This window comes from Salinimicrobium marinum, from assembly GCF_014651535.1.
GTDB classification, from domain to species: Bacteria; Bacteroidota; Bacteroidia; order Flavobacteriales; family Flavobacteriaceae; genus Salinimicrobium; species Salinimicrobium marinum.
Genome location: NZ_BMXB01000002.1, coordinates 230,685 through 560,186, shown reverse-complemented (window position 1 = coordinate 560,186; position 329,502 = coordinate 230,685). Strand labels below are relative to the sequence as shown.

The 329,502-nt window shown below is 39.6% G+C and carries 282 protein-coding genes, 3 tRNA genes, 3 pseudogenes and 1 riboswitch (1 of these 289 cut by a window edge); of the genes and pseudogenes, 156 read left to right on the top strand and 132 right to left on the bottom strand.

Features of this window, described 5'->3' with window-relative positions:
- Nucleotides 1-448: 448 nt before the first annotated feature.
- Nucleotides 449-1,114, bottom strand: a complete 666-nt coding sequence (locus IE056_RS06425; RefSeq protein WP_189603855.1) for an endonuclease III domain-containing protein — start codon at nucleotides 1,112-1,114, stop codon at nucleotides 449-451.
- 32 nt (nucleotides 1,115-1,146) lie between these two features.
- On the opposite strand from IE056_RS06425, the gene bcp reads away from it, so the two are divergent.
- Nucleotides 1,147-1,596: a thioredoxin-dependent thiol peroxidase gene (gene bcp / locus IE056_RS06420; RefSeq protein ID WP_189603854.1), complete on the top strand. Its 450-nt coding sequence runs from the start codon at nucleotides 1,147-1,149 to the stop codon at nucleotides 1,594-1,596.
- Nucleotides 1,597-1,701: 105 nt separating this feature from the next.
- Here bcp and IE056_RS06415 read toward each other — a convergent pair whose 3' ends face one another.
- The 6 genes from IE056_RS06415 to porX all read right to left on the bottom strand — a co-directional run bounded on the left by IE056_RS06415 (nucleotide 1,702) and on the right by porX (nucleotide 6,288).
- Nucleotides 1,702-2,073: a DUF4258 domain-containing protein gene (locus IE056_RS06415; protein WP_189603853.1), complete on the bottom strand. Its 372-nt coding sequence runs from the start codon at nucleotides 2,071-2,073 to the stop codon at nucleotides 1,702-1,704.
- 6 nt (nucleotides 2,074-2,079) lie between these two features.
- Complete coding sequence (locus IE056_RS06410; protein ID WP_189603852.1) at nucleotides 2,080-3,279, bottom strand: alanine dehydrogenase; 1,200 nt, start codon at nucleotides 3,277-3,279, stop codon at nucleotides 2,080-2,082.
- Between the two features lie 55 nt (nucleotides 3,280-3,334).
- Nucleotides 3,335-3,634, bottom strand: a complete 300-nt coding sequence (locus IE056_RS18440; RefSeq protein WP_229793669.1) for a hypothetical protein — start codon at nucleotides 3,632-3,634, stop codon at nucleotides 3,335-3,337.
- Nucleotides 3,635-3,866: 232 nt separating this feature from the next.
- Nucleotides 3,867-4,013, bottom strand: coding sequence for a hypothetical protein (locus IE056_RS06400; RefSeq protein ID WP_189603880.1), 147 nt, complete (start codon nucleotides 4,011-4,013; stop codon nucleotides 3,867-3,869).
- A 274-nt stretch (nucleotides 4,014-4,287) separates the two neighbouring features.
- Nucleotides 4,288-4,692, bottom strand: a complete 405-nt coding sequence (gene tsaE / locus IE056_RS06395; protein ID WP_189603850.1) for a tRNA (adenosine(37)-N6)-threonylcarbamoyltransferase complex ATPase subunit type 1 TsaE — start codon at nucleotides 4,690-4,692, stop codon at nucleotides 4,288-4,290.
- Nucleotides 4,693-4,737: 45 nt separating this feature from the next.
- Nucleotides 4,738-6,288 (bottom strand): T9SS response regulator signal transducer PorX, encoded by a 1,551-nt coding sequence (porX, locus tag IE056_RS06390; RefSeq protein WP_189603849.1) that lies wholly within the window; start codon nucleotides 6,286-6,288, stop codon nucleotides 4,738-4,740.
- A 38-nt stretch (nucleotides 6,289-6,326) separates the two neighbouring features.
- On the opposite strand from porX, the gene IE056_RS06385 reads away from it, so the two are divergent.
- The 19 genes from IE056_RS06385 to hisIE all read left to right on the top strand — a co-directional run bounded on the left by IE056_RS06385 (nucleotide 6,327) and on the right by hisIE (nucleotide 25,327).
- Nucleotides 6,327-7,556 carry an HD domain-containing protein gene (locus tag IE056_RS06385; RefSeq protein ID WP_189603848.1) on the top strand — a complete coding sequence of 410 codons (1,230 nt, stop codon included), beginning with the start codon at nucleotides 6,327-6,329 and terminating at the stop codon, nucleotides 7,554-7,556.
- Nucleotides 7,557-7,580: 24 nt separating this feature from the next.
- On the top strand, nucleotides 7,581-8,609 hold the full coding sequence (gene lpxD / locus IE056_RS06380) for a UDP-3-O-(3-hydroxymyristoyl)glucosamine N-acyltransferase (RefSeq protein WP_189603847.1): 1,029 nt from the start codon (nucleotides 7,581-7,583) through the stop codon (nucleotides 8,607-8,609).
- A complete protein-coding gene (locus IE056_RS06375; RefSeq protein ID WP_189603846.1) occupies nucleotides 8,602-9,990 on the top strand; it encodes a bifunctional UDP-3-O-[3-hydroxymyristoyl] N-acetylglucosamine deacetylase/3-hydroxyacyl-ACP dehydratase in 1,389 nt (462 codons plus the stop codon). Before lpxD ends, IE056_RS06375 begins: the two co-directional genes overlap by 8 nt.
- A 6-nt stretch (nucleotides 9,991-9,996) precedes the next feature.
- Nucleotides 9,997-10,782 carry an acyl-ACP--UDP-N-acetylglucosamine O-acyltransferase gene (lpxA, locus tag IE056_RS06370; protein WP_189603845.1) on the top strand — a complete coding sequence of 262 codons (786 nt, stop codon included), beginning with the start codon at nucleotides 9,997-9,999 and terminating at the stop codon, nucleotides 10,780-10,782.
- 10 nt (nucleotides 10,783-10,792) lie between these two features.
- Complete coding sequence (gene efp / locus IE056_RS06365; protein WP_189603844.1) at nucleotides 10,793-11,359, top strand: elongation factor P; 567 nt, start codon at nucleotides 10,793-10,795, stop codon at nucleotides 11,357-11,359.
- A gap of 77 nt (nucleotides 11,360-11,436) precedes the next feature.
- The gene (locus IE056_RS06360; RefSeq protein WP_189603843.1) at nucleotides 11,437-12,369 is read left to right on the top strand and encodes a UDP-3-O-(3-hydroxymyristoyl)glucosamine N-acyltransferase; all 933 of its coding nucleotides are present in this window, start codon (nucleotides 11,437-11,439) and stop codon (nucleotides 12,367-12,369) included.
- A gap of 1 nt (nucleotide 12,370) precedes the next feature.
- Entirely contained in the window at nucleotides 12,371-12,784 is a 414-nt protein-coding gene (locus tag IE056_RS06355; protein WP_189603842.1) for a nuclear transport factor 2 family protein, read from the top strand.
- Nucleotides 12,785-12,844: 60 nt separating this feature from the next.
- Nucleotides 12,845-13,717 carry a succinate--CoA ligase subunit alpha gene (sucD, locus tag IE056_RS06350; protein WP_189603841.1) on the top strand — a complete coding sequence of 291 codons (873 nt, stop codon included), beginning with the start codon at nucleotides 12,845-12,847 and terminating at the stop codon, nucleotides 13,715-13,717.
- A gap of 152 nt (nucleotides 13,718-13,869) precedes the next feature.
- Nucleotides 13,870-14,616 carry a 3-oxoacyl-[acyl-carrier-protein] reductase gene (gene fabG / locus IE056_RS06345; protein ID WP_189603840.1) on the top strand — a complete coding sequence of 249 codons (747 nt, stop codon included), beginning with the start codon at nucleotides 13,870-13,872 and terminating at the stop codon, nucleotides 14,614-14,616.
- A 117-nt stretch (nucleotides 14,617-14,733) separates the two neighbouring features.
- Nucleotides 14,734-16,764, top strand: coding sequence for a VWA domain-containing protein (locus IE056_RS06340; RefSeq protein ID WP_189603839.1), 2,031 nt, complete (start codon nucleotides 14,734-14,736; stop codon nucleotides 16,762-16,764).
- A 25-nt stretch (nucleotides 16,765-16,789) separates the two neighbouring features.
- Nucleotides 16,790-17,605: a prohibitin family protein gene (locus IE056_RS06335; protein ID WP_189603838.1), complete on the top strand. Its 816-nt coding sequence runs from the start codon at nucleotides 16,790-16,792 to the stop codon at nucleotides 17,603-17,605.
- Nucleotides 17,606-17,837: 232 nt separating this feature from the next.
- Nucleotides 17,838-18,695 carry an ATP phosphoribosyltransferase gene (hisG, locus tag IE056_RS06330; RefSeq protein ID WP_189603837.1) on the top strand — a complete coding sequence of 286 codons (858 nt, stop codon included), beginning with the start codon at nucleotides 17,838-17,840 and terminating at the stop codon, nucleotides 18,693-18,695.
- A gap of 11 nt (nucleotides 18,696-18,706) precedes the next feature.
- On the top strand, nucleotides 18,707-19,990 hold the full coding sequence (hisD, locus tag IE056_RS06325; RefSeq protein ID WP_189603836.1) for a histidinol dehydrogenase: 1,284 nt from the start codon (nucleotides 18,707-18,709) through the stop codon (nucleotides 19,988-19,990).
- 1 nt (nucleotide 19,991) lies between these two features.
- On the top strand, nucleotides 19,992-21,068 hold the full coding sequence (hisC, locus tag IE056_RS06320; RefSeq protein ID WP_189603835.1) for a histidinol-phosphate transaminase: 1,077 nt from the start codon (nucleotides 19,992-19,994) through the stop codon (nucleotides 21,066-21,068).
- A gap of 33 nt (nucleotides 21,069-21,101) precedes the next feature.
- Complete coding sequence (hisB, locus tag IE056_RS06315; protein ID WP_189603834.1) at nucleotides 21,102-22,238, top strand: bifunctional histidinol-phosphatase/imidazoleglycerol-phosphate dehydratase HisB; 1,137 nt, start codon at nucleotides 21,102-21,104, stop codon at nucleotides 22,236-22,238.
- A 53-nt stretch (nucleotides 22,239-22,291) separates the two neighbouring features.
- Nucleotides 22,292-22,912: an imidazole glycerol phosphate synthase subunit HisH gene (gene hisH / locus IE056_RS06310; protein ID WP_189603833.1), complete on the top strand. Its 621-nt coding sequence runs from the start codon at nucleotides 22,292-22,294 to the stop codon at nucleotides 22,910-22,912.
- 17 nt (nucleotides 22,913-22,929) lie between these two features.
- Nucleotides 22,930-23,655, top strand: a complete 726-nt coding sequence (hisA, locus tag IE056_RS06305) for a 1-(5-phosphoribosyl)-5-[(5-phosphoribosylamino)methylideneamino]imidazole-4-carboxamide isomerase (RefSeq protein WP_189603832.1) — start codon at nucleotides 22,930-22,932, stop codon at nucleotides 23,653-23,655.
- Between the two features lie 105 nt (nucleotides 23,656-23,760).
- Nucleotides 23,761-24,516, top strand: coding sequence for an imidazole glycerol phosphate synthase subunit HisF (gene hisF / locus IE056_RS06300; protein ID WP_189603831.1), 756 nt, complete (start codon nucleotides 23,761-23,763; stop codon nucleotides 24,514-24,516).
- A 214-nt stretch (nucleotides 24,517-24,730) separates the two neighbouring features.
- Nucleotides 24,731-25,327 carry a bifunctional phosphoribosyl-AMP cyclohydrolase/phosphoribosyl-ATP diphosphatase HisIE gene (hisIE, locus tag IE056_RS06295; protein ID WP_189603830.1) on the top strand — a complete coding sequence of 199 codons (597 nt, stop codon included), beginning with the start codon at nucleotides 24,731-24,733 and terminating at the stop codon, nucleotides 25,325-25,327.
- Nucleotides 25,328-25,403: 76 nt separating this feature from the next.
- Here hisIE and IE056_RS06290 read toward each other — a convergent pair whose 3' ends face one another.
- The gene (locus IE056_RS06290) at nucleotides 25,404-27,959 is read right to left on the bottom strand and encodes an ATP-dependent Clp protease ATP-binding subunit (RefSeq protein ID WP_189603829.1); all 2,556 of its coding nucleotides are present in this window, start codon (nucleotides 27,957-27,959) and stop codon (nucleotides 25,404-25,406) included.
- 242 nt (nucleotides 27,960-28,201) lie between these two features.
- On the opposite strand from IE056_RS06290, the gene gyrA reads away from it, so the two are divergent.
- Together gyrA and IE056_RS06280 are read left to right on the top strand one after the other, a co-directional pair.
- Nucleotides 28,202-30,757: a DNA gyrase subunit A gene (gyrA, locus tag IE056_RS06285; protein ID WP_189603828.1), complete on the top strand. Its 2,556-nt coding sequence runs from the start codon at nucleotides 28,202-28,204 to the stop codon at nucleotides 30,755-30,757.
- A gap of 22 nt (nucleotides 30,758-30,779) precedes the next feature.
- Nucleotides 30,780-32,036 carry a tetratricopeptide repeat protein gene (locus tag IE056_RS06280; RefSeq protein ID WP_189603827.1) on the top strand — a complete coding sequence of 419 codons (1,257 nt, stop codon included), beginning with the start codon at nucleotides 30,780-30,782 and terminating at the stop codon, nucleotides 32,034-32,036.
- Nucleotides 32,037-32,202: 166 nt separating this feature from the next.
- Here the strand turns inward: IE056_RS06280 and IE056_RS06275 are convergent, their stop codons facing one another.
- The gene (locus tag IE056_RS06275) at nucleotides 32,203-32,952 is read right to left on the bottom strand and encodes a C40 family peptidase (protein ID WP_189603826.1); all 750 of its coding nucleotides are present in this window, start codon (nucleotides 32,950-32,952) and stop codon (nucleotides 32,203-32,205) included.
- An 18-nt stretch (nucleotides 32,953-32,970) separates the two neighbouring features.
- Nucleotides 32,971-34,149, bottom strand: a complete 1,179-nt coding sequence (locus IE056_RS06270; protein WP_189603825.1) for an acetyl-CoA C-acyltransferase — start codon at nucleotides 34,147-34,149, stop codon at nucleotides 32,971-32,973.
- 110 nt (nucleotides 34,150-34,259) lie between these two features.
- On the opposite strand from IE056_RS06270, the gene IE056_RS06265 reads away from it, so the two are divergent.
- The gene (locus IE056_RS06265) at nucleotides 34,260-36,305 is read left to right on the top strand and encodes an HD family phosphohydrolase (protein ID WP_189603824.1); all 2,046 of its coding nucleotides are present in this window, start codon (nucleotides 34,260-34,262) and stop codon (nucleotides 36,303-36,305) included.
- 5 nt (nucleotides 36,306-36,310) lie between these two features.
- On the opposite strand, the gene IE056_RS06260 is transcribed toward IE056_RS06265, so the two are convergent.
- A complete protein-coding gene (locus IE056_RS06260; RefSeq protein ID WP_189603823.1) occupies nucleotides 36,311-36,763 on the bottom strand; it encodes a transcription elongation factor in 453 nt (150 codons plus the stop codon).
- Nucleotides 36,764-36,944: 181 nt separating this feature from the next.
- On the opposite strand from IE056_RS06260, the gene IE056_RS06255 reads away from it, so the two are divergent.
- Together IE056_RS06255 and IE056_RS06250 are read left to right on the top strand one after the other, a co-directional pair.
- Nucleotides 36,945-37,619, top strand: a complete 675-nt coding sequence (locus tag IE056_RS06255; RefSeq protein WP_189603822.1) for a hypothetical protein — start codon at nucleotides 36,945-36,947, stop codon at nucleotides 37,617-37,619.
- On the top strand, nucleotides 37,612-38,346 hold the full coding sequence (locus IE056_RS06250) for a DUF3307 domain-containing protein (RefSeq protein ID WP_189603821.1): 735 nt from the start codon (nucleotides 37,612-37,614) through the stop codon (nucleotides 38,344-38,346). The genes IE056_RS06255 and IE056_RS06250 overlap by 8 nt, the downstream gene beginning before the upstream one ends.
- Here IE056_RS06250 and IE056_RS06245 read toward each other — a convergent pair.
- The gene (locus IE056_RS06245; RefSeq protein ID WP_189603820.1) at nucleotides 38,311-38,727 is read right to left on the bottom strand and encodes a glyoxalase; all 417 of its coding nucleotides are present in this window, start codon (nucleotides 38,725-38,727) and stop codon (nucleotides 38,311-38,313) included. The two genes, IE056_RS06250 and IE056_RS06245, sit on opposite strands and share 36 nt — an antisense overlap.
- A 157-nt stretch (nucleotides 38,728-38,884) precedes the next feature.
- Between IE056_RS06245 and IE056_RS06240 the strand changes: the two genes are divergently transcribed.
- Genes IE056_RS06240 through IE056_RS06230 form a run of 3 tightly spaced genes read left to right on the top strand, consistent with a single transcriptional unit; the run spans nucleotide 38,885 to nucleotide 41,095 of the window.
- Nucleotides 38,885-40,243, top strand: a complete 1,359-nt coding sequence (locus IE056_RS06240) for an NAD-dependent succinate-semialdehyde dehydrogenase (protein ID WP_189603819.1) — start codon at nucleotides 38,885-38,887, stop codon at nucleotides 40,241-40,243.
- A 4-nt stretch (nucleotides 40,244-40,247) separates the two neighbouring features.
- Entirely contained in the window at nucleotides 40,248-40,667 is a 420-nt protein-coding gene (locus tag IE056_RS06235) for an NUDIX domain-containing protein (RefSeq protein ID WP_189603818.1), read from the top strand.
- A 38-nt stretch (nucleotides 40,668-40,705) separates the two neighbouring features.
- On the top strand, nucleotides 40,706-41,095 hold the full coding sequence (locus IE056_RS06230) for an acyl-CoA thioesterase (RefSeq protein WP_189603817.1): 390 nt from the start codon (nucleotides 40,706-40,708) through the stop codon (nucleotides 41,093-41,095).
- Here IE056_RS06230 and IE056_RS06225 read toward each other — a convergent pair.
- The gene (locus IE056_RS06225; RefSeq protein ID WP_189603816.1) at nucleotides 41,092-42,012 is read right to left on the bottom strand and encodes a mechanosensitive ion channel family protein; all 921 of its coding nucleotides are present in this window, start codon (nucleotides 42,010-42,012) and stop codon (nucleotides 41,092-41,094) included. The genes IE056_RS06230 and IE056_RS06225 overlap by 4 nt on opposite strands.
- A gap of 111 nt (nucleotides 42,013-42,123) precedes the next feature.
- Complete coding sequence (locus tag IE056_RS06220; protein WP_189603815.1) at nucleotides 42,124-43,224, bottom strand: endonuclease/exonuclease/phosphatase family protein; 1,101 nt, start codon at nucleotides 43,222-43,224, stop codon at nucleotides 42,124-42,126.
- A gap of 215 nt (nucleotides 43,225-43,439) precedes the next feature.
- On the opposite strand from IE056_RS06220, the gene IE056_RS06215 reads away from it, so the two are divergent.
- A complete protein-coding gene (locus IE056_RS06215; protein ID WP_189603814.1) occupies nucleotides 43,440-44,549 on the top strand; it encodes a hypothetical protein in 1,110 nt (369 codons plus the stop codon).
- A 34-nt stretch (nucleotides 44,550-44,583) separates the two neighbouring features.
- Here IE056_RS06215 and IE056_RS06210 read toward each other — a convergent pair whose 3' ends face one another.
- Together IE056_RS06210 and IE056_RS06205 are read right to left on the bottom strand one after the other, a co-directional pair.
- Entirely contained in the window at nucleotides 44,584-45,900 is a 1,317-nt protein-coding gene (locus tag IE056_RS06210; RefSeq protein ID WP_189603813.1) for a mechanosensitive ion channel family protein, read from the bottom strand.
- 3 nt (nucleotides 45,901-45,903) lie between these two features.
- On the bottom strand, nucleotides 45,904-46,188 hold the full coding sequence (locus IE056_RS06205) for a DUF3817 domain-containing protein (protein ID WP_189603812.1): 285 nt from the start codon (nucleotides 46,186-46,188) through the stop codon (nucleotides 45,904-45,906).
- 230 nt (nucleotides 46,189-46,418) lie between these two features.
- On the opposite strand from IE056_RS06205, the gene galE reads away from it, so the two are divergent.
- Nucleotides 46,419-47,450 (top strand): UDP-glucose 4-epimerase GalE, encoded by a 1,032-nt coding sequence (gene galE / locus IE056_RS06200; protein ID WP_189603811.1) that lies wholly within the window; start codon nucleotides 46,419-46,421, stop codon nucleotides 47,448-47,450.
- A 121-nt stretch (nucleotides 47,451-47,571) separates the two neighbouring features.
- Here galE and IE056_RS06195 read toward each other — a convergent pair whose 3' ends face one another.
- Entirely contained in the window at nucleotides 47,572-47,715 is a 144-nt protein-coding gene (locus IE056_RS06195; protein WP_189603810.1) for a YqaE/Pmp3 family membrane protein, read from the bottom strand.
- 222 nt (nucleotides 47,716-47,937) lie between these two features.
- Here IE056_RS06195 and IE056_RS06190 point away from each other — a divergent pair, with 222 nt between their 5' ends.
- Nucleotides 47,938-49,047: a DEAD/DEAH box helicase gene (locus IE056_RS06190; RefSeq protein ID WP_189603809.1), complete on the top strand. Its 1,110-nt coding sequence runs from the start codon at nucleotides 47,938-47,940 to the stop codon at nucleotides 49,045-49,047.
- Here IE056_RS06190 and IE056_RS06185 read toward each other — a convergent pair.
- The 3 genes from IE056_RS06185 to IE056_RS06175 form a co-directional block, all read right to left on the bottom strand.
- Nucleotides 49,044-49,949, bottom strand: coding sequence for a cation diffusion facilitator family transporter (locus IE056_RS06185; RefSeq protein ID WP_189603808.1), 906 nt, complete (start codon nucleotides 49,947-49,949; stop codon nucleotides 49,044-49,046). The two genes, IE056_RS06190 and IE056_RS06185, sit on opposite strands and share 4 nt — an antisense overlap.
- A gap of 108 nt (nucleotides 49,950-50,057) precedes the next feature.
- Complete coding sequence (locus IE056_RS06180) at nucleotides 50,058-50,696, bottom strand: YqaA family protein (RefSeq protein WP_189603807.1); 639 nt, start codon at nucleotides 50,694-50,696, stop codon at nucleotides 50,058-50,060.
- Between the two features lie 67 nt (nucleotides 50,697-50,763).
- Nucleotides 50,764-51,141, bottom strand: a complete 378-nt coding sequence (locus IE056_RS06175; RefSeq protein WP_189603806.1) for a hypothetical protein — start codon at nucleotides 51,139-51,141, stop codon at nucleotides 50,764-50,766.
- 246 nt (nucleotides 51,142-51,387) lie between these two features.
- Between IE056_RS06175 and IE056_RS06170 the strand changes: the two genes are divergently transcribed.
- Nucleotides 51,388-52,107 carry an SDR family oxidoreductase gene (locus tag IE056_RS06170; protein WP_189603805.1) on the top strand — a complete coding sequence of 240 codons (720 nt, stop codon included), beginning with the start codon at nucleotides 51,388-51,390 and terminating at the stop codon, nucleotides 52,105-52,107.
- 169 nt (nucleotides 52,108-52,276) lie between these two features.
- Here IE056_RS06170 and IE056_RS06165 read toward each other — a convergent pair whose 3' ends face one another.
- Both IE056_RS06165 and IE056_RS06160 read right to left on the bottom strand, forming a co-directional pair.
- Nucleotides 52,277-53,161, bottom strand: coding sequence for an alpha/beta fold hydrolase (locus IE056_RS06165; RefSeq protein WP_189603804.1), 885 nt, complete (start codon nucleotides 53,159-53,161; stop codon nucleotides 52,277-52,279).
- A gap of 9 nt (nucleotides 53,162-53,170) precedes the next feature.
- Nucleotides 53,171-53,902: a type 1 glutamine amidotransferase domain-containing protein gene (locus IE056_RS06160; RefSeq protein ID WP_229793674.1), complete on the bottom strand. Its 732-nt coding sequence runs from the start codon at nucleotides 53,900-53,902 to the stop codon at nucleotides 53,171-53,173.
- A gap of 181 nt (nucleotides 53,903-54,083) precedes the next feature.
- Between IE056_RS06160 and IE056_RS06155 the strand changes: the two genes are divergently transcribed.
- From IE056_RS06155 to IE056_RS06135, 5 genes are all read left to right on the top strand, one after another.
- Complete coding sequence (locus IE056_RS06155) at nucleotides 54,084-56,330, top strand: FUSC family protein (RefSeq protein ID WP_189603803.1); 2,247 nt, start codon at nucleotides 54,084-54,086, stop codon at nucleotides 56,328-56,330.
- 437 nt (nucleotides 56,331-56,767) lie between these two features.
- On the top strand, nucleotides 56,768-57,556 hold the full coding sequence (gene epsC / locus IE056_RS06150) for a serine O-acetyltransferase EpsC (RefSeq protein ID WP_189603802.1): 789 nt from the start codon (nucleotides 56,768-56,770) through the stop codon (nucleotides 57,554-57,556).
- On the top strand, nucleotides 57,553-58,437 hold the full coding sequence (cysM, locus tag IE056_RS06145) for a cysteine synthase CysM (protein ID WP_189603801.1): 885 nt from the start codon (nucleotides 57,553-57,555) through the stop codon (nucleotides 58,435-58,437). The genes epsC and cysM overlap by 4 nt, the downstream gene beginning before the upstream one ends.
- A gap of 158 nt (nucleotides 58,438-58,595) precedes the next feature.
- The gene (locus IE056_RS06140; protein ID WP_189603800.1) at nucleotides 58,596-60,113 is read left to right on the top strand and encodes a DEAD/DEAH box helicase; all 1,518 of its coding nucleotides are present in this window, start codon (nucleotides 58,596-58,598) and stop codon (nucleotides 60,111-60,113) included.
- A gap of 265 nt (nucleotides 60,114-60,378) precedes the next feature.
- Nucleotides 60,379-62,553 (top strand): catalase, encoded by a 2,175-nt coding sequence (locus IE056_RS06135; protein ID WP_189603799.1) that lies wholly within the window; start codon nucleotides 60,379-60,381, stop codon nucleotides 62,551-62,553.
- Between the two features lie 119 nt (nucleotides 62,554-62,672).
- Here the strand turns inward: IE056_RS06135 and IE056_RS06130 are convergent, their stop codons facing one another.
- Nucleotides 62,673-64,970, bottom strand: a complete 2,298-nt coding sequence (locus tag IE056_RS06130) for a transglycosylase domain-containing protein (protein WP_189603798.1) — start codon at nucleotides 64,968-64,970, stop codon at nucleotides 62,673-62,675.
- A 214-nt stretch (nucleotides 64,971-65,184) separates the two neighbouring features.
- Between IE056_RS06130 and IE056_RS06125 the strand changes: the two genes are divergently transcribed.
- Nucleotides 65,185-66,036 carry an SdiA-regulated domain-containing protein gene (locus tag IE056_RS06125; RefSeq protein WP_189603797.1) on the top strand — a complete coding sequence of 284 codons (852 nt, stop codon included), beginning with the start codon at nucleotides 65,185-65,187 and terminating at the stop codon, nucleotides 66,034-66,036.
- A gap of 9 nt (nucleotides 66,037-66,045) precedes the next feature.
- Complete coding sequence (locus IE056_RS06120) at nucleotides 66,046-66,756, top strand: TVP38/TMEM64 family protein (protein WP_189603796.1); 711 nt, start codon at nucleotides 66,046-66,048, stop codon at nucleotides 66,754-66,756.
- A 208-nt stretch (nucleotides 66,757-66,964) separates the two neighbouring features.
- On the opposite strand, the gene IE056_RS06115 is transcribed toward IE056_RS06120, so the two are convergent.
- Complete coding sequence (locus tag IE056_RS06115; protein WP_189603795.1) at nucleotides 66,965-68,251, bottom strand: dipeptidase; 1,287 nt, start codon at nucleotides 68,249-68,251, stop codon at nucleotides 66,965-66,967.
- 385 nt (nucleotides 68,252-68,636) lie between these two features.
- On the opposite strand from IE056_RS06115, the gene IE056_RS06110 reads away from it, so the two are divergent.
- From IE056_RS06110 to IE056_RS06095, 4 genes are all read left to right on the top strand, one after another.
- A complete protein-coding gene (locus tag IE056_RS06110; protein ID WP_189603794.1) occupies nucleotides 68,637-70,469 on the top strand; it encodes an ABC transporter ATP-binding protein in 1,833 nt (610 codons plus the stop codon).
- Between the two features lie 217 nt (nucleotides 70,470-70,686).
- Nucleotides 70,687-70,962: a hypothetical protein gene (locus IE056_RS06105; protein WP_189603793.1), complete on the top strand. Its 276-nt coding sequence runs from the start codon at nucleotides 70,687-70,689 to the stop codon at nucleotides 70,960-70,962.
- 175 nt (nucleotides 70,963-71,137) lie between these two features.
- On the top strand, nucleotides 71,138-73,111 hold the full coding sequence (locus tag IE056_RS06100) for a monovalent cation:proton antiporter family protein (RefSeq protein WP_189603792.1): 1,974 nt from the start codon (nucleotides 71,138-71,140) through the stop codon (nucleotides 73,109-73,111).
- A gap of 56 nt (nucleotides 73,112-73,167) precedes the next feature.
- The gene (locus tag IE056_RS06095; protein ID WP_189603791.1) at nucleotides 73,168-73,710 is read left to right on the top strand and encodes a 2'-5' RNA ligase family protein; all 543 of its coding nucleotides are present in this window, start codon (nucleotides 73,168-73,170) and stop codon (nucleotides 73,708-73,710) included.
- Between the two features lie 94 nt (nucleotides 73,711-73,804).
- On the opposite strand, the gene IE056_RS06090 is transcribed toward IE056_RS06095, so the two are convergent.
- Complete coding sequence (locus IE056_RS06090) at nucleotides 73,805-74,248, bottom strand: DUF2267 domain-containing protein (protein ID WP_189603790.1); 444 nt, start codon at nucleotides 74,246-74,248, stop codon at nucleotides 73,805-73,807.
- Nucleotides 74,249-74,570: 322 nt separating this feature from the next.
- On the opposite strand from IE056_RS06090, the gene IE056_RS06085 reads away from it, so the two are divergent.
- From IE056_RS06085 to IE056_RS06075, 3 genes are read left to right on the top strand one after another with little or no spacing between them, the layout of a single operon-like run.
- Nucleotides 74,571-76,022, top strand: coding sequence for a RimK family ATP-grasp domain-containing protein (locus tag IE056_RS06085; RefSeq protein WP_189603789.1), 1,452 nt, complete (start codon nucleotides 74,571-74,573; stop codon nucleotides 76,020-76,022).
- A gap of 1 nt (nucleotide 76,023) precedes the next feature.
- A complete protein-coding gene (locus IE056_RS06080) occupies nucleotides 76,024-77,244 on the top strand; it encodes a carboxylate-amine ligase (protein WP_189603788.1) in 1,221 nt (406 codons plus the stop codon).
- Entirely contained in the window at nucleotides 77,241-77,936 is a 696-nt protein-coding gene (locus IE056_RS06075; RefSeq protein WP_189603787.1) for an N-formylglutamate amidohydrolase, read from the top strand. The genes IE056_RS06080 and IE056_RS06075 overlap by 4 nt, the downstream gene beginning before the upstream one ends.
- Nucleotides 77,937-78,076: 140 nt before the next feature.
- On the opposite strand, the gene IE056_RS06070 is transcribed toward IE056_RS06075, so the two are convergent.
- Nucleotides 78,077-78,490: an OsmC family protein gene (locus tag IE056_RS06070; protein WP_189603786.1), complete on the bottom strand. Its 414-nt coding sequence runs from the start codon at nucleotides 78,488-78,490 to the stop codon at nucleotides 78,077-78,079.
- A 168-nt stretch (nucleotides 78,491-78,658) separates the two neighbouring features.
- Complete coding sequence (locus IE056_RS06065) at nucleotides 78,659-79,537, bottom strand: AraC family transcriptional regulator (protein ID WP_189603785.1); 879 nt, start codon at nucleotides 79,535-79,537, stop codon at nucleotides 78,659-78,661.
- A gap of 220 nt (nucleotides 79,538-79,757) precedes the next feature.
- Between IE056_RS06065 and IE056_RS06060 the strand changes: the two genes are divergently transcribed.
- Nucleotides 79,758-80,342: a T9SS type A sorting domain-containing protein gene (locus tag IE056_RS06060; protein ID WP_189603784.1), complete on the top strand. Its 585-nt coding sequence runs from the start codon at nucleotides 79,758-79,760 to the stop codon at nucleotides 80,340-80,342.
- A gap of 132 nt (nucleotides 80,343-80,474) precedes the next feature.
- On the opposite strand, the gene IE056_RS06055 is transcribed toward IE056_RS06060, so the two are convergent.
- The 4 genes from IE056_RS06055 to IE056_RS06040 all read right to left on the bottom strand — a co-directional run bounded on the left by IE056_RS06055 (nucleotide 80,475) and on the right by IE056_RS06040 (nucleotide 89,879).
- Nucleotides 80,475-81,521: an LLM class flavin-dependent oxidoreductase gene (locus IE056_RS06055; protein WP_189603783.1), complete on the bottom strand. Its 1,047-nt coding sequence runs from the start codon at nucleotides 81,519-81,521 to the stop codon at nucleotides 80,475-80,477.
- Nucleotides 81,522-81,596: 75 nt separating this feature from the next.
- The gene (gene glgB, locus IE056_RS06050; RefSeq protein ID WP_308427602.1) at nucleotides 81,597-84,581 is read right to left on the bottom strand and encodes a 1,4-alpha-glucan branching protein GlgB; all 2,985 of its coding nucleotides are present in this window, start codon (nucleotides 84,579-84,581) and stop codon (nucleotides 81,597-81,599) included.
- Entirely contained in the window at nucleotides 84,574-87,888 is a 3,315-nt protein-coding gene (gene treS, locus IE056_RS06045; RefSeq protein WP_189603782.1) for a maltose alpha-D-glucosyltransferase, read from the bottom strand. The genes glgB and treS overlap by 8 nt, the downstream gene beginning before the upstream one ends.
- A 17-nt stretch (nucleotides 87,889-87,905) precedes the next feature.
- Nucleotides 87,906-89,879 carry an alpha-1,4-glucan--maltose-1-phosphate maltosyltransferase gene (locus IE056_RS06040; protein ID WP_189603781.1) on the bottom strand — a complete coding sequence of 658 codons (1,974 nt, stop codon included), beginning with the start codon at nucleotides 89,877-89,879 and terminating at the stop codon, nucleotides 87,906-87,908.
- 188 nt (nucleotides 89,880-90,067) lie between these two features.
- Between IE056_RS06040 and treZ the strand changes: the two genes are divergently transcribed.
- The 4 genes from treZ to malQ all read left to right on the top strand — a co-directional run bounded on the left by treZ (nucleotide 90,068) and on the right by malQ (nucleotide 98,584).
- Nucleotides 90,068-91,876 (top strand): malto-oligosyltrehalose trehalohydrolase, encoded by a 1,809-nt coding sequence (treZ, locus tag IE056_RS06035; protein WP_189603780.1) that lies wholly within the window; start codon nucleotides 90,068-90,070, stop codon nucleotides 91,874-91,876.
- Nucleotides 91,877-91,956: 80 nt separating this feature from the next.
- Nucleotides 91,957-94,386: a DUF3536 domain-containing protein gene (locus tag IE056_RS06030; RefSeq protein WP_189603779.1), complete on the top strand. Its 2,430-nt coding sequence runs from the start codon at nucleotides 91,957-91,959 to the stop codon at nucleotides 94,384-94,386.
- Nucleotides 94,383-97,055: a malto-oligosyltrehalose synthase gene (gene treY, locus IE056_RS06025; protein ID WP_189603778.1), complete on the top strand. Its 2,673-nt coding sequence runs from the start codon at nucleotides 94,383-94,385 to the stop codon at nucleotides 97,053-97,055. The genes IE056_RS06030 and treY overlap by 4 nt, the downstream gene beginning before the upstream one ends.
- Nucleotides 97,052-98,584: a 4-alpha-glucanotransferase gene (gene malQ, locus IE056_RS06020; protein WP_189603777.1), complete on the top strand. Its 1,533-nt coding sequence runs from the start codon at nucleotides 97,052-97,054 to the stop codon at nucleotides 98,582-98,584. The genes treY and malQ overlap by 4 nt, the downstream gene beginning before the upstream one ends.
- 204 nt (nucleotides 98,585-98,788) lie before the next feature.
- Here malQ and IE056_RS06015 read toward each other — a convergent pair whose 3' ends face one another.
- The 3 genes from IE056_RS06015 to pta form a co-directional block, all read right to left on the bottom strand.
- A complete protein-coding gene (locus tag IE056_RS06015) occupies nucleotides 98,789-99,109 on the bottom strand; it encodes a four-helix bundle copper-binding protein (protein WP_189603776.1) in 321 nt (106 codons plus the stop codon).
- Between the two features lie 163 nt (nucleotides 99,110-99,272).
- Nucleotides 99,273-100,463 (bottom strand): acetate/propionate family kinase, encoded by a 1,191-nt coding sequence (locus IE056_RS06010; RefSeq protein WP_189603775.1) that lies wholly within the window; start codon nucleotides 100,461-100,463, stop codon nucleotides 99,273-99,275.
- A 107-nt stretch (nucleotides 100,464-100,570) separates the two neighbouring features.
- On the bottom strand, nucleotides 100,571-102,664 hold the full coding sequence (gene pta / locus IE056_RS06005; protein WP_189603774.1) for a phosphate acetyltransferase: 2,094 nt from the start codon (nucleotides 102,662-102,664) through the stop codon (nucleotides 100,571-100,573).
- A 364-nt stretch (nucleotides 102,665-103,028) separates the two neighbouring features.
- On the opposite strand from pta, the gene IE056_RS06000 reads away from it, so the two are divergent.
- Nucleotides 103,029-103,226: a hypothetical protein gene (locus IE056_RS06000; protein ID WP_189603773.1), complete on the top strand. Its 198-nt coding sequence runs from the start codon at nucleotides 103,029-103,031 to the stop codon at nucleotides 103,224-103,226.
- Nucleotides 103,227-103,284: 58 nt separating this feature from the next.
- On the opposite strand, the gene IE056_RS05995 is transcribed toward IE056_RS06000, so the two are convergent.
- The 5 genes from IE056_RS05995 to IE056_RS05975 form a co-directional block, all read right to left on the bottom strand.
- Nucleotides 103,285-103,911 (bottom strand): chloramphenicol acetyltransferase, encoded by a 627-nt coding sequence (locus tag IE056_RS05995; protein ID WP_189603772.1) that lies wholly within the window; start codon nucleotides 103,909-103,911, stop codon nucleotides 103,285-103,287.
- A 940-nt stretch (nucleotides 103,912-104,851) separates the two neighbouring features.
- Nucleotides 104,852-106,072, bottom strand: a complete 1,221-nt coding sequence (locus IE056_RS05990) for an alpha/beta hydrolase-fold protein (protein ID WP_189603771.1) — start codon at nucleotides 106,070-106,072, stop codon at nucleotides 104,852-104,854.
- A gap of 41 nt (nucleotides 106,073-106,113) precedes the next feature.
- The gene (locus IE056_RS05985) at nucleotides 106,114-106,374 is read right to left on the bottom strand and encodes a redox-active disulfide protein 2 (protein ID WP_189603770.1); all 261 of its coding nucleotides are present in this window, start codon (nucleotides 106,372-106,374) and stop codon (nucleotides 106,114-106,116) included.
- A gap of 151 nt (nucleotides 106,375-106,525) precedes the next feature.
- Entirely contained in the window at nucleotides 106,526-107,092 is a 567-nt protein-coding gene (locus tag IE056_RS05980; protein ID WP_189603769.1) for a hypothetical protein, read from the bottom strand.
- Between the two features lie 127 nt (nucleotides 107,093-107,219).
- Nucleotides 107,220-107,948, bottom strand: coding sequence for a hypothetical protein (locus IE056_RS05975; protein ID WP_189603768.1), 729 nt, complete (start codon nucleotides 107,946-107,948; stop codon nucleotides 107,220-107,222).
- A gap of 246 nt (nucleotides 107,949-108,194) precedes the next feature.
- Here IE056_RS05975 and IE056_RS05970 point away from each other — a divergent pair, with 246 nt between their 5' ends.
- Nucleotides 108,195-108,926, top strand: a complete 732-nt coding sequence (locus IE056_RS05970; RefSeq protein ID WP_189603767.1) for a class I SAM-dependent methyltransferase — start codon at nucleotides 108,195-108,197, stop codon at nucleotides 108,924-108,926.
- A gap of 330 nt (nucleotides 108,927-109,256) precedes the next feature.
- Here IE056_RS05970 and IE056_RS05965 read toward each other — a convergent pair whose 3' ends face one another.
- Nucleotides 109,257-109,733, bottom strand: a complete 477-nt coding sequence (locus IE056_RS05965) for a hypothetical protein (RefSeq protein ID WP_189603766.1) — start codon at nucleotides 109,731-109,733, stop codon at nucleotides 109,257-109,259.
- Between the two features lie 329 nt (nucleotides 109,734-110,062).
- On the opposite strand from IE056_RS05965, the gene ychF reads away from it, so the two are divergent.
- From ychF to mscL, 5 genes are all read left to right on the top strand, one after another.
- The gene (ychF, locus tag IE056_RS05960; protein WP_189603765.1) at nucleotides 110,063-111,157 is read left to right on the top strand and encodes a redox-regulated ATPase YchF; all 1,095 of its coding nucleotides are present in this window, start codon (nucleotides 110,063-110,065) and stop codon (nucleotides 111,155-111,157) included.
- Nucleotides 111,158-111,565: 408 nt separating this feature from the next.
- Entirely contained in the window at nucleotides 111,566-113,422 is a 1,857-nt protein-coding gene (locus tag IE056_RS05955; protein ID WP_189603764.1) for a DNA topoisomerase IV subunit B, read from the top strand.
- On the top strand, nucleotides 113,423-113,905 hold the full coding sequence (locus IE056_RS05950; protein ID WP_189603763.1) for a hypothetical protein: 483 nt from the start codon (nucleotides 113,423-113,425) through the stop codon (nucleotides 113,903-113,905). It begins immediately after the preceding gene.
- Nucleotides 113,906-116,602 carry a DNA gyrase/topoisomerase IV subunit A gene (locus IE056_RS05945; RefSeq protein WP_189603762.1) on the top strand — a complete coding sequence of 899 codons (2,697 nt, stop codon included), beginning with the start codon at nucleotides 113,906-113,908 and terminating at the stop codon, nucleotides 116,600-116,602.
- Nucleotides 116,599-117,039 (top strand): large conductance mechanosensitive channel protein MscL, encoded by a 441-nt coding sequence (mscL, locus tag IE056_RS05940; RefSeq protein ID WP_189603761.1) that lies wholly within the window; start codon nucleotides 116,599-116,601, stop codon nucleotides 117,037-117,039. Before IE056_RS05945 ends, mscL begins: the two co-directional genes overlap by 4 nt.
- 444 nt (nucleotides 117,040-117,483) lie before the next feature.
- On the opposite strand, the gene IE056_RS05935 is transcribed toward mscL, so the two are convergent.
- Together IE056_RS05935 and IE056_RS05930 are read right to left on the bottom strand one after the other, a co-directional pair.
- Complete coding sequence (locus tag IE056_RS05935; protein ID WP_189603760.1) at nucleotides 117,484-117,858, bottom strand: DNA topoisomerase IV; 375 nt, start codon at nucleotides 117,856-117,858, stop codon at nucleotides 117,484-117,486.
- A gap of 30 nt (nucleotides 117,859-117,888) precedes the next feature.
- A complete protein-coding gene (locus IE056_RS05930) occupies nucleotides 117,889-118,308 on the bottom strand; it encodes a helix-turn-helix domain-containing protein (RefSeq protein ID WP_189603759.1) in 420 nt (139 codons plus the stop codon).
- 281 nt (nucleotides 118,309-118,589) lie between these two features.
- Here IE056_RS05930 and IE056_RS05925 point away from each other — a divergent pair, with 281 nt between their 5' ends.
- The 4 genes from IE056_RS05925 to IE056_RS05910 all read left to right on the top strand — a co-directional run bounded on the left by IE056_RS05925 (nucleotide 118,590) and on the right by IE056_RS05910 (nucleotide 122,158).
- Entirely contained in the window at nucleotides 118,590-119,765 is a 1,176-nt protein-coding gene (locus IE056_RS05925; protein WP_189603758.1) for a M14 family zinc carboxypeptidase, read from the top strand.
- A 76-nt stretch (nucleotides 119,766-119,841) separates the two neighbouring features.
- On the top strand, nucleotides 119,842-120,321 hold the full coding sequence (locus tag IE056_RS05920; RefSeq protein WP_189603757.1) for an Lrp/AsnC family transcriptional regulator: 480 nt from the start codon (nucleotides 119,842-119,844) through the stop codon (nucleotides 120,319-120,321).
- A 106-nt stretch (nucleotides 120,322-120,427) separates the two neighbouring features.
- Nucleotides 120,428-121,480, top strand: coding sequence for a YihY/virulence factor BrkB family protein (locus tag IE056_RS05915; protein ID WP_189603756.1), 1,053 nt, complete (start codon nucleotides 120,428-120,430; stop codon nucleotides 121,478-121,480).
- Nucleotides 121,481-121,609: 129 nt separating this feature from the next.
- A complete protein-coding gene (locus IE056_RS05910) occupies nucleotides 121,610-122,158 on the top strand; it encodes a type 1 glutamine amidotransferase domain-containing protein (protein ID WP_189603755.1) in 549 nt (182 codons plus the stop codon).
- Nucleotides 122,159-122,286: 128 nt separating this feature from the next.
- Here IE056_RS05910 and IE056_RS05905 read toward each other — a convergent pair whose 3' ends face one another.
- Nucleotides 122,287-122,604: a hypothetical protein gene (locus IE056_RS05905; RefSeq protein WP_189603754.1), complete on the bottom strand. Its 318-nt coding sequence runs from the start codon at nucleotides 122,602-122,604 to the stop codon at nucleotides 122,287-122,289.
- 117 nt (nucleotides 122,605-122,721) lie between these two features.
- Nucleotides 122,722-123,801 carry a 3-dehydroquinate synthase gene (gene aroB, locus IE056_RS05900; RefSeq protein ID WP_189603753.1) on the bottom strand — a complete coding sequence of 360 codons (1,080 nt, stop codon included), beginning with the start codon at nucleotides 123,799-123,801 and terminating at the stop codon, nucleotides 122,722-122,724.
- A 90-nt stretch (nucleotides 123,802-123,891) separates the two neighbouring features.
- Here aroB and IE056_RS05895 point away from each other — a divergent pair, with 90 nt between their 5' ends.
- Nucleotides 123,892-125,103, top strand: a complete 1,212-nt coding sequence (locus IE056_RS05895) for a proline dehydrogenase family protein (protein WP_189603752.1) — start codon at nucleotides 123,892-123,894, stop codon at nucleotides 125,101-125,103.
- Nucleotides 125,093-125,626, top strand: a complete 534-nt coding sequence (locus IE056_RS05890; protein ID WP_189603751.1) for a 1-acyl-sn-glycerol-3-phosphate acyltransferase — start codon at nucleotides 125,093-125,095, stop codon at nucleotides 125,624-125,626. Before IE056_RS05895 ends, IE056_RS05890 begins: the two co-directional genes overlap by 11 nt.
- A gap of 71 nt (nucleotides 125,627-125,697) precedes the next feature.
- On the opposite strand, the gene IE056_RS05885 is transcribed toward IE056_RS05890, so the two are convergent.
- The 3 genes from IE056_RS05885 to IE056_RS05875 all read right to left on the bottom strand — a co-directional run bounded on the left by IE056_RS05885 (nucleotide 125,698) and on the right by IE056_RS05875 (nucleotide 128,985).
- Entirely contained in the window at nucleotides 125,698-126,873 is a 1,176-nt protein-coding gene (locus tag IE056_RS05885) for a baeRF3 domain-containing protein (protein ID WP_189603750.1), read from the bottom strand.
- Nucleotides 126,874-127,075: 202 nt separating this feature from the next.
- Complete coding sequence (locus IE056_RS05880; RefSeq protein ID WP_189603749.1) at nucleotides 127,076-127,918, bottom strand: DUF1853 family protein; 843 nt, start codon at nucleotides 127,916-127,918, stop codon at nucleotides 127,076-127,078.
- A complete protein-coding gene (locus IE056_RS05875) occupies nucleotides 127,918-128,985 on the bottom strand; it encodes an AI-2E family transporter (protein WP_189603748.1) in 1,068 nt (355 codons plus the stop codon). The genes IE056_RS05880 and IE056_RS05875 overlap by 1 nt, the downstream gene beginning before the upstream one ends.
- A gap of 302 nt (nucleotides 128,986-129,287) precedes the next feature.
- Between IE056_RS05875 and IE056_RS05870 the strand changes: the two genes are divergently transcribed.
- A complete protein-coding gene (locus tag IE056_RS05870; protein ID WP_189603747.1) occupies nucleotides 129,288-130,073 on the top strand; it encodes a tRNA pseudouridine synthase A in 786 nt (261 codons plus the stop codon).
- Nucleotides 130,074-130,092: 19 nt separating this feature from the next.
- Here the strand turns inward: IE056_RS05870 and recQ are convergent, their stop codons facing one another.
- Entirely contained in the window at nucleotides 130,093-132,198 is a 2,106-nt protein-coding gene (recQ, locus tag IE056_RS05865; protein WP_189603876.1) for a DNA helicase RecQ, read from the bottom strand.
- Between the two features lie 191 nt (nucleotides 132,199-132,389).
- On the opposite strand from recQ, the gene corA reads away from it, so the two are divergent.
- The gene (gene corA / locus IE056_RS05860) at nucleotides 132,390-133,472 is read left to right on the top strand and encodes a magnesium/cobalt transporter CorA (RefSeq protein ID WP_189603746.1); all 1,083 of its coding nucleotides are present in this window, start codon (nucleotides 132,390-132,392) and stop codon (nucleotides 133,470-133,472) included.
- A 45-nt stretch (nucleotides 133,473-133,517) separates the two neighbouring features.
- Here the strand turns inward: corA and IE056_RS05855 are convergent, their stop codons facing one another.
- The gene (locus tag IE056_RS05855; protein ID WP_189603745.1) at nucleotides 133,518-133,985 is read right to left on the bottom strand and encodes a hemerythrin domain-containing protein; all 468 of its coding nucleotides are present in this window, start codon (nucleotides 133,983-133,985) and stop codon (nucleotides 133,518-133,520) included.
- Between the two features lie 205 nt (nucleotides 133,986-134,190).
- Here IE056_RS05855 and IE056_RS05850 point away from each other — a divergent pair, with 205 nt between their 5' ends.
- Genes IE056_RS05850 through IE056_RS05815 form a run of 8 tightly spaced genes read left to right on the top strand, consistent with a single transcriptional unit; the run spans nucleotide 134,191 to nucleotide 142,474 of the window.
- Nucleotides 134,191-135,147 (top strand): TIGR03885 family FMN-dependent LLM class oxidoreductase, encoded by a 957-nt coding sequence (locus tag IE056_RS05850; RefSeq protein WP_189603744.1) that lies wholly within the window; start codon nucleotides 134,191-134,193, stop codon nucleotides 135,145-135,147.
- Nucleotides 135,148-135,172: 25 nt separating this feature from the next.
- Nucleotides 135,173-136,798: an alpha-amylase family protein gene (locus IE056_RS05845; RefSeq protein WP_189603743.1), complete on the top strand. Its 1,626-nt coding sequence runs from the start codon at nucleotides 135,173-135,175 to the stop codon at nucleotides 136,796-136,798.
- The gene (locus tag IE056_RS05840; protein ID WP_189603742.1) at nucleotides 136,795-138,396 is read left to right on the top strand and encodes an alpha-amylase family glycosyl hydrolase; all 1,602 of its coding nucleotides are present in this window, start codon (nucleotides 136,795-136,797) and stop codon (nucleotides 138,394-138,396) included. The genes IE056_RS05845 and IE056_RS05840 overlap by 4 nt, the downstream gene beginning before the upstream one ends.
- A 26-nt stretch (nucleotides 138,397-138,422) precedes the next feature.
- Nucleotides 138,423-138,794 (top strand): sensory rhodopsin transducer, encoded by a 372-nt coding sequence (locus IE056_RS05835; RefSeq protein ID WP_189603741.1) that lies wholly within the window; start codon nucleotides 138,423-138,425, stop codon nucleotides 138,792-138,794.
- 38 nt (nucleotides 138,795-138,832) lie between these two features.
- Nucleotides 138,833-139,987, top strand: a complete 1,155-nt coding sequence (locus tag IE056_RS05830; RefSeq protein WP_229793668.1) for a D-arabinono-1,4-lactone oxidase — start codon at nucleotides 138,833-138,835, stop codon at nucleotides 139,985-139,987.
- 2 nt (nucleotides 139,988-139,989) lie between these two features.
- Nucleotides 139,990-140,367 (top strand): sensory rhodopsin transducer, encoded by a 378-nt coding sequence (locus IE056_RS05825; RefSeq protein ID WP_189603739.1) that lies wholly within the window; start codon nucleotides 139,990-139,992, stop codon nucleotides 140,365-140,367.
- Between the two features lie 12 nt (nucleotides 140,368-140,379).
- Entirely contained in the window at nucleotides 140,380-141,246 is an 867-nt protein-coding gene (locus IE056_RS05820) for an EamA family transporter (RefSeq protein ID WP_189603738.1), read from the top strand.
- A 55-nt stretch (nucleotides 141,247-141,301) separates the two neighbouring features.
- Nucleotides 141,302-142,474, top strand: coding sequence for a lactonase family protein (locus tag IE056_RS05815; RefSeq protein ID WP_229793667.1), 1,173 nt, complete (start codon nucleotides 141,302-141,304; stop codon nucleotides 142,472-142,474).
- Nucleotides 142,475-142,673: 199 nt separating this feature from the next.
- Here IE056_RS05815 and IE056_RS05810 read toward each other — a convergent pair whose 3' ends face one another.
- The 4 genes from IE056_RS05810 to IE056_RS05795 all read right to left on the bottom strand — a co-directional run bounded on the left by IE056_RS05810 (nucleotide 142,674) and on the right by IE056_RS05795 (nucleotide 147,636).
- Complete coding sequence (locus IE056_RS05810) at nucleotides 142,674-143,582, bottom strand: M14 family metallopeptidase (protein WP_189603737.1); 909 nt, start codon at nucleotides 143,580-143,582, stop codon at nucleotides 142,674-142,676.
- Between the two features lie 20 nt (nucleotides 143,583-143,602).
- Complete coding sequence (locus IE056_RS05805) at nucleotides 143,603-144,652, bottom strand: glutathione synthetase (RefSeq protein ID WP_189603736.1); 1,050 nt, start codon at nucleotides 144,650-144,652, stop codon at nucleotides 143,603-143,605.
- Between the two features lie 63 nt (nucleotides 144,653-144,715).
- On the bottom strand, nucleotides 144,716-145,765 hold the full coding sequence (locus IE056_RS05800; RefSeq protein WP_189603735.1) for a glutathione synthetase: 1,050 nt from the start codon (nucleotides 145,763-145,765) through the stop codon (nucleotides 144,716-144,718).
- On the bottom strand, nucleotides 145,762-147,636 hold the full coding sequence (locus tag IE056_RS05795; RefSeq protein WP_189603734.1) for a peptidase MATCAP family protein: 1,875 nt from the start codon (nucleotides 147,634-147,636) through the stop codon (nucleotides 145,762-145,764). The genes IE056_RS05800 and IE056_RS05795 overlap by 4 nt, the downstream gene beginning before the upstream one ends.
- A gap of 426 nt (nucleotides 147,637-148,062) precedes the next feature.
- Here IE056_RS05795 and IE056_RS05790 point away from each other — a divergent pair, with 426 nt between their 5' ends.
- The 3 genes from IE056_RS05790 (at nucleotide 148,063) to IE056_RS05780 (ending at nucleotide 150,656) form a co-directional block, all read left to right on the top strand.
- A complete protein-coding gene (locus tag IE056_RS05790) occupies nucleotides 148,063-148,668 on the top strand; it encodes a GNAT family N-acetyltransferase (RefSeq protein WP_189603733.1) in 606 nt (201 codons plus the stop codon).
- A gap of 333 nt (nucleotides 148,669-149,001) precedes the next feature.
- On the top strand, nucleotides 149,002-150,261 hold the full coding sequence (locus IE056_RS05785) for a DUF418 domain-containing protein (protein WP_189603732.1): 1,260 nt from the start codon (nucleotides 149,002-149,004) through the stop codon (nucleotides 150,259-150,261).
- Nucleotides 150,262-150,494: 233 nt separating this feature from the next.
- The gene (locus IE056_RS05780; RefSeq protein WP_189603731.1) at nucleotides 150,495-150,656 is read left to right on the top strand and encodes a hypothetical protein; all 162 of its coding nucleotides are present in this window, start codon (nucleotides 150,495-150,497) and stop codon (nucleotides 150,654-150,656) included.
- A gap of 543 nt (nucleotides 150,657-151,199) precedes the next feature.
- Here the strand turns inward: IE056_RS05780 and IE056_RS05775 are convergent.
- Complete coding sequence (locus IE056_RS05775) at nucleotides 151,200-151,448, bottom strand: hypothetical protein (RefSeq protein ID WP_189603730.1); 249 nt, start codon at nucleotides 151,446-151,448, stop codon at nucleotides 151,200-151,202.
- 664 nt (nucleotides 151,449-152,112) lie between these two features.
- Between IE056_RS05775 and IE056_RS05770 the strand changes: the two genes are divergently transcribed.
- The 4 genes from IE056_RS05770 (at nucleotide 152,113) to IE056_RS05755 (ending at nucleotide 159,236) form a co-directional block, all read left to right on the top strand.
- Complete coding sequence (locus tag IE056_RS05770; protein ID WP_189603874.1) at nucleotides 152,113-154,992, top strand: SusC/RagA family TonB-linked outer membrane protein; 2,880 nt, start codon at nucleotides 152,113-152,115, stop codon at nucleotides 154,990-154,992.
- Between the two features lie 7 nt (nucleotides 154,993-154,999).
- On the top strand, nucleotides 155,000-156,649 hold the full coding sequence (locus IE056_RS05765; RefSeq protein ID WP_189603729.1) for a RagB/SusD family nutrient uptake outer membrane protein: 1,650 nt from the start codon (nucleotides 155,000-155,002) through the stop codon (nucleotides 156,647-156,649).
- A 155-nt stretch (nucleotides 156,650-156,804) separates the two neighbouring features.
- Nucleotides 156,805-157,653, top strand: coding sequence for an endonuclease/exonuclease/phosphatase family protein (locus IE056_RS05760; RefSeq protein ID WP_189603728.1), 849 nt, complete (start codon nucleotides 156,805-156,807; stop codon nucleotides 157,651-157,653).
- A gap of 11 nt (nucleotides 157,654-157,664) precedes the next feature.
- Complete coding sequence (locus IE056_RS05755; RefSeq protein WP_189603727.1) at nucleotides 157,665-159,236, top strand: calcineurin-like phosphoesterase C-terminal domain-containing protein; 1,572 nt, start codon at nucleotides 157,665-157,667, stop codon at nucleotides 159,234-159,236.
- 698 nt (nucleotides 159,237-159,934) lie between these two features.
- Here the strand turns inward: IE056_RS05755 and IE056_RS05750 are convergent.
- Nucleotides 159,935-160,081: a hypothetical protein gene (locus IE056_RS05750; RefSeq protein WP_189603726.1), complete on the bottom strand. Its 147-nt coding sequence runs from the start codon at nucleotides 160,079-160,081 to the stop codon at nucleotides 159,935-159,937.
- Between the two features lie 467 nt (nucleotides 160,082-160,548).
- Between IE056_RS05750 and IE056_RS18435 the strand changes: the two genes are divergently transcribed.
- Genes IE056_RS18435 through IE056_RS05730 form a run of 4 tightly spaced genes read left to right on the top strand, consistent with a single transcriptional unit; the run spans nucleotide 160,549 to nucleotide 164,518 of the window.
- Nucleotides 160,549-160,872 (top strand): DinB/UmuC family translesion DNA polymerase, encoded by a 324-nt coding sequence (locus IE056_RS18435; RefSeq protein WP_229793666.1) that lies wholly within the window; start codon nucleotides 160,549-160,551, stop codon nucleotides 160,870-160,872.
- A complete protein-coding gene (locus IE056_RS05740; RefSeq protein WP_189603725.1) occupies nucleotides 160,839-161,981 on the top strand; it encodes a putative porin in 1,143 nt (380 codons plus the stop codon). The genes IE056_RS18435 and IE056_RS05740 overlap by 34 nt, the downstream gene beginning before the upstream one ends.
- Before the next feature lie 41 nt (nucleotides 161,982-162,022).
- On the top strand, nucleotides 162,023-163,648 hold the full coding sequence (locus IE056_RS05735; protein ID WP_189603724.1) for a BCCT family transporter: 1,626 nt from the start codon (nucleotides 162,023-162,025) through the stop codon (nucleotides 163,646-163,648).
- 9 nt (nucleotides 163,649-163,657) lie between these two features.
- The gene (locus tag IE056_RS05730) at nucleotides 163,658-164,518 is read left to right on the top strand and encodes a universal stress protein (RefSeq protein WP_189603723.1); all 861 of its coding nucleotides are present in this window, start codon (nucleotides 163,658-163,660) and stop codon (nucleotides 164,516-164,518) included.
- Between the two features lie 4 nt (nucleotides 164,519-164,522).
- Here IE056_RS05730 and IE056_RS05725 read toward each other — a convergent pair whose 3' ends face one another.
- Nucleotides 164,523-165,206: a site-2 protease family protein gene (locus IE056_RS05725; protein ID WP_189603722.1), complete on the bottom strand. Its 684-nt coding sequence runs from the start codon at nucleotides 165,204-165,206 to the stop codon at nucleotides 164,523-164,525.
- 604 nt (nucleotides 165,207-165,810) lie between these two features.
- A tRNA-Arg gene (locus tag IE056_RS05720) sits at nucleotides 165,811-165,884 on the bottom strand.
- A gap of 280 nt (nucleotides 165,885-166,164) precedes the next feature.
- On the opposite strand from IE056_RS05720, the gene IE056_RS05715 reads away from it, so the two are divergent.
- Nucleotides 166,165-166,995 (top strand): HAD family hydrolase, encoded by an 831-nt coding sequence (locus IE056_RS05715; protein ID WP_189603721.1) that lies wholly within the window; start codon nucleotides 166,165-166,167, stop codon nucleotides 166,993-166,995.
- A 131-nt stretch (nucleotides 166,996-167,126) separates the two neighbouring features.
- On the opposite strand, the gene IE056_RS05710 is transcribed toward IE056_RS05715, so the two are convergent.
- From IE056_RS05710 to IE056_RS05700, 3 genes are all read right to left on the bottom strand, one after another.
- Nucleotides 167,127-168,623, bottom strand: a complete 1,497-nt coding sequence (locus IE056_RS05710) for a S10 family peptidase (RefSeq protein WP_189603720.1) — start codon at nucleotides 168,621-168,623, stop codon at nucleotides 167,127-167,129.
- An 87-nt stretch (nucleotides 168,624-168,710) separates the two neighbouring features.
- Nucleotides 168,711-169,535 carry a phosphatase PAP2 family protein gene (locus tag IE056_RS05705; protein WP_189603719.1) on the bottom strand — a complete coding sequence of 275 codons (825 nt, stop codon included), beginning with the start codon at nucleotides 169,533-169,535 and terminating at the stop codon, nucleotides 168,711-168,713.
- 298 nt (nucleotides 169,536-169,833) lie between these two features.
- Nucleotides 169,834-171,288 carry a TonB-dependent receptor gene (locus tag IE056_RS05700; protein WP_189603718.1) on the bottom strand — a complete coding sequence of 485 codons (1,455 nt, stop codon included), beginning with the start codon at nucleotides 171,286-171,288 and terminating at the stop codon, nucleotides 169,834-169,836.
- Between the two features lie 102 nt (nucleotides 171,289-171,390).
- Here IE056_RS05700 and IE056_RS05695 point away from each other — a divergent pair, with 102 nt between their 5' ends.
- On the top strand, nucleotides 171,391-172,158 hold the full coding sequence (locus IE056_RS05695; RefSeq protein WP_189603717.1) for an MBL fold metallo-hydrolase: 768 nt from the start codon (nucleotides 171,391-171,393) through the stop codon (nucleotides 172,156-172,158).
- Nucleotides 172,151-172,651, top strand: a complete 501-nt coding sequence (locus IE056_RS05690) for a hypothetical protein (protein ID WP_189603716.1) — start codon at nucleotides 172,151-172,153, stop codon at nucleotides 172,649-172,651. The genes IE056_RS05695 and IE056_RS05690 overlap by 8 nt, the downstream gene beginning before the upstream one ends.
- A gap of 134 nt (nucleotides 172,652-172,785) precedes the next feature.
- On the opposite strand, the gene IE056_RS05685 is transcribed toward IE056_RS05690, so the two are convergent.
- From IE056_RS05685 to IE056_RS05655, 7 genes are all read right to left on the bottom strand, one after another.
- Entirely contained in the window at nucleotides 172,786-173,445 is a 660-nt protein-coding gene (locus tag IE056_RS05685; RefSeq protein WP_189603715.1) for an alpha/beta hydrolase, read from the bottom strand.
- Nucleotides 173,445-173,771, bottom strand: coding sequence for a DUF4870 domain-containing protein (locus IE056_RS05680; RefSeq protein WP_189603714.1), 327 nt, complete (start codon nucleotides 173,769-173,771; stop codon nucleotides 173,445-173,447). Before IE056_RS05680 ends, IE056_RS05685 begins: the two co-directional genes overlap by 1 nt.
- 87 nt (nucleotides 173,772-173,858) lie before the next feature.
- Nucleotides 173,859-175,112 carry a dihydroorotase gene (locus tag IE056_RS05675; protein WP_189603713.1) on the bottom strand — a complete coding sequence of 418 codons (1,254 nt, stop codon included), beginning with the start codon at nucleotides 175,110-175,112 and terminating at the stop codon, nucleotides 173,859-173,861.
- A gap of 71 nt (nucleotides 175,113-175,183) precedes the next feature.
- Nucleotides 175,184-177,115 carry a BatA domain-containing protein gene (locus IE056_RS05670; protein WP_189603712.1) on the bottom strand — a complete coding sequence of 644 codons (1,932 nt, stop codon included), beginning with the start codon at nucleotides 177,113-177,115 and terminating at the stop codon, nucleotides 175,184-175,186.
- A 39-nt stretch (nucleotides 177,116-177,154) separates the two neighbouring features.
- The gene (locus tag IE056_RS05665; RefSeq protein ID WP_189603711.1) at nucleotides 177,155-178,339 is read right to left on the bottom strand and encodes a sensor histidine kinase; all 1,185 of its coding nucleotides are present in this window, start codon (nucleotides 178,337-178,339) and stop codon (nucleotides 177,155-177,157) included.
- Between the two features lie 86 nt (nucleotides 178,340-178,425).
- Nucleotides 178,426-179,190 (bottom strand): TIGR02757 family protein, encoded by a 765-nt coding sequence (locus IE056_RS05660; protein WP_189603710.1) that lies wholly within the window; start codon nucleotides 179,188-179,190, stop codon nucleotides 178,426-178,428.
- 140 nt (nucleotides 179,191-179,330) lie between these two features.
- The gene (locus IE056_RS05655; RefSeq protein ID WP_189603709.1) at nucleotides 179,331-179,990 is read right to left on the bottom strand and encodes an ABC transporter ATP-binding protein; all 660 of its coding nucleotides are present in this window, start codon (nucleotides 179,988-179,990) and stop codon (nucleotides 179,331-179,333) included.
- Nucleotides 179,991-180,424: 434 nt separating this feature from the next.
- On the opposite strand from IE056_RS05655, the gene msrA reads away from it, so the two are divergent.
- Nucleotides 180,425-180,967 (top strand): peptide-methionine (S)-S-oxide reductase MsrA, encoded by a 543-nt coding sequence (msrA, locus tag IE056_RS05650; RefSeq protein ID WP_189603708.1) that lies wholly within the window; start codon nucleotides 180,425-180,427, stop codon nucleotides 180,965-180,967.
- 152 nt (nucleotides 180,968-181,119) lie between these two features.
- Complete coding sequence (locus tag IE056_RS05645; RefSeq protein ID WP_189603707.1) at nucleotides 181,120-181,413, top strand: hypothetical protein; 294 nt, start codon at nucleotides 181,120-181,122, stop codon at nucleotides 181,411-181,413.
- A 105-nt stretch (nucleotides 181,414-181,518) separates the two neighbouring features.
- Here the strand turns inward: IE056_RS05645 and IE056_RS05640 are convergent, their stop codons facing one another.
- The 8 genes from IE056_RS05640 to IE056_RS05605 form a co-directional block, all read right to left on the bottom strand.
- The gene (locus tag IE056_RS05640) at nucleotides 181,519-183,810 is read right to left on the bottom strand and encodes a TonB-dependent receptor (protein ID WP_189603706.1); all 2,292 of its coding nucleotides are present in this window, start codon (nucleotides 183,808-183,810) and stop codon (nucleotides 181,519-181,521) included.
- 58 nt (nucleotides 183,811-183,868) lie between these two features.
- Nucleotides 183,869-184,186 (bottom strand): hypothetical protein, encoded by a 318-nt coding sequence (locus IE056_RS05635; protein WP_229793665.1) that lies wholly within the window; start codon nucleotides 184,184-184,186, stop codon nucleotides 183,869-183,871.
- A 5-nt stretch (nucleotides 184,187-184,191) separates the two neighbouring features.
- Nucleotides 184,192-184,512: a DUF6787 family protein gene (locus IE056_RS05630; protein ID WP_189603705.1), complete on the bottom strand. Its 321-nt coding sequence runs from the start codon at nucleotides 184,510-184,512 to the stop codon at nucleotides 184,192-184,194.
- A gap of 56 nt (nucleotides 184,513-184,568) precedes the next feature.
- Nucleotides 184,569-185,027, bottom strand: a complete 459-nt coding sequence (locus IE056_RS05625) for a DUF6146 family protein (RefSeq protein WP_189603704.1) — start codon at nucleotides 185,025-185,027, stop codon at nucleotides 184,569-184,571.
- A gap of 60 nt (nucleotides 185,028-185,087) precedes the next feature.
- On the bottom strand, nucleotides 185,088-185,696 hold the full coding sequence (locus IE056_RS05620; protein WP_189603703.1) for a DUF937 domain-containing protein: 609 nt from the start codon (nucleotides 185,694-185,696) through the stop codon (nucleotides 185,088-185,090).
- A gap of 127 nt (nucleotides 185,697-185,823) precedes the next feature.
- The gene (locus tag IE056_RS05615; protein ID WP_189603702.1) at nucleotides 185,824-186,777 is read right to left on the bottom strand and encodes a D-2-hydroxyacid dehydrogenase; all 954 of its coding nucleotides are present in this window, start codon (nucleotides 186,775-186,777) and stop codon (nucleotides 185,824-185,826) included.
- 28 nt (nucleotides 186,778-186,805) lie between these two features.
- Nucleotides 186,806-187,870: a 3-phosphoserine/phosphohydroxythreonine transaminase gene (serC, locus tag IE056_RS05610; protein WP_189603701.1), complete on the bottom strand. Its 1,065-nt coding sequence runs from the start codon at nucleotides 187,868-187,870 to the stop codon at nucleotides 186,806-186,808.
- Between the two features lie 129 nt (nucleotides 187,871-187,999).
- Nucleotides 188,000-189,082, bottom strand: coding sequence for an acyl-CoA reductase (locus tag IE056_RS05605; protein ID WP_189603700.1), 1,083 nt, complete (start codon nucleotides 189,080-189,082; stop codon nucleotides 188,000-188,002).
- A 64-nt stretch (nucleotides 189,083-189,146) separates the two neighbouring features.
- Here IE056_RS05605 and IE056_RS05600 point away from each other — a divergent pair, with 64 nt between their 5' ends.
- Complete coding sequence (locus IE056_RS05600) at nucleotides 189,147-189,497, top strand: 4Fe-4S dicluster domain-containing protein (protein ID WP_189603699.1); 351 nt, start codon at nucleotides 189,147-189,149, stop codon at nucleotides 189,495-189,497.
- A gap of 197 nt (nucleotides 189,498-189,694) precedes the next feature.
- Here the strand turns inward: IE056_RS05600 and IE056_RS05595 are convergent, their stop codons facing one another.
- Nucleotides 189,695-190,123 (bottom strand): FKBP-type peptidyl-prolyl cis-trans isomerase, encoded by a 429-nt coding sequence (locus tag IE056_RS05595; protein ID WP_189603698.1) that lies wholly within the window; start codon nucleotides 190,121-190,123, stop codon nucleotides 189,695-189,697.
- Nucleotides 190,124-190,493: 370 nt separating this feature from the next.
- On the opposite strand from IE056_RS05595, the gene IE056_RS05590 reads away from it, so the two are divergent.
- The 4 genes from IE056_RS05590 to IE056_RS05575 all read left to right on the top strand — a co-directional run bounded on the left by IE056_RS05590 (nucleotide 190,494) and on the right by IE056_RS05575 (nucleotide 193,959).
- Nucleotides 190,494-191,957: a Gfo/Idh/MocA family protein gene (locus IE056_RS05590; protein WP_189603697.1), complete on the top strand. Its 1,464-nt coding sequence runs from the start codon at nucleotides 190,494-190,496 to the stop codon at nucleotides 191,955-191,957.
- Between the two features lie 62 nt (nucleotides 191,958-192,019).
- A complete protein-coding gene (locus IE056_RS18665) occupies nucleotides 192,020-192,478 on the top strand; it encodes a 3D domain-containing protein (protein ID WP_308427601.1) in 459 nt (152 codons plus the stop codon).
- 13 nt (nucleotides 192,479-192,491) lie between these two features.
- Nucleotides 192,492-193,247 carry a phosphatase PAP2 family protein gene (locus IE056_RS05580; RefSeq protein ID WP_189603696.1) on the top strand — a complete coding sequence of 252 codons (756 nt, stop codon included), beginning with the start codon at nucleotides 192,492-192,494 and terminating at the stop codon, nucleotides 193,245-193,247.
- A gap of 79 nt (nucleotides 193,248-193,326) precedes the next feature.
- On the top strand, nucleotides 193,327-193,959 hold the full coding sequence (locus tag IE056_RS05575; RefSeq protein ID WP_189603695.1) for a CPBP family glutamic-type intramembrane protease: 633 nt from the start codon (nucleotides 193,327-193,329) through the stop codon (nucleotides 193,957-193,959).
- 10 nt (nucleotides 193,960-193,969) lie between these two features.
- On the opposite strand, the gene IE056_RS18600 is transcribed toward IE056_RS05575, so the two are convergent.
- Nucleotides 193,970-194,098 carry a hypothetical protein gene (locus IE056_RS18600; RefSeq protein WP_262891440.1) on the bottom strand — a complete coding sequence of 43 codons (129 nt, stop codon included), beginning with the start codon at nucleotides 194,096-194,098 and terminating at the stop codon, nucleotides 193,970-193,972.
- 145 nt (nucleotides 194,099-194,243) lie between these two features.
- Here IE056_RS18600 and IE056_RS05570 point away from each other — a divergent pair, with 145 nt between their 5' ends.
- On the top strand, nucleotides 194,244-195,107 hold the full coding sequence (locus tag IE056_RS05570; RefSeq protein WP_189603694.1) for an SMP-30/gluconolactonase/LRE family protein: 864 nt from the start codon (nucleotides 194,244-194,246) through the stop codon (nucleotides 195,105-195,107).
- Between the two features lie 8 nt (nucleotides 195,108-195,115).
- Here the strand turns inward: IE056_RS05570 and IE056_RS05565 are convergent, their stop codons facing one another.
- The gene (locus IE056_RS05565; protein ID WP_189603693.1) at nucleotides 195,116-195,763 is read right to left on the bottom strand and encodes a hypothetical protein; all 648 of its coding nucleotides are present in this window, start codon (nucleotides 195,761-195,763) and stop codon (nucleotides 195,116-195,118) included.
- Between the two features lie 106 nt (nucleotides 195,764-195,869).
- Here IE056_RS05565 and IE056_RS05560 point away from each other — a divergent pair, with 106 nt between their 5' ends.
- Nucleotides 195,870-197,204, top strand: a complete 1,335-nt coding sequence (locus tag IE056_RS05560; RefSeq protein WP_189603692.1) for an aspartate kinase — start codon at nucleotides 195,870-195,872, stop codon at nucleotides 197,202-197,204.
- A gap of 302 nt (nucleotides 197,205-197,506) precedes the next feature.
- Here the strand turns inward: IE056_RS05560 and IE056_RS05555 are convergent, their stop codons facing one another.
- Nucleotides 197,507-198,745, bottom strand: coding sequence for a glycosyltransferase (locus IE056_RS05555; protein ID WP_189603691.1), 1,239 nt, complete (start codon nucleotides 198,743-198,745; stop codon nucleotides 197,507-197,509).
- 143 nt (nucleotides 198,746-198,888) lie between these two features.
- Between IE056_RS05555 and IE056_RS05550 the strand changes: the two genes are divergently transcribed.
- From IE056_RS05550 to IE056_RS05540, 3 genes are read left to right on the top strand one after another with little or no spacing between them, the layout of a single operon-like run.
- Entirely contained in the window at nucleotides 198,889-199,392 is a 504-nt protein-coding gene (locus IE056_RS05550; RefSeq protein ID WP_189603690.1) for a GreA/GreB family elongation factor, read from the top strand.
- A gap of 7 nt (nucleotides 199,393-199,399) precedes the next feature.
- Nucleotides 199,400-201,316, top strand: a complete 1,917-nt coding sequence (gene gnd / locus IE056_RS05545; protein WP_189603689.1) for an NADP-dependent phosphogluconate dehydrogenase — start codon at nucleotides 199,400-199,402, stop codon at nucleotides 201,314-201,316.
- Complete coding sequence (locus IE056_RS05540) at nucleotides 201,313-202,659, top strand: GntP family permease (RefSeq protein ID WP_189603688.1); 1,347 nt, start codon at nucleotides 201,313-201,315, stop codon at nucleotides 202,657-202,659. Before gnd ends, IE056_RS05540 begins: the two co-directional genes overlap by 4 nt.
- A gap of 323 nt (nucleotides 202,660-202,982) precedes the next feature.
- Here IE056_RS05540 and IE056_RS05535 read toward each other — a convergent pair whose 3' ends face one another.
- The 8 genes from IE056_RS05535 to IE056_RS05505 all read right to left on the bottom strand — a co-directional run bounded on the left by IE056_RS05535 (nucleotide 202,983) and on the right by IE056_RS05505 (nucleotide 214,643).
- Complete coding sequence (locus IE056_RS05535) at nucleotides 202,983-205,568, bottom strand: carboxypeptidase-like regulatory domain-containing protein (RefSeq protein WP_189603687.1); 2,586 nt, start codon at nucleotides 205,566-205,568, stop codon at nucleotides 202,983-202,985.
- Between the two features lie 17 nt (nucleotides 205,569-205,585).
- The gene (locus tag IE056_RS05530) at nucleotides 205,586-206,113 is read right to left on the bottom strand and encodes a DUF4402 domain-containing protein (RefSeq protein WP_189603686.1); all 528 of its coding nucleotides are present in this window, start codon (nucleotides 206,111-206,113) and stop codon (nucleotides 205,586-205,588) included.
- Nucleotides 206,110-211,026, bottom strand: coding sequence for a DUF8693 domain-containing protein (locus IE056_RS05525; RefSeq protein ID WP_189603685.1), 4,917 nt, complete (start codon nucleotides 211,024-211,026; stop codon nucleotides 206,110-206,112). The genes IE056_RS05530 and IE056_RS05525 overlap by 4 nt, the downstream gene beginning before the upstream one ends.
- Before the next feature lie 404 nt (nucleotides 211,027-211,430).
- On the bottom strand, nucleotides 211,431-212,258 hold the full coding sequence (locus IE056_RS05520; protein WP_189603684.1) for a fimbrial biogenesis chaperone: 828 nt from the start codon (nucleotides 212,256-212,258) through the stop codon (nucleotides 211,431-211,433).
- An 84-nt stretch (nucleotides 212,259-212,342) separates the two neighbouring features.
- Nucleotides 212,343-212,837 (bottom strand): DUF4402 domain-containing protein, encoded by a 495-nt coding sequence (locus IE056_RS05515; protein ID WP_189603683.1) that lies wholly within the window; start codon nucleotides 212,835-212,837, stop codon nucleotides 212,343-212,345.
- Nucleotides 212,838-212,921: 84 nt separating this feature from the next.
- On the bottom strand, nucleotides 212,922-213,257 hold the full coding sequence (locus IE056_RS18760) for a DUF4402 domain-containing protein (RefSeq protein WP_373297284.1): 336 nt from the start codon (nucleotides 213,255-213,257) through the stop codon (nucleotides 212,922-212,924).
- Nucleotides 213,258-213,726: 469 nt separating this feature from the next.
- Nucleotides 213,727-213,852 carry a hypothetical protein gene (locus IE056_RS18595; RefSeq protein WP_262891439.1) on the bottom strand — a complete coding sequence of 42 codons (126 nt, stop codon included), beginning with the start codon at nucleotides 213,850-213,852 and terminating at the stop codon, nucleotides 213,727-213,729.
- A gap of 293 nt (nucleotides 213,853-214,145) precedes the next feature.
- Nucleotides 214,146-214,643 (bottom strand): DUF4402 domain-containing protein, encoded by a 498-nt coding sequence (locus IE056_RS05505; protein ID WP_229793663.1) that lies wholly within the window; start codon nucleotides 214,641-214,643, stop codon nucleotides 214,146-214,148.
- A 222-nt stretch (nucleotides 214,644-214,865) separates the two neighbouring features.
- Here IE056_RS05505 and IE056_RS05500 point away from each other — a divergent pair, with 222 nt between their 5' ends.
- Both IE056_RS05500 and IE056_RS05495 read left to right on the top strand, forming a co-directional pair.
- A complete protein-coding gene (locus IE056_RS05500; RefSeq protein ID WP_189603682.1) occupies nucleotides 214,866-215,288 on the top strand; it encodes a DoxX family protein in 423 nt (140 codons plus the stop codon).
- A 213-nt stretch (nucleotides 215,289-215,501) separates the two neighbouring features.
- Nucleotides 215,502-216,908 (top strand): amidohydrolase family protein, encoded by a 1,407-nt coding sequence (locus tag IE056_RS05495; RefSeq protein ID WP_189603681.1) that lies wholly within the window; start codon nucleotides 215,502-215,504, stop codon nucleotides 216,906-216,908.
- 94 nt (nucleotides 216,909-217,002) lie between these two features.
- On the opposite strand, the gene IE056_RS05490 is transcribed toward IE056_RS05495, so the two are convergent.
- On the bottom strand, nucleotides 217,003-217,833 hold the full coding sequence (locus tag IE056_RS05490; protein WP_189603680.1) for an OmpA/MotB family protein: 831 nt from the start codon (nucleotides 217,831-217,833) through the stop codon (nucleotides 217,003-217,005).
- A 423-nt stretch (nucleotides 217,834-218,256) separates the two neighbouring features.
- Between IE056_RS05490 and IE056_RS05485 the strand changes: the two genes are divergently transcribed.
- Nucleotides 218,257-223,278: a translocation/assembly module TamB domain-containing protein gene (locus IE056_RS05485; RefSeq protein WP_189603679.1), complete on the top strand. Its 5,022-nt coding sequence runs from the start codon at nucleotides 218,257-218,259 to the stop codon at nucleotides 223,276-223,278.
- Between the two features lie 30 nt (nucleotides 223,279-223,308).
- Nucleotides 223,309-225,639, top strand: a complete 2,331-nt coding sequence (tamL, locus tag IE056_RS05480) for a translocation and assembly module lipoprotein TamL (protein WP_189603678.1) — start codon at nucleotides 223,309-223,311, stop codon at nucleotides 225,637-225,639.
- A 97-nt stretch (nucleotides 225,640-225,736) separates the two neighbouring features.
- Here the strand turns inward: tamL and upp are convergent, their stop codons facing one another.
- The gene (gene upp, locus IE056_RS05475; RefSeq protein WP_189603677.1) at nucleotides 225,737-226,396 is read right to left on the bottom strand and encodes a uracil phosphoribosyltransferase; all 660 of its coding nucleotides are present in this window, start codon (nucleotides 226,394-226,396) and stop codon (nucleotides 225,737-225,739) included.
- 132 nt (nucleotides 226,397-226,528) lie between these two features.
- Nucleotides 226,529-226,945 (bottom strand): hypothetical protein, encoded by a 417-nt coding sequence (locus IE056_RS05470; protein WP_189603676.1) that lies wholly within the window; start codon nucleotides 226,943-226,945, stop codon nucleotides 226,529-226,531.
- 206 nt (nucleotides 226,946-227,151) lie between these two features.
- Between IE056_RS05470 and IE056_RS05465 the strand changes: the two genes are divergently transcribed.
- Complete coding sequence (locus IE056_RS05465; RefSeq protein WP_189603675.1) at nucleotides 227,152-227,805, top strand: hypothetical protein; 654 nt, start codon at nucleotides 227,152-227,154, stop codon at nucleotides 227,803-227,805.
- A 50-nt stretch (nucleotides 227,806-227,855) separates the two neighbouring features.
- On the opposite strand, the gene IE056_RS05460 is transcribed toward IE056_RS05465, so the two are convergent.
- Nucleotides 227,856-229,097 carry an APC family permease gene (locus IE056_RS05460; RefSeq protein WP_189603674.1) on the bottom strand — a complete coding sequence of 414 codons (1,242 nt, stop codon included), beginning with the start codon at nucleotides 229,095-229,097 and terminating at the stop codon, nucleotides 227,856-227,858.
- Between the two features lie 229 nt (nucleotides 229,098-229,326).
- A complete protein-coding gene (locus IE056_RS05455) occupies nucleotides 229,327-229,800 on the bottom strand; it encodes a ferritin-like domain-containing protein (protein ID WP_189603673.1) in 474 nt (157 codons plus the stop codon).
- 206 nt (nucleotides 229,801-230,006) lie between these two features.
- On the opposite strand from IE056_RS05455, the gene IE056_RS05450 reads away from it, so the two are divergent.
- From IE056_RS05450 to IE056_RS05425, 6 genes are all read left to right on the top strand, one after another.
- Nucleotides 230,007-230,468: a universal stress protein gene (locus tag IE056_RS05450; protein ID WP_189603672.1), complete on the top strand. Its 462-nt coding sequence runs from the start codon at nucleotides 230,007-230,009 to the stop codon at nucleotides 230,466-230,468.
- A gap of 13 nt (nucleotides 230,469-230,481) precedes the next feature.
- Complete coding sequence (locus IE056_RS05445) at nucleotides 230,482-231,432, top strand: NADP-dependent oxidoreductase (RefSeq protein ID WP_189603671.1); 951 nt, start codon at nucleotides 230,482-230,484, stop codon at nucleotides 231,430-231,432.
- A 38-nt stretch (nucleotides 231,433-231,470) separates the two neighbouring features.
- On the top strand, nucleotides 231,471-231,704 hold the full coding sequence (locus IE056_RS05440; RefSeq protein WP_189603670.1) for a hypothetical protein: 234 nt from the start codon (nucleotides 231,471-231,473) through the stop codon (nucleotides 231,702-231,704).
- Nucleotides 231,659-231,850: a SpoIIAA family protein gene (locus tag IE056_RS18755; protein WP_373297281.1), complete on the top strand. Its 192-nt coding sequence runs from the start codon at nucleotides 231,659-231,661 to the stop codon at nucleotides 231,848-231,850. Before IE056_RS05440 ends, IE056_RS18755 begins: the two co-directional genes overlap by 46 nt.
- A 315-nt stretch (nucleotides 231,851-232,165) precedes the next feature.
- Complete coding sequence (locus IE056_RS05430) at nucleotides 232,166-233,710, top strand: SDR family NAD(P)-dependent oxidoreductase (protein WP_189603668.1); 1,545 nt, start codon at nucleotides 232,166-232,168, stop codon at nucleotides 233,708-233,710.
- Nucleotides 233,711-233,934: 224 nt separating this feature from the next.
- Complete coding sequence (locus IE056_RS05425) at nucleotides 233,935-235,257, top strand: DEAD/DEAH box helicase (protein WP_189603667.1); 1,323 nt, start codon at nucleotides 233,935-233,937, stop codon at nucleotides 235,255-235,257.
- 128 nt (nucleotides 235,258-235,385) lie between these two features.
- Here the strand turns inward: IE056_RS05425 and IE056_RS05420 are convergent, their stop codons facing one another.
- Both IE056_RS05420 and IE056_RS05415 read right to left on the bottom strand, forming a co-directional pair.
- Nucleotides 235,386-236,399 (bottom strand): zinc-binding alcohol dehydrogenase family protein, encoded by a 1,014-nt coding sequence (locus IE056_RS05420; protein ID WP_189603666.1) that lies wholly within the window; start codon nucleotides 236,397-236,399, stop codon nucleotides 235,386-235,388.
- A gap of 270 nt (nucleotides 236,400-236,669) precedes the next feature.
- A complete protein-coding gene (locus tag IE056_RS05415) occupies nucleotides 236,670-237,179 on the bottom strand; it encodes a hypothetical protein (RefSeq protein WP_189603665.1) in 510 nt (169 codons plus the stop codon).
- Nucleotides 237,180-237,430: 251 nt separating this feature from the next.
- Here IE056_RS05415 and IE056_RS05410 point away from each other — a divergent pair, with 251 nt between their 5' ends.
- From IE056_RS05410 to IE056_RS05400, 3 genes are all read left to right on the top strand, one after another.
- Nucleotides 237,431-238,528: an alkene reductase gene (locus IE056_RS05410; RefSeq protein ID WP_189603664.1), complete on the top strand. Its 1,098-nt coding sequence runs from the start codon at nucleotides 237,431-237,433 to the stop codon at nucleotides 238,526-238,528.
- 350 nt (nucleotides 238,529-238,878) lie between these two features.
- Nucleotides 238,879-239,241, top strand: a complete 363-nt coding sequence (locus IE056_RS05405; RefSeq protein ID WP_189603663.1) for a hypothetical protein — start codon at nucleotides 238,879-238,881, stop codon at nucleotides 239,239-239,241.
- Between the two features lie 88 nt (nucleotides 239,242-239,329).
- The gene (locus tag IE056_RS05400; protein ID WP_189603662.1) at nucleotides 239,330-239,809 is read left to right on the top strand and encodes a DUF1569 domain-containing protein; all 480 of its coding nucleotides are present in this window, start codon (nucleotides 239,330-239,332) and stop codon (nucleotides 239,807-239,809) included.
- A 267-nt stretch (nucleotides 239,810-240,076) separates the two neighbouring features.
- On the opposite strand, the gene IE056_RS05395 is transcribed toward IE056_RS05400, so the two are convergent.
- Nucleotides 240,077-242,347 (bottom strand): S9 family peptidase, encoded by a 2,271-nt coding sequence (locus IE056_RS05395; protein WP_229793662.1) that lies wholly within the window; start codon nucleotides 242,345-242,347, stop codon nucleotides 240,077-240,079.
- 347 nt (nucleotides 242,348-242,694) lie between these two features.
- Between IE056_RS05395 and IE056_RS05390 the strand changes: the two genes are divergently transcribed.
- Nucleotides 242,695-243,150, top strand: a complete 456-nt coding sequence (locus IE056_RS05390) for a KTSC domain-containing protein (protein WP_189603660.1) — start codon at nucleotides 242,695-242,697, stop codon at nucleotides 243,148-243,150.
- 91 nt (nucleotides 243,151-243,241) lie between these two features.
- On the opposite strand, the gene IE056_RS05385 is transcribed toward IE056_RS05390, so the two are convergent.
- The gene (locus IE056_RS05385; protein ID WP_189603659.1) at nucleotides 243,242-243,982 is read right to left on the bottom strand and encodes a hypothetical protein; all 741 of its coding nucleotides are present in this window, start codon (nucleotides 243,980-243,982) and stop codon (nucleotides 243,242-243,244) included.
- A 223-nt stretch (nucleotides 243,983-244,205) separates the two neighbouring features.
- Between IE056_RS05385 and IE056_RS05380 the strand changes: the two genes are divergently transcribed.
- The 5 genes from IE056_RS05380 to IE056_RS05360 all read left to right on the top strand — a co-directional run bounded on the left by IE056_RS05380 (nucleotide 244,206) and on the right by IE056_RS05360 (nucleotide 251,956).
- Nucleotides 244,206-244,772 (top strand): Crp/Fnr family transcriptional regulator, encoded by a 567-nt coding sequence (locus IE056_RS05380; protein WP_189603658.1) that lies wholly within the window; start codon nucleotides 244,206-244,208, stop codon nucleotides 244,770-244,772.
- 75 nt (nucleotides 244,773-244,847) lie between these two features.
- Nucleotides 244,848-247,172 (top strand): beta-glucosidase family protein, encoded by a 2,325-nt coding sequence (locus tag IE056_RS05375; RefSeq protein ID WP_189603657.1) that lies wholly within the window; start codon nucleotides 244,848-244,850, stop codon nucleotides 247,170-247,172.
- 273 nt (nucleotides 247,173-247,445) lie between these two features.
- Nucleotides 247,446-249,023 carry a Ppx/GppA phosphatase family protein gene (locus IE056_RS05370; protein ID WP_189603656.1) on the top strand — a complete coding sequence of 526 codons (1,578 nt, stop codon included), beginning with the start codon at nucleotides 247,446-247,448 and terminating at the stop codon, nucleotides 249,021-249,023.
- 283 nt (nucleotides 249,024-249,306) lie between these two features.
- The gene (locus IE056_RS05365; RefSeq protein ID WP_189603655.1) at nucleotides 249,307-251,457 is read left to right on the top strand and encodes an ATP-binding protein; all 2,151 of its coding nucleotides are present in this window, start codon (nucleotides 249,307-249,309) and stop codon (nucleotides 251,455-251,457) included.
- Between the two features lie 13 nt (nucleotides 251,458-251,470).
- Complete coding sequence (locus tag IE056_RS05360; RefSeq protein WP_189603654.1) at nucleotides 251,471-251,956, top strand: DUF6265 family protein; 486 nt, start codon at nucleotides 251,471-251,473, stop codon at nucleotides 251,954-251,956.
- Between the two features lie 289 nt (nucleotides 251,957-252,245).
- On the opposite strand, the gene IE056_RS05355 is transcribed toward IE056_RS05360, so the two are convergent.
- Entirely contained in the window at nucleotides 252,246-252,797 is a 552-nt protein-coding gene (locus tag IE056_RS05355; RefSeq protein WP_189603653.1) for a DUF4251 domain-containing protein, read from the bottom strand.
- Nucleotides 252,798-253,101: 304 nt separating this feature from the next.
- Here IE056_RS05355 and IE056_RS05350 point away from each other — a divergent pair, with 304 nt between their 5' ends.
- Nucleotides 253,102-253,986 (top strand): 3-hydroxyacyl-CoA dehydrogenase, encoded by an 885-nt coding sequence (locus tag IE056_RS05350; RefSeq protein WP_189603652.1) that lies wholly within the window; start codon nucleotides 253,102-253,104, stop codon nucleotides 253,984-253,986.
- A 257-nt stretch (nucleotides 253,987-254,243) separates the two neighbouring features.
- On the opposite strand, the gene IE056_RS05345 is transcribed toward IE056_RS05350, so the two are convergent.
- Nucleotides 254,244-256,283, bottom strand: coding sequence for an aconitate hydratase (locus tag IE056_RS05345; protein WP_189603651.1), 2,040 nt, complete (start codon nucleotides 256,281-256,283; stop codon nucleotides 254,244-254,246).
- A 134-nt stretch (nucleotides 256,284-256,417) separates the two neighbouring features.
- On the opposite strand from IE056_RS05345, the gene IE056_RS05340 reads away from it, so the two are divergent.
- Nucleotides 256,418-256,975, top strand: a complete 558-nt coding sequence (locus IE056_RS05340) for a hypothetical protein (protein WP_189603650.1) — start codon at nucleotides 256,418-256,420, stop codon at nucleotides 256,973-256,975.
- A 353-nt stretch (nucleotides 256,976-257,328) separates the two neighbouring features.
- Here the strand turns inward: IE056_RS05340 and IE056_RS05335 are convergent, their stop codons facing one another.
- From IE056_RS05335 to IE056_RS05275, 13 genes are all read right to left on the bottom strand, one after another.
- On the bottom strand, nucleotides 257,329-258,063 hold the full coding sequence (locus IE056_RS05335) for an MBL fold metallo-hydrolase (RefSeq protein WP_189603649.1): 735 nt from the start codon (nucleotides 258,061-258,063) through the stop codon (nucleotides 257,329-257,331).
- Nucleotides 258,064-258,143: 80 nt separating this feature from the next.
- Nucleotides 258,144-258,725 carry a 4'-phosphopantetheinyl transferase family protein gene (locus tag IE056_RS05330; protein WP_189603648.1) on the bottom strand — a complete coding sequence of 194 codons (582 nt, stop codon included), beginning with the start codon at nucleotides 258,723-258,725 and terminating at the stop codon, nucleotides 258,144-258,146.
- Complete coding sequence (locus IE056_RS05325) at nucleotides 258,722-258,976, bottom strand: acyl carrier protein (RefSeq protein WP_189603647.1); 255 nt, start codon at nucleotides 258,974-258,976, stop codon at nucleotides 258,722-258,724. The genes IE056_RS05330 and IE056_RS05325 overlap by 4 nt, the downstream gene beginning before the upstream one ends.
- Before the next feature lie 115 nt (nucleotides 258,977-259,091).
- Nucleotides 259,092-260,360, bottom strand: a complete 1,269-nt coding sequence (locus IE056_RS05320) for a beta-ketoacyl-[acyl-carrier-protein] synthase family protein (protein ID WP_189603646.1) — start codon at nucleotides 260,358-260,360, stop codon at nucleotides 259,092-259,094.
- Nucleotides 260,353-260,790, bottom strand: a complete 438-nt coding sequence (locus IE056_RS05315; RefSeq protein WP_189603645.1) for a 3-hydroxyacyl-ACP dehydratase FabZ family protein — start codon at nucleotides 260,788-260,790, stop codon at nucleotides 260,353-260,355. Before IE056_RS05315 ends, IE056_RS05320 begins: the two co-directional genes overlap by 8 nt.
- A 157-nt stretch (nucleotides 260,791-260,947) precedes the next feature.
- Nucleotides 260,948-261,742: an enoyl-ACP reductase FabI gene (locus IE056_RS05310; RefSeq protein WP_189603644.1), complete on the bottom strand. Its 795-nt coding sequence runs from the start codon at nucleotides 261,740-261,742 to the stop codon at nucleotides 260,948-260,950.
- Nucleotides 261,736-262,788: a type III polyketide synthase gene (locus IE056_RS05305; RefSeq protein ID WP_189603643.1), complete on the bottom strand. Its 1,053-nt coding sequence runs from the start codon at nucleotides 262,786-262,788 to the stop codon at nucleotides 261,736-261,738. The genes IE056_RS05310 and IE056_RS05305 overlap by 7 nt, the downstream gene beginning before the upstream one ends.
- A gap of 14 nt (nucleotides 262,789-262,802) precedes the next feature.
- The gene (locus IE056_RS05300) at nucleotides 262,803-263,525 is read right to left on the bottom strand and encodes a methyltransferase domain-containing protein (RefSeq protein WP_189603642.1); all 723 of its coding nucleotides are present in this window, start codon (nucleotides 263,523-263,525) and stop codon (nucleotides 262,803-262,805) included.
- Nucleotides 263,522-264,646, bottom strand: coding sequence for an NAD(P)/FAD-dependent oxidoreductase (locus IE056_RS05295; RefSeq protein WP_189603641.1), 1,125 nt, complete (start codon nucleotides 264,644-264,646; stop codon nucleotides 263,522-263,524). The genes IE056_RS05300 and IE056_RS05295 overlap by 4 nt, the downstream gene beginning before the upstream one ends.
- Nucleotides 264,647-264,714: 68 nt before the next feature.
- Nucleotides 264,715-265,410, bottom strand: a complete 696-nt coding sequence (locus tag IE056_RS05290; protein ID WP_189603640.1) for a YiaD family glycine zipper/OmpA-like lipoprotein — start codon at nucleotides 265,408-265,410, stop codon at nucleotides 264,715-264,717.
- Nucleotides 265,411-265,420: 10 nt separating this feature from the next.
- Nucleotides 265,421-265,897 (bottom strand): lipocalin family protein, encoded by a 477-nt coding sequence (locus IE056_RS05285; protein WP_189603639.1) that lies wholly within the window; start codon nucleotides 265,895-265,897, stop codon nucleotides 265,421-265,423.
- 84 nt (nucleotides 265,898-265,981) lie between these two features.
- Nucleotides 265,982-266,143, bottom strand: coding sequence for a DUF1328 domain-containing protein (locus tag IE056_RS05280; protein WP_189603638.1), 162 nt, complete (start codon nucleotides 266,141-266,143; stop codon nucleotides 265,982-265,984).
- A gap of 130 nt (nucleotides 266,144-266,273) precedes the next feature.
- The gene (locus IE056_RS05275) at nucleotides 266,274-268,280 is read right to left on the bottom strand and encodes an alpha-ketoacid dehydrogenase subunit alpha/beta (RefSeq protein WP_189603637.1); all 2,007 of its coding nucleotides are present in this window, start codon (nucleotides 268,278-268,280) and stop codon (nucleotides 266,274-266,276) included.
- Nucleotides 268,281-268,409: 129 nt separating this feature from the next.
- Between IE056_RS05275 and IE056_RS05270 the strand changes: the two genes are divergently transcribed.
- The 7 genes from IE056_RS05270 (at nucleotide 268,410) to IE056_RS05240 (ending at nucleotide 275,152) form a co-directional block, all read left to right on the top strand.
- Nucleotides 268,410-269,357, top strand: a complete 948-nt coding sequence (locus IE056_RS05270) for an isopenicillin N synthase family dioxygenase (RefSeq protein ID WP_189603869.1) — start codon at nucleotides 268,410-268,412, stop codon at nucleotides 269,355-269,357.
- A 4-nt stretch (nucleotides 269,358-269,361) separates the two neighbouring features.
- Nucleotides 269,362-269,715: a translation initiation factor gene (locus tag IE056_RS05265; RefSeq protein ID WP_189603636.1), complete on the top strand. Its 354-nt coding sequence runs from the start codon at nucleotides 269,362-269,364 to the stop codon at nucleotides 269,713-269,715.
- Between the two features lie 30 nt (nucleotides 269,716-269,745).
- Nucleotides 269,746-270,681: a DUF1835 domain-containing protein gene (locus IE056_RS05260; protein ID WP_189603635.1), complete on the top strand. Its 936-nt coding sequence runs from the start codon at nucleotides 269,746-269,748 to the stop codon at nucleotides 270,679-270,681.
- Nucleotide 270,682: 1 nt separating this feature from the next.
- Nucleotides 270,683-271,561, top strand: coding sequence for a nucleoside phosphorylase (locus IE056_RS05255; RefSeq protein ID WP_189603634.1), 879 nt, complete (start codon nucleotides 270,683-270,685; stop codon nucleotides 271,559-271,561).
- A 61-nt stretch (nucleotides 271,562-271,622) separates the two neighbouring features.
- The gene (ppk1, locus tag IE056_RS05250) at nucleotides 271,623-273,674 is read left to right on the top strand and encodes a polyphosphate kinase 1 (RefSeq protein ID WP_189603633.1); all 2,052 of its coding nucleotides are present in this window, start codon (nucleotides 271,623-271,625) and stop codon (nucleotides 273,672-273,674) included.
- Complete coding sequence (locus tag IE056_RS05245) at nucleotides 273,671-274,522, top strand: substrate-binding domain-containing protein (RefSeq protein ID WP_189603632.1); 852 nt, start codon at nucleotides 273,671-273,673, stop codon at nucleotides 274,520-274,522. The genes ppk1 and IE056_RS05245 overlap by 4 nt, the downstream gene beginning before the upstream one ends.
- 36 nt (nucleotides 274,523-274,558) lie before the next feature.
- Nucleotides 274,559-275,152: a hypothetical protein gene (locus tag IE056_RS05240; protein ID WP_189603631.1), complete on the top strand. Its 594-nt coding sequence runs from the start codon at nucleotides 274,559-274,561 to the stop codon at nucleotides 275,150-275,152.
- A gap of 15 nt (nucleotides 275,153-275,167) precedes the next feature.
- Here the strand turns inward: IE056_RS05240 and ung are convergent, their stop codons facing one another.
- Complete coding sequence (gene ung, locus IE056_RS05235) at nucleotides 275,168-275,833, bottom strand: uracil-DNA glycosylase (RefSeq protein WP_189603630.1); 666 nt, start codon at nucleotides 275,831-275,833, stop codon at nucleotides 275,168-275,170.
- A gap of 46 nt (nucleotides 275,834-275,879) precedes the next feature.
- On the opposite strand from ung, the gene IE056_RS05230 reads away from it, so the two are divergent.
- Nucleotides 275,880-278,051 (top strand): endonuclease MutS2, encoded by a 2,172-nt coding sequence (locus tag IE056_RS05230; RefSeq protein WP_189603629.1) that lies wholly within the window; start codon nucleotides 275,880-275,882, stop codon nucleotides 278,049-278,051.
- 10 nt (nucleotides 278,052-278,061) lie between these two features.
- Nucleotides 278,062-278,475, top strand: coding sequence for a thiol-disulfide oxidoreductase DCC family protein (locus IE056_RS05225; protein WP_189603628.1), 414 nt, complete (start codon nucleotides 278,062-278,064; stop codon nucleotides 278,473-278,475).
- An 89-nt stretch (nucleotides 278,476-278,564) separates the two neighbouring features.
- Here IE056_RS05225 and IE056_RS05220 read toward each other — a convergent pair whose 3' ends face one another.
- The 6 genes from IE056_RS05220 to IE056_RS05195 all read right to left on the bottom strand — a co-directional run bounded on the left by IE056_RS05220 (nucleotide 278,565) and on the right by IE056_RS05195 (nucleotide 287,515).
- The gene (locus IE056_RS05220) at nucleotides 278,565-278,921 is read right to left on the bottom strand and encodes a SpoIIAA family protein (protein ID WP_189603627.1); all 357 of its coding nucleotides are present in this window, start codon (nucleotides 278,919-278,921) and stop codon (nucleotides 278,565-278,567) included.
- A 118-nt stretch (nucleotides 278,922-279,039) separates the two neighbouring features.
- Nucleotides 279,040-280,200, bottom strand: coding sequence for a peptidase MATCAP family protein (locus tag IE056_RS05215; protein WP_189603626.1), 1,161 nt, complete (start codon nucleotides 280,198-280,200; stop codon nucleotides 279,040-279,042).
- A gap of 533 nt (nucleotides 280,201-280,733) precedes the next feature.
- On the bottom strand, nucleotides 280,734-281,999 hold the full coding sequence (locus IE056_RS05210) for a dicarboxylate/amino acid:cation symporter (protein WP_189603868.1): 1,266 nt from the start codon (nucleotides 281,997-281,999) through the stop codon (nucleotides 280,734-280,736).
- A 131-nt stretch (nucleotides 282,000-282,130) separates the two neighbouring features.
- Nucleotides 282,131-283,447 (bottom strand): dicarboxylate/amino acid:cation symporter, encoded by a 1,317-nt coding sequence (locus IE056_RS05205; RefSeq protein WP_189603625.1) that lies wholly within the window; start codon nucleotides 283,445-283,447, stop codon nucleotides 282,131-282,133.
- Between the two features lie 27 nt (nucleotides 283,448-283,474).
- Nucleotides 283,475-284,539 (bottom strand): chorismate synthase, encoded by a 1,065-nt coding sequence (gene aroC / locus IE056_RS05200; protein ID WP_189603624.1) that lies wholly within the window; start codon nucleotides 284,537-284,539, stop codon nucleotides 283,475-283,477.
- 57 nt (nucleotides 284,540-284,596) lie between these two features.
- Complete coding sequence (locus tag IE056_RS05195; protein ID WP_189603623.1) at nucleotides 284,597-287,515, bottom strand: FAD-binding and (Fe-S)-binding domain-containing protein; 2,919 nt, start codon at nucleotides 287,513-287,515, stop codon at nucleotides 284,597-284,599.
- 119 nt (nucleotides 287,516-287,634) lie between these two features.
- Between IE056_RS05195 and IE056_RS05190 the strand changes: the two genes are divergently transcribed.
- Entirely contained in the window at nucleotides 287,635-288,105 is a 471-nt protein-coding gene (locus tag IE056_RS05190) for a hypothetical protein (RefSeq protein ID WP_189603622.1), read from the top strand.
- Nucleotides 288,106-288,180: 75 nt separating this feature from the next.
- Here IE056_RS05190 and bshA read toward each other — a convergent pair whose 3' ends face one another.
- The 7 genes from bshA to IE056_RS05155 all read right to left on the bottom strand — a co-directional run bounded on the left by bshA (nucleotide 288,181) and on the right by IE056_RS05155 (nucleotide 297,253).
- Nucleotides 288,181-289,317 (bottom strand): N-acetyl-alpha-D-glucosaminyl L-malate synthase BshA, encoded by a 1,137-nt coding sequence (gene bshA / locus IE056_RS05185; protein WP_189603621.1) that lies wholly within the window; start codon nucleotides 289,315-289,317, stop codon nucleotides 288,181-288,183.
- A 3-nt stretch (nucleotides 289,318-289,320) separates the two neighbouring features.
- Nucleotides 289,321-292,254 (bottom strand): serine hydrolase domain-containing protein, encoded by a 2,934-nt coding sequence (locus tag IE056_RS05180; RefSeq protein WP_189603620.1) that lies wholly within the window; start codon nucleotides 292,252-292,254, stop codon nucleotides 289,321-289,323.
- A complete protein-coding gene (locus IE056_RS05175) occupies nucleotides 292,255-292,740 on the bottom strand; it encodes an ABC transporter ATPase (protein WP_189603619.1) in 486 nt (161 codons plus the stop codon).
- Between the two features lie 153 nt (nucleotides 292,741-292,893).
- On the bottom strand, nucleotides 292,894-293,685 hold the full coding sequence (locus IE056_RS05170) for a (Fe-S)-binding protein (protein WP_189603618.1): 792 nt from the start codon (nucleotides 293,683-293,685) through the stop codon (nucleotides 292,894-292,896).
- A gap of 85 nt (nucleotides 293,686-293,770) precedes the next feature.
- Complete coding sequence (locus IE056_RS05165; protein ID WP_189603617.1) at nucleotides 293,771-295,117, bottom strand: 4Fe-4S dicluster domain-containing protein; 1,347 nt, start codon at nucleotides 295,115-295,117, stop codon at nucleotides 293,771-293,773.
- Between the two features lie 5 nt (nucleotides 295,118-295,122).
- Nucleotides 295,123-296,073, bottom strand: a complete 951-nt coding sequence (locus IE056_RS05160; RefSeq protein WP_189603616.1) for an MlaD family protein — start codon at nucleotides 296,071-296,073, stop codon at nucleotides 295,123-295,125.
- 58 nt (nucleotides 296,074-296,131) lie between these two features.
- Complete coding sequence (locus tag IE056_RS05155) at nucleotides 296,132-297,253, bottom strand: N-acetylmuramoyl-L-alanine amidase family protein (protein WP_189603615.1); 1,122 nt, start codon at nucleotides 297,251-297,253, stop codon at nucleotides 296,132-296,134.
- A gap of 128 nt (nucleotides 297,254-297,381) precedes the next feature.
- On the opposite strand from IE056_RS05155, the gene IE056_RS05150 reads away from it, so the two are divergent.
- Entirely contained in the window at nucleotides 297,382-300,090 is a 2,709-nt protein-coding gene (locus tag IE056_RS05150; protein WP_189603614.1) for a putative LPS assembly protein LptD, read from the top strand.
- Nucleotides 300,091-300,101: 11 nt separating this feature from the next.
- The gene (locus IE056_RS05145; protein WP_189603613.1) at nucleotides 300,102-300,485 is read left to right on the top strand and encodes a RidA family protein; all 384 of its coding nucleotides are present in this window, start codon (nucleotides 300,102-300,104) and stop codon (nucleotides 300,483-300,485) included.
- A gap of 86 nt (nucleotides 300,486-300,571) precedes the next feature.
- On the opposite strand, the gene IE056_RS05140 is transcribed toward IE056_RS05145, so the two are convergent.
- Entirely contained in the window at nucleotides 300,572-304,978 is a 4,407-nt protein-coding gene (locus tag IE056_RS05140; RefSeq protein ID WP_229793661.1) for a translocation/assembly module TamB domain-containing protein, read from the bottom strand.
- 93 nt (nucleotides 304,979-305,071) lie between these two features.
- On the opposite strand from IE056_RS05140, the gene tsaD reads away from it, so the two are divergent.
- The 6 genes from tsaD to IE056_RS05110 are packed head-to-tail and all read left to right on the top strand — an operon-like array spanning nucleotide 305,072 to nucleotide 310,301.
- Entirely contained in the window at nucleotides 305,072-306,094 is a 1,023-nt protein-coding gene (gene tsaD / locus IE056_RS05135; RefSeq protein WP_189603612.1) for a tRNA (adenosine(37)-N6)-threonylcarbamoyltransferase complex transferase subunit TsaD, read from the top strand.
- Nucleotides 306,095-306,099: 5 nt separating this feature from the next.
- Nucleotides 306,100-306,810, top strand: a complete 711-nt coding sequence (locus tag IE056_RS05130) for a 16S rRNA (uracil(1498)-N(3))-methyltransferase (RefSeq protein ID WP_189603611.1) — start codon at nucleotides 306,100-306,102, stop codon at nucleotides 306,808-306,810.
- 46 nt (nucleotides 306,811-306,856) lie between these two features.
- Entirely contained in the window at nucleotides 306,857-307,501 is a 645-nt protein-coding gene (locus tag IE056_RS05125; protein WP_189603610.1) for a DUF4159 domain-containing protein, read from the top strand.
- A complete protein-coding gene (locus tag IE056_RS05120) occupies nucleotides 307,498-308,010 on the top strand; it encodes a TrmH family RNA methyltransferase (RefSeq protein WP_189603609.1) in 513 nt (170 codons plus the stop codon). The genes IE056_RS05125 and IE056_RS05120 overlap by 4 nt, the downstream gene beginning before the upstream one ends.
- Before the next feature lie 21 nt (nucleotides 308,011-308,031).
- Entirely contained in the window at nucleotides 308,032-309,120 is a 1,089-nt protein-coding gene (locus IE056_RS05115; protein WP_189603608.1) for an AI-2E family transporter, read from the top strand.
- 2 nt (nucleotides 309,121-309,122) lie between these two features.
- On the top strand, nucleotides 309,123-310,301 hold the full coding sequence (locus IE056_RS05110; protein WP_189603607.1) for a class I SAM-dependent methyltransferase: 1,179 nt from the start codon (nucleotides 309,123-309,125) through the stop codon (nucleotides 310,299-310,301).
- Nucleotides 310,302-310,303: 2 nt separating this feature from the next.
- Here IE056_RS05110 and IE056_RS05105 read toward each other — a convergent pair whose 3' ends face one another.
- A complete protein-coding gene (locus tag IE056_RS05105) occupies nucleotides 310,304-311,140 on the bottom strand; it encodes a glycosyltransferase family 2 protein (protein WP_189603606.1) in 837 nt (278 codons plus the stop codon).
- A gap of 273 nt (nucleotides 311,141-311,413) precedes the next feature.
- Here IE056_RS05105 and IE056_RS05100 point away from each other — a divergent pair.
- From IE056_RS05100 to IE056_RS05060, 9 genes and pseudogenes are all read left to right on the top strand, one after another.
- A tRNA-Ser gene (locus tag IE056_RS05100) sits at nucleotides 311,414-311,498 on the top strand.
- A gap of 61 nt (nucleotides 311,499-311,559) precedes the next feature.
- Nucleotides 311,560-311,634: transfer RNA gene (locus IE056_RS05095), tRNA-Pro, on the top strand.
- A 273-nt stretch (nucleotides 311,635-311,907) separates the two neighbouring features.
- On the top strand, nucleotides 311,908-313,002 hold the full coding sequence (locus tag IE056_RS05090) for a site-specific integrase (RefSeq protein ID WP_229793660.1): 1,095 nt from the start codon (nucleotides 311,908-311,910) through the stop codon (nucleotides 313,000-313,002).
- A 966-nt stretch (nucleotides 313,003-313,968) separates the two neighbouring features.
- A riboswitch (TPP riboswitch) is annotated at nucleotides 313,969-314,061 on the top strand.
- Nucleotides 314,062-314,117: 56 nt separating this feature from the next.
- Nucleotides 314,118-314,921, top strand: a complete 804-nt coding sequence (gene thiM, locus IE056_RS05085) for a hydroxyethylthiazole kinase (RefSeq protein ID WP_189603604.1) — start codon at nucleotides 314,118-314,120, stop codon at nucleotides 314,919-314,921.
- A complete protein-coding gene (gene thiE, locus IE056_RS05080; RefSeq protein ID WP_189603603.1) occupies nucleotides 314,914-315,549 on the top strand; it encodes a thiamine phosphate synthase in 636 nt (211 codons plus the stop codon). The genes thiM and thiE overlap by 8 nt, the downstream gene beginning before the upstream one ends.
- The gene (gene thiD, locus IE056_RS05075; RefSeq protein WP_189603602.1) at nucleotides 315,546-316,388 is read left to right on the top strand and encodes a bifunctional hydroxymethylpyrimidine kinase/phosphomethylpyrimidine kinase; all 843 of its coding nucleotides are present in this window, start codon (nucleotides 315,546-315,548) and stop codon (nucleotides 316,386-316,388) included. The genes thiE and thiD overlap by 4 nt, the downstream gene beginning before the upstream one ends.
- On the top strand, nucleotides 316,372-317,025 hold the full coding sequence (tenA, locus tag IE056_RS05070) for a thiaminase II (RefSeq protein WP_189603601.1): 654 nt from the start codon (nucleotides 316,372-316,374) through the stop codon (nucleotides 317,023-317,025). The genes thiD and tenA overlap by 17 nt, the downstream gene beginning before the upstream one ends.
- A 188-nt stretch (nucleotides 317,026-317,213) precedes the next feature.
- Nucleotides 317,214-317,540, top strand: a pseudogene (locus IE056_RS05065) (site-specific integrase); the annotation flags it as partial.
- A gap of 1,017 nt (nucleotides 317,541-318,557) precedes the next feature.
- On the top strand, nucleotides 318,558-318,854 hold the full coding sequence (locus tag IE056_RS05060) for a transposase (protein ID WP_189603599.1): 297 nt from the start codon (nucleotides 318,558-318,560) through the stop codon (nucleotides 318,852-318,854).
- 938 nt (nucleotides 318,855-319,792) lie between these two features.
- Here the strand turns inward: IE056_RS05060 and IE056_RS05055 are convergent.
- A complete protein-coding gene (locus IE056_RS05055) occupies nucleotides 319,793-320,641 on the bottom strand; it encodes a helix-turn-helix domain-containing protein (protein WP_189603598.1) in 849 nt (282 codons plus the stop codon).
- A gap of 100 nt (nucleotides 320,642-320,741) precedes the next feature.
- On the opposite strand from IE056_RS05055, the gene IE056_RS05050 reads away from it, so the two are divergent.
- Complete coding sequence (locus IE056_RS05050; protein WP_189603597.1) at nucleotides 320,742-322,115, top strand: nucleoside hydrolase-like domain-containing protein; 1,374 nt, start codon at nucleotides 320,742-320,744, stop codon at nucleotides 322,113-322,115.
- 64 nt (nucleotides 322,116-322,179) lie between these two features.
- Nucleotides 322,180-323,100: pseudogene (locus tag IE056_RS18590) on the top strand (nucleoside hydrolase-like domain-containing protein).
- Nucleotides 323,101-323,219: 119 nt separating this feature from the next.
- Here IE056_RS18590 and IE056_RS05035 read toward each other — a convergent pair.
- From IE056_RS05035 to IE056_RS05020, 4 genes are all read right to left on the bottom strand, one after another.
- Complete coding sequence (locus IE056_RS05035; protein ID WP_189603594.1) at nucleotides 323,220-324,158, bottom strand: serine hydrolase domain-containing protein; 939 nt, start codon at nucleotides 324,156-324,158, stop codon at nucleotides 323,220-323,222.
- 168 nt (nucleotides 324,159-324,326) lie between these two features.
- A complete protein-coding gene (locus IE056_RS05030) occupies nucleotides 324,327-325,091 on the bottom strand; it encodes a DUF6090 family protein (RefSeq protein ID WP_189603879.1) in 765 nt (254 codons plus the stop codon).
- Between the two features lie 255 nt (nucleotides 325,092-325,346).
- Entirely contained in the window at nucleotides 325,347-326,105 is a 759-nt protein-coding gene (locus IE056_RS05025; protein WP_189603593.1) for a DUF6090 family protein, read from the bottom strand.
- Between the two features lie 250 nt (nucleotides 326,106-326,355).
- Nucleotides 326,356-326,577 (bottom strand): hypothetical protein, encoded by a 222-nt coding sequence (locus tag IE056_RS05020; RefSeq protein WP_189603592.1) that lies wholly within the window; start codon nucleotides 326,575-326,577, stop codon nucleotides 326,356-326,358.
- A gap of 147 nt (nucleotides 326,578-326,724) precedes the next feature.
- Here IE056_RS05020 and IE056_RS18750 point away from each other — a divergent pair, with 147 nt between their 5' ends.
- From IE056_RS18750 to IE056_RS04995, 5 genes and pseudogenes are all read left to right on the top strand, one after another.
- Nucleotides 326,725-326,874 carry an Arm DNA-binding domain-containing protein gene (locus IE056_RS18750; protein ID WP_189603866.1) on the top strand — a complete coding sequence of 50 codons (150 nt, stop codon included), beginning with the start codon at nucleotides 326,725-326,727 and terminating at the stop codon, nucleotides 326,872-326,874.
- Nucleotides 326,873-327,132, top strand: a pseudogene (locus IE056_RS18745) (tyrosine-type recombinase/integrase); the annotation flags it as partial. The gene IE056_RS18750 and the pseudogene IE056_RS18745, both read left to right, overlap by 2 nt.
- Before the next feature lie 687 nt (nucleotides 327,133-327,819).
- Nucleotides 327,820-328,350 (top strand): RNA polymerase sigma factor, encoded by a 531-nt coding sequence (locus IE056_RS05005; protein WP_189603591.1) that lies wholly within the window; start codon nucleotides 327,820-327,822, stop codon nucleotides 328,348-328,350.
- The gene (locus tag IE056_RS05000; RefSeq protein ID WP_189603865.1) at nucleotides 328,347-329,132 is read left to right on the top strand and encodes a HEAT repeat domain-containing protein; all 786 of its coding nucleotides are present in this window, start codon (nucleotides 328,347-328,349) and stop codon (nucleotides 329,130-329,132) included. The genes IE056_RS05005 and IE056_RS05000 overlap by 4 nt, the downstream gene beginning before the upstream one ends.
- A 20-nt stretch (nucleotides 329,133-329,152) precedes the next feature.
- Nucleotides 329,153-329,502: the beginning of a DUF4097 family beta strand repeat-containing protein gene (locus IE056_RS04995; protein ID WP_189603590.1), read on the top strand. Its footprint extends 463 nt past the window's final position; 350 of the gene's 813 nt are visible here — the first part of the coding sequence; it begins with the start codon at nucleotides 329,153-329,155; its stop codon lies off the right edge, out of view.

The window sequence follows — 329,502 nt, the reverse complement described above, 5'->3', positions numbered from 1 at the left end:
GGCTAAACCTAATCAATTCAAATCGTCACGTGCCAATTAGGCTTGTAAAGTATAGATTATCAGTAATTTCAAAGAACATTTAAAAATTTTTAATGGACACTAATGAAAAGTTATAGAAAAACATAACTTGACTTTAACAAATTAATACAATATGAGGAGTTTATTTCCGTTATTCATGATATAAATCTAATCATGTACCAATGGCAAAACTTTACTCCGGGAATTCTTCTAAAAAAGTGAATTATCTTAAACCTAAAAAAGAAACGGTTCAGTTTCTTTTGAACTATTCAAAGGCATTGAAGATTAGTAACTACAAAGAGTTGCAGTTCGAAGCCTTTTTAAACTAGAATAATAGCATCGCATATTATTTCTGGAAGAAAATAATTTCATTGCTGTGAAAATCAGAATTAGCTGATTTAAAAATCCTGCAACCGCAGGATTTTTTCTTTTATCTCGATTTCTTTTTCTTCTTCAGGTACTCCTCCAGAACACTTTTTCGGCCAATGGTCCTGGTGATGATGTCTTTTTCCAAATCCCAGCCGCGTGCCGGGGAATATTCCCGTCCGTACCAAATTATCTGAAGATGTAATTCATTCCAGAGCTCCTCTGGAAATAGTCTTTTTGCATCTTTTTCTGTTTGCACAACATTTTTTCCGTTGGAAAGGTTCCAACGGTACATTAGGCGGTGAATATGAGTATCAACAGGGAAGGAAGGCACATTAAACGCCTGCGACATTACCACGCTGGCAGTTTTGTGACCCACGGCTGGTAATTCTTCCAGCGCATCAATATCTGCAGGGACTTGTCCGTTATGCTTTTCTATCAGGATTTTAGAAAGTCCGTGGATTCCTTTAGATTTCATGGGAGAGAGGCCTACCGGTTTAATAATATCACGAATTTCATCCACAGTCATTCTAATCATAGCGTATGGATTATCAGCTTTGGCAAACAGTAGGGGAGTTATTTGATTCACTCTCACATCTGTACTTTGTGCCGACAATAAAACGGCAATAAGTAATGTGTATGGATCTTTGTGGTCTAAAGGAATGGGAACCGTGGGATATTTTTCTTTTAAGGTGTCAATTACGAATTGTACTTTTTCCTGCTTGTTCATTTATGCTTAACTTTGGTACAAAAGTAAGCATTATGACAACATTAGAAGCAGGGGATAAAGCTCCTCAATTTTCGGCAAAAGATCAGGATGGTAATACGCATTCATTAGAAGATTATAAAGGCCAAAAACTGGTCGTATTTTTCTATCCGAAAGCCAGTACCCCTGGCTGTACTGCCGAAGCTTGCAATCTTAGGGATAACTGGGAAACATTTAAAGCTGAAGGTTATAAAATTCTTGGAGTAAGTGCCGATTCACAGAAAAGACAACAAAACTTCAAAAACAAATATGAACTTCCGTTCCCGCTCCTTGCAGATGAGGATAAGGAAGTGATCAATGCCTTTGGAGTTTGGGGGCCGAAAAAATTTATGGGAAAAGAATATGACGGAATCCACAGAACTACATTTGTAATTGACGAAGATGGAATTATCACTGAAGTGATCTCCAAAGTAAAAACAAAAGACCACGCAGCTCAGATTCTCTAAACCTCATATTGAATTTTGAAAATAAGATTCAGGCTTTCATCAATTTTCCTGGAAGGCGTTAGGTCAAGTAAGAGGGACTTCCCTTTCAGGAATATTTAGCCTGCTTTATTTTACCCAGATCTTCTGAAGCGTAGCCAGAGAGTCACAGTTTTCAAAAAGAAGTTCCAGATTTTTTTCTGAAGTTCTTCCGGTAACGATGTACGTCTTACAGGAATCGAGATCCGTATTACTTCTGCTGAAATCCACATCTCCATTATTAAGAATAGCAGATATTTGGGTGCTGTCAATGTTATATAGACGCATACTTTCTGAAGCCTCATCAGAATATACTCTCTCTTTAATCCGGATGTTTTTCAAAACCCGTGCATCGGGAGAATAATCACAGGAAGCTTTTTTTCCACTTAAAAAGAAAAAGAGAATGACGAGACCTATGGAGAACCCCCCTAAATAATAAGCAAAACGATGAACTAATTTCATTTAGAACTAAAAAATTAATAGGTTGATATCCCGATAGGTCAAATCAAACCAGTCTGCAATAGATTTGTTGGTTAAAATTCCGTGGTAAAAGTACAAACCATTTCTTAGACCTCGGTCAAACCTAAGCGTATTTTCCAGTCCTCCCTGTTCTGAAATATGTAATAAGTAAGGCGTGAATATGTTACTAATGGAAATAGAGGAAGTACGTGCATATCTTGAAGGGATATTAGGCACGCAGTAGTGGATTACTCCATGTTTGACATAAGTGGGATTATCATGAGTGGTGATCTCACTGGTTTCAAAACAGCCACCCATATCAATGCTCACATCTATGATTACTGCACCTTTTTTCATATTTTCGATCATGGTCTCTGTTACCAGTACCGGACTCCGGTTTTTTCCTCTCACGGCACCAATGACCACATCACATTTTTTCAATGCCTTGATGAGGTTTTTAGGCTGAATAGTGGAGGTGTGCAAAGGACGGCCAAGGTTGGCCTGAATAGTGCGTAACCTGGTGAGGGAGTTATCAAAAATCTTCAGGTTTGCGCCCAGTCCCATGGCAGATCGTGCCGCAAATTCTCCTACAGTTCCGGCTCCCAGGATCACCACTTCAATGGGAGGCACCCCGCTAATGTTTCCAAACATAAGTCCGTTACCCTGTGCATTGTTGCTCATAATTTCTGAAGCAATCAGGACAGAGGCTGTTCCGGCAATTTCACTCAGTGCTCTCACGGCAGGATAGGATCCGTCGTCATCTCTAATAAATTCAAAGGCCAATCCGGTCACCCGTTTTGCCGCTAGTTTCTGAAAAAAGCTTTTTTTCTGAGTTTTTAATTGTAACGCGGAAATTATGGTAGTCTGGGGATTTACCATGTCGAGTTCCTCCAGGGTAGGAGGTTCTACCTTGAGGATCATGGGGCAGGAGAAAACTTTCTTAGTATCTGCAGTGATTTCGGCTCCGGCTTCGGAATAATCTTTATCTGTAAAACTGGCCCCTAATCCGGCACCCGATTCTACCAAAACCCGATGTCCGTGGGCAGTCATGGCCGCGACGGCATCTGGAGTGAGGCACACCCGTTTTTCCTGATAGGCATTTTCTTTGGGAATGCCGATAAACAGCTCCCCTTTGTGCTTATATATCTCTAAGGTTTCTTCCTGCGGAATAAGTTGTTCTTTGGTGAACGGAGAAACTTGGTTGGTCATAATTTTCTTAATAACAGGAAATAAATTACGACTTTTTTAAAGAGAAAAACAAGATTTAAAGCTTTACATAGTAATCCTCTTCAGCAGCAGTAGAGGACTGGGTTTTTCTAAACTCTTTTACTTCCTGGTAATCTTTATCTGAAAGAGATGAAAATGGAGAAATGTTTTCTTGTTCTATTTCGCTTAGATCAATTCCGTAGATCCTGTCAAAGATTTTGATACGAATTAAGTATACTACAGAAAGAATTAGGATGAAAAAAGGAGCTAAATAAATTAATTGATCTGTATCGGCAAAATATTGGGAATTCAAATAAACGTCATCATATACTACAGCTACTATCTGAAAACTATACATTCCTATGGGCACCAATATGACGTGATACCACCAATGTTTGCAGGTAAAAAACCAAATTAGAAGCAGAAGAAGGGGCGTAATTTTACCTAAATAGGTCCATGCTGCAGTTAAAACATCTTCATAATACTTACTTTCGTAGGTAAAAAAAGAATTTTCCCAAACGGGCCCGCTTGGGAAAATTTCATATAGATAAAATAAATAAGGTGAAAATGCTATGCAAATAGCTATTATACTACCCGTGAGTAGGAACGCGGATGAGCCTTTTGTCGACGGCTTGCTTTGTAATTTCATCTTTCTTATCGTTGTTATCTGGAGTTGTAGTTACAAAAAGGGTTGCTCCAAAAATAGATGCTGCGAAGATAATAGCTTTGATTTTCATTTTATAAGGTTTTTAAGGGTTTTCTTTTGATTACTGAAGCAAACCTATGAAAATACAACACGCTAATTATAAATACATTATTCGTACTTTTGCGCCCTTTTTTGAGCTATTTTTCAGGTATTTTTGGATTTATGATTCGAAATTAATTCTGTTAAAATAAGGCAATTTTCGGTTAATTGCACAATGATTAAATTCAAAAACTAAAATCTTCCATTTTAGAGCGAATAATCTTACAATCTTCTATTTTTGTTTAGCTCGCCAAAACCAAGTATTTTTAACACAATTTTAACTTTCTTACGCCTTCTTCAAGGGTTGAAATCTCCACCTTTTGCACCTCCTCTTCAATAAATTTTTCAATTTTTTGAGGCCATTCAATAAATTTCCAGGCAGGAGTGCTTAAATAATCTTCAATTCCCATATCTAAAGCTTCTGTTTCATCCTTTATTCTGTAAAAATCGAAGTGATAAATAGGTCCGTTTTCAGAAGCATATTCATTCACTAACGAAAAGGTAGGGCTGGAGGCAATATCTTCAGCCCCCAGTTCTTTTACGAGGGACTTAATTAGGGTGGTTTTTCCGGCACCCATTTCGCCATAGAATAGCAGGGTTTTGCTTTTAGATTTTTTCAGAATTTCCCGGGCAACAGAATCAATTTCTGATAGCAAGTAGGTTTTTACCATCTAACGTTATTGGTTTTTGGGCTTGTAAATATATGTAAAATATTGTTATCTAGGAGATAAGACTGCAAATGGGATGATCATTTCCTCCAGGGAAACGCCTCCATGCTGAAAAGTATTGCGATAATAACTTACATAATGATTGTAGTTGTTAGGATATGCAAAGAATAAATCTCCACGTGCAAAAATATATGAACTGCTCATATTTATGGACGGCAAATGTATAGATTTTGGATTTTTAGCAGCTAAAACATCTTTGTCTTCATAAGTGAGACTTTTTCCTGTTTTGTAACGCAGGTTCAAACTGGTCTCTTTATCACCTATTACTTTAGAAGGATTCTTTACGTTTATCGTGCCGTGATCTGTAGTCAGAATCAATTTAAATCCTAATTGCTGTGCCTGCTGGATGATCTCCAGTAAGGGAGAGTTTCTAAACCAGCTGTGGGTAAGGGAACGATACGATTTATTAGTAGATGCAAGCTCCTTGATTACCTCCATTTCTGTCTTGGAATGGGAAAGCATATCCACAAAATTATACACCACTACAGTAAGGTCATTTTCTTTCTGACTTTTAAAATTCTCTACCAGCTTCTTTCCGGCTTTGAGGCTGCTTATCTTATGGTATTCATGTTTAATATTTTTTCCCAGTCTTTTAAGCTGACCCTGGAGAAATTCATTTTCGTGTAAATTCTTTCCCCCTTCTTCAGTGTCATTTTTCCAAAGGTCGGGATAAAGTTTTTCCATATCAGAAGGCATTAATCCGGAGAAAATAGCGTTCCTGGCATATTGAGTGGCTGTTGGAAGGATGCTGTAAAATGGTGTTTCGTATTCCTTTTTATAGTAGTTGTTGATCACTGGCTCAAATGCTTTCCACTGGTCGTACCTCATATTATCTATCACCACCAGTAGGGTAGGCTGCTCCTTATTCACTTCCGGAAGAATTTTTTCCTTAAATAAGGTATGTGACATTACGGGGGCATCGGCATTCTTTTCAAACCAACTTGGATAATTTTTTTCAATGAACTTGAAAAATTGTGAATTTGCTTCCACTTTTTGAGATTCCAGGATTTCAAACATTCCGGAATCTTCAATATTCTCCAGTTCCAGCTCCCAATAGATCAATTTCTGATAAAGGTCTGCCCAGCCTTTATAATCATTGATCATCGCCATATCCATAGCTATCTTCCGGAATTCCTGCTGATAGCTGGAAGTGGTTTTTTCAGATACAAGTCGGGAATGATCCAGATTCTTCTTCAGGCTTAACAAAATCTGATTTGGGTTCACGGGTTTTATAAGGTAATCTGCTATTTTTGACCCTATAGCTTCCTCCATTATATATTCCTCCTCACTTTTGGTAATCATCACCACAGGTAAGTTCGCCTGCTTTTCCTTAATTTCAGAAAGAGTTTCAAGCCCTGTAAGACCCGGCATATTTTCATCCAGGAATACAATATCAAAATTCACTTTTTCAACTTCCTCTAGAGCTTCGGTTCCACTCTGGCATTTATGCACCTCATACCCCTTTCCTTCCAGGAATAATATGTGCGGTTTTAGCAAATCAATTTCGTCGTCTACCCAAAGTATTTTGATATTATTCATATATGTATCTTTGTTATCTTAATTTAGAAAATAATAGCTTGATCTCAAGAAATAAACTCAAGATTTTAAATGATCCAATTTACGGATTTATTACCATTCCAAATGAATTGTTGTTTGATATAATCGAACACAAATACTTTCAAAGATTACGCCGAATTTCACAAATGGGCCTATCTTATTTGGTTTATCCCGGTGCCCATCATACGCGCTTTCATCATGCGCTGGGATGTTTGCATTTAATGCAGAAGGCTATCAGGGTGTTACGTCAAAAAGGAGTGGAAATTTCAGATGAAGAAGACGAGGCCCTGCAGGTTGCAATTTTAATGCACGATATTGGCCATGGTCCTTTTTCGCATGCCATGGAGCACAGTATTGTAGAAGGTTTGGGGCATGAAACGATTTCTTCCCTGTTTATGCAGGAGATGAATAAGGAGTTTAACAACCGGCTGGACCTTGCCATAGAGATCTTCAACGGAGAGTATAAACGAAAATTCCTGTGTCAGTTAATTTCGAGTCAGCTGGACATGGACCGTCTTGATTATTTAAAGAGGGATAGTTTTTACACCGGTGTAGCCGAAGGCAATATCAATAGTGAGCGCCTTATTAGTATGCTCACGGTAGTGGATGACGAGTTGATGGTGGAGGAAAAAGGGATTTATTCCGTAGAAAAATTTTTACTCGCCCGAAGGCTTATGTACTGGCAGGTGTATCTTCATAAAACAGGAGTGGTTGCAGAGCAATTACTTATCAGGGTGTTAAAACGTGCGAAGGAACTTGTGGAAGAAGGCCATACCCTATATGCAGGCTCGGCTCTTACTTATTTCCTGACAAATAAAATTTCTGAAGAGAATTTTGATGCACAAAAACTTGAGATTTTCGCCAGGCTTGATGATTATGATATCATTTCGGCCATGAAAGAATGGGTGAATGATGATGATTTTGTATTAAAAAATCTTTGCCAGATGATCATTAACCGGGATCTTTTAAAGGTTAAATTTAAGAAGAAGCCAATTAAAGAACAGAAACTCGAGAAACACCGGCAACAATTCATGGAGCAGCATAAAATTTCTTCGGAAGAAGCTAAGTACTTTGTCTTTAGTGGGGAGGTTTCTAATCTTGCTTATAAGAAGCAGGAAGAAAAAATTCTCATTCTTTACAAAACCGGAAAAGTAACAGATGTAGTGAAAGCCTCAGATCATTTTAATCTGAAAGCGCTATCCAAACCTGTTACCAAATATTATATATGCTATCCTAAACCACAAGATTGACACATTTTTTTTACTTTTGCCAGAATGAAATTTACAGCATCACAAATAGCAGAGATTTTAGAAGGTGATATTGAGGGCAACCCTAATGTTGAAGTCTACAAATTATCTAAAATAGAAGAAGGAAGCGAAGGTTCAATAACCTTTTTAGCTAATCCTAAATATACCTCTTTTATATATTCCACAAAAGCTTCCATTACAATAGTAAATGAATCTTTTGAAGCTGAAGAAAAATTATCCACTACTTTGATCAAGGTTAAGGATGCGTACAATGCATTTTCCAAGCTGCTGGAATATTACAATCAGGTGAAACTGAATAAATCGGGTATTGAAGAACCCAGTTATATTTCCAAATCTTCAAAATATGGAGAGAACCTGTATTTTGGTGCTTTTTCATATATGGGAGAGAATGTGAAAGTGGGCGATAATGTAAAGATATATCCAAATGCTTACCTTGGCGATAATGTAGTGATTGGCGATAATGTGATCATTTTTGCAGGAGCAAAAATTTATTCTGAAACCATTATAGGAAACGACTGTGTGATTCATGGAGGTGCCATTGTAGGAGCCGATGGTTTCGGGTATACTCCAGATAGGGAAGGGGTGTACAGCAAAGTTCCGCAAATAGGTAACGTTATTATTGAAGACAGGGTGGATATTGGAGCCGGTACGACCATTGACAGAGCAACCCTGGGTTCCACTATTATCAGGAAAGGAGTAAAGCTGGATAACCAAATCCAGGTAGCTCATAATGTGGAAATAGGAGAGAACACAGTGATAGCTGCACAAACAGGAATAGCCGGATCTGTAAAAATCGGAAAAAGTTGCGTCATTGGCGGACAGGTAGGAATGGCCGGACATATAATTATAGGAAATGGAGTAAAAGTTCAGGCGCAGTCTGGAATAGGTAGAAATGTAAAGGACGGTGAAATGCTTTATGGTTCTCCTGCCATTGGTTACAGTGCATATAATAAATCATATGTTCACTTCAGGAATTTACCTAAAATAGTAGACAGAATAACCCAGTTAGAAAAAAAATCGAGCGATAATGGCTAAACAGCAAACCATTAAAAAAGAGGTTTCTTTAGAAGGAGTAGGACTTCACACAGGGAATGAAGTTACCCTCACTTTTAAACCCGCCCCTGTAAACAGCGGATATTGTTTTGTAAGAAAGGATATTGAAGGTCATCCTTTAGTTGAAGCAGATGCAAATTATGTGGTTAATACCCAGCGGGGAACAAATCTAGAAAAAGATGGCGTGAGCATTCAAACTTCAGAACATGTTTTAGCAGCATGTGTGGGGCTTGAGATTGATAACTTAATTATTGAACTCAATGCTTCTGAACCTCCGATTATGGATGGTTCTTCAAAATATTTTGTACAGGTGCTGGAAGAGGCAGGCATTGAAGAGCAGGATGCGGAGCGGGAAGAATACGTCGTGAATGAAGTGATTTGCTACAGAGATGATAAAACAGGCAGTGAGATCATGTTGCTTCCGGCAGATGAATACCAGGTGACTACCATGGTAGACTTTGAAACGAAGGTTTTAGGGACTCAAAATGCTTCCATTACTACTATTTCTCAATTTAAGGAGGAAATATCCAATGCAAGAACTTTCAGTTTTTTGCATGAAATAGAAATGCTTCTTGATCATGGCCTGATTAAAGGAGGTGATCTTAAGAATGCAATTGTTTATGTAGATAAAGAGCTGAGTCCTGCAACAATGGAAAAGCTGCGTGCTGCATTTAAAAAGGATAATATCGCTGTAAAACCGAATGGTATTCTTGATAACTTAACGCTGCATTATCCAAACGAGGCTGCGAGACATAAGCTGCTGGATGTAATAGGTGATCTTGCTTTGGTAGGTACCCGAATTCGAGGAAAAGTGATTGCCACTAAACCAGGTCATAAGGTCAACACCAATTTTGCAAAGAAACTTTCGAAGATAATTAAAGCTGAAAAACGGAACAATATTCCGAAGATCGATCTTGAGAAACCTCCGTTGATGGATGTGAATGAGATCATGAATATTCTTCCACACCGGGCACCTTTTCTTTTGGTAGATAAGATCATCGAACTCACAGATACCCACGTGGTGGGAGTCAAAAATGTGACGATGAATGAACCTTTCTTTGTAGGGCATTTTCCCGGGAAGCCGGTAATGCCGGGTGTGCTTCAGGTGGAAGCAATGGCACAAACGGGAGGCATACTTGCTTTAAAATCAGTTCCGGATCCTGAGAACTATCTCACTTTCTTCATGAAGATTGACAACGTGAAATTCAAACAGCAGGTAGTACCTGGAGATACGTTAATATTTAAACTGGAGTTACTGGCTCCAATAAGACGCGGTATTTGCCAGATGCAGGGTTATGCCTATGCAAACGGTAAACTTGCGACCGAAGCCATTTTGATGGCGCAAATTGTAAAACAAAAATAAAAAGGAATGAATCAACCCTTAGCATATGTACATCCAGGGGCAAAGATTGCAAAAAATGTAGTGATAGAACCTTTCACAACTATTCATAACAATGTGGTGATAGGGGAAGGTACCTGGATCGGGTCAAATGTTACCATTATGGAAGGGGCAAGAATCGGAAAGAACTGTAATATATTTCCGGGGGCTGTTATTTCTGCAATACCACAGGATAAAAAATTTAATGACGAAGATACCACCACCGAAATTGGAGATAATACCACCATTCGGGAGTGTGTAACGATCAACAGGGGAACGTCAGACAGGATGAAAACCAAGATCGGGAAAAACTGCTGGATCATGGCTTATTGCCATATCGCACATGATTGTGTGGTGGGTGATAATTGTATTTTCTCTAATAATAGTACATTGGCAGGCCACATCAATGTGGGTGACTATGTTGTTTTAGCAGGAATGGCGGCTGTACAGCAATTTTGCAGTATTGGTAGCCATGCGTTTGTTACAGGCGGATCTTTGGTAAGAAAAGATGTGCCTCCATTTGTAAAAGCAGGGCGTGAACCGCTTTCTTATGTAGGGGTAAACTCTATTGGATTAAGAAGAAGGGGATTCTCTACCGAAAAAATCAGGGAGATACAGGATATTTATCGTATTCTATATCAGAAAAATTTCAATAACACCCAGGCGGTTGCCATTATTGAAGTAGAGATGGAAGCGACTCCCGAAAGAGATGATATTTTAGAGTTCATAAAGAATTCCCAGCGAGGAATTATGAAAGGATATTTTAGATCAAATTAAATAAAACTATATGGCCAGTACCAGTGATATCAGAAATGGATTATGTATCCGTTATAACCACGACATCTTTAAAGTAATTGAATTTTTACATGTTAAACCGGGGAAAGGACCTGCTTTTGTACGGACAAAGCTTAAAAGTGTAACTACCGGGAAAGTAATTGACAACACATTTTCTGCAGGACATAAAATAGATGATGTTCGTGTGGAAACCCATAAATTTCAGTTTTTATACAGTGATGGTGAATTTTATCACTTTATGAACACCGAAGATTATACCCAGATCAGGTTGACAGAAAATGCACTGGATGCTCCTAATCTTTTAAAAGAAGGTGAAGTAGTAACCGTGCTTATCAATACCGAAGACAACATGCCTCTTTCTGTAGATATGCCTGCAAGTGTAATTTTAGAAGTTACGCATACAGAGCCCGGAGTAAAAGGGAATACAGCAACCAACGCTACTAAACCTGCAACTGTAGAAACCGGAGCTGAGGTAAATGTACCGCTGTTCATCAATGAAGGTGATAAGATCAAGATAGAAACCGACAAGGGGACTTACAAAGAAAGAATTAAGGAATAACAGAGAAAGCATTTATGGGATAAAAATTTTATAAAGCCTTTATCTCATATCTCACTTCTCAAATCTCAATACTGGTAATGAAGTTTCCTCAAGAACATACCTTAAAACAGATCGCTACCATCATTTCTTCGGAATTTGTTGGTGATCCTAATTTTCCTGTCACCGGAATGAATGAGATCCATGTTGTAACGCCGGGGGATATAGTTTTTGTGGATCACCCTAAGTATTACGATAAGGCATTGAGTTCAGCAGCGACTGTAATCCTCATCAATAAGGAAGTGGAGTGTCCGGAAGGAAAAGCGCTATTAATATCTGATGATCCTTTCAGAGATTTCAATAAACTAACAGATTATTTCAAGCCTTTCAAAAAAGCCGAAATTTCACAATCAGCTTCCGCAGAAATTGGGGGAAACACTATTATTCAGCCGAATGTTTTTATTGGTAACAATGTAAAGATTGGTGATAATTGTTTGATTCATTCCAACGTAAGTATATATGATAATACAGTGATAGGGAACAATGTGACCATTCATTCTGGCACTGTGTTGGGAGCCGATGCTTTTTATTATAAAAAACGACCTACCGGGTATGACAAATTAATTTCCGGAGGTAGGGTAATCATAAAAGATCATGTGGATATTGGTGCAAATTGTACCATAGACAAAGGAGTGTCGGGAGATACCACTATTGGAAAAGGTACAAAACTGGATAATTTGATCCAGGTGGGCCATGACACCGTCATTGGTGAGAATTGTTTAATAGCCTCTCAAACAGGTATAGCCGGCGCTGTAATTATTGAAGATGATGTTACCGTTTGGGGACAGGTAGGAATGCGCAGCGGAATAATAGTAAGAAAAGGAGGCGTGATGATGGGCCAGGCCGGAATTACAAAATCTACCGAAGAAAATAAAATATACTCCGGAAACCCTGCAATGGAATCCAGGGCAAAATTAAAAGAGTTGGCACTCTTGAGACAATTGCCTAAATTGATGGACAAAATAAAAGGTTGATATGAGCTTAGTACCCAAGGAATGCGTAGAGAATTTTTATTCATCCGATTTCTATAGAAATCCGGAATCTTTAAAGGAATATCTTCATCCCGAATCACAACTTTTCTGGAATAGTAGTGGAGGCTTTCATAAGCTTAACTTCAGGGAGATATTTGAAATGTCCAGAGAACTTGCAAAATCTTTTGAATCATTACGTGCAGATGTGAGTCATCTTTTGAGTGAAGATAACATGGTCACCATCAGGTTTACCTATTATGCGCGTACCATGGAAAATCCTGAAGAAGAACTTCCTATGGCCCATTTTATCTCAATCTGGGAAATAAAAGATGGTAAAATGTATAAAGGTCATCAAATAAGTCAGCAGGCTGATGACAGTCCGGAAAATCTGGATTCTTTCATTCCAAATAATTTATAAATCCCTTTAGGTTTCTTTTATAAAAACCTAATTTTGTAACACAAAAATTAATAATCAACTATGAGCGTTTTAGTAAATAAAGATTCAAAAATAATCGTACAAGGATTTACCGGAAGTGAAGGTACTTTTCATGCCGGTCAAATGATAGAATATGGTACCAATGTCGTAGGTGGTGTTACTCCCGGTAAGGGTGGCCAAAAGCACCTGGATAAGCCGGTATTCAACACTGTTGAAGATGCGGTAAAAGAAACAGGTGCCGATGTATCTATTATTTTTGTTCCCCCTGCGTTTGCTGCAGACGCTATTATGGAAGCTGCCAATGCCGGAATCAAAGTAATTATAACTATTACTGAAGGTATCCCTGTAGCCGACATGATCAAAGCTGCCGATTATATTAAAGATAAGGACTGTCGTTTGGTAGGTCCTAACTGCCCTGGAGTAATTACTCCAGGAGAAGCTAAAGTAGGTATTATGCCTGGTTTCGTCTTTAAAAAGGGTAAAGTTGGAATTGTTTCTAAATCGGGAACACTTACCTACGAGGCTGCAGACCAGGTTGTAAAACAAGGTTTAGGTATTACCACTGCAATTGGAATTGGAGGAGATCCTATTATTGGGACTACTACCAAAGAAGCTGTGGAGTTGCTAATGAACGATGACGAAACAGAATGTATCGTTATGATTGGTGAAATTGGTGGTCAGTTAGAAGCAGATGCTGCCCGTTGGATCAAAGAAAACGGAAACAAAAAACCTGTTATAGGTTTTATTGCCGGTGAAACAGCTCCTGCAGGTCGTACAATGGGTCACGCCGGTGCAATTGTTGGAGGTAGCGAAGATACTGCACAGGCCAAAAAGGCTATTTTGAAAGAAAATGGCATCCACGTAGTGGACTCTCCTGCAGAGATCGGAAAAAAAGTAAAAGAAGTAATGGGATAATTATTTCTTGAAGAATATATTTAAAACCTTCTGTTTTTCTGAATTGTTTCAGGAACTTCAGAAGGTTTTTTTAATCTCATACATTCAGGTTTTACTATATTTGAAAGTATTACCAATGCATAACAATTTATAACATACAATCATTGAATCATATGAAATTATTAGAAGGAAAGAATGCAATAATTACCGGTGCCAGCAGAGGCATAGGAAAAGGGATAGCAGAAGTTTACGCCAAACATGGGGCTAATGTTGCTTTTACCTACAGCTCTTCTGTGGAGGCGGCTAATGAGCTTGAAAAAGAACTTCAGGAGCTCGGTGTGAAAGCAATTGGCTATAAATCTAATGCTGCAAGTTTTGAAGAAGCCCAGGAACTGGTAAAAAATGTATTGGATGATTTTGGAAGTATTGATATTCTTGTAAATAACGCCGGGATCACCAAAGACAACCTTTTAATGCGCATGAGTGAGGAAGATTTCGATAAAGTGATCGAAGTGAACCTTAAATCCATCTTTAACATGACCAAAGCCGTTCAACGTACTATGTTGAAGCAGCGACAGGGTAGCATCATTAACATGAGCAGTGTGGTTGGGGTAAAAGGTAATGCCGGACAGGCAAATTACGCTGCTTCCAAAGCCGGAATGATCGGATTTTCAAAATCTATGGCTCTGGAATTAGGTTCTAGAAATATCCGCACTAATGTGATTGCTCCCGGATTCATTGAAACAGAGATGACCGGAAAACTTGATGAGAAAACTGTGGAAGGCTGGAGAAATGCAATTCCTTTAAAAAGAGGCGGAACTCCCGAAGATATTGCCAATGCATGTGTGTATTTTGGTAGTGACCTTAGTGCGTATGTTACAGGACAGGTACTGCATGTTGACGGTGGAATGCATACCTAATAAAAATGATTTTTCGTCCTTCCGGAAAAATGGAAAAAGGAAAATTTTTTTAAACTGCGATCTATGATATCAAAAAATGGAAACCTTCTGTACAAGAAAACATAAATCGTACGTTTCATGCCGGCAAACACCCTCTTCTTAATCATTTTAGCTGCGGTTGCAGCACTGGCAATAGCTATCTTTCAGTATTATTTTAGATCTAAAAGCACAGGGAAACCTGTGCTTTTTACGTTCCTGAGATTTATCAGTCTGTTTTTATTATTGATATTACTCCTTAATCCGAAAATCAAGAGGCATGAATATCATCTGGAAAAGGCGAATTTGCTGCTTGCTGTAGATAATTCAGGTTCCATTGAACATTTTGGTGAGGCCGGAAATGTGCGGGGATTTGTTGAGGAAATTTCCAAAAACCCTGAAATCCAGGAGAAATTTGATGTACAGTTATTTACTTTTGGGAAAGGAATTGAACAGGGAGGAGACATAGATTTCAGTGAAAAGCAGACGAATATCCATCAGGCATTACAATCTTTTGATCAGCTTTATAAAAACTCACAGGCACCCACAATTCTGATCACAGATGGAAACCAAACCTATGGGGAAGATTACAGGTTTACTGCCGATAGGTATTTCAATACTATTTATCCTGTGGTGGTGGGAGATACAACTGGTTATCAGGATCTTTCAGTTAGCCGGATCAATGTCAACCAATATGCCTATATTAATAATAAATTTCCGGTGGAGATCTTCATTAATTACTCCGGAAAAGATTCTGTAAAAAGCAGACTCGAAATAAGTTCGGGAGTTTCGAATGTCTATTCTGAAGAGCTTATTTTTAACAGTGATGACAATTCCAGGGTGGTCCAGGCCAGTTTACCGGCTTCAGTTAAAGGAGTGGCTACGTATACCGCTGAAATAGTTTCGCTGGAGAATGAAAAGGATACCCTGAACAACCGAAGAAATTTTGCAGTGGAAGTAATTGGGGAACGGACTTCTATTCTATTGGCGACATCAATTCTTCACCCCGATCTCGGAGCTTTAAAGAAATCAATAGAATCAAATCAACAACGGCAGGTGGAAATTTTTCAGTTTGAAAAACCACTTCCTGAACTGGATAACTTTCAGCTGATTCTCCTGTATCAACCTGATCGTAAATTTGAAAATATCCTGAAGCAAATCGAGGAGGAGGAAAAAAATTACTGGATCATCACAGGTCCTGAAACAGACTGGCAGTTTCTAAACGAATCGCAGCAGTTCTTCCAGAAGGAAATTACAAGACAGACACAAGAATATTTTCCTGTTCTAAATCAAAATTTCTCAACCTACCAGCTCGAAGATATAGGATTTTCAGATTATCCTCCCCTTGAAGGTGCTTTCGGGGATGTTTTTTTCACGGTCCCTGCAGAACCTGTTTTGTATCAGCAAGTGCAGGGTATAGATACTCAAAACCCTTTGCTGGCATTGTCCGAACAAAAATACTCAAAAACTGCAGTGTTATTTGGTGCGGGGTTCTGGAGATGGCGTGCTGCTTCGTATACCGAAAAAGGATCTTTTGAAGATTTTGATGATTTTACCGGAAAGCTGGTTCAGTTTCTGGCTACTCGCCAACAAAAGGACCGGTTAACGGTGGAACAGGAAGCTTTCTATTATGGCAATGAAAGAGTTGTAATCTCAGCTCAATATTTTGACAGGAATTATAGATTCGATCCCAGGGGAGATTTAACATTAAATCTTACCAATGAACAAACGCAGGAAAACCGCAGCCTGCCTTTTCTTCTCAAACAAAATAAATATGAAGTAGAAATAAGTGATCTATCTTCCGGAAAATATACTTTCTCTGTAGATGTTGCCCGTGAGAATATTTCAGAAACTGGATCTTTTAATATTATAGAATATGAAGTTGAAAAGCAATTTAGTAATGCCAACCTTCAGGGGCTTTCAGGAATTTCCGGAGAAAAAAACCAGCCGCTGTATTTCTTAAAGGATTCTGAAAAATTAGTTAATAATTTACTGTCAGATAATAGTTATACTCCGGTTCAAAAAAGACAGGAAAAGACCGTATCTTTGATCGATTGGTATTATTTACTGGGAATTATAGCACTTTCTTTAAGTGCGGAGTGGTTTTTGCGTAAGTATTACGGTCTTATTTAATTTAACTTTTTTTAATATTTTTTTTATGGATAGATTACCCAAAATTGGATTACCAATTTTATTTGGAGTCATTATACTTGTTATTTTGATCGCCAAATCTACAGTTACAATTAATTCCGGGGAAGCTGGTGTTTTATATAAAACTTTTGGAGGAGGTGTGGTTACAGATGAACCACCTTTGAATGAAGGTTTTCATTTGGTAGCCCCCTGGAATAAGGTTTTTGTTTATGAAGTACGGCAACAGTCTCTGGAAGAGAAGATGCAGGTTTTATCTTCAAATGGATTAGAGATAAAACTGGATGCTTCTATATGGTTTCAGCCATCATTTGACAATCTTGGTTCCCTGCACAGGGAAAAAGGGGAAGCTTATATTCAACGTGTATTGCAACCTGCAGTACGTTCGGCCGCCCGTGCTGTTGTAGGAAGATATAATCCTGAGCAGCTTTATTCCAGTAAGAGAGAAGCCATCCAGAGAGAAATTTTTGAAGAAACCGAAATTCTGCTTAAAAATCAGTACGTCCAGATAAACGAAGTGCTGGTAAGAGATGTTTCCCTTCCTGCTACTATTAAAGATGCGATTGAGAGAAAATTACGGCAGGAACAGGAATCTCTGGAATATGAATTCCGACTTACTAAAGCGGAGCAGGAAGCGGAAAGACAGCGAATAGATGCAGAAGGTAAAGCACGTGCCAATGAAATTCTTGATGCATCCCTAACCGATATGGTTTTAAGGGAAAAAGGGATCCAGGCGACTGTTGAGCTTGCTAAATCCCCTAATGCCAAGGTTGTAGTGATTGGATCTGGAGATGAAGGTATGCCACTGATTCTTGGTAATAACTAATTTTTACAATGATCAATTAAAATTGAATTAAAATTATTTCTTTTTTAATTTATTTGTTTAAATTCGCATCAACAATGAAAGCAAAACAACTACATCATCATCATTCTCATAAGTTCGCTCTTGCGAGGTGAGATTGATATGTGTATAATCATATTTTTGAAAACCCGTTTGAGCAGCTCAAACGGGTTTTTCATTTTCCGTTGTGAACTGCTGAAACATAAATTAACTAACAATGAAAAAAATTAGAATAGCAGTACAAAAATCGGGTAGGCTTCACGATGATTCTTTACAACTTTTAAAAGATGCAGGAATCTCTGTAGACAACGGAAAAGAACAGTTAAAAGCCACTTCCAGGAATTTTCCGCTAGAGGTATTTTACCTCCGGAACGGAGACATTCCGCAATACCTTCGTGATGGGGTAGTGGACATTGCTATTATTGGCGAAAACGTATTGATAGAAAAAGGAGAAGACATTGCTACGGCTGAAAGACTTGGTTTTTCTAAATGCCGGGTTTCGCTGGCTGTTCCTAAATCCATGCAGTATAATAGTTTACAGGATCTCGATGGAAAAAAAATTGCAACTTCCTATCCCAATACCATTAATGCTTTTCTTGCTAAAAATGGTATTTCTGCAGAGCTGCACATCATTAACGGATCGGTTGAAATTGCTCCGAATATTGGCCTGGCAGATGCTGTTTGTGATATTGTGTCCAGCGGAAGTACTCTTTTTAAAAACAACCTGAAGGAGGTAGAGATAATGCTGAAGAGTGAAGCGGTTTTAGCAGTTTCTCCAATGATCGATGAGGAGAGAAATGAAATTCTTCAGAAATTACAGTTTAGGATTCAGTCGGTTTTAAGAGCGCGAAGATCCAAGTATATTCTTATGAACATTCCAGATAATAAGGTTGAGAAAGTAATTGAGTTGCTTCCAGGAATGAGAAGTCCTACTGTGCTTCCCTTAGCTGAAAAAGGCTGGAGTTCCATTCACACCGTGATTGAAGAAGAACGTTTCTGGGAAGTTATTGATGAACTGAAGCGGAATGGAGCCGAAGGGATTCTGGTAACTTCTATTGAGAAAATGGTACTTTAAAAAAGGTTGAAATGAAGAAGATAATAAATCCTGATAAAAATAAATGGGAGGAAATCCTCAGACGTCCCACCAAAAGTGTGGAGGATGTGGAGAAAACTGTGTATCAGATCTTTGGTGAGGTGAAATCCAAAGGGAATGAAGCAGTTGCCAAATACACCCAGCTTTTCGACGGAATTTCCCTTGAAACTGAAATTGTTTCTGAGGAAGAAATTAAAGCAGCCGAAACAAAAATTTCCGAAGAATTGAAAGAAGCCATTAATCTGGCAAAGAATAATATTGAACGTTTTCACGCGGCTCAAGAAACGGACAAAGTTTCTGTAGAAACCACTCCGGGAGTACACTGCTGGCAGGAGAAAAAGGCTATTCAAAAGATAGGGCTCTATATTCCCGGAGGTACAGCTCCCTTGTTTTCTACTATTTTAATGTTGGCAGTTCCCGCAAAACTTGCAGGTTGCGAGGAAATAGTGCTGTGTAGTCCTCCAGATAAAAAGGGGGAACTGAATCCGGCTATTTTATACACTGCGAATCTCTGTGGTGTGTCCAAAATATTCAAAGTAGGAGGGATACAGGCGATTGCCGCACTGACATTTGGAACCGAAACTATCCCGAAAGTATATAAGATCTTTGGCCCCGGAAATCAGTTTGTAACGGTTGCCAAGCAGCTGGCTACAAAATATAATGTTGCTATAGACATGCCTGCAGGACCATCAGAATTATTGGTGGTGGCAGATGAATCGGCCAATGCTGCTTTTGTAGCGTCCGATTTGTTGTCGCAGGCTGAGCACGGAATCGATAGTCAGGTGATATTGATCTCCCTTTCAGAACCGTTTTTAGAAGATGTGGAAAAGGAAATTATTAAACAACTTCCGGAACTACCAAGAAATGAAATTGCAAAAGCCGCTATGGAGAATTCTAGATTAATCGTCGTGAAAGATGAACAGGAAGCGCTGGAAATGATCAATGAATACGGTCCGGAACATTTTATCATCTGTTTAAAGAATGAAGATGTATTTATCGACGGGATCATTAATGCGGGATCGGTCTTTATTGGTAATTTCACTCCCGAAAGTGCAGGAGACTATGCTTCGGGCACAAACCATACCCTGCCAACCAACGGATACGCAAAGCAATACAGCGGTGTAAACCTTGACAGTTTTATGAGGGCAGTGACCTTTCAGAGAATTTCTGAAGAAGGGATTAAAAATATTGGTTCTGCAATAGAATTAATGGCAGAAGCGGAAGGTTTACAAGCTCACAAAAATGCAGTAACATTAAGATTAAACAGTCTTAAATAGGATGAAGAGAAGCTTTAAAATAAATGATCTGGTCCGGGAAAATGTAAACCGGCTAAAACCTTATTCTTCCGCAAGGGATGAATTTACGGCTATTGATGAAGAAATGATATTTCTGGATGCCAACGAGAATCCATTTGAAAATGGGGTGAACCGATATCCCGATCCACAACAGAACAAAGTAAAACAGGAGCTGGCAAGGCAAAAAAAAGCAAAAACCTCCCAGATTTTGTTGGGGAATGGAAGCGATGAAGTGCTGGATCTGATTTTCAGGGCTTTTTGCGAACCTAAAATAGATAACGTGATCACCCTGCCGCCAACTTATGGGATGTACAAGGTATTGGCAAACGTGAATGATGTAGAGGAGAGGGAAGTGCTATTGACGTCTAATTTTCAACCGAATGTGGAGGAAATTTTTGAAAAAGCAGATGAGAATACCAAAATCATATTTCTCTGTTCTCCCAACAATCCTACCGGAAATAGCTTTTCTGAAGTTGCTGTTACTGAAATTCTTCAGCGGTTTGCGGGACTGGTAGTGATCGATGAAGCGTACATAGATTTTTCTGAAGAAAATAGCTGGCTGGAAAAACTGGATGAATTTCCTAACCTTGTGGTGACACAAACACTTTCAAAGGCTTATGGGCTGGCGGGAATCAGGTTGGGTATTTGTTATGCATCCGAAGAAATAATCCGGATCCTGAATAAAATAAAACCTCCTTATAATATCAATGAATTAACTCAGCAAAAAGCTTTGGAACGGTTGGAAGATGTGGATGCTGTAAAATCTGAAATTGCACATTTACTTGGACAGCGAGAATTGCTGGACGAAGAATTGAGCAAAATATCTTATGTGGAAGAAGTTTACCCTTCCGATGCTAATTTTATTCTGGCAAAAGTGGATGATGCGACCGCAAGATATAAGCAATTACTGGAGCAGGGAATTGTGATAAGGAACCGTACTACACAACCCTTGTGTGAAAATACGCTGCGGTTTACGGTAGGGACCGCTATGGAAAATGAAAAACTTTTAACTGCTTTGAAAAATCTTGAAGTAGAAGCCGTAAATCACAAAAATCAATAAACTTTTCTTCGGAAAATAAATAGATAAAAATCTATGAAAAAATTGCTATTTATAGACAGAGACGGGACCATTGTACTGGAGCCTGAAGATTATCAGCTGGATCATTTAGATAAGCTTGAGTTCTATCCAAACTGTTTTCAGTACCTGGCAAGAATTGCCAGTGAGCTGGATTATGAGCTGATAATGGTAACAAACCAGGACGGCTTGGGCACAAATTCTTTTCCGGAAGATACCTTCTGGCCTGCACAAAATTTTATTTTGAAAGCCTTTGAAAATGAAGGAGTGAAATTTTCAGAAATTTGTGTCGACCGTACTTTTCCTGAGGAAAATGCGGAAACAAGAAAACCACGTACAGGATTACTTACCCAGTATATTGATAGTGGGGAATACGATCTTGAGAATTCTTTTGTGATAGGGGACAGGCTCACCGATATTGAACTGGCCAAAAATCTTGGAGCCAAAGGAATTTTTATCAAAACTCACGAAGATTTAGGTAGTGCTGAAGTTTCTGTGGAACGTGAAGAATTAGATGACGTCATTGCGCTCCAGACCGAAAGCTGGAAAGATATTTACGAATTTCTGAAGCTCAAAGAACGTTCAGCTGAAATCAGCAGGAAGACCAACGAAACTGATATCTACATCAATCTGAACCTTGATGGCACAGGAAAAGCCAATATCGACACCGGGCTCAAATTTTTTGATCATATGCTGGATCAGATTGCCCGCCACGGACAAATGGATCTGGATATCCGGGTAAGAGGAGATCTGGAGGTGGACGAACACCATACCATTGAAGATACGGCCATTGCCCTTGGAGAGGTTTTTTCGAAAGCTCTCGGCAACAAAATGGGAATTGAACGCTACGGATTTACTTTGCCTATGGACGACTGCCTGGCACAGGTAGCGATTGATTTCGGCGGAAGAAACTGGCTGGTTTGGGAAGCAGATTTTCAGAGGGAAAAGATCGGTGAAATGCCAACAGAAATGTTTTATCATTTTTTCAAATCCTTCACAGACGGCGCCAAAGCAAACCTCAATGTGAAAGCTGAAGGTACCAATGAACATCACAAAATAGAAGCTATTTTTAAAGCTTTTGCCAAAGCAATTAAAGTGGCTGTTAAACAGGATCCCGAAAAAATGATTTTACCATCTACAAAAGGAATGCTGTAGTAGATGTGAGGTTTTAGACCTGAGATTTGAGAAATTAGATAAAAATTTAAATTTTGAAAATAGCAATAATTAATTACGGGGCAGGAAATATACAAAGCATCAAGTTCGCCTTACAACGTCACGGATACGAAGGAGTGCTAACGAGTGATGCAGATGAAATTCGTGCTGCAGATAGAGTTATTTTTCCAGGTGTTGGTGAAGCCAGTAGCGCCATGCGAAAACTAAAAGCCACCGGACTTGATAAAATCATCCCTGAACTTACTCAACCAGTATTGGGTATCTGCCTTGGAATGCAGCTAATGTGCAAACATTCGGAAGAAGGAGATACCACCGGCCTCGGTATCTTTGACGTTGATGTCAAGAAATTTACAGGAAATGTGAAAGTGCCGCAAATAGGATGGAACCATATCTATAATTTAAAATCTTCTCTTTTTGAAGGAATTCGGGAGCAGGAATATATTTACCTGGTGCACAGTTTTTTCGCACCTGCGTGCGAAGAAGCTATCGCAACCACCGAATACGGAGTAGAATATGCTTCGGCATTAAAAAAAGACAATTTTTATGGAGTACAATTCCACCCTGAAAAGAGCAGCAATGCGGGAGAGCAGATTTTGGAAAATTTTCTAGCCCTCCAACCCCCGAAAGAGGAGTGGAATCTCAATACTCAATACTAATATCTCAATACTAAAAAATGCGAATAATTCCAGCCATAGACATCATCGATGGAAAATGCGTAAGGCTTTCCAGGGGTGATTACAACACAAAGAAAATATATAATGAAAATCCGTTGGAAGTAGCGAAAGAATTCGAGGCTCATGGAATTCAGTACCTGCACCTGGTGGATCTTGATGGAGCTAAATCCAAACATATAGTAAATCACAAGGTGCTGGAACAGATAGCCTCTAAAACTCAGCTGAAAATTGATTTTGGCGGCGGATTAAAATCAGATAAGGATCTGCAAATAGCTTTTGAAAGCGGCGCGACCCAGGTCACCGGGGGAAGTATTGCTGTGAAAAATCCTGATATCTTTGAAAGCTGGCTTCATAAATTTGGCAGTGAAAAGATCATTTTAGGAGCCGATGCCAATAATGAAAAAGTAGCCACCAATGGATGGCTGGAAGAATCTGATCTTGAATTAATACCATTTATTCAGCAGTATGAGCAGAAAGGAGTGCAGTACGTAATCTGTACAGATATTTCTAAAGACGGAATGCTGGACGGACCTTCAGCAGATCTTTACCGAAGGATCCTTGAAGAGACTGAAAACATAAAATTAATAGCATCCGGAGGGATTGCCACTTTTGATGATCTTCCTTTGCTTGCCGAAATTGGCTGTGAAGGGACTATTATTGGAAAGGCTATTTATGAAAGTAGAATAAGCCTAAAGCAACTGGAAGAATTTATCCTTCAAAATTAATAAAAAAAACTGACGTCAAGCTGGTAATATAATTGAGTTTCTTATGTAAGATGCTGAAGCAAATTCAGAATGACACAATGATGTGATGCAAAAAGAACATAGACTATGCTAACAAAAAGAATAATCCCGTGCCTGGATATCAAAAACGGACGTACTGTAAAAGGTGTGAACTTCCTGGAACTGCGGGATGCCGGTGATCCTGTAGAGCTGGCGAAGATCTATTCAGATTCCGGGGCCGATGAATTGGTGTTTTTGGATATTACTGCAACAGAGCAGAAAAGAAAAACTCTGGCCGATTTAGTGCTACGGGTGGCAGCTGCAGTGAATATTCCTTTTACTGTAGGTGGCGGGATCTCTTCGGTGGAAGACGTAGATGTGCTGTTGCAGAACGGAGCAGATAAGGTTTCGATAAATTCTTCAGCAGTCAAGAATCCGCAGTTGATCAATGATCTGGTGGCGAAGTTTGGCAGTCAGTGTATTACCGTAGCGATTGATGCGAAAGAGGTAAACGGAGAATGGATCGTGCATCTGGTTGGTGGAAAAGTCCCTACCAATTTAAATTTGTTCGACTGGGCAAAAGAAGTGGAAGAACGTGGTGCCGGTGAAATTCTTTTTACTTCCATGAACCACGATGGTACAAAATCGGGGTTTGCAAATGAAGCCCTGGCTAAACTTTCTTCAGAGCGTTCCATCCCTATCATAGCTTCGGGAGGAGCAGGCACTATTCAGCATTTTTGTGATACTTTTATTGAGGGAAAATCTGATGCAGCCCTTGCGGCGAGTGTTTTTCATTTCAAGGAAATTGAAATAAAGGATCTGAAAATGGAAATGCGGGCACAGGATATTGAAGTAAGACTGTAAAAAGAAGTACGAGATTAGAAGTTAGAAGTTGAAAAGAAAAGAGAAAAGAACCAGGAGCCAGGATAAGTTCCATAAAAAGGTTCCATGGCAATGTCATGTCGAGTCCTCCTTTTAAAGGCGGATAAGTCGTAGCACTTAATGGCGAAAACAAACCCTGGTATTTTCTCATTAAAATTTACATCTCTAATTGAGATAGAAATTAAAGTTTTTAAATATGGAAATAGATTTTAGTAAAGATAAGGACGGATTAGTACCGGCAATTGTTCAGGATTCAGTGACTAAAAATGTACTGATGCTGGGATATATGAACGAAGAAGCCTACCGCAAAACTCTGGACACTAAAAAGGTTACTTTCTACAGCCGTAGCAAACAGCGGTTATGGACCAAAGGCGAGGAGAGTGGCAATTTTTTAAATCTGGTTGAACTGAAATTAGATTGCGATAATGATACATTGTTGCTAAGTGTGAATCCGCAGGGGCCAACCTGCCACAAAGGAACGGACACCTGCTGGGGAGAAGAAAATAAAACCAACTTCGGATTTATTTCAGAACTGGAAAATGTTATTTCTGACCGGAAAAATAACCCTGATAATGAAAAAAGCTATGTGGCTTCCCTATTCCAAAGTGGTGTCAATAAAATTGCCCAGAAAGTGGGGGAAGAAGCTGTGGAAGTTGTGATCGAAGCAAAAGATGATAATGATGATCTTTTTCTTGATGAAAGTGCAGACCTGCTTTTCCATTATTTAATTCTACTACAACAGAAAGGTTATTCTCTGAAGGACGTGGTGAAAGTTTTAGAAAGAAGACATTGATCTGCTGATTTATCAGACATGAAAAAACCCTGGGAGATTTCTCACAGGGTTTTCATTTTATACAATTTTCAACTGATTAAGATTCAGTTTCTTTTTTAGTCTTTTCAATATTGATGGTGAGCTCTTTTTTCTCCTCATCAAAATCCATAAAGATCTTATCTCCTTCAGAAACATTTGATGTGATGATCTCTTCTGCCAGGGCATCTTCAATATATTTTTGAATAGCTCTGTTTAGAGGTCTTGCACCAAACTGACGGTCGAATCCTTTTTCAGCAATATAATCTTTGGCTTTTGTGCTCAGCTTCAAATCGTAACCGAGGGTTCCAATTCTTCCGAAGAGCTTTTCAAGCTCAATATCAATGATCTTGTGAATGTGTTCCTGTTCAAGAGCATTGAATATTACCACATCATCAACCCTGTTCAGAAATTCCGGAGCAAAAGCTTTTTTAAGAGCATTCTCAATAACACCTCTTGCATTCTCATCAATCTGAGATTTCTTCGCGGCAGTTCCAAATCCAACTCCCTGTCCAAAATCTTTCAGTTTTCTGGCTCCAATGTTGGAAGTCATAATGATGATCGTGTTCCTAAAATCGATTTTACGTCCTAAACTATCGGTTAAATAACCGTCATCCAATACCTGTAACAGCATATTGAAGACATCGGGATGGGCTTTTTCTACCTCGTCAAGTAAGATCACCGCATAAGGTTTACGTCTTACTTTCTCCGTTAGCTGTCCGCCTTCTTCATAACCTACGTATCCCGGAGGTGCACCAATTAAACGGCTCACGGCAAATTTCTCCATATACTCACTCATATCGATTCGAATGAGTGCATCTTCGCTGTCAAACAATTCCCTGGAAAGTATCTTTGCAAGCTGTGTTTTACCAACTCCTGTTTGTCCCAGGAAGATAAAGGACCCAATCGGTTTATTTGGGTCTTTAAGTCCGGCACGGTTTCTCTGAATGGCCTTCACCACTTTTCCAACCGCTTCGTCCTGACCAATTACTTTTCCTTTGATCAAATTTGGCAATTCTGCCAGTTTGTTAATTTCAGTTTGTGCAATTCTGTTAACAGGAATCCCTGTCATCATGGATACCACATCAGCTACATTGTCTTCAGAGACTGTTTCCCGGTGAGATTTGGATTCTTCATCCCAACGCTCCTGGGCGATTGCCAGCTCTTTTTCAAGATTTTTCTCATCATCCCGAAGTTTTGCAGCCTCTTCATATTTCTGTTTTTTGACAACAGAATTCTTGTTTTCACGTACTTCTTCCAGTTTTCGCTCAAGCTCCAAAATTTGCTTCGGAACTTCAATGTTCGTAATATGAACACGAGAACCTGCTTCATCTAAAGCATCAATAGCCTTGTCTGGTAAAAACCTGTCAGTCATATAACGATTTGTCAGCGTAACACAGGCTTGAATGGCTTCATCTGTATAAGAAACGTGGTGATGCTCCTCATATTTATCTTTGATGTTGTTCAAAATTTGAATTGTTTCTTCTACAGTGGTAGGTTCCACAATTACTTTTTGGAAACGCCTTTCTAAAGCTCCATCCTTTTCAATATATTGTCGGTACTCATCAAGCGTGGTAGCACCAATACATTGAATTTCTCCCCTTGCTAGGGCAGGTTTGAACATATTACTTGCATCCAGGCTTCCTGTGGCACCTCCTGCACCAACAATGGTGTGAATCTCGTCAATAAAAAGAATAATATCATCATTCTTTTCAAGTTCGTTCATCACAGCTTTCATACGCTCTTCAAACTGCCCGCGGTATTTTGTACCGGCGACTAAACTCGCAAGATCAAGCGTTACAACACGCTTGTCAAAAAGAATTCTTGATACTTTCCGTTTTACAATTCGTAAAGCCAGGCCTTCCGCAATGGCAGATTTTCCAACACCAGGTTCCCCTATAAGGAGCGGATTGTTCTTTTTACGTCGGCTAAGGATTTGAGAAACTCTCTCAATTTCCTTTTCCCGACCAACAACCGGATCAAGTTTGTCCAACTCGGCCATGGCAGTTAAATCCCTTCCAAAGTTATCTAAAACAGGGGTTTTAGACTTTTTGGTAGAAGTTTTTCCGGTAGTTCCTGAGAAAGGATTACTCTTTCCTGAATCGTCTGCGGTAGCGTCTTCATCTGAAAATGATTCGGCAGTAGGACTGTCCATATTATAATCATCTTCATTGGTGATCATATATTTAAACTGGTCTTTTACTCCGTCATAATCCACCTTCAGTTTATTAAGCAGTTTGGTGGTAGGGTCGTTTTCGTTTCTTAAAATGCACAACAAAAGGTGTGCAGTATTTATGGAAGAGCTTTGAAAAAGCTTGGCCTCCAGAAAAGTTGTTTTCAATGCACGCTCTGCCTGCCTTGTTAAGTGCAAGTTCCGTTTTTCGTTAGAATTTACAGCAGCATCAGGTTCAGCAGGGCTAAGAATTTCGACTTTGCGCCTTAAATGAGTTAGATCTATCTCCAGGGCGTGAAGTATATTGATAGCTTTACCGTCGCCATCACGCAGTAAACCAAGCATTAAGTGTTCTGTTCCTATAAAATTATGTCCGAGTCTTAAAGCTTCTTCCTTGCTGTAAGCTATGACATCTTTTACTCTTGGTGAAAAATTATCATCCATGTTAAATTTCCTTTCTCTCTAATTGTTTTATACTCAGGTTTCAAAAACCGTACCTTTTATGAGTGTTAGCTAATTGACAAAATAACTCTCAAAAATCAAAATAGAAAGTAATGAACTTATTAACGATGCACCTATAAAAATTTGTTAATAAAATAAGGGAAAACATAGGCTGTTATAGGTGATAGCTGGCCTAAAATGCGTAAATTGGCACGTTAGATTTTTGAACCAAAATAAATGAATTTATGGCTGAAGGAGAAAAGTTAATTCCTATCAACATTGAAGATGAAATGAAATCGGCCTACATTGATTATTCAATGTCGGTCATTGTGTCACGTGCGCTGCCAGATGTACGTGATGGTTTAAAACCTGTACATCGAAGGGTTTTATATGGAATGTATGAACTTGGGGTTCTTTCAAATAGAGCTCATAAAAAATCTGCGAGGATTGTTGGGGAAGTATTAGGTAAATATCACCCGCATGGAGATTCTTCGGTTTACGATACGATGGTGAGGATGGCCCAGGAATGGAGCCTTCGTTATATGCTCGTGGACGGCCAGGGTAACTTTGGTTCTGTCGATGGCGATAGCCCTGCAGCAATGCGATACACTGAGGCGCGAATGCGTAAGATCAGTGAGGACATGTTGGCAGATATTGATAAGGAAACCGTAGATACACAGCTTAACTTTGATGATACCATTAAAGAACCTAAGGTGCTGCCAACCAGGATTCCAAACCTTTTGGTGAATGGTGCCAGTGGTATTGCTGTAGGTATGGCAACCAATATGCCGCCACACAATTTAGCTGAAGTTGTAGATGGTATTATTGCTTACATTGATAATCATGATATTGAGATCGATGAGCTGATACAGCATATCAAAGCACCCGATTTTCCAACCGGAGGAACCATTTATGGTTATGACGGGGTAAGGGAAGCTTTTAAAACCGGTCGTGGACGGATTGTTGTTCGTGCAAAAGCAACCGTCGAGGAAGTCAACGGAAAAGAGGCTTTGATCATTACCGAAATTCCGTACCAGGTGAACAAAGCGGAAATGATCAAGAAGACAGCCGAACTGGTTAATGACAGGAAAATAGAAGGAATCTCCCTAATAAGGGATGAGTCTGACCGGAATGGAATGAGAATAGTGTATATCCTCAAGAGGGATGCTATTCCTAATATCGTTCTTAACACCTTATATAAGCATACAGCGTTACAATCATCTTTTAGCGTAAACAACATCGCTCTTGTAAAAGGTCGCCCACAAATGCTGAATCTGAAGGATATGATCTTTCATTTTGTAGAGCACAGGCATGATGTGGTGGTACGTCGTACAGAGTATGAACTTCGTAAAGCTGAAGAAAGAGCTCATATCCTTGAAGGACTCATCATTGCTTCAGATAATATTGATGAAGTAATTGCACTTATAAGATCTTCCAGTAATGCCGATGAAGCAAGAACGAAGTTGATAGAGCGTTTCGAATTATCTGAAATTCAGGCAAAAGCCATCGTTGAAATGCGATTGAGACAACTTACCGGCCTGGAACAGGATAAGTTGCGTACAGAATATGATGAATTGATGTTGACCATTGAAGACCTTAAAGATATTCTTGCGAGAAAAGAACGCAGAATGGAGGTCATCAAAGAGGAGATGATTGAGGTAAAAGAAAAGTATGGAGATGAAAGAAGGTCTACCATAGAATATGCCGGTGGAGATCTTAGCATGGAGGATATGATTCCCGATGAGCAGGTGGTAATCACCATTTCTCACGCAGGATACATCAAAAGAACATCTCTTACCGAATATAAAACTCAGAATAGGGGAGGAGTAGGACAGAAAGGATCTACGACAAGGAATGAAGATTTCCTTGAAAATCTTTTCGTCGGAACAAATCACCAGTACATGTTATTTTTTACCGAAAAAGGTAAATGTTTCTGGATGAGGGTTTATGAAATTCCTGAAGGAAGTAAAACTTCTAAAGGAAGAGCGATACAGAACCTTATTAATCTGGAGCCGGATGATAAACTGAAAGCTTTTATATGTACCAAAGATCTCAAGGACGAAGAGTACATTAACAGTCACTATGTGATCATGGCAACTAAGAAAGGACAGGTTAAAAAGACCTCTCTTGAGCAGTATTCCAGACCGAGAACTAATGGTATCAATGCCATTACTATTAGAGAAGGAGATGAGCTACTTGAAGCAAGGCTTACCAATGGTAACAGCCAGGTAATGTTAGCTTTAAAAAGTGGTAAAGCCATTAGGTTTGAAGAAAGCAAAACCCGCCCAATGGGAAGGAATGCTTCCGGAGTAAGAGGTATCACCCTGGCAGATGACAAAGATGAAGTGGTTGGAATGATCGCTGTTCAGAATCCGCAGGAAGAGACCGTGCTTGTAGTATCAGAAAACGGATATGGAAAACGTACTTATATAGATGATCCTGAGGATGGTGAGCCAATATACAGAATCACCAACCGTGGAGGAAAAGGGGTGAAAACCATTTCAATCACTCCAAAGACAGGTAGTCTTGTTGCAATTAAAAACGTTTCAGATCTGGATGACCTTATGATCATTAACAAATCTGGAATTGCAATTCGTACCTCTGTAGATAGTTTACGCGTTATGGGACGAGCTACCCAGGGTGTTAGACTAATCAATCTTAAAGGAAATGATTCTATTGCAGCTGTTGCAAAAGTGATGAATGAAGAAGAAAATGTAGAAGAGGTTTCAGATCAGGAAGAGCTTGATATGACTGGCGAAAACGAGGGTGGCACAACAATTGCAGATGATAGCGAAGAATAAGTTAAACACAAAACCAAAAAGAATGAGAACAAGAATTTTAACGGCAGTGTTAGCTATGGTAACTGTCGTGGCGTTTGCCCAAAAACGAGAAATACGTAGAGCTGGTAAGGCCGTTGAGAAAGGTGATTATCAGGAAGCTAAAAATCATTTAGCTGAAGCTGAACCACAACTTTCAGGAGCAAATCAGAGTCAGCAGGCAGATTACTACCTGTACAAAGGATATGCTTTAGTAGGTTCTGGTGAAAATGTACCAGCAAGTGACCTTATGGCAGCGACTGAAGCATTTAAAAAAGCGGAAGAGCTAGGTCATGAGGAAGCACCACAGGGAATTACTGCTGCGAGTAACGCTTTGGTAAATGCAGCGATTGCAGACCAGAACGAACAGAATTTTGAATCTGCAGCCGAAAAGCTTTATGCCAGCTATGACCTGAACAAACAGGATACTCTGTATCTTTATTATGCTGCAGCAAATGCTATAAATGCAGGTAACTATGACAATGCTTTGGAATATTATGAAGAGTTGAGAGATCTTGGATTTTCCGGAGAATCTGTACAGTATACTGCTGTAAATACAGAAACAGGAGAAAGAGAGGTTATGGGATCTAAAGAACAACGTGACCTTTTTGTTAAGAGTGGTGATTATACCGATCCCCAGGATGAAAAAGCTGAATCTAAAAGAGGTGAAATAGCTAAGAATATTGCCCTAATTTATATGGAAAAGGGTGAATCTGAAAAAGCTATTGAAGCCATGGATGCTGCTAAAAGAGAGAATCCGGATGATCTATCCCTGTTACAATCTGAAGCAGATTTGTATTATTCAATGGGAGATATGCAAAAGTACCGTGAGATAATGGAAGAGGTTGTTGCGCAAGATCCTGAAAACCCAGTATTACTTTATAACTTAGGTGTAAGTAGTGCGCAGTTAGGTGAACGTGACAGAGCTATAGAGTATTATGAGAAAGCTCTTGAGCTTGATCCAGATATGACCAATGCAAGAATCAATATTGCACAGGTTATCCTTTCAAGAGAGCAGCCGATTGTAGAAGAAATGAACACTCTTGGTACAAGTAAAGAAGATAATCAACGTTATGATGAACTGGCTGAAGAGCGTCGCGAAGTGTACCGTGGTGCAATTCCACATCTTGAAGGCGTTCTTGAAAGAGATGCTACCAATGTAGATGCAGCAAGAACAATGATGAATATTTACTATCAATTGAATGAAACTGAAAAGGCTGAAGAGATGAAGCAAAAGGTTTCAGAGCTTGAAGCAAATCAGTAAATAAGCTTAGACTTACAGTTATAGCAAAACCCGCAGAAATGCGGGTTTTTTTGTTATTAGCTTAACCTTTATTCGGCCAGTAATCATTAATCGAAAAGATACAGTGTTATATATTCTAGGAGAAGAATCTTCCTTAAAAGTAAAAACCATTATTTCTCTGGAGAGGTTAAATGATCTTTTTAATGACTCTTAATTTATGGGTATGTCGTCGTAAATCTGCATTATAAATGCCAGAATGGTCGATCCTGTCAATTCTTACTTTCCCGTATGCATGAATGATATAATTATCATTCATCATTACTCCTACGTGATTGATCACCCCTTCTTTATCATCAAAAAATGCAAGATCTCCGGGCTCACTTTCTTCAATAAAACTTAATGACTCTCCCTGGCGAGCCTGGTCGGCTGCATTCCGGGGAATTTTGTAGCCGTTTAGTTTATATACCATTTGTGTAAATCCGCTGGCATCAATGCCGAAGGGAGTTTTTCCTCCCCAAAGGTGTGGTGCATTAAGATAGAGAAAAGCCGTATTCAGAATATTTTCTTTGTTAACCTCTCCGCTTATTTTTTTTCCGTCGTGAGCGTGTTGGAGAAAAGAAACAAAATTTAATACCGATCCCAGGGGAACAGGTATTAAATTCTGATTTCTATCTGTTATTAGTTCCACGACATCTGCTGAAAAAACAGGTTTTTCTGATTCAAATGCGCTATAATCATTTTCAGAAATTATGAGAAATTGATTATTGTCAATCCAACCTTCGCAGGTATCGTATGCAATTCGAATACGCGACCACGTAGCCCTTTGTTCAAGAACTTTGAAATGTTCTCCGTACAAAAGCTGACTTACCATTTCGCAGCTGTCTGAAGGCTCTGACCTGAGTGGGACACTACTCAGGTTGCAAATTCCATATTGCATTAAATAGTACTTATGAAATTAACTGCGTTCAATTACAATTGCCGAAGCACCACCACCACCGTTACATATCGCAGCAGCTCCTGTTTTGGCATTATTCTGTTCCAGTACACTAAGCAGGGTTATTATTATCCTTACTCCGGAGCAGCCCAAAGGGTGACCAAGAGAAACAGCTCCTCCGTTAAAATTGGTATTCTTATCTGTAAGACCTAATATTTTCATATTAGCTAATCCCACAACAGAAAAAGCTTCATTAAATTCGAAGAAGTCTACTTCCTCTTTGGATATTCCTGCTTTTTTCAGGGCTTTAGGTAAAGCAATGGCGGGTGCAGTAGTGAATTTATTTGGGTCTTGCGCTGCATCTGCATATCCTTTAATAGTACCGAGAACTTTTAAACCCATTCCTTCGGCTTTTTCCCGACTCATAAGTACAACTGCACCTGCGCCATCATTGATGGTTGAAGCATTTGCGGCAGTTACTGTTCCTTCCTTTGAGAAGGCTGGTCGCAAAGCACCAATTTTTTCAATATTTACATTCTTGTATTCTTCATCTACCTTAACTATAACAGGATCTCCTTTTCGTTGGGGTACTTCAACAGGAACTACTTCATTATCAAATTTACCTTCTTCCCAGGCTTTAGCCGATCTTTGGTAGGACTGGATTGCGAATTTATCCTGGTCTTCCCGTGTAAACTCATGTTCTACGGCACATTCATCTGCACAAACTCCCATTGCCATCTGGCCATACACATCGGTTAAACCATCCTTTTGGAGTCCGTCAATCATTGTAGCAGGACCAAACTTTTGTCCGTTTCTTAAATGAAGGTAATGAGGGATCATGCTCATATTTTCCATTCCCCCGGCAACAATAATGTCGGCATCACCAAGCATTATGGCTTGTGCGCCCTGCATTACAGCTTTCATCCCACTTGCACAAACTTTATTTACTGTGGAACAAGGTACGTTATAGGGGATGCCGGCTCCAACTGCAGCCTGTCTCGCCGGCGCCTGTCCGGTACCGGCCTGTACAACATTTCCCATTATTACTTCCTCCACCAATTCCGGCTTCAGGTTAATTTTTTCAAGGGCACCTTTAATGGCTATAGATCCTAGTTTGGTGGCTGGGACAGTGGATAAGCTGCCTAAAAAACTTCCTATAGGAGTTCTTGCTGCGCTTACTATTACTACTTCTTTGCTCATTATTTCTGTTTTAGTTTAGTATTGCGAATTTAATGATTTTATAAGGAACAAACCAATGTACACCGTTTCAGCAGTGATTTTTTAGTACATTTGACTACAGTTTATTATATATGGAAAGATTCGTAAATTTTCTTTATAAAAATCAAGCCTTATTTTATAAAGTCTTTTTATTTCTGCTAACAACATTCCTGATCGTCTATTTATATCCCAAGGGAGGAAAATTTAAATATGAGATCCCGAAAGGAAAGCCGTGGCAGTATGACAATTTATATGCGCCCTTTGATTTTGCTATTCTTAAAACTCCGGAAGAAATTGCGGCAGAAAAAGAACGGATCAATGAAGGGCATATTCCATATTATGAATACCAAGAAGATGTTGTAGATAGTGTTGAGAAAGCTCTGGAAGTGGAATTCCTGGAAATTTTTCCGGATACTCTTCACAGGGTACAAAGAAACCGGCTTCAGGATTTTGTAGAAGATACCCGCGAAGATATTTATGATTATGGATTGATTCAGGAAATAATTCCTATAGAATCGGGGGAACTGGTGTATTTACGGAAGGGAAATGAAGCCAACGAAATCACCTATCAAAACATTCTTAAACAGAATGATCTTCGTCCCTTTCTAAACCGAAGAATAGATGAAAATCAATTGCAGTTGTTTCGGGATGAGCTGCTGGAATTGTTCTTTAATTCGGTAAGACCTAATGTCACTTATGACGAGGAGTTAACGCTGCGAGAGCTAGAAAGCAAGTATAACCAGATTTCCTATACCCGTGGAAGTGTTGAGCGGGGAACGATCATTGTTTCTAAAGGGGAAATTGTTGAAGGGGACAAACTAAAGATCTTAAATTCCTTAAAATCCGAATATGAGTCCCAGGTTTGGAGTCAGGCTAATTATAACTGGGTGGTATTTGGGTACAGCTTGTTGGTTTTTCTGGCTTTATTGATGCTGTTGTTGTTTATTAGAAAATATCGACCCGATATTTTTCAGAATAACATTAAAGTAACCTTTATATTTTTCAATTTGCTTCTCATGGTGATGCTTACTATCGGTGTCATTAACTTTAATGTGAATTACGTATATGTAGTACCGCTATGTATCCTGCCTTTAACTTTAAAAGGTTTTTTTGACTCTCGTTTGGGGCTGTTTACCCATGTAATAACGGTGGTGCTGTTAGGGTTTGTGGTGCCGGACAGTTATGAATATATGTTCCTACAGATCATTGCCGGAATCGTTACTATTCTTACCGTTTCTGAACTGTATAAGAGGGCAAACCTTTTCATTTCAGTAGGGCAGATCACCCTGATTTACATTATTTCTTATTTTGCTTTTACCATCATCCAGGAAGGTGCAATTTCAGAAATTAATCCTGAAGTATTCTTGATGTTCCTGCTCAATGGACTGGCAACATTGTTTGTACAGCCATTGATCTACGCTTATGAAAAGATCTTTGGGTTGGTGTCTGATATGTCACTTCTGGAGTTATCAGATACAAATACAAAGCTTCTTAAAGAACTTTCAGATAAGGCTCCGGGAACCTTCCATCATTCCCTGAATGTAGCCAATTTAGCTGAAGCCGCTGCAAACGAAATTGGTGCAAATGCAATGCTGGTAAGGGTAGGGGCATTGTATCACGACATTGGAAAAATGCAGAATGCTACCTATTTTACCGAGAATCAGACCACTTCGGTAAATTCTCATGACGAGCTTTCACCAAAAGAAAGTGCCCAAATCATTATTGAGCACGTGATCAACGGAATTGAGATTGCTAAAAAGCGTAACCTGCCCGACAGGGTAATCGACTTTATCCGAACCCATCACGGTACTACTACGGTGTATTATTTCTATAAAAAGGAACAGGAGTCTAATGAGAATGTGAATCCAGAGGATTTTCGATATCCCGGGCCTATTCCTTTTAGTAAGGAAACAGCTATTCTCATGATGTGTGATAGTGTGGAGGCCGCCAGCAGGAGCTTAAAAGAGCCTACCGCCAAACTTATTGATAATTTTGTGGAGAAGATTATCAATAAGCAAATGGAAGAGGAGCAATTTCATAATTCCAATATTACATTTATGGAAATTCAGCAGATCAAAAAGGTACTGAAAAGAAAACTAAAGAACATCTTCCATTTACGAATTGAATATCCTGAATAAATTTTCTAATACACTTTTACAATCTCTACTTCTTCATCATTAAAAGTGAAATTATCTCCTGCTTTTTTACCTTCAAGGTGTTTATAGATAGGAGCATCTGTAGATATGGCGTATACGCTCGTGCCGCTATCAAGATCTATTTGGCCTAAAGGCACGGAAATGTAGTAGAAGCTGTTTTTCGTTTCTACCAGGCTTCCCGGTCTTACTATCTCGCTTAAATGATTTCTGTCCAGGTTAGCCAGGGTTTCCTTCATTTCCTGTGCATTGTCCAGGTAACCTGTTTGCTTTTCATATTCTGTAAGGAGTTCTCCCTTATTACCGTATTCATCGAAATCGGGGTGCATGTTGTTTTCTGCATTCTGCCCGCTTATTTCGTCCATTTTACCACGGTACTTTTCGATTTGCTTGTTTACCGTATCTAAACATTTATTGAATAACTCTTCTTTATTTACGCTCATGTTATCGTTTTTTATAAATTTATTGAACGCTCTTCGGATAAAAGAATAATTAGGAAAAATTTAATATCCCTTGCCCAGGTATAATATAAGGACATAGACTTATATTCGTTATTTATAAGCCTACAAACTTATTTTTTTAAATTATAAGGTTATAGACTTATTATAATGTGTATATTTGAATATGGTAGCTATAATTACAGCCGATTTAGTGGATTCTTCTCTGTATGAAGATGACCTACTGGAGACGGTTCTCAATGAACTGAAAAAAGAATTTAATGAAATTCAGCACCTTTACGAGGCGCAGGATATTCGATTTAATATTTTTCGGGGGGACAGTTTTCAGGGGATTATTAAGGAACCGCAAAATGCGTTGCGTATTGCCCTGCAAATCAAAGCGGCTGTTAATCAATTACAATCAGGGGAGAACAAAAAGAACAATAGAGCTTCCTCAAAAGTAGCAGATTTCAGAATGGCTTTGGGGATAGGTACGATTGATTTTGAAAGAGATTCCATTTCAGAATCAAACGGGCAGGCTTTTCAATTTTCAGGAAGAACGCTGGATGAAATGAAAAATGAAAGTCAGCGAACCAAAATTAAAACTCCGGTTGAGGAGATCAATGAAGAGTTCAATACGAGTTTTTTCTTACTGGATATGCTAATAGAAAAATGGAGTACAGCTTCTGCCGAAGTTGTATATTACTCTTTAAAAGGATTAAAAGAACGGGAAATTGCCGAAAAATTAAATATAAGTCAGTCTGCAGTGAATCAGCGAAAAAAAGCCTCGGGGTGGGAAGCAATCTCAAGGCTGGTGGATAGGTATGAACAAGTAATGGAGAAGAACTTTGGCCATGGATAATTCCGAATTAATTTTAATACAGCTGTTACTCGCACATATTCTAACAGATTTTGTATTTCAGCCATCTTCCTGGATAAAACATAAACAGAAACAAAAAGCAGCTTCCGGATATTTGTACCTGCATTCTGTTATCGCAGGCCTGCTCACTTATTTGATTCTCCAGGATTGGGATTTATGGCTTGTTCCGGTAATAATTACTGTATCCCATTTTTTCATAGACCTGTGGAAGCTTCGGCAGGGAGAAGATAATCTGAAAATATTTCTTTTGGATCAGCTGTTTCACCTGATCATGATCTTCGGAATATGGATTTTTTTAACGGGAAATTCAGGAGAAATAATTCCATATTTAAAAATGGTATTTAACTCACCAAAAACCCTTGCAATCATTTCGGCTTATATAATCGTAATTTTTCCCGTAGGCTTCATCATAGGAAAAGCTACTAAACGCTGGCAAAGTGAAATTCAGGATATTAATGAAAAAACAGGATTACAGGACGCGGGGCTTTATATCGGGATTTTTGAACGTATCCTTGTATTGACGTTTATCATCACCGGAAATTTCTCTGCCATAGGATTTTTGATCGCTGCTAAATCCATTCTAAGGTTTAATGATAAGATTGAAATAGGTGCCAGGAAGCAAACGGAATACGTATTAATTGGTACTCTAATGAGCTTTGCAATCACAATAACACTAGGCCTCTTCATAAATTACGTCACCTTCCAGTAATTGAATATTATTCTGCAGGCAATCCCGTACAAGGTTCATCATTCTTTTATTGAGGGCCGAGGAGTTTTCGGTATAAAGCACATATTCCTCCACAGTGAATTGCCCAATGATCATTCCTTTTAGACTATTCCGGAATTTTATATCTCGTTGTACTGCATTTTCAATGTAAAGCAGCCTCTTTTCTATGCTTAACTTCAGAAATGCATTTTTATGCTTGCGAACATAATTTTTAAAAACTTCTATTAAAAGCTCCTTCTGAAATTTGATGACAGGCCGCAGCGTTTTATTTTGAAATTTCTCTTCAGATCTCATGTTATCTGAAACTACTGCAGAAGTGATTTCAGGACGAATTTTCAGTAACTGTTGCTTTCGATGTTCCATAACAGCGGTTTTTCTAAAGATAAAAAGATCATTTAGCCCATTAGTAAAGAATCCTGTTTCTTATTAAGTAGTTATAAACAATAAACGGAGTTAAATAAAATTAAACTGTTTTTAAAGCTGTAAGCTTCTTTTTACCTTTAAAGAAAGTACTTATACTATGATGACTTCAAGAAATCCATATACAGGAAAAGAATTAAAGCAATTTGAAGAAATGACTTCCAAGGAAGTAGATCAAGCTTTAAAAACTGCTGAAATTACTTTCCAGGAATGGAGGAAAACGAGCTTTAGGGAACGGGCGGATCTAATGAGAAAGGCCGCCGCAGAACTCCGGAAGAATGAGACAGAATATGCGGAAACCATTACACAAGAAATGGGGAAACCAATCACCCAGTCCTACGCAGAGGTAGAGAAATGTGCATGGGTATGCGAATATTATGCAGAAAATGCCGAAGATCATCTTTCACAGGATACTATTGAAACCGATGCGGTAAAAAGTTATGTGAGCTATGAACCTTTGGGAATTGTCCTGGCAGTGATGCCCTGGAATTATCCTTTTTGGCAGGTTTTCAGGTTTGCGGCTCCAGCTTTAATGGCTGGAAATGTAGGGGTGCTAAAACACTCCAGCAATACAATGATGTGCGGAATTAACCTGCAAAAAATTTTTGAAAGAGCCGGTTTTCCAAAAGGATGTTTTCAAAACCTGGTCATTGGCAGTAAAAAAGTAGAAGAGGTGATTCGTGATAAAAGAGTAAAGGCGGTTACGCTAACCGGAAGTGTAGGTGCTGGAAAATCTGTTGCGGCTACTGCCGGGGATGAAATTAAGAAATCTGTACTGGAGCTTGGGGGCAGCAATGCCCTGGTAGTTTGTGAAGATGCAAATATAGAGGAAGCTGTAAAAATTTGCGTGCAGGCAAGATATCAGAATACGGGACAAAGTTGTATAGCAGGGAAGAGGCTCCTGCTGCAGGAGTCTATTGCAGATCAATTCCTGAAGAAATTCAGAAAAAAGGTGCAGGAACTTAAGAGTGGTGATCCTATGGACGAAGATACATTTATTGGTGTTCAGGCTACAGTAAAGCTTGCGGAAGATCTGGAAAAGCAGGTAAACCAATCGGTGGAAGCAGGTGCAAAAATTCTTTTGGGAGGCAAAAGGGAAGGAGCGTATTTTGAACCTACCATCCTTACGGAGGTTACTAAAGACATGCCTGTCTGGAAGGAAGAAACTTTTGGACCGGCCATTGCCGTTATGAACTTTCAAACAGATCAAGAGGCAGTAGCTCTGGTAAATGATTCGGAATACGGATTAGGAGTTTCTCTTTTTACCGAAGATTTTCAGAGGGCGAAAAAAATGATCCCTCAGTTCAACGAAGGTGCTGTATTCGTAAATGAACTTGTGAAAAGTGACCCAAGATTACCTTTTGGAGGAACTAAGAACTCAGGGTACGGCAGGGAACTTTCCTTTCATGGAATAAGAGAATTCGTCAATATCAAAACAGTTTACTTTAATAAATTTTAAAAGTATGTCAAGACAAAATATATCGCTAACAGCAGATAGTGTCATCTTCTGTACTTCAGGGGAATCCATAAAGATCCTTCTGGTGCAGCGAAAATATGATCCATATAAAGGTTTGTGGGCTTTACCCGGGGGATTTCTGGAGGATGAAGAACCGCTGGAAGATGGAGCAAAAAGAGAACTGGAAGAAGAAACTGGATTACAAGTAGATGACCTTAAACAACTTCGTGCCTACGGAACACCTGGCAGGGATCCCAGAGGGAGAACAGTTAGTGTGGGGTTCTGGACTGTGATCCTTTCAGAAGAAAAGGTAAAGGGAAGCGATGATGCAGCCCTTGCTGAATGGCACGATATAGAAAATCTTCCCGCTCTTGCTTTTGATCATGACCTCATTGTTAAGGAAGCCCTGCAAAGATTAAAATTTTAAAAAGGCTTATCTTTGCAATAAATTTAAAGGATAAACATATGAGGTTTCACACCAGAAAATGGATCAAACCGCAGGACCTGAATCCAAACGGTTCCTTGTTTGGAGGAAGGTTGCTGGAATGGATTGATGAGGAATGTGCATTGTACAGTATTATTCAGTTGGAAAATCCACGAACGGTAACGAAATACATTAGTGAAGTCAATTTTCAGAATTCTGCACGGCAGGGTGATATCATTGAAATAGGAATTGAGGTAGTGAAATTTGGTACTACTTCGCTCACTATGAAATGTGAAGTAAGGAATAAGATGACCAGGTTGTCCATTATTAGTATAGATAAGATCATAATGGTATCTCTTGATGAAGAAGGCCGTCCCAAACCACACGGGAAAACTAAGGTGGAGTACGTGAAAGACAGGTTAAAAGATTAATTTTTTCCCTCCTTTTTTAAAGGTTTGGAAAGTCGTACAGGGAAATCTTTCTCTGTTCCGTAGAGTTTGATTTCCTGAATATCGGCGGGTAGATAATAACCGTTTGCCTCGAGGGCTTCTTTAACTTCCCGTATCACTTTTCCCCTGGTGACCATTGCAAACCTTCTGAAGTCGGTGGTGTCAACCCAGAAAAAAACCTTAAGATTTACAGTGCTGGTGGCAAGTTCATCTTCAATCACAAAATTGATGTGCTCTTCATCTTCAATTACATTGGTATCGTTTTTTAAAACTTCCAGAATGATGTTCTTTGCGCCCTGAATGTCATTTTCATAAGCAATTCCCACCGAAAAATTCCATCTGAAAAAGCCGTCTTCTGTATAATTCGTAACGGGATCTGTAAGGACATCACTATTCGGAATATAGACGTCCTTGCCGTCAAAAGTTTTTAATTTGGTGTAGCGGAATTCCAATCCCTTTACTTTTCCGAAATTAGGGCCAATTTCCACGGTATCATTAACGTCAAAAGGCCGGTTAAAGGCGAGGATAATTCCTGCAATGAAATTCTCTCCAATATCTTTAAAAGCAAATCCAAGTACTAAAGCACTTGCACCTGCAGCAGTGAGGATCCCTGTAGCTATTCCGCCCAATCCTGCAGCACGTAGCCCCAGCATCACTGCAATTACAATAAAAATGAACCGGATAGTTTTTCCTAAAAAGCGGCTCATAAGAGGATCATCTGTTCTGGAGGAGATCCTTTTGGTAGCAAACCTTCCAATATATGTGCCTAATAGTACGCCGACTGTAATTAACAGAATACCCATTACGATGCCCGGAAGCTGTTCGATTAAACTATTGTAAAATCGTACGAATGATTCTGTAAGATTACGGGTATCAACCGGGTTGTCGTCCTGTAGCATTAAAGCAGTTTTGCTTAAAAATAAGGAATAAACCCGCTGCCTGATGCTAAGGTAATGTTAGAATATACCTTTAGAGGAAGATCATTTAATCCAGAGAGAAAATCGTAAATTTTAATCTTCTTCTTCTTCTTCTTCTTCTTCTTCTTCATTCTCTTTCTCTTCATTCTGAATTTGCTGCTCAGCAGTTTCCATTTCAGTTTGAGAAGGTTCTTCTGTTTTTTGAATTGCGGCACCTTGTGGTTCAAAACTCAGATTAATATACAGTGGATAATGATCTGAGCCTATATGATTGCCAATCTCCATAGCATGCAGCCGGAACTCTTCAGAAACAAATAAATGGTCCAGCGGCCATCTCATGATCCAGCTGTTGGCATTATAGGTATTGAAGAAGCCACGACCTTTTCGCGGATCCAGTAAGCCGCTTACTTCCTGAAAAAGCGTAGTAGTTTCAGACCAGGCTACATCATTGAAATCTCCGGTTACAATTACAGGAAGGGTAGCCTCATGGGCAAATTTTGCGACCTTCATCATTTCTGAATCCCTGTCGGCAGAAGAAGGATTATGTTGTGGAGTGGGAGGAGTGGGATGAATGGCGTGCAATTGAACTTTTTCTCCCGAAGGTAAAACCAGGATGGAATGTATAGAAGGAATACTGTCATCCACAAGATATTTTACTTCAGGATTTTCAAGTGGGTAATTGGAGTAAAGGAGCATTCCGTAAGTATTATCCAGCGGCACTTCTACTTTATAAGGATAAAGTTCTTTGATGCCACTATAGATGTCATTTCTCCAGCGTTCATTAGTTTCAGTTAAAACAATCAGGTTGGGCTGGTGGAGCAGGATCTCTTTGAGTAGCGCTTTATGATCTTTGTTTTTTTGAAGCACATTGGAGGCCAGGATCCTTATTGAATTATGAGGATCTGTCTGTTCATTAAGTTTTACTTCATATTCAGCAAAAGAAGTATAAGGATAAATTTTGCTTAGCTGAAAAATAAAACATCCCGCAAGGACCAGAGTAAATACATAATCCTGCCATGATTTTATATCAAACCTGAAGAAATACACCATAAAAGCTACAAAAGTAAAAATGGTAAGCTGGGTGTGTGGAAAATCAAAAATCCTTATCCACCAGAAGTCAACTGCAACAAATGGAAATAGTGTAAAAAGAACTGCAATTATTCCCAGCAGTTGTAGAATAAATTTAAAGTTCATGGGGTAACAGATATGATTTCGTGCTAAAATAGAACTTAGCTGAAGATGATCTGTAAATATTTAAATAACTTTAATTAAAAAGAAATTAAAAAGAGAGGAAATAGAAGCTTTGCATTTTTTTAAGAAGAATCCGTGTTTTATGCCATAACTTTATAAGAACTAACCGTTTACTTTGTAGGGGAATTTTTTTCTGAAGGTAAACTAAAAACTGAAATATGAAAAAAGTTACGCATTTAAATTCGTACAACTCTGTTCCACGTAAAGGAGTCTCCTGGAGAGCAATTTTTGCCGGAGTTATTACCATTATAGCTGTAATGCTTCTGTTAAACCTTATTGGAATTTCAATAGGGATGGGAAGTATTGAACCTACAGAAGAAAGCAACCCCCTTAGCGGATTAGGAACCGGCACTCTCATCTGGTGGATTGTAAGCAGCCTTATTGCCCTGTTCTTAGGTGGTTACGTTGCTGCAAGGGTAGGGGTTTCATTTACGAATAAAAGCGGAATCATACAGGGATTTCTTACCTGGGCGGTGTATACATTCATATCTGCCTGGTTGCTTACTTCTGCGGTTGGAAGTATAATTTCAGGTGTTGGGAATGTAGTAGGAACCGTACTGTCTTCCACAGGTCAGGCCATTGGAAATCAGGTAGGCCCGGTTATTGACAACCAAACAGATCAACTTAATATTAGTCTGGAAGACGCAAAAGAGGAGTTTTATGCTTTGCTGGAAGATACCCAAAAAGAAGATCTTGACCCAGATGAACTGGAAGCAAGAGCCAATGAGATGACTTCAGAAGCAGCCAACCGTGGAGAGTCGGCAGCTCAGCGCCCAGGAAGCATAGATGCTGAAATTGAAGGTGTTTTTAATGAAGCCCGTAACCAGTTTGAAGGATCCTTTGAGGAAGTAGATAAAGAGGCACTTGTAAATATTCTAGTAGAACGCTCAGACATGTCTCGAAGTGAAGCGGAACAAACAGTGGAAAACTATCTCTCACAATATGAGAACTTACGCCAACAGGCAGAAGAAGCACTTTCCAATGCTAAAGAACAGGCTAATCAAACTGCCGAAAATGTGGCAGGTGCCGTAGCCGATGCTGCACTTTATCTTGCCATTGCCCTTATCCTGGGTGCAATTGTAGCAGCTGCCGGAGGTTTTGCAGGAGTTAAAAATCTTAGGAGTGATTATGCCGAAACACATTATGTGCACGAAAGTTACGATAATGACCGTGATACTCGCACCTCCAGAAGAACCGGACACACTACGCGTCCAACAAGAGAAACCGGTAACACCCGGAACACCGATGATGATTATGATTTAAGGTGATAGTTGAACAATAACAGATCTGAAAGAGGCTTTTTTAAGCCTCTTTTTTAGTTTCGGGAGTCAGGGCTACTCTGTTACTATTCATTTCCTTTACAGATTTGATGATGTCATCACCTGATGGAGACTCGAATAACTGCAGATCGAAATACGGAATGGCAGCGATCAAATGATCAAAAATATCTGCGGTGATCTGCTCGTAAACCTCCCACGCCTTTTCACTGCTGAAACAATAGATCTCCAGAGGAATTCCCTGTGTAGTTGGCGCCAGATGCCGCACCATGATAGTGAGTTCCTTACTAACATTCGGATGCGTTCGAAGATAGGTATCCACATATTTACGGAAAACTCCCAGGTTAGTTTGATTTCTTCCGTTTATGATACTGGACCTGTCAAAGCTGTGTTTGCTGTTAAATTCCTCTATTTCCTTTTGACGTTCCTTGATGTAAGGGGCAATCATATGGAATTTTTCAAATTTCTGAATATCTTCAGAAGTGATAAACCGTATAGAGTTTTGCTTAATGTAGAGAGACCGTTTAATTCTTCTTCCGGGCGATTCCTGCATTCCCCGCCAGTTTTGAAAAGAATCTGCAATGAGGTTATAGGTGGGAATGGTGGTAAAAGTTTTATCCCAGTTCTGAACCCTCACGGTAGCCAGGTTGATTTCGGTGACAAATCCATCTGCACCATATTTGCTGAAAGTGATCCAGTCTCCTATACGCACTATGTCATTCACAGAAACTTGTATGGAAGCCACGAAACCAAGAATAGTATCTTTAAAAATAAGCAGGATAATTGCTGAAGCAGCTCCCAGCGAAATAAGAAAATTTAATACAGATCTTCCCGAAATTTCAGAGAAAATGAAAATAAATCCAATGGCCCATAAGAAGATCATCATTACCTGAATATAGCTTTCTATGGGCTTATCCATAAATTCTTCACGGGTCTTCAGGTAATTTTTGGAGGTTCTTAAAATACTCCTGATGATCAACACCGAGAGAATAATAACGTAGATATTAACTAAGGTATTGAATATTGCTAAAAACCGCTCAAATCCACTAAAGATAACGGGAACAGTGGCTATTACAATTAGTAAAGGCAATATTTGACTTACCCACCTGGGAAAATTACTTTTTACCAGAAAATCGTCAAAGGTGGTTTTGGTTTTGTTGGTAAAAGCAACAAAGGCCTTTATGACGATTCTTTTGCTTACATAATGAATTAGGATAAGAAGTAGTAGCAATAGGATGATACTTCCTGCCATACTGAGAAAATGCGCTACTTCTGCATTTAATCCGGTTTGAACAAAATAATCGGTTAAATGAGTAACAACGTTGTCATTTTCTTCTAACATACACTACAGGTATTTTTTTTCTACGTAAAAAGGACCGAATGGTAGTACAGAGCTTAAACAAACGATTAGTAAAGTTTTAAAATTCCAGTTAAGTGGCTTAAATAAATAAACAGCTCCCAGGACGTAAGCCACAAATAAGATTCCATGGAACATACCTACTACTTCCACCATTTGCGGCAGGTCCCAGATATATTTTAAAGGCATGGCAATAAACAATAAAAGTAAAAAAGATATTCCCTCAAAAATACTAACCCATTTGAAGATTCTAACCTGCTGATTTAATGTCATGATGTTAATTTTAAAGCGGTGCAAATATACTTTATAAAAAGTTAAAAATTCACTGGAATCCTTACTTTTTACAGGTGCAGGAGCAGCTGCTATAAGTCTGATTTTTACACGAAATGATCTTCTATTTTTCATTTTGTGATCCCTGTAAAAATTACTTTATTTTTTATTGGAAACTATTGAAGTAAAAGTGAGCATTTTACTAATTTGCAGTCTCTGATAAAAATTAAGAAATGAGTAAAAAAATACTGGTTACCGGTGGATTGGGATTCATTGGCTCTCATACCGTGGTGGCCTTGCAGGAAAAGGGATTTGAAGTAGTAATCATAGATAATTTATCAAATTCTTCCCTGGATGTTCTTGGAGGGATAACAAGGATCACAAAATCCTCACCCGAGTTTGAGAATGTAGACCTGCGGGACAAAAGTGCAGTAAAAATGTTTTTCGAAAAATATTCTGAAATTGATGCAGTCATTCATTTTGCTGCTTCAAAAGCAGTGGGAGAAAGTGTCGAAAATCCATTGCTTTATTATGAAAACAATCTTTCCACTTTAATATATCTTCTTCAGCAACTAAAGGTTAAAGAGAATGCAAAGTTTATTTTTAGTTCTTCCTGTACCGTTTACGGGCAGGCTGATGAGCTTCCAATAACAGAATCTGCACCTGTGAAAAAAGCAGAATCTCCTTATGGAAACACAAAACAAATAGGCGAGGAGATCATACAGGATAACTGTAAAGTTTTAAAGAATCTGAACGCAATTTCCTTGAGATATTTTAATCCAATTGGAGCGCATCCTACAGCATATATTGGAGAGTTGCCTATTGGAACTCCACAGAATTTGATACCATACATCACGCAGACTGCTGTAGGAAAAAGGGAAGAACTTTCGGTATTTGGAAAGGATTATCCAACGCCGGACGGAACTTGCATAAGGGATTATATACATGTCATGGATCTTGCACGTGCTCATGTGGTGGCATTGGAACGATTGATAGATGAGGAGCAAACATCAAATTATGAAGTATTTAATCTTGGTACCGGAACAGGAAACTCTGTACTGGAAGTGATCAACTCCTTTGAAAAAGTTTCTGGAGTGGACTTACCGTATAAAATCGTTGGCAGGAGAGAAGGTGATATAACCGCGGCTTATGCAGATACTACGAAGGCCAACGAAGTCCTTAAATGGAAAGCAGAAAAATCTTTGGATGATGCGCTGGAAAGTGCCTGGAAATGGCAGAAAGCACTGGAAGAAAAGGATGAATAATATTTTAATTTCCGGTAAAATAGCTATTCCTTATTAATAGAATTTTGGTTGTAATAAAAAAGCGTGCTCCTGAATTCAAGAGCACGCTTTTTTGCTTCATGTACTTTTTCTGTAATGGGTTCTAGTTCACGATGAATGCGTGAATTACTCCTGGTAACCATCCAATAATAGTTAGTACAAGACTTATTAAAAAAGTAGTTCCCAAACCATGGTTCATATATACGGCCAAGGGAGGTAATAGAATATTTAGTATGATCGTCAACATAATTTTTAGTTTTTTGGTTATCCATTCAATTTACTTAAAACAAGGTGAGTTTTCCATTGATTTGGAAGGTTTAGCTTCAGTTTAACAGGGACTTTCAGGAGTTCTTAATAATTTAGAAAGAGATGTGAAAAAAGGCTAAGAAGAATTATATTAAGAAGAAAAGTTTCTGTTTTTAGTATTCCGAAGGGAATAGAATTATCTTCGCCGAAAATTTGACAGGTTATGACGTTTAAGGAATTAGGTGTTTCAGAAGAAATTATCAAAGGTTTGAAGGAGATGGGGATTGTATCTCCCACGAAAATACAGGAGGCTTCCATCCCGGTTCTTTCTGAAGGTACGGTGGATTTTGTGGGCCAGGCCCAGACCGGTACCGGAAAAACTGCTGCCTTTGGACTTCCGTTATTGTCACAAATTGATCCTTCAAAAGATCATGTCCAGGCTTTGATCCTTGCACCTACAAGGGAACTGGGGCAACAAATAGCCAAGCAACTATTTAAATTTACAAAATACACCGATAAGATCTTTACCGAAGCAGTTTACGGAGGGGAGAAAATTGATATCCAGATAAGTAAACTGAAAAGACCAACGCAGATCATAGTGGCCACACCCGGTCGTCTTGTTGATCTTTTAAGTAGAAAAGCGGTGGACATCTCTAAAATTCATACTGTTATTTTGGATGAAGCCGATGAGATGCTGAGCATGGGCTTTAAAAAAGATCTTACCACTATTCTTGAGGCCACAAAAGGAAACCGGAATGTATGGCTTTTTTCGGCTACTATACCGCAGGATCTCAATGAGATCATTAACAGGTATGTGAGTAAAAATGTACGGCGGGTAAGTATTGACAAATCCGATGCTGTAAATACCGGGATTCAGCACCAGTTCGTTTTGGGCGATGATAATAATAAACTGGATACTTTGGCTTATTTTTTAAAGTCCATGGGGAGACAGCGGGGGATCATTTTTACTAAAACCAAAGCAACTGCACGAACTCTTTCCAAACAACTGCTGGCTAAAAATCATGAAGTAGGGCTTTTAGAAGGAGATATGCTTCAAAAAGACCGGGATAAGGTGATGAGGGCTTTTAAAAATAAATCTCTAAGAATCCTGGTGTCTACAGATGTTGCTGCTCGTGGAATCGATGTGGCTAATCTTGCTTTTGTAGTTCATTACCAAATGCCGGAACAAACCGAATATTATACACACCGAAGCGGCCGTACCGCAAGAGCCGGGAATACAGGGATATCTATAGCCCTGGTAAATCAATATGAGGTGAAAAAACTACGCGAGATCGAAAAAGAACTCGGAATAAAATTTACGCAGATCCGCTAATTTTCTGAAACTGCTTCAGCAGTCTCTTTCTCCAGTTCGCAGGTTTCGGAATCCAGTTCCGTCTCGATGGTGTAGTGGTCAAAGTGGTATTTTTTTAACCTGTTTTTTACGTCAGATTTTACCCGCAGTAATTCTTCGAAACTACGTATGTTTTTGAGTTTTATATGCGTGGTAAAAACATGGCTGTCACCTTCCTGAGACCAGACGTGGGTATGATGCAGGGAAGAAATATTTTCTACAGCAAGAAGGCTTTTTTCTACCTCTTCCAGATCAATATCTTTGGGAACTCCCTGTAGAAATATGAAAAGCGTTTCTTTTAGTCGTTTGATCACACCCCATAAAATGTAGGCTGTGATGAGGAGTGAAAGGGCGGGGTCCAGGAAATAAAGGTCGGTGAAAAGAAGGATTATAGCCACTACCAGGACAGCAATCCAGCCAAGCACGTCTTCCAGAAGATGCAGGGAAATTACCTTTTCATTCATCGATTTACCTCCGGAAAGCTTGTATGCAGCAAAACCATTGACAGCCACCCCAACAATGGCAAAAATCACCATTCCCTGAGCATCAGCTGCCTCGGGCGAAATCAACCTTTTCACAGCTTCAATTACCACAAAAACAGAACCTGCAATCAGCACAAGGCTATTGATCAAAGCTCCCAGTAAAGAAAACCGTTTATAGCCAAAGGAAAATTTTGCATCATTTGCCTGATTAGACTTATTCTGCAGATACCACGAAGTGCCAAGGGACAGACTGTCGCCAAGATCATGAATGGCATCTGAAATGATGGCGACACTATTTACATAGAATCCACCAATTATTTCAAAAATGGTAAAAGAGACATTCAGGAAAAAAGCAAGTTTCAGATTTTTGCCGGCGTGATTGTGGTCGTGATCATGAGCCATTCAACAACTTTTTAAATTAAAGCCATTCGTTTTGGTACTCAAATGTAGCGAAAATAAGAGGCAATCAGTAGAATTCAAAAGTTTAAATTCTGCTGAAAATCAAGAAAATTATACCATTTCAAAAATAACCAGAGCATAGGCATAAAAACGCACAAAACGCAGAAGCCCGAACAACAGGTAAGAGATGAAACGGAATTTTATTATTCCGGCTGCCACACTGGTAATCGCAAAAGGAATAGGAAGAAGTGCTCCTACAATTATTAAAAATCCTCCCCATTTTCTAATCATCTTAATATGCTTCGCCATTTTTTCTTCTATGTAAAAATGTACAGAAGGAATTTTGGTGATGGCTCTTCCCATAAAATAGGAAACTACTCCACCAAGATATGAAGCGGTAGCAAGCAAGGTTAAAAAAAGCACCGGAGCGGTGGATTTTCCTGCCCATGCTATAAAAAGTTCGGGTGGAATAAGCCCTAAAAGAGATTCTGAAGCAAAAAATACCAAAAGAATACCAATGGGAGAATAGGTTTTTGTCACCGTTACCAAAATCTCGTTCAAATTGATCACATACTCATTTACCCCCAGTAAAATGGCGACAAAAATTACTATAGGAATAATTGCTTTTCTAAGGCTGGAGCCTACAAAAGTGTAAAATCCTGTGTAGCTATAATATTGATGGAGTAATTTCCAGCGTGGTTTTCGGGAAGAAGGATTGTTATTATTCTTCTTCGTTTCTTTCTTCTTCATTAAATAAAAATGCCTTTTTGTAAAGCAGTAAATTCAAAGATCAAGCCAATTGGAAAGAATACAGGTACTAATTTTCTTCGGCGTAAGCCATTAAAGCATTACTGTATTCACGTAATTCCAAAGCATTCACCTTGTTATTTGGTTCTGCCATTAAAGAAAGCAGGTAATCCAGGCTTTCTTGTGGGTCAACTTCATTTTCAACTTCATTTTCCTCTTCAAAACCTTCTACAGGCTCATCCTCCGGAATCGGGATATCAAAAGTATCGTAAGCTTCAATATGTTCGTAGGTAAGGCGTATTACCTTAGCTAAAAGTGGATTATTCTCTTCTACAGCATAGGGCCTTAAATCTTTTAGATCCTGAACTATTGTATTGGTAATAATACCATTACGCAAAAGATCACGTTGAATTTTATTGAGAAGTTTTTGGGCCTTTTGATTTTCCAAAGTTGCTGTTTTTTTCGAGGTTATAAAATAATCGGGCAGAATACTCTTTTTGAAGAGGATATCTTTCCGGCTGCAAAGGTAATTGATTATACTTTTATTTTTAGCTACATTTTTTAAAGATTTTAGCTTCGGAAGAAAAAATATTACCGTGTTCCCTTCTGAAGAATTAACAAATTCTTAAATCTTCAGATTTCAGTCTATCCTTATAGAATGTGTAGCTTTAGGCTACTTTAAAATACAAGTTACATGGAAAATTTAGATACAAAAGTTGCTTTAGTCACCGGCGGTAGTAAAGGAATAGGATATGGGATCGCAGAAGCTTTATCCAACGTAGGAGTAAAAGTGGCAATTACAAGCCGAAATAAGAACGAAGCCGAAAAAGCAGCCAAAGAGATTTCGGCCAACGGAAAAGGAGAAGTGATTGGCCTGGAGGCCGATGTAAGGAATTTTGACAGCCAGAAAAAGGCTATTGAGGAAGTTACAAAAAAATGGGGGCAGCTGGATATATTGGTGGCAAACGCCGGAGTAGGTAAATTTGGATCTATAGAAGAGCTTTCTCCCGAAGACTGGCAACAAACCATTGATACGAATTTAACCGGAGTCTTTTATAGTGTTAAAGCAGCAGTTCCCGCGCTTAAAGAGTCAAAAGGATATGTCTTTACCATTTCCAGCCTCGCCGGAACCAATTTCTTTGCCGGGGGAGCAGCTTACAATGCCAGTAAATTTGGTGTCACAGGGTTCACTCAGGCCATTATGCTGGACCTTAGAAACCACGGAATTAAAGTGAGCACCATCATGCCAGGCTCTGTGGCTACTCATTTTAATGATCACACCCCTTCAGAGGATGATGCATGGAAAATTCAGCAGGAAGACATTGGAGAGCTTGTGGTAGACCTTGTGAAGATGAATCACCGTGCACTGCCAAGTAAGATCGAGATACGCCCTACCATGCCTCCTAAAAAGTAAGAGGTCTGATTCTGATCGAAGGTTTTTAATATTAACTAAAAGAGACTGTCTTTTCAGGCAGTCTCTTTTAGTTATCGCCCTTATAGATTATCAAAAAGAATCAAATATTTAATATCTAACTGAAAGGATGTGCTCGAGATAAGTTAATCTTCAACTTGCAACCCGCACCTCATAGCGCTTTTGCCATTTCATCAATCTTATCCGCGATAGACAGCCACACTTCTTCCTGCAGGAAATGTCGTGAGGGAAGTTCGGTTACTTGTGTGAGCTTTGCTTTTTGTTTGATTTCCTTCCCATAGCGTTCCAGGGTCAAAGCAGGATCTTTGGCACCCCAAACTGCCTGTACCGGATAATTTACATTCTGGACCGCACTGTAACAACAATCCCGAAATTCTTCAGAATCTTCAAAATTCCTCATGATCTTCAGGAAAGCTTTTCCGTTGTCTTCTCTTTTTAAGAGATCCACATACGCCTTAATCTCTTCCGAAGGGATTTCATCATCATTTACCACTCCCATATTTTTAAACATCACCGGCCAGGTAATATGAGAGATCACCTTTAATTCTGCCTCTCCAATTATTTTCTTTTCAAATGGACGCATTACCAGCGGTTTCTCAAAATTTACCACATCCAGCCATGTATTTAGAATAGTAATGGACAGGATCTTTTCCCGCTGCAGGGTAGCCAGTGCAAAACCAATGGGGCCACCAATATCGTGGACCACCAAATGATATTTTTCAAGGTTTAATTCTTTCACAGCCTTTGCAAGGAAATCTGCAAACCCTGAAAAAGTATAGTCAAAGGTTTCCGGACGGGCTGAAAGTCCTAATCCGGGAAGATCTATGCATATCCCACGATAACCTTTATCTGATAAGGAGTCAATTACTTTCCTGTACAAAAAAGAGGAGGTGGGAACCCCGTGAATACAAAATACTGCTTCGCCTTTGCCTTTGTCAAGAGCAAAAGTTTTATGTCCGTCAACTTGAAGGTACTTTCCGGAAGCTTCATGTTTATTAATAACAGATGCGACACTTCGGTTCCCCTGATTCTCCATAGTCTTTTGTTATAACATCCGTAAAAGTGCTCTTGCTGCTTCTTCAGAGGAGACAGGATTTTGCCCGGTAATAAGCTTTCCGTCGATTTTTACGTAAGAACTCCAGTCTTTTCCTTTGCTGTAATTGGCGCCCATTTGATTTAGTTTATCCTCTACTAAAAAAGGAACCACCTCTGTTAATCCTACTGCTTCTTCCTCGGTATTGGCAAATCCTGTGACATCTTTATCTCTTACAAGCGGCTCGTTATGGGACCTTACATTTCCCAATACACCGGGAGCATGGCATACAAAGGCAAGAGGTTTCATCTGGGCATCAAAATCTTCAATAAGAGAGATGGATTTAAGATCTACAGCAAGATCCCAAAGCGGTCCATGGCCTCCGGGATAAAAAACACCATCAAAATCTGAAGCCTCTATGTGTTCCAGTTTTTTCGTATTGGCGAGTTTCTTCTGTAAATCAACATCTTTGTCAAAACGTTTGGTAGCTTCAGTTTGGGCATCTTCGGTTGTGCTGGAAGGGTCTATTGGTGGCTGCCCTCCTTTGGGAGATGCCAGGGTAATATCCACACCGGCATCTGCCAGCACATAATAAGGGGTAGCAAACTCTTCTACCCAAAAACCTGTTTTTTTTCCAGTGTCACCTAATTCATCATGTGAGGTTAATACCATCAATACTTTCATAGCTAATTTTTTTTGAATATTTAAATGTGCTTTGATCTTCCAGGTGTTCCGAAAAATCATTTTTTCTTTTCTAAAAATAAAATTACGACCGAAGCTGCCGCCTTCCAAAGTTGAAGTCATAATTAAAGGTTAAATCAGCATGTAAAGACTCTTCAGGAGCCGATTTTTTAGAACTGCTCTATGGAACTGAAGAAAAGGCAATGTACCTTTGCACATTAAATTAAAATTCTTATATCCTGTTTTGCTGAATATCTCCACTCATTTTCAATCATTTCTGAAGTTTTTGAAGAGCATTGACTTTTCCCGGGGAGTATTGATGGCTCTTGCCGCAATTTCTGCCCTTGCAATTACCAGTTACTTCGGAAATATGAATATAGGGGTGGCCATGGCTATTGGGGCACTTTTAAGTTCTCCAAGTGATGTAGCCGGCAGCTTTAGGCGAAGGACACTGGGAATTTTTATATCAATATTCTTAGCTGTATTCACCTCTTCTGTGGTAGGTTATGCTTCTGAAATTCCGGTATTAATAATTCCGGTGTTGATTGTGCTTACTTTATCATATTCTCTTGTTGCCGTTTATGGCTTCAGAGCATCCCTTATAGCCTTCACTGGATTATTTGCCATGGTATTGAGTCTGGCAGATATTCCGTCGTCAGATTCTATTCTGGTCCATTCCCTGTACATTGGTTTAGGTGGGTTATGGTATTTGTTGCTTTCCATAGCCTTACATTACATTAATCCCCGGAAACAGTCAGAAGTCTTACTTTTTGAAGGTTTCAGGCTTACTGCAGAATATCTTGAAATAAGAGCAGAGCTAATTGATGCTTCTTCCGAAGAAAGAAGGGGATTAAAAAACCGACTTTCTGTTCTTCAATCAGAAATCAATGATAAACATGAGACTATCCGGGAACTCGTCATTGCAAAACGTGCGAAATCGGGCAGATCTGGGGATGCCCGAAAGAAAATGCTGATTTTCATTGAAATGGTGGATATTTTGGAATTAAGCATGGCTAATCCTCTCAATTACGAAGAGATGGAAGTGCTTTTTGAAAAACACAAAGAAAAGCTGAAGATCGTAAAAGACTGGACGCTTTTGATGGTTGACGAGCTGAACAAAATCGCTGGGATTATTAAAAAAAGTAAGGAATATCATCCAGATCCCGATCTGGAAACGTTTCGGTTAAAAGCGATCAATTCCCTGGCGGCCTCTGTTGAAGATAAACACAATTCCATAAGTTCTCATGCGATGCTGGTCCTGAGAAACCTTATAGATTATAAAGAAAAGCAACAGGAGAAAATTATTTCCATTTCCAGGCTTCTTCGTGATGTGAAGATGGGGGAAGACCTCATGATAAAAGATAAAGATGCTGCGAAATTTATCACCGGCCAGGAGTACAGCCTTAAGACGATGCAGGATAACCTGGATTTCAAATCTCCTATTTTTCGTCATGCGCTTAGATTAACAGTGGTGATGGTGTCTGGATACGTAATAGGAAGTGTCTTTGATGTTCAAAATACTTATTGGATACTTCTAACCATCCTGGTGATCATGAGGCCTGGATACGCGCTCACAAAAGACAGGTCAAAGCAACGCCTTATAGGAACATTAATAGGAGGAGCGATCGCTGTTTCTGTGGTGCTTGTAACTCAAAATCTGGTAGTTTATGGAGTTCTTGCTGTCATTTCACTGGTCTTCGCTATTTCCACTCTTCAAAGAAATTATAAAGCATCGGCAGTTTTTATAACCCTGAATATCGTACTTGTATATAGTCTATTGAGGCCCGATCCTTTTCTGGTGATCAGGTTCCGGCTGCTGGATACGCTTATTGGAGCAGGGCTGGCCTTTTTGGGAAATGCATTTCTATGGCCTACCTGGGAATACAGGGGAATCAAGAATTTTATTGTAGAGAGCATCAAAGCCAATTCAGCTTACCTTGAGGAGATTAATTCTTTTTACCAGACCAAGCATTCAATGACCACTTCTTATAAACTCACCCGAAAAAGAGCTTTTCTTGCTATAGGAAACCTTAATGCGGCTTTTCAAAGAATGACGCAGGAGCCAAAATCTAAACAGAAAGAGGGAAGCAGCATTTACGAGATCGTAAGTCTTAATCAGGAGTTTTTATCTTCGGCTGCCTCTCTTGGAACCTTCATAAGAACTCATGATACCACCGAAGCTTCTGAACATTTTCGGGCGTATATTGCTGCTATTCAGAATAACCTTTTGAGGATCCTGGGAATTCTGGAAGAGAATGAAATTGAAGAAATTCGTGACGAAAAAGAAGTAGAGCAGGCTCTTAAATATTTTGATGAAAAGTACAGGGAAGTGTTGGAAAGCAGGTCTCATGAAATAAGGGAAGGGCAGAGGAGGTTTAACAGCGGGATGCACAGCGAGTTTCAGGAAATACAAATGGTGAGAGATCAGTTAAAATGGTTGCTCCAAATTTCCGGAAGCCTGGAAGTAATGGTAAAGAAAGGAATTAACTAAAAAGCCACCCTCGTGAGGTGGCCTGAGATAATTTCGGTAAAATGAAAACTTTAAATTTTAGTGCTTTTTTGAATCAGGTTTTTTTCCTTCCTGCTTCTTGGTTTCCTGTTTTTTAGGCTCCTGCTTTCTGTCTTCAGATTTCTGTTGCCTTTGTCCGGATTTTTGATCATTCTGCGCCATAGTTTCCTGATATTAAGTTTAATAACAATTTAAAAGTAGGTTAAAAAGATAATGGTTTTATAACTTTAACGTAGTTTTTATAGTTAAAGATTTGTTAGTTATTGCGACTTTAAAAATTTGCTTCTCAAAAATTAAGAACTTCAGATTTTAGCTGCCCTTTTTTAGAGGATCTGGTAATCCTGGAAGCATGTTGGATTGGAGTTCTATTTTCTTAATTTTGAAATTCATTCCGGAGCCATTCCGGAAATAAAATTGATATGGACAACAAAGCAATTATAGAAGACATAATAAAGCACAAGCAGCTTCCGAACCTAAAATTCAGAATAAAAGACAAAACTGAAATTTTCACGAAGAATCTCTTTTACACCCTTTTTGATGTGGAGACCCCGGTGGAGGAAAATATTCAGCTTCTGGAAGTCGATTTTAAGGAGCTGGCAGATCTTGTTTGCTGGAATCCTGAACAAACCTGTGGGGAGTTATGGCAGAGCTATTTACAAAAGCTGCCCAGGATTCTTGAGAGATTAAATCTTGATGCCCTGGCCATTGCCGAAAATGATCCCGCGGCAAATTCGGTGGAAGAAGTCTATCTCTCTTATCCCGGGTTCTTTGCCATTGCTATCTACCGGCTGAGCCATGAACTGTATAAATTCGGACTTCCCCTGGTGCCAAGGCTCATGACCGAATGTGCGCACCGGCTTACGGGAACAGATATTAATCCCGGGGCAGTTATCGGAGATTCCTTTTTTATAGATCATGCAACCGGAGTAGTGATAGGAGAAACGGCTGTCATAAAAAACCACGTAAAGATCTACCAGGGGGTGACACTGGGAGCCTTGAGTGTGGAGCGAAATCTTCGCAATAAAAAAAGACACCCTACGATCGAAGATAATGTAACTATTTATGCAAATGCCACTATCCTGGGGGGAGGAACGGTTATTGGAGCCAATAGTATTGTGGGTGGAAATGCATGGTTAACGTCTTCAATCCCAGAAAATTCCATTGTCACTCATTCTCCCACCATCAATATCAAAAAATACGAAAAATGAAAAATTCCATAATAGATCTTATAGGAAATACGCCTTTGGTAAAAGCAGCAGGTTTGGTGAAAAACCCAAACGTGGAGCTGTACCTAAAGCTGGAAGGGCAAAATCCGGGAGGAAGTGTTAAGGACCGTGCTGCTTATAATATGATCAAGAGCGGACTCGATCGCGGGGATATCACTACTGATATGAAATTAATAGAAGCAACCAGCGGAAATACTGGTATTGCCCTTGCAATGATCGCCGGGATCTTCAAGCTGAACATAGAACTTGTAATGCCCGAGAATTCTACCATTGAAAGGGTACAGACCATGAGAGCTTATGGTGCTAAAGTGATCCTTACAGATGCCGATGGAGGTATAGAAGGAGCCAGAGATTATGCCGAAGAGAGAATGAAGCAGGGAGATTATTTTATGCTGAACCAGTTTGCAAATGATGATAATTGGCAGGCACACTATAAAACCACCGGACCTGAAATATGGAATGATACCCACGGAAAAATCACCCATTTTGTATCTTCCATGGGAACCACCGGGACCATTATGGGAACTTCTACTTTTCTGAAAGAGCAGAGTAAGGACGTACAAATAGTAGGTGTACAGCCAAAAGATGAAGCCCGTATCCCCGGAATAAGAAAATGGCCTGAAGCCTACTTACCAAAGATATTTAACCGTGATAAAGTAGATCGAATCCTTGAAGTAAGTGAAGAGGAAGCTAAAGTAATGACTGTTAGGCTCGCTAAAGAAGAAGGAATCTTCGCCGGAATGAGCAGTGGAGGAGCTACTGCTGCTGCTGTAAAACTTTGCGAACAACTGGAGGAGGGGCTGGTAGTGAGTATTGTATGTGACAGGGGAGACCGGTATTTATCGTCAGATCTATTTGATTAACTTCGGAATACCTTCAGTTTAAAATTTTTTTCCCTAATCCGGTAAATATGAATGCCTGCGGCGTCTGTAAAAGGTTTTTTTCTGAAAAACCTCTATAAGATTTCGGTATACCTAAGAAATCCGCTATTTTTGCAAAATTGCTTATGAAACTAAATTAAATGGCGCAGGATACATTCGGAATTGAAGATAAAAAAGTTGATAAAGAGCTTTACGGTTATCAGCAGCAGGATATAGAGAAGATTTTTAAGGTTATAGATGAACATCCGGAACATTATAATCTGCTATATCAGTTGCCTACAGGTGGAGGAAAAACAGTAATTTTCTCACAGATAGTAAGGGAATACATTCAACGTACCAATCAGAAAGTTTTAATTCTTACCCACAGGATAGAATTATGCAGGCAGACTTCTAAGATGCTTTCGGGCTTCGGGGTGCGAAATAAGATCATTAACAGTAAGATCAAGGAACTGCCAGATCAGGATGAATACATGTGCTTTGTCGCCATGGTTGAAACCCTGAATAACCGGTTGAACGATGACAAAGTAGAGCTGGAAAATGTAGGGCTGGTGATTATTGATGAAGCTCACTATAATTCCTTCAGGAAATTATTTAAATTCTTTGAGAAGTCTTTTATTATGGGGGTAACGGCAACACCGTTGAGCTCCAATATAAAACTTCCTATGAAAGATAATTACCGAGAATTGATCGTTGGTGATTCTATAGGATCTTTAATAGAAAAAGGTTTTTTGGCAAAGGCAAACACCTATAGTTATGATGTTGGTCTGTCTTCGCTGAAAGTGGGGATCAACGGAGATTATACAGTGAAGTCTTCCGAAGAATTGTATTCCAATTTCTCTATGCAGGAGAAACTTCTGGATGCATATATGGAAAAATCCCAGGGTAAGAAAACCCTGATCTTTAATAACGGTATCAATACCTCCAGAGAAGTATACGAAACGTTCCGCAATGCTGGCTATGACATACGCCACCTGGATAACACGACCAGTAAACAGGACAGGAGGGATATATTAAAATGGTTTAAACATACACCTGATGCTATTTTAACTTCTGTAAGTATTCTTACTACGGGGTTTGATGAACCTACGGTGGAGACCATCATTCTCAACCGTGCAACAAAATCCCTGACACTTTATTACCAAATGATTGGCCGTGGATCCCGTGTACTCCCCGGGAAAAAGGAATTCACGGTAATTGACCTTGGGAACAATGCTGCCCGTTTTGGTCTTTGGAGTGCTCCGGTAGACTGGAAACAAATCTTCAGGTCACCAGATTATTATCTGGAAAATCTTGTGAGCGACGAAGAAATAGAGCAGAATTTCAAATATGAAATGCCTCCCGATGTTAGAAAGCAATTTGCTAATTCTAAAGAAGTAGAGTTTGATATAGAGGCAGCATATGATGAAACCATCGCCAAAGGACTTAAATCGAAAACGGTTTTGGAAAGGTCCATTGAACAACATGCTCAAATGTGCATTGAAAACAGTGAAGATGTGTTTGATGCCAGGATACTGGCAAAAGAGCTGGATGAAGATATAGCTTACAGGATAAGGCGGTATTCCTATTGTATTAGCAACAGTACCAAAAACTACAGGGACTGGCTTAAAGAAGACTACAAGCGCAAATTAAGATTGCGCATCAACCAGGGAGAATTTTAATAAAACAGAATAGTAGGAGTGGTCACTTTTTCAGGATTTGAAACTGAAATTAAATAAGGCTGCTCCTGCTTCTTCTTTCATTTTTTTTGAAAATGTTAATTTCCTGCCGTGTCATTGTAAACTTTCCTTGATTTAAGGCAACTACAATTGTTTTTACTTTAACATCAACTACCCCTGAATTTCCACTAATTTTTCTGAAATTTAAAGAGAACTGCCTAATGAGCAATCCATTAGCTCTTTGCAACTAACTTTAAATCAGAAATTCATGGCTACAGAAAAAGGAAAAAAAGATCAGAAACCAGATTCGAAAAAACAGGAAGAACTCGACGTACACAGAGAAGATGGTGCGAATGAGTTTCTTACCACGAACCAGGGGGTTCGAATAAACGACAATCAACATACGCTTAGTGCCGGAGATCGGGGTCCATCCCTGCTGGAAGACTTTATCTTCAGGGAAAAAATGACTCATTTTGATCATGAGCGAATTCCGGAAAGGGTAGTACATCCACGGGGATCTGGTGCTCATGGAGTATTTGAAGCGTATGAATCCATGGAGAAATATACAAAAGCTTCTTTTTTAAGCAAAAAAGGGAAAAAGACTCCTGTTTTTACACGCTTTTCCACAGTAGTAGGTTTTCGGGGTTCAACAGATCTTGCACGGGATGTAAGGGGGTTCGCTGTAAAGTTTTATACAGATGAAGGAAATTACGACCTCGTGGGAAATAATATGCCTGTTTTCTTTATTCAGGATGCCATGAAATTTCCGGATCTGGTTCATTCCATAAAACCGGAACCTCATAATGAGATGCCGCAGGCGACTGCTGCCCATGATACGTTCTGGGATTTTGCCTCACTAATGCCCGAAGCTACTCATGTGATCATGTGGATACTTTCAGGAAGAGGAATTCCACGGAGTTACAGAATGATGGAAGGCTTTGGAGTACATACGTTTAAATGGGTAAATGCAAAGGGTAAAGTCACTTTCGTGAAATACCACTGGAAACCGGTACTGGGAACCCACGGAGTGTTATGGGATGAGGCTCAGAAGATCTCCGGAAAAGATCCTGATTTTCACCGTAGAGATCTCTGGGAAGCCATCGATAGTGGAAGTTTTCCGGAATGGGAGCTGGGTGTTCAAATGGTGGAAGAAAAAGACGAACATAAATTCGATTTTGACTTACTGGATCCCACAAAACTAATTCCTGAAGAACTGGTGCCTGTAAAGAAAATCGGTAAAATGACCTTAAACCGGAATCCCGATAATTTCTTTTCAGAAACCGAGCAGGTAGCCTTTCACCCCGGCCACGTGGTGCCGGGAATTGATTTCAGTAATGATCCGCTACTGCAGGGAAGATTATTTTCATACCTGGATACACAGCTCATAAGACTGGGCGGACCAAATTTCCATGAGATCCCGATCAACAGACCTAGAGCGCCAAAACATAACAATCAGCGCGATGGATTCATGAGACAGGAGGTGAACAAAGGAAGAGTGAGCTATGAACCTAATTCTATTGGCGGAGGTTGTCCTTTCCAGGCCGGAATGAAAGACGGCGGATTTGTTAGCCATGCTGAAAAAGTTGATGCTAAAAAGATAAGAGCTAGAAGTAAGAGCTTCAATGATTATTTTAGTCAGGCATCAATGTTTTATCATAGCCAGACAGCCGCTGAGAAGAAACAGATCATTAGTGCTTTTCAGTTTGAACTTGGAAAAGTGGAGATTGAAGAGATAAGGAAACGTATGGTAGGATTGCTTACGCAGGTAGATAAAGACCTGGCGAAGCAGGTAGCCGAAGGGCTGGGCTTTGAAGTGCCCAGGGGACCAATGCAACCCGTCCAGAGAGGTGTACCTGCAGATGCAGATCCTAAAGATTATGAACCTGTAGATGTGAAGCAAAAAGTGAAAACAGACAAAGCCCTTAGCATGGATTATACTGTGAAAGGAAACATAAGTACCCGACAGGTTGCTTTCCTTTGCAGCGACGGGGTAGATGAAAAATCGATCACTCCTATGAGGGCAGCGTTATTAAAAGAAGGTGCGGTAGTAAAAATTATTGCACCACATCTTGGTACCATAGAAACTTCAGCCGGAAACAGGATCAAAGTAGATAAAAGTTTTTCCACCAGTGGATCTGTTCTCTTTGATGCTATTTTTGTTCCTTCAGGAGAAAAAAGTATTATGATGCTCGAAAAGAATGCCATGGCTGTGAATTTTATAAATGAGTCTTACAAGCATTGCAAAGCTTTGGCTATAGAAGGGCAGGCTACGAAACTTCTCAAGTATACGTATTTTGGAGAGCTGGCGAAAACCAATGATCTGGAAGAGGAAGGGGTGATCATTCAGGAGAATCCTTCAAAGAAATTTTCTAAAAAATTCATTGAGGCAATTGGTCAGCATCGATTCTGGAACAGGAAAGAAACAGAAAATATCCCAACCTAGAAGGATAGCAGAGAAAAATTAAACTTAGATTATTAACTTTTGAAAGGTTGTTTTTTCTTGCATTATGCATGGAAAAAACAACCTTTTTTAATGAAATTTAAATAAGTTTTTCAGCTTTATTAATTCTTATTGAAGATCCCTTTGATCTTTGAAAACAGGCCTTTCTTTTCTTCCTTTTCTCCTTTGGAGTCCTTACGTTTTTTAGGTTTATCCCCATCTGTAAAAAGGCGCTCCAGGAAATTATCCCTTTCTGAAGGTTCACAATCCAGCATCATTTGAACAGTAGAGGAGGGAGCAGGGAATTTTGCCTGCGTAATCTCATTGAAATCGCTGTCATTGTTCATTTTCTGCATGAGCAGGGCAAAAACCGGTAAAGCGGAATTTGCTCCCTGCCCAAGTCCTGTACTCCGAAAACCAATACGGTGATCATCGGCTCCCACCCATGTTACAGAAACCAGGTTAGGAGTGATTCCCACAAACCAGCCGTCCTTGTTATCCTGTGTGGTTCCCGTTTTTCCCGCAATGTCATTGGGTAACTGATATTTATACCGCAATCGTGCAGCAGTTCCTTCATTTACGGTAGACTTCATCATTTCCAGCATTATACTTGCTGTTGTGCTGGAAAAAGCCTGTCGTGTAGATTTTTCAGGTTCAAATTCTACAATGGTTTTTCCGTATTTATCTGTTATCCTGGTAATATAATAGGGTTTTACCGGAGCTCCTCTGTTTACGAATCCCGAGTAGGCGGTGCCGAGTTCTTCAATGGTCATTTCTGCAGTTCCCAAAGCCAGGGAAGGGTATTTGGGAAGATTCGAAGTAATTCCCATTTTTTTAGCCTGAGTAATCACATTTTCCAGACCTACATCAAACAACACCTTCACAGCAATGGTATTAATGGATCTGCTTAGCGCAGCCTGCATACTGTAATTCATATGGGGATCTTCATCTGCGGAAGAGTTAGAAGGAGTCCAACCTTCATTATAAGTTACTTCCCTTACCGAATAATAAGTGCAAGGGTCAATACCTGCTTCCACAGCACTGGTGTACACAATGGGTTTAAAAGTTGAACCTACCTGTCGCTTACTTTGTGATACGTGGTCATACTTAAAATACTCATGATTGATCCCCCCAACCCATGATTTCACGGCACCCGATCCAGGATCCATGTTGAGCATTCCCATATTCAGGAATTTCATGTAATGCTGCAGACTGTCAATAATGCTGGCCTGTACCAGTTGTTTCTTACCCCAACCAAAAAGTTCCATGTCTTTTTTCCGGTTTAGGGAATCGAGTATTTCAGCTTCAGACCAGCCTGCTGCCGCAAGATTTTTATATTGTGTGGTTTTTGGAATAGCTTCTTTGATCAACTGTTCTTTCAACCAGGGAGCATTTTTTCCGTAGGAGCGTTCAAATTGTTCCTGCAAACCGGTCATGTGTTCTGCCATGGCTTCTTCGGCCATTTTCTGCATCTTGTAATCGAGCGTGGTGTGTATCTGGAGTCCGTCGTGATAAAGATTATACGTTTCTCCGTTATCTTTTTCCAGGGTATCCAAAATAGCTTTTACATCCTTTTGCAGCTGGGACCGAAAGTAAGCAGCAGTGCCGGTATTATGATTAAAAAACTGATAGTGAAGTTCAACAGGATCTTCCTTTACAGCAGCCAGCTCCTCAGAAGACAAAAAGCCGTATTTTTTCATTTGATGAAGTACCACGTTTCTTCGCAGTTTACTTCTCTCAGGAAATAACCTCGGATTGTAGTAATGAGAAGCTTTTAACGTGCCCACCAGAGTAGCGGCCTCTGTAAGGGAAAGTTCGGCTGTGGTGGTATTAAAAAATTTCCTGGCAGCACTTTCAATTCCGTAGGTATTATCACTAAAGGGAACGGTATTGAGGTAGAGGGTGAGGATTTCTTTTTTGGTATAAATATCCTCCAGCCTTCGAGCGATAATCGATTCGCGTACTTTATTAACCACGATACTCACGTACCCGTAATCATTTCTTCCGAAGAGATTTTTGGCAAGCTGCAGCGTAATGGTACTACCACCACCCGATGATTTGTCACCCATTAAAATGGTTTTAAAGAACACGCGCAACAAACTTCTGGAATCAATGCCAGAATGATCATAGTAGCGAATATCTTCTGTGGCTATAAGGGCATTTGTTAAATGCTCGGGAATCTCTTCAAAAAGTACCGGCTGCCGGTCAAATATGTAATATTTCCCTATTAATTCACCCCTGGAAGCAAAAACTTCTGTGGCTTCACTTTGCTTAAGGTGCTTTAAGTCGTCATTTTCAGGAATGCTTCCCCATAAACCTATATAAATACTAAGGTAGAAAAGGCAGCCAAGAAGGAACAGACCCACAAAGAATTTCAGTATCCACTGGGCGTAGCGGGGCAATTTAAATTTTTTAAACATATTTATTAAATGTGTTCACAAAGAAACGAATACTTTAAAAAAATAGTTTTCTTCTTTACTAAACTTTATGAAGTGCAGCAAAGCAAGGATAGTGCCGTTCTTGTTTTTTTACGGCAGCCGGAAGCCTGGTCCAGATTCTTAAATTTGATTTAAAATTTAAAAAATAAGCTTTAAAGAGCTTCAGCATCCTTTTAATTCTGCCTAATTTTATCTCATGAGCGTCAATAAAACTGTCATTGGAATAAGTACGGGTTTAGTTATTCTAACCGCCGTAGTCTATTTTATATTTAAGAAAAAGCAGGATGAATTTGCCAGTAAATTTACCAAAGACATAAGCATAGAAGAAACCTGGAACCTGCCGGGGGTTTTGAGAGAAGTTTCCGGAATTGCTTATTTGGAAAATAACCGAGTTGCCTGTGTACAGGATGAAAATGGAGTGATGTTTATCTATAATCTGGAAACCTCGGAAATTGAAGAGCAAATTGAATTTGCAGGCGAAGGCGATTATGAAGGAATTGCTGTAGAAGGATTCAATGCTTATATCCTGAAAAGTGATGGGACAATTTACAGAATTGCAGATTTTGCGAACAATCCTGAAATAAGTGAGCATCCAACTGCCCTTACCAGAGGACAGGATGTGGAAGGCCTGTGCTATGACCCTAAAAACAAAAGGCTGCTGTTAGCCATTAAAGAAATGGAGCCCGACTCTGAAGATTTTAAAGGGATTTACGCTATGGATACAGAAACCATGCAAATGAATTCAACCCCTGTTTTTAAACTTCTGTTTGATGATCCAATTTTTGAACAGACCGATGTGAAAAATAAATATGACAGGTTTATGCCTTCTGAAATAAATATAGATCCTGAAACCGGAAATATTTATATGCTCGAAGGAAGAGTTCCAAAATTACTGATCCTTGATCCTGAAGGGAATCCGGAAAAGCTTTATTTTCTGAATGTCAGTAATTTTGAGCAGCCCGAGGGGCTGACATTTGATCCTTCCGGAAATGTCTATATATCCAATGAAGGTAATCCTGGAAATATTCACCTAATTTCTATCAATTAAAATGAACTTATGGCCGAAGAAGTAGAAAGCGCTACAGTCAAACAAAGTAAAGCTCCGTTATACATATCTATAGCAGTTGTTGTCGCTGTTGTTCTTAGTTACTTTTTCATCCCCGAGGTGAGGGAATTTCTATCTAATGGTTGGGATGTACTTACCAGTGGAGATGAGGAGCGTACCCGGCAATGGGTTTCTCAATTCGGTTATTTTGGTCCGGCGGTGATAATACTTTCGATGGTGTTACAAATGTTCCTCCTGGTGATTCCAACACCCATTTTAATGGTGGTTACCATTCTTGCTTATGGTCCTGTAATTGGGAGTGTTATTTTGTTTGCTGCGGTTTTTCTGGCTTCTACCACAGGATATTTTATTGGCAGGTACTTTGGCCCTGTAATCGTAGAGAAGCTGATAGGAGTCAAATCTGAAAAAAAATTGACCTCTTTTATTGAAGACTATGGGTTCTGGACAGTTATCGTCGTGCGGCTAAGTCCATTTTTATCTAATGATGCCATTAGTTTTGTAGGCGGGGTCTTGAAAATGGGGTACTGGAGGTTTATAGGTGCGACTATGTTGGGAATTTCCCCTTTAATTTTTTTTATAGCTTACCTGGGCGGAAATTACGAGCGGTTAAAGACCGGATTAATCTGGGCATCCGTTATAAGTCTCGTGTTATTTATTGCTTTCGTGTGGTGGGATAAAAAAGTCCGGAAGGATAAACCATAGGTCTTAAAATCCCAGATTTAAAAAATCAGGAAATAAAAGCACTAATAGGAGGCGAGGTTGTTTCTGAGAAAATAATTCCTGAAGGCAGTTTCATAATAATGAAAAAAGCGTGCTTCCCGGGGAACACGCTCTTAAATTTTTTTTTAAAGTAAAATCAGATGAATGATTTTTTAAAGGTTGTCTACTTCAAATCTGGTACATTTCAATTTTAGCTTTTCTGGATCCTATCGGCAACTGCCTGTACTTCATCCAGAACGCGTAGCAGGTTTTCTCCCCATAGTTTGGCGATCTGCTCTTCGGTGTAGCCTCTTCGAACGAGTTCTATGGTAACGTTAAGAGATTCCGAAGCATCATTCCAACCTTCAATTCCGCCGCCGCCATCAAAGTCAGAACTAATTCCTACCTGGTCTATTCCTATTTTTTCTACCAAGTAATCTATATGATCTACAAAATCTGAAACGTCTACCGGAGGAACTTCTTCTTTAAGCTTCTCCATTCTCGGTTTTGATAATTTTCTTACTTCCTGGAATTTTTTCATATAGGCATTTCGGCTACTTTCATCCATTTCCCTGATACTATCCCAGGAATGTAAAGTAAATCCTACTTTTTTGCCCACTTGCCGGTATACATCCTGTAAAGCTTCATTATATTCATTATGTTTTTCGGTGTTCACGTATGAACTAAACGCCACGGTCTGTACCAGGCCTCCATTTTCTTTTAACCATTCGAGTTGTTCATCATCCAAATTTCTGCTGTGATGGCCTAAAGCTCTGGCAGAAGAATGGGAGGCAATAACAGGAGCTTCCGAAAGCTCGATCATTTGTCGGATTGCTTCTTTGGAAGGGTGGGAGATGTCGATCATCATTCCCAGCCGATTCATTTCTTTTACCACTTCCCGGCCCAGCTCACTTATCCCGTTATGTAGCCAGATGCCATCTTCTTCTCCTGTGTTGGAATCACTAAGCTGACTGTGTCCGTTGTGGGATAAACTCATATAACGGGCTCCAAGATCATAGAATTTTTTCACATTCTTTAGATCTGTGCCAACGGCATATCCGTTTTCCACTCCAATCATAGCTACTTTTTTACCCGATGCCACCAAATTTCTTACTTCCTGTGAAGTGGTCGCTAGTCCTATCTGGTTTGGAGCAATTTCGTTTACAAGCCGGTGAATGGCCTCGAACTTTGACATGGCATTTTCATAAGCTTTTTTATAGCCTTCCCGGTTAAGTTCCCCCTGTCCAGTGTAGACAATAAGCCATGAAACATCCAGCCCTCCTTTTTCCATTTTTGGAAGAGTGATTTGCGTATCAAGATCCTGGGTATAGTTTTTTTCAGCAGTGAAATTAGCTACATTAATGTCATCATGAGTATCTATGGTGATGACTTTTTCATGGATTCTTTTAGCCTTTTCCAGGAGTTGTTCTTCAGAAGTTTGTGCATTTGCTCCTATGGCGCTCAGCAGGAGAAGCAGGAAACATTTAGGGATTTTCATAGTTTTTAGATTTGTTGAAGGCTCAAAATAGGAATAATTTCTGAAAAAGGAGGAGCAGAATATAACTACACTTTCCTTAAAGGTATAAATACTTTAGATGAACCTCTGTACATTGCTAGAAACCAAATTGATAATATTTTTTAAGTGTTTGGTATTCCTTGAAGAATATTTCCTTTTTAAAAATATCCTTATGCGCCGTAAAAATATTTTATGATGATGGACCTGATCCATTTTTCAATTGGTGAAATGGTACTTGTAAAGTTACTTGTAAACTGAAAAGGATTCTCGTGAGACATCCCCCAGTTCCGGAAGTTGGATTTTCCTAATCCATTTTTTTTGAAACTGATATGGAAATTCATTCTTAACTTGCGCAAAAAAAAACCTTTTGCCAAGATCAAAAAAGTCCTTAGAACCCGATAAATTCAATTTCAGGGAAAGTTTTGCTTCCCTCAAATTTGTTCCCAGGTTCTTTAAAGAAATCAGGAAAGTAAATCCGGTGCTTTTCTATGTGACGCTTTTGTGTCGCATTATGAATGCATTCCTGCCAATGCTCATGCTTTGGGTGGGGAAACTCATCATCGATGAGGTGGTGTTGCAGATCGCTGCAGATGTAAAAGACCTTGACCGGCTATGGATGCTGGTCGCTGCTGAATTTGCGCTGGCTGTACTTTCAGATCTTTTAAGCAGGGGAATAAGCCTGAGCGATGCATTGCTGGGAGACCAATATTCCATTGATACTTCAGTAAAGATCATAAAAAAGACTTCAGAACTGGATCTGGATCAACTGGAGGATTCCGAGTTTTACGATAAACTGGAAAGGGCCCGACAACAAACCACTGGAAGGGTGGGCTTAATGTCCAACATCCTCACCCAGGGAGAAGATGTGGTCACCATTATTTCTTTGCTTGCAGGGGTAGTTGCTTTTGAACCATGGCTTATTATTCTGCTGGTGGTTTCCATTGTGCCTACAATTCTCAACGAGATAAAATTCAGCGGTACGAGTTATTCCCTTGCCAGAAGCTGGACGCAGGAAAGACGGGAACTGGATTATTTGCGATATGCTGGTGCAAGTGATGTAACCGCCAAAGAGGTCAAATTATTTGGTTTATCAGATTATCTGGCAGAACGGTTTAAAGGACTTTCAGATAAATATTACACACAGAGTAAAAGTCTGGCGAAACAACGTGCAGGCTGGGGCTCTGTTTTTAATGTGATTGGTACGACTGCTTATTACGGAGCTTACATTCTGATTATCTTCAGGACCGTTGCCGGAATTTTTTCTCTGGGTGATCTTACTTTCTTATCGGGAGCCTTCCGCGGACTCCGACAAAGGCTGCAAGGTTTTTTCACCCGGTTTACTGCCATTACAGATAGTGCTCTTTACCTGCAAGATTATTTTGAATTTCTGGATCTCACGTATGAAGAAAAATCTTCAGAAGGAAAACTCCCGCTTCCGAGGAAGATACAAACCGGATTTGAGTTTGCGAATGTCGGATTTAAATATCCGAAGTCTGAAACCTGGGTGGTCAGGAATATTAATTTCAAGCTAAGGGCAGGGGAGAAGCTTGCCTTTGTGGGGGAGAACGGCGCCGGAAAAACCACGCTTATCAAACTACTCCTGCAATTCTACGAACCTACAGAAGGTGAAATTCTTCTGGATGGGATTCCGGTGAAACAATACAACCGACTCCAGTATCAGCAGTATTTCGGTGTTATTTTTCAGGATTTTGTCAAATTTGAATTGACGCTTCGGGAAAACATCGCCATGGGGGAGATCACCGAAATTAAAAATCAGCCCAGAATAGACAGTGCCGCACAAAAAAGCCTTGCAGAAGAGGTGATTCTGCAAATGCCGCTGGGGTATGACCAGCAGCTTGGAAAAAGATTTAAGCAGGGAAAAGATCTTTCGGGCGGACAATGGCAAAAGATAGCCATTGCAAGGGCTTATATGAAAGATTCGGAAGTATTGATCCTTGATGAACCAACATCCGCCCTGGATGCTCGTGCAGAAACGGAAGCTTTTGACCGCTTCATAAAATTAACAGAAGGTAAGACGGCAGTGATCATTTCTCACCGTTTCAGTACCGTACGAATAGCAGACAGGATCATGGTGCTAAAAGATGGCGCAGTGCTGGAAATAGGAACGCATGAGGAGTTGATCAAAAATGACCAGTTGTACGCAGAATTGTTTAATCTTCAGGCGGCGGGATACCAGTAGGTAAAGGGAAGTATACATGGAAAAAGTACGTAGTGGTCAGGCTTCAGATAAAAACTGCCGGTATAACTGCAAAATCCTACTTCAGGTAAAAAGGGGGATAATGTTTAGAAACCCAAAGAGGAGTTAAATTTGGTTTTAATAAATATTTAACTACTTTAGTAATTCAGAAGTTGATCAACAACTCAGCTTTACGCGCAAATCCTAAAAAAGAGCCGTAATGAAAAATATTCTGGTTTATTACTTTGCAATTCTAGTTCCCCTCGCCATATTATTCAGTTTAAGTCAGCTCGGTTATATAGGTCCCAGGGACCTGGTACTCCTGTTTCTTTTTTACCTTGTTGTCTACAGAACCTATGTTGACGGACTTAGACTTGTTGCCAAAGACCTTATTTCTAAGAAAGAAATCTGGAAACTTATGTTGCCGGGCAGCAGATCTGGATATATCAGAGAACTCTACTTCGAAACAGAAATGGAAACGGAAAAAGAGGCTTAGGTCTTTTTCTAATAGAAAATTAAATGTTTTTCGGGTTATTACCTTTTCAGTAATCCAAAAGGTCAAAAGCTTTAAAACCCGCCAAGCCTGTTAATTTATTTTCTTCTTCTTTAGTCCAAAAAACTATACTTTTATACACTAAAGTTTCCCCCTTAAATGCATAAGTATAAAAAGTATGGAATTTCCTTTACTACAGGATATCGTTATTTTATTAGGACTATCGGTAGTGGTAGTGCTTGTATTACAGCGCTTCAAATTACCATCAATTCTTGGTTTTCTTCTTACCGGAATCATTATTGGTCCTTATGGATTGAGTCTTATTGATGCAGTGCATGAAGTGGAAGTTCTTGCTGAAATCGGGGTGATTCTACTGCTTTTCGTAATTGGAATGGAGCTCTCTCTAAAGCAATTAAAGTCCATGAGAAAAACAGTTTTCTACGGCGGATTCCTTCAGGTGGGACTTACTGTGGGTATTACCAGCCTTATTTATATGTTCCTGGGTTTTGGCTGGAATGAAGCCGTTTTTGTTGGTTTCCTGTTTTCTCTTTCAAGCACGGCCATTGTCCTTAAAATATTGCAGGATCGCAATGAGATCACTGCTCCTCATGGGAGAAATGCCCTCGGGATTTTGATCTTTCAGGATATCATCGTTGTTCCCATGATGCTGGTAACCCCCATTCTTGCAGGCCAAAGCACTAATGTTGGAATGGAGGTCCTCGAGCTTTTCATCAAAACTACATTGGTGCTGGTAATGACTTACGTAAGTGCACGATACTTGGTGCCAAGGCTTATGTATGTTATCGCCAGGACCAAAAGCAAGGAATTATTTCTTCTGACCACTATCACCCTATGTTTTGCGGTTGCTTTTTTAACGGCCGAAGCAGGTTTGTCCCTGGCTTTCGGAGCATTTCTCGCCGGACTCATTATTTCTGAATCAGATTACAGCCACCAGGCGACCAGTACCATCCTTCCGTTCAGGGAATTGTTTACCAGCTTTTTCTTTATCTCCATTGGGATGCTGCTGAATCTTACCTTTTTTGCCAATCATGCTGCTGTGATCCTTCTTCTGGTAGTAGTCGTATTTTTTCTGAAAGGCAGCATCGCAGCTGTAGCCACTATCTTTCTCAAATATCCGCCACGTACGGTGGCCCTCACCGGACTCGCCCTGTTCCAGATCGGTGAATTTGCTTTTATACTTTCCAGGGTAGGGATCGAATATGGATTGCTTACCCCGCAAATGAACCAGTACTTTCTTTCTGTTTCCATTATAACAATGCTGCTAACGCCTTTTGTACTTATTTTTTCTGAAAAGATAGCTACGTTTATCATCAGGTCCAGTAGATGGAATGGAAAACCAGCCACCATGGAACCTCATGAACACAAAGAGAATGAAGGCCTTGAAAATCATTTACTGATTATTGGCTTCGGAATTAATGGTACGAACCTGGCCAAAGCAGCAAAATATGCGAATATTCCTTATGTAATCCTTGAGCTGAATGCCCAAACTGTAAAGGAAGAAAAAGAAAAAGGGGAACCTATATATTTTGGTGATGCGGTGCACGAACATATTCTCGAATCGGTCCAGGTTCAAAAAGCAAGGGTGGTAGTGATAGCGATTTCAGATCCCAAGGCTACAAAATCCATTATTACAAACATCAGGAATCTCTCTCAATCTGTTTTTGTGGTGGTAAGGACTCGTTACGTAAAGGAAATGGATGCTTTGATAGCTTTGGGAGCAGATGAGGTGATTCCGGAAGAATTTGAGACCTCCATTGAGATTTTCTCCAGGGTGTTGCACAATTATCTGGTTCCCATAGATGAACTTGAGAATCTGGTTGAGACTGTGCGCTCAGATAATTATGAGATTTTTCAGAGTAAGAATAAAACTCCGCGGACTATTACTTCTTCCAAAATCCCCGATTTCAAGATCACCTGTGTACGTTTAAATGCAGACAGTGGGAAAGTAGTAGGTAAAACGGTGGCAGAAGCAGATATTAGAAAGAAATTTGGAGTGAATATTCTTGCGATCACCCGAAATGACATTTTAATTACCTCCATAAAACCTGAAGAGAAAATGTTATTGGAAGACCTGGTTTATATCAGTGGAGACCAGGAGCATATTGAAGAATTTTTCCGGGCGGTGAGCTGAAAATGATGCTTCGGAATACTGTTTTTTGAAATTCTTAATTCTGAAGTTAAAAAGACATGGAACTTTACTTTATCGCAATTCTGCCAAACTATGAAATAAGGAAAAGGATTATAGAGCTAAAATTGGAGGTGAAGGAAAAGTACGGCGTAAAACATGCTCTTAAGCTACCCGCTCACATCACCGTGCAGATTCCGTTTAAGTTTCCCGAAGAGCAGGAACCACAGCTATTGGAAAAGCTGCACTCTTTTGCAGCAGGACAGAAGCCGTTTCAGGTTCATCTCAACGGATTCGGGAGTTTTCCTCCCCGCGTGATCTTTATAAAAATAGAAAATCAGGACCCTGTAACAGAATGTCACGCTGAACTGCAGCAGATAATGTCGATTTTATTAGAATCTGATAATGCCAGAAAAGTCTCTTCCTTTCATCCTCATATTACCATAGCTACCCGGGATTTGGAAAAAGAAGTTTATAAACAGGTATGGCCGAAATTCAAAAACAGGGAGTTTAAAGCGGCTTTTCGGGCAGAGAGTTTTATTCTTTTCAGGCATGATGGAAAAACCTGGCAGATCTGTGAAGAGTTTGAATTTTCTGCTCTATAACTAAGAACTATAAAAATCCTTCCTGGCGTTGAGACAAAAGGAAAACCTTTCAGAACTTACATCCCGAAAGGTTTAAGCTGCATAAACATTATTTTTATGCCATCAATTCTTTAACCTCTTTGGGCATTTGATCTTTAAGATGCTGTAATTGAGATTCACTCAAATATCTTTTTAATGAATCTACAGTGATGGAAATTATATCCTCTGTAGGCTTTTCCCAGGGGAAATCCTGTTCTCCATATCGTTTCTGCATTGCCTTTACTTCATTTTTGAACCCCTCTATGGTATCAAAATCCTTAGGAGGCTTCTCGCTGAATTTCCAGTTTTCTACATAGATCCCTTTAAAGATCATAGGAAGAGGATCCATTACCTGAAAGGATTCTCCAAAATGAATCCGGTCCCTGATGTTGTGCATAACAGATCTCCAAATAATGAGAACTCGTTCCTTTTCTTCAGGATGTCCCAGGTTCTGGGCCAGTTCGTTTACATATTCATGTGCTTCTTGTGCGAATTTTTCAAAATTTAAATTAGTTGCCATTTTTTTCATTTTTTAGTTTGTACTTCTTTTTCTTCAAAGGAGATCCACTCCGGGTTCATCATTTTTCTTCCGGGGCTGGCTCTCTGTCTTAACCTTAAGATAACCGATGAGATTTACTTCTAAAAATATTTAAAATAAACTTAACGCATTGATTTTTAGCAATGTGCTGCAGTGTGTGTTATCTATCATTTCAGGAAGATGATTCTTATAGACCATTGAAATATGCCAGAATTTTGAGCCTAAAAAAGTTTTTGCATTATTTCAAATAGTTGAGCTTTTAATTCATTTTATCTCTAAATTTGATTAAACATTTAAAGCATTAATGAATAAATATATAGTTGTAAATCAACCCGAAAACTGGAATGTTTCCCTGGAACATGTGGAAATTATTTCAGCCCGGGAATACCTCACAAATCCTGATTTTGCGAAAGTCAAAAACGCCCGCATCTTCAATTTGTGCAAAGATTACTCATATCAATCCAAAGGTTATTATGTTTCCCTGCTGGCAGAAGCACGTGGACATCTTGCCACTCCTACGGTAAAAAATATAGTTGATCTTCGGGAACCAAAACTAGTAAGGATCGTTTCCGATGAATTTGATGATCTTATTCAGCAGAGTTTAAAAAGCATAAAATCACAGGAATTTACCCTCAGTATATATTTCGGACAAAATGTGGCTCAGAAATACAAGGAGCTGAGTGCCATGTTTCACAGACATTTCCAGATTCCGTTTTTAAGGGTAAAATTCTATTACTCTACCAAATGGAATATTAAATCTATAAAAGCCATTTCTGAAGCCGAAATTCCGGGAGATCATAAGGAAAGCATGCATTATTTTGCAGAACAATATTTTGCCAAAAAACGCTATGATACTCCAAAGAATGTAAGTTACGATTATGATCTGGCCATTCTCGTTCAGCCAGATGATCCTGCGCCACCAAGTAATCCTAAAGCCATAAAGAGATTTATTGATCTGGCTGAAAAAATGAATTTCTATGTGGAAGTAGTTTCCCCGAAAGATCTCTCAAGGTTATCGGCTTTTGATGCGCTCTTTATCAGGCAGAGTACCGAAGTAAATAATGAAGCCTATGCCTTTGCCCGTAAAGCACAGCAGGAAGATATTGCCATTGTGGATTATCCCGATGCGATCCTGAAATGCTGCAATAAGGTTTTTATGGCCGAAGCTCTTCAAAATGCTAATATTCCGACGCCAAAGACTATTATTGTTCACAAGGATAATAAACATAAAGTCCTGGAGCAAACAGGATTACCGGTAGTGTTAAAGTCACCTGATTCCACTTTTTCCTTCGGAGTAAAAAAAGCCGCAACAGAAGAGGAATATGAGACACTCGTGAATCAAATGCTCAAGAAATCGGAACTTATTATTGCTCAGGAATTCTCTCCTTCAGAATATGACTGGAGAATTGGGATCCTGGATGACAAGCCTCTTTTTGCCTGCCGGTATTATATGGCCAAAGGTCACTGGCAGATCTATAACTGGAATGCAAAAAAGAAGGATGACCAGGACGGAAATGCCGACTGTATGCCTATAGAAAAGGTTCCGAAGAAAATCCTTGAGGTAGCATTAAAATCGGCTAAACTAATGGGAAAAGGGCTCTATGGAATCGATGTTAAGGAAGTAAATGGAAAGCCACTGGTCATTGAGATCAATGACAATCCTAATATAGATTTTGGAGTGGAAGATGCATTTTACGGGGACCAGATTTATATTGAAATATTATCGGCTTTAAAAAGTCGTTTAGACAAAAAATAAGATGAGTTACCACCTTTTTGAAGTATTCGGAATCGAACTCGAATACATGCTGATAAATTCTTCAGATTTTAAAGTAAATCCTATAGTGGATAAGCTGCTCACCGAGAAAAATGGATCGCTCACTTCCGATGTAGAAAACGGAAAGATTGAATGGAGCAATGAGCTGGTGGCCCACGTGGTGGAGTTAAAAACTAACGGACCCACGGCAGATTTAGAGAACCTTCCGGATCTTTTTGCTGAAAATATCCAGGAGATGAATCTGTTGTTGGAAAAGTTTGGCTCACAGTTACTTCCAACGGCATCCCATCCTCTTATGCACCCCGAAACCGAAATGCAGCTCTGGAAACATAATTACAGCAAGATATACGCGCTCTACAACCGCATTTTTGACTGTCGCGGGCATGGCTGGAGCAATGTGCAGAGCATGCATATCAACCTGCCATTTAACGGTGACGCTGAATTTGAAAAATTACATGCCGCGGTAAGGATTCTGCTGCCAATTATCCCCGGATTAAGTGCCAGTTCTCCCATTTTTGAGGGCAAATTCACCGGATTTAAAGATGCCAGGATGCAGGTGTATAAAACCAATCAAAAGGAAATCCCCGAAATGACAGGAAAGGTAATTCCGGAGCAGGTTTTTAGTAAAAAAGAATATTCAGAACGCATTTTTGAACCTATTAATAAAGCCATAAAACCTCATGATACTGAAAATATTCTGGATCATCATTTTCTCAATTCCCGTGGGGCCATTGCGCGTTTTGACCGCGGTGCCGTGGAAATCAGGGTAATCGATATCCAGGAATGTCCAAAAGCCGATCTTGCCATCGCCGTATTTATTATTGAAGCTTTAAAGTTACTGGTGAGCGAAGAATTGGTTTCACTGGAAGACCAGAAGAGCTGGCATGAAAATGATCTTTTCAGTATTTTTGATGCCGTGATTAAATCGGCTGAAGAAACAGCAATTTCCAATAAGAGATACCTGGATATTTTTGATCTGATAGAAAAAGCTACTGTGCAGGAGATCTGGCAAAAAATATATTCCCTGGTGAAGGAAAATATTTCTGAAAAGCACAGGATAAATATTGAATTTCTACTGGAGAACGGAAGTCTTTCCTCAAGGATACTTTATTCTTTGGGCGAAGATTTTACTCCGGAAGAGCTCACCGCGACCTATCGGAAATTAGGGAAATGTCTTGCTGAAAATGAATTCTTTCAAAATTGAAACTCATTCTCACCTGTGAACATGCCGGTAATAAAATACCTGTAGAATTCCGGAATCTTTTTCCTGAAGGCCGAGAGGTGCTGGAATCTCACAGAGGATTTGATCCCGGTGCTTTTGATTTATTTACACATCTAAAGGAGCTTTCAGATTTCAGCCATTTTCAAAGCACCGGAAGGCTTCTTGTGGAAGTGAACAGATCTTTACATCACCCGAATCTCTTTTCTGAGTTTTCGAAAACTCTTTCTTTAGAATCAAAAAATCAGATTCTGGACCAGTATTATTTTCCTTATCGGAATGAGGTAGAAAATACTATTAAAGACGTTCTTGAAAAAGGGGTGAAGGTGTTCCATTTTTCGATCCATAGCTTTACCCCGGAACTGAATGGTGTGATGAGGAATGCAGATATAGGTTTATTATATGACCCCGCCCGGCAGGAAGAAAAAAAGATTTCTGCGGCATTGAAGGAACAACTGCTGAAAAGTAACCTTAAATTAAAAGTAAAGTATAATTATCCTTACCTCGGAAAAGCTGATGGTTTCACTACCTGGTTAAGAAAACAATTTCCCATTGATTATGTGGGAATCGAGTTGGAAGTGAATCAGAAGTTGGTTTCGGGAAATAAGATGGAAGTTGCAGTGAAATATTCAATTTTTGATGCATTAAAGAGCGTGCTAGAAACACAAAAACTTTAAGCAGGAGGAAATTTTCAGAAAACTCTCGACTACGCTCGAGGTGACATTAGCTTTTAAATAAGGATTCCTTAAGAAAGCAGAAATTTTTTTAAAAAATTCTGCTTATCTAAAAGTAGCTATTTGGTTATAAAAGTTTGAATTTACTCATTCAACCTGGCCGAAAAATCTATTTTCGTATTTAGGAGTTGTGAGATAGGGCAATTGTCTTTTGCATCGACCACTGCCCGTTCAAATTCGTCCTGTTCGATATCTGGAATGGTGGCTTTCAGTCTCAAGAAGGACTTTTTGATCTTCCCGTCCTCAAACTCTATTTCGCAGATTGTTTCCAGCTTTTCGGGATTGTAATTAGCCTCGCTCAGTATGGCAGATAGTTTCATGTTAAAACAAGCTGAATGGGCTGCTGCGATCAATTCTTCGGGATTGGTTCCAATTCCATCTTCAAATCTTGTTTTGTAGGAATACTGAGCATCTTTGAGCACTCCGCTTGCTGTGGAGATAGATCCTGTTCCATTTTTTATAGTTCCTTTCCAGACTGATGTTGATGTTCTTTTCATAATATTTTATATTTAATGTACTCTTAATCTATAAAATATTTCACAGTTAAGAAAGAATTTTTAATAAGCTTAACTAATTATTAATCAGTAGTAAATCAGACTTTTTCTTATAAATTTAGGATGTCCTTTTTTCTCCGATAATTTATCTATTCAAGGGCGGAAAAAGGATTAAGTTAAAACCACCTTTAATTCATTTCGATATGCAGAGGGGGCTTTTCCGGTAAACTTCTTAAATCTTTTGTTGAAATGACTAAAATTATTGAATCCACTGTCATAGCACACTTCAGTAATACTTATTTGCTTCTCATGTAAAAGTTTCGCAGCATGGGTGAGTCGGTATTCGTTCACAAATTCGGTAAAAGTTTTGCCGGTGACTTTTTTAAAGTACCTGCAGAAGGCGGGCACGGTCATGCTTACCAGATCTGCAATTTCTTCAAGATTGATGGGTCGGCGAAATTCTTCTTTGACAAAATTGAAAATAATATTGACCCTGTTATTATCGTGAACTTCCGTTTCCAGGATAAACCCCTGGGCATTGAGTACGGTGTATTCCCTTGCCTGCTCCAACAGACTCAAAACTTCCAGCAACCTTAGCAGGCGCTCATAATTTTCTTTACCACTTATGGCTTCAATCTTTCGTCCTATGGTTTTTTTAGCCTGCCCATGGAAAACAATTCCCATTTTAGCCCTTTCAAAAAGTGACTTTATATTTCTCATTTCAGGAATATTAAAAAAACCGGGGCCGAGGAAATCGGGTTTCATTTGGATGACAGTCTCATTTTCAGCTTCAGTAAGGCTGTCTGTGAATCCACAGTGAGGAAGATTAGATCCTATTAAAATAAGGTCGCCTTTTTGGTAGTAAGATACATGACTTCCTATTTGTCTCTTTCCGGAACCTCCGTTAACATAAACCAGTTCCAGCTCAGGGTGATAGTGCCAGAACGTATGATTTTTGTTTTGATGATCCTTATTATATGTTTTATATGAAAAGGAACTGCCAAAAGCAGGCGCTATTCTTTCATATTCAGGTTTTGAGGATAATTTCATATTTATCGTATTTCATTGAATATAATTTAATTATAAAAATAAGAACAATTGTTTGCTAAATTAACTTATATGTGTTTTAAATATGCGATAACGATATAGTAATTTTTGAGTAAGGGTTAATTTTGCACATTTTTATATAAATATAGGATTTAAACACTTGATTTAATTCAACTAAGTTTGTTGAAGATAATTTAAAGTATTAATCAAAAACCTGAAAATTATGAAAAAGTTAATGAACATTGCAGTACTGTTATTAATTCTTTCTGCCGGCTTTACTGCCCGGGCAGAAAAAGGAATTGACGTGAAGATCCAGGAAGATAAAATTCTGGTGGTGGAGTTAGGCAATATGGAAAAAGGTGCTCTTGTATTATTTCAGGATAGAAAAGGTGAAATCCTTTTTAAAGACAGTCTTATAGATAATAAAGAGTATAAAACAGCCTTGAATCTGGGAATATTGCCCAAAGGGACCTACTATTTAAGTATAGAAAAGGAATTTGCCATTCATACCTCTCAGATCATTAAATCTGAGTCGGGTGTGGAGATAAAAGGCAAATCTTCAGAAATTGTTTTTAAACCTCGTTACAAGATCCAGGATGATCTGGTAAATGTATTTCTTAGTAACCCCGGAAAAGAAAGCACCAGGCTTTATGTTTATGATGCCAACGGAGCATTAGTGACTGAATGTGCCGGAGGAAAAGTTTTATTCAAAAAAACATTAGACTTTTCTTCCATGCCGGCAGGTGATTATACCATTAGCATTAAGAAAGGTGACCGGACTTTTGACAAAGTTGTTTCGATAGGGTAAGGGTTAAATTTAATTTAGAACATACGTAAGGCTGCCGTGGGGGCAGCCTTACGTATTTAGCGTACAACTGAAAATATATACACCATTGGAAGTGGAGTGCTTGGATGAACTGGATTTCAATCCAGGTTTCCACTATAGATCACTGTCGTCAAAAAACGGATTTTTAGCTGTTTTGTTCAGTCTGCTTAGGATCTCATAAGATCTTAATCTTGCTTCATGATCATAAATGTGGGAAACAGCCATTACTTCATCGACTTTGGTTTCTTCAATAAACACCGAAAGTTGTTTCCGGATAGTTTCTTCAGATCCTATAAAACTATAATGCATCATTTGCTGAATAGTATGTTTTTCTCCTTCATTCCAGAGCTCTTCCATAGATTCTACCGGTGGAGGCATAGGTTTTCTCTGGTTTCTGATGATCCCTAGGGCGAATTGCTTCTGACTCGTAGCCAGTCTTTCAGCTTCTTCATCGGTATCTGCCGCTATTACATTCACACATGCCATACTGTAAGGTTTCTCTTGCTGACCTGAGGCTTTAAAATTCTGACGGTACAGGTTCAGCGCAGAATGCAGGTGTGTAGGAGCAAAGTGACTGGCAAAAGCATAGGATAATCCCAGTTTTCCTGCCAGCTCTGCACTGAAAGTGCTGGACCCTAACAGATACAAAGGAATTTCCAGTCCTTCCCCCGGAAGGGCACGAACATCTGAAGTAACATTCTCTGCCGAAAAATACTTTTGTAGCTGTTGTACATCTTTTGGAAATTCCTGCGGACTTTCCTGTCGGCTTCTCCTTAAAGCCATGGCTGTTTTCTGATCTGTACCCGGTGCACGACCAAGGCCGAGATCTATCCTGCCGGGGAAGAGACTTTCCAGGGTTCCAAATTGCTCAGCGACGACCAATGGAGAATGATTTGGAAGCATGATTCCTCCCGAGCCTATCCTAATTTTTGAGGTTCCCTGTGCAATATGTCCCAGCAGAACCACTGTTGCTGAACTTACTATACTCTCGGTATTATGATGTTCTGAGATCCAGAACCTTTTAAATCCCAGTTCTTCTACCCTTTGCGCCAGTTCAAGACTGTTTTCAAAAGCCTTTTTTATGGTACTCCCTTGGGTTACCGGTACCAGGTCGAGTACGGAGAATGTGGTTTTTTCTATTGCTGTATTTTCTTTCTTCATAAATTAAAGAGGCCACAAAATAAAACTCTAAAGTCTTATTCTGTGGCCGTTTATTAAAGTAATTAAATTATTCTTTTACCCTCGTTTCAAATAAATCACGGCCATTGGAGGAAGCGTTAATGAAACCGAATGGTTTTTATGGTGGGTCTGTAAAGGCTCAGCCTCAACTGCGCTGCTGTTTTTCACATTACTTCCACCAAATCTTTCGTCGTCACTGTTAAAGATCTCTGTCCAGGTGCCTTCTGCAGGAACTCCAATGCGATAGTTTTCCCTTGGAACAGGAGTAAGGTTGCAAACTACTAAAATATCATTTTCAGGTTCGTTCCCTTTCCTTAAAAAACTAATGATACTACTTTCAGCGTCGTTAAAGTCAACCCATTCAAAACCTTCGGAATCAAAGGCTTTTTCATAAAAAGCAGGTTCGGATTTATAGATCTCGTTCAAAGCCTTCAGGGTTTCCTGTACCTGGCGGTGTGGTGCTTCATTGGTTAAATGCCAATCAAGACTGGAGTCATGTCCCCATTCTTCCCTTTGCGCAAATTCAGCTCCCATGAACAATAGTTTTGTTCCGGGGTGTGCGTACATATAGGAATAGAGGCTTCGCAGATTGGCGAATTTATTCCAGTCATCGCCTGGCATTTTATTGATCATGGATTGCTTACCGTACACTACCTCATCATGAGAAAGCGGAAGCATAAAGTTTTCTGTGAAAGCATACGTAGTGCTAAAGGTGATGGTGTTTTGATGATGCTTCCGGTGGATAGGATCATTCTTGAAATATTCCAGCGTATCGTGCATCCATCCCATCATCCACTTCATTCCGAAACCGAGTCCGCCCATGTAGGTTGGCTTTGACACCATGGGCCAGGCGGTAGATTCTTCAGCAATGGTCATGATATCTGGAAATTCAGAATAAACCACTTCGTTAAATTCTTTAAGGAAGCTAATGGCCTCCAGGTTTTCATTTCCGCCGTGTTCGTTCGGTTCCCATTCTCCTTCTTTTCGGGAATAATCCAGGTAGAGCATGGAAGCAACGGCATCTACACGTAATCCGTCGGCATGGAATTTATCCAGCCAGAAAAGCGCATTACTAATCAGGAACGAACGTATTTCATTTCTTCCGTAGTTAAAGATATAACTCTGCCAGTCCGGGTGGAAACCTTTTCTGGGGTCAGCGTGTTCGTAAAGAAATGTACCGTCAAAATAATGCAATCCGTGCATGTCTGATGGAAAGTGGGAGGGAACCCAATCCAGGATGACTCCTATTCCTGCTTCATGCAGCGATTCGATAAGGTGCATGAAATCCTGCGGAGTGCCAAAGCGGCTGGAGGGTGCAAAATATCCCGTCACCTGGTAACCCCAGGAACCAAAGAATGGATGCTCCATCACAGGCATAAATTCGACATGGGTAAAGCCCATTTCCTTCAGGTAAGCCGGAAGTTGTTCTGCAAGTTCCCTGTATGACAGCGACCGCATGTCTTCTTCGGGTACCCGTTTCCACGACCCAACATGCAGCTCGTACACCGATACAGGTTGCGGCTGTCCCATCTTTTTCTTACGCTCTTCCATCCATGCGCTGTCTTTCCAGGAAGTTTCCAGGTCCCACACCACAGATGCGGTATTGGGTGGGGTTTCCCACATAAACGCATACGGATCTCCCTTTTCTGCTTCATAGCCGTTGGTAGACTGGATAAAATATTTATAAAGACTTCCTTTTTTAGCATCGGGAATAAAGGCCTCCCAAATTCCCGAACTGTCTTCGCGGGGTTTCATGGGGTGCGCCTGTTTATCCCACTGGTTGAAGTTTCCAATCACCGAAACATGTTTCGCATTTGGCGCCCAGAGCGCAAAATACACTCCTTCGGTGCCCATATATTCCATAAGGTGGGAACCTAGTTTTTCATATAGGTGAAAGTGTTTTCCTTCCTTGAACAAATGAACATCAAATTCGGTGAGCAACGAGGCTTCTGCAGGTTTATCCTTAGAGGATTTCTGCTTCACCTTTGTTTTTGTCCCGGCAACGTTTTTTGCCGTTTTCTTTGCTTTTGACGTTGCCTCTTTTGTTTTTTCTGATGCTTGTTTGGTAGCCTTCTTTGCTGTTTTTTTGGTTTTTTCCTTTTCTTCCTCTCCTGGCATTACTTTATCCGCCACCTTATCTACCATATCCGGATCGGGGGCTACGTTTTTGGCTATTTTCTTAGCCGTATCCATCACCGTTTCCTGATCGGGAAGTATGGATTTTGCCATTGCCCCCAGTTGATTTCTGGTTTTTTCATCTGGTAAAACCTGGTTTGCCAGGTCTTTGGCTGTTTTCTTGGCAGTATCCTTTAGATCATCTGTAGGGGAAGTATTAGGCTGTTTGGCCTTTTCTTCCGCACTTATCTCCTTATCACTTTTTCTGCGGGCCATCTTTTTAGCCGGACCTTTTGTTTCCTTCTGTTCTTCAGAAGCTGCCTTGGCTTTTGCTCCCGTAGTTTTGGAATCGGCTTTTTTCGTTGTCTTTTTGGTGGTGGAAGCTTTCTTCTCATCTAAAGCAGCATCCTGGGAAACTGATGTTCTTTTGGTGGCCGGAGCAGCTTTATCGGGAATAGGATCGTCTGTGACCGGATCCTTGAACTTTGCAGGTTTTCCGGCTATGGAAGACTTATCCTTTGCCTTGGTAGTTCCGGCTTTCTGAGCCTTTACGGCCGTAGATTTTGTTGCTTTTTTATCTTTTTCAGCTGAAGATGTTTTCTTCGGAAGCGCCTTTTTAGGTTTCGGTAGTTTATCTTCCCCCGTATCAACTTTTGGAATATTGGTTTTTCCGGCAGCTTTACTTTTTTCAGCCGTATTATTCTCTTCATCTGAAAACCGTCCACGTGCCGGCTGATTTATCTTTGCCGGTTTCTTTTCTTTGGCAGTGGTACCGGAATTCTGCCGCTTTTCGGCAGTTCCCGGTCCTTTTACCTGTCCGGATTCTTCGGGTGTAGCACCTTTTTTGGAAGCCGCTTTACCTTTGGTTCCGGTAGTGGTTGTTTTCTTTGCTTTATCGTTGGTTTTATTTTCTTCTTTTTTAGCCATTTCTGTACCTCCCTATAATAGTTTTTATGCCCCTTAATGGAATTATTACCCAATCAGGACGGTTGTTTAATTCGTAATTCAGTTCATAAACTGCTTTTTCAAGCAGGAATGTTTCCATCAGGATCTTGAAATCCTCCTGATCTGGCGGAATAAAGGTGCTTTCACCCACTTTTTCATGGTAACCCTGCAGGAACAGCCGGGTAATATGATAGTACCAGCTTTCTGCCCATTGCTCAAGATGTCCATCTTTTCTTTGCTGTGTAAATTCCGGTTCCATAATGCTGCTGTATGCAGCGTAATGGAAAGAACGTACCATCCCGGCGACATCGCGCAGTGGTGAGCGTTTTAACCTTCGTTCACTAAAGGCTCTTGCAGGTTCCCCTTCAAAATCAATTATAATAAAGTCTTTTCCGGTCCACAGTACCTGGCCCAGGTGATAATCTCCATGGGTCCTTATTTTCATGGTAGGGATTTTATGATCATAAACCCTTTTGAAAACCTTGAGTACGTCACTTTTCATATCCAGGATCTCTTTTGCTTCATTCCTTATCTCTTCCGGCAGCTGTTTCAGGCTCTTTTGTAGATTCTGGAATGAGTTTCTGGTAAGAGATTGTAAGGAAGAATATAAAGACCGTTGGTAATGAAGCGAGAAAGCTTCCGGTTCAAAGTCTTTTTCTTCGGGGTGTGCTGCCAGGGCATTGTGCATTTCGGCAGTACGTTGTCCCAGCAGTGAGATCCTTTCAGGAAAGATAACTCCCAGAAGGTCTTTCATGGAATCTGAAATTTCATCATAATTCATTGCCTCGGTAAGTTCTCCCTTTGTTGGTTCAAACTCCATTTCCTTTGGTCGCGTCATTACGTTTTCAAAGAATCTTTCCAGCGAATCTTTGGTATAATCCCAGGCATCTCCCTGGTTGGGCACCAAACACTGCATCATACCAAGGACAATCATATTATTGGGTCCCAAGTCATATTCTATGGCACCTACAAATCGCGGTGCATTTTCATAATTGGTCTTTTCAGATAAATATCTGGAAATTTCAAGATCTGGATTGATCGTATTGTCAAGTTTCCTGTATAATTTTAGGAAAAATTTATTATCATAGATCATGGAGGTGTTGCTCTGTTCCGCATTGAGGATCTTGGAATGAATTTCTCCGTCTCCCAGGGATTCCCCACTTTCACTTTGGTAAAATTTAAGCTCTGCCCCGTCTTTCTCAAGGTTCTGGTTTTCCCTGATATTGGTAAAAATCGTATTTCTGAAACCTTCATCGTACACAGCATCAAAGAGAATACCTTCTTTACCATCCAGCTGAAGGTTTGCAATAATTCCTTTATTCGGAATTTCCTTCAGGTCTTCTTCAGGCTCCCTTGGTAGGAAAGCCAGCGGGAGCTGGTATACTTCGGGTAAACCGTCATTATAATTCACTTCTACAAGCATAAGAGTAGCGTGCAGGTTTTCCACCGGAATATCTATAGTATTCTTAATAGTAATATTCTGGATCACTCTGGATTTTCCTCCAAACCATCTGCAGGTGTTCATATAATTCGGAAGGATCTTGCTTTCCAGCCTTGTTTTCATTTTGTTTCCGAATAACTGAGACCATTTTTCGATCTTCAAAGTCTGGCTGTAAGTTTTTCCTTCTTCTTCACCCTTTTCCTTTTCCAGGACAAACCAGTAATAGCCGTGGGGTGCCATGGTAAAGAGGTATGGATCTTCTGTTACCTTGGGGAATTTATTGTGGCTAAACACCTCTACCGGAGTATAACCTTCATAATTTTCCAGCTCAAGCTCTGCAGCCTGCGGAAAACGGGAAAGGTTCCCCAGCACTAGAATGTCTTCGTCTTCATAGGTACGGGTGTACGCGATAATCTTGGCGTTAGAAGGGGAGAGGAATTTTATATCCCCGCGTCCAAAAGCCTTAAATTTTTTACGCATACTAATGATTCGTTTCATCCACCATAAAAGGGAAGAGGAGTTCATTTGCTGCGATTCCACATTCACCGATTCATACTTGTATTCGGGATCTATAATTACCGGAAGATAAAGTTTGTGCGGATTGGCACGTGAGAATCCGGCGTTTCTGTCTGCCGACCATTGCATAGGGGTTCGAACCCCGTCGCGGTCACCCAGGTAGAAGTTGTCTCCCATTCCTATTTCGTCGCCGTAATAGATCACGGGGGTTCCGGGAAGGGAAAACAACAATACGTTCATCAACTCGATCTTGTTCCGGTTGTTTTCCAGAAGTGGTGCGAGCCTGTGGCGTATCCCCACGTTGATTTTTGCCTGCGGATCCTTAGTGTATACCTTATACATATAATCCCGCTCTTCATCAGTCACCATCTCCAGGGTCAGTTCATCGTGGTTTCTCAGGAAAATGGCCCATTGGCAGGATTCCGGAATATCTGGAGTCTGGTCGATGATATCAATAATGGGATACCGGTCTTCCATTTTCACCGCCATGAACATTCGTGGCATGATTGGAAAATGATAGTTCATGTGGCATTCATCCCCTTCGCCGAAATATGCGGCGGAATCTTCCGGCCACATGTTGGCTTCGGCCAGTAATAATTTATTATCGAAATGCTCATCGACGTGAGCTCTTAATTTTTTCAGGAATTCGTGGGTCTGCGGCAGGTTCTCACAATTGGTATTGTCTCTTTCAAAGAGGTATGGAACTGCATCCAGCCGGAAACCATCCACCCCCATTTTACACCAGAAATCAAGCATCTTGAACACTTCCTGTTGCACATCGGGATTGTCAAAGTTCAAATCGGGTTGATGAGAAAAGAAGCGGTGCCAGAAATAGGCCTTTGCCTCGGGATCCCAGGTCCAGTTGGAGGGTTCGGTATCTGTAAAGATGATGCGGGCGTCCTTATATTTATTAGGATCATCGGACCATACATAGTAATCCCTGTACTTGGAACCTTCGGGGGCGCGGCGGGCTTTCTGAAACCACGGGTGTTGATCGGATGTATGGTTAATAACCAGTTCGGTGATGATTTTAAGTCCGCGGCTATGTGCCTCTTCAATTAGTTTTTTAAAGATCTTTATATCTCCGTAAGAGGGGTTGATGGTGTAATAATCTGCAATGTCATAGCCATCATCCCGTAGCGGGGAAGGGTAGAAAGGCAGCAGCCAGATGGCTGTAACACCAAGATCTTCTAGGTAATCCAGCTTTTCCAGCAGGCCCTGAAAATCTCCTATTCCGTCTCCGTTGCTATCAAAAAATGCTTTGATGTGGAGTTCATAAATGATGGCATCTTTATACCAGTGTACCTGATCGTCAATATTTTGAGTGGTCATATATTTAGTTTGGTTATTTATGCTTTAATTCTTTCTATTCTGAAAATATGAGCCGGAATTGATTGCGGGTGTAAGGCCACATAATTCCATTCGTTCTGCCATGTATATCTGGAATCAGCTAGCAGATCGTGCACCTCGAAAGGTTGATGCTCCTCCAGTTTCAGCCTTTTTAAAGGAACTTTCACCCAGCCTGACTGACTGTACTGAGGATCGAGACTTACCACGATCACCAGCTTATTATTTGCTTCCTGGTCTATTTTGGAATAACAGAGTAGGTGATCATTATCTGTTTCACAGAATTCAATGTTCCAGGTGCTTTGAAGCGCTTCGTTCTCTTTCCTGATCTTATTAATCTTTGCGATCACTTCTTTTATTTTGGTGGTTTTGGACCAGTCCCAGTGTTTCACTTCATATTTTTCTGAACGGGTGTACTCTTCTTTTCCGGGGTATGCTTCATTTAATCCTAATTCAAAGAGAGGTCCATAGATTCCCCAGTTAGAAGAAAGGGTGGCGGCAAGAATCAACCTTATAATGAAAGAAGGCTCCTCTTTGTCTTCCAGGGATATTGGAAGGATATCGGGAGTATTGGGCCAGAAGTTTGGTCGGTAATATTCCCTCATCTCAGTTTTTGTCAGCTGAGTAAGATATTCCTCGAATTCTTCTTTGGAATTTCTCCAGGTGAAGTAGGTATAGGACTGATTGAATCCTACTTTCCCGAGTTTTTCCATTACTCTGGGTCGGGTAAAGGCTTCTGCAAGGAAAATAATATCATCATGCTCCTTATTAATTTCCCCAATTAGCCACTCCCAGAATATAAAGGACTTGGTGTGCGGATTATCAACTCGGAAAATTTTTACTCCTTTGTCTATCCAGTAATCCACAATACTCTTAAGTTCTTTCCAGAGGTTTTCCCAGTCTTCCGTTTCAAAATTTACCGGTAAAACGTCCTGATATTTTTTAGGTGGATTTTCGGCGTACTGCACTGTTCCGTCGGGTCTCCATTTAAACCATTGCGGGTGCTCCTTTACATAAGGATGATCGGGGGAACACTGTATGGCAAAATCAATGGCGATTTCCATATCCAGCTCTTTTGCCCTGCGCACTAGACTTTGAAAATCTTCCAGACTACCCAGCTCCGGATGTATTGCTTTATGGCCTCCCTCTTCTGACCCAATTGCCCATGGAGAGCCTGGATCATCGGGCTGTGCCTGGGTGGCATTGTTTACTCCTTTCCTGTGGGCTTTACCTATAGGATGAATGGGCGGTAGGTAAATGACATCAAACCCCATTTTCGCAATCTCAGGAAGTATGGCCTCGCTGGTTTTGAAAGTTCCGTGTTCTCCTTCATTGGGAGAAGTAGATCTTGGGAAGAATTCATACCATGCACTGAACAATGCTCTTTTACGTTCTACCCGAAGCGGAAGGATTTTGTCAAATCTATGTGCTTTTTCCCGGTCACGGGATGCGTACATGATCTCTTTTGCTTCCTTACTCAATGCTTCTGTAACCGCTTCATTTTCATTTTTTTCACTTCGAAGCAGTTTGATCCAAGCTTTTATTTTCTTTTTGTCGGGGGTGGAAGCGCGGGTTAGTGCGTCTTCCATCATCTCTGCACCTATAAGCAGTTCTGTTTGTATAGGCTGGCTGTCGTCATATTTTTTCTTAAGTCCGTACTGCCAGGTCGCAAAATGATCCACCCATGCCTCAATGGTATATTCATAGTCACCGGTGTCGTCTACCTTAAATGATCCCGACCAGTGATCATTCTCTGAAAAGGTCAAGGGAGATTCCTGCCATTTCTTTTCTTTTCCGCGGCCTTTTTGTTTTTGACGGTAAACTATAACGGCATCAACCTTGTCATGACCATCGGCAAATATGTCTGCTTCTACTTTTACTTCTTCATTAATAGTTCTTTTTATAGGATAATGCCCGCAGTCTATTTGAGGCATTACATTATCTATACTTACTCTTCTGTGTCCTTCCCAGTTCATGCAATTTCTATTTTTGATGGTTTGTTTCTTCAAGATATTCCGAAGAAGATTCCGGTATATATCTTAAAGTACTTAAATTTAGGCAAGTCAGTAAAAATCAGCAGTTAAAAAAATACTAAACCTTGAAGCACACCCCATAACTTTCTTTATCCTTGCTTAGATTTGAGATAAGAGTTAATTGATAAATTATGGGAAGAAAAGTAGGAGCTGAATATATTAATGAAGACACCTGTAAATTTACCGTTTGGGCACCTTTAGCAGAAAAGGTGGAGGTTGTATGGAAGGAGAAAAAGGATGCCGAACCACTCGAAAAAGATGAATCGGGATACTGGATTAAAAACATTTCCGGAGTAACACCGGGTACCTTATATAAGTTTCGGCTTGATGGAGAAAAAGAATATCCAGATCCTGCCTCCCGTTCTCAACCCGAAGGCGTCCATTCCTGGTCACGTACCGTAGATCAACATGCCCACCGGTGGAAAGATGAAAGCTGGAAAGGGCTTTCTACTTCTCAAATGATCATCTATGAACTCCATGTTGGAACTTTTACCCCCGAAGGAACTTTTGAGGCTGTAATCGGTAAACTGGATCATTTAAAGGAACTTGGAGTAAATACGCTTGAGATCATGCCAATCTCTCAATTCCCCGGAAACAGGAACTGGGGATATGATGGCGTATATCCTTATGCGGCCCAGGCCAGCTATGGTGGGGCAGAAGGATTAAAGAAAATGATCGATGCCTGTCATCAACAGGGCTTTGCGGTTCTTCTCGATGCTGTGTACAATCACATGGGGCCGGAAGGGAATTATCTTTCTGAATTTGGTCCTTATTTCACTTCAAAATACGAAACTCCATGGGGAAAAGCAATTAACTTTGATGATCAACACGCCGATGAGGTAAGGAATTTCTTTATTCAGAATGCTATCATGTGGATGGAAGATTATCATTTTGACGGTTTGCGGCTGGATGCCATTCACGAGATCATCGATCTTGGCGCCCGGCATTTCCTGAAAGAACTAAGCCAGAAGACTGATGAGCTGGAAGATAAATCTGGAAGAAAATACACATTAATTGCAGAGAGCGACCTTAATGACACAAAAATTATAAATCCGTATCAAAAAGGAGGCTTTGGCCTGGAAGCGCAGTGGGTGGATGATTTTCATCACTCAGTGCATACCTTGATCACCGGAGAAAATGAGGGCTATTATTCCGATTACGGAAGCCTGGACAAACTGGCAAAATCATTTAAACAGGCCTTTGTTTATGACGGTGCTTATTCCAACTTCCGGAAAAGGTCGGTTGGAAACAGTCCGAAGGGGCTTGCACCTTCAAAGTTTGTTGTTTGTATTCAGAATCACGATCAGGTGGGCAACCGGCCTTTGGGTGACAGGCTATCACAGTTGATATCCTTTGAGCAACAAAAACTTGTTTCCGGAATTTTTCTAATGGCGCCATTCGTACCCATGCTATTTATGGGGGAGGAGTTTGCTGAAGATAATCCGTTCCAGTATTTCGTGAGTCACGGTGACTCCGATCTGGTGAAGGCTGTACAGGAAGGAAGAAAAAGGGAATTTCAGTACTTTTTCGACAAAACCGGAGAATTTCCAGATCCGCAATCAGAAGATACCTTCAATCATTCCAAACTTAACTGGAACTTTCGGGAAGACGAAACCAAATCTGTCATTTTCGAATATTATAAGGAGTTACTTCAGCTAAGAAAGAACGGAGCTTTTAATGTCCTCAGAAAAGAGGATATAAGTATCGAAACAGATGAGGAGCGGCAAATGATGCTGGTTTCCGGAGACCGGATTTATGCTGTTTTTAACTTTAATTCCGAAGAACAGGAAGTAATCCTTCCGAAGAAAAAAGGGAGCTGGAAAGTAGTTTTGGCTTCTGCGGCTAAGAAATGGCAGGGATCGCAGGAATTTCAGGAGAAATATAGGTCTGGGGATACGGTGAACTTACCGGCCTCTTCTTTAATTATTTGTGAAAGTTAAAACACAGCATTGTTTGAACTATTAAATAAATATATCTTATAATAAAGTTTCGCTCCCCGCTAAACCAAATAAAAAATAATATGAAAGAAAAGTATATATGCGTTCACGGTCATTTTTATCAGCCACCACGCGAAAACCCCTGGCTTAACAAAGTTGAGATCCAGGATTCGGCTTATCCATACCACGACTGGAACCACAGGATTAATGCCGAATGTTACCGGAGGAATTCTGCCAGCAGGATCATGAATTCTGAAGGAGAGATCGAAGAGATCATTAATAATTATGCTCGTATGAGCTTTAATATGGGACCAACTTTGCTGGCCTGGATGAAAAATGAAGCTCCCGAGTCCTACCAGGCAATTCTTGACGCAGATAAAGAGAGCCAGGAACGATTTTCGGGCCATGGATCTGCACTGGCGCAGGCATACAACCATTTAATTATGCCGCTTGCCAATGATAGGGATAAAGAAACCCAGGTAATTTGGGGAATTGAGGATTTTAAATCGAGATTCAACCGTTTTCCGGAAGGAATGTGGTTGGGGGAAACAGCTGCCAATACCAGTACGCTTGAAATGCTGGCAAAGCACGGGATCAAATTCACGATCTTGTCCCCGTATCAGGCAAAAAGAGTCCGGAAAATAGGGACAAAAGAATGGGAAGATGCTACAGATGCAAAGGTAGACCCTAAGAAACCTTATTTGTGTAAACTTCCTTCTGGAAACGAGATCACCTTATTCTTCTATGACGGACCTGCTTCACAGGGGGTTGCTTTTGAAGGATTGCTGGATAACGGAGAGCGTTTTGCTGACCGCCTGAAAGGGCAGATATCAGAAAATGATGAGGTAGAACTTATGCATATTGCCACAGATGGAGAGAGTTATGGACACCATCACAGTTTTGGGGAAATGGCACTTTCATATTGCCTCCACCATATAGAAGAAGAAGAGGATGTACAGCTTACCATATATGGGGAGTTTCTTGAAAAACACCCGCCACAATATGAAGCAGAAATTATTGAAGATACCTCCTGGAGTTGTTATCATGGGGTAGAAAGATGGAGAAGCGACTGTGGTTGTAACACCGGCGGAAATGGAGACTGGGACCAGAAATGGCGCGAGCCCTTAAGAAATACCTTTGACTGGGTGCGTGAAAACCTCATTACCCTTTACGAGGAAGAAATGAAGAAGTTCACAGATGATCCATGGAGGGTAAGAGATAAATACATTCATGTGATCCTTAACAGGGATCAGGAAAATGTAGCTTCTTTTTTAAGGGAAAATATCAAAAAAGAGCTTTCTGAAGAAGAAAAAATAAAGTTGCTAAAACTGCTGGAAATGCAGTACCATGCCATGTTAATGTACACCAGTTGCGGCTGGTTCTTTGATGAGGTCACCGGAATCGAGTCCATGCAGGATGTATTCTATGCCACCCGGGCAGTGCAACTCGCGGAGGAAATTAGTGGTAAAAATTATGAAGATGATTTCGTGAAACTCCTGGAAAAGATTCCTAGCAACATTCCAGAATATGGAAATGTGCTAACGGCATACAATAAGTTCGTGAAGCCAATGGCCCTGGACATGATTCGGATTGGAGCCCATTATGCTGTTTCTTCCCTTTTTGAAGAATTTCCAACAGAAGTGAGCCTGTACAATTTTAGTGCTGCAGTCAAGACCAAATATTACTACGAAGCCGGAAAACAGAAACTGGTGATTGGTCGTACCGAATTCCGGTCGGACATTACCTGGGAAAAAGTAGATATTTCTTATGCCGTGATTCATCTTGGAGACCGGCATTTATTTGGAGGTGTAAGAGAGTATATGGGAGCCGAAGCGCTTGAAAAGCTACATAATACGGTAGCCGAATTGTTTAAGAAAGGGAATATCTATGAAATCTTCAATATCATGGACGATTACTTCGGAAATCATAATTATTCTTTCTGGCATTTATTCCGTGACGAGCAGCGAAGCATCATGGAACTGGTAATGGAAAATACTTTTAAAAATGCAGAAGGGGCCATGCAGATCCTCTATGAGAATTCCTATCCTTTACTTCAGGCATACAAGGAAATCAATATGGAAGCACCCGACAGGTTAAAAAGTCCGGTAAGTACCGTTGTGAATACACGCCTTATGAATCTGCTTAAAGAGGAAAAATTCAATCTGGTGAAATTTGAAAGACAGTTAAGATCTGCCGAATTAATAGATGTGGACCTTGATGCGGTGACCCTTAATTTCCTAAGTGATAAGCGACTGGATAGTTTAATGGAAATTTTAAAAGAACATCCCGATGATATTGATACCCTTAAATGTGTAAACGAATTAATAGATATTTTGAAGGATGGCCCTATTCAAATTAACAGATGGCAGGCACAGAATATTGCCTATGAAATAAGGGAAGAATCTTTTTCTGATTTCTTAAAGAAGAGCGAATCAGGCAATGACGAAAAGGCAACGGAATGGGTGGAAGCTTTCAGGGAACTGGAAGGGAAATTAAATCTTGCAGTGATATGAGATCACCATCTTCTACCTACAGGATCCAATTATCTCCGGATTTCCCGCTTGAGGAACTCTGGAAGATCGTAGATTACCTGGAAGTGCTTGGGATCTCTACTATTTATTCGGCTCCGTTTTTTCAGGCCCGGGAAGGAAGTACGCATGGCTATGACATCACAGATCCTTATAAGATCAACCGTGAAATAGGTACTTTAGAGAATTTTAGGCTTCTTAGTGAGCTACTCAAGGAGAAAAAAATGACCTGGCTGCAGGATATCGTTCCAAATCACATGGCATTTGATGGTACCAATCCGTGGTTGCGGGATATTTTTGAGCTGGGCCCCGATTCCAAATATTACAATTTTTTCGATATTGACTGGGACTACAAAGGCTGGGGAAAGATAATGTCGCCTTTTCTCGGGAATCCACTGGAAGAGGTGCTTGAAAGCAACGATCTCAAGCTGAATTTTGACAGGGAGGGTTTTTCCCTGAACTATTTTGATCACAGTTATCCCTTAAGTGTTCGGTCCTATTCAAAAATTCTGGAGAAAACCGGGATCAACGGCTGGAAAGAAAAGTTCAGCAGTTTTTCGGGAAATGATATGCAATGGAAAGACCTTAAAACAGGTTTTTACCGGGAAGCCAAAGATACGCCTCAGCTGGAGTCCAAGGTGAGGGAGGCAATCAGAGGAATCAGGAATTCAAAGGAAAGTATGCAGGAAATTTTAGAGCTGCAGTATTTTAAACCCTGCCACTGGAAGGAGACAGAGCAGGAGATCAACTACAGGCGGTTCTTTACCATTAACGATCTTATCTGCCTGCGCATGGAAGATCCGGAAGTTTTTAAGACCTATCATCATTACATCCTGGAGCTGTGCGAATCAGGTTTAATAGACGGACTCAGAATTGACCATATCGATGGACTCCTGGATCCTGCAGCCTATACCAAAATGCTGCGGAAGGCTCTAGGTGATAATTTTTACGTCATTGTGGAAAAGATACTTGAGTGGGATGAAAACCTGCCCCTGGATTGGCCGGTACAGGGCACCAGCGGATATGATTTTCTTGCTGAAGTGAATCAGCTGTTCACCAAGGCAGATAATAAAGAAAAGTTTACGGAAGCTTACGAAAAAATTATACCAAGGCTTCCGGAATATGAGGATCTCGTGTATGATAAAAAGCTGTTTATCCTGAAGAAACGAATGGGAGGAGAGCTACATAATTTGTGGCTAATGTTAAAAGATAATCAGCTGCTTCCTGAAGAGGAGCAGGATGAGGAAAAGTGGAAAAAAGTCCTGGGGATCTTTTTGGCAGGATTCCCGGTCTATAGAATTTATCCAGAAAAGTTTCCGTTGGATGAGCTTCAGAAAAAGACCATTGAACAGGCTTTTCAACATGCGGTTAATTTTAAGAAAGAATACCGGCAGGACCTGGAAGTCCTGAAAAAGATCTTCCTTGGAGAAGCTGAAAAGGACCAGGAGAAGATGTTCCGGTTCTTACATCGTTGTCAGCAATTTACAGGACCCTTGGCCGCAAAAGGGGTGGAAGATACCAGTTTTTATATTTTTAACCGACTCGTCTCGCACAATGAAGTAGGAGATTCCCCCGAGAATTTCGGACTTTCCATTGAAGGTTTCCATCAAAAAATGCAGCAGCGGAAAAAAGATTTTCCGTTATCTGTCAATGCCACAGCCACACACGATACCAAACGCGGAGAAGATGCCCGCATGCGGCTTAACGTGCTGAGTGAAATCCCTGAAGAGTGGTTTACTAAAGTCGAAGAGTGGAATAAGATCACTCAGAACTTACGGAAAGAAGACAGCGGGCCGGGGCCTAATGAGACTTATTTTATCTATCAGACGCTTTTAGGAGGTATGCCCTTTGATCAAAATGCCGATGAAGAATTTTTGACCAGAACGAAAGATTATCTTCAAAAAGTACTTAGAGAGGCGAAAGTTCATTCCAACTGGGCAGATCCCGATGAAGAATATGAGTCGGCTGTTTTTGAATTCACAGAAGCAATTCTAAACGATGACGCATTCCGGAAATCCTTTGATCCTTTTCAGAAGAAAATAGCTCTTCTGGGGGCTGTGAAATCCCTAGGGCAAACGCTGCTCAAAGTGACGGTTCCGGGTGTTCCGGATATTTATCAGGGTACAGAATTCTGGGATCTTAGTTATGTAGATCCAGATAACAGGCGACCGGTAGATTACGATCTGAGAAAAAGATATATTACTGATTTTAAGTCGTATAATAAGGATGATCTAAACAAAGAGATCAGCTCTTTTACAACCAGTTTCAGTAATGCAAAAATTAAAATGTACAGCCTGTTTAAGGCGCTGAATTTACGACGGAAGAATGAAAAGCTTTTTGAAAAAGGGGAATATTTGCCTTTGGAAATATCAGGAAAAGCATCTGAAAATTTTATTGCTTTTGCCCGAAAAATGGATCAAAAATGGTGTGTGGTCGTAGTACCGGTGCTGGTGAATTCCGTTTTTGAAGCTGAAGGAAAATTAATTCCGAAACCAGAAGAACTGGAAGGTTCCTACCTGCAATTACCTGCAGAAGCACCTAAAAAATGGCTGAACGAATTTACACAGGGACAGATTTCAACAGAAGGAAAAGTTGAACTCAATACATTATGTTCAGAATTTCCCATGGCCCTGCTAAAAAACAATACTGAATGAAGTTAGACAGAAGTAGTGGAATTTTATTACACATCACCTCCCTGCCATCAGCCTTCGGGATTGGCGACATAGGCCCGGCAGCCTATGAGTTTGTGGATTTTCTTGCCGAAAGCGGACATAAATACTGGCAATTACTGCCTTTGAATCCTACCGATGAGACCTACAGTCATTCTCCTTACAGCAGTTTTTCGGCTTTTGCAGGGAATCCTTTGCTTATAAGTCCGGAGTTACTGGAAAAAGAAGGATTTTTGAACCTCAGCGAGTTTCCTAAACCAAAAAAGTTTGATTCCGGAAAAGTGATTTTTAAGGTAGTTCAGGAGTATAAAGAGAAGCTTTTCGAAGCTGCCTTTAAGGAGTTCAAAAAGAAGAAGAAAAAGCCGAAAGCATTCACGATATTCTGCAAAGAACATGAAGCCTGGCTGGAGGATTTCAGTTTATATAAATCTCTTCGGAAAAAGTACGAAAAAGCGGGTTGGTTTGCCTGGCCGGAAGGAGTGAGGGATCGGAAACCAACAGCCCTGAAAGCGGCTAAAAAGGAACTTTGTGAAGAAATCGAAAAAGAGAAATTCATTCAGTTCCTGTTCTTTTCTCAGTGGAAATCCCTTACAGAGTATGCTCACGAAAAGGAAGTGCAGTTCTTTGGAGATATTCCATTTTATGTGAACCACGACAGCGCCGATTGCTGGGCAAATGCTGCTTATTTCAAACTGGAAAAAGATAAGATGCCTACGAAGGTTTCTGGGGTGCCGCCCGATTATTTTAGTGAAACCGGGCAACTGTGGGGCACGCCGGTCTACGACTGGAAAGTCCTGGAGGCGAATGATTTTGACTGGTGGTTCCACAGGATCCATCAGAATTTGCTTTTGTTCGATCTGGTTCGGCTGGATCATTTCCGGGCTTTTGCAGCGTACTGGGAAGTGCCTGCCGGCGATGACACAGCCATCAACGGGAAATGGGTTAAATCCCCAGGAACAAAATTTTTCCGATTACTTAAAAAAGATTTTCCTAATATGCCTTTGATCGCAGAAGATCTGGGATTGATGGATGAGCCGGTGTATAAGCTGCTCGAAAAATTTAATTTTCCAGGGATGAAAGTGCTGCATTTTGCCTTTGGAGAGGATCGAAAAAACAATCCGTATCTGCCTTTTAATCATATCCCCAACAGCGTGGTATATTCCGGAACACATGATAACAATACAAGTGTGGGCTGGTTTAACAATGCAGGAAAAGTAGAAAAAAAACATCTTCAGGATTACACAGGACTAAAAGTGACAGTAAAAACCGTACACAAGATCCTGCACAGGATAGCCCTGGATTCGGTTTCAAAACTGGCTGTAGTTCCACTTCAGGATATCATAGGACTGGGGGAGGAGGCCATCATGAATACTCCCGGTACTACCAGTAACAACTGGAGCTGGCGGGTAACTCCCGAGGAATTTCCCAAGACCCGCGCCGGGGACTTAAGAGAAATGAACATCTTGTTTGGTCGCTACCAGCAGCCTGAAAGGGAGAAAAAAACAGAAAAATGAAAAAGGAAGAAGAAAATCAGGAAATAGGTAAGAGCGTCAAATAGGGCTACTTTCGAAGACTTCGGCTTTGTAGTTGATAAAAAAAAGTTGTTTAAAAAGATATTTCATTCGGTTTCTTCCAAAAATACCGGAAGTTTTAGAATGAAGTGTTTAGCTTTTTAAACAACTTTCTTATTTATTTGATTATGCTGATTTTAGCTTAGCTTATGCAGCATAAGATTTACATGCCTCGGCACATTTTCTACAAGCTTCTGCACAGGCCTTACAATGATCTGCTTCATGCTTTTCACATTCGCCAGCACATTTTTCACAAATTTCCACGCAGTAATTCATAAGCACCTGGATATCCTCATAATTTGTAGCTAAAACATCTGCTACAGTGGCACATACTGAAGCACATACTCTGTCTAACCTTATACAAGGCACCATTTTCTTCACATTATCTTCATCAAGGCAGGCATCTGCACAGTGATTACAATGATTTATACAATTAGATAATGCTCCTAATAATTGTTCGTTTTTCATAATAGTAATTCTTTATTGGTTTAAAAATCAGTTAGTATAAGATACCAAACGATCTTTACCACAGAGAATAACTGCTGTTAAACATTATTTAAAGGAGTACTAAAAATGGTCAATCAAAAACTTTTTTTCCGAAGCTCGTGAGCAGATCTTATGAAATTCCTGCTTATTCAGTTACCAGGGAAAATACCTGTTTGGCTATTTCCAGTTCCTCATTGGTAGGGATCACAAATACCTTTACCTTCGAATTATCTGAATTTATCTCCCTTATTTCTTTGGAACGCAGGCTGTTTACCTCTTTATTCAGTTCGATTCCCAGGTAATCCATATCCTTGCATACCATTCGGCGAATCACGTCACTGTTCTCTCCAATCCCGGCGGTGAAAATAATAGCATCCAGGCCATTCATCCCGGCCGTGTATGCGCCAATATATTTTTTGATGCGATAGGCATTCATTTCGAGGGCAAGCTGACATTCACGATTTCCGTTTGCAGCTTCGCGTTCAATATCCCGAAGGTCGCTGTACCCGGTAAGGCCCAGCATGCCACTTTCGTGATGCAGGATCTTACTCACTTCCTTAGTGGTATAGCCCAGCTGCTCTACCATGTAAAAGATCACCGACTGGTCGATATCACCACTTCGGGTACCCATGATAAGCCCGTTTACCGGACCGAATCCAAGGGAATGATCCACACTTTTACCATCTTTGATAGCCGTAATACTACAGCCGTTCCCCAGGTGGACACTTATAATTTTTGAATTTTCCTTTCCTAATTTCTCAATAGCTTTTTCTGAAACATATTTGTGGCTGGTGCCGTGAAATCCGTACACCTGGATAAATCGTTTCTCGTATAATTCATTAGGAATTGCATATTTTTTGGCTGTAGCCGGCATGGTCTGGTGAAAAGCAGTATCAAAAACAGCTATCTGAGTTGCCTTCGGAAAAACTTCTTCGGCCACTTCAATACCTTTCAGGTTTGGCGGATTATGAAGCGGAGCAAGGGAAAAGAGTCTTTTGATGGTATTTTTTACATCCTGATCAATAATGATGGTATCTGAAAAGGAAGCTCCTCCATGAACCACGCGGTGACCAATGGCCGGAATCTCATCGGCATTTTTGATGACGCCGCTTTCCGGATCCATCAAAAGGTTGGTCACTTCCTTTAACGCTACAGAATGATCTGCAATTTCCATTTCCTTGGAAGTATTAAAAGCATCAGATTTATAATGGATCGTCCCCGATTGCTGCCCGATTCGTTCTACCAGCCCCGAAGCCAGTACATCCTGCCCGGGCATCTGGATTAACTGAAATTTTAATGAGGAACTACCTGAATTTATGACTAATATGTTTTTCATTTTTATTAGATATGAGATGTTAGATTTGAGACACTTGATTGGTATACTGTATATTGTATTGTTGTACAATGTGCTCCTTAATGCAATTTACATTATACATATACCTTTTAAATCCCCTGTGCCTGGATTGCTGTTAAGATCACAGTATTGAAAACGTCATCCACGGTACAACCACGGCTGAGATCGTTTACTGGTTTGTTTAATCCCTGAAGCATCGGCCCGATTGCCAAAGCTCCGGTTTCACGTTGTACAGCTTTGTACGTGTTGTTGCCGGTGTTAAGATCAGGGAAGATCAATACGTTGGCCTGCCCGGCAACTTCAGAATCCGGTAGCTTGCTTTTCCCTACGGAAAGATCCACGGCAGCATCATACTGGATAGGACCTTCGATCTTAAGATCTGGCTTCAGCCTTCTTACAATCTCTGTAGCTTCGCGAACGCGGTCCACATCTTCACCTTTTCCGGAGCTTCCGGAAGAGTAGGAAAGCATTGCCACTTTAGGTTCAATTCCGAAGGCACGGCTGCTTTCAGCAGAAGAGATACAGATCTCTGCAAGTTCTTCCGCAGTAGGGTTTGGATTAATAGCGCAGTCTCCAAACACAGAAACCCTGTCCTCAAGACACATAAAGAAAATGGAAGATACAACCGAAACTCCCGGCTTGGTTTTGATAAACTGTAAGGATGGGCGGATGGTATGTTGAGTGGTGTGTACGGCTCCCGAAACCATCCCATCTGCATGTCCTTTATGGATCATCATAGTTCCGAAGTATGAGACATCGCTCATAAGGTCGCGGGCGATATCGTGATTTACATTTTTATGTTTTCTTAGTTCGTAGAACGTCTGCACATAATCCTCAAAATAATCGGATGTGGTAGGGTTGATCATGGAGATCTTGTCCCAGTCCATGGGAAGAGAAAGAGCCATTACTTTCTTCCTGATGGTTTCTTCGTCTCCAAGCAGCGTAATATCTACCAGGTCCATCGCAATAAGGCGGGAAGCAGCTGTTAGAATCCGGTCGTCTGTTCCTTCCGGAAGCACAATGTGTTTCTTTTCCTGCTGCGCCCTTTTTACCAGGCTGTACTGGAACATTCGCGGAGTGATCCCGCTGGGTTCAAAGTTGATAAACCGTTCAATTAAAGGATCTATTGAAATATACCTTTCAAAAGTGCTGATAGAAGTTTCTATTTTCTGAATACTGTCTGCATAGATATTCGATTTAATAGAACCTATTTTATTGGTAACGGCAAAAGTGCCTTCTTCAACAGAAATGATAGGCACAACCTGGGATAATCCTTCTATAAGTTTAATTATGGAATCTTCCGGAAGGAGTCCACCAGTTAAAACAATTCCCGAAATCCTTGGATAATTACTTGAGATATTTGCCTGTAAAGCCCCTAAAATTATATCAGCACGATCTCCGGGAGTAATTACCAGGCTTTCATGTTTCAGGTGGTTCAGGTAATTTCTCAGTTGCATTGCACCCACTCCAAAGTGACCACTTTGATTGTCAAGAAATTCTTCCCCAAATAGGATCTTCCCGTTAAGTACTTCGACAATCTCCTTGATCGTTGGGTTGCCTAGGGTATCGATCATTGGCAGGGCGAAAACCTCCACATTGTCTGGCAGGAAATCCCGCATGCCGTTGGTGGCTATCGGAAGATTTTCCAGCTGGATCTTATTGCTCACCATAGCCATGACCTTCACGTCTTTATTTATAAAAGTCTGGTAAGCCATTTGGAGGCTTCCCATAAGGGCTTCCTTGGTTTTTCCTTCCCCACTGGCAACGATGATCACCGGCGTACCTAGGTTTTTTGCGATCGAAACATTTTCATCAAATTCAAACACACTGCCTTCGCCCGAAAAGTCACTTCCTTCCACCAATACAAAATCATAACTATCTTCCAGTTTTTTATATTTCCGGATGATGTTATCGATGATTTCTCCGGTTTTACCTTCATTCCGCTTCTGGATCACCTCGCTGCGGGTATAGGCAAAACTATCTTCATAAGGCAACTCCAGGTTGAAATAACTCAAAACCGTATCCAGGTGATTATCCCGCTCACCGTTGTTTGAGTCTTTAATGATAGGCCGGAAATAACCGACTTTTACAGTTTTTCCAAGTAGGGTGCGCATTAGTCCGAGGGATATCAAAGATTTCCCGCTGTGGGGTTCCAGGGTGGCAATATAAATTCCTTTGTTCATGTGATAGATTTCTAATTCAAAAATAAGGTTCTTTATAAATTTTCTGAATTTTCTATAATTAGAAAATGTGAGTGGAAATGCAGGTTTATTAAGTGCTGCATATTCCGCGGCAAAATTAACTGATTTCCCTGCATCCAAATATGACGTGGGTCAGAAATGGCGGAAAAACAGGAGCTCTTGCTGTTTTGCCCTGAAATTAATTATAAATGCCGGGAGGACAAAAGAGAAAGAGGTAAAGAAATAATAAAGTTTTACTTTCAGGTCACGTAAGATCCTGATATCGAAGATTTAACAATATAAAATCCACGCAGCAATTTTTTACAGGTAAAGTTGTAATTTTAAGGTACACTTAAAAATAGTTATTATGAAAAAGTACCTCTTAGGTTTGCTGAAATTACGCATGATAGAACTGACCGACAAAATAAATAAACTGGAAAACCAGTATAGAGGTGCAACCGCTTCAGGTCTATCCGGATTGGGGGCAAGTGTCGATGAAGTACGTGATGAAATGGAGAAGATAAAATCTTATCAGGAGAGGCTGAAAGAAATGGATTTGGATTAATAAGGAGCTAATTCCCTATTATTGCTGAGCCGGCCTTTATTTCTACTTTCCTGGCTTTTTATAAATCCAGTTGTCTCTGAAATTCTTCAAGATATTTGGCTAAATGCAAACCGTCCACCAATCCATGATGGGCTTCAATAGAAACCGGAAGGTACTTTCTGTTATTGCGAATACTGAATTTTCCGAAGGTAATTTTGGGCACCGACTCTTTGGGATCGAGGTTGGTGGGATGCAGTAATGCTGAAAAGGAATTCCAAGGAATTGTTGAATGGCGGATGAGATCTTTCGTGAGATCATCATTATTGAGCCTTAACCCTGTAGAATTTTTTACCTCCAGGATTTCCTTTTGTAATTCGGCATTGAAAATTTCAAAGTTCTCTGTAAAATTCACGAAGGTAAAGCCAAAAGTGCCGTCACTTCTTCCAATTGTAGCTCCGGCATTTATCCTGTCAAACTCAATCACCTGATCCTCTACGATTCTATATTTTAATTCCGGAACAGAATTTACAGCGATCATTGACTTGTGAAGATATTGAGCAAAAAACGAAAGATTGTTCTTTTTTGCGGAATTAAAAGTATGAGTGCAATCAACCTCGGTCACGATCCCAAAAAATGGACTGGCCATCTTCGAAAAGAAATGAAAATGTTCTTTTCTATTCCAGTTTTCAATATCTATTATTTTCATCTTTTGATTAGTTGTTAGTCCTTTTAATGCTCCTGACTTTAAATCTGACCATGTTGTTCAAACGTATATCGGGTCTCCCGGTGCTAGGAGGCATCATCTTTAAAACGGCGTGCAAGGTAAAACAATTATAGAAAGCCGGAACACCGGGTTAGAAGGTTTAGCTGGGATTCCAGGTTATTCTTGGATGGTGAGTGGTGGTGCGATTCAGGCAGTAGCAAATGTTTAATAAATGCAGAAAATTATAGTTCTGCAAAAGAGACCGGTATTCTGATTTTGAACCGGTTAACTATGTTTTTTGGCAAATGGTATGCATTTTTATTGCACCTTTAATTCCCCTGAAACTATTTGTACATCTATACTTTTCTCAAAAATGTTTTGTAGTCGGTTTCTTGAAAAGATGCCCATTGAATAATAGAAAATCCCTACTAAAATGAAGATTGATCCAATAATTAAAAATTGAGTTGATTCGGCTATTATCATGGTAATTATTCCGATCAATACTGAAAGAATAGGAAAAACGGACAACATTGTATTAGGTTTAAAATTTAATTTTACCAATGTTCCTTTGTCTGATTCTATAATCTTTCCCTTCAAATAAGCCGATTTCCTTTTAAAATTCGAGACGTACCATGACATAACCGACCATTTATCGAATGCTATAAATTCATTTTGACTTGTGAATTTTCCACCCATGCTTAAAGTACTTTGCGTAAAGACACTTTCAATCTTTTGCTTTAAATTATCTCCATTCAAATTTGAAGAATAATTTATTTTCTTACTATTTAATATTTTTCAATCATGTTTTTAAAGTGGTCTTTCAGTAACAATTTAATATTCAACAGGTTATAATTCCGAACTTCCTCATGTTCAAGAATTAGATTTATCAAGGAAAAAACAGTGTGAGCCTCATTTTTCGCAGGGCACTGAGGCGTTGCAATCGCTACTTGTCAGTCTTTGCTTTTATTTTCTTCTCAATCTTATCTAAATCGGATTTGTAGAACTGCCATTCCGGGTTTTCTGTTTTCATTACCATGTTTAAAGCTATTTCGTAATTTTCTTTTGCTTTCTGAAAATCGTCAAGTTTTTCGTAGGCCATTCCTAATACAGAATATGCATCGTAGGACTTTGGGTGTGCATCAAGATTGGCTTTGAAGGCATCTAGTGCATAATGTTTAAAATCTTCGTGTTTTAATAAGGCAAAGCCCATATCAGTTAAAGCATATTCATTAGTGACTTCGAACCCATAGGTTTCAGATACCTCATTGAAATAAGTGACAATATTTTCAATGGCTTTTTCCGGGCCTCCCTGAGCTATAATTTCTTCTTCGGTTTTAGGAACTTTATATTGTGTAGGTTCAAAAATGAAACGTAAACCAAAAAACACAGAAGGCAAACCTACAGAGAGGTGTGTTTCTTCGGGCATAGGGTTGTATTGAAACCGAAGGCCTGTATCTTCATGAGTATTAATATAATTTTCGAACTCTCCACTTAGTTTGATAACATTACCTCGCATATTTCCACTAACTTCATTGGCAAGAGTCATATAAAATGTCTGGTTCATTTTATCAGGATTCGGGAATACATCATTAAATTCTTGAGAAATGACATCATTGGGATACCACAAACTTGGGCTTATGGTAATATAGGCATCAAACAACCCGGGTTGTTTAAAGAAAGTATGCACATTGAAAAGACCACCAAGAGAATGTCCTGAGATTATTTTGTAAGGCGCAGCTTTATACGTACTTACTATATGAGGCATTAATTCCTTTTCTAAAAAGGCCCGGAAGTTATCGGCTCCGCCAACGGTGCCTAATCGCTCCCGTTGGCTTAAATCAAGCTTTGGAGATTCAGGTGTTAGGTCTCTGTTACGTTGTGTATTCCGTATTCCTACAATAATCATTTCCGGAATTCGTCGGTCGAAACCTAGAAATTCAGCTGAAGCTACGGCATGTCTGAAATTTAAAAAACTATCCAGTAAATATAACACCGGATATGTCTTGTTCGAGTCTTCATAGCCTTTAGGTAGATATATTTCCAATACTCTGTCTTCATTCAGTATTTCAGAATGTATGGTCTCCGTGTGTCCAATTGTAATTGGGGATTGAGAATAGGTCGAAAAACTTATTGTAATTAAGCTGAATAACAGGTGAAATTTCATTTTTAGTGGCGTTTTTAAATTTCGTCTAGCGTCAATTTATTTTATTCTCCGATCACTTCCTGATTCCGGGATTCTATTTCCCTTTTAATTGATTTTAAATTTTTAAAATTCATTGGGAGAATTGCTGAAAGAGCAAAAGGAACTGCAATTAAGGGTGTAGCCCCATCTCGGATAGAAATAAAGATAAAGAAAGCTAATGAGCCTATTAACACTATACTGAGCATATAGGAAACTGTTTTTATAGCGGTTTTCTTTTTTTTAAGCTCTTCAATACTTAAACTTGATAATTCTTTTTGATTCATAATATTAGGGTTGGTTAAAATAAGGTCGAATAAAACAGGAGCTGGTGTTGCACGCGAGCACGGATTTTCGATTTAAGACAGGTTTAAGCGTTGTTTTTATACCCTGTTGTGCGTTCGGCATATTTCATTACATAATTATAAACCAAACTATTTATTGGATTGGTATAATTTCTTTTCCTCCAGATTTTTTAGACCGACGAATTTGCCAAAGTCGGCCATCTATTTTATCAAGTAGTAAGAAATTCCAGCTATTTTGAGTTGGATAGAGAGTGAATCTACTTTCAATTTCTTTTTGTTCCTCAATCAGCGATGAATTGTTTAAAGGAACAATCTCGTTTTTTTCAGGTTTTGTATCCCAATTGACTTGCCAGATTTTTCCATATAGTTGATCAAGAAGTAAAAAAGTCCAATTATTTTGAGTTGGAAAAAGAGTAAATCTATTATCCATTTCTATCTGTTCTTCGTTTAACGCTAAACTGTTCAAAGGAATTTCTGATATCTTTGTTTTATTTTGATCAAATTCAATTTGCCACATTTCTCCAGTTTGTGTATTCAATTTAATAAAATACCACATATTTCCTGTAGGAAAAATTCTATATGTCCTTATGTAATTTTCTTGTATTTGAAATAAATAATCTTTAGACTTTTCTATTGGAATTTGAGAATAAGAATTCATTTTCAACAAAATGAGGATCGCAGTAATTACATATCTTTTCATATTAATAAATTTAAACTAAATATATCAAGAGTTTCGAGTTTTTGCTGACGCACAACGTAGTTGTAAATGTAATACCACATTTAATTGTTCTTTTTGTTTTAATTAAGTATTTATAACTGCTTAGCTACTATTGCTTATAAAGCTCATCAATATCGTCGGACAATATTTTCCTTTTAGAATCCTTGTTCATTTTCGTGGCAGGGTATGGCAGATAAATAACCAGCCAGTACTCCTGGCTGTATAATTCTGCATCAATAAGCAAGGTCGCTTTGGGTTCTTCCAGGGCATTTATAAAGATGAGATTATCTGGATTTGCAGGTAAGTATCTTTCAGACAGGAAAACCCCTAAAACTGAACTGTAGGTCGTTTCCACCAGCACTCCCAGGCTGTTTAGTTGATCGTTTTCATCAAAGGAATAGATGATCATGGGGGCCGCCGCTGAATGATCCATATAAGCTATGGCATCTTCGTTTTCAGTTTCAGGTGTGCCCAATTCGTCGATCAGGGTGCTTTTGGAAATTCCAAAGTCCATGATTGGCTCCGGGTAAAGCGTGCTTTTCGGTTTTACAGTGACAGGGACTTCGTGGCTGTCATTGTCGTTAGAGAGCGTAATAAAAGTTTCCCCAACAAATCCCGCTGTAACGAGCCCGGATTCTGAAACCCTCGCATGATACTCTTCATTTGTGGCGTATGTAATGGGTGTGTTGGAACTTGCCTCGATTTGAAATTCATCTCCGAAATAGAGATCCTGTTCGATATTTTCTGCTGTTATTCCATTTTTGGGTTCATCATCTTTGTAGCAGCTAAGAGAAAGAAAGAACAAATATACCAGGAGGCAGGAGGTTGACTTTTTCATCTTTTTGAATGAAAGTAAAATTTATATATGATGTATCGTACAGGTAAAACAGTTTCATTCTAAGCTGCTTTTGAAAAATCCGGAGTGTAGGGAAGAACCGGGGTATCGAACTGCAGGAGTAAATCTAAATAAAATCTTAAACTTTTCTGGATTTACGTGATTTTTTCTCAGGAATGAGGTATAGAGATTAAACTATTGATTTATTCATCTTTCCATGAAGTATATTTGGGTACAGAATAATTTTACATGAAAGACAACTTTTCCACCAAATCTGAAGATTATGCAAGGTACCGACCGGGATATCCTGAGGAGATCTATGAATTCCTGAGAAAAGCGGTTACGTCCAAAGAACAGGCCTGGGATTGCGGCACGGGAAACGGCCAGGTAGCAGCGCGATTGTCAAACATCTTTCAGAAGGTGTATGCAACAGACATTAGTGTACAACAACTGATGAACGCACAAAACAAACCGAATGTTTACTACTCCAAGCAAAGGGCTGAAAAAACTAATTTTCCGGATGCTTCTTTCGATCTAATCACCGTGGCGCAGGCGATTCACTGGTTTGATTTTGATGGTTTTTATAAGGAAGTCAGCCGTACAATAAAACCCGGCGGAATCATCGCTGTCATGGGGTATGGACTTTTCCAAAGCAATGAAGCCACCAATAAAGTAATAAATCATTTTTACCGTGAGGTCATCGGCTCTTACTGGGATAAAGAGCGGAAATACCTTGATGAGGAATACCGAACTATCCCGTTTCCGTTTAAGGAGATAGAGGCTCCGGAATTCAGGAATGAAATGGACTGGAGCCTGGAGCGGTTGGTGGGGTATTTGAAAACATGGAGTGCTGTAAAACATTATGAAAAAGCCAATAATGAAATTCCGGTAGATCTTATCTATGATGATCTGAAGCAGAGCTTCGGGGAACGAGGGAAAATTTCGTTTCCGGTGCTGTTTCGAGCGGGGAAGAAGGAATAAAATTTTAGTTTCTGTTGTGTGTTGTTACCCATGAATGCACAAATAATTCTTAATCGAATTCTTGCTAATGCAAGGATTCCTGCAGGGCGCAAGGTACTGGTATTAGGACGTAAAAGGTTTCTATATAAAGAAATACTTCAGGGTTTTATTACAAATGCACGAATGATTTTCTGCTGTCATTTGGCGACTGAGAACTCTTTTTAAATTGGAAAATTTACTCAGTTGGTTTTTTCACGCAAAGGATTCGTGAATTCGTCGCTTTAATACGAAAAAAAAGCGCTTCCATTAAATAAATGAAAACGCCTTACTTCAGGTAGATAGAATAGTTTATTAATTATTCCGGTTATTGGAATTGTTGCTTCTGTTATCCTTTCTGCCCCTTTTATCTCTTCGATTTTGATCCCTTCTTTCAACAGGATCCTGAATTTCAAAATTCTCCTCGATCACAGAATCCGATTCCGGATCGTATCGGTAGGAACGGAAATTTCCCTCGCTGTCAAACCTTCCGAAGGAAGATTGGTTTTCAGGAGTAGAGGTCATGATGTAAAATCCGTCGGTAGTGGTTCTGCGAAGATCCCCAAGATCAATCTCACCATCTTCCTCGTCTACACGCTTTACATTGACACCGTTTTCTGTAGGACTGAATATGTATTGCTGTTTATCCAGCGTGTAACTGGTCGTATCCACCACTTCATAATAATTGGGTTCATTCTCATAGTTTTGTTTTTCACTCTCGTTATTATTTCTATCCTGTGCATAACCAATGCTTACCAGGAGGAATGATAGCATAAAAATGATATTTTTCATAAGTTGTTTATTTTAAGGTTTTTATACAATTTAAAAAATATGGATGTTAAGTAATGATAAGGGTTCGTTAAAACGGGAAATACAAACTCCCGCTCAAATTTGGAATTCTAAAAATCAAATCCAAAAATTAAAAATCGAAGATTTCATTCGAGCACATTCTTATTCCATATTATATCTTCCACATTTAGTTTTGCCTTCAGCATAGATATGCTGCCAGCCTTAAAACCGGCAGACTCGCAATATGCGTTATCACAATGCATAAGCACCGTAAAACTCTAAATAAAATCGCTATCTTTGCACCCGCAAAAACAAGCATCAAAATATACTATATGAAAGCCGGAATTGTAGGACTGCCAAACGTAGGGAAATCTACCTTATTTAATTGTTTATCGAATGCCAAAGCGCAAAGTGCAAACTTTCCATTTTGTACCATTGAGCCCAATGTGGGAGTGGTAAACGTTCCAGATCCAAGACTTGAAAAATTGGAATCTTTGGTAAATCCTGAAAGGGTAATCCCTGCAACGGTCGAGATTGTTGATATTGCCGGCCTCGTAAAAGGTGCGAGTAAAGGAGAAGGCCTGGGAAATCAATTCCTCGGTAACATCCGTGAAACCGACGCTATTCTGCATGTTCTAAGATGTTTTGAGGATGAAAACATTGTACATGTTGATGGTTCTATTGATCCTATCCGGGATAAGGAGACCATTGATATGGAACTTCAGCTGAAGGATCTGGAAACGGTGGATAAAAAACTGGAAAAGGTAAAGCGTGCAGCTAAAACCGGAAATAAAGAAGCGCAGAAAGAAGAGGCTGCTTTATTGAAAGCCAAAGCGGGACTTGAAGCCGGAAATTCCCTTCGTGCTATTGATTTTACTGAAGCTGAACATGAGGAATTTATCAAGCCCTTGCAATTTATTACAGATAAACCGGTGATGTACGTTTGTAATGTAGATGAAGGAGCGGCAGTTTCTGGAAATGAATATGTCGAAAGAGTAAAAGAATCTGTAAAAGGAGAAGGTGCAGAAGTACTTGTTTTAGCTGTGGGTACCGAAGCCGATATTACAGAACTTGATGATTACGAAGAGCGGCAGATGTTCCTTCAGGATATTGGCCTGGATGAACCGGGATCGGCTAAAATGATTCGTGGAGCGTATAAATTACTGAACCTGCAAACCTATTTCACTGCTGGAGTAAAGGAAGTAAGGGCATGGACCATTCCAATTGGTTCTACTGCGCCGCAAGCCGCCGGAGTAATACATACCGATTTTGAAAAAGGTTTTATCAGGGCTGAAGTTATTTCGTATTCAGATTTTGAAGCTTACGGGAGTGAAGCCAAAGTGAAAGAAGCCGGAAAAATGAGGGTAGAAGGCAAGGAATACATTGTAAAAGATGGCGATGTGATGCATTTCAGGTTTAATGTGTAATAGTTTAGATATATTAGATTTGAAAATTGAGATGGTTTTACATAATTGTATATTGTAAAATGAACATCGTATAATGGAAAGGCTCGGGTGTGAGGATGAAAAATTAGATGTCATTACAGTTGTCATGTTGAGCCAGACTTTTTACACGGATTATTCGAAGCACTTTAATGACGGGAGTTTCTTCCTTAGTCAGTAAGGATTTCATGAAGAATAATAATTGGAGCGCTAATTCTGGAAAATATATCCATTGAAGTTAAGTGGCTGAATCTTGCTATGTTCAAATGATCAATCGCTCACTGTACACGTGTTACGCTTGTGAAATATTTGTTAATTACTTTGTGCGGCAGGTATTTTAACTTTTTGTCGTAAACCTTATATTAGCCAAATAACCCGAGGGAGACCTACTATATGAGCACAGAAACCAAATATACCGAAGATAATATTCGATCGTTAGACTGGAAAGAGCATATCCGTATGCGTCCCGGGATGTACATCGGGAAGCTCGGCGATGGTTCCAGTGCAGATGATGGAATCTACATCCTGTTAAAAGAAGTCATTGATAACTGTATCGATGAGTACGTAATGGGAGTAGGGAAGACCATTGAAATTTCCGTACAGAACCAGAAAGTGATCGTTCGCGATTACGGCCGTGGAATTCCGCTGGGAAAAGTGGTGGATGTGGTTTCCAAAATGAATACGGGGGGTAAATATGATTCCCGTGCCTTCAAGAAATCGGTTGGTCTTAACGGAGTTGGTACCAAGGCAGTAAATGCACTTTCATCTTCTTTCAGGGTAGAATCAACTCGTGACGGAAAATCTAAATCGGCTGAATTTGAACAGGGAAACCTTGTAAACGAAGAGGAGCTGGAAGAAACTTCCAGGAGAAGGGGGACAAAAGTAACCTTCACTCCCGATGAAGAGATTTTCAAGCACTACAAGTATCGTTCAGAGTATATTGAAAAAATGCTTAAAAACTATGTGTACCTGAATCCGGGGTTGACCATAGTTTTTAACGGAGAAAAATTTTATTCAGAAAACGGACTTGCCGATCTTTTGGCAGACAGCATACATCCCGATGACAGGCTGTACGAGATCATCCACCTTCGCGGAGATGATATTGAAGTAGCGCTTACTCATAGTAGATCTCAGTACAGCGAAGAGTATCACTCCTTTGTGAACGGTCAGCATACCTCGCAGGGAGGAACGCATCTTGCTGCTTACCGGGAGGCAATCGTAAAAACTCTTCGGGAGTTTTACAACAAGAATTTTGAGGCCAGTGATATCCGGAAATCGGTGGTTACTGCCATAAGTATAAAAGTAATGGAACCTGTTTTCGAGAGTCAGACGAAAACAAAACTGGGTTCTACAGATATGGGAGGAGATCTCCCAACGGTGCGGACGTATATTAATGATTTCGTCAAAACACAGCTTGATAACTTCCTGCATAAGAATCCGGAGACCGCCGATCTTCTTCAGCGGAAAATTCTTCAGGCAGAGAGGGAGCGGAAAGAGCTTTCGGGCATCAGGAAACTCGCTAAAGACAGGGCTAAAAAAGCAAGTCTGCACAACAAAAAATTACGGGACTGCCGAATCCATCTGGGTGACAGCAAAAAAGAACGATACCTGGAGAGTACCTTGTTCATTACAGAGGGAGATTCTGCGAGTGGATCCATCACCAAATCAAGGGATGTGAACACTCAGGCGGTTTTTAGTCTGAAAGGAAAACCTTTGAACAGCTACGGACTCAGTAAAAAGATCGTTTACGAGAACGAGGAATTCAACCTGCTTCAGGCGGCTTTGAATATTGAGGAATCGATGGAAGATCTCCGGTACAACAATATCGTGATTGCTACCGATGCCGATGTGGATGGAATGCATATCAGGTTACTGCTCATCACATTTTTCCTTCAGTTCTTTCCGGAGTTAATTAAGGAAAACCATTTATATATCCTGCAAACCCCGCTTTTCAGGGTTCGGAATAAAAAGGAAACCATTTACTGTTACAGTGAATATGAACGGAAAGAGGCAGTGCATAAGCTTTCAGGAAAAGCAGAGATCACCCGATTTAAAGGTTTGGGAGAAATTTCACCCGATGAATTCAAGCATTTTATTGGAGACAACATTCGGCTGGATCCTGTAATGCTCGATAAAGACATGTCTATTGAGGACCTGCTTCATTTTTACATGGGGAAAAACACTCCCGATCGTCAGGAATTTATTATAGATAACCTGAAGGTGGAACTTGATTTAATAGAACAGGATTAGATGAGATTTAACAATAAAAAGGAAACAAGCCTGGTTCCTTCTATTTATATCATCATTGTGGCAGTTTTTATCACCAACGCCTTTGCTTCTGTTGAGTTAAAATATGACGATACCCCTTTTAACTACAGCAGCCTTATACCAAATCTTGTAGCTTTACTAATAGGAATTTATGTGTTTATCGTGGGCAGATATTTCGAATTTGACAGCGATGGGGAAACCCTGAATTTCAAAGGCAACGGACTGCTGATCTCGAAATTCATGCATTACCGGGAACAGCGAACAGAAGTCCCGAAATCGAAATTACTGGATTTTAAGGTAGAGAATTTTTTCCTGTACAGAAGGCTGCATATTTATATAAATTCAAGGAATAAAAGAGGCTACAGGCATTATAAATATAATATCACCTTTTTAGGCAGCAAAAAAAGCAAATCTTTAAAGCAATCTTTAGCAAAGGTTGTAGAACGTAATAAAGCAAAGGCTTAAATGGATACGGAAAATCAAGACGACTTTCAGGAAGAAAAATTTGAGCAGGAAGAACTGGCCAAAGTAGATACCGATGGACTGATTCGGGTTACCGGGATGTACAAGGACTGGTTCCTGGACTATGCTTCTTATGTAATTCTGGAGAGGGCGGTACCGTCTCTGGAAGATGGATTCAAACCTGTGCAACGGCGTATCATGCATTCCATGAAAGACCTGGATGACGGGCGGTACACCAAAGTGGCGAATATTGTAGGGCACACCATGCAGTATCACCCTCACGGGGATGCCAGTATTGGCGATGCCATGGTACAAATTGGCCAGAAGGATCTTTTGATCGATACCCAGGGAAACTGGGGAAATATTCTTACAGGGGATGGCGCGGCCGCATCCCGATATATTGAGGCAAGGCTTTCCAAGTTTGCCCTTGATGTAGTTTACAATCCGAAGATCACAGAATGGCAACTATCCTATGACGGACGGAAAAGAGAGCCGGTGAACCTTCCGGTGATGTTTCCGCTTTTACTCGCGCAGGGTGCCGAAGGGATTGCCGTGGGTTTAAGTACCAAGATCCTTCCGCATAACTTTTTGGAGCTTATAGATGCCAGTATAAAACACCTGCAGGGGAAGAAATTCAAATTGGTTCCCGATTTTGTCACCGGTGGAATTGCAGACGTAACAAACTACAATGACGGACTAAGAGGCGGAAGAGTAAGGGTGCGTGCAAAAATTTCACAACTCGATAAAAATACGCTGGTAATTACCGAAATACCTTTCTCTACCAATACGTCTACTTTAATTGATTCTATCTTAAAAGCCAATGAAAAAGGCAAAATTAAGATCAAGAAAATAGAAGATAATACTTCGAGTGATGTGGAGATCCTGGTGCATTTGCCGGGCAATATTTCGCCAGATAAAAGTATTGATGCCCTCTACGCCTTTACCAACTGCGAAATTTCTATTTCTCCGCTCAGTTGTATTATCATTGACAATAAACCTGCTTTTTTAGGGGTTTCTGAAATTCTTAGACGATCTACAGATCATACACTGAGTCTGCTGAAAAGCGAACTGGAAATTAAGCTGGAAGAATTCCAGGAACAATGGCATTTTGCTTCCCTGGAAAGGATCTTCATTGAAGAAAGAATCTATCGTGACATCGAAGAAGAAGAGACCTGGGATGGCGTCATAAAAGCGATCGATGAAGGCCTGAAACCTCACATTGGCCATTTAAAAAGAGCTGTAACCGAAGAAGATATTGTAAGGCTTACGGAAATCAGGATTAAACGTATTTCAAAATTCGATTTAGATAAAGCCCAGCAAAAGATTGAAGCCCTGGAAGGTGAGATTGCACAGATAAAACATCACCTGGATCACCTGGTGGAATATGCCATTGCTTATTTTACAAGACTGAAAAAAGAATACGGCGCCGGAAAAGAAAGAAAAACCGAATTACGTCTTTTTGAAGATATTGAAGCCACCAAAGTGGTCATTCGAAACACAAAACTCTACGTAAACCGAAAAGAAGGTTTCGTGGGAACTTCCCTGAAGCGGGACGAATATGTGACCGATTGTTCAGATATTGATGATGTGATCTGTTTTACCAAAGACGGTAAAATGATGGTGACGAAAGTAGATGCCAAAACTTTCATCGGTAAGGATATCATCCATGTGGCCATTTTCAAGAAAAAAGATAAAAGGACCATTTATAACCTCATTTACCGCGATGGTAAAGGAGGCGCTTCCTATATAAAACGTTTTGCGGTGACTTCGGTCACCCGCGACCGGGAATATGATCTGACTCAGGGGAAAAAAGGTTCGGAAATCTCTTATTTCACTGCAAATCCAAATGGCGAGGCAGAAACAGTGATGGTGTATCTGCGACAGGTGGGAAGCATCAAAAAGCTGAAATTTGAAGTAGATTTTGCCGATATGGCCATTAAAGGTCGTGCGGTAAAAGGAAATATTGTGACCAAATATCCTGTAAAAAAGATAGAACTCAAGGAAGAAGGAGTTTCCACTCTAAAACCAAGGAGGATCTGGTTTGATGAAACCGTGAAAAGACTGAATGTAGATGAGCGGGGAGAACTTCTCGGGGAATTTAAAGGAGAAGACAGGTTGTTGATCATCACCCAAAACGGTTTGGCCAAAACCATCAAACCCGAACTTACCACAAGATTTGATGAGGATATCATCGTGCTGGAAAAGTGGGTTCCGAAAAAGCCGATTTCCGCGATTTATTGGGAAGCCGATAAGGAGAAGTACTATGTGAAGCGATTTATCATTGAAAATGAAGACAGGGAAGAGCATTTCATCGGGGAGAATCCGAAGTCATTCCTGGAGATCGTTTCCACAGATTATCTTCCGGTGGCCGAGATCGTGTATGCCAAAGTCAGAGGGAAGGATCAGAAACCAAATGAACTTGTTGAACTTGAAGAATTCATTTCAGTAAAAGGAATTAAGGCTCTTGGAAACCAGCTGACTTCAGAAAAAGTGAAACAAATCAATCTCCTGGATCCGAAACCTTTTATAGCTCCTGAAGAAACTGCTCCCGAAGAAATGGAAGTGGTAGGGGAAGAAGCTTTAAATGAAAATACTTCTAAACCAGAAGGTGAGAATTTACCAGATTTTTCTGAAGGAAAACTGAAGAAAAAAGGATCTGGGAATGATGAATCACAAATTAAACTCTTTGATGAAGAATGAAAATTTTTCAGGAATTTAAGGAATTTGCCGTAAAAGGTAATATGATCGACATGGCGGTGGGTATCATCATTGGTACCGCCTTCAATCGTGTTGTAGATGTGCTGGTGAAGCAGGTGATCATGCCGCCGCTGACAATGATGACCGAGGGAGTGAAATTTTCGGAAAAGAAATATGTTTTACGCGAGAGCGTCCCTGAAATCGACGGAACTGCAGCAGTGGAAGAAGTAGCCATAGGCTACGGAACGCTGATTGAAGTAATGATCGATTTTCTGATCATCGGATTCACGGTTTTCATTGTGGTAAAGTTTATGAACCGCTTTAAAAAGAAATCTGAAGATCCTAAAAACAAAACCGTTGCCACTCCCAAAGACATCGAGCTTCTAACCAACCTGAACGAGCTGATGCAGGAGCAGAACGAGTTGCTACGGAAGAAGTAGTGAGAAAGTAAATCAAGACCTTCAGCAAAAGTATCAACAGGATATAAACAACCCGAATCTTAGAGACTGTATGGAATGGATAAATTTTCGACATTACGAACTGGACGAAATTGGAATGGCTTTCACAGAAAATAACCAAATTGAATTTTATGTTGATTATGAAATAGGCGGTGCCTGTTTAAATGTGGCTCATTCAATACTTAAATACCCTCTAACTGATTTCACGCAATATCTTCAATAAAATTCTTACAACACCCTGTAAGACCAATGCTTAATTGAATATTGTTTCCGTGCTCATTTAAATTGTTTACTACGGAATGAGTTTGGAATTTATTTTTTAAAATTCCCTCCGCATTTCCCAGTAGTTTAATCCCGTATTTAAAAAAAGAAAGGGCAGAAGCCTTGGAAGACACAAACATCCCGGAAAACCATCTAAAATCAATTTTACTCTACTTTAATGGCGGTTCCGCGTTCCTTGCGGGTTTCACCCACCAAACCATATTCAAAGGTGTAGGTATTATCTTTTGTGGTGAGGATTTTAATATGTAATGGCTTTTCTTCTTCCCGCGATTTTGGATACAGGTTTTTTATGATGTACTCACAGTCATTGATCCAACGGATGGAGGAAGTATCTGTCTCTCCTTTGAAATAATCTATTTCTATGGAATCGGTTCTGGTGAACCTGGTTTTAACCAGTTCCCCATCAAGGAAAGATTCAAATTCAAAAGTCCCTGTTTTGAATTTACTGCAGTTACGTTCCTGTTCGTAGCAGGAGCTCATAAGCAAAACAGTAAGGAGTAAGATCATTATATTTCGCATGCTGCAAAGTAAATCCTTTTTTCAGATTTTTCAATGGTCAAAGGCTTCGAAACTTCCATCGGTATAGAAAAACACTATTTTTTTAATCTCTTTCTTTCCTTGCGTTTTTCTTTCTTCCGGAGGCATAGGAGATTGAGAGTTTTCTTTAAGTGATTCCGTGAAAAGATTGTTGGAAGGAGCAGAAGGAGCTTTTTCTGAATTGGCAGAAGAGCCGATGTTTTCTTTTGCCGGAAAATTCCCTTTTCCATTTAAAAGCCAATACAATTCAACTTCGGGAAAAGCATTAATAATTTTCATAACAAAATCCAGACTCGGTTTGTTTCTTCCCGAAAGAAGATGGGAAATAGAAGAGCGGCCCACATCAATTTTATCGGCGAAAGAAGCGGCCGAAAGATCATAGTATTCCATGATCTTATGGAGGCGTTTGGTGAATTGTTCTGTGTTTACCATTGTAAACCGTCTTGCGGATTTATGTTGTTTACAAAAGTAACTTTCTTTCCTGAAACCACCAAATTACATATGTAAACACTTCTACATATATTAATCTATCCGTTTATATAATGAGGTGTAATACGCTAAAATAAAGTTAATTATGTATGATAAACAAGTCTTATGGAAAGTTTCCTGAAGCTGTTTTACAATTATACAAACCTAGTGTTTACAATGTTATACAGAAGGAGAGGATTTATCTGTTTACAATTGTAAAATAATGTTTATTTACTTTTGTAAACATGAAAACAGACACAATTTTTGCTTCCATTATTGACCGATATTCTTCTATTAAAAATTCGAATCTTTACGGCAGATATATTACTTATAATGACATTGCTCCCGAACTTGAAAATCTTTCTTCGGAATTTCTTGTGGAGAAAATTGGAGAATCCGTTTTAAAAACTCCTGTGCATTCTGTCACATTTGGTAACGGACCTATTAAGATTTTAGGCTGGTCTCAAATGCACGGCAATGAATCTACCACCACCAAAGCTGCTTTTGATCTTTTCAATCTTTTTGTTTCAGAAAAGCAGCAGGCTGGGATTTCTGCCATTCCTGAAAAATGCACCATAAAGATCATTCCGATGTTGAACCCTGATGGTGCCATTCGCTATACCCGGGAAAATGTAAATGGAGTTGATCTCAACAGAGATGCCAGCGAATTAAAAGAGGACGAAAGCCGCATCTTGAGGCACTGTTATGAAGACTATAAACCTGATTTTTGTTTAAATCTCCACGATCAACGGACCATCTTTGGTGCCGGCGACACAAATAAACCTGCAACGCTTTCCTTTTTAGCGCCTTCCATGGATGCTGAACGTTCTATCTCCGGAAACCGAAAAGATGCCATGCAGCTCATCGCAGCTATTAATAAGGACATGCAGCAAATCATTCCTGCACAGGTGGGAAGGTATGATGATGCTTTTAACCTTCAGTGTACTGGGGATTCCTTTCAAAAATCGGGTGTACCTACTATTTTATTTGAAGCAGGGCATTTCAGCAATGATTATTTTCGGGAGAAAACCAGGGAATTTGTGGCTATTTCCATTCTTTCAGCCATTCATCATATAACTGAAAATGATTTCAGCAAATTGGACGTGGAAGATTATTTCAAAATTCCGGAAAACGAGAAGAATTTCTTTGATGTAATCCTTCGGAAAGCCGAGGTAGAAGGTGAAGTGCTAGATGTAGCCATTCAGTTTGAAGAGAAGATCAAGGCAGGGAAAATCTGTTTTGATCCGGTGGTAAAAAAAATAGAAAAGGATCTTTCTTTTTTCGGGCATCAGGAGATTCAATGTGAGGGAGAAAAAGTGACAGATTTAGCAGGAGGAGCAATTAACGAAAACGCTGTAGTAAACCAAATTTTGTTAAAAAATAATAAGTTATCAATAAAAGTAGTAGAAAATGTTCAATAATTAGTGATAATTCAACGCTATTATATTAATTTTGTACTTAATTTAAAAAGAAGAATTGTAGTTAAATAAATAGATTATGGCAAAATTTAGATTAGACGAAACAGATCACCAAATCCTGGACATGCTCATTGAGAATACCAGAACTCCTTTTACCGATATAGCTAAGAAGTTAATGATATCTGCCGGAACGGTTCACGTAAGGGTAAAGAAAATGGAAGAAGCGGGGATTATACTTGGTTCTTCGCTTACGCTTAACTATCAAAAACTGGGATATGCCTTTATAGCTTACGTTGGTATATTCCTTCAGAATACATCTCAGACTAAATTTGTACTTGAGCGTATTAACGAAATTCCGTTTGTGACAGTAGCGCACGTTACTACAGGCAAGTTTAATGTCTTCGCCAAGATACGAGCCAAAGATACGCAGCACGCTAAAGAAGTGATATTTCAGTTAGATGATATAGAAGGAGTTTACAGAACAGAAACCATGATCTCCCTGGAAGAAAGCATTAATGATAAAAAGAGATTAATGCATTCTATTTTCAAGGAACTGTAGCATCCTAAACTTTTATTAAAAACCCTTTAAGCTATTATGTTTAAAGGGTTTTTTTATACCTTCAATTTATCTCCAGAGCAGTAAAATGCAGGAAAATCATCGTATAATGAAGAGAAAGCTAAAAGTATTCTGGAAGTTATTAAAGGGCGCATATTTCAACTGGAACAGAAATGAACCCTGGGCCAGAAGTGCCACCATTGCTTATTATGCTCTTTTTTCGCTCCCATCCTTACTCATTATTGTGGTTAACCTTGCCGGATATTTTTTTGGCAGACAGGCAGTACAGGGAAGGATTACCGAAGAAATAGGCGAATTTGTAGGAACGGAAGCAGCCGAATCAATTGAAGGAATGGTCGCAAATGCGGCACTCACTGAAAGTTCCACCTTTGCTGTGATTTTTGGGGTGGCTTTTTTGATCTTTGGTGCCACCGGAGTGTTTTTTCAGCTAAAGGCAGCCATGAATAACATCTGGAACATTACGGCTAAAAAAAATACTGTCTGGCGGGTCGTTATTGACCGGCTAATTTCCTTTGGTATGGTGATGGTCATGGGGCTTTTAATGCTTATTTCCCTCGTTATCTCTGCAGTAATTGCAGCTCTTAGAGATTACCTGGCCTCTATAGCACCCACGGTGACTCTTTTTATGATATCTATAGCAAACTACCTTATCTCCTTTGTAATCATTACTTCTCTTTTTGCGGCTATCTTTAAATGGCTGCCCGATGTGAAACTACGATGGAAAACTACTTATTGGGGTGCAATCCTGACAACCGTATTGTTTTTGGTGGGGGAGACGGTTATAAGTTTTTATTTTGGGCAAAGCAACCCGGGATCTGTATATGGAGGTGCTTCCTCTGTTGTCCTGGTGCTTTTATGGGTGTATTATACCTGTCTCATCGTGTTCTTTGGAGCTGAATTTACCGTACAGTATGCCCTTTACAAAAATGAGAAAGTTGAGCCCAATGAATATGCGGAGCCGGCAATTTACCAGGAGCTGGAAAGACTGGAACAACGAAAAGGCCAGTTGATCGATGAAAAAAGGATCATAGATACCCTCCAGTCAAATTCCGACAAGAACAAAGAGGAAGAGAAAAAACGGGAGCAGGAAGAACAGGAAAGAAAGAACAGGAAAGAAGCCAAAGAAAGGAATAAAAAGTAGGCCTGACAGCAGTTAGTAAAGGTTTAACTTAAGAGTGCCAAACTTTATAAAGGCCTTAATACACAAAGGCTCCCATGCATTGTATCTTTGTAAAAGAATGAAAGTTTAATTTTAAAACAGAAAGATATTATGCAGAAAAGAGTAGCAATATTAGCCACAAACGGATTTGAAGAAAGCGAATTAAAATCTCCTAAGGAAGCCATGGAAAAAGAAGGTTTCAAGGTAGATATCGTGAGTCTGGAATCCGGAAAGATAAAAGCATGGGATCAGGGAAACTGGTCTAATGAATATACTGTAGACCGTACCGTTAAGGAGGCATCTGCAGATGAATATAATGCATTAATGCTGCCTGGCGGTGTCATTAATCCCGATTATTTGAGAAGGGATGAAAATGCCTTAAAATTTGTTCGCACCTTTTTTGAACAGAAAAAACCGGTAGCAGCAATCTGCCACGCTCCATGGACGCTTATTAGTGCAGGAGTGGTGGAAGGAAGAGAGATGACCTCTTTTAATTCTATTAAAGATGATTTAGTGAATGCAGGTGCAAAATGGGTAGACAAAGAAGTAGTGGTAGATCAGGGATTTGTGACCAGTAGAAATCCGGATGACCTTCCAGCCTTTAATAAAAAGCTTATCGAAGAAGTAAAAGAAGGTAAGCACGAACTGCAGCATTCTTAATCTTGAGAATATCAGCTGAAAAGAAAAAGGAACCGTTAAATGGTTCCTTTTTTTATGTCTTATTCGTAGATATAGTATAGTGATTCCTGGGAGTCAAAAACTGATAAAATCAGGAGCAAAGGAAAAAATCAATCTTCATCCTCGGGATCTTCTTCTGCTTCCTCGTCATCACCGCCTTTTTCCGGGATCTCCACGATAGGTTCATTAAAGTCGGCATCATCGTAATCATCTTCATCATAATTTGCCATGGTGTTTTCAAGACGGGTGCTTACCTTCACCAGATAAATCGCATCTTCTGTTCGCACCTCCACGGCATCTACCGTTTCATTTTTGGCATTTTTAAAAGAAATTACCTGGTCATCATCATATCCATCTGGATATTTTTCCACCAACAGGCTTAAAATTTCAGGAGTCAGTTTTTTGTAGTCAACAATTACACGTTTCATAAAGGGTACTTTGGTCATTCAATAATAGCGAAAATAACAATTCCTTTTTCCGCCGGAGTTAAAAGTATTTAAAAATTAAATTCCGGAGTTATAATAATTCTGTTTACACACTGCAAATTATTGCAGATCAATATAATATGCAAATGATTTATGGATAAGTTCATTTGGTACCTGGCAATCTATAACAGGTTTTCCTATATTCTCCAGGAGGACAAAATTAATATTTCCTCCTTCATTTTTTTTATCAAATTTCATTAATTCAATTATTTCTTCCTGATCCTTACCTGTTAACTCTATTTTTCCATAAAGGGAAACCAGAGCTTTGGAGATTTCATTCATTTTTTCTGAAGAAAAGCCGCAAACTTCAACCGAAAGATAGGTAGCCAGGATCATTCCTACAGCAACAGCTTCCCCGTGCAGTAATTTGGTTTTTCCGGAATTTTCCAGAAAATAAGATTCGATGGCATGGCCCAGCGTATGGCCATAATTAAGGCTTTTCCGGATATTTTTCTCTGTTGGATCTTTTAAAACTATATTTTCCTTGATGATGATCGATTCTTCGATTAATCCGTCCAAATCTTCGAGAGAAAGTTGATTCAGGGCAGTAAGCCTGTTCCAGTAATCTTCATCTGCGATTAAACCGTGCTTTAGCATTTCAGCCAGTCCGCTTCTCATTTCCGGAGCAGGAAGAGTTGCAAGAAAAGAGGTATCGATAAGAACCAGTTCTGCAGGTTTTATAATTCCAACCTGATTTTTAAGACTCTCCAGGTTTACGCCGTTTTTACCACCTACAGCTGCATCGACCATAGAAAGAAGGGTAGTGGGGACGTTGACCCACGCAATGCCGCGCTTAAAAGTAGCAGCAATGAATCCTCCAAGATCTGTAACGACACCCCCACCCAGATTAATCATCAGGCTTTTTCGATCGGCCCCAAGTTCAGAAAGAGCTTTCCAGATGCCGCTGCAGGTATCTATGCTCTTGTTTTGCTCCCCCGGTTCCATCTCAATCACTTCAATATCAGCCTGAGCTTCTATTCTATTCAGAAAGGGAGAAAGACAATGTTCATGTGTATTGCTGTCTACCAAAACAAAGATCATGGAAAACTTATTTTCCGCAATAAATTGGTTGAGTTTGGTGTAGGCCTCTTCGTTGTAAATGACATTTTTGGCAACAGATGTCTTTTCAGAAATTTTCATGATTCTTTAACCTTTGAAGCCCCGAAAATAAGGAGAATTATTCTAATAATTTATTCTCGTTAAGTATCTTTGTGAGATTAAATTTCAACAATGATAACCAGAAAAATATTTAATGATACTGAGATCGCCTTCAGGCTGAAATCGGATTCAGAACTTGACCGCGCTATCTTTATGTTTGAAGCCATTGACAGGCCATTCATGGTTAAGGCGGGGACAGGTCTAACGAAGCTTGCACTTAACATGCATCTTCCTGTAGAAACTTTAATAAAGAAGACTATTTTTAATCAGTTTTGCGGTGGAGAAACCGAACAGGATTGTATGCCTGTTATTAAAAAAATGTACTCTAAAAACCTCCACGGAATTCTGGATTATTCCGTAGAAGGAAAGGAAAAAGAAAGTGAGTTTGATAAGGCCATTGAGAAGAAGGTAAATATTGTAAAATTCATCAAGGATAAAGAAGAAATTCCTTTTGCCGTTTTTAAACCTACCGGAATTGGAAGATTTGAGATATGGCAAAAAGTTTCGGCAAATGCCAGCCTTACGGTGGAAGAAGGAGAAGAATGGAGACGGATAAGGAACCGGGTTAACAAGATTTGTGAAGAAGCTTACAAGAATGATGTAAGGTTGCTGGCAGATGGAGAAGAAAGCTGGATGCAGGCCGCTGCCGATGATCTTATGGAGGAAATGATGTTCAAATATAATCGTGAAAAGGTCATCATTTTTAATACGCTGCAATGTTACAGATGGGACAGGATACAGTATCTTAAAGATCTTCACAGCCGTGCGAAGGAACAGGGTTTTAAAGTGGGAGCAAAGATCGTGCGGGGAGCGTATATGGAAAAGGAAAATGCCCGTGCTAAAAAAATGAACTACCTGTCACCTATTTGTGAAAACAAGGAAGCTACAGATGTGAATTTCAACGGGGCACTTACTTACTGCCTTGCCCACCTAGAAGACATTTCGGTTTTTATTGGTACCCACAACGAAGTAAGTAATTATCTTGCTTTGCAGATCATGGAAGACAAGGGAATCGAGAAGGACGATGATCGCGTTTGGTTTTCCCAGTTGTATGGAATGAGTGAGCATATAAGCTATAACCTGGCCGAGAAAGGATATAACACCGTCAAATTGGTGCCATTTGGTCCCGTTCGCGAAGTAGTGCCTTATCTTATTAGAAGAGCAGAGGAAAATACCTCTGTGAAAGGACAAACCGGAAGGGAACTGGCACTTCTATACGAGGAAAGAAAGAGAAGAAGTGGAGAAATTATGAAAAGTAACAGGGAACAGGAACTTGTTAGCTAGATTTATATTTTATAAACTCCTGGGCTGGAGTTTTTCTGGTAACTGGCCTTCTCACTTAAAGAAATGTGTAGTAATTGTAGTGCCCCATACCAGCTGGCATGATTTCTACATGGGTCTCCTGGTGAGAAGATTATGGGGTGCAGACATAAAGTATGTTGCAAAAAAAGAGCTTTTCAAGCCTCCTTTTGGCTGGTATTTTAGATGGATGGGTGGAACTGCTCTGGATCGTACTCCCGGACAAAAGAAAGTAGAAGCGATTGCGAATATTTTCAGGGAGAAGGATGAATTCAGACTGGCTATAGCACCGGAAGGTACACGGAAAAAGGTTAAAGACTGGAAAACTGGATTTTATTACATAGCAAAATCTGCTAATGTGCCGGTGGTAATGGTTGCTTTTGACTACGGAAGGAAAACAGTTAAGGTTTCTAAACCGCTTTATACTTCAGATAATAAAGAAGAAGATTTTAAGACGATCAAAAATTTCTATTGCGGCGTTAGAGGGAAAATAGCCCACTATACCTGAAAAACAACTACAAAAACAAACAACCTCTGCTTTTCGGCAGAGGTTGTTTGTTTTTTAATGGGTTTGATATCCTAGGAATATCTAAACACCGCATTCATTTTAGAGTCTTTGTTTGGCATGAATGCTCCTTCAACTAAAAATACCTGTCCTCCCTGTTCTATTACTTTTTTGGCAGCAAGGTTCATTAAGGAAAGGTTGGCAGAACTCTCTTCATTATCTATTTGGACTGAGGCCATGTTTTCATTGTAATTTCCCCATAGATCTTCACGGTTCTCCAGGAATAATGTATCTACTTTACCTTCAAAAATAGCAGGTAAAATATCTGAAACACTTGAAGAAGTTCGTTCAGGCTTTAATTCCGTGAATTCCTCCATTTTTTTCTCTCTTTCTTTTCTGAAATGGGGTTCAAGCACATCCAGAGCTCCTGCATGTAGATCGAACATTCCATCATAATCGGCTTCAGGATTCCCCGGGACTACCTGGTGGTAAAGATGTTTATATCTGCTGGCTTCCTCGTAAATTGGGAAAAGAGAATCCTGACAGGCCACTACCAGTGGAACCTTTTCGTTATTCAAAATTCCGTAGATCCCTTTATCTACAGCTCTGAAAAACCGAAGAATTTCATTTTTTCTGTCGCGGGAAGCCGGCTCATATCCGTGTTGAGTAGAAGTTCCATCTGGATTTGCACCTATGCTGTTTCTCTGCGTTTTGTGTTTGCTGTTCTTTTGCTCATAATCATAACCCACCCTGTCTTCGAGCTGGGAAGGAACAAGGTCCTGAATTTCCACTTCTCCAACAGAATATTGAGTTGCTTCATATAGTTTTACATCTTCCAGTTGCAGGGAAAGTAAATAGAACCTTTCATTTCTGTTAAGCATGGGGACCAGTGGTTTTACGTAGAAATGATCTGAAACATATATATAGGTTTCAAAATTTACCGGTACGGTAAAATGTTCAAAAAAACCATCGGCTACGAATAAAGCGAGTCCGTCAGATTGATGGCGCCAGAAATTACTATCGCCCAATAAACCTTCTACAGGTTTTGCGAGTTTATCAATCTTTTCCTGATCGACATTCGTGGCTTTTAGTTTTTCTACTACTTTTTTCCACTGAGACTTTAAATCTCCTTTGGCCTTTTCTTCAAGGACTTCTTTTCCGGCGCGTTGCGTTGGTATGTATATGGACACGCACGGTTTGTTGTCGAAGTTTGCTAAACGTTTGAATTGTTCTTCTGTCAAAATTGGCATGGTATATTTGTTTTTTGAAGACAATCTGCAAAAGCCCGGTTTCGGACTAAAAAAAGCGGCGATTGCCGTGATTAATAAGAGTAGTTAAGTTACTTCATTTAAGGTGATTTACAAAGAAACCGTAAGCCTTCCACTCATAATTTTTCCTTAATTGAAGGGGGTTTTGCAGTTAATTTTCTCTTAATTGAAATTTGAGTAAATTTTACCACCACACGATGAAAAATCGGGTATATATCCGATCATTTTTCTTCATCCAGAGTAGGGGAGATCGCTCTTTTTTAAGGAACCCATCGACCTGTACTCTTATTTCTGAAAAGGAGTGCCAGGTGGTGTTATTTTCAGGAAGAACGGGCCAATCTGGTTTTGTTGGAGAGAAAAACCGGTACTTCCCGAAAGCAGCTTCATTAAATTCTGATGCTTTTATCCAGAAACCCTGCACGCATTCATTATTGATCCCGGGGAAATGTTGATCCAGGATCTCGCAGGGCACAAAAAGATTGGCTTTAAACAGTACTTTTTGATCAATGTTTTCGGGTTCGATCTGAAGTTCCCGAAGTAAAGGTTGTGCTTCCTTTTGGAACAGGAGTGGGAATTGCCGGGTTTCGAGCCTGATTATTTTTTTAATCAGGGAATCCCGACGATTAGGACCTATCCATCTCTCCAGTTCATTCTCAAAAGAGGGATCGTAAATGTAAAATTTGTAGACTACTTCAATATGAGAAACTTTTCCGGAGTTTTTGTTTTTCAGGATAAAATCCAGTTCCCCAAGCGTAATTTTATCAGCAAATATCTGCACGTTCTCTGCGAGCACTTCTTCTTCTTCGGAAAAATACTGAAGATAAATTCTAAAAAAACGTTCGATTCTTTTGCCCAGGACGAGATTGGAAAAAATATTGGGTTCCGGAAAAGTTTCAGAAAGTTCTTTTTCCTTCAGAAGTAACTGTGGAAATTGAAACGTTTCTGTATTCAGCCATAGGGGCGGAGTCTTCAGAAATCCGGAGAATTGTTTTAAAAACGTGTCGTTTTCAGCTGATTTTTTATCCATTAATCGGAAGAATCCTCTTTACTGAATAAAAATCCGAAGGCTTGCAAGGGACCTACATTAAGTAAAACCACATTGATCATGGCAAGAATTGGAATAGAAAGAATCATTCCTGCTACTCCCCAGACCATATTCCCCACAATCACTGCGAGAATTACAAAAAACGGATGAAGATCTACCTGATCGCCCACCACATAAGGTTCCAAAACGTAACTTTCTACAAATTGGGCTATGGCAAAAGTGATGATAATTCCTATCAATACCCCCGATTCTCCCGAAGTAAGGTACCCAAAGGCCAGTGCCAGCCCAAATCCAATAATATTCCCTACGTATGGAACCAGGCTTAAAACGGCAGCAAGAACGCTAATGAGGATAAAATTATCGACTCCTGAGATTCCCAGGCCTACAGAATATAGTACAGCCAAAAGACCAATAAGGAATAGTTTTCCCACGAGATAATGCTGAGTGACGCTGGCAGATTTTTCAATAACTGTTTTGACATCTTTCTTTTTCTCATCTGGGAAAAGCTTCAAAAGAAATTCCTTAAACCTGTGCCGGTAATTGAGCAGAAAGAAGATATAAATAAAAGTGAGCAGGTAATCTGCAAAAAAGCTCATCACCTGACTAAAGAAATTTGCCGCCTGTTCCCCGCGACTTGAAGACCCGGAGCCCATCATGGGTATGGAACTACTTTCACCTGACTGTTCCAGGTCGCCTTTCTCAACAGGAGTATGCTCCAGCACAAAACTTCGCAGGCGTTCAATTTTTGGGGTCATAGTTTCCTTGATATCCGGCCATTTATCTACTATACTTTTCACCTGAAAGGAAACAAGTGCAACAAAACCTACGGAAACAAGAAAAATAATAAAGGTGCTCACCAAAGAGGCGGAGGCACGATTCATAAACCTCTTTTCCATTTTTTGCGACAAAGGAACCATCAGCAAGGAAAGAATAATTGCAGCCGTTAGGGGAATGAGAAAACCTTTAGCTTGTGCTAGTCCCAGGAACAAAAAATAAGTTGCAAGAATAAAAAGTGCGGAATATAAAAGGATCTTTTTGCCTTTGCTCATTTCATTAGGTTTTATGATCAGTGAAGATACAAAAGCTGATTCCAAAAAGAATTAACTAAAAGTTAAAGCAATTCAAGCCTTGCAATTGTAACAGGTTTCGAGTTTTAAAGCGTAGCGAAAGGGAAAAAGGCAAAAGCACCATAAGCAAATCCCGGGAGCCACATGGCGGCTGTATTAAATTTTCTGAGTCTTACCGGTTGCGATGATCTGGTTTGGTTTGAGTGAATTTCAAACTGTAGCAGGAATAAAATAACCATCATACAATAATATTCTTTCTAACTTTGGCCCCAAACCTTTTTCTTTTGCAACGACAACGCTTTTTCTACCTGATAAAAATACAATACCTGGGATACCGGCTTCACGGCTGGCAAAAGCAACCGAAATTAAAAACTATCGAGGGCCTGATTAAAAAAACAATGAGGTTTGTGCTGGGGGAAGTCCGGTTTAAAATACTGGGGGCGAGCAGAACAGATGCCATGGTTTCTGCACAGGAAGCTGCTTTTGAACTCTTTCTTGATGATGAGCCTTTGGAAAATTTAGAAGAATTCCTGACTATCTTCAACAAAAATCTACCGCAGGATATCAGGGCAACCACTATTCAGGAGGTGGATGAGAAATTCAATATTATTCAACACCCTAAAAAGAAGGAATACATCTATTTATTTGCATTCGGGGCAAAGAGTCATCCTTTTTGTGCTCCATTGCTTGCCACATTTCAGGAAGATCTGGATATCGATTTAATGAAGAAAGGCGCAAAGCTTTTTAAAGGAAAACATAATTTCAGGAATTATTGCACCAAACCAACAGAACATACCATTTTGGAGCGGGAAGTGGAAGATTGCGAGATAGTTAAAAATACCCTCATCATAGCAAATTTCTTTCCCGAACATTCTTATGCGTTGAAAGTGAGCGGTACGGGATTTCTTCGGAACCAAATCCGGTTGATGATGGGTGCTTTGGTTTTATTGGGAAGGGGAGAACTGTCTCTGGAATACCTCCAGAAAAGCCTTTCTCCTGATATTCATGATCCTATCACTTACATAGCCCCCGGCAGCGGATTAATATTAAACAAAATTGATTTTGAGTAGTAGAGTTCCAAAAAGCTCACTAACTCTCCTTATCTAAAATTGTCAACGCCAGTCGAATGGTCCAGTAATCGATCGCCTCCTGAAAATGTTCGTAGTAGGGTTTTAAGGCATCGGGATTATCAAGTTCTACTCTGGCTTTTTGAACGGCTTCAATATCTGCTTTTGAGACGAATTTGTGCAGATCGATGTCTTCGCCGGAATCGTATAGCTTTGCTAAATGAGAATAAATGGTTGTAGTGGCCAATCCGCGTTTTTTGGAAATTTCTTCTACACCCAGCCCTTCTTTATAAAGTTCTAGCGTGACCTTATGAGTATTTCCTTTGGATGTTTTCTTTTTCTCCCGTTTTTCTTTGCTAAAGGCAATGATTTCTTTTATGAACCTGTAGCCGTAGTTCTGCATTTTCTGTCGGCCCACTCCGTTGATCTGCATAAATTCATCATCGGTCATGGGGCGCGCTTTTTCCATTTCCTTTAAAGCAGCATCATTAAAAATAAGATACGCCGGAATTTCTTCTTCTTTTGCAAGTTCCAGCCGTAACTTTCGCAGCCGCTCAAACAAATTGTCCGGAGCAGCTTTCTGTTCTTTTTCGACAACTTCTTTTTGAACCTCTGCCAAATTCACATCTGCCAATCGCACCTTTTCGTTTTCGAATAGTACATTTTTGGCTATCGCTGTAAGTTGAAGTTTGTTTTGATCGTGAAAAGCGATCTCTACATATCCTAAATTGATCAACTGGATGATATATTGCTGCCAGTCGCGCCAGGAAATATCATTTGCAATGCCGTACGTTTTTACATGCTGATAGCCTTTTTCAAGGATCACGGCATTTTGTGAACCACGCAGAACATCGATTACCACCGAAACTGGTTCCTGGCCTTTTAACCTATAAATGGTGGAAAGTGCTTTTTGAGCAATGACGGTACCGTCAAAGAATTCCGGCGGATTCATACATACGTCGCAGTTTCCGCAGTCTTCAGAAATAAGTTCGCCGAAGTAACTAAGCAAGATTTTTCTCCGACAACTTAATGCTTCGGAATATTGCTTCATCCGGTCTAGCTTTGCCAGCTGTACTTCTGCGTTTCCTGAATTTCCTGCGAATTTCTGAAGTTGTACCACATCTGCATAGCTATGGAAAAGCAGGGTAGAGGAAGGAAGACCATCCCTTCCGGCACGTCCTATCTCCTGATAATAACCCTCCAAATTCTTCGGAAGGTTGTAATGAATCACCCAACGTACATTAGATTTGTCGATCCCCATCCCGAAAGCGATCGTTGCACAGATTATTTCAGTTTTATCGTTGATAAAGTTTTCCTGAATTGAGGTGCGTTCATTATGAGCAATACCCGCATGATAGGCTGCGGCATTGAATCCGGCATTTTGGAGTTTTACAGCGAGATCTTCGGTATTCTTGCGGCTGAGGCAATAAATAATTCCACTTTCATTAGGCCGCTGGTTCAGAAAAGATAAGATCTGTCCGAATTTTTTGGTTCCCGGGCGTACCTCGAGACTCAGGTTCTTTCGGTCAAAGGAAGCAATGTGTTTTTTCGCATATGGAATATTCAACTGCTCGCAAATATCTTTCCGAGTTGCTTTGTCTGCAGTAGCAGTTAGTGCAATCATTGGGGTGGAAGGGAAGCGGTTCTTCAGGTAACCCAGCTGCGTATAGGCCGGCCGGAAATCATGTCCCCAACTGGAAATACAATGAGCTTCATCTACAGCAATGAGGCTAATGTTTCCGGAGGAAAAAACAGCATCTATGTACTGCAGACTTTCCGGGGCAACGTATAAAAGTTTCAGTTCATTCGTTTGAAGTTTACTGAAGATCTCCTGCTGTTCGGTTTCTGTCTGAGTACTATTCAGAAAAGCAGCAGGAATTCCATTTGCGGTAAGCCCGTCGACCTGATCTTTCATCAAAGCGATCAACGGCGAAACCACTAAAGTTACTCCGGGTAACAGCACGGCAGGCAGCTGATAACAAATTGATTTTCCGCCACCCGTAGGCATGATCACCAGGTTGTCCTTTCCAGCAAAAACAGCATCTACAATTTTCTTCTGTAAAGGCCGGAAACTGTCATACCCGAAATATTCTTTTAATATGCCTAAAAGTTGTGCTTCTTCCACCATTTTGCAAAGAAAACAAACCTCGCGCACTTTACAATGTTGAGATAATAATTAACAGTCAACATATAAAGGGAACTAATAAACAATCTGGAAATTCATACCGATGAAAAATTTCCAGGTAGCTGTAGGTGCTTTCCTGATTTTCTATCTTTATCTAAACCTTAATTCTTACTTTTACTTCAAAGATTAATTCTATGTCCAAAAGAAAACGGTATTTATCCAGGCGTCCTAAATCTACAAAAGCTCTTAATCAGGCACCGGGTACAGTTACCTATGTGGGAAGAAAAGAGAATACCGAAACCATTCTTGAGGTTATAGATTATAATGCCGATAGCTACGAAAGGCACAGCAATCAAACGCCCGAAGCGGCTTTTAAATTTGAAGAGGAAACAAAAACCACCTGGATCAATATCAATGGGCTAAGTAAGACAAAAGAGATCGAAAAGCTCGGAAAATACTTTGAGCTGCACCCTTTGATCATTGAAGACATCGTCAATACCAACCAGCGGCCAAAAATTGATGAATACCAGGATTACTTTTTCATAGTAGCTAAGATGCTGTACTACAAGGACGATGGGGAATTGGAAAATGAACATATAAGTATTGTACTTGGAAAGGATTATGTTCTTACTTTCCAGGAAGCCGGGGGAGATGTTTTTGATGGGGTTCGTGAGCGACTTTCAGCAAGAAAAGGTCGGATAAGAAGCCGGGGGGCCGATTATCTTATGTATGCCCTTTTAGATGCCATAGTTGACCATTATTTTGTGGTGGTAGAAGAAATGAGCGACAAGATCGAAAACATGGAAGAGCAGCTTCTAAGCGCCCAGCCCAGTGATGAGATCACCTTTGAAATCCAGGAGCTTAAACGTACTATGTTAAGGATTCGCAGAGCAGTTTTTCCACTTCGCGAAGTGGTTAGCAGGCTGGAAAAAGTAAATAGTGAACTCATCCAGGAGCAAACGGTCAATTATATAAAAGATCTTTTTGACCATATCATCCAGGTTTCGGAAAACATTGATATTTATCGGGAAATGTCCTGGGGATTAATGGATATGTACATGACCACCATAAACAATAAAATGAATGAGGTAATGAAAGTGCTGACCATCATGGCTTCCATTTTCATTCCGCTGACTTTCATTGCCGGGATCTATGGAATGAATTTCGAATATATGCCCGAACTGCAATGGAAATACAGCTATTTTGTACTGTGGGGTGTTATGTTTGTTTTGTTTTTACTCATGATCTTCTTCTTTAAGAAGAAAAAATGGATTTAGAATACCTTTTTTCATTACCTCAGAATTCTAGTAATTACAATAAACCTATTTTTGCCAGAACTGGTCTTCCCAGGCATCAGGGTCGGGAGTTTTCAGTTCGTTTTCTTTTTCACCAATTTCTGAAAGTATTTTCTCTTCCGTTTGATGCTGAATCTCCTGAAAAAGTACCCGTTCCTCAAAACGAATATGATCCTCGAGAGCCGTAGCGATCTCGGTGACTGCTTTTTCAGGATCATAGTCTTCCGTAAATAAAGCCACCAGGCGTTGATGTTCGTTTATTGCCTGTTTTCGTAAAGGATTTTGTTCTTCCAGTAATGGAAATATTTCTTTTTCCTCGAAAGCAAAATGAGGAATTAGTTGGGTTTTATAAAAGAAAGAAGCATAGGCCTTGATCCTTTCGGGAGAAACCTCTTTTTTTAATCCTTCCCTTATCTTCCAGCACAGCAAAAGGCCCTGATGGTGGTCCCGGCTAAGGGGTTTTAATCCTTCATGTCTTTTAAGAGGTGTACTCATTGTTTCAGTTTTCAGTTAAATATTATAGGTGGTTAAGCTATGCAGGAATGTTGATTGAAGCAAATAATTAAAACCTTTTAACCTGCTACAGGAAAACTTTATCTTTTTCTTAAGATTGATTATTAGCCATATACTTCACGGAGTATCTTCTATTTCTTAAATTAGAATATCAAGAAACAACTCTAATCCAATCAGCTAATTCTCTATGGAAATAGGATTTCATGCTTCGCACGAGCAATTTAAACCAAGCCGATTATTAAAATTGGTACAACAAGCCGAAAAAGCCGGATTTAAGGCTGTATTATCATCAGATCATTTTCACCCCTGGAGCAATAATCAGGGAGAAAGTGGATTTGCCTGGAGCTGGCTGGGAGCCGCCATGCAGGTTACAAAACTGCCTTTTGGAATAGTCAATGCACCGGGACAGCGGTATCACCCTGCTATTATCGCCCAGGCAGTAGCCACACTGGATGAAATGTTTCCCGGTAGGTTCTGGTTGTGTTCGGGGAGCGGGCAGGCTCTCAATGAAAACATCACCGGCGATAAATGGCCTGCCAAGGAGGTGAGGAATGCACGGCTCAGGGAATCGGTTGAAGTGATAAAGGAACTTTGGAAAGGAGAATATGTCACACATAAAGGCATCGTTCAGTTAGAAAACGCCAAGCTCTTCACTCCGCCTCAGGTAATTCCCACCATTTATGGAGCAGCACTCACTCCCAAAACTGCTGAATGGCTTTCGGGCTGGGCAGATGGAATGATCACTATTTCCAAACCGTTGGATGAATTACAGATAATGGTGGATGCCTTCCGGAAAAATGGATCCAATAAACCACTGGCGCTAAAAGTGCAGATCTCCTATGATTCTTCCGACGAAAAGGCGCTGGAAGGAGCCTGGGAACAATGGAGGAACAACATCTTTCCCAGTAAAGTAACTTCAGAATTTATTACACCCGAACAGTTTGACGATATAGGAGAGAAAGTGCGGAAAGAAGATTTGAAAAAGCACGTCCTCGTAAGTAATAAAGCATCTGTATTTATAGATAAAATAAAAGCATACAAGAAAATGGGGTTTGAAAAGATCATCATCCATAATGTCAACGAACAGCAGGAGGAATTTGTTGATTTCTTCGGAAAAGAAGTGTTGCCTGCGTTTGAATCCTGATTAGTATCCACTAACAAAGAAAGAAATGAACAAATACTGGTATAAGAATGCTATCATTTATTGCCTGGATGTAGAAACATTCAAGGATTCCAATTCCGACGGAATTGGGGATTTCAAAGGCCTCATCAACGGCCTTACCTATTTATCCAGCCTCGGGGTCAACTGCCTCTGGTTATTGCCTTTTTTTGATACCCCCAATAAGGATAACGGTTACGATGTGCGGGATTATTATAAGATAGATGCCCGGTTGGGTGACCTGGGGCATTTTGCACAATTGATAGATGCAGCAGAAGAAGCAGGAATCAGAGTGCTGATGGATTTGGCGGTAAATCATACGTCGCGGGAGCATGAATGGTTTCAAAAAGCCAGAAAAGACCGGAATTCTAAATATAGGGATTATTATATATGGACGGACGAGAAGCCCGAAGAAGAGGAAGGAAACGTTATGTCTGAAGAGGACAATTCCAGCTGGGAATATGATGAAGAAGCGGGTGCATATTACTTTCACACTTTTTTTTCTCATCAACCCGATCTTAATATTTCAAATCCAAACGTACAGGATGAGATCTTCAGGATCATGCATTTCTGGTTAAAACTGGGCGTTTCAGGATTTAGAATAGATGCCGCTCCCCATATGTTTACTGAAAAAGCAAACCATGATTTTGAAGGGGATCCGCATGAGGTGTTCAGGAATTTCAGAGAATTTGTGGAAACAAAGAAAAGAGATGCCATTCTTTTGGCTGAAGTAGACCTGGAGCCGGAAAAATACACCAATTTCTTTGGAGATGAAGACCAAATGCACATGCTGTTTAATTTTTATATAAATAATTACATGTTCCTGTCTTTTGCACGCGAAGAGGCAACTCCTATTGCTGAAGCTTTAAAAGAAATGGACCAGACTTCTGAAAAGGAACAAATGGCAATTTTTCTTCGAAATCATGATGAACTTAACCTGGCGAAATTAACGGAGAGTGAGAAGGAAGAAGTATTCAAAGCCTTCGCCCCCGATGAGAACATGCGCATTTTTGGCCGTGGCATAAGACGACGGCTTGCCCCAATGTTAGGAAATGACCGGAGAAAATTAGAACTCGCTTTTAGTCTGTTATTCACTTTACCTGGCACTCCGGTACTGCGCTATGGCCAGGAAATAGGAATGGGGGAAGACCTTTCTATGGAAGGCCGAAGTAGCGTTAGAACAGTTATGCAGTGGGCCAACGCAAAAAACGCCGGATTTTCGGATGCTTCAAAGGAAGATCTGATAAGAAATGTAATTTCTGAAGGCGAATTCGGGTACCAGAATGTCAATGTAAATGATCAACACCGCGATCCCGATTCCTTTTTAAACTGGGTAGGAAAAGTAATTGATTTCCGAAAAGAATTTCAGGAGTTTGGGTGGGGGAATTATAAAATATTAGATACAGGAAATTCAAAAGTACTGGCTCATTGCCTTAAATCTGAAAAAGGGCTTGGGATAGCAATACATAACTTTTCGGGCGAAGAGCTGACGATAAAATTAGATCTGGAAGATTCCGAAGATGTGATTGATGTGTTTGGAAATGAACGGTATGATGATTTTGATCCTAAGAAAAAAGAAATAAAAATATCTGCTTATGGATACAGGTGGATGCACAAAAGAAAGAAATTTTTATGAGTAACTTAGATACGCATTTATGGTGGCAAAAAGATATTGTTTATCAAATATATCCGCGATCCTATAAAGATAACGATGGCGACGGAATAGGGGATTTACCTGGGATCATGGAGAAACTTGATTATATTAAAGAGTTGGGTGTAAAGGTGATCTGGATCTCCCCAATTTATCCCTCTCCCATGGCCGATTTTGGGTATGATGTGAGTGATTATACAGAAATACATCCCATGTTTGGAACGATGGAGGATTTTGTCCGGCTACTTGAAGAGATCCATCAAAGGGACATGAAATTAATCCTGGATTTCGTGCCTAATCATTCCTCCAGCGAACACCCCTGGTTTCTGGAATCCCGAAAATCTAAAGACAATCCAAAACGCGATTGGTACATCTGGAAAGATCCCAAACCAGATGGGAGTGAACCCAATAACTGGCTAAGTGTTTTTGGCGGAAGCGGATGGGAATTTGATGAAAAGACAGGTCAGTATTATTATCACGCTTTTCTAAAAGAACAACCCGATTTGAACTGGAGAAACCCTGAAGTTCAGGAAGCAATGCTGAATAATATGAGGTTTTGGCTGGATAAAGGTGTTGATGGATTCAGGGTTGATGTGATGTGGCACATGATCAAGGATGACCAGTTCAGGGACAATCCTCCCAATCCGGATTACACCGAAAACATGTCTCCTTATGATAAACATCTGCAGGCATATACTACAGATCAGCCCGAGGTGCACGAGATCGTAAATAAGATGCGAAAGGTGATGGATGATTACGATGAAAGGGTGATGATTGGAGAGATCTATCTGCCGGTGGAACGACTGGTGAAATACTATGGAGAGAATAATGAAGGCACACACCTGCCTTTTAATTTTCAGCTGGTTTTATTACCGTGGAAAGCGCGGGAGATAGAAGCAGCTATCAATAAATATGAAGGTGTATTGCCTGCCAATGGTTGGCCCAACTGGGTACTTGGAAACCATGATAACGCCAGGGTTGCCAGCAGAGTAGGGCGGGAACAGGCAAAAAATGCTGTAATGCTGCTCTTAACATTAAGGGGAACGCCAACCATGTACTATGGAGATGAAATTGGCATGGAAAACGTTTTTATTCCCCATGATAAAGTACAGGATCCGCAGGAGAAAAACATTCCCGGGAAAGGTCTTAACCGTGATCCGGAGCGTACTCCAATGCAGTGGAATGATTTAGAAAATGCAGGATTTACCAACGGCGAACCCTGGTTGCCCCTTATGGACAATTTCAAGGAGGTAAATGTGAAAAATCAGGAAGAAAATCCGAAAAGTATGCTGAATTTTCAGAAGAGATTGATCCGGTTAAGAAATTCAGAACCGGCATTGCATGTCGGGGAATACGTACCCGTTAGCAGTGCAGGAAATCTGCTTTCTTACATAAGAAAATATTCGGATAAGGAATTTTTGGTGGTATTGAACCTCGGAAATTCTGAAGAAACTATGGATCCTGATATTTCCGGATACCGCGCTCTGGTAAAAATCTCCAATTATCCGGAAATAGAAAACAGGGAAATAAGTGGAAAATTTTCCATAAAACCAAATCAGGGGCTCATTGCAGAACTTAAATAAGTAACAGAAACCAAAAAAGAAAGAACATGAAGACATTTGGAAAAAAAGCCTGGGTCATAGCGGAAGGATTTATTCCATCTTACGGGAATGGTCCCAAACCGGAATTTGAAAGCCATGAAACGGCTTGTATTCTGAACACTTCCAACCAGAAAGCACAGATAGAAATTACCATTTTTTATACAAATAAAGATCCTGTAGGTCCATATAAAGCCACGGTAGAGGCACAGCGAACCAAACATTTAAGGTTTAATGAACTAAAAGATCCTGAACCAGTACCTAAAGATACAGACTATGCCTGTGTAATAGAAAGCGATGTACCGGTGGTGGTGCAACACACCCGTTTGGATTCCAGACAGGCAGAAAATGCGCTTTTATCGACCATAGCTTATTCGGAATAAATATGCAGGAGAGAAACTGGGAAAACTGGAGTGGGAGCATGACGTTTACACCGAGTGAGATCTTTACTCCGGAATCTGAAGAAGAAATTGTACAATGTGTACGGCAGGCAAAACAGGAGGGAAGAAAAGTACGGGTGGTTGGTGCAGGGCACTCCTCTTCTCCTTTAGTGAAAACCAATGATATTTTACTGTCCCTGAAACATTTTAAAGGAGTCGAAAATCCTGATCTTGAAAAATCCAAAGCTACGATACTGGCAGGAATGACAGTTAAGGAAGCAGGAAAAGACCTGCACAGGTATGGATTGGCCATGCACAATACGGGTGATGTGGATGTACAAACGGTAGCCGGAGCCATTGGAACCGGCACTCACGGCACCGGAAAAAAGCTTCGGAACTTATCTTCCATGCTCGTGGGAGTACGAATGGTCACCGGGGAAGGTGAAATTGTTGATACTATTATTGAAGAAGATCCCGAATTGTTCCGGGCGCTACGGGTGGCAATGGGCACCTGTGGAATTTTCCTGAAGATGCGATTGCAATTGCAGCCAACTTTCCAGCTGCACAGAAAAGAATGGTGCGTCCCACTGGATTTTTGCCTGGAGAACCTGGAAAATCTACAGGATAACAACCGGAATTTTGATTTCTACTGGTATCCACGCAGTGATATTGCCAAAATCAGATTGATAAATGAGGTAGGTGAGGGCATGCCGGAGATTTCTGCAGGGAAACTGGAGTTCGAAAAAAAAGGCCATAGTCATTTAATATTACCACGTTCAAGACATTTAAAGTTTGATGAGATGGAATATTCCCTTCCTGCAGAAAATGGTCCTGCTTGTTTTGAAGAGGTGAGGGAACTAGTAAAAAATGAATTCCGGAAGGAAGTTGCATGGAGAGTCCTATATCGTACAATAAGATCGGATGACGCTTTCATTAGCAGCATGTACAAAAAGGAATCGGTAACGATTTCCCTGCATCACAATGCCGGCTTACCTTTTTGGGATTATTTCAGGAATATTGAACCAATTTTCAGGAAATATGGAGGAAGACCACACTGGGGCAAAAAACATACTTTAAAAGCAAATGACCTTAAGGAGCTTTACCCGGAATGGGAGAAATTTCAGGAGTACCGGAAAAAATTCGATCCGCAGAATGTTTTTCTCACCCCTTATATGAAAGAACTATTAATATCTTAACAATGAAAGCATATGGAAAAATAGACTGGGCATTTGCTGCAGGAAGGATTCCATTCCGAACCACCGGAAAAGAGCCCGAAATGAACAGCCATGATAAAATTGCGATATTAAACACTTCCGGAGAAGATGCTTTGGTGGAACTGTTGATCTTCTACGAAGATCAAAGTCCTATAGGAACCTATGAGGTCGCAGTGGAAGCAAAGCGACTTCGAAAAATACGGTTTAACGATTTAATTGATCCGGAAGCTATACGGCTGGAGCGCAATTACAGCTGTTTTATTAAAACAAGTGTCCCCGTTGTCATCCAGTTTAGCAGGATGAATACGGGACAAAATGCAAATGCAGAAATGGGCGGAATGGCTTTTCCGGCAGATCTTTAAAAAATTTAGTTTATGATCGGATTTTTACTGGCTTTTGGAACTGCAATTTCCGAGGCTTTAAAAGATATTACCAGTAAATATAACCTGCATCATATTGATGAGTATACCGCTGCATTTTCAATGCACCTGGTGCAAAGTGGGCTGTTGATCCCCCTCGTTTTTTATTTTGGGATTGAACACATGAGCCCAAGATTCTTATGGGCTTTGCTAGCAAGTTCTCTACTACAGTTAATGGTTATCCTGCTATATTTCAAAGCCATAAAACGCTCAGAGCTTTCAGTGACAGTTCCCTTAGTCACACTTACCCCTCTTTTTATGCTAATCACTTCCCCATTAATGATCGGGGAATTCCCAAGTTTGCTGGGAGTGGGAGGGATAGTTTTAATAGTAGCAGGGACTTATATATCGAATATTGAGGAAAATAATAAAAACTTTTTTGCCCCTTTCGCTTCCCTGGTGAAGAATCAGGGGCCAAGATACATGCTCCTCGTAGCCTTTATATGGAGTATAACGGCGAATATTGATAAAATTGGAGTAGAGGAAACCTCACCGATTTACTGGGCCTTCGCAAAGGATTTTGTAATTCTGATTTATCTTGTCCCTATTATTATCTGGAAATCGAAAAGGCCCCTTTTGCAGATCAAAAACAGGAAATGGCCGCTGCTATTGGTTGGTTTTTTCAGGTCAGCCAGTGTATTAACCCAGATGTTTGCCATTCAGTTTATTCTTGTGGCTTACGTGATATCTATCAAAAGAGCAAGTTCAGTGTTTATTATCCTGTTTGCTTTTTTTTACATGAATGAACGAAAGAATTTCAGAAATAGGCTGACAGGCATCATCATTATTATGCTGGGACTAGGAATAATTGCCATTTCCTGATTTAGTCATTGACGTGATAAAAATAAAATCTTACTTTTAGCTGAAATAAATTTATATGAAAACAGTCTTTCTGAAAAGCCTTATGCTTGCTCTAGTAATATCAACCGCTGCCTGTGGCGAGAAAAAAGAAAAAACGGAAGTACAGGCAGAAACCATCAATTTAAAAAATGATGCTATGGAAACAATTGTTGTAGGTACTTACACTAAAAAAGAAGGACATGTAGACGGGCAGGCCGATGGCATATACACCTTAAAAAGAAATCCTGAAGATGGCAGCCTCACAAAAGGTAAAACTGTTGCTGAAGTTGTAAACCCTTCTTTTGTAAGAGCTTCTGAAGACGGGAAATTCCTTTTCGCAGTGAGTGAATTAGGAGAAAAGGATGCGGAATCTGGTTTTATTTATTCTTTTAAAATCACAGAAAATGATAGTCTGGAACAACTTTCAAAGCTTTCCACCGAAAGTTTTGCTCCTGCGCATCTAGCACTGGATCAATCTGGCAAATATGTTTTTGTTTCCAATTACATGGGCGGGGTAGTGATGATGTACCAAGTAGATGCCGACGGTACCCTCACAAAACAGCAACGGATTGACTTGGAAAATCCGGAAGAATCCCATGCACATTCCGTTACTATTTCTGCAGACAATGAGTATGCATACGTTGCTGATCTCGGAAATGATAAGATCTGGATCTTTGATTTTGATGCTGAAGAAGGAAAATTGACTCCTGCATCACCAACTTCAGTTGCGCTGGAAGAAGGGGCAGGGCCAAGGCATTTTACAATTTCTGAAAATGGAAGTTTTGCGTATTCCATCAACGAACTCAACAGCAGTATTAGCATTTTCAAAGTAGATGGCGAAGGCGGACTGGAAATCATTCAGAATATTTCTTCCCTGCCGGAGGGATTTTCAGATAAAAATTCAGCAGCAGATATTCATTTACATCCTTCGGGAAAATTCCTGTACGTTTCAAATAGAGGTCATAACAGCATAGCTTCTTTTTCCGTTGAAGAAAATTCTGGCGAGCTTACCGCATTGGAAAATTTCCCTACAAGAGGAAAAACGCCAAGAAGTTTTGCAGTTTCTCCCGATGGTAAACATTTATACGCAGCCAATCAGGATTCTAATTCTGTAGTAGTATTTAAGATTGATCAGAATTCAGGTAAATTACAGCCAGTAGGGGAGCCACTTGAGGTGATGACGCCGGTTTCTCTTGAATTTATTCAATAAAACAGTAGAGGATTTTTAGTTGTGATTTTTAATCACTGTTGAAAAAAATAAGGCAGTCTAAAGAGCAATTCTCACGTCAACCTGAACTTGTTTCAGGTTCTAATAAATTCTGTATTAGATTAATGAGATTCTGAAATTAAATCAGAATGACGATTTTTAATGCTTTTTAGTCCGCCTCATTGATAAACTAGTTATAGGATTATTCAGCTTCTTCGATTACAAAAAAACCGTCATTGCCCTGAGACTGATAGAGTGGCATAAAAATGCGAGCATCCCATTCGCTCTTAATTTCTTTCCCATCCTGTACAGCCAGCACCTGACCTTTAGTGATTTTTTCGAAATTTTCGAATCCGGGTTTCATCTTGAATTCTGTTTCATCTTCAATTCCGTGACGGTAGATGATCTTGAAGGTTTTTTGTCCCTGCTCAAATTTATTTTCATAGGTTTCTTTGAATTCAGGATGGTCCGAAATATTTTTCAGGTCAAGTCCGCAGGCTTCATTAAGGGCGAGCAAAATAATTGCCCTGTGATTCTCTTCGCTGGTTTTAGCGGTATGTTGGCCTGCTTCGAAAGTAAAGCCTGTGATTCCCTGCTTACTAAAATATTTATCTATGGAACCGTCTACAATGTCACTAAACCCACGTACAATATATCCTGGAAATCGATGTGCAAAAGCATCATTTTTACCCACTTCCTGTACCGAAATGTAAGGAAGGCTATCTGAAGAGGTTGTATGGCAATCTATAAAATAGCGTTCGGGATATTTTTCTTCAGAATAATCTTTTAAAATCTCAATGATCTCCTGCATCTCTTTCTGTTCATGAGAAGCAGGAGTATTAGTCTGAAGGTTTTTTTCGGTCCAGGTGCGGTTAAGATCCTCATCAATAAACCTTTTTCCTTTTCCCAGTGCCTTATCGTTTCCTCTTAATCCGAGTAAAGTCCCTTTGAGAGAAGGTTGGGTCTTTTTCAGTTCTGCAAAAACAGATTCCAGAGCCTTCACTCCGCTGGGTTCATTTCCATGTACTCCGGCGGTTACCAGGAGCAAAGGACCCTCTTTGTCGCCTTCATATTTCCCGATTATTCGGGTGTTCTGTTTATTTTCGTTCATCCTAAAATTTTTTCCTTTAATTACACCATTGTCGCAAGGACGTGGTTGGCAATTTTTCCTTTGTATAGCTTTTTATATTCTACCTTACGTTCTATGGCCTCAATTACGGTATCAGAAAAATCTGGCAGACCTATATCTTTAAAATGGTCCATTCCGCCGGGACTTAGAACATTGATTTCAATCAATTTATTTTTGACGATATCGAGTCCCACAAAGAACAGTCCGTCCCTGATGAGTTTAGGTGCAGTTATTTCAATGATCTTTTTCATATCATCTGTCAGCGGACTGGTATCACCGGTTCCTCCTTGGGCAAAATTGCTCCGGAATTCTCCTTCCCCGGTAAGACGTCTAATAATACCGTATTTTCCGTCTTTTTCCATAACCCTTCCATTCATCAACAATACTCTTACATCACCATCTTTGGCTGCCGGAAGATACTCTTGAGCAATAATATATCCCTGGGCAGAAAGGTTCTCAATGATCTGGTTCAGGTTTTTTTCATTTTTGTCAATAAGATACACATCCCGTCCCCCGGATCCTTCAAGAGGTTTAAGGACCATCTTTTTCTTGTGGTCTTCAAAAAACTTAAGTACTTCTTCCTTTTCCCGGGTAATGATCGAGTTGGGCTTTATACTTTCTGGGAGTTCCTCGAAATACAGTTTATCGATAAATGCATTAGACAGGGCATATGCATCATTCAATACCAGAACGCCTTCCTGTTGCATCATACGGCCAAAAGCAACTCCCGATTGTTCTGCCCACTGCCGGGAAGAACCTTCTTCTGTAGGATTGTTTCTAATGAACAGCACATCAAGATCGGTCGCTATAATCCTTTTCTTTTTTGCCTTGTCACTTTGAAGGATCTCCAGGTATTCTTCAGGACTTCCCACCTCTGCATTTTTCGAAACGTAGGTACTGTTGATACTGAGAGGTTTTCCCTGTGCGAAGAAAAAATCACCTACTCCCATGGCATATACATCATGCTTTCGCTTCCTGGCTTCATTCATGAGATACACTGTTGTTCCACAGGTTTCTGTTTCTACACTGTTAATTACAAAACATATTTTCATATACTCTTTTTGTTTGTGTGGGTTTTTTCCCGATTTCTAATTTATTTACTGAATTCATATGAACTAGACCATTGCGGCCAGTTCGCGGTTTGAAATTTTAGATTTATAATACTTTTTATATTCCAGCTTTTTTTCGATGGAGTTGATGACCAGATCTGAAAAATTTGGAAGTCCTATTTTATACAGCCCATCCAATCCTCCCGGACTAAGAACATTGATTTCGATCAACTTGTCTTTTACTACATCAAGTCCAACAAAGAATAATCCGTCTCTTATTAATTTTGGTGCAATGATCTCCACGATATCTTTCATGGCCTCGGTTAACGGGCTTTCTTCTGGTTTGGCACCCTGGGAAATATTACTTCGGAATTCTCCTTTCCCGGCCACTCTCTTTATAACTCCGTATTTCCCCTCTTTTTCCATGATCTGCCCATTCAGAAGTAAAACTCTTACGTCTCCTTTTTTTGCAGCAGGGAGATATTCCTGAGCAATTATATATCCCTGGGCAGAGAGATTTTCAATGATCTGGTTCAGGTTTTTCTCGTTTTTATCAATAAGATATACCCCGCGGCCACCCGATCCTTCAAGAGGTTTTAAGATCATATTCTTTTTGTGCTTTTTGAAAAACGCCAGAATTTCATCTTTATCCCTGGTGATAAGAGATGCCGGTTTAATGTGTTGTGGTAATTCTTCGAAATAAAGTTTATCTATGAATGCATGAGAGAGGGCATAGGCATCATTCAACACTAATACGCCTTCCTGTTGTACCATTCTTCCGAAAGCTACTCCAGCCTGTTCTGCCCACTGGCGATCGGAACCTTCTTCTGTGGGATTATTTCTTATAAACAGTACATCGAGGTCTTTGGCAATGATCTTCTCCTTCTTTCCTTTTCCGCCCTGCAGCAATTCAAGATATTCCTCAGGAGTATCTGTTAGGTGGCCTTCCAGGAGATAAGTGCTGTTAATGCTTAATGCATCGGTTTGGGTAAAGGAGAAATCCCCCACGCCCATCAGGAAGACTTCATGTTTCCTTTTTACAGCTTCATGCATGATGTATACTGTAGTCCCAGCGCCTTCTGTATGAACATTATTAACTACAAAACATATTTTCATGTGGTGATCATTTTAGATAGCGGTAAACCTTCCCTGATTAAGTCTAATTTTTCCTTTACATTTTCGGTTAGTAAATAACTTGGGCGCAAAGAAGCCGGTTTTAATATTTGCCTCTCGGTGAGAGCTTTTATAATAGCATTATGCTTCACTCCGAATTTCCCGGCCAGCAGCGGTTCATATTCGCCACCGTCCTTTAGATATTTGCGAAGTTCTACAAGTCCTTTTAAGTAGATAATATCTTTTAGAAATCCGCCACCCTGCATGATTCGGGAAGTGATATTAAAAGCTCTTTCTGAAGAAAATCCATATTCAATTTTTAAAAGCCTGAATATTTCCCTGAAATCTGCTCCGTCTACCAGGGCCTTTCCGGCGAGTACTCTTCCTGCCAGAGTTCTCAGCCTGTTTGCGGTAAGTCCTCCCACCAGATACTCTGCCATTACTGCAAGGCCTTCCTGAAGAGAATCGTAATCTGCAAGTCCTACACTTAACTGACTCAATGGTTGTTTTTTACCATTGTGATAGGTTAAGACATGGGTACCAACCTCATGCTGGATCAAAGCGGCAGATTCGGCTTTGTTCATCTTATAATCTTCGGGAATATATAGTTCTCCCTGGGAAACCATCAGGATATTTACATCTTTCCGGATGTGTACTTTTGAGGAAAAGCTTTCATCTTGTTTTCTGAAAAATTCAAATTCCTTTCGAGCGAGGCTACTAAATTCAAGAGAATCTATGAGATCTTCAGAATTGCTTTTGGTCGTCTCCGGGACCTCATTCAGAAGCTGCTCTGCTTCAGAACATAATAACCTGTCAACACCTTTATAAAGCAGGATGCTGTTATAGAAAAAATTCCGGGTCCCGCGTTGACTTAGCATTGTGATCTGTTGATCCAGTTCTTCTCTTTTTTCCCTGAATAAATAGGAAATCGCAGGATCGTCAATATCTTCAATTTTTAGATTATACAGTTCCCTTTTCAAAACATCTGGATCTATTGGAAGTAACCTGTAATGGTAATTCAGTAATTTCTCATAATTGCTTTCAAAAAACGTCTTTTTGATTTCGTGGATGTTTGCAGGAGAAACCAGCCATAAGAATTGATATGACTGCTCTATCCTGGACAATTTCTTGTCGATCTCAAAAACTTTTTCTTTAAGGTATTTCTGACCTAAAGCGGCGTAACTTCCAATTCCGCTCGAGGTTTGTACTCTAATAAATTCATAGATCGTTTTGTGAAAAGCCAATATAAGATCATCCTTAAAGCTCCGGAAAAAAACGGGATATTCTTCTCCTTCTTCGCTTCTGTAGACCGGGGGAATTTCCAGCCCCAGCAATAAACTTCCCGAACCTTTTAATTCGGCTATTTCCAACAAAGGAACATTTTCAGCAGGATGTCTTTTACTGGTATTCTCAATTTTGGCCGGTTCCAGGGGGAGCATTTCATATTTACTGCCCAGATGATCCAGTTCGTTTTTAAAGACATCCAGTGTAGTAGGTAATTTATCTGCAGGACCTTTTATTTTAAATTGCCTGCTTCCAACATCGCCCGCAAATATTTCGAGCATGAGAAAAGTTTTGAATTTTGTGGCCATCGCGTCGGAAAGTTTGTAGAGAAGACGTTGGTATCCTTCAAAATCTTTATTTCCGATGATTAAAAATGAGGCCTCACTTAAAACGAATTTTACAGTTATTTGATCGTTGCTCTTTTCATCCTGCCTGTAAATGACCAGATAAGGCAATTCTTCGCTAAGATGAATATAACCGCCACCAGGCAGATGACATTCTAAAACGCCTTCCTCCTGTAGATTTTCAATCATGTTTGTGATGGAGGTGTCGCTTAGAGGTGATAAATCGTCTGTAGTGCTAACTTCCATATTGTATTGTGAATTTTTTATTTCAGGCAAATTTCCTTCTGGGGGAAATGGAATATATGGCCTGAAGGCTTTACTGTAAATGTAACAGATTATTATTTTTTCGTGGAATTTAGCAGCTGTCCTTAGGGGAATATTAGCAATACTTTAATAGATATTTTAGAACTCAGAGAGAGTAGGACCGAATGGTAGAATATTAATTTTTGCAAATAAAAAATATAATCCTTGGTCGCGTGATTGATAGAAAAGAAATAATTTAGCAGGAGGAGCTGTTTTTTCAGTATAAGGTCTGTAAAAAATAAAATTTTACATTAATAGTAACCGGTTAAGATGCTTTCCTTTTATTATAAAAAAGGAGACTAAATCAACTGAAATATTTGGATTTTTAAATGTTTTAACTGAATATAAATTCAGTCGTCATTAGGTAAAATGAGTGATAAATTTTCTCTTAGGCTGGTTACTGAACAGGATGTTCATGAGGTGTTGGATATCTACAAACCTTATGTGCAAAATACGATTGTTTCTTTCGAATATGACGTACCGACCATAGAGGAATATCTACAACGTATTAAAACTAATACTGTCGATTATCCCTGGCTGGTGGGTTTGAGAAACAAGGAGATCATTGGGTATGCATATGCTGGCAGGCACAGGAATAGAACAGCATATCAATGGTCCCCCGAATCTACTATTTACTTATCTCCTGAAGTTCATGGAAAAGGAGTTGCCCGGATCTTGTACGATACTCTTTTTAGACTACTGCGATTGCAGGGTTATTGTAATGTCTATGCCGGAATTGGTTTGCCCAATGACAGGAGTACCCGATTCCATAGGGCGTTAGGTTTTGAAGAAATCGGGATCTTTAAAAAAGTTGGATATAAACATGGTAATTGGCATGACACCCAATGGTTTCAGCTGCAGTTAAACGAACCGGTACTGGAGCCGCCAACTCCTAAGAAACTGGATGAGGTGAGGAATAGTGAAGAATTTAAATCTGTTATTACGACTGCAAACAAAAAATTAGCAGCAATTTAAACCGAGGGTATACAAGCAATAGTTGTATGATTAGGCTTCAGTTTTCGTACATTAAAAAATAGCTTCTTTAACGAATTTTTTCAGAAAAAGAGAAGGGTAGCTGTTACGAAGCTGAAGGTAGACCATCTGTTAATTAAATCCTTAAGCTCATATACCTGCGCGTTTAATCTTAGTAATTTCCTATTTTGGCTGACCATTAAAATTTTAATTTAAAGATTTTGATATCCGTATCTCATTCTGTTTACGCTTTAAAAGCATGTTATCATTCATTCATATAAATATCCGGTGAGGATGCGGAAACTGAAAATGAGATAGTATTACTTCTGGGGCTCTATGGGGGAAAGCACTGTTACAACAGCTAAAAAACGGATCGACACGATTGATGTATTGCGGGGATTCGCTCTGGCCGGTATTCTATACGCCCACATGGTAATTTGGTATACCGGCGCCGCATTGCCGCCAGAAGTTTACACCAGCTATGACAGTACAGCAGATGGAATCGCTATGGGTATTTTTGGTGCCCTGGTTTTCGGAAAGTTCTTTTCTGTTTTCTCCTTTTTATTTGGATTAAGCTTTTATCTTCATTTTAAAAAAAATAAATCTCGTAAAAGTCATCTTCCAAGATATGTATGGCGTCTATCCCTACTTTTACTTATAGGGGTAGTGCATCATATACTATGGCGTGGAGATATTCTTGCTATTTATGCGGTTCTAGGAATGGTTTTATTGCTTTTTCGCCACCTGCCCCCAAAAACAATTCTTGTTATGGGGGTGTTCCTTATCCTTAATATACCCACCCATGTATATGATCTTTTCGGAGAAGGAAATCCTGATATTTCAGTGAATTTTCCGATGGAGGAGGAGGCAAACAGGTATTATGAGCTTGTCCAAAATGAAGGGTTTATTACTGTTTTAAAAGATAACTGGTACTCCTGGCCATCTAAGATTGCGTATCAGCTGGAAAGTGGAAGATTATTAATGACCTTCGGATATTTCCTGCTAGGGTTTTACGCCGGCTGTACAAATCTTTTTACCTCCATAAGAAAAAACCTGGGAAAATTTACGTTATGGAATCAGATGCTGGAAAGGGTGATCCTTGTTCTGCTTCTGGTGGGAATTTTCATGTACCTGTTCGATTTGGTTACCATTCCTGAAATAAAAGTCATTCCCGAACTAAAATGGCTGGCAAGCTTCCTGTTTGATATATATAATGCCTGTCTTAGCATTTTTTATATCACCGGAGTTACCATTCTGTTTCGCAATAGTTTTTTCAGGTCGATCCTCCAACCGCTGGGTACGATGGGGAGAATGGCACTCACCAATTATCTGCTGCAAACATTCTTCGGACTTTTGCTTTTCTATCATTTTGGGCTAGGATTATTTGATAAAACCTCGCCGGCGATAAATGTAGTTTTAGGAGCCGGAGTATTTTATTTCCAGCTAAAATTCAGTCAGTGGTGGTTGAAAAGATACAAACAGGGACCTGTTGAATGGTTGTGGAAAGGATTGACTAATCTTGAATTTACTTCTTTAAAAAAACAAGGAACCATTTCAGCACCTCAGGATGTAAAAAGTTATTCAGGGAGTGGGTAAAAAGAAAAAATATTAACTTAAAAGCCACGAAGGAATATACTTTTAAATACCACCTTAGCTTAATAATTACTTATTATTACGCAGTATATTAATTCTTTTAATCAGCTCATATTAGAGTAGAAAACATTTCTTTTTTCAGAATTTTCTCTCTAACTTAGAGAGAGTTTTAAATATTGATTTTCAGACAATTAGTTTCACTTTTTTAAGTATATAAACCTCTAAAATCATAAGCCATGAAAAACCAAGAACAGAATTTTTTTTCAGATGAACGTGTGGGAATCCGGGATAAAATATTCAGGAATTCAGGAAATCCAGAAAAAGCTCTTTATAAATTTTCCAGTATTCCCGGAAGTAAGAGCCAGCGAATGACTCAAAACAATTTAAGTAAGAAATAGAAATTAATTTCTTCCCGGAATAGTACTTGAACAGTAGCGTTTACAAAAGCGAAAGCTGAAAAATTGCTGTTGTACTATTTATGAAGTCAATACATTTTAAATCTGTAGATACTCAGATTTTCCCAATTTTAATTTTAAGTCAAAATTACAGTCAAAAGCCCCTAAATTAAATGGGTTTTTGACTGTTAAATGATCGCAACAGATTTGCTCTCCGCTTAATCCCAGAAATTTCGGGGCTTTCAAAATTTTCTTTGGTGTTGTTGGCCGATGTGTTAACTTTTTAAATGATCTTTTCATCTCACAAATAAAAGTGATCAATTGCCATTGACATACTTGGAAAAGTATTTATAAAATAAAAGGCTTTTATTACGAGGGTTTTCTTCCATATCTCCAAAGACTATGACTGATCATTTTTCATTTTTTAAATAAATGCCAAAAAGGTATTTTAAGAATTGATAACTCTTGTTCCATAAAGAGTTAAAAAGGCTGGTATAATTTAACTTGTAAGGTTCTATCATCTTTGAAGTACGAAAGTCAAATCACTTATCCCTCTGAAGATCTTCTGATTTTTTGTAGGGTCTTTTCATTGTGATCTGCTCCGGACTGGTTAAGTAGTTTTGCAACCATCTCTCCCAAAACATCCTGTCCCTTGTCCATAAACTGCATTCTGCTCCACCTTATATCACACACTAATAAACCTTTTAAATCAAGGATAAATTTCTGATTTTGAACATACTTAACTGGTAAGGTATTTTTTTCCTGGAGTAGGGTAGTAGTATCTAAAAAATCCATAACAGTATTTTGGAGTTGCACAAAGTCATGATGAATTTACTACTCGGGAGTTATCTAAAAATTAAGTCATGATTATATTTAGATCACTGGGTTAAATAGCTACAAATTGTCGAAATACCTGTTCTTCACCTCTATAAAATTCTAATGGTTATGGAAAGTTGAGCAGTTCTCTATCTGAAATTAATCTTTATTTAAACAAAGCTTAAATTGAAATCAAGACAGGCATGGAAAGAATTGATTTGATTTGCTCCAGCCTGGAAAGCCTATACGAAAGCTTTCAGATTTATAGAATTTATAACCTAAAAAATTATTGATATAAGAGAAAACATCCCTTTGAATTAGCCAAAAAAATAGCCCATTCTGCTGCAACAGAATGGGCTTAAAAAGAATTAAACCAAAATTAATTATATAGTCAAATTGTAATGAATATAAAGCTACAATTTTTTACCCGATTTCCCTTTAGGGGGTTGACATATGGCATATTTTTCTTCCTTATACTTCAGGAGGGATACGCTTTTAAATTAAGTTATTCAGACTTCAATATTAAAAATTCCTTTGGAAATTCTGCCTCTTATCAGAGAATTGTTAGAGGGAGAGTGATAGATGCAGAGGGTATTCCCCTGCCGGGCGTAACTGTACAGGTTAAGAATACTTCAACAGGAACATTACTAATTTTGAGGGGGAGTTTAATCTTGAGGTTATTGATGAAGATCAAATTCTTGTTTTTTCCTATTTGGGTTTTAAAACTCAGGAAAAATTAGTTGGTTCCGAAACTGATTTCTTAATAACCCTCGACGAAGATGCGCAAGCTCTGGAAGAAGTAGTTGTAGTGGGTTATGGAACACAGAAAAAGGCTAACCTTACTGGAGCAGTAAGCCAGGTGTCTTCTGATGCCATTGAAGATCGACCTATTACCAATTTGAGCTCAGGCCTACAGGGGTTGATGCCGGGGGTTACTGTCACAGGAGCTTCAGGCGCGCCGGGGAACAATGGGGGTGATATCCGCATTAGGGGAATCGGTACCTGGGGAAATTCTAATCCATTAATAGTAATAGATGGAATTCCCGGGGGAAATTTGAATATATTAAACCCTCAGGATATTGAGAGTATATCAGTTCTTAAAGATGCTGCTTCTTCTTCTATTTATGGAGTAAGAGGTGCGAACGGTGTAATTTTAATAACCACAAAATCCGGTACTGCAGGTAAACCTACACTATCTTATAATAGCTACTATGGCGTTCAGACACCCACAGCCTTACCAGATAGGTTAGGTTCTCCAGAATATATGGAGCTTCTAAATGAAGCCCAGGTAAATGTAGGCCGTAATCCAACTTATACAGCAGATGAAATTCAGATTGCCAGAGAAGGGACTGATTTGAATTATTATGCGAATACTAATTGGATTGAAGAAGTTTATAAAGATTATGCTCCTCAGCAAAACCACAATCTGAGCGTAAACGGAGGACAGGAAGATTTTAATTATTATCTCTCCTACGGGCTCCTAAAAGAGGAAGGACTTGTAGTTGGCAATAATTATGAATCTCAAAGGCATAACGTTAGAGCTAAACTTAACACCACTGTTCTGGATCGTATTGACATCTCTTCCAACATAGGATATATTGACAGGAATTATATTGGATCTGCCGCAGGAACGGGGCCCCTTTATCAGGCCCTGACAATTATTCCACTGGTCCCGGTACGAAATACAGAAGGTGGTTGGGGGTACATAGGAGGTTCCAGTAATCCCGTCGCCGTAGCTACAGATTCCGGCACCAATGACTTTTCTTCTGAAGAATTCACCGGGAATGTTCAAGCTGCCATCAATCTTTTCAAGGGTTTTTTAATTAGAGGAAGATATGGCCTGGTGAAATATAATTCCCGGCGTAATCTTTTCGAAAGAACGATTAACTACTACAGTCCTGATACGGGAGATTTGGTTTGGCAAACAGGTTATCCAAATAAGATTACAACCAGTAGTTATAAAGGAACTTATCAAACTTTCGTTGGAACAGCTGAATATGACAGGACTTTTGCTGACACTCATCACATAACTGCTTTGTTAGGGATTTCTCAGGAGGAAACGGTTAATGATGATTTAGAAGCTTCAAGAACTAATTTATCATCTTCCTCTGTTGGACATATAAACCTTGGGACAGAGAACCAGTTAAATGACGGTAGCAATGCACAAAATGCCCTCCAATCTGTATTTGGAAGGTTAAATTATGGCTATAAAGATAAATACCTTGCGGAAATTAACTTTAGATATGACGGTTCTTCCCGTTTTGCCGAGGATGTCAGATGGGAACTCTTTTCTGCTGCTTCAATAGGGTGGGTATTCACGGAAGAAGGGTTTTTAAGGGATAACAACCTTCTGGACTTCGGAAAAATACGTGCTTCTTACGGTACACAAGGAAACGATCAGATAGCCAACTGGGCATACATGGATATTCTAGGACCTGTAAACACCATGCCTATTGGAGATCAATTGACCATTGGGTATCGACAAACCGTTGTGGGAAATCAACTTTTAACCTGGGAATCAGCAGAAAAGGCTAACCTGGGAATTGATCTAGCCTTTTTCAATAATAGGCTTACTACAACCGCCGATTATTTCGTGAACACCACAGAAAACATTCTCCTACGTTTACCTATCCCTGATGTGTTTGGTGGTCCGGATTATCCATACCAGAATGCCGGAAGTGTAGAAAACAGGGGATGGGAATTCCAAATGGGATGGCGTGACGACATCAATGATTTTAGTTATAGTCTGGATTTCAATATATCTGATGTTAAAAATAAAGTGACCGATTTGGGAGGTACAGAGCCTACAATAGGAGACCGGGTGAGAATGGAAGGAGAGCCACTTGATGCTTTTTATGGTTTGGTAGCGGACCGAATCGCACAGGAATCTGATTTTACTTATAATGCAGAAGACGATTCTTATACACCGAATTTTCCATACATCCAGGGAGATCCGGTTCAACCGGGAGACCTTATTTACCGGGATTTAAATGGTGATGGTGAAGTTGATCTTGTAAATGACAGGAAAGTAATAGGAAGCCATATACCGAGATATACCTATGGATTCCGGGGTTCAATGGCATACAAAGGTTTTGATCTAAATTTCTTCCTTCAGGGTGTTGGGGAAGTAAACGGGCTTTTAACAGGGTCTGCACGCCACGCCTTCATCAGCGAAAGTGCAATGCCTCAGGAAATCCATCTGGACCGATGGACCCCTGGAAATACAGATGCAACTTACCCAAGGCTAACCTATCAGCAATCGTATAACCAACGTCTTTCTACCTACTGGCTGGAAGATGCCTCTTACCTACGACTAAAGAATGTTCAAATTGGATACACCCTTCCAACAGGATTAAGTGAAAAGTTTAAGGCAGAACGTTTCAGAGCCTATGTCTCAGCTGAGAACTTATTCACTGTTTCAGATTATTTTTATGGATATGACCCTGAGTCTCCTGTAAGTAGCGGAAGTTTTTACCCACAGGTAAAGACCTTTACAGTTGGCCTAAATATTAATTTAAAATAAAACACCAATGAAAAATATAATTTATTGTTGCCTGGCCGGATGTTTATTTTTCTTCAGTTCTTGTGAAGAAGATTTCCTGGACAGGTCTCCGACAGATCAACTCACCAATGAAAATTTTTGGGAAACAGAAGAGCAATTAATTTTAGCGGCCAATGGATTGTACGCTAATGTTAAAGCAAAAAATACAGTTGATATGGAAAACATGGGGGATAATACCTTATGGCCTTCATCAACACAATACCAACAAATTGGTAGTGGTAATTACGGACCAGATCAAAATACACTAAATACAGAGTGGACAACCCAGTATCGTGGTGTGCGACAGGCTAACGCTTTTCTCGAAAATTACCATAAAGCAACCTTACATGATCCTGCCCTGGCAGAGCGTCTTGCTGCAGAAGTAAGGGTTATACGAGCATTAATGTATAGTTACCTTACGAACTTCTGGGGGGATGTGCCTTTGGTCACAGAAACCCTAACCATAGAGGAATTAATGGTCCCCCGGGATCCTCAGGAAGAAGTGGTGGATTTTCTTCTCAACGATCTGGAGGATGCAGCAATGAACCTTCCCTCGGAAATACCTTCCGGAGAAGATTTAGGAAGAATGAACAGAGGGGCCGCTTTAGCTCTCAAAGCCAGAATAGCACTTTATAGCGGCCGTTTTGAGGTCGCCGAAAAAGCAGCTAGAGACGTTATGGATATGGGCGTTTATGAGTTGTTTGACACAGGAAATCCTGAGAGGAACTACTATGATCTTTTCACCTATGCCGGTAAATTATCAACTGGAAATAATAAAGAAACCATTATAGCCAGAACTTCCCTAATGGAGGTAGATATGCATAATTTGTCCCGGGAAATTCACGTGCCAGACCAAGTAATAAGGTGGAATCCTACTAAATCTCTTGTTGATTCTTACTTAATGATCGATGGACTACCTATAGAGGATTCCCCATTGTATGGAGTTGAAAATTATCAGGATGTTTTTGAGAATCGTGACCCACGAATGTCTCAGACCATTTTAGAGCCGGGTGCAGAATGGGGAGGACGATATGACGGACAGGAGGTAAATGAGACTCCAGAGATTTTTAGAATCCCTAAATTTCTCTCTGATAGACGAGGAGCCGTAACCTTAACAGGATATTATTTCACGAAGTATGCGGAATTGTCTGCTGTCCCAACCTATCGTCGTGATGCTAATGATTTTCACCTACTCAGGTATGCAGAAGTGTTACTTACTTATGCTGAGGCCAAACTTGAACAGGGTACATTAACCCAGGAAGATTTGGACAAGTCTATTAATCTTTTAAGGGATAGGGTAGGAATGAAGCATATGGTCATCTCGGAAATCGAAGCTAACGGACTTGACCTGCGTGAAGAAATACGCAGGGAAAGAAGAGTTGAACTGGCATTGGAAGGACAACGATATTTCGATATTAAGCGTTGGAAAAAAGGGGAATTACTGGCACTGGACGTTAAAGGTACCAATGTGAATTGGCTTCCGAATCCGGATACTGCCGGAAATTTAAGAACTGATGAAGAGGGCTTTATAATTGCACATACAGGAAGAACTTTTGATCCCTCCAGACATTACTTATGGCCGGTACCATTGCCTCAATTAGAACGCAACCCGGATTTGACGCAGAATCCAGGCTGGTAGTGCAAATTAAATTTCAATTTTATTCATTTAATTTGGGAATCCATCAGCATTTTAAAAACAAGAATATATAATGATTGCAACTCAAAATAAGATAAGACTTGCAGGAATAGTGAAGGAGGAAAGAGGGCTTCCTAAAATTTAAATATTTCAAACCTATGATACATTTAATTATAATACGGATTGTGGCCTGTTTAATTGTTATTAGCCTAAATGCTCAGAACGAAAAGAACGGAGGTTTTTCCACTTTTGATGACAAAAGGCAGAATGAAGAACAAGGGGAGGTAAGCCTTCGGATTATGGCATACAACATCCACCACGCCAATCCTCCTTCCGAACCCAAAATTATTGATTTAAAAGCCATTATTCGGACTATAAAAGCACAGGATCCAGATGTACTTGCTTTACAGGAAGTTGATGCAAACACCACCAGATCAGGAGCGGGGAATCAGGCAGAAATAATTGCCAACGAATTAGGTATGGAAGTGTATTTTGGAAAAGCCATAAATTATGACGGAGGAGTCTATGGAGTGGCAGTGTTATCAAAATATTCCATTTCAGAAGCGCGAGTTCATGCTCTTCCTACTGCTCCAGGGACTAATGGAGAACCTCGCGTCCTGGCAACAGTGAAAATCTCACTTCCAGATGACAAATCTTTCCGGTTTGGAAGTACACATCTTGATTCACAAAGAGATGATACAAATCGTTTACTTCAAATCCAGGAGATAGTCAACATCGCATCTCAGGAACCTTTGCCTATGATAGTGGCAGGCGATTTTAACGCGACACCAAATACAGAGGTGATAAACCATTTGGACCAGTTTTTCACAAGGACGTGTAACGATTGCGAACCTACAATTCCGGTATTAAAACCAGAAAAAGCCATTGATTTTATAGCATTTAAGCCTAAAGAAAATTTCAGCATAGAATATCATAAAGTAATTAATGAAACCTACGCTTCAGATCATCTCCCAGTCATGGCAGTTCTGAAGTTGAATCAAAAATAATATTTATACACATGGACAAATTTTTCACTACGTGTGCTTTATTCGTATCAATAAATTTTTTTGCTCAAACTACTGCCACCGGTTACGTTTTTGAAGATTCCAATCAAAACGGCAAAAGAGACAGAAGAGAAAATGGACTTTCGGATGTTGCGGTAACCAACGGACATGAAGTGGTTCTTACCGATGCTTCTGGGAAGTATGAACTGCCTGTGGGGGAGGACAATATCATTTCAGTTATCAAACCTTCGGGATATAGCATTAGAACAAACAAAGATAATTTACCTCAGTTTTTCTATATCCATAAACCGAATGGTTCTCCCAAAGCAAAATTTAAAGGAGTAGCTCCTACCGGACACCTTCCAAAATCGATAGATTTTGCACTGATTCCTTTAGAAGAAACGGAAGAATTTACGGCCCTAATTTTTGGAGACCCTCAACCATATACCCGGGAAGAAGTAGATTTTTTTTCTAAAGGAATTGTTTCAGAAGTTGAAGGAATTGAAAATGTCTCTTTTGGATTAAGTTTAGGAGATCTGGTAGGTAATGATCTGAGTTTGTTTAATCCATATATCCAGGCAGTAAAAAGAGTGGGGATCCCATGGTACAATCTTCTTGGAAACCATGATTTGAACTTTGATGCAGAAACAGATGAAATGGCTGATGAAACTTTTGAAGCTCATTTTGGTCCGGCAAATTATGCTTTTAATTATGGGAAAGTTCATTTCATTATTTTAGACGATGTTCTCTATCCTGATCCAAGGGATGGCAAAGGATACTGGGGTGGCTTCCGGGAAGATCAACTTCAGTTTATTGAAAATGATCTCAAATTTGTTCCCAAAGATCATTTGATAGTTTTAGCTTTTCATATCCCCATAAGCGAACCAGATGGAGATAATTTCAGAGATGAGGACAGGAAGAGGCTTTTCCGTTTACTTCAGGATTTTCCTAATACGCTGTCTCTTTCAGCTCATACCCATATCCAGAAGCAGGATTTTTTTGGAGCGGAGGAAGGATGGCTCCAGGGAAAACCGCATCACCATTATAATGTTGGCACCACCTCCGGAGACTGGTATTCCGGAAAGTTAGATGAAGAAGGAGTTCCTGTTTCTACGATGAGAGATGGAACGCCAAAAGGATATGCATTCATAAATTTTAATGGAAATGAATATAACATACGTTATAAATCTGCCGGGGACCAAAATGATTTCCAGATACAGGTTTTCGCACCAAAAGTGGTAGCTAAAGGTAGAAATACACAGGCAGGAATTTATGCTAATTTTTTTATGGGAACCGAAGGAAATGATGTTAGGTATAGGATTGACAATGGAGCATGGAAAGCTATGAAATACGTGGAGGAACCAGATCCTTCTTATTTGATGTTGATCAACGAATGGGATACAACGGAAGAACTTATGCCTGGACGGAGATCTTCAAATGCTGTAAAGAGTGAACATTTGTGGCGTGGGAGTATACCAACAAATCTGGAAACAGGAGAGCATGTAATTGAAATTAAAGCCACAGATATGTTCGGGAATAATCACAAGGCCACCAGCAGTTTCAGACTGGAAGAACCAAAAAATTAATTTTTACATAGTTAGTTGGAGAACCTGTCGAAGCTTCTTTGCAGAGGCAGGTTTTTTATGCGATTTCTTCATAAAAATATTTTTGGTTACCACTTAAAATCCAGTTTTTACTCGCTTAATAAATTATTTAAATTTTTTACTCCTCTAAGGCTACTTCTCATGAAAAAGCAAATTGTTAGATCTCCTTACAGGTAAGCCAATTATTTCGATTTTCTTTTCTCTGGACTACCGGCATCCGCTTTTTAGTTTTATGAATTTTATCTCATCAATTCATTTGCTTCAGTGGTGAGGATAGAGTAGAAGTAAATAAGTTCATTATTTAAAGGGTTTCTATTGTTGGAATAAATCCCTGGTATAGCAAATATTTCCTGGTCATAGGATTGATCTGATATTTCTGCTTTTGTTTTCCTATAGAATCCAGCCTTTGCCCTAAAAATAGCCACTGGTTAAAATAAGACAATGGTTTTGTACAGAATTCCTAAAAACCCATTTTTCATAAAGGTTTCAATTATTGCATTGAGCGTCATCTTTTTTATTTTCTCATCTATGACCCAGACAGGGATTAAGCCCAGTGAAACATTTCTATTTCTTCATGATATTCATTCAGGATTACTGGAGTTTTCTGAATTCCGGCATTCAGTTTGTACGATAACACCTATAATCTAATTAAAATCAGCTATTAAAACTAGCGGAAATTGTTAACCACCCTCCTCAATTTCTTCTCTTATATTTTCAAGATATGCAAGCTCCATCTCACTGTTGAAATAGAGATCCTGATCTTCTGGATTCCTTTTTATAATTTCTAAAAGTTCTTCTATTCTATGGTATATCATTGGTAAATTCATGGCGTATTATTTTTTATATTCTCTTCACAGGACTTACATAGTCCTTAAAAAATTGGATTCAAAAGATGTGCCGAAACCATTGAACGACATAAAATTCAGGCAATCAACAATTTTTTATATTTAAAGCTTCGAGCTATTCTTCTCATTCAATATTCTATATAGTTGTAAAAGATCCACCTGGTCTGGCAAAAGATTTAGATGATAGAAATAAAACCATTCAAAAGCTCCTGAACCTTAGAATAGAGATATTTAAATGATCCAGAATATGCCGGTGGAAATGCTCGAAACCTACTTTGGGAAAAATGGCAGGACCATTTTGAAAAGAGGGAACGGAAATCCATTTATAAAGAATAAATTTTTCCTAAGGATACCATCAATGTGATAAAGCTGCATGCCACCTTGATGGCTATGGCATAGAACCCTGCTTTCCAGTTAAGAAGAGGGAAATAGCAAATTTTCATAAAAGTGTGAAAATTCAATATTCAGATTTTCAGAACTACACCATTCAGGCTAAAGTTTCTTATACCAGTGCAGACCATTTAAATATTCCAATGATAATGCGGCTCTTTAAACAGTTGTATAACCGGCGGCTACTTATAAGGCTTATTGGCATAAAATTCCACGGCCTTGTTAGAGGAGATTACCAGATCAACCTATTTGATGATTCCGAAGCTACGGGTGTTAACAATATTTTATTATATAAAAAGATGTCTTCCAAACCTGAAATCTTAATTTTAAAAAAACACAACGTATTCTTATGTATTCCAATTTACGCTATTTATTTATTATAGGATTCTTTTACATTGGCGTAGGTTCCGGTTTTACTGTAAGGGCTCAGGAAACTCCAGAAGTTTCTGTTGGTGGGGCATTACGATTTAATTACAACCTTTCCTCCTGGAAACCGGAACAAAAGACACGAGGCGGAGATTTTGGCTATGATTTATTCCGAATAAATGCAAATGCTTCATTTAAGGGAATATATCTTAATGCGGAATATCGATTGTATTCTGATGCCTTTGGTGGTGGTATGCTAAAGCAAGGTTGGTTTGGCTATCGTTTTAATAGAAATGATGAGTTGCAGGTAGGACTTACACAGGTGCCTTTTGGTATTCAACAATATAATTCCAATAACTGGTTCTTCAATCTGTCATATTATGTGGGACTGGAGGACGATCATGACATGGGTATTAAATACATTCATAGCGGAGAAAAATCAGAATACCACCTAGCTTTCTTTAAAAATGCTGAAGAAATGCGCTTCGGAAATAATACAGAAATCTCCCATAGCAGATATTCATATGATGTTGCAGGAAGGAATAAAGAAATTAATCAGTTCAACGGAAAATATGTTTTTAAATTCGGGGATAATATCAAGCATAGGTTAGGTATGTCTGGACAGTATGGAAGTCTATATAATCTTGACACTAAAAAAACTGGTAACCACCACGGATTTGCGCTGCATTATGAAGGCACCTATAAGAACTGGAACCTAAAAGCTGAAGCCATGAATATTAGCCATAACCCTCAAAATTTAGAGAAAGCTTCAAGAGAGGTAATTTCCATGGCAGCATATGGTGCCGAGTATGAAGTTGCTGCCGATTTTAATATGTATACTTTGACCCTTGCCAGGTTAATACCCATTGAATGGGGGCCAATGTCTGCACTTCAGGTCTATAATGATTTTGGGTACATGCAGAAGCATAAAACTGGTTTTGAAGATTCTTATATGAATGTAACAGGGGTACTGGTAACTACAGGTAATATTTATACGTATATTGATTATGCTGCAGGTTATAATCATTCATGGCTGGGAGGAAACTATGTAAACGATTTTAGCAGGGGAACGCCTGATGCCACTTGGGAAGCACGGTTTAATATAAACATTGGCTATTACTTTTAATACGAACACAGCTTTACAAAAGCTTATTATAAAAATACAATATGGCGAAGAAAATTATTAGAAGCGACGAGAGAAAATCAATAATGGGATTGGATATAAACGGTCCGGTTTTCTTTACCTCCTCTATTTTTATAATCGTAAGCATCACGCTTACTCTTATATTCCGGGAGCAGGCTGAAAATTATTTTAATGAAATTCAGGATTTTATTTCTAACACTGTCGGCTGGTTTTTTGTGCTTTGTGTAAATATCTTTTTAATTTTCGTTGTTTATCTCGCTTTCAGCAAATATGGAGATATTAGAATAGGCGGAAAGGATGCCAGACCGGAATTTAAAACCCTCTCATGGTTTGCTATGCTTTTTAGTGCCGGTATGGGGATTGGCCTATTGTTCTGGAGTATTGCGGAGCCAGTTACTCATTTTATGACTCCCCCTTTAGCAGCTGGAGGTACTCCGGAAGCAGCCCAGGAAGCAATGAATTTTACTTTTTTGCATTGGGGTTTTCATGCCTGGGGAGTATACGCACTGGTTGGTCTTTCTCTTGCCTATTTTACTTATTCACACGGATTGCCATTGACAATACGATCTGTTTTTTATCCCTTGTGGGGAGATAAGATCTACGGTAAAAGAGGGGATATTATCGATATTTTTGCTGTCTTAGCCACGCTTTTTGGGTTGGCCACCTCTCTGGGGCTTGGGGTACAACAAATAGCTGCTGGCCTGGAGCACGTATTTGGCCTTAGTAGTGGGATAGTTACACAGGTATCTCTTATTGTCGGAATTACCTTTATAGCTACACTTTCAGTAGTGCTAGGAGTAGATAAAGGGGTCAAGTTTTTGAGCGAATGGAATATGAGAATTGCAGTAGTTCTACTGCTACTGGTAGTACTTCTGGGTCCGACAATATTTATATTTCAGTCTTTTGTGCAGAATACGGGTAACTATTTCTATAGCTTTCTTGAGATCGCTACCTGGACAGAAAGTTATACGGGAAATGACTGGCAGAACGCATGGACCGTATTTTATTGGGGCTGGTGGATTGCCTGGTCGCCATTTGTGGGAATGTTCATAGCTCGCATTTCCAAAGGCCGCAGTATTAAAGAATTTATTCTGGGAGTACTTATAGTACCCTCTTTAATTACATTTTTTTGGATTACTGCTTTTGGAAGTACTTCTATTCAACAGGCTTTGGTTGGAGATCTTTCGGTATTAAATGCAGTTGAAGACAACGTGGCCACGGCGCTTTTTGTTTTTCTGGAAGATTATCCCTTTGCCGTGGCTCTTAATGTGATTGGAGTAGTACTTATTGCTGGATTTTTTGTCACCTCTTCAGATTCAGGTTCCCTGGTAGTAGACAGTCTTACTTCAGGAGGAAAGATAGATGCTCCGGTAGGGCAGAGAATATTCTGGGCGGTTGCTGAAGGAACTGTGGCCGCTGTCCTGCTCATTGGAGGAGGTTTACAGGCTCTGCAAACAGCTTCCATAGTGACTGGTCTCCCATTTGCTTTTATTCTATTGTTTATGTGCTACTCCCTATACATCGGCCTCCGGGATGAACATCAGCAAACAGAAGAACGCAAAACGCAAAAGGAATGGGAAAGCTATGAGGCAAGGGTTGCAGATATTATTAAAAAACGAAATGCAGGAAAACAATCACCAAATCTTTAATCTTCTGTTATGAAAAAGAATTATAAAAATATACTCGTCGCACTTGATCTTTCAGATATGGATGAAGTGCTTATAAAATATGCATCTTTTATTGCTGAAACGTTAAAGGCAGAAAAAGTATATTTTGTTCATAATATTAAGAAATATGAAATATCCGAACTCTTTGATGAGCAGCTCAAAGATGTAAATCTCGATGAAGTTATTGGAGATGAGCTTAATGAAAAGGTGGAAGAAAATTTTACGGCAGGTTCGGAATGGGAGGTATTGATCTCTGAAGATCCTTACAGTGAATCGCTGATAAAATATGTAGTTGATAAATATGCAATTCAACTGGCAATCGTAGGGAACAAGAAGCATGAAAATGGAACGGGCCTGGTAAGCGGGAAATTACTTCGGCTTTTGAGATGTGATATTCTGGCAGTACCTCGTTTGGCTAAAACAAAAATTCGGGAAATTTGGGCCGGTACCGATTTTTCGCCTGATTCCCGAAAAATATTTACCGTAACCAAAACTTTGCAGGAGGAGAAAGGATCATTTCTAAGACTGATTCACGTTTATAGCGTACCTGTACAATTTTCCCCGTATGTATCGCCCGAATCTATGGCTCCTAAAGTAGAAAAACATGTAAAGGAGAAAATAGAAAAATACATTAAAAAACTCGATTATACAGAACCTATTGAACCATTGGTTTTTCTTGGAAGGGAATCTGGAGCGGCACAAAAGATCATTGCCAACATCAAAAAATCTAATGCTGACCTTCTGGTAGTTTCTGATAAAGGAGGAAACACTTTTTCCCCATTTGCTGTAGGAAGTGTTACAGAAGAGTTATTTAATGCAAATTACGGGATACCATTATGGGTGGTGAAATAAACAACTACAAAGGAATACGGGGATAATTCTGTATTTCTTTTTCTTCTCCATCTTTGATATTAATAATTTTACTTGGCCTGCTGTTTCTGGCTACTTCCCTGGCTTTGGTATGAGCTTCATCTTCGTTCTTAAATGCCTGGATAAATTTTCCGTCATGGTTGAATACATGCCATTCCTTTTTTTCTTCACTCCAATGTACCCTGAAGGTTCTTTCGGCGTGGGCATACGGTTTGTTTCGTATGAGGTCTAGAATTATTTTTCCATCGCTAAAATTTCCATCAGGGTACGGCATTGGCAGAAGGGCGAAAAAAATATAATAAAGAGAGAAATAAGTAAATTGGTATGTGAACATGTTGGTATCAATCAACTGCTCCTCAACCAGGATCATTACAGCTAGAACACCTAAAATGTTAAATAAGCTTCCACCAAAGAAAATGAGGATATTGCTCCATTTTCTCTTTATTCGTAAATTTTCGAAAATACATAAGCCGTACCAAAAGTAATACTTGCGCACTTCTAACATTCCCCATTGGAAAATCGGTTTTCCGGTACCTAAACTGACTTTGATATTTTTTCCACCAAACAACCATGCAAAAAATACATGTCCTCCCTCGTGTAAAATTGAAATCAATGGCATAACCAGAAAAAAAGCCAGGAAAAACTTCGGGATATCGCTTATACCAAACATGATAATTATTTTTCAAAACTCACACATTCTCTGTGAATATTTCTAACTGTATCATCTATTCTCTGAACAACAAGTCGCAAAGATTATGAAATCTATTAAGCCGAAAAAGTCATTTAACAGGTTTTAAGAGAGGTATATAGATAAGTTTCTTTTCCTTAAGCTTGAGACAGGCCTGGTGAATTTGGGAACGGGTAATTTCCAGTATTTGGTTGATTTGTTTAACTTCTCTGGAATTTCCTTTGACTTTAGCTTTTTTACTGTCCTAGAGACCTGGATCTACTTTGACGTCAAGGTGAAGTTCACTCTTTTCCCATTTGAGAAAGTCTACCATGAAGATCAGTTTTATTGCCTTTTATACGCGGTTTGTTGACCAAAAATGAATGGAAAAGTGTTTCCGGTCTTCAGAGTTGTCGTCTTTTAATGAACTAAACCGTTAGATGAGAGTCAAATCCATTATTAAAAAGCAAAAAATCACAACAAAAACGTACTAAAAATTATTGACCTAATTGCGAACTAATTAACCATATTTTCTTGGATATTAGATATCAAAAAAAATAAAGCCCTTGAAAGTCAAGGGCTTTGCTGGTATTTAAATATTAAAAAGTGATCGCGACAGGATTCGAACCTGTGACCGTCTGCTTAGAAGGCAGATGCTCTATCCAACTGAGCTACGCGACCATTTTAGCGGTGCAAATATAATGAGCTTTTCAGAAAACACAAGCTAAAATTTAATTTTATTCCACTAAATAATTTCCGTTCTATGCAGGCCTTATCCAACCTGCTGAAAATAATGATGTTATTGTCGAATAATTTTTTAAGAAAATTTGAAATTCAATTGAAATAGCAGAAAAGAATGGAGCAGTTCTTGTTTCATTGTTATACTTAATACAATTTTAACAAACGAATGGTAGTAGTGAAGAAGGCTTCTGTTATTTTTGCTGTTTAACAGAATGATCATATGGATTTATCGAAGATAAAATTAGTAGTAACTGATATGGATGGAACTTTGCTTAACAGCAAAGGTGAAATTGATAAGGGTTTCTACCCTTTATTGGAAAAATTAAGAGAAAATGATATTACTTTTGCTGTTGCCAGTGGGCGACAGTACTACAGCTTAAAAGAAAAACTTCACAAAGTGCAGGAAGGGCTTGTATTCATTGCGGAGAATGGTGCTATTATAATGGAAAATAATGAGCAAAAGCACATTCAGCCCATAGCCAGAGAAAAAGCACTGGAAGTGATTCAAAAAGTCAGGGAAATAGGAGGGAAGTACCTTATTTTATGCGGAAGAAAATCTGCTTACATTGAAGAAACAGATCCGCAGTTTATGGATCCGTTTTTAAGGCACTATGAGAAATACGAAGTGGTACCAGATATTACTAAAGTAGAAGATGATGAGATCCTGAAGATTACGATCTGCGACTTATCAGGTGCCGAAGCGAACAGTTATTCTCATGTGAAGCATTTTACAAAGGATTTCCAGGTAAAGCTTTCAGGAGAGATTTGGATAGATTTTACAGACAAAGATGCGCAAAAAGGAAATGCTTTGAAGAAGATCCAGGAGCTAAAAAATATCACTGCAGAGGAAACTATTACTTTTGGAGATTATTTAAATGATATTGAACTGTTTGATCATTCAGCCTTTAGTTTTGCGATGGGGAATGCTCATGAAGAAGCCAAAGCAGCTGCAAAATATTCTACTGAAACCAACGATGAGCTGGGAGTACAGAACGTCCTTGAGCGATTGATCCAGGGCAGGGAGACACTGCAACCCAAAGAACAGGAATAACTTAAGATGCTTTCCTGAATCAGATTTTTTCAATCCTTAAAAAAGCAACTTTAAAAATTTAAATTTTTATAATATAAAAAGCCCTGAAAAATTTCTCTTTCAGGGCTTCTTTTGTAAAAATTGTGAGACTTCTAATATTTGGCAGATTCACCTTCTCCCGGCAAACTGTTTATAATGAATTCTCTAATATCATCATTTGCATTTTTCAGATCTTCGCTTCTCAGGTACATCATGTGGCCACTTCGATACCCTTTAAAGCTTAATCGATCCTTCATTTTACCGCTTGGATCTAGCTGCCACATGGAATACTTCGCATTAAAGTAGGTAGTAGCACCATCAAAATATCCGCTTTGTATCATTACATCAAGATTCGGGTTTTGAGCCATGGCCTGCCGAAGGTTCTCGCCCGTATTATTTCTGCTTCGGTCCCAAGGATGTACCGGGCCAAACATATAATAGGTTAGATCTGTTTTGAAATTAAGATCTTCAGCTAAATAATGATTTATGGCCGGGGTAAAGGAGTGTAGCCAGGAAGTCAATTCAGCATTATAATCGGGAGAATCTCCGGCTTCCTTACGATCTACTCCCAGATACCGGGAATCAAGTCTGCCAATGGTGGTTCCGCCTTTTTCCCTCAACAACTCTTTCCAGAACGATCGGAAAGGTACTTCCAGATTGTTCTGAAGAATTACTTTTTCTGAAATTCCCGAATAAAATGACATTTTTGAAGCTATTTCCTTTCTTGCTTCTTCCTCCATGAATCCGCCTTTTATCAAAGCAGGCAGGAGTTCATTTATGGCATATTCTTCTACTTCGGGAAGTAATTCTTCCTCAAGATCCATTTCCTGCAATTCTGGAGCGAGTGTATTATGGTACCATGCAGCTGCTGCGAAGTATGGAAGCCTGTTAGCGACTTCTACAGGTCCTTCGCGGTCAATACCAATTTCTGTAGGAGAAACGAGGATAACCCCATTTAAATACATCCACTGACTGTTTTGAAGTTCCAGCGCAAGCCCTGAAACACGGGTAGTTCCATAACTCTCACCAATCAGGTATTTCGGCGAAAGCCATCTGCTGTTGCGGGTCACGAAAGTATTGAGCCATTTACCAAGATAACTGATGTCTGCATTCACTCCAAAAAACTGACTCCGGTCTCTTTTTTCGCCGTTTTCAGGTTCTATAATTCGGGAATATCCGGTATTTACAGGGTTAACATATACAATATCGGCAATATCTAAAATAGAATGCGGATTTTCTTTTATTCCGTAAGGCTGAACAGGAAAACCTTCATCATCAATTTTCAGTACTCTTGGGCCAGTATAGGCAATATGCATCCAGACAGAGGCTGAACCGGGACCACCATTAAAGGAAATCACCAGTGGCCTGTTAGAATCGTCTTTAAGTCCGCTACGTTTGTAATACGTGTAAAACAGTGATGCGACGGGTTCTCCTTCATCGTTCCAGACAGGCTGCATTCCTGTGGTGGCCGTATAGGAAATTCGCTGGCCCTTTATGGTGACATTGTGGGATGTGGTAACCGTGGTGTCTACGGGAATTTCAATTTGCTGACTTTTTCCCTCTGAAAAGATCAGGAGACAGGTGAAGATTAAAAAAGAAAGTTTTCTCATGATGGAATTTTGGTTAAAAAGCTAAAAATAGCATTTTATAACCAAAATTCCTTTACCTAAAAATCGCTTTTGCAATGGCTGAAAAACTTAAAAAGTATACCTAAAGCTAAGACCCTGATACTGATTGCCAAAATGATTTCCAAAAGTAGGAGTAAGGCTTAAATTTGCATTTTCTTTTTTATGAAGTTCGGGAATAAGAATACCGGATAAGGCACCTACACTATAGCCAACAATATTATCTGTAAGAAAATGTTTTCCCGCATCGTGACGCAGATAACCAACCCAAGCAGGTACTAAAGCAGCTGCAGTCCACACGTACGGCCTTGCCCATGAATCCGGGTGAAAATCGTTAAAAACTTTTGCTGCAAAAAAAGTGGCGGCAGCTGTGGCAGCTGTGTGTCCGGCAAAGAAGGAACGGGTAGAACTAGGTGAAGTCTTTTCATGCATAGGCGCATCGTCACTATAGACCATTGGTCTGTACCTGTCAATTAACCCAACTGAAAGTGTATACAAAGCTCCCGTAGTCGCCATAGTTTCAATATACATTACCGAAATCTGACCTATATGTGATCTTTGGTCATTATCTGCCAGCATCATAACAACGGGCACAGCAAAAGACCCCAAAAAGGGATAGTAACTCAAATCATCTGCACTCGCGGAATAATTTCCGGCAGACCACCTGTCGATAGCCCAGATGTCATCTTTATCAAGGTTGTTCACTTCCTCTTCAGTCAACCCTTCTTTTTCCTGAATAAGATAGAATCCTACTCCGGTTAAAGCCAAGCTACCGCCCAGGTAAGGTCCATCAACTCCCCAGTTTAATTCGTAGGGAGATTCAGAAGTAGAAAAGTTAGTTTGAGAATAGGATGAAAAAGTAATTATTGTGAATAGAAGTATAAAAAATCTGGTCATGATAAATAGTGCTTTTACTCAAATCTCGTTCATATTATTGGGAAATCCTGAGTCTTTAACCAAAATATAAGAGCTTCAGGAGAATTTTCAGAAAACATTAAACTTTTTTAATTCACAGCTATACCAGTACTTACACATTTTTGGCATCAAAAAAGAAACCGTCTTAAAAGCATTTTTTCGTCAACCTGTTCCCAAAGCTTCGGGTGCATCATGTTCTAATAACTTCTGAATTATTTCAGAATAACGAAATAAAAACTTTCGAGACAGTCTCTTTATTTAGTTCATCAAAAAATTGATGCTAAGCTTTTTGAGCTTCTTTTTGTTTTTTATGACTAAACAAGTTGTACTCCTTAATCATAGCTGTGGTTTTTTCCGGAAGCATTTCTTCCCAACCACTTTGGCCACTCGCGATCATTTGCAGTACTTCTCTTGAATATATATCGAGGATATTAGGATCATAATCCTGAATATCGACCACCTTACCATTATATTTAAAGAACTTGTACAGCTCTTTCATTCTTGGATGTACCTTTAGGTCTTCACTTGTGGTAATCTCACCGGTATCTTTATCTTTAAGAGGGTACAGATAAACTTTTAAGTCTTTAAAGAATAATTTACCAAAAGCTTCCAAAATACCACCACTTAAGTGACGGTAGTATTTCTCATCAAAAATATCCACCAGGTTATTTACGCCCATGGCAAGCCCCATTCTTTCTTTAGTATAACGGGAGAAATATTCAACCACGCGATAATACTCCTGAAAATTGGAGATCATTACGGTTTGTCCCAGGGAACAAAGCAATCTAGCACGGTCCATGAAATCCCTTTCATCAATTTCTCCTTCGGCTCGTAAATTGGACAAGGTAATTTCAAAAATAACTTCAGTATTTTCCTGAGAAACCCTGTTTTCTTTTAGGAAAAGATCGAGAGACTGCTTGTACATATCCATATTGACCTTGGTAACCGGCCTGAAACTTCCTCTTAAAGCAAGAATGTTCTTCTTGTAAAGAATTTTAGCAGGCAGGACGTTGTTACCATCCGGTGCAAACATTACGGCATCGGTCATTCCGTTTTTCACCAGCTGTAGACTCATCAGTCGGTTATCTACTTTTTCAAAACGTGGTCCCGAAAAGTTGATGGTGTCAATTTCTATCTGATCTTTGTCTATATGATCATATAAATACCGGAGCAACTTTTTAGGATTATCATATTTATAATAAGCCCCATATATCAAATTCACTCCGAGAATCCCTAAAGTATTTTGTTGTAAGCGAGCATCGTTTTCGTGAAACCTTACGTGAAGAATTATTTCATTGTAATCTTCCTCAGGATGTACCTGATATCTGATCCCAACCCAACCATGACCTTTGTATTTTTTGGCAAAATCTATGGTCGCTACCGTATTGGCGTATGTAAAGAAAAGTTTATTAGGATGTTTCTCACGTGAAATACGCTGTTCGATAAGAGTTGTTTCGTGGGAGAGCATCTTTTTCAGTCGCTCTTCGGTCACATATCTTTTATCTTCCTCAATGCCATAAATAGCATCACTAAAATCTTTATCGTAGGCACTCATTGCTTTCGCAATCGTTCCCGAGGCACCACCCGCTCTAAAAAAATTACGTACGGTTTCCTGACCGGCTCCAATTTCAGAAAAAGTCCCGTAAATATTTTCGTTGAGATTTATGCGTAATGCTTTACTTTTTATTGAAGGAACGTTCTCAAATTCACGATCCCCCATAATGGTGATAGGCATAGCTTTTTTTTTAAAATGAACTTTTATTAAGTCAGTTCAAAGGTACTAAAAGCCTAGGCTAAACAAAAAAATTATCCTTAGTTTTGTGGTAAATTTAGCGTCTTGGAAATAACGTTTTTAGGTACAGGAACTTCACAGGGAATCCCCATCATTGGGAGTAATCACCCGGTTTGCCTTAGTGAAAACCCGAAAGATAAAAGACTAAGAGTGTCTGTTCTTGTAAAGACCCATGATCTTACTATAGTAATTGACTGCGGACCCGACTTTAGGCAGCAAATGCTGGCCAATAAGGTTGATCGTGTCGATGCTATTCTTTACACCCATGAACATAGCGACCACACGATTGGACTGGACGATATAAGGCCATACTTCTTTAAACAGGGAGATATCCCGGTATTTGCCCATCAAAGGGTAATGAATTCGCTTCGCAAGCGGTTTGATTACATTTTTGCTTCCGAAAATAAATATCCCGGGGCTCCAAGTGTACGGGAACATGTTATTGAAAACAAGCCTTTTAAGTTCAAAGATGTTCACATCATGCCGGTAAATGCAATGCACAACCGGCTGCAGGTCTTTGGTTTCAGGATTGGTGATTTCGCCTACCTTACAGATGTTAAGACCATCGAAGAGGAGGAAGCCAAAAAGTTGAAAGGGGTGGATGTTTTGGTGGTTAATGCCCTTAGAATTGAAGCACATCATTCCCACTTTAATCTGGAAGAGGCGCTGGAATTTATTGAAAAGATCAATCCAAAACGTGCTTACCTAACCCATATTAGCCACATGCTTGGTTTTCATGACGAAGTACAGGCTTCCCTGCCAAAAAATATTTTTCTTGCTTACGATAATTTAAAAATAAATCTTGATGCGTAAATCCCTGCTTTTATATTTTTCTGTTTTTATGGTGCTGGTGGTGATCTTTCAATATGTGAGTGCCAAAAACATGGTAGAATCGAAAGACCGACAAATTAAATCTTTAAGAGAAGATATCGATGAGCTTAAAGCCAGTAATAATTCCATGGCTTCGGAAAACAGTTCTGCGGAAACTTTCTCTTTTTCCGGAAATGAAGACGCACTGACTTATTTTGAAGACAGAGGCTATGATCCTACTGAAGTAGCCCAGCTGGTAAAAGATCAAATCATTGGCAGGAACAGCGCTTCAGAAGACAATGACCTGGTACCTTATGAAGGAATGGAAGGTTTTATGCGCATTAATCAAATTAAGATCCTGAACCATAAATGGATCATCGCCAACTTTACCGATGGGACTTACTGGGGAGAAGTTTTTATGACCTTTGAACTTGATGAAAACAAGAACCTGATCCTGGAAACAGAAAAAGCCCTGCTTTACCCCCGCAACCAGTAATCCTGGATCTTTTTAAGAAGTAAATTAATTTCCAATTCCCGATTTAACATCTTTAAATGGATTCATTTTTCCATACTTCTTGAAGAATTTATTTCTCAGGAGAGTTAAAATACTTTAGAATAAGGATCATTAAATTAAACCTTTTTCTGAAGAAACTTCTGGATTTCCGTAAAGTTTTGTGGTGCAACACCGTGTCCCACCGGAAATTCTGAAAAAGAATTTGCTATTCCCAATTCATCCAGCAACGGCCTTGTTTTTCTGGCCCAATCTACAGGAATCACCTGATCTACCGTTCCGTGGGAACTGTAAACAGACAGGTGTGAAAAATCCTTCTTTTCGTATCCTTCTTTTAAAATATCCCTGTCAATGAATCCGCTTAAACCAACTATATTTTTCACCTTTTCAGGGTAGGAGAGGGCAACAGCAAAACTAAGGATACATCCCTGGCTGAAACCTACAAGCGTTACATCCTTGCCATCTACAGGGTAAGAAGCAACCACTTCATCAATGAAGTCGGCTATTTTTTCACGAGAAGCAATTGCCTGCACTTCATCCGTGAATTTTCCGTTCATATTATCAAAATGAATGGCATACCAGGCGTGTCCGTAAGGTTGCAACGGAAAAGGTGCCCTGGCAGAGATGATAAAGAATTCCCCCGGAAGCTCTTCAGCAAAAGAAAACAAGTCCTCTTCATTACTGCCATAACCGTGCAGCATGATGAGGAGTGGCGCTTTATCTGAAGGTATTTTGGGTTCTCTTATTTTATGAAATAAAGAAAGATCGATTGTTTGCATTATGTGATTGTGTTAAACCATTTCTGAAATTTATCTCCCAGAATAGGTACTTCATTTAATTGTCCCTGGATAGCTCCAACTATTCCGTAACCCCAGAGAACGATCACAAAAATATAAAAAGCAGAAGAGATAAGCCAACTGTCAAAAGCGGAAACAAGTAATCCCAAGACATAAAAAGTTATATGAACTCCCAGCGCCTGCCGAATGTGAAAGCTGGCAAAAGGGTTCTTGCTTTCATTGTTCATAAAATAGGCTATAATGGTTCCTATAATTGTAAGGTAAGCCACAATGGCGGCCGGTTTTCCCTGTTCTGCTGAATATGACATTTCCTGAAATTTTTAATGAAATTTACTTCTGCAAAGGTACATTATTGCGGTCTTTAAGGGAATTGTTTCTCCCTGAAAAAATCCATTTTACGCCGAAAAGAAATTACCTTTTGCAAAAATACCTAACACCTTTCCTTTCAGTTGTTCCCCCAGAAATACACTGTTTTTGGAGGTGCTATGAATATCTGAAAGTTCAAAAGTATATTCAGTATCCGGATCGAAAAAGGTGAAATTCGCCTGACTTCCCTCATCGATAATATCTTCAGATAAATTGAACCTGGATCTGCCTGCCAGTAAAACTCTGATTACGGTTTTTAAAGAAAAGATCTTCAGCAAAGCACCAAAAGCAGATTCCAGGCCAAGGGTACCGAAAAGAGCATTATCAAACTCTACTTTTTTATGCTCCACATCTACCGGAAAGTGGTCACTGGTGACCATATCTATCGTGCCGTCTTTTACCCCTGCAATAAGTGCTTTTATATCTGCTTTTGTGCGAAGTGGAGGCAAAACTTTGGCGTTGGTATCAAAATCCTTTAAAACTTCATCTGTAAAAAGAAGATTGTGAATCGCCACGCTGCAGCTTACATCAAGTCCGTTCTCCTTGGCTACCCTTATTATTTCTACAGATTTTGCAGTGGAAATGGTGGGGATATGAAGTTTTCCGCCGGTATATTCAAGAATATAAAGATCACGGGTAATCTGCAATTCCTCAGCAAGGGCTGGAATACCTTTTAAGCCTAAATAGGTGCTGTTTTCATGTTCGTTTACACTACCGTTCCCCGCGATTTTATTTTCCTGCGGAAAGGATTGTACAAGTCCGTCGAAATTTTGTGCATATTGCAATGCTATTTTCAAAAGATTGGGATTGGAAACTGCTTTTTTGTGATCTCCAAAAGCGATCGCTCCTGCCTGCTGCATATCGTAAAGTTCGGCCATGTCCACGCCTTCGCTGTTCCGCGTGAGGGAGCCAATAGGGTAGAGGCTTACAGGGCTGGTTTCAGCTTTAGATCTCAAAAAGGAAACCGCGCCTTTATTATCTGTAACGGGAAGGTTTCCCGGGTTTAAAGCAATTCCGGTAAATCCGCTTTTTGCCGCTGTTTTTAGTCCGTTTTCAATGGTTTCCCTGTCTTCATATCCGGGTTCTCCAAAACTAACGCTGCTGTCAAACCAGCCTTGTGAAACGTGCAGGTTTTCAAAAGATATTTCCCTCCCGACATCCTGTGCTTCAATGGAAGGAGCAATTTCCTGAATAACTCCGTTGTCAATTAGAATATCCATCACTTTATTGTGAAACGGACTTTCATTATCTACGATCCTGGCAGATTTTACAAGTACTTTCATTTACTATCTATTTTTATAAGGATTTTTATATCCTTTTTTATTTTCTGAACTGGATTCTCTTTTTCCGGCACTTATTTAAAGAACTTTAGAATGAGCATTTCAGTCAACAGAAGCAACAGCCCAAAAATAACAAACCATTTCCAAAGCGCCTCGGTGTCATTTTCTGTATCTATTTCCCGGAAAACTTCAGAAACAGAATTACTTACCGTTATCCCTTCGGAAGAGGTTATGTCTATGTAATCCATATTGCTTTCAGTTCTGTCAATATTAAAACTTAGTACACTGATTTCAGAAGTATCTTTTACCACCGAATAATGTCCCGCTTCTTCAGGAGCTTCATCAAAATAAAGTTCTACCTTTCTCTGGAAATTCTGTTGTCGTGGGATAAACGAATAATCGGATGAATGAACCTTCAGGATCTCATCTCTTCCTAAAGAAACATTCAGATCTACTTTGGCAGAATTTCCAGAAATATAATATAGCTGTGAAGCCTCGAGCGCCAGGTTCCCGATATTAAAAAAGGTGGGAACGATAAGTGGCGCCATCTGGAAATTGGAATTTTCGGTATTTAAGGCGCCGGTAAAAACAAAAATGTTGCCCTTCTGAAAAAGAAAAGCCTCGCCATTCTCATAGCTTAACACTGGAATTACATTTCCGGTTAAGCTGTAGGAACTCTGCACTTTTGGATACTGAAAATTATGCACCTCCTCATCAAACACAGATTGATAAAGCGGATGTGCGTACGAAATCATGGTAATTAGTTTTTCCTGATCTGATTTTTGTTCAAAAGCCGGTAATCCAACCTCCCTGAAGAAAGCATTATAAGTAGTAAGATCGGCCCCTTCTGAAGGTATGAGTGCCAGATATATATCTTCCTGTAAAAGGCTTCGCAAAGTTCCGGCCAGGGGAGAGGATATCTCTTCGGGCTCGTTAAGGACAATCAGGTTTGCAGAAGTAAGCGCATTAAAATCCACCCGGTTTTCTGAAAATGATTTAAGGTTGAAATCGGGTTCTCTAAAGATCCTGCGCAGGAATGAATCATCACTGTTAGTGATCACCACCACTTTAACAGGATCATTTTTATTAATGCTGAAGAATAACTGGTTATCAAAGTTCAAACCCGAATCATTTATACTAATTCTTCCCCCTGGTAAATTTTCTGAAGTTACTTTGAAAGTAGTCTCTGCCGATAAATCTTCTTTAAGGCTAACTGTTTTTTTAGCTAGAAGATGGTCATTATTATAAAGTGACACCGGAATTTCTGCTGAAGGATTTCCTGTTGCTTTTAGCCCTACTGTTAAAGTGGATTCATCCAGGGTTCTTGCAGCTATAAAAGCTGTATCTATAGTGATATTTGTGATGTTTTCTGGTTCCATTTGTACGATCCTGGTGTAAATTCCCTTCCCAGAAGTCAGTACCTCCGAATCTCTCTTTTTCTGAAAATCTGAAATGGTAATGAGGTTTTTGGAAGCACCTGGATTATCTGAAAAGTAATTTCCGGCTTTTATTTGAACAGCCTCCCAGCTCAATTGATTTGGGGAGTAGGTGAGTTGTTGTAGATCGTTCCGAAGATTTTCTGCAGTTACGTTTTTAAATTCCGCATCATTGGTAAAAAATGAAAAAGTAGCATCCACAGGTAGATATTCAAGCAATTCCTGGACTCCGCGGCGTAATAAAATTCCGTTAGACCCTCGTGCCTGCATGCTGTAGGAGTTATCTAAATAGATCACCGTTTCACGTTCTACCGCAGCACGGTTGGAATCTGACGGAAAAAAGGGTTGTGCAAAGGCAAAAATTATAGCAGCCAGCAAAAGAAGCCTGGTGCAGAGAATAAGCCATTTTTTTACCTGTGAACTCTTGCGGGTCTGCAGGCTGGCCTTCCTTAGAAATTTGACATTGGTAAATTTTTCTTTCCGGAATTTTCTTAACTGAAAAAGATGTACCAACAGTGGGATTACTAGTAAAAAGAGCGCATAAAGTAATTCCGGGTATTTAAAATGCATTCTCAGGCAGAAATTTATCAAATATAGAAAATGATAAGCTTACATTCTTTTTATTTTGAATTTAAAATTGCTGCCCTTGTGTAATTCAGATTCTACCGTGATTGTGCCGCCCAAATGGTCCAGAAGTTTTTTTACCGTGGCCAGTCCAATTCCGGTGCCGGGATTTCCGTCGCGATCATTAGAATCCAGGGTGGTGAAAAGATCGAAAATCTTGTCGAAATCTTCTGCGGGAATTCCGTTTCCGTTATCCAGAACTTCAAAATAATAATGTCGTTCAGTTTCAGAAAAACTTATTTCAACTTTACGAAAAGGTTTGCTGTTGTATTTTAATGCATTGCTGATCAAATTCATAAAAATCTGAGCCATAGCTGCCTTATTGACTTTCTGAAGAGTCCCGATAAGAGGATAGGAAATCTCAACATTTGAATTTACCTGATACAGATCTGCAATGGATTTAAAGAATTTTTGAAGCTCCACATCTTCTTTTGCCTTGTCCAAAATCTTTTCACTCCTGTAAAACGTAAGGATACCGTCAACATAATTACGCAGGCTGTAGGATGACTGAATAAGAAAATCTAGGTACTGTACAGTATCAGCATTTAAGGAATCTTTATTCTCTTCCTGAAGCAGTTCGGTAAGGGAAATGATATTTGCCAGCGGGGATTTAATATCATGGGACACGACACTTGAAAATTTCTCCAGTTCACGGTACCGTTCCTGCAATTTCTTCTGCACCTTCAGCAATTCATTATGCTGTTTTTGATAGTCAATTTGATTTAGTATTTGGCGGGAGAGAATGTCCAGGGCTACTCTTTGATTATCATTGAGGTCACCCGGCTTTTCATCGGCTACATATAAAACTCCGACTTTTTGAAAGGCACTGATCAGCGGAACCCCTGCGTAGAAAGTGAATTTACTTTGCAGTGATTGGAAATCGGGATCTTTTTTAAGGTCTTCTATCCCGAGAATTCTTTCCTGCTCCATTACCGGTTTCCAGAAACAGGGATTCAATAGGGTTTCTTTTTCTTCGGTACCAAAAACAGATTTGATCCAGGGAATTCCATTAGTAACCCCTATTATAGCGGCTACAGTAGTGTTGCACAATTGAGAGGCAAGTACGAGAATGTCATCAAAATCCTTCTCGGGACAAAGGTGCAGCAGGTTTATTTCTGTAGTGTCTGCCTGTAAAGGTTTTTCCGGTATCCGGAGATGCGATTCAATCATATATCTTTTGAGATCTATAAAAGAAGATAAAGATATTAAAACTCATATGTTTTGAATCTTAAATAGTTAAAAAAATGTTTTTCTTCCTAATATTTCTCGAAGACTCCCAGACCAAAAAGGGCAAAATCATACTTTACAGGATCTTGCGGATCGAGTTTTCGAAGAGTTGAATCAAGCTCAGAAAGTGCTTTGGCATCATTTTGTTTCCGTTTTAGCAGCTTAAGTTTTCGAGCTACATTTCCGGAGTGTACATCCAGCGGACAGGAGAGCATAGAGGGAGAAATATCCTCCCAGATTCCAAAATCTACATTTCCGCTGTCTTTTCTTACCATCCACCGAAGAAACATGTTGATCCTTTTTGCTGCTGAATTTTTTAAAGGATCGCTTATGTGTTTTTCGGTTCTGCTTTCATGAGGTAACTCAAAAAACACTTTTTTAAACTCATGTATTGCCGGTTGAAGGGAATCTGGCTGTGCGTGATTAGTAAAAACACCCTCCAGTCCGTGGTGATTTTTATAAATATTTCTTAGAGATTGAAGGAAGTAGGTAAGGTCTGTTCCGTTAAAAGTTCGATGCACGAACTGCTGAAGCGACTCCAGATCTTCTTCTGAATGGTTCATTACAAAATCATGGGGAGAATTCTCCAGAAATTCCATTAGTTTATGAGCATTGTTTAAAATGCTTTTCCTGTTGCCCCAGGCTATAATAGAAGTTAAAAATCCTGCTATTTCAATATCCTCTTTTTTGGTAAAAAGGTGCGGAATCTGAACAGGATCTGAAGAAATAAAATCAGGTGTATTGTACTGTTCAACTTTAAAATCTAAAAACTCCTTTAATTCTGAACGTTTCAAATTGTATAGTTGTTTTTGGTTCTCCCAACTCTTTGAAGGGCTTTATGTTTTCTCAAAATTTAGTGACGAGAGGATATTATAATAGCCACGAATGCAAGAATATTTTTTGGCGTTTGCACCCGTACAGCGTATTTCTAACTTTAAACGATATTTCCATCCACCATCGTGAGTTTTCGGTCGGCCATATTCGCAAGCTCTTCATTATGGGTAACAATAACAAAGGTTTGCCCAAATTCCTTCCGAAGTTCAAAAAAGAGTTTGTGAAGGTTCTCAGCCGATTCACTGTCAAGATTTCCCGAGGGTTCGTCGGCAAAAATGACCCCGGGGTTATTGATGAGGGATCGTGCCACGGCTACTCTTTGTTGCTCTCCGCCACTCAGTTCCGATGGTTTGTGATTTGCTCTTGGTGCCAGACCTAGAAAATCAAGAAGTTCTTTTCCTCTTTTCTCCGCCTCTGCTTTTGGCGTCTTTTTAATAAAAGCCGGAATACAAATATTTTCCAGTGCAGTAAACTCCGGAAGGAGCTGATGAAACTGAAAAATAAATCCGATATTCTCATTTCTGAATTTTGATAACTCTTTGGACGACAGGGAATAAATATTGGTGTTGTTGACGAACAATTCACTTTCCTGCCTACGGTCAGGTAAATCAAGGGTTCCAAGTATTTGGAGCAGTGTGGTTTTCCCGGCGCCCGAAGCTCCTACAATCGAAACTATTTCTCCCTTAGGGATATGTAAATTCACTCCTTTAAGAACATGAAGATCATTGTATGACTTATGGATTTCCTTAGCTTCTATCATATTTAAATTTATCTTCTGCAATATTAATCTTTAATGATGTTTTTATCCGAATTATAGTCAATAAATTAAACAAGCCTCAGGGAGAAATCAAGTCTTTCAGGTTCTTCTAAAAGATCCTTAAGACTCTGGTCATAAGCTAATTCCCTGGAGCTATTTAAACTGAAAATTAAAAATACGATACAGGAGAAAAATTTCAGTTTTTTTTTAAAAGAAGGGATCCTGCGTATTTAAAATTTTGCATATATGCAGAAAAAAAGGCAAAAAAAGATAATAATCTCTTGGTCAGGTCATGGGTTTTTAAAGATACATCTAATCTTAAGATGATATAAACGGCAGGGGCTGCCATTGCGGTGAGCTGCCAAATATTAGTTAAAACAAGAAGGTAACACTTGATTTGGCTTTACTTTTATTTTATAAAATGGTAATTTGGGATTATGAGTAAAGAGAAATTAGAAAAAGCGACGTTTGCAGGAGGCTGTTTTTGGTGTACCGAAGCAGTTTTTCAAAGAGTAAAAGGAGTAGAGAAAGTGATTTCAGGGTTTACCGGAGGGAACATAAAAAATCCACCATACCGAGAGGTAATCACAGGTAGAACCGGACATGCAGAGGCGATAGAAATCCATTTTGACAGTGAGAGGATCTCGTATGAAGATCTTCTGAAGATATTTTTTACCACGCACGATCCAACTACATTAAACAGGCAGCAGAATGATTTGGGAACTCAGTATAGAAGTGCAATATTTTACCATTCTGAAGAACAAAAAAGACTGGCAGAAAAAGTAGTAAACCAATTGAAGGAAGAGGAAGTTTTCAGCAATCCAATTGTAACGGAAATAACAGAAGCCGGACCTTTTTATGAAGCTGAACAGGAGCATAGGGATTATTACAACCAGCACCGGAGTCAGCCTTACTGCCAGATCATTATTGATCCAAAAGTGCAGAAACTTAAACAATCCTTTGCAGATAAGCTGAAGTAGTTTAATAGGGAAAAGAGAATGAAGGGCAGACAGGAAACCTTGTTGTGATCTTTTATTTAAAGTGAATGCACTTTCTGTATCTTTCAGTGCAGCGATCCTTCTACCCTGGAATCTGGCACTTTTTTTGCTTTAAATAAATAAAAATCAGCTCGATGAATATTCAGAAAAAGAAATTGCTAATAAAAAGTGTGGTTTATGATGCCATAGGTATGGCATCTATGTCCATTCCACTTGTTGGTCCATTTTTAGATCTTGCATGGGCACCATATGCAGCAAAAAAAATGTCGGAAATGTATCCCGGAAGAAAAGGAAAACTTGCTTCTGTGATCGTCTTTTTAGAAGAGATCCTTCCGTTTACAGATGTGATACCAACTTTTACCTTAATGTGGCTCTATACTTTTGTATGGAAAAAGGAAGAGAGTTATATTGAAGTGGAAGCTCTTTAAAAAAATATTAAAAAGCTGTCTGAAAGACTATTTCTGTCAACCTGTCCCGAAAGGGGGTTGAAGAAGAGAAGTCTTTCAGACAGCTTTTTTGCTTACCCGTACTTTTTATAGAATAACTTTTACTCCCAGACTTACATTTCTACCCATGTTTGGGATTTCGTCTGTTTTTAAACGGGAAAGATGGGAAATATAGGTTTCATTTAGTAAATTCTTTCCGCTTACCCGCAGTTGGACTTCAGTGGTATCAATGCTAAAAGAAGTTCCAAAACCTGCGCTTAGCAGGGAATACCCTGCAGTTTCAGTTTCGAAAATACTGGTCCTGTTCTGTTCAAAAATACTTTTAAGACTAATAAAACTATAACTTTCGCTCAGCCACTTTTGGTCTCCTAATTCAAACCTTAAGGTATTAAGAATGGATTGCGCCGGAATCAACGGCAAATAGTTCCCGTTCTCCTGTTTTCCTATTACCAGTTCATAGGTGCTTTCAATGTGTAACCAATCCAAGGGATGAGGATGGATGTGCAACCCTGCTTCTCCACCATACATTTCGGCATTATTCTGGACATATTCAAAAACGTTGTTATCATCAATAATTTCTCCAGTTGGATTGAGATAAATATAATTGCTGATGTTGTTGTAGAAAGCATTGGTAAAAACCTCGAAGTGTTCATTCCGGTATTCCAGTGCAAGATCCAATTGATAATTCTGCTCATTTTTAAGGCTGGCATTTCCAATTTCATACCTGTTGGTGCCGTGGTGGCTTCCGTTAGAAGTAAGTTCTGCTAAATTGGGCGCACGAAATCCGGTGGCAAGATTGATCCTGGTGACGAAAGCCGGTGAAAAATCATATTTAACTCCAAAGGCACCATTAAAACTATTAAATTTTCTGTCTACTGCAGGAATAAATCCTTCATGCCCGGTTTCCCCAAAAGATTCACTGTCGATGCTCCTGTTGTCATATCTTATCCCAGCTTGTATATCCAGATTGTCCAGATGGTAATGGGTAGTAGCCAATATTCCGAAGTCTCTGATGGAGGCATCCGGAATGAGGATCTCTTCCCCAAAATTCTTGTTGTTCTGGAACATTCCCTGTACACCTACAATGGTTTCAAAATCTCCCATTCTTGGAAAATGGTACTTTGCATCGTAATTAATGGTTTCCAGATGCGTATCCAGGGCGGCCTCTTCTCCATGTTCTTCATGGACTTCTTCCTCGTCATGCTCTTCTTCTTCGCCGTGTTCATGGTCAGTCTCATGCTCATGCTCATGTTCGTGATGGTCTTCAAACTCCTTGCGGTCATTAAAGAGGTAACCAAGTTTTACATCCAGGCTTGAATTATCGAAATAGAATTTATTATCCAGGCTCAGAACGTGGTTTTGTACCTGTTGATACGGTTCTAAAACATCCTTTGAGGTTGATTGCAGTCCGATTTCTTCAGGAATTCCGGTCTTGCTGGCATTCAGGTTGTAGCGAAGATCACCATGATAATCGCCGCTTCTAAAGCCCACTCCGGTTTTAAGGTCCCATTCATCAAACCTGGAATTGGTGACGCGTTGCTCATTTCCGGTTTTATAATCACTGTGGACCTCATAGTTTCCACGTAATAAAAACTTTAACTTATTAGAAGAAGCTTTGAATCCGGCGTTGGTTCTTATACCTTCAGTATTGGTATTATAGGTAAAACCCGCATCGAGCTGTGAGGTTCTAACAGGTGCATATCTTTCCGGATTAAGATATAATACTCCACCTAAAGCATCGCTCCCGTAGAGTAAGGAAGCAGGTCCTTTGATCACTTCCACACTTTCCACGCCTGAATCACTTATTCCCAAGCCATGCTCATCCCCGAACTGCTGATTTTCAAATCTAACTCCCTGCGTATAGACAAGTACCCGATTCGAACTTAAACCTCTAATTACCGGTTTTCCTATTCCTGTGCCGGTAGTAATACTTTCCACCCCGGCAATCTGAGTAAGTCCTTCTGCCAGATTAATGGCTCCTGTTCTGGAAATTTCCTCTAGTGTTGCGCGTTCTACCTTCATGACGTTTTCACTTTGAAGTTGATGAAAAGGAGTAGAGATGATGATCTCTTCCATTTCAATGGCAGAAGGGGAAAGTATTATTTCAAGAGCCTCCTTTGATGGAACGACGATACTTCTCGTTCTACTGGAATATCCCAGTGAAGAAACCAGGAGGTTGTAGGTTCCGTTTGATATGCCCTGAAAAGAAAATTCCCCATCAAGATCTGTTATGGTACCGATATCCAGTTTAGAGATATATACTGTGGCACCTACCACAGGTTGATTTGTAGATTCGTCTTTAACTTGTCCGTTAAGGGAATTTTGACCATAGCTAAAAGTAGTCACTGCTATAAATAGCAGTAGAAATATGTTTTTCATTGATTGAAATTAAGTGATAGGTATAATGGGCAATAGCCCCTAAAAAACTTCTGTGGAATTAAGCCAGGGATGGAGGACCCCTTAAACTGAATGGAAGTTTTTGATGATCACTTAGGAAAATATAAGCAGAAACAGGTTTTGAATTCTCTATATCCGGAATATGAAATTCATAACTAAAAAGTGCAGCCGAAGAAATAGGGGCTTGCTGAAACTTAAAAAGTTCACAATCCAGATTTTTTTCGTGGAAATGACCTTCTGAATAATGGTTGCAATAGGTATGCTCGTGATTGGCAAAGAAATGTGCAAGTTTTACTGCGGAAGGAAACAACAGCAGTGAAACCAGAAAAATCAGACCGTATTTGGTAATTAATTTCAAAAGAATTATTTAATCAATCTTGAAAATCCAATTCTTCCCAGCATATTCTTCTCAAACGACCAGAAGAATTTGAACTGGCCGAAAATCCAACCATAGCATACCAGCAATACCTGATAAATCGGAAAAATAAGGAGGATACGAAGAACATAATAACTGAATCCACCCCACCAGAAATCCGGTGAAAAATTCATTCTGGCCAATCCCAGCATTTCAAGTAGCGGTTTAGCGACATATACGGAAGAAGATCCTGTTAAACCAAAGACGGTTATTATCAAGATAATTTGCCAGGTTGAGGAAATTCCCCAACGTTCTTTCAACTTTTCCATAACGCAAAGATATTAAAAACAAATTGGGTTATGGAAATGTATTTTTTCTATTCATGTTAAATCCTGGTAGGCACCGAAAACCGCTGATTATATCTTTGTGATAAATACACAAACCAGTAATACAGTTTGTAATTCACTTCGTAACCATAATCTATTTGGGGATCGTAATTAATTTGCTGTTCATAGATATTAGCATCATATCGAAAAGGTTGTTGAACTCTCTGGTTGTAATCTGCAACCAGAAACCGGTTTTTATTTTCCAGATAGGACTGCGAATAGTAGCCTTCTGGTCTTGCAATTGAATTTAAAAAGGTGGAAAATCCGGGTTCAATAATTATGATTTCGTATTCCAGGCTGTCATTTGCAATGCGCACCGTATCGTTGGCTGCAGCAGTGTCTGTGGTGTCATAAGGTCCCAAACCTTCCTCTCCGTAAAGTACACCATTCCTGGACTGCGTGGTAGAGCAGCTGTATATAAATAATCCAAGAAGCAGGAAATAAAGAAGGTTTTTCATAGTGTTTTCTTTGATGTAAGTTAGCAAATAAAAAGAAATAAATAATTCTGTTCCAGTAAATCAGCCTTTGAAAAAACTACCCAGGCCTTTCGATTTATCTTTTCCGCCAAAGAGTTTTCCGGCGACATCTTTTGCAATAGTACCATCGCCTGCAGAATCCATAAAAGTTTCCAGCAAGGATTGATCATGAGAGGAATTGGTACCGAGAACCGATCCTAAAAGATCTGAAATTCCGCCTTTCCCAACTTGGTCTTTTCTTTTTTGTTTTCCGAGGATTCCCATGACAACAGGAGCGGCCATTTGCAATAGTTTTGTAACCTTCGAACTCTCCATGCCCACAGCAGAACCTACACCTTCGGCAATCGAACCTTGTTTACCTCCAAAAATATGTTTGACAACGCCCGATCCTTCCTCCAGTAGTGCAGAAATATTTCCGGATTTTAGGTTGTCCAGAACAGAACCATCATGCTTTTCATCTTCAAGTGCTTTGTTCAGGTTTTCTTTGCCATCTTCACTCTGGCTGTTATTTTTCATCGCTCCCAAAAGCATCGGAAGGGCCATTCCTAAAGCCGATTTCACTTTCTCCGGACTTTCATCTACCTCTTTGCTTGATTTCTGAATAAACTGTTTTCCTGTATCTGATTCTAAAAAATCTAATATTGAAGCCATTTTTTACTTTTTATAGGTTTACTTCAATTTACTGTTTTTTATACTCAACCCCTTAATCCAGAAAGATTTTGACATAAAAAAATGCTTCTTTTAACAGAAGCATTTAATAAAATCTTAAATTAAAAGGTTACTTCTTCAGAAGATGTATGATCTGTTCTGCCAGTTCTATCCCAATTCTTTCCTGTGCTTCCACAGTAGAGGCTCCAATATGCGGACTTAAAGAAACATGACTGTTCATAAGCACCTGGATGGATGGAGTTGGTTCCTGTTCGAAAGTATCCAAACCTGCAAAGGAAAGTTTTCCAGATTCGAGGGCCTCGATTAATGCCACCTCATTGACCACACCGCCACGTGAGGTGTTAATGATCGCCGCTCCGTCCTTCATTCTTTCGATCTCTTTCTTACCTATTATAGGCTCTTTTTGCGCCGGAACATGTAACGTAATAAAATCTGCATGTTCGATGATTTGATCTACATGCTCTGTCCTAATTGGAATGGTGATGGTTTGGTCGTTATAAAAGTTAAGTGTAATTTCTGCTTCTCCTTCTTTCTGGTCGCTTGCAATCACCTTCATTCCCAGTCCCAGCGCAATCTTTGCAACCTGGCGGCCAATGCGGCCAAAGCCAATAATCCCAATAGTTTTACCTCTTAATTCGCTGCCTCTGGCATAACTTTTCTTTAATTCCTTAAACCGGGAATCACCTTCCAGCGGCATATTTCGATTGGAATCGTGTAAATAACGTACTCCGGTAAATAAATGTGCAAAAACAAGCTCTGCCACAGATTCCGAGGAAGCTGCAGGTGTATTGATTACATGAATGCCTTTGCTTTTGGCATACTCCACATCAATATTATCCATTCCTACTCCGCCGCGGCCAATAAGTTTAAGGCTGGGGCAGGAGTCAATAAGATCTTTCCGCACTTTGGTTGCACTTCTAACTAAAAGTACACTGATATCATTTTCATTAATGTACGACTTGAGCTGTTCCTGGGCGACTTTGACAGAGTCTACTTCAAAACCGGCCGCTTCCAGCGCTTTGATTCCGCTTTGGGATATGGGATCGTTTACTAAAACTTTCATTCAGTTGTTTTCTGTACTTATTCCTTTATTATGCCTTACGTTCTAATTCACTCATCACGTCTACTAGTACCTGTACACTTTCCAGTGGAAGGGCATTGTACATAGATGCACGATAACCTCCAACACTTCGGTGGCCGTTTAATCCGTTTACTCCGGCTTCCTTCCACATGGTATCAAAGGTTTCCTTTAGGTCGTCATTTAATAATGTGAAAGTCGCGTTCATAGTAGAACGATCCTTTTTATCTGCATATCCCTGAAATAATGGATTAATGTCAATTTCTGAATATAACAGAGCAGCTTTCTTTTCGTTTCTCTCTTCCATTGCTGCAATTCCGCCGTTCTTTTTGATCCATCTCAGTGTCAGCATTGAAGTATATACCGCAAATACCGCTGGTGTATTGAACATGCTCGCTTTATTGATATGGATCTTGTAATCCATCATGGAAGGTATAGATCTTTCCACTTTTCCCAGTATATCTTCTTTAATGACTACCAGAGTAGTTCCCGCCGGACCTAAATTTTTCTGAGCACCTGCATAGATCAGGTCAAATTTAGAAAAATCCAGTTCTCTAGAGAATATATCGCTGCTCATGTCACAAACGATGGGCTTCGGAGTATTCGGGAATTCTTTAATTTGGGTTCCGTAGATAGTATTGTTACTGGTACAGTGAAAGTAATCAACATCTGAAGGAATAAAATATCCTTTTGGAATATATCTAAAATCTTTATCGGCAGAAGAGGCTACTTCGGCCACATCCCCAAAAAGTTTGGCTTCTTTGATTGCTTTGGTAGACCAGGCTCCGGTGTTAAGGTATCCGGCTTTCACCTGTAACAGGTTGTAAGCCACCATAAGAAACTGGGTGCTTGCACCTCCCTGTAAAAACAGGGCTTTGTATCCTTTTCCTTCTAGACCCAATAGTTCGAGTGCAAGATTCCGGGCCTCCTCCATTACATCTACAAATTCCTTGCTTCGATGGGAGATTTCAAGAATGGATAACCCTGTGTTGTTGAAATCAAGGACTGCCTGAGAAGCCTCCTGGAATACTTCCTGCGGAAGAATGCAGGGGCCGGCACTATAATTATGTTTTTTCATATGAAGTTTTTTAACAGTTACAAATATGATAAAATCCTTAGGTTTTCCCTGTTAGGAAAATGATAATTTAAGAATTCACCTTTTTTCTGAAAAACCATTGGTTGCAGGTTTCTTCAGAAGTATTAAAATTTAATTCAGTTTATTGATCAGAAAATCCAAAGTGTCTACATTATCTGCATAATCCCACAATTCCGGATGCTGCGTTTGGCCAAAACTCACTGCGTTTTTTGTAATTCCATTTCCTACTACGCATTGGATCTCTTCCCGTCGATTAGATAATTCTTCCTTTAGCTGTGAAACATCAGAATAGGTTTCGTAAAACAAAGTAGCAATAGGGGAGCTTAAACTTTCATCTTCTTTTAAAATGAGGAATCCGTTTTCCAGAAGTTTGAACAAGCTCATTAGGTAAACCGCCTTGTTGTAATCATAATTATTGGCATACTTCGCCTGATTAATGATTGGGTTCCAGGAATAAATGCCTTTGAAAAATGCATCAAAATCATAGCCTTCAGGAACATAAAGCTTGGAAACATTGCGGCACCCCAATCCATAATACCTGAAAATGTCCTCACCTAAAAGTGACAGTTCTTCAGAAGTTTCATTTCCGGTAAGAACAGCCACCGAATTTCTATTTTTTCGAATAATAGAAGGTTTTCCGGCAAAATAAAATTCGAAATATCGCGCAGTGTTATTACTTCCGGTAGCAATAACCGCATCATAATCTTTCATTTTTTCTGCTCCTTCAGAAGATTCTTTTAAAAACTGAATTTTCTCCTTCCATTCGGGATTGATAGCTATTAGATAATCTGCCAGGATGGGAAGCAATAACTTATCATTTGTGGATTGTTTGACCAACACTTTATGCCCGCTGATAAGAACCGAAAGAAAATCGTGAAATCCTACTAACGGAATGTTACCGGCCATTATAATGCCTACAGTTTTTTGGCTGACTTTCTTGAGATCATAGGGGGCAAGCCATTTATCAAGATTATCCTGAGTTAAGGCCTTGCTCCATTGCTGTAGCGAAAAAATAATATTTTCTTTGGTAAACCAGCCGTTGTGATGCACCGCCAAATTTATTTGCTGTTGCAGCCGGTCGTAATGCGGATCGTTGTATGGTAGAGACTCTTGTTTCTTGTTTCCGGTGAAATCAAACTGACTTAAAAATTGTCCGAGGCTACTAATGTTTTTTTTTCGCTGTTCGATTGTCATGCGCTTATTTGTTTAAGAACTGTTTTGGCTTTAAATTTGTGCAAATTTAGAACAAAAATAAGCTATGGCAATTATTATAACAGATGAATGTATAAACTGTGGAGCTTGTGAACCTGAATGTCCAAACACCGCAATTTATGAAGGTGCCGACGACTGGAGATATGCAGACGGAACCGATCTTGACGGGAACGTGGTTTTACCAAATGGTAAAAAAGCAAATGCCGGGGAAGCGCAGGAGCCTTTAAGTGATGAAATATATTATATAGTACCCGATAAATGTACCGAGTGCAAAGGTTTCCATGATGAGCCACAATGTGCTGCGGTATGTCCAGTGGATTGTTGCGTTCCAGACCCTGCCAATGAAGAAACAGAGCAGGAATTACTGGAAAAGCAGGCTTTTATGCACCACGAATAAATTTGGAACCTTTGTCCTCCAGATAATTCCGGAGTACAAATTACATGGCTTTTTAGAGGCCCGGGACTCCTGTGAAAATTAAGAAATCCTTCAAGTACACACCTGAAGGATTTTTCTTTATGTTATATGAATGCAAAAAGAGGCTATTTATATAATTTTATAAATAGCCTCTTTTTTTATTAAAGTATCTGGTTCTATTATTTGATCTCAACTACTTCAAGATCGAAAATAAGATCTTTTCCTGCTAACGGGTGATTTCCGTCAACAACAATAGATTCATCTTTTACTTCAGTAACAACGAGGTTCATTTCACGCCCATCAGGACTTTTTGAAACAAGACCCATTCCTACTTCCGGTTTGATCTCTTCGGGAAGTTGACTTTTATCTACTTCCTGTACCAGTTCTGGCCTTGGTTCACCGTAAGCTTCTTCAGAAGGGATATTGATGGTTTTCTTTTCATTTACTCCCATATTAAGTAACCCTTTTTCAAAACCTGGAATTAGTTGTCCCTGGCCCAGAGTAAATTCAATTGGCTCTCTTTCCAAAGAACTATCGAAAACCTGTCCGTCTTCTAATTTTCCGGTGTAATGTACTTTTACGGTATCATCTTGTTTTACCTGACTCATAAAATTGTATTTATCAATTAAAAAATTTAAACTGAAATGAAAATAAAATCAGAAGAAAAAGACAGTGCTTTCGCAAAAAGATAGGTATTCCACATTTCAGAGTGCAAAGGTACACTTATATGAGCAAAAGACAAATTTACAGGGCTTTTATGCTCTTTTCTTACATAAATATTAACTAGAAAGGCAGTTTTCCTTCATTTTGATTAAAAATATTCAAAAAACTGAAATCCTAATCAGATCCTGAACCTGGCCGGAATGATTTATAAATTGGAGAATAGAAAATAAGTTCATAGATTTATTGAATTCAATATAATTTATTAGTTCTAATCATCCAAAATTCACATCATCTGTAAACAAAACCTACACAATTATGAAAGAATACAACTCCTCTAAAGGTACTTCCAGAAGAAATTTTATTAAAAGTACCGCAATTGCCTCTACAGGATTTATGATTATTCCGCGTCATGTCATGGGTGGAACCGGATTTTTAGCTCCCAGTGACCGACTCATAGTCGCAGGAATTGGAGTAGGAGGAAAGGGAGAAAGTGATATCAACAGTTTTGCGCAGACAGGGAAGGCAGATATTGGTTTTTTATGCGATGTGGATGACAGAAGAGCGGCTAATTCAATTGCACGTTTTCCGAAAGCAAAATATTATAAAGACTGGCGGGAACTTATGGATAAAGAATCCGGAAACTTTGATGCTGTCTCTGTTTCTACTCCAGATCATAACCATGCAGTCCAAACCCTGGCTGCAATGGAATTGGGAAAACATGTATATGTTCAGAAACCTTTGACACATGATATTTATGAAGCCCGGAAATTAACGGAAGCTGCAAAAAACTACAAAGTTGTAACCCAGATGGGAAATCAGGGGGCTTCCGGAGATGGAGTGCGAAAACTGAAGGAGTGGTATAATGCAGATTTAATTGGAAAAGTTCATACGGTTTACTGCTGGACCGACCGCCCCGTATGGCCGCAGGGAATTCCATGGCCGCAAAAGTCTGCTCCAGTTCCGCAGGAGCTGGATTGGGATCTATGGCTTGGAACAGCACCGTATAAAGATTACATAGAAGGATTGGTGCCATTTAACTGGCGCGGCTGGTGGGATTATGGAACCGGTGCTTTGGGCGATATGGGATGCCACTTAATAGAGGCTCCTTATTCTGTTCTCAAACTTGGATATCCTAAAGATGTACAATGTAGTGTGGGAAGTGTATATGTAGATGAATTTAGGAGAGGATATTTCCCGGAGAGTTGCCCTCCTTCCAGTCACGTGATCATGACTTTTCCCGGAAATGAAAGAACTGACGGAGATCTTACCATGCACTGGATGGACGGTGGAATAAAACCAATGCGCCCCGAAGAGCTGGGGCCAAACGAAACTTTTGGAGATGGTGGAAACGGAGTACTGTTTATAGGGACCAAAGGGAAAATGATGTGTGGTACTTATGGAGAAAATCCGCAATTATTGCCAACTTCCAAAACCGCCGAAGTAAATGTTCCGCAGCAATATGACAGAGTTCCGGGTGGTGCAGACGGGCATTACGGCCAATGGGTGGAAGGTGCGATCGCCGGCCACGGAAAGAAAGAAATGAGTTCTCCTTTTGAAATCGCAGGGCCTTTAACCGAAACCTTGCTCATCGCCAATCTTGCAATAAGAGGATTTGATGTAAGGAAACCTGTGGTTAACCAGCAGGGTAATACCTCCTATGAATACCCGGGAAGGGATATTAAAATGATCTGGGATGCACAAAACATACGGGTCACCAATCTGGATGAAGTAAATCAATTCGTTAAAAGAGACTATCGTAACGGCTATAGTTTAGGATAAAAAACATTCCATTCAATAAATTTCTGTTCAGATCGTTTAGAAATGAATCAAAATTTTAAATTATGTTTCACATAAAAATTTTTCAATTTCTTTTTGTTCTGATGGGATTTTACGTTCTTACAGGTATATCTGCCTGTGATTTTCCATCAGAAGATAAAGATGGGAACGGGGAAGAGGTTCTAGTTTTTAGCGATACCCTTACTGTTACCGCTTCTGCCTATAATTCACTGCGGTTACAGGGAGAAGGAAATGTTAACATAACTGCATGGGGGGATACCCTTGTACCGGGAATGAAAAGTATTGCCGTTTCCCGGGATCTCGTGAGAAAGGGTTTAACTCACGGTACACCGGTAGTTATTGAAGGATTTGAAGGTCTTTTTATTGTAAATGATAAAATGCACCAGCGCTGGCGGAACAAAATTGATATCTACATGGGAATAAATAAGGAAAAAGCCATGGATTGGGGAAGAAAGAAAGTAAAGATAAGTTTCCCTGGGCAGGAACAAAGAGAAGTGGAATAACAAAGGATAAGGAATGAGCAAAGGAATAAGACCAATTATAAAGAACAGTATAGAATTTTTTAGAGAAAAATTATCTAAAGAAAACGAGGAGCTTTCCTTTTATATAATCATCCTAATCTCTTTTATTGTTTTTGTAATTGGTACAAATCTTTTTGTAGAGCTTAGCGATGAAGTAACCGGTAATACCGTTGAAAGTTTTGATCGTAGTGTAACAGAGTATGTTACGTCCTTCAGGTCTCCGAGCCTTACTTCGTTTTTTATATTTATAACAGATATGGGCGACGTGTATGCTTACATTGCCGCAATGATCCTGGTAACCATCTTTCTTTTTGTTAAACTAAGAAGCTGGAAATTTATTTTTCAGCTGCTAGGGGTTCTTGTATTATCTGCACTTTCCAATATTGCATTGAAAAAAGTTTTCGACAGGGCCCGACCTAAAGAAGAGCACCTGGTTGTTATTGAATCTTTAAGCTATCCCAGTGGACACGCGATGAGCGCTATGGCCTTCTACGGATTCCTAATTTACCTGCTCTACCAGATAAAAATGAATAAATTGGTACGGATAATCCTCTCTATTGCTTTCGCTTTATTAATTTTATTCATTGGAGTTAGCCGTATCTATCTCGGAGTCCATTTTCCTTCAGATGTGGCAGGTGGCTTTATAGCCGGCTTGATTTGGGTGGCTTTTTGTATTGTACTGTTTAATGTGATCGATCTTTTGAGAAAAAGAAACCGTACGGAAGTAGAAGAAAATCTGGAGACAGAATAAAAATCCCTTTCCTTAGATTTTAATAGTTCCTTTAGAATTCTTCTGCAGGATATTATTTATCTTACCTGTAAATCCTTTTATGAGCCTAAACAAAGTCTATTATTCAAATACCTATATGGTACTTGAATTTTTGTTTTTCTTTGTTTTTGTACCCTTCATTACCATAGAATATTTGGAAGGCTGGTGGAAAGTAATTCCGCTTTTACTTATTGCTGTTTTTTTCGGAATGCTGTTATGGAAAGATCCGGATTTTGATAAAGGGAATTTCATCAGGTTTGATCGCGCCTATTTCAGGAAAAGCGTTCCAAGGATCATGATCATTAGTATTTTACTGGTATGGTTTACCTGGTGGATTTTTCCTCATTTGTTTTTGAAATATCCAGTGAAGGAGTTTGGAAGATATGTCCTTACTTTTTTCCTGTATCCCATAGTATCTGTACTGCCACAGGAAATCATTTACAGAATGTATTTTTTCCAGCGGTACAAGAAAATCGTGCCAGAGAAATACCTGCTCATGTTGAGCAATGCCATTATTTTTGGATTAACACATTTGATTTATGATAACCTGGTGGCACCCATAGCGACTTTTCTGGTATGCTGGATCTTCATTTTTAATTACTTAAAAACCCAGAGTTTGTTAAATGTAAGCCTTGAGCATTATATCTATGGGTTGGTTATGTTCACCGTTGGCTTCGGACATTTTTTTGCATAAATTTCAAGCTCTAGAAACCTATACTTCCTAAAAGCCACCACAGGATGATGAACACTATAATTATTCCGAAGCAACCGCAGCCACCTCCGAGTTTTTTGGCACCCCATCCTGCAATAATAGCTCTTAGAATCTTTTTCATAGCAATTTTTTCAAATATCAAATAAAAATAAAAGAATCCTGAATTCTGTGAAGCGGCTTTGTGAAAACTTTAAAAGAATAGTTTAACTGAACCTTAATTTAAAAACTTTGAGGTTTTTGTACCTTCAGGTTTTAAATAATTAATTATGAAATATTTACACCTTATTTTCACTATAGTTATTTTCACCGGAGCTATTGCCCAAAATGAAGAGCCTTTGCTAAAAGTTGAAGGCTTCAGTCATCCGGAATCGGTTGTATTTGATGAACAAAACAACGTACTGTACGTTTCCAATATGGCGGATGATAAAGATGGTGACGGATTCATTTCCAAAATTACTCCGGAAGGTGAAATTCTGGATCTAAAATGGATCACCGGACTAAATGATCCTAAAGGTCTCCTGGTGCATGAAGATAAATTATATGTTACTGATGTGACCGAACTGGTAGAAATGGATCTTCAGAAAGGAGAAATTAATCGAAAAATCCCTGTTGATGGAGCCATGTCTTTAAATGATATTACGGTCGATGCCGGCGGAAGTATTTTCTTTTCAGATCTTGAACAAAGCAGCATCTATTTTATTCCCGGTGAAATGGCAGCTAACTCCATGAGGGTTGATACGCCAAAAGGAGAAATAGCAGAATTTTTAAAAAGCTCTAAACTTAATTCTCCTAACGGACTCCTTGCTCATAAAGATGATCTGTATGCGGCTTCCTGGGGAGAAAATCAGGATGGGAATTTATTAAAGATCGATATGGATACTAAGGAAATCTTTATGGTTACTGAAGAAGGCATAGGAAACCTTGACGGAATTCAACCTTCGGGCAAAGACTTCTTTTACGTTTCCGACTGGGCGACCGGAAAGATCTACAGCATAGATCCAAATGGTAATAAAACCCTGGTTCTTACTGCTGAAAAAAGTTCGGGAGACATCCTATTTCTGAAGGAAAAGAATCAGTTGATCCTACCCATGAATTTTCAGAATTCTGTTTGGTGGTACCAGCTGGATTAATGGGAATACTAAGAAGCTTTTATTTCATTCATTAAATAAAATGCCTGATTCACATATTCGCTTTCCAGGAATAAACTAAAGTAGTTCGTGGTAGAAATAATTTCATACACCGGAATCCCTTCATAGGCCAGCAGCTTAAAAATGTAGAAATACAATCCAATTGTTTTAGTATTTCCTTCGGGAAGAGCAATGGTAATAGAGGCCAGATCATTTTTCTCATTCACTTTAATTTCATTCCTGAAATTTTCTTCCACAGTTTCCTTTAGAGAAGTGGACACCAAAAAATTGCTTTCTTGGTAATTACTGGAGTAATTGAGGTAAATCCCCACCTGATCTTTAACTGAATCCAAAAGTTTTGCCTTATTGGCAATAATGGTTTTTGAATTTAAATAGGTATATTCTGTAATCCCCGAACGTACCACAATATCCCCAAGTTTCCGGAAATTATTGCTCGTGAATTTGCTTCTCTTTGGGCTATAGCGGCGAAGCGCCATGATGATAGACCCTTGTTTAACAGGTTTTCTCATTTCCTTTTCCACCTGTGGCTGTAAATCGGCCGCCAGGGAACTGAAGTTAATGATGTTTCGGGCAAGGGCATCATCCAAAAAGGGCTGGTGCCGAATAATATCATGGACGCAGGTACTGATCGTTTTCATCTTGTTAAATAATAAACAATTTGTGCAAAGGTATATAAAATAGATTTATTTTTTTACAAGCCATGGAGCAATCCTTAATTATGCAACTTCAAAAAAAAGTAAAAAGATGAAAGTTCTAAAATTTGGTGGTACTTCAGTTGGATCTGCCGAAAGTATCAGGAATGTAAAAGAAATAATTACAAATCAGCCGGGGAGTAAGATTGTGGTACTTTCTGCCATGTCGGGTGTTACTAATGAGCTGGTGAACCTGGTAGAGTATTTTAAATTAGGCAGCAAGAGTACCATGAATGAAATTATGGAACGGCTTCATCAAAAGCATAAAAATGTAATTGGAGAATTGTTTCCAGATTCCGAAGCAAAGAATGATACGCTGGCTCAAATAGAACAAATGTTCGGCCAATTGCAGGAGGTGGTTTCTGCAAAATATAACGCAGAACTGGAGCCCGTGATCCTTACCTTTGGAGAAAGTTTTCTTACCTACATCTTTTCAAAGTACCTGGAATCCGGGGGAGTGAATAACACGCTGCTGGATGCAAAGGATTTCATGCATGTTCAGAGTCTGGAGAATCCAAATATTGATATCGTTAGCGCCCGACTTGAAGAGACTTTAAGAAGGGAAATCCGTTCAGAAATTTATATCACCCAGGGCTTTGTACGCATAGACCGCTTCCGGAATATCAATACTTTAAAGCGTGGTGGAAGCGATTATTCCGCTACGATTATTGCAGCTTCCTGTGGCGCAAAAGAGGTTCAGATCTGGACCGATATTGACGGATTCCACAACAATGATCCTCGTTATGTGGAGAACACTACAGCTTTATCTCATTTAACTTTTGAAGAAGCTGCCGAGCTTGCTTATTTTGGAGCAAAGATCCTGCATCCACAAACAGTGCAGCCGGTAAAGGACAGGAATATTCCGATTTACCTGAAGAATACATTTACTCCGAAAGCTGCCGGCACCAAAATTTCCTCGGAAGTAAGAAGTACCGGATTAAAAGCTATTTCTGCCAAAGACGGAATTACCGCTATCAAGATCAAATCCAACCGAATGCTTATGGCCCACGGTTTCCTTCGTAAAATCTTTGACGTGTTCGATAAGCACCAAACCGCTATCGATATGATCACCACATCTGAAATTGCCATATCCCTGACGATTGATGACATACGGAATCTTGATCTAATATTAAATGAACTTGAAGGCTACGGAGAAATCACGGTAGAGAAGGAGCATAGTATTATTTGTATCGTTGGAGAATCGGTCATAGAAGATAAAGGGATCTACAGAATTTTCGAACTGCTGAACGATATTCCGGTAAGGATGATCTCCTACGGCGGAAGTAAAAACAACATCTCATTACTCGTAGACACCCGAAATAAAATTGAGATCCTGAAAAGCCTGAATGAAAAACTGTTTTCAAACAGGGTACAAACTGTAGTTTAAATTTTCTCTTTATATTGTTCTCTTGAACCGCCGGATGTGAAAAAGAATCCTACGGTTTTTTAATTTGGAGTGCTTTTTCAATCCCACTTTTAATCAATAGAATTATTAGTGCATTCGTGGCAAAACCACAACATCAATGTAAGATAAAACCTCTGCGTTCTTTGGGGGAAAATCTTTGCGTCATTGCGTGAACCAGTGTCTGAGGGAGAAATAACTATATTACAAAAAAAATTTCTCTGTCGCTGAAAAAACTCCTTCGAAATGACAAAAGAAATTATTTGTGTATTCGTGGCTAAAAAGAACTATTCTTTGCCTTTGTTCTTTAGCTCAATATACTTTGACATGAAGTACGTGCTTTTGTGCTGGTGATGCTGCAGCATAGCTCCTATAAAATTACTTTTACGGTGCTCAACAATTTTTCCAGATAATTCAAAAATCCTGTTGTAAAAGACTTTTTCAAATATTGATTTTGAGAATCGGGTGTTGATGATATTGAATCCGTTGGATTGGGCTTTTTTCCAGGCGTCTTCGTTCTCGTAAAGGTTTACCGCCGCATCTGCAAATGCTGCAGGATCATTTTCTATTGCTCCCGGCCACTCGATTTTTCCTGAAATTCCTTCTGCGCCTATGGTGGTGGTTACGCCAGGGGTTCCACATTGCATTGCCTGCAGAAATTTTCCTTTAAGTCCGGCGCCAAACTGAATAGGAGCGAGACAAACCCGTGCAGATTGCATTAGCTTTTCAGCATTTTCGGCTCTTCCTTTCACCAGGAATCCTGTGTGGGGATTATGCAGGTTAAATACCTTTTCTGAAGCATACGCACCATAAACATGTACTTCTGCATTGGGAAGTTTTTTCCGGATGAGGGGCCAGACTTGTTCTTTCAGGGTGAGCACGGCATTCCAGTTTGGTTCATGATAAAAATTTCCAATACTTATAAAATGTTGTCGCTCCTGAAATCGTGGTAATCCACGAGATTCTTCTCCAGAAATTTCTTCTAAAAGGAAGGGCAGATATAGCAGAAGCTGAGGGTCAACTTTAAACTGATTCTTCAGAAGTTCCATTTCAGCTTCAGAAATAATCAAGCTCAGGTCACACCGGTAAATACTGGCAATTTCTCGTTTTGTAGCTTCAGAAGTGAATAAAAGATCTTGTTCAGCAATGCCTTTTTTGAAACTTATCTCCCTCACTTTCCGTAAAAAATGCAGATCTTCTGTATCCAGGATCTTTAGGGCCTCGGGACATACTTCTGATACCCGCCACCCGAATTGCTCTTCCATCATAAACCTGTCAAAAAGGACAATTTCCGGCTGAATTTCTCTCAGTAAATCATCAAATGAAGCATCGTTCACCTTAATTTTAGCGGTTGTGATTCCCAGGTCTTCAAGCTTTTCAGCATAAAGGGAGCGGGTAGCTCCGGTGGCAAAAGTGATCTGGTAACCTCCTTTCATGAAAAAATGTAAAAGTTGCATCATCCTGCTTCCGGCAGCAGAAGAATTTGGCTCCGGCCATACATAACCTATGACTAATAAGTGTTTCATGATGAAGATATTCCTGGGAAGAAAAAGTTCAGATAATTTTGGGACGAATTTCGATAAAAAATACCAGAATGGCTGAAAAGATCCATTTAATTGCCATTTTCGAAATTTTCAGTAACTTGATTTGTTCCAATTGAACTGAAATTATGAGCAGAGGATTTGTAAAAGAAGATGACCAGGAAGAAGCACCGTTTATTCCTCCACGTGCCTCATTACCGGCTGGAGTGATCAATTATGTTACCCCCGAAGGTTTACAGCAGTTGCTGGAGGAACGAAATAAGCTCGAACTGGAAAGGACAAATCTTGTGGCAGAAAATGATACAGAGCGCCGCAGAGCAATGGCAGTGATTGACGGAAAAATGAATTTGCTACAGGAACGCATAAATTCTGCACGTGTTCTTCACCCTTCTGAGCAACCGGATGATGAAGTTCGCTTTGGGGCAGAAGTAAGGCTAAAAGATCTTCAGAAAAACATACTCCAAAAATTCAAAATTGTAGGAATTGACGAAGCCGATGTGAGGAAGCAAAAAATAGCTTTTGTGGCACCTATTGCCAGGGCTGTAACCGGGAAGAAAATTGGGGAGGTCGCAGAATTTAAACTGGGAAATGAAGTAAGGGAACTGGAGGTTCTTGGAATTAACTATGAATAATTAGATCATGCACATATATATTGTAATGGGAGTTTCGGGGGTGGGAAAAACCACCATTGGCCGGCTTCTTTCAGAAAAATTTACGCTGCCCTTCTTTGATGCAGATGATTTCCATCCGTTAAGGAACGTGGAGAAAATGAAAAACGGCATTCCGTTGCAGGATGAAGACCGAAAGATCTGGCTACAAACCTTATCTGAAAAAATAAGATCCTGGAACGAGTCTACAGGAGCTGTTCTGGCATGTTCGGCCTTAAAGGAAAAATACCGTAAGCAGCTGCAGTCAGTTCCCGATAAGGACATTTCCTGGATCTTTTTACATTCAGCACAAGAGGTGATCCTTAACCGACTTTCTTCAAGAAAAGGACATTATTTTAAGCCCGAACTATTAGAATCACAATTTTTAACCCTTGAAATTCCGCAGTATGGAATTCATATAGACGTCAATAAATCCGTTGAAAAAATTATGGAGGAAATTATGGAGAAAATCAGCAATGAGAAGGAGAAATCCCAGATCGGACTTCTAGGTCTCGGCGTGATGGGAAGAAGCCTTGCCATTAATCTGGCCACCCGGGGAGTAAAAGTCGCAGTGTATAACCGGCATGTGGAAAATATTGAAGTAGATATTGCAAAATCTTTTGCCAGTGAAAATAAATCGATCTATGATTTCCCATGGTTTGATGAACTGGAGGCTTTTGTAAATTCCTTAGAGCGACCTCGTAACATCCTGCTCATGGTTAATGCCGGTAAAGCTGTAGACCTGGTAATTGAAAGCCTGTTGCCGTTGCTGGACAAAGATGACCTTATTATCGATGGCGGGAATTCACATTATAAAGATACCGTACGAAGAGAAAATTACCTGGAAGAAAACGGATTCCTTTTTATGGGAACCGGAGTTTCGGGTGGGGAAGAAGGAGCCCGCAAAGGACCTTCTATAATGCCGGGTGGCCCTGCAAAGGCTTATAATCGTGTTGGCGATTACCTTGAAAAAATTGCAGCACGGGATAAGGCCGGGAATTCTTGTTGCACCTATATTGGTCCCGATGGTGCCGGCCATTTTGTAAAGATGGTCCACAACGGAATCGAGTATGGGGAAATGCAGCTTATTGCTGAAATATATAATTATCTAAGATTCCATACCGGCTCAACTCCTGAAGAAATTGCTGCTCTTTTTGAAGAATGGAACGCAGAAATCCAAAGTTACCTCCTGGAAATCTCGGTTGATATTTTGAGGAAAAAAGAAAAGAACGAATTTTTGATCGATAAGGTCCTGGATGCCGCGAAACAGAAAGGGACCGGTGGCTGGTCAACAAATGCTGCCCTGGAACTGGGAGTGCCTTTTGACACCATTACTGCGGCTGTTATGGCTAGAAATATTTCAGGAAAAAAAGAAGAACGAAAGGCTGCCGAAGAAGAATATCAACCAACTCCTTCCAAAGAAGGAAATCTTCAGGAAATTTCTGAAAGCTTATTTAAAGCTTATAAAGCGGCAAGTATCATCAACCATTCCATAGGATTTGATCTTATGGGAGAAGCTTCCAAAGAATACAAATGGAGCCTCAATTTATCTGAAATTGCCAGGATCTGGACCAATGGCTGCATCATTCGGTCGGCTTTCATGGAAGAATTAATAGACATCCTGAAGGAAAGTCCACTGGAAAATATCCTCATGCATCCAGATATTCAAATTCGGATCAAAGATTCAAAACCGGAACTTGCCGGTGCAGTTGGAGACGCGCTTAAACACGGATTTCCGGTGCCGGTGTTGTCTGCAGCAGCCAATTACCTGATGAGTTTTATTTCGGGGCAATCTTCGGCAAATATGATCCAGGCACAGCGGGATTATTTTGGAGCACATACGTATGAAAGAGTAGATAAGGAAAGGGGAGAATATTTTCACACTGAATGGAAACCCGGTAAAGAATGAATCTACAACTACTATTTGCTGTTTTCGCAGGAATCGCCCTCCTGCTTTTTTTGATCCTTAGACTTAAAATTCAGGCTTTCCTGGCGTTGCTCATCGTTTGTATAGCAGTCGGAATTTTAGCAGGAATGCCTGCGACAGATATCCTGGAAACGATGAAGGATGGAATGGGTGGTACACTCGGGTTTGTTGCCACAGTAGTCGGTCTCGGAGCTTTATTCGGTGGAATCCTGGAACAATCGGGCGGAGCACAGCGTCTGGCTTCCTTTATGCTGAAGAAAACAGGAGAAAAAAATGCATCCTGGGCCATGATGGTTACGGGTTTTGCAGTAGCAATTCCGGTGTTTTTTGATGTAGCATTTATCATCCTCGTCCCCGTCACCTATGCGCTCAGCAGGAAAACCGGAAAATCTTTATTACTTTATGCCATCCCTTTACTGGCCGGACTTGCCATCACGCATGCCTTTATTCCGCCGACTCCGGGTCCCATTGCAGTAGCCGATATTTTGGGAGCTGATTTGGGGTGGGTGATCATCTTCGGATTTTTAGCCGGGCTTCCCGCAGCGATCATCAGTGGACCCGTTTTTGCGAAATTCATAGCTAAAAAAATACATATTGAGCCGCTGGCGTTTGATGATGAAGACGAACCCGATGAGAGAATGTCTCCTTCGCCGGGATTGATCATTTCCATTATCCTTATTCCAATTGTTCTAATAGTAATAAATACGGTACTGGGAAGTCCGTTTTTTGCTGAGTATGCTATTCCTTCTGAATTAATTTATATTGTCGAATTGCTCGGACACCCTTTTACGGCGCTTATCATTGCCAATCTTATCGCCTGGTATTTCCTTGGGGTAAGACGCGGAATGTCCAAAGATTATTTACTGAAGGTTGCCACAAAATCATTTCAGGCCGCCGGAATTATCATATTATTGACCGGAGCGGGTGGAGCTTTTAAACAGATCCTGATCAATACCGGGGCAGGAGAGATGATTGCTGAAAGCCTGAACGACAGTTTTTTTAATCCGTTGTTATTCGGGTTTATTGTTGCTGCCCTGGTGCGGGTATTGCAAGGTTCTTCAACTGTGGCAATGATCACCGCCGCCGGAATTACTGCGCCCGTTCTTACCGGAAGTGATTTTTCCATGGCACAAACGTCCCTGATTGTAATTGCCATCGCTTCGGGAGCCTCCATCATGTCGCACGTCAATGACAGCGGATTCTGGCTTGTTGGACAATTCCTTAACCTTACCGAAAAACAAACTTTTAAAACCTGGACAGTAATGACGACTTTAATAGCTCTAGTAGGGTTGGGAGTTTCTTTGTTGCTGTGGGTAGTTGTATAGAATTCATTTCAGTGAGGAATTTTCAATTTCCAAAGAAATTATGGTGAATCATTTAGCCACGAATCCACAAATTTTTATAGGAAGAGATTTCTTAGTAGCCCAAAAAGCTTCTTCAAAATGACACCAGAAAATATTCGGCATTCGTAGCAAATAAAACATTAATGGAATAAAACCTCTGCGTTCTCTACGGAAGTCTTTGCGGCTTTGCGTGAACCAGCGTCTGAACAAGAAATAGTTATTTCTAAAAAGATTTCTCAGTCGCCGGAAAAGGCTCCTTCTAAACGACAGTTTGGAACTATTGGGTAATTGACCGCAAAAGGAAATTATTCAGAAGAAGGAGTTTCTTCTGGAGAAAGAACAAACTCCAGGTCATCAACAATATCACCGTATTCAGAAACTTCAATTTCAAAAGCTTTTTCAGAAGGTCTTGCAGTATAACCTAATTTTTCAAGCTGGGAAGCATCTATTTCTGCTGTGTACTTTCCGGGGGAAAGCCCCAGGAAAGTGAAATATCCGTCGCCTTCACTCAATACCCGAGCAGCCTGATCTCCGGATTCATCAAAAATATTAATTATGATTCGCCCCTGGCCCCTTAAGCTGTTTCCGCTCTTGAGGTACACCATTCCGGCAACTTCTCCCATTACTTCCACCGGAACATGAATTTCCTTGAACTGATTGGGAACGGTAAGGACCTTTATCCTTGGATTCGGAATCCTCCATGCGATGTTGTCCAGGCTGGTAGGATCTATCTCGAGCATAATATCCACATAGGGTTGTAGTTCAGTAATTCGTAATACAGTGAGATCTTCATTGTAGGTGAGTCGGCCGGTATTTTTTAGTTCCAGGCCTGGCACTCCGGGCTCCATAGGATCTTTGATTCCGTTGTTATTGTAATCGAGGAAAGGAATAATGGTCAATGCCGCTTTGGAAACGGCAGTTCGGTTACTGGTCATTACATGACCGGTGTTGTCATCAAGCAGTAAACTTCCCCTTGCAGATTGCACGTAAGAAGAATTACGATTTCCAATTCTCGAGGTGAGTGCAGTCTGGGCAAAATCAAATGTATATCTTAATCCGACTTCAAAAATGTGGGAATCGCGGATCAGGTTGTTTTCATAAGCGAGATTTAGAAAACCTCCCTGGAAAACCGGACGTTCTACTTCCAGAATTAGGTTGTTCATCCTGTCCCGACTAAAATCATATTGTAGTTGTGGTGAAAATAGAAACCTGTAGGGTAACCTGTAAGTCTGTGATATGGAACTGTAGATCGTGGGTGTTTTAGTCCGATCATTATAGATTCCGTACGTGGTTAAATTGGTGCTGATGCCCATCACCGCTCCCGAAAGTAGCAGTTGTGCCGTGGTAAATTCAGTGGTTGGCATGATGATCTGATTGATACTAAACCTGCTGAACATCGAAAAGCTTCTGGTACGAATAGGAGCAGATAAACTGATCTTTCGCTCTTCCAGGTAATTATAGTTTATGGCAGTTTGATCTTCATGGTACTTTACGTAATTCAGGTCTACCTGAAAATTTCGTGGGGACCGGTAACTTAGAATACCTTCTCCTTTGACACCATACATATATTCCCCTGCAAACAATACGCCCGAAGTAATCCGAACGGAAGAATTTACGAATGGCATAAATTCGCCGCTCACTACATCTGATAAATATTCGACCCCACCACCAATGGTCATACTGTTGTTGAGCCCATAATTAAGGTTAAACCTCGAAAACCTTCTGTTATCTTCATCTTCAACAATTCCCGCGCTTAGCGTATATTCCACTTCATTCTTCGGGACAAAATTATAGGGGATGTTGATCATCCTTTCTTCAACTCTTTCTTCTCCCCAGGGGCCGTAATGTCTAAGGCTTACTGCCGTATTACCATACATTAAAGGGACTTCGAAAGAATAAAATCCGGAGGCATCGGCTTCAGTAAAATCCACCAGAATGTTGTTTACATAAAGTTCGACGGTCCAGCGAGGTTCTGTATAATCGTTCAGGGAATAAGTTCCGAAAGACCTGCGGTTATGCATTGGGCTGTTACTTACCTGCACCCCGCTCACCGGAGCAAAAAGAGAAGAGGTGGCCCGGGTAAAAATCCGGCCTGCCGTTACCTGCTTAAAAAGCTTACTATCATTGTCCACATATCGCCATTGATAAAACTGGTTCCGTGAATCAAAAGGGATGCGGGTAGAATAATTCAGCAGCAAATTTGTTTCACCCCCTAAAAAGATAGTTCCAAGACCAAGGGTGAGCCTGTTATCATTTTCTATTTCCGATTGTTGTGTGGTGATCACCCCCCAGTCCAGCATTCCTGTTTTGAAAAAAGGATGTTCCCGGGCTATCGCAGTATCCGGCTGCACAATTCCTTTTACCCTATCCAGGTTTTCCCGCATTTTCTCCAATCTCATTTCTTTAATTATGGGTAATTCGAGATCTGTATTCAATTTTACGGAAAGGCTTCGGAAAGAGAAATTGGTATGGAGCCCGAAAATCTCACCAAAGTAATTGGACTTTAAGTATAGAGTAGTGGGAGATTCTATAAAATCTGATTCCTTTAGCTGATGCGTTTGATTCTTATAGGTAATTTCAGCCGCTGCCGGATTGATTAGGTAAGTGGAATCGGGATGTATGATAAATCCGGAGATTCCACTTTCTGTTTTTTCATTTTTGATCTTCAGAAACGCAAATAATTCCCTTACAGGAATAAATGCGTCTTCCCCTTTAATGGCAATTGGAATCTCAATAATCCCAATGTCCGGAACATTCATTTCGACCGCTAGTTCATCATACTGAGGAAACTCCTCCTGAGCATAACCACTAAAACTCCAGATAAAAAGCAGAAGCCCTATCAAAGATTTTTTAGCAGAAACAGAATAAAAAGCGGGGGAACTTTTTTGCATTAATGGAATTCTTCTACTTATTGTTGAATAAAATCTAGATGAATAGTTCCAATATATTTTCCTGGAGGATTGGCAGAGGAATTGCCTACCTGAAGAGAACCACCAATATAAATAGGCGTTGTAGAAGGAGGATTTGCTGTAGTAATAAAAGTCTGTCCCTGGCTATAACTGTCAATTCTTAAGATCATTGAACCCCCTCCATTGGCATTTTTCAGGACAAACGTGGGCGCATGTGAAATAGTGATAATAGTTCCAGGGTTTGCTGTAACATCATAAAGAGCAGGGGATACAGTTTCACCATAATTTAATAAGATTATGTCACCATTGGAGGTTCTGGTACCATTATCATCAACAGATACGATACCACCGGCATTTCCTGCAGTGTAGGCTCCAAAATTTAAAAATTGAGATGTATTAACTTCCACCTTTACCGGAATAGGTGGATTTTCCTGCGCGAACCCAGCGAAAGTTCCTGCCATGAAAAGCAGCAAAAATGCTATTTTCGATGAACTGCTGATGATGTTTATTAATTTGGATACTATCATTTTTTCACTAGAACTTTTTTGGTGAATGTTTCTTTTCCTGAAAGATAGCTTATGAAATAAACCCCCGTACTTCTAATTCCATGAACCTCTACAACTTCTTTTTCAGCTACTTCCAGGACACTGATTATTTGTCCTGTGACGGTGCTTATCTGCAGCGGACCTCTTTCTCCTTCTTCAAGGTTCATTCTCACGAGTACCTGTCCGTTACGGGTTTCTGCACTAAAAGGTTCATTGTAAATCACTGCAGGATCTGAAATCCTGGTGTTGGAAAACACGAGATAAAATCTGGAGTTAGTTTCCCCTTTTTGTACATGGAATCGGTACACGGGGTCATTGTTCAGATCCTGAACAATTCTCTTTTCCTCATCTACAAGATATAAATATGCTCCTGTAGAAAGATTTTCCGTATCTTTTAAAGAAATGGCTATTGCACCTGCTCTATCCGTTTTAATTCCCAAAGGTATTCTTTCAGGTTCCCTACCTATGGAATTGGATATAGCACTAATTGCCAGTTTCTCTCTTTTAGGAGTAAAGCTGTAAAAATTAGGAACATTTATGGCAGTATTCATCAATTTGTGAGCGTCCAGTTTTTTTTCAAATCCGGTGGTAGCATAGGAATTGAAATAGATCACAGTAGGATCGGCCGATTGTTCACCTTCGAATCCGGCAGTGATTCTAATTAAAGCCGGAGTCTGTTTTGCAGATTGTTTTAAAAATGGCTGGGTAAAATTATTAACCCTTACTGAATTGGTCATGCCTAATGTTCCTACAGTAGGAGAGACGTCTGCTGCAACATCACTTACATGAACAAAGAATCCCTGCATGGATGGGATAATATTGGAAGATTTTCCATCTTCACTTTGAATGCCGTTAACATAAGAGCTATAGGTTCCCGTGTAGCGATCGGTGGTGCCGGCTGTAAAAAAGTAAATAGCATCGTCTATATTAGTTTTTGTCCAACCATTGGTTGCTTCCCAATCAATGGGGGAAGGGTAAGGGTTTCCAACGAGATTAAAGCCTTGAGTGTATGTCCTGCTGTGATTGTAGAGGGTTCTGGAAAAGATGCCGTTGTTCACAATACCTGAAATCTCGACCGTCTGCGCCTGAATACTATCTCCAAAATTCATTGCGTAACCTTCTATCGTGTTGATGGGAGAATTAATGGAAGTATATTCTTCCCAGCCGGTAGCATCATTTCCATTTGAATCTTCCCTATTTTCGTTATAGCTGTAAAAATTAGGAAAAGACTCTTTCAGGTTGATATATGGAGTAAAATCTCCAACTGTGGAATTCTGAAAAGGAGAACTAAAATATTTATATCCAAAGCTGTTATCCAAATATCGCTGCATTTTTACTGTTCCGGTTATCTCTCCGGAACCGGATCCGTCAATGAGGGCAGTTTGAACTTCGTCGGAAATGAGTGTTAGATTGTTACCTGTATCAAAATGTCCTGATTGAGCTTTTAGAATTCCTGTAATTTCTAGCGCTCCCTGAGAAACTACTCCTGAAGAATTGTTCAGGGTGAGATTTTTGATCCTGTTATCTGCGAAAGTCTCAGCAGGAACGGTTTGAGCAGAGTTTCCAGCCAGCCAGATATGTCCGTTTTTGGCATCGAATACTCCTGAATTTGATATTTTTCCGGCGATATAAATCGAATAATTATCAACCAATACAGATGCGCCATTTTCAATGCTGATATCTTTAGACAAAGCCGCAGCACCCGAATTGATTTCAGGATAATTAGAAAGTCTGGCAGGTATTAATACAGTATTTTGGAGTGTTGGAATTTGGTTGCAACTCCAGTTAGCTGGGTTATTCCAGTCAGTATCTTCAGTACCCGTCCATTCCCATTCATTGTTTACAGCAATAGTAAAAGAAATTTCAGGATTTGTGTTAATACAGTCTGTTCCCAGATCAGAAATACTATTAACAACAAAGTTTGTGGACTGGGTAATCGGAATATTTTCCGTGAAATTGCGATCATAGATTGTAAAATCCAGTGGATTTGAAGTGCCCATATTTACAGAGACCTTCCACGGTCCTGTACCGGTAAAGTAACCCGTTATACTTGCAGGTTGACCACTGCACACAACTTCTGGAAATTCCACTGTAGCTGTGGGTAAAGGATTTATCCGAATCGGTTCCGAAATATTTTCAGTACAACTCCCGGTGGAAGTTACAATCCTTCTAAACCAGGTAGTTTCTAAAAGTGTCTCCGGTTGGTAATCTTTTTGAGTGTTGGTGCCTGGGGCGGGAGTAAAGCCGCTGTTAGGACCTGTAGTATTAGTCTCCCATAAATAAGTAAAACTTTCATTTCCACCTGTGGGTTGAGAACCGATGATCTCTAAAGCAGAACTACCTATACAAACGTTCCCTGTTTCTCCTGAATAATTAATAATATTGTTTGTGATTTCATCATAAAATGTAATTTTCACTGCATTCGAAACACTTTCTGCACAAACACCGGAAGTCACTTTCCTTTTAAACCAGGTAGTCTCTGAAAGAGGTATTGGATTAAAATCTTTGTTATTTGTGTTCCCAATAGAAATAAATCCTTCATTGGGCCCGCTTGTACTACTTAACCACTCGTAAGTAAAAGTGCCATCACCACCTTGTGGTGTACTTCCTGTAAGGGGTTGCATACTTTTATTACCACACAGCTCCTGATTTCCCTCAATCGTATTTGAATTGATCGGCTGATCGACTTCAATAGTAAGCGATGCATTTGGAGAGTTATTTATACATCCTGTAATTTGATCGGTAATGCTGGTAACTCTAAAAATACTTGTGACATTTACCGCATATGGCATTTCTAAATTGTTATCGTTTACAGGTATACTTCCCATTGAGGTTCCGTTCACTTCAATAGTGACCATATAGGAACCGCTCCCTGTAAATATTGCTGAAAACTCAACATTTCCTCCTTCACATAATTCCATGGGATTAGCGGTGATTTGTACCTGAGGAATTTGTCCTATTATTAAATTTGCCGCATTTGAAGTGTGAGTTGTAGTGTAATTATCAACTCCATTTAACCTGTTATTAGTACTTTGTATATTAACAAGCCTGTAAATAAAGTATTCACCCGGGGTATTAAATGGCGCAGCAGTTAAATCTGGCGTAAAATCTTTTTGATTTGCACCAGGAATTTCAATTTTATCACCATTCTCTGTAGTGCTGTATACCCATTGATAGCCGGTTCCTAAGGTAGTTATTCCTGAAACCAAACCAATAGCATCCCCCACAATAGGTTGAGCAGTTTTATCCTCACAAACAGTTTGATTGGTACCGCCAGTCAGAATATTATCAGTTACTTTTCGTAAATTTTGAAATTGAGCAACATTGCCTCCACTATTTTCATAATATTCATAGGTGAGTAGGTTGTCCTGTTGATCTAGATTTAGCAGGACATTAGCATCTGTGGTTGGTGATCTTGGAATCCAGTTATCGTGGATAATTTCTCCGTTGACCTTAAATCTAATACCATCATCTGAGGTTAAATCTGCTACATAAAGTCCATTTTTAGTACTGTTGTTAAGATAGCGGACAGAAAAGGTTTCAGTATATATAGAAGTAGGATTTCCGGTAGAAGTGATACCGAAACAGACTTCATTTCCTCCAAAACCTTGTACAAAGGTTTCCGGTTCTGTATAAGTGCCCATATAAGTTTCAAAGCTCGTCCCCTCGTAGACATGGCCAATCCATGAATCTGTTCCTGCTAAATTTTCATCGCCGGTAGATGGTATTATTGGGTTTAGCGTAACTGTTGTATTTCCAGCCTTACTCGTACATCCATCAACGCTGGCTGTAACGAAATAAGTACCGGCGTGTCCAGCACTAACATTGGTAATAACAGGGTTTCTTAAGGTCGAACTATAATTATTGGGCCCTGTCCATTGGTATGTAGCCCCTGCAACTTCTGTAGCATACAGATTCAAAGTTGCGCCGGTACACAAGGGTCCATTGTTACTTGCGCTGGGAACTGTTACGGCTTGTTTAACATCTATTCTTAATGTATTTGAAATGACTGAACAACTTCCAGACACTACCTTTCTTCTAAACCAGGTAGTTTTTTCAAGATTTCCAGGATTATAATCTTTGGTATTATATGTCCCTGCAGCTGCAGAAAAACCTTCTGTAGCCCCTGTAGTACTACTTTCCCACAAAAATTGATTAGTTGAGGCACCACCCTTGGGGCTGCTCCCGGGAATAATTCCTGGATTAGTACCCGAACAAATTGTAGGGGTTGTAGCTTGGTAAGTAGCCTGCACATATAATCTTTTTCCTGTGCCTACACATGGGTCTGTAAAAACCGCATTTGTTGCCGGAATGGTTGCAGTACTCTTTCCTAACAAATAAGATTCTACAATTGCCTTACTGTTTGGTGCATGACAATTTGAGGTAGAAAAAGTCCCATTATTGTCAGTTGGGGTTCCGTAACTTGCAAATTGAACACTTGTAAATATAGTTCCCGCAGGAGCATTCATCACTACATTTCCATTTTCATTAACAGTAGCTCTAAGGGAACCGGAAGTTGCTGCAGAGAGAGAAATGTGATTATTTGTAACAGGGGTGTCAACCTTGACTTCAGTAGTGGCGGGTTCACTCGTACATCCATTAGCTGTGGCAGTTACTCTATAAGTTCCAGCCATAGCTGTAGTGGCATTTGGACGGGATAAAGTAGGACCTGTGGAGGTATATCCACCCGGACCTGTCCATAAATATGTTACGTTGGAATTATCATTAACCGATAATTCTAAAGTACCTCCCAAACATACTGAAGAATTACTAACAACAGAGGGAGGTGAAGGTTTTCTATTGATTTGAAAAGATTGTGACTGGAAAGATGTTGCTTCAGGATTTGTAGAAATTACCTGTATTGTATGGCCTGTGCCTATTAGATCTGTTGGCAAGGATGCAGTAGTTGATATATTAAAAAAGTTCCTACTGGTCCCTCCGGGTTGAGTTGTGGAATTAAATGATTTTAGTTCACGGGTTGTACCATTGGGTGCTATAAGAAGTAATTTATAATCAGTTTGAGTAGTGAAGGGAATATAATTTAAATAGACAGGAAAAAAAATAAAAATAAAATCTCTTTGATATCCATTTCTCACTTCGAAATTGACTTCAATTTCAGATCCGGCACAGAATATATTCGATTCTAGACTTGGTGGGTTTATTACTGGAGGGTAAACTTGCCCTTGCACAAAATAACTCCCCAGCATAAAAATGCACAGGATAAAATAGCGGCAAAGAGTAGGGGATAGCCTCATGTAACGGGTGGGGGTTGAATGCAATTAAAGTAACACTTCCTGATCTATCTCAGGTCGTGAATTCTTTTTGCCAATGTCTGGCCATTTTCTTCAGAATAGGATATTTCGAGTTTCCCTGAGTTCAGATCCACTTCTCCTGCATTTCGAAGTTCAAATGAGAAATTTCTTTGGTTATTTGGTGTATAGACAGAAACTCCTTTGACCATTCCAATTTCTGTGGTAGTTCCTTCAGGTGAGATGTGGTCAACTTTTATATTTCCGTACACCGACATATTTCCGGAACGATTAAGAACAAGGGAAAGCTTCGGATTTTCTTCCTGTTCCTGTAATTCTATATCTGTAAGTTCAATTGCTGTAGTGGACTGGCCTTCCCGAACAATTATAGGAATACTGATCCCGAAAACCGTTTTAATATTGATGGAAATTCCTTCCCCTTCCTGTACTTCTTCTTCTCCCAGAGCGGTCTGGTCTTCTACAGCTCTAAAGTACATATGAGAACGGTACTCTCCCTGTTCGAGATTTCCGGTACGGGTAAGTTGCACCCTTACTGTTTGTGCTTCATTAGGAGCCAGAGTCACTCGGCGAGGAAAATATCTGAGGAAATCTTCAGCGAAACGCTGACCTTCTTCCGGTTCTTCTACCTGTTTGAAATTTCCGGTTTCTGTCATCTTATAATTGACGAAGGAGATAGCATAGACCGCAGTATCATTTCCGGTGTTGGCAAGATTGATCTCCTGCGATCTTTGAGAGCCGTCAAATACCAACCTTTTCGGCATGATCATTAAATCTCCCTGTGCCCGGGAAATTTCAGCAGAAAATATAAAAAGGAAAATAAAAGATAGACTGGAAATCTTAAGTAGTTGTCTTTTCATGCAGGGGCAGAATTATGTTACATCTTATTATGGGACTACAAATGTAAGTAAAACAAGATAAGAACGTTAAGAAAATCTAAAAATTTAATTATACGTCACCGTTACATTGAATCCGGTGGAATTGGTATAAAAGCCTGATAATTGATTAGCATCCAAGTTTAACGTTGCCCCGATTTTGATTACATCTGTTACAACACCAGTTTCAGGTTGCACCGTAAAACGGTTAATTACTAATTTTTGATCGGGATTTTCCAGATTATATAAGGTAAAAGACTCGGGTAAGGTGATGGAGTAGTTATTATTGCCATGAGTGACGATAGCTTCTGCAGGGTTCACTGTGCCGGGAAACGAAGTAGATATCTGTACTCCCTGCGCCACACGTGAACCATCGGGAGATAAGATAACACTCCCAGGAGTGTAGGCACTAATCACGTTCCCAAAATCAAGATCCACCGTTTTATCAATTTTAATAGGATCTATCACTGTAGCCCGACTTGTAACAGTTGCCGATGCAGAAGCCTGAGCAAACACCTGTCCTGACAGGAACAAAGACAATAAGATCAGGATTAATTTCTCCATAGGTTTGATTTTATAATTCGAAACTTAATAGAACCAAAAAACGCCGCCACAAGGGCGGCGTTTAGAGTTTTTCAAATATTTTTTTTATTCGTAAGATACTGTTACTTCTACAGTGCCTTCATACAATCCAGCATTCTGGGTAGCTCCAACAGTTAGAGTGCCACCAACATATAATGTTTGGTCTCCGCTACTCTTGTTATCGGTAAAACTACTTTTTGGTACTAGAGCCATTGCGGTTCCTGCATCACTAGCAAGATCAGTAGCAACCATAGTAATACTATATCCATATGTACTGGCAGTAATATCGAAACTTGCAGAAGATACAGTGCCTCCAGGAGCATTTAAATTATCAGCTATTGTCCTAGTAGCATCAGAAGTTGCAGCTATAGTAACTTCACCACCTCCAGCGGCTCCTCCAATTATACGACCAAAATTAAGATCATTAGTCTTGGTGATTGTAAGAGGCTCTACAATTTCAGCAAAAGTTGATGCAGTTGCAGTTTTGTCCTGCGCAAAAGTAGTTCCGGCAATAAGAGCGAATAAAACAAATGTAATTTTTCATGATAAGTAGGTTTTTAGGGTATTTATTATTTTTCTATTTGGGTTATCAATTATTTGATGATGCAAACGTACACCCTAAAGAAAGCTCCTACAAATAAAGTCGATAACGGCCCCGGAAATTCGTTAAAATACACAATTCTTAAAATTTTTAACAAATAAGCGCCTGTAAACGTGGCTGCTGCACCTCTTGAAAAGGACAAAACGCAGTAAAAATGAAAGAAATGATTGATTGTATTGGAGGTTTATATCTATAGGATCAATAACGGAAAATTACCTTATCATTGAAAAGCAAGGTTCGCTATTTAATACATATTAAATAACGTAAACACTACAACTGATTGGAGTAGATCAGGTCAATGATTACTTGCACGAGTAAAGCAGTAATTATAATTATTCCGGCATAGGAGCCTGTTTTTCCCAGCGTCCCTTTAGTAGTAGTCAAAATATTTTTCATTCCCTTCAGGATAAATTTTTTAAAATATTTCAAAATGATAGTAGAATACCATATTTCTTTCCAAACAAATTAAGGCTGGAAAAATTAATAAATAAACAAACAAGTAGGGTTGTGAATCTTTGAAGTAGGGTACAGGTTCACTGCAAAAGTGGAACAAATTATTCCGGTAAAAAAATTATTTCGGCAGGGGGATATTAAATTCGGTGAACAACACGAATTAAGAAATAATTAAGATTTAGGAGATTTATGAGATAATATCAGGGGATAAAGTCAATGGAAAGTTATTGTAATGATTAATTGTAATTTACAGTCACATTCATTGGTGCCGGACTATTGTAGATTCCCGGAGTCTGATTAGGGTGGACGTCTAAAGTTGCTCCCACTCTTACAGTTCTGGATCCTCCGCTAATACTCCCGCCTTCAGCAAGGCTGCTGGTAAAATCTTTAATGATCATACTTTCACTTCCATTGGTAAGAATGTAATCATTTTCAGGAAGGGTAATAGAAAAAGCAAAACCTTCTTCGCCAGTCACTTCAAAAGCGGCGGCCGAGACTGTGGCATCGTCTTCAAGGCTTACACCACCTGTACTTATCCTGGTATTTTCGGGTGTAAGAATTACTGCACCACCGTCTTTTGCATCAAGATTAGCAAAATTCATGTTGGAAGTTGTGGTAATTCCAATTGGCTGAATAATAGTTACAGAAGCTGTGAAACTTGCAGTTGCACTCGTTTGTCCTTTCACTGAGAAGGAAAGGACCATTAGAATAAGGATGCAGATAAAATGTTTCAACTATTGTAGTATTTATAACTACAAGTGTACGCAAATATTCTAAAATATCAGATAAAAAGCACAGAAATATCGATGAAATACACAATTTTGAAAAATAGTATAAAGATTATCCTTTCTTATTCAGCTTATTGCGAAATCGATGTCGCCAGTCCAGAACATAATAAATGGCGTAAAAAAGGTACTTCTAAAGAAATTAGTATCTTCCTATTTAATTTATACATCATGAGACAAACATACTCTACCATCCTTGACCTTCAAAAAGTAGATCTTGGCCTGCTCATCTTCAGGATTGGAATTTCATGCCTTATGTTAACACACGGAACCCCGAAGCTAATCAGGTTTTTTGGAAATGAAGAGATAATTTTTGCCGATCCTATTGGCCTGGGAGCAACTACCAGCTTTGCTTTAACGGTTTTTGCTGAATTTCTGTGTTCCGTTTTGATTCTCATCGGACTTGCGACCAGGCTGGCAGCAATACCGTTAATGATTACCATGGCTGTAGCTGCTTTGATTGTCCACATGCCCGACGGTTTTGGGAGACAGGAATTACCTTTATTATACCTCACCGGGTATATTCTACTGTTTTTTACGGGGAGCGGAAAATATTCTTTAGATCATTATTTTCTTGCCGGGAAGAATAAATAACCTTGGAAAAGCCCCTGCTATGGTTTATTTTTCAAATGTCCTTGGGGTTTACTCATTTTCTTTGATTTGGAGAAGATCAAATAAATTTTTAAATAAAATTTTACGTTTTTCAGAAATCTGTGATTTAGCTTTCCAGTACTTTCAGAAGAAATCTGTACCTTCTAACCGGTAATTTTCAACCGTAATGCATTAATTCTGGAAAAATAAAGTGCTATGGATTTGAAACGAAGGAACTTCATAAAGAAAAGCGGAATATTTACAGCGGCAGGATTTCTACCGGGTTCTTTTTCTGCATTGGCAGCCGCTTTAGATACATCTTCTGAAGTTCAAAATAATAATGCTTTCATCATTAGAGATGCAAATATTATTACTGTGGATGATGTACTAGGGAATTTTGAAAATGCTTCTGTACTAGTCAAAAACGGAAAAATAGCAGAGATAGGGGAGAATATCTCTGTGCCTGAAGGCATAGAAGTCATCAACGGAAAAGGTTTTATTGTCATGCCCGGACTTATAGATTGCCACTGGCATATGTGGACTTCGCTTCTCCGTAGTATGGCAGGAGATAGCGAGCAGCAAGGCTATTTTCCCATGACGACCCGCTACTCCCGCTTGTATTCTGAAAAGGATATGAAGATTGCAACAAAGTATGCTGCTGCTGAAGCTCTTCAATCGGGAATTACTACTGTTTGCGACTATAACCATAATGCCCGAAGCCCGGCTATGGTACTGGCAGGTTGTGAGGCCCTTGCCGAAGCCGGTATTCGCGCACAAGTGCTTTATGGAAACTATAGGGATCAGGAACCATCTGAACCTACACATTTTGATGGCATCCGGCAGGTTATGACGAAGCTTCAGGAGGATAAAAAATATCATCTATTATTCTTAGGTCTGGGTTCCCGTGGAGTTGGCTATAATAAATTGAAAAGTGACTGGGAAAAAGCAAGGGAACTTAATTTAAGAATCAGCATTCACGCCAGCTCCAATGAAGATCAAAAAGGCCAGATTCAGAAATTGGAAAGCTTGGGCTTATTAAAAAGTGATGTACACATTATTCATGGGAATGCTATAACTCCGCAGGAGATAAAAGCAGTAAAGAGATCGGGGGCTTCCATCACAATGACTCCTTATTCAGAAATGCGGATTGGGTACGGATTGCCAAAGGTGAATGAACTCCATGAAGCGGGAGTCAATACTTCTTTGGGAGTGGATACCACCGGACTTTCCGGCAACGCCGATATGTTTGCTATCATGAAGCTTATCCTCAATCTTTCCAACGCTAAGGCTAAGAATGAATTTTATTTGCACCCAAAGGAAGTTTTGAAAATGGCAACCATTAATGGAGCCCGCACTTTAGGAATTGAAGACATCACCGGATCTTTAACCCCGGGAAAACGTGCAGATCTAATTATGCTGAATAGAAATGACCTTAATTTTTCTTCCGGAAAAAGACTCGAACATCTAATAGTAGAAGCCGCCCAACCCAAAAATGTACATTTCGTATGCATTGATGGAAAGATCATAAAACGAGACGGGCAACTCACCAGATTGGATACAGATGAAATTGTGAATGATGCCGAAGATGCCTTCGAAAGCATGCATCGGAAGATAAATCAGTAAATAGTATTCCTTCAGAGAAATACATAAAAAAGAGGCTGTCTAAAAACACTTTTTAGACAGCCTCTTAATTTTTATACTAAAGATTTGATCAAGATTATCCTTCAGAATCCAGCATGGCAAGGAACTTATCCAAGTTAGGAATTACAACAATTCTGGTTCGTCTGTTCTTTGCACGATTTTCAGCGGAATCATTATCGGCTACGGGATCATAGCTACTACGTCCTGCTGCAATCAATTTTTCAGGATTTACATCATATCGATCCTGTAATAATCGTACAATAGCAGTGGCTCTTCGCACACTTAAATCCCAGTTATCCTGTAAATAGGAATTTTCTACCATGGTTTGAGAATCTGTATGACCCTCTACCATTACCTCCATGGTAGGTTCAGAATTGATAACTTCTGCTAATTTTTCCAAAAGGGGATATGCATCCCGGCTTACACGGTGACTTCCGCTTCTGAATAAAAGTTTATCAGAAACATCTATCATTACCACTGTTTTATCCACAGAGATATTGATGTCATCTCCAACTTCGCCACTTATTTGTTGTCCCAGGTTATAAGAAACAGCAAGATTTATGGAATCTTCAAGAGTTTTTGCTTCTCTCAATTTTTCCTGATCTACCTTTTGCAAAGTCCGGCGCATGTTTTCTTTATTGGCATTGGACATCGCGGTAAGATCATTCATTTCGAGTTTTTCGTTATTCTCATCCCGCAGGGAATTAATACGCGCATTATAATCTGCGACTCTTTCTTCTATGGCACCTAATCTTTCCTCCAGTTGCTCCTTTTCCATTTGGGTTTGCTGCAGGTTACTTCGTGCACTGTTATAATCATCTTCTAAAGCAACATACTTCTTTTTAGAAACACAAGAGGTCAACATAGTTGCTGCCAATACTGTGGTTACTGCTAAGGTTCGTTTCATAATTTTCTGGTTTTTTGTTTTTAAAAGCTCTTATTTTAGCTCCTTGTAAAACGATTTCAACATTCGAAGTTATATAAAACCATTTCTGACAGGACTCATTTTAACGGAAGATTATTACTTTAACATTATTCCTCCTAATAAAATCTTAAATATTAATCGGGTTTTGTCTCTGGTTCTGTGATACTCCATTGCTTCCTTTCTTACGATCTGCTGAAAAAGTATTAAACCCTTTAAATAATTGAAAATAACACGTTTGCGTATGATTTATTTTTTAAATATTGGCTGCTGGACCTAATGTCTACAGTAGAAGTTGACCGGTTTTAACAGAATATTATCAGGTTCAGGATCAAATAAGTAAAAGATTGGCTTCTTATTATAGGATATATACAATAAATTTGGAGCATAAGCTTTACCAGCCATACTTTGGAAGATAAAAAAGATCAAAAGAAAAAGAAGAAAAAGAAGAAATTCAGGGGCCTTAGAATTTTCGGAAGGATTCTGCTGGGCCTGGCTGTTTTTATTATACTCATTCTCCTGTTTGTACGCAGTCCCTGGGGACAAAATATCATAAAAGATAAATTGATCTCCTCCATTTCAAATCAAACGAATACCACTATAGAAGTAGAGCGTCTATTTATCACCTTTTCCGGAAATATTTATATCGACGGACTTTATCTGGAGGACACAAAAGGAGATACGCTGGTTTATTCCAGAGAACTGGAGGCCGATATTCCGTTATGGCCTATTATCAGAGGTCAGGGAATTGCCATTACTTCTGTAGACTGGAATGGGGTTAGAGCGAATATTACGAGAAAAGATACTGTTAACGGCTTCAATTTTGATTTCCTGATGGAGGCATTAGCACCGGCAGATACTACTGCCACTGCTCAACCTGCCCAGGACACTACAACTTCACCACAGGAATTTCGGTTAGGAGAAATCAATCTTCAGGATTTTGATGTTGTATATAATGACGGAGTGACTGGTATTGATAGTCGTTTTCGGGTTGGGGAACTTCACCTTGAAATGGAGGAGACCGATCTGGAGAACATGAGCTTCCACGCTTCCAATGCATCTATTTCAAATTCCATTATAGACTACCGGCAAACTCCTGTTCCCGACACTCCCAGCGAGGAAGATGTTCCGCTTCCGGTTTTCCGGATCGATGAACTGGAACTGCAAAATGTAGCGGCGAATTATGAATCTGTTCCTGGAGGAATACTGGCACAAGTGCAACTGGAAGAGTTTCTCCTGGAATTGCCCCAGGCTAATTTAGTTGAAAACCGGATAGAGGTCAATAATTTGGAAATGAACAATTCAAAGGTGCTGCTGAAAATGACTGAAACACCTGATAATGAAGTGGCGATTGAACCGGTTGAAGAAACTGCAGAAGGATTCCAATGGCCAGAATGGAAAGTGGAAGTCGCTAATATATCCTTCAGCAATAATGAAGTAACCTACTTAACAAATGAGGCACAGCCCGAATCCGGTGTATTTAATCCGGAAGCTTTGCAGTTTCAGGAACTAACCCTGGCTGCCCAAAATATTTACCTGCGGAATGAAAATGCCGGTGCAGATATCAACCAACTAAGTTTTAACGAAACAGGCGGAATTCAGCTTAAAAATTTTAGCCTCGATGCAGGAATCGATAATACCAGTTTAACCGTGGATGATTTGCTGGTGGATCTTAATGAGAATCATTTAGAAGGAAATCTGAATATTAGATATGATTCCATTGACGATTTGATCAATAATCCAGAGAATGCCGTTGTTGATGCCAGTTTACCGGAATTCTATCTGAATCTTAAAGATCTTTTCCTCATCCAGCCAGATTTAAGAACGAACGAGTATCTTCTTGCATTAAGCAAAAGACCGGTTACAGGCCAAATTCAGGCAGAAGGTACGCTGGCTTCTCTGCAAATCTCCGGTGCAAACATCAACTGGGGAGCAACTACTTCAATTGCAGCAAGGGGAAGTATTCAAAACCCTACAGATCCAGACAACCTCCGGTTTAATTTTCCCCGTATCCGTATGGTTTCCAGCAGAGGAGATATTAGGAGGTTTGTGGATGAAGAAAACTTAGGAGTAAAGCTTCCGGAGGAATTCTCTCTTACAGCAAATGTTAGCGGAAATCCTGAAGATATAGAAGCGGTGGCAAATCTCGATTCTTCGCAAGGGGACATCGCTCTGGATGGCAGCTTCTCCAGTTCTACCGGTATTTCGTTCAATGCAGATATAGAAATTACAGATCTTGCATTGGGCAATATTTTACAAAACGAACAACTGGGTAACCTAAACCTTACGCTCATTGCATCGGGAGAAGGGGAAAATATGAATGAGCTGGATGCGATGCTGGATGCCTACATCAGCAGTTTTCATTATAATGAATATGCCATTGAAGACTTAAGGATCACTGGAGAACTTACCGATGGTAGCGGATTAATTACATCTGATTATGAGGATGAAAACCTGAACATGGAATTGGAAAGCTTTGTTATTCTTGACTCTGTTGCTCCACAGGTGAATTTAAGCCTCAATGTTATTGGAGCTAACCTTGAAAGACTTGGGCTATCTCAAAAGGACATCAGAGTGGGCTTTGAACTGGACGGATCGTTCAGGGGAAATGCTGAAAGTTTTGATGTCAATGCAGAAATCAGTGACGGGGTGACGGTGTATAATACAGATTCCTACCTGCTGGGGGATTTTGGTGTTTCTGCACGTGTAAGACCCGATTCTACTGCGGTGGACATCCAAAACCAAATGATTGACCTGAGACTGCGTTCCAATACAGATCCTGCTTCCTTTGCGACAGCACTGCAACGGCACTACCAGAGTTATTTTTCTGATGACATAGAAATTGACACCGTCAACAATCCTGTTAATCTCGAATTACGGGCCGAAATAAGAGAAAATCCAATTCTTGATGAAGTTTTTATTACCAGCCTTCAGGAAATGGATACAATAAATATTGCTATAGATTTCCATGAAAAAAGCAGGGAATTAACTGCAGATGTTGAACTCCCTTTCATCAATTATATGGGGAATGAAATTGACAGTTTATCTTTTCACCTGGACTCCGGACGGGAAAACCTGGAGTTTGTATTAGGCTTTAATGCCTTAAATGCGGGTCCTCTTGCTGTGAAAAGAACAGATCTTGAAGGTGAAATTATTGACAAGGCTCTTCACCTGGATTTCAACTCCTATTATGAGGAAGAACATTTAATGCACATTCGCTCAGAGATTGCAAGAAGGAATGATACGCTTATCTTTCAATTAGATCCTTCCGAAGTAATTTTAAACAGTAGTTTATGGGAAGTTCCTGAAGGTAATGAGATACGAATAGCAGAGAATTCCACTATTTTCAATGATTTCCAATTCACCCGAAACAATCAGAGTCTGCAAATTACCAATGAGCAACCCGGAATGGAAGGAGAACACATTGCAATTTTGTTCGAAAACTTCAGATTACAGAGTTTCCTTAGTTATTTAAATCCGGAAACGCCGCTTGCTTCAGGCCGGCTTAATGGGAATTTCACCATTCAGGATCCCAGCGGCAGCACCGGACTTTTAGCTGGTCTCGAAATTAATGAATTCAATGTGATGGAGGTACCCATGGGCACCCTCACCCTGGAAGCAGATGCCATTGGGTCTGAAACCTATAATTTTGACATGGCTATAAAAGGCGGAAATGTTGACCTGGATCTTGAAGGAAGCTTCAATGCCAGGGAAACCGGAGCCGAATGGGATACTCAACTATTACTGAATGAAGTACAAATGGCCGTCGTGGAAGGTTTTTCACAGGGAGAAGTCACGGGGACCAGCGGAAGTTTCTCGGGAGAAATAAGCCTGGGTGGTACTACTGCAGAACCAGAATATGAAGGTAATATTAATTTTAATAACGCAGCTCTTACAATCGCGATGCTGGACGCACCTTTTGTTCTTCCAAACGAAACTCTTAGACTTGATAATGAAGGCTTCTACTTTGATAGTTTTAGCATAGAAGACCAGAATAGTAACAGCTTTACCTTGAATGGAGAGGTGTTAACAGAAAGCTTTTTAAATCCATCATTCGATCTCGATTTTGAAGCCAATGACTTTATGCTGTTGAATTCTACAGCCGAAGATAATGATCTTTATTATGGAACCGCAGTAGTAGATGCAAACGGAAGCCTTACCGGAAATTTAAATGTTCCCATTGTAGACCTTAACCTTACAGTAGATTCACAAACAGATGTTACATACGTACTACCTCCTTCTGAAGTTGCTGTAGAGGAGCGGGATGGGGTTGTCATTTTTGTAAACAGGGAAAATCCTGATGACATTTTAACATCGGGGGAAGAAGAAGCCTATACTTTCAGCGGACTTCAAATAAATTCTGTGATTACTGTAAATGAAGATGCCGTTTTCAATGTAATCATAGATGAACAAACTGGAGATAACTTCAGGGTAACAGGCTATGGAGATCTTAATTTTAATATTTATGCTAATGGAAGAACCACCCTTTCAGGTAGATATGAGATGAGCGGTGGCCATTATGAGATGAATCTTTATGGTCTGGTAAACCGCAGGTTTGAAATTGTGCAGGGAAGTACGATCACCTGGCTGGGAGATCCTTTGGATGCAGATCTTGATGTAACAGCACGCTACAGTGTGGAGACTTCGGCTTCTTCTTTGATGGCCGCCCAAACCACTGGTGCTGCTGCGGAAGATAGGGGAAGATTCCGGCAGGAATTACCATTTTTAGTATATCTTAATATTGACGGGGAGATCATGCAACCCGTGCTTACTTTTGGTTTAGATATGCCTGAAGAGGAGCAGGGAGCCATAGGAGGGCAGGTTTATGGACGGGTACAACAAATCAACCAGCAGGAACAGGAACTAAATAAGCAGGTTTTCTCTTTGCTGGTGTTGAACAGATTCTATCCTGAAGGCACATCAGATGGTAGCGGCGGAGGAACCCTTGGAATTGCACGTGACAACCTGAACAATGCTCTTTCAGATCAGCTGAACCTATTATCTAATAATCTCCTTGGAGATTCAGGAATTGCGCTCGATTTCGGATTAGATACCTTTACCGATTATCAGGGGGATAATCCGCAGGAAAGAACCCAGCTGGATATCGCAGCAGAAACTACCTTTATGGATGACAGGCTCGTCGTAAGTGTGGGAAGTGAAGTAGATATTCAGGGAAGCAGTCAGCAACCTGGAGAAGCGAATCCGTTGATCGGAAATGTAAGCCTGGAATACCTTGTCACAGAGGACGGAAGATGGCGTTTAAAAGGTTTCAGAAGAAATAGTTTTGAAAACGTTATTGAAGGCCAGGTGATCGTAAGTGGAATTTCATTGATCTTCACACGAGAATTTAATGAGTTCAGGGAATTATGGGACAGCCTTATGGGAGATATTGAAGAAGAGACGGAACCTGTAAATGAATCCGAAGAATAGGTGATGAAAATACAACAATCAAAAATCCTGATGTTTAAAAAAAATAAATCTATATTATCCTTGCTTTGTTTTGCCTCTGTTCTGTGGTTGAACGGCTGCAGCGTAAAAAAATATATTCCTGAAGATGAACTGCTTTATACCGGGGCAGAAGTGAAGATTGAAAACGAAGGGGAAGTGGAAGATGTGAAAAATATAAAACAACAGGCAGAAGCAGTTCTAAGACCGGAGCCAAATTCGAAATTTCTGGGCATGCGTCCCGGACTTTATTTTCATTACAAGGCTCAGCAGGAAAATCCCGGCTTCATAAATAAGTTTTTCAATAAAAGAATAGGTGAGGAGCCTGTTTATGCATCGGATGTCGAACTGAATGAAGTAGAAGATATTATATTGAACCGTATGGAGAATAAAGGCTTTTTTTATAGCCGCGTGTCTTCTGCAATGAATGAAAACGAGGAAAAACAAATTGCGGAAGCAGTTTACACGGTAAATCTTCCCAAGCCTTATCTCCTTGAAAATTATGAAGTGGAAGAAAGCGATACCATTGGGGTTTACCAGGAGATCCAAAACAGTATTTCTGAAACGGTCATTGAACCGGGAATGCGCTTTGATCTTACTGAACTTAAAAGAGAAAGGGAACGAATAGAGGCTGACCTTATGCAAAAAGGTTACTATAATTTTAATCCGCAGTTCCTCATTTTTGAAGCAGATACAAACCAGTACAACAATAGAAAATTCGATCTCTATTTACGGCTGAAGCAGGAAGTTCCCCGAGAAGCAGCTATCCCATACAGGGTAGAAAAGGTGAATGTATATCCAAATTATGTGATTGATAGTGATTCCATTCAAAGAGATACGGTAAGGCTGGAAGGAAAAAATTATATTCAGGAAGAAATATTTTTTCGTCCTGACAGGCTCGATCCTTACATTTTAATTGAAAAAGGGAAATTGTATAGTCCTGAAGATTCTAGGTACACCAGTAGAAGGCTTACCTCCATAGGAGCTTATAAGTTTGTAAATATAAGGTATGATGAAATAGATTCCTTGATGACCGACACTTCGGGAGTTCTGGAAGCCAATATTTTTCTTTCACCTTTGAACAAGAGATCTTTGAGAGCCGAACTACAGGCAGTTACCAAATCAAATGATTTCGCGGGACCCACGCTGGCACTTACGTATGCCAACAGGAATCTTTTTCACGGAGGAGAAATCCTTAACCTCACCGGGAAGTTTGGTTATGAATGGCAAATTGCCAGTGGAGATGACAGGAGTCTTAGCAGCATACTGGTAGGGGCAGAGGCTGATATTATATTTCCCAGAATGCTTTTCCCTTTTGACATCAACTTCGACAATGACTGGTTCAAATATTCCATCCCAAAAACAAAAGTAGGTGTAGGGTTCAACTATCTAAGCAGAAGTGAATTATTCAGAATGTACTCTATTACGGGTTCTTATGGTTATTTATGGAGGGCCAACAGGTTCATTACTCATGAATTGACACCGGGTTCTATAAACTATGTGAGCCTGGGTCAGAAGACCGAAGAATTTGAAGAAATTTTAAGACGGAATCCATATCTAAGGCAAAGTTTTAATCAGCAGTTTATTGCCGGCCTTCTCTATTCCTTCACATATAACGGAATGGTGGATGCGAACAGGACACATCAGTTTTTTGTAAATGCCAATTTAGATCTTGCCGGCCAGCTGGTAGATCTAATCAGTGGAGGCGGAGACGAAGAACCGAAAAAATTCCTGGGACTGGAATACGCTCAATACGCCAAACTGGATACAGATATCAGGTACCATTGGAAAGTGGGATCAGATCATAAGATCGCGACCCGGTTATTCGCCGGGTACGGATTGCCTTATGGAAATTCCGACATTATGCCTTTTTCCAAACAGTATTTTTCCGGTGGACCATACAGTGTGAGAGCCTTCAGGATAAGATCGCTGGGCCCGGGTGCGTATGACCCTTCAAATTCGGAATCCGGAATAAATTCATATTTTGACCAGGCCGGGAATGTTAGGCTGGAAGCCAATGTTGAATATCGATTTCCCATTATTAACGTATTAAAAGGTGCAGTGTTTGCCGATGCGGGAAACGTTTGGCATACCCAGGATGTTGAAGATTTGGAGGAAGGGCAGGATTACAATGAAGAATATATTGAAAAAGGACGTTTTGGATCAGATTTTCTGAAAGAGTTTGGAGCGGGTGTGGGATTCGGTTTACGGGTTGATATTCAGAATTTCATCATTCGGTTTGATCTTGCTGCTCCGGTGAGAACACCGTGGCTTGAAGAAGGAAATCGCTGGAGGTTTGATTATGATGATCCTGTACTTAACTTCGGAATAGGGTATCCATTTTAATGAAATAAACTAAATAAGTTTATCTGAAATAAGAACCAGGAACTGGATGAATTTATTGGAATCTGGGAGTTATATTTTAGAATTTCTAAGCTCCCTCTTAGTGCTGGAGTTTTGAGCCATAGGCCAGATCTCCCGCGTCACCAAGTCCCGGCACAATATATCCCCGCTCATCAAGCTGCTTGTCTACAGTAGCGATCCACAAGGTGCTGTTTTCAGGAAAATGTTCGGACACGTAATCAATTCCCTCCTGTGCTCCAATTACAGATACTAAATGAATTTTTTCAGGTTTTCCTAATCTCTCAAGAGCTTTCAGGACATTGACAAAAGAGCGGCCGGTAGCCATCATGGGATCTGCCAGGATGAGGGTCTTTCCTTCAAGGGAAGGGGAAGCAATATATTCTACCAGGATTTCAAATTCTTCGTCATTGTTTGGATGATGCCGGTAAGCAGAAATAAAAGAATTTTCAGCTTTATCAAAATAATTCAGCAATCCGTTATGCAAGGGGATTCCTGCACGTAAGATAGAACAGATCACCACATTTTCTTCCGGTAGGTTGATTTTTGAAGTTCCCAAGGGAGTATTCACTTCTTTTTCTGAAAACTTCAGGGTCTTGCTTAGTTCATATCCTAAAACCTCTCCGATTCTTTCGATATTTCTTCTGAATCTCAACCGGTCTTTCTGGGTTGTTACATCCCTAAGTTCAGCAATGAAGGTATTTAAAACAGAATTATTTTCAGCAAGATGATGAATGGTCATTAGGCGGGTGTTTTGTAGGACGAAGATACTTAGAAATGTGTTTTTATTCAAGCTTTCCCAATGAAATGTAAAATAGAAAGCTCCGAAACACGTAAAAAGTTCCGGAGCTTTTCCATACTTTTGATCACAGGATTAACTGTTCCTTCTGCCGTGCCGGTCTTCCCCAGAGTCCTGATCATCCTTGTCATTTCCGAATTTTTCTGCCTTCTCTCCTCTGGCAATGGTTTCGGTGTTCTCTTTCATATCATCATTGGAATTTACAGATTCCTTAGGTTTTCTGTTCTTTTCCACATCCTGAGGTTTATTGCGGGTAGGATTGAATTTTTTATCATCCATTTCGGGCAGATCAAGATCGGCTCCTGCATAATCAATGGGTTCTTCCCGGTCTTTGAAATAATCATCTTCCCCTTCTGCACTTTTTTCATCCTTACTTTGATTATTCAGGATTTGCTTGTCCTGAGAAGTGATATCAGGATTGTAATCCAGATCTTCCGGAGATTTTTCTCTATCTTCTTTATTGCCTTTTGGCATTTGTTCTTTCCTGCTCATAACGTTCTTTTTATTTTACTTTCAAAGTACATAATAGTGTGGTTAACCGCAATGGTTTACAGGTTAAATCTGCGTTAAACCCAGTGTGCGTGGCAGGTACTTCATTACCTAAAAAGAATATTTTAATTATGTAATTTTGGGTTAGGTTTTTGATAATGTACAAAGGATGATCTATAAACAGTGAATTCTATATAATACGCTAAATAATGAAAAGAGTTTTTATATTAATCGGCCTCATTTGTTTCTCTGCAGATATTTCTGCGCAAATTGATCGGTCCAGGGAAACCACTCCTGTGAGTGGCATGAGCATTCCTGCAGAAACGAACAATTCTTTTTCTATCCCCAGAAGTACTACTCCTCCAGAGCCAAGTAAAAATCCTCTTTTCCCATCTTCCAAAGATCCTTTTTCTGAAAAAGAAGAAAAGAAACCGGTTAATCTCACTACAGACAATGGATTACTGGAGTTCAAACAGGAAAATTTTACACCTAAAGCTTTTAAGGATAAAGATGTCAAAGAGGCTCATAAAAAAGACCAGTATCTGGGCGACTTCACGACTACCGGAAAATTTGTGGAGGTTTATTGTCGCGATCACGAATATGTAGATGGTGACAGGGTACGAATTTTGGTAAACGGGGAAGTGGTTTATAATAATTTGCCATTAACGGGTGGATATTCACCTATTTTGGTCAAACTTAAAGACGGATTCAATACCATAGAATTTGAAGCCCTGAACCAGGGTTCTTCGGGACCAAATACAGCAGAACTAAAAGTTTTTGATGAAAATGGGCAGCCTATCACGCAAAATGAATGGAACCTTTTGACAGGAGCGAAAGCAAATGTGATCATTTTAAAAGAGTAACAGCTAAGGACTCTTCAGCCAAAATATATGTCAGAATGATTTCCTATCATTTATAAGTGTCCCTGCATGAGGTTATAAATGTTATAACCAAACATAACCAGGATCGTTAATAGTGCAAAAATCGTTGGAATGGGAATGTTATTTACGTTTAATGGAATATGAAAAGCTGGTTTTTCTGTAGGATTTTTTCTGTGTTTATACCGGAAGGCGAGGAGCGCAATATTCACCATTCCGAAGACAATAAAGATAAAAATGTTACTGATGCTGGCCACCATTTTAAGATCTCCAATCAGGCCAAAACCTATAGCTAAAACAGCAATAAGAACAATAGCATAGTTAGGAGCATGACCAATCCCTGAAATGGTAGTAAGTTTTTTCATCCAGTTCACTTCACTGTCCCTGGCTACATCATATAAAAGTCGGGAGGTTCCTAAAATATTGGTTAGTATGGTTTTGCTGGTTGCAAACAAAGCCACTATCACCAAACCCGTAGCACCCCAACTGCCTAGTTTAATTTCTGCCACTTCGGCTAAAGGTCCGTTGGATTGCGATAGATCCTGCCAGTCGAGGACACTACTAGCACTTATGGCAATTAAAAGATAAATTACCAGCACTGCCAATCCACTAAACAGGACACCTTTTGGCATATTCTTTTCCGGGTTTTTGGTGTCTTCTGCCATCTTTACAAGATCTTCAAAACCAATGTAACTAAAGAAGATGAGAGCCCCACCCGAAAAGATTCCGTTCCAGCCATTATCTCCGAGTTTAGTAAGATCTGTAGTTCCGAATTCGGGAATACAAACCGCGATAACTACTGCAAGACCCGCCAGAGTAATGAAGGTCGCTACTGCATTATAATAGGAGCTGTATTTTGCACCGATAATATTAAAAAATGCCATAAAAGCAATGATTCCGATTACGATGACCCATGAAGGAAAATCCACAAGTCTGCTAAGATAATCTGCAAAACTTATGGAAATAGCTGCAGCTGCAACAATGCCTGTTAGAGCCATAAAAACCGACATAAATAAGGCTGGTTTCTTTCCTAATCCCTGTTTTATATATTCAAAGCTTCCTCCAGAATCCGGGAACCGACTTACAAATTCGGCGTATGATAATCCCGAAAGTAATGCTACTATAGCAGCAACAATAAAACTTAGCCAAAGCATATTTCCGCTAAGGCCGGCAGCTTGACCAATGATCGCATAAATTCCGGCACCAACTATTCCGCCCACACCAAACATGAGGACATCCCATAAGCCTAAAGTTCTTTTCAGATTTTTCTTTCCCATGCCTATGAAATTGTTCTTTGAACAGCTTCATATTTACAGGTGCTAACATTGTAGTAGTTATTAGTGGGGGAATAAATTTTCATTGCTCAGAGTTTTTTTCACTTGATTAAGTAATTCTCTCCAATATAAATTTTAACAAGTGAAAATCCATAACCTTTAACGGCTCCTCCTTAAAAAATAACAAGTCTTTAAATGTTTTTAGATCCGAAAAATTAAAAGTGCCGGTAAACTATGGCAAATCATCCTGATGTTTAATGCCTGCTATATTATTGCTCATTGCTGATAGCTGACCTTCCAGCAGCAATTTGGTAGTTGGAGCAAACTTTCCGTTATTTAATTTCTCTTCATATTCTCTTATTCCTGCTTTCTCGCCACGAATACATTCCTGAAGAATAAATTCATCGGCAGATTTACTTATCGAACTGCCAAAATCAATCCATGCCCGGTGAAAATCACCCATTAAACTATGCTGGCTTTTTGGACGTTCATTGAGCGTGTGCAGATACTGGTCCAGCTCGGTAGCAAATCGTGCATGCAGGAATGCCTGATTCTTGATAAATGCTTTTAATCTTGAAGTTTCTGCGTGTTGTAATGCTCTTTTGTAACCTTTTTCTGCATCCAGATTTTTTTCCAGTAAACTCTCCAGATTCTTAATGAGTTCCTCCCGCAGTTCCGTTCTTGCATACTCTTTTGTAGTTTTCATAAGGCAATGGTTTTCAGTTCTTTGTTTGCAAAATTAGGTTAACTACTAACACCTGAATATGATACAGATCAGGATTTTAAAGATGTATTTTCTTCCGGGAAGAAGGGTTCTGTTAATATCTTCTTATGAAGACGGGAAAAGCATCTTACATTCTTGACCGTGCAGGCCCTTTTTCGTAATTTTAAAAGAACCAATAAAAGTTGATCATGAAAAAAGTACTAATCGCAATAGATTATAATCCTGTTTCTGAAAAAGTTGCAGAAGCCGGGTACGATCTGGCCAAAAAACTTGGTGCCCAGGTTTGTTTGATCCACGTAGTGGCAGATATTAGCTACTACAGTGCCCAGTATCCTACTTTTATGGGCTATGATGGTTATGGAATGACAACAGATCTTTCTGTGGCTTCTGAAATGAGGAAATATACAGAGGAGTTTCTGGAGTCTGCCGCCAGCCATTTAAATGATCCTACCGTTAGCACCCATCTTGCTGAAGGTGATACAGCAAATGCAATTCTTTCGTATTCCGAAGAATGGAACGCAGATCTTATTGTCATGGGAACTCACAGTCACTCAACACTGGAAAAACTATTCCTGGGAACAGTGGCATCCAAAGTACTGGAGAAAACAAAGGTTCCGGTTCACATGGTGCCAATAAATAAAGAGCAGTAAATAAAAATATATGATGAAGAAACAAATGAAAGCAGCCGTTTTTGATGGCTTCGACGGACCAGCAAGTGTCACTGTAGACACTATGGAAATCCCTGAACTGAAAGAAGGAGAGGTCCTTGTAAAAATAAAAGCAGCAGGAGTAAACCCTGTAGACGCCGTTATTACAAAAGGTTATTATAAAAATATGCTTCCGCATTCCTTCCCGGTAATTTCAGGCTGGGATCTAGCCGGTACGATTGAAGACCGTGGCCATGCTGCCAGGAGATTTTCTGTTGGTGAAGATGTGTACGGGTATGCCCGAAGGCCCGAAGTAAAGTGGGGAACTTATGCAGAGTATATTGTGATCCCGGAAAGTTATCTCTCTAAGAAACCTGTAAATATTTCTTTTGAAGAAGCAGCGGGTATTCCCCTGGCAGGTTTGACCGCCAACCAGGGTTTATTCGATTCTGGAAATTTACAAAAAGGTCAGCGGGTATTGATCGTCGGAGCTTCCGGGGGAGTTGGAGGTTTTGGGATTCAGCTGGCTAAAAATAAAGGTGCCGAGGTCATTGGGGTGGCCAGTGAAGAAAATTCTTTTTTTATGAAACAAATGGGTGCAGACCATACCATAGATTACAAAAAGCAGGATATTGGTACAGCAGCCAGAGATATTTATGAAGAGGGTGTAGACCTCATATTTGACTGTAACGGGGCCGACAGTATGAAGCAGAGTTTGAAAGCCCTTAAGCCGGGAGGCAGGGTTGTATCTACCTTAAGTCAGGGAGAGGGTATTGATAAACACATTAATTTTAGTTTCGTTTTTGTGGAACCCAACTCCAGTCAGCTGGATGAACTGCGTGGCCTTGCAGATACCGGAAAATTGAAAGTTGAAATCACCAGGTCTTTTACTCTAGAAGAAGCACCTGAAGCCCTGGAACAAATTCAGAGTTCACATACTACAGGAAAAATGGTGGTGATACCTTAATAACCAATGATAACCTGAAAATTTAGTAATGACTTAAAATGATAGATATCATACGTAGAATGATTTTTGAAGATGGAAAAGTCCTTGCATTTCGATGGGAGGGAAAATTCATTAAAAAGTCCTTCGAAAATGCGATGGATGAATTTTTACCCGAATTCAGGAATAGAGATCATTTTAATATTTATATAGAAGTTGCAGATATAGAAGGGATGGATGCCAGCGCAGTATGCAGGATCTTAAATTCTCTGCAGGCAACTTTAAAGATCTGTTGAAAAAGATCGATAAAGTTGCGGTAATAACAAATAGCAGTTGGTTCAAAAACCTTGCTGAAACTTCTTTTAAACTGATCCCGGGAATAGAATTGAAAGCTTATAATTTTAAGGAAAGTAAAGCAGCAAAAGAGTGGGTGAAAATCTGAAAAATCACAAGTAAAATCAGGTGTTATCTCCAGAATAATTTCCGTAGAAAACTTGGTGAAAATACTCCGAAAAGCATAGTAGGGCAAAAAAAATTCTTTATTAGAGATAAACTTTCCGACGTATCAATTCCTCATTTGTTGGTTTTTTCAGACCTAAAGAACCTTTTAAATATAATCTTGAGCATTTCGGATGTAGCTTTTGCTGTTACTTTAATTAATTCCATACAAGGTTCTAAAAAGTTGCTTACAAGGTAAAATATGACAAAGTTAATTTGATGCAATTATAGCTTATATTTGCCCGTTTAATTATTTTTTATGAAGTCCCAAAATGAAGATGTGGCTGAGAAGCTAGACCAGGAGCATATAGATAAATGTATTTCAGTTCTGGAGCAATTGCTTGGCGATACCAATCAGTTGTTTGATATGCCGGAAGAAAAGCGAATCGCTTTAATGTCTGCTGCAGGATTGCTTTCCCGTCCTAACAGGGAGGAATTTGACCGGCGGAAAAAGGATGCTAAAAAGGCTGCAAAGCGAAAAATGATAGAGCGAGACAAACACGCCCGTAAAGAAACAGGGATTAGGAGCGCGCGGGAAGCTGCTGTTTTTATCGCACCAAAACTTTTGGCTCCCACACAGGTAAAAAAGGATCTTGAGCTCGAGTCTCCACGAAATTGCTACGTATGTAAAACAGAATATACAAAGCTGCACCATTTTTATGATACTATGTGTACAGAATGTGGGGACTTCAATTATGCTAAACGGTTCCAGTCTACAGATCTTAGCGGGCAGGTGGCAATTGTCACGGGATCAAGATTAAAGATTGGATATCATATTACCCTCATGCTATTGCGTGCCGGAGCAACTGTGGTTGCAACCACGAGGTTTCCTGCAGATTCTGCTATACGATTTTCCAAAGAAGACGATTTTACGCAGTGGGGACACAGATTAAAAATTCACGGACTCGACCTGCGGCATATTCCCAGTGTGGAGATCTTCTGTAACTTCATTGAACAGAAATATGACAGGCTGGATATCCTTATCAATAATGCAGCCCAGACGGTGAGAAGACCTGCAGGTTTTTACCAGCATTTAATGGACAAAGAGGATCTGCCGGTAAATGCTTTGCCAAAACGAGCACAAGGACTACTGCAGGATCATTTAAACTGTCTACAGGAACTAAAAAGTTTCACTGCCGGTGCCGGAAACAATCAAAACCTGCCGGTCACCTGGCACGGCCCCGAACCCGGGATAGGATTGAGGGCATCTGCAAAACTTTCCCAGATTCCGTATAGTTTTGATAATTCCCTTTCAGCAAAAGAAGTATTTCCCGAAGGACAACTGGATGCAGATCTGCAACAGGTGGATCTTAGGAAAACCAACAGCTGGAGGTTAAAACTCGGAGAAATAGAAACCACAGAAATGGTGGAAGTGCAACTGGTAAATTCTGTTGCACCCTTTGTGTTATGCAACCGACTCTCTGCCTTGATGAAAAAAGAAAATACCGGAAAAAAGCACATTATTAACGTATCGGCTATGGAAGGTAAGTTTCAAAGGTTCAAGAAGGAAGACCGGCACCCTCATACCAATATGGCGAAGGCTGCCTTAAATATGATGACACACACCTCTGCTGCTGGATTGGCAAAAGATGGAATTTTCATGAACGCGGTAGACACCGGATGGGTTACCGATGAAGATCCCGCTGAACTTTCCCGAAAAAAAACAGAAGTGCATGATTTTCAGCCACCACTGGATATTGTAGATGGCGCTGCCAGAGTAATGGATCCATTGATCGATGGGATCAATAGCGGAAAACATTGGTGCGGTAAATTCCTGAAGGATTACAGGCCGATAGACTGGTAGGAAAAGGAGACACTAGGTAAGGCAGAAAGTTAGAAATACGAAGTTTTAAGGAAATATCAGGACAGAGGATTGTAACTCGACCATATCTGCCGATAAATTCTTATTCAAATTTGCTTCAGTTAAATCAGGAAATGAAAGTTTCTAGGTTTATACCTTCAGCTTAACTCTTTAGATTTCGCTATTTTCCTTCCGAAACCTGATTTAAATTAAATTACTTTTGCACTATGTCACAACAAATCAAAGAGCAGTCCGAAATTCTGGAAAAACTGGGAATTGAAAAATTAAATCCTATGCAGGAAGCTGCCGGGTTAGCAATTACAGAAAACCCTGAAACAATTCTACTTTCCCCAACGGGAACCGGAAAAACCCTGGCCTTTCTTTTACCGGTTTTAAAGGAGCTGGATTTGATCTGTGAAGAAGTTCAGGTTCTTATTTTGGTACCTTCCAGGGAACTGGCTATTCAGATTGAACAGGTAACCCGGGAAATGGGATCTGGCTATAAAGCCAATGCTGTTTACGGTGGACGTGCTTTTTCAAAAGATAAGATAGAATTAAATCATCCTCCCGCTATCCTGATAGGCACACCGGGCAGGGTAGCAGATCACCTTAGAAGAGGAACATTTGCAATAGATACTATTAAGGTGCTGGTATTGGATGAATTTGACAAATCTCTGGAAACAGGCTTTGAAGCCGAAATGTCTGAGATCATTGATGCTTTGCCAAACCTGGAGAAAAAGATCCTTACTTCGGCAACACAGGAAATTGAAATTCCGAAGTTTGCGAGAGTAAATGATCCTGTGACCGTTAATTTTCTGAAAGGAGGAAAGCCTCAACTCAGGATCCAAACCATAGAATCCAATTCAAAAAATAAACTGGACATCCTTCTAAAGGTTCTTTCTCAAACAGGAGATCAGCCGGGAATCATCTTCTGCAATTTCAAGGATACCATTCAGGAAGTAAGCGATTTTCTGAAAAAGAACAAAATAGCCCATGGTTGCTTTTATGGCGGAATGGAGCAAAAAGACAGGGAGAGAGCCCTAATAAAGTTCCGGAATGGAACGCACCGCCTGCTCATTGCTACAGATCTTGCCGCCCGGGGAATTGATGTACCGGAAATTGGTTTTATTATCCATTATCAGCTTCCGTTAAAGAGCGAAGAATTCACCCACAGGAATGGAAGAACAGCCAGAATGCATCAAAGCGGTACAGCCTATGTTCTAAAATGGAAAAATGAAAGCCTTCCGGAATTCATTGGAAATGATACTCTTTCTGAAGATAATTTTAAAGTTTCTGAAGGAGATATTACCAAACAACAACAAAAGGAAACCCTATTTATTTCCGGAGGAAGAAAAGATAAAATTTCAAAAGGCGATATCGCCGGACTTTTCCTGAAGCAGGGAAATTTACAGAATGAAGAGCTTGGTAATATTGAGCTAAAACAGGATTGTGCTTTTGTAGCCGTTCCTGCTGAAAAAGTACATCAGTTAATCAAAGAGCTCAATAACACGAAGCTGAAAAAGAAAAAGGTAAGAGTGACTTGGATCTAATATCTCTGTTCTTCTAAAGGAAGCGCAGCGAAGTCAAGAATCACTTTCTAGCAAAATTTTCTTTTGAAAAATGATCTGCTATAAAGAGATTCCTCCTGTCGTCGGGATGACAATTAAAAAAATTGGTTTTAAAAACTAATTACATTCTTCCCAATCGATTTTCCGGATTCCTGAAGCTTATGTGCTTCCTTAAAACTTTCAGGAGTTAGTCCTTTAAATGTTTTATTCAGTGTGGATTTGATCGATCCGTTGTTTAATAAAACAGCCAGATTTTCCAGGATCTCATGCTGTCGCTCCATATCTTCGGTCTCATACATGGCTCGGGTAAACATAAGTTCCCAGTGAATAGTAACACTTTTGTTCTTCATCATATTAAGCTCCACCGGTTTCCTGGTTTCCACAATAAGACAAATATGTCCCTGAGGTTTGATTAATTCTGCCATGGCATCCCAGTGAGCATCAGTGTCAATGAAATTAAGAATATAATCTACTTCTTCAATGCCTTCTTTCTTCACATTCTCAACAAGGTTGTGATGATCTACCACGATATCTGCACCATTATCTAAACACCATTTTTTGGTCTCTTCCCGGGATGCAGTAGCAATGACTTTTACTTTGGTAAGTGTGCTTAAGAGCTGGACACCTATAGAACCTACTCCGCCAGCTCCACCAATAACCAGAATTGTCTGATCCCAACCCTCATTTTCCCTGAACCTAAGGCGGTCAAAAATACATTCCCCGGCAGTTAAGGAAGTTAGGGGCATGGCAGCAGCTTCTTCAAAAGTTAATTTTTGAGGTTTGTGCCCCACAAGGCGCTCATCTACTACCTGATATTCGGCATTTGATCCCTGTCTATTAAGATCTCCTGCATAATAAACCTCATCTCCTTCACGAAAGTATTCGACTTCACCACCTACTGCTTCCACAATTCCGGATGCATCCCAGCCAAGGATCTTAGGCTCCTTTAGTTCTTTATCTTTTGCCGCACCTTGTCTTACTTTGTAATCGACAGGATTCACAGATACTGCTTTCACTTTAACCAGTAGATCCCGGGATCCGGGTGTGGGTTTTTCAGTTTCAAAAGCAATGAAACTTTCCTTTTCTTCAATGGGTAATGATTTCTTTATTCCTACAGCTCTCATATAATGATTTTAATTTTCAATAAAGTACAAATTATTGTCTGGAGATAAAGAATGAGGAATTATAAAATTATGCTAATGTAGCTCTGCATAGGGATCTGATGATTTTTTTAAAAAATAAGAAGGCTGTCTAAAAAGTGGTTTTTCACGTCAACCCGAACTTGTTCAGGGCTCTAAATTCTATAGAAAAGAATGAATAGATCCTGAAATAAATTTAGAATGACGATTGTAAAACTTTTAAGACAGCCTCCCTGTAAAATCTTCCAAAAAGTATCAGGAAGTTGTATCTGGATTGTTGGTCATAGTTGCATTATTTACCTCATCCCGCCAGCTGGAATGTTCCTGCATCATGGTTTCATGGTCATTTCTTATTTCCTCCTGTTCGCTCTGGATCTTATCATGATTGGTCTTCATTTCAGAAATCTGAGCTTTCATTTCATCTGTTGAAAGATTTCCGAAGTTATCTTTTAACTCTTTATGACCCTGGATCCATTCCTCATGGCCTGCTAGTATAGCTTCATGTTTTTTTAGTAACACCTCGTGTTGCGCAAGATTTTCAAATACGGTGGAATCCTGCACCTCAAGGCTGTTCATTTGCTGACTTAGTTGCTCATGCTCCTGTTTCATTTGTTCATGATTATTCTGAAACTGAGAATGAAGCTGTTCTATACTGTCATTCTGGGTCATTAAATCATCATATTCCTGTGTAAAACTACTTTTTTCGTCATTACATCCTATAAAAGCTCCCGCTACTATAGTAAAGAATAAAGCAATCTTTTTCATAATGTTCATAATTTTGAATTTATGACATAAAATTAATAGTTTAAAAATCATATTTACGGAATATTATGTTAATAAACATTTTATACTTCTTTCGAATTTTATTTTATTATAATCTCTCTTTCATTTAAGAGAAATTGGTTCAATTAAAAACGCTTAATCATGTATAACAGAATTCTATCACTAAACCTTATATACTGCTACTTAATGAGGTAATTTTATGGAAAACAATAAATAATTCACACAATAATCTTATGAGCAAACAAGCATTATTACAATCATACAACCTCAACGGGCAGGAACTTAAAAACAGAGTGGTCATGGCGCCAATGACCAGGAGCAGAGCCGCCAACCCAGGCAACGTACCAACTAAAGATTTACAGGGAAAATATTATGCACAACGAGCTTCTGCCGGGTTGATCATTTCTGAAGGTTCGCAGATCTCTGAAGAGGCGGTTGGATACGTTAATACCCCGGGCATTTATACCAGGGAACAAACAGAAGGCTGGAAAAAAGTGACTGAAAGCGTGCACAATGCCGGCGGAAAGATCTTTATACAGCTGTGGCACGTTGGGAGAATGTCTCATCCCGATTTTCATAATGGAAAAAGACCTTTAGCGCCTTCTGCTATTAATCCTGAAGCTAAATCTTTTACTCCTGATGGTTTTAAAGACACCGTGACTCCTAAGGAAATGACCCTGGAAGAGATCAAAAAAACTGTAGAAGATTTTAAAAATGCAGCAAAAAATGCCATGGAAGCGGGATTCGATGGGGTAGAGATCCATTCCTCTAACGGTTACCTGCTTCACCAGTTCTTCAATGCAACCTCAAACACGCGTACAGATGAATATGGCGGCAGCAAAGAAAACAGGGCAAAAATACTTTTTGAAGTAATAGATGCCATTAAGGAAGTCATGCCTGAGAACAAGATTGGACTACGCCTTAACCCTTCCTTACATAAGGTTTTCGGAATGACGATGGATGAAGAGACAATTCCGACTTTTGATTATATCGTAAAAAAGCTGAACGACTATGATTTGGCTTATTTACACCTTTCAGAACCTTTTACAGATGTTTCCGATCTTCCTTATGCAGAACCGGAAATTGCAAAGCGCTACCGTCCCATGTATAATGGAACGCTCATTATAAATTCTAATTTCGACCGGGAAAAAGGTAACAGGGTACTTGAAGAAGGAAATGCAGACCTGGTGGCTTACGGAAAACCATTTGTTTCAAATCCAGATCTTGTAGAACGTTTTGAACAGGATATTGAATTGACAGACTGGAATCAGGATACTTTCTATACCCCGGGAAAAGAAGGATATCTTGATTACGAGAAGAAAGCTTCCTAATAAGAGGCTATAACTACTCCAAAGAGGCAGTCAAATTAACTTTTATTTCATTATAATCTTCTGAATAATTTCAGATGGATGGAGGAAGGGGCTATTTTGGCTGCCTCTCTTTTTTACTATCAATTCATATTTTTTGCAATACCTCTACATCAGTAATTCAAATCTCTCAAATTTTCAGCCTTTAAATGCTGAATTATAAGATTTCTTCTCTCATTTTTATCACGTCCGTAAATATCTGATATTTAACACTTTCAATAGAGAGATATTCCTGATAAATCCTAAATTAGAACATCGGGAATGGCTAATTAGCAGGCTTTTTCGATGGAAATAAACTTAAAAAATTTCATGCTATGGCTATATTTCTAAAATCAGGAGAGATCAAATCCACCTTAGGTGCACTTGTAAAGTATTATATTCAGGAGTGTAACACCACCGGACAAATTCCTCAGGAATTTATTGAGTTGATCAAACATAATTTTTTAGCGAAATATGTCTATTTCAATAAAAAGGATCATGCGATAGAGGTAGGGATCAACGAAAGTAAACGGCGTACAACCTTGTATCCGGAAATAAAGATATATTCTTTTCCGCTCGATCAAACAACCGACTGGCTGGAAGAATCTTTCAAATCTGGTAAAGCAGATCTTGAATTCTATGGAAAATTGATTAATGCAAATACCGGCTATGATTCTATGGAGGTTGTGGTAGTATAAAGATAGGTTCAACCATATTATTTCTTCACCTGAAGATTTCCGGAGCTGGAAAATTTCGTAAATTCCGGAGGAACATTAAAAACTACTTATGCCTTCTCATATCCGGACTTTATCCAGTCAGCTGGAAGAAATGGAAAATTATATTCGTTATAGGGATTATCAGGATCCAAAGGTATCCAAAGCTCCGGTAGGATGGCATCTGGCACATAACCTAAAGGTCATTAACAATGTTTTGGATGCTCTCGAATTTTCCGATCCTAAGGAATTTAAAAGTTCCTTCAGCTTTATCAAAACAATGGTAATGATGACGGGGCACATTCCCCGGGGAAAAGCCAAATCTCCAAAAGTAGTTTTGCCACCGGATATCATTGAGAAGAAAAATCTGATCTTACAGCTTGAAAAAGCCCGGCAAAAAATCAGCACTTTTAACGAATTAGATAAAAATGCTTTTTTTGACCATCCTTACTTTTATAAAATGAACAAAAAAGAGTCAGGTAAATTCCTCACAATTCATACAAAGCATCATCTCAAGATCATTAAAGACATTACCACCGGGAAGAATCAATAGGAGTTATTTTCTTTGTTATTCTGTTTTTTCCAGAAATGCCTGTTTTTTTGTCTGACCATAATAATGTTTCTCATTACAGATTTTATCAGGAAATGGAAACAAAACTGCTTATGTACCATACAGCAGCATAAACAACTTTCAGCACGAAAGGGGAGTAGTACAATTTCTGAAAAGAAAACGGCTGCTTAAAATGTTTTTTTATCCACCTGAAATGTCAGGATTGAAAAAGCATTCTGAGCAGCCGTTAAACTTACTTATCTGAAAGAATTATCCTTTGAATTCCGGTGCAGGCCCTTCTTCTTTTAGATGTTTGGCGAAAAAGCCCATCATTACCTTATAAAGTTCTATGGAATTCTCTTCTTTGGCAAAACCGTGTCCTTCATCATATTTTACCATGTAAGGAACATCCACTCCTTTTTCACGTAGAGAGGAAACGATCTGATCAGATTCATCAATATTCACCCTTGGATCATTTGCTCCTTGTACTACCAGCAACGGCTTTTTGATCTTGTCAATGTGAAATACCGGAGAAACCTCTTCCATGATCACCTTTTCTTCCGGTACATTTTCATCATACCATATTTCCTTTAAGATCGTCTCATAAGGCTTCCAGTATGCAGGAATAGTGGTCATGAAAGTAAACAGATTTGACACACCCACGTAATCTACTCCACAGGCATATAGGTCGGGCGTTTTTGTAAGTCCGCGTAAAACAGCATATCCGCCATGGCTTCCGCCATAAATAGCTGCTTTATCCTTATCTACCCACTCCTGATCGATCACATATTGAAGTCCGTCTTCGACATCATCCATCGCTTTTCTTCCAATTTGCTTAAAGCCCGATTCCAGGAATTCTTTTCCGTAACCTCCGGAAATTCTAAAATTCACCTGAAGGGTAGCATAACCACGGCTCGCAAATAACTGCGCTTCGGGATTGAAGCCCCAGGAATCCCTGATTCCCTGTGGTCCGCCGTGCGGATTCACGATTACCGGTACTTTCTTTCCATCAATAGCTTCCTGTGGTAATGTTATATACCCATGAATGGTAACGCCGTCACGACTTTTGAAGGTGATTGGCTTCATTTCTGCCATATCTGCTTCTTTCAGTTGAGGCATTAAATTATAAACCAGCTGAAAAGTTCCCTCTACAGGCTCATAGGAATAATATTCCCCGTATAATCTATCACCCTGAACAAAGATCAGGTACTTACTTTCGTCATCTGTCCTGTCGGCTACCGAATAATTTTTTCCCGGAAACCTGTCTGTGATCCTGGCATGAAGTTTTTTGTAATACTCACTTACCGGTACTATTTCCTGTTTTTGCCCTTCATACGTATAGAAATCCAGTTCATAGTTTCTGTTTCTGGATTGTGAAATTCCCGAAATATCATAGTTTTCATTGGTGAAAAGAGTTTTTAACACCTTGTTTTCTTTCAGGTCATATAAAACCACTTCAGTTTTGTCACTGTCCAGGTTGGAAACCACGTAAGCTTCATGTGGATTTTCAGAAGAATAGGTGAATTTAGGCGAAAAGGTATCTTTCCAGCTAGTTTGCTTCAGAAGCTTATAATTTGTTCCGTCCACTGCATAATACATATCCATGTTCACACCATCACGTAGTTTGGAGAAGCCGCGCAATTTTCCGTCTTTATCAAAAATGTAACCCATAATAGGATTTTGAACGTCTTCGTTCTTATACAACTGCTCCAGTTCCCCTGTATTGATGTTGATCTTAAATGGTTCAAACACCTGCGCATTGTTCTTGTTCATGGAAACGATAAGGTGATCTCTGTCCTCCTTAAGTTCGTTAAGGATGCTTACCTGCACGCCATCATAAGGAGTAAGTTCCTTTTCATTGGTTCCATCAAGATCTGCCGCAAATAAATGGTAATTCTCGTTTCCACCTTTATCCATCACATAGATAAGTCTGGTTTCGTTTGCCCAGCCATAACCTCTAATGAGTTCCTCTTTTTCTTCTATAGCCCTGGTAATCTCTTCGGTGTCAATATTTTTTACATAAACATGATTTTTACCCTTGTCATCTTTTTCCCTGTAAGAAAGATATTTTCCATTTGGAGAGAATTGAAAACTTCTTGCTTTTGGTTTTGCAAAATAATCTTCTACCTGATATTTGTAATTACCGGCATCAAGACTGGCCAGTTCACTCAATTCCTCATCACTACTGGGAAGAGATGTATTTCCCGGAAGCTTATTTTCCACTTTATTTAATACCAGCGGAAATTCCTGACCGCTTTGGGCAAAGGTTCCTGTAATGGTTTCCCCATCAATTTTTCCGGCATATTTAGCGCCAATCTGGGCATAAGACATTGTTACCAGGTCCTCCTGCAGCGTCACTTCATCCATGGACAATCCAAATGCACCCTGGCTGGGACTATCCATAAGAGCAGTGTATGCCTCGCCTTCTTTTGTAATGTGGAACTTAAGGGGTAATTCCATTCCCTGTACTTCTAATTTTCCCTCCCAGGTACCGGCAATGTCCTGGGCTTTAGTAATGGTACTACTAAATAGTATAATCATAAACATTGAAATTTTTAAAATTGGATCTTTCATTTTTGGTTTTGGTTTATAGTTGGTTAGCACTTAAAAAACCGAAGTTTTCTAATGGTTTTAAAATTAGGCTTTTATTTTAGTTTTTTAGATTATGATTGCAATTTCTTCTGAAGTTCTCTGTGGAAATTACAGATGGTTTATAGTGGATCTACACCAGCACTTCGACTATTCCTCCCGTGGGTAGGGTTCAGTTTGACATGGTGCATAAAAGTTGTACTTCCTACACAAATTTACCCCATTTTATTAGCTTCAGAAAAACAGGCTTTTATCGGGATTAATGACGTAGTTTTGCCGCTTATTTAAAATAAGCATACATGAAGCGTGTAAACGAATACAAGAAACTGTTTAATGTTGAAAAGGAAATCGACCTAAAACAACTAAAAACTACCTATAGAAATCTTGTAAAAGAATGGCATCCAGATAAATTTCAGGAAGGGGATGAGCGATTTGAGGAAGCCGGCATCAAAAGTAAACAGATCATTGACGGGTATCATTTCCTGGTGAGCATTGCTCCCGAAACCAAAGCGGCTAACCTGGAAGATTATAACAGAACACTTTCTGAAGCAGCAATTGCCGACTTTCAGCATAAGGGGAATGTACTGGAAGTATCCTTTACAGATGGTACCACCTATGAATATTTTGGAGTGAACAAAGCTCTTTTTATCAAATTAATAAATTCCGACAGGCAGTTTAGATTTGCAAAAAGAAGTATTTTCAATTCTTTCCTTTACAGGAAATCCAAAAAAGATGCAGTACTGCAGGAAGCTTAAACTTTTTGTATTAAAAAACGGCCTTTTAAGTTCTTGCTTGAAAGGCTTTTTTTGTTAGATTTTGGTTGAAAATCCCGGGGAGCTATACAGTTTAGGAACGCAACTTCTGAAATTTAAACCAGGTATCGTGCAGAAACAGTTTTAGCTGCTCCTCATTCTCGCTGTCAACAATAATTTGGAAATTAGGTTCTTCCACAGCAAAATTGATGAGTTGCAGTATTTCCTCGTCAGATAGTTCCATGGTCTTCCGCATATAATCTGAGAATTGGTTACGCAGGAGAGCAATGTTATTTTCCTTTTTTTCGATCTTAATATTCCTTTTTAGGCGTTTGGTCCTTCCGTTGATGGCATTAAGAATTGGATCTATCTCTAATGAACCTCCCAAAAGCCCCAGTAGATGAATAGGTTTAAAATCCCCGGCTGTGCGGAGCCTTCTTTCATTTTCAGATAAAATTTCGACCTTTTTATCTACGATGCCCACACTGACTACATTAATGTGGGAATATTCGTTCAAGATCACTTCATCCAGTTCATTCGCATTGTCTTCCATTCGTATAAGTAATAGATCTGATTCAAAATCTTCTTCAGAAAGAAATTTTATAAAATCTCGGGTACTTACATGAGACAACACCAGCGTATCTCCTGCTCTGGCATCTATGAAAAACAGGCCCTTCTTATTGGAGACCGAAAATTTCTTTGCTGAAACGTTGTTTACATGTACGTTCTCCATCACCGAATCATTCTTCACCACCTTAGCCGTAATAAATTCCCTTTCCTGAGCATAAATGCTACAAGAAAAAATAGACAATAGAAGCAGGCAGAAGATTCTCATATATAATGGTATAGGTGGTAAAAATAATTTTATTGATTAAATTTCAGGTGTTTTATGAAAAATATTTAGCTCCAGGACAAGGTTTTTAATAAAAAACCAGGCAAACCAGCTTTTTCCGAAGAAAATTGAAAATTTTTTTCGTATATCACACGAACAATTCCTGGAAATTATTATCTGTTAGTGCTTTTCAGAATAAATGTATCTTAATCATATTAATAATTTAGTGTTTAAAGAATTCCTCGACATATTAAATTCTATTAGTCCCTTGAGCCCCGAAAGTAAACGGGTGCTTCAAAAACACCTTTCTTTTAGAACACTTTCTAAAGGGGACTATCTTCTGAATCATGGCGAAACCTGCCGGCATATATATTTTGTAAATAAAGGTTTCCTGCGTATTTTCTATTATAAGAACGGAAAAAATATAACCGAATGGTTTGCCAGGGAAAAGAATTTTTGTTTTTCCATCACCAGTTATTTTAACAAAACTCCCAGTGATCTCATTATAGAATCTATAGAAGATAGTGAGGTTATTTTTCTCTCCCGCAAAGGACTTGAAGAATTAAGGAAGTGTAATCTGGAAGTGGCTAACTTAATCATTGAATTTCTCTCCCATTCTTTAATTGCGTCCCAGAAAAGAATGGAATCTATTCAATTTGAAACTGCAAAGAAACGTTACCAGAACCTTCTTAAGGAACAACCGGAGATTATTCATCAGGTTTCGCTACACAACATAGCTACCTTTCTGGGAATCACACAGGAAACCCTTAGCAGAATAAGAGCACAGATATAATGTGTTTTTTTGATAATTGTCAAAGGAATTCATTATATAATTCGGCATATTTGAGAAAATCAAATTTCCTGAAATATGAAAAAATTGATGTTCTCCCTGTTTTTTTGTGCCCCATTTTCGTTGCTCGCACAGACAACAGATGCTGAAATAAACCAGATTGTCGATCGGCTTACTTTGGAAGAAAAAGTGTACCTGGTGATTGGCACCGGAATGGACATTCCCGGAATGACCGAAGAGAGTAATGCGCCACAAGCAGTTGTGGGAACTACAAAAGACAAAGTGGCGGGAGCTGCCGGTACAAGTTATACCAATAAAAATTTCGGATTTCCGGCGGTTGTTTTTGCCGATGGCCCTGCCGGGATCAGGATTAGTCCTGTACGCGAAGAGTTCCCCGATGAAACTTTTTATGCCACTGCTTTCCCAACAGCCACAAGCCTTTCTTCCACCTGGAATGTTGAATTGGCTAAGGAAATAGGGAGTGCTTTTGGTAGAGAAGGGAAGGAATATGGCGTTGATTTTCTGCTTGCACCTGCGCTAAATATCCACCGGCATCCATTAGGGGGACGAAATTTTGAATATTATTCTGAAGATCCTGTTTTAGCCGGAAAAATAACTGCTGCTTTTGTCAACGGAGTACAGGCTGAAGGAATTGGAGCCACCATAAAACATTTTGTGGCCAATAATTCTGAAACGAATAGGACAGAATTGAATACGGTGGTAAGCCAGCGAGCCCTTCGGGAGATTTACCTTAAAGGTTTTGAAATTGCCGTGGAAGAAAGTAACCCGTGGGCAATCATGTCGTCATACAACAAGATCAATGGCACCTATGCTTCCGAAAATGAGGAATTGCTCAACAATCTCTTAAGGGAAGAATGGGGATACGAAGGATTCGTAATGACCGACTGGTTTGCGGGTAAGGATCCTGTCGCGCAAATGAGGGCCGGAAATGATTTATTGATGCCGGGTACCAATCAGCAGGCTACAGCAATCATAAAGGCCGTTAATAATGGAGAATTACCGGAAGAAATCCTGGACAGGAATGTGAGCAATATCCTGAAACAATATTATAAAACCCCTTCATTTAAAAAGTACAAGCCAACAGGAAAGCCCGATTTGGAAGGCCATAAAAAAATTGCACGTAAAGCAGCTTCCGAAGGAATGGTACTGCTTAAAAATATAGACCAAACCCTTCCTCTGGATCAGAATGTGAAGGTTGCACTTTTTGGGGTGACCTCAGTAGAAACTATTTCGGGAGGAACGGGAAGTGGCGACGTTAACAAAGCATATATGGTGTCGGTAACCGAAGGTTTTGAAAATGCAGGTTTTGAACTTGATGGGGACCTTGTGTCAAAATACGAGTCTTATGTGAAGGAAGAACGAGCCAAGATCCCGCCAAAAGAAATGTTCTTTGAGAAAGATATTTTGGTGCCCGAAAAAACATGGACTGCAGGGGAACTGGAAACTATTGCAGAAAACAACGATGTGGCGGTTTTTACCTTCGGAAGAACTTCGGGGGAATTCCAGGACAGAGTTGTGGAAGGCGATTTTGAGCTTTCTGAAGAAGAACTACAGGTAATCAGGAATATCAGTAATGCATTTCGTTCAAAAAATAAAAAGTTTGTAGTGCTGCTGAATATTGGCGGAGTGATCGAAACCCAAAGCTGGAAAGATGCTGCCGATGCAATCCTGCTTTCATGGCAACCGGGGCAGGAAGCAGGCAATGCTATAGCCGATGTGGTTTCCGGAAAATTGAATCCTTCAGGAAAATTACCGGTTACCTTCCCTGTTTCTATTAATGATGTTGCCTCCGGAAAAAATTTCCCGGGAACTGTTCTCGATACGACAGCTCCAAAATCACAGAATCCCCTGGCCGGTGTTCCTTCCGAAGAAATTTATGAAGAAGGAATTTATGTAGGTTACCGGTATTTTGATTCCTTTGATGTGAAAACTTCCTTTCCTTTTGGCTTCGGACTTTCATACACAAATTTTGAATTTTCTGACCTGAAGGTAAACCGGGACGGGAAGGAAATCACCTTAGAACTTTCCGTTAGAAATTCCGGGGAAACCGCCGGCAAAGAAGTCGTACAATTGTACGTAAAAAGTCCTGAAGGTTCCCTGGATAAACCTGAAAAAGAGCTTAAAGCTTTTGCAAAGACAAAGAATCTTAATTCGGGAGAAACAGAGAACATTACATTGGCAGTCAATGCTGAAGATCTTGCCTATTACGATCCTGCAACAAATTCCTGGAAACTTGATGCCGGTAATTACCGTTTTATTATCGCCGGAGACTCTCAAACTCTTAAACTCGAAGAAGAACTATTTCTTGAGGAAAAAGAAGTTAAAACTACTCAAGATCTTTTTAATCCTGAAATCGCGATAGAAGAACTTACCAGAAACTAAATAAAATGATCATTTTCTGTACCCCAGACCGTCTGAAGATTTATTTTTCAGGCGGTTTTTTGTTTGGTGGATATCCGGTGAAAATCAGGCGAAATAGTTTGATTTCTAATCTTAGGAAATAGAATTCTGCACCTTGAGCTTTCAGGTTGAATAGTGACCCTGTCGGTGCCATAGGCTGTTATTTACTATTGTTTTCCTCCTGAATAATTCATTTGGTACTCATTACAAGGAATTTCCCTATTTTAGAAGCACAAGAGACTCAAATAAATATTTATGACACCTGAAGCCGGGCCGGTACCCACCAAACGAATTGCAGCCATAGATCTTGGTACGAATTCCTTTCATGCTGTTCTAGTAGATATTTATCCCGACGGGAGTTTTCGTACGATAGACAAGCTAAAGGAAATGGTCATCCTGGCAGAAAAAGGAATGGACAATCATCTTAGCGAAGATGCTATGGAAAGAGGCCTGGAAGCGTTGAAAAGGATCAAATTCCTGTGTGACAGTCAGCAAGTGGAACAAATCCTGGCCTATGCCACCAGTGCGATAAGGGAGGCCGATAACGGAGGGGATTTTATTCAGCGGATGATCGATGAAGTGGGGATCAAGGCAAGGGCAATTTCAGGAAAAATGGAGGCGGAACTCATTGGCCTTGCGGTTCGCCACAGCGTTTCCCTGGATGAAGAAATGGTGCTCATGGTGGATATTGGAGGGGGAAGCGTAGAATTTATCGTGGGAAACAGGCAGGAATTTGTACATGTCTCCAGCCTTAAACTGGGTGTGGCAAGAATGGCGGCACGATATGTCAATCAGGATCCCATTACAAAACAAGAGAAAAAAGCACTGAAGCTACATTTTAAAAAAGAACTTTCAGGGATTGCAGAAGTTCTGCAAAAATACCCGGTGAAGACGATTATTGGCTCCTCGGGAACCATGGAAAATATTGCAGCCATGATCGCCGGACAAAACACTTCTTCTGAAATACGAATCCTGAATGAACTGGTTTTTACCAGTAATGAGTTTGGTTCTTTTTATAAGGATTTTATAAAACTAACCAGCAAGGAGCGTGCGAAAATCAAGGAGCTGGAAGAGAAAAGGGTTGACATTATCAATCCCGGAATGGTACTTCTTAAATTCCTTATCAAAGAGTTTAATATTGAAAAAATAAAGATTTCTGAAGCTGCACTTCGTGACGGCATGATCCTGAATTTCATCAATACCCAAAAAGGAAAACCCGAATTGGAAATGCTTGCTCATTTTCCAGATCCTAGGAAAAGGAGCATCTATGAATTGCTTCGTAAATGTAACTGGCAGGAACAACATTCCACACATGTTACCAACATGGCGATGCAGTTATTCGATGTGCTTCGGGACGAACTGAAACTCCCCGAATCGGATCGGGAATTACTGGAATACGCCGGACTCCTGCACGATATTGGGTATCACATTTCCCACCGGAAACATCATAAACATGCCCTTTATTTGATCCGGAATTCAGATTTACGGGGATTCCGGGAAGACGAGATCAACCTGATGGCCAATGTGGCGAGATATCACCGCAGGTCAACACCTCAAAAGCGGCATCCTGCGTACAAAGAACTGGAAAAGCCGTTAAGAAAACGGGTGAAGAAGCTTTCAGCCATTTTAAGAGTTGCCGACGGACTCGACCGCAGCCACTACCAGAACGTACGGGAACTCGATATCATCAATGAAAAGGAAAAAGTAATGTTTTACATCACCACCGAAGGCGATCCCGAATTGGAAATATGGGGTGCTCTGCGGAAATCACAGCTCTTCGAAAAGGTCACCGGTAAAAAACTGGAGATCTTTGTTGTTGCGAAGGAACCTTAAAAGAGAAGGAGGGGGGTAAAAGTTTACTAAAATTTTATAGCACTTTCTAAAGGTATGGAGATAGACACAGAATCTGAAAAAAAGTCTTTCTTTTTCTGCGTATCCAGATGATTACTAAATATTTAATAGCAAAAAAATTTTATATTGGTAGTCAAATAAATCAATGATGCAGCATTAACAAATCCAACCGAATAGCCTCGTAACTATAAATCTATTTTTCACCACCCGTGATCAAAAGTATAATTTAAAACTAAAACAGACGGTTTCCAAATCACCATAATATATGGATTACTCTTTTTTTTCAGGATTAATACAAAATGTTGCATTGCTCCTGGTTTTTAGTTTTTTATATGCTACCCGGTGGATTGATTCTACTCATTCTAAAAAATTGATGCCCAATATTTTTGCAGGTGTTATTGTTGGGGGTATTGGAATTTTGCTAATGTTTACCCCATGGACTTATCAGCCGGGGCATTATTTTGATCTACGTTCGATTTTACTGGCAATAGCAGGCTTATATCTGGGGGCCGTACCTACTATAATAGCCATTTTAATTACAGCAGGTTACCGCTTGTTTGTTGGTGGGAATTTTGTAGTAACAGGAGTCGGTCTCATTATAATATCCGGTTTGCTGGGGATAGGATGGCGATATATTCAACAAAGACGAGGGGGCAAAAACAGCATAGTTTCGTTATATCTTTTTGGAGTGGTAGTACATGTGTGTATGATGCTCCTGCCCATATTGTTTCCCGCAGATGGATCCCTGGATGTTAAATTTATGGCTTTGCCAGTAATAATTATCTATCCTGTCATCACAGTATTGCTCGGAGCTTTGATGAACAGGCAACTGGAAAATTGGAAAAACCGAAAAGCACAGGAAAGATTATATGAATCGGAACAGCGGTTTACCAAAATGATGCTCAATATTAATATGGTCTTTATTAATATTGATCTGAACAATACAATCACATTTTGTAATAAATATTTGCTTTCCATTACTGGTTATACAGAGGAAGAACTAATAGGGAAAAATACTGTGGACATTTTTTTTCCTGTAGATGAAAAAGAAAACACAGTGGAAGGGCTAAGGCAATTATTTAAAAACAAAGAAGATATACATCATTTTGAAAGTAAGATTCTCACCAAGGATCAAAGAGAATTGTTTATCTCCTGGCACAACTCCATTATAGTGGATGATTTTGGAAAAGTAAAGGGTATAGCCAGTTTAGGAGAGAATATTACAGAGAAAATAGCAACATTAGAAAAACTGAAAGAAGCTAAGGAAAAAGCAGAAGAAAGTAACCGCTTAAAGAGTGTTTTCCTCCAAAATATAAGTCACGAAGTTCGTACCCCGTTGAATGCTATTATGGGAGCAATTAGCCTTTTAAAATTACCATCTGTAGATAAGCAGATGCGTGAAAAATATTATGAAGTATTAGAATTGAGTGGTGCCCGTTTGTTATCCACAGTGAATGATTTAATAGACATTTCACAGGTAGAAACCCAACAAATAAAAGTTAACAAAACAAATTTTAATCTTTCTCAGATATTAGCCAATCATGTAAATGTTGCCACTCCAATAGCAGGAAAAAAAAATAATAAAATCATGTGTACCAGCAAGTATTTTCATACTCAAACGGTCCTGCATACAGATAAAGAAATGCTGAGCAGCATTTTCATCAATTTGTTGAGCAATGCCAACAAATTTACTACAGACGGAACAATAGAAATTGGAAGTCGTGATGAACAGGGTGATATTGTATTCTATATAAAGGATAACGGTATAGGAATTCCAGAAAATAGACTGGAGGTAATATTTGACAGATTTGTACAGGCAGACTCCAGTTTGAGTCGGCCACATGAAGGTTCAGGTTTGGGGTTATCAATAGCCCGGGCTTATGCAAAGATGCTTGGTGGTGAGTTATGGGTGGAATCTGAAGAGAGGAAGGGCAGCACCTTCTTTTTTAATATTCCAAAGGATGAAGTCACTCTTGCAACATCTGGTACAAGTAAAGAGGAAAGTGAAGTATTACTGCTGCCAAACCAAAAAATCCTGATTGCTGAAGATGACAAACTAAATTATTTAATTCTGAAAAAAATCATCGAAAATATGGGAGTAACCAATATTTTACATGCAAAGAACGGAGAAGGTGCAGTTGAAATGGTGCGTGATGACAAAGAAATTTCTCTGGTATTAATGGACATAAAAATGCCAAAAATGAGTGGAGAGGAAGCAACTTTACAAATAAGAACTTTTAACCCGACTATTCCCATTATTGCCCAAACCGCTTTCGCCATGCCTGGCGATCGGGAGAGATTTATTGAAATTGGATGTAATGACTACATCCCAAAGCCCATAGATAAAAAAGTATTAATAAAATTATTACATAAATATCTTAATCCCAGTAGTAAGGACTTTACCAGAACATTATAATCATTTAACGTTAATGAAAAAGTTGATTTTGATCATTTTACCGCTTCTTATTTTTTCCTGCAAAAATCCTGCAGCTTCTTTAGTTGTTACAGAAGCGGAAGCCACTAACTTTGATTGGCTATTAGGTAATTGGAGAAGAACTAACGAACAGGAGGACAGGGAAACTTTTGAATCCTGGTCTAAAAAGAATAAGACGGAATACCATGGATTTGGATATACGCTGCAGAATAATGATACCATCTGGAAAGAAACTATAAACTTAGTTGAATTGAATGGTATTTGGAGATTTGAAGTAGCAGGAAAAGGAGAAACAAAACCAACAGTTTTTAAACTGACTAAATTCGGGAAAGAAGAATTTATCTGTGAAAATCCCGAGAATGAATTTCCGAAACTCATTCAGTACTACAAAGAAGCTGACAATTTGAAAGCCATGATTACTGATGAAGAAATGAAAATTTCCTTTAATTTTAAAAAGATCCATAGCCTGAAAAAAAAATAACTTTTATTCAGGCATAAATCCTAATCAATGAGCAAACTTCTTTTTTGAAAGAAACTAGATCTGAATTCAGCATATTGCAGAAAATATTTGAGATAATCACTGAGAGAATACAGAAGAGCTAATCTGCTATAACCTTAAACAAGCCGCGTTGGACTAATATTTCCATACATCCACATTTGAACTATAATTTATATTATGTAAAATAGAAAATTTGAGGATTCCCTGGCTTGACTGTTTTTACCCTTTCCTGAGATTATCTTGATAATATCTTAATTCCCCTACTTTTAATTTAATTTTCTTTTTTAAACTTCTCAGGCAGATCCACTATATCACCTCTATAAGAAATACTGTTTCGTTGTGAGCTGTTTACCGTAGTATGAGCATTTCCGTTGGAGTAAACCATAATCCTGAAATCGAGATTTTCATTATCCTGAGTAGTTTCAAAACTAATTTCTATATTTCGGTTTTCATTTTCAACAATCTCGAGATTCTTTACAGGTCCTATGTACTTCAGGCCGCCTTCGGTATTATATCCACCTCCCATATGTCTTACTCCAAAATACGGCAGGAATAGATCTATACTGTCCTTCTGAAATCTAATGGAGTTTGGATTCCCAATCAGGTTAATATTGCCACCACCCAGGGGCAACGCCCATTCATGTTCTACCTGGAATTCCCTGCTTTCTACCAATTCCCTGATTTCCTCATATTTGGATCTATTATCTGAAGAATCTGTTGCTCGATTACTGCCACATGATACAAGCAACAGCATCAGGATTGGTAAAAAACCCCAAACATAATATCCTGATCTTTTATTCAATGATTTATTGATAATTTTCATTTTCCTGTACTATTCTTTCTTGAGATATATCAGCAAATTTCAGCCCAAAAATTCTCACACTATCACCCTTCAATACAAAGCTTCACTTTTTTGAAATTTACACCAGTCCCCTATTTCCTTGCACAAAAATTAACTGCTTCCTCATGCTAAAGTATTGTAAATATAAACATTACAGGATCATAAATTCCAGGTAGAGATGAAATTTTAAGATAAAATTGGAACAAAATAAATTGAAAAATAGCATTTTAAAGTAAATCATGCAACCAGATGAATCTGGCTTAAGTACTAATTAAAATAAATAATTATGCAAATCAAAAATGTAACTGTTTACGGCTCCGGAGTTTTAGGAGCACAAATTGCCTATCAGGCAGCTTATCATAATTTTTCTGTCATCATCTATGATCTTAATGAAGAACTTCTGGAGAAAGCCAGAAAAAAATTCTCCGGCATCGGCGGTCGGTTTATAGAAGATCTGAATGCACCAAAGGATGCTGTTAAGGCTGCTTACGGGCGAATCTCTTACTCCACCGATGTGGAAGAGGCCGTAAAAGATGCCGATCTTGCTATAGAGGCAATTCCCGAGAATGTTGAGATCAAAAAAGAATTCTATACTAAACTGGGTAAACTGGCACCCGAAAAGACAATTTTTGCCACCAACTCTTCTACGCTTCTTCCCAGCCAATTTGCTAATGAAACCGGACGTCCCGAACGTTTCCTTGCACTACATTTTGCAAATGAAATCTGGAAACAAAATACTGCCGAAGTAATGGGACACCCGGGAACCGATCCTCAAATTTTCGAAACAGTAGCCCAGTTTGCCAAAGATATCGGAATGGTGGTCATCCCTGTGAAAAAAGAACAACCGGGATATGTGCTTAATTCCCTGCTTGTACCACTTCTCAACGCCGGACTCTTCCTTTACGCCAATGAAGTAGCCGATTTCCAAACAGTAGACAAAACCTGGATGGTCGCTACCGGCGCGCCAAAGGGTCCTTTTGCGATCTTTGATATCGTTGGGTTAAATACCGCGTATAATATTACCAAAGCCAATCCCGATCCAAAGGCACAAAAGGCTGCCGTAATGTTGAAAGAACGCTTTATTGATAAAGGAAAACTGGGAGTTGCAACAGGAGAAGGTTTTTATAATTATCCGAACCCGGAATACGAAAAGGAAGATTTCTTGAAATAATCTGTTTTCAAACATATATTTAGAGGCTGTTTAAAAAGCATTTTTTCGTCAATTAATTTGCTTCAGGGTCTTATTACTTATGGAAATCAGTAGAATAAGATTCTGAAATAGATTCAGAATGAAGATTTTAAAGCTTTTTACATAGCCTCATTGTTTATAATGTTTTGAACTTGTAAATCAGTGAATGCAATAAAACAAAAGCCCTTCCGGAAATTTTTCCGGAGGGGCTCCAACAATCAAACTTTAAACTAACTACTTTACTTTATTTGATTTTGTTCATTTTCACTGGTTACTGTATTCTCATCTACAGCATTTACATCTTTATTACTCAGTTTTTCTTTGAATTCATTAATGATTCCACCTTTAAGAAGGATCTGGATCTGCCGATCACTTAGGGAATGTTTAACTTCAAATTCTACTGGGTCTGCACCTTTTTCAGCTTTCTGAACTCTCACCCGAATATTGTTTCGGTTTCTGATATCTTCAGTAAGATTTGTAAAACTTACTACATCTCCCTGTTCTATTTTATCATAATCGTTTATGTCTATAAAATCCAGTGGTATGATTCCGAAGTTCACAAGATTCTGCCATGCGATCCTGGCATAAGAATTTGCAATTACGGCAACCTGTCCAAGATATTTTGGTGCGAGTGCGGCGTGTTCACGACTTGATCCCTGGGCATAATTGTCTTTTGCAACTACGATGTGTCCGCCAAAATCTTTCTTCGCCTGCTGGGCACGTTCGTAAAAGGAGTCATCGATGACTGAATAGGAGAATTTACTAATTTCAGGAAGGTTACTCCTGAAAGGCAACACTTCCGCCCCTGCCCTTAGAATTTCATCTGTGGATATATTATCCCCCATTTTAAGCAATACCGGAACATCATAAGAATCCATTAAAGGCTCTATAGTCGGTAAGGTCTTGATATTCGGACCTTTTTTAAGTTCCACATGCGAAGTATCTTCCGGTGGAGCGACCAGCATCATGGTATTGATAAGTTCTTTCTCCGGATATTCATATCTCGGATACTTCATCCCGTACAATTTCTCCAGATCCCGAGGATCTGTAATCTTTCCAGTAAGTGCTGAAGCCGCAGCCGTTTCCGGACTACACAAATGCACCTGGTCATCTTCTGTACCCGATCTACTCGGGAAGTTACGCGGCATGGTCCTTAAACTAATGGTTCCTGAAGCCGGAGCCTGTCCCATTCCTATACATCCCATACAACCGGACTGGTGGAAACGTGCTCCTGCAGCAATAAGTTTTTCAAATCCTTTATTGGCGATCAAATTCTGAATCACCTGTCGGGAAGTTGGATTGATATCAAAGGAAACCTCTTCCCTGGTGGCTTTTCCATCTACGATGGCACCTGCCACCCAGAAATCACGAACTCCAGGGTTTGCCGAGGAACCAATCACTACCTGGCCTATCTCCTTCCCTGCCACTTCACTCACGGGAACTACATTTCCGGGGCTGGTAGGCAAGGCTATTAAAGGCACAAGATCATCAAGAATAATTTCATCTTCCAGATCGTAGGTACAACCTTCATCGGGCAATAATTCTGTCCAATCCTCTTCCCTTTCCTGAGATCTCAGGTATTTCTTTGTTTCTTCATCACTGGGAAAAACAGTAGTGGTGGCACCAAGCTCCGCTCCCATATTGGCAATCACGTGCCGGTCCATCGCACTTAATTCTTTCAATCCTTCCCCGTAGTATTCAATTACTTTTCCCACGCCACCTTTTACATCATACCTTCTCAGCATTTCAAGGATCACATCTTTTGCACTTACCCAATCGGGCATCTTTCCTGTGAGCTTTACACCCATTACCTGTGGCATTTTCACGAAATAAGGCTGTCCTGCAATGGCTGCTGCGACATCCAGTCCTCCTGTACCAATGGCCAGCATTCCCAGAGATCCGGCAGATGGGGTATGGCTATCAGACCCTACCATGGTTTTTCCGGGCTTTCCAAAACGCTCCATATGTACGGGGTGACTCACTCCATTTCCTGGGCGACTGTACCAGATTCCGAATTTTTGTGAAGCCGAAAGTAAAAACGCATGGTCATCTGCATTTTTAAAATCTGTTTGTAATAAATTGTGATCAACGTATTGTACGGCAACTTCTGTCTTGGCTCTGTCAAGGCCCATTGCTTCTAATTCCAGCTGTACCAATGTTCCGGTTGCATCCTGCAAAAGTGCCTGGTCTATTTTTATTCCTATTTCTTTTCCGGGGGTCATCTCCCCTTTGATCAAATGACTTTTGATCAATTTTTGAGTGACATTCAATTTTGACATAGTTGGTTTATTTTATCCTTTAAATTAAAAATTCTTAAGCGATTAGTAGATGTGTTTAACAATATCTTATATCTTATTGTCCCTGACAAAGCTTAATTTGAAAAAATTAATTTCAGCAAATAAATGCCCCTACTATGAATCCCTTTATCAGAAAAGCTTTTTTGGGTGGTTTTGTTTCTGCATTGATTATGGGTATCGGCACCTATTTCCTGGGTGCCCTCTCGGGATTTGAAGCTATGGAATTATTTTCCACCTCCCTTTCCGGAATCAACACCTTGTGCAATACGGTTATCCTTGGTTCTTCCACGATCCTGGCACTAATGCTTACCCTGCTCAGCCTTAGCCGGGCAGCACATTCCAAATTAAATAAGGAACATTATCATAGGGTGCTTACCCTTGCCAAAGCAGTTTCAATTGTTATCATAACCTCTGTCATAACGTTGTTACTGCTCAACCTCCCAATTACCGAAAGTTCTGGTGTACCTCGATCCTGGTACAGTGCCATTTACTACATAAGTCTTGCAATGGCAGCTATTATAGGGGGCGGATTCATTGCTGTGGTGACCATGCTTTACAGCACTATAGCAAATGTAATTCTAATTGTAGGTTACCGTATGGAGGACCATCCTTTAGTAGATTCGGAGGATGTGGATAAGGCTAATAAAGAACAGCAAGAGCAGGAAAATGAGTAATAGATTCTGAAGATTGCAATTTCTGAAAAAGATATTTTAGAAATTGTATTAAGTGTATTTAAATTCCTATTTTCTGAAACCTGAGCTCAAATCCTGAAGGTATCCAGTATATGACATTTAATAAATATCTTTTAAGTCGGATTTTTGTGAGCAGGATTTAATACCTGAAACAACTATTAAAAAAAGGGACCGGAAGAAAGCTTTTTCTAATCTTATCCGGAATTAAATTTGTTCTTTTTAAATTAAAGAACAATCAAATTACGAACAACATTTAACCACTTTCTATCTGGTCCCAGTATTATATGTCTGCTTCAGAAACCTGAAGCAATTTTAATATTTAGTTTACCGTAGTTCTATAAGTTCGGATTTCCGCCGCCGGGATAATTTGTACTTCCAAGTTTAAGCACGATATCCTTCTGCTGTCCTTCAGAAAGATTGAAGCCTGGTTTTCCTTTGTAAGGAAAAAAGAAACTAAATTCCCTCATGTAGGATCTCCAGCTTTCTGCAAGACTTGATTTTTTGTTCTCACTTTTTATATCCGGAAGACTGAATCCTTCCTTATCCGAATCATAAGAAGCCCCCTCAGCAGAACATCCTGCGAAAACCATTCCTTCATTAATTTCAGAATGAACTACAACCGCTTCTCCCGAAGCTGCAGGGAAATCACGTACAGAAATGGAAAAATTACCGAAAATTTTATTCTTGTCCGTAATATTTTTCACCTCAAATTCTGAATCTTTATTATTAACCGGATGGCTAAAAATTGGCGCACCCCCTGCATCTTCAGAAATGGTTTTCAAAGAAGCATAGGTATTATCCAGAGCGGCTTTGTGAGTGACAAGGATAGCCTTAATCTTATAACCTTCTTCCACCAAATGTTTTACTCCTTTCTGAGCTCCTTTTCCGGTGGTGTCGATCAGGATCATATCCTGTCGGTTTAAATGTCTAATGGCATATCCCTGCGCTCCGCCTTCCATTTTAATAATGAACGTATCGGGAATCAAGTTTACGAATTTACCTTCTTCTGTTTGCTGTATGAATTCAGCTGACTCTCTGTTTATTACCTCTTTTTTATCTACGGTCTTCATTTAAATCTGTTTTTGAGTTCAATTAAATATACAACCGCAACAAAATCCTTCCAAAGCTTTTAGGAGTGTTTAACGGGTATTTAGCAGTTCATTAACGCGATTGAAAAAGCTGAGTATTTTCCATGGCCGGTAAAGGAAAAAACACCGGGATGAAGAGTTCTCTCATGGTATATAAATGGAATGCCCTTGTCATCTTTTTGAATAGTTAAAGACTCTTTTGGAAGATGGTGTAAATGAGAGAATTCAATGAAAAAGCTTTGTTTCATTTCTTCTGAAGAGGATTGAAAAAGCGAATTTTTCACCGGAATTTTGGTATCCTTGATTGCCGAAGTAAATACAGCTCCTGAAAAAATATGCGACTGGGTGACATAGAATTCTCTTTCAATCTTCACCACGCCCGATGCACTATTCTCATTCATCTGAGAAACCCTGCATTCCTGTCGTAGCCACTTTAACTGCCGCCGAAGATTATATTTCCGCTGGTGCGCCTTATATGCAGCTTCTTTCATGCTCCACAACAGCCACACCGCCAAATCCTTATCTTCGGAAGATAAAATCCAATCCTTTTCTGTAGTTGTAAACACTTTTTTCAGAAACCCTTTCCGTTTCCAGTTGCTTTGTGTGGCCGCCAAATCCAGATCTACCACATCATTTCCTATCATGCCTCTGCCCTCTTCTCTTTAATTATACTTACAGCATCCTGTACGGTGAGCATGTTATCCATGGAGTCATTGTCAATGGTAATATTAAATTCGTCTTCCACATCCAACACAATATCCACAAGGTTGGCAGAGTTGATTTCTAGGTCCTTCAGGAAATCGGTATTCATATCAAAATTTTTAAACGCCGGCTCGTTCTGCACATAGGGAGAAACGATCTTTTTAAGGCTGTTTACTATTTCTTTTGTATCCATTAATTTTAATTTTTCAATTGGAGCTTTTCCTTTCTAAAATACATTTTTTCTATTAACAATATCCTGTTAGATTCCTCAATGAAGCGACGTGCAACATTCTAAAATTTTGCGCATCTCAAATCTTCCTGAACACCACCACCGCATTCACATCCCCGAACCCGAAGCTGGCTTTTGCAATAGTTTTTAATATAACTTCCTGGGTTTCTACCGGAATTTTCTCCCTGGAAACAACCTTTTCAATATCAGGGTGAAGATCTGCGGAATTTACATTTCCGAAGAAGAAATCCTTTTTCAACTGAAGTACGGTGGCAACACATTCAATACTTCCGGCGGCGCTCAGGCAGTGGCCTGTCATACCTTTCAGGGAATTGATTAGCGGAAAACCCTCTCCTTTTCTTCCCAAAGCATCGCTCCAGTTCTGTATTTCAGTCGAATCCATGGTAGTAGCTGTAAGATGGCCGTTGATACCGTCAATTTCCTGGGGCTGAACATCAGCTTCCTCCAAAGCTTTTTTGATACAGCGTTTTACAGCTTCCGAATTAGGAGCAGTCATTGTCCCATCACCTACCTGTCCGCCGCTGTTAATATGTCCTCCCAATACTTCTGCATAAATCGTTGCGCCCCTGGCTTCTGCGCTTTCCATATCTTCCAGAACCAGAGCCCCGGCACCGCTCCCCGGAACAAAACCTGAGGCGGAAGCGCTCATCGGCCGCGAAGCTTCAGTTGGATTGTCATTATATTTGTGTGGCAGGATTCTCATAGCATCAAATCCGCCCCAGATATAGGGTCCGGAATCTCCACAGCTTCCTGCCAAGATTCGTTTTGCTTTTCCAGATTTGATACGGTCATAGGCCATGAGAATGGCTTCAGTTCCCGTAGAACAGGCCGAGGAATTGGTAGTCACCTGGTTCCCGCTGCCTAACATTCCGCTAAGGTAAGCACTAATGCCACTGGCCATTGTTTGCAGCACGCTGGTACTGCCAAGTCTTCGGGTTTTTCCTTCGTCAATTAAGTTAATGGCTTCCCGGAATTTATCGGCTCCCGAAAGTCCGGTGCCGAATATTATTCCGCTGTCCCAATCGGCAGATTCTTTTTCTTCTCTTGTTAATCCGGCATCCTTCCAGGCGTCCAGGCCGGCAATGACTCCATACACAATTCCGCTGGAATTGAGTCCGCGCAGTTGCAGAGGAGTGAAATAACCGCTCAACATTTCCTCCGGAATTTCAGGGGCTCCTGCAATCTGACAACTGAATTTCAGTTCCTTTAGTTTCTCCTGAAACCTGATCCCGCTTTTTCCGACTCTTATGGCATATTCAAAATTGTCCAATCCCACTCCGTTTGGAGCGGCAACACCCATGCCTGTTATAACGACTCTTCTACTCATTCTCTTTGATCATTCCTGAAATTTCGCCCCTGCTCACCAGCTTATCCTTTGCATTGTACATACTGACTTTACATTTCAGTTTATTAAACCTGAAATACACTTTTTCTGAAAGTACCCTCACTTTTTCCCCCGGATACACCGGCAGATAAAAATCAATTTTTGTGTTAGTCAAAGCGACTTTTCCGTTCTCATTGAACAAATCTTTCAGCAAAAAGATTCCGAGGCTAACCGTTCCAATCTGTGCCATGCATTCTGTCAGAATTACTCCGGGAGTGACGGGGAATTCTTTAAAATGTCCTTCATAGAAAAAAGAATCTGCAGGAAAGGTATAACTCCCTTTTGCTCCCTCTTCCGTGATTTCTTCAAGTTCATCCACAAATAAAAATGGTTTGGAATAAGGAAGAAGAGAAATAATTTCAGAAGATTTCATTTATTTTGTTTAGTTGGGGAATTTTAATTGTGGTTCATGTGTTAATTTTCAGATATAAAACCATTTTTTATTTCTTTCCCGGTTTACCCTAATCCAGCGAAAGCGCATTTTCAAAGTATTTTAAAAATTAGCACATTTTCAAATATTCAAAATCATTTCATTTGAGGTGTTCTCCCCCATTAACAGGGATCACTGTTCCGGTAATCCAGGAGGCTTCGTCTTTACTTAAAAGATACACGGCATTTCCAACATCTGCAGGGGTTGTCAAACGCTTAAAAGGATTCCTTTTTACAGCATGCTCCCTCAAAGTTTCATATCCGGGAATCATCTGAAAAGATCTTGTTACCGTTACTCCCGCCTGAATACAATTGGCTCGGATTCCTTTGGAAGCAAACTCAAGTGCCATGCTTCGGGTGATTGCCTCGAGTGCTACTTTTGCTGCAGAAACTGCTGCATAATTTTTCCATGCTTTCGTATTGCCTTCGCTTGTAAAGGATAATATTCTGGCATCCTTAGCAAAAAGTCCGGCATCGAAAATGATCTTAGACCAGTCGTACAAACTAATGGCCATGGCATCTATCGTAAGGTGGAAATCATCATTTTTCAAAGTAGGTTCTTCCCCAAACATGTGCTTCAAATTTCCGCGTGAAATACTGTGCAATAAGGTCCGGACTCTCCCTTTTTCCCCAAGTATGGTGGTGATTTCTGCAACCATCTCTTCCCTTCGCTCCTTTCTGGTGGCGTCAACATTAAAAGTATGCAGACTAACCTCGTGTTCTTTAATTTCCTCAAAAGATTCTTCAATCTCCGGTAAGTTTTCACGCCGGTCACGATGGATAATAATTATATTCATTCCATGAGCTGCCAGCTTTTTAGCCGATGCAAGGCCAAGTCCGCTGCTTCCTCCCAGGATAACAGCCCAGTAATTTTTATCTTCAAATTCTCTTACCATTGCAGTAGTACTCTTTGTGCAGAAAATCCGGGCCCGAAACTCAGCATTAGTCCCTGCTCCCCTTTTTCCACCGGTTTATCTAAATACCTTTCCAATACATATAGAACTGTTGCGCTACTCATATTGCCGTATAATCGCAACACTTCCTTGGTCTCATCGATATTCTTCCCTAAGTTACCAAAAAGATCTTCAACAGTTTGCACGATCTTTTTTCCGCCTGGATGAAATATGAAATGTTGCACTTGCTCTATGCTGGAATTATGTTTTTTCAGAAATGGATGAATGATCTCCGGAAAATGATCTGAAATTGCCTGCGGTACTTCAGGATTCAGGATCATCTTAAGTCCGCTGTTCACCAGGTCGAATCCCATCATATGGGTAGCATCATAGAAATGGTACATTTCCTCTCCAATGATTTTTGGTCCTTCTGCCTCTTCTTCTGAAGACAACAAAGTACAGGCGGCCCCATCCCCAAAAATAGCAGCACTCACCATGTTTGCCATGGAAAAATCATCCAGTTGAAGGGTAGCCGTTGGGCTTTCTACCGCAACCACGGCGGCCCTTTTTCCGGGGTTGGATTGTAAAAACTGCTTTGCGTAAATAATCCCTGAAATCCCTGCTGCACAACCCATTTCGGTTACAGGAAGCCGTACGACGTCCTGTTTCAGTTTTAATTCGTTGATAAGGTAGGCATCCAGTGACGGAATCATAATTCCGGTGCAGCTCACAGTAATAATGTAATCTATGGAATCTGCTTCCCAACCCGATTTATCCAGCGCTTTCTGAAGCACCTGAGTGCCTAATTTTTTGACCTCCCGACTATAAATCCTGTTCTTTTCTTCAAAAGAATTCGCTGTAAAAACTTCAGAAGGATCCATGATGGAGTAGCGCTTATCTACGGCCGCCCCTTGGAAGATCTTGATGACCTTGCGTTTAAATCGTTCTTCCTGCCCATCCAGCCATGTTTCCACAAAAGGGATCACCTGCTTTGTTTCCCTGGAATATTTTGGAAGTTGTTTGGTTACGGTAGTTATTTTAACGCTCATAGATAAAGTTTCTACTAAGATTCAGATTTAATAATGATCCATTGATACCGAAAAGCCCATTTCCAGCGGATCTTCTGGTGTTTTACTCTTAATTTTCCAGAGAATTTTTCAAGATCTTCTTTTCTGAACCCTCTCAAGATGGATGTCAGCCCATCATCCCTGGCAATTTTATTATTAATAAATACTGCACAAAATGCCTGAAAAAGATAATAGGCGGCCCTGCTTCGCTGCAGGTCATTAATTACTATTCCCAGCCTTGCCGACTTCAGAAAAACCTTTAACAACTGTTCAATCCTAGCATCTTCAAAATGGTGCAGCGTCAAGGTACACAACACAATATCGTATTTTTTTTCTGCAAAGGATGTAGAAAAAATGTTAATGGCTTCAAACTTTATTTCGGGATAGTTTTTTGCCAGTCCTTGTGCAATTTCAATGGCGAATGGATTGGCATCAATCCCGAGGAGTTCAAATTTCAGATTGTTTCTTCTACCGTACTCTGCAATCTGCCGAAGCATCATACCATTTCCGCATCCTACATCAACGATCCGGATTGGTTCTTCGGGTGAGGTTTCAGAAATTATCTTTTTAATTCCATCGAGGGTGATCTCGTTTCCTCCCAGCCACTTATTTACCTTGTCCAGGTCCCGAAGGGTTTTTGCCAATTCTTCTCCCTTAAGTTCAAAATCGTCCATGACTTCACTGTCACGGGTACGAGATTTAGTGTTCACTATTTTCATCTAATAGGATTTCCGTGAGTTCTTTTAATTATCTGAGGCAATAAAAATGGCATTTTTGAAACCATCGACTGGGATACTTCAGCGAGATTTTGATTTAATAATATCTTCTGAAGAATTTTCCCGACTCTTAACCTGGTTTTAAAATTTGAATCCCATTTCTGAATATATTCCTTTTCCATATTGGTTCGATCTATGGAAGGCTCTTCCAGATATTTGATTATAGTTTCTGAAGCTATTTTGGCGCTGTGAATGGCCATCGCCATCCCGTTGCCACATAATGGATGCAGCAATCCCGCAGCATCTCCCAGCATTAGAACGTGATCTTTCACCGTCTCCTTTCGGCTGAATGAGATTTGGGCGATTGTTAGCGGATTTTCAAATACCGGTGTTGCTTCTGATAAAAAATTGTCCAGAAAAGGATTTTTCCGAAGTACTTTTTCATTGAAAACAGCCGGATCTTTATGCTCTTTAAATTTATTGTAGGTCGCCAGATAACACACATTGACAACTCCGGTTTCTGTTTGTGACAATCCGCAGTATCCGCCTTCGAAATTATGCAGAGCTACTAAATCATCGGGAAAATCTGCCGCTTTATAATGTGATTTTACAGCAAGCCAAGAAGTTTTCTTCCTAAAAAATGGCCTGTTCAGATTTTTATCCAGCACCGATCTTTTTCCGAAGGCTCCTAAAACTATTTTTGCACGATCCAGTTTTCCTTCAGAAGTTTTTATTTCGAAGATGTCATTTAAAAATTCCACCGAACTTACTGTTTCCTGCACTACTTCCACTCCGTTCTTTACAGCCATGTTGAATAAATAGTCATCAAAAGCATACCTGCTAAGGCCCAAACCTCCTAAAGGCAAGGGGACTTCCACAGGATTTCCGTTGGCGGTACTGTAAAGGAGTCTGGAAATTTCCGCAGGTTTTAAAGAAGATAACGAAAGATCAAGCTGCTCAAAATACGGCAGGATTTCCCGGGAAACATATTCCCCACACACCTTGTGATGCGGATATTCTTCCTTCTCAAAAAGCTTTACCGGAACCCCAATTCTGGACAGGTGTATAGCTGCCGTTAATCCGGCAAGTCCTCCTCCTATAATAATTACGGTTTCTATCTTCAATTTTTTTCTTTAAAAAACATAAAAAAACCCGGAAGAGCCCCCGGGTTTTTCACTTAAAGCTTTGAGACTTAGTTTTGAGCCTGTCTCTCTGCCTCTTCAATTAATTCCTCATTTGCAACGATAGCAATTTCTACCCTTCTGTTCTTGGCACGACCTTCTACAGTAGAGTTATCGTACTTAGGCTGACTTTCACCATACCATTTGGTTTCTATCCTACCTCTGGATACATTTCCATCGGAAACAAGATAATCTGTTACGGCCTGTGCCCTGTTTTTAGATAAGGTAAGGTTATAGGCATCACTACCGGCACTATCTGTATGTCCTTCAACAAGGATATTAGTATCATCATACTCCTGAAGGATATTGGCCAGAGAGTTTAGGGCCTGCCTGGATTGCTGGTTGATATTATACTTTTCGGTATCAAAATAAATTCCGCTGGTTTCATCAAGGGTTACGTTAATTCCTTCCCCTACTCTTTCCACTTCTGCTCCGGGAATTTCTTCCTCGATCCTTTGTGCCTGCTTATCCATTCGATTTCCAATGTAAGCACCTGCTGCACCACCTACAACACCACCAATTATAGCGCCAAGTGCAGTATTACCGTCACCGGTATTATTACCTACTACACCACCAATTACGGCACCTCCTGAGGCACCAATAACGGTTCCTTTCTGTTTATTGTTTGCATTTCTTGTCGCGTCACATCCTACCAGTAGGATTGCGGCAAAAAGTACTGCGAACATTCTGCTTGTGATTGTTTTCATTTTATTCAATTTATTTTTTTGTAAAATTCATTCTAATTGTAAAAGGCTCTCCTTCAAAATTAACGGTATGCTCCCATATCATTCCGGTTCCCGTAAGGTTAACAATATTGATCCTGTAACCCTGATTTCCGGTAGTTGATTTATGGTCAGCATTTGTTGGTTTTAGTAGGAAATCATAGCTATCGGTCCCATCCACTTCATTTACAGACCAGATAAAATATCTCAACTCTGTATTACACTGGGGGTTAACCGGTACATAATATCCTGTATTATTATTGGAAACAAAATTCCAGTCACTGCTTTTTAAGCAGGTAGCAGTAGCATCATCAAAAAGGGTAACATCGAATTCTCCCGAACTGCCCGGGTAGCTTATCTCTGTCAACATCCAGTCTCCGCTAATGGTCCTTCTTGCTTCTCTTTCGACCTTACCAGAGCCACAGGCACTAAATAAGATGGTGGCAATTAGTAATAAGGCAAATTTTCTCATTTAAGGGTGATTTTTTGGGGTTAAGAAAATCCAGTGTTTGCATTACCAAAATGCCCACACCGGATTTCTAAAAAGTTCAATATTTTATCTTCTAAATAATCTACTGATCAAGGCAATTACAAGAAGCACTAAAAATATATAGAAAATGATTTTTGCAATATCGGCTGCGCCTTCAGCGATTCCTCCGAACCCGAAAATAGCTGCCACAATAGCGATGATTAAAAAGATAATGATTAATCGTATCATAATTTAGGTATTAGTGATTAGTTGTATCTAAATTACGTTGCGAGTTGCCCTTGAACAAATTATTATTAATATTTTAACAGGATTTCTTAGCTAATTTTTAAAAATGTGGAGTTAAAAACCTAAAATTTTCCTAATATTCTAATAACTGTTGTAAAGCAGTTCTGAACCTTTGCTTCGGAAGATACTCTTCTTCAAGGGCTTTGGAGAACGGAACAGGGGTTTGTAAACTTCCCACCCTTTTTACGGGAGCATCCAGATATTTAAAACACTCTTCGGAAATCATCGCAGCAATATCTGAAGCTATTCCTCCAAATATACTATCCTCCTGTAGAATAATTACTTTTCCGGTCTTTTTCACGGAAGCATAGATCGCTTCAACGTCTAAAGGTTCCAGGCTTCGTAAATCCAAAAGATCAGCTTTAATATCTGGTTGTTCTTCCAGGGTCTCCAGTGCCCAGTGAACGCCTGCACCATAACTTATAATTGTAACCTCCTTCCCTTCTTTTAATAAAGCAGCTTTACCAAGTGGAAGCGTATAGTATTCTGTAGGCACTTCCTGTCGGATGCTCCTGTAAAGCGCCTTATGTTCAAAAAACATCACCGGATTCGGGTCATTTATTGCCGAAGCCAGCAACCCTTTGGCATCAAAAGGAAACGCCGGATATACTACTTTTAATCCCGGTGTCTTGGTGAACCAGGCTTCATTCGTCTGACTATGAAAAGGACCTGCGCCAACTCCCGCACCACAAGGCATTCTAATAACCACATCGGCATTCTGGCCCCAGCGATAATGTACTTTCGCCAGATAATTCACTATTGGATTGAATCCAGAACTCACGAAATCTGAAAACTGCATCTCCACCACGGATTTCATTCCCTTAACAGATAGTCCCATGGCGGTTTCCACAATGCCCGATTCACAGATTGGAGTATTCCGCACTCTTTCCTTCCCGAAATCTTCGACAAAACCTTCAGTAATTTTAAAAACTCCGCCATATTCTGCTATATCCTGTCCCATGATCACAAGATCTTCATGTCGTTGCATAGATTGTCTTAACCCTTGAGAAACAGCATCTATAAATCTGATTTCTTCAGTTTTACCTTTAGGATCAAATTTCTGATTTTGAAATACTTGATACACATCATTTAATTCATTAGTTTGATTTACTTCAATCCCAGGCTCAGCAGAGGCTTTTTGAAGATGTTCATCAATTTCAGCCTTTATAGTATCCCTGTATTGCTTGTCTTCCTCTTCCTTCAAGAGTCCTTCAGAAATGAGAAAGGAACGATAATTCTCAATAGGATCCTTCTGCGCCCATTCTTCCATCAATTCATTGGGCACATATTTTGTCCCGCTGGCTTCTTCATGACCACGCATCCGGAAGGTTTTAAATTCTACCAGTACAGGCCTTGGATCCTCTCTCATACTTTCGGCTAAAGCAGAAATTTTTGTGTAAACTTCCGTTATGTTGTTACCGTCAATTATATAGGATTCCACCCCGTAACCTTTTCCCCGATCTGCAAGGTGTTCGCAACGAAATTGTTCAGATGTGGGAGTTGAAAGTCCGTAGCCATTGTTCTCTATACAAAACAAAACCGGCAGGTCCCATACAGAAGCAATGTTCAATGCTTCATGGAAATCCCCTTCGCTGGTCCCGCCTTCGCCTGTAAATACCGCAGTGATTTTTTTCTCATTCTTTAATTTATGTGCCAGGGCAATACCATCGGCCACTCCAAGTTGGGGACCCAGATGGGAGATCATCCCGATAATCTTAAATTCCTGCGTTCCGAAATGAAAACTACGATCCCGACCTTTAGTAAATCCGGAGGCTTTGCCTTGCCACTGAGAAAATAAGCGGTAAAGCGGAATTTTTCTTCCGGTAAATACTCCGAGATTCCGGTGCATTGGAAGAATATATTCATCATCATTCATGGCCATGGTCACACCTGTTGCAATTGCCTCCTGCCCTATCCCACTAAACCATTTGGAAATTCTGCCTTGCCTCAGCAAAATGAGCATTTTTTCCTCAATTAACCGTGGTTTAAGCATTGCCTGATACAAAAATATTAATTGTTCACCAGATAAGTTATTCCTGTTAAAGTTGATTGCCTGATTTTGAGATATTCTGCTTTCCATAGAGGTGATTTGTTTCCCAAATGTACTTAAAATCGGGGTTTACTTTGCTAAGAAAAATATAAACGGAGTCTTTCTCGGGAGAATTTATATAACTTTGTGATACAAAATTACATTTATCATCTTATGGAAATGAACAACATTCCCAGCGTTGACCTGGCAGATTTTTTGTCCGACGACCCAAAACGAAAAGAAAAATTCGTAAACGAAATTGGTAAAGCCTATGAAGAGATTGGATTTGTTGCATTAAGAAGTCACTTCTTAAGCGATAACCTTGTAGAAGAACTTTATAAAGAGGTAAAGGCATTTTTCGATTTACCGGTGGAAACGAAAAAGAAATATGAAATTGAAGGCCTTGCGGGCCAACGTGGATATATTTCCTTCGGAAAAGAACACGCCAAAGGAAAAAAAGAAGGAGATCTTAAAGAATTCTGGCATTTTGGGCAGGAACCATCAGAAGATGCCAACCTGACTGAGGAATACCCTGAAAATGTACAGGTAGAGGAATTAAAGGATTTTAATCATGTTGGTATGGAAGCTTACCGCATGCTGGAAAAAACAGGTATTTTTGTGCTTCGTGCCCTTGCACTTTATATAGGACTGGACGAGCATTATTTTGATCACTGGGTGAGTAACGGAAACAGCATTCTGCGACCTATCCATTACCCTCCTATTACCGAAGAGCCAAAAGGTGCTGTACGCGCTGGGGCTCATGGAGATATTAATCTTATAACCTTATTAATGGGAGCATCTACCGGTGGACTTCAGGTGCTAAGAAAAGACGGGGAATGGATCGACGCTATTCCTAAGGAAGATGAGCTGGTTATTAATGTTGGAGATATGCTGGAAAGGCATACTAATAACAAACTGCGCTCTACAATTCACAGGGTAACAAATCCTCCTAAGGATGAATGGGGAAATCCCAGGTATTCTATTCCGTTCTTCATGCATCCAAGAAGCGAAATGCCGTTAAATTGCCTGGAGGAATGTATTGATGAAAATAGTCCTAAAGCTTATCCTGATATTACTGCCGGTGAATTTCTACACCAGCGCCTGGTGGAAATAGGATTAAAAAAATAAGGTTATGGCTAAGAAGAAAATGGGCCTTGAAGATCTGGGCGGATTTGTTTTTTCGACTAATGATGATTTCACACCAGATCATGATTCGGAGGAGCAGGAACAGACACTCCCACCTTCAAAGCAACACCTTGAAGCCCATTACAGTTCAAAGGGACGAGCGGGAAAAACGGTAACGGTGATTGCCGGCTTTGTTGGAACCGACGAAGATCTTACTGTTCTTGGAAAACAACTCAAAAAGAAATGCGGAGTCGGCGGCTCGGTTAAAGATGGAGAGATTCTAATCCAGGGAGATGTAAGGGATAAAATAATGACTTTTTTGAAGGAGAAAGGATATAATGTAAAACGTGTTGGAGGGTAACCTACAGCACGTTTTTTTATTTTGGAAGCTATGGAAGAAAAGAAATTATTACATATTACAAATGGTGATGACCTTGTTGACAAGCTACAGCAGCTTAAAATTCCGGGAGATGTCATTGTTTGGCGGGAAATGTTGTGTGAAGGGCCAACATTGCAGGAAGTTGGCAATGAAAAATTTTTAGAGATAAGGAAAAAATTCCTTTGGGAAAACTACAAGATACCGGAACAGGATTACAAAGAAAAATTCATTTCGGAACTTGATAAACTTGCAGCCATAAATGGCTATGATGAAGTAATCCTGTGGTTTGAATTCGATCTTTTTTCCCACATGAACATGCTCGCAGTAATAAGTTTCTTAAAACAAAACCGGAAAAACAATCCGCTTTACCTGGTTTGCAGCGGAAGGCTCAAAGGAGACCAGGAGCTTGCACCACTTTCAGATCTTAGCGTAAACCAGCTTCAGAAGCATTACGACTGTAAAATTTCTTTAACCGATGATGATGTGCAAATGGCTACACTTATCTGGGATCTATACTGCAGCCAAAATCCCATTCGTTTAAAGTCCAAGATCAAAAAAACAACAAATTTCGAATATCTTTCCAGCTGTATTCGTGCCCATATAGAAAGGTTTCCCAATGCAAAATCAGGTTTAAACAGCCTGGAAATAAACGTGCTGAAGCTTATCCAGAAACACCAGATCACTTCCTTACATCATTTGCTGGGTTATGCCTTACAATACCAGGGATATTACGGATATGGAGATATGCAAATGCAACGAGTGATTCAAAAATTAAAGCCATTCTATGCGCTGGAAAATGAAAAACTCACACTCAGTGAATCCGGATTGAATGCTATTTCTTCTTCCAGGAATTATTATCAGGAATTAAAAGACAATGATTGCTACGGGGGCGTTGGAAAATATGATTATTTGTATGACCCTGATTCGCACAACCTATTAAAACTATAACATGAATAGTCTCGAAGCTTCAGAATTTATTTTAAACAAAGACGGAAGTATTTATCACCTTAATTTACTTCCGGAAAATTTAGCAGACACCGTCATTGTGGTAGGTGACCCGGAAAGGGTGGAAAAAGTCACAAAATATTTTGACAAGGTGGATATTGTCATCAAAAAAAGAGAATTTCATACCCAGACAGGTTTTTATAGGGGTAAAAGGATCACCGTTATCTCCACCGGAATAGGAACAGATAATATAGATATTGTCCTGAATGAACTAGATGCTCTTGTAAACATTAATTTTAAGGAGAGAAAGATCAAGGAACAGCATACAAGTCTAGACATCGTACGAATTGGAACTTCGGGATCCATACAGGCAGAAATTCCCGTAGATGCTTTTGTACAAAGTGAAATGGCAGTAGGCTTTGATTCTCTTCTGCATTTTTATCAAAGTGAAGACATTCAGCTGCAGGATTTTAATCAGGCGCTGAGTGAACATCTCCAGTTAAGCAAGGAAAAAAGTGCGCCATACGTGGTTTCCTGTAACGAAGAGCTTGCCGAAAAATTATTTTCAGAAAACATTTTTAAAGGATTTACCGGTACCAATGTAGGTTTTTATGGCCCACAGGGAAGAGTATTGAGATTACCCCTGCAGGATGATAAACTAAATGACAGGATGGGTAGTTTTTCCTTCCGCGGAAAAAAAGTTACCAACCTGGAAATGGAAACAGCTGCCATCTACGGATTGTCCAAAATGCTTGGTCACAGGGCCGTTTCCATGAACGCCATTATAGCCAATCGTGCGACTGGAGAGTTCAGTCCCGATGCCGGAAAGACAGTGGATGAACTTATTCAATACACGCTGAACAAGCTGGTTCCCGAGAATTGATTTAACAGAAAATTAAAATCAATAGGTTCCCTTATTCGTATTTTTGAGTAAATAGCAAAATATGTTAAAGCCTGAAGAAACACGTTTAAGGCATCGTGATTTAAATTGGTTAAGTTTTAATGGAAGAGTACTACAGGAGGCACAAGATCGAAGAAACCCACTTTTTGAGCGAATAAAATTTCTTGCTATTTTTTCAATGAACCTGGATGAATATTTCAGGGTTCGGGTTTCCCAGTTGCGGCAAATGAAACGGATTAAAAAGAGCCTGAGACAGCAATTGGCTTTACGCCCTAGTAAGAAAGTAAAAGAGATCCTGAGGGAAGTAAAAATTCAGCAACAGGAATTTGGACGAATATTTTATGAGGAGATCATTCCGGAACTTGAAGAAAATGGCATTTTCCTCATAAATTATAATGATTTTTCATTATCTGAAAATAATTTTGCAACATCCTATTACAGCAAAGCCAGCTCCCATATCCACCCGAAGGTGATCGATGTGGAAAAAGGCGAGGAACTTTTTCTCGAAAACAACGTACTGTATTTACTAGTGACTTTTAAAGACGAAGAAAATTTCGGAATTATTAATCTACCCGTGGAACACTGCGGCAGGTTTATAAATCTAAGATCTGCAGACGAGAAAAATCAGCTCACTTTCCTGGACGATCTTATAAAATCTCAAATACCTGAAATTTTTCCGAATAAAAAAGTTAAAGGTATTTTTGAGATTAAGCTTTCCAGGGATGCAGAATTATATATTGAAGACGAACTTGAAGGGGTGCTAGCAGAAAAGATCTACGATTCCCTCAAGCAGCGATCTCAAGGTCAGCCTACCAGGTTGCTCTATGATGCGCGCATGCCAAAAGAAGATCAAAAAAGGCTTCGGAAGTTGCTTGGCCTGGGCAAGATTGATATGATGCCAGGCGGCGAATATCATAATTTTAGTGATTTCTTTTCCTTTGAAGATCCCACTAATAATCCCAAATTACACTACGAGGATCTACCGCCAATAAAACACAAAGTTCTTGAAACTGCTTCAGATTATTTTAAGGTAATTTCACAAAAGGACCAGGCTCTGCATTTTCCATACATGTCATTTGATTATGTAGAAAGATTTTTAGAGCAGGCTGCATCGGATAAAGATGTAAAAGAAATAAAAATATCCATATATAGGGTAGCCGATGAATCGGAACTTACTTCCACGCTTCTGAAAGTTTTAAAAAACGGCAAAAAACTAACAGTTTTTATCGAGGCCAAAGCAAGGTTTGATGAAAAGAACAACATTGACTGGGGAAGAAAATTTGAAGATGCTGGGGCTACTGTCATTTACAGCTATCCAAAGATCAAGGTGCATTCCAAGATCCTGCTCATCACACGCAAGGAGAACGAAGAATTAATAGATTATGCCTACATAGGTACAGGAAATTTCAACAGCAAAACATCCAAAATATATTGTGATCATGCGATCTTCACTGCTCACAAAAAAATAACGAGAGAGCTTTCCCGCGTATTTAATGTTCTGGAAGGTGAATTGATCATTCCAAGAGCAAAAAGATTGCTGGTGTCCCCTTTTTCCACCCGCAAGAATTTCAGTGATATGATCAACCGGGAGATAGAAAATATTCAGTTAGGAAAAAAAGCCAAAATCACGGCCAAGATGAACAGTCTGGAAGATCAGGAAATCATCGAACAGCTTTACAAAGCAAGTAACGCCGGAGTCGAAATAAGGCTGCTGGTAAGAGGATTTACCTGCCTGATTCCGGGGATCAAGGGAATGAGCGAAAACATTTACATCACCAGTATCGTAGACAGATACCTGGAACACGGCAGAATTTATTTATTTGAGAATGACGGAAATGAAGAAATATATTTTGGGAGTGCCGATTGGATGACTCGAAATCTTGACCGTAGAATTGAGGTTATTACTCCCATTTATGATGAAGATATCAAACAAGAGTTTAAAGAAATCCTCCAGATTCAGTTTAGGGATAATGTAAAAGCCAGGATACAGGATTCATCTGAAAGTAATCAGTACGTGGAAAAACCTCCTGGGGAAAAAGAATTCAGGTCTCAATACGAGATCTACCATTATTTAAAAGAAAAACACGAAGCATGAAAAATATAAGAGTCGGTGGTGTTCCGGAACATTTTAACCTGCCCTGGCACCTGTCAATGGAAAATAAGGATTTTGAAAAGCAGGGACTCGAGCTCACCTGGAAGGATTTTCCAGATGGTACCGGTGCCATGTGCAAAGCCCTTCGGGATAATGAAATAGATGTTTCGGTCATCCTTACCGAGGGGATCATCAAAGACATCATTGCCGGCAACAAGGTGAAGATCGTTCAGGAATATATAGGTTCATCTCTAAAATGGGGAATTCATGTTGCTGAAGGGTCCGGGTATAAAAATCTGGAAGATCTTCAAGATGAAAAGGTGGCCATCAGCCGCTATGGATCGGGTTCCCATTTAATGGCATTTGTAAACGCAAGAAGATTAGGCTGGGAACCTGATAAACTCGAGTTTGAGGTAGTAACAGATATTGAAGGGGCTGTAAAAGCCTTAAAAGACGGAGATGCAGCCTATTTTATGTGGGAGCATTTTACCACCAAGCCATTAGTAGACCGGGGAATCTTTAGGAGGCTTGGCGACTGCCCTACTCCGTGGCCGTGTTTTGTAATTGCTGTAAGGGAGGAATTCCTGAAGGAAAATCAGGATGCCGTTAAGCAAATGCTCGATACGCTGAACTATAAAACCAAAGATTTCAAAGAAATACCCGGAATTGAAAAGCAACTTTCTGAAAGGTACGGTCAAAAAGAAGAAGACATTAAAGAATGGCTCAAGATGACCAGCTGGAGCAGAGAATTAATTTCAGAAACAGAGCTGGATCGTGTGCAGGATCATTTAAAAGAACTGGATCTTATTCCGGAGAAAGTCAGAAATTCCAGCCTTATTCATCCCTTTTAACAAATAAAGGTTATTTTTTCACACAAAATTTACCTCATGAAAAATAGTAGCATCACATTTCTGTTCTTTCTGATATTCTCCGGAGTATATGCACAGCAGAATTCATATAACGAAGAACAATTTCCACGGGATATTGCACAAAATGAACTAAGTGCCAACGTTTTCAATGTTCTTATTTTTGGTGCACTGGACATCACTTATGAGCGTATACTCACAGATCACAGCTCCCTATCGGTAGATGTTTTCACAAAATTGACGAATAAAAATGAAGGTGAAGATTTTGACCTTTCAGAAGCTTATGCGAAGGATTTTTCCTTAACCACTAAATTCAAATTCTTTTTCAAAGAGGAAAATACCGCCTGGGGCTTTTATGCCGAAGCATTTGGGATGATCTCCAGCGGAGAAAATGAAAAAGAAGTTGAAAAAACCCGTCCTACAGGTGAAATTTACCATGAAGACGAATTTCTCGATTATACAGATCTTGCCCTGGGAGTGGGCGTAGGACATAAATATGTCGCGAAACAAGGTTTTATGATCGATCTTTCCTTTGGGGTTGGAAGAAATCTTTTTCACAAAGACTCTCCCGATATTGTGATTCTTCCCGCCATCAATGTGGGATATCGATTCTAAGCCTGCTTAGCTGGATTACCAGTCGATGGGTTCCTGGCCTCTAGAAACGAGATATTCATTGGTTTTACTAAAGTGTTTGTTCCCGAACCAATAACCTCTGTTGGCTGCCAAAGGGGAAGGATGCCCACTGGTAAGAACGAGATGTCTGGAAGTATCAATTTTAGCGCCTTTCTTCTTAGCAGGCCCACCCCAAAGAAGGAACACAACTCCTTCTTTTTCATTAGAAATTTTTTGAATAACAGCATCTGTAAACTTTTCCCAGCCTTTTCCCTGGTGAGAACCTGCCTGCGCAGACCGAACCGTTAGAGTGGTATTTAGCATTAAGACCCCCTGCTCTGCCCATCTTTTAAGGTTTCCCGTCTCGGGAACAGCTTTACCCAAATCATCTTTGATTTCCCTGAAAATGTTCACCAGGGAAGGCGGAATTTTCACCCCGGGCTGAACAGAAAAACAAAGTCCGTGGGCCTGACCGTAACCATGGTATGGATCTTGCCCAATGATTACTACCTTTGTCTTATCAAAAGGTGAGAGTTCAAAAGCATTGAAAATATTTTCGGCTTTAGGGAAACAGTCATTTGTTTTGTATTCGTTTTTCACAAAACTTACAAGTTCCTTAAAATAGGGCTTTTCGAACTCATCATTTAACTTTAATTTCCAATTTTGCTCAATAGAGACATCCATAATAATAAGTAAATTTGCTGTACCCCAAAAGTAGGGAAAATCACATATGATTAAAATAACAAAGAAAACTCTTTCAGATCTGGAATTTCCGGCTGTTTGCAAACAGGTAAGTGAGTATGCTATCACCGGGCCGGGTAAATTTAAAGCTTTAGAAATTTCCCCTTTTCCGACCCCTGAAGATACCATTTTTTCACTGCATCAAACTAACGAATACGTCTCCTCCTATCAGCAGGAAAGCCGTATTCCCAACCACGGATTTGATGCCATAGATAATGAAATTAAAATGCTGAAGATCGAGGATACCATGTTGGAAGCCTCCAGCTTCAGGAAAATAAGTGCTATTTCTGAAACCGTAAATACGCAGATTCGGTTTTTCAATAAATTTGAGGACCTATACCCAACCCTGCACAAAACTACTTCAGAAGTAGAATTTACTACCGTACTTGTAGAGCGGATCCAAAAAGTCATTGATCGTTTTGGAGAAGTGAAGGATGATGCTTCCCCCCTGCTCCAGGAAGTACGCAGAAAAATAAATCAGGTAAAAGGAAGTATTAATTCCAGTTTTGGAAGCGCCTTGACCCATTACAATAATTTGGGATACCTGGATGATATTCGGGAATCTGTAGTGGAAAACGTTCGGGTTTTGGCCGTTTCAGCAATGCATCGCCGAAAAGTAAAAGGTGGAATTCTTGGAAATTCCAAAACCGGAAGCATCGTATATATTCAGCCGGAAGCTACCTATACCTACACCAGGGAACTTAACAACCTGGAATATGAGGAAAAAGAAGAAATCAAGCGGATTTTAAAGGAACTGACTAATTTTATCCGTCCGTTTCGCCCGCTGTTGAAGGAATATCAGGATCTGTTAAGTGACATCGATGTCATAGCCGCTAAGGCTAAATATGCCATAGAACTCAATGCACTTCTTCCAAAGATCGTGGATGAAAAAGAAATTGAGCTAAGGGATGCTTATCATCCTTTATTGCTGTTGAATAACAGAAAAGAAAAGAAGAAAACCTATCCTCAAAGCATTGACCTACACAAGGAGAAGCGCATCATCGTAATTTCGGGGCCCAATGCCGGCGGAAAAAGTATTACCCTTAAAACGGTAGGCTTGTTGCAGGTTATGCTGCAAAGCGGGTTGTTATTACCTGTTCACGAATACAGCAGGATGTGCCTGTTTGATAAAGTTCTAACTGATATTGGAGATAACCAATCCATAGAAAATCACCTGAGCACCTACAGTTACCGCTTAAAAAATATGAATCGCTTTCTTCGGAAATGTGACGACAATACGCTCTTTTTGATCGATGAATTTGGTACCGGAAGTGATCCTGAACTCGGGGGTGCCCTGGCAGAAACCTTCCTGGAGGTATTCTACGAAAAAGAATCTTTCGGAATTTTAACCACTCATTATGCCAACCTTAAAATGCTGGCCAATGAGTTGCCGCATATTATGAACGCGAACATGCTTTTTGACTCTCGGACTCTGGAGCCGCTCTATAAGTTGCACATGGGTGAAGCCGGTAGTTCTTTCACATTTGAGGTTGCGCAAAAAAATGGTATTCCTTATAGCCTTATTAACCGCTCAAAAAAGAAGGTGGAGCGAGGAAAAATAAGGTTTGACAAAAGTATAGCCGACCTTCAGAAAGAGCGGTCTAAACTTCAGAAAACCACAACTTCTTTGAAAACCAAGGAGCAAAAAGCAGAAACCGAAAAGAAAAAGCTGGAAGAAACCAATGCCCGGATTCAGCGGAAACTTGAAGGTTTTCAGGAGTTATATGACAGCAATCAGCGGCTTATTTATCTTGGTAATAAGATCAACGAAATTAGTGAAAAGTACTTTGAAAACAAGAAGAAAAAGGAGTTGATAGGGGAATTCCTGAAGATCGTGGAAATGGAAAACGCCAAGCGTAAGAAGCTTAGTGCCCAACAGAAGAAAACTGAAAAAGCCAAACAGCAAAAAGTGCAGAAAGAGGCTGAGCAGAAGGTCCAGGTGATTCGTGAGAAGAAAAAAGAAAAAAAAGAAGTAGAGAAAAAAGAAGAAGCAGCCAAACCTAAAGTAGCCCTTAAAGTTGGAGACAGGGTAAGGTTGGAAGACGGGAAAGCCGTTGGCTCTATCGACAGTATAGAAAAAGGAACAGCAAAAGTAAATTATGGAATTTTCACAACATCTGTATCTGTAGATCAACTGGAGCTGGTACAAAGAAAAAAATAGAAAAAGAAAAATGATAAATTTTCCAAAAGACAAAAAGATCATCCTTTTTGACGGCGTTTGTAATTTGTGTAATAAAACTATTCAAATGATCATAAAAAAGGACAAAAAAGACATTTTTCGGTTTGCACCGCTACAAAGTGATATAGGACTGCAAATTGTGAATGAAAGAGGAATAGACACAGAAGCTTTGGATTCTATGATCCTTATTGAACCCGGCGTTGCATACTACAGCAAATCTGAAGCGGCAATCGAGATCGCAAAACATCTAGATGGCTATAAATGGCTGAAATTAGCTAAACCAATCCCTCAGGGATTACGTGACGGAATTTATGATATCGTTGCTTCCAACCGCTACAAATGGTGGGGCAAAGAGGAATCCTGCATGGTTCCCACTCCGGAGCTGGAGGCTTTATTCCTGAAATAATTTTCTCAAAATTGAAACATCGACGAACTTATTTCATAAATAATTTCGTCGGTGTTTAATTGTCCAAGTTTTTTAGGCGGGACAGAATTTCAACTCTCAATCCACCTGATAGCTTCCTGCTTTTCAGCAGTTTCAAAATATTTTACTTCAGCAGTAGTGAATGGTTTCATGAGCTTTGTGAGGGCTTCCTCCCATTGCTTCCCACCTACCATTGAAACTTTTTCCAGGTTAGAGGCATTTTTAATGTCAAATTTTGCATCCTCCCAGGCTGCTTTTGGTTCCCAACCTTCAAAATTTTCCATTTCAAAATACCAGCGTATTTTTTTGTGATCTTTAAGCTTCTGTTCTAAAAAAGGTAGGAGTTGATCGTAATCTTCTTTAGTAAGTTTTCCCATTGCTTTGGTAGAAGCAACATCTGGCCTGGTTCCTTCAAGTATCTGTATCATAGCTTTTTTATTTTAAGATAGCACAGTTACTTTATAAATAGAAGGGTTTTCCCCTACTCTAACATAATTTTATAGTAGCAGCAAAATATTTTGTTATAGAAAATTTCAAAGAAGGTATTTACTTTAAATTACTTAACATGAATACAAGTTTCTCATTGGAATTCCTGTTTTCATGAAAAGAGTCTGTATAAAATTTATTTTTTTCGGCCAGTCCCGTCTTCTGAAGTTTTCTGATAAGACTTGCATCATCAATGGCAACTTTACCCGTCAACAGCAAGCCCATATCTTTACCTGAAGAATGATAATCATAGATCCTTTTGAGTCCGCTTAAATAAAGATAATCCTTCGTAAATCCTCCTCCTCTGTGTGCCCTGAGAGTAATAGACCAGGCCGTCTCTTTATCCAGTTTGTACTGGCTGTACAAAAGATCAAAGGTATCACTAAAAGAATAGCCTTTAATGAGACTATCGGCCGCCAGGACCCTGTATGCCAGTTCTTTCATTCGCTTCAGGCTCAAACTGTCCGACATATATTCGCTGAATACGGCAAGTCCGTCCTGGGTCAGGTTGTTGCTTGAGAATCCATGGGAGAAGATCCGAAGTGGCTGAATCTCTGCATTAAAAGTGGTCAACATATGCACTCCAATCTCGTGGTTTGCGAGGATCTTTAGATCATTGTCACTATATTTTCTGTTCTTCTTTAAAACAAGGGTCCTGGAAGCATTTAAAGCCATTGCAGCAGCAGTGATGCTGTTGGTTTGTTTGATCTTGAAATTGAATCCGAATTTGTCCCCAAAAGCCTGAAAAAAAGCCTGCGCCTGATCAGCATTATACCTTGGCACCATTTCTTCTGCATCTTCTTCTTTGTGGAAATGAAGAATGAATTTGGCATTTTTCACATCCCGTTCTTTTGGAGTACCAAATACCCGAAGGGAATTGTAAAAGAATTTCTTGTCCTGTCCTACTGTGGCAATGCATTGCACCAATCCTGAATACTCATATATGGTATCGTGATACAGCTTCCGGATATCATCATCTTTTATATCCTCCAGCCGCTGACTGAAAAACTGGCGTTGCAACTGAAAAGGATTGAATTTTATTTTCCGGTACTTAAATACAGGATCTTCTGTGAATTTGGAGGTAAAGAACCGCTTCTTTTCCTGTTCAATATTCAAAGGGTTGAGATAATTTAAAAGATCAATATCCTTTATCAATCTATCCAGGTTTTGATCTATTTCAAATAAACTGGTAAACTCTTTACGGACTTCCTGATGCTGCATCGTTTTGTGGTATAAATTCCTTCGAAAAAAATAATGAGCAAATACAAACAATTATAATGAGCCCTACAAGTTTTAGAGTAGGAAAAACAACAAAATTACCAGATTATTTCTTCTGAAAAATTTAAAATTTGAATAGCTACTGAAAAGCAGTTAAATATAGCTGTAAGGGTTATTTCGCCCCCTGAAGCGTTTATTTTGTGCGCGATTTCTTTTTGATGTATTAAATCCTGATGTATTCTGAATAACCTTCAAGCTTTTGCTCGGACTCTGATTTTAAACTAGTTTTTCACCCCGCCTTTATGGCGCCCATCCGTAGGAGGGGGATAACTCTGGTGTGATGAAAATATAAAGAAGATTAGCAGTACTTCAATGTTCCCTATACAGAGGGACCTATCTTTGCTAAAATTCATGTAATCAAAAAAATGAAAATGATTCTCATTCCCCTCCCTCGGAGGGGTGTCCAGAAGACGGGGTGAGGAAAATCATTCTCACAGAGATAAATTTTCTACGCCATTGAATTACGCAGAATTTAATCATTTATCCAGCATTCCCACAGATTTTGCTACCATCATTGAAACAGCGGCATCACCAGTGATGTTTACCGAAGTGCGGCACATATCCAAGGGTCTGTCTACTGCAAAAATCAGGGCGAGTCCTGCTTCCGGAATTCCGGCTTGTGCAAGGACTATTACAAGCATTACCATTCCGGCGCCGGGAACTGCGGCCGAACCTATGGAGGCCAGGGTAGCCGTAATGATAATTCCCAGCTGCGCCTGCAGGGAAAGGTCGATTCCAAATGCCTGTGCTATGAAAACTGCGGCAACCGCCTGATACAAGCTGGTTCCATCCATATTAATCGTGGCTCCAACCGGCAAAACAAAACTGGCAACTTCCTTATGGACACCCAGATGCTCTTCTACCCTTTCCATCGTAACCGGAAGTGTGGCCGCACTTGAGCTGGTAGAAAAACCAAGAAGCTGCGCAGGAGCAATTCCTTTAAAAAAGAAAGACGGTGTCTTTCGCGTAAAAAACCAAACAATAGCAGCGTACACCCCCATCATGCATCCTAAACCAATTAAAACGGTAACGGCATACATTGCAAGAGCAGAAAAGAGATCTATACTCGGAGATTCCACGACAAGCGCTGCCAGTAGAGCAAAAACGCCGTAGGGGGCTGTGATCATTATCAGGTCAATGAGTTTCAGGATAACATCATTGAAGCCATCAAAGAAATCCTTCACAGGTCTAGCAGTGGCTTCAGGAATAAGAATAAGTCCCAGGCCGAAGAAAACGGCAAAAAATATTACCTGTAACATATTTGCGTTGTCACCTGCGGCAGCAAAGATATTGGATGGAACAAGATCCTCCAGAGCCTGTAAAGGTCCGGCTTCCCGCTGTTCCCGGGCTACAGCAATTCTTCCGGAGACATCATTTTCATAGCTTGTCAGCAGATCTCTTCTTGTTTCTTCAGAAATGGTATTCCCCGGCCGAATGATGTTTACTAAACTTAAGCCTATAGAAACAGCAACTACTGTCGTTATTACAAAAGTGATCACTGTACGGCTTCCCATTTTGGAAAGTTTTGAAATATCCTTTAGATCTGAAATTCCTTTGATTAAGGATGCCAGAATTAAAGGAACTGCAATAAGCTTTAAAGAATTGATAAATATGTTTCCGAATGGTTTTATCCAATCCCGGACAAAGGAAGCTCCCCAGCTGAAATTGGTAAGGAAGAGCGCAAAGATAATTCCGGTGGTCATCCCCAGAAGGATCTGCCAATGCAGCGCCAGATGTTTGATTTTCACAAATATTAAAAAATTGATTCGGAGATTAAAAGTAGGCTATTGGAGCATATCTTTTAAAATCCAGATCAAAAAAATTTAAAATAAATTCGGTCGTAATTTGTACACAGATTATGAAGTAAATTATACTATTTTTTACCTTTTACTTTATCCAGGTTATCGTCCCAGTTTTTTACATGTGGCTCCCCCAGTTTATCGACAGATTTAGCTACCATCATCGAAACAGCAGCATCCCCGGTAATATTTACGGTGGTACGGCACATATCGAGCGGCCTGTCAACAGCAAAAATAAGTGCGAGTCCTGCTTCCGGGATCCCGGCTTGTGCCAGAACTATTACCAGCATAACCATTCCGGCGCCGGGAACGGCAGCTGATCCTATCGAAGCCAGAGTAGCTGTGGCAATAATTCCCAGCTGTGCTCCAAAAGAAAGATCCATCCCAAAAGCCTGAGCGATAAACACTGCCGCTACCGCCTGATACAGACTTGTTCCGTCCATATTTATGGTAGCCCCAATTGGCAGTACAAAACTGGTAACCTCTTCATGAACTCCTAATTCTTCTTCGGTTCTTTCCATGGTTACCGGTAAGGTGGCAGCACTTGAACTGGTGGAAAATCCAAGCAGCTGTGCCGGAGCGATTCCGTTGATGAAAAATGCAGGAGTTCGTTTGGTGAAAATCCAAACCGCCAGTACATACACCCCAATCATTAAAAGCAATCCGATGATTACGGTGACTCCGTACATGGCCAGTGCCGCAAAGAGATCTGGACTGGGAGATTCCACTACGAGGGCTGCCAGTAAAGCAAATACACCATAAGGCGCAGCCAGCATGATAAGATCTATCAATTTTAGAATTACCTCATTAAAACCGTCAAAAAAATCTTTGACAGGCTTTGCTGTTTCTTCAGGAATAAGGATTAAACCGAGTCCGAAGAAAATGGCAAAAAAGATCACCTGGAGCATATTGGCGTTATCTGATGCTGCAGCAAAAATATTTGAAGGCACTATGTCTTCCAGCGCCTGTAAAGGTCCCGCTTCCCGCTGTCGCTGGGCATCTGCAATTCTCACAGAGGCATCACCTTCATAACTGGTGATCAAATCATTTCGGGTATCTTCAGAAATGGCACTTCCGGGCTTGATTAAATTTACAATCCCCAACCCTATGGAAACTGCTATTACCGTTGTAAAAACGTAAATGAGAATGGTCCTGGTCCCCATTTGTGAAAGCTTGGAGATATCTTTAAGATCTGAGATTCCCTTGATCAAAGATGCAAGGATTAAAGGCACTGCAATTAATTTAAGGGCATTGATAAAAATATTTCCGAACGGCTTAATCCAGTCACTTATGAATTCGGCTCCCCAGGAGAAATTCGTCATTAAAAGTGCAAAAATTACCCCGGCTGCCATTCCGAGAAGTATCTGCCAATGCAGTGCTAATTTTTTCATATTTTTTTATTCTATATTCTTTGAAAATTAAAGTTTTGATATTTTGTTCAGGAGAAAGAAATCGGCCATTACCAAAGCTGCCATGGCTTCTACAATAGGCACCGCCCTGGGCACAACACAAGGATCATGTCTCCCTTTCCCCTGCATTTCTACCTTTTCCCCTTTTGAATTGATGGTTTCCTGCTTCTGCATTACGGTAGCAACAGGTTTAAACGCAACTTTAAAATAAATATCCATTCCATTTGAAATACCGCCTTGAATTCCGCCGCTCAAATTGGTTTTTGTGCTGCCATTTTCATTGAAAAGATCGTTGTGTTCACTACCCTTTAAAGCAGTTCCACTAAACCCGCTTCCGTATTCAAAACCTTTCACTGCATTAATGGAAAGCATGGCTTTCCCCAGTTGGGCATGAAGTTTGTCGAAAACCGGTTCTCCCAAACCAACAGGCACATTCTGAATTACACACTCCACTACTCCGCCAACGGTATCTCCCTGCGAACGAATCTCTTTAATATAAGCTTCCATTTTCTCGGCCGTGGCAGGATCTGGACATCGAACTGCATTTTGTTCTGTATGACTAAAATCCAGTTCCTGATAGGTTTTGTTCAGCTGAATATCCCCTACAGAAGAAGTATATGCGGTAATTTTCATGGCACCAAGCACCTGCTTGGCAATTGCCCCGGCCACCACTCTACAGGCAGTTTCACGGGCAGAAGAACGTCCTCCCCCACGATAATCCCTGTTGCCGTACTTTTTATCATACGTAAAATCTGCGTGCGATGGACGGTAGGTGTCCTTTATGTGGGAATAATCCTTTGATTTCTGGTTGGAATTTTCAATGATGAAACCGATTGGAGTTCCGGTGGTTTTTCCTTCAAAAATTCCTGAAAGAAATTTGACAGTATCCGGCTCTTTTCGTTGTGTAACGATAGCTGATTGTCCCGGCTTCCTCCGGTCCATATCCTGTTGCACCAGGTCAAAATCAATTTCGACCCCGGCAGGACATCCGTCAATAGTGCCTCCTATTGCCGTACCATGAGATTCTCCAAATGTGCTTAATTTAAAAAGTGTACCAAAGGAATTACCGGCCATAGCTTATGTTTTGAGCAAATGTAATTTTTTAACGCAATATTTGAAAATATAGGCTTGTTATTCTTTAGTTTGCAATGCCTCAGCCATAATCATTACCGGATGCAGGGCTTTTCTGCCTGTTCCATCTTTGATTTGGTGTCTGCAACTTGTTCCCGGGGCTGCAATGACTATTTCTGCGGAAGCTTTTCTTACTGCCGGAAAAAGAGTTTGTTCCCCAATCGCCATACTTACCTCATAATGTTCTTTCTCATAGCCAAAGGAACCTGCCATTCCGCAGCAACCAGAAGGAATGATCGTCACCTCAAAATTCTCCGGAAGATTGAGCATGGCAAAAGTATTCTCGATGTTCGAAAGTGCTTTCTGATGGCAATGGCCATGTAATTTTATTTTCTTCTTTTCTGAAGTAAATGAAGCCGCTGTAATATTCCCTGCCACAATTTCCTTTTTAATGAATTCATCGATCAAAAAGGTGTTTTTTGCCAATTGCTTTGCATCCTCTTTATTATCGGCAAGACGTAAATACTCATCCCTGAAGGTCAAAATGGCCGAAGGTTCAATCCCAAGCAGCGGAGTCTCTTCGGAAATGATATTTTTAAAGAGATCTACGTTGCGATTGGCCAGTTTCTTCGCCTGTTCCAAAAATCCTTTTGAGATGAAAGTACGCCCGCTTTCAGGGTGCTCAATGATCCTCACTTCATAATTAAGTCCTTCCAGAAGCTTTATGGCTGCAATACCGATTTCAGATTCCAGGTAATTCGTGAATTCGTCATTGAAAAGAACCACTTTTTTGATGGGTGTGGTTGCATTCTTTTCTTTTTTCTTTACATAAGAAGTAAGGGTTTCCCTTGAAAGCAGCGGCATAGTTCTCTCTGGAGCAATTCCAAGGCTTCTTTTTAATAAAGCTGAACTGGCTTTATTGCTGAAAAGTGCATTGGTAAGCCCTGGAAAAAATCCTCCCATTTTGTTGAGCGAAGTATTATACGCGAAAGATTTGGTTCTAAGGGAGCTACCGTTGGATTTCTGGTATTGATATTCAAACTCTGCTTTATAAGCAGCCATGTCCACATTGGATGGACATTCACTTTTACAGCCTTTGCAACTAATACAAAGATCCAGCACCTCCTTTAATTCCTTATGATCAAACCGATTGGTTTTTTCACTGTGAGTAAGGAATTCACGCAATGCATTGGCACGGGCGCGGGTGGTATCTTTTTCATTTCGGGTGGCACGGTAACTTGGACACATGGTTCCCCCGGCTTCCACAGGTTTACGGCAATCCCCGCTCCCGTTACAGTTTTCGGCAGCACGAAGGATTCCCTGCGCATCTGAAAAATCCATGATGGTGGAGATCTCCGGTTCTTTCCTTCCGGGATTATATCTTAAATGTTCATCCATGGGAACTGCAGAAATGATCTTTCCGGGATTCAGGATGTTTTTTGGATCAAAGGCCAATTTCACCCTTTTCAGGATTTCATAATTCTCTGATCCTATCATAAAGGCTATAAATTCTGCCCGCAGCCTTCCGTCCCCGTGTTCTCCACTCATGGAGCCCCCATAACTTTTCACCAGGGTAGCAACATCTTCAGTTATCTTTCTAAAAAGCACTACATCTTCTTCGCTTTTAAGGTTGAGAATAGGTCTTAAATGCAGTTCTCCGGCACCGGCGTGAGCATAATAAACGGCTCTTTGTCCGTAGGTTTTCATTAAAGCTGAAAATTCGTCGATATAATCTGCCAGATCTTCCACAGCGACGGCCGTATCTTCTATACAGGCCACAGGTTTTTTATCACCCACTATGTTTCCTAAAAGTCCGAGTCCCGCTTTTCGAAGTTCCAGCGCCATGTTTATGGCTTCGCCGCGCAGTACCGGAAGCGCATAGCACAACCCGGAATCCTCCAGGGTTTTAAGTAATTCGGCGGTCTGATTGGTAAGGTCATCTTCATCATCTGCCCGAAGTTCCAGCATAAGAATTGCTGCAGGATCCTTTTCGATAAAGAACCTGTTATCTTTATATTTTAAATTGCTCTTGGTACAATCCAGAATGATCCTGTCCATCATTTCACAGGTGAACAGCGAGTGCTGCATGGCAGGAACCACCGCACGAAGGCATTTCTCCAGCGATTCAAAATGTGCCGCGATCATGACTGCTTTTTTCGGCGGAAGTTCATCTAGCTGCAGTGTCATTTCGGTAGTGAAAGCAAGGGTGCCTTCGCTTCCGGTAAGCAGCTTACAGAGATTCAGTTTTTCTGAAGAATCTGAAAAAGCTTCAGAATAAATTAATTCATCAATAGCATACCCCGTGCTTCGTCTGTGTATGTTCGGCTTTGGAAAGCCTTCTTTTATTTGTTGCTGAATTTCTTCCGGAGAAAGTTCGTTTTGGAGGCTTCTGTAGATCTCTCCTTCAAGGGAATCCAGCTTTAATTTTTCCTGATATTCTTCTGAAGTAATTTCAGAAAAAACAACTTCACTCCCATCGCTAAGCAGCGTTTTAAGCTCTACTACTTTATCCCGGGTCACGCCGAATTTAATGGAAGTGGTTCCACTGGAATTATTCCCGACCATTCCTCCTACCATACATCTGTTCGAAGTAGAAGTATTGGGGCCAAAAAAGAGCCCGTATGGCTCCAGAACCCTGTTAAGATCATCTCTAATTACTCCCGGTTGAAGCGTTACTGTTTTAGCCTCTTTGTCAATGGAGATGATCTTTGTAAGATATTTGGAAACGTCTACGACAATACCTTCTCCCACTACCTGGCCGGCAAGGGAGGTTCCTGCTGTTCGGGGAATCAAAGAAGTATTATGCTCGTTAGCAAATTTAATAAGTTCCTGGATATCCTCTTTGTTTTTGGGATATGCCACTGCTGTAGGAATTTTTCTGTAAACGGAAGCATCTGTCGCATAGATACTACGCCACAAATCATCGTAAAATAAGTCTCCGTCAAGGCGGGACGCCAGTTGTTGTAGGGGAAGCTGCATGTTATAAATGAGGTATTATTAACACTATTTAGGAATATTTAACAATAGATTGGCGAGACAAGAATTTCGCGCTTCTCTAGATAACCTAATTTTGCGTGAAACTAAATAAAAGAAATGATATGAAGAAATTACTTTTGCTTGCAATCTGCGTTTTTGGATTTACTGTCCAGTCACAAGCACAACAAGTTGCTGATAATGCGCTTGGTTTACGTTTTGGAGGAAGTAACGGGGTTGGAACAGAAATAAGTTATCAACGCGGACTTTCAGAAAACAACAGACTTGAACTGGATCTAGGCTGGAGTAACCGGGATGATTTTGATGCCTTCAGGTTAACCGGACTTTACCAATGGGTATGGAACATTGAAAGTGGATTTAACTGGTATGCAGGTGTTGGTGCCGGAGTAGGTAGTATTGACCGCTATAATGATAATGATATTTTCTTATCTGTTGCCGGAAATGTAGGAATCGAGTATGATTTCGATTTTCCTTTATTACTATCTCTTGACTTTAGACCGGAAATTGGAGTAGCCAATTATTACGGAGATGATCTTGGGTTTGATGTCGCATTGGGAATACGTTACCAGTTCTAACCAAAGAACACTTTAAATACTAAAAAAAGGGGAAATTTTATTTCCCCTTTTTCTTTGGTTTATTTTCAAATAATTCTACCTGATTTGTTCTAAAGCCAACGCTTTTTTATAAACCTGCTCATACAAAGGCAGCACGGTAAGAATATCAAAATTACAGGCCTGTTTCTGGGCATTGTCTTTAAAAGTCTCCAGCGTTTTAGTGTCCTGCAGGATCTTTACGGCATTATTGGCCATATCATCCACATCTCCCACTTCACTTAAATATCCCGAATATCCATGAATATTGACTTCCGGGATTCCTCCGGTATTTGTGGAGATTACAGGTACGCGATTTACCATGGCTTCCAAAGCCGCAAGTCCAAAACTTTCACTTTTTGAAGGCAGCAGGAATAGATCTGAAAAACACAGGATCTTATCAATTTCGTTGGATTCCCCTAGAAAAACCACTTTATCTTCTATTCCCAGTTCATGTACCAGCTCTTCTGCCGGCTCTTTTTCCGGCCCTTGCCCTACCATAATAAGTTTCGCTTTGATTCGCTTCTGGACCTTATAAAAGATCTGAATTACATCATCTATGCGTTTTACTTTTCTGAAGTTACTTATGTGACTTATGATCTTCTCATCCTCATCGGCCATTAAGGAGCGTTGACAATCTGTGAAGGAGTTCTTATATTTCATAATATCTATGAAATTAGGAACCACTTCAATTTCTTTCTGAACATTGAAAAGTCGAATGGTATCTGCTCTTAAACTTTGTGAAACAGAAGTCACCACATCGCTGTTATTAATACTAAACGTAACTGCGGGCTTGTAAAAAGGATGATTTCCAACCAGCGTAATATCTGTACCATGCAGAGTGGTTACCATAGGAATGAAGATTCCTTCTTCTGCTAGCATTTGCTTTGCCATATATCCCGCGTAAGCATGCGGTATGGCATAATGAACATGCAGTACTTCAATCTTGTGAAGCTTCACCATATTCACCAGTTTGCTGCTTAACGCAAGCTCATAAGGCTGATAATGAAAAAGCGGATATTCCGGAACATCAACTTCGTGAAAATGAATATTTCCGGTTAACTGCTCCAGTCTTACCGGCTGTTTATAAGTGATAAAATGAACTTCATGGCCTCTTCTGGAAAGGGCCATACCTAATTCGGTAGCCACCACTCCACTACCCCCAAAGGTAGGGTAACATACTATGGCAATCTTCATGCTTTATTGGTCTATTGCTTCGTAAATAACTTCCTGGATCTTGGTTCGTATTCCTTCCCTAATGAGTTTTCTGTTCTCTGCTGAAGGATGAATACGATTTGACAAAAATACGTAAACAATTTCTTCCTCAGGGTCTGCCCAGGTTAAAGTTCCTGTAAATCCGCTGTGCCCGAAACTTTCCATGGAAACGCAACCACAGGTTGGGCCATATTTTTCCAGCTGGGGCTTGTCAAAACCTACTCCCCGTCTTACATCATTATCGCAATAATAGCAGGTGTTAAATTTATCCACCGTTTCCTTGCTGAAATATTCTTTTCCTCCATAACTCCCCCCGTTCAGGTACATTTGCATGATCTTCGCCACATCATTGGCATTGCTAAAAATACCAGCATGGCCGCCAATTCCGCCCATAAGTGCAGCACCTTCATCATGCACATACCCCTGCAGCAATTGTTTTCTCCATAATTTATCATTTTCGGTAGGTACGATCTGTTCCTTCGGAAAATGGTTCAGTGGTAAATACGTGGTGTAATTAGCACCCAGGGAATTATAGAAATGGTCTTTAGTAAGGTAGTCCAGGGAAGTACCATAGATATTTTCCAGGAAATCCTTCAGAAGATAATATGGAAGATCACTATATCTGTATTCCAATTTACTTTGCAAATCGCTCTCCCGTATCACCTGAATTATAGAATCCCTCAAGTCATTCCTAATATATAAATCCTCTGCCACCCTTGTATTAAAGCCGGGTTCTTCTTCATTTCTGTAATAAGCAAATGAGGGACCTTTGGTGGCAGGATCGAAAGTTTGACGGTGGAACGGAATCCAGGGTTTTAGTCTCGCATAATGTGAAAGCATCTGCTGAAGATTGATCTTTTCCTTATTGGAATTTCTGAAATCAGGAAGCATTTCCGATAACAGTGTATTTAGATCCAGTTCATCCTGATCTACAAGCTCCATCACCAGCGGAAGTGTTCCAAGGATCTTGGTAAGGGAAGCAATGTCATAAACATCATTTTCCGATACCGGCCTCTCTTTTTCGTAGGTATGATATCCTGCATTTCGCTCGTAGACCACTTTCCCTTTTCGCGCAATCAACACCTGCATTCCGGGAGCCATCTTTTTTTCAATCGCAACGGTGATCAAAGAATCAATTTTACTGAGTTTATAAGAATTCATACCTACACTTTCTGGCAGCCCGTAAGCCAATCTGTTCAGATTTTTGGTCCTGAACCCGGTACCTTCCGGAAATTCTTTTCCGGCACTAACCGGTAACCTGCCCTTGGCTTCAATAGCTCCAAATACCAGCTGCGCAGCTTTTTCCTGAGCAACGGGGCTGTTCTGATAAGCCATCAATATTCCTTCAAAGTTCCTGTTTGTCTCGAGGTCCAACAGAGCATACGGTCTGGTGAACACATTCAGGATCACCCGGTTCTTCCTGGCAATTTCGTATAGCCACACCAATTCTTTATTGGTGAATTTATAGGAACTCCAGGGAGATGCATTCGATTTGTGGTATCCAAGCACTACCAGATTATAATTTTCAAGCTCCTCCAGTAGATCTCCCAATTGATCTGCCTCTACCCGATCCACTTTCGTGTATCGGTTTAGCTGATCAAGAAAGGGGGTGCCATCATCATCTCCAAAATGCACATAAGCAATCTTTCTTTTCTCAAGATCTTTTACAGGTATAACCGCCCGGTCATTTTTAATAACCGTTAATGCATTTTCCATGAGCTTATGCTCCAACACATCATTGGTTATGCTGTTAAGCTCGCCATATAAATAACTTTCTCTAAGGGGTTTGTAATGATTGAGTCCAACCTTGTATTTTGCAAACAGGATTTTCCTGACCGAATGCTTCAGGCGCTCTTCGGTAATCAATCCGGCGCTATAGGCATCTATCAGACGCTGTGAAGCTTTGGGAACATCTTCAGAAATAAGTAGAATGTCATTTCCGGCTAAAAATGCTGCCAGGTCTATCTCCCCAGGCGCGCTGTGATTGGAGGCGCCTTTCATGTTCAAAGCATCTGTAATGATGAGGCCATGGAAATCCAGCTCATTTTTCAGAAGATCTGTGACTATGGTTTTGGAAATAGAAGAGGGTAAATTCTGATTTTGTTCCAGCCCGGGAACATTGAGGTGACCTACCATCACGCTGGACAATCCTTCTTCAATAAGCCGCCGGTATGGATATAATTCAATACTATCGAGCCTACCTTTAGAAAATCCTACAGTAGGAAGCGTTTTATGAGAATCTGAACTTGTATCTCCATGGCCAGGAAAATGTTTTGCACTACTTAGGACATTTTCCCGCTGCATTCCCTTCATAAAAGCCAGCGCTTTCGCCGTCACATTATCTCTGTCTTCTCCAAACGAACGATTACCAATTATAGGATTATCCGGATTAGTATTGATGTCAACTACGGGAGCAAAATTAAGATGCACCCCTATTCTTTTGGAATGTTTTGCGATAGCAGCTCCAGCTTCTTCCACCAACTTCGGATCACGAATCGCTCCAAGTGTCATATTCCAGGGAAAAGCGAAGGTAGAATCCAGACGCATTGCCAGTCCCCATTCGGCATCCATTCCTACTAAAAGTGGGACTTTGGAAACCTCCTGAAATTCATTATTAAGCTTAGCCTGCCGAAGAGGTCCACCTTTGGAAAAAATCACTCCTCCAACATGATGTTTTTCAATAAGCTCTTTCACTTTATCTGTCAGGGCTTTTGACTGGTTGGAATAGGCGTCCACCATAAAAAGCTGCCCCACTTTTTCCTCCAGGCTCATCTGGTTATAAATACTATCCACCCATTCCCGCTGCAACTGATAGTCTGTTGCCAAAAGAGGATTATTTGTTTGTTGCGCGAACGTATTACCGAAGAAAAAAGTAAAGAATAAAAGAAAAATAGGGAATGAAAATTTCGATTGCCTCATTTAATTTAGGAAACGCTTATGCCAGCTTTCTGAGGCAGGTACTTCCCAATCCTCAAGATACTCGGCTTTATTATTAACCAGGTTATTAAAAACAATAGTTTTAGGAGAAACAGCACGATCTTTTGCCATTTTCCTGAAATCTGTAAGAGACTTATAAGCCACGAAATCTCCCTGCTTATAAGAAACATTCATCTTATCAAGAAGATCTACATCGTACTCTTTTTCAAGCTGTTGTATAAAGTTAACTGAAGCGTCTATTGAACATCCTGTTGCAGCATTCATCTCCTGATCTAATGCAATAATAATGAAGCGATTATATCTGATTTCAAAGGATGCATTTAAATTGGCACCATGGGCTGTCCATTGTTCGACAAAGTTTTCAAGCTTAGACGTGATTTCCTGAAGTTCCTGATCCGAAAAAGATCGGTTGGCCTGGTATATCCAAACTCTTGAAGAGTCTGGTAAATTTTGAAATGGGACTAACATTGTGACGTATTTTTAATTTTTACAAAATTAACTGATTATTCAGTGTGGTTCAAAAATAGTACCGTTAAATATTGGAGTGAACAGTTATATTTAAGGTATAAAAAAACCTCTGGGATTTCAGAGGTTTTTAAATGATATTTTTAATCTTTTATTCTAAAGGTCCTGTGCATTTGCGATCATTTCAGCAATATCCATAACAGCAATATCATCTTCTTTATTCTTGTTCTTCACCCCATCGGTCATCATGGTATTACAAAAAGGACAACCTGCTGCAATTACTTCCGGTTTTACCTCCATAGCCTGCTCGGTACGTTCTGTATTCACCTCTTTATTTCCCGGCTCGGGTTCTTTAAACATTTGAGCACCTCCGGCACCACAACACATAGCATTGGTTTTACACCTTTTCATCTCCACAAGCTCCACTTCCAGCTTTCTTAGTAGATCCCGTGGCGCTTCATAAACTCCATTTCCACGGCCTAGATAACAGGGATCATGAAATGTAATTTTCTTTCCTTTAAATTTTCCGCCTTCCACTTTAAGCCTGCCTTCATCAAGTAGTGACTTCAAAAAGGTGGTATGGTGCATTACTTCATAATTACCACCCAATCCCGGATATTCATTTTTTATGATGTTAAAACAGTGAGGACAGGTAGTCACCACTTTTTTAATTTCGTAACCATTAAGAACTTCAATATTTGTTGCTGCCTGCATTTGATATAGAAATTCATTTCCTGCACGTTTAGCAGGATCCCCGGTGCAGCTTTCCTCTGTTCCCAACACAGCAAAATCAACCTCTGCATTGTTTAGTAATCTTACAAATGCCTTGGTGATCTTCTTAGCCCTGTCATCAAAACTTCCGGAACATCCCACCCAGAACAATACTTCAGGTTTTTTACCTTCCGCCATATATTCTGCCATTGTAGGAACTTTAATATTTTCTGCCATTATGTATTCTTTTACCTTTTCGGTGAATTTTACTTTAAATCAATTTTGAAAATTTCCTTTCAAAAGAGGATAAATACAAAAATTATTAATTTTCGTTAGCCCAGTTTAAACGGTCCATCTGGTTATAAGGCCATGGTGCACCATTGTTTTCTATGTTACCCATTGCATTGTTAAGATCTGCCGGTCCTGCACTTTGTTCCATCATTAAATATCTTCTCATCTCGACGATAATAGAAAGCGGATCGATACCTACAGGACAAGCCTCTACACAAGCCTGGCAGGTTGTACAGGCCCAAAGTTCCTCTCTTAAAATATAATCATCCAGAAGCTGTTTTCCGTCATCTTTAAAACTTCCGTTTTTGTTGATGTTCTCTCCTACCTCTTCCAGCCTGTCACGTGTATCCATCATGATCTTCCTTGGAGAAAGTAGTTTTCCAGTATTATTTGCGGGACATTCCGAAGTACATCTACCACATTCTGTACAGGTGTAAGCATTTAGTAACTGGACCCGGTTTAGATCAAAAACATCTGAAGCTCCAAATTTTTCAGGTTCTCCTTCCTCTTCGGTTTCTTCCGGTGCGGCAAAAGGATCGGCATCGGGATCCATCATAAGCTGCACTTCCTTAGTAACAGCATCAATATTATCAAATTCGCCCTGTGGTTTTAATTTTGAATAATAAACATTCGGAAATGCCAGTAAAATATGTAAATGCTTGGAATAATATAGATAATTAAGGAAGAAAAGAATTCCTAAAATATGCAGCCACCATGCTGTTCTTTCAATAATAACCAGGGTCGAAACATTTAAACCATCCAGCAAAGGCAATAATACCTGACTTACCGGAAAATATCCTGCGATCTCTCCTTCATTTGCAATTGCATAATTTGGTGCTCCCAGTAACTGCAACTGAAGATCTGCCCCATTCATTATAAAGAATAGTGACATTAATGCCATTTCAAAGTACAGAATGTAGTTAGCGTCATCTTTAGGCCATTTGGTCATCTCCCTAGACATAAACCTGTAGATATTCGAAATATTCCTCCGGGTCCAGAAAATAATTACTCCTATCAGTACCAGAAGAGCCAGAATTTCTAAAGTGGCAATTAAAAAACTGTAGAAACCACCCATGAAAAACATGACGCGGTGGGTACCGAATATTCCATCGATAACGATTTCTAAAACTTCTATGTTTATAATTATAAAACCTAAATAAACAATAATATGCACAATCCCGGAAACCGGTCTGCGCACCATTTTATATTGACCAATGGCTATTTTACCCATTTTCTTCCACCGGGCGGCGGAATTATCTGAACGATCAACTTCTTTTCCTAATTTAATATTCCGGATGAGACGGCGAACATTTCTAACAAAAAAGCCGATTCCGACTATAAGGGCAATTACAAAGGCAACTTGCGCAATAATCTGCATAAAGGTTATTTTAAGGAGTCTTTAGGTGGTGAATAAGGACCCGGATTTTTCCCAAAGATAGAAAAATGTACGTAACGTTTAGGATTGAGCTTTACATCCTGGATCAATTGATCCAATTGTCTCGTTGCTCCTTCCAGGTTATCGTAGACACTAGGATCGTTAATCAATTTGGCAGCCGTTCCATCTCCATTGTTGATCTTCTCTGAAACACTTTCCAGATCTGAAATCACCTTCTCAAGATCTCCAACAATCCGGCCTATATCAACCTGTGTTAAGGTATCTGAAAAAGTATTCAGATTCCCCGTCATTTCATCCAGATTGGTAAATGTTCTGTTTAATTTTGCTGAATTCTCAGACAATAATCCATCAACAGATTGCGCAGAACCCTTTAGAGAGCTTGCGGTAAGACTTATATCTTCAAAAGTCTGCCTGATATTGTGACGCGTATCCTTATTCATTACTTCATTGAAGGAGCTAATAAGGGAATCTGCACTTACAATAGCCTGTTCTACTTTTTGCTGTAAAGGAGACAACCGGTCATTTACCAACTCAAGAAGCCCCTCCTCTATTTCCCCCGGCAAGGTATCACCAGATTTTGCCAGATTACCTTCTTCATATTCCGGAACAATGGCAAGACTCTTTCCTCCAATAAAACCACCACCATATACCTGGGCAGTACTATTTTTGGAAAATGGAAAATCATTTTCAACATTGAAAGTAACTAGGAGGTCACCTGATGTATTGAGAAATCCGATCTTTGTAACACTCCCAACCCTCAAACCATTAATGGTTACAGGCGAGGATGGAGAAAGTCCTTCAACATCTTCATAAATTGCGTAAAATGTTCTACTGGAATCAAGCAAGTTCTTCCCTTTCAAGAAACTATATCCAAATATTAACAGAACAACAGCTATAATAGCCAGGAGAGCGGTTTTAACCTCTTTAGTATATTTCACAAAAATGATTTGTTTTAGAGTGGAAGCACAAATTTAAAAATAAATATAGAAAGAAGGTTCAATTCACTTTTGTTTTTAACGCGTCATTAACGGTAATCTTGCTTCCATCCTTAAATGCGACGATATAACTGGTCGAATAACCTTTCTTTTTAGCCTTTTCGTGAAGTTTTTTTATCTGAAGATAACTGGAAGTACTTCCGTAATAGTATTTATACAGTTTATCTTCCTTGTTTCGGGTCACCTCGTTGAGGCCTTTGAAGTTTTTTGGGGCAGGATCCAGTTTTCGACTACTGGCTGCCAGTTGCACCTTAAAAGTAATACCATCATAAATATCTGCCGGGGCTTCCTTAGTGGTCGATAGGATATTAATATCAGAATTGTTAGCCAAACCTTCCAAAACATCCAGATTGATGCTGCTTTTATATTCATTTACAGCTTTCACCACAGCATCAGAGATTCTTTCCTGTCCGCTTTTGCTGTTTAAATAAGCACCTTCAGAAGTATTGGAAAGAAATCCGGTTTCTATCAAGACGCTGGGCATATAGGTTTGACGAAGCACGAGAAACCCCGCCTGTTTCACACCTCTGTTCTTTCGTTTCAGTTCATTCGTAAATTTTTTCTGAATAAAATCGGCTAAAAGTATGCTTTGATCTAAATATTCTTCCTGCATAAGAGTCAACCCAATATAGGATTCGGGAGAATTCGGATTAAATCCGTCATAGGTAGCCTCATAATCTTCCTCCAGAAAAATTACGGAGTTTTCCCGCATAGCCACATCAAGATTGTCTTTATTTCGGTGAAGCCCAAGAACAAAAGTCTCTGTACCCGAGGCCTGGGAGCTATGAGCATTACAGTGTACCGAGATAAAAAGATCTGCATCTGCCTCATTTGCAATATCTGCCCGTCCTGCAAGGGTGATAAAAACATCCTTTTTTCGGGTATAGATCACCTCCACATCAGGAAGTTTTTCAAGTTCTGCACCTATTCTAAGTACAATGTTCAAGGCAATATCTTTTTCAAAATATCCATTTCCCCTGTTACCAGGGTCTTCCCCTCCATGACCAGCATCAAGCACCACCACAAATTTTTCTTTGGGAACAGGTGATTTTTCAGGGGTAAACCCCATAAAAAGGAATCCTGTTAAGAGTAAGACTAAAAGTGGAAATAGGTTCGTTCTCATATAGAAGTAACGGTTCTTTAGTATTGTTATTTTATTTTTCTTTAAACCCAAAAGGTAGCTTAAAAAATATATGTAATTTTGGAACTCCAAAAAATGAGCCACACTTTACAAAATTAGCACATATAGCGTTGCGAACAAACATACTTCATATACTTTCCTGCTGTATTTTCATGCTGTTATGTGGTGTCAACATATCAGCACAGGAAATTGGGCAAAGAGAAGGGGTTCGCATTCCTGCAGAAAGGGAACCCGTAACTCCAATTATAGATTCTATTAATATCCAGGCACCCCTGCCGGATATAAAAATTATAGAAAGAGATACTGTTGAGACAGATACTGTAACACAGCAAAATCAATTTCTAACGGATAAAGTTGTTTACACAGCTACAGATTATATGAGGCTTAGTCCGAGAGAAAATCGGATGTATCTCTATGACAACGCCGAAATCACATATGGGGACATAAACATTACTGCAGGGCTCATCATTGTTGATAATGAAAAAAATGAAGTCTACGCTTACGGAATAGCAGACTCGGCTGGCGTTTATACCCAGAAACCTATATTCACCCAGGCACAAAGCGTGGTGCGGCCAGATTCAATTAGGTTTAATTTTGATACTGAAAGAGCACTGGTTTTCAATTCACGTACAGAACAGGGAGAATTTAAAGTCCGCGGGGAAGTCACCAAGCGGCAGAACGATTCGGTATATTATATGCAGAACGTGCGTTTCACCACTTCTGAAGACGAGGAAAATCCAGATTACTATTTCTTTGCACGCCGTATAAAATTTGTACCCGACAAAAAGATCGTCTCGGGACTGGTAAACATGTACATTGCTGATGTTCCCACTCCCCTGGGGCTTCCTTTTGGATATTTCCCTATGACAGATGAAGAAACTTCCGGCTTTGTGATCCCTTCTTTTGGAGATGATAACAACCGGGGCTATTATCTGCAAAACGGAGGATATTATTTTGCACTCAATGAGTATGCAGATCTTCTGGCTTTAGGGGATTACTACACCAATGGGAGTTATGGATTGCGCCTGGAATCTGCCTATGCAGCCAGGTACAGGTTCCGGGGTAATTTGAGTTTTAGATATGAGAAACAGATCAACAGCGAAAGAGGATTTCCCGATTATTCTGAAGGTACACTTTACAACATTCGCTGGAACCACTCTCAGGATGCAAAAGCTAATCCATCCTCCCGGTTCTCTGCTTCAGTAAACCTGGGAAGTAGTGATTATTACCAGGAATCTGTAAATCAAAGTAACGCAGGAAGCAGGTTAACCAATACGCTAAGTTCTTCTGTTTCGTATTCCAAAACTTTTAATTGGACCCCTCAGGTAAATCTAAGTCTTGCTGCCACGCATTCCCAAAACACGAATACACAACAGATCAACATGACTTTACCGACCTTACAGGCCAGTGTCGACAGGATCTTTCCTTTTGAACCAGCAATTGGATCCAAAAGCGGGATTATTGAAAACATTAACTTCCAGTATAACCTGAGAGCAGAAAACAGGTTCAATACTACCGATTCCCTGTTTTTTAAACCTGAAATGTTCCGGGATGCAATTCTTGGAGCCCAGCATAGCATTCCGTTGAGCACCAACTTCAAAGTATTCGATTACTTTAGCGTAAGCGCAAATACCACCTACAACGAAAACTGGGTATTCCGGACCTTTGAACGTTCTTATGATGAAGAGCTCGAGCGGGAAGTTATTGACACAATAAGTGGTTTTGATTCATACCGGACTTACAACTTCAATACCGGTATAGGAACTACCATCTACGGAACAATGAACTTTGATCCCGATAACAAAATCCAGGCGATTAGGCATGTAATAAGACCATCCATAAGCTATAATGTGAACCCAGGGTTCGATTATTATTACGATAATTATCTTATTCCCGAAGGTCCGGGAAGAGAAGAAAGAGAGGTTTCTTATTCGCGTTTCCAGAATACTTTGTATGGAGCCCCCGGAAGAGATTTCGCCAGTTCCATTGGTTTATCCCTAAGCAATAATTTTGAGGCAAAAGTTAAGGATTCAGCAGATGCCGAACCCCGAAAAATCATTCTTCTAAACAACCTGAATATAAGCACCGCTTACAATCTCGCTGGAGATTCTTTACAGTTTTCTCCCATTAGCGTAAGAGGAAGTATTCCTGTAATACAGAACAAGCTAAGTGTCAACTTTGGAACTAACCTGGATCTTTACGCACTTGATAACAACAACCGGAGAATCGACCGACTCAATATCAATAACGGCGGAAGCCTGTTCAGGTTAACCAATGCAAATGTAAGTTTTGGCTATTCCTTTTCAAGTACAGATTTTGAAGGAGGAGAATCAAACCCTAACCGAATGGACAACGAAACCTACAGGAATGGTGGACGACCAGATGATCTCTTCGGAAAAGGAATGGAAACAGACGGTACCTTCTACGACGAACATGAGGATGAAGAAGAAGAGGATGAAGAAGATGACAACGAACTTTACAATTACAAAATCCCCTGGAATTTAAGATTACAATATGCCATGAATTATACAAATAATGCAAGACAAAATTCTGTGTCCTCACACTCCCTCATGTTTTCAGGCGACGTAGAACTCTCTCCCAACTGGACAGTAGGTGCTTCTTCGGGATATGATTTCGTTAATAATGGGTTTACCCATACACAACTGCGCTTCTCGCGGGACCTTCAAAGCTGGAGAATGAGCTTTAACTGGACGCCATTTGGGGTATATAAGCAATGGAATTTTTTCATTGGTATTAAATCCAATTTACTGCGCGACATAAAATATGATAAACGCAGAGAAAGAGACCGACAACTTTAATACTTATTCATATGAAAAAGATCATTAAGACCAACAATGCGCCCGCTCCTATTGGGCCTTACAACCAGGCAATATTAACCGGCGACACCCTTTATATTTCAGGACAAATTGCGATTAATCCGGTAGACAGTCAACTTGTTCAGGATTCTATAAAAGAAGAGACCGAGCAGGTTTTCAGGAACCTGAAAGCCATCCTGGAAGCTGCAGAAATGACTTTTGAAAATGTGGTAAAAAGCTCCATTTTCATTAGTGACATGAACAACTTCAATGAAATAAACGAAGTCTATTCCAAATATTTTAATGAGGAAACAGCTCCTGCCAGGGAGACGGTAGAAGTAGCCAATCTTCCTAAATTTGTGAATGTAGAGATTAGCATGATTGCTGTAAAAGGATAAAAAGAAAGCCGCAGAAATGCCATTTTCTGCGGCTTTTTATACTACTGCATTTCATAAACACTATAAGGCAATACAGGGATTCAGTTTTATCTTCCGTTTTCTCCCGGAAAGCGAATATAATCTGGAGCCAGACTTCTTTGTGGTGCTTCAGCTTCCTCTTCTTCTTCTCGTACAGCATTAAATTCCCCTTCGGTAATTTTTCTGATAAGCTCTTTGAAAGTGTTGAAATCTACCTGATAAGCAAGCCCTACCCCCTGAGTAAATCCAAGCTCTTCGCCAAAATACTGGATGTTGTTTTCCCGGTTAAAGATCTTTGCGCGTAAATTACCGTCCTCATTCAGCAAAAATTCAATCTCAATATTTCCAACGATCACGGTCTCTGTAACTCCGCCGACGGGCACACCTACCTGCCCATTGATCAACACCCGTTCACTTATTTGTGTAGAAAGGGTTACTCCAAACCTGTCAGCTGTGGTTTGTTCAGGAGTACGGGCGCCCTGTTCATAATTAAGGCCTACCTGGAAGACTCCGCTGTCATCAGACAATAAGCTGTTGAAAAATCCCGATGCACTTTCAAAAAGGTTTCCGGCTACGGCAGTTCCGCTGTTTCCCGCCAGTACATTTGGTGTATAAAACTGGCCCAGGGTAATTAAGGAAAAAGCCTGGATATCTTTTGTAGTTACAGTTTCGATCCTGTATTCCAGTTCTGAGCTCACTGCAGAGGTCGCACTGGGAAATTCCAGATCAAAAGTAAAATCTGGCTGCAGAAGCTCTCCCTGCAAGTTTATAACCACATCTACAGGAATCCTGCGACTAATGGAAGGATTCTCAAGAATAATGGCTGGATTGGCATTAGCTTCATACACAGCGCTAATATTAAGATCGGCCTGGGCAGGGTTTCCACTCCAGTTGATACTACCACCCGGCCGCACATCAAACCGCTTTTGAAGTGCCCCATAATTGAAAATATATACCCCGTTATTGGCAATAAAATCACCCCACATATTAAATTTTCCCAGGGTATTGATCTCTATCAGCAAAGTACCTGCGCCCTGTCCTCTTAAAATACTCCCGCTTAGATCCAACTCTACCAGGGCATCATTTGTCACATCTAGATCAAAATTCAGTTCCAGCCCTTTCACTTCCTGCAGCTCTATCTCTTCTCCAGCCAGTCTCGCTGCCTTTTCTTCGGGACTTAAAAAATGGATGAAAGAATTATCTCCTATTGTTTCTGTATCTGAAATCGGGATTTTAAACACGGTTCCACTTTCGGTGGTGGCGATCACGTCAATTACAAGCTCATCTGTAGGGCCATAAATAGATGCATTACCACTTATAAAAGCAGTCCCATAGTAAAGAGCATCTTCAGAATATTCGGTGTCCAGGACCAGCAGGCGATTGGTGGAAATATTCAATCCAAGATTCCAACGGGAGAAATTTTGATGCGAAATGCTTCCATCAAGTACTCCTGTAGTTCCGAATTTAGTATCGGTTACAGGGATCTCTTCAAAATTAAATTGTTGTTCTGAAAGATTTACCACGGCATTTTCTTCAAAATCCAGATCTACATTCAGATACGGAACTCGCAGCCCGGCTTCATTTAAAGTTAGACTTCCTGAAATATCAGGATTCTTATAATTTCCGGTTACATCTGCATTTCCTGAAACCAATCCACGAATGTTATCTATGGCCACCCCTCCCAAAGGACTAAAAGCCGAGAGATCAAAATTCCGAAGGGAAACATCGAGATTAATTTCTGGAGTCTCACTGTCTACAGCAATTTCCCCGATGGCAGTTAACGACTCGAGCCCCTCATTTCTCAGGGTTGCATTGACGTTGTAAAAGGTAAGATCACGGTTTCCCATCACATCAAGCAGTAAATTTCCCATTCTCTGCTCATTGATCTCCAGGTCCCGAATAGTCAAAGAAGTATTGGGATAATACGCGCCGTTTTGCTGAAGGAGATTAAGGCTTCCGTTGACGATCCCGCCCATGGAAAGACTATCAATATCTGGGGTGATCTTGCCTAAATTGACCCGATCGAACTGCATCCGGATATCTTTATAAGTCGAATCCCGCAGCTGTCCGTTTAATCGTATCTCTTCATCCTGATGACTTAGCACCAGTGAATCTATCCTCACATTCTGGAAACCATCCTGAAGAATTACCCTATTGGATTTGTTGTTGTATTCATTCAAAAACCAGACACTTTCCTTGAATTTTATATCGGACTTCTGGATACCAACTACCGAATTATTATCTTCATTGATGGTGTGATAAAGGTTTAAATTGAAAACATCATCATCTTTGGGACCACCCCGAAATTCCGATCGCACGAACAGCGTATCATTCATGGTCACATTGATCATGTTAAAATCTGATAGATTGTAAATACTGGTTGCTACGCTGTCTACTTCAATAAACGTATTGAAAAGAGGGTTGGTGTTATCTACCTGGACATTCACCTGCTCCAGCATGTTGTTAAACGCCCTGATCTCAGGAGACCTGAAGGTTAACCTGAAATCTGATTCATCAGATTCTACCCTACCTCTAATAAAAGTGTTGGGAGCCAGCGTAATCTCCGGAAAAAACACTTCAACTATTTTATTATAGATATCGAAATCAAATTCCAGGTATTGATTGGTAGTAAGTTTATTTGGCTGATAATTGGTGTAAAGACTTCCCACTGCATTCTCAAAAAGAGCCTGCACCTGATTAACATCGAAAATACCTTCAATACTTCCGCTAATTACATCGGGTGAATTGACCTCAATGGTCCTAACCGGGCCTTCAAAACTGGAGGTGACCTGTAAATCATCAAAATAATAAAGATCGTTCTCATTTTGATAAGAAGTATTCATTAGAAGGATCCTTCCCGCTGCATTGTTAAGGTTGGTTCCTGTCATATTTGTGATAATATCACCTTTAAAAACCGCTACACTATCCCTTTTCACAAAATTAAGTGCTGAAAGATCTGCATAGCCTACGGCAGCTTCAAAATCATAGACATTAGTGTCTTCCGAGAAATCTGCGAGTCCGTTAAATTCCAGCTGTAAATTAGGATCCATGGAAACCAGGTTTCCGTTAAAGACAGGAGCTCTGAGGGTGCCTATTACTCTTAGGTGATTGTAATTATAGCCATTAAACCGAAATTTTGAAACCGCTCCCCGTACATCTGCATTCAAAGATTCTGCAGTAAAGCCACTTCCGTCTATATCAATATCGAAAGAAGTTCTTCCTATTACCGGGTTGTTGAGTAACTTTCCAATATTAAAATCTTTGGCTGTAAGGTTTCCATGATAGGTAGCCAGGGCAGAATTTCCGAAGTTACTCATGCTGATATCCACATCTGCATTTCCTAACTGACTATAGAGAAGCACATCGGCATCCAGTGAATTTGCCGTAACCAAAGCATTTCCTACTAACGTGACGCTGCCAAATTCCCTGAGTTCTTTTGGTAAACTTTCTCCCAATAAACCAGGAAGCAGATTTAGGAGGTCATAGTAATTGGTGGAGAATTCCTGCAGATCACCGCGGATGCTGAAAACCCGCTCTTCTTCTGAAGCCATGATATTCTCAATGGCCAGTTCGGCATCTAAAACGCTCCGATCCATCCCTCTTAACCTGAAATCATGCAATCGGAAGTCATTTAAAGTCCCTTCAAGTCTCGTAGTAAAATCAAGTTGCTGTTCATTTCCAAATTCGGCGTAAAACAGCTGAAGGTCATTGGTTGAAATTGAAGCAGTTTCAAAATCTGCAAGAATTTCTACCGTGTCATTAAACTTTCCAAATCCGTTTTCAATATCAAAAATTATATCCCCTGTGATGGCAGATTCTGGAGTTCTTATTTCCAGATTCCGAAGTTCCATGGCTGTTTTGGAATAAGAAAAAGCTGTACTCAGAAAATCAATTTGAAGCCCTCTTTTTTCGAATCCGGACATTTTCTGAATATTGACAGACACATCGGGTCCTGCCACCAGTAAATCTTCGGCATTAGCAAACAGCCTGTCAATCACCAGGACCTCCGGGTTATCCTGATTTTCATTGATATAGCTGTACCAGCCATCAATGATCTCAATTTCCCTAACCGTCAATTGAAAATTTGATTTTTCGGTAGGTTTTTCAGGCTTGAATTTATCCAAAAATATCCCCAGGTTATCCTGATTTTCGCCTTCGTAAATTTTCATGTGCACCTGCAGGTCTTCCAGGATAGTTCCTCCAAACATCGGAGTAACATCCAATAATGCGGAAAGACTTATGATAGAAGTCCTTATCTCTTCCGAAAAAATAAGCGTATCCCTGTGGTGATCCCTTGCTAGTACCTGGTCCAATTCAATTTTACCCGAATACGTCAATTTTACCCTGTTTATGGAAAGATCGACATTGTTCTTTTCATTAATAGAATTTGCAAGACGATTGGCAACAGAAGTCTGAACCGCTGGAATGGAAAATACGATTAGTAAAATGACAAAAAGCAGTAACAGTACAACCACTGTTCTGCCTAATATTTTCCAGAATTTTTTGATACGTTTTTTAGTTTTAACTTTGCGAGCAATATTAACAATTTTCAGGCCTAAAACATAGCAATGGCATCACAAAATATTTATATTCTCGGCATAGAATCCTCCTGTGATGACACGGCCGCAGCGGTATTATATAACGGAAAAATTCTATCTAATGTTGTCGCTACACAGGAAATCCATGAAAAATATGGTGGCGTGGTTCCAGAACTGGCTTCCAGGGCCCATCAACAAAATATTGTTCCGGTAATTCATGAGGCTATAAAACGTGCCGGCATTACAAAGAATGACCTTACTGCCATAGCATTTACCCGCGGCCCAGGCCTTATGGGTTCATTGCTGGTGGGAACTTCTTTTGCAAAATCCATGGCATTGGGGATGGGGATCCCTCTTCTTGATATCAACCATATGCAGGCTCATATCCTGGCACATTTTATTGAAGAAGATGGTTTTAAAACTCCGGAATTTCCTTTTATCTGCCTCACCATTAGCGGCGGACATACCCAAATAGTGAAAGTTTCAGATTACTTTATGATGGAAGTAATTGGAGAAACCATGGATGATGCCGTGGGAGAAGCCTTTGACAAGAGCGCCAAGATCCTTGGCCTTCCCTATCCCGGCGGACCTCTGGTTGACAAATATGCCCAGGCGGGTAATCCCGAAGCTTTTCCCTTTCCGAAACCCAAAGTCGGGGATTTAAATTTCAGTTTCAGCGGATTAAAAACCTCCATTCTGTATTTTATTCAGAAACAGGTGAAAGATAATCCCGATTTCATAAAGGAAAATCTGGAGGATATCTGCGCTTCTATTCAGCATACCATTATTAAGATTTTAATGGATAAGCTGAAAAAAGCGGTGAAACAAACAGGAATCAAACGAATCGCAATTGCGGGGGGGGTCTCTGCCAACAGCGGAATAAGAAACGCCCTAAAAGAAGGAGAGAAAAAGTACGGTTGGGAAACTTTTATTCCGAAATTTGAATATACGACAGATAATGCTGCGATGATCGCCATTGCTGGACATTATAAGTTCCTGGAAAAAGATTTCGCAGATATGACCATCACGGCAAAGGCCAGAATAAAATTTTAAAACTTATGCAGTTATTCTTTCACCCCGAAATTTCTGAAGACTGCCAGCAGGTGACATTTCCACGTGATGAAAGCAAACACATAGTTAAAGTTCTGCGGAAAATAGAAGGGGATATCCTCCATTTAACCAACGGAAAAGGATTTCTTTTCGAAACCGAAATCATTTCTGCAAACCATAACAACTGTAGTGTAAAAATACGCTCTGCAAAAAAGCAGAAACCTGCACCATACCGCCTGCACCTCGCTGTGGCCCCCACAAAAATGAATGATCGCTATGAATGGTTCCTGGAAAAAGCCACTGAAATTGGAGTTCATGAGATTACGCCCATAATTTGTGATCACAGTGAACGAAAAGTAGTGAAATTAAATCGCTATGAAAGAGTCGTTCAAAGTGCTGTAAAACAGTCGCTAAATACGTATTTCCCGATTTTAAATGAAGCCGTTACTTTTTCAGATTTTCTTCAGGAGCAAAAATTAGGTCAGCGTTTTATTGCACATTGCGAGGATGGTGAGCAAAAACAGTCTTTAAAAGGTTCATTGCAGAACAATTCCGAAGTGATCATTTTAATAGGTCCGGAAGGTGATTTTTCTTCCGAAGAGATCAGGAATGCTCTAAAGCATGACTGGAAATCGGTAAGTCTCGGCGAAAGTCGTTTAAGAACAGAAACAGCCGCCATTGTAGCCTGTCATACCGTTGCACTGGCTCATGAAGAATAACAGGATTATTCTTAAAGCTTTTCCTATTTTTACATTTTACAGCAAAATGAAATATTTTCTCCTGTTCGGTTTACTTCTTACCGGTAGCTTCTTTAGCCACGGGCAGGAACTTGCTGTTTTAAAATATGACGGTGGCGGAGACTGGTATAGCAATCCCACCTCCCTTCCAAACCTCATTAGTTTCTGCAACGAAAAACTTCAAACGGTTTTAGAGCCAAAACCACAAACTGTAGAACCCGGTAGTACAGATATCTTTCAATATCCCTTTGTGCACATGACCGGGCATGGAAATGTCTTTTTCAGTGAAGAGGATGCTGCAAACCTTCGTAATTATCTTTTTTCCGGTGGATTTCTGCATATTGATGATAATTACGGCATTAACGAATATATCCGGAGAGAATTGAAAAAAGTTTTTCCCGAAAAAGAACTGACAGAACTTCCTGCCGAACATCCTATTTTTAGTACAGCATTTGCTTTTCCGAAGGGATTGCCAAAGATCCACGAACATGATGGAAAACGCCCACAGGCCTTCGGACTATTTGAAAATGACCGGCTGATGGTCCTTTTTACTTATGAAACAGACCTTGGAAACGGGTGGGAAAACCAGGAAGTCCACAATGATCCTCAGGAAGTACGATTAAAAGCGCTGCAGATGGGAGCAAATATTATTAAATACGTTTTTCAGAATTGAGCCAGCTTTCACATTATGATACCAACTTTAAAGAAAGGAAATTTCCGATTATTTTATTGTTGGACGGTTTAAACAGTCCTGCGAATATTGGAAGTTTATTTCGGCTGTCAGATGCCTTCAACATAGAAAAAATTGTTCTATGTGGCCCAAAACCCGATATGAAAAGCAACAGACTTTTAAGAACGGCACGGTCTACGGTAGAAAAAGTTGAATTTGAAGAACAGGAAAAAACCAGTGTTACATTAAAAAAATACAGGGAGCAGAGTTATACGCTGCTGGCTCTTGAAATCACTGAAGATAGCACCTCTTTGGATAGTTTTCCTTTTAAAGATCATTCGAAAATAGTATTAGTCATTGGAAATGAAAGGACTGGAATAGACAAGGCCATTCTTGATTTAACAGATCACAGGTTACACATCAACATGTTTGGAAAGAACAGCAGTATGAATGTTGCACAGGCTACTGGAATAGCCCTTTATGAAATCACCAAAAGCCTGCCTCACATTTAAATAAAATAATATCTTTACTCCGTGAACGCAAAAGAATTTTCTTACGGTATCCTACGTGCCATTGCAATTTTGCTGGGGGTATTTTTACTGCTGTTCTTTTTATATAAGATTCAGTCGGTAATCATATACATAGCCATTGCTGCGGTGATCTCTTTAATTGGTAGGCCTGCCGTTATTTTCCTAAGGGATAAATTCAGGATCCCTAACAAGATTTCTGTGGTCATAGTTCTCCTGCTGGTTGTAGGAATATTTATTGGTCTCATTGCCATTTTTATTCCGATAGTGGTTGAACAGAGCAAGCATCTTGGTCAAATCGATATGGATGCTTTTACACGCGATCTCAACGAGCTTAATAACCAGATCAATAATTATCTTGGGGTTGAGGAAATCAATATCATTGAAGGGATCAAGCAAACTGAATTTCTCAGAACCTTTGATATCTCGACCATTCCCCGTTATTTAAATAATTTCTTTGGAATTATAGGTGCCGGTTTTATTGGCATTTTTGCCGTCATTTTTATTTCATTTTTCCTTTTAAAGGATTCGAAATTAATGCTAAACAGTATCCTGGTATTCGCCAATAAAGGCCACGAAGATAAATTTCAGAGGGTTTTCAATAAGATCAAGATCTTGTTATCCCGATACTTTGTAGGGCTAACCCTTCAAATAGCAGTCCTTTTTGTATTGTATAGTATATTGCTTTCCATTTTTGAAGTCAATAATCCCATTGCCATTGCCTTTATTTGTGCTTTCCTGAACATAATCCCCTACCTGGGACCGATATTTGCCGGGATCCTGATTTCGCTTTTTGTGATCTCCAGCAATCTTGGAGCCGACTTTCAAACAATCATTTTACCGCAGTTATCTTTTGTAATGGCTGGATATATTGTATGTCAGTTAATAGATAACTTTATCAATCAGCCATTAATCTTTGGAGCCAGCGTACGTTCCCATCCCCTGGAAATTTTCCTTATAATTCTTATTGCAGGATTGGTTTTTGGAATCATGGGAATGGTAATAGCCGTACCACTTTATACCGCCTTAAAAGTGATCGCAAAGGAATCTCTGAGCGAATATAAGATCGTGAAACGACTAACCCGCGACCTTTAGTTGTGAACCGGGCTCTTTTACATAAAAAAGTTCAGGATTTTATTCAGGAAAACTATAAAGAAGATATTTCCAAAATTGTACTGAAGGGAAGTCCTTTTGAAGATGTTACAGTACAGGAGCTGGCGATCCAGCTACACGGTAAAAGAAAAGCAGAAAAAAAACTCCCTACCTGGTTTCATTCAAAGGGAATTATTTATCCGCCAAAACTTAATCTTGAACAAACTTCTTCAGAAAAGACTGCTAAATACAAAGCTTCGCTTATCAATGGAGAAAATCTGCTAGATATAACCGGAGGATTTGGGATTGACAGTTATTTTTTTTCCAAAAATTTTGAGAAGGTAGTGCACTGTGAGTTAGATCCATCTTTATCTGAAGTGGTAGCTCATAATTACTCCCAACAGGAAATTCGCAACGTTGAATTATTTCCCGGGGACGGAATTGAATTTCTTGAGCATACAAACCATTATTTCAGCTGGATTTATATTGATCCTTCCAGGAGAAATGATTCCCGGGAAAGGGTTTTTCACCTTTCGGACTGTTTGCCCAATGTTCCCCAACATCTTGATCTTTTATTCAAGAAAACTTCGGGGATCATGATCAAAACCTCTCCCCTGCTCGATTTACAGGCCGGTCTTTTTGCCTTAAAAAAAGTAGCGGAAATTCACATTATAGCAGTTGACAATGATGTCAAGGAATTATTATGGATCCTTGAGAAAAATGCTTCGGAAACAGTACAGATAAAAACTTTCAACTTTACAAACAAGGGTACTGAAACCTACAATAACATCTTCGGAAATTTTTCAGAAGCGAATTACAGTGAGCCTCTCTCCTACCTTTACGAACCAAATGCTGCTATTATGAAAAGTGGGTTATTTGGTGCTTTAGGTGAAGCATTTGATTTGCCTAAATTGCATTCCAACAGTCATCTTTTTACTTCTGAAAAATTTAAAGAAAATTTCCCCGGAAGAAAATTTGAAATTCTGGAAGTGCTTCCCTTCAACAGAAAAAAGTTAAAAAAGCATCTGAAGATGGATAAAGCAAACATTACTACCCGTAATTTTCCGGAATCGGTAGAAAGATTGCGTCAGCACCTCAAATTGAAAGAAGGAGGAGAACATTACCTTTTTTTCACCACGACAATAAAGGAAGAAAAGATTTGCATTATATGTGCAAAAGCCTAAGATCAGGCCTTTTCCTCCACGGGTAAACCAGCATTAGAAAAGGCTTTTCTTTCGGTTGTGTCATTTTTGCTGCCAAACAATTTTCTAAGAAAATTCCTGGGAGCAATGTATAAAAAGGCCACTCCAACAAACCAAATATTTAAAAGAGTAATTCTTGCGACATCCTGAAACGGCCTGAAATGAGTAACCCTTTCATTTGGATCATAAAGTACTTTTACCGGCAGGTTCTTGACCTCTACACCTTTCCATGCTGCCTTTACGATCACTTCAATTTCCAGTTCAAACCTGGAAGTATAGAGATGAAGAGAATTTACAGCCTTTAAAGGATACAACCTGTATCCACATTGGGTATCTGATAGTTTAATTCCCGTCTCCACCCAAAACCAGAAGGAAGAAAACTTGTTTCCAACGCTACTTTTTTCAGGAACGCTGGGATCATCCATTTTTCTTGACCCTATAACCAGAAGTTCGGGATCTTTAGGCTTCCTGTCCTCTAATGCCTGAAGGAAAACAGAAAGATCATCCGGGAAATGCTGCCCGTCAGAATCCATGGAAATTGCATACTCATAACCGATCTCTGCCGCTATTTTAAATCCGGTTTTTAAAGCATTGCCCTTTCCTTTGTTTTCCGGAATGGAAACTACCCTGACATCATTAAATTCAGATAAAATTTTCTCGGTTGCATCTGTAGAACCATCATTCACCACAATGATGTTTGAAGTGTAAGTTAGCACCTCTAAAATTACCTTTGTAAGGGTATTTTGATTGTTATAGGTAGGAATGAGGACACAGCAATTAAAGCGTTCAAATTGCTCCTGAAATAATGGTTTAGTATGCAAAACGGATTTTTTTTATAAATTTAAAAATTTTCTGCTGAAAATTTCACTTTCTCTCAACAAATCCCGCTCATAACGTAAATTTGACAAGTAAATTTCAACCCCATCCTAAGAAAAATTAATTTACACTAAAATTACCTACAATAATCTGATGCCAAGAAACTTGCAAAATTTCTTTCATTTTTCCTTTTAAAAAATCACAAAAAGGTTTGGAGGTAAGGAGATGAAAACATACATTTGCATCCGCAAAATCATTGCAAAAGTTCATATTTTAACGGAGAGTTGCCAGAGTGGTTAATGGAGCAGTTTGCTAAACTGTCGACGAGCAATTGTCGCGTGAGTTCGAATCTCACACTCTCCGCTATTTTTAATTTCCATAAAGGAATTAAAATTATTGAAATTTACAGCGCAAGCTGTTGTCGCGGGGTGTAGCGTAGCCCGGTTATCGCGCCTGCTTTGGGAGCAGGAGGCCGCAGGTTCGAATCCTGCCACCCCGACGAACCTTATCGTAAAAGGACAAAAAACACTGTTAATCGTATGATTTTCAGTGTTTTTTGTTTTTACTGATATCAATTGATATCATATGATTTCACCCTGTTTAGTGAATGATTCGGTGAATACATTCTTTCCACTATTTCACTACCTTAGAAGAACATTGCGGTTGATTTGACTTTCGTCTTTACAAATTATTGTATCATTTAAAGACGTTTAAAATGCCTGATTTTACTACATTCTCCGTCCTTTTCTTTACAATAAAATTGAACCGGAACATGAAAGATTTATCCCATTACGCAAGGATTACCGTAAATGGAAAATGTTCTGAAATGAGTCTTAAAAGAAAGACTCCAGTGAATGAATGGGACAGTTCCAAAGGAAGACTTAAAGGAACTACTCCCCGGGTTAGAAAATTGAACAGCTATCTGGACCAGGTGTATTCTCAGTTACTGGATACACATAAGAAGCTTTTGGATAGAGATAACCTTATTACCGCTGCAAAGGTCAAAGCTTCTTATGCGGGCTTAGATGAAGATCATAAAACCATTAAAGACATCGTAACCTATCATAATGATAAAATGAAAGAGGTGTTGAAATGGGGAACGCTTAAAAACTACCATACCACTGCCAACTATCTGGAAGAGTTTTTAAAGAAGAAAAAGAAAACCGATAACATTTACCTGAAACATATCAACTACCAATTCATCACGGAGTTTGAAATGTTTCTAAGAGGCTACCGTCCGAAGAAAGCTCGAAAGACCTGTGGCACTAATGGCACGATGAAGCACTTGGAAAGGCTAAAGAAATTGCTGAACCTGGCTATTAAATTAGAATGGCTGGAGAAAAACCCCTTTAAGAGCTATAATTTTAAGTTTGAAAGGAATGATCGGCAATTTTTGACCGAAAGAGAGCTGCATATATTAGAAGAGACGGTCTTTACCAGTGCGTCTCTTGAACGCATAAAGGATATGTTTGTATTCTCCTGCTATTCCGGATTAACTTATATAGAACTAAAAGAACTTACCACCGATAACCTTGTAAAAGGTATGGATGGCAAGGACTGGATTTATACCAAACGGGAAAAGACGCAACAATCTGTAAAAATTCCGCTACTAAATCCTGCGAAGGAAATCATTAAAAAATGTCAGGATCAGCGTGTAAAGGAAACCAAAGAAGTTTTTCCGGTAATTTCCAATCAGAAAACTAAATATATATTACCATCTCTTCTCAAAAATTCGGTGGTGCTTATACTCCCACAACAAAATGTTAGTTCAAATATTACTTACCACATTCCTTTCACTTCGCAAAAGCTACGTTTCAGGAAAAGCGGTACGTTAATATGGTCTTGGACACAAGGCAAAAAGCTATAAAAGCTTTCTATTAAGATCAAGATTTGAAAAAACAATTTCCTCAAGTCCGCTGTTCGAAACCATGAACAAATTTCATTTTCAGAATTTTCACAGTTCCGAAAAGCTTCAAACTTATATCTTTTCGACGTTTAAGGAAATTACAGCTGGTGTAAAAAATCTGTTTATCAGGTAATTATTGTTAACATTCAACACCTGGAAGTCATTCATGAATGATTTAAGAATATACAACCAAGTAAGTTTAATTAAGCCTTACGGTAAACCTCTCGAACTGCCTCTTATTGCTCAATTCAGTTAACATAAACATTAATTAATTGTCAATGAAAAATAAATTCAAAACCGCTTACCACATTTCTTTTCGCTCCGCAAAAGCTTCGTTTCAGGAAAGGCGGTGCGCTAATAATTTCATGGGCACGAGCCAAAAAGATGAGAAATCTCAAATAAAAAATATCAGGAATTAGTTTTTTGGCTCAAGTCCGCTGAAGCTAAATAAGAACATTATTTTCTACTTTAGAAGAATATTTTTCAAAATTCAGCTTACTCCAAATAACTTCAGATGCCTTACCTTATTGATGTGAAAGAAACAGCATTTGAAATTAGCGGCCTGCATAAAGCCGCTCTGCTTCGCGCCGCTTTTATAAGTCTTTCCTAACTTCATATCCTGAAATATTCAGCCATATCAAAAGGTAATGCGTACGGCTCTGAAAGAAGTAAATGAATGGTTCATTAATTCCTATTCATCCTGATCGATAATAACTTTCTATTTAACAGTAAAAGGAAAATGTTTAAGATGAAAAAAGTAAATGCTATTATCTTCTACTAAAAACGATTAGTTTATTTTATAATAAACCTTGATAATCTACTTTAAACCATTGAAACGTATATAGACAACTGGAATTCCAAATATTAATGGTCAACTACATTTTCTGAAATTTCAGTGCCATTTCAATAGATAATCTTTACTTTTGATATCGGCTTTAGGGGTATTCTAATAAGAATTGAGACAGTCCCTTTGAACCTGATTCGGTTAGTACCGGCGTAGGAAAAAGTTATACCACCTTGTCATTCCTAAAAAGGAATAATCCTTCAGCCATTTATTACACCTAAAACTATAAATGATGAAAGAAAATCTCTGGAATAATATTAAGCAACTTAAAAAAGAATCTCCTCTTGTTCATAGCATAACCAACTATGTCGTTATGAACAATACAGCCAATGCTTTATTGGCCGCAGGCGCCTCTCCTATTATGGCTCACGCGCATTCAGAAATGGAGGATATGATGACTATTTGCCAGGCTTTAGTGGTGAATATAGGTACACTGGATGAGTACTGGGTAACGGCAATGAAAAAAGCAGTACACCAGGCTCAGCAACTTGAAAAACCTTGGATTTTAGATCCTGTTGGAGCCGGAGCCACTCCATATCGGGATGAAGTGTTAGCTGAACTACTTCAATTAAATCCTACTATTATTCGAGGCAACGCTTCAGAAATTATGGCATTGGCAAAGCATAACTCCACTCCCACAAAAGGGGTAGATAGTTCTGCTAAAAGTAATGAAGCTGTACTTGCTGCTAAATTTTTAGTAGAAAAGTACCATTGTACCGTATGTATTTCAGGAGCTACTGATATTATTTTAGACCAGGATAAAGAAATCCATCTTTTTAACGGACATGAATTAATGTCAAAAATTACGGGAATGGGTTGTACAGCAACTGCTTTGGTAGCTGCTTTTTCTGCAGTAATTAAAGATAAAGTGGAAGCAGTAACTTCTGCTATGGCATACCTAGGGGTGGTCGGAGAACTTGCTGCAAAAGAAAGTAAAGGGCCGGGAAGTTTACAAATGAATATCTTAGATCAACTTTATGCAATTTCTGAAAAGGCATTTAATTCTACCCTGAATTTGGAAATAAAACGTGGTTAAAAAAGAATTTCCATATCGATTGTACCTGGTTATCTCCGAAGAAGCCTGTGTTCATCATGCTTATTTAAAAGTGGTAGAACAAGCTGTAAAAGGAGGTGTAGATCTCGTTCAACTAAGAGAGAAAAATTCTTGTACAGAAGCCTTTCTTCAAAAGGCCATTCTGATCAAGAATTTATTAGATCAATACCATGTTCCATTAATTATCAACGATCATTTAGAGGTTGCCCAAAAAGTAGAAGCTTTTGGAATACACGTAGGAACGTCTGACATTCCTCCCACGCAAATAAGGAAGAATTGGAAAAAAGTGAATTGTTTAGGCTATTCTATTGAAGATCTTCAACAATTAAATACGCAGGAAACCCATGTGGCAGATTATCTTGGAATAAGCCCAATATTTAATACACCTACCAAAACCGATACAATTATTGAATGGGGATTAATCGGAATTGAAACTATACGTGCTACTACCGATAAACCTTTAGTGGCCATTGGCCAAATGAATGCAGGAAATGCGCAGGAAGTTATCAAAGCCGGTGCCAATTGTATTGCGGTGGTTTCTGCTATTTGTGCAGCTCAAAATCCCGCAAAGGCTGCCGAGCATTTAAGAAACGAAATAGAAAAAGCATGAGTAATAAAAAATATACCTATCCAACAGTACTCACTATTGCCGGTTTTGATGGCAGTGGTGGAGCGGGAATCCAAGCAGATATAAAAACTATTTCTGCCCTGGGTTGCTATGCCACTGCTGTTCTAACCGCTTTGCCCATACAAAACACAACCGGCGTAAAATCTATTTTTAGCATTCCTGAACATATAGTTGGGGATCAAATAGATACTATTTTAGAAGATATTTTCCCAGATTCCTTAAAAATTGGAATGGTTCATTCTTCTAAGTTAGTAGAAATTATAGTAGAAAAATTGAAACGTTACCCTCAAACTCCTATTGTTTTTGATCCGGTAATGGTGGCTACCAGTGGACATCAATTAATTGAAGGTAATACAATACAAACCATTATTCAGCAATTATTTCCTATTTCTGATGTAATCACCCCAAATTTAGATGAGGCAGCTATTTTGGCCGGAATGAAAATAGAATCTATTGAAGAAATGCGAATTGCCGGAAAAAAAATTATGAGACTCGGCTGTAAATCATTGCTTTTAAAGGGCGGACATTTAAAATCGGAAGAGCTTACTTCCCTCTATTTTTCTCCCAACGGAACTATTGAAAGTTTCGAGTTTCCAAAATTTGAAACCAATAATACGCATGGTTCCGGTTGTACACTTTCTTCGGCAATTGCTTCGTATTTGGCGCAAAGAAAATCCTTACCAGAAGCAATAAAGTTTGGCCAGGAATACATTCATCAGGCTATTTATCACGGACAAGATGTGTTAATTGGCAAAGGTAACGGGCCGGTAAATCATTTTTTTAACCCTCAAAAACTAATTAAACATGAAATGGACAGCTAAAGTCTGGAAAGAAATTGAACCTATTTATCGAAAAATAATTGAAATGCCCTTTATTGAAGAGCTTCAAAATGGAACACTTCCGCTAGAGAAATTTCAATTTTACATGGCTCAAGATGCTTTTTACCTTGAAAATTTTGCGCGTAGTTTAGCTTTAATTGGAGCTCGTTCTCAAGATACCTCGCATGCATTGGCTTTTATACGATTTGCTGAGGGGGCTATAGTGGTAGAAAAAGCCTTACATGATTCCTATTTTCAAGAATATGGCCTAACCGAGCGCAGAAGCATTTCCCCTACCACACATCATTATATTCATTTTTTGAAAAGCACCTCGGCATTAGACCAGGTAGAGGTAGCAATGGCAGCAGTTTTACCTTGTTTTTGGATATATAAAGAAGTAGGCGATTACATTTACAAAAATCAAATAAGCGCAAAAAATCCTTACCAAAAATGGATAAATACCTATGCGGGGGAAGAGTTTGAAGAATTAGTCATTAATGCTAAAAATATTTGTGATGAAATTGCTGATAATTGTACTGAATCACAACAAGAACTCATGACTCAGGCCTTTATTTCAGCCAGTAGGTTAGAATTTATGTTTTGGGATAGTGCTTACCGGTTGAATAATTGGGAGTTATAGTGAAGCTTCACCGATTTCAGTCAGGACAATAATGATTTCGATCCCCATATGCAAAAATATGGTTATTTTCCAAATGTACTTCTTCACTTGACCAAAACAACAAATTTTTAGAAAGGAGAAAAGAGCCGTCTTGTTCAAGTTGAATTTCTCCAAAGTTCTTCCATCACTCGATGAATCCAAACCGATCAAAGATACCTCTGCTGGATAGGGCTTGCAGTATTTTGTATAAATATGAAAATCCAATTTCAGAATTCCTTTTGCCGGTGTATAGCAACCAAAAAACAAATAGTTACCTTAAAGAAATTGCAGAGCAGTGTAAGATTCCTAAAAAGCTTAGTTTTCACGTTGCCAGGCATACCTTTGCCACGACTGTCACCCTATCCAATGGAGTTCCTATAGAAACGGTTTCTAAGCTTCTGGGGCACTCCAAATTATCGACGACACAAATCTATGCAAGGGTTATAGATCAAAAGCTGGTAGATGATATGGATCTTTTGCAAACTAAGCTGTCTTAAAACTTACGGGTAAAAAAGAAAAAGATAAAGTTGTTCAGGATTTTCTCTTTAAGAAGCTAGTATATATATTTATTAAAACTAATTACCCTATTACCCACTTCTCGCTAACCGCTTATTTTAAAGATCTTTTGGTGGGTAAATAGAATGTTAATTTATCTACCCTATTTACCCATATTAGGTAATTAGGGTAAATAGAAAAAGTGGGGATTTTTCATACAATCCCACTGGATATGGGGTCTGGGTAAATAGAGAGATAGTTTTGTGATTTTTTTAAAACTTTAAATCCGATAATAATAAAAGAAGCGCAGCGGAGTGCTGCAAGCCCCACATCTACCGAACTAATTCTATGAAATGTCTACTGGAGAAGAAACTTTATAAACTTTGCAACCTCTGGGCGCAAGGCAAGAATGTCATTTCAATGAAAATCTTGCTTCCTCCCTTCTTTATTAACATTTATGAATGATCTACTTTTTTGATTTTTAATATCAATTCCTTCACAGAACAAAGACCTCATAACCTAATTAAAGTCGAACTCACTGGTTAGTGGGTATTCCGGGGCAAACTGTACAGGTGATTCCTGATTAAAGTGAACAGGTATTCCTGAGCAAAGTGTACAGGTGATTCCTGTGCAAAGTGAACAGGTGATTCCTGCTTCAAACTGTACACCCTATTCCGGGGCAAAGTGGACAGTCTATGATGATGATTTTAAGGTATATTAATGGGTTAAAACCCACCTAATATGGCCAATAAAAACATAGGATCAGTTATGATACGAGAAATCATCAGAATGAAAAATAATGGATTTTCTAATGTTGGAATATCCCAAAGTCTTGGAAAATCCAGAACTACTGTTATCCAATCAAATATCTCACAGCTTTTAAGGATTCGGGGTTTAGCTATAAAGAGCTTTTAGAGCTCTCCGATAATGACTTGTTTGATCTCTTTGAATCAGAAGATCTCCCGGCACCTAGCCCAAAAGATAACCTAGATAGTGAGCTATATGATTTTTTCCCCTATGTGGAAAAAAAGCTAAAACGTGTGGGGGTTACACGACATCTGCTGTGGGAGGAGTATCATCAAAAGCATCCCGAAGGAGTCATGTACAGTCGTTTCTGTTATCATTACAGGAAATGGCGCCAGAAGTCAGAAGGCTATATGCCTGCTGTTTATAAAGCAGGAGATAAAGCCTTCGTGGATTATGCAGGTAAAAAGCTTCATATTATTGATCCTCATACCGGAGAGATCATTCCGGTGGAAGTATTTGTTGCCACCCTGGGTGCCAGCCAGTACACCTATGGTATAATATATTATTGACGGGATACACGTATCGAAAAGATAAATATGTCCCTTTGTTTTTCATTTACTTCTTTCAGAACCGTTTGCATTACCTTTTGATGTGGCCTACATTTCAGGATTTAAAATTAGGAAAGGACTTATAAAAAGCGGAGCCAAGCATAGCGGCTTTATGCAGGCCGCTAATTTCAAATCCTGTTTCTTCATCATCAAAAGGTAAGGTGTTGAAGCCAGATGCAAATATTGAATTTCGGAAATTGCTTTTTCTGAAAACGAAAATTTGTTCTTTATTTCGAACAGCGGACTTGAGACAAAAAAGTTGTCCAATTTTTCTCATGCAATAAAGTATGATCTTTTTTGACTCGTGTCCAAGACTATTTAGTGAACCGCTTTTCCTGGAACGGAGCTTTTGCGCAGTGGAAGGAAATGTGGTGAGTGACATTTTAACTTATTAATTGTTTTGTAGTATAAGTGTCATCTAATTTTTAGAAAAGATGGTGATATAAATTTAGTTCTTATGCTTTATGTCTATTGATCTAAAATTTCGAACCGATAAATATTGTCTTTTTAAAAAATTCCAAGAACGTGGCTGTCGAAAATGCATTTAAACCTTTATTTTATTCTAATGGATACCATTTTAACCCTTATTGGCTACAGCTATCTTTATTTCACAGAGACTTCCAACGGGGTATATCCATTAGAGTGGATATACGTAGGTTTTCAACAACATTTAAAGCATTTAAAATCAGTATTTTAGACATTGAGGGAATTGAATGACATCGCTCTGCGTCTCACCCTCTTGCTATTCCCCTCCTCATTAAGAAGAAGGAAATAATCTACCAGTTTTTATCAAAATTTTCTAAAGCTATAAGTATACGTCCTGGTCAAAAAACAACATTATTTTATCTACAAATTGAGCCAACGCGCAGACCCATTTTCATAAAGCTGCTTTTCCTGTTTTAGAAGTGCTTTTTTCTGTACTCCCTGGGTGTGCAATTATTCAATTTCCGAAAAGCTGCATTAAAACGATTGATAGAATGAAATCCACAATCAAAAGCTATATCGGCAATTTTATCATTTATGGTAATTAACTTCCGTTGAGAGTGCATTATTCTTTCCTGAATTATATAATCATTAATTGTTGTATCAAAAGCTTTTTTAAAAATCACGTTAGCATAATCAGGGTGTAGCCCTATTTCTCTTCCAATATCAGTGATTTTAATGGGTTTCATAAAATTTTGAGCGATATACAATGCAATTTGTTCAACCTTGCTTATTTCATCTATTTTAATCTGTAAACGCTCATCCTTTTTTAGTGGGGAAAGCCTAGAGGTCAACCGAAGTAATCTCGCTCGCATTTCATAGAGAGTAGCTTCCGTTCGGTAATCTTCAGCAAGATCTTTTACCCAGTTTTCAAAAAGAAATTTATCATACGTCGAATTCTTTTCTGAATCTTCTATAACAACTTGACCTTTAAGTATTCTATCAACAAAAAAAGAAGGTAGTTTCCATTCTAAAAATTGTGTCAATGGAATAGTGCATACATAATACGGAGCAGATTTTGTAAAATTTACAATTTGGTGTGGTACAAGACCCCAGAACAGAGAAAAACTGTTTTCAGGAATGATGACTTTAGATCCTTGAAAAAGATAGGTGATGCTTCCACTCGTAAAATAATTTATTTCAATCTCATTGTGTCTATCCGGTTTTTTCATCAAGTTGGGCATCCATTGTTCACATGTTAAACCATATGGTCTAAATTCACTTCGTTTTTCATCAAATTTGTGTAATTTCTCGGTATTCGACATGTTTGTTTAGATATAAGATTAGTTATGTTAATATATCGATACTAAATTTACCCTTATTTAAAAAACATCCAGCTATTATCTGGAAAAATCTTGAAGGTCCATGCTAAGAATTAAAATTAAATATTTATTGATTTTTTTGATTGTCTTTTCTATAACAGTTTCTTGTAAGTCCATTGTAGAAGAAAAGGAGCAAAATTCAACCTCAGAGGTAAGTTATATTAAGCCCAGAATCATCAACACTACAGACCTGGGTGCCGACCCTGATGATAAACAATCAATGGTACGCCAGTTGGTAAGTGCTAACGAGTTTGATATCGAAGGGTTAATAGTCGCCACCGGGTGTTGGAGAAAAACACAAAGCAGTACTGAAATGTTGGACACCCTTGTGAATGCTTACGAAGCGGTATACCCCAATCTGAAAGTTCATGCCGAGGGATATCCCACTCCTGAATACTTAAGATCTATCTCTGTTATGGGACAGGATGAATATGGAATGGGTGATGTAGGGACAGGTAAAGATAGTCCAGGGTCTGAATTAATAATTAAAGCCGTAGATAAAGACGATCCACGACCTGTTTGGGTGATGGGGTGGGGAGGCATGAACACTGTTGCTCAGGCTATATGGAAGGTACGGGAAACAAGATCTTCGGCTGAACTAGAAAAATTCCTTACCAAATTGCGCCTGTTCGATATTCTTGGTCAGGGTGATTCGGGTGCCTGGATAGCCAAGAACTTTCCTGATGTTTTTTATATACGCGCTACGGGAGTGTACGGCTGGCAACCACCAAAAAATGGTGATTATCAACGTAGTGACATTCAAAGCCATGGTCCACTTGGCGCTGTTTATCCAGATACGAAATATGCTACTGAAGGAGATACGCCAGCGTTCATGCACATATATCCGAACGGACTTAATGATCCCGAACAAATTGACCAGGGCGGCTGGGGTGGCCGCTTTAGCTTCATCAAAAAAGAGGGTATCCGAAGTATGTCATGCGTGGAAAAAGAGAATGAAACCAAATATGACCCCTATTATATGTATGGGAACACCTCAGAAGGATCAGAAGCTATAAAGCGATGGAGTGAAGCTTATAACAATGATTTTGCAGCCAGAATGGACTGGAGCATTACCAATGATTATTCAGATGCCAACCATCATCCTTTACCTGTGTTAAATGGGGATCAAACCCGGCAGGTTATGAAAATTAAAGCTGCTCCCGGTTCAACTGTGGCACTCAGCGCAGCGGGTTCCAGTGATCCTGATGGTAATACTATTAGCTACTCCTGGTCCTTTTATGACGAACCCAGTTCCTATGATGGACCCGTAAAAATTCAAAATAGTTCCTCACACTCTGCCACTGTTGAAATTCCTGAAGATGCTGGAAATAAATCCATTCATGTCATACTGGAAGTTCATGATGACGGGGAACCAAATTTATATGCCTATCGGCGTGTGATAATTAGTGTCAATTAACTATTCCTGCATACTAATCTTTTATGTTTATTGGAAAATAGAAAACTATAATTTTAAGAGAAGAATGAAGTTCTTCAGTCTATTTATTATTTATTTCTTATTCCTATCAGTTTCGTATTCGCAACCTGCGACTATAATGGGAATTGTTAAAGATAAGTCTACATTGCTTCCGGTTAAAGGAGCTGAAGTTAAATTGCTAAAATCAGACATCAATGTTAAAACTGATAAACAGGGAAAATTTGAAATAGAAATTACTGCTCTATCAACTTCTCATCCTATTGATACACTAATTGTTTCAAATAATCGGTACTGGCCTCAGCGGATAAAATTACAGGTTTCAGATACATCAAATCTGGAAATTAAACTCAATGCAGTAAAGCACAGACTAATTGTGACTTCCGATCTTGGGGGCACAGATCCTGACGATGAACAATCGATGGTGCACCTGTTGCTTGGCGCTAACAAATTTGACCTGGAAGGATTGATCATGGGATTAGCTTGGTTAAAAGCTGATCAAAACCAGCCGGGAATTAAACCACTGGGAGCGATAATTGATGCCTACGAAAAGGTCTATCTAAACTTAAAAATACATGCTAATGAATATCCTAGTCCAGGTTATCTACGTTCCATCGTAGCCGTGGGACAAACCTTACCAAATATGTCGGGTGTGGGAGGTGATAAAGCTTCGCCGGGTTCAGAATTGATAATTAAGGTAGTTGATAATGCAGAGGATCCACGTCCGGTTTGGTTGAATGCCTAGGGAGGTGCAAATACTATCGCACAGGCACTATGGACAGTGAAACAAACCCGATCTAAAGAGGAGGTGTCTCAATTCATCAACAAGATCAGAATATATGACATACTTGGACAGGATGATGCTGGGGCCTGGCTGGCGAAAACTTTTCCTGATCTAATTTATATACGCACCAAATCTATATATGGTTGGGCTCCCTCTGATGATTGTGTAAGCTTCCCTTATAACTGAACCGTATAAAAGTAGAATAATTATTAAGGGTTGAGACGCTGCTACATTCAGTTTTAGTGACAAGAATAACAACCGAATAAAATAAGACATTAATAACGATTGATGCTGTCAAATAGCAGCTAAGAGTCTTCTTTGTTCCTAACTATCTTCACAATCCTGTTATATACAATTTCCGCTAAATTCCACTCATATCCGTTAAAGTTGGCCGTATTGTTAAATTGAATAATAACAGTATCCATGTTTTTGTGATATTTGGCAATGCTTTGATAGCCAGGAAGTAGACCTGTGTGTTCGTATTCGTAAAGCAAAGAGTAGATTTCCTGTTCCCCTTCATTAAAAACAGAACCATCGTTTAACGCCCTCAGAAATATTCCCACATCCTCTGCTGTAGCCAGCATTAAGCCTGTGTCTTCATATTTAAAATCTTCATCAGTGCCCACATAGTAACCACTCATGACATCTTCAATATCTACTTCAGTAAGCGAGCCGAAAGTGTTATTGAGCCCAAGAGGGTCCAAAATTTCCTCTTTAATATATTGCTGGTGGGGATAACCCAACGTTTTATCGATTAGGTCCTCAATCAACATATAATTCGTATTTGAATAACCATAATCTTCACCTGGTTCAAAGTCAGCTGGCAAATCCAGAGCATAATCAAGTGTCTCTTGCCTGCCTTCCGGAGGATTCACCCAGAAATCAGGATGGTCTACAAAGTTGGGAATGCCGCTTTGGTGCTGCAGCATCATTCTTAATGTAATTTTGTCCGAATATTCAATTCTGTCAGCAAGTTTCGGAAAGTATTCAGCGAGTGTTTTATCCAAAGAAAGGCGCCCTTCTTTTACTAGTCTTGTCGTAGCAACAGCGATGTAGAGCTTGGTGATACTGGCAATTTTGAATAAGGCTTGCGGATAGGCAGGTATTTCGTTTTCCCGATCATGCCAACCAGCGGCATAGAACTCCGGTGGCTTCCCGGCCTGGTCTATATAAACGATCATTCCATCAAACCCAAGATCGATTCCTTCATCTAATTGCTCCTGAACCGTGTCTGGTAATGGCATAATCCACGCCTTTACCAGGATCCATGGAACGAAATAAAGGGAGCCTATGCTTGCAATAATAAATGCTATTCGCAGAAATCGTTTTACTTTGTTTTTTTTTCATGATTTTAGATCGTAAATAGTATTGTTGACTTTCACAATTATTTCAAGTCAGGGTGAAAAACCAAATTAATTATTAGCGAGGTTATCAATTTCCTGGATGATACCATGGCCTGCATTTTTTAATTGCCCGTACTGATAGACCATAGCGTCCAATTGAAAGGCGGCCAGACTAATGACATTTCTATAGGGAGCAGAGGCTGTATATTCCGCAAAGACCTGGTAATATTCAGATTGGGGTGTGGCTCTTATTTTGAGGGAATCCTGTGGCAAGAAAGCAGAAGCCAGAATTAAGGATGTATCGAACCGGGTAGAAAGATAGGTCTCCTGATTTACAACATATTCGTTATAGCTCTTCTCATTTTCTGCAATGTCCTCTACCAGGCTGTGGTAGCTGATCAAAAGGGAATCCAGGGCGGTATTGTTGATCTTTCCAAAATAAACTGAATTCTTCAAGGCTTCATACCCGCCGGTATTGGGTTTGAAATAGTAATCTGCAAAGGCGACCCCGCAAGACATAAAAAGAAACAGGTCCTCATCTTCAGTTTTATTCAAAATTCGTACTCGAGCCTTTTTACATTGTGTGGCTATTTGTGTCCTATACTTTGTTAAGGTGTCCAGAATGCGTAGATCCTCTAAAGTGTGGACTCTTACTTTGCCCAAATATTCTTTTAAAGTTCTGTCATCTTTCCTGTTTTGATTCCAGTTGTTGATTTGCAAGGCAATTAAAATTCCGATCACAACAAGTATAATTTCGCCAATGGCATACAGTAAATACTTGCTGAACTTACTTTCGATAAGTAGTTTCTGGCGTATTTTTCTAAAGAACTTCATAATTGTTAATTATAGTGACAACTTATTAGAGGACATTTAAAAAGATCAAAATTATTCTTGGGAAGCAAAATGGTTTTTGCATTACCAGAGGAATGGACCCGAATGTTTTACCTAAAGGTCTGATCTTGTGTAAACCAATGTATTCTTTTTAATGTGCCATGATAGTTTTACATGTCGATCCCAGCAAAACCACTACGTTTTTGGAAGTGGCAAAACGAAAAAAAGTACGTTTATTTCAGCAATTACAGCCGTTCATTAATTTCTTTCATGGTTGATCAGTTTTAAAATTCCATCTATATCCTGCATTAATGGATAGTAATGTGCTTTTTCTGTTGCATAACTGGTGAGGATAAACATCAGAACGTTATTTTCAAATTCTGTAGATTTTAGTAAGCCCAGGTTACTTACGTCATTTCCAGACTTTGGAAGATCCAGATCGTCATAAACTCCCGCCTGCCTGAAAATTGTACTCAGGCTGCTCTCATTTGTCCGAAACATATCCAGAACCTTTTCTCTTTGAATTGCTAATTCTTTTTCTTGTCTTGAAATATCTTCCAAAGTAGCTGTCCAGTTTGTCAGCTTTTTTCGCAATTCAGTATTTGAAAGATTTTTCAAGTTACCCGAGTTGATCATTTCAAACAAGAGAGAATTGTTTGGATTAAAAGCAATATCTGAGGAAAATGTATTGTACAATAGTGTGGAAAATACTATTTCAGCGGGCAATTCATTCGCGGTGGTATATCTGAGTATTTCCTTAGCTCCAATGTAGTTGGCCTGATTGACTGCCATCAGTTCTGATAACTTCAGTTTACTCGTCTGGAATTCTTCCCTCAGCCCTGCTAGATAAATTTGTTCATTTTTTTCATTTATTCGATCCTGATTTCTGTTATTAATGGAGAGTGCAATTAAAATTCCAATGACAACCAGGGCAATCTCCCCCAGCGCATAGCCGAGATACTTGCTGAACTTATTCTTGTGTAGGAATCTTTTCCTAATATTTCTGAAGAACTTCATCGCGAAATATTTATTTCCTGTTTTTCCAGGTATCTGGATCCTTTTGATAAACAGAAGTTCGGATAGATTAGAGGAGCTAATAAATTTAGTTAATTTTTCTAAGACCCGAAACCTTTTTTAGTGTTGAATCTCGGTACTTAAGAATCTGATGAAAAGTACTACTTATAATTATCGCATCTTTTTTAAAATTCTTAAACAAACAGAAAATACTATATGTGACAGAATAATTTGATAAAGGAAAAAATTAACTTCACCAACCACCAAGAGTATTTTCAGTTGAGGAAATTAAGAGTTGATCACCCGAAGGTCCCTGGGAAAAGATGGTGATTGTCACCAGGTTCCATCCAAAATGTAAACCAATAGGCAAGTAGAGCGATCCTGCCACCCCGACGAACCTTATCGCAAAAGGACAAAAAACACTGTTAATCGTATGATTTTCAGTGTTTTTTTTACTGATATCAAACGATATCATATGAAATCACCTATTTCAGTGAATGATTCGGTGAATACATTCTTTCCACTAATTCACTACCTTAGAAGGACATGACGGTTGATTTGACTTTCGTCTTTACAAACTATTGTATCATTTAAAGACGCTTAAAATGCCTGATTTTACTACATTCTCCGTGCTTTTTTTACAAGAAAACTCAACCGGAACTCGAAAGACTTATCCATTTACGTAAGGATTACCGTAAATGGAAAATGCTCTGAAATGAGTCTTAAAAGAAAGACTCCAGTGAATGAATGGGAATTCCAAGAGGAAGACTAAAAGGAATAAGTACCTCAAAGAAGTCATGGTGTCTATTGGCATCAGAAAGAAAATTACATTTCACTCTGCCAGACATACTTTTGCTACTTTAGTAACCCTTTCAAATGGTGTTCCTATTGAAACTGTCTCAAAATTATTAGGTCATACCTAACTTTCTACTACTCAAATTTATGCAAGAGTATTGGAAATAAATTAAGTTCCGATTTCGGTAAATTGGATGAAATAATGGGAGAAAAGCATAAGGTTAATAGCAATTAATCTAAATGAGTCCGAATTATGGCAGAACACACTTCCTTCAATTACTTGTCAATCGATACTTCCAAAATTTCATTTTCAAGAGATCACCGAATCTGGTTCAAAGGTTCAATTTGGAAAGAAAATGAAAAATTCTTAGCCTGATTCCTGGTTTACTCTGAGTTTTGAAAGATACCTCTGGTCACTTTTATTCTCAAATTATAGAATAATAATAAGGTCCGAGGTAGTAAAAATTTTAATAATTTCTCCAAAATGTTTCCATATCATCATTCGGTAGGGCCGATATATTTGGTATAATTCCTATTTTCCTCAAAGATTGAATAACTTTTTGGTCGTTGGGAATGGAATATGGTGTTTGAGCTACTAAAATATAGTGTCCTGGCTGTATTGAATCTTGGATATAGAGAAGTCCATCTACAAAACCATTTTCAACCTTATTTTTTTCTTCCCATACAGGTTCTTTTATCGCATCTACAAAACTGCACAGACACTGTTTTACTTAATGCAGACGGTACAAAATGTTGTGAAGGGCCAACGATCTGCATCCCTTAAGTTGTAAGTTTATATAATGAACTGAAGTTGATACTTCGGATCAAATTGTGCCACTGAAGCATTTTTTTTCAAAAAAATTCACATTATTTGAAACCTTTTCAAAATTCTCAGGTCTTCATAATAAACACCATCAAAAACTTGGAAAAACTAACCGACGAAGAATTGATGAGGCAGGTTTCCAATGGCAACCTGGACTTTATGAGGCTACTTTATGACCGTTACCACCAGTGGATCTATAATTTTTTTATCCAGATGATCCACGATAAGGATGCCTGCGAGGATTTAATGCAGACCACTTTTTATAAGGCTATCAAATACCGGAAGTCTTATAAAGGCGGAAAGTTTGATTCCTGGATTTTCAGGATCGCCCGTAACCTTGGTTACGATTATTTTAAAGAGCAAAAAAACCGTTACATCCATGAAGACTGTGCCAATATTACTGAAAGCACAGAAGAAAATGATGGTAATGAAGATATTTTCAAGCTAAAGCTTGTGATGCAAAAATTATCCCCCGATGAACGGGAAATACTGGTACTCAGCCGCTTTCAGGAAATGCGCTACCTGCAAATCGCAGAGCTGTTGGGAAGTACTGAAAATGCAGTAAAGGTCAAAGCGCACCGTGCCTTAAAAAAATTAAAGAAATTGTTTTTTGAATCTGTTGAGATATGAAATGTAAAGAAGTACAAGCCGGAATTTTTGATTATCTGGAAGGCCAACTTTCAGAAGGCGAGACCAAGGGTTTTGAAAGCCATTTAGCACATTGTGCCAGTTGTACCAAAGAAGTTGTAGACAGCAAGATCCTACTGGAGACGATGGATACCATTCCTTTGGCAAAACCTGATAAAGGCCATAAGAAGTCCTTTGAGGAAATGCTTGAGCGGGAAAAACAAATCTTATACCATAAAAAGGATAGCTCTACAATACAGCCACATTTTTGGAAAACCGCCTTTCAAATTGCCGCAACAATTCTGTTGGTACTTACTGGATATCTCTACGGGGAACATCGAGGTACCCAAGTAGCTCAAACTCAAATTTCCCAACTAACAGAACAATCGCAGGAACTAAAAACAGAGATGACTTTGGCGATGCTGGACAACCGATCGGCCAGCAAGCGGATTCAGGCAGTGAATTATTCCGAAGATTTACAGATACCAGACAATAAAGTACTGGAAGCCATTATTGGAAGATTGCGTCATGACGATAATGTAAATGTTAGACTGGCGGCCGCCGGGACTTTATCCAGGTTCCAGGACAATCACCTGGTGAAAGATGCATTTATAGCAGCTCTGGGAACCGAAGAAAATCCAGACGTCCAGATTGCAGTAATCCAATTCCTCGCTTATGTGAAGGAAGAGCGTTCTGTTGCCCCCATGAAAAAACTTTTAAATCAACCTGAAGTACCGGATTATGTCAAGCTACAGGTGAACCAAGGACTTGCGCAAATTTTATAATCAATCAAAAATCGAAAACAATGAAACGAACATCCATCTTATGCCTGGCATTTATGCTAACAAGCTTATTGGCAAATGCACAAAAAGAATTCAAAAAATCCCTGAGCGGTATCTCCAGGATAGAGATTGAAACTGGTACCTCTATTTTCCTGAAAAAGAGTACATCTAATGAAATCATCATTAAAGAAGGCTGCAGCAATTGCGGAGACGTAGAAGAATTAGAACCAGAATGGAAAGAAAGCAATGAAAAAGCCGACGAAAAAGCGAAAGGCCTCACCCCTATATATGCTGGTGGGGAAGACAATACCGGAACGGGAATGTACCTGGAACAGAATGGCGAAGTCTTGCGCCTTATCGATCTAAAATCCTT

Excerpts from the sequence above, each read along its gene's own strand:
- IE056_RS05735 (WP_189603724.1), top strand. The coding sequence starts at position 162,023 with ATGGCGAAGAAAATTATTAGAAGCGACGAGAGAAAATCAATAATGGGA.
- IE056_RS05515 (WP_189603683.1), bottom strand. The coding sequence starts at position 212,837 with ATGGAGAAATTAATCCTGATCTTATTGTCTTTGTTCCTGTCAGGACAG.
- IE056_RS05145 (WP_189603613.1), top strand. The coding sequence starts at position 300,102 with ATGAAAAAGATCATTAAGACCAACAATGCGCCCGCTCCTATTGGGCCT.
- IE056_RS05995 (WP_189603772.1), bottom strand. The coding sequence starts at position 103,911 with ATGAAAATAATAGATATTGAAAACTGGAATAGAAAAGAACATTTTCAT.
- IE056_RS05465 (WP_189603675.1), top strand. The coding sequence starts at position 227,152 with ATGAAAAGAGTTTTTATATTAATCGGCCTCATTTGTTTCTCTGCAGAT.
- IE056_RS05570 (WP_189603694.1), top strand. The coding sequence starts at position 194,244 with ATGAAATATTTACACCTTATTTTCACTATAGTTATTTTCACCGGAGCT.
- IE056_RS05575 (WP_189603695.1), top strand. The coding sequence starts at position 193,327 with ATGAGCCTAAACAAAGTCTATTATTCAAATACCTATATGGTACTTGAA.
- IE056_RS06260 (WP_189603823.1), bottom strand. The coding sequence starts at position 36,763 with ATGAGCGTAAATAAAGAAGAGTTATTCAATAAATGTTTAGATACGGTA.
- IE056_RS05155 (WP_189603615.1), bottom strand. The coding sequence starts at position 297,253 with ATGAGAACGAACCTATTTCCACTTTTAGTCTTACTCTTAACAGGATTC.
- IE056_RS05555 (WP_189603691.1), bottom strand. The coding sequence starts at position 198,745 with ATGAAACACTTATTAGTCATAGGTTATGTATGGCCGGAGCCAAATTCT.
- IE056_RS06220 (WP_189603815.1), bottom strand. The coding sequence starts at position 43,224 with ATGAACTTTAAATTTATTCTACAACTGCTGGGAATAATTGCAGTTCTT.
- IE056_RS05220 (WP_189603627.1), bottom strand. The coding sequence starts at position 278,921 with ATGATACAGATACTTGAAGGAACCAGGCCAGATGTTGCTTCTACCAAA.
- IE056_RS06415 (WP_189603853.1), bottom strand. The coding sequence starts at position 2,073 with ATGAAATTAGTTCATCGTTTTGCTTATTATTTAGGGGGGTTCTCCATA.
- IE056_RS05690 (WP_189603716.1), top strand. The coding sequence starts at position 172,151 with ATGCGTAAATCCCTGCTTTTATATTTTTCTGTTTTTATGGTGCTGGTG.
- IE056_RS05980 (WP_189603769.1), bottom strand. The coding sequence starts at position 107,092 with ATGAAAAGATATGTAATTACTGCGATCCTCATTTTGTTGAAAATGAAT.
- IE056_RS05360 (WP_189603654.1), top strand. The coding sequence starts at position 251,471 with ATGAAAAAGTTGATTTTGATCATTTTACCGCTTCTTATTTTTTCCTGC.
- IE056_RS05180 (WP_189603620.1), bottom strand. The coding sequence starts at position 292,254 with ATGAGGCAATCGAAATTTTCATTCCCTATTTTTCTTTTATTCTTTACT.
- IE056_RS05790 (WP_189603733.1), top strand. The coding sequence starts at position 148,063 with ATGAGTGATAAATTTTCTCTTAGGCTGGTTACTGAACAGGATGTTCAT.
- IE056_RS05820 (WP_189603738.1), top strand. The coding sequence starts at position 140,380 with ATGATCGGATTTTTACTGGCTTTTGGAACTGCAATTTCCGAGGCTTTA.
- IE056_RS05165 (WP_189603617.1), bottom strand. The coding sequence starts at position 295,117 with ATGCAGATTATTGCGCAAGTTGCCTTTGTAATTGCCCTTATAGTCGGA.
- aroB (WP_189603753.1), bottom strand. The coding sequence starts at position 123,801 with ATGAAAATTTCTGAAAAGACATCTGTTGCCAAAAATGTCATTTACAAC.
- IE056_RS05370 (WP_189603656.1), top strand. The coding sequence starts at position 247,446 with ATGACACCTGAAGCCGGGCCGGTACCCACCAAACGAATTGCAGCCATA.
- IE056_RS05470 (WP_189603676.1), bottom strand. The coding sequence starts at position 226,945 with ATGAGCAGGAAAGAACAAATGCCAAAAGGCAATAAAGAAGATAGAGAA.
- IE056_RS05800 (WP_189603735.1), bottom strand. The coding sequence starts at position 145,765 with ATGAAAATATGTTTTGTAGTTAATAATGTTCATACAGAAGGCGCTGGG.
- IE056_RS05805 (WP_189603736.1), bottom strand. The coding sequence starts at position 144,652 with ATGAAAATATGTTTTGTAATTAACAGTGTAGAAACAGAAACCTGTGGA.
- IE056_RS06225 (WP_189603816.1), bottom strand. The coding sequence starts at position 42,012 with ATGCTACAGGACGACAACCCGGTTGATACCCGTAATCTTACAGAATCA.
- IE056_RS06100 (WP_189603792.1), top strand. The coding sequence starts at position 71,138 with ATGGAATTTCCTTTACTACAGGATATCGTTATTTTATTAGGACTATCG.
- malQ (WP_189603777.1), top strand. The coding sequence starts at position 97,052 with ATGAAGTTAGACAGAAGTAGTGGAATTTTATTACACATCACCTCCCTG.
- IE056_RS06215 (WP_189603814.1), top strand. The coding sequence starts at position 43,440 with ATGAAAAAAGTTACGCATTTAAATTCGTACAACTCTGTTCCACGTAAA.
- IE056_RS05090 (WP_229793660.1), top strand. The coding sequence starts at position 311,908 with ATGAAAGATTTATCCCATTACGCAAGGATTACCGTAAATGGAAAATGT.
- treZ (WP_189603780.1), top strand. The coding sequence starts at position 90,068 with ATGGGAAGAAAAGTAGGAGCTGAATATATTAATGAAGACACCTGTAAA.
- epsC (WP_189603802.1), top strand. The coding sequence starts at position 56,768 with ATGGACAACAAAGCAATTATAGAAGACATAATAAAGCACAAGCAGCTT.
- IE056_RS05595 (WP_189603698.1), bottom strand. The coding sequence starts at position 190,123 with ATGAGTCAGGTAAAACAAGATGATACCGTAAAAGTACATTACACCGGA.
- IE056_RS06205 (WP_189603812.1), bottom strand. The coding sequence starts at position 46,188 with ATGACATTAAATCAGCAGGTTAGAATCTTCAAATGGGTTAGTATTTTT.
- IE056_RS05260 (WP_189603635.1), top strand. The coding sequence starts at position 269,746 with ATGGAAGAAAAGAAATTATTACATATTACAAATGGTGATGACCTTGTT.
- lpxD (WP_189603847.1), top strand. The coding sequence starts at position 7,581 with ATGAAATTTACAGCATCACAAATAGCAGAGATTTTAGAAGGTGATATT.
- IE056_RS05760 (WP_189603728.1), top strand. The coding sequence starts at position 156,805 with ATGATACATTTAATTATAATACGGATTGTGGCCTGTTTAATTGTTATT.
- IE056_RS05175 (WP_189603619.1), bottom strand. The coding sequence starts at position 292,740 with ATGTTAGTCCCATTTCAAAATTTACCAGACTCTTCAAGAGTTTGGATA.
- IE056_RS05920 (WP_189603757.1), top strand. The coding sequence starts at position 119,842 with ATGGCAAAATTTAGATTAGACGAAACAGATCACCAAATCCTGGACATG.
- IE056_RS06280 (WP_189603827.1), top strand. The coding sequence starts at position 30,780 with ATGAGAACAAGAATTTTAACGGCAGTGTTAGCTATGGTAACTGTCGTG.
- bshA (WP_189603621.1), bottom strand. The coding sequence starts at position 289,317 with ATGAAGATTGCCATAGTATGTTACCCTACCTTTGGGGGTAGTGGAGTG.
- IE056_RS18595 (WP_262891439.1), bottom strand. The coding sequence starts at position 213,852 with ATGAAAAATATTTTGACTACTACTAAAGGGACGCTGGGAAAAACAGGC.
- IE056_RS05030 (WP_189603879.1), bottom strand. The coding sequence starts at position 325,091 with ATGAAGTTCTTTAGAAAAATACGCCAGAAACTACTTATCGAAAGTAAG.
- IE056_RS05455 (WP_189603673.1), bottom strand. The coding sequence starts at position 229,800 with ATGAAAACTACAAAAGAGTATGCAAGAACGGAACTGCGGGAGGAACTC.
- IE056_RS05275 (WP_189603637.1), bottom strand. The coding sequence starts at position 268,280 with ATGGAAAGCAGAATATCTCAAAATCAGGCAATCAACTTTAACAGGAAT.
- tsaE (WP_189603850.1), bottom strand. The coding sequence starts at position 4,692 with ATGGTAAAAACCTACTTGCTATCAGAAATTGATTCTGTTGCCCGGGAA.
- pta (WP_189603774.1), bottom strand. The coding sequence starts at position 102,664 with ATGAACAAAGGAATTTATATTGCCACCCTGGAACCCCACAGCGGGAAA.
- IE056_RS05430 (WP_189603668.1), top strand. The coding sequence starts at position 232,166 with ATGAAGTCCCAAAATGAAGATGTGGCTGAGAAGCTAGACCAGGAGCAT.
- IE056_RS05365 (WP_189603655.1), top strand. The coding sequence starts at position 249,307 with ATGGATTACTCTTTTTTTTCAGGATTAATACAAAATGTTGCATTGCTC.
- IE056_RS06000 (WP_189603773.1), top strand. The coding sequence starts at position 103,029 with ATGAAAAAGTACCTCTTAGGTTTGCTGAAATTACGCATGATAGAACTG.
- IE056_RS05490 (WP_189603680.1), bottom strand. The coding sequence starts at position 217,833 with ATGAAACGAACCTTAGCAGTAACCACAGTATTGGCAGCAACTATGTTG.
- IE056_RS06130 (WP_189603798.1), bottom strand. The coding sequence starts at position 64,970 with ATGTTTAAAAAATTTAAATTGCCCCGCTACGCCCAGTGGATACTGAAA.
- IE056_RS06030 (WP_189603779.1), top strand. The coding sequence starts at position 91,957 with ATGAAAGAAAAGTATATATGCGTTCACGGTCATTTTTATCAGCCACCA.
- IE056_RS05985 (WP_189603770.1), bottom strand. The coding sequence starts at position 106,374 with ATGAATCAAAAAGAATTATCAAGTTTAAGTATTGAAGAGCTTAAAAAA.
- IE056_RS06060 (WP_189603784.1), top strand. The coding sequence starts at position 79,758 with ATGAAAAAGTTAATGAACATTGCAGTACTGTTATTAATTCTTTCTGCC.
- IE056_RS05680 (WP_189603714.1), bottom strand. The coding sequence starts at position 173,771 with ATGTCATATTCAGCAGAACAGGGAAAACCGGCCGCCATTGTGGCTTAC.
- IE056_RS06180 (WP_189603807.1), bottom strand. The coding sequence starts at position 50,696 with ATGAAGAAGAAAGAAACGAAGAAGAATAATAACAATCCTTCTTCCCGA.
- IE056_RS05910 (WP_189603755.1), top strand. The coding sequence starts at position 121,610 with ATGCAGAAAAGAGTAGCAATATTAGCCACAAACGGATTTGAAGAAAGC.
- IE056_RS06120 (WP_189603796.1), top strand. The coding sequence starts at position 66,046 with ATGGCCGAAGAAGTAGAAAGCGCTACAGTCAAACAAAGTAAAGCTCCG.
- IE056_RS06375 (WP_189603846.1), top strand. The coding sequence starts at position 8,602 with ATGGCTAAACAGCAAACCATTAAAAAAGAGGTTTCTTTAGAAGGAGTA.
- serC (WP_189603701.1), bottom strand. The coding sequence starts at position 187,870 with ATGAAAAAACATAATTATAGTGCCGGCCCCTGCATTCTTCCGCAGGAA.
- thiD (WP_189603602.1), top strand. The coding sequence starts at position 315,546 with ATGAGTAATAAAAAATATACCTATCCAACAGTACTCACTATTGCCGGT.
- recQ (WP_189603876.1), bottom strand. The coding sequence starts at position 132,198 with ATGGTGGAAGAAGCACAACTTTTAGGCATATTAAAAGAATATTTCGGG.
- IE056_RS05450 (WP_189603672.1), top strand. The coding sequence starts at position 230,007 with ATGAAAAAAGTACTAATCGCAATAGATTATAATCCTGTTTCTGAAAAA.
- IE056_RS05285 (WP_189603639.1), bottom strand. The coding sequence starts at position 265,897 with ATGAGAAAATTTGCCTTATTACTAATTGCCACCATCTTATTTAGTGCC.
- IE056_RS05630 (WP_189603705.1), bottom strand. The coding sequence starts at position 184,512 with ATGGAAAAGTTGAAAGAACGTTGGGGAATTTCCTCAACCTGGCAAATT.
- IE056_RS05345 (WP_189603651.1), bottom strand. The coding sequence starts at position 256,283 with ATGTCAAAATTGAATGTCACTCAAAAATTGATCAAAAGTCATTTGATC.
- IE056_RS05565 (WP_189603693.1), bottom strand. The coding sequence starts at position 195,763 with ATGAAAACGATCAGTACCTGCGTCCATGATATTATTCGGCACCAGCCC.
- IE056_RS06210 (WP_189603813.1), bottom strand. The coding sequence starts at position 45,900 with ATGTTAGAAGAAAATGACAACGTTGTTACTCATTTAACCGATTATTTT.
- IE056_RS06270 (WP_189603825.1), bottom strand. The coding sequence starts at position 34,149 with ATGAGCAAAGAAGTAGTAATAGTAAGCGCAGCAAGAACTCCTATAGGA.
- IE056_RS06340 (WP_189603839.1), top strand. The coding sequence starts at position 14,734 with ATGCCGGCAAACACCCTCTTCTTAATCATTTTAGCTGCGGTTGCAGCA.
- IE056_RS05925 (WP_189603758.1), top strand. The coding sequence starts at position 118,590 with ATGAAAACAGACACAATTTTTGCTTCCATTATTGACCGATATTCTTCT.
- IE056_RS05640 (WP_189603706.1), bottom strand. The coding sequence starts at position 183,810 with ATGAAAAACATATTTCTACTGCTATTTATAGCAGTGACTACTTTTAGC.
- IE056_RS05440 (WP_189603670.1), top strand. The coding sequence starts at position 231,471 with ATGATAGATATCATACGTAGAATGATTTTTGAAGATGGAAAAGTCCTT.
- IE056_RS06095 (WP_189603791.1), top strand. The coding sequence starts at position 73,168 with ATGGAACTTTACTTTATCGCAATTCTGCCAAACTATGAAATAAGGAAA.
- IE056_RS05700 (WP_189603718.1), bottom strand. The coding sequence starts at position 171,288 with ATGCCTATCACCATTATGGGGGATCGTGAATTTGAGAACGTTCCTTCA.
- IE056_RS05840 (WP_189603742.1), top strand. The coding sequence starts at position 136,795 with ATGAGTAACTTAGATACGCATTTATGGTGGCAAAAAGATATTGTTTAT.
- IE056_RS05050 (WP_189603597.1), top strand. The coding sequence starts at position 320,742 with ATGCTAAGAATTAAAATTAAATATTTATTGATTTTTTTGATTGTCTTT.
- IE056_RS05705 (WP_189603719.1), bottom strand. The coding sequence starts at position 169,535 with ATGACCAGATTTTTTATACTTCTATTCACAATAATTACTTTTTCATCC.
- hisG (WP_189603837.1), top strand. The coding sequence starts at position 17,838 with ATGAAAAAAATTAGAATAGCAGTACAAAAATCGGGTAGGCTTCACGAT.
- IE056_RS05335 (WP_189603649.1), bottom strand. The coding sequence starts at position 258,063 with ATGAAGACCGTAGATAAAAAAGAGGTAATAAACAGAGAGTCAGCTGAA.
- IE056_RS05675 (WP_189603713.1), bottom strand. The coding sequence starts at position 175,112 with ATGAAAGTACTTGTAAAATCTGCCAGGATCGTAGATAATGAAAGTCCG.
- hisA (WP_189603832.1), top strand. The coding sequence starts at position 22,930 with ATGCGAATAATTCCAGCCATAGACATCATCGATGGAAAATGCGTAAGG.
- gyrA (WP_189603828.1), top strand. The coding sequence starts at position 28,202 with ATGGCTGAAGGAGAAAAGTTAATTCCTATCAACATTGAAGATGAAATG.
- IE056_RS05445 (WP_189603671.1), top strand. The coding sequence starts at position 230,482 with ATGAAGAAACAAATGAAAGCAGCCGTTTTTGATGGCTTCGACGGACCA.
- IE056_RS05495 (WP_189603681.1), top strand. The coding sequence starts at position 215,502 with ATGGATTTGAAACGAAGGAACTTCATAAAGAAAAGCGGAATATTTACA.
- IE056_RS05615 (WP_189603702.1), bottom strand. The coding sequence starts at position 186,777 with ATGAAAGTTTTAGTAAACGATCCCATATCCCAAAGCGGAATCAAAGCG.
- IE056_RS05390 (WP_189603660.1), top strand. The coding sequence starts at position 242,695 with ATGAAGCGTGTAAACGAATACAAGAAACTGTTTAATGTTGAAAAGGAA.
- IE056_RS06335 (WP_189603838.1), top strand. The coding sequence starts at position 16,790 with ATGGATAGATTACCCAAAATTGGATTACCAATTTTATTTGGAGTCATT.
- IE056_RS05580 (WP_189603696.1), top strand. The coding sequence starts at position 192,492 with ATGAGCAAAGGAATAAGACCAATTATAAAGAACAGTATAGAATTTTTT.
- IE056_RS05780 (WP_189603731.1), top strand. The coding sequence starts at position 150,495 with ATGAAAAACCAAGAACAGAATTTTTTTTCAGATGAACGTGTGGGAATC.
- IE056_RS06125 (WP_189603797.1), top strand. The coding sequence starts at position 65,185 with ATGAGCGTCAATAAAACTGTCATTGGAATAAGTACGGGTTTAGTTATT.
- IE056_RS05590 (WP_189603697.1), top strand. The coding sequence starts at position 190,494 with ATGAAAGAATACAACTCCTCTAAAGGTACTTCCAGAAGAAATTTTATT.
- IE056_RS05895 (WP_189603752.1), top strand. The coding sequence starts at position 123,892 with ATGATAACCAGAAAAATATTTAATGATACTGAGATCGCCTTCAGGCTG.
- treY (WP_189603778.1), top strand. The coding sequence starts at position 94,383 with ATGAGATCACCATCTTCTACCTACAGGATCCAATTATCTCCGGATTTC.
- IE056_RS06165 (WP_189603804.1), bottom strand. The coding sequence starts at position 53,161 with ATGGAGAATCAGGGGAACCGAAGTGTCGCATCTGTTATTAATAAACAT.
- IE056_RS05550 (WP_189603690.1), top strand. The coding sequence starts at position 198,889 with ATGAGCAGAGGATTTGTAAAAGAAGATGACCAGGAAGAAGCACCGTTT.
- IE056_RS05815 (WP_229793667.1), top strand. The coding sequence starts at position 141,302 with ATGAAAACAGTCTTTCTGAAAAGCCTTATGCTTGCTCTAGTAATATCA.
- IE056_RS06070 (WP_189603786.1), bottom strand. The coding sequence starts at position 78,490 with ATGAAAAGAACATCAACATCAGTCTGGAAAGGAACTATAAAAAATGGA.
- IE056_RS06265 (WP_189603824.1), top strand. The coding sequence starts at position 34,260 with ATGGAAAGATTCGTAAATTTTCTTTATAAAAATCAAGCCTTATTTTAT.
- IE056_RS06185 (WP_189603808.1), bottom strand. The coding sequence starts at position 49,949 with ATGGCTCATGATCACGACCACAATCACGCCGGCAAAAATCTGAAACTT.
- IE056_RS05310 (WP_189603644.1), bottom strand. The coding sequence starts at position 261,742 with ATGGTAAGAGAATTTGAAGATAAAAATTACTGGGCTGTTATCCTGGGA.
- IE056_RS05560 (WP_189603692.1), top strand. The coding sequence starts at position 195,870 with ATGAAAGTTCTAAAATTTGGTGGTACTTCAGTTGGATCTGCCGAAAGT.
- IE056_RS05885 (WP_189603750.1), bottom strand. The coding sequence starts at position 126,873 with ATGCCAATTTTGACAGAAGAACAATTCAAACGTTTAGCAAACTTCGAC.
- IE056_RS18440 (WP_229793669.1), bottom strand. The coding sequence starts at position 3,634 with ATGTATAGTTTTCAGATAGTAGCTGTAGTATATGATGACGTTTATTTG.
- IE056_RS05205 (WP_189603625.1), bottom strand. The coding sequence starts at position 283,447 with ATGAAAAAATTAGCACTGCATTGGCAGATACTTCTCGGAATGGCAGCC.
- IE056_RS06170 (WP_189603805.1), top strand. The coding sequence starts at position 51,388 with ATGGAAAATTTAGATACAAAAGTTGCTTTAGTCACCGGCGGTAGTAAA.
- IE056_RS05875 (WP_189603748.1), bottom strand. The coding sequence starts at position 128,985 with ATGAGCAAAGGCAAAAAGATCCTTTTATATTCCGCACTTTTTATTCTT.
- hisB (WP_189603834.1), top strand. The coding sequence starts at position 21,102 with ATGAAAAAATTGCTATTTATAGACAGAGACGGGACCATTGTACTGGAG.
- IE056_RS05500 (WP_189603682.1), top strand. The coding sequence starts at position 214,866 with ATGAGACAAACATACTCTACCATCCTTGACCTTCAAAAAGTAGATCTT.
- IE056_RS05625 (WP_189603704.1), bottom strand. The coding sequence starts at position 185,027 with ATGAAAAACCTTCTTTATTTCCTGCTTCTTGGATTATTTATATACAGC.
- IE056_RS05020 (WP_189603592.1), bottom strand. The coding sequence starts at position 326,577 with ATGATATCGTTTGATATCAGTAAAAAAAACACTGAAAATCATACGATT.
- IE056_RS05375 (WP_189603657.1), top strand. The coding sequence starts at position 244,848 with ATGAAAAAATTGATGTTCTCCCTGTTTTTTTGTGCCCCATTTTCGTTG.
- tamL (WP_189603678.1), top strand. The coding sequence starts at position 223,309 with ATGTTTAAAAAAAATAAATCTATATTATCCTTGCTTTGTTTTGCCTCT.
- IE056_RS05535 (WP_189603687.1), bottom strand. The coding sequence starts at position 205,568 with ATGCAAAAAAGTTCCCCCGCTTTTTATTCTGTTTCTGCTAAAAAATCT.
- IE056_RS05425 (WP_189603667.1), top strand. The coding sequence starts at position 233,935 with ATGTCACAACAAATCAAAGAGCAGTCCGAAATTCTGGAAAAACTGGGA.
- IE056_RS05520 (WP_189603684.1), bottom strand. The coding sequence starts at position 212,258 with ATGAAAAGACAACTACTTAAGATTTCCAGTCTATCTTTTATTTTCCTT.
- hisIE (WP_189603830.1), top strand. The coding sequence starts at position 24,731 with ATGGAAATAGATTTTAGTAAAGATAAGGACGGATTAGTACCGGCAATT.
- efp (WP_189603844.1), top strand. The coding sequence starts at position 10,793 with ATGGCCAGTACCAGTGATATCAGAAATGGATTATGTATCCGTTATAAC.
- IE056_RS05225 (WP_189603628.1), top strand. The coding sequence starts at position 278,062 with ATGATAAATTTTCCAAAAGACAAAAAGATCATCCTTTTTGACGGCGTT.
- IE056_RS05420 (WP_189603666.1), bottom strand. The coding sequence starts at position 236,399 with ATGAGAGCTGTAGGAATAAAGAAATCATTACCCATTGAAGAAAAGGAA.
- sucD (WP_189603841.1), top strand. The coding sequence starts at position 12,845 with ATGAGCGTTTTAGTAAATAAAGATTCAAAAATAATCGTACAAGGATTT.
- IE056_RS06400 (WP_189603880.1), bottom strand. The coding sequence starts at position 4,013 with ATGAAAATCAAAGCTATTATCTTCGCAGCATCTATTTTTGGAGCAACC.
- tsaD (WP_189603612.1), top strand. The coding sequence starts at position 305,072 with ATGGCATCACAAAATATTTATATTCTCGGCATAGAATCCTCCTGTGAT.
- IE056_RS06360 (WP_189603843.1), top strand. The coding sequence starts at position 11,437 with ATGAAGTTTCCTCAAGAACATACCTTAAAACAGATCGCTACCATCATT.
- IE056_RS05935 (WP_189603760.1), bottom strand. The coding sequence starts at position 117,858 with ATGCGAAATATAATGATCTTACTCCTTACTGTTTTGCTTATGAGCTCC.
- IE056_RS05000 (WP_189603865.1), top strand. The coding sequence starts at position 328,347 with ATGAAATGTAAAGAAGTACAAGCCGGAATTTTTGATTATCTGGAAGGC.
- IE056_RS05290 (WP_189603640.1), bottom strand. The coding sequence starts at position 265,410 with ATGAAAACAATCACAAGCAGAATGTTCGCAGTACTTTTTGCCGCAATC.
- IE056_RS05415 (WP_189603665.1), bottom strand. The coding sequence starts at position 237,179 with ATGAAAAAGATTGCTTTATTCTTTACTATAGTAGCGGGAGCTTTTATA.
- ung (WP_189603630.1), bottom strand. The coding sequence starts at position 275,833 with ATGGATGTCTCTATTGAGCAAAATTGGAAATTAAAGTTAAATGATGAG.
- IE056_RS05810 (WP_189603737.1), bottom strand. The coding sequence starts at position 143,582 with ATGAACGAAAATAAACAGAACACCCGAATAATCGGGAAATATGAAGGC.
- gnd (WP_189603689.1), top strand. The coding sequence starts at position 199,400 with ATGCACATATATATTGTAATGGGAGTTTCGGGGGTGGGAAAAACCACC.
- IE056_RS06135 (WP_189603799.1), top strand. The coding sequence starts at position 60,379 with ATGGCTACAGAAAAAGGAAAAAAAGATCAGAAACCAGATTCGAAAAAA.
- IE056_RS05280 (WP_189603638.1), bottom strand. The coding sequence starts at position 266,143 with ATGATACGATTAATCATTATCTTTTTAATCATCGCTATTGTGGCAGCT.
- corA (WP_189603746.1), top strand. The coding sequence starts at position 132,390 with ATGTCCAAAAGAAAACGGTATTTATCCAGGCGTCCTAAATCTACAAAA.
- IE056_RS05330 (WP_189603648.1), bottom strand. The coding sequence starts at position 258,725 with ATGATAGGAAATGATGTGGTAGATCTGGATTTGGCGGCCACACAAAGC.
- IE056_RS06055 (WP_189603783.1), bottom strand. The coding sequence starts at position 81,521 with ATGAAGAAAGAAAATACAGCAATAGAAAAAACCACATTCTCCGTACTC.
- ppk1 (WP_189603633.1), top strand. The coding sequence starts at position 271,623 with ATGTTAAAGCCTGAAGAAACACGTTTAAGGCATCGTGATTTAAATTGG.
- IE056_RS05750 (WP_189603726.1), bottom strand. The coding sequence starts at position 160,081 with ATGAATTTACCAATGATATACCATAGAATAGAAGAACTTTTAGAAATT.
- IE056_RS05725 (WP_189603722.1), bottom strand. The coding sequence starts at position 165,206 with ATGTTTGGTATAAGCGATATCCCGAAGTTTTTCCTGGCTTTTTTTCTG.
- IE056_RS05405 (WP_189603663.1), top strand. The coding sequence starts at position 238,879 with ATGGCTATATTTCTAAAATCAGGAGAGATCAAATCCACCTTAGGTGCA.
- IE056_RS05540 (WP_189603688.1), top strand. The coding sequence starts at position 201,313 with ATGAATCTACAACTACTATTTGCTGTTTTCGCAGGAATCGCCCTCCTG.
- IE056_RS05740 (WP_189603725.1), top strand. The coding sequence starts at position 160,839 with ATGTATTCCAATTTACGCTATTTATTTATTATAGGATTCTTTTACATT.
- IE056_RS06230 (WP_189603817.1), top strand. The coding sequence starts at position 40,706 with ATGAGGTTTCACACCAGAAAATGGATCAAACCGCAGGACCTGAATCCA.
- IE056_RS06140 (WP_189603800.1), top strand. The coding sequence starts at position 58,596 with ATGGCGCAGGATACATTCGGAATTGAAGATAAAAAAGTTGATAAAGAG.
- IE056_RS06065 (WP_189603785.1), bottom strand. The coding sequence starts at position 79,537 with ATGAAATTATCCTCAAAACCTGAATATGAAAGAATAGCGCCTGCTTTT.
- IE056_RS06115 (WP_189603795.1), bottom strand. The coding sequence starts at position 68,251 with ATGAAAATCCCTAAATGTTTCCTGCTTCTCCTGCTGAGCGCCATAGGA.
- galE (WP_189603811.1), top strand. The coding sequence starts at position 46,419 with ATGAGTAAAAAAATACTGGTTACCGGTGGATTGGGATTCATTGGCTCT.
- IE056_RS05170 (WP_189603618.1), bottom strand. The coding sequence starts at position 293,685 with ATGGCAGAAAATATTAAAGTTCCTACAATGGCAGAATATATGGCGGAA.
- IE056_RS06275 (WP_189603826.1), bottom strand. The coding sequence starts at position 32,952 with ATGCAATATGGAATTTGCAACCTGAGTAGTGTCCCACTCAGGTCAGAG.
- IE056_RS06290 (WP_189603829.1), bottom strand. The coding sequence starts at position 27,959 with ATGGATGATAATTTTTCACCAAGAGTAAAAGATGTCATAGCTTACAGC.
- IE056_RS05255 (WP_189603634.1), top strand. The coding sequence starts at position 270,683 with ATGAATAGTCTCGAAGCTTCAGAATTTATTTTAAACAAAGACGGAAGT.
- IE056_RS05855 (WP_189603745.1), bottom strand. The coding sequence starts at position 133,985 with ATGAGTACACCTCTTAAAAGACATGAAGGATTAAAACCCCTTAGCCGG.
- IE056_RS05245 (WP_189603632.1), top strand. The coding sequence starts at position 273,671 with ATGAAAAATATAAGAGTCGGTGGTGTTCCGGAACATTTTAACCTGCCC.
- IE056_RS18600 (WP_262891440.1), bottom strand. The coding sequence starts at position 194,098 with ATGAAAAAGATTCTAAGAGCTATTATTGCAGGATGGGGTGCCAAAAAA.
- IE056_RS06240 (WP_189603819.1), top strand. The coding sequence starts at position 38,885 with ATGATGACTTCAAGAAATCCATATACAGGAAAAGAATTAAAGCAATTT.
- IE056_RS06090 (WP_189603790.1), bottom strand. The coding sequence starts at position 74,248 with ATGGCAACTAATTTAAATTTTGAAAAATTCGCACAAGAAGCACATGAA.
- IE056_RS05915 (WP_189603756.1), top strand. The coding sequence starts at position 120,428 with ATGAAGAGAAAGCTAAAAGTATTCTGGAAGTTATTAAAGGGCGCATAT.
- fabG (WP_189603840.1), top strand. The coding sequence starts at position 13,870 with ATGAAATTATTAGAAGGAAAGAATGCAATAATTACCGGTGCCAGCAGA.
- IE056_RS06235 (WP_189603818.1), top strand. The coding sequence starts at position 40,248 with ATGTCAAGACAAAATATATCGCTAACAGCAGATAGTGTCATCTTCTGT.
- IE056_RS05990 (WP_189603771.1), bottom strand. The coding sequence starts at position 106,072 with ATGAAATTTCACCTGTTATTCAGCTTAATTACAATAAGTTTTTCGACC.
- IE056_RS05930 (WP_189603759.1), bottom strand. The coding sequence starts at position 118,308 with ATGGTAAACACAGAACAATTCACCAAACGCCTCCATAAGATCATGGAA.
- mscL (WP_189603761.1), top strand. The coding sequence starts at position 116,599 with ATGAAAATTTTTCAGGAATTTAAGGAATTTGCCGTAAAAGGTAATATG.
- IE056_RS05945 (WP_189603762.1), top strand. The coding sequence starts at position 113,906 with ATGGATACGGAAAATCAAGACGACTTTCAGGAAGAAAAATTTGAGCAG.
- IE056_RS05055 (WP_189603598.1), bottom strand. The coding sequence starts at position 320,641 with ATGTCGAATACCGAGAAATTACACAAATTTGATGAAAAACGAAGTGAA.
- IE056_RS05195 (WP_189603623.1), bottom strand. The coding sequence starts at position 287,515 with ATGCAGCTTCCCCTACAACAACTGGCGTCCCGCCTTGACGGAGACTTA.
- IE056_RS06410 (WP_189603852.1), bottom strand. The coding sequence starts at position 3,279 with ATGACCAACCAAGTTTCTCCGTTCACCAAAGAACAACTTATTCCGCAG.
- IE056_RS05215 (WP_189603626.1), bottom strand. The coding sequence starts at position 280,200 with ATGCAGCATCAGGAAGTCCGTAAAGAGTTTACCAGTTTATTTGAAATA.
- IE056_RS05395 (WP_229793662.1), bottom strand. The coding sequence starts at position 242,347 with ATGATTATACTATTTAGTAGTACCATTACTAAAGCCCAGGACATTGCC.
- IE056_RS06010 (WP_189603775.1), bottom strand. The coding sequence starts at position 100,463 with ATGAAAAACATATTAGTCATAAATTCAGGTAGTTCCTCATTAAAATTT.
- cysM (WP_189603801.1), top strand. The coding sequence starts at position 57,553 with ATGAAAAATTCCATAATAGATCTTATAGGAAATACGCCTTTGGTAAAA.
- hisC (WP_189603835.1), top strand. The coding sequence starts at position 19,992 with ATGAAGAGAAGCTTTAAAATAAATGATCTGGTCCGGGAAAATGTAAAC.
- IE056_RS05315 (WP_189603645.1), bottom strand. The coding sequence starts at position 260,790 with ATGAAATCTTCTGAAATTATTTCTCTTCTTCCTTATTCCAAACCATTT.
- ychF (WP_189603765.1), top strand. The coding sequence starts at position 110,063 with ATGAAAGCCGGAATTGTAGGACTGCCAAACGTAGGGAAATCTACCTTA.
- upp (WP_189603677.1), bottom strand. The coding sequence starts at position 226,396 with ATGACCATTCATCATCTTGCTGAAAATAATTCTGTTTTAAATACCTTC.
- IE056_RS05880 (WP_189603749.1), bottom strand. The coding sequence starts at position 127,918 with ATGGATAAAAAATCAGCTGAAAACGACACGTTTTTAAAACAATTCTCC.
- porX (WP_189603849.1), bottom strand. The coding sequence starts at position 6,288 with ATGAATAATATCAAAATACTTTGGGTAGACGACGAAATTGATTTGCTA.
- IE056_RS05845 (WP_189603743.1), top strand. The coding sequence starts at position 135,173 with ATGAACAAATACTGGTATAAGAATGCTATCATTTATTGCCTGGATGTA.
- thiM (WP_189603604.1), top strand. The coding sequence starts at position 314,118 with ATGAAAGAAAATCTCTGGAATAATATTAAGCAACTTAAAAAAGAATCT.
- IE056_RS05765 (WP_189603729.1), top strand. The coding sequence starts at position 155,000 with ATGAAAAATATAATTTATTGTTGCCTGGCCGGATGTTTATTTTTCTTC.
- IE056_RS05460 (WP_189603674.1), bottom strand. The coding sequence starts at position 229,097 with ATGGGAAAGAAAAATCTGAAAAGAACTTTAGGCTTATGGGATGTCCTC.
- IE056_RS05190 (WP_189603622.1), top strand. The coding sequence starts at position 287,635 with ATGAAGAAATTACTTTTGCTTGCAATCTGCGTTTTTGGATTTACTGTC.
- IE056_RS05835 (WP_189603741.1), top strand. The coding sequence starts at position 138,423 with ATGAAGACATTTGGAAAAAAAGCCTGGGTCATAGCGGAAGGATTTATT.
- hisD (WP_189603836.1), top strand. The coding sequence starts at position 18,707 with ATGAAGAAGATAATAAATCCTGATAAAAATAAATGGGAGGAAATCCTC.
- IE056_RS05025 (WP_189603593.1), bottom strand. The coding sequence starts at position 326,105 with ATGAAGTTCTTCAGAAATATTAGGAAAAGATTCCTACACAAGAATAAG.
- IE056_RS05340 (WP_189603650.1), top strand. The coding sequence starts at position 256,418 with ATGAATCCCTTTATCAGAAAAGCTTTTTTGGGTGGTTTTGTTTCTGCA.
- treS (WP_189603782.1), bottom strand. The coding sequence starts at position 87,888 with ATGACCACTCAAAATATTGACGATCAGGTACACTGGTATAAAGATGCC.
- IE056_RS06425 (WP_189603855.1), bottom strand. The coding sequence starts at position 1,114 with ATGAACAAGCAGGAAAAAGTACAATTCGTAATTGACACCTTAAAAGAA.
- IE056_RS05410 (WP_189603664.1), top strand. The coding sequence starts at position 237,431 with ATGAGCAAACAAGCATTATTACAATCATACAACCTCAACGGGCAGGAA.
- IE056_RS06160 (WP_229793674.1), bottom strand. The coding sequence starts at position 53,902 with ATGATTTTTCGGAACACCTGGAAGATCAAAGCACATTTAAATATTCAA.
- IE056_RS05950 (WP_189603763.1), top strand. The coding sequence starts at position 113,423 with ATGAGATTTAACAATAAAAAGGAAACAAGCCTGGTTCCTTCTATTTAT.
- aroC (WP_189603624.1), bottom strand. The coding sequence starts at position 284,539 with ATGGCCGGTAATTCCTTTGGTACACTTTTTAAATTAAGCACATTTGGA.
- IE056_RS05825 (WP_189603739.1), top strand. The coding sequence starts at position 139,990 with ATGAAAGCATATGGAAAAATAGACTGGGCATTTGCTGCAGGAAGGATT.
- IE056_RS05125 (WP_189603610.1), top strand. The coding sequence starts at position 306,857 with ATGAAATATTTTCTCCTGTTCGGTTTACTTCTTACCGGTAGCTTCTTT.
- IE056_RS06250 (WP_189603821.1), top strand. The coding sequence starts at position 37,612 with ATGGATAATTCCGAATTAATTTTAATACAGCTGTTACTCGCACATATT.
- glgB (WP_308427602.1), bottom strand. The coding sequence starts at position 84,581 with ATGGCTAAAAAAGAAGAAAATAAAACCAACGATAAAGCAAAGAAAACA.
- IE056_RS06195 (WP_189603810.1), bottom strand. The coding sequence starts at position 47,715 with ATGTTGACGATCATACTAAATATTCTATTACCTCCCTTGGCCGTATAT.
- IE056_RS05620 (WP_189603703.1), bottom strand. The coding sequence starts at position 185,696 with ATGGCTTCAATATTAGATTTTTTAGAATCAGATACAGGAAAACAGTTT.
- msrA (WP_189603708.1), top strand. The coding sequence starts at position 180,425 with ATGAGTAAAGAGAAATTAGAAAAAGCGACGTTTGCAGGAGGCTGTTTT.
- IE056_RS06080 (WP_189603788.1), top strand. The coding sequence starts at position 76,024 with ATGAGTTACCACCTTTTTGAAGTATTCGGAATCGAACTCGAATACATG.
- IE056_RS05645 (WP_189603707.1), top strand. The coding sequence starts at position 181,120 with ATGAATATTCAGAAAAAGAAATTGCTAATAAAAAGTGTGGTTTATGAT.
- IE056_RS05715 (WP_189603721.1), top strand. The coding sequence starts at position 166,165 with ATGGATTTATCGAAGATAAAATTAGTAGTAACTGATATGGATGGAACT.
- IE056_RS05265 (WP_189603636.1), top strand. The coding sequence starts at position 269,362 with ATGGCTAAGAAGAAAATGGGCCTTGAAGATCTGGGCGGATTTGTTTTT.
- IE056_RS05355 (WP_189603653.1), bottom strand. The coding sequence starts at position 252,797 with ATGAAAATTATCAATAAATCATTGAATAAAAGATCAGGATATTATGTT.
- IE056_RS05035 (WP_189603594.1), bottom strand. The coding sequence starts at position 324,158 with ATGCCATTACCAGACACGGTTCAGGAGCAATTAGATGAAGGAATCGAT.
- IE056_RS18755 (WP_373297281.1), top strand. The coding sequence starts at position 231,659 with ATGCAGGATCTTAAATTCTCTGCAGGCAACTTTAAAGATCTGTTGAAA.
- IE056_RS06040 (WP_189603781.1), bottom strand. The coding sequence starts at position 89,879 with ATGAACTGGGAAGGACACAGAAGAGTAAGTATAGATAATGTAATGCCT.
- IE056_RS05600 (WP_189603699.1), top strand. The coding sequence starts at position 189,147 with ATGGCAATTATTATAACAGATGAATGTATAAACTGTGGAGCTTGTGAA.
- IE056_RS05400 (WP_189603662.1), top strand. The coding sequence starts at position 239,330 with ATGCCTTCTCATATCCGGACTTTATCCAGTCAGCTGGAAGAAATGGAA.
- IE056_RS05230 (WP_189603629.1), top strand. The coding sequence starts at position 275,880 with ATGATTAAAATAACAAAGAAAACTCTTTCAGATCTGGAATTTCCGGCT.
- IE056_RS06190 (WP_189603809.1), top strand. The coding sequence starts at position 47,938 with ATGACGTTTAAGGAATTAGGTGTTTCAGAAGAAATTATCAAAGGTTTG.
- IE056_RS05710 (WP_189603720.1), bottom strand. The coding sequence starts at position 168,623 with ATGAGAAAACTTTCTTTTTTAATCTTCACCTGTCTCCTGATCTTTTCA.
- IE056_RS05350 (WP_189603652.1), top strand. The coding sequence starts at position 253,102 with ATGCAAATCAAAAATGTAACTGTTTACGGCTCCGGAGTTTTAGGAGCA.
- IE056_RS05320 (WP_189603646.1), bottom strand. The coding sequence starts at position 260,360 with ATGAGTAGAAGAGTCGTTATAACAGGCATGGGTGTTGCCGCTCCAAAC.
- IE056_RS06355 (WP_189603842.1), top strand. The coding sequence starts at position 12,371 with ATGAGCTTAGTACCCAAGGAATGCGTAGAGAATTTTTATTCATCCGAT.
- IE056_RS05670 (WP_189603712.1), bottom strand. The coding sequence starts at position 177,115 with ATGCATTTTAAATACCCGGAATTACTTTATGCGCTCTTTTTACTAGTA.
- IE056_RS06245 (WP_189603820.1), bottom strand. The coding sequence starts at position 38,727 with ATGGAACATCGAAAGCAACAGTTACTGAAAATTCGTCCTGAAATCACT.
- IE056_RS05665 (WP_189603711.1), bottom strand. The coding sequence starts at position 178,339 with ATGATTGAATCGCATCTCCGGATACCGGAAAAACCTTTACAGGCAGAC.
- IE056_RS06255 (WP_189603822.1), top strand. The coding sequence starts at position 36,945 with ATGGTAGCTATAATTACAGCCGATTTAGTGGATTCTTCTCTGTATGAA.
- IE056_RS05785 (WP_189603732.1), top strand. The coding sequence starts at position 149,002 with ATGGGGGAAAGCACTGTTACAACAGCTAAAAAACGGATCGACACGATT.
- IE056_RS05755 (WP_189603727.1), top strand. The coding sequence starts at position 157,665 with ATGGACAAATTTTTCACTACGTGTGCTTTATTCGTATCAATAAATTTT.
- IE056_RS05795 (WP_189603734.1), bottom strand. The coding sequence starts at position 147,636 with ATGGAAGTTAGCACTACAGACGATTTATCACCTCTAAGCGACACCTCC.
- IE056_RS06015 (WP_189603776.1), bottom strand. The coding sequence starts at position 99,109 with ATGAAAAACGAACAATTATTAGGAGCATTATCTAATTGTATAAATCAT.
- IE056_RS05965 (WP_189603766.1), bottom strand. The coding sequence starts at position 109,733 with ATGAAAAATATCATTTTTATGCTATCATTCCTCCTGGTAAGCATTGGT.
- IE056_RS05830 (WP_229793668.1), top strand. The coding sequence starts at position 138,833 with ATGACGTTTACACCGAGTGAGATCTTTACTCCGGAATCTGAAGAAGAA.
- IE056_RS05305 (WP_189603643.1), bottom strand. The coding sequence starts at position 262,788 with ATGAGCGTTAAAATAACTACCGTAACCAAACAACTTCCAAAATATTCC.
- IE056_RS05385 (WP_189603659.1), bottom strand. The coding sequence starts at position 243,982 with ATGAGAATCTTCTGCCTGCTTCTATTGTCTATTTTTTCTTGTAGCATT.
- IE056_RS05530 (WP_189603686.1), bottom strand. The coding sequence starts at position 206,113 with ATGATAGTATCCAAATTAATAAACATCATCAGCAGTTCATCGAAAATA.
- IE056_RS18665 (WP_308427601.1), top strand. The coding sequence starts at position 192,020 with ATGTTTCACATAAAAATTTTTCAATTTCTTTTTGTTCTGATGGGATTT.
- IE056_RS05300 (WP_189603642.1), bottom strand. The coding sequence starts at position 263,525 with ATGAAAATAGTGAACACTAAATCTCGTACCCGTGACAGTGAAGTCATG.
- IE056_RS05730 (WP_189603723.1), top strand. The coding sequence starts at position 163,658 with ATGAAAAAGAATTATAAAAATATACTCGTCGCACTTGATCTTTCAGAT.
- IE056_RS06085 (WP_189603789.1), top strand. The coding sequence starts at position 74,571 with ATGAATAAATATATAGTTGTAAATCAACCCGAAAACTGGAATGTTTCC.
- IE056_RS05775 (WP_189603730.1), bottom strand. The coding sequence starts at position 151,448 with ATGGATTTTTTAGATACTACTACCCTACTCCAGGAAAAAAATACCTTA.
- IE056_RS05905 (WP_189603754.1), bottom strand. The coding sequence starts at position 122,604 with ATGAAACGTGTAATTGTTGACTACAAAAAACTGACTCCTGAAATTTTA.
- tenA (WP_189603601.1), top strand. The coding sequence starts at position 316,372 with ATGAAATGGACAGCTAAAGTCTGGAAAGAAATTGAACCTATTTATCGA.
- IE056_RS05240 (WP_189603631.1), top strand. The coding sequence starts at position 274,559 with ATGAAAAATAGTAGCATCACATTTCTGTTCTTTCTGATATTCTCCGGA.
- IE056_RS05975 (WP_189603768.1), bottom strand. The coding sequence starts at position 107,948 with ATGAAAAAGTCAACCTCCTGCCTCCTGGTATATTTGTTCTTTCTTTCT.
- IE056_RS05130 (WP_189603611.1), top strand. The coding sequence starts at position 306,100 with ATGCAGTTATTCTTTCACCCCGAAATTTCTGAAGACTGCCAGCAGGTG.
- IE056_RS05270 (WP_189603869.1), top strand. The coding sequence starts at position 268,410 with ATGAACAACATTCCCAGCGTTGACCTGGCAGATTTTTTGTCCGACGAC.
- IE056_RS05850 (WP_189603744.1), top strand. The coding sequence starts at position 134,191 with ATGGAAATAGGATTTCATGCTTCGCACGAGCAATTTAAACCAAGCCGA.
- IE056_RS05605 (WP_189603700.1), bottom strand. The coding sequence starts at position 189,082 with ATGACAATCGAACAGCGAAAAAAAAACATTAGTAGCCTCGGACAATTT.
- lpxA (WP_189603845.1), top strand. The coding sequence starts at position 9,997 with ATGAATCAACCCTTAGCATATGTACATCCAGGGGCAAAGATTGCAAAA.
- IE056_RS05325 (WP_189603647.1), bottom strand. The coding sequence starts at position 258,976 with ATGGATACAAAAGAAATAGTAAACAGCCTTAAAAAGATCGTTTCTCCC.
- IE056_RS05955 (WP_189603764.1), top strand. The coding sequence starts at position 111,566 with ATGAGCACAGAAACCAAATATACCGAAGATAATATTCGATCGTTAGAC.
- hisF (WP_189603831.1), top strand. The coding sequence starts at position 23,761 with ATGCTAACAAAAAGAATAATCCCGTGCCTGGATATCAAAAACGGACGT.
- IE056_RS06105 (WP_189603793.1), top strand. The coding sequence starts at position 70,687 with ATGAAAAATATTCTGGTTTATTACTTTGCAATTCTAGTTCCCCTCGCC.
- IE056_RS05655 (WP_189603709.1), bottom strand. The coding sequence starts at position 179,990 with ATGATAGAAGCTAAGGAAATCCATAAGTCATACAATGATCTTCATGTT.
- bcp (WP_189603854.1), top strand. The coding sequence starts at position 1,147 with ATGACAACATTAGAAGCAGGGGATAAAGCTCCTCAATTTTCGGCAAAA.
- IE056_RS05970 (WP_189603767.1), top strand. The coding sequence starts at position 108,195 with ATGAAAGACAACTTTTCCACCAAATCTGAAGATTATGCAAGGTACCGA.
- IE056_RS05685 (WP_189603715.1), bottom strand. The coding sequence starts at position 173,445 with ATGCAAACAATCGATCTTTCTTTATTTCATAAAATAAGAGAACCCAAA.